Raw genomic sequence first — 329,537 nt, 5'->3', positions numbered from 1 at the left:
GTCGAAGCCAACAGCTACACCGAGCTGAAAGCCGAAGAACACCGCACCACCCACGCCGACCGCAAGACCGAAATCCGCGCCAACGACCACCTCACCGTGGCCAGCACCCAGCATGTGAAGCTAGGCACGGGGCAGTTCGTAGAAGCCGGTAACGAGATCCACCTGTCCAGCGGCCTCAAGGTCGTCCTCGAAGCCGGCGCCGAACTCACCTTCAAGGCCGCCGGCAGCTTCATCAAACTGGACGCCAGCGGCGTCACTCTGGTCGGCCCGCAGATCAAGATCAACTCGGGCGGCAGTCCGGGTAGCGGTTCGGGGGCGGCGCCAGTATTGCCGGGCGCGGCGAAGCCGGCGGATGCGGACGTGCCGGGAATCCCGCTGGAAGCCTTGATAAAACAAAATATGCTGTTCCGCAGCACCCGAGCTGGCGTATGTGAGGTGTGTGAGGCCGCTATGGCATCAAAGGGAGATAAGGCATGAGCGCCCCAATGCCCGATGGAAACGGTGCCATTCTGCTCGACGGAGCTCGTTACGAGAGTGCGACGGCGTGGCTTTATCAGTGCTTCCCTAGCCATCAACCAAGACCGTTATTGCTCGGTACGGCCTATGACCCCATAGCGGACGCTGGCCCGATTTTGCTGGATGCGCCGGTTGGCAGCATGGCCTATGACGCCTGGAGACACGGAACCGAAATCAAGGATGGTCTCTGGCTGGAAAGCGATGCTTCGATGGACGATCTGCAGCGCATACTGCAGCGCCGTCTGCGCATCTTCACCCCAGAACATCGCGAACTCTGGCTGCGCCTGGGTGACGCCCGACCTCTGTATCAGGCATGGCAGCGCGAAGGGCAATGGCCGGTGGGATTCTGGCACCGAATCTCACGCATCTGGCTTCATCACGAAGGCACAATCTTCTGTGCCTGGCAAAACGAACAGCCCGAGAAAGACGGCGCGCCAGCCGAACTAGATCTAGCCGCGCAAATGACGCTCGACTGGGGACTGCTGGAAGCACTTGCCGAACAGGACGACACGGCACAGGAGGCTCTTCTATGACTGCTCAAACTCCCGCTCCATCCAGCTTGACGGTCGCTGGATGCCCCCTGCTCAGTGCTGTACTCCCGCTACGATATGCGCTCGGCCCGACCCTGACAGTGGATACCAGCGCCTATGGCCTGCCAGCTGTACAGGGAGACTTTCCTGCAATAGGCGATTACTTCGAGCCACTCAAGGGCCGTCCGCTGAACTACACCGCCCGGCTGTTACGCGATGGCTGGCTGTACGTCTGGCAGAGCGGCCTAAAACAATTGGTCGAATACCGTGTCAGCGCGGCTGCTTTTACCCAAACAGCTCGCGGCGGCAAAGTCATCGACGGGCGTAGCCTGCCTTATTTACTCCTTTACGCAGGAATACCGGCCATGCTGGCGTGGTCGCCTCGCCAGTGGAGCGATAGCCAGTTCAACTCAGCCAAGGGGAAAGAGGATGTACGTCAGCGGGTGATGCGCACCATCACCCCTGGAGCAGCACCTTTCAGCGGCCAAGCCCGCACGATTCACGAACGTATCGGCGACTACATGGACGCCAACTGGTATGGCTGGAGTTGTGAACCCTCAACCAGTCATCGCCCGGCATGGCCAAAGCTGCTCGACGACATGCAGCGCTGCGAGCAACAAGCCTATGTCTTGATCGACGACCCGTGGGGCGTATTGCTGGATCTGGCCAAGCTGCTTCGCGCTCGTCAGCAGGCGTTCAAAGTCACCCGGGAAGTGCACGGTGAAGATTGGGCAATGGCAGGCGTGCTCAGATCTCTGGCAGAAGGCGACCCGCAAATCGGCGGCCAATTGCGCAGCATCACCAATTACCGCCTGCTACAAACTACCTGGCAGCAGCAAACGCAAGAGGAGGAAGAATACAGCGCCGATGTGCGCCGCCTCAGCGAGCTTTGGTCAGCCTGGCTAAATACCCTGGCTCAGCGCGGCCCTGCCAGTCTGGATACTGCCTGTGGCCATTTCGACATCACCCACCCCGATTCACGTGCAGAGCTGGAACTCCACTTCGCTGCAGCCTGCCTTGGCCCGGCGACAACAGGTCCCGGAGCCAAGGCCATAGCGAATGCCCTGACACTCCAGCAGCGAGAGGGCAAACCCTGGCTGGTTTGGGCATTACTGGGTTTGGGCAAACGCCTCGGTGCCGGTGAAATCAATTCCCTAGTAGGACTGGCTGACGGCGCAAGAGACAACGGTGCAAGTGCGCTGAACGAAGCACACAAACTGGCGCAATTGCTGAACCAGGCAGCCGATAAACTGGGCCGGCATATTCTGGGTTCGCCATTGGAAGCCCTCTTTACAGCGCTCGCTCCTATTGTCGGCCTGGGTCTGCAGAAAGCTGACGACGGCTTCAAGGCCGCCGGGCGCCTCTACCTCGCCGCAGCTCTGGCGCGAAGCCAGCAGCGCCTGGCTATAGAGGCCGTCACTCAGCGGCAACTGGGTGAGTGGATGAGCGATCTGATGGGCACACGCCCCAATCTGCCAGCTCGTCTAAAACCCACACAGCTCAGTGTTGCGGTCAGCGAAGCACTACCGTTCTTCCGCCTGTTACCCGCCAAAGACTTGCCGCCCCTCCCTACATCTATGGCAGCGGATGTCGATCTCAAAAGGATGCTTACTCTCGGTAAAGGAGCGCTAGAAAAAGCACCTATCAAGTGCCTGGTAGCACTCATGGCAGGAATGAATTTTATTTGGGGTGGTTCACAACTAACTGAAAAGCAGTCGGGAAAAAGCTGGCTGAGTTTTATGGGGGGAACTTTTGGACTTTCTAGTGCAATAGCCGCGACCTTACAAAAAGTTTCTGAAGTCGACTGGGAAACAGCAGTCAAGCTCAATGGGGCCACGCACATCGCTTCGCAGAAAGCGTTGGCTGATGCACTGGGGGTAGGCGCTAAAGCATCGATCCTACAATCGGTGACCTCGGGCTTTGACGTATTGGTCTACGGCATCGAGGCGCTGGAGGCCTACAAAGCCGGCGACTTAGATACCACAGCCATCAATGCTGGATTGACCCTGGCCTCTGCCGCCAACCTGCGTCTTTACGTGCAGAGCTTCCGGGCTATACGTGCCGCCCGTGCTGCAGTCATCGCTGGCGAGGCTGCCGTCATAGGCCGCGGCGTCAGTGTGGCGCCACACCTGGCCGCCCGGGCTCTGGGGTGGACCATCCTGATCGTCGGCGGAGTAATTGCCCGCCAATATACCCAGGACACACCGCTTGAGACCTGGGTCAAACGTACCCGATTCGGCACCCGGCCTGCCGACTGGTCGACCAGTTACGAAAAGTCGATGACCGAGTTTTACAAGGTAGTATTCCCCATCAGTTTCGAGGCATACCGTCTCAACGAATTGAATCCATATCGTGGCATGCAAACCATCACCTACGTCTTGCTAAGACTGCCAGGCAAGAGCGCGCTGACTGATGACATGATCCATTTCAAAGGGCACGAAACCTGGGGTAGCTTCTTCGGTTTGGGCGGCACCCGCAAGGCAGTGGAATGGACCGGGAAGGACTTCGATCACCATGGCGGCACACGGGTCAAACCCGAACCTGGCGTGGCTGTCTACCGCCGCGTTTATCACGAAGAGAACGGTGACAAGCTCGACGCCGTTCGCGGTGAACTGAGCTATTCACCCTTCGAGGGACTGACTCTCCCCCCTATAGAAATCAAGGAACTTGCATGGCTGTAAGCGACCTGATCCAGCAAGCTCGTACTCGCTTCGGGCAGTCCCCCAGCGTGCTCTTACGCGCCGATGAGTCCACAGGAGAAAAGCCGTGGGAAATGTTCGTTACCGATGAACATACCGCGCATTATTTGGCCATCAAGACCGGCGGGGATTCCGACACGGGAATGCTAACAGGAGCATTGGGAGGAGTAGGTAGTGTAGCAGCGCTTATCATGTGCTCCATCCTCATCTTGAGCGGAAATACTGACGGGATATGGACCGGAGTTATTTTAGCAGCCGCTCTGTTCGTTATTCCGTTCCTGTGGGAAACCCGCCATCCACTCCCCTTGCCGATACTCTTGAACCGCCGCACCCGAGAAGTCTATTTCGATCACAACGGCAAGCTATACCACAGCCCCTGGGACGGTATACAGGCGCTGGCAGGCGAATTCCTCATGGTTGGCCCACATACCGGTGGCATGCGAAATGCCTCCCTGGAAATCCTCGTACGCCGCCTCGGCGAGCCCGATAACGCGTTGCTGATAAGCCTTGGCCCGCCGATGGGCAAAACCCTGCAAATGCAAAAAGGCCTATGGGAATGGCTACGTGCCTATATGGACAATGGTCCCTGGTTCGATGAGAACGGCCAGCGCAGCGACTCCGATGCATACGTAAAGGAAATGCTTTCTGCCCATACCAAACCCACAGGCTTTCTTGCCTTCCGGCGGCAAAAGATTGCTGACAAAAAAGCAGCCAACGAGGGCAGGAACTATCTGGAGTGGACTGATGCGGTTCTCTATCTGGGGCACCTGCTTTTCTACCCGATGAACTGGCTGCAAGAGTTCACCTACAACATCGCCAAGCGCCGCTCCCGTAATCGTTGGCCACAGATCGTCACAGAGCGCCTACAGCCAAACGGCCCGACCACTCGCCTCATCGACCTGGAAAGGGAGCGCGGGCTGAACGTGTAGCATCGTTCGCCCGCTTGTCACCGTACATACACTTAAAGAGGTCAAGGAAAGACCATGCAACAAGCCACCTGGAACCATGCCCAATACCTCAGCGTACTGTCCTGGACACTGTCCAGTGCCGCCATCACAAGCGCACAGCTATTTCTTGTATTTTTCCCTTTTGGCAGTCTCGATGAGTACGTGCTTGGTTGGCCTCTCGGACTATCGCTGACCGCAAACGTCATTCTGGCTATTGCGTCTACATTAGGCCGACGTGACCAACATGTTCGCGTCTCGTTGACGGACAACGGAATTCAGTACGATGACGAGTCCGAGTCCTACCGTCGTACAGAACTGCTTAGTGCCAGCGATATCAAGAAGATTCGCGCTCGACGCAATCCATTCTTCAAGTCGCTGACGATCGACATGAGGGAAAATAACCAGCGCTTCTTTTTGAGCAACGTATCTCTGACAGAGACTTTTCTGGCTGAAGCCAACGCACTCATCAATCGGAACGCAGGCAATGCGCGGCAGGTCGGGCCGACGTAAGTCTTGCGGCCACCTATAGTCACCGAACTAGCCGAGGTCTGTGGCCCTCGCCTTATCGACGGAACGTGAGCGCGGCTTGCCCGGGTAACATCGCTAACGAGCAACTCTTCTGGGCCAGCGAATAAGCCTTGGATACCCCACACGTGACACAAGACAACGCCTACTACGCCAGCACCGCCTATAACCCAGCGTGCATCCCCGGCCAACCCGCCTCAGCCGAGCGCGCCTGGTGGCGCAAGCTGGGCGGCAGCCGCTTGCCCTGGGGAAACGCTCAAGACGTCGCGCCGGAAAAAATCATGACCGACCCGACGCCCAAGAGCATGCGCTTCTGGGAGGCGTTCGATAAAAAGCGGGAAGAAGAAAAAGCCCTGGGCATTTACAAGAAACGCCCCATGGAAGGTATCGACTTACACGCCGTGTATGATCACGAACGTTATCGTTATGCGGGGCTATCCAAACGTTCGCATTTTTGGCTGTATCTATGTGGAGGGGGGAGATTTCTTTTTTATCTCAATACGGTGATATCAGCTCTAGCCTATTTAATGGTTATAAGTGCACTGGACGAGCCATGGTTAAAAACAACAGCAGATACTGCCCCACTTTTTATCTTCCTCATAGGTGCACCACTGTTTTGCTGGGGCCTTGGCTCCTTAGTTATCAATCACTTCCCCCGCCTATGGTTCAAACCTTCCCGCGGCCCTATCTGGGAGCTCAATCGGCGTACCGGCCTGGTGACCCTGTTCGACTACGACAATAACGGTGAGTACAAGAAGAACGGCACCATCGGTGAGATCATCGCGCCTTTCCACGAGTTCGACGCTTACCTCGCCACCTCGCCGGATCGCCAGGGGCTGCCGATGAACTTCCTCTACCTGGCCCACCGCTATCGCAACATCACCATCAACTTCTCCTCCCTGTTGGCGCCGGACCGCCTCCCACAACCACCGCTCGCCCTGTGGGACTTCTTTCAGAACTACATGGACGCCAGCCGCCCGTTACCGGAGCTGCCCTGCTTCGAGAAAAACCGCCACCTCGACCCGGTATCAGCCGAGCACGACCGCCGGACAAACCGCAAGCCTCGCTACTGGCTCGACATGGACGACGAGACCTTCGCCGCAAAACTCAGCGATATGGAAAACCGTGTTCGCCTTATCGACACCATGCACCGTCCCAACCTGATGGCCCGCCATGTCGAGTATGTTGATTGATGGCCCTAGATGGGGCTAACCAGCATTAACATCCGTATCGCCGGCAGCCTGCCTGAGGGCTATCCACTGGTTCCGTTAGCACAACTGACTGCTGGCAACCGCAAAACTAATCAAACCAAGGAATGGTGATGCAACAGCATCGAATTCGACTCTTCGCCGACAATGCCCACTTTGCCGATGAAAAGTTCGATCGTTTCACTCCACTGGTGCACCAGCCGAACACTCACAGAGGGAAAATCTTCAGCGCATGCATCCTAATCCCATTTGGGCTGTTCCTGATGAGCCTAACAATAGAGCAGGGCTGGTTAACCTGCATCATGCTAATGACGACGCTGAGTCTTCCTCTTGCAGTCTTCTGGTGGCTTGAGCGCAACATTCTACCGGACAGAACCGAAGCCTATGTGGATCCAGAAGGCCTTCTATTAAAGGTAGAGTGCGGTCGATTTCCAGAACTCAACACCGATATCCGAATTCCGTTTGTTGAAATCGAGTCAATCACTCTGGAATCAAAGGAAGTATACGAAGGACGCCTCGGAACACACCGCTGGAGGCAATACCGCATCAAGACCTGTCGCTCAGGTGAGTTCCCGCACCTTCTGATCAATACGTTCCGTCCATTGCACTTGGTGATGAACGACCTAAAGCGTCTTGTCCCATTGCTACCCCAGCGAATAGACATTCATCTAATAGGGACATCTAGCGAAATGGCCGCATGTAGCACTTAGCAGAAGCCAGAGACTCAACGAAGTGGCATTAAGCTAGGCAGCCTGGATCTGCCGCAAACACCGCCAATAGCCCGTAACAAAAACCAGCATGGTTAGCCCCAACAACGCTGCCGCGACAAACAATCCCTCATAGCCCACCCAGGTAGCCAGCAGTCCACTCCAGGCCCCGACAAGTCCAGCTAACAACAACTGTGCACTCGCCTGCAAGGTGAAATCCGCGCCTTCATGCTCGGGGCGGCACATACGCATCATCACGGCGAACAGGGCGACGGTGGACATGCCGTCGGCGATCTGTTCGAACAACGCAATCGCGTAGACCAAGGCCGTATCGGCACCGCGCCCCACCAGTAGTGCCATACCAGCGATACCCAGTGCCTGCAGTGCGCCGAAGGTCAGCAGCGAGCGCAGCGCGCCGATGCGGGCATAGAGCAATCCGCCGAGCAGCGCGCCGCCGATGCCGGCCAGGCTGCTGATCAGGGTCAGTTGGCCGAGCGCCGCGGTGCTCCAGCCCTGGTCCACCAGCATTGGCTTGATCATCGGTGAACCAAGCGCATCGCCGAGCTTGAAGGTCAGCACCACCGCCAGCCAGGCGAACATACCGGGCTGGGCCAGCAGGCCTTTGTAATGGCGCCAGAGCAAACCGGGGCCGGCGGGTTCTGCCTGTTCATGGTGCTGCGGTAGCAGGCGTTTTTCCGGGAACAGCCAGATCGGCAGGGTCAGCAACAACAAGGCAACCGCCAGCAGGCCGATGGACAGGCTCCAGCCCAGCCCGCCGATCACCAGCAGCAGGCCGCTGCCGCTGGCCAGCATGCCGACCTTGTAACCCCCTACCTGCAGGCTGTTGCCCAGGCCGCGCCAGCGCTCCGGCAGCAGGCGCACGGCCAGGCCGTCGGTGGCCACGTCCTGACTGGCGGCGGCGAGGTTGATCAGCAGCAAGGTGCCGAGCAGCAACCAGAACGCCGAGCCGAACAGCGCCTGCGGCTCGATCAGCGCCAGCCCAACCAGGCAGCCGATCACCAAAGCCTGCAGTGGCAGTATCCAGCCCCGGTGATGACCGAGGCGGCGCGAGCCGATGCGGTCGATCCAGGGGGCCCACAGCACCTTGAGCAGCCAGGGTAGCGCCAGCAGCTTGAGCAAGCCGATCAGCGCCAGGTCGACACCGCTCTGCCGCAACAACACCGGCAACGAATGCGCCACCAGGCCGGAGGGCAGCCCCTGGGCGCAATAGAGGGACGCGAGGAGCACCAGGGAGGCGTTGCTGGGGCGATCCGAAGCAGTCATGGGTGGCCTATCCGAAAGAGGTCGCCAAGAGTAGCGAAAGAGCTCAAACAGGGGCTAGGGAGGCGCATTTCGACGCCCGCCAACCCTTTAAAAATAGAATATAAACCTCTAAAAACATTCTTAGACTATCTAAGCAGCAAGCCTTATCTTCTCGCCCCTGTGCGGCTGCCTGCGGGCGCCCGATACCTCACCTGAGATTCGCACGCGTTTAAGGATACCCATGCCCTGGGATTCACTGCCCCTGCTGTTCGTCGCCGCCCTGCTGATCTGGGTGCTCTACGCCTTCATTCGGGAAAAGTGGAGCCCGGACGTAGTGGCAGCGATCGCCGTGGCCGCGCTACTGATCAGTCAGTTGCTGACACCAGGGGAAGTCCTCAGCGTGCTGAGCAACTCGGCACCGGTGACCATTGCCTGCATGTTCGTGCTTTCCGCAGCCCTGGAGCGCACCGGCTGCATCGACGCCCTCGGCAACTGGCTGGGCGACCTGGTCGGCACCAGCCCGATTCGCGTACTCACCGGCCTGACCGTCACGGCGCTGGTGATCTCGGCCTTCCTCAACAACACCCCGGTGGTGGCCATCCTCACCCCGGTGGCGATCTCCCTGGCGCGCCGCGCCGGCACCCTGCCCTCCAAGCTGCTGATCCCGTTGTCCTATGCCACCATCCTCGGCGGCACCCTGACCATGATCGGCACCTCGACCAACATCCTGGTCGACGGCGTGGCGCGCAAGGCCGGCCTTGAACCCTTCGGCATGTTCGAAATCACCGGCGCAGGCCTGATCCTCGCGGCCGCTGGCATGCTCTATCTGCTGACGATTGGCCGCCATCTTTTGCCGGAGCGCGAAACCCTGTCCAAGCAGCTGCGCCCGGATCTGGGCCGCACCTTCATGAGCGAGCTGCTGGTGCCCCACGACTCGCCGATGATCGGCAAGACCCTGTCCGAGGCCAACCTCAACGGCGGCAGCGGCATGCAGGTGCTGAAGATCTTCCGCGACCAGCTGGAATTCACCGAGCCCAGCCACGACACAGTGTTGATGGCGGGCGACCAGCTGGTGATCCATGGCCAGGTGAAGGATGTGGTCGAACTGCGTGGTAGCGGCCACCTGAGCTTCAGCCGCAGCGAAGCCTTCGAGACCATCAGCAACCATGACGTGGTGCTGGCCGAGGCCATCGTCGGGCGCAACTCGCGCTTCAGCAACCGCCCGATGCGCGACCTCGACCTCACCGCACGCTACGGTATCGCCGTCCTGGCCGTGCACCGCCAGGATGAGAACATCTCCGGCAACCTCGACGACTTCCACCTGCAGTTTGGCGACGTGATGCTGGTGGAGGGCACGCCGACGCAGATCAAGCGCTTCGCCGACAACGGCGAGCTGATCAGCCTCAACACTGTGCAGGAGCGCTCGTACCGCCGCGACAAAGCGCCCATCGCAATTATCGCCACCCTGGCCGTAATGGTGCTGGCCGCCTTCGGCGTGATGCCGATCGAGGGCCTGGCCATCATCGGCGCAGTCACCGTCCTGGCCACCCGCTGCCTGGACGTCGAGGACGCCTACAAGGCGGTGGACTGGCGCGTGCTGGGGCTGATCTTCGGCATGCTGGCGATCAGTATCGCCATGGACAAGGTCGGTCTGGTCAAGCTGCTGGTGGAGAACGTCATGGGGCTGCTGCCCTGGGCCGGCCCGCTGTTGATGCTGAGCTTCATCTACCTGTTCACCTCGATCCTCACCGAGATGCTGTCGAACAACGCCGTGGCGGTGCTGGTCACTCCCATCGCGATTGGCGTGGCCCAACACCTGGGAGTCGACCCGCGCGCCTTCGTGGTCGCGGTCATGTTCGCCGCCAGCGCCAGCTTCGCCACGCCGATCGGTTACCAAACCAACACCTTCGTCTACAACGCCGGCGGTTATCGCTTTGCCGACTTCTTCCGGGTTGGCGCGCCGCTCAACCTGATCCTCTGGGCCGTGGCGACGCTGGTGATCCCGCTGTTCTGGCCGCTGACACCGCTGTGAACCTTGATATGTCGGCGTGATGGCTCCATCTACTCAGCCTGAGCCGATGGAGCCACCCGACATGCCTGCCCCCCTGCTGATTCCCTGCCCGTCCTGCAACGGCCTCAACCGCATCCCTGGCGAGCGCCTGGGCGACAGTCCACGCTGCGGGCGCTGCAAAAGCGCGGTCGTGCCCGACACGCCGTTCACACTGAGCCAAACCAACTTCGCCAGCCAGCTCAAGGGCGACCTGCCGCTGCTGGTGGATGTCTGGGCCAGCTGGTGCGGACCATGCCGCAGCTTCGCACCGACGTTCGAACAAGCCGCCGCGCAACTGCAGGGCCGCTGCCGTCTGGCCAAGCTGGACAGCGAGGGCAATCAGCAACTGTCCGCGCAACTCGGCATCCGCTCCATTCCCAGCCTGATCCTGTTTCGCGGCGGCGTTGAAGTCGCCCGTCAGAGCGGCGCCATGCCGCTACCGCAACTACTGGCCTGGCTGCGTGGCCAGGGCATCTGAGCGGATCGGTCAGCGTCAGCGAGCGTCCGCGTCATTGCTCACTGGCGTCGCCAGGCTAGGCTCGATGGCTCTATCGCCAGGAGCCTCGCCATGCCAATACCCGCCGAATTGGCCCGTGTACTGACCGAAGAAAAAATCGATTTCGTCAAACGCTGCGGTCTCAGAGCCGAGATCCTGGAACCTGGTCGCGTTTGCCTGCACATGCCGCTGACCGGCAACCAGAACCATATCGGCAGCATGTATGCCGGAGCCCTGTTCACCCTCGCCGAAATTCCTGGCGGCGCACTGTTCCTCACCAGTTTTGACAGCCAGCGTTTCTACCCGCTGATCAAGGACATGCACCTGCGTTTTCGCCGCCCCGCCACCAGTGATATTCGTATCCAAGCATGTCTGTCGAAAGAGGACGTCGCGCGCATTCAAGAGGAGGCCGAACAGCACGGAAAAGCCGACTACCGGCTGGAGTTGCAGCTGCTCGACACAGCAGGCGAAGTGGTGGCCGAATCAAGTGCGCTGTACCAATTGCGCAAGCACTGACGCATGGGACTTGCCGTGGATCAATTGCGGGTCTATTTAGAAAGCTCATTCTAAAAACCCGCAGAGGTTTCACGTCGCCGCGCCAACCCGCGGCGCAAAGGGGAGAGCAATGACCAGACACATCCTTATCGCCCATGACCTACGTGACACCGCGGACCTGGCACTACGCCGTGCCGCTCAGCTGGCGCGCCAGCACGATGCCAAACTGACCCTGCTGCATGTCTTCGACCCACGCCTGGATCAGGCCGAGCGCGAACGCATCGAGCAGAGCCTGGATCGCAGCCTCACCCAGTTCGCACCCACTGGTAGCCAGCTGCGCCTGACTCAGGGCAAGCCGGCCGATGCAGTGCTGGAACAGGTGCAACAGTGCGGCGCCGATCTGCTGGTCCTGGGTGCCCATCATCAGCGCCACGAATTCTTCTCCGGCACCACGCTGGATCGTATCGCTCGGCGCTGCCCGGTGCCGCTGCTGCTGGTGGCGCGCGACGAGGCCAGTCCCTACCGCAGTGCGGTGGCCGCCATCGACTTCTCCCTGTGCGCCTGCACCGCTCTGCACGAGGCCTGCCTGCTGCTGCCTGGTGACGCCGGCATCCACGCCTTGCACGTATTTGAACCACAGAAGAACAGTGCCCTCGCCGAAGCCGAACTGCTCACTCAGCGCGCACTCATCGATCAACTGCTCCACGACGAGGCCCAGCGCCTGCCTGCCAACGCCCCCAAACTCAGCCACGAAGTCAAGGTTGGCGGCATCCTGCGCTCGCTGCAGGAATACATCAGCAGTCGCCAACCTCAGCTGCTAGTGCTGGGCAGCCATGGCCGCAGCGCAATCTCACAGGCGCTGCTCGGCAGCCTGGCCCAGCACTACCTGCACAAAGCGCCCTGCGACGTGTTCGTCGTGCGCTGAACCGCCCAGGCAGAAACGACAAAGGCGCCTTCTGGCGCCTTTGTCTTGTGTGTAGATCTCAGTTATCCAGCAGCTTGTGCAGCTCGACAAACTGTTGGGTCAGTTTGTGGCTGCGATCCAGATGGATCAGCGGCATGCAGGCCTGGTGCGACTCGCGCATTTTCACCGAACTCATCAGATTGACCGGCAACACCGGCAGCCCCTCCTCGATCAGCTCGTCGAGCAGCTGCTGCGGCAGGGTCGCGCGCGGCTGGAACTGGTTGACCACGATACCCTCGACTTCCAGGTCTTCGTTGTGGTCGCCCTTGAGCTCTTCGATCTCTGCCAGCAGGCCGTACAGGGCATTGCGCGAGAAGCTGTCACAATCGAAAGGAATCAACACGCGATCAGCGGCGATCAACGCAGAAACCGTATAGAAGTTCAGCGCTGGCGGCGTGTCCATGTAGATTCGGTCGTAATCTTCGGAGATTTCTTCCAGCAGTTTGCGCAGCTTGTTGATCTTGTGCTTCTGCTCCAACTTCGGCTGCAACTCGGCCAGCTCAGCGGTGGCGGTCACCACATGCAGGTTGTCGAAGGGCGTCTCATAGATATCCACCCCCCCCTTCTTGCCGAAAGGCCCCGAAGACAGGGTGCCCTTGAAGAACTCGGCGATACCCATCGGTATTTCCTCGCCAGTCAGCCCGGTGAGGTAGTGCGTCGAGTTGGCCTGAGCATCCAGATCAATCAATAGGGTGCGATACCCTTCAGCCGCACTCACCGCCGCCAGATTGCAGGCAATGCTGGACTTGCCCACCCCACCCTTCTGATTGAAGACCACTCGCCGCATGACATACCTCCCTGATCGCAGATGACCGAATTCTATGCAAAGCCCATGACAAGGGCGAGGAAGCATTCTGGTAGAAATACGAAGGGCCGCATTCGCGGCCCTTTTAAGTTACTGATGGTACTGCGCAGACAGCTCGTGCACTGCCTCGAAGAAAGCCTTGGCGTGCTCCGGCGGCACTTCCGGCGTGATGCCGTGGCCGAGGTTGAACACCTGGCCATTGCCCGGCCCGTAGGCGGCGAGGATACGCGCCACCTCGGCGCGGATGGCCGCCGGCTTGGCATGCAGCACGGCCGGGTCCATGTTGCCCTGCAGGGCGACTCTATCCCCCACGCGCTGACGCGCGCTGCCGATGTCGCAGGTCCAGTCCAGGCCCAGGGCCTCGGCGCCGGTGTCGGCCATGGACTCCAGCCACAGGCCGCCACCCTTGGTAAACAGGATCACCGGCACACGACGACCGCCGTGCTCGCGGATCAGGCCGTCGATGATCTGCTTCATGTAGCGCAGAGAAAACTCCTGGTAAGCCGCCGAAGACAGCGCACCGCCCCAGGAATCGAAGATCTGCACCGCCTGGGCGCCGGCCTGGATCTGTCCATTCAGATAGGCAGTGATGGAGCGAGCCAGCTTGTCGAGCAGGGCGTGCATGGCCTGCGGGTTGTCGTAGAGCATCGCCTTGGACTTGCGGAAGTCGCGGCTGGAGCCGCCCTCGACCATATAGGTGGCCAGGGTCCAGGGGCTACCAGTGAAGCCGATCAGCGGCACGCGGCCATTCAGCTCGCGGCGAATGGTGCGTACGGCATCCATCACGTAGCCCAGGTCCTGCTCGGCGTCGGGAATCGGCAGGGCCTCGATATCCGCCATGCTCGACACCACCTTCCTGAAGCGCGGGCCCTCGCCGGTCTCGAAGTACAGACCCTGGCCCATGGCATCGGGAATGGTGAGGATATCGGAGAAGAGGATCGCGGCGTCGATCTGCGGGTAGCGATCCAGCGGCTGAATCGTCACCTCGCAGGCCAACTCGGGGTTCTTCATCAGGCTGACGAAGTCACCGGCCTTGGCGCGAGTGGCGCGATACTCCGGCAGGTAACGACCGGCCTGGCGCATCATCCATACGGGCGTGACGTCGACGGGTTGCTTGAGCAGGGCGCGCAGGAAACGGTCGTTCTTCAGGGCGGACATCGGCAGGATTCCTGGAAAATCGGCAGGGAAGCGTTGCAGCGGGAGTATGCGATGGCCGCGCGGCGGCGACCCCCTTCCTCCGGGCGGGTCCCGGATCACAGGCACCCGCGCGCCTTGGCGCAGAAAAAGTGCGGGCATTTTCGCAGACCGCAAAACAAAAGGCACGGCGAGTGCCGTGCCTTTTGTCTATCGCGACGATTTGTCCCAGCTCAAGCCGGGCGCCAATCAGACGCCTAGGTAGTCGAGGATGCCTTCGGCGGCGTTGCGGCCTTCGAAGATCGCCGTCACAACCAGGTCGGAACCCCGCACCATGTCGCCACCGGCGAAGATCTTCGGGTTGCTGGTCTGGTGCTTGAACTGGTTCTTCTCCGGCGCCACCACACGCCCCTGGCTGTCGGTGTCGATCTTGAAATCGCTGAACCAGGCAGCCGGGCTGGGACGGAAACCGAAGGCGATCAGCACGGCTTCCGCCGGGATGATTTCCTCGGAGCCCGGAATCGGCTCGGGGCTGCGGCGGCCACGGGCGTCCGGCTCGCCGAGACGGGTCTCGACCACCTTGACGCCTTCCACCTTGTCCTCGCCGACGATGGCGATGGGCTGGCGGTTGAAGAGGAACTTCACGCCCTCTTCCTTGGCGTTCTTCACTTCCTTGCGCGAGCCCGGCATGTTCTCTTCGTCACGGCGGTAGGCGCAGGTCACGGCCTTGGCGCCCTGGCGAATCGAGGTGCGGTTGCAGTCCATCGCCGTGTCACCGCCGCCGAGTACGACCACGCGCTTGCCCTTCATGTCGATGAAGTCTTCCGGAGACTTCTCGAAGCCGAGGTTGCGGTTGACGTTGGCGATCAGGAAGTCCAGCGCGTCGGTGACGCCCGGCAGGTCCTCGCCCGGGAAGCCGCCTTTCATGTAGGTGTAGGTACCCATGCCCATGAACACGGCATCGTACTCATCCAGCAGCTGCTGCATGGTCACGTCCTTGCCGATCTCGGTGTTCAGGCGGAACTCGATGCCCATGCCGGTGAAGACTTCGCGGCGACGGCTCATCACGGTCTTTTCCAGCTTGAACTCGGGGATGCCGAAGGTCAGCAGGCCGCCGATTTCCGGGTTCTTGTCGAACACCACCGGAGTCACGCCGTTGCGCACCAGCACATCGGCGCAGCCCAGGCCGGCCGGGCCGGCGCCGATCACCGCAACGCGCTTGCCGGTCGGCTTGACCTTGGACATGTCCGGACGCCAGCCCATGGCGAAGGCGGTGTCGGTGATGTACTTCTCCACCGAACCGATGGTCACCGCGCCGAAGCCGTCGTTGAGGGTACAGGCACCCTCGCACAGACGATCCTGCGGACACACACGGCCGCAGACTTCCGGCAGGGTGTTGGTCTGGTGGCTCAGTTCGGCGGCGGCCAGGATATTGCCTTCCGACACCAGCTTGAGCCAGTTCGGAATAAAGTTGTGCACCGGGCACTTCCACTCACAGTACGGGTTGCCGCAGCCCAGGCAACGGTGTGCCTGGTCGGCGGCCTGGGCCGGCTTGAAGGCTTCGTAGATTTCCACGAACTCCTTCTTGCGCTGGCGCAGCAGCTTCTTCTTCGGGTCTTTGCGCCCGACTTCGATGAACTGGAAGTCGTTGTTCAGACGTTCAGTCATTTCAAAACCTCATCAAACCACTTCAGGCGCAAGTTATTGCGGGTTGGCACGGGTGCTGGACAGCAGCGAACCGAGGCTCGCGGCCTTCGGTTTGACCAGCCAGAACTTGCGCAGGTAATCGTCCAGGTTCTCCAGCAAGTGAGTACCCCACGGGCTGGCAGTTTCCGCCACGTACTCGGCGAGCACGCCGTGCAGGTGGTTACGGTAAGCCTCCATGGACTCATTGCTGATGCGCTGGATTTCCACCAGCTCGTGGTTAACGCGGTCAACGAAACTGTTGTCCAGGTCCAGCACATAAGCGAAACCGCCGGTCATGCCGGAACCGAAGTTGTAGCCGGTCTTGCCCAGTACGCAGACGAAACCGCCGGTCATGTATTCGCAGCAGTGGTCACCAGTTCCTTCCACCACGGTATGTGCACCGGAGTTGCGCACGGCAAAACGCTCACCAGCAGTGCCCGCAGCGAACAGCTTGCCGCCGGTGGCACCGTACAGGCAGGTGTTGCCGACGATGGCCGACTCCTGGGTCTTGAACGGGCTGCCGGCCGGCGGAGTGATCACCAGCTTGCCGCCGGTCATACCCTTGCCGACGTAGTCGTTGGCATCGCCTTCCAGGCGCAGGTGCAGGCCACCGGCGTTCCACACGCCGAAGCTCTGGCCCGCAGTGCCCTTGAAGGTGAAGGTGATCGGCGCGTCCTTCATGCCCTGGTTGCCGTGGACCTTGGCGATTTCGCCGGATACGCGCGCACCGATGGAACGGTCGCAGTTGCAGATATCCAGTGCGTACTCGCCGCCAGTCTTGCCGGCGATGGCGTCCTTGGCCAACTCGACCATCTTCTCGGCCAGCAGACCCTGGTCGAACGGCGGGTTCTTTTCCACTTCGCAGAACTGTGGCTTGTCAGCCGGGATGTGCTCGCTGGCCAGCAGCGGGCTCAGATCCAGGTTGCCCTGCTTGGCAGTCTCGCCCGGTAGCATCTCGAGCAGATCGGTACGCCCGATCAGCTCGCCGAGGCTGCGCACGCCCAGCTTGGCCAGCCACTGACGGGTGTCTTCGGCGATGTAGGTGAAGTAGTTCATCACCATCTCGACGGTACCGATGAAGTGATCCTTGCGCAGCTTGTCGTTCTGAGTCGCGACGCCGGTGGCGCAGTTGTTCAGGTGACAGATGCGCAGGTATTTGCAGCCCAGGGCGACCATCGGGCCGGTGCCGAAGCCGAAGCTCTCGGCGCCGAGGATCGCGGCCTTGATCACGTCGAGGCCGGTCTTCAGGCCGCCGTCGGTCTGCACCCGCACCTTGCCGCGCAGATCGTTGCCACGCAGGGTCTGATGGGTCTCGGCCAGGCCGAGTTCCCACGGGCTGCCGGCGTACTTGATCGAGGTCAGCGGCGAAGCGCCGGTACCACCGTCGTAGCCGGAAATGGTGATCAGGTCGGCGTAGGCCTTGGCCACACCGGCGGCGATGGTGCCGACACCGGCCTCGGCCACCAACTTGACCGACACCAGCGCGGACGGGTTGACCTGCTTGAGGTCATAGATCAGCTGCGCCAGGTCTTCGATCGAATAGATATCGTGGTGCGGCGGCGGCGAGATCAGGGTCACGCCCGGCACCGCATAGCGCAGCTTGGCGATCAGACCATTGACCTTGCCGCCCGGCAGCTGCCCGCCCTCACCGGGCTTGGCGCCCTGGGCGACCTTGATCTGCAGGACTTCGGCGTTAACCAGATACTCCGGCGTGACGCCAAAGCGGCCGGTGGCCACCTGTTTGATCTTCGAGCTGCGTACGGTGCCGTAGCGGGCCGGGTCTTCGCCGCCCTCACCGGAGTTGGAGCGCGCGCCCAGGCGGTTCATGGCCTCGGCGATGGCTTCGTGGGCCTCCGGAGAGAGTGCACCGAGGGAGATACCGGCAGAGTCGAAGCGCTTGAGCACTTCACCCAGCGGCTCGACCTCATCCAGGCTCAGCGGCTGCTCGGCCAGCTTGACCTGCAGCAGATCGCGCAGCATCGACACCGGGCGCTGGTCGACCAGCGCCGCGTACTCCTGGTACTTCTCGTAGTTGCCCTGCTGGACGGCAGCCTGCAAGGTGTTGACCACGTCCGGGTTGTAGGCGTGGTACTCGCCACCGTAGACGAACTTGAGCAGCCCACCCTGCTGGATGGCCTTGCGGTTATTCCAGGCCTCGGCGGCCAGCAGCTTCTGCTCGGCCTCGATGTCGACGAAACGCGCACCCTGGATACGGCTGGCCACGCCACGGAAGCACAGCTCGGTGACCTCATCAGCCAGGCCGACGGCTTCGAACAGCTGGGCACCACGGTACGAGGCGATGGTGGAAATGCCCATCTTCGACAGGATCTTCAACAGGCCCTTGGAGATGCCCTTGCGGTAGTACTTGAACACCTCGTAGAGGTCGCCCAGCACTTCACCGGTACGGATCAGGTCGCCCAGCACTTCGTAGGCCAGGAACGGATACACGGCGGAGGCGCCGAAACCGACCAGCACAGCGAAGTGGTGCGGGTCACGCGCAGTGGCAGTCTCAACCAAGATGTTGCAGTCGCAGCGCAGACCTTTCTCGGTCAGGCGATGGTGCACGGCACCGGTGGCCAGCGCGGCGTGCGCCGGCAGCTTGCCCGGGGCGATGTGACGATCGGACAGGACCAGCAGCACCTTGCCGCTACGCACCGCCTCCTCGGCCTGATCGGCGATGTTGCGTACCGCCGCTTCCAGGCCGATGGCCGGATCATAGTTGAGGTCGATGACCTGGCGCTCGAAGCCCGGCGTGGCCAGGTTCATCAGCGCGCGCCACTTGGCCGGGGAGATCACCGGGCTGCTCAGCATCACGCGGCTGGCGTGGGCCGGAGACTCCTCGAAGATGTTGCGCTCGGCACCCAGGCAGACTTCCAGGGACATGACGATGGACTCGCGCAGCGGGTCGATCGGCGGGTTGGTGACCTGGGCGAACTGCTGGCGGAAGTAGTCGAACGGCGAACGCACGCGCTGGCTGAGCACGGCCATCGGCGTATCGTCGCCCATCGAGCCGACGGCTTCCTGGCCCTGCTCGGCGAGCGGGCGCAGCACCTGGTCACGCTCCTCGAAGGTGACCTGGAACATCTTCATGTACTGCTTGAGCTGATCGCTGTCGTAGAACGGCGAACCGTGGTCGCGGTCTTCCAGGCTGGCCTGGATACGTACCGCGCCCTGACGCAGCCACTGCTTATAGGGGTGACGCGACTTCAGGCGATTGTCGATGGCGTCGGTGTCCAGCACCTGACCGGTCTCGGTGTCCACCGCGAGGATCTGGCCCGGACCGACACGGCCCTTGGCGATCACGTCTTCCGGCTTGTAGTCCCACACGCCGATTTCCGACGCCAGGGTGATGTAGCCGTTCTTGGTGGTAACCCAGCGCGCCGGGCGCAGGCCGTTGCGGTCAAGCAGGCAGACGGCATGGCGACCGTCGGTCAGCACTACGCCGGCCGGGCCGTCCCAGGGCTCCATGTGCATGGAGTTGTACTCGTAGAACGCGCGCAGGTCGGCGTCCATGGTCTCGACGTTCTGCCAGGCCGGCGGAATGATCATGCGCACGCCACGGAACAGGTCGATGCCACCGGTCACCATCAGCTCGAGCATGTTGTCCATGCTCGAGGAGTCGGAGCCGACGCGGTTGACCAGCGGGCCCAGCTCTTCCAGATCAGGGATCTGGTCGTTGGCAAACTTCAGACGACGCGCCAGGGCCCAGTTGCGATTGCCAGTAATGGTGTTGATCTCGCCGTTGTGGGCGAGGAAGCGGAACGGCTGCGCCAGCGGCCATTTCGGCAGGGTATTGGTGGAGAAGCGCTGATGGAATACGCAGATGGCGGTCTGCAGGCGCTCGTCGCCAAGGTCCGGATAGAACTGCTGCAGGTCCGCCGGCATCATCAGACCTTTATAGATGATGGTCTTCGCCGAGAAGCTGCAGATGTAGTGATCGCTGTCGGCAGCATTGGCCACCGAGGAGCGGCGGCGGGCGCTGAACAGCTTGATGGCGAACTGCTGGTCGTCCAGACCTTCGCCACCGATGAACACCTGCTCGATGATCGGCAGGCGCTCCAGAGCCAGACGACCGAGCACGCTGGTATCGACCGGCACCTTGCGCCAGCCAATCAGTTCCAGGCCGGCGGCCAGGATCTCGCGGTTCATGTTTTCGCGAGCGGCCTCGGCCTTGGCCGGGTCCTGATTGAAGAACACCATACCCACGGCGTACTGCTGCGGCAGCTCACGCGCGAACTCGTCGCGAGCCACTGCGCGCAGGAACAGATCCGGCTTCTGGATCAACAGACCGCAACCGTCACCGGTCTTACCGTCGGCGTTGATGCCGCCGCGGTGGGTCATGCAGGTCAGCGCTTCAATAGCAGTATTCAGCAAGTGATGGCTCGCCTCGCCCTGCATGTGGGCGATCAGGCCGAAGCCGCAGTTATCCTTGAACTGATCAGGATGGTACAGACCTGCTTTCATAGACACTCTCACCAGGCTTGCCTCGAGGGCAAATAGCTTTCTAATTCATTGACCTAGCTGCCGACCGCGCAGGGCAACGCACCAGCTTGGCGCAGGCAAAGGGGGGTCATTGTACATATCGACCCTGGCCGTCACAAATTTTCGTGACGGCCAGATGAAAACTTCTGTCGCTTGAACGAAAGGCAGCGACCAGAGGCCCGTGCTAGGACCATCCAGTCACCAAATGACAGGCAAATCACAGGCCATCAACGCACCCGGATTGCCTCCTGCTGAATGCTGGCAAAGCTGCGCGGCCAAGGCTTGCCGGCCTGCACATCGGCCGGCAGCGTCTTGATCGCCGCCTGCGCGGCTGCCCGGCTGGCGAACTGGCCGAACGTCACCACATATAGCGGCTGCCCCTGGTGCAGCTTCTTGAAGTAGCGGTATTCAGCGCCGTGCTTTCCGACGAAAGCCTTGGCACTACTCTCCGAGCGAGTGCCGAGAATCTGCAGCGCATAGCCGCTCGCAGGCCGCGCCGCATACCAGTCACCCGCCCCAGCACTGGCAGCCGTCTTGGCAACAACCGGCGCCGGCTTCTCCGTGACTACGGGCTTGAACACAACAGGCTTGGGGGCCGGAACAGGTACCGGCGCCGCCTTTACTTCCGGCACCTTGACCTCAGGCATAGGTGTCGCAGGCTGTGCAGGAGCGCTCGCGATGGTCGGCACCACAGGCGCAGGAGCTGGAGCCTCTACCATGGCCGGCGCGGTAGTTGTCGCCCCCTGCTCGTCCTCCATTCCCGACGCCTGCGCCAGCGGCTCACGAATCACCGGCTGTGCCTCACCCACCAAAGGCAACGGCAATGGTTGAGCAGTACCAGAAAACTCAACCTGCGCCTGCGCGCGAGCATTGGCCGCCTCTGCTTCAGCAGAAGATGCACCCACCTGCGCCGAGGAAGACTCCTGAGCGATCAACTCGATGGGTTTCTCGACTGCCACGACAGGAGTAGAGCCGCTCTCCCCTTGCATCAGCCATGCAGCGCCTAATGCGACAGCCACCACCGCCAGCGCCAGCAGGTGCTTTTTCGGCAACCCCTTCCCAGCGACAACGCCAGCATTGCGCTGAGCCAGCATGGCCTCAACCAGTACATCGCGAGCCACCTGATTGATCGCGCCCGGCCAGCCGCCAGAGCCGATGTAAATTTCCTCGATCTGCTCATCAGTCAACAGATCTATACCTTGCCCAGCACCGTCCAGACGCTGTGCCAGATACTGGCGTGTCTCTTCCTCGTCATAAGGCTGCAACTCAATAGCATGAAAGCGCTCCTCGCCATCTGCCTGCTGCTCGAGGCGCTCAAGAAAATCGCTTTGCGCAAAGAGGAAAACATGAGGGCGAGCACCATCTGCCCCTACCGCCAGGGTAAACAGGGTATTGAGCGCAGGATCGGCCAGCTGCTCGGCATCATCCACCAGCAGGTAGACCTCCTGCCCGGTGAGCGTCAACTGAGCAACATGCGCGAGAATGCTCGGCACATCTGCCTGCTGCACGCCAAGCCCCTGAGCGACCTGCCGCAAAATGCCAGCCACGTCACCCGCACCGCGGGCAGACACAACGACGGACTGAACCGCCTGCTTGTTGGTGCTGGCGACCAGAGCCTGGCGCAACAAGGTCTTGCCGCTACCCTGAGGGCCCGCAACGACCAGAAGCAATTGACTGTAGCGAGCCAAATGATGGAGCTGCCCAAGCACTGGCTTGCGCTGCGCCGGATAGAAACGAAAGCCCGGAACCCTCGCAGCAAAGGGATCGTGGCTGAACTGATAATGCTCGAGAAACGCCTCGTCGGCATGCAAACTGGTCATGGAGCTCTCTTATTGTCCAAGCTGATCCGCTAGCGCGCGGTAATCCGCACGCAGCGTGGCATTCAATACTTCCCGCGGAAAGTCATCGGTGATCACGGCCTCGCCCAGCTTGCGCAGCAGAACTAGGCGTAAACGACCATCAAGCACCTTCTTATCGACAGCCATGTGCTGGAGGAAATCCTCAGGAGCCATATCCAGCGGAGGAATGACCGGCAGCCCTGCACGCAATAACAAGCGCAGGCCGCGGTCACGCTCAGCTTCACTGATCCAGCCAAGTCGAGCCGACATATCCAGAGCCATGGCAGTGCCCGCAGCCACCGCTTCACCATGCAGCCATTCGCCATAACCCATATGGGTTTCGATGGCATGCCCAAAAGTGTGGCCAAGATTAAGAATCGCGCGAAGACCGGACTCCCGCTCATCCACCCCGACCACACGAGCCTTGGCCGCACATGAGCGCTCGATCGCCTGCACCAGCGCATCCGGCTGCAGTGCGCGCAACTGATCAATGTGCAACTCAAGCCAGCCCAGGAAATCCAGATCGCAGATCAGCCCGTATTTGATCACTTCAGCCAATCCGGCCGAGAGCTCACGCGCCGGTAACGTATTCAGCACCAAGGTATCGATCAGCACAGCATTAGGCTGATAAAACGCACCCACCATATTCTTGCCAAGCGGATGATTGATACCCGTCTTTCCGCCAACCGAAGAGTCGACCTGAGAGAGCAGCGTGGTAGGCACCTGGATGAAATCCACACCGCGCTGGTAACAGGCCGCAGCGAAACCAGCCATATCACCGACGACACCACCTCCCAGAGCAACAATAGTGGTCTTACGGTCATGCCGCGCCTGCAGCAAACCATCGAAGATCAGCTGCAAGGTTTCCCAGTTCTTGAAACTCTCGCCGTCCGGCAGTACTACCGAGACCGATTCACACCCAGACAGAGACTGCTCGATCTGCTCCAGATAGAGGGGCGCAACGGTTTCGTTGGTAACGATTGCGACTTGCCGCCCGGCTAAGTGACGCTTGAGCAAGTACGGCTCTGAGAGGATGCCAGCACCGATGTAGATGGGATAACTACGCTCGCCCAGATCAACAGTAAGAGTCTGCATGAAGCCCCCGATTAGAAAGGGCCATAGAATAGCGCAGTTGGCCCCTGTCTTTAACGGGGCGGAAGCGCCTCAAAGCGCTCGATGATTTCCTGCACGACCAATCGCGGCGGGCGCTCATCGGTCTCAATGATCACATCGGCGATCTCGCGATAGAGTGGATCGCGGATGTCCATCAAAGCCCGCAGAACCTTGCCCGGTTCAGCAGTGCGCAACAGGGGACGATTGCGATCGCGGGAGGTTCGCTCCAACTGCTGCTCAACAGACGCATGCAGATAAACAACCCGACCACCTTCTCGCAATGCCTTGCGGTTCTCCGCCCGGAGAACCACACCACCGCCAGTCGCGATCACAACGCCCTGTAACTCACACAGTTCCGCAACCATGAGTTGCTCACGATCACGAAAGCCCTGCTCTCCCTCAACATCAAAAATCCAGGGAATATCGGCACCAGTTCTTTGCTCAATTTCCTTATCCGAATCTTTGAACTGCAACCGCAACTCTTTCGCCAACAATCGCCCGATGGTGCTTTTACCTGCCCCCATCGGGCCTACCAAGATCACGTTCTGCACGATTTAATTGCTTACCGCGATAGCCTGATTATTCATGATGCGAGGAGTGATGAAGATGAGCAGCTCATTCTTGCTTTCAGTCACGGTATCACGACGGAAGAGACGACCAACGAACGGGATATCGCCCAGCAGCGGCACCTTCTCCACAGATTTGCTCTGGGTATTGGAGAACACACCACCAATGACAATCGTTTCGCCATCGTTTACCAAGACCTTGGCATTTACCTCATTCTTCTTGATTGGCGGCACACCAAGAACAGCATTCTCGTAGTCAGGCTCATCCTTATTCACCTTAACTTCCATGATAATTCGGTTGTCCGGGGTTATCTGCGGAGTGACCTCAAGCGCAAGAGCAGCTTCTTTGAACGAGACGGTAGTCGCGCCACTCGAACTGGCTTCCTGATAAGGCACCTCAGTACCCTTCAAGATTTTTGCGGTTTCTTTGTCAGAAGTAACCACTTTAGGCTGAGAAATCACTTCACCGTTGCCCGTTGCTTCCATAGCTGACAGCTGAAGATCCAGAATCATGTTGTCAGTAAGAAAGCCAATACCGATGCCCGACGTACTATTGGCAGCACCCATGTCAACAAAGGGGACATTCGTTGTTGCATCATCCAAAGTGAAAGAGCCAACAGTATCGGTACCAGGCAGCCTCAGAACGCCGTCATCATCGACACCACGAGCACCATCTTTGCCATAGAAACTCCAGTTATTGTCGCCAACGAAGGCGCCACCCCAACGAACACCCAAACTCTTGTCATAACCGACGCTGGCCTCAACCAGACGCGCCTCAATCATGACCTGGCGCACCGGGATGTCTAGCTGAGCAACAATCCTGCGCAGCTCATCCAAACGCTCCTGAGTTTGGTAGGCAATGATGCTATTGGTGCGATCGTCTACGGTGACAGTGCCACGCTCTTGAACATCGCTGCCCTCAGTCGCCGCAACAGACTGGAACAAAGCAGCTATATCTGCGGCCTTGGCATAGTTCACCTGAATCAGCTCACGACGCAAAGGAGCAAGCTCAGCAATTTGATTCTGCGCCTCCAGTTCCTGGCGTTCACGGGCTGCAATCTCATCAGCTGGTGCTACCAGGAGAACGTTACCGACCTTGCGCTTATCAAGTCCGCGCGTCTTCAAAACCAGATCCAGCGCCTGATCCCAAGGTACATTCTGAAGGCGCAATGTGATATTGCCTTGCACGGTATCGCTGGCGACAAGGTTCAGATCAGTGAAATCAGCAATAAGCTGCAGCACCGAGCGCACATCGATATCCTGGAAGTTGAGAGATAGCTTTTCTCCCGTATAAGCAAATCGCTCTGCACGACGCTTTTCCACGTCGTCTTGGGTCAACGGCTTAACGCTAATTGTTAGCTTGTTATCTGTCTGAAACGCCAGGTAGTCATAAAAACCTACTGGCTCAATATCAATGCTCGCGCGCTCCTGACTGGAAGATGCACTCACGAACTGCACAGGCGTAGCGAAATCTTTGACGTCTAAACGTACACGCAGGTTCTCAGGCAGCTGGGTTTTAGCAAAGCTAACGCGAATTTTGCCTCCCTGCTCTTGGATATCTGCCGTCACCGACGGATCAGAAAGCTGGATGACCACATTACCCTCGCCAGCCTCACCACGCTGAAAATCGATTCCACTTACAGCACGACCTGACGCCACTGCCATGGAAGGTTTCGAAAGCGTCGGAACACTGGATGCAGATGACTTGCTAGCCTGAGCCGCAGTGCCACCCACTACCACGAGCACGTTATTGCCATCAACACGGGTGCTGTAGGGCGCAAGAGTCGAGAGATTAATGATGAGCCTGGTCCTGTCCTTGGCCTCAACGACAGTGACGCTGCGCGCATTGCCGACACCAAGCTCTTTATTCTTGACACCTAATTTATTGGCAACCCCTGGCAGATCCAGAGCAATCCGGGCAGGTTGCTCGATCGTGTAACCCCGAGGAGCGGTCACGGCTTCATCAAAACCAAGCTTCAACTCAATTTTGTCGCCTGGCAACGCAGCAACATCAAGCGACTGCAAGTTGGCAGCCAACAGTGCCGGAGAAAACATGGCAAGCGCCAAGGAAATACTGAAGCGGTGTTTATTAAATTTCATCAGCTTGCTCCAACCAGCACGCCCGTAGTTATTCTTCATTTCCTGGCCCGCCATCTTATGAACGCTCCTTGAGCATCAGTGTACGAGGACGCTCCAGCCATCCCCCCTCACCGTCAGGAACAATTTCTACAACATCAATTTTGGACTCATCGATCGAGATGATTCGCCCATGGTTACGACCAAGGTAGTCTCCAGCCTTAACCCGATGAACACCACCAGCGCCCTTGATGAGACCAAACTTCGAACCATCATTTGCCAGAGTCCCAACCATTTCAAAGGTTTCTATATTGAAGCCTTCAAGAAACTGCCTGACCCTCGCCTCATCGGGCTTGACGTCTTTCGACCCCTTACGACCACTATTCAAGTCCACTTTGACCGGCGGTTGAAATGGCGACCGAAGAGCGGCGGCACTGTAGGTAAAGGCTTCATATGGCTGAAACTTGGGAAGCGGCTCAATAGACCCTTTAGGACGCGCCCGAACCTCGTCCATATACGACTGAAGATCAGCAAAATCACTACCAGCACCACAGCCATAAAGCACAACAGCCAGCAACGACACAAACACCAGACGAAAAGCTTTCATTTCTTCAGCCCCTCATCATTGTACCGATAGGTTTTAGCCAAAATACTCATGCGCAGCTTTGAAACACTGTCTTTATCGACAGACTTAATCTCAAAGTCATGCAGAGTCACAATCCGAGGGAGACTTGCTACACCACTTACAAACGTCGCCAGGTCGTGGTAGCCACCGACAACCGAGATCTGTATTGGCAACTCAATGTAGAACTGCTGCACCACCTCCGGCTGAAGCTTGATCTCCTCAAACTCCAAGCCACTACCAAGCCCTGTACGAGTGATGTCCTCCAATAGACCGGGAACCTCGGTATCACTAGGAAGCTGACGCAACAAGGTACCAAAGGACTCTTCCATCTCCTTCATCTGGACCTTGTAGGCATCTAGATTTGCCGCCTGAAAGGCTTTAGCGGAAAACTGCTCTTTCAACGCAACCTCTTCAGCCCTGCGTTGATCAAGAGAGCCCTGCAGGTCCTTGAGATAGAAGTTATAACCGAGGCCTAAAGCAGCAACCAGAAGCAGCACGCAAGTTATAAACTTAACGGCAGAAGGCCAAGAACCCAGGTTATTCAGGTCCAGCTCAGCCAGATCAACCTTTTTTAAAGACTCTATAGACTCAGCAAGACTCATGACTTCTTACCACCGTTCTGCTTTGGCAACTCTTTCTTATTAGGCAGAGCCTTAGGATCAGCGACGTCCTGACCAGGCTGCACTTGCTGGACGGTTAACTGAAAGACATTCGCCTGATCCACAGCGCCCGCAGTGATTGCCTTAACCTCTGTTAGGTTAGGGGAAGTCAACCATTCGGATGCATCCAGGTTACGCATAAGCCCGGAGACTCGATTGTTCGACTCGGCCGAGCCAATAATCGCAATGCTCTTGTCAGTACGCTTAAGCTCAGTGAAGAACACACCATCAGGCAGAGTCCGCACCATCTGATCAAAAATACGACCACTGATAGGTCGATTACCCTGAAGATCCTGGATGATTTTCATCCTCTCCAGAAGCTGTGCACGACGCTCCTTGAGCTCACTGATTTCTTTGATCCGTGCATCCAGCACGGCAATTTCCTTTTTAATGAAATTATTCCGTGCATTCTGCTGCTCAATTGCACCATCAAGGTATTGACCAGCAAGAAACACCAACCCAGCCGCAATAACCAAGGTGCCACCCATGGCAACCAAGAACCGCTGTTTGCGCTCTTCGCGCAGCTGTTCGCGCCATGGAAGTAAGTTGATCCGGGCCATTAGTCGAAACTCCTCATCGCCAGACCACAGGCAATCATCAACGACGGGGCATCACTGGCGAGCGCCCCCGCATTGACCTTGCCACCCAGCGCCATATCAGCGAAAGGATTGGCCACCAAAGTAGGAGTGCCGATTTTCTGCTGGATCAGACGATCTAGATCTGGAATGGATGCAGTACCGCCAGCCAGCAGAATGTAGTCAACATCGTTAAACTGCCCTGCCGCGAAGAAGAACTGCAGCGAGCGGGAAACCTGCTGAACTACAGCCTCCTTGAAGGGCTGCAACACTTCGCTCTCATAGTCATCAGGAAGGCCGCCCTGCTTCTTCGCAAGACCAGCCTCCTCCACAGACAGCCCATAGCGCCGCTGAATCTCTTCGGTTAGCTGGCGACCACCAAACAGCTGTTCACGCGTGTAGATCGTGCGCCCATTGTGCAGCACGCTAAGCGTGGTCATGGTCGCACCGATATCCACGACCGCAACTGTCAACTCTTCGCCATTACCGCCCAACTGGGACTCAAGCAGCCCATAAGCTCGCTCCAGAGCGTAAGCTTCGACATCGACTACTTTCGCGGTCAGCCCGGAGAGGCCAAGAGCGGCCTCACGCACCTCCACGTTCTCCTTACGACAAGCCGCAAGCAGAACCTCGACGCGTTCGGGGTTGCGCGCAGAAACGCCCTGAACCTCGAAGTCGATGGCAACCTCTTCCAGGGGGTAAGGAATATATTGATCGGCCTCGATCTTGAGCTGATTCTCCAGCTCATCATCATTGAGACCCGCTTCCATCTCGATGGATTTGGTGATGACCGCCGAGCCGGCAACAGCCACTGCTGCTGTCCGCACACCCGTCTTGGCTTTAGCCAGAACACGAGATAGCGCCTGCCCGACACCTTCCAGCTCGGCAATATTCTTTTCGACCACTGCGTTTGGCGGGAGAGGCTCAACGGCATAAGCCTCTACCTTGTAGCGGCTTCCCGAGCGACTCAATTCAAGGAGCTTGACCGAGGTCGAACTGATGTCGATCCCCAGAAGCGTGTTCGCTTTCTTATTGAAGAGCCCTAGCACGACCGATTTCCTATTGGCATCCGCGACTTACGGACTATTTATGTTTTTCCACATTAAATAACAGTCTTGACAGAAGCGCAAATGGCGACCCCGCAAAAAAACCGCTTATAATGTGATCAGTTTTCCCCTTTTCGCACTGCGCAACTCTTAACCCATTCTTTTACTTGGAATTCCACAAGCCTTGATGCGTCTGCTGAAGTTTATCTGGTGGTCCTTTGTCGCCACTTTTTGTGGCTTGCTCCTCAGTTTCAGCGGAGCGTTCCTCTATCTTAGCCCCGGCCTTCCCTCCGTCGAATCGCTGCGCAGCATCCAGCTGCAGATCCCCCTGCGGGTGTATAGCAGCGATGGAAAGCTGATTGCCGAATTCGGCGAGATGCGCCGTTCCCCGATCGCCTTCGCGGATATCCCCCAGGATTTCATCCACGCATTGCTGGCCGCCGAGGACGACAATTTCGCCAATCATTATGGCGTTGACTTCACCAGCCTGATGCGCGCTGCCACACAGTTATTGTCGAGCGGCCACATCCAAACGGGCGGCAGCACCATCACCATGCAGGTGGCGAAGAATTTCTTCCTCACCAACGAACGCAGCTTCTCGCGCAAAATCAACGAAATCCTCCTGGCGCTGCAAATTGAACGCGAACTGAGCAAGGATGAGATCCTTGAGCTGTATGTCAACAAGATCTACCTCGGCAATCGCGCCTACGGAATCGAAGCAGCCGCGCAGGTCTACTACGGCAAGTCGATCCACGATCTCAGCCTTGCGCAAATGGCGATGATTGCCGGCCTGCCCAAAGCCCCGTCGCGCTACAACCCCTTGGTCAATCCGCAGCGTAGCAAGGAGCGTCGCGACTGGATTCTTGGCCGCATGCTCAAGCTAGGAGCCATCGACCAGGCGCGCTATGACACCGCAATGGCCGAGCCGATTGACGCCCGCCACCATGTGCAGCCGATCGAACTCAATGCGCCTTACATCGCCGAAATGGCCCGTGCCGAAATGGTTGGACGCTACGGCAGCGATGCTTATACCGAAGGCTTCCGCGTGACCACCACTGTGCCAAGCCATCTGCAGATGGCCGCCAACGCAGCACTTCATGACGGCCTAATCAGCTATGACCAGCGCCACGGATTCCGCGGTCCAGAAACGCGACTACCAGGCCTGACCCGAGAGGCATGGCTGGAAGAGCTGAGTAAATACCGCAGCATTGGCGGCCTTGAGCCAGTGATCGTCAGCCAGGTGGAAAAGAGCGGCATCATGGTGCTGCTGCGCAATGGCGAAGAACGTCCCGTCACCTGGGACAACATGAAGTGGGCCCGCCCGTTCCTTAACACCAACAGCCTGGGGCCTCGCCCGCAGAAACCGGCAGATGTCGTTCAGATAGGCGATTTGGTACGCGTTGAAATCAGCACGGAAGGAGCACTTCAACTACGCCAGATCCCGAGCGCACAGAGCGCCCTGGTCTCGCTGGATCCGCAGGATGGCGCCATAGTGTCTTTGGTTGGCGGCTTCTCTTTCGAACAGAGCAACTACAACCGAGCCGCACAGGCCAAGCGCCAGCCCGGATCCAGCTTCAAGCCCTTCATCTATAGCGCAGCACTGGACAGCGGCTTCACCGCTGCCACCCTGGTCAACGATGCGCCAATCGTCTTCCAGGAAGCCGGCATGGAAGAAGCCTGGCGCCCAAAGAACGACAACAACACCTTCCTTGGCCCGATTCGCTTACGCGAGGCGCTGTATAAGTCTCGCAATCTAGTTTCTATCCGCCTCCTTCAGACCATCGGCATCGACTACACGATCAACTACATCAGCGAGTTCGGCTTCAATAAGCAGGACTTGCCGCGTAACCTTTCACTCGCCCTTGGGACCGCAGGCCTCACGCCGATGGAAATCGCCACCGGATGGAGCACCTTTGCCAATGGCGGATACAAGATTCAGCCCTACTTGATTCAGCGCATCGAAAGCCGCGACGGCAAACCACTATTCGTAGCCAACCCGGCGCGCACCCCAGAGCGTGCCAAGCTGGTCGAAGAGCAGAACACTGCACTACACAACGATGAACCCAATGCCGAACTGCCGCAGCCCATACCGGCCGAGCAGATCATTGATGAGCGCACCGCCTACATCATGACCAGCATGTTGCAGGACGTAATCAAGCGCGGCACCGGACGCCGCGCCCTGGCCATGGGCCGCGGTGACCTGGCCGGCAAGACCGGCACCACCAATGAGTCCAAGGACAGCTGGTTCTCGGGCTACAACGCCGACTATGTAACTACCGTCTGGGCCGGCTTTGACCAGCCGGAAAGCCTAGGCCGCCACGAGTATGGTGGTACGGTGGCGCTACCCATCTGGATGAACTTTATGGGCGCTGCACTCAAGGACAAGCCGGAACACCTGCCACCAGAACCATCCGGCATGCTCAGCCTACGTGTTGACCCAGTGAGTGGCCGAGCCGCTTCACCCGACTCGCCGAATGCCTATTTCGAGCTGTTCAAGAGCGAAGACTCTCCTCCACCCATGAGCGAACTGGAACCAGGCCTCGGCATTCCAGGCAGCCCACTGCCCGCCGACGAGATGGCGCCCATCGACTTGTTCTGAGCCCACAAAAAAGCCCCGCCGAAGCGGGGCTTTTTTGTGGCTACCAGCCTCAGCTGTTGAACACATCCTCAACAGACTTCAGCGGATAGTGCTGCGGATAGGGCAGCGTCGCCACACCACTCTCGATGGCTGCCTTGGCTACTGCGTCGGCTACGACGGTGATCAGGCGGGCATCCATCGGCTTGGGGATGATGTATTCACGACCGAAAGACAGCTCGATACCGCCATAGGCATCGCAGACTTCCTGCGGCACCGGAAGCTTCGCCAGATCACGCAGGGCGTTGGCGGCGGCGATCTTCATCTCTTCGTTGATACGGGTCGCGCGCACATCCAGCGCACCACGGAAGATGAAGGGGAAGCCAAGAACGTTGTTGACCTGGTTCGGGTAATCCGAACGACCGGTGGCCATGATCACGTCGGAGCGCGTCTCATGCGCCAGCTCCGGCTTGATCTCCGGATCCGGATTGGAGCAGGCAAAGACGATCGGGTTGGCCGCCATGCGCTTGAGGTCTTCCGGGCTCAGCAGGTTGGCACCGGACAGGCCGACGAACACGTCCGCCCCTTCCAGCGCATCGGACAAGCTGCGTTTGTCGGTCGCGTGAGCGAACACGGCCTTGTACTGATTGAGGTCGTCACGGCCGGCGTGGATCACACCCTTGCGGTCGAGCATATAGATGTTCTCAACCTGTGCGCCCATGCTCACCAGCAGCTTCATGCAGGAAATGGCCGCAGCCCCGGCACCCAGGCAAACGATCTTGGCCTGTTCCAGAGACTTGCCGGCGATTTCCAGCGCGTTGAGCATGCCTGCCGCGGTAACGATGGCCGTACCGTGCTGATCATCGTGAAACACCGGAATGTCGCACTGCTCGATCAGCGCTCGTTCGATCTCGAAGCACTCGGGCGCCTTGATGTCTTCCAGGTTGATGCCACCGAAGGTGATGGAGATGCGTTTGACGGTGTCGATGAAGGCCTGCGGACTCTCGGAATCGACCTCGATATCGAACACGTCGATGCCGGCGAAGCGCTTGAACAGCACACCCTTGCCTTCCATCACCGGCTTGGAGGCCAGCGGACCGAGGTTGCCCAGACCGAGAATGGCAGTACCGTCGGAGATCACTGCTACCAGGTTGCCTTTGCCGGTGTAGCGGTAGGCCAGCTCGGCGTCGCGGGCGATTTCCCGTACCGGCTCGGCAACGCCCGGGCTATAGGCCAGGGACAGGTCGCGCGCAGTGGCGGTCGGCTTGGTCAGCTCGACGCTGAGTTTTCCCGGGCGGGGTTGAGCGTGATACTCGAGAGCGGCAGTTTTAAGATCGGACATTTCGGCGATTTCCGCTTTGCTATGAAGGCAGGCGGCCGAGGATACGCAAGAAGGTCGAGCCCCACAAGACTGGGGCTTGCAGGGAGTTAGCGGACGACCTTGAGCCAATCGCCAGGTTGTGGCTGACCGGTCGGATACAGACCATTCAACAAACGCAAGCGCCGCAAGCGGTCACCCTCGCCCTGCATCTGTTCGCTCAGTTTCTCCAGGCCCTGCCCGCTCTTGAACTGCACCAAGCGCAGACGATAGGCCTCGGCCAGAGCCTGCTCATGAGCCTGTAGCGGCCGCACACTGCGCACGATGCCCATGAAACGCGGATCGGCAGCATCCAATGAGCCACCATTTTTGACCGCCCCCACGAACAGGAAGGCTTCGCGCTCGCGCATCAACACCACCACCCGCTTGGCCGCGCTGCCCGGCACCACGCCACTGACCCCATCCATACCTGCCTGCTGGAAGCTTTGCTCCTGGGCCAGCGCACGCCCACCGGTTCGTTGGCGCACGAACGCCTGCGCACTCATCGACTGCTGCACGGGCTCCATGCTCATGACCAGAAACGCCTGCTGATCGGCGCTGTGCACGATTAACGCGTCGGGCCGATTGATCAACCCCCACCCTTGCGGAATGCCCAGGGTGAAATCGAGCCCGCGGTGATAGAAGCGCTGCCCCCGGCGCACACCAGCTTCGGTCGAATCGCCAAACGGCATGCCGTCGATCTGACGCAGGTAGGTATCGCGCCCGACCTCGCCTTGGCCATTGGCCAGAGGCGTGGCAGCTGCCACCACCTGACGCAGCCGGGTATCGTTGTCCGGGTGAGTATCGAACAGGCCGTGATAGCCGCTCGGCGCTGCCTCCTGCCCCTTGGCGCGCGCCTCGTCGCGAGCGAAGTCCTCCTGACTCTTGAGCACTTCGACCACCTCGATCATCGCCTGCGGATCGTAGCCGGCGCGCGCCAGGTACTGGGCGCCCAGGCCATCGGCCTCCAACTCCATGTCGCGGCCATAGCCGCTGACAATCGCGCCGCCCAGCACATTGGTCAAATCACCGGCCGCGCCGACACCTGTACCGATGGCCACTGCTTGCCCAAGGATGTTCCACGCCGTGGACTGGCTCTGCTGCCGTACGCTGTGGCGCGCGGTGACGTGCCCTACTTCATGACCCAATACAGCTGCCAGCTGCGCCTCTGAGTCGAGGTAAGCCATTAGCCCACGATGGATATAAATGTGCCCACCGGGAATGGCGAAGGCGTTGATGTCCGGCGAATCAATAACCGTGAAATGGTAGGTCAGGTGACTGCGATGACCATGGCGAGCAACGCGCTCACCGACACGCTGTACATAGGCCTGCAGCTTCTCATCGGCATAACGCGGGTATTGCCTGGCAATCTCCTGGGCATAGTTGCGACCCAGTTCGATCTCCTGCCGCTCACTCATCATCACGAAGTCGGTTTTGCCGGTGGCCGGGTTAACCGCACAACCGGTCAGCTGGACGAGCAGAGGCAACAGCAACAAAAGACGCAGCTTCATCAGAGCACCTCGAGCATCGCCGCATGACTCAGCGGCAGCATCCAGCGGGCCTGGCCCGGTTGTACGCCGCCGCGCCGGGTGCGGTCAATTACCCAGCCGCGCACCTCTACCTCGCGCCCAACCAGGCTCTGCAACGCTTCCACATCGAAATAACGCAGCAACTTCGGCTCGACACGCAGCACCAGCGGCCCGTCCAGTTCAATCCAGAGGCCACCGCGATTGCGCAGCACCTGGTCTACACGCCCGCGCACCAGGGCAAAGCCGCCGCCACGCAGATCAAAGGGGCTGACAACCTGTCGCTGCTGCCACAAGCCCCGGCGCTGCTGCCGCGCAGCCTGCTCGGCGCTGCGCTGGCAGTCCTCCAGCCCATTCGCCGGCTCGAAAGCGACCCGGTAGCCGAGCCCCTCGGCCAACAGCTGCGCCTCCAGATTGTGACCGCCGCGGTCATAGGCATGCGCCAGGGTGCGCCCGTAGTGATCACGCGGCTTGGTGCCCAGGCGCAGACCGACGCGGCCATCATTGGCCGCCACCAGCGCCTGCAGCCGCTTGGTCGCCGCCTCCGCATAGGGCTCGGCCGGGCGGCCGTCACGCGCGCGCTCCGGCGCATTGATACCAATCAGACGCACGCTGCGCCCGTCTCGCAGACGCAGGGTATCGCCATCCACCACCTTGCTTACCGGCTGCTGCGCCAGCCCCTCGGCCAGCGGGCAGAACGCCTGCACCGGCGCAGCCAGGCCGACAGAAACGAAAAAGGCGCCCACTAGGGACGCCTTTTTCAGCAGTGTGGAGCGAACCACGCTTCGGCTTACTTGCTGCCGAACACACCGAAACGCTGCTTGAAGCGATCGATACGGCCGCCAGTGTCCAGCACTTTCTGCTTACCGGTGTAGAACGGGTGGCATTCGGAGCACACGTCCAGGCTCAGCGGCTTGCACAGGGTGGAGCGGGTCTTGATGACGTTGCCACAGCTGCAGGTAGCGGTGACTTCTTCGTACTGCGGATGGATATCGGCTTTCATCGCGTTTTCCTCGGTTGGGCGTGCCGCCACCCGGCCATTCGCCGAGCACCGCACATAAATAGGCCGCGCACTATACCAGACCTCCACCTTCACGCAAGCCAAGGGGCGAACGTGGCGACGTGCGGCCGTGCTAGCATCGCGCCTTCGCTTCCGGAGCCCGCCGTGCCTGACACCATCCTGCGCCTCGCCTTGCCCTCGCCCTTGCGCCGCCTGTTCGACTACCTGGCGCCAGCAGGCGTGCCGCGTGCCGCACTGCAGCCAGGCGTGCGCCTGCGCGTGCCGTTCGGTAATCGCCAGGTAATCGGCGTACTGGTGGAGCTGGCGCAGACCACCGATGTGCCGCGAGACAAGCTCAAGCCGGCCCTGGACCTGCTCGATCGCACCCCGCCGCTACCGGCAGCGCTGTTCAAGCTATGCCTATGGACCGCTCAGTACTACCAGCACAGCCTCGGCGACACCCTGAGCTGGGCCCTGCCGGTATTGTTGCGCCAGGGCGAGCCAGCCGAGCAGCGCCAGGAACGCTACTGGCACGCCAGCGAAGGCGCCAGCCCGGACGACCCTCGCCTGGCACGCGCGCCACGCCAACGCGAGGCCCTGCGCGCCCTGGCCCAGCACCAGCATGGCGTGGCGCACAGCCTGCTGAGCAAGCTGCAACTGAACAAGGACAGTCTCGACCTGCTACTGGATAAGGGCCTGGCCCGCGTCGAAGTGCGCCGCAGCGCGCCACTGCAGCGCCACGGCGGCTGGCTGGCGCAACCGGAGCTGCCGCTCAACGCCGAACAGCGTGCCGCCTTCAATGCCGTGCAATCGGGCATGGGCGACTTCGGCGCCTACCTGCTCTATGGCGTGACCGGCAGCGGCAAGACCGAGGTTTACCTGCAGTTGATCCGTCACTGCCTAGAGGCCGGCCAGCAGGCCCTGGTACTGATCCCGGAAATCAACCTGGGGCCACAGACGGTGGAGCGCTTCGCTCGCCGCTTCAATGCGCGCATCGCCCTGCTGCATTCCGGGGTCAACGACCGCGAACGCCTGGACGCCTGGCTGGCGGCCCGCGACGGCGAGGCCGATATCATCATCGGCACCCGCTCGGCGCTGTTCACGCCGATGAAAAACCAGGGCCTGATCATCGTCGACGAGGAACACGACGCCTCTTATAAACAGCAGGAAGGCCTGCGCTACCACGCCCGTGATCTGGCCCTAGTGCGCGCACGCCAGGAAAACCTGCCGATCGTGCTCGGCTCCGCCACGCCGTCACTGGAAAGCCTGCACAACGCCCACGCCGGGCGCTACGCCCTGCTCAAGCTCGGCCAACGCGCCGGCAACGCCCAGCCGCCGCGCTTCCTGCGCCTGGACGTGAAGAGCCTGCCGCTGGATTCCGGCATCTCCGGCCCGCTGCAACAGGCCATCCGCCAGACCCTGGAAGCTGGCCAGCAGGTACTGGTGTTCCTCAATCGCCGCGGTTTCGCCCCCACCCTGCTGTGCCACGACTGCGGCTGGATCAGCCAGTGCCCGCGCTGCGACGCGCGCATGACCCTGCACCAGCGCCACCACGAGTTACGCTGCCACCACTGCGGTCACGTCGAACGGCCTCCACGCAACTGCCCGGACTGCCAGAAGGTCGACCTGCGCCCGGTCGGCGCCGGCACCGAGCGCGCCGAAGAGCGCCTGGCCATCCTCTTTCCACAGTTCCCGGTGCTGCGTATCGACCGCGACACCACGGCGCGCAAGGGCGCCATGGACAAGCTGTTCGCCACCATCAATAAGGGCGAGCCGTGCATTCTGGTCGGCACCCAGATGCTCGCCAAGGGTCATCACTTCCCGCGGGTCACCTTGGTAGCCATCCTCGATGCCGACGGCGGGCTGTTCTCCGCCGACTTCCGCGCCAGCGAGCGCATGGCCCAGCTGATCGTGCAGGTCGCCGGGCGTGCCGGGCGCGCCGAGGAAGCCGGCAAGGTGGTCGTGCAAAGCCATATGGCCGACCACCCTCTGCTGGTGCAACTGACCGAGCAGGGTTACCCGGCCTTCGCCGAACAGGCACTGAGCGAGCGCCGCGGCGCTGGATTGCCGCCCTTCTCCCACCTGGCCCTGTTGCGCGGCGAAGCGCACAAACCGGGCCAGGCCGAGGCGTTTCTCGACCTGGCCTGCACCTACGCCGAACAGCTGCGTGATGAACAGAAGCTCGCCGGTATCGAATTGCTTGGCCCGGTTCCGGCGCCCATGGAACGTCGGGCTGGTCGCTTTCGCGCGCAGTTGCTGCTGCAAGGCAGCAGTCGCGCGGCGCTGCACAAGCTGCTGGCGCATTGGCTGCCGATACTCGAAGCCATGCCCGAAGGCCGTGCGGTGCGCTGGTCGCTGGATGTCGACCCCATCGATCTGTTCTGAGGCGTAGCCCGGATGCATTCCGGGATGACCTACCCCGGATTGCATCCGGGCTACGAAGGAAACGGCTCCGCATGCCGGTGGCTAGCCGTCGATGGCTACCTCTATAATGCGCAGTTTTCGACCAGCCGCGGCCGACCGAGCAGACCATGAAAGACACTATTCGCCACCTGATCCAGCAAGCCCTGACCCGCCTCACCGCCGACGGTGTGCTGCCCGAGGGCCTGACGCCGACCATTCAGGTGGAGAACACCAAGGACAAGAGCAACGGCGACTTTGCCAGCAACATCGCCATGATGCTGGCAAAGCCGGCCGCCATGAAACCGCGCGACCTGGCCGAGAAACTGGTCGCCGCGCTGCCGAGCGATGCTGGCATCAGCAAGGTGGAAATCGCCGGCCCGGGCTTTCTCAACTTCTTCCAGAACAGTGACGCCCTGGCCCAGCGCCTGGAAGCGGCCCTGGCCGACGCCAAGCTCGGCGTCAGCAAGAACGGCGCGGCGCAGCGCGTGGTGGTCGACCTCTCCGCGCCCAACCTGGCCAAGGAGATGCACGTCGGTCACCTGCGCTCGACCATCATCGGTGACGGCGTGGCCCGCGTGCTGGAATTCCTCGGCGACGAGGTGATCCGCCAGAACCACGTGGGCGACTGGGGCACTCAGTTCGGCATGCTGCTGGCCTACATGCAGGAAAATCCGGCCGCCGCCGAGAGCGAACTGGCCGACCTCGAAGGTTTCTACCGCGCCGCCAAGAAACGCTTCGACGACAGCGCCGAATTCGCCGAGCGCGCCCGCCAGCTGGTGGTCGAGTTGCAGGCCGGCGATGCCGAGTGCATGCGTCTGTGGCACCGCTTCAACGATATTTCCCTGAGCCACTGCCAGGCCCTCTATGACCGTCTCGGGGTCAAGCTGTCGATGACCGACGTCAAAGGCGAGAGCGCCTACAACGACGACCTGGCCAACGTCATCGCCGACCTCGCGGCCAAGGGCCTGCTGACCGAGGACAACGGCGCCCAGTGCGTGTTCATGGACGAGTTCAAGAACGCCGAGGGCAACCCGCTGCCGCTGATCGTGCAGAAGGCCGGTGGCGGCTATCTATACGCCACCACTGACCTGGCCGCCACCCGCTACCGCGCCAATGTACTCAAGGCCGACCGCGCCCTGTACTTCGTCGACCAGCGCCAGGCCCTGCACTTCCAGATGGTCTTCGCCTGCGCCCGCCTGGCTGGCTTCGTGCCGGCGAGCATGGAGCTCGAGCACATGGGCTTCGGCACCATGAACGGCCCGGACGGCAAGCCGTTCAAGACCCGCGACGGCGGAACCGTAAAGCTGGTCGAACTGCTCGACGAGGCCGAGCAGCGTGCCTACGCCCTGGTCAAGGAGAAGAATCCGGAGCTGGGTGAAGACGAGCTGCGCCAGATCGCCCGCGTGGTCGGTATCGCCTCGGTGAAATACGCCGACCTGTCCAAACACCGCACCAGCGACTACCGCTTCAACTTCGAGCTGATGCTGAGTTTCGAGGGCAACACCGCACCTTACCTGCTGTACGCCTACACCCGTGTCGCCAGCGTGTTCCGCAAGCTGGGCAAGGACGTCAGCCAGATCGGCGGACAGATCCGCATCGAAGCGCCGCAGGAACAGGCCCTGGCCGGCAAGCTGGCACAATTCGCCGACACCCTGGGCAACGTCGCCAGCAAGGGCGAACCACACCAGCTGTGCGCCTACCTGTACGACCTGGCCGGGCTGTTCTCCAGCTTCTACGAGAACTGCCCGATCCTCGCCGCCGAGGACGAAGCCACCCAGCAGAGCCGCCTGCGCCTGGCTGCCCTTACTGGCCGCACCCTCAAACAGGGCCTGGAACTGCTCGGCCTACCGACCCTGGAGCGCATGTAAGTGGCGGCGAAGAAGAAGCCGGCTCCCAAGCGCGGCGCCAGCCGTTACCAGGCCCCCGCGAAGAAACCCGTGCCCGGCTGGGTGTGGCTGGCGTGCGGCCTGGTCATCGGTGGTTTCTTCATGTTCCTGTTCAGCCTGGAACCGGGCCGCGACGAGGTGAAGCGCGCCAAGCCTGAACAGGCCAAGAAGACCGTACAACAAAAGCCGCAGGCCCAGCCCGAGGCGAACAAGCCCAAGTACGACTTCTACACCCTGCTGCCGGAGTCCGAGGTCATCGTGCCGCCGGAGGCGATACCCGATACGCCCAAACCGCCTGCGCAGAAGCCGGTAACGCCCGAGGAGGCGGCGAAGATCGACGCTGCCCGCGCCCAGGCCGCGCTCAATGGCGAAACGCCGCCGCCTCCGCCCGTGGTAGCCCAGGCGCCGCTGACCACCCAGTACTTCCTCCAGGCCGGTTCTTTTCGCAAGCGCGAGGACGCCGACAAGGTACGCGCGCAGATCCTCCTGCTCGGCCAGAACGTGCAAGTGGAGTCCGGCAAGGTGCGTGAGGAAACCTGGCACCGCGTGCTGGTCGGCCCCTTCGCCAGCCGCGAGCAGCTTGGCGGTGCGCAGAAACAGCTCGCCGGCAGCGGCTTCAGCAACCTGCTGTTACAGCAACGCCAGGTCCGTTGATCCGCGATCTGCCCTTGCCCGGTTGAAAAGCCGGGCAGGCTCCCCCATCTGATTCTCCATTCGGGCACTTCGCCCCGCTGCGTGGAGATTCACCTTTGACCACCATCGTTTCAGTCCGCCGCAACGGCAAAGTCGTCATGGGCGGCGACGGCCAGGTTTCCCTCGGCAACACCGTGATGAAAGGCAACGCCAAGAAAGTCCGGCGCCTGTACCACGGCCAGGTGCTGGCCGGCTTCGCCGGCGCCACCGCCGACGCCTTTACCCTGTTCGAGCGTTTCGAAGGCCAACTGGAAAAACACCAGGGCCACCTGATCCGCGCCGCCGTCGAGCTGGCCAAGGACTGGCGCACCGACCGCAGCCTGAGCCGCCTGGAAGCCATGCTGGCGGTGGCCAACAAGGACGCCTCGCTGATCATCACCGGCAACGGCGATGTGGTCGAACCCGAACACGGCCTGATCGCCATGGGCTCCGGCGGAGGTTTCGCCCAGGCCGCCGCCCTGGCCCTGCTGCAGAAAACCGAACTGTCTGCCCGTGAAATCACCGAAACCGCGTTGAACATTGCCGGCTCCATCTGTGTCTTCACTAACCAGAACCTGACTATCGAGGAAGAAGACTGCGCTGAATAAGCGCAGCTTCCGTTGGAGTATCGCTGCATGTCCATGACACCCCGCGAGATCGTTTCCGAGCTCAACCGCCACATCATCGGCCAGGACGACGCCAAGCGCGCCGTGGCCATCGCCCTGCGCAACCGCTGGCGGCGCATGCAGTTGCCGGCCGAGCTGCGCCAGGAAGTGACGCCAAAGAACATCCTGATGATCGGCCCCACCGGCGTCGGCAAGACCGAGATTGCCCGTCGCCTGGCCAAGCTGGCCAACGCCCCGTTCCTGAAAGTTGAAGCGACCAAATTCACCGAGGTCGGCTATGTCGGCCGTGATGTCGAGTCGATCATCCGCGACCTGGCCGATGCTGCACTGAAACTGCTGCGCGAGCAGGAAGTACAGAAGATGCGCCACCGCGCCGAGGACGCCGCCGAGGAGCGCATCCTCGACGCCCTGCTGCCGCCGGCGCGCGCCGGCTTCAACGAAGACCCGGCACCGAGCCAGGACTCCAACACCCGCCAGCTGTTCCATAAGCGCCTGCGCGAAGGCCAGCTGGACGACAAGGAAATCGATATCGAAGTTTCCGACACGCCGGTCGGCGTGGAAATCATGTCGCCACCGGGCATGGAAGAGATGACCAACCAGCTGCAGAGCCTGTTCTCCGGCCTCAACAAGGGCAAGAAGAAGACCCGCAAGCTCAAGGTCAAGGACGCGCTCAAGCTGATTCGCGACGAAGAGGCCGCGCGCCTGGTCAACGAGGAAGAGCTCAAGTCCCGCGCCCTGGAAGCAGTCGAGCAGCACGGCATCGTGTTCATCGATGAGATCGACAAGGTCGCCAAGCGCGGCAATGTCGGCGGCGCCGATGTCTCCCGCGAAGGCGTGCAGCGCGACCTGCTGCCGCTGATCGAAGGCTGCACGGTCAACACCAAGCTGGGCATGGTCAAGACCGACCACATCCTGTTCATCGCCTCCGGCGCCTTCCACTTGTCCAAGCCCAGCGATCTGGTGCCCGAGCTGCAGGGCCGTCTGCCGATCCGCGTCGAACTCAAGGCCCTGTCGCCGCAGGACTTCGAGCGCATCCTCACCGAGCCGCACGCGGCGCTGACCGAGCAATACCGCGAGTTGCTCAAGACCGAGGGGCTGAACATCGAGTTCGCGCCGGACGGCATCCAGCGCATCGCCGAGATTGCCTGGCAGGTCAACGAGAAGACCGAGAACATCGGCGCCCGACGCCTGCACACCCTGCTCGAACGCCTGCTGGAGGAAGTCTCCTTCAGTGCCGGCGACCTGGCGGGCCAGCAGAACGGCGAAGCGATTCGCATCGACGCCGCCTACGTCAACGGCCACCTCGGCGAGCTGGCCAAGGACGAAGACCTGTCGCGCTATATCCTGTAATCAGGCACTACCAGCCCGGAGCGATCCGGGCTGTTTCACCGCAAGCGGAACCGAATATGCCCACGCCCAGCGCGATCAAACTGCACAAGCTGTCAAAGACCCTGGAGCTGCGCTACGGCGAACAGAGCTATTCGCTGAGTGCCGAGTTCCTGCGCGTGCATTCGCCCTCGGCCGAGGTGCAGGGCCACGGCAAACCTATCCTGCAGACCGGCAAACTCAAGGTCGGCCTGGAACGGATCGAGCCCGCTGGCAACTATGCACTGAAATTGTGCTTCGACGATGGCCACGACAGCGGCCTGTACACCTGGGATTACCTCTACCAGCTCGCCACCCGCCAGGACGCGCTGTGGGCCGACTATCTGGCCGAACTGGCCGCCGCCGGCAAATCCCGCGACCCGGACGAATCCGTAGTTCGCCTGATGCTTTAACCCTCCCCTGGCCAAACACCTAAGCCAGAGCCTCGCGCAATATTCCCTTCATACCTAGAGCGCATTTTCTAATCGCGCCCGGCATACTCGCGCCCGCTTGCAGCCTGCATCGGCGAGCTTGCGCAAAAATGGAAACTCGGGTAACCAAGGAACTGGCAGGTTCCATGCATTTAGCAGCGCTAGATGCGAAGAAAGCGCGGAAGTATTCCGCACCCGGCAACCCGAGCAGTACCAGCCCTTCGCCCTGTGTCCGCGTTGCACAGCTGCAGTTGGTATTCGTCTCTGGACAATGGAGTGTTGTAGATGACCCAGAAGAACAATGAAGACCTGCATCGCCAAGCCTCGGAAAACACCTTGGGGTTGAACCCGGTGATCGGCTTGCGCGGCAAGGATCTACTTACCTCTGCCCGCATGGTGCTGGCCCAAGCCATCAAGCAGCCTTTGCACAGCGCCAAGCACGCAACCCACTTTGCCCTCGAACTCAAGCGCGTGATGCTCGGCCAATCAGAGCTGACCCCGGAAGAAGGTGATCGACGCTTCGCCGACCCGGCCTGGTCGCAAAACCCGCTGTATCGCCGCTACCTGCAGACCTATCTGGCCTGGCGCAAGGAACTGCACGACTGGATCGAGGACAGCAACCTCACCGACCAGGACACCAGCCGCGGCCACTTCGTCATCAACCTGATGACCGAGGCCATGGCGCCGACCAACAGCATGGCCAATCCGGCGGCGGTGAAACGTTTCTTCGAGACCGGCGGCAAGAGCCTGCTCGACGGCCTCTCCCACCTGGCCAAGGACATCATCAACAACGGCGGCATGCCCAGCCAGGTCAACATGGACGCCTTCGAGGTCGGCAAGAACCTGGCCACCAGCGAAGGCGCCGTGGTGTTCCGCAACGACCTGCTGGAGCTGATCCAGTACAAGCCGACCACCGAGCAGGTCCACGAGCGCCCGCTGCTGGTGGTGCCACCGCAGATCAACAAGTTCTACGTCTTCGACCTGTCGCCGGAGAAAAGCGTGGCGCGCTTCCTGCTGCGCAGCCATGTACAGACCTTCGTGGTGAGCTGGCGCAACCCGACCAAGGCCCAGCGCGAGTGGGGCCTGTCGACCTACATCGAGGCACTCAAGGAAGCCATCGACGTGGTCAGCGACATTACCGGCAGCAAGGACGTCAACATGCTCGGCGCCTGCTCCGGCGGTATCACCACCGCCTCGCTGCTCGGCCACTACGCCGCCATTGGCGAGAAGAAGGTCAACGCCCTGACCCTGCTGGTCAGCGTGCTGGACACCAAGCTGGACACCCAGGTCGCCCTGTTCGCCGACGAGAAGACACTGGAAGCCGCCAAACGCCGCTCGTACCAGACCGGCGTTCTGGAGGGTAAAGACATGGCCAAGGTGTTCGCCTGGATGCGACCCAACGACCTGATCTGGAACTACTGGGTCAACAACTACCTGCTGGGCAACGAGCCGCCGGTATTCGACATCCTCTACTGGAACAACGACACCACGCGCCTGCCGGCCGCCCTGCACGGCGACCTGATCGAATTGTTCAAGACCAACCCGCTGACCCGGCCCAATGCCCTGGAAGTCTGCGGCACGCCCATCGACCTCAAGCAGGTCACCAGCGACATCTACTGCGTGGCCGGCACCACCGACCACATCACGCCCTGGGAGGCCTGTTACAAGTCATCCCTGCTGTTCGGCGGCAAGGTCGAGTTCGTGCTGTCCAACAGCGGCCACATCCAGAGCATCCTCAACCCGCCGGGCAACCCCAAGGCGCGCTTCAATACCAATAGCGAGCCGGCCGCCAATGCCCGTGAGTGGCAGGAGAACGCCACCAAACATGCCGACTCCTGGTGGCTGCATTGGCAGCAATGGCTGACCGAGCGCTCCGGCAAACTGAAGAAAGCGCCCGCCAGCCTGGGCAACAAGAAACATCCGGAAGGCGAAGCCGCTCCGGGCACCTATGTGCACGAGCGCTGACAGGCGCTCGGACAACAACAGCAACGCTGCACCTTGCGCAGTACTGCCCCGCGGCACCCGGATGTGCCGCACACGCTCCGGCGCCCAGGCGTCCGGCGCGTGCCCGCCACGGCGGGAGATTGGCGCGCGGCCGCGGACGGCCGCTCTCCACGGATCCATGTATAGGGCCTAGCGCATGTCGCAACCATTTGCATTCCGTAGCATCGAACTGGATGGCCAGATCATCCGTACCGCAGTTCGCCCGGGCAATAGCAGCCTGCCACCGCTGCTGATCTTCAATGGCATCGGTGCCAACCTGGAGTTGGTGATGCCTTTCGTCTCGGCACTCGACCCGGATCTGGAAGTGATCGCCTTCGACGTGCCCGGGGTCGGCGGCTCCTCAACGCCAAGCACGCCGTATCGTTTCCCCGGCCTGGCCAAGCTGGCCGCGCGCATGCTCGACTACCTCGACTACGGCCAGGTCAATGCCATCGGCGTGTCCTGGGGTGGTGCACTGGCCCAGCAGTTCGCCCACGACTATCCCGAGCGCTGCAAGAAACTGGTGCTGGCCGCCACCTCGGCCGGCGCCGTAATGGTGCCGGGCAAGCCCAAGGTGCTCTGGCGCATGGCCAGCCCGCGACGCTACATCCAGCCGTCCTATGGCGTACACATCGCTCCGGATATCTACGGCGGCGCCTTCCGCCGCGACCCCAAGCTGGCGCTGTCACATGCCAGCAAGGTGCGCTCAGGCGGCAAGATGGGCTACTACTGGCAGCTGTTCGCCGGCCTCGGCTGGACCAGCATCCACTGGCTGCATCGCATCCGTCAGCCCACCCTGGTGCTGGCCGGCGACGACGATCCGATCATCCCACTGGTCAACATGCGCCTGCTGGCCTGGCGTATTCCCAATGCGGAACTGCATGTGATTGACGATGGTCACCTGTTCCTCGTGACCCGCGCCGAAGCCGTGGCGCCGATCATCATGACTTTCCTTCAGGAGGAGCGGCAGCGCGCCGTCATGCATCCACAACCGATGCCCGCACGCAGCCACTGATCGCACAACTGTAGTGCTACTCCGGCAGGCTCGCCCCAAAGCGAGGCCCGCCGGTCACGGAAGAGATTTTGCGCGGCAGTCTGGAATGCACCCCGGCGCGCCTTGGTACAAGCCTTGCTGTCATGCCTATGACAGTTTGACGACGGAGCCTGCCCCATGCGTGAAAAGACTGCATCAGGATCATTACCGGTACCCGCAAACTTCATGAACGCGCAAAGCGCCATGGTCGGCGTGCGCGGACGTGATCTGTTCTCCACCTTGCGCACCCTGGCCTTTCAGGGCCTGCGCCAACCGGTGCACAGCACACGTCATCTGCTGGCCTTCGGCAAGCAGCTCGGCCGCGTGATGCTCGGCGACACCCCCTACCAGCCCAACCCGCAGGACAGCCGCTTCAGCGACCCCACCTGGCAGCTCAACCCCTTCTACCGGCGCAGCCTGCAGGCCTACCTGGCCTGGCAGCGTCAGCTCAAGGCCTGGATCGACGAGAGCGACCTGTCGCCGGACGACCGCACCCGCGCACATTTCCTGTTCTCCCTGCTCAACGACGCGTTCGCTCCGTCCAACACCCTGCTCAATCCGCTGGCACTCAAGGAGCTGTTCAACAGCGGTGGCACCAGCGTGCTGCGCGGTGCCCGCCATCTGCTCGATGACCTGCTGCACAACGGTGGCATGCCACAGCAGGTGGACAGGCGCGCCTTCGAAGTTGGCGGCAACCTGGCGATGACGCCCGGCTCGGTGGTGTTCCGCTGCGAGATGTTCGAGCTGATCCACTACAAGCCGATGAGCGAAAAGCAGTACGCCGTGCCTCTGCTGATGGTGCCGCCGCAGATCAACAAGTTCTACATCTTCGACCTGTCGCCGGAGAAGAGCTTCATCCAGTACTGCCTGAAGAACGACCTGCAGGTATTCATGATCAGCTGGCGCAATCCGGATGCTCGCCATCGTGAGTGGGGGCTGTCCAGCTATGTGCAGGCGGTGGAGGAAGCCAGTGACGTCTGCCGTGCCATCACCGGCAGCAAGGAGGTCAACCTGCTGGGCGCCTGTGCCGGCGGTCTGACCATCGCCGCCCTGCAAGGTCACCTGCAGGCCAAGCGCCAGCTGCGCAAGGTCGGCTGCGCTACTTATCTGGTCAGCCTGATGGATGCCCAGGTGGAAAGCCCGGCGATGCTGTTCGCCGATGAGCAGACCCTGGAGTCGGCCAAACGCCGCTCCTACCAGAGCGGCGTACTGGACGGCGGCGACATGGCCCGGGTGTTCGCCTGGATGCGCCCCAACGACCTGATCTGGAACTACTGGGTCAACAACTACCTGATGGGCAAGGAACCGCCGGCCTTCGACATCCTCTACTGGAACAACGACAACACCCGCCTGCCCGCCGCGCTGCACGGCGACCTGCTCGACCTGTTCAAGCACAACCCGCTGACGCGCAGCGGCGGCATGGAAATCTGCGGCACGCCGATCGACCTGTCCAAGGTCAACACCGACAGTTTCAGCGTGGCCGGCATCAACGACCACATCACCCCCTGGGACTCGGTCTATCGCTCAGCCCTGCTGCTCGGCGGCAACCGCCGCTTCGTGCTGTCCAATAGCGGGCATATCCAGAGCATCCTCAACCCGCCGGGCAACCCCAAGGCCACCTACTTCGAGAACGGCAAGCTGACCAGCGATCCACGTGCCTGGTATCACGACGCTGAAAAGAAGACCGGCAGTTGGTGGCCACAATGGCTGGAATGGATTCAGCAGCACTCTGGCGAACAGCGCGAGAGCGTGTTCAGTGTGGGCAACAAACAGTACCCAGCCATGGAAGCCTCCCCCGGCACCTACGTGCACGTGCGCTAGAAAACACTGGCCGGGCTTCGCCCCGGCCAGTTATCGTCAGCGCTCCTGCGGCCATAACAAGATCACGGAATGAAGACGCGCGACCGCATCCTGCAATGCGCCCTGCAGCTTTTCAACGAGCAGGGCGAGCCCAATGTCTCCACCCTGGAGATCGCCACCGAGATGGGCATCAGCCCAGGCAATCTCTATTACCACTTCCACGGCAAGGAGCCGTTGATCCTCGAATTGTTCGAGCGCTTCCAGGCCGAACTGGCACCACTGCTCGACCCGCCCGATGATGTCGATCTGGGCGCGGAAGACTACTGGCTGTTCCTCCACCTGATCGTCGAGCGCCTGGCGCAATACCGCTTCCTGTTCCAGGACCTCTCCAACCTGGCTGGCCGCTTGCCCAAGCTGGCCCGTGGCATTCGCCTGTGGCTCAACCAGCTCAAGCGCACCCTGGCCAGCCTGCTGGCGCGCCTTAAAACTCACAATCAGCTGCGTAGCGATACCGCAGCCCTTGGCCAACTGGTCGAACAGATCACACTGACGCTGCTGTTCTCCCTCGATTACCAACGCATCATTGGCGTCCAGGGCGAGAGTCGCCTGGTGGTCTTCCAGGTAATGATGCTGGTTGCCCCACACCTGAGCGAAGATGCCCGGCAAGCTGCCGAGCAGTTGGCACAGCGCTACCTCGAATGAGTCCCCTGAGTCCGAAATGAAAAACGCCCGGCACTAGGCCGGGCGTTTTTTGTCCCGCTTGAATCAGGACGATGTAGCAGGCGTAGCCGGGGCAGCCGCCGGAGCCGGCGCAGCTGGAGTTGCCGAAGCCGCTGCTGGAGCCGGCGCAGCAGGCTTGGCAGCGGCCGGTTTCTTCGCTGCAGGCTTCTTGGCTGCGGGTTTGGCCGCAGGCTTGGCAGCGGGTTTCGCCGCAGCTTTGGCCGCTGGCTTCGCGGCAGGCTTGGCAGCCGGTTTTACCGCAGGCTTGGCTACTGCTTTGGCAGCGGGTTTTGCCGCAGGCTTCGCAGCAGGTTTAGCGGCGGCTTTGACCGCAGGTTTGGCGGCAGGCTTGACCGACTTGACCGAAACGCCGGTGAGCTTTTCGATCTGCTTGGTCAGGCTGTCGACCTTGGTCTGCAGCGCCTTCACCTCATTGCGGCTCGGCACGCCCAGACGCGAGATGGCACTGTTCAGACGCTTGTCGAAAGCCTCTTCCAGCTCACCCCACTTGCCCATGGCCTTGCCCTTGACCTCATCGACCTTGGACTTGGCGGTGCCAACGGTGGTGCCGACGCTGGACTTGACCACGTCGAGTTGCTTGTCGACTTCGGTCTTGGCCTTCTTCTCGGCCTTCTCGCCATCCTTGACCAGACCGTCGAACAGCTTGTTGCCGTCGCTGCTGATCTTGGAATAGGCGCCGAGGCCGGCCAGCCAGATCTGCCGCGAGTACTTCTCGATCTCGCCGATCCAGGAACTGCTTTCCTTCTTGGCAACCGACTTCTTCGCTGTCGGTTTTGCCGCCGGTTTTGCTGCGGTAGGTTTCTTGACTGCCATCCTGCTCTCCTTATTGGGTACGGGCCACTCGCTCAAGCAACGCATTCAACTCATCGAGCTTAGCAGAGAGTGCCTCAACGTCCTGTTTGGAAGGAATACCCAGGCGGTTCAGGGCGGACGCTACGCGCGAGTCGAAGGCCTTCTCGATCTTGTCGAGCTGCACTTCGGCCTTGCCCTTCACTTCGGCAACGCGGCTCTTCACACCGCTGAGCTGGCTTTCGATCTGGCTGTTGGCGGCCTCGACCTGCTCGTTCACCAGCTTCTTGCCCTGTTTCTCGACGCCTTCGCCGGCCTTGACCAGCTCCTTGAAGTACTCGGCGCCTTCGGCACCGGCCTTGGCATAGGCACCCAGACCGGCCAGCCAGACCTTGCGGGCGTAGACCTTCACGTCGCTCAGAACAGCGGCTTTGCTTTCAACGGCTTCGACTTTCTTCTTGACGGCGGCTTTAGTGGCCATGGTGCACCTCACGCTCACAGTGATGTTGGGTTCGCCCTTTGCCAGGGCTTAAGCGCAAGGTAGTGGGAAAAATTAGAAATCACATACTAGGGTACGCACCTCGCGGCTTCAGGCCTTGAGGTGCTTGTCGAGGGTCTGCTCAATCTCGCGCTTGATGGTGCCACCCAGCGCCGAGAGCAGCAGCCCCAGCTTGAGCTCCACCCGCACGCTGTCGGCGGCAACCGCAATCTGCCCATCGGCGCCACTGCGCTTGAACTCCAGCGTGTCGCCGCTCCAGCGGTACTTCACGTCGTACTCGCTGGCCAGGCGTTGAGCCAGCGCTTCGGCCTTGTCGCGAGCGACGGCAAGACCAAGGGAATGGGAACGCTCGACGGTGATGCGACTCATGCTGACTCCAGCTGCGACCTGATGTCACGCGACTATAACAGCTCCGCCCAGTGCCAAGACAAAGACAGGCCGCGGGTTTAGAATGGCCGCCACTTCGATTCAGGTGCCCGCGACATGAACGACCCTCGGCAAAACCCAGAGCAGGAAAAGACCACCCACTTTGGCTTCCAGGATGTGCCGGAAAGCCAGAAGGCGGACAAGGTTGCCGAAGTTTTCCACTCGGTGGCGGCCAAGTACGACCTGATGAACGACGTGCTCTCCGGCGGCCTGCATCGCCTGTGGAAGCGTTTCACCATCGAGCTGTCCGGTGTGCGCCCAGGCAATCGCGTGCTGGACATCGCCGGCGGCACCGGCGATCTCACCCGCAAGTTCTCCAGCCTGGTCGGCCCGACCGGCGAAGTCGTCCTCGCCGACATCAACGACTCCATGCTCAAGGTCGGTCGCGATCGTCTGCTGGACAAGGGCGTAGCCGGCAACGTGCAGTTCGTCCAGGCCGACGCCGAGGCGCTGCCGTTCCCGGATAACCACTTCGACGTGGTCACCATCGCTTTCGGCCTGCGTAACGTGACGCGCAAGGAGAACGCCCTGCGCTCCATGCTGCGCGTACTCAAGCCCGGCGGCCGCCTGCTGGTCCTGGAGTTTTCCAAACCGGGCAACCCATTGCTGGCCAAGGCCTACGACACCTATTCGTTCAGCTTCATGCCGCTGGCCGGCAAGCTGATCACCAACGACTCCGATAGCTACCGCTACCTGGCTGAATCGATCCGCATGCACCCGGATCAGGAAACCCTCAAGGCGATGATGGTCGAGGCCGGTTTCGAGCGCGTGACCTACCACAACATGACCGGCGGCATCGTCGCCCTGCATCGCGGCATCAAGCCCTGATGCTGACCCAGGCGCTGCTGGCCGGCGTCGAACTCGGCCTCAATCGCGTGCTGGCCATGGACAGCACCGCGCGGCCGCGTTTGGCCCGGCTGGAAGGCAAGCTGATCGAAGTCGACTGCCAGAGCCCCGCGCTCAAACTGTTCATCCTGCCCAGCGCAGAAGGCCTGCAACTGGCCAGCCACTGGGAAGGTGCCGACTGCGTGTTGCGTGCCCCGGCCAGCAGCCTGCTGAAACTGGCGCTGGCCAAGGACAAGACCGCCATCCTGCATCGTCCGGAAGTGCAGCTGGAAGGCGATAGCGCCGTGCTGCTGGAACTGGCAGGCATCCTTCAGGATCTGGAGTTGGACTGGGAATATGAACTGTCGCGCTGGCTCGGCCCGGTTGGCAGTCAGCTGCTCGCCGGCCACCTGCGCAGTCGGGTGAACTGGGCCAGTGACAGTGTCGACAGCCTGCGCCAGACCCTGGCCGATTACCTGGCTGAAGAATCGCGCAGCCTGGTCGGCGAGCGCGAGGCTCAGGCCCGCTTCGCCGAACTGGATGACCTCAAGCTCGCCCTCGACCGCCTCGATGCCCGCATCGAGCGCCTCGCCCAAGACATGAACAAGAAAGCATGAAGCTGCTCGCCACTCGCCGCCTGTTGCGCATTCTGCGTGTGGTCGTCCGCTACCGCCTGGACGATCTGCTGCTGACTCTACCCCTGCCGGCCTGGATGCGCGTCCTGCGCTTCGCCCTGCCCTGGCGCTGGCTGCCGCGCAAGCCACAGCAACTGAACCGCGGCGCCGCCCTGCGCCTGGCCCTGGAAGACCTGGGGCCAATCTTCATCAAGTTCGGCCAGTTGCTGTCCACCCGCCGCGACCTGCTGCCGCCGGACATCGCCGATGAACTGGCGCGCCTGCAGGATCAGGTTCCACCCTTCGATCCGCAGCATGCGGTAGCACGCATCGAGGAGCAGCTCGGCGCCAAGGTCGGCGAGGTGTTCGCCCGCTTCGACGTGGCGCCACTGGCCTCCGCCTCCATCGCTCAGGTCCACGCCGCGCAACTGAAGAGCGGTGAAGAAGTGGTGGTCAAGGTCATCCGCCCGGGCCTCAAGCCAATCATCCGCTCGGATATCGCCTGGCTGTTTCTTGCCGCGCGCATGGCCGAGAAGGCCTCGGCGGACGCCCGCCGCCTGCGCCCGGTGGAAGTGGTCAGCGACTACGAGAAAACCATCTACGACGAGCTCGATCTGCTGCGCGAGGCGGCCAATGCCAGCCAGCTGCGGCGCAACTTCCAGGACTCGCCCCTGCTCTATGTGCCGCAGGTGCACTGGGACTGGTGCCGGCACAAGGTGCTGGTGATGGAGCGCATTTACGGCGTGCCGGTGACCGACCTCGACACCCTGGCCGATCAGCGCACCAACATGAAGTTGCTGGCCGAGCGCGGCGTGGAGATTTTCTTCACCCAGGTGTTCCGCGACAGCTTCTTCCACGCCGACATGCACCCGGGCAACATCTTCGTCGCCACGCGCACGCCATGGAGCCCGCAGTACATCGCCATCGACTGCGGCATCGTCGGCAGCCTCACGCCCGAAGACCAGGACTACCTGGCACGCAACCTGATCGCCTTCTTCAAGCGTGACTATCGCCGCGTCGCCCAACTGCACATCGACTCCGGCTGGGTGCCGGCGGAAACCAAGGTCAACGAGTTCGAAGCGGCGATCCGCACCGTATGCGAGCCGATCTTCGAGAAGCCGCTGAAGGACATCTCCTTCGGCCAGTTGCTGCTGCGCCTGTTCCAGACCGCGCGCCGCTTCAACATGGAAGTGCAGCCGCAACTGGTACTGCTGCAGAAGACCCTGCTCAATATCGAAGGCCTGGGCCGCCAGCTGTACCCGGACCTGGACCTGTGGAGCACCGCCCAGCCCTTCCTCGAACGCTGGATGCGTGAGCGGGTCAGCCCGCTGCACCTGCTGCGCAACCTGCAGCAGCAGGCCGAACAGGTGCCGCACCTGTCGCAGATGGCCCGCGACACCCTGGAAAGGCTCAATCAACCACGCGCCAGCGAACCGCAGCATGAAGCATCCACCAGCAACTGGCCATGGCGCCTGCTCGGCGCGGGGCTGATCGCGGCCGGCGTCAGCCAGGGTCTGCTGCTGGCCCCGGCAGCCTGGAGCGCCTGGCTCAGCCTGGGCGCCGGCCTGCTGCTGATCCTGCGCCGATAGCCAGTGCCGGCCGCGGCTGGCACACTAGACCGTTAATACCACCGACTTAGCGCCACGCAATGACTAACTGGCTCGACGACATCAACTGGAACGAAGACGGCCTGGTACCGGCCATCGCCCAGGATCACCAGACAGGCCGCGTGCTGATGATGGCCTGGATGAACCGTGAAGCCCTGGCCCTGACAGCCAGCGAGGGCCGTGCCATCTACTGGTCACGTTCGCGCGGCAAGCTGTGGCGCAAGGGCGAGGAGTCCGGCCATGTGCAAAAACTGCACGAACTGCGCCTGGACTGCGATGCCGACGTGATCATCCTGCAGGTCGAGCAGCTGGGCGGCATCGCCTGCCACACCGGCCGCGAAAGCTGCTTCTACCGGGTCTACGAGAACGGCGCATGGCAGACGGTCGACCCCGTACTCAAAGACCCGCACGCCATCTACCAAGGGCACAAACATGAGTGACACCCTCACCCGCCTGGCCGAGGTGCTGGAAGCGCGCAAAGGCGCGGCAGCGGACAGCTCCTATGTGGCCAGCCTGTACCACAAGGGGCTGAACAAGATCCTGGAAAAGGTCGGCGAAGAGTCGGTGGAAACCATCCTCGCCGCCAAGGACGCCGCCACAAGCGGCGACTGCAGCGACCTGATCTACGAAACCGCGGACCTGTGGTTCCACAGCCTGGTCATGCTCGCCGCCCTCGGCCAGCATCCGCAGGCCGTGCTGGACGAACTGGATCGTCGTTTCGGCCTCTCCGGGCATGCGGAAAAAGCCGCACGCCCACAATCCTGATCACACCTCAGCGGAGATTTCCCCATGGGTATCGGCGGCATCAGCATCTGGCAACTCCTGATCATCCTGCTCATCATCGTCATGCTGTTCGGCACCAAGCGCCTCAAGGGCCTGGGCTCCGATCTGGGCGACGCGATCAAGGGCTTTCGCAAGTCGATGAACCAGGGCGAGGAAGAGTCCAAGCCGGCGGTGGAAGAGCCCAAGGGCCAGACCTACCAGGCCGAAGTGCGCAAGGTCGAAGAGCCGGTGAAGAAAGACTGACACCATGTTCGACGTCGGTTTTTCCGAACTGCTGCTGGTCGGCCTGATCGCCCTGCTGGTGCTCGGCCCCGAGCGCCTGCCGGTGGCCGCGCGCATGGCCGGGCTCTGGATCGGTCGACTCAAGCGCAGCTTCAACAACATCAAGAGCGAAGTGGAACGCGAGATCGGCGCCGATGAAATTCGCCGCCAGCTGCACAATGAACGCATCCTCGAACTGGAGCGCGAAATGAAGCAGAGCATCCAGCCGGAAACCAAGCCTAGCGCCGACGCAATGCCGCCCTCCCAGGACAAGACCAGCCAGCCATGAGCGCGACTTCCTCCGACGACCAGGAAATGCCCCTGGTTGCGCACCTCACCGAGTTGCGCAATCGCATCCTGCGCTGCGTGATCGCCGTGCTGATCATCTTCGCCGGGCTGTTCTACTTCGCCCAGGACATCTACGCCCTGGTCGCCGCACCACTGCGCGCCTACCTGCCGGAAGGCGCGACCATGATCGCCACCGGCGTGGCCTCGCCTTTCCTGACGCCATTTAAGCTGACCCTGGTGGTAGCACTGTTCCTCAGCATGCCGGTAATCCTGCAACAGATCTGGGGCTTCATCGCGCCAGGCCTGTACCAGCACGAGAAACGCATCGCCATCCCGCTGCTGATTTCCAGCATCTTCCTGTTCTACGGCGGCATGGCTTTCGCCTACTTCGTGGTGTTCCCCATCATGTTCGGTTTCTTCGCCAGCGTGACCCCCGAGGGCGTGGCGATGATGACCGACATCGGCCAGTACCTGGACTTCGTCCTCACCCTGTTCTTCGCCTTCGGCGTGGCCTTCGAGATTCCGGTGGCCACCTTCCTGCTGATCTGGGTCGGTATCGTCGACGTCGCCACCCTGCGCAAGAGCCGCCCCTACGTAGTGGTCGGCTGCTTCGTGGTGGGCATGGTGCTGACTCCGCCGGACGTGTTCTCGCAGACCCTGCTGGCCGTGCCCATGTGGCTGTTGTTCGAATCCGGGCTGCTGTTCGGCAGCCTGGTGCGCAAGCGCAGCGAACATGAAGTCGAACCGGACGATAAGCCGCCCGCGCCTTTGCCATGAACCTGCTGCTACTGGAAGACGCCGACTTCGTCGCGGCGGATCGCGCCGTGCTCAGCGGGCGGCGCCTCAAGCACCTGCATGAGGTGCACGGTGCCGAGAACGGCGACACCCTGCGCGTTGGTCGCCTCGGCGGCCTGATGGGGCGCGGCACCCTGCTGACGCTGGATGCGCAACACGCCGAACTGCAGGTCGAACTGGACCAGCCGCCACCGACCAAACTGCCGCTGACCCTGCTGCTGGCCCTGCCACGACCGAAGATGCTCAAGCGCACCCTGCAGACCATCGCCGCCATGGGCGTGCCGCGCCTGGTGCTACTGAACAGCTATCGGGTGGAAAAAAGCTTCTGGCAAACCCCCTTCCTCAGTGAAGACGCCATCCGCGAGCAGCTAATCCTGGGTCTGGAGCAGGCCCGCGACACGGTGCTGCCCGAAGTCCTGATCGAGAAGCGCTTCAAGCCCTTCGTCGAAGATCATCTGCCAGCCATGGTCGCCGACACGCTCGGCCTGGTCGGCCACCCCGGCGACTTCCCCGCCTGCCCGCGCAATGTCGAGCAACCGGTGACCCTGGCCATCGGCCCGGAAGGCGGCTGGATCCCCTATGAGGTCGAGAAGTTGCAGGAGTCCGGTCTGCAGCCAGTGCAACTCGGCGAGCGCATCCTGCGGGTGGAAACCGCGGTCCCCGCACTGCTGGCGCGCTTGTTCTGAAACACGGCCCGGCATAGCCTGACGACTCGCCAGCCGCTGCGGAGTTTGTCATGCGCCCCCTGACCATCGATCTCGACCACCTGGCCAGTGCCCTGACCAATCAGCAGGGCGACTTTCGCCTCGACCTGCTCAGCGGCCGTCTGCTGGATATCCCTCCGGCCGGCGAAGACCCGGAGATCGAACGCCTGCTGGCGGAGGAGCCCGAGCGTCTGCTGGCGCTGGAGCCGTTGAGCAGCATCGAGCACCTTGCGTTGATGGAGGACTTCCTCTGCGAAGTGGTTGACCCCGACGCCTATGCTGCGCTGACCGCGGCCATGGCCGAGCGTCGCCAGCAGCGCGCCTTTCTCAATGCCCTGCACCAGTTCCCCAGGGTGCGTGCAGCCTGGCAGCTGTATGAGCATGAGCGTCTGCGCGACCTGGCGCTGGACTGGCTGGCGGATAATCAGCTGGAGCAGAAGTAGCCCGGATGCAACCCGGGAAGTGCCGTGCCGGATTGCATCCGGGCTACGGACTCAGACTTCCAGCAGGAAGGTCACCGGCCCATCGTTGACCAGATGCACCTGCATATCGGCGCCAAAACGCCCAGTGGCAACCTGCGGGTGCTGCTCGCGGGCCAGTTTCACCAGATGCTCGAACAGCTCGGCGCCCTGGGCCGGCGGCGCCGCCGTGGAGAAACTTGGGCGCAGGCCACTGCGGGTGTCGGCGGCCAGGGTGAACTGCGAGACCAGCAGCAAACCGCCGTTCACGTCGCTGAGCGACAGGTTCATCTTGCCCTCGGCATCGCTGAATACCCGATAGGCCAGCATGCGTTTAAGGCCCTTGGCGATGCTCGCCGGCGTATCCTGCGGCTCGATACCGACCAGCGCCAGCAAGCCCTGGTCGATGGCCCCAACAACTTCGCCAGCCACCTCTACGCGCGCGCTGCGCACCCGCTGGATCAGCAGCTTCATGCGTCTTCCGGCGGCAGTTCGAGCAGGCGTCGGGCCATCTGATCGGCGGCGCGGACCAAGGCATCGGTGATACCCGGCTCGGCCGCGGCGTGACCGGCATCGCGAATGATCTGCAGCTCGCTATTAGGCCAGGCCCGGTGCAGTGCCCAGGCGTTGTCCAGCGGGCAGATCACGTCATAACGACCGTGCACGATGACGCCCGGCAGGTGGGCGATCTTCGCCATGTCCCGCAGCAGCTGATCCTCTTCGAGGAAGGCGTTGTTGACGAAGTAATGGCACTCGATACGGGCGATCGACAGCGCCCGGTGCGGCTCGCTGAAACGGTCGACCACCTGGGGATTGGGACGCAGGGTGGCGGTGCGCCCCTCCCAGGTCGACCATGCCTTGGCGGCGTGCATCTGGGCAATTTGATCAGGCCCGGTGAGGCGCTTGTAGAAGGCCTGCACCAGGTCGCCACGCTCTTCGGCGGGAATCGGTGCGAGGTAGTCTTCCCAGTAGTCAGGGAACAGACGACTGGCACCTTCCTGGTAGAACCAGCTGATCTCCTGTGGCCGGCAGAGGAAAATGCCCCGCAGGATCAGGCCAAGCACGCGCTCCGGGTGGGCCTGGGCATAGGCCAGACTCAGGGTCGAGCCCCAGGAGCCGCCGAAAAGCACCCACTTGTCGATACCCAGATGCTCGCGAATGCGCTCCATGTCGGCGATCAGCGCCTGGGTCGTGTTGTTCTCCAAACTGGCATGCGGCGTGGAGCGGCCACAACCCCGCTGGTCGAAGGTGACGATGCGATACAGGTTGGGGTCGAAGTAGCGACGGCTCGCCGCATCACAGCCGGCGCCGGGACCACCATGCACGAAGACCACCGGCAGGCCATCCGCAGAGCCGCTTTCATCCACATACAGGACATGCGGCTCCTGCACCGCCAGTTCGTGGCGGGCATAGGGTTTGATCTCCGGATACAAAGTCAGCATGGCGCACTCCCGAGTCTGTGCGTAAGTTCCTTTTGAGCGGCCGGGGCTCCGACCGTGCCCGGCATCATAACCATGAATGGAAGCTTGAGCATGCTCCGAATCGCCCTGAACGCCCTGCTCTGTGTTGCTCTGTTGGGTGGCTGCAGCAAAAGTGACCCGCAAGCCGAACTGGAGGCCGCCGTACAACGCCTGCAGGACAATCTCGAAGCCAAGCGCATCAGCGACGTGATGGGTCAACTACACCCGCAGTTCAGCGCCAACGGCCAGTTCGACCGCGACTGGGCCAAACGCACCATGACCCTGATGTACCTGCGCCACAAACAGGTACGAATCTTGGCCATCAGCAAGAGCAGTGAGGTCGACCCGACCTACAGCAGCAAGGGTCACACCCGTGCCGAAGTCGCGCTGACCGGGGCCGAAGGACTGATACCGGACAGCGCACGGCACTACAGCATTACCCTGGAGTGGTGGCGTGAGGATGGCGAGTGGCAACTCGCCCGCCTCGACTGGGAGTGAGACTACTGGCCGATCGCTCGGTCAGGCTGACGCCAGATCAGGGCACTGGTGTCGTAGCCACGGGCTTCGGCCTCCTGCAGCAGACGCAGACGCCGCGTCTCGCTGACATCCGGCGTACGCGCCAGCAGCCACAGGTATTCGCGATTCGGGTTGCCGACCAGCGCCATACGGTAGTCATCGTCCAGGTACAGCACCCAGTAGTCGCCCTTGGCTACATCCGGAAAGAGATTGCTGAACCAGTTATCGAAGCGCACCCACAGCTTGTCCGTACGCCCGGCCACTTGAGCCTCGGCAACCCCGGAGGCCTCAATCCATTCGCCCTCCGCAGTGCGGCAGCGATTGAGCACGCCAACCCGGCCATCTTCGCGCAACTGGTAGTGCGCCTCGGACTGGGCGCACTTGCGCTGGAAGAACATCGGCAGGCGGGCCAATTCGTACCAAGTGCCCTGGTAGCGCTGCAGATCGACGCTACCCGCCGTCTTCGGCGGCGCCGCATCCGGCGTACTGGTACAACCGGCAAGCAACGCCAGCAACGCCACTGAGAGCCCTCGCCAGAACATCACTTCAGCCCCTGGCCGGAGAACATCATCACCTTGTCACCGGCGTACTGAACGCTAATGACGGTCTTGTCGTCACCCCAGGTACAGCTGGTGAGCCCCACTGCGCCGGAGCATTCGGCGGGGCTGCCGAGCAGCTTCTCGACTTCAGCCTTGGTCATCCCGGCCTTGAGCTTGGAGTAGTTTTCCTGATTGATCTTGCTGCAGGCAGCAAGCAGGACACAGGCAGTGAGCACAACAGATTTGCGCAGCATAAGACGACTCCGTAGGTACGTGGAAAACCCTGAGAGCTTGGCACAGAGCGCAGATGAATGCGCCCCGCAGCGTTCAGAAGCGTGAGCCCGGTTGCTGCAGAAAGGCCTGCTCCTGGGCATTGGAGCTTCTGCCGAGCATTTCGTTGCGATGCGGAAAGCGACCGAAGCGCTGGATCACCTGGCGGTGACGCTCAGCGTAGTCCAGATAACCGGCGAACAGCTGCCGCTCGCCCTCGGCACACCCTTGCAGCAACTGTTCGAAACGCTCTACGGCAAGGTCCTGAGCAGCCAGTTCCTCGGCGTGCTCCAGCACCAGATAGACAAACACCTGGCGAATGGCTGGCAGCTGTCGTTCCAGTCCCCGTTCGAGGCCTTGGGCGACCAGCGCCTGCGCGCGTGCATCGCCGGCAAAGGCCCGCGCCGTACCGCGATGGATCATGCGCGGCAACTGGTCCAGCAACAGGATCAGCGCCAGCCAGCCGTCGGCTTCCGCGCACCAGTCCTGCAGCCCACCGGCCAAGGCCTGCTCACATAGCTCGCCGAAGCGCTCGCGCGCCTCGCTATCCTGCTCTGCGCGGTAGCCGAACCACAAGCCACTGCGCTGGTCCGCCACTTCGCTAGCACTCCTGGCAGAGCCAAACCACCAGTCCAGCAGCGGTTGCCAGGCGCTCATCACTCAGCCCTGGTGATAGCCGGTGACACGCTCGACTTCTTCCTTCGAGCCGAGGAACACCGCCACGCGCTGGTGCAGGGATTCCGGCTGAATGTCGAGGATGCGTTGAGTGCCGTTGGTAGCAGCACCACCGGCCTGTTCGATCAGCATCGACATCGGGTTGGCCTCGTACATCAGGCGCAGCTTGCCCGGTTTCTCCGGCTCGCGGGCATCACGCGGGTACATGAACAGGCCACCACGGGTGAGAATGCGGTGCACATCGGCCACCATGGAGGCAATCCAGCGCATGTTGTAGTTCTTGCCCAGGGAACCTTCCTTGCCGGCCAGCAACTCTTCCACATAACGCTTGACCGGGGCTTCCCAGTGGCGCTGGTTGGACATGTTGATGGCGAACTCGGCGGTGCTTTCCGGTACACGAATATTGTCGTGAGTGAGCACGAAACTGCCCATCTCGCGATCCAGAGTGAAGCCCATGACGCCATCGCCCAGGGTCAGCATCAGCATGGTCTGCGGCCCGTAGATGGCGTAGCCGGCGGCGACCTGCTGGGTGCCCGGCTGCAGGAAGGCCTGCTCGTTGAGGCTGTCGTTCTGGCTCAGGTACTCATCCGGGCAGCGCAGCACGGAGAAGATGGTGCCGACCGAGACGTTGACGTCGATGTTGCTGGAACCGTCCAGCGGGTCGAACACCAGCAGATACGCGCCTTTTGGGTACTTGCCGGGAATCTGGTAGGCATTGTCCATTTCCTCGGACGCCATGCCGGCCAGGTGGCCGCCCCACTCGTTGGCCTCGAGCAGGATCTCGTTGGAAATCACATCGAGCTTCTTCTGCACTTCGCCCTGCACGTTCTCGGTGCCCATGCTGCCGAGCACGCCGCCGAGGGCGCCCTTGGAGACTGCATGGCTGATTTCCTTGCAGGCCCGCGCGACCACTTCGATGAGAAAGCGCAGGTCGGCCGGGGTGTTGTGACTGCGGGTCTGTTCGATCAGGTAGCGGCTGAGGGTTACGCGGGACATGGAGAGGCTCCGGGGAGGAAAGTAAAATCGCGCGCAGTTTAACCGGTTGGGCCTCTGCGCGCCTCCCTGGCCCGACACACGCTATGGATTGCTGCCAGAACCCGCCGGCTTGCGCAGCAGGCTGAAGGCCATTGCGCCAAGCAGAGCGACGCCGGCCAGCAACACGGACCACAGACCGATACGTTTCCAGTCTGCGGCCGACTGGGCCGCAGCAGCCGCCTCGCGCACCACGCTGGGCACCGCCTCTGGCGCGCTGGCGCGGCCTAGGCTGGCCAGGCGCTTGGGCTCGTAACCGGGAATCAGGGTGCCCAGCGGAAGCGCCGCGGAGCGTGCTGAGTTGTTACCCACCGCCAGGCTATACGGCTCGGAGCCGCGCGTAAGGAACACCACCTGAGTTGCGCGCACCGCCACCCGCAGGCTTGGCGCCTCGCTGCCCAGGCCACCGCCGCGGGCATCCACGCGCAGACGCAGTTGCTGCACCGGCGCGCCGTACAGTTCGATCTCGTCCTGCAGCACTTCCTTGCCATCCTGTGGCAGGCGATAGAGCAGGCCACTAGCCAGGGCGCGCCACTCCAGCTTGCCGGCGCCGCGCGAGGCAAGGCTGACCGGCGCCAGCACGTTGCCCGCCGGCAGGGCCACGCGCACACGCTGCAGCGGCAACGATAGCGGCAATTCCCAGTTGTACTCGCCAGCCCTGGTCGAAGTCGGTGCCAATGGCGCAGACCAGGCCAGCGGTGGCGCCAATGGCAGTTGCTCGATGCTGACCAGACGCGCGGCAAGCAGCGCCGGGGCCTGCTGCGGGGCCTGCCAGAGCAGGCGCAGGTAACGGGCCTTGGCACCGGGGAGCGCGACCTCGTTCTGCTCAATGTGCTCGTCGGCGAAGCTCAGGCGGGCGATCTGCCCGTCCTCCCAGCGCCGCCAGTGCTGCAGATCGTCACTGGCCTCGATGGTGAAACGCTGGAAACCTTCCGCATCGGCGCTCCAGTCCAGTTGCAGACGGTGCAAGGGTTGATCGAACGCGCTGGCGTCGAGTAGCCAGCCGCGCAGGATCTGCTCGCCCTGCCCATCCTGCTCCGGCGTCACCTCCACCAGCGTGCCGCTGGTGCTGCGCTGTACGCGGATGGCCGGCGCGCCCTGGCCGTCGGCCACATCCCGCAGCGGGAACCACTTCACCGCCGCCTCCTGGCGGCGCTCGGCGGGTTGGGCGCTGCCCAGGGTCATGGCGTAGGCCAGCTCCTCACCCTCGGCGTTGAGCACCCGCAGGTCGCGCAGGTCGGCGTGGCTGGCGGCCATCTGCAGGGCGAGCGGCACCTCCAGGCGATACCAGGGCCCCTCACCCTCCAGCGTCAGCGGCACCCGTGTCGAGTAGTCCGCCTGCGCCCAAGGCGCAGCCAGCAGAGCGAACAGGCAGAGAAAGGACTTCATGTTCACGGGCTCACCTCGGCAGATTCGGCTTTGCGGGGCGGCAAGGGTGCGAAGTAGCCGACCACCAGCAACAACACGCCGACACCGATAAAGGAAATGATCCGTTCCAGGCCACCACGGTTGCCCAGTTCGACGAAGAACAGCTTGGCCACCACCACGGCGATCAGCGCCGCGCCCAGCAGCCACAGCTCGCGGCGGCCGCGCAGGTGGCCGAGGATCATCAACGGCAGGGCGATCAGGGTCCAGACGATGGACAACCCGGCCTGCACCAGCATGGAGTCGAGCAGCGCATCCAGCTCGTAGGGCACCCCACCCCAGTGATGGGCCGCGCGGAATACCGCGGCGGTAAGCACGGCGAACAACGAGGCGCCGGCGATGATCTGCGCGATGCGCTCGCCGTGTGCCGCCAGCCCAAGCTGCGGCAGGCCACCGCGCAACCAGGCATAGATCGCCAGCAGCACCAGCAGCATGCCCAGCTCCAGCGGATTGAACAGCGGCAGGTACGGCAGCGGGTCGGCGCTGCCATCGCTGGCGATATTGGCCAGCCACAGCCAGCCAAGCATCAGCAGCGCCAATGGCGCAGCGGCCAGCACCCGGTACTCGCGCGGGTAGGCCGCCACCGGCCAGGGCCAGCGACGCGCCGACGCCATCGCCAGCAAGTACAGACCTGGCAGCAGCGCCCAACCCAGCCAGCGCCAGGCGTTGTAGTGCTCGGCCAGCAGCATCAACCCGTAACGCAGCTCCAGGGCCAGCACGCCGAGGATCAGCCAGCAGCCGAGCACATGGGCGGCGCTGCGCACACCGGCCGGCAACAGCGCGGCCAGGCGCTTGAGCGACCACAGATGCACGGCGAACAGCAGGCCCCAGCCCAGCCAGCCGAAAGCGGCCGCCGGGTGGTAATCACGCTCACCCAGGTGCAGCAGGATCACCATGCCCGCCGGCACCAGCAGCGTGCAGAGCAAGGCCAGGGAACGCCAACGCAGACGTCCGGCCAGCCAGCCCCACAGCGCCACGCTGAGCGCCGCCAGCGCCAGCAGCGCAGCACCATGCAGCGGGCCATCGACGAAACGCAGCACCTCGCTGGCCAGGGCCAGCACCCACCAGCCGGCGCCCCAGGCCAGCAACACCTGAGACAGGCGCTGCAGGCTCAGGCTGCCCAGCTCGCCGGCCTGCTGGCGCAGCACGACGTGGCGCAGGCGCCAGGCACCGACCTGGGCAGCCAGCGCCAGCACCAGTGGTGCCCAGAAGCCGGCATGAGCGAGCGGGCGCAGCCCCTCACTCGGCAAATGCCCAAGCAGCAGCGGGCTGGCGGCGAGGAAGGCGATACCGCCAACCACCTGCAGCACAAGGCCAAATAGAAAGCTGGCGCGCAGCTGCAGACGCAGACTGAGCCAGATGATCAGCAGGCCCGTACCAGCCCACACCGCCGCCGCGCTGCGCCAGGGCAGAACGAACAGTACCGCCAGGTTGACGAACAGCAGCCCCGCCAGCAGTACCAGCGACAGGCCACGCATCAGCCGGCGGTCTTCGCTGACCCGCTTGTCGCGTGCGGCAATCAGCATGTCGGCCACCAGCGCCAGACCGATCAGCGAGCAGACCAGCAGGCCGCGCCAACCGGAACCGAGCACGCCCCCCTCTTCCAGCCCGCTACCCCGCAACTGGGTGAGGAACACCGCGCCGCCCAGCAGCTGCACGGCAAAAGCGCTGAACAGGAAGCTGCGCGCCTGCAGACGCAAACCGGCGAACAGCGTGGCCAGGCCAGCCAGCGCCCAGGCGATGGCCGTACCCTCGGCGCCCAGGCATAGCGGCGCGATCAGATAGAGGAACAGCAGCCCCGCCACCGCCAGCACCGGCAGCGCGCGACGCTCCCAGGCGCGCGTCGCCTCGACCGGCGCCTGGCGCAAGCACCAGAAGCTGAACAACAGCGCCGCACCGAGCATCAGCGCACCAAGCGGGGCGCCCTCCAGCAGGTTGTCGTAGCCAACGTCGAGCTGACCGAGGAAAGCCAGCGCCGCGCCAGCCTGCAGCAACAGGGCGAACATCCTGGCCAGCGGCCGCCCCTGGCGCAGGGCCAGCCAGTAGATGCCGGCGCCCTCCACCGCCCAGGCCGCCGAGGTCCAACGCGCATCCAGGCCCAGCGGAATGGCCAGGGTGCCGAACACCACGCCCAGCGCCAGGCAGGTTTCCATCAACAACAGCACATTGCGCCCACGCAGCAGGCGGGCCAGCCCCAGGTAGAACAGGCCGAGAGCCAGGGCGCTGAAGGCGGCCGCCAGTTCGAGATGCTGGACGATGGCGTACTGCAGGCCGAAACCTACCAGCGGCGGGCCGAACAGTACGGTGCCATCGACATAGTCGGCACGGCCACGAGCCCAGCGCAGCAACTCGTCACGCTGCTCAGGGGCGCCCTCGGCCTCGCGCAGCTTGCGCCGGGCGAACAGCAGGCCGATGGCTACGTACATGAGAAAGAACAGCACCAGGAACGGCTCGGTGCTCCACAGCAGATCCGACGTGTAGGAGCGCAGCCCCCAGGCCAGGCCTATGCCGAAGGTGCCGACAAAACCGACCAGGTTGAGCAGACGCCAAGCCTTGAACCAGGCGATGGCGAGAATGCCGGCGTTGAGCAGGATGAAGTAGCTGAACAGCGCCACATGATTGCCGCTGCCGGTGGAGGTGAGGATCGGCGCGGCGAAGCCGCCGAGCGCGGCCGCCACCGCCAGGCCCAGGGCGTTCTGCGCCACCGCGAGGATGGCCGAGAACGCGGTGACCAGCACCAGCAGGCCAAGGGCCACTTTCGGGTCGAGCAGGGGGTGCAGGCGCATCGCGGCGAACACCGTCAGGTACAGCACGGCGATGCCTGTGCCCTGCAGCATCAGGCCATAGTTCTCGTTACGCGTGCGTAGCCACCAGCCCAGCCCCAGCAACGCAATGGCGCTGGCCGCCACCCCGGCGTAGCGCAACTCCACCGGCACCACCATGCCTTCGGTGGCGTAGCGCAGAAGGAAGGCTAGGCCGAGGAACAGCAGCACCACGCCGACGCGCAACACAGTGTTGCCGCCCAGCAGCCAGGCCTTGGCCAGGGCAACACCGCGCTCGACAAGCGAGGGTTCACGGGGAGGTGCCGGGCGCGGTGGCTCGCTCGCGCGCGGCTGGCTGACAGGTATTTCGCGGGCGACGGAGGGGATTGGTCGCAAGGGTTCGGCAGCGGGTTCCGCGCTCTGCGCGGGCAGTTCCGGTAGCTCCCAGATCAGTTCATCGGCCACATCTGCGACCGCTGTCGACACGGGCTCAGGCTCGGTTGCGGCCTCTTCCTCGACGGGCGCTGCAGAAGGTGCGCTCGGCTGGCCGCTTTCCAGCTTGACCAGGCGCTCGACCACCGCCGTGGTGCCACGCTCGAAGCGCTCGGCGAAGTCCTTCAGTTCCTTGCGCAGGCGCGTGTTGTCGGCCCCGAGTTGCTGCAAGCGCAGCGCCTGGCCAACGCCCAGGCCGATCAGGCCACCCAGCAGGGCCGAAGTCACCGATTCCCCGGCCAGCGCACCGAGCACCAGGCCGACCAGCATGAAGATCCATTGCATGCGTTGTTATCCCTGAGCCATTACGGCGAAGCCCGCGAACGGCGCGGGGCGCGACGAGTATATCGGCGCGCCCTGCACACCACACAGAGACGTAGGCCAACTGGCGCACAGACACAATCCTTCGCTTGCTCACGGCCGGGGTCGGGCCATTTGTGGGAGCGGTTGGGCGGCATTCCGCTTCAGCCGCGATGGCTGCCTATCTAGTACCTCGACCGCCCCAATCGCGGCTGAAGCCGCTCCCACAAAAGCCTTCGGCAGAAACGAAAAAGCCCCGCCGAAGCGGGGCTTTCACAGCAGGGTCAGGCTCAGAACTGAGCGGCATCCAGCAGGTATAGCGACTCGCTACCAGCCTTGACCGAAGCGGTCAGCGACTGGGTACGCGGCAGCAGGCGGGCGAAGAAGAAACGCGCGGTGCCCAGCTTGCTCACGTAGAACTCGTCGTCGCCCTGCTTGGCCAGCGCGGTGCGAGCCATCAGTGCCCACATGTAGGCGTAGGCGGTGTAGCCGAACACCTGCAGGTACTCGACCGACGCGGCGCCGATCTCGTTCGGGTTGCCCTTGGCCTGCTCGATGACCCAGGCGGTCAGCTCGTCGAGGTTGGCGATGGCGGCTTGCAGCGGCTGAGTGAACTCGGCCAGCGAAGCATCGGCGCTGCCGATGAAGGCCTTCACTTCGTCACTGAAGTGCTTGTAGAAGCTGCCACCGCTACCGACGATCTTGCGGCCCATGAGGTCCAGCGACTGGATGCCGTTGGTGCCTTCGTAGATCTGGGTGATGCGGCAGTCGCGGATCAGCTGCTCCTGGCCCCACTCACGGACGAAGCCGTGGCCGCCGAAGATCTGCTGGCCATGCACGGTGGTTTCTAGGCCCATGTCGGTGAGGAAGGCCTTGGCTACCGGGGTCAGCAGGGCAACCAGCTCTTCCGCACGCTTGCGGGTGTCCTTGTCTTCACTGTACTTGGCGGTGTCCAGCTGCATGGCGACGTAGCTGGAGAAGGCGCGACCGCCCTCGTTCAGCGCCTTCATGGTCAGCAGCATGCGGCGCACGTCCGGATGCACGATGATCGGGTCGGCAGCCTTGTCCTTGTTCACCGGGCCGGTCGGCGCGCGGCTCTGGATACGGTCGCGGGCGTACTCGATGGCGCTCTGGTAGGAGCGCTCGCCCAGGGCCAGACCCTGGATGCCGACGCCCAGACGCTCGTAGTTCATCATGGTGAACATGGCGTTGAGGCCCTTGTTAGGCTCGTCGACGATCCAGCCGGTGGCGCCGTCGAAGTTCATCACGCAGGTGGCGGAAGCCTTGATGCCCATCTTGTGCTCGATCGAGCCGCAGGACAGCGAGTTCTTCTCGCCCAGCGAGCCGTCGGCATTGACCATGACCTTCGGTACCAGGAACAGCGAGATGCCTTTCGGGCCGGCCGGGGCGTCCGGCAGCTTGGCCAGCACCAGGTGAACGATGTTCTCGGTCAGGTCGTGCTCGCCACCGGTGATGAAGATCTTGGTGCCGGTAATCTTGTAGCTGCCGTCGGCCTGCGGTTCGGCCTTGGTGCGGATGATGCCCAGGTCGGTGCCGGCATGCGGCTCGGTCAGGCACATAGAGCCGGCCCAGACGCCGGAATACATGTTCGGCAGGTACTGCGCCTTCAGCTCTTCGCTGGCGTGGTTGAGGATCGACAGGCAGGCGCCGGCAGTCAGCATCGGGTACAGGCCGAAGGACAGGTTGGCCGAGTTGACCATCTCCTCGACCTGGGCGCCGATCACTTTCGGCATGCCCATGCCGCCGAACTCCGGTGCGCCACCCACGCCGACCCAGCCACCTTCGGCATAGGTCTGGTAGGCCTCGGGGAAACCGGCCGGGGTTTTCACCACGCCGTCGGTCCAGGAGCAGCCTTCTTCGTCGCCGCTGCGGTTCAGCGGGGCGATCACGCCACCGGTCACCTTGCCGGCTTCCTCGAGAATCGCGGCGGCGGTGTCTTCATCCACCACTTCGGCCAGGCCGGGCAGCTCGGCCCACAGCTTGGAAACCTCGAATACTTCATTGAGCACGAAGCGCATATCGCGCAGGGGAGCTTTGTAATCGGCCATCTGACTATCCTCAAGCGAAGCTACGACGCGGCCGAAATGCGGCCGAATGATGCAGAGAATCGAGTCTAACCGAACACCTTTTCAGACACATAGGTTCACGTTATGACCAACAATTCACACCCCAAGAGCCACCTTGACTAACGCAAAAGGCCCGCACGAGGCGGGCCTTTTGTGGCTATCGACCGACTGTCAGAAGAACTGTTCGGCGCTCAGGCGCATCAGGCAATCGCTGCCGGCATCGGCAGCGGCCAGGTGCGCGGAGGCGCGCGGCAGCAGGCGACGGAAGTAGAACTCGCCGGTGGCCAGCTTGGCCTGGTAGAAGTCGGCATCGTCGCTGCCGGCCTCCAGTTGCGCCTGAGCCACCACGCCCATGCGCGCCCAGAAGTAGGCCAGCACCACGTAGCCCGAGTACATCAGGTAGTCGACCGAGGCGGCGCCGACTTCGTCCGGGTTCTTCATCGCGGCCATGCCGATGCGCTGGGTCAGCTCGCCCCACTGGCGGTTGAGCTTGGCCAGTTCGGCGATCTGCGCCTTGAGCTGCGGATGCTCGGCCTGAGCCTCGCAGAACTTGTGCACGATCTTGGTGAAGCCGGCGAGCAGCTTGCCCTGGCTACCCAGCACCTTGCGCCCGAGCAGGTCGAGTGCCTGGATGCCGTTGGTGCCTTCGTAGATCGGCGCGATGCGGCAGTCGCGCATCAGCTGCTCCATGCCCCACTCGCGGATGTAGCCATGGCCGCCGAACACCTGCATGCCCAGGCTGGTGACCTCCAGGCCGGTGTCAGTCATGAAGGCCTTGCAGATTGGGGTCAGAAAGCCCAGCAGATTTTCTGCCGCAGCCGCCTCGTCGGCGTCCGGACTGTGGCTCAGGTCAAGCAGCTGTGCGGTGAAGTAGGCCAGCGCGCGGTTACCTTCGTTGAACGCCTTCATGGTCAGCAACATGCGCCGCACGTCCGGATGCACGATGATCGGGTCGGCCGGCTTGTCCGGTGCCTTCGGTCCGGTCAGCGCGCGCATCTGCAGGCGGTCGTGGGCATAGCGCACGGCGCCCTGGTAGCTGGCCTCGCCGTTGCACAGGCCCTGCATGCCGGTGCCCAGACGCGCATGGTTCATCATGGTGAACATGCAGTTGAGGCCCTTGTTGGCCTCGCCAATCAGGAAGCCCTTGGCCTCGTCGAAGTTCATCACGCAGGTGGCCGACGCTTTGATGCCCATCTTGTGTTCGATCGAGCCGCAGCTCACGCCGTTGCGATCGCCCAGCGAACCGTCGGCATTGACGTTGAACTTGGGCACGATGAACAGCGAGATACCCTTGGTGCCGGCCGGCGCATCGGGCAGCTTGGCCAGCACCAGGTGGATGATGTTCTGACTCATGTCGTGCTCACCGGCGGAGATGAAGATCTTGGTGCCGGAGATCGCGTAGCTGCCGTCGGCCTGGGGCACGGCGCGGGTCTTGATGATGCCCAGGTCGGTGCCGCAGTGCGGCTCGGTCAGGCACATGGTGCCGGTCCAGGTACCCTCGGTGAGTCGGGTCAGGTAGGTCTGCTTCTGCTCTTCACTGCCGTGGGCGTGAATGGCAGACATGGCGCCCTGGGTCAGGCCCGGGTACATGCCCCAAGAAGTGTTGGCTGAGCCGACCATCTCCGAGATGATCAGGCCAAGCGAATGCGGCAGGCCCTGGCCGCCATAGTTGGTATCGGCCGACAAGCCGTTCCAGCCGCCCTCGACATACTGGGCAAAGGCTTCCTTGAAGCCCTTGGGCGTGGTCACCACGCCTTCGTTCCAGACCGCGCCTTCTTCGTCACCACTGCGGTTGAGCGGCGCCAATACCTGCTCGCAGAACTTCGCCCCCTCTTCGAGGATGGCGCTGACCATATCCGGAGTGGCATCGCTGGCGCCGATCTGGCTGTAGGTCGAGGCGTAGTCGAACACTTCGTCGACAAGAAAGCGCATGTCGCGCAGCGGGGCTTTGTACTCGGGCATTGCAGACTCTCCACGGAGGCGCGCGCCGGGACGGCCGCGCTGATCCTGCCACGCTACTGCGCGGCCGGCGGCCCCGACAACGACGCTGCAAGCGCTGAATGCACGACCATAACTCGACTGTCTAGCCGGTCTGCGGCTTGACCCGTACTGCGCCGCGCCGGCGCTGACCGTGGACAGAAACCCGATTGCGGCCCGCACCCTTGGCCGCATACAGCGCCTGGTCGGCAGCCTTGATCACCTCCACCGGCGTGCGCTGCTCGACATCGCGCTCCGCCACACCGATGCTGATGGTCACCGAAACACTCTGCGCCGCCTGACCAACGCGTCGGTTACGGCCCTGCTGATCATCCTTCGGCCGGCTCTGCTTGTCGCGCAGCTGCAACTGGTAAGCCTCGATGGCCTGGCGCACCGCCTCCAGGTAGGGCAGACAGTCCTCGATGCTCTTGCCGGGGAACACCAGGGTGAACTCCTCGCCGCCATAACGGTAGGCTCGCCCGCCGCCGCCGACCTTGCGCAACTGGCTGGCCACCAGGCGCAGCACCTGATCACCGACATCGTGACCGTGGGTGTCGTTGAATTTCTTGAAGTGATCGACGTCAGTCATAGCCAGCACATAGTTACGCCCCAGGCGCTCCAACCGCTCATTGAGCGCACGGCGCCCGGGCAGACCGGTGAGCTCGTCGCGAAAGGCCATCTGATACGCCTCGTGAACCACGGCAGCGACCAGCATCAGCATCACCAGGCTACTCATCACCTGCAGCGCATGAGGCCTGATGAAGGTGTTGGGCAGCATCCACAGCAAGCCAAACAGGCCGAGCAACAGCGCCATGTGCAGAGGACGGGGCTGCCGCAGGTACTGCACCGCGAGCAGCACCCCAGCGATCAAAAAAAGCGGATAGGACAACTGGATCAGGTTCATCCACTGGCCATGCCAGAGCGGCCAGTGGATCTGCACCAACCAGGCCTGCACAGCTTCCGGAAAACGCCGAGCCAGGGCCCAGGTCGTGCCGGTGATAGCCAGCAGCACGGCAGCACGTGCCAGCAGGTCCTGCAGCAGGTGGCTGCGCTCACGCCATGCACCGAACAAACCATAAAGCAGCGGCAGCAGCAGGCAGCTCAGGTGAAAAACCAGCGCCGCATCTGCCCGCACCCGCCCCTGCGCGCGGAAGTGATCGACCTGGATATCCAGCAGAAAATAGGCCAAGTAGATAGTCGCCAGCACCGCCAGCTCACGCTGTCGACCATAGGCCACGCAGAAAGCCCCACCGAGCAGCATCAGCAGCGTAGGCAGCACATTGAACAGCGACAGGAAGAACTCGCTGAGCTGTTCCACGCGCGCCACCAGCAGGCCGGCCAGCAAGAGCGGCAGGGAAGTCAGCACGTGACTGGGGCGGTAGGCGGTAAAGCGCGGCACAGCGGATTCTCCAGCCGGCAAGAAAGGCGGCATTTTGCCTGCACGGGCCGCCGCAGGCATCTACCTTGCCGCCGGTTTCTGCCAGGCAGGCGACGAAACGTTTCCCCAAGGCAAAAAAAACCGCAGCCCGAGGGCTGCGGTTTTCTGACCTGAGGTCGGACCGGGCTTAGTAGCCCAGAGCGAAGTGCTCTTCGTCCATTTCCATCAGGTTGTTGGCGCCGGACAGCATGGCTTCGACGTGGGCACGGGTACGCGGCAGGATGCGCTGGAAGTAGAAGCGCGCGGTCTGCAACTTGGCCTTGTAGAACGCCTCGTCGTCGGTGCCGGCAGCCAGTTTCTCGGCAGCCAGGCGCGCCATGTCGGCCCAGAAGTAGGCCAGGCAGGCGTAGCCGGAGTACATCAGGTAGTCCACGGAGGCGGCGCCGACTTCTTCGCGATCTTTCATCGCAGCCATGCCGATCTTCATGGTGATGTCGCCCCACTCCTTGTTCAGCTGCGCCAGCGGTGCAACGAGGCCCTTGATGGCTTCGTTACCTTCGTTGGCCTGGCAGAACTTGTGCACGATCTTGGTGAAGTTCTTCAGCGCGCCGCCCTGGGTCATCAGAACCTTACGACCCAGCAGGTCGAGGGCCTGAACGCCGGTGGTGCCTTCGTACATCATCGAGATACGGCAGTCGCGCATGTTCTGCTCCATGCCCCACTCGGCGATGAAGCCGTGGCCGCCATAGATCTGCATGCCGTGGGAGGACGCTTCGAAGCCGACTTCGGTCATGAACGCCTTGGCGATCGGAGTCAGGAAAGCCAGCAGCTCGTCAGCGGCCTTCTTCTCTTCTTCGTCCTGGCTGTACTTGACCAGGTCAACCTGCTTGGCAGCGAAGTAGACCATGGCGCGGTTGCCTTCGGCGAACGCCTTCATGGTCAACAGCATGCGACGCACGTCCGGGTGGACGATGATCGGGTCAGCAGCCTTGTCCGGCGCTTTCGGGCCAGTCAGGGAACGCATCTGCAGACGCTCGCGAGCGTACTTCAGGCCACCCTGGAAACCGATTTCGGCGTGGGCCAGACCCTGCAGGGCGGTACCCAGACGCGCAGTGTTCATGAAGGTGAACATGCAGTTCAGGCCCTTGTTGGCCGGGCCGATCAGGTAGCCGGTGGCACCGTCGAAGTTCATCACGCAGGTGGCGTTGCCGTGGATGCCCATCTTGTGCTCGATCGAACCGCAGGAAACGCTATTGCGCTCACCGGCAGAACCATCGGCGTTCGGCAGGAACTTCGGCACGATGAACAGGGAGATACCCTTGGTGCCCTGCGGGGCGTCGGGCAGGCGGGCCAGCACGATGTGGACAATGTTGCCCGACATGTCGTGCTCACCAGCGGAGATGAAGATCTTGGTGCCGGACACTTTGTAGGAGCCATCAGCCTGCGGCTCGGCCTTGGTGCGCAGCATGCCCAGGTCGGTACCGCAGTGCGGCTCGGTCAGGCACATGGTGCCGGTCCACTCACCGGAGACCAGCTTGGTCAGGTAGGTGTGCTTCTGCTCGTCGGTGCCGTGCTCGGAGATGGTGTTCATGGCGCCATGCGACAGGCCCGGGTACATACCCCAGGACCAGTTGGCTTCGCCAACCATTTCGCTGATGGCCAGACCCAAGGATTCCGGCAGACCCTGGCCGCCGTGCTCGACGTCATGGGCCAGGCTCGGCCAGCCGCCTTCAACGAACTGCTGGTAGGCTTCCTTGAAGCCGGTCGGAGTCTTCACGCCTTCCGGAGTCCAGGTACAGCCCTCGGTGTCACCCACACGGTTCAGCGGAGCGATGACTTGCTCACAGAACTTGGCGCCTTCCTCGAGGATGGCGTTGACCATGTCCGGGGTAGCATCTTGGCAAGCCGGCAGGCTCTGATAGTGCGCTTCGTAGCCGAGCAGTTCGTCGCGAACGAAGCGGATATCACGCAAGGGGGCCTTGTACTCAGGCATAGCGGTAAACCTCTACGGTGGATTCCTTAGTGTTTAGGGTGACCGTCTGGAGCGGTCGTTCGCGGGATTTCTCCCGGCGCCCGGCAGGCACTTACCGGCCCGGCACTCAAACAGGCGTTTGAAACATACGTTTACGCCCTACCCTTGTCAAGCATCCGCCCGTCACTCTTTAGACGGACAGATCGACCACAGGCTCGGGGTTCTGCAACTGGGCAAGACGCAGATACAAATCCAGTCTAGGTGGCTCAGGCAGCCCTTGCTGCGAGGCAGCCGAATCGGTGGCGGTCTTGTCCGCTTTCTCCTCCTCCGCCTCGCGTTCAGCACGCAGGGCGGCGCGCTCCTCGGCGGCAGCGACCTGCTCTTCGCGCTGCTGCTGGGCAAGTTCGACCCTCGCCTCTGCCGCCTGCACACTGGCCTGCGCGGCGACCCGTCGATCCTGCGCCGACGGCTCGGCCGGGGCCAAGGCGGCGCGGATCACCACCTCCATCTTGCGCAGGGTCGCTTCCGGGTCGTTGGGGATCGGGCTGGTGTCGATGCTCACCTCGCCGCCGACGGCATAGCGCCGACCATCGGGGCCCGTCTTGAAACTGTAGGTCGGCGCACCGGCGTAGCTGCCGCCTACCGCGGCATGAGCCTGCTCGTGGGCACGGACTTCGCGGTCGCGGCTGACGAGTTCAGCGATTTCCAGCTGTTCCTGACGCTGCTGCTGGGCTTCACGGGGGGGCGGCTTCTCTCCATCCGGCTGCGCGGATGAGGCGCTGGCAGACTCCTCGCGCAGTGCAGTCGACTCTTCGGATTCGGCCGGCTGACTGGTCGAAAGCGGCTCTTCGCCAGAAGAGGGCAACGAAAGGCTGGACGAAACGGGGCGGGCCGCCTGGGGCAACGGCAAAGGCGCAACATAGAGCGTGGCGCTGCCGATCAGCATGAAACTCCTCCTCGCCCGGCAGGGCGAGCCCTCGGGTTACTCCGCTCAGGCGCGAGTATCGATCAGGGTACCCAGCACTTCGTCGGCAGTCTCCACTACACGTGCGCTGGCCTGTACTTCATTACGCCCCTGGGTGAGCCCCACCAGGCTTTCGGCCAGGTCGACCGAGCCATTGGCCTGGCTTTCGCGACCAGGATTGACCTGTTCCGGTCCCTGGGTCTGATTGGCGGGCGGCGCGGTGACGGCATAGCTGGCGATTTCGCCGGCGGCCTGTTCGACACGACGCTGCCCGGCCTGAATGCCGCTGAGACCTGCGCTGAAGGCGTTACCGGAGATTTCCATACAGATGACTCCCTGACGGGGACAGACTCTTGCCAGCAATTGAAGCAGAAAACGCTCAAAAAATGTACAGCAAAAGCGCAATCACCGACCGCTGGCTTATAACTCAGGCAGTCGAAGGTGAGCGGCGATGGCCGCCGGGCTCGGCGCCTCCAGGTATGGCACCTGGCCCAGGCACGGAGCGTTCAGCCGTTCGGCCAAAGTCGCCAGATTGTCCTGCAGGCGCGAGGTCTGCGGATCGACGATATTGGCCACCCAGCCGGCCAGGCGTAACCCGTCACGGCGAATCGCCTCAGCCGTCAGCACGGCGTGGTTGATGCAGCCCAGACGCACGCCGACCACTAGGATCACCGGCAGGCCGAGGGCGCGGGCCAGGTCGGAGAGACTTTCTTCCCCCGCCAGAGGTACGCGCCAACCACCAGCGCCCTCGACCAGGGTGAAGTCCGCGCCTTTTGCCACGACGTGCCGCACGGCCGGCAGCAGGCCGGCCACATCCAGTTGCATACCCGCTTCACGCGCCGCCAGGTGCGGAGCGATGGCCGGCTCGAACGCAAATGGATTGACCTCGGCATAGGTCAGCGGCAGCGAGCACTCGCCGAGCAGCGCCAGGGCGTCATCATTGCGCAGCCCTTCCGCTGTCTGCACACAGCCAGAGGCCACCGGCTTGGCCGCCGCCGTGCTCAGGCCGGCCTGCCGCGCCGCATGCAGCAACCCGGAGGCGATGGTGGTCTTGCCGATTTCCGTGTCGGTGCCGGTAACGAAATACGCCTGTTTCATGTCCGGATTTCTCCTCGCATCTCCTGGCCCACCAGCTCATCCAACAGCAGGGGGTGGCTGGCGGTAACGAAATGGGCCCGCGTCATTTTCAATATTCCTTGCGCAGGACGCCGTATACCACCTGGTAGGTCGCGGGCAGCCCTGCCGGCTGACGGAAGCGCTCGTAGGCATCGACCAATGCGCGGATGCGGGCACGGCCGGTCAGCCCACCGGGGCGTCCGGGGTTGAGGTTGTGCGCACCAAGCGCCTTCAATTCGTGGGTCAGCACGCGCAGGTCGGGGAAGTGCAGCACCTTGGCCCTGCGCTCCAGGCTCACCCCGTGCAGGCCGCTCTCGGCACACAGTTGCTGATAGTCGGCGAAGCGGCGGAAGCGGTTGACGTGGACGAAGCCGTCCACCGCCTGCCAGCTGTCGCGCAGTTCCTGGAGGGTGCCGACACAGAGACTGCTGAATGCCAGCACGCCACCGGGGCGGAGCACGCGGTGCGCCTCGTCGAGTACGGCCGTGAAGTCGGCGCACCATTGCACCGCCAGGCTGGTGTAGATCAGGTCCAGGCAACCGTCGCGTAGCGGCAGGCTCTCCGCATCACCGGCGACGAAGCGCTGTGCGCCGCCCAGCGGGCGCGCGTGCTGCAGCATGCCTTCGGCCAGATCCAGGGCAATGCCCTCGGCCTGCGGGAAGCGCGTCGCCAGCACACGGCTGAAGTGGCCGGTGCCACAGCCGAGATCGAGCCAGCGCTGCGGCGGCTGCACCGGCAGGCGCGCCAGCAGCTCGATGCCGACATCGCGCTGCAGGGCTGCCACGCTGTCGTAGCTGGCGGCAGCGCGGGAGAAGGAGGCCGCCACCCGGCGCTTGTCCGGCAGACCGTTTTGTTCGTGCCAGTCAGTCATCGCGTGCCTCGCTGATGAAGGCCTCGATGGCCGCCGCCACTTCGTGCGGGCGTTCCAGCGGGAAGGCATGGCTGACGCCTTCGATCAGGCCGACTTCGATATCCGGTTGCAACAGCAGCAACTCGCCGGCGACCTCGGCCGGCACCAGCGCATCGGCGCCGGCCAGCAGGTGCAGTTGCGGCCCGGCGAAGCGCTGGATGGCGCTGCGCCCGTCGAAACTGCCCAGCACTTCCAGACCGGCCAGCAGCACCTCGGGGGCCTGCTGCGGCGCCGCGGTCTGCAGCTGCCGCGCCAGGCTGCGTGCCTCATCGGCGCCCTGGGTACAGAGCAGGGCGAAGCGCTTCAGCGTTGCCTGCGGATGCTCGCGGCAACCGGCGACGAAGGCGTCGAAGGTGGTTTCGTCCATCGCAAATGGCCAGTCTCTGCCCGCGACGAAACAGGGATTGCTGGCCAGGGTCAGCAGGCCGCGACAGCGCTCGCCGCGCAGCGCGGCCAGTTCACTGGCAAGCATGCCGCCCAGCGACCAGCCGCCGAGCCAGGTGTCGGCGGGCAGGCGTTCGTCCAGCTCCAGCAGCCAGTCACGGGGCTCGCCACTGAGCAACTCAGGCAGCGGCTCGATCTCCACCTTGAGCGCCGGATCAAGACCGCGCAGGGCTTCAGCCAGCACCTCCAGCGGCAGGCTGCCGAGCCCCCAGCCGGGCAACAGAATCAGTCGGTCACGCATCACCATTCACCTGCGGCCAGCATTCGGCCAACGCTTCGAGGAGCTGTTCGAGCTGTGCCTCGGTATGGCTCGCGGAGAACGTCACGCGCAAGCGCGCACTGCCGGCCGGCACGGTTGGCGGGCGGATGGCGCCGACCAGCAAGCCGCGGTCTTTCAGCAGCGCCGAGAGTTTCAACGCGCGCTCACTGTCGCCGACCAGGATCGGCTGGATCGGCGTCGGGCTGTCCATCAGGCGCAGGCCGATCTCTGCGGCGCCGGCGCGAAAGCGCGTGATCAGCCGGTTCAGATGCTCGCGGCGCCACCCCTCTGCACGCAGCAGCTCCAGGCTCTTCAGCGTGGCGCAGGCCACCGCCGGCGGCTGGCTGGTGGTGTAGATGTACGGGCGGGCGAACTGGATCAGGGTTTCGATCAGCTCTTCGCTGCCGGCGACGAAGGCTCCGGCCGTGCCGAACGCCTTGCCCAGGGTGCCGACCAGTACCTGTACATCCTCGAGTCCCAGGCCAAAATGCTCGACGATGCCGCCACCCGTGGCGCCCAGCGGGCCGAAGCCATGGGCGTCATCCACCATCACCCAGGCGTCTTTGCTGCGCGCTTCGGCACAGAGTGCCGGCAGGTCGGCCAGGTCGCCGTCCATGCTGAACACGCCGTCGGTGACCACCAGGGCATTGCCCGTGGCTTTCTCCAAACGGCTGGCCAGACTGACTGCATCGTTGTGCAGATAGCGCGAGAAACGCGCACCGGACAGTAGCCCGGCATCCAGCAGCGAGGCGTGGTTGAGGCGATCCTCAAGCACGCTGTCGCCCTGACCTACCAGCGCGGTGACGGCAGCCAGATTGGCCATGTAGCCGGTGGAGAACAACAGCGCGCGCGGGCGGCCGGTGAACTCGGCCAGCGCCTCTTCCAGTTCGTGGTGCGGCGTGCTGTGACCGATCACCAGGTGCGAGGCGCCGCCGCCGACCCCCCATTTCTCCGCGCCCTGCTGCAGGGCACGGATCACCTCGGGGTGATTGGCCAGGCCCAGGTAGTCGTTGGAACAGAAGGCCAGCAGCTCGCGGCCGTCGACCCGCACCCGTGGCGCTTGCGGGCCTTCCAGCGACGGGCGCTGGCGATACAGGTGGGCGGCGCGGCGTTCGGCCAGGCGCGAGGCAAGATCGAAAGACATGAACAACCTTGATGGCTGCAGGAACAACGTCAGCCGCGAGTGCCGAAAAGCATCGCGGCTGAAGCCGCTCCCACAAGCAGGGAGTGTGGAACGTCAGACCGCGGCGTCGTAGAACAGCTTGGCATCACGCTGCTCGACCAGCGCCTGCTCGATGGCAGCCTGGTGCACTTCGTCGGCGTGCTCCTCGCGCTCCTCCGGCTTGATGCCGAGGCGCTTGAACAGGGCCATGTCCTTGTCCGCCTGCGGGTTGGCGGTGGTCAGCAACTTCTCGCCGTAGAAGATCGAATTGGCACCGGCCATGAAGGCCAGGGCCTGCATCTGCTCGTTCATCTGCTCGCGACCGGCGGACAGGCGCACATGCGACTTCGGCATCATGATCCGCGCCACGGCCAGGGTACGGATGAAGTCGAACGGATCGACGTCCTTCTCCTCGGCCAGCGGCGTGCCCTTCACTTTCACCAGCATGTTGATCGGCACCGACTCCGGATGCTCCGGCAGGTTGGCCAGCTGGATCAGCAGGCCAGCGCGGTCGTCCACCGACTCGCCCATGCCGAGGATGCCGCCGGAGCAGATCTTCATTCCCGCCTCGCGCACGTAGGCCAGGGTCTGCAGGCGTTCGCTGTAGGTGCGGGTGGTGATGATGTTGCCGTAGAACTCCGGCGAGGTATCGAGGTTGTGGTTGTAGTAGTCCAGGCCCGCTTCGGCGAGCGCCTTGGTCTGCTCCTGATCGAGCTTGCCCAGGGTCATGCAGGTTTCCAGGCCGAGCTTCTTCACGCCTTTGACCATTTCCAGCACATAGGGCATGTCCTTGGCCGACGGGTGCTTCCACGCCGCGCCCATGCAGAAGCGCGTGGAGCCGATGGCCTTGGCCTCTTCGGCGGCCTTGAGCACCTTCTGCACTTCCATCAGCTTTTCTTTGTCGAGGCCGGTGTTGTAGTGACCGGACTGCGGGCAGTACTTGCAGTCTTCCGGGCAGGCGCCGGTCTTGATCGACAGCAGGGTCGAGACTTGCACGCGATTGGGATCAAAATGCGCGCGGTGCACGGTCTGGGCCTGGAACAGCAGGTCATTGAAAGGCTGCTCGAACAGCGCCCTGACCTCGGCGAGAGACCAATCGTGACGGGTAACGGAAGCGGTACTGGCGCTCATGGGGTAATCCTTGTTCTAGGCTGTGCAACACGGCTGAGGCATCGTCAAGGGAAGGACCATGCGCTGTCAACCACGCGAAGATAAAGCAGTTTACATCTGGACAAAAAACAAACAGCGGTGCCTGATCTGCGACGAGCAGACCGACACCACCGAGCCGCTGTGCAGCGCCTGCGAGGCCGAGCTGCCCTGGCTGGCCGAGCATTGCCAGGTCTGCGCCTTGCCGCTGCCTGGCGCGGGCTTGCTGTGTGGGCAATGTCAGAAACGCCCACCCGGTTTTTCCCGGGTCGAAGCACCGTGGCGCTATGCCTTTCCGGTGGACAGCCTGATCACCCGCTTCAAGCATCAGCAGCAGTGGCCGATGGGACGCCTGCTGGCAGCCTTGTTGTCACATCATCTGCAACATGCCTTCGCCGAAGGCCTGCCCCGTCCCGACCTGCTGCTACCGGTGCCGCTTGGGCGCAAGCGCCTGCGCCAGCGCGGTTTCAACCAGGCCGGCATGCTCGCCAGCTGGCTCGCCGAGAGCCTGCAGCTGAACATGCAGCCGCACTGGCTACAACGCCCGCAGGAAGGCGCGCACCAGCAGGAGCTCGACGCCGCCGCACGCAAACGCAATCTGCGCCAGGCCTTCGCCCTGCACCCGCAGGCTCAGGTCACCGGGCGGCACCTCGCCCTGGTGGATGACGTGCTGACCACTGGCGCCACCGCCGATACCCTGGCTCGTCTGCTGACCAAGGCCGGCGCCACGCGGGTAGACGTCTACTGCCTGGCCCGAACCCCTAAACCTGGCGATTGAGGGCTACACTGGGCGCCCCGACTGGAGCCGCTCATGAATCATCCCTTCGCCACCCTCACCCCCGACCTGGTCCTCGACGCCGTGGAGAGCCTCGGCTACCTCAGCGACGCCCGCGTGCTGGCGCTGAACAGCTACGAGAACCGCGTCTATCAGGTGGGCATCGAAGGCGAGCAGCCACTGATCGCCAAGTTCTACCGTCCGCAGCGCTGGAGCGACGCGGCGATTCGCGAGGAACATGCCTTCAGCCAGGAGCTGGCCGACTGCGAAGTACCGGTGGTGGCGCCACTGCAACGCGATGGTGAGAGCCTGTTCGAGCACGCCAGCTTTCGCTTTGCCCTGTTCCCCCGCCGCGGCGGCCGCGCGCCGGAACCGGGCAACCTGGACCAGCTGTACCGCCTGGGCCAGCTACTCGGGCGTCTGCATGGCGTGGGCGCCAGCCGCCCCTTCGAGCATCGCGAAACGCTGGCGGTGGACAACTTCGGTCATGCCTCGCTGGCGACGCTACTGGAGGGCGACTACGTTCCCCGCAGCCTGCTGCCGGCCTACGAGTCGGTGGCGCGCGATCTGCTGGGGCGCCTGGACGAGCTGTTTGCCCGCGTGCGCTACACACCGATCCGCCTGCACGGCGACTGCCACCCCGGCAACCTGCTGCACCGCGACGACGCCTTCCATATCGTCGACCTCGACGACTGCCGCATGGGCCCGGCCGTGCAGGACCTATGGATGATGCTCGCCGGTGAGCGCCAGGAGCGCCTGGGCCAGCTGTCCGAGCTGATGGACGGCTACCAGGAGTTCCACGACTTCGACAGCCGCGAACTGGCCTTGATCGAAGGCCTGCGCGCCCTGCGCCTGATGCACCACAGCGCCTGGATCGCCCGCCGCTGGGACGACCCGGCCTTCCCGCTGGCCTTCCCCTGGTTCGCCAACGAACGCTACTGGGGCGACCAGATCCTCGCGCTGCGCGAGCAGCTGGCGGCGCTGGACGAGGAGCCGTTGCGGTTGTTCTGAAGCCCTTTTGTTTAAGCGAGCGCGATAACACGGCAGTAGCGAAGCGGCGCGCCGATCAAAGACAGGCACTGCAGGGTTGTTCACTCTTGATCGCGGCTAAAGCCGCTCCTACAAAAGCCAACACATGGTCCTGTGGGAGCGGCTTTAGCCGCGACGGGTTAAGCACTGATACAAAGCCCCCCTTAAAGACCATCAGCCCCCTGTAAAACCTTCCTTACGGCCATTGCACGCGCCCTTCTCCGAACAAAGCTGATCACACAGACAAACTCCCTGGGCCGGCACTAGAATCAGCTGACTTTGTTAGCTGCCTAACCACCAAGGACCGTCATGGCCACCGCCCTCCCCACTCGGGGCTACATCCTCGGCATTGCCGCCTACATCATCTGGGGCCTGTTCCCGCTCTACTTCAAAGCCATCCAGGCGGTGCCGCCACTGGAAATCGTGGTGCACCGGGCGCTGTGGTCGGCGCTGTTCGGCATGATTTTGCTACAACTGTGGAAGCACCCCGGCTGGTGGCGCGAACTGCGCGACAATCCCAAACGCCTGGCGGTGCTCACCGGCAGCGGCCTGCTGATCGCCAGCAACTGGCTGGTGTATGTCTGGGCGGTGAACAACGGGCGCATGCTGGAGGCCAGCCTGGGCTACTACATCAACCCGCTGATCAACGTGCTGCTCGGCATGCTGCTGCTCGGCGAGCGCCTGCGCCGCCTGCAGTGGGTCGCGGTCGGTCTGGCCGCTGTCGGCGTGCTGCAGCAGCTGTGGCAGGTCGGCAGCCTTCCGTGGGTATCGCTGGTACTGGCACTGACCTTCGGTTTCTACGGGCTGATCCGCAAGCAGGCACCGGTCGCTGCGTTGCCCGGGCTGGTGGTGGAAACCTGGCTGCTGCTGCCGGTGGCGATCGGCTGGCTGCTCCTGCATCCGGCAGCGGTCAGCGCCCAACCCGATTTCTGGAGCAGCAGCGAGGCGCTCTGGCTGATCGCCGCCGGGCCGATCACCCTGGTGCCGCTGCTGTGCTTCAACGCCGCCGCGCGCCACCTGCCCTACACCACACTGGGTTTCCTGCAGTACATCGCCCCGACCCTGGTGCTGTTGCAGGCGGTGCTGCTGTTCGGTGAGACACTGGAGTCGAGCAAGCTGCTGTCCTTCGTCTGCATCTGGGCGGCGCTGTTTATCTACAGCCTGGATATCTGGCTGGGCATGCGCCGCCGCGGGCAGACCGCCTAGAAAACGAACAGTTCCGACAAAACCGCGCCGCTTCTGGCCTGGCGCGGTTGTTCCCAAGCTTTTCCACAGGCCGATCCCCAGGCTCTGTGCACAAGCCAGGCGGCGCTGGCCAGTTTCTGCTCAGACGGCGCCAGGCGCCGCCCTGCGCGGCCTGCAGCCAGACGCCCCCATCTTATGCACAGGGCTATCCCGGGAAACCGGGGATAGTCGGCAACGACAGGGGCGCTGGCGCCATCCACCGCTCAGCCGCCCCGCAAGCGTTGAACAAATACTGCGCAAAACCGGCGAAGCCTAGGCATATCAGGCTCTCAACGGTGCATACCGGCCTTACCCACAGAGTCATCCACGCCCTCTGTGCGCAAGCTCGGCGACCTGTCGATTTTCTGCACGAAACCGCGCAGCCCGCGCTGCTGCTGGGCTGGGGCCGCTATCCCCCAGCTCTCCCACAGCTTCATCCACAGCTTTCGGGGATATCCTGCTGCCGCCCAACACTGGACGAAATACGCGCAACGGCCGGCGGGAGCCGCCACGCCTGGCCTGGCGCCATCCATCCCCGCACTATCCACAGAGCCATCCCCGGCGTTTGTGCACAAGCCACTGACGATGCGGCTTTTTTGATCAGGCAATAGAAAGCCCCGGGGCACTAGGCAGTGCGCCGGGGCTCCCCAGACTATCCACAGCTTCACCCCCACAAATCGGGGATAGTTGTGGTCAATCCTCGCTGCGCAGGTTCAGCTCTACCATCAGGTCATCGGCCAGGGTCTCCAGGCGCTCGCGCAGCTGATCCAGCGACAGGGTCAGCGGCACCGCCAGCAGCGCTTCGGCATGGAACAGCAGTTCACTGCTCATCGGCGCCGGCGCGACTTCGGTATTCAGACGCTCCAGATTGACGCCGTTCTCGGCCAGCAGCCGAGTGATATCGCGCACGATGCCGGGGCGGTCATTGCCCACCAGGTCGAGCAGGATCGGCTTCCACTCGCTGGCCGGCTCCACCCCACTTTCGGCCACCAGCACGCGAATGCCCTGGCTGTTCAGGCCCTGCAGACCGGCCGTCAGCTCATCGCGGCTCTCGCTCGGCACGGCCACCCGCAGGATGCCGGCGAACTGCCCGGCCATGCGCGACATGCGGCTTTCCAGCCAGTTGCCGCCATGCGCGGCGATGCATTGAGCGATGCGTTCGACCAGGCCCGGCTGATCCGGGGCGATAACGGTGAGAACCAGATGATCCACGGGTAACTCCTTGCGGCAGTTCGAAATAAGGTGCGCTCGGCAGCGAATCAGAGCGCGAGCCAGTAGGTATAGAACACCTCATCGCGCACATAGCCAAGCTTTTCGTAGAGCGCCTGGCCGGCGAAATTATCCTTGGCCGTCTCCAGCTGCAGGCCACAGGCCCCCGTAGCCTCGGCATGGACGCGGGCGCTGTCCATCAGCGCCTCGGCCAACCCCTGACGGCGCGCCGCTGGCGCAACGAACAGATCGCTGAGCAACCAGGCCGGTGACAACTGCAGCGACGCGAAGAACGGATAGAGCTGGACGAAGCCCTGCGCACGGCCCTGGCCATCACGAGCCAGGTACACCACCGACTCGCCCCGCTCCAGGCGCTGCGCGAGGAAACGGAGCACCTCGGCCTCGTCATGCTCACGCTGATAAAACGTCAGATAGCCACAGAACAGCGGGACGAGGGCGTCAAGATCGGCAACTGCAGCACGGTTTATCGACATGTCGAATCTCCAGAAAACCACAGCATAGCGGGTGCGACGCGGCGTCACTGCAACGCAGCCAGATAAATTGTGTACCGTTTATAGATTTACCTAGAACAATTATTGAAATATTTGAGAACATATATGGCGCTACGTGACTAATATGCGCCTTTCGGTCTATCCGCGACGCAACTCCACTGATTTTTCCAGAAGCTTCATGTAGTATTCCGCGGCTCGAACTACATGGCGTCCCGCCTGGTTTTTGAGCTGGTCCTGAGCAGAGTGAGGCAAGCAATGACTGAACGCGTTCAAGTTGGTGGTCTGCAGGTCGCCAAAGCCCTTTACGACTTCATTAACAATGAAGCCATCCCCGGTACCGGCATCGCTGCCGACACGTTCTGGGCTGGCGCCGAAGCCGTGATCAACGATCTGGCCCCGAAGAACCGTGCCCTGCTGGCCAAACGTGATGAGCTGCAGGCCCAGATCGATGCCTGGCACCAGGCGCGCAAAGGCCAGGCGCATGACGCCGCTGCTTACAAGGCCTTCCTCCAGGAAATCGGCTACCTGCTGCCGGAGCCGGCCGACTTCCAGGCCACCACGCAGAATGTCGACGAAGAAATCGCCCGCCTGGCCGGCCCGCAGCTGGTCGTGCCGGTGATGAACGCACGCTTCGCCCTGAACGCCTCCAACGCCCGCTGGGGCTCGCTGTACGACGCGCTGTACGGCACCGACGTGATCAGCGAAGAAGGCGGCGCCGAGAAGGGCAAGGGCTACAACAAGGTCCGTGGCGACAAGGTCATCGCCTTCGCCCGCGCCTTCCTCGACGAAGCCGCGCCGCTGGCCGCCGGCTCCCACGTCGACTCCACCGCCTACAAGATCGTCGACGGCCGCTTGGTCGTCAGCCTCAAGGGCGGCAGCAACACCGGCCTGCGCGACGATGCGCAGCTGATCGGCTTCCAGGGCGAAGCCGCTGCACCGGTTGCCGTGCTACTCAAGCACAACGGCCTGCACTTCGAGATCCAGATCGACGCCAACAGCCCGATCGGCCAGACCGATGCCGCCGGCGTCAAGGACGTGCTGATGGAAGCCGCCCTGACCACCATCATGGACTGCGAAGACTCCGTGGCCGCCGTCGATGCCGACGACAAGGTCGTGGTCTACCGCAACTGGCTGGGCCTGATGAAGGGCGATCTGGCTGAAGAAGTCAGCAAGGGCGGCCAGACCTTCACCCGCACCATGAACCCGGACCGCGTCTACACCCAGGTCGACGGCTCCGAGCTGACCCTGCACGGCCGCAGCCTGCTGTTCGTGCGTAACGTCGGCCACCTGATGACCAACCCGGCCATCCTCGACGCCGCCGGCAACGAAGTTCCGGAAGGCATCCAGGACGGCCTGTTCACCAGCCTGATCGCCATCCACAACCTGAATGGCAACACCAGCCGCAAGAACACTCGCACCGGCTCCGTGTACATCGTGAAGCCGAAGATGCACGGCCCGGAAGAAGTCGCCTTCGCCGGCGAAATCTTCAGCCGCGTCGAAGACGTCCTCGGCCTGCCGCGCAACACCCTGAAAGTCGGCATCATGGACGAAGAGCGCCGCACCACCGTCAACCTCAAGGCGTGCATCAAGGCCGCCAGCGAGCGCGTGGTGTTCATCAACACCGGCTTCCTCGACCGTACCGGTGACGAAATCCACACCTCCATGGAAGCCGGCGCCGTGGTGCGCAAGGCCGCCATGAAGTCCGAGAAGTGGATCGGTGCCTACGAGAACAACAACGTCGACATCGGCCTGGCCACCGGCCTGCAAGGCCGCGCGCAGATCGGCAAGGGCATGTGGGCCATGCCTGACCTGATGGCTGCGATGGTCGAGCAGAAAGTCGCTCACCCGCTGTCCGGCGCCAACACCGCCTGGGTCCCGTCGCCGACCGCCGCCACCCTGCACGCCCTGCACTACCACAAGGTTGACGTGTTCGCCCGTCAGGCCGAACTGGCCAAGCGCACCCCGGCCTCGGTGGACGACATCCTGACCATCCCGCTGGCGCCGAACACCAACTGGACGCCTGAGGAAATCCAGAACGAACTGGACAACAACTCGCAGGGCATCCTCGGTTACGTGGTGCGCTGGATCGACCAGGGCGTCGGCTGCTCCAAGGTGCCGGACATCAACGACGTCGGCCTGATGGAAGACCGCGCCACCCTGCGTATCTCCAGCCAGCTGCTGGCCAACTGGCTGCGCCACGGCGTGGTCACCGAGGAGCAGGTAGTCGAGAGCCTCAAGCGCATGGCCCCGGTCGTGGATCGCCAGAACGCCAATGACCCGCTGTACCGCCCGCTGGCGCCGAACTTCGACAGCAACATCGCCTTCCAGGCCGCCCTGGAACTGGTAGTCGAAGGCACCAAGCAGCCGAACGGCTACACCGAGCCGGTCCTGCACCGCCGCCGCCGCGAGTTCAAGGCCGCCAACGGCCTCTAACGCGTCGCTGCAGTGAAAAAAACCGCCCTTGAGGGCGGTTTTTTATTGCCCGGCGGATGCCGACGGGCTGGGTAGTGCAGCGAAGCCCAACATACGCCCCCAGCCCCACCTGCAGGCCAGGAGGGCCGGCGACCTACTCTGCCGGCTGCTCCGGAGGGCTGACCAGCTCGACCACCTTGCTGCGCGACAGCCAGCCGACGAACTCGCCGTCATCACCGGTCACCGCCAGCGGCTGGCGAGCCTGGAGCATCTGCGCCAGCACGCTGTCCAGGCCGGTGTCGGCGGGCACCGAGGCCACTTCGTCGAGGAAACCGGCAATCGAGCGTGCGTTCTCGGCCAGGGCCCGCTGCGCCGCGCTCACGGTGAGCACCCCGCGCAGAGCCTTGCCATCCAGCACCGGCGCGTAATCCAGCCCCAGCTGCTGCAGACGCTGCAACGCCGCGGCCGGCTCGGTACGGGTGGTCAGGGTCAACTTGCCCGCGCGCGTGGCATGGGACACGGTGAGCACCTTGCCGCGGTTGACGTCCTGCAGGAAGGCCTGCACGTAGTCGTTGGCCGGGTGCAGCAGGATGTCCTCGGGCGTCCCTTCCTGCACCAGCGCGCCGTCCTTGAGGATGGCGATGCGGTTGCCCAGGCGCAGGGCTTCGTCGAGGTCGTGGGTAATGAACACGATGGTCTTGTTCAGCTTGGCCTGCAGCTCCAGCAACTGGTCCTGCATCTCGCGGCGGATCAGCGGGTCGAGCGCGGAGAAGGCCTCGTCCATCAGCAGAATCTCGGCATCGGTGGCCAGCGCGCGGGCCAGGCCGACGCGCTGCTGCATGCCGCCGGACAGCTGGTGCGGGAACTGCTGTTCGAAGCCGGCCAGGCCGACCTGCTCCAGCCAGTGGCGCGCCTTGGCTTCGCGCTCGGCGCGGGCCACGCCCTGGATCTTCAGGCCGTAGGCGGCGTTGTCCAGCACGCTGTGGTGCGGCAACAGGCCGAAGCGCTGGAACACCATGCTCATGGTGCGCTGACGGAAGCGTTCCAGCTCGCGCGGCGCCAGCTTCATCACGTCCTGACCATCGACCAGGATCTCGCCGGCGGTCGGCTCGATCAGGCGGTTGAAGTGGCGGATCAGGGTCGACTTGCCGGAACCGGAAAGGCCCATGATCACATAGATGCTGCCGGCCTCGATGCTCAGGCTGATATCGCGCAGGCCAAGCACGTGCTTGCCCTCGGCCAGCATCTGCTCCTTGCTCATGCCGGCGCGGGCCTTGTCCAGCCAGGCCTCGGGCTGCTTGCCGAACAGCTTGTAGATGCCACGGACTTCGATCTTGCTCATGGGCGCTCTCCACTCTGACGCTTGCCGTAGGCCTGGGTGATGCGGTCGAAGATGATCGCCAGGGCGACGATGGCAATACCGGCCAGCAGGCCACGGCCGACCTCCAGGCGGTTGATGCCCAGCAGCACCTCCTGGCCGAGGCCACGGGCGCCGATCATCGAGGCGATCACTACCATCGACAGGGCCATCATGGTGGTCTGGTTGATGCCGGCCATGATGTTCGGCAGGGCCAGTGGCAGCTGCACGCCGAACAGTTGCTGGCGGGCATTGGCACCGAAAGCGCGCGAGGCTTCCAGCACTTCGGCATCGACCAGGCGGATGCCCAGGTCGGTGAGGCGGATCAGCGGCGGTACGGCGTAGATCACCGTGGCGATGATCGCCGGGATCTTGCCCAGGCCGAACAGCATCACCACCGGAATCAGGTAGACGAAGCCGGGCATGGTCTGCATGACGTCGAGTACCGGCAGCATCAGTTTACGCAGCCAGTCCGAGCGCGACATCAGGATGCCGGTGGGAATACCGATCACCACCGACAGACCGGTGGCCATGATCATCAGGGCCAGGGTCTGCATGCCTCGATCCCACAGGCCGAGCAGCCCGACCACGCAGAGCAGCGCGGCCATCGCCACGGCCAGACCGATGCGCCGGCTGGCCAGCCAGGCCAGACCGGCGACGGCCAGCACCACCAGCCACCAGGGGGCGCCACGCAACAGCTGCTCAAGCCACACCAGCAGATGCAGGAAAGGCGCGGACAGACGTTCCAGGCTGTCTGCGTACTGGGTCACCAGCTGCTCGACGAACTGGTCGATGGCCTGGCGCATGTCCCGCGCGGGGAGCAATTCAGGAAAGGAATTCGACATAGGATTTCTCTAGCAGGAAGGGCAACAGGCGCCAGCCTTAGGCTGGCGCCTGTTCAGCAGCTCAGAGAGCCTGTTTGACGCGCTCGGCCACATCCTCTGGCAGCCACTGGCTCCAGGACTGCGGGTATTCGCGCAGGTACTGGCGCGCCGTCTCGTCGCTTTCGGCACCTTCGGCATTGGCCCAGGCCAGCACCTTGTTCAGCTCGTCCGGCGCCACATTGACCTTGGCGAAGAACGCGGCAAGCTTCGGCGCCTGCTGGCTGAACTCGCTGTTAAGCGCGGTCAGCACCGGGTTCTGCGGGTAGGCGCTGGGCTTGGGATCGGCGCAGTCGGCCGAAGTGTTGCACTGGTGCGCGGCCTCGTCGTAGGGCGGCATGTCCAGCTTGACCAGGTCCAGCTCACCCACCAGCGGGGTCGGCACCCAGTAGTAGAAGACGATGTCGCGCTTGCGCTTGTAGGCCGAGGTGATGGCCGCACGCTGCGCTGCGGCGGTGCCCGGCGAGTAGTAGGTGAAGCTCTCGCCCAGCTCGAAGGCCTTGAACAGGTTGCGCGCGGTGGCATCGCAGCCCCAGCCGGCCGGGCAACCATAGAAGCGGCCTTTGCCCGGCTCTTCCGGGTCGGCGAACTTGTCCTTGAACTTGGGCAGGTCACTGGCCGCCTTCAACTCGGGGAAACGCTCGGCGGTGTAGCGCGGAACGTACCAGGCTTCCTCGCCCTGATAGGCCTCACCGGCCGTTTTTACCTTGCCGGTCTTCAGGGCTTTTTCCCACGGCTCACGCAGGCTGTTGCTCCAGACTTCAGACATTACGTCGACATCGCCGCGCTGCAGGCCGGCGAGGATGGCCACCGACTCGCCGGCCTGGACCTGGGTCTTGCAGCCGTAGCCGTTCTCCAGAATGAAGCGCTCGATATCGACCATGACCAGGTTCGAATCCCAGCTCATGCCGCCGAAATTGATGGCGCGATCGACTTCACACGCATCGGCGGCAAAGGCGCCGAAAGAGGAAGTGCCGAGGGCCAGGGCCAGACAGCCGGCCAGCTTGGTAGAGAGTTTCATATTGTTCTCCAGTTGCAGTGCTCAAGACGAGGCAGAGGAACCGCCGAAGCGGAAGTGGACAGTGCAGACAGGGCCGCACAGAAAGCAGGACGCCAAAGCGGGAGCGTCCGAAAACGAGATGTGAGGAGGCTTTTGGAAAAGCTGAACATTCATACAGGATAACGAAAAATAGTTTCAACAGAAACCTTTTATTGACAAGCACCATCCTGCAACGCTCATGAATCGAGCCAAAAATACGCAAAAAAACAGGAAATATCATTCAAATGAAAGCTGTGCAGCAGCACCAGTAACAACAAGGCCTGCGAGCTGACAGACGCAGCGACTGTGTGGATAGAGCACGTGCTGTTCACCCTGCCCTGATTCCGGGCGGAGGTAGAAAAGGCCAGCGGGGCAACCCGCTGGCCTTTTTTCATGACCGCTGCATTTCCTCGACCAGCAGCGCCAGCAGCTCGGCCGCGGGCAGCTCGCGCACCAGCGGCGCCCCCTGGCCAGCCCACTGCGCTGCGAAATCGTGGCAGCCCTGGGCACTGGCCACGGCGTGCAGCGCCTTGGCCGCGTCGTAGGCGATGGGATAGTCCGGCAGCCGTGCGCCAGCATCACCATACAGGCGATTGACCAGCCCACGCGCCGGGCGGCCGGAGATATTGGCGGTGATCGCCGTGTCGTGGGCCCGTTCGCTCTTCAGTGCCTCGCGGTAGGCGGCATTGGCCGAGGACTCCGGGCACAGCACGAAGGCCGTGCCCATCTGCACCCCGGCCGCGCCCAGGGCCAGCGCGGCCTTGATGCCGGCACCGTCCATGATGCCGCCGGCGGCGATGATCGGCAGGCGACACTGCCGCACCAGCACCCGCACCAACGCCAGGGTGCCGATGGCGGCGTCGCCAGCGGCCGGCTCGAACACGCCCCGATGGCCGCCGGCCTCGACGCCCTGCGCTACCAGCGCATCGACGCCCACTGCTTCGGCCAGGCGCGCCTCGGCCGAACGGGTGACACAGGCCAGCAGGCGAATACCGGCTGCCTTGAGCGCATCGACCCAGTCCTGCGGCGGCAGGCCGAAATGGAAGCTGACCACCGCCGGGCGCTGCTCCAGCAGCAGGTCGAGCATCACCGGGTCGGCGAGAAAGCTCCGGTAGGCCTCGCGCAGTTGCTGCGGCGGCTCGGCGCCGAACTCGGCAAACAGTGGGCGCAGGCACTGCAGCCACTGCGACTCGCGCTGCGCATCGGCGCACGCCGGACGGTGGCAAAACAGGTTGATATTGAATGGCTTGTCAGTCAGCGCGCGGGTCTGCTCGATCAGTTCACGAGCTTGCGCCGGGCTGCTGGAACCGATGCCCAGCGAACCCAGGCCACCGGCATTGGAGACCGCCGCGGCCAATTCCGGCGTCGACACACCGACCATGGGCGCCTGGATGATGGGGTGGCGAATGCCGAGCAGCTCGGCGATGGCGTGGGACATGGAAACCTCCGTGCATGACCTGAGCAGGCATTATCCGCCCATAACCTGCTGCGACCTAGGTCCTATGGCGTAGATCGCCAGCCCGACTAACATGGGGCAGAACTGATCAGCGGACAGCGCCCATGGCGATCCAAGACGCAGGCAAGACGGCAGTGATGCAGAACATCCACGGCACCATGGAGTTCCTGCGCAAATACCCGCCGTTCAATCAGATGGAAAGTGCCCAGCTGGCGTTTCTGGTAGAGAACTGCCAACTGCGTTTCTATGCCGCTGGCGAGACCATCATCGCCCCGCAAGACGGCGTGGTGCAGCACTTCTATATCGTCAAGCAGGGCCTGGTGGTCGGCGAGCGCCCGCACAGCGCCAAGGGCGGCAACGAGACCACCTTCGAGATCGCCAGCGGCGAGTGCTTCCCGCTGGCCGCGCTGCTCGGCGAACGTGCCACCCGCACCGCGCACCTCGCGGGCGAAGACACCTTCTGCCTGCTGCTGGGCAAGGCCGCTTTCGTCCGCCTGTTCGCCCAGTGCACGGTGTTCCGCGACTTCGCCCTGCGTGGCGTGTCCAGCCTGCTCGACCAGGTCAACCAGCAGGTGCAGCTGCGCGCGGCCGAGAACCTCGGCGCCCAGTACTCACTGGACACCAGCCTGCGCGAACTGGCCATGCAGCAACCGGTCGCCTGCCCACCGGACACCTCGTTGCGCGACGCCGTGCGGCAGATGCACGAGCAGCATGTCGGCAGCATCGTCATCGTCGATGAGGCGCAACGCCCGCTGGGCATCTTTACCCTGCGCGATCTGCGCCGGGTGGTGGCCGCCGGGGACTCGCTGGAGCAGCCGATCAGTGCGCTGATGACCCAGCATCCGTTCCACCTGCCCCCCCAGGCCACGGCCTTCGACGCGGCTCTGGCGATGACCGAGCGACATATCGCCCACATCTGCCTGGTGGAGGACGAGCACCTGGTCGGCGTGGTCTCCGAACGCGACCTGTTCTCCCTGCAACGCGTCGACCTGGTGCACCTGGCACGCACCATCCGCCAGGCGCCGCGTATCGACACCCTGGTGGCGCTGCGCGGCGACATCCGCCTGCTGGTGCAACGCATGCTCGCCCACGGCGCCAGCTCGACACAGATCACCCAGCTGATCACCCTGCTCAACGACCACACCGTGAGCCGAGTGATCGAGCTGGTACTGGAGGAGCTCGGCGACCCCGGCGTGCCCTTTACCTGGCTGGTCTTCGGCAGCGAAGGCCGCCGCGAGCAGACCCTGCACACCGACCAGGACAACGGCATTCTGTTCGAAGCCGACGGCGCCGCCGAGGCCGAGCGCATCCGCCAGCTGCTGCTGCCACGCGCACGGCGCATCAACCAGTTGCTGGCCGACTGCGGCTTCACCCTGTGCCAGGGCAACATCATGGCCGGCAACCCCGAGCTGTGCCTGTCGCGCCAGGAGTGGGCACGGCGCTTCGCCAGCTTCGTACGCGAGGCCACGCCGGAAAACCTGCTGGGCTCGAGCATCTACTTCGACCTGCGCGTGGTCTGGGGCCCCGAGGAGGGTTGCACGCAGCTGCGCCGGCAACTGTTCGCCGACATCGCCGGTAACGGCATCTTCCAGCGCATGCTGGCCGCCAACGCCCTGAGCCATCGCCCGCCCCTGGGGCGCTTCCGCGATTTCGTGGTGGCGCGCAAGGGTGTCGAGAAGGACACCCTGGACCTGAAGAAGGAAGGCCTGACGCCCTTCGTCGACGGCGCCCGCCTGCTGGCCCTGGCCCACGGCGTGGACGAGTGCAACACCCAGCGTCGCTTCGCCGAACTGGTACGCCGCGAAGTGATCGAACCCCAGGACGGCGCGGCCTACGAAGAGGCCTACCACTTCATCCAGCAGACCCGCCTGCAACTGCACCAGCATCAGGCGGCGCAGGGCCTGGAGTTCTCCAACCGCCTCGATCCGGACAGCCTCAACCACCTGGACCGGCGCATCCTGCGCGAGTCCTTCCGCCAGGCCCAGCGCCTGCAGGCCAGCCTGGCGCTGAGGTATCCGTTATGACAACACCTTCTCTCTCCGTGGGAGCGGCTTTAGCCGCGATAAAACCAGGCAACTCTAATGCGGCTATTGCCCCAATCGCGGCTAAAGCGGCGTGCCGCCCAGCCGCTCCCACAGGATATGCCGCCCAATGAAACGCGTCCTCGACTGGCTCAGGCCCACCTACGATCCGCGCTGCGACGGGCTGACGGCGCCGCGCCCGCTGGATGACCGCCCGCTGAGCGCGCAGCGCCTGGTGGTCGTGGATCTGGAAACCAGCGGCCTCAACCTGCAGCGCGACCACCTGCTGGCCATCGGTGCAGTGGTGATCGAGCATGGCGCCATCGACTTCTCCCAACAGTTCGAATGCACCCTGTGCCAGCCCAATCACAAGGCCAGCGCCAGCACCCTGATCCACGGCATCGCGCCCAGCACCATCGCCGCCGGCCGCGAGCCGACCGAAGCCCTACTCGAATTCATGGACTTCGTCGGCGACAGCCCGCTACTGGCCTTCCATGCGCCCTTCGACCAGCACATGCTGCAGCGGGCACTGAAACGCCAGCTCGGCTATCGCCTGCAACACCCCTTTATCGATGTCGCCGACCTGGCACCTCTGCTCTGCCCCAGAGGGCCGCAGCGCCGTGTCGGGCTGGATGACTGGCTGGACTACTTCAAACTGCAGGCCGCCGAACGCCACAACGCCAGCGCCGATGCCCTGGCCACCGCCGAGCTGACACTGATCCTGTTCAGCCAGGCACGCCGCCAGGGCCTCGATAGCCTGGCCGAACTGCAGCGCCGGGCACAGTCATGGCGCAGACGACAGACCGTGCCCTCGCTGTAATAGAGGTTGCCGATGACCGCGGTAGATTTTTCCTGGTTCCAGCACCGTCAGCGGCTGATTAAACTGCGCGGCCCTGCAGTCCGGCCGCCAGCACCATGCGTTCAACCACCCTTCGTCGCTGGTCCTTCATCCACACCTGGACCAGCCTGATCTGCACCCTGTTTCTCCTGCTGCTGGCCCTGACCGGCCTGCCGCTGATCTTTCACCATGAGCTGGAACACCTGCTCGGCGAAGCCCCCGAGCTGCGCGAGATGGCCGCGGACACGCCGCGCCTGGAGCTGCAGCAACTGGTCGAGGCCGCCGAGCAGCATCGTCCCGGCGAGGTGCTGCAATACCTCGGCTGGGAAGCGGACGAGCCCAACGGCGTGGTGGCCATCACCGCCGCCACGGCCGGCACCGAACCCAATGCCTCGCACACCTTCATGCTCGACGCACGCACGGGCGAAGCCGTGGCGATGCCGGCGGCCAATGGCGGCGTCATGATGCTGATGCTGCGCCTGCACGTGGACCTGCTCGCCGGCCTGCCGGGCAAGTGGCTGCTGGCCTTTATGGGGCTGCTGTTCGTGCTCGCCATCGTCTCCGGCGTGGTGCTCTACGCGCCGTTCATGCGCAAGCTGAAGTTCGCCGAGGTGCGCCGCGACAAATCCACCCGCCTGCGCTGGCTCGACCTGCACAACCTGCTCGGTATCGTGACCCTGGCCTGGGCGCTGACGGTGGGCATCACCGGGGTGATCAGCGCCTGCGCCGACCTACTGATCGAGGCCTGGCGCAACGACACCCTGGCGGCCATGGTCGAGCCTTATCGTGATGCCCCTCCGCTGACCTCGCGCGCGCCGGCCGACGAACTGCTGCGCATCGCGGGTGCAGCCGCACCCGGCATGCGCCCGGACTTTATCGCCTTCCCCGGCACGCGTTTTTCCAGTGAGCACCACTACGCCGTGTTCATGGTCGGCGACAGCCACCTGACCTCGCACCTGTGGACGCCGGTACTGATCGACGCGCAGACCCTGGCCGTGACCGCCGTGGGTGAACGCCCCTGGTACATGGACGCGCTGGCCATGTCGCAGCCGCTGCACTTCGGCGACTACGGCGGGCGGCCGATGCAGCTGCTCTGGGCGGTACTCGACGTGCTGACCATCATCGTCCTCGGCAGCGGCCTGTACCTCTGGTGGGTGCGCCGCCGCGCGCCACGCGCGGCCCTGCGCGACGAGGTGGTGGCGTGAGGCAGTCGACCTTCCTGCTGCCAGGCCTGCTGGCGGTGCTCGGCGCCGCCGGGCTTGTCGTTGCCCTGCTTGGCGATGGCGCCTGGGACGCCCTGGCCTGGCTTGGTCTCGGCCTGCCGGCGTTGATCGGTTGCTGGGCGCTGCTGCCGCGAAGGGGCTAAGGCTGGCCACACACGCGCCAGGCACCTAGAGTCCAGACAACCACCCCAGCAAGGCCTCTCATGCCCAGCTCGCTGCCATTGCCCGCCACCACCGCCCGCCTGTTGCCCTGGGTGGTGGCCATCGCCTTTTTCATGCAGACCCTGGACGGCACCATTCTCAACACGGCGCTGCCGGCCATGGCCGGCGACCTGCACGAAGACCCGCTGCGCATGCAGTCGGTGGTGATCGCCTACATGCTCACCGTAGCCATCGTGATTCCCGCCTCCGGCTGGTTGTCGGACCGCTTCGGCACCCAGCGCATTTTCCTCAGCGCCATCGTGCTGTTCAGCCTCGGCTCGCTGTTGTGCGCGCTGTCGGCCAACCTTACCCAGCTGGTACTGGCGCGCATTGTCCAGGGTCTGGGCGGTGCCCTGATGCTGCCGGTGGGCCGTCTGGTAGTGCTGCGCGCCTACCCGCGCAGCGACCTGGTGCGGATCATGGGCTTCGTCACCATTCCCGGCCTGCTCGGCCCGCTGATCGGCCCGACCCTGGGTGGCTGGCTGGTGGAGTACGCCTCCTGGCACTGGATCTTCCTGCTCAACCTGCCGGTCGGCCTGCTCGGCTGCATCGCCGCGTTCAAACTGATGCCGGACCTGCGCGGGCCCGAGCGCAGCCGCTTCGACATTCCCGGTTTCCTGCTGTTCGGCGCCGCCATGGTGCTGATCACTATCGCCCTGGAGGGCCTCGGCGAGCTGCACCTGCCGCACCTGCGGGTGATGCTCCTGCTGTTCGCCGGCCTGGCCTGCCTGGCCGCTTACTGGCTGCGCGCCGGGCATATCGAGCAACCGCTGTTCGCCCCCAGCCTGTTTCGCACCCGCACCTTCGCCGTCGGCATTCTCGGCAACCTGTTCTCGCGCCTGGGCAGCGGCGCCCTGCCGTTCCTGGTGCCGCTGCTGCTGCAGGTGGCGCTGGGTTATTCGCCGGCCGAGGCCGGCATGAGCATGATCCCCCTGGCGCTGGCGGCGATGCTGGCCAAGTCCCTGGCGCGCCCACTGATCGAGCACTTCGGCTACCGCGTGATACTTGCTAGCAACACCCTGGCGCTGGGCCTCGGCCTGGCCAGCCTGGCGCTGGTCGATGGCGACTACCCGACCTGGCTGCTGCTGACCCAGCTGGCAGTGCTCGGCGGCATCAACTCGCTGCAGTTCACGGCAATGAACACCGTGACCCTGATCGACCTCGACGACCATAGCGCCAGCAGCGGCAACAGCCTGCTGTCGGTGGTCGCCCAGCTCTCGCTAAGCCTGGGCGTGGCCTGCGCCGCCGCCCTGCTCGGCGGCTTCAGCGCCAGCATCGGCCAGGAGGTGAGCAGCGTGCTCGGCGCCTTCCAGGCCACCTTCCTCTGCGTCGGCGTGCTGACCATGCTGGCGGCCGGAATTTTCCTGCAACTGGCCAGCGTCGACGGCCGTCGTGCGCGCATCCTGGCCAGCCGCCCCGAAGACTGAGGCGCCGAATGGTAGTGGCGCCGCTCTGCAGCCGGCCTAGCGTTAGATCAGGCAGAGGCCGGATGCACAGGAGTGCGCCGTCCCTTTCTCCCGCGTTGTTCTGCCCATCGCCGCCACGCCACGGGAGAACATCCATGCTCTTCATCACCAACCGCTTCCCCACGGCCTCGATCGAGACGGTCGCCGGCCGCCCCTTTGAGTTCGACCTGCGTAACAACGCCCCCAGCCACTCGGTGTACTTCTGCGAGCGCAAGAGCAAGAAGAAGCTGATCGAAGTGGGCAGCCAGGCCTTTCTCGATCGCCTGCAGAAGGCTCCGCGCCGCCAGGTGCTGCTGTACATTCACGGATTTTCCAACCTGCCCGACGACATCTTCGCCGCAGCGCAGGAATTCCAGGATCTGTGCGACCTGAAGGACCCGAAGGAAGTGCTGGTGATCCCGGTCATCTGGCCCTGCGACAACGACCTGGGCATCGTCCAGGACTACTGGGACGACCAGAAGTCCGCCGACTACAGCGCCATCTCCCTGGCCCGCGCGCTCAGCCTGTTCATGCGCTGGCGCGACCGCCGCGAGGAAGCCGGGGAGGAAAGCTGCCTCAAGCGCATCAACGTGCTGGCCCACTCCATGGGTAACCGGGTATTGCGCGAGACTCTCTGCGAGTGGGATCGCTACGACCTGGCCAACGGCGTGCCCATGCTGTTTCGCAACACCTTCCTGGTGGCGGCGGACATCGAGAACGAGAGCATCCACCGTGGCCAGCGCGGCGAGCTGATCTCTCACGCCTCGCGCAACGTGGTGGTCTACTACGCCTCCGACGACCTGGCCCTGCGCGGCAGCAAGGCGGCCAACCTGAAGAACCGCATCGCCTCGCGCCGCCTCGGCCACAGCGGCCCGGAAAACATGGACCTGGCCCCGCACAACCTGTACGCGGTGGACTGCGACGACGTGAACACCCGCTACGACATGCCCAAGGGCCACTCCTACTTCCGCAGCGACGCCAGGGGTCGCCCCGGCGTGGTGTTCGAGCACCTGTTCGAGTGCCTGCGCAACGGCCGGGTGTTTCCCCAGGACGAGGCCAGGCGCTCGACCATCCTGCGCGACCTGTCGCCATAACCTCGCCCGACAGTAGTGCGCAGGCAATTGGAGCAGATAAAAAAAGCCCGCCGGGGATGGGCGGGCAAGCTAGGGAATAAACAGGCAGCCGGGGCTGCCAAATGCGCCATTGTCAGCGCAGGAGCATCGGGGGCAGGAACGTCAGAGCGGGCGCAGGTGGCGCTGGAAAAAGCGCTTGGCATCCTCGGCCAGATCGGGGGCAACGAAAGGCCCGGAGCACGCCACGCCGTCGACCAGCACATACCAGCAGACCAGATGGCCGCTGCTACGCAACGCCTCAGGGACGGCGCTGCCGATCATGGACATGATGTCGATACGGGGCATCTGAGTGATCTCCTGTGAACGTGGAGCCACTCTAGGCGGCAGCGGTTTCGAGCGGAAATCGCTGCTTTCGATAGTGTCTATGCCTGCGGCCGATAACAGCCGCTAGTGCCCGTGCCGCGCGCCGCTGGCCTGAACGATGCGCTGCGCCGGAACGCGCAACTGGGCCAGCAGGTAGGTGGCGAAGTCAGCGGCATAAGGCTGCTCGGCGATGGCCTTTTCCATGCACAGCAGCCAGGCCTCGGCCTGAGCTGGACCAATCGGCCACTGCGCATGGAAGCTGGGAATGCCGATGGCGCCATACCTCTCGGCGAACAACCGCGGCCCGCCCAGCCAGCCACTGAGAAAGCACGCCAGCTTGTCGCGGGCCGAATCCAGGCTCGCGGGATGCAGGGCACGCACCTCCGCGGCCTCGGGCAGCTCGTCCATGTAGCGATAGAAGTCGTCCACCAGCCGGCGCAGGCCATCGATGCCGCCTGCAGCGCGATAGGAGGCGTCGCCGACGCCGTAGGTTTCGCTCATGTTCCGCCCTCCGAGAAAGACCGAAATGTTAAGCGACCAAGGCTGCCGAGCCCACCCGCGGATGCGTCGATTGGCAGCGCGTTCGTGAGGTGATGCCCGAATGTCCACGAGAGCCCGAGCCAAGCAGCAGAGGCTTGCCCGATTCGCGGCTGAAGCCGCTCCCACACAAGCCCGGAACATCCTGTGGGAGCGGCTTCAGCCGCGATCAACCCAGCGCCGAAGGGACCGGCGCAGCCATAGGTTGGCGCCCATAACCGCCACGCCCCAACCTACAGCCAACACTCAGGCGCCGATCACCCCACCATCCTCCCGGGTGATCATCACCGTGGTCGAGCGCGGGCGGGTGTGACCGTCGCTGGCCGGGTAGCTGATGCCGGGGTGCTGGATATTGGCCCACATGGTCCTGCCATCAGGGCTCCAGGCCAGGCCGGTGATTTCGCAGCCGCGCGGACCGACCATGAAGCGACGCACTTCGCGCGTACGCGGGTCGGCACAAAGCAGCTGGTTGCAGCCCATGTTGTGCATGGCCGGATCGATGTCGTCGTAGTCGGTCTGGATCCACAGGCGCCCGGCGACGTCGAAGGCCAGGCCGTCCGGCGAGGAGAACAGGTCGCCGTCGATGGTGCCGGTGAGGTTGGCCGGCACGGCCTTGCCGTCCTTGTCACGGGCACCCTTGGCTTCGCCGGCCAGCAGGAACAGCTCCCAGGTGAAGGCCGTGGCGGTCGGGTCGGCGTCCTGTTCATTGAAGCGCAGGATCTGCCCGTGCAGGTTGTGCGGGCGCGGGTTGGCCTTGTCGGTGGGCTGCTTGTCGCCGCGCCCGTCGTTGTTGGTCAGGGTGACGTAGACCTCGCGGGTCTTGGGGTGCACCGCGGCCCACTCGGGGCGGTCCATCGGCGTGGCACCGGCGCGGTCGGCGGCGGCACGTGCGTTGAGCAGCACCTCTTCCTGGCTGGCGAAGCCGTGCTCTGCCGTCAGGCCGTTCTGCCCGTGCACCAGGGCCAGCCACTGGCCGCTGCCATCGGCATCGAAACGCGCGGCATACAGGGTGCCCGCGTCCAGCAGGTCGCGGCTGGCCTTGGGGTTGGCGGCGTCGAAGCGCCCGGCAGGGACGAACTTGTAGACGTACTCGCCTTTCGAGTCATCGCCGGAGTAGTAGGCCAGGCGGCCGTCGGCGGTCATGCTCAGCGCCGCGCATTCGCGGCTGAAGCGGCCGAAGGCGGTGCGCTTGACCGGCTGGCTCTGCGGATCGAAGGGGTCGATCTCCACCACCCAGCCGAAGCGGTGCGGCTCGTTGACGTGGCCGCCGTGGGGCTGCTCGGCATAGGGCGTGGCGTCGAAGCGCGGATCGGCGGTTTCCCAGGCGTAGTTCTTGCTCGTGCCTTCCTTGGCCAGACCATAGCGCTTGTGCGACACGCGGCTCTCGTAGTCCTGCTTATCGCGGTTGATGAAGTAGTTGTGCCAGTTTTCCTCGCAGGTGAGGAAGGTGCCCCAGGGCGTGATGCCGGTGGAGCAGTTGTTCAGCGTACCGAGCACCTCCAGGCCGCTGGGGTCGCTGGCGGTCTTCATCGCATCGAGCCCGGCCAGCGGCCCGGCGATGCGCATTGGCGTGAGCATGCTGATGCGGCGGTTGTAGGGCGAATCCATGACCCGCTGCCACTGGCCGTCGGCGCCCTGCTTCACCTCGATCACCGACACGCCGTGGGCGGCCTGCTCCTTGCGCACTTCGGCCAACGGACGCGGCTTGGACTGGTCGATCTGCCCGGACGGGTGCAGCGGTGGGTTGACGTACTCGTGGTTCATCACCAGCAGGCCACGCCCCTCCTCGCCTTCGCAGGCGAAGAATTCCATGCCGTCGTGGTTGTCGCCGGCCTGCTTGAGCTGGGCCTGCCAGTCGTCGCTGGCGTCCGGGTTCCAGGTCGGCGCACCGGCTTCCACCGGGTCGCCCCAGGAGAAGAACGGCACGGCGCGGTAGCCCTCGGCGACCAGCACCTGATCGAACTGCGGGTCAAGCTGTACGGGCACACCGCGAAAATTCAGCAGCGGGCTGGCGCTGGCCTTGCCGCACGCGCTGATGCCGCCGGCGAAGAAGCCCAGCGCGGCCAGGCTCAGGCCGCCCTTGAGCACGTTGCGCCGGCTCGGGTTGATCAGCTCGGCCAGCGTCGGGTTGGCGCTGGGGTTGATGGCGATGTCATCGTGGGCTTCCAGGCGGGCGTGGAACTGGTTGTGTTCGTGGCTCATCACGGGGTCTCGATTCTGGTTGGTCTGCAGGGCGTTGCCTGGCCCGCACCCCGGCCATCACCCGCAGGGAGAGGGGGTGGTCGAGGTGGGCTGGCAGTGCGGAGTTATTCGATGCGGTAGTGGAAGGTGTTCTTCACCCCGTCCACGGCTACGGCCTGGCCATCGACGATGCGTGGCTGGTAGCGGAAGCTTTTAGCGGCGGAAAGTGACGGGCGGATAAACAGCGGATGACACTCGCCAACCACTTGCGGGTTCTCCACCCGGCCCTGCGGGTTGACCCGGTAGCTCACCGTGCAATCGCCTTCGATGCCCTTGTCCAGGGCACGTTCGGGGTAGTCCGGCGCTTCCTTGGCAATCGGCAGGTACTGGCGACTGGCGGCCGCGGCCACTTCGGCCTGGCGGGCGCGCTCGGCGGCCAGGGCCTGTTCGGCGGCGAGGCGCTGCTGTTCCTGCTGGCGAGCCAGCTGCTGCTCGACACGCTCACGTTCCAGTCTCTGCTGCTCCAGGCGTTGCTCCTCGCGCTTCCGCTCCTCTACCCGCTTGCGAGCCAAGGCGGCCTGCTCCAGCTTCTGCTGCTGAATACGCGGATCAGGCCTAGGCACCTCCACCACGGGCTCCAGCGGCTTGACCGGCTCGGGCGCTACGGGCGGCAGCGGCACAACTTCCGGCTGCGGCGTTGCGGGCGGCATCAGGGTGATCAAGCGGGTGGTCAGGGTGCGCACCTGCGGCGCCTCGGGCACGCTGCTCGGCCACTGCGCCAGCAGCAGCCCCAGCACCAGAGCGTGCAGGCCCAGCGCCACCCCGGCGGCTACGCAGTTGCGCCAGGCCAGGGGACTCGGCAAACGGGGGAAATTCAGGCTCGACGAAGACATCAGCGCGGCACTCACTGCGGCGCCTCGGTAATCAGGCCGAGATTGCTCACCCCGCCCTGCTGCAGCGCGGCCATGCCGGCCACCACGCGGGCGTAATCGACGCCGCCGTCGGCACGGATATACACCTGGGTGTCACCGTTGGCGGCGATCAGCGCGCCGACCTTGGCACTCATCTCGGCCAGGTCCACCGCGCTGTCGCCACGGCTGTCGATATCCAGCTCGGGGCCGAGGTTCCAGTAGTAGCCACCATCGGCCTGCACCGACAGGGTGAGTATCTGCTGCTGGCTGTCAGCCGGCAGCGCCTCGGCGGCGACCTTGGGCAGCTCGACCTTGACGCCCTGGGTGAGCATGGGCGCGGTGACCATGAAGATCACCAGCAGCACCAGCATCACGTCGATATAGGGAACCACGTTCATCTCGGCCTTGGCGCCGTACTTGCTGTGCGGTTTGCGCATGGCCCTCTCCTCAGGCGGCCTGGGACAGGTTCGGCGCACCCTGCAGCTTGCGCTGCAGGCGTCCCTGCAGCTCGTTGCCGAAGGCGTAGAAGCGCGCACTCAACGTCGCCACGCGGGCAGCGAAGCGGTTGTAGGCGACCACGGCGGGAATCGCCGCGAAAAGGCCGATGGCGGTGGCGATCAGCGCCTCGGCGATACCCGGTGCGACGGTGGACAGGGTCGCCTGCTGTACCTGGGACAGACCGATGAAGGAATTCATGATCCCCCACACGGTGCCGAACAGACCGATGTAAGGGCTGACCGAACCGACCGTGGCGAGGAAGGGCAGACCTTTTTCCAGGCGCTCCTCCTGCTCGGCGATGGCCACCAGCAGGCCGCGCTCGACGCCGTCGATCACCGCCTCGTGACTGGCGCCGGGCTGGCGTTGAAGCAGGGCGAATTCGCCGTAGCCGGCGCGGAACAGTCGCTCCAGCGCGGCGTCAGCGTCGGCCTGCTCGTTGCCTTCGCGGTACAGCTGGGCCAGGTCGCCCTGCTGACGGAAGCGCTTGAGGAAGTCCTTGTGCAGGCGCTCGCAACGGCCCAGCAGCAGGCTGCGCTGGATGATCAGGTACCAGCTGGCCAACGAGGCGGCGAGCAGGGTCAGCATGACCAGTTTGACCAGCAGGCTGGCGTCGCCGATCAGGCTCCAGACGGTCATCTGTTCGAGGGTGGCGTGCATGATGTGGCTCCTTTGGCATGGCGGGATGAGTCGTGCGTGGCACATCCCTCACCCCTGCCCTCTCCCAGAGGAGAGGGTGAATGGGTGCTATTCGATTACGTCGCGGTTACTGGCTGATGACAGTCAGTCCAACTTCAGCGCCTTGCTCACTTCGCTCCAGGGCACCAGCTTGAAGTTCTGCGTGGCCTCCGGCATGCGCTTGCGGCCGTCCTGCACCACCAGCATGCCCTGGCTCCAGGGCCCGCCGAGATTGGCGGCCGTGACTTCCAGGCCGTCGGTCTCGGAGGCGCCGTCGATGCCCAGCGCGCCGTTGAGGCCGACGCGGAACGCGCCCTTGAGCGCATAGGGCGGTTCGGCATCCAGCACCACGTAGCTGTCGTTGCCCTGGCTGGAGATCACCAGGTAGTCCTGCGTGCCGGCCTGGTACAGGCCGAGGCCCTCGACGTCGGCCTTGAGCACCTCGCCCACGCTCAGCACCGAGGTCAGCTCGGTCGGGCCATCGGCGCGGGCGTCCACGGCCCACACGCCTGCATCCTCCTCACCGAGGAACAGGCGCTGGCGCTGGTCGTCGGCGACGCAGCCCTCGGGCTGGCTGTCCACCGCAAAACGCCGTACCAGTTCGCCTTTCACTTCGCCGCTGGCTCCGTCCAGGCGGTACTGCAGGAAGCTGCCGTCCTTGCCATTGGCGAAGGCGTACAGCTCGCCGGATGCCGGCTGGAACAGGCAGATGCCGTAGATCTCCTTGATCGGCGTGCGGATCTCACCGGCCTCGCGCAGCTCGCCGCTGACCCGGTCGATGGCGAACAGGTGAATGCTGTCGTGGTCGCGGTTGCTGGCCACGGCCAGATCCACTGTGGTACCGCCGAGGTCGAAACCGGCGCGCACGTCGACATTATTCAGGCGGCCGACCGGCAGCTCCTGCAGCAGCTTGCCGTCCAGGTCATAGGCCAGCAGGCCCTGCTTCTTGTTGGTGCCGAGTACGCGCGACAGCGCCGGCTGCTCGGGGTGCACCCAGATCGCCGGATCGTCGGCGGCGTCGCCGTGGCGGCCGACCGGCTCGCTCTGGCGCAGGGCCGGGACATTCGCCAGCACTGGCGGCAGCTCGACGGCGGCCGGCTGCCAGTTCAGCTCGCCCTGGTAGAAGCGCCCGGCGCCATCGTCCTGCACCAGCAACCCCAAGCCTTTTTCGGTACTGCGCACGGCCAGGCGCTCGGGCTCTTCCAGGCCCTTCAGCGGCAGGCTGGATACGGGTTGCCAGGCTTCGCCCTGCTGTTGGTAGAGGTGCAGTGCGGCGGCGCCGGGGTCCAGCGCCAGCAGGCCGCCAGGCACGCTGACCATGGCCCCGGCGCTGTTCTTGAGGCTGCCGAACGGCGCGCGGATATCCACCGGCACGCGGCTGGCATCGGCTTCCGGATGGGCCGGGTAGGCCCACAGGCCAACGTTCTCCTCGTTGACGAACAGCCGGTTGCCGGCGTCGTCGGCCTGGCAGTACTCGGCCTGCGGCGGCAGCGGTAGACCGCGTACGCGCTGAGCCTCGGCATTCAGCTGGTTTCCGGCGCCGACCAGCCACTGCTCGCCCTGGCCGTCTTCGCCAATCAGGAACAGGTAGAGGTTGGCCGCATCGTCGCGGTAAAGGCACAGGCCGCTGATGGCGTAGTCGCGCGCCGGCAGCAGCTGCGGGCGGCTCCACTGCCGGGCGGCGACATCCAGGCTGACCAGGGCGGCCTGCTGGGTGGCGTTGTCCAGGCTGGCGACGATCAGCTGCTGGCCGGCGACGCGGCTGTCCAACGTCGAGTAACTGCCTGGCAGGCGCGCCAGTTCGGCGCCGTCCTGATCGAGCAGGAGCAAGCCGTTGCGCTCGCTGGCGGCAACGCGCAGGTCAGCGCCAGCAGTCAGCTCGGCAGGCACGAAGCGCAGGTCTTCGGCCTTGACCTTGGCCGAGGCGCCCCAGGGGCTGAGGGCCAGGCTCGGGCTGGCGGCGGAGGCCGCCGACGGTAGCTGGTCGCAGCCTGCCAACAGGAGGCTGGCGAGCAACAGGGAATGGGTAAACATGGGTTTCATACAGCTGATGTCCTTAGCGATGCGTTGGGCGCATGCCTGTCCGGGCACACGCCAATGCAAGACCTCGCGAGCTAGAGCCAGGCTAGGCGGGAGCAGCCGAAGGAGCGGAATTTACGAGTGGTAAATGAGCATCCTGAGGCTTCTTCCAACGACGCATGACCGACGCGCAGCAGGTCGATTTCAATCAGAAGTTGGTGTAGGTCAGGCCCAGCTTGTAGGTGGGCCCGTACTCTTCGTACTGGGCGTTGTAGGAACGGCTGCCGGCGTAGACGTAGTAGCTCTCGTCGGTGATGTTCTGCGCCTCGAAGCGCAGCTGCAGGCCCTTGGTCAGGTAGTAGCCGGCGCTGAAGTCGACGAACACCTGGTCATCCACGTGCAGGTCGTGCTGCTTGTCGTCGATGCTCGCCACCTCGTACAGGTAGTCGGACTTGTAGTTGGCCGACAGGCGCAGGCTGAGCTTGTCGTTCTCCCAGCCGAGCATCAGGTTGCCGATGGTGTCGGACTGGAACGGCAGGTCGATGTCGCGCTCCAGGTTGCGTCCGCTGTCCGTGTCGAAGCCGCTGATGCTGGCGTCGGAGCGGCTGAAGGTGGCGTTGGCGCCCAGCAGCAGGCCGTTCCACGGCGCCGGCAGCCAGTCGAACTTCTGCGAGTAGGCCAGCTCCAAGCCCCACAGGTCGGCACTGTCACCGTTGGCGAAGGTATTCGCCTCGTCGAACGCCAGCCAGTCGCCAGTGCCGGCCAGGTCGGCGTTGTAGACGAAGTTTTCGATGTCCTTGTAGAACAGGAAGGCGGACACCACGCCGGCGCGGCCCAGGTAGTGCTCGATGCCGAGGTCGAAGTTGCGCGACTCCAGCGGGTCAAGCGTCGGGTTGCCGAAGCTGGCCTCGTCGCCGTCGATGACGAAGCCCGGCGCCAGCTGGCCGAAGGTCGGCCGCACCACGCTGTTGGTCCAGGCGAAACGCAGCTGGGTGTCCTTGTCCAGCTGGTAGCGCGCGTGCAAGCCGGGCAGCCAGTGGTGGTAATCGTTGCTGGCCTCGATGGCCTCGTAGTCGCCGTCGCGGATGCCGGTGCCCTTGGCCTCGAACTCGGTGCCCTCGTAGCGCAGGCCGGCGATGATGCGCAGATCGTCGATGTCGAGGGTGTGCATCAGGTAGGCCGCGTCGATGTCTTCGCTCATGTCGAAGTCGTTCACCCGCGACTCTTCCTCGTTGTAGTAGTCGGCGCGGTTGAGGCCACCGAGCAGGCTCTCGATCCTGTCCGCCGACAGGCCGGGACCGAAACGATCCAGGCTGTAGTCGACCTGGCCCTTGCTGAACTGATCCATGTTCAGTTCGGCGTCGCTGAACACGGCGTCGAGGTCTTCGTAGGTCCAGATATCGGTGTCATTGCTCTTGTCGCGCCGGCTGAGCTTGCCGCCGAACTTGACCTGCGCCGCGTAGCCGGCCAGGTCGTAGTCGCGGGCCAGGTCGAGCTTGATGTTCTTCTCGGTGTCCTCGGTGTTCTCCTCGGCCCACTCCACTTCGTCGAGGGTGAAGTTGCTCGGGTCGTAGAAGTCGTCACCGATATTCAGGCGCGGCTTCTTGCTGTCGCCGAAGCCGACGTCGGCGAAGTCGTCGTTGCCCTCGAACACGGCACCGGCGATGTGCCCGGGGGTGTCCTGCTCGGCCTGGCTGTAGCCGACCTGGCCCTGCAGCGTCCACTGGCCGATCAGGCGCTCGCCGCCGAACACGTAGGACTGGATGTCCTGGGTTTCCTCGCGATCCTTCAGCTCGCGCCAGCCCTCGGCGTCGCCACTCTCGCCGGGCAGCTGGGCATCGGCGAACTCGACGCCAGCGGCGTTGCGCGTCTCGGTGTCCTTGAAGCGGCTGTACAGGGTGCGCAGGTAATAGCTGGAGTAGTCGTCCGGGCGGTAGTCGAAGTTCAGGCCCAGGCCGCTGCGTTCGCGGCGGATGTCGTAGTCACGCTGCTCCAGCTGCTGCAGGCGGGCGCCGTCCTCGAAGTCCCAGTCGCCGCCGGTCTCCACGTTATCGGAGCCGAAGTCGCGCTGCTGCCAGCTCAACGCGGCGGCCACACCGAAGTTGTCGATGCCGTCGCCGAGGCTGAAGCGATCGCTGATGGCACCGGAGAATTTCGGGCTGGTCTGCTCGCTGTTGTCGTCGTAGCTGGCCTCGCCGCTGCCGGTGTAGAACAGGCCGTCGTGGTCGAAGGCGGACAGGCTCTCCACCTCGATGGTGCCGCCGAGAGAATTGGCGTCCATGTCTGGGGTCAGACTCTTGACCACCGACAGCGACTGCACCAGCTCGGCCGGCAACACGTCCAGCGCCACGGCGCGGCGGTCACTCTCCGGCGCCGGCACCAGGGTGCCGTTGATGGTCACGCTGTTGAGGTCCGGGCCCAGACCGCGCACGCTGACGAAACGGCCTTCGCCCTGGTCGCGCTCGACCGACACACCCGGCAGGCGCTGCACCGCTTCGGCGGCGTTCTGGTCCGGCAACTGGGCCACGCCATCGGCATGCACCACGCTCTCGATCTGGTCGGCGCGGCGCTGCTCCTTCAGGGCCTGGTCCAGGCTGGCGGCCTGGCCGACCACGTTGACGTGTTCGACGCCTTCTTCGGCCGCCCACAGCGGCGTGGTGGCGATGGCCAGCGCCAGGACGCTGATACGAAAGCCCGCCCGGCGGGCATTGAGTTGTCGCTTGTGCATGCTGATCTCCCCAGATAAGCCTGTTGGCCGGCGGCAATGGCCGGCGACTGGGAGCGCAAGCTAGGAGTGCGGTATGACGGTTGCGTGACAGCACCGCGCCGAACCCGCGAAACACGGGGCTTTGCCGGGATTTGCCGAGCCAATTGAACTGAAATGACCTGGCTGCCGAATGCTTTTGTGGGAGCGGCTTCAGCCGCGATGCCAGCAACCACAGCGCATCGCGGCTGAAGCCGCTCCCACAATTGCCACCTAGCTCCCGAGCGACGACAAAAACCTCTGAGCCAAATCGACCTCCCCCACTGCAACCATTCCGTCACATGGCTCTGTTCTGCTGCGCGCAACGCTACTCGGAGCCCTGCCCATGCCCTCGCTGCTCAGACTGCACCGCCTGAAACTGGCCGCCCTGCTGCTGGCCAGCAACCTCGCCCTGCTGCTGCACCTGGGCGCAGGGCAGATCAAGCCGCTGGCCGAATGGGTCTGGCTGGATATCCTCGGCGAAGGTGGCTCGGCCCTGCTGTGCCTGGTCTGGCTCGGCCTGGTGCTGAAGAGCCGGCCGACCGGACGGGTCACTAGCTTGCTGGCCATGGGCCTGGGCCTGGTGTTCTTTTCCTGGTGGGTGGATGCCCTCGACGAGTTCATAAAACTGCCGGATAGCATCACCTGGGATCACTGGCTGGAGTCCGCGCCCATGCCACTGGGCCTGGTGCTGCTGACCCTCGGCATCTACCACTGGCACCGCGAGCAGCTGGCCATCAGCGCACAGATGGAGAAGCGCGAGCGGCTGTTCCGCGAGCACCGCCTGTTCGACAAGCTGACCCCGCTGAACACCGCCGAGTACCTGCGCCGCCAGCTGGAGCAGGCGCTGCAGCAGGCCCGCTCCGCGCAGCAACCGCTGTCGCTGGTGATCCTCGACCTGGACGACTTCAGCCGCATCAACCACCTGCACGGCCACGCCGAGGGCGACCGCGTGCTGCAGGCCCTGAGCCAGCTGCTGCTGCTCAACCTGCGCCACCAGGACCTGCTCTGCCGCCTGGCCGGCGACCGCTTCGTAGTGCTGCTGCCCGATACCGGCGAGCGCCAGGCCCGGCAGCTGGCCGAGGAGCTGCGCCAGGCCGTCGAGCATCTGGCGCACAAGGCCCGCGCCCACGGCGAGCGCCTGCAGCTGCGCGCCAGCGTGGCCAGCGTGATGGCCCTGCAGGACGATGCCGATGGCTTGCTGCAGCGCCTCAACCTGGCCCTGGCCCGCGCCAAGCAGCCGCGCTACCCGCGCAGCGCCTGAGGCCCGCCATGACCCTGAAGAACGCCTGGTACGAGAACGACAGCCGCTTCATCCCCGGCCATTGGCAGCCGGCGGTACTGGTCGACCTGGCGCTGTCGCGTGGCATCGATAGCCATCGCCTGCTGCGCGGCACCGGCCTGTTCCACGAAGACCTGCAAACCGGCCATGCGCGCCTGAGCCCGCAGCAGTTCCTGCAACTGATCGACAATGGCGAGCGCCTGCTGGCCGCCGACGACACCCGTTTCCTGTTCGGCCAGCGGCTGCTGCCCGGCCACTACGGCGCCGCCAGCCACGCCCTGCAGCACGCCACCAACCTGGGCCAGGCGCTGGATATCCTCTGTCGCCAGCGCGCCCTGCTCAGCCCCCTGCTCAGCCCGCGCCTGCTGCTCGACGAACACCACGTCCACCTGTACTGGCTGGACAGCTGCGGCGCCGGCAATCAGCAGCGCTTTCTGGTCGAGTCGGCGATGACCGCGCTGCTGGCCATGAGCCGCTGGCTGGCCGGCGCACCGCTGCCCTGGCAAGTGAGCATTGCCCAGGCGCGGCCGCGCCAGGTGGAACAGTACTGGGTGCACCTGGGCGAGGAGGTGCGCTTCGATGCCCCGCTGGACCTGCTCAGCCTGCCGCGTGAGTATTTGCACCAACCTTGGCCGGGCGCCGCACAAACAGCGGGCAGCGCCGCCCAGCAGCAGAGCGAACAGTTGCTGGAGCAACTGGGTTTTCACAGCAGCCTACTCGACCACCTGTACCGCCACCTGCTGGCCAACCTGCGCCGCCCGCCGCAACTGGACAGCGTGGCACTGGCCCTGGGCATGAGCCCCTCGACCCTCAAGCGCAAGCTGCACAAGCACGGCACGCACTTCCAAGAGCAGCTCGACCTGGCGCGCAAGCACATGGCCCTGTACCTCTACCAGATCAAGGGGCAGAGCAATGATGAAGTGGCGGCCTACCTGCAGTTTCACGACGCCACCAACTTCCGCCGCTCGTTCAAGCGCTGGACCGGGCTGGCGCCCAGCGCACTGCGCCAGCGCTGGCAGGCAGGCTGAACCGGGAAAACGATGATGGGTGGGTTACACCAGCGCCACGGCGATTGTCGCGGCAGAAAAAAGAAAACCCCGCTGATGCGGGGCTCTGCAGACTGGTTCCTGACATCCGTGATCGGTGCGCCGTCCTGGCGAACAATCCCTCATGTCCCTGTTATTTCTGGTGCGCTTCCTGCGCTAAGTCCTTGAAAGCAAGATTAATCTTGCCGCTGGCAATCTGACAGCAGCGTTCGCCGGCACGCCTTGTAAGCCAAAGCTTACATTGCCACCGAGCGGGAAAGGGTTCACAAACGCCATGCGCCGGCTATGATCGCGCGCCCTGATCCTGCGCCAGCGCGCAACCGAGCCCGAAGATGAAACCGCAACTGATCGCCGCCGCCGAAATCGACCGCCTGGAAACCTGGAGCAAGTACAACAAGGACATGTGCAGCAGCTGCATGTCCACCTGCTGCACCCTGCCGGTGGAAGTGCGCATCAGCGACCTGATCCGCATCGGCCTGGTCGACGAATTCGAGCGCGGCGAGCCGCCGAAGAACATCGCCAAACGCCTGCAGAAGGACGGCATGATCGAGCGCTTCAACGCCAAGTCGGGAATATTCACCCTGACCCGCATGAGCAACAACGACTGCATGTACCTGGACCGCAAGACGCGCCTGTGCACCATCTACGACAAGCGCCCGGACACCTGCCGCAACCACCCGCGCATCGGTCCACGCCCCGGTTACTGTGCCTGGCGCCCCAAGCAGTCGTAACATCAGAAGCCCCGGCAGGTACTGGCGGTTTTTCGCCAGGCACTTCCTGTCACCTGGCGAAAAACCGCCACCGCAGTGAGCGAAGCCCTCGAAAACAGTGGGCTGCAGGCGTTTTCCGAGCTGGCATCCGGGTTGCTATAGCTACCCCCGATGCCGCCCCGTCTACAGTGTTTAAGTAAGCGAGGCGTGCCACGCGCTTCGACCCAACAATCACAACAAAGGAAAACTCCGCATGTTCAAGCAGACTGCCATGGCGCTCGCCTGCGCCCTGTCCTTCGGCATTTCCAGCCTGGCCCAGGCCGCCGATCCGATTGTCATCAAGTTCTCCCACGTGGTCGCCGACAGCACGCCGAAAGGCCAGGGCGCCCTGATGTTCAAGAAACTGGCCGAAGAACGCCTGCCCGGCAAAGTGAAAGTCGAGGTGTACCCGAACTCCTCGCTGTTCGGCGATGGCAAGGAAATGGAAGCGCTGCTGCTCGGCGACGTGCAGATCATCGCCCCGTCGCTGGCCAAGTTCGAGCAGTACACCAAGCAGCTGCAGGTGTTCGACCTGCCGTTCCTGTTCGACGACATGGCCGCGGTCGACCGCTTCCAGCAGAGCCCTGAAGGCCAGCAGCTGCTGACCTCGATGGAATCCAAGGGCATCACCGGCCTGGCCTACTGGCACAACGGCCTGAAGCAGCTGTCGGCCAACAAGCCGCTACTCGAGCCCAAGGATGCCCGTGGCCAGAAGTTCCGCGTGCAGGCTTCCGCCGTACTGGAAGAGCAGTTCAAGGCCGTGCGCGCCAACCCGCGCAAGATGAGCTTCGCCGAGGTCTACCAGGGCCTGCAGACCGGCGTGGTCAACGGTGCCGAGAACCCCTACTCGAACATCTACAGCCAGAAGATGCATGAGGTGCAGAAGTACATCACCGAGTCCAACCACGGCCTGCTGGACTACATGCTGATCACCAACACCAAGTTCTGGAACGGCCTGCCGGAAGACGTGCGCAGCGAGCTGGGCAAGATCGTCGTCGAAGTCACCGCCGAGGTGAACAAGCAGGCGGACGCGCTGAACCAGGGCGACAAGCAGCGCATCCTCGACGCCAAGACCACCGAAATCCTCACCCTCACCCCTGAGCAACGTGCCGAGTGGCGCGAGGCGATGAAGCCGGTGTGGAAGAAGTTCGAGGGCGAGATCGGTCCTGACCTGATCAAGGCCGCCGAAGCCGCCAACCAGTAAGAGTGGCCCGAGCCACCCGTGTTGCGGGCACATGCCCGCAACCACAGACCCTGCCGACAGTCCGTCGCGGGGTCGTGCCCATCACGCTGGAGAACCCAACATGACTGCCTTGCGGCGACTCTGGGATCACTTCGAGGAGGCCTTCATCGCCTTCCTCCTGGGGTCCATGACGCTGGTGACTTTCGTCTACGTCATCCTCAACAACCTCTACACCCTGTTCTACAACCTGGCCGACCGCTGGGAAGGGGCAAGCGAGTTGCTGTTCGCCATTGGCGACACCATTCTCGAAGCCGCCCAGGCCATGACCTGGAGCAGTGCGTTGACCAAGGCTCTGTTCGCCTGGCTGATCTTCTTCGGCCTGGCCTATGGCGTGCGCACCGCCGGCCATATCGGTGTGGATGCGCTGGTCAAGCTGGCGCCCAAACACATTCAGCGCGTGATCGGCGTGATCGCCTGCCTGTGCTGCCTGGGCTATGCCGGACTGATCAGCGTGGCCAGCTTCGAATGGGTGCAGACCCTGTTCACCGCCGCCATCGGCGCCGAGGACCTGGGCCACTACGGCATCATGCAGTGGCACATCGGCCTGATCATTCCGCTGGGCTTTGCCCTGGTGTTCATTCGCTTTGCCGAGATTCTGGTGCGCATCCTGCGCGGCCAGCAGACCGGCCTGGGCCTGGCCGACGAGGCCGCCGAAGCCGTCAAACTGTCCGAGCATGAGGAGCACAAGCCATGACCGTGCTGTTCCTGTTCTTCATGCTGTTCCTGCTGATGTTCATCGGCGTGCCGATCGCCATTTCCCTTGGCCTGGCAGGTTCGCTGACCATCATCTTCTTCAGCCCCGACTCGGTGCGCTCGCTGGCGATCAAGCTGTTCGAGACCAGCGAGCACTACACCCTGCTGGCGATTCCGTTCTTCCTGCTGGCCGGCGCCTTCATGACCACCGGCGGCGTGGCCCGTCGCCTGATCGACTTCGCCAACGCCTGCGTCGGCCACATCCGTGGCGGCCTGGCGATTGCTGCGGTGCTGGCGTGCATGCTGTTCGCCGCGCTGTCCGGCTCATCGCCGGCCACAGTGGCCGCGGTCGGCTCCATCGCCATCGCCGGCATGGTGCGTTCCGGTTACCCGCAGGAGTTCGGCGCAGGCATCGTCTGCAACGCCGGCACGCTGGGCATTCTGATTCCGCCGTCGATCGTCATGGTGGTCTACGCCGCCGCCACCGAAACCTCGGTGGGCAAGCTGTTCATGGCCGGCGTGGTGCCGGGCGTGCTGCTCGGCCTGACGCTGATGGTGGCGATCTACATCGTGGCGGTGAAGAAGAACCTGCCGGCCCTGCCGCGCGCCACCTTGCGCGAATGGCTCGGTGCCGCACGCAAGGCGATCTGGGGTCTGCTGCTGATGGTGATCATCCTCGGCGGCATCTACTCCGGCATGTTCACCCCGACCGAAGCCGCCGCCGTGGCCGCGGTGTACTCGGCCTTCATCGCCCTGTTCGTGTACAAGGATCTGCGCGTCACTGAAGTGCCCAAGGTGCTGCTGGAGTCCGGCAAGCTGAGCATCATGCTGATGTTCATCATCGCCAACGCCATGCTCTTCGCCCACGTACTGACCACCGAGCAGCTACCGCAGCAGATCACCGCCTGGGTGATCGAGGCCGGCCTGACGCCGATCACCTTCCTGCTGGTGGTGAACATCGTGCTGCTGATCGCCGGCGCCTTCATGGAGCCTTCGGCGATCATCCTGATCCTGGCGCCGATTCTGTTCCCGATCGCCACCCAACTGGGCATCGACCCGATCCACCTGGGCATCATCATGGTGGTCAACCTGGAGATCGGTCTGGTCACGCCGCCGGTGGGCCTCAACCTGTTCGTCAGTTCCGCGGTGACCGGCATGCCGCTGACCGCCACCATCCGCGCGGCCCTGCCGTGGCTGATGATCCTGCTGGCCTTCCTGATGCTGGTCACCTACGTGCCCTTCATCTCCCTGGCCCTGCCCAACTGGATCGGCATGAACTGACCCCGAGCTACTCAGCAACTTTGCCCGGCCTTATGCCGGGCTTTTTTTTGCACGCGCTGTAACGCCTTTCGGGCGACCGACTCTAGTGTGATGTCCGGCATCCGGCCGGCCCACTGAGAGGAACAGACCATGACTCACAAGACCGCTTCCGCCATGACCGGCGCCGCCCTGGCCCTGGCCGCCGCCGGCCTGTTCGCCAGCCTGCCGACCCAGGTGGTTGCCGAAGAAGCCCAGGTGCACTGCTACGGCGTGACCTCCTGCAAGGGGCAGAACGACTGCAAGACCGCGGAAAACGCCTGCAAGGGCCAGGCAGTGTGCAAAGGCCACGGTTTCAAGGCCATGACCAAGGCCGAGTGCGACGCTGCGGGCGGTACCGTCGGCGAATGATGCAGCGGCGGGCCGTGCCGCCGGCCGGCCCGCCACCGACGGAGAGTTGCATGCGACCTTATCTCGGCCACGGCCTCGGCCTGCGCAGCCAGTATTACCAGGAGATCCTCGACCAGCGCCCGGCGGTGGACTGGTTCGAAGTCATCTCCGAGAACTATCTGGTCGAGGGCGGCAAGGCCCTCTATTACCTCGACGCCATTGGCGAACACTACCCACTGGTGATGCATGGCGTGTCGCTGTCCATCGGTGGCCCCCATGAACTGGACCGCGATTACCTGCAGCGTCTCAAACGGCTGATCGAGCGGGTGCAGCCGGCCTGGGTCTCCGACCACCTGTGCTGGACCCGGGGCAACGCCCACCAGCTACACGACCTGCTGCCCCTGCCCTACCACGAGGAGAGCCTGGCCTATGTGGTCCAGCGCGTACGTCAGGTGCAGGACATCCTCGAACGCCCCCTGGTGCTGGAGAACCTCTCCAGCTACGTACAGCCGGCCAGCTCGACCCTCAGCGAATGGGACTTTCTCGCCGCCCTCAGTACCGAGAGCGGTTGTCAGCTGCTGTTGGACGTCAACAACGTCTATGTCAGCGCCCGCAACCAGGGTTTCGAGCCCTGGGACTTCATCCGCGCACTGCCGCCACAGAACATCCGCCAGCTGCACCTGGCCGGGCATAGCGATTACGGCGACTACGTGATCGACACCCACGACCATCCGGTGGCCGACCCAGTGTGGCAGCTCTATCGCCGCACCCTCGAACACCTCGGCCCGGTGTCCACCCTACTGGAGCGCGATGACCAGCTGCCGCCGCTCAGCGAGCTGCTGGATGAGCTGCAGCAGGCCCGGCGTATTGCTGCCAGCGCGCAGGAGGCCCGATGCGCCTGAACGACTGGCAGCGCGAGCTGGAGCGCTACCTGCTCGGCGACGACCCGCAGGCCATGCACGCGCTGCTGCCGGAGCTACGCGACGGCCCGACCCTCAGCGGTGCCCGTGGCCTGGCCATCTACCACAACGCCTACCGCGCACGCCTGCTGGAAACCCTGCGCGACGACTATCCCGCCGCGCACGCCTGGCTCGGCGATGAGGCGTTCGACACACTGATGCTCGCCTACCTGCGCGAGCATCCCCCGCGTCACTACAGCCTGCGCTGGCTGGGAGAGCAACTGCCGGGCTTTATCGAACAGCACCTGATCGCCGAGCAGGCCGCACCACTGGCAGAGCTGGCCCGCCTGGAGTGGGCCTTTACCCTGGCCTTCGACGCGGCCGATGCCGAGGCGCTGAGCCTGGAGCAGGTTGCCGCGTTACCGGCCGAGCACTGGCCGACACTGAAGTTCGCCGCCCACCCCAGCCTGCAGCGCCTGCCTTGCCGCTACAACAGCGTGGCGCTGTGGCGCGCGGTGAAGGAAGACGCTGAATTCCCCGGCAGCCAACCGCTGGCCACCGAAGAGTGGTGCCTGGTTTGGCGCCAGGCGCGGATATGTCGCTACCGAACGGCAAGCCAACAAGAAGGCGCCGCCCTGCAATACCTGCTGGGCGGCGCCAGTTTTGCCGAATTGTGCGAGAGCCTGAGCCGCCACGGCGAACAGGCGCCAGCCCTGGCCGCAGGCTGGCTCAAGCAGTGGCTGCAGGACAGCCTGCTGGTTACCAGTCGAGCACCAGCCCCAGGCTGATGCCGTGCTGATCGTCATCGCCGCTGTGCTGGTAGCTGTAACCCAGCTGCCAGGCCAGATCCTTGGCCAGCTGCTGGCGCAGGCCGAGGGTGGCACGGGTGACATCAGCATCCGGCTCGTAGCCCTTGAGCTCAAAGTCCAGGCCGGAGACGCTGTTCAGCTGCATCTCCACGTCCTGCTGATCATTCTCGAACTCGTACTCACGGGCGATCTCGCCGAACAACTCAGCATCGGCCGCCAGGGCGAAACGGGCCTGCAGGCCAACCCCCAGTCGCTTGGACTCCAGTGTCTGGTCGTCATAGCTGAGCGCCGTAGAGCTGGCGCCGCTCTCGCGATAGCCGTTGACCTCGGTGTGGGCGTAGTCGGCACTGATGAAGGGGCGCAAACGCAGACGCTCGGTCGCCGCCAGGTCGATACCCAGCCGACCTCCGATCGCCAAGGTCTGGCCATCGGTATCCCCTTCTTCGGTACGGGTAGTGATACCCAGGGCGAAGCGGCGCTCCAGGCTGTGATAGTCCAGGTAGCCTGCGCTTAACGTCAGGTCGCCCCACAGCTGGCCATCGTCATACTGAGCGAAGGCACTGGCCAGGTAGCTGCGCAGACCGTATTCGGAATCCCGCGCCCCCAGCTCCAGATCCTGATCCTCCACCGCCAGCGCCAAGCCCAGGCGCCAGTCCTGATCCAGACGATAGCTGGCGCCCAGGTTCAGGGTCTTGCCTTTGCCATCCCCTTCGGCACTGGTATCGGCACCGTCAAAGTCGCTACGGCTGACGCCGCCATCCGCGAAGCCACGCCACTGCCCGATCGCCTGCCAGCGGCCCCAGTCGCCTAGCCACTGCTGCTGGAGCTTGGCGCGCGCGTTATCCAGCGCGGTATCGGCGGCCTGCGGCAACAGACTGACTTCCCAAGGTGCAGCCAGAATCGACAAGCCCTGGTCAGCGAGGATCTGCTGCATCGCGGTAGTCGGGTGCACCAGATCGGCATAGATCAGCTTGCTTGGATCAGGTGTCGCACTCGTTGAGCCCCAGGTCGCGTTTTGGCAACCCGTGGCACCGGTAATTGCAGCTGCGTAAAAGCAGGTTCCCTGCAGGTTCTGCCGGGCATCAAAGCCGAAGGCAGCCGGACTCGCCAGCACCTCGCGATAGAGCAGCGGTACGTTGAGCGGAATCACCTCGGCGTCGACACTCGCCATCTGCCGCACCAGCTCGGCATTGTAGGCCTGCGACAAGGCGAACTGGGCCTGGTTGAACGCTCCGCCCGTGCTCGGGTTAGGTACGTCGACCAACAACGGCGTCATGATGTAGCGAGCGCCGGCAGCCTGCAGCGCGCGCAGCGAATCGCCCAGCCGAACAGCAGCGGCCTCGGCCGTCGGTACGCTGACCACCAGCCCCTGCAGGAAATCGTTACCGCCGCCATTGACGTAGAAAAGCGTGTCGGAGTTCGCCACGCGCCCACCGGCCAGATAGCCATCACGGGTACGCAGCGGAACACCACCGGAAGCGACGACCGAGCCACCTGGCTGAGTAATGGAGCGATAGATCTGTGCAGTGGTGTAGCCACCGACCGCCCAGTTGTCACCGTCGGCCAGCCCCTGGCTCTGCCGCAGGGCACTGGTGGAGGCTGTTTGCTGGCCCAGACCAAGCCCCTCCCCTATCAGCATCGGTGAGGAGCTGCCGAATGCTTCAGTGGAGAAGTAGCTGTAGGAGGGCCCGGTCTGCGTGGTGAAGCGAATCGGATTGCTACCGATGGCGAACTGTCCGGCATCACTCAGGCTGTCGCCGAATACCACCATGCCGCTGTAAGCCGCGGCATGAATCGAAGAGGGGCCTGCCAGCAGGCAGGCGAGCGCCAGCGGCGTCAAAACTCGCTTCATGATCAGTGTCCCCGATTGTTCTTGTTGTGTTGGCTACGCCGCCGCGACTTTATGGACAGAACAACGAGAACGCACGATCACTCCACGCAAATTACCTACTAAGGCTGACAGCACCCGCACCGAGCTAATCCCCGGCACAGTGCGGGTTCACAGAGGGTGTACGCCGCCGTCTACCGGCGCCTGCAGGACCAGCCCGCCCGCCGTGGTGGCCTTCGGCTTGATCAGGCTGAAGTCGATCAGGTTCTGCGGCTGGTGCGGGTCGCCGATCAGCAGCGGCATCGGCTTGAAGTCACGGCTGACCAGGCTTTTGCTGGAGTCCAGCTCGGCAAAGCTCAGCCCGGCCAGCTCGGCCCAGGTATGGATCAGATTGGCACTGCTGTAGGGACGCTGCTGGGCAAAGCGATAGTCCCTGCCTTGCCACTTGGGTGACTGCCAGAGCATGAAAGGAATGGTGTACATCGGGCTGGTCGGCGCCGCCTCGTTACGTCCCAGCACCTCGGGCTTGGCGGCATCGAACACCGCCTCGCCATGGTCGGACAGGTACAACAGGAAACCGTTGGGGTCGGTGGCGGCAAAGCGCTTGATCAGGCTGGACACCACGAAGTCGTTGTACAGCACCGCATTGTCGTAGCTGTTGTAGGTGGGCAGTTGGTCATCGGTGACATGCGCCGGCGCGCCGCTGCGGTCGGTAAAACGTTCGTACTCAGGCGGATAGCGATACTGATAACTCATGTGAGTACCGAGCAGGTGCACCACGATGAACTTGCGCGGCGCGGAATCAGCCAGCACCTTGGCGAAGGGGTCGAGCACATCACCGTCATACTGGCGGGCGTTCTGCTCGCGGTTGTTGTTCAGGTAGACCTGTTCGTCGGCCTCCTTGGAGAAGGTGGTGAGCATGGTGTTGCGCTTGGTCATGGTCTGCTGGTTGGTGATCCAGTAGGTGCGATAACCGGCCTGCTGCATCAGGCTGACCAGCGACGGCGTCTTCAGGTAGGCATCCGGGTGCTGCTGATCGGCAAAGGTCAGCACCTGCTGCAGGGCCTCGATGGTATAGGGCCGCGGCGTGACCACGTTATCGAACAGCTGCAACTGGTCGCGCAGCTTGTCCAGCTCCGGCGTGGTTTCGCGAGCATAGCCATACAAGCTCATGCGCTGGCGGTTGGTCGACTCGCCGATGACCAGCACCAGCGTCGCCGGCTGCCCCGCATGGGCATCCTGCAACGCGGTCAGTGGGGCGATCTTGCTGGCGCCATCGAGCAGGTCCTGCATATTGGCCAACTGGCTGCGGTACTGCTGATAGCCCACCAGCAACTGCCAGGGCGTGGCCGGCTCCAGACGTGCGGCAAAGTGATCGAAAGCGCTGCGGGGATCATCCTGCTTGATGAACTGGCGGATCGCGGGGTAGCCCAGCGAAAGGGTGAACAACGCCACACTGGCCAGCAGCGCCGCACGACGCGGCAGATAGACCGGGCGCACCTTGCGCCACAGCAGCCAGGCACCGAGACCGTAGGCCAGATAGACCGGCACCATCCACCAGGCAAAGTACTGCGCCAGGTATTCGCTGCCTTCGCTCAGGTTGGACTCGAAGAGGATGAAGATGACGCTCTGCGAGAACTCCTGACCGTAGATCAGGAAGTAACCGAACGCCGCCAGCGAGCAAAGCCACAGAGGCACGCCGATCAGCGCAGCCAGCAGACGTGCCCGCGCGGGGAACAGCAGCAGCGGGATCAGCCACAGGCTGCTCAAGAGAAAAGCCTGGCGAAAGCCGGTAAAACCGGCCGTGCCGGTCAGCTGGATCAACCCCTGGGTCACGCCGGAGAAGTACCAGAAAAACAGGAAGGCCCAGCCCAGGCCGGCCCAGTCGACCCGGCCAGCACGCCCGGCAGGAGTTTGCACAGTGGTCATCGCGGCTCACCCATGAGAGAAAACCACGCCACTGTGCCTAGGCCATTGTTAAAAAAGCGTCAAGCCGCCAGGCCCTACTCCAGATGAAAGTGCGCGGTATTTTGCGCCAGACTGCGGCTGCCCTGCCCCAGGCGGTCAGCCACGCCATGTACCGTCTGCGCCCCCTGCAACAGCTCGGAGGCGGCCTGGTCGACGCGCTGGATATTGCCGCTGACCTCCTCGGCCGTGGCTGCCTGCTGCTCCACGGCGGCGGCGATCTGGGTAAGCATGTCGCTGACCCGCTGCACGGCACCGGCAATCTGCCCCAGGTGTTCGCCCAACTCGGTCACCGAGCCGGCCTCGACCTCGGCCTGGCCGCAGGCGGCCTGCATCAGCTCGACGGACTGCAGCACCACACGCTGCAGGGCTTCGACCGTGGCGCTGATCTCGCGGGTCGATTCCTGGGTGCGCTGCGAGAGCGAACGCACCTCGTCGGCGACCACGGCAAAGCCGCGGCCGGCCTCGCCAGCGCGGGCAGCCTCGATGGCGGCATTCAACGCCAGCAGGTTGGTCTGCTCGGCGATGCTCTTGATCACATCCACCACCCTGTCGATCTGCTGCGCCTGCTCCCGCAGTTCGCCCAGCGCGGCAGCCGTGTCGCCCAGCCGCGCGGTCAGCTGATGCATGCTGGCGGTGGTCTGCTGACTGCGCTGGTTGCTCTGCTCGGCAATCTGCCGGGTCTGGCTGGCATCCTGCGCGGCCATCTCGCAGTTCTCCGCCACGCTCTGCGCGGTGGCCGCCATCTGCGTGGCGGCTGCGGCGATCTGGCTGACCTGCTGCTGTTGTGCTTCCACGGCGGCAAGAGCACGCTGCGCCTCGTCACCGAGCACCAGCACGGTGTCGCTCAGTTCGGCGCTCTCACGGTTGACACCCTGCAGCGATCCCCGCAGTTGCGCCACGGCATCGTTCAAGGCCGCGCCGATCAGGGCCAGCTCATCCTTGCCGTGCACAGACACATGGCGGCGCAGATCGCCATCGCGCAACGACTGCGCCAGCGAGGTGATGCGCCAGCTGCTGCCGCGGATCGACGCCTGCAGGCAGGCCAGGGCATAGAGTGCCAACAGTACCAGTACACCGAAGGCGCTGAGGGTCAGAATCAGTGCCTGCAGCGCCTTGCTGCGATATTGCAGCAAGCGCTGATCGAGCGCCTGCAGGGTGGCCTGTTGCAACTGCTCGACCTGGCGATGCGCACCGTCCATGCCCTGCTCGAACGCCGCCACGTCGAGCGTCAGGCCGGCATCGCCGTACATTTTCTGATCCAGTTCGGCGAGCCAGGCATCCAGCGCTTCAAGGCTCTGCGCATAGCTCTGCATCCAGCTGGACAAGGACTTCGGCAGCTCGTCCCGCAGGCGCTCGCCGAGCTTGCCCAGCTGCTGGCGCGAGACGCCGGTGGCGCTGCGAATTTCCCGCAGCTGCAGACGGCTCTGCAGGCTGAACTGCCCGGCCGCCACCGCGCCCTGACCGACGCTGGCGAGCACGCCGAGTTGCTGCTGCAGGCGCGGCGCATCCTGGGTGGCCAATTGCATCAGCAGATAGGTTTCCAGCCAGGGGTCGAGAATCAGCCCGCTCTCGGTCGCCACCAACTCGCGTAGCACGTTGAGCTGCTGCAGAGCCAGGCTGTAGCGGTCGTAGGCATCCGGCCACCAGCCGACGCTGCTCAGGGCCTGGGCGCGCAAGCCGTCGCGCTGCCCGCGCAGGGCCTGCAGGCTGTTCAGCAGCGGTTCACTGGCGCCCTCGTCCGTGAGGGTCTGCTGCAATTGGTCGAGCGCCTGGTCCAGATCACTCTCGCGCTGCTGCAGGCGGGCCATGGCGGCCTGGGTTTCATCCGTGGCCTGACGGCCACGCTCGGTGGACTTCCAGCGGGCCGTAAGGTTGCGCTGCTCCACCAGGGCTCGCTCGACACGGTCCAGCGCCTGCAACTGGATCACCCCGGAGTGCTCGCTATCGACCACCTCGAGCTTGCCCAGGTAGTTGTCGCCAATCGACCAGGCAGCGTAGCCGAGCGGCAGCAGGAACAGCAGCGCCAGCAGCTGGAACTTGCGGGCGAAGCTGAATTTTTCCAGGGCTCCCACCCCGGGCAGCAACAGCGCATTCATCGTCGAACTCCTGAATCGGACGAAACTGCGAAAGGTCTGGACTAGCAAATGCCGAGCCACGCACCTCGCAGTTTGCAGCTATCCGCCAATCGTCGCGCGCACCAGGCCAGGACGCCGGAGGGTTACGCAAGACTGGCTGACTTCACAGGGTTAACGATAGAAGCATTGCGCCATCGAGGTGCGAAAAGGCGTCACGTTGAAGGTCGCACGCACACGAGGGCAACCGCGCGTGAGGCTATACGCTTGAATCGCGCCCCAGCTCCTGCACCAGAAAGTCGACAAATGCCCGCACCTTGGGCTGCAGGTAACGGCGCGTCGGATAGATGGCATAGAGCTGCGTCTGCACCATCTGCCACTCCTTCAGCACCGCCTGCAGACGCCCGGCGGCCAGGTCTTCGCGCACATAGAGCTCTGGCACCAGGCTGACGCCATGCCCGCCGCGCAACGCCGTACACAGTGCCAGGCTGGAGTTGACCCGGTAGCGCCCGTGTACCGCTATCCGGCGCGTCTCTTCGCCACGCTGGAACACCCACTCAGTGGCATGCCCGGACAAGGTGAACTGCACGCACTCCAGCCGGCGCAGGTCATCCGGTTCGGATGGCACCCCATGACGTCGGAAATACTCGGGCGAGCCGCACAACACATGGTTGAGCGTGGTCAGCTGGCGCGCCACCAGGCTGGAGTCCTCCAGGCGATCGCTGCCGCGCAGCGCCAGGTCGAAGCCATCCTTGATCAGGTCGACGCGCCGATCCTCCAGCTGCAGGTCCAGCGACAACTGCGGGTAGCGTTCGAGAAAACGCGGTACCAGCTCGGCCAGGCGCACCAGGGTGAATGACATCGGCGCGCTGACCCTTAGCGTGCCGCTCGGTTGCTGCTGCAGCGGCCCCAGCGACTGGTCCGCCTCGCTCAGGTCATCGAGCACCCGCGCCACCTGCTCGTAATAGCGACTACCCGCCTCGGTCAGGCTCAGTCGCCGCGTGGTGCGATTGAGCAGGCGCGCCGCCAGATACGCCTCCAGCTCGTTGATGTTCTTGCTCACCGCAGCCGGCGACAGGTTCAACTGACGCGCAGCGGCAGCAAAGCTGCCGAGCTCGACCACCTGGCGAAAGACATTAAGGGCCGTAAAGCGGTCCATGCATTCAACACTCTGAGTAAATAGATCGTTAATATTAACGTCGATTATCAATCCTGGAGTGACGAATTAGCCTGTCCTCAATCCCACTCGACAGGTGTCACCCCATGCATCCACTACTCGAAGCCATCGCCCAACGCAGCTCCCTAAACAGTTTCGACCCGCAGGCCCGTCTGGATGACTCGACCATCCACGAATTGATCGGCTGGGCCAGCCGCGCGCCCAGCGCCTTCAACCTGCAGAACTGGCGCTTCATCGCCGTGCGCAGCGACGCCGCCAAACAGCGCCTGCGCCAGCTGGCCTGGGACCAGCCCAAGGTCAGCGAGGCCGCCGTGACTTTCATCCTCTGCGGCGTATTGCCGGATACCGACCAGCTACCGGCGCGCCTGCAGCCTTCGGTCGAGGCCGGTTTCATGCCGGCGAACATGCCCAGCAGCTGGCAGCAGGCCGCCAAGCAGCTGTACGCCGACTCGCCACGGGCACGACGTGATGAAGCGATACGCAGTGCCACCCTCGCCGCCGCCACACTGATGCAGGCCGGCCAGGCGCTGGGCCTCGGCGCCTGCCCGATGACCGGCTTCGACGCCCCGGCCGTCGCCACCCACTTCGGTCTGGGTACCGACGAAATCCCGGTGATGCTGGTCGCCATGGGCCGCGCCGCACCCGGCAACTGGCCGCAGAAACCGCGCCGCCCGCTGCAGCAGATTCTCGAACTCGCCTGAGGTAACGTCATGAGCCGCTCGACCGATCTTCTGCTCACCGCCCTTGCCCCGGCGATCTGGGGCAGCACTTACGTGGTCACCACGCTGCTGTTGCCGCCGGATTATCCGCTGACCATGGCCCTGCTGCGCGCCCTACCGGCAGGCCTGTTGCTGCTCGTGCTGGTGCGCCAGCTGCCACAGGGACGCTGGTGGGGCCGCGTATTCCTGCTCGGCGCGCTGAACTTCTCGCTGTTCTGGAGCCTGCTGTTCGTCGCCGCCTATCGCCTGCCCGGCGGGGTCGCCGCCACCCTCGGCGCCCTGCAGCCGCTGCTGGTGATCGGGCTGGCCCGCCTGAGCCTGGGCACGCCCATCCGCAGCCTGGCCATCGTCGGCGCGCTGGCGGGAATGTTCGGCGTAGCGCTACTGGTGCTCACACCTCAGGCGACACTGGACCCGCTCGGCATCGCCGCTGGCCTGCTCAGTGCGCTATCCATGGCGCTGGGTGTGGTGCTCAGCCGTCGCTGGCAGCCGCCGACCTCGACCCTGACCTTCACCGCCTGGCAACTGGTGGCTGGCGGCGTGCTGCTGATCCCCCTGGTTCTGCTGCTGGAGCCGACGCCACCGAGCCTGTCGCTGGCCAACCTGGCCGGCATCGCCTACCTGAGCCTGATCGGCGCCGCCTTCACCTACCTGCTGTGGTTCCGCGGCATCGCCCGCCTGGAACCGGCGACAGTGTCCTCGCTGGGCTTCCTCAGCCCGGTCAGTGCCGTACTGCTCGGCTGGGGGCTGTTGCAGCAGAGCCTCAGCCCGCTGCAGCTACTGGGCATGCTCGTCGTACTGGGCAGCGTCTGGCTCGGCCAGCTCGCTCAACGCGTAGCGCCCCAAAGCGCTTTGCTGCACCGCTAAAGAAAAAGCCCCCGGGGATCACTCCGCCGGGGGCTTTCATTCACTGCGCGAGACTTAGACCTTGCTGCGCTCGTAGCGCTTGCGGTCGTTCTCATTGAGCATCTTCTTGCGCAGACGGATCGACTTCGGCGTCACTTCCACCAGCTCGTCATCGGCGATGAATTCCAGCGCCTGCTCGAGGGTGAACTTGATCGGCGGAACCAGGGCAATGACCTCGTCCTTGCCGGAAGCACGCATGTTGTCGAGCTTCTTGCCCTTGGTCGGGTTGATCACCAGGTCGTTGTCACGGCTGTGGATGCCGGCCAGCTGGCCTTCGTAGATCTCGTCGCCCGGGCTCAGGAACAGCTTGCCACGGCTCTGCAGGGTTTCCAGCGAGTAGGTCAGCGCGGTACCGGTGGCCATCGAGACCAGCACGCCGTTCTGGCGGTTGCTGACTTCACCGGCCTTGATCGCGCCGTAGTGGCTGAAGGTCGAGGTCAGGATGCCGCTGCCCGAGGTCAGGGTCAGGAAGTTGTTACGGAAGCCGATCAGGCCACGCGCCGGAATGGTGTATTCCAGGCGAATACGGCCCTTGCCGTCGGGGATCATGTTGGTCAGATCGCCCTTGCGCAGACCCATCTGCTCCATCACTGCACCCTGGTGCTGTTCTTCGATGTCGATGGTGACGTTCTCGTACGGCTCCTGCTTCTCGCCGTCCTTCTCGATGATCACCACTTCCGGACGGCCCACGGCCATCTCGAAGCCTTCGCGGCGCATGGTTTCGATCAGGACCGACAGGTGCAGCTCACCACGACCGGAAACCTTGAACTTCTCGGCGGAGTCGCCAGCGTCAACGCGCAGGGCCACGTTGTGCAGCAGTTCCTTGTCCAGACGGTCCTTGATGTTGCGGCTGGTGACGAACTTGCCTTCCTTACCGGCGAACGGCGAGTCGTTGACCTGGAAGGTCATGCTCACGGTCGGCTGGTCGACGGTCAGCGGCGGACGCGCTTCGACGTGCTGCGGGTCGCACAGGGTGTCGGAGATGAACAGCTCGTCCATACCCGAGACGCAGACGATGTCGCCGGCTTCGGCTTCGGCCACTTCCACGCGCTGCAGGCCGGAGTGGCCCATGATCTTGAGGATACGACCGTTGCGCTTAGAGCCGTCGTCGCTGATGGCCACCACCGGGGTGTTGGCCTTGATCTTGCCGCGCGCGATGCGGCCGATGCCGATCACGCCGAGGAAGCTGTTGTAGTCCAGCTGGGAGATCTGCATCTGGAACGGGCCGTCGACGTCAACGTCCGGGGCCGGTACGTGGTCGATGATGGCCTGGAACAGGGCATCCATGTTGTCGTCCATCTTCTCGTGGTCCATGCCGGCGATGCCGTTCAGGGCCGAGGCGTAGACGATCGGGAAGTCCAGCTGCTCGTCGGTGGCGCCGAGGTTGTCGAACAGGTCGAAGATCTGGTCGATGACCCAGTCCGGACGCGCGCCCGGACGGTCAACCTTGTTCACCACCACGATCGGACGCAGGCCGGCCTTGAACGCCTTCTGGGTCACGAAACGGGTCTGCGGCATCGGGCCGTCCTGGGCGTCGACCACCAGCAGCACGGAGTCGACCATGGACATCACGCGCTCAACCTCACCGCCGAAGTCGGCGTGGCCGGGGGTGTCGACGATGTTGATGTTGTAGCCGTTCCATTTGATGGCGGTGTTCTTCGCCAGAATGGTAATGCCGCGCTCTTTTTCCTGGTCGTTGGAGTCCATCACGCGCTCGGATTCCGCTTCTTTGCGGTCGAGGGTGCCGGAGAGCTTCAGCAGCTTGTCTACCAGGGTGGTCTTGCCATGGTCGACGTGGGCGATGATGGCGATGTTGCGTAGTTTTTCGATCACGATGTCGTCTCGATTGAGGATTCTGAAAGCTATGGCCTGGCAGTCTGCCTGGCCGTTGTGAATAGGCGATTACGTCAGGCGCGGGTCGGGAGGCCGCCGGCGGCGTACCTCGGCCAGCAGGCGCGTGGTTCTAGCGTGGGCGGTAGACGCGCACATTGGCATGCCCCTCACTGAGCAAATGGTGAGCATGCAGGCGACTCATCACGCCCTTGTCGCAATACAGCAGGTACTGGCGAGTCTCATCCAGTTCCTTGAATTTGTTGTTCAGCGCATAGAACGGCAGAGGCTGTACCTCGATGCCCGGCAACTCCAACGGCTCGTCCTCGGCGGCATCCGGGTGGCGGATGTCGATAATGATCTGCCCGGCCAGCGCCTCGGCCACTTCCTCGACCTGCACATCCTGGCCCAGCTCGTCGATGACCTTGTCCACGGTCACTCGCGTGGCGCGCTCCAGGGCGCGCTCGAGCACGGCCATATCAAACAGACTTTCTTCATGCTCGATGCGGCCGCGCTTGGCACGGGTAGTCGGGTTGACCGAGATCACCCCGCAGTACTCGGGCATATTCTTGGCGAACTCGGCGGTGCCAATGGCCGTGGCGGTGTCGATGATGTCCTGCTTGTGCGCGGTGATCAGCGGACGCAGCACCAGGGTGTCGGTGACCGAGTCGATCACCGAGAGGTTTGGCAGGGTCTGGCTGGAGACCTGGCTGATCGCCTCGCCGGTGACCAGAGCATCGATGTGCAACTCTTCGGCGATACGGCTGGAAGCGCGCAGCATCATGCGCTTGAGCACCACGCCCATCTGGCTGTTGTCGACCTTGGAGAGGATCTCGCCGACCACTTCCTCGAACGGCACACTAATAAAAAGCACGCGGTGCGAGCTGCCGTACTTCTGCCACAGGTAGTGCGCCACCTCCATTACCCCCAGTTCGTGGGCACGACCACCGAGGTTGAAAAAGCAGAAGTGGGTCAGCAGGCCGCGGCGCATGATCTGGTAGGCGGCCACGGTCGAATCGAAGCCGCCGCTCATCAGCACCAGGGTCTGCTCGATCGAGCCCAGCGGGTAGCCGCCCAGGCCTTCGTGCTGGGCGTGGACGATCAGCAAACGGTCGTAGCGCACTTCGAAACGCGCCTCGACCTCGGGCTTCTTCAGGTCGATACCCGCGGCGCCGCACTCGCGGCGCAGGCGGCTGCCGACATGGGTGGCCAGCTCCACCGAGGAAAAGTCATGGGTATTGCCGGCGCGCTTGCAGCGCACGGCAAACACCTTGCCGGCGATCTGCGCACCGAAATGGGCACGGCATTTCTCGAAGGTGTCATCGAAATCGACGTAGGGATATTCGTGCACTTCGAGGAAGTGGGCGATGCCCGGCGTGTTGCGCAGGCGCTCGAACATCTCGGCCTGCACCTTCGGTGAGCTGACCTGGCTGATCAGGTCAAGGTTGTCCCACTCGCCCTGCACGTCCAGCGCCGGATCCAGATCGCGCAGCACCGTGCGGATGTTCTTGGCCAGCTGGCGGATGAACTGCTTGCGCACCGGCCGGCTTTTGATGGTGATTTCCGCGAAGGGTTTGACGATGAGTTTCATGGGAAAACGGGCGCCGGGAGCTAGGCCAAAAAACAGGGGCGCGGATTATAGCGGAAATTGCTCAAGCTTTAACCAAAAACCGCAAAAGCAGGTTTAATGCACCAATTTGGCGCCTAATGATTTTTTAAAGCACCAGATAAGTGCATAAAAGCGCTCAAAAAAACGCCTCAGCCCCCGCCACCCTTGCGCCGCAGCCATTCTGCCCATTCCGGGGCACTGGCACGCAATTTGCTCCCTTGTGAGGCAGTCAGGTCTGGCCGACTATCGCGCCCGGCCTTACGCCAATTTTTCGGAGACAGGTAAGTGCCTGTCTCCTTTCCACCTGGAGGACAGCATGTCGAAGGCGATTCAACTGATCAAAGAACACGACGTGAAGTGGGTTGACCTGCGCTTCACCGACACCAAGGGCAAGCAGCAGCACGTGACCATGCCGGCCCGTGACGCCCTGGACGAAGATTTCTTCGAGCACGGCAAGATGTTCGACGGCTCCTCCATCCACGGCTGGAAAGGCATCGAAGCCTCCGACATGATCCTGCAGCCGGTCGACGAAACCGCCGTGCTGGACCCGTTCACCGAAGAGCCGACCGTCATCATCGTCTGCAACATCATCGAGCCGAGCACCATGCAAGGCTACGACCGTGACCCGCGCTCCATCGCCAAGCGCGCCGAGGAATACCTGAAGACCACCGGTATCGGTGACACCGTATTCGTCGGCCCGGAGCCTGAGTTCTTCATCTTCGACGAAGTGAAGTTCAAGTCCGACATCTCCGGCTCCATGTTCAAGATCTTCTCCGAACAGGCTGCCTGGATGACCGACGGCGACGTCGAAGGCGGCAACAAGGGTCACCGCCCGGCCGTCAAAGGTGGCTACTTCCCGGTTCCGCCGGTCGACCACGACCACGAAATCCGTACCGCCATGTGCAACGCCCTGGAAGAAATGGGCCTGGTCGTTGAAGTGCACCACCACGAAGTGGCCACTGCCGGTCAGAACGAAATCGGCGTGAAGTTCAACACCCTGGTGGCCAAGGCTGACGAAGTTCAGACCCTGAAGTACTGCGTACACAACGTGGCCGACGCCTACGGCAAGACTGCTACCTTCATGCCGAAGCCGCTGTACGGCGACAACGGTTCGGGTATGCACGTGCACATGTCCATCTCCAAAGATGGCAAGAACACCTTCGCTGGCGAAGGCTATGCCGGCCTGTCCGACACCGCCCTGTACTTCATCGGCGGCATCATCAAGCACGGTAAGGCCCTGAACGGCTTCACCAACCCGTCCACCAACTCCTACAAGCGTCTGGTGCCGGGCTTCGAAGCTCCGGTCATGCTGGCCTACTCGGCTCGCAACCGTTCCGCCTCGATCCGTATCCCGTACGTTTCCAGCCCGAAAGCCCGCCGCATCGAAGCGCGCTTCCCGGACCCGGCTGCCAACCCGTACCTGGCCTTCGCTGCACTGCTGATGGCCGGTCTGGACGGTATCCAGAACAAGATTCACCCCGGCGATGCTGCCGACAAGAACCTGTACGACCTGCCGCCGGAAGAAGCTGCCAACATCCCGCAGGTATGCGGCAGCCTGAAGGAAGCGCTGGAAGAGCTGGACAAGGGCCGTGCGTTCCTGACCAAGGGCGGCGTGTTCTCCGACGACTTCATCGATGCCTACATCGAGCTGAAGTCCGAAGAAGAAATCAAAGTACGCACCTTCGTACACCCGCTGGAATACGACCTGTACTACAGCGTCTAATCCATCGCGGTTAGTAAAGAGGCCTCCTTCGGGAGGCCTCTTTTTTTCTGCCATTTTGTTGCACCAGACCACGCCCCACCGCCGCGCCGCTTGCCAACCCGCAGCTGCGATGCAACTCTTGCCGCAGGATCACTCAGGAGCCTGACGATGCGCCTGCTTACTGCCTGCCTGCTCTGCGCCCTGGCCTTGCCGGCCGCCGCCCAGATCTACAAATACACCGATGCCAACGGCAACACTGTGTTCACCAACCAGCCACCGGAAGGCCAGAGCACGGAAGCCGTGAGCCTGCCGCCGACCAATACGGTGGAATCACAGAAGCCCGTCGTTCCAGCGCAATCGGCAGAGCCCGAGGCCAGCGGCCCACCCTACCAGGCGCTGGAGCTGACCGACCTGCCCAGCGAAGAAGCCCTGCGTGCCAACAACGGCACCTTCAGCGTTAACGTCAACATCGTTCCACGCCTGATGCCGGGGCATCGGCTACGCCTGCTGCTGGATGGCCAACCCTACGGCCAACCGAGCAACGTACCGCGCCTGCAGGTGGTCAATGTCGACCGTGGCGAACATAGTCTGGCTGTAGAAGTACTCAGCGGTGAACGCCAGGTACAACAGAGCGCACCGGTGATCTTTACCGTGCAGCGCATCAGCACCAACAGCCCGGCACGCGTCACGCCCCCCAAACCCACACCCCGCACGCCCTGATCACCAAGGAGCCCCATGCCCCGCCTGTTGTTCTGCCTGCTAGTTGGCCTGCTCTGCCTGCCCGCACACGCCGGGGTCTACACCTATATCGACGCCGAGGGCAACCGGGTGTTCACCGACCAGCCGCCCTCGGAAAAGGCCCAGCGGGTGGAGATTGCACCGAGTAATAAAATGGCGCCCACTCAGGCTCCGCCAGCCGCCATACCGGCCTACCCAACCACACGGGTCGAGCCGGCCTATGACGTGCTGCGCATCCTGGTGCCCGAGCCCGATGCCACCATTCGCGATCCGGCCGGCAACCTGATCGTCACTGCCAGCAGCGACCCTTCCCTGCACGCTGGGCATAGCTTCCGCCTGATCCTGGACGGCCAACCCTCCGGTGAGACTGGCCGCAGCCCGGTATTCCCGCTGGAAAACATCGACCGCGGCACCCACCAGATTTCCGTGGAAATCATCGACAGTCAGGGCCGCATCGTCGAACGCACGCCCAGCCAACCCTTTCACATGAAACGCATCTCGCTGGCCGAGAAACGCCGCACCAATCCGTGCAAAAAAGGCGACTGGGGCGTACGCCCGGAGTGCCCGATCGCAGACAAACCCAAAGAACCCAGAGACATCCCCTTCGTGCCCTTCATTTGATCAGGCACCAAATCGGTGCATAAGAATGCACCGAGATCTATGCTCTCCCTGTTTTGGTTCACTCGCAGCGCCAGCAGCTGCGCCGAAACATGGCCTGACCCGCGCCTGCAGCAAAAACCACGCGTCTTTTCGGGGCTTTGGTTTGCTTCTTGCATTTTCCTGCCCATTGCCAGGACCCTGCCATGATCAACGACGCACTGCATCGCCTACTGCTGGACAACCTGACCACCGCCACCATCCTGCTCAACGCCGAGTTGTGCCTGGAGTACATGAATCCGGCGGCGGAAATGCTGCTGGCAGTCAGCGGCCAGCGTAGCCACGGCCAGTTCATCAGCGAACTGTTCACCGAATCACCGGAAGCACTCAGCTCGCTGCGCCAGGCCGTTGAGCACGCCCATCCGTTCACCAAGCGTGAGGCCATGCTCACCGCGCTCAATGGCCAGACGCTGACCGTCGACTATGCCGTGACGCCGATCCTCAGCGCCGGCAAGACCCTGCTGCTGCTGGAAGTACACCCGCGCGACCGCCTGCTGCGCATCACCAAGGAAGAGGCGCAGCTGTCCAAGCAGGAGACCACCAAGCTGCTGGTCCGCGGCCTGGCCCACGAGATCAAGAACCCGCTCGGCGGCATCCGTGGCGCGGCCCAGTTGCTGGCCCGCGAGTTGCCCAACGAGGGCCTGCGCGACTACACCAACGTGATCATCGAGGAAGCCGACCGCCTGCGTAACCTGGTTGACCGCATGCTCGGCTCGAACAAGCTGCCGTCACTGGCAATGACCAACGTCCACGAGGTGCTGGAGCGCGTCGCCAGTCTGATCGAGGCCGAAAGCCAGGGCAGCATCACCCTGGTGCGCGACTACGATCCGAGCATTCCGGACGTGCTGATCGACCGCGAGCAGATGATCCAGGCCGTCCTCAACATCGTGCGCAACGCCCTGCAGGCGCTGTCTGCACAGAGCGACCTGCGCCTGGGCCGCATCAGCCTGCGCACGCGCACCCTGCGCCAGTTCACCATCGGCCACACCCGCCACCGCCTGGTGGTGAAGATGGAGATCATCGACAACGGCCCCGGTATTCCGCAGGACATGCAGGAAACCATCTTCTACCCCATGGTCAGTGGTCGTCCGGATGGCACCGGACTGGGCCTGGCCATCACCCAGAACATCATCAGTCAGCATCAGGGCCTGATCGAGTGCGAGAGCCATCCCGGCCATACCGTGTTCTCGATCTTCCTGCCGCTGGAACAAGGAGCCATGCACACATGAGCCGCAGTGAAACCGTCTGGATCGTCGATGACGACCGCTCCATCCGTTGGGTGCTGGAAAAGGCCCTGCAGCAGGAGGGCATGACCACCCAGAGTTTCGACAGCGCCGACGGCGTGCTGAGCAAGCTGAGCCGCCAGCAGCCGGACGTGATCATCTCCGACATCCGCATGCCCGGTGCCAGCGGCCTCGACCTGCTGGCGCAGATCCGTGACCTGCACCCGCGCCTGCCGGTGATCATCATGACCGCCCACTCCGACCTGGACAGCGCGGTCGCCTCTTACCAGGGTGGCGCCTTCGAGTACCTGCCCAAGCCGTTCGACGTCGACGAGGCCGTATCCCTGGTCAAGCGCGCCAACCAGCACGCCCAGGAGCAGCAGGGCCTGGAAGCCCCGGCGGCATTGAGCCGTACTCCGGAAATCATCGGTGAAGCACCGGCGATGCAGGAGGTGTTCCGCGCCATCGGCCGCCTCTCCCACTCCAATATCACCGTGCTGATCAACGGCGAGTCGGGTACCGGTAAAGAACTGGTCGCCCACGCCCTGCACCGTCACAGCCCACGCGCGGCGGCGCCGTTCATCGCGCTGAACATGGCGGCGATTCCCAAGGACCTGATGGAGTCCGAGCTGTTCGGCCATGAGAAAGGCGCTTTCACCGGCGCCGCCAACCAGCGCCGCGGGCGCTTCGAGCAGGCCGACGGCGGCACCCTGTTCCTCGATGAGATCGGCGATATGCCGGCCGACACCCAGACCCGCCTGCTGCGCGTGCTGGCCGATGGCGAGTTCTACCGGGTCGGGGGCCATACGCCGGTCAAGGTTGATGTGCGCATCATCGCCGCCACCCACCAGAACCTCGAATCCCTGGTGCAGGCCGGCAAGTTTCGCGAGGACCTGTTCCACCGCCTCAACGTGATCCGTATCCATATCCCGCGCCTGGCCGATCGCCGCGAGGACATCCCCACCCTGGCCCGCCACTTCCTCGCCCGGGCCGCCCAGGAGCTGGCGGTGGAGCCCAAGCTGCTGAAGAGCGAGACCGAGGATTACCTCAAGCACCTGCCCTGGCCCGGCAACGTACGCCAGCTGGAGAACACCTGCCGCTGGATCACCGTGATGGCCTCCGGGCGCGAGGTGCATGTCGATGACCTGCCACCGGAACTGCTGACCCAGCCGCAGGAAAACGCCCCGGCCACCAACTGGGAGCAGGGCCTGCGCCAGTGGGCCGACCAGGCGCTGGCGCGCGGCCAGTCCAGCCTGCTCGACAGCGCCGTACCGGCCTTCGAGCGGATCATGATCGAGACGGCCCTCAAGCACACCGCCGGGCGCCGCCGCGATGCCGCCGTACTGCTGGGCTGGGGCCGCAATACCCTGACCCGCAAGATCAAGGAGCTGGGCATGAAGGTCGATGGCGGCGACGACGACGACGGCGACGACTGATCCCGTGAGCCCGTGAGCCCGGCGCAACGCCGGGATCACTGCTCTCTGCTCTCCAGCAACAGCGGCACGCAGGCAAACTGCGTCCACCTCTCCTACGCACTTCCTCTCAAACCTCTGCGCCACCACCAGCCTGCAAGCCCATGCACACAGGCATCTTCCCTATGGCCCGGCCAATCCAATAAAATACAATCATTATCAAATAAGATAATGACTCAATAATATCTGCCCTCCGGAAACTCCCTCGACATGCGCCTTACCCTGCTCGCCCTCTGTGTCTTGAGCTGTCACGCCCCTGCTGTTTGGGCCGAAAGCACACCGCTGCAACTGGACGCCACCAACATCGATGCCAACGCCGAAAGCACAGAACGCCCAGACGGTCCCGTCAAGGGCTACCATGCCACGCGCTCAGCCAGCGCCACGCGCACCGACAGCGCCGTACACGACACGCCGCAATCCATCAGCATCGTTACTCGCGACGCACTGGAAGACACCGGCGCAACCCGGCTGACGGACGCCCTCGACTATGCCGGCGGCGTCGGCCGTGGCAACAACTTCGGCGGCCAGGGCCTGACCGGCTACACCGTGCGCGGTTTCACCAGCGGTGAGTTCTATCGCAACGGCTTCCCGGTCAACCGTGGCTACCCGAATGCACCGGACGCCTACAACATCGAACGAGTCGAAGTCCTGCGCGGCCCCGCCTCGACCCTCTACGGCCGCAGTGATCCCGGCGGCACCTTCAATGTGGTGTCCAAGCAGCCGCAGGCCGAGAGCCACCTGGTGGTGGGCAGTCAGCTCGATGACCAGGGTATGCAACGCGGCACCCTGGATGCCACTGGCGCGCTGGACGAAGAGCAGCGCCTGACCTATCGCCTGAATCTGGTCGGCGAAGGCGGGGAAAGCTTCCGCGACAATGTGGAGAGCGAACGCTATGGCGTCACGCCCATGCTCAGCTGGCAAGCCACCGACGCCACGCGGATCACCCTGGAAGCCGACATCCTGCGCAACAACCACCCACTGGATCGCGGCCTGACCCGCTATGCCAATCAGGCCGGTACCGCCTCGCGCGACACCAACGTGTGGGGCGAAGGCAGCGACAACATGCTGCACAACGACAACGAAATGGTGCAGCTACGCTTCGAGCACCTGCTCAACAACGACTGGACAATGGCCGGTGGCGTGCAGTACCTCAACGGCACCCTGCAGGGCAATGCCGTGGAAGCCAACGGCCTGCAGGCCGACGGCCGAACACTCGGGCGCAACTTCAGCTGGCGCAAGCTGGAATGGGATGACCGTGACGCGCAGCTGAACCTGACCGGGAACTTCTCCGCCCTGGGGCTGGAGCACACCCTGATCACCGGCATCGAATATGAAGACTACGACTACAAGTCGCTGATCCGCCGCTCCAGCGGCTCTACCACTGCCTACCCGGTCGACCTCTTTGACCCACAACTCGATCAGGCACGCCCGGCACTGACCCGGACACCCACCGACAACTACGAAACGCTCGACACCATGGCCGCCTTCATCCAGGACCAGGTGCAGCTGACCGAGCGCCTGCAAGCGCTGATCGGTGTGCGCTTCGAGCACTTCGACCATGAGTACCGCGACTATGTCTCGGGCAGCGGCTGGAGTAACGAGGACAATGCCACGACGCCTCGCGTCGGGCTGACCTACCGCCTGACCGACAACCTCAACGCCTACGTCAACGCCTCGCGCTCGTTCAAACCCAACAGCGGCGCCAGTCGCCAGGGCGATGGCTTCGACCCGGAGGAAGGCAAGGCCTACGAGATGGGCCTGAAATGGCAGTCGCCCGACCAGCAGTACAGCGTCGACGCGGCGATCTATCACATCGTCAAACAGAACGTGCTGACCGTCGACCCGGTCGACGTCAACTACCAGATCGCCGCCGGTGAAGTACGCAGCCGCGGCTTCGACCTCAACATCACCGGCAACCTGACTCCCGAGTGGAAGGTGATCGCCGGTTACGCCTATGTCGATGCCGAAGTGACCGAAGACAACTCGATTCCCGAAGGCACACGTCTGGCCAACATCCCGCGCAACAGCGCCAGCCTGCTGAACGTCTATGAGTTCCAGGATGGCATCGCCCGCGGCCTGGGCCTGGGCGCCGGCATCAAGTATGTCGACGACCGTGCCGGCAAAACCGATGCGACCTCCTTCGAGATGGAGGACTACACCACGGTCGACCTGCTGAGCTACTACCAGGTCAACGAGCAGCTGCGCCTCAACCTCGACCTGAAGAACCTGTTCAACGAGGACTATGAGGAAAGCGGGTTCCAGAACTATGCCTACCCTGGCGCACCGCGCACGGTGCAGGCCGGCTTCACCTATAGCTTCTACTGAAACGCTGGGGCGTTATGATGGCCACGAGTTAGCCTCGTGGCCTGAACCAGACAAAACGGGCCTGCGGGCCCGTTTTCATTGCCGGCGGATAAATACTCTGCGCAAATGCTGACTAAATGGTGCCTCCCGCGGGCTCACCGCCGTCTTCACGGCGAACCTATTCACTTATCAGGCTGCCATGTCCTCATCGCTGAATGACACCCTGCGCCAGCTCTGGGCGCGCGAGAAGTTCACCTATGGCGTTCGGGTGTTCATCGCCCTCGCCGGTGCCATGGCGCTGTGCTGGTACCTGGAACGCATCGAGTTCGTCATCCCGCTGTTCCTCGGCTGCATCGCCAGCGCGCTGGCCGAGAGCGATGACCACTGGCGCGGGCGCCTGCAGGCGCTGATCGTGACCCTGATCTGCTTCGCCGCCACCGCCAGCGCCGTACAACTGCTGTTTCCGACGCCGCTACTGTTCGGCGCCGGCCTGGCCCTGGCGGCGTTCGGCATGACCCTGCTCGGCGGCATTGGCGAGCGCTACGCGGCGGTCGCTTCGGCCACCCTGATTTTGGCGATCTATACCGCCATCGGTCTGGAGCATCGCGGTGGTGCCCAGGGCATCTTCTGGCAGGAGCCTTTGCTGCTGATCTGCGGCGCGGCCTGGTACGGCCTGCTGGCGGTACTGTGGAGCGCACTGTTCAGCCAGCAGCCGGTGCAGCAGGCACTGGCGCGGGTGTTCGACGAACTGGGCACCTATCTGCGCCTGAAAGCCTCGCTGTTCGAGCCGGTGCGCAAGATCGACATCGAGGCCCGCCGCCTCGAACTGGCACGGCAGAACGGCCGGGTGGTGAGCGCGCTGAACCTGGCCAAGGAAATCATCCTCAACCGTATGAGCCGCAAGCGCAGCGGACAGAAGACCAATCGCTACCTCAAGCTGTATTTCATCGCCCAGGACATCCACGAGCGCGCCAGCTCTTCGCACTATCCCTACAACGCTCTGGCCGAGGCCTTCTTCCACAGCGACGTGATGTTCCGCTGCGGCCGCCTGCTCAGCCAGCAGGGCAAGGCCTGCCAGGCGCTGGGCCGGGCCATCCGCCTGCGCCAGCCGTTCGACTACAACGACAACAGCCAGGCCATGGCCGAGCTGGATGCCTCGATGAACTATCTGCGCGAGCAGAACAACCCGGCCTGGCGCCGTCTGCTGCGCGCCCTCGGCGCTCTGGCCGGCAACCTGGCGACGCTTGAACGCAAACTGACCAGCGCGAGCAACCCGGACGCCCTGGCCGACGAGCAGGACAGCGCCCTGCTCGACCGCTCGCCGCAGAACCTCAAGGACGCCCTGACCCGCCTGCGCCAGCACATCACGCCGACTAGCCTGGTGTTCCGCCACGCCTTGCGCCTGTCCATCGCCCTGCTCGCCGGCTATGGCCTGCTGCACTGGATTCACCCACAGCAGGGCTATTGGATTCTGCTCACCACACTGTTCGTTTGCCGCCCCAGCTATGGCGCCACCCGTCTGCGCCTGGTGCAGCGGGTCAGCGGCACCATGCTCGGCCTGGTGCTGGGCTGGGCACTGATCCGCCTGTTCCCCGACCCGCTGCTGCAGTCGCTGTTCGCCGTGGTCGCCGGCGTGGTGTTCTTCACCAACCGGGTCGACCGCTACACCCTGGCCACCAGCGCCATGACCCTGGTGGTGGTGCTGTGCTTCAACCAGATCAGCGATGCCTATGCCCTGCTCTGGCCACGCCTGGTGGATACCGTACTGGGCACGGTGATCGCCGGCCTGGCGGTGTTCTTCATCCTGCCCGACTGGCAGGGGCGCAAACTCAATCAGGTGCTGGCCAGCACGCTCAGCAGCAACAGCCGCTACCTGCTGCAGATCATGCAGCAGTATGAGTCCGGCGCCCGCGACGACCTGAGCTATCGCCTGGCCCGGCGCAACGCGCACAACGCCGACGCAGCGCTGTCGACCACCCTGTCCAACATGCTGCTGGAGCCCGGCCACTTCCGTAAGGATGCCGAAACCGGCTTCCGCTTCCTGGTGCTGTCACACACCCTGCTCAGCTACCTGTCAGCCCTCGGCGCCCACCGTGCCAGCCTGGCCGACGATGCCAGCGATGCCCTCCACGACCGCGCCGTGGCGCATATCAGTCAGACCCTGGACGCCATCGCCGGCAACCTGCGCGACGGCCAGCCCGTGGCGGTGTATGACGAACAGGATCAGGCCCTGGCCGAGGAGCTGGAGCAACTGCCCGACGAGATGGACGAGGGCCATCGTCTGGTGCAGGTGCAGCTCGGCCTTATCTGCCGCCAGCTGGCGCCGTTGCGCACGCTGGTGGCGCACCTGCAGAAGCGTCAGCCGCAGCAGGGTGAGGCCAAGGCGGCTTGAGCTGTGGCAGGACCTGCCTTTCTGTGGGAGCGGCTTCAGCCGCGAAAGCCCTCCCTGCAAAAGCGCTGCGCAGGGTGAAATCCTGGGAAACACCTGAGCCGCAGAGCCATCGCGACTGAAGTCGCTCCCACAAAAAGCGCCTGAACACCGGGCTACGCGACGACTGCCCCCAGGCACCGCCGCGCTTTCCGCTAGAATGCGCGCCTTCCACGAACAACCGAGGTGCAACCCTTGTCCTTCTTCCCGGTCATCATCATCGGCGCCGGTGCCGCGGGCCTGATGTGCGCAGCCAAGGCCGCCGCACGCGGGCGCAGCGTGCTGCTGCTGGATCACGCCAATAAACCGGGCAAGAAGATCCTGATGTCCGGCGGCGGGCGCTGCAACTTCACCAACCTGTACTGCGAGCCGGCCAACTTCCTCTCGCACAACGCACACTTCTGCAAATCGGCCCTGGCCCGCTACAGCCAGTGGGACTTCATCGAGCTGGTGGTCAAGCACGATGTGCCTTACCACGAGAAGAAGCTCGGCCAGCTGTTCTGCGACCGCAAGGCCAGTGACATCCTCAACATGCTGCTGGCCGAATGCGACGAGCACGGCGTCGACCTGCGCCTGGACACCTCGGTCGAAACCATCGCCAAGACCGACAGCGGCTACCGTCTGCACACCAGCGCCGGCGAGTTCAACTGCGAGTCGCTGGTGATCGCCACAGGCGGGCTGTCCATTCCCACCCTCGGCGCCACCGGCTTCGGTTACCAGGTGGCCAAACAGTTCGGCCACAACCTGCTGCCGACCCGCGCCGGCCTGGTGCCGTTCACCATCACCGAGCCGCAGCTCAAGGCGCTGTGCACGGAACTGTCCGGCACCTCGGTGGAAGATTGTGTAGTCAGCTGCAACGGCCAGAGCTTCAAGGAGAACATTCTGTTCACCCATCGCGGCCTGAGCGGCCCGGCGATCCTGCAGATTTCCTCCTACTGGCACCCGGGTGATGCCATCGAAATTGATCTGCTGCCGCATATCGACCTGCCCGAGTGGCTGGCCACCCAGCAGCGCGAACGTCCCAATACCGAGTTGAAGACCCTGCTGGCCGAACTGTTCACCAAGAAGATGGCCACCCTGCTGGCCGAACAGTGGTTCGTCAGCAAACCGCTCAAGCAGTACACCCCGGCCGAGCTGGGTGCAGTCGCGAACCGCTTGAACGAGTGGCGCCTGGTGCCTGCCGGAACCGAGGGTTACCGCACCGCCGAGGTGACCCTGGGCGGCATCGATACCCGCGAGGTGTCTTCGAAGACCATGGAGTCGCAAAAATCGCCGGGGCTGTACTTCATCGGCGAGGTGCTGGACGTCACCGGCCACCTGGGCGGCTTCAATTTCCAGTGGGCCTGGGCCTCGGCGCATGCGGCGGCCGAGTACGTTTAAGCCTGACAACAAGCACGGCGGCCAGCCGCGAACGGAGCGCTCGTAGCCTGTCTGCCCCAAGCCCCGAGGCAGGGCTGAGCCCTCAGGGCCAGGGCTGCCAGTGTTCCTGCCCCTGCAAGGCGGGACCGACGCGGTCGAGTTCAACATTGGCCTTGAACACCTTGAGCGCCGCGCTGAAACGCTGCTCGATTGCAGCGCCACGCGTGCTATCCGCCACCAGCCAGAGAGCCTGATAGTCGGCGAAGCGAACCGCCTGCAGTTGTTCACGCAAGCCCATGCGGTCGATCTCCACCTCGACGTTCAACGGCGCCAGCACATAGCCCTGAATACGCCCGAGCATGAGCTTCTCCAGGCTGCTGCGGATGGTGTTGCTGGGCAACGCCGGAAAGCCGAGCACCTCGGCATGAGCGCGATCGGTTTCCACCCGATAGGGAAAGGCCAGGGTATCAAGCTCCGGCCGGGGCCCGATCCGTGCCTGCAGTTGCTCCAGGCGCCAGCTGCGCCCCAGCAGCGGGGCCAGCGCCTCCTGCAGCTCGGAACTCAAGCCACTGTCGACGAGTTTTTTCTCCGTGAGCAGCCAGCCTGGCGCCAGCAGCTGCTCGCGCCGCAATGGCTCCATGCGCCGACTGTAGAGGGCAAAATTCACCTGCCCCAGCGCCTGCCGGCCATAGCGCAGACCTGCAGGCGCCTGTGGCAGGCCGATATAGGGCATCTGCAGGTCGGCCTGCCCCTGACGTACCAACAGCAAGGAGCGCGCAAAGGGCACTACGCGCACGTCCAGACTCACCCCGTCGAGCTGGCGATCCAACACCTCCAACTGCGCCAGCAATGGGCCGCTACCATCACGCTCAGCCAGCCCCGGCAACTCTGCCACGGCCACCACCCAGCGCTCTTCGGCCTGCGCGGGTAGCCAAAAGAAAGCCCCCATAAGCAGGGGAAGGAGAACGCTAGTGCAGGGTTTTGGCAATCTCATCGACGTCCGCCCAGTGCTTGATCAGCAACTCCAACTCGCCACGCGCATTGATCAAATTGAGTGGCGGTGCCAGCTTCTGATAGGCCGCCAGGGTCTGCAGCTGAGGTAACTCAGGCTCGGCATCGTTCACCCTCGACACGTGGTAGTGAGCCAGGTTGACCAGATCGATCAGATCCAGGCCCGGCCCGCCGCTGTATTGCCAGTTACCCGTGCAGCGGATCACCTGGATGTACTCGTCATCCACCGTCCACTGCTTCAACAAAATCACGCCCAGCGACCCGCTGTATTCTCGGCACAACTTGGCATACAGCGGCGTGGAGGGAATCTGCGCCCCGTCCTTGAACGCCGACAGCACTGCCAGGGAGCCCACCTCTCCCAGCAGGCAAGCCAGCAGCGCGTGCTCCGGCGTCACCCGTCCCAGTAGGCGGGAAAGCACAACGCATATACCCGCCTTGAGCGTGAGGCGCCCCCAAACATCGGTAAACAGCTGCTTGTGCCCTGGGCTGTGCAGGGTGAACAGGCTCTTGACGCTGTGCACCATGGTGATGCGATCCACCTCGCGCAGGCCAAGCTGGGCTATCACGTCCTGCAGGGACCTGGGGGCTACCGGATGACGGTAGAGGGCGCACGAGGCATGCTTCATCAGCAGTGCCGACAAGGCTGGATCACGGCCGATCAGGCGCGCCAGAACTGCCGTATTCACCGCCCCATCCTTTAACGCGCGGCGAATTTCCAGCGTCAGCTTCGGCAGGCTCGGCAACTGCTCCTGCCCCTGCATGAGCTGGGATATCACCCGCCGGTAGATCGCATACTCGGACACTTCACCCGCCAATGTGCACCTCCGCCTCTCCCCATCGAGTGTAGGTGGAGGCACAGGTCACGGCGGCACAAATAAAAAGGGCGGATTAAAAAGTCCGCCCTTGGCTGGTGGTTCGAACAGTCCTCAGTAAGGGCAGTTCTGACGGTACTCGGAGATGCTGTAATCCGCCGAGTGGTTGGGGCCGCAGAGGAACTGGCTGTAGCGGGTATCGAAGTCGATGAAACGCTTCATCCAGGCGATGCCGTACATACCCAGCAGGCGCTCGTCCGGGTAGCCGGAGTTGGCACAGAAGTGCGAGCCGTTGTTGATCTCCAGAAAGGCCTTGGGTGTCGAGTTGGGAAGACGGTTGTAGAACGGCGAAGCATGAACAGCGACAGGGGCAACGACATCGGACTCACAGGCCAGAATCAGGGCAGGCGTGTTGATCTCGTTGAAGCGGTTGAAACCCGCATAGTAAGGCGCCTGCGGGATGATGGCGTTGATCGAGCGCTGCGTGGACAGCTTCAGCGAACCGCCGCCCCCCATCGACCAGCCAATAGCGCCCAGACGGGTACTGTCGATCTTGTTGTACAGCGGGCTGGTGCGTGAGTTGCTTTGGCTGATCAGGTAGTCCAGTGCGCTGCTGAGCTGGTTAGCGCGGCTGTCGCCAGGCGCGGCCCCCACCATTCGATGCTGCTCTCATAGGACAGATAGCCGGGAATGACAGCGATGGCCCCCATCTTGCCGGTGGTGTTGGTCGGGTAATACACCGTGCTGTTGCCAAAACCACGCAGGAAGCCGGACACACTGAAGCGGGAAACACTGAATGGTCCGGAGTTGGCCTTCAGCGAGGCTTCGGTGGGGTTTGGTCCGCGGGTGCAGTTACTGCAGGGAGCAGATGGGCTGGGAGCTGAAAAGGTATAGGAGCAGGCCAGCAGAGACGCTGCAAAAAGGGCCAACCTGGCCAGGGAAAGTTTGCCGTTCATCACAGTCACCTTCATTAGTTTTTGTTGTTAAAAAGCCGTTGCCATAACGCATCAGCATAAGGCCGCGAACAAAAAAACTAACAAGGCGGGAAAATGACAACAATCAGTAATCACGCGCAGTTCATACAAGCGCGTCACTCCGAAAATTGCAGACTAAGAGGGGAAAGCCGAACGGCTTTCCCCTGGACAAGTTGATCAGTACGGGCAGTTCTGCCGATATTCGGAAATGCTGTAATCGGCAGAGTGGTTGGGGCCACAGAGGAACTGACTGTAGCGAGTGTCGAAGTCGATAAAGCGTTTCATCCACGAGATACCATACAGGCCCAGCAAGGCCTCATCCGGGTAGCCGGAGTTGGCACAGAAGTGCGAACCGTTATTGATTTCCAGGAAGGCCTTGGGCGTGGAGTTGGGAATGCGGTTGTAGAACGGCGAGGCATGGGACGCCACCGGCGCCACGACATCGGACTCACAGGCCAGAATCAGTGCCGGCGTAGTGATCTGGTTGAAGGTGTTGTAGCCGGCGTAATACGGCGCCTGGGGGATGATGGCGTTGATCGAACGCTGCGTGGACAGCTTCAGCGAGCCGCCGCCGCCCATCGACCAGCCGATGGCGCCCAGACGGGTGCTGTCGATCTTGTTGTACAGCGGGCTGGTGCGGGAGTTGCTCTGGCTGATCAGGTAGTCCAGTGCGCTGCTGAGCTGGTTAGCGCGGCTGTCGGGCTGGTCGTAGATGGTGTTGGTGTTCATGGTCATGACCACGAAACCATGGGACGCCAGGCGCGGCCCCCACCACTCGATACTGCTTTCGTAGGACAGATAACCCGGGATGACGGCAATGGCGCCCATCTTGCCGGTGGTGTTGGTCGGGTAATACACCGTGCTGTTACCGAAGCCACGCAGGTAGCCGGAGACACTGAACTTGGACGTGCTGAAAGGGCCGCTGGACGCTTTCAGCGAAGCCACGGTCGGCGCCGGGCCACGGGTGCAATTCGAGCAGGGAGCGGACGGAGCCGACACCGCATAGGAGCTGACCACCAGTGAAGCGGCCAGCAGGAACGTCTTGGCAACTGAGACTCTGAAAACCATGTTCTATTCCTTCTTGGATTTGTTATTGCGGAAAACCTGATCCAGCCCCCTTACAACCAGATCGGAGCTGTGGCGGCGAGAAGCTAGCAAGCGCCCAATCGGCCAACAATCGTCAGCCAGGCTCAATTCATACAAATATATCGAGGCTGCAGAATGCACCCACTAACAAACACTTAACGCCCGCACCGTGAATATCAGTAACAACAAACCACGCCCACCGAAAAGCGCCCTGAAAACCCTAAAAAACAAGCCCCAAAAACACCATCAAGAACAATTAACAGGTATTTAATTTGCCGAAGTATTAATACCTTTATACGACATACGAAACTCACAAACCCGAGATAGAACAATTGACAGGTTTTACCCATCTCCTATCCTGCAGCAAACCCACGGCAAAAAGGATTTAAGCCGCCCCAGCCCAGGGACGTTACAACTTTCATATAGAACAAGAATTAAATATGAAGACTGTAACCATAAGCCCCACTACCCCACCGGCCCTTATCTATATATCCAGAACCCGCTACACCTACCTGGGCCGCACGCAGCTGCGCATTCGCAATTTCCACTCGGGTGCAGCTTCACTGGTCACCAGCCTGGAGGGCAGCATCAAATTTCAAACGGCCGATGACAGCCGCTGGGTCAGCGTCAAGAGCATGCTGATCCCGGCGGGGGCGCGCATCAGCATCGACAACCGGGATGCGGTCATCTCCTCTTGTTACTTGGACGCCGCACAGCCCGACTTCCTGACCCTGAAACGACAGATGCGCGCGTCGCACGGCGGGGTCTACTACCATCACGCCGACGAACAACGCCTCGTGCACGATCTGCTCAGCCTGCGTGAAGACGCACCAAGCCTGGGCGAGGCAGAGCGCCGCGTAGAGTCGATCATCTATCAGGGGGCGAGTACCGAGCGGATGCCCATCGACCCGCGCGTTCGCCACGTCGTCGAACGCATCAGATCAACTGCGGCCCAAAACATCTCGGTCAGCTCGCTGGCCGAAGAGGTTGGTCTTTCAGAATCCGGCCTGATCCGTCTCTTCAGCCAGCAGGTAGGCGCACCGCTGCGCAAGCACCGGCTCTGGTACAGGCTCATAGACTTCATCATCCTGGCCTTGTCCGGAATGCCGACCGGCGCGGCCATCAAGGCCGCCGGCTTTACCGATGCCGCTCACCTGTCGCGTTGCTACAGCGGTTTCTTCGGTGTGAATTTCTCCTACGCCTTTTCGAAGAGTACCCACGTGCGCTACATCTTCACGGAAATGCCGGCGACCCCGCTCAGAACAGCCGTACCCGTCGAGGTATGCACAGCACTGTAAGCGGGTGGAAAAACTGGCGAGCCTGCTCTGGCAAGCGGGTTAAAGTAACGGCCTCAAACCGCACAGAAGGCCCCGATGAACCTTCACTGGTCCTGCAAACACCACGAGCAGCTGAGCAAGGAAGAACTGTACGCCCTGCTGGCCCTGCGTACCCGCGTCTTCGTGGTGGAGCAGAATTGCCCCTATATGGAAGTGGACGGCCAGGATCTGCAAGGTGATACCTGCCACCTCATGGCCTGGCACGGCGACGAACTGCTGGCCTACCTGCGTCTGCTCGACCCAAGGTTTCAGGCCGGCGAGGTAGTGATCGGCCGCGTGGTGACCGCCCCACATGCGCGTGGCACCGGCCTGGGGCACCAGCTGATGGAGCAGGCCCTGCACACCTGCACCGAGCGCTGGCCGGGACTGCCTATCTATCTGTCGGCCCAGGCTCACCTGCGCCACTACTACGCGCACTACGGTTTTCTGCCCGTTACCGAGGTCTATCTGGAAGACGGCATCGCGCATATCGGCATGCGCCGCCCCTGAGCATTCAGTGAGCGAGTGAAGACTCTCCAGGCAGTGTGATCAGCCCGGGCGGGAGATCAGAGCCAGGCAACCAGCGCCGATAAATCAGGGCGAAGCTGCCGTCGGCCTTCATCGAATCCAGCGCCTGCTGCCACTGCGCAATCAGACGGTCATCGGTTGCCGGCGAGAACGCGATGTAGGCTTCGCTGCGCAAAAAACCATAAAGCGGCTCGACCTCCTCGAGACGCAAACCGCCGAGAGCCAGAAGGCTCTCCAACGTGACATTGTCGGCGACAACCACCGGCACCCGGCGATGACGCAGCATGTCCATCATCTGCTGCGGCCCACTCACCGCATAGAGATTGTTCAGGCCGCGCGCGCGCAACTCCTGATAGCTGTACCACTGCCGCGGCACGGCAATGCTGCCCAGCTTGCCGGCCTGCTCCAGATTCTCGACGCGGATGCCTGAGCCCTTCAGGGCATAGAAACTGGTGATCACCACTGCAACCGGGCCGACCCACTTGAAAAGTTTCTCGCGCTCGGCGGTGCGCATGGTCACGAACACTCCGTGGCCCGCCTCGCCCTGCGCCTCGCGGTAGGCCCGCGCCCAAGGCACCAGGTGAATGCGCGCCCCATCTCCCGTGCGCGCCAGCAACTCGCGCACCAGGTCGACAGCCATGCCTGTCGGCCGCCCTTCGCGCGCGAAGTTCATCGGCGGGTATTCCTCGGTATAGAGCTGCAGCGTGTCACCCTGCGACACGCCGGACAGGCAGAAAGCGAAGAGGCATCCCAGCCAACGCCAACGAGCGCCATGCATTGCCATGCACCTCATCTTGCCGTACTGCAGGCAGTCTAGTTCGCGACGACTCTCGAGACGACTGTTAACCTGCACGCTCGTCCCCTGCCGATACAGTCATGAACAAACTCCTGCTCCAGCAACAGGTCTGCGATCGCCTCGAGGCCGACCTGGCCAGCCTGATCGCCGCCGCCGAGGCCGCCCACCAGGCCGCTACCCACGAAGAAAGCAAGGCAGAGAACAAGTACGACACCCGTGGTCTGGAGGCCTCCTACCTCGCTGCCGGACAGTCGCGCCGGGTCGCCGAGATACGCCGAGCATTGGCTGCGTGGCGCGCCATGCAGCTACGCGCCTATGAGGACGAAAACGGTATTCAGCTCGGCGCGCTGGTATGCCTGGAAGGCACCGACGGGCGGCGCCAGCGCCTGTTGTTGGGCCCGGACGGCGCCGGACTCAAGCTTCCCGATGCGCAGGGCGAGATCCTGCTGATCAGCCCGCATGCGCCACTCGGCCAACAATTGCTGGGCCAGGGCCCTGGCGACTGGGTACAGGTCGGCCAGGTGCGCTGGCAGGTGCTGCAGGTAGAGTGAGCCGCAGAGATTGCGCCTAGGGCACACTGACGTCCAAAGTCTCTGCCAGGCGGCGCAGCGCACCGTTGTCGATCAGATGCTGAAACGCCTCATCGAAACGGTGGCGCAACTGGACATGGGCGGCATCGCGCGGAAAAGCAAAGTAGCCTCGCTGCACATCGATCAAGGGCGACAACTCACGCACGCTCGCCTGCTGGTTCAGCGCCACCAGGTGAGGCAGGGTATTGCGCTGATTGCTGGCCAGCAGCTCGATACGCCCGGCCATCAGCATTCGCAGGCCGTTCTCGACACTTTCCACTGAAATAGGCTGCAACCATTCGCGGGCCGCCTCGAACTGACCGCCATACACCCAGCCGCGCACGACGGCCACGCGTCGTCCCTGCAGATCCGCGTAGTTGCCGTTCCAGGCAACATCAACGTCACTGCGTGCGTAGAACAGGATGCGGTCCTGATAGAAAGGCTTGGCGGCAAAGGCAAAACGCAGCTCACGCTCAGGGGTGCGGTAAGGGCCTACCAGAATGTCCGCTTCGCCCCGCTCCACCATGCGTTGGGCGCGTGCCCAGGGATGTAGTTCGAAGTGCAACTCGCTGCGCAGCGATCCCGCCATCGACTCCAGTACGGCCGGCCCAAGACCGGTGAAACGACCATCCGCGCTCTGCTCGTAAATGCGAGGGAAATAGGTACCCACCACCTGCAACTCGCGCGCCGTGGCTTGGAAGGCAAACAGGCAACTGAGCAACGCACAAACAACCCGCGCAGCCTGCAGGGGAAGACGGATCAACCTGTGACGCCCCGCCAGCTTCATGCTCAAGAGACACCCTCGTAAGACCAGGTAAACAAGGCGCCCAACAACCTCGGAACTTCGCGCAGATTGCTCCCCATGCGGCTTGTCTCCAGACACAATTGACGACGGTGGCCGCATTAACCTTAGCCGTGACGGCTGCATCTGGCGACTGCAGTTGCCCACAGCAAACGGGGATGAGTCTGTGGATAAAGCGGGGATAGCGCGCTGCAGGCCAGGCGCTCGGCGGGCTGCATGCACCTGCTCAGTAAACGAGCAAGCGCTAGCGTCAGGGCAGCTCGCGCCAGGTCAGGTACAGACGCAGGTCGAACTCCAGTTGGTGATAGTCGGGCAGCATGTGCTGGCACAGCTTGTAGAAGGCCTTGTTGTGCTCGCTTTCCTTCAAGTGCGCCAGCTCGTGGACGACGATCATGTTGAGGAACTCCGGCGCTGCCTCGCGGAACAGGCTGGCCACCCGAATCTCCTTCTTCGCCTTGAGCTTGCCGCCTTGTACGCGCGAGACGGCGGTGTGCAGACCAAGAGCCCGGTGAGTCAGGTCGAGACGATTGTCGTAGAGGACCTTGTCGATGGCGGGCGCGCTGCGCAGGAACTCCTGCTTGAGCTCAAGCACATAGCCGTAGAGTGCCTTGTCGCTTTGCACCTGATGGCGCTGTGGATAACGCGCGGCCAGGTAATCGCCCAGGCGGTTTTCCGCGACCATCTGCATCACCTGCTGCTGCAGGTTCGCCGGGTAGCCCTGAAGGTATTTGAAGGGGGTGCTCATGCGCGCCAGTGTAACCGCCGGGGCGCCGATGGTGCATGACCCTGGCCGACGGGCTCAGGCAACCGCCTCGCGATCATCACCCAGCAGGTAGGCATCGAACCCCAGCTGGTTGAGCAGGTGCACCGCCAGCTCGCTGCGAATTCCGCCTTCCGGCGTCACCACATAACAGGTGGAACGGTCGAGCACCGACGCCTGGGTACGCAGGCTCGCCACCGGCAGGCTAAGGCTCTCCGGCAGATGACCTAAGCGGTATTCCGCAGCCAGCCGCACATCCAGGAGCAGGTGCTTGCGCTGCTCGCGCTGCTGCCAGCGCTGCAGATCCTGCGTGCTGATGCGCGGAATCAGTGTCGGGCGTACCAGCTCGACGAAATCGTCACGGTGCAGACGCGCCAGCTCGCCGTTCTCCAGCATGGTCACGCTGGCTGAGCGCACGGCACCACTGATCAGCGCCTCCTCGCCGAAGAAGTCGCCCCGCTCCAGTACCAGCGTCGGCTGTTCACGACTGGCCGAGGGCAACCCAACCTGCACCCGCCCATGCTTGATCACGAAGAAGTGTTCACCCGGTTCGCCGTAACGCACCACCGTTGTCCCGGCCTGGTATTCGACGTATTCGAAACGGGCCAGCAGCGCATGCAGGTGCGAGGGCGGCAGGCGGCCAAACAGGGGGGTCGCCAGCAGACGGGTCAGCCAGTCGTCTTCAGCCTGTTCCTCCTGTCGATCCGTCAGGCTGCTGACTTCATAGGCCGCCTCCTGGCTCCAGCTCAACAACCGCTCCAGCAGGTGATGCTCGACGGCGAACAGGCAGACATCGGTGACGGCACGAACCGTGACGGGATTGGTCGGCCCCGGATTCAACGGCAGGTGCGCCTCGGGCGAGCCCCCTTCAAGCGCACGCTTGCCAGTGCCATCCTCGACACTGACCTTGCCGGCCAGCAGGTAGTACTGCGCCAGGGAGCGCTCGCCTCTGCGCAGCAGCGGCGTCCCCGCCGGGCGCTGCAGATAGTTGAGGCTGGCATGCAGCTGCTGGCGGTAGTGCGGGGTCAGGAAATCCATCGGACTGAAGCTGCTCAACTGCTCGCAGGTCAGTCGGGAGGGTTCGTTGGGCATGGCAAGCACCTCCACAATGAAGCGCAGCCCTGCGCACAGTGGGCGCTCCATTGCCAAGGATGCATTAACGATAGCGCCAGGCCAGCATCCCGGCACTGACACTGGTCGGATCACCCCGCCCGCTGAATAACTCATTGCCATTCAATGAGTTGCGCACAGAAATCGGGGATGAATCTGTGGATAACCGCGGGAGCAAACGCGGCAGCCCAGAGAGCCCGCGACCTGCACGGCCCCGCTCAGTTTTCACTCAGCGCTGCGGGCAAACCCGCACCGCACTGTCCAGCAGCAGCGAACAGGGCTGATCGGCCAGGTAGCTGCGGTAGACCCGCAGCAACTGCTCGGGGGTGTAACGACAGGATTGCCGTCGGCACTCGGCGCTGAACGCGAAGCGACCGTCGACCGGCTCGGCCAGGTGAATGCGAATTGCAGGCCAGTCGCTCGGCGCAGCCTCCGCCGGCGTGAACAACAGGCGCTCGCGGCGCCGGACCAGGTCGCCACCAGCCGCGGCGTAGTCAAAGACAAACAATAAAGTGCGCGAAACCTTGGTCGTGCACTCGGCGCGCGTGATGCAGTGCTGCGGATCACTCGGCACGACAACGACAGGGGTGTTCCCCTCCTCGATCGGCGCCTGGCCGGCACAGCCGGCCAACAGCAGTAACGCACCGAGCGCCAGGCTACGTGACGACATATCGACCTCCCCAATACGAGAAAGCCCCGCGGAGCGGGGCTTTCGGTGCAACAGGTCGCTTAGTTGACCTTGGCGGCCAGCTCGCCACTGGCGTAACGCTGGTACATGCCTTCCAGGGAGATCGGCTTGATCTTGGAGGCGTTGCCGGCGGTGCCGAAGGCTTCGTAGCGGGCGATGCAGATGTCACGCATGGCCACGATGGTCTTGGCGAAGAACTTGCGCGGGTCAAACTCACTCGGGTGCTCGGCCATCATGCGGCGGATCGCACCGGTGGAGGCTAGACGCAGGTCGGTGTCGATGTTGACCTTGCGCACGCCGTGCTTGATGCCCTCGACGATCTCCTCGACCGGCACGCCGTAGGTTTCCTTGATGTCGCCGCCGAACTCGTTGATCACCTTCAGCCACTCCTGCGGTACCGAGGAGGAGCCGTGCATCACCAGGTGGGTGTTGGGGATGCGCTTGTGGATTTCCTTGATGCGCTCGATCGACAGCACGTCGCCGGTCGGCGGCTTGGTGAACTTGTAGGCGCCGTGGCTGGTGCCGATAGCGATGGCCAGGGCATCGACCTGGGTAGCCTTGACGAAGGCCGCGGCCTCTTCCGGGTCGGTCAGCAGCTGGCTGTGGTCCAGCACGCCTTCGGCGCCAACGCCGTCTTCTTCACCGGCCATACCGGTTTCCAGGCTGCCCAGGCAGCCCAGCTCGCCTTCCACGGACACGCCGCAGGCGTGGGCGAAGGCCACGGTCTGCTGGGTGACGCGCACGTTATAGTCATAGTCGGCCGGGGTCTTGCCGTCTTCCTTCAGCGAGCCGTCCATCATCACCGAGGAAAAGCCCAGCTGGATCGAGCGCTGGCATACATCCGGGCTGGTGCCGTGGTCCTGGTGCATGCACACCGGGATGTGCGGGAATTCTTCGATGGCGGCCAGGATCAGGTGGCGCAGGAAGGGGGCACCAGCGTACTTGCGAGCACCGGCCGAGGCCTGGACGATCACCGGGGAATCGGTCTTGTCGGCCGCTTCCATGATGGCGCGCATCTGCTCGAGGTTGTTGACGTTGAAAGCCGGCACGCCGTAGCCGAATTCGGCGGCGTGGTCCAGCATCTGACGCATGCTGATCAGTGCCATGTGTTCCTGTCTCCCGGAAAAAGGGTCGTTAATCGTGCAGCCTGCCCCACGGGCAGGCCTGGTTCAAGTTATCCGGAAGGTACGGCTTCGCCCGCTTCCGGTGCGCGCGGCCAGTTGGCCACGCGGTTGTTGCAAAATCCTCGCCGCTCAGCGCGCCTTACAGTTGCGCCCGACGACCTGCTCACTGCCGACCCGGTACACCAGCCCTTCCTCACCCTTGGAGTGGAAGGCCAGGATCGGGTCGCTGTACAGCTCCCCCGAGGCCGCGGGCTGACGCTTGAGGCGGTGGGCGATATCACTGCCGCCGAGGCGCAGATCGATCGCATCCTCACCTGCCGGGCGCCACAACACCTCGGTGTGATTGTCGCAAACCCAGCGGGTCCACTGATCATGTGCGACAGGCTGATCGGCGCACGCCGATAGCCACAGCGGCGCAGTAAGCACCCCAACCAGCCACAAGCCTTTCATTCGCTCTCCTCAATCACAACGCTGGCTGGGCATGCCGCCATTGGCACCACCGCCCTGCCCGTCCATGCGCTCCGCGCCCTGGCTACTCGGCGTTTCAATCTGCGCGGGGCTGAACACCCTGCAGGCCTTTTCGCGGGCATCACCCGCGCAACCCGCCAACAGCACACCGACAACCCCCAGCAGCATCCACCTGGTCATGGCCTTACTCCTTGCACGAGAAATCGGACAACCCGAACTGCCCAGGGTTTAACCGAGGCAGTACCGAGGCTCGTCTTTCACCCTAGCAGGGCAAGACCGGCAGTGCGCTGTATCAGGCCTTGGCGCGCGCTTCCAGCACTGCCACCGCCGGCAGCACCTTGCCTTCGACGAACTCGAGGAAGGCACCACCCCCGGTGGAGATGTAGGAGATCTGCTCGCCCACGCCATACTTGTCGATCGCCGCCAGGGTGTCGCCACCACCGGCGATGGAGAAGGCCGGGCTCTCGGCGATGGCCTGGGCCAGCGCCTTGGTGCCGTTGCCGAACTGGTCGAACTCGAACACGCCGACCGGGCCGTTCCACAGAATGGTCTGCGAGGCCTTGAGCATCTCGGCGAACTGCGCGGCGGTCTGCGGGCCGATATCCAGGATCATGTCATCCTCGGCGACGTCCTTAACTGCCTTGACGGTGGCCTCGGCGTCTTCGGCGAAAGCCTTGGCGACCACCACGTCGACCGGCAGCGGCACGCTGACCTTGGCCGCGATGGCCTTGGCGGTCTCGACCAGATCGGCTTCGTACAGCGACTTGCCCACCGGCAGGCCGGCAGCCGCGAGGAAGGTGTTGGCGATGCCGCCGCCGACGATCAGCGAGTCACAGATGTCGGCCAGCGAGTTAAGCACGTCGAGCTTGGTCGACACCTTGGAGCCGGCGACGATCGCCAGCATCGGTCGGGCCGGCTTGTCCAGGGCCTTGCCCAGGGCTTCCAGCTCGGCGGCCAGCAGCGGGCCGGCCGCCGCAACCTTGGCGAACTTAGCCACGCCGTGGGTCGAGCCCTCGGCGCGGTGGGCGGTGCCAAAGGCGTCCATCACGAACACGTCGCACAGGGCCGCGTACTGCTGGGCCAGCTCGTCGGCGTTCTTCTTCTCGCCCTTGTTGAAGCGCACGTTCTCGAACAGCACGAGCTCGCCAGCCTTGACCTCGACACCGCCAAGGTAGTCCTTGACCAGCGGCACGTCGCGGCCCAGGGCCTTGGAAAGGTAGACGGCGACCGGCGCCAGGCTGTTCTCCTCGGAGAACTCGCCCTCGGTCGGACGGCCCAGGTGCGAGCAGACCATCACCGCCGCGCCCTTCTCCAGGGCCAGCTTGATGGTCGGCAGCGCGGCGAGGATGCGCGCATCGCTCTTTACCACGCCGTCCTTCACCGGCACGTTGAGGTCTTCGCGGATCAGCACGCGCTTACCGGCGAGGTCGAGATCGGTCATCTTCAGAACGGTCATGGTCAGTCCTTCACGGGGGCTGGTTACTTGGAGGAATTGGCGACGGCGAGGAAATGTTCCGCGACGTCGAGCATGCGGTTGGCGAAGCCCCATTCGTTGTCGAACCAGGCCAGCAGGTTAACCAGGCGCGGGCCGGAAACCCGGGTCTGGCTGCCGTCGACAATGGCCGAATGAGCGTCGTGGTTGAAGTCGCAGCTGGCATGGGGCAGCTCGGTGTAGGCCAGCAGGCCCTTGAGCGGGCCGTTCTCGGCGGCCTGGCGCAGCACGGCGTTGATCTCGGCGGCACTGGTGTCGCGTGCCACCTGCAGGGTGATATCCAGACAGGAGACGTTAACCGTCGGTACGCGAATCGCCTTGGCCTGCACGCGGCCCTGAAGCTCCGGCAGCAGGCGTTCGATGCCCCGCGCCAGGCCGGTGGAAACCGGAATCACCGACTGGAAGGCCGAGCGCGTGCGGCGCAGGTCTTCGTGGTGATAGGCATCGATCACCGGCTGGTCGTTCATCGCCGAGTGGATGGTGGTGATCGACACGTACTCAATGCCCAGCGTCTCGTTCAGCAGCTTGAGCAGCGGCACCGCGCAGTTGGTGGTGCAGGAGGCGTTGGACACCAGGCGCTCGGCACCCGTCAAGTGCTGCTGGTTGACGCCGAACACCACGGTGGCGTCGATATCCGCCTCGCTGGCCATCGGTTGCGACAGCAGCACGCGCGGCGCGCCGGCATGCAGGAAACGCTGGGCCTGCACACGGGTGGTGTACTGGCCGGAACATTCCAGCAGCAGGTCAATGCCCAGGCCCGCCCAGTCGATGCCTTCCGGCTCGGCGCTGCGCAGCACCTTCACGCAATTGCCATTGATATGCAGGCAATCGCCGTCGACCTTCACCTCGCCGGGGAAGCGCCCGTGGGTGGAGTCGAAGCGGGTCAGGTATTCGATGCTGGCCTGGTCGGCCAGATCGTTCAGCGCCACCACCTCAATACCCGCCGCCGCGCCGCGCTCGTGCAGGGCACGCAGCACGCAGCGGCCGATACGGCCGTAGCCGTTGAGGGCGACTTTGTAGGGGCGGGCGTTGGGCATGGGCTCTCTCGATGACATGGCAGCCCCTCTCCCATTCATGGGAGAGGGATGGGGAGAGGGTCGCCGGCAACGCAGCCCTCTCCCCCTGCCCCTCTCCCGCAAGCGGGAGAGGGGTGACTCAGGCGTCCAGCAGCTCGGCGGCGGTTTCCAGGATATTGGCCACGGTGAAGCCAAACTCCTCGAACAGCTGGGCGGCCGGCGCCGATTCACCGAAGGTGGTCATGCCGATGATGCGCCCTTCCAGGCCGACGTACTTGTACCAGAAGTCGGTATGGGCGGCCTCGATGGCGATGCGCGCCCCCACCTGCAGCGGCAACACGGCCTGCTTGTAGGCAGCATCCTGCTGGTCGAACACGCTGGTCGACGGCATCGACACCACGCGCACATGCTTGCCCTGCTCGCTCAGCTTGTCGAACGCCTGCACGGCCAAACCGACTTCCGAACCGGTGGCGATCAGGATCAGCTCCGGCTCGCCGGCGCAGTCCTTCAGCACATAGCCGCCGCGGGCCACATCGGCCAGCTGCTGGGCGTCACGCGCCTGGTGCGGCAGGTTCTGGCGGCTGAAGATCAGCGCGGACGGGCCGTCTGCGCGCTCGATGGCGTACTTCCAGGCCACGGCGGACTCCACGGCATCGGCCGGGCGCCAGGTGTCCAGGTTTGGCGTGCCGCGCAGACTGGCCAGCTGTTCGATCGGCTGGTGGGTCGGACCGTCTTCGCCCAGGCCGATGGAGTCGTGGGTGAACACGAACAGCACGCGCTGCTTCATCAGCGCCGCCATGCGCACGGCGTTGCGCGCGTATTCCATGAAGATCAGGAAGGTCGCGCCGTAGGGAATGAAGCCGCCATGCAGGGCGACGCCATTCATGATCGCGCTCATGCCGAACTCGCGCACGCCGTAGAACAGGTAATTGCCGGCGGCATCGTCAGCGGAGACGCCCTTGCAGCCTTTCCACAGGGTCAGGTTGGAACCGGCCAGGTCGGCCGAGCCGCCGAGGAATTCCGGCAGCAGCGGGCCGAAGGCGTTCAGCGCGTTCTGGCTGGCCTTGCGGCTGGCGATGGTCTCGCCCTTGGCGGCGACTTCGGCCACGTAGGCAGCAGACTTCTCGGCGAAGTCGGCCGGAAGTTCACCGGCCAGGCGACGCTTGAGCTCGGCGGCCAGCTCCGGATGCGCGGCGGCATAGGCGGCGAAACGCAGGTCCCAATCGGCTTCGCGGGCGGCGCCGGCTTCTTTGGCGTCCCACTCGGCGTAGATCTCGGCCGGGATCTCGAACGGGCCGTGGTTCCAGCCCAGCTGCGCGCGGGTGGCGGCGATCTCGTCGTTGCCCAGCGGCGCGCCGTGGCACTCTTCCTTGCCACCCTTGTTCGGCGAACCGAAGCCGATCACCGTCTTGCAGCAGATCAGGGTCGGGCGGTCGGTGGACTTGCGCGCGGTCTCGATGGCGATCTTGATTTCTTCGGCATCGTGACCGTCGACATTGCGGATCACCTGCCAGCCATAGGACTCGAAGCGCGCCGGGGTGTCGTCGGTGAACCAGCCGTGGACTTCGCCGTCGATGGAGATGCCGTTGTCGTCGTAGAAGGCGATCAGTTTGCCCAGGCCCAGGGTGCCGGCCAGCGAGCAGACTTCATGGCTGATGCCTTCCATCATGCAGCCGTCGCCGAGGAAGGCGTAGGTGAAGTGGTCGACGACGGTATGACCGTCGCGGTTGAACTGCGCACCCAGCACCTTCTCGGCGATGGCGAAACCGACGGCGTTGGCGATGCCCTGGCCCAGCGGACCGGTGGTGGTCTCCACGCCCGGGGTGTAGCCGTATTCCGGGTGACCCGGGGTGCGGCTGTGCAGCTGACGGAACTGCTTGAGGTCGTCGATACCCAGGTCGTAGCCGGTCAGGTGCAGCAGCGAGTAGATCAGCATCGAACCGTGACCGTTGGACAGCACGAAACGGTCGCGATCAGCCCAGTTAGGGTTCTGCGGGTTGTGCTTCAGGTAGTCACGCCACAGCACTTCGGCGATGTCCGCCATGCCCATGGGGGCACCGGGGTGGCCGCTGTTGGCCTTTTGCACGGCATCCATGCTGAGCGCACGAATGGCATTGGCTCGCTCACGACGGCTGGGCATCGAAAAATCTCCTGGGGGGACGGGTCACGGAAAAAGGCGCGTATTTTCGCCCAGCCTGGCACTCAGGGGCAATGACAGATGGTCGATGCCCGCCACCATTCACTGCAAAAAAACCCGAAAGCAAATATCAAAACTTTTTGATATTGGTGTTGCTGCCTGAAAAATGACCGACTAGACTGCCGTCCCCATGAATGCGCGCGCACCTCAGCTCCACTTCGAGCCCGCCGACGAACTCGCCGCCCTGTGCAAGGCCGGCGGCGATCCGCTGCGTCTGAACGTGCTGCGCGCGCTGGCCAACGACTCGTTCGGCGTGCTGGAGCTGGCGCAGATCTTTGCCATCGGCCAGTCCGGCATGAGCCACCACCTCAAGGTACTGGCCCAGGCCGGACTGGTGGCGACCCGCCGCGAGGGCAATGCGATCTTCTATCGCCGCGCCCTGCCTCAGAGCGAACTGCTCGGCGGCGTGCTGCACAGCGCCCTGCTCAATGAAGTCGATGCCCTGCAACTGGCCGAGGACGTGCGCGCGCGCATCGCCGCCGTGCACGCCCAGCGCGCCGCGGCCAGCCGCGACTACTTTGCCCGCAGCGCAGACAAGTTCCAGGCCCAGCAGGACCTGATCGCCGGTCTGCCGCAGTACCGCGACAGCGTGCTGGCCCTGCTCGACGCCCTGGGCTTCCCCGGCAGCGCGAGCGCGCTGGAGGTCGGCCCCGGCGATGGCGGTTTCCTGCCCGACCTGGCCCGGCGCTTCGGCCACGTGGCAGCCCTGGATAACAGCGAGGCGATGCTGGAGCTGGCGCACCAGCGCTGCCAGACAGAACAACTGGGCAATGTCGAACTCAAGCTCGCCGACGCCCTCATCGACGACATCGACGCCGCCAACTGCGTGGTGGTGAACATGGTGCTGCACCATTTCGCCGCCCCGGCCGAGGCGCTCAAACAACTGGCCCGCCTGGTCAAGCCAAGCGGCAGCCTGTTGATCACCGAGTTATGCAGCCATGACCAGAGCTGGGCCAGGACGGCCTGCGGTGATCTCTGGCTTGGCTTCGAACAGGAAGAACTGGCCCGCTGGGCCGACGCCGCGGGGCTCATGCCCGGCGAGAGCCTCTATGTGGGCCTCAAGAACGGCTTTCAGATTCAGGTACGGCACTTCGCCAAGCCGGATGCGAAGCAACCTCAGGAATGAATAGGACTTTGAAATGAGCGAATACTCCCTGTTTACCTCCGAATCCGTGTCCGAAGGCCACCCGGACAAGATCGCCGACCAGATTTCCGATGCCGTCCTCGACGCCATCATCGCCCAGGACAAGCACGCCCGCGTGGCCGTGGAGACCCTGGTCAAGACCGGCGTCGCCATCGTCGCCGGCGAAGTCACCACCAGCGCCTGGGTCGACCTGGAGCAGATCGTCCGCGACGTGATCTGCGACATCGGCTACACCAGCTCCGACGTCGGCTTCGACGGCGCCACCTGCGGCGTGATGAACATCATTGGCAAGCAGTCCCCGGACATCAACCAGGGCGTCGACCGCGCCAAGCCGGAAGACCAGGGCGCCGGCGACCAGGGCCTGATGTTCGGCTACGCCAGCAACGAAACCGACGTGCTGATGCCGGCGCCGATCCGCTTCTCCCACGCCCTGGTCGAGCGCCAGGCCGAGGCGCGCAAGTCCGGCCTGCTGCCGTGGCTGCGCCCGGACGCCAAGAGCCAGGTCACCTGCCGCTATGAAGACGGCAAGGTGGTCGGCATCGACGCCGTGGTGCTGTCCACCCAGCACAACCCGGATGTCGCGCTGCCTGACCTGCGCGAGGCGGTGATGGAGCTGATCATCAAGCACACCCTGCCGGCCGAACTGCTGCACAAGGACACCCAGTTCCACATCAACCCGACCGGCAACTTCGTGATCGGCGGCCCGGTGGGCGACTGCGGTCTGACCGGGCGCAAGATCATCGTCGACAGCTACGGCGGCATGGCCCGCCACGGCGGTGGCGCCTTCTCCGGCAAGGACCCGTCCAAGGTCGACCGCTCGGCCGCCTACGCCGGCCGCTACGTGGCCAAGAACATCGTCGCCGCCGGCCTGGCCGAGCGTTGCGAGATTCAGGTGTCCTACGCCATCGGCGTGGCACAGCCGACCTCCATCTCGCTCAACACCTTCGGCACCCACAAGATCGCCGAGGAGAAGATCATCCAGCTGGTGCGCGAAGTGTTCGACCTGCGCCCCTATGCCATCACCAAGATGCTCGACCTGCTGCACCCGATGTACCGCGACACCGCGGCCTACGGCCACTTCGGCCGCACCCCGCAGCAGAAGACCGTCGGCAACGACACCTTCAGCACATTCACTTGGGAGAAGACCGACAAGGTCGACGCCCTGCGCGCGGCGGCCGGCCTCTGAGCCACAGGCAGCAACGCCAGAAGCCCCGCATGTGCGGGGCTTTTTTATGGGCCTCGCACCTGGCGCCCGCTGCGCTAGGCTTGCCTGGTCATATCGAGAGCAAGGATGCTCCCCATGTCACGCTGGATCGCGTTATGCCTGGCGCTTTGTGCGGCGCCATTGTCGGCCGCCACCTGCCCCGAATGGTCCGCCGCACGGGCCGCCACTGAAGTCTCTGCCCTGCAACAGCGTCTGGCCACCTGGGATCACGCCTACCATGTCGAAGGCCGTGCACTGGTCAGCGACGAGCTGTACGACCAAAGCCGCGAACGCCTGGCGCAGTGGCAGGACTGCTTCGCTCCACTCGCTTCACCCGCCACCGACTCGCTGCAGGGTGCCGGCGGCCCCACCGCCCATCCGGTCGCGCAGACCGGCCTGAACAAACTGCCCGACCTGCAGGCAGTAACGTCCTGGATGGCCAAGCGAACCGACCTGTGGATTCAGCCCAAGGTCGATGGCGTGGCCGTCACCCTGGTCTATCGCGACGGGCACCTGAGCCAGGTAATCAGCCGCGGCGATGGTCGCAGCGGCCAGGACTGGACGGCACAGGCGCGCCATATTCCGGCCATTCCCCTCCAGCTGCCAAAGCGTGCCGAGCTGATCCTGCAGGGCGAGCTGTACTGGCGCCTGGACGGGCATGTGCAGCGCCGTGCGGGCGGGCAGAACGCGCGCAGCCGGGTAGCCGGCGCCCTGGCGCGCACGACGCTGAATGCGACCACTGCGGCGCAGATCGGCCTGTTTGTCTGGGACTGGCCCAACGGCCCGCCGAAGATGAGCGAGCGCCTGGCGGGCCTGCAGGCAATGGGCTTCGCCGATAGCACGACGCTGACCCAACCGCTGCGCACAGCTGCCGACGCCGCACAGTGGCGCGAACACTGGTACGACACTGCCCTGCCCTTCGCCAGCGATGGCGTGGTGTTGCGCCAGGGGCAACGGCCTCCGGCCACTGGCTGGGTCGCCGCGCCGCCGCACTGGGCCGCAGCCTGGAAATACCCGCTGCGCGAGGCACTGAGCGAAGTGCGCGCCGTGCAGTTCAAGATCGGCCGCAGTGGGCGCATCACCCCATTGCTGCACCTGGCGCCGGTGGAGCTAGATGGCCGCACCGTGCAGCGCGTCAGCCTCGGCTCGCTCAAGCGCTGGCAGGCGCTGGATGTACGCCCTGGCGACCAGGTCAGCATTACCCTGGCCGGCCTGACCATTCCTCGACTGGAGCAGGTTGCCTGGCGCAGCCAGGTGCGTGCAGCACTGGCCGTGCCCGACCCCGCCAGGTATCACGGCCTGAGCTGCTGGCAGCCGACGCCAGGTTGTGAAAGCCAGTTCAGCGCACGCCTGGAGTGGCTGAGTGGCAAGCGCGGCCTGGCCCTACCCGAGGTCGGCGCCGACACCTGGGACACACTGCAGCCACAAGGCTTGCTGGACTGGCTGGCGCTGGACGAAGCAACGTTGGCCTCGCGACCAGGCCTGGGCCCGCGCAGTGCCGCCAGGCTCAGCACCAGCTTTGCGCTGGCGCGGCAACGCCCCTTTGCCCAGTGGCTACGCGCCCTCGGCCTGCCGCCCAGCGGCTCGGCGCCGCTGGGAGAAGACTGGGACAGCCTGGCCGCCCGTGATAACGCGACATGGGACGCCTATGCCGGAATCGGCGCCCGCCGCGCCGCACAGCTGGTTGCATTCTTTCGCGAACCACAGGTTCTGGCGCTGCGTGAGCAGCTACGCGCGGCTGGCGTGTCCGGCTTTCAGTAAATACGGAACTCGTCGTGGCAGGCCCGGCAGGCGGCCTCGACCTTGGCCACCGGATCGACCAGCGCCGGCTTGCGCAGGGGCTGAACCTGAGCCGCCGCATGCAGCTCGGCGGTGCTCGCTTCCAGCTCGCGGGCCAACTGCTGGAAGCGTTCCTGGCGCTGCCAGACCTCGTCACGCGCCTGGCTGCCATCGCTGCTCTCGCGCACCTGCGGGAAGTGCTGCCAGGGCTTGCGGGAAATCTCGTCCAGGTGCGCCGCGCCCTGGGCGAAACGCTCGGCATTGAACACCAGACGCCCGCGCAGCATGCCGCCGAGGTCCTCGCTGGTTTTCAGCATGTCCTTGAAGATCGCCTGGCGCTGACCCAGTGGCGAGTTGGGGTCGACCCGATCGCAACCGACGATCAGGGTGCAGGCCAGCACGGCCAACAGGGTTTTCGAGGTCATCATCTTCAGCCAGTCGTTTGCCAAAAGGCCGACAGTATTGCCAGTCCGCCTGCTCCCGCCAAGGGTCAGGTCGCCGCAGCCCCTCGGCGAAGCAGTCGCGAGCGCGCGCACAGGCTTAAGCCATTGGCCTGTGAGCGTCACTCCAGCCTTCCAGAGCCCTCTGTGCCAACATCTTGCCGGCCGGGGCTGATGACGCGCGGCAAGGATTTCAATGGCATCGCTTGGCATGCGACGGAAAGCCTTGGGCAAGCTGCACGGCATGGCTATAATCGCCGAGCTTCACGCGATCGGCTCCGCCCGGTCGTGCCCGCCACCTGTCCGAGGGGCGCTGCAGCAAACTCTGGTTGACGGAGATTTGTCAGGCTCGGATGGGGCGTTTACCCGAACGCATCAACGGCGCCCATTCGCAGACAACGAATGGAGAGCTTTCGCATGAGCGCTGCCTTTACCGATTACAAAGTGGCCGACATTTCCCTGGCCGACTGGGGCCGCAAGGAACTGACCATCGCCGAGTCCGAAATGCCGGCACTGATGGGCCTGCGTCGCAAGTACGCTGCCAGCCAGCCGCTGAAAGGCGCCAAGATCCTCGGCTGCATCCACATGACCATCCAGACCGGCGTGCTGATCGAGACGCTCACCGCCCTGGGCGCCGAAGTGCGCTGGTCGTCTTGCAACATCTTCTCCACCCAGGACCAGGCCGCCGCCGCCATCGCCGCCGCCGGCATCCCGGTGTTCGCCTGGAAGGGCGAGACCGAGGAAGAGTACGAGTGGTGCATCGAGCAGACCATCCTCAAGGACGGCCAGCCGTGGGACGCCAACATGGTGCTGGACGACGGCGGTGACCTGACCGAGATCCTGCACAAGAAATACCCGCAGATGCTCGAGCGTATCCACGGCATCACCGAGGAAACCACCACCGGCGTGCACCGCCTGCTCGACATGCTCAAGGCCGGCACCCTGAAAGTCCCGGCGATCAACGTCAATGACGCGGTCACCAAGAGCAAGAACGACAACAAGTACGGCTGCCGCCACAGCCTCAACGACGCCATCAAGCGCGGCACCGATCACCTGCTGTCCGGCAAGCAGGCCCTGGTCATCGGCTACGGCGACGTGGGCAAGGGCTCGGCGCAGTCGCTGCGCCAGGAAGGCATGATCGTCAAGGTCACCGAAATCGACCCGATCTGCGCCATGCAGGCCTGCATGGACGGCTTCGAGCTGGTGTCGCCGTACATCGACGGCATCAACGACGGTACCGAGGCCAGCATCGACAAGGCGCTGCTGGGCAAGATCGACCTGATCGTCACCACCACCGGTAACGTCAACGTCTGCGACGCCGGCATGCTCAAGGCCCTGAAGAAGCGCGCCGTGGTGTGCAACATCGGTCACTTCGACAACGAGATCGACACCGCCTTCATGCGCAAGAACTGGGCCTGGGAAGAGGTCAAGCCGCAGGTGCACAAGATCCACCGCACCGGTGCTGGCAGCTTCGATCCGGCCAACGACGACTACCTGATCTTGCTGGCCGAAGGCCGCCTGGTGAACCTGGGTAACGCCACTGGCCACCCGAGCCGGATCATGGATGGCTCCTTCGCCAACCAGGTGCTGGCACAGATCTTCCTGTTCGAACAGAAGTTCGCCGACCTCAGCGCCGAGAAGAAGGCCGAGCGCCTGACCGTGGAAGTGCTGCCGAAGAAGCTCGACGAGGAAGTGGCGCTGGAGATGGTCAAAGGCTTCGGCGGCGTGGTCACCCAACTGACCAAGCAGCAGGCCGAGTACATCGGCGTCACTGTAGAAGGCCCGTTCAAGCCGGACACCTACCGCTACTGATGCACCGGGAAGGCGGGGCGGCAACGCCCCGCCTTCTTCGTGTCTGCAAGGACCCAAGTTATGTCGCAAGACCCACGTAGTTACAGCTTCGAGTTCTTCCCCACCAAGACCGAAGCCGGACATGAAAAACTGCTGAACGTGGCGCGCCAGCTGGCCAGCTACAGCCCCAACTTTTTCTCCTGCACCTACGGTGCCGGCGGTTCCACCCGCGACCGCACCATGAACACCGTGCTGCAACTGGACGGCGATGTCGGCGTGCCGACCGCACCGCACCTGTCCTGCGTCGGCGACAGCAAAGACGAGCTGCGCAGCCTGCTCAGCCAGTACAAAAATTCCGGCATCCAGCGCATCGTCGCCCTGCGTGGTGACCTGCCGTCCGGCATGGGCATGGCCAGCGGCGAGCTGCGCTACGCCAACGAGCTGGTCGAGTTCATCCGCAACGAAACCGGCGATCACTTCCACATCGAAGTGGCGGCCTACCCGGAAGTGCACCCGCAGGCGCGCAGCTACGAGGACGACCTGCAGAACTTCGTGCGCAAGTGCCAGGCCGGCGCCAACAGCGCCATCACCCAGTACTTCTTCAGCGCCGACTGCTACTTCTACTTCGTCGAGCGCGTGCGCAAGCTGGGTGTGGACCTACCGATCGTGCCGGGCATCATGCCGATCACCAACTACAGCAAGCTGGCGCGCTTCTCCGACGCCTGCGGCGCCGAGATCCCGCGCTGGATCCGCAAGCAGCTGGAAGCCTACGGCGACGACCTGGAGAGCATCCAGGCCTTCGGCGAGCAGGTAGTCAGCGAAATGTGCGAGCGCCTGTTAGAGGGTGGCGCACCGGGCCTGCATTTCTATACCCTGAACCAGGCAGACCCCAGCCTGGCCATCTGGAACAACCTCAAGCTACCCCGCTGAGGCCACACTGCCCGTGCCCCTCGGCACGGGCGGCGCGATCAGATACCAGGCTCAGCGCGCCGTCAGTTCCTGACGGCGCCCTCCCCGGCGTACGTCGCCGCTCGACACGGAAGCCTCGATGACTCTGACCCGCAACAAGATCAATGCCTCGGTGAGCCCCAAAGGCAGCCTGGAAACCCTCTCCCAGCGCGAAGTGCAGCAACTGCGCGCCACCGGCTCGGGCAACGTCTACCGCCTGTTCCGCCAGTGCGCCCTGGCCATCCTCAACACCGGCTCGCACAGCGACAACGCCAAGACCATCCTCGAGGCCTACCCGGATTTCGAGGTGATCATCCACCAGCAGGATCGCGGCATCCGCCTGGAGCTGCGCAACGCCCCGGCCGACGCCTTCGTCGACGGCGAGATGATCGCCAGCACCCGCGAGATGCTGTTCAGCGCCCTGCGCGACATCGTCTACACCCAGAGCGAGCTGGAAAACCAGCGCATCGACCTGGACAGCTCCGAAGGCATCACCGACTACGTCTTCCACCTGCTGCGCAACGCGCGCACCCTGCGCAACGGCGTCGAGCCGAAGATGGTGGTGTGCTGGGGCGGCCACTCGATCAGCAGCGAGGAATATAAGTACACCAAGAAGGTCGGCCACGAACTCGGCCTGCGCGGTCTGGACATCTGCACCGGCTGCGGCCCGGGCGTGATGAAGGGGCCGATGAAGGGCGCCACCATCGCCCATGCCAAGCAGCGCATCAGCGGCGCGCGCTACCTGGGCCTGACCGAGCCGGGCATCATCGCCGCCGAAGCGCCCAACCCGATCGTCAACGAACTGGTGATCCTGCCGGATATCGAGAAACGCCTGGAGGCCTTCGTCCGCGTCGGACACGGCATCATCATCTTTCCCGGCGGCGTCGGCACGGCCGAAGAATTCCTCTACCTGCTCGGCATCCTCACCCACCCGGACAACGCCAGCCTGCCCTTCCCGGTGATCCTCACCGGACCGAAGAACGCCTCGCCCTACCTGCAACAATTGCATGACTTCATCGGCGCCACCCTGGGCAAGCAAGCCCAGGAACGCTACCGCATCATCATCAACGATCCGGCCGAAGTGGCCCGGCAGATGGCCCAGGGCATGCGCGAAGTGGAACACCACCGCCGTGAACACAACGACGCCTTTCACTTCAACTGGCTGCTGAAGATCGACGAGGGCTTCCAGCGCCCCTTCGAGGCCACCCACGCCAACATGGCAGCACTCAACCTGACCCGCGAGCAACCGCTGCACGAGCTGGCCGCCAACCTGCGCCGGGCGTTCTCCGGCATCGTCGCCGGCAACGTCAAGGCCCATGGCATCCGCCTGATCGAGGAACACGGCCCGTACGAGATCAAGGGCGATCCGAGCATCATGCGCCCCCTGGATCGTCTGCTGCAGGCCTTCGTCGAGCAGCACCGCATGAAGCTGCCGGGCGGCAGCGCCTACGTCCCCTGCTACCGAGTGGTTGACTGATCGACCTGCGACTTATTGCTGACTATTCGGCCGGAGTGAAAGCCATTACTCTGGCCGAATGCCACTATTCCAGCGCCAGATAATTGCCACCCTGCTCCTCTGCTGCCTTGCACTCACGGCTCGGGCTGAGCCGCTGCGCATCGTCACCGAGGCCTGGGCACCTTATGTGTACGAGGAAAACGGCCAGCCCACCGGGCTCGACTACGAGATCAGCGCCGAGGTGCTACGCCGTCTGGGGGTCGAGGTCGAGTGGCAGTTCCTGCCCTGGAAGCGCTGCCTGCTGGCCTTCGAGCAGGGCCAGGCCGACGGCATCCTCGATATATTCCGCATCCCCGAACGCGAAGCGCACATGCTGTTCGTCGAGGAACCGCTGTCGGACGTCGAGTTTGTCCTCTTCTACTCGCGCAGCCGCCCCTACCCCTACCGCCAACTGGACGACCTGCGCGACCTGCTGATCGGCACCTCGCCAGGCTACTGGTACAACGACCAGGCCTTCCGCGACTCACGCCTTTTCAGCCGCGAGGAAGCACCGAGCCACGAAGCCAACCTCGGCAAGCTGGTGCGCCAGCGCGTCGATCTGGTGGTCAACGACCGCCGCGCCGGGCTGTTCCTCGCCGCCCAGCTTGGCCTGGGCGAGCAACTCGGCTACAACCCCAAGGCTGTCGGTACGGACCGCCTGTATCTGGCCTTGCGCCAGACCACAGAGCTGGCGGCACTGGCCGAACGCTTCAGTGCAGAACTGCGGCGCTTCAAGCAGGAAAACGCCTACGCTCGCCTGCAGGCCCGTTATGCCACCCCCGACAGCACACCGATTGCCGCGAAAGATTGATCCAGCGCAAGCAATTCAGGCGACGGACAGCTAGCGGCGCCACCACGTTGCTCTGTTATACTCCGGGCTTCCGCCAGGCTTGCGCCCGGATGCTCGGCAACCCATCGCCCAGCAGTACCGGACGGGATCGTTCAGCGAGAGCGATTCAAGCCAGGCAGCTTCCCCATCGGGCTTTCGCCCCACATTGACAGGATTACACATGTCCTTTGTTTCCCTCGGTCTCTCCGAGGCATTGGCCGGCGCCGTAGAAGCGGCCGGCTACGCCCAGCCCACTCCGGTGCAACAGCGGGCCATTCCCGCCGTGTTGCAAGGCCGTGATCTGATGGTCGCCGCCCAGACGGGTACTGGTAAAACCGCAGGTTTCGCCCTGCCGATTCTGGAGCGCCTGTTCCCGGGCGGCCATCCGGATCGCGAACACCGCCACGGCCCGAAACAGCCGCGCGTGCTGGTGTTGACGCCGACCCGCGAGCTGGCTGCCCAGGTGCACGACAGCTTCAAGGTCTACGCCCGCGATCTGCCGCTGGTCAGCACCTGCATCTTCGGCGGTGTCGGCATGAACCCGCAGGTGCAGGCCCTGGCCAAAGGTGTGGACGTGCTGGTGGCCTGTCCCGGCCGTCTGCTCGACCTGGCCGGACAGGGTAGCGTCGACCTATCTCACGTGGAGATCCTGGTCCTCGACGAAGCCGACCGCATGCTCGACATGGGCTTCATCCACGACGTGAAGAAGGTCCTCGCGCGCCTGCCGGCTCAGCGCCAGAACCTGCTGTTCTCGGCGACCTTCTCCAAGGACATCATCGCCCTGGCCAACAAGCTGTTGCGCGACCCCGAGCGCATCGAAGTCACGCCGCCGAATACCACGGTCGAGCGCATCGAGCAGCGTGTGTTCCGCATCCCGGCCACACACAAGCGTGCCCTCCTGGCGCACCTGATCACCCTCGGCGCCTGGGAACAGGTGCTGGTGTTCACCCGCACCAAGCACGGCGCCAACCGCCTGGCCGAGTACCTCGAGAAACACGGCCTGCCGGCCGCTGCGATTCATGGCAACAAGAGCCAGAACGCGCGCACCAAGGCCCTGGCCGACTTCAAGGCCAACCAGGTGCGCATCCTGGTCGCCACCGACATCGCCGCCCGCGGCCTGGACATCGACCAGTTGCCCCACGTGGTCAACTACGAGCTGCCCAACGTCGAAGAAGACTACGTGCACCGTATCGGCCGCACCGGTCGTGCCGGACGTAGCGGCGAAGCCATCTCTCTGGTCGCGCCGGACGAGGAGAAGCTGCTCAAGGCCATCGAACGCATGACCAAGCAGCAGATTCCGGATGGCGACATGCAGGGCTTCGATGCGGCCAGCATCGAGGTGGAGAAGCCCGAGCCGCGCGGCCCTCGCCCTGAACGCAAGCCGCGCGCGGACAAACCCAAGCACGAAGCCAAGCACGAGCCCAAGGCCGAGGGCGACACCGGCGAAGGGCAGCCGAAGAAGCGCAAGCGCCGTCGCGGCAAGGGCAAAGGCCAGGGTGAAGGCGGCCAGCAGCCGCAACAGAACCTGCCACGCCAGGCGAACAAGCCAGCCGCCCCGTTGGCCCTGCCGCCGGAGCGCGATCCCGAGGAGTTCCTCGACGACGAGTTCGACAACTTTGGCAATCGCGCGGACTACGTGCCGACGCAGCCCAAGCCGCAGGGGCGCAACCCGCGCCGCGGTGGTCAGGGTGGCGGCCAGGGCAGTGCTCAGCCACGCGGTCAGGGCGGTCAGCGCCAAGGCGGCCAGAAACAAGGCCAGGGCAAGCCCGGCGGACAGCGTCAGGGCCAGGGGCAAGGGCAAGGCCCGAAACGCGGCCAGGGCCAAGGGCAGCGCGGCAATGGCGGCGGTCGCCGTCGCGAGGAGCCGCGCTACGAGCGCCAGGAACCCGCTGTGCAGGACAGCCGTGCCGCCAAGCAGCCGCTGATCATCCGCAAGGGTGAGCGCCTGCCCACTGCCGAGCAGCTGGACAGCCTGAGCAACTCCCGCCCGCGCGGTGAGAAGCCAGCCCTGCTGACCCGCAAGAGCGACGCCTCGGAATAGGGCTTCGCCTCATGAAAAAAGCCGGCCCCAGGGCCGGCTTTTTTATACCGCTGATCGCAGGCTGAGCGCGCCGGCACCTGGCCGGCGCGCCGCCACGCAGATTACTGACGCACGCCTTCCACGGAGAGGATCAGTTCGACTTCCTGGGAAGCCGGGCCGAGATCCTTCTGGATGTCGAAGTCCTTCAGCTTGAGCGTGGTGCTGCCTTCGAAACCGGCGCGGTAGCCGCCCCACGGGTCGCTGCCTTCACCGATGAACTTGGCAGCGATCACCACCGGCTTGGTCACACCGTTGAGGGTCAGGTTGCCGGTGATGTCGGCAGTGCCTTCGCCGGTGCTCTTGACCGAAGTGGACTCGAAGGTGGCGGTCGGGTGCTTGTCGACGTTGAGGAAGTCGCCACTGCGCAGGTGCTTGTCACGCTCGGCGTGGTTGGAGTCGACGCTGGCGGTGTTGATCTTGACGCTGACCTTGCTCGCTTCCGGCGCCTTGGCGTCGAAGCTGAAGCTGCCATCGAAGTCCTTGAAGGTGCCGTACAGCCAGCTGTAGCCCAGGTGGCTGATCTTGAAGTTGATGAAGGCGTGCTGGCCTTGCTTGTCGATGGCGTAGTCGGCGGCCATGGCCTGGCCAGCGAACAGAGCGGCGCCCAGGGTCAGGGCAGCGAAGGATTTCTTGAACATTAACAGTCTCCTTGTGGGTTACTTGCCGGTGCGACCAAACATGCGCACCAGGGTGGCGTCACGGTCAATGAAATGGTGTTTGAGTGCCGCTAGGGCGTGCAGGCCGGCGAAAATCACCAACGCCCAGGCGAGGTATTCGTGGACCAGGCCGGCGACGTCGGCCTGGTCCGGAATGCTGGTCAGGGTCGCCGGAACCTCGAACAGGCCGAACACGGCAATGCCGCGGTCATCGGCCGTGGAAATCAGGTAGCCGCTGATCATCAACGCGAACAGCGCCAGGTAGAGAAAGGCATGCCCGGCCTTGGAGGCCAGGCGAGTGACAGCACCGTGGTTGGCCGGCGCCGGCGGCGGCGGACTGACGAAGCGCCAGACCAGACGCGCCAGCATCACGGCGAACAGGGTCAAACCAATACTCTTGTGCAGGTCGGGTGCGGTGCGATACCAGCTGCTGTAGTAGTCCAGCCCGACCATCCACAGCCCAAGGCCGAACAGGCCAAACACCGCCAGGGCCACCAACCAGTGCAGCAGGATGCTGATCAGGCCATAACGGGAGTTGGAATTGCGCCACTGCATTGCATCGTTTCCGTACTGAGAGTTGGCCAAGCCTAGCGGCAAATGCATCGAATAAAAGCGGAATTTTTCGCTTCGAAATATCGAGTAACCAGATCTATTGACCGAGCCACCAGAAGCGAGACCTTTGGGTCACTCCGCCCCTGCCAGGTTCCCGGCGCGCCTCTGAGCGGCACTTTTAGGGGAATGAATGGCAGCCAAGGGATGGGCCGAGCCATCGCAACGCCATACGCCACGGATACTGCGCAAACGGACGTGCCCACCGCAGCCTTCTGGTAGTCTCACTGGCCGTTGTCGAGGAGAGAGCCCATGAGCCAGAACACCGAGTGGATGCAGCGCGACCTTGCCGTGCTGTGGCACCCCTGCACCCAGATGAAGGATCACGAGCGTCTACCGCTGATCCCGATCAAGCGTGGCGACGGCGTATGGCTGGAAGACTTCGACGGCAAGCGCTACCTGGATGCCGTCAGCTCCTGGTGGGTCAACGTATTCGGCCACGGCAACCCGCGCATCAACGCACGCATCAAGGAACAACTGGAAAGCCTGGAACACGTGATGCTGGCCGGCTTCACCCATGCGCCGGTAGTGGAGCTGTCCGAGCGTCTGGTACAGATCACCCCGGCCGGACTGAGCAAGGTGTTCTACGCCGACAACGGCTCCTCCGGTATCGAGGTGGCGCTGAAGATGAGCCACCACTACTGGATCAATACCGGCAAACCGGAAAAGAAACGCTTCGTCACCCTGAGCAACAGCTACCATGGCGAAACGGTGGCGGCCATGTCGGTCGGTGACGTGGCGCTGTTCACCGACACCTACAAGGCGCTATTGCTCGATACCCTCAAGGTGCCCAGCCCGGACTGCTACCTGCGCCCCGAAGGCATGGGCTGGGAAGAGCACTCGCGCACGATGTTCGCCGCCATGGAGCAGACCCTGGCCGAGCACGCCCATGAAGTGGCGGCAGTGATCGTCGAGCCGCTGATTCAGGGCGCCGGCGGCATGCGCATGTATCACCCGGTCTACCTCAAGCTGCTGCGCGAGGCCTGCGACCGCTTTGGGGTGCACCTGATCCACGATGAGATTGCCGTCGGCTTCGGCCGTACCGGGACCATGTTCGCCTGCGAGCAGGCCGGCATTACCCCGGACTTCCTGATCCTGTCCAAGGCACTCACCGGCGGCTACCTGCCGATGGCCGCGGTGCTCACCACCGATGAGGTGTACGGCGCCTTCTACGACGACTACGCCACCCTGCGCGCCTTCCTCCACTCGCACACCTACACCGGCAACCCGCTGGCCTGTGCCGCTGCGCTGGCGACGCTGGATATCTTCGAGCAGGACAAGGTGATCGAGGCCAACAAGGCCCTCAGCGCACGCATGGCCAGCGCCACCGCGCACCTGGCCGATCACCCACATGTGGCTGAAGTACGCCAGACCGGCATGGCCCTGGCCATCGAGATGGTCGCCGACAAGGCCAGCAAGACCGCCTACCCCTGGCAGGAGCGCCGCGGCCTGCGGGTTTACCAGCATGCGCTGAGCCGTGGCGCACTGCTGCGCCCGCTGGGCAGCGTGGTGTACTTCCTGCCGCCTTACGTGATCACCCCGGAGCAGATCGATTTTCTCGCCGAGGTGGCCAGCGAAGGCATCGACATCGCCACGCGCGAGTCGGTCAGCGTGGCGGTTGCCGAAGACCTCTACCCCAACCACCGCGATCCGGGTTGAACGATGGAACATGACTTCTGGCACCAGCGCTGGGCGAACAACCAGATCGGCTTTCACGAGCCGACCGCCAACCCGCTGCTGATCGAACACTTTGCCGCACTGGCCCTGACCAAGGGCAGCCGGGTGCTGCTGCCACTGTGCGGCAAGACCCTGGATATCGCCTGGCTGCTGAATGCCGGTTACCAGGTCGTGGGCGTGGAGTTGAGCGAGGTGGCGGTACAGCAGCTGTTCGCCGAACAGGGCAAGACGCCGCGAATCGACAGCCTGGGCGCCACGCTGAAATGCTACGAAAGCGGCGACCTCAAGGTGTTCGTCGGCGATATCTTCGAACTGAGCGCGGAGCGGCTCGGCCCGGTTGACGCCATCTACGACCGCGCTGCGCTGGTGGCTCTGCCGCCCGGTATGCGCCCGGACTACGCCCGTCACCTGACCGAAATCAGCGCCCACGCCCCCCAGCTGCTGATCAGCTTCGACTACGAGCAAAGCCTGCTGCCCGGGCCACCCTTCTCCGTGCCGCTAGACGAACTGACGGAGCTGTATGGCGCGCACTACCGCCTGCAGCAGCAGGTCCGCCAGCCACTGAAAGGCGGCCTCAAGGGGCAGTGCCCGGCGGACGAGGTGGTGTGGCTCCTGCAACCGGCCGGATAAGCCATGCCAGATGCTCGGCACAGGCTTAAACTAGCGACCTCCGCCCTTCGTGAATGACACCATGCGCCTGTCCCGCTTCTTTGTCGACGCCCCACTTTCCCTTGGCCAGCACGCGCTGCCCGAAGCCCAGGCCCACTATATCGGCCGCGTACTGCGGCACGCCGTGGGTGACGCCGTGCAACTGTTCGACGGCAGCGGACAGGAGTACCGGGGTGAGCTGATCGAGGTGGGCAAGAAGGCCGTGCGGGTGGAGTTACACGAACAACTCCCGGGCCAGGCCGAATCCCCGCTGCGCGTGCACCTGGGCCAGGGGCTATCGCGCGGCGAACGGATGGACTGGGCGATCCAGAAAGCCACCGAACTGGGGGCGGCCGAGATCACTCCGATCGTGTCCGAGCGCTGTGAAGTGCGCCTGAAAGACGAGCGTGCCGACAAGCGCCTGGCCCACTGGCGCCAGGTGGCGATCAGCGCCTGCGAACAGTGTGGTCGCTCGGTACTGCCAATCATCCACCCGCCGGCGCCCCTGAACGAGTGGCAGGCCAGCGTGCAGGCCGAGCTGAAACTGGTGCTGCACCCGGTGGCGGCGCCGCTGCAGAGCCACGCCAAGCCGCAAACGCTGGCCTTTCTGATTGGCCCTGAGGGCGGCCTCAGCGACAGCGAAGTCGAGTTGGCCAAAGCGGCCGGCTTCCAGAGCGCGAGGCTCGGCCCGCGCGTGCTACGCACCGAAACCGCACCGGTGGTGGCACTGGCGGTGGCCCAACAGCTGTGGGGCGATTTTTAGACCCACTGTATCTGGTCAGGCCGCATTTCTGACCCGATCTGTCGCCTGGACGTAACAAGATGTGACTTGGATGAACGGAGCGAGCGTCCGCCTCTGGCATGCTCTGCAAGCCAACGGCGCGCCTTGTGGCCCACTCCCTCGGTGCGCATGTCCAGGCCGGTGCACACTCGCATCGACCTCTCTCCAATAACAATTCGCCAGGGTTCCATGCTTTCCCACAAGGAAGCTGCTGCAAACCCATGGCCTTAGGAGCACTAAATGAACGAACTAGTCTCGACACTGAACGGACTGGTCTGGAGCCCCGCACTGATCTATCTGTGCCTGGGTGTCGGCCTCTACTTCTCCTTGCGCGGCCGCTTCCTGCAGGTTCGCCACTTTAAAGAAATGATCAAGCTGATGCTCAGCGGCCGCTCCGACGAGCACGGCATCACCTCGTTCCAGGCCCTGACCATGACCCTCGCCGGCCGCGTCGGTACCGGTAACATCGCGGGTGTGGCCACCGCCATCACCTTCGGCGGTCCGGGTGCGGTGTTCTGGATGTGGATGGTGGCCTTCCTGGGCGCCAGCTCGGCATTCGTCGAATCCACCCTCGGCCAGGTGTACAAGGAAGACCTCGACGGCCAGTACCGTGGCGGCCCGGCCTTCTACATCGAGAAGGGTCTGGGCATCAAATGGTTCGCCTGGGTCTTCGCCATCGTCACCATCTTCGCCACCGGCCTGCTGCTGCCGGGCGTACAGGCCAACTCCATCGCCTCCAGCGTGCAGACCGCCTTCGACATCGAACCGACCGTCACCGCCGCAGTCCTGGCGATCCTGATCGGCCTGATCATCTTCGGGGGCGTCAAGCGTATCGCCCACTTCACCCAGGTGGTGGTGCCGTTCATGGCGCTGGGCTACATCCTGGTCGCCCTGGTCGTCATCCTGCTGCACATCGAGCAGCTGCCTGGCGTTATCGCGCTGATCCTGAAGAGTGCCTTCGGCCTGGAAGCCGGCTTCGGCGCCATCCTCGGCATGGCCATCATGTGGGGCGTGAAGCGCGGCGTGTACTCCAACGAAGCCGGTCAGGGCACCGGCCCGCACGCCTCCTCTGCTGCCGCTGTCAGCCATCCGGTCAAGCAGGGTCTGGTGCAGGGTTTCTCGGTGTACATCGACACCCTGTTCGTCTGCTCCGCCACCGCCTTCATGCTGCTGATCACCGGCCAGTACAACGTGCAGGCACCGGACGGTAGCGCGCTGTTCACCGGTATCGCCGGTGTCGCCGCAGGCCCTGGCTACGTACAGACCGCCATGGAGAACATCATGCCGGGCTTCGGTAACGCCTTCGTCGCCATCGCCCTGTTCTTCTTCGCCTTCACCACCATCCTGGCCTACTACTACATCGCCGAAACGAACATCTCCTACATCAACCGCAAGATCCACCGTCCCTGGATGACCCTGCTGTTGAAGTTCGGCATCATCGCCGCGACCGTCTACGGCACCGTCAAGACCGCCGATCTGGCATGGAACCTCGGTGACCTGGGCGTGGGCCTGATGGCCTGGCTGAACATCATCGCCATCATCCTGCTGCACAAGATCGCCTACACCTGCCTGAAGGACTACGAGGCGCAGAAGAAGGAAGGCAAGGACCCGGTCTTCCACCCGGAGAAGCTCGGCATCAAGAACGCCGACTACTGGACCAGCTCCCAGGCCGAAACCAACCTGGCCAAGGAGCAGGCCGACATCAAGGCCGAGCTGAAGTCCCAGCGCTGATCGCCTCGATCTGACGAAAGCCCCGCCTTGGCGGGGCTTTCGCTTTCTAAAGACCGCGCAAGGTCAGGCCGGCCAACACCAGCAGCAATACCCCGCAGCCGGCGTAACTGAGACGTTGCCAGAGCAATGACGTATGGCGCCGCAACCAGTCCACCAGCGCCGCGCAGATGAAACACCAGAGCAGCGACGCCAGCATGAAGCCGGCGAAGAACACCGCCAATTGCGCCTCACTCGGCGTGCCGTCAACGATGCCGGCCAACGCACCGCCGAGGGCACCCCAGAACACCAGGTTCTTCGGGTTGGACAGCGACAGCAAGGCTCCGGCGCCAAAGGCTGCGCGCCCCTGTTGAGCCACCGCCGGGTCATCCGCCAGCGGGGCGTGCCAGGCGTCGCGCAGGCTCTGCACGCCGAGCCAGGCCAGATAGGCAGCGCTGGCCAGGGTCAGCGGCAGGCGCACGCTGTCCTGGGTCAGGAACAGAGCCAGGCTGGACAGGCCAATCAGCGCCCACAACGCATCGCCGATCAGCGAGCCCAACTGCACCAGCAGCGCGGGCCGAAAGCCACCGCCCAAGCCTCGGCGCAGGGTTTCACTGAACACCGCTCCAGGTGAAGCACAGAAGGCCAGGCCAAAAACCAGGGCAGAAAGAAAGATCGCCAGCATTACGGACACCCCATCGTCATCAATGGGCGAGAAGTCTGCCGCGGCCTCTCGGCGCTGACTTGTACCGGATTGCACTTACTCGCGCACAAGTGCCTGATAGCGTCCCGGCGGCAGGCCGTAGGCCGCACGGAAGTGCCGGGTGAGGTGACTTTGATCGGCAAAACCGAGGGTATGAGCGACCTCAGCCGCGGTAAAGCCCTGACGCAGCAACCCCTGGGCTCGCCGGGTGCGCAACTGCATCGCCCACTGTCGTGGACTGAGCCCGGTGTGGCGCTGAAAGCTGCGCAGCAGATGAAACTTGGAAAGTCCCAGCTCGGCCGCCATCTGATCCAGGCTTGGCGTGTACTCCAGGCGGGCCGCCAGCAACTCCTGCAGACGCCGCACAGCTCCCGAGCCGGCATCGCGCGGAGCCGACAGGCGCACACCCGCGCCACTGGCAATACGCCCGAGCAGCAAGGTCACGCACTCCTCGCCGCGTTCGCGTAACAACGCATCATCACTCAGGCACAACCCAACCGCCTGCGCCAGCTCGCTGGCCAAACCTGGAGCCTGCTGCAAAGGACGCTCGAACTGCAGTGAACTCTGGCCAAGATGGATGGCCAGCTGCTCAGGGGGGATATAGAGGCTGACATAACGCCAGGGCAGGCCGGCACGCGCGCCGCCCCCCTGGATCTCACCGGGGTTGTAGGTGGTGATCGCGCCAACGCCCGCGGTAAAGCTGCGACCATCGAGCCAGATCAGCTCTTCGCCGAGCAGGTTGGCCCCGATGACAAACTCGTCGTGGCTGTGCTTTTCGAACTGCTGACCGACGACGCTACTGCAGGCGACATCAAGATTGCCCAGCCGCGCCAGCCGAATCGAGCCCACCTCAGATCAGGCCGGCATCCGCCAGTTTTTGCTCCAACCCAGCCAGATCGGGGATCTTCACCACGGCTTCGCCCAGCTGCACAGCATCCAGCTCCAGAGGTTCCAGCTCGGCGTTGGCGCGCACCAGGTTGTCCTCGACCTTCATCGAACGTGGAATACCCTGCACCAGCAGGGCGATGAACTTGACCTTGTCACGCCCGCCCATGGCATTGAGTACCGCGACCCGTGCACCGGGACCGATCTGTGCCTGGCCATTGGAGGCCGCCTCGAAGGACAGCAGCGGCAACTGCAGATCACGCCACGCCACCTGGCCGAGGAACCAGTCCGGCAGGCCAGGCGTGACATGCGGGGCGCGGTAGGGAATCAGTTCTGCGACCGCCACGTTGGGTAGCAGCAAGGTACGGTCGGCCAGCGGCACCAGCAGCGCGGTAAGGCTGCTGACGCTATTCTGCGGGGCGATATCTTGGCTCATGGGAATTTCCTGAAAGGGCTGTGAGTCAGGCGCACTGCTCGGCCAGATGATTGACCAGAGCTGCGGCCAGCTCGCGCGGCTCGCCGCTGAAGCTGCTGTAACCACCTTCGCGCAGGCTGTCGGGCATGCTCGGGCAGGCGCAGCTGTCAGCCTTCTGCGTCCAGATCACGCCGCCCTGGCGGCGCACATAAGCAGCAGCTGCGCTGCCATCACTGCCCATGCCGCTGAAGGCGATCACCCCACAATGGGCACCGAACTGCTGAGCCAGGTTGAGCATCATCTGGTCGATGGACGGACTGTAAGGCTCCGGCCAGGGGCGCTCGGTCAATTGCATCAGGCCATCGTCGGCGAAGCCAAGCTCCTGACTGATTGGAGCGACCACCACCTCGCCACAACGCACGGCATCGCCATGACGCACGGGATTCACATGCCATTGGCTGTGGCGGCCGACCGCCTGGGGTAAGGCGGCTTCGAAGGTCGCATCGATATGCTGGGCATAAACGAAACCAATCGGCAGACCGCCGGGCAGCGCATCCAGAAAGGCCTTCACCGCCGCCGGGCCACCGAGCGAAGCCGCCAACAACCAGACCTGGCGCGCCGGCTCACCGGCGACCAGCGGCGTATCGGCCAGCGCCGCGGGAAGGTCTACTCGACCGGGGCGCTGTGCCTCGGCCATCAGGGCCTCCAGGCTCGGCCCGACAGCCTGAGTCGGGTCACCCACCAGGCGTTTGAGCTTGCCGAACAGGCGGCGCTCCCAGCGCGGATAGTTCTCCGAATGGCGTTCCGGCGCATGACCTTCGCCGAACAAGACGGGCGCACTGGCGTTTTCCAGCAGGCTATCGACCAGGGGCGAGTCTTCCGACTGAGCCAGGTCGACCAGCCACAGGTCGGTCTCGCAGGCCGACAGCGCTTCCTCATCGAGGCGTGCCGGGTCACTGTTGAGCACTACCTGGTATCCGCTACCGGCCAGCGCCTGCTGCAGCACATGACGCTGCAGCGAGGTGTCGGCAATCACCGCGATACGAGCAGCAGATTTCTCAGTCATCGGCCTTGTCCTTGACCAGCTTCAGGATGTTGTCCAACAGATCCGACTCCTGGTACGGCTTGCCCAGGTACTCGTTGACGCCAATGGCCATGGCTCGCTCGCGGTGTTTCTCACCGGTACGCGAGGTGATCATGATGATCGGCAGATCCTTCAGGTGTTCGTCATGACGCACCAGAGTGGCCACCTCGAAACCGTCCATGCGCGGCATCTCGATGTCCAGCAGCATGATGTCCGGCTTGTGCTCCTGCAGCTGGGCAATGGCGTCGACCCCGTCCTTGGCCGTCAGCACGTTCATACCGTTGCGCTCCAGCAGGCGACTGGTGACCTTGCGTACGGTGACCGAGTCGTCCACCACCATGACCAGAGTCGGCCGCGCCGCATCGTGCTCAAGCGTCTCCGGCGCCGGACTGACCAGGCGCGGAGCCTGCTGCAGACCGAGCAGATGGGCGTGACGCACACGGATCATCGCCAGCAGGTCGAGAATCACCACCACGCGGCCGTCACCGAGGATGGTCGCCCCGGAAATACCATGCACGCCGGCGAACTGCGGACCGAGGCTCTTCACCACGATTTCGCGCGAACCGGCCAGCACGTCAACCTGCACCGCCACGGCGTGCTCGCTGGAGCGAACCAGGATCACCGGCAGCGGTAGGCTCTGGCCCACCAGCTTGGGTTGTTGACCGTTGTTCAGCAGGTCACCCAGGTACTTCAGCTCGTAGGCCTGGCCGGCATATTCGAAGCGCGGCGCATCAGGGCCGTAGTAGGCCTCCAGCTCATAGGGCGAAACCCGCACGATACCTTCGATGGTGTTCAGCGGGATGGCATAGAGGTCTTCACCGGAGCGCACCATCAGCGCGCGGTTGACCGACACGGTGAACGGCAGACGAATCAGGAAACGGGTGCCCTCGCCCAGGGTCGACTCGATGCTCATCGAGCCACCGAGCTGCTTGACCTCCGAATGCACCACATCCATGCCCACGCCACGCCCGGAGATCTGCGTGACCTTCTCGGCGGTGGAGAAACCGGCCTCCAAGATGAACTGCAGGATCTCGTGGTCGGTCAGGTCGCTGCCCTCGTCCATCAGGCCGCGTTCGATGGCCTTGCGCTTGACCGCGTCGAGGCGAATGCCACCACCGTCGTCGGCCAGGGTCAGGAGAATGTCGCCACCCTCGCGACCGAGGCTCAGGCGAATGTTGCCCACGTCCGGCTTGCCGGCGGCACGACGTTTGTCGGCCGATTCGATACCGTGGTCAACGGCGTTACGCAGCATGTGCTCCAGCGGCGCAACGATACGCTCCAGCACGGTGCGGTCCATTTCGCCTTCGGCGTTGCCAACGTGGAACTCGACCTGCTTGCCCAGCTCGCCTGCCACCTGGCGGACGATACGGCGCAGACGCGGCACCAGGCGGTCGAACGGCACCATGCGGGTGCGCATCAGGCCTTCCTGCAGCTCGGTGTTGACCCGCGCCTGCTGCAGCAGGAGTGTCTCGGCGTCGCGGTTACGCGTGGCCAGGGTTTCCTTGAGGTCGAGCAAGTCGGACGCGGACTCGAACAGGGCGCGCGACAGCTGCTGCAACTGCGAGTGACGGTCCATTTCCAGCGGGTCGAAGTCCTCGTAGCCAGCACGCTCGGCCTCGGCCTGATAACGACTGAGGATCTGCGCCTGGGTCTCGATGTCGAGGCGACGCAGCTGATCGCGTACCCGCTCGATGGTGGCTTCCATCTCGCCGAGGGTGAAACCGAAGTCGCTGACCTGCTGCTCCACGCGACCGCGGAAGATCGAGGTCTCACCGGCCAGGTTGACCAGGCCTTCGAGCAGTTCCGCCGGCACCTTGACCAGTTCCTGCGGGGCACGCTGGCTGGCCGCCTTGGCCGCCGCCTCGGCCGCACGCTGAACGAACGGCAGCACCTTGGTCTGCTCTTGCGCCTGTGGCTGGCTGCTGGCGGCCACAATGGGCGTGTTCAGCGTGACCGGTGCGGGGGCACTCGGAGCCGGATCGATAGCAGGGGCAAGCTGCAAATCGGCCGCATGGCTGTCATCCAGGCGCCGCCGCAGCTGATCAAGCTCCTTCTGCAGGCCTTCGAAGCCGGACTGCACATCGAGGAACAGGCTATCCGGCCAAGGCGCGCCTTGCTGCTGCGCCTCGGTCAGGTGTTGTTCGAGGTCGTGGCTGAGATCGCCCAGACGCTTCTGTCCGGCCAACCGGGCACCGCCCTTGAGGGTGTGCAGAATGCGCAGCAGCTCGTCGATGGCGGCGCCATCTTCGCGATTGGCCTCCCAACGCCCAATGGCAGCCTCCATGGCCTCCAGCAGGTCATCACCTTCCTCCAGGAAGATGTCGAGAATTTCATCGTTGTCATCGCCTGCCGGCGCACTCTCTTCCTGCGCCGGTTGCAGATGCACGCTGGTTGGCATGCTCAACTGCGCATCGGGATTGGCGCGCAGGCGCTTGATGGTGGCGATCAGCTCCAGGCCATCGGGGACGGCTCGGTTGTCGCGTACCGCGTCGAGCATCGACGACAGGCTGTCGTGACAGGTTTGCAGTACACCGAACAGATCGCCATTGGCCTTCAGTCGGCCGTCACCGACGCCTTCGTAGAGGAACTCCAGCTCATGGGCCAGATCGCCAATCTCGCGGATCTCGGCCATCCGCGCACCGCCCTTGAGGGTGTGCAGATCACGCTGCAGGGCTTCCACTTCCAGGGTGTTGTCGACATCGCTCATCCAGCGCAGCAAGGCAGCGTTGGCGCTGTCCATGATGTCGAAGCCTTCTTCGAGGAAGATCTCCACCAGTTCCGGGTCGCGGTCGACCACCGGGGCCTCCGCTACAGGCGGTTGAACCGACGCCAGGCTCGACTCGGTCACGGCCGCTATGTCTTCGGCCACCGGCTCAGCCCCCAAGGCGGGCAGGGTTTCCTCGATATGCCACTGTTCGGCACTCAGGGCCGGCAGCTCTTCTGGCAGCTCTTCCACCGGAGCCTCAATTTCAGGCTCGATGTGCAGCTCCGGCAGCTCGTCGAGGTGCGGAGCGGAAAGTTCGGCCTCCGGCAACTCAGCCAGATCCATTTCCGGCGTCTCGTCATCTGCGGAGGCGTCGACTGGCACGGCCTTGTCGTCCAGTGGTTCGGCGCCCAGGGCCGGTAACGTTTCCTCGATATGCCACTGCTCGGCACTCAGAGCCGGCAGCTCTTCTGGCAGCTCTTCGACCGGCGCATCAATTTCAGGCTCGATGTGCAGCTCCGGCAGATCGTCGAGCTGCGGAGCGGAAAGCTCGGCCTCGGCCAGGTCAGCCAGGTCCATTTCACTCGACGGTTCGTCCAGCACTGCAGGCGCCTGCGCGCTCACCTCGACAGGCGCGGCCAGGCTGCCGCCCTGGCGAAAGGAACGAATGGCGTCGATCAGCGCGGAAGAGTCCGTCAGCGGCTGACCGTGCTGCAGTTGCTCCAGCACCACAGCCAGACGGTCATGGCTCTGTTGCAACAGCCCTGCCAGTGGCTGTGAGTAGCTGAACCGGCGATCCACCAGGCCTTCGTACAGTGACTCCAGCTCGTGGGCCAGATCGCCGATGGCGCGAATCTCGGCCATGCGCGCGCCGCCCTTGAGGGTATGCAGGTCACGCTGCAAGGACGATAGCGCCAGGGTGTTGTCCGGGTCGGCCAGCCAGCGGTCGAGTGCCTGGCCAGCGCTGTCGAGAATATCGACGGCCTCTTCCAGGAAGATCTCTACCATTTCGGCGTCGAGGTCTTCCGGCAAGGCTGCAGCAACCTCCTCGATCGGGGCTGCAAAAGCTTCGGTGGCGGCGGCAGGCACCTCATCAAGCTCGATGACTTCCAGGCCCGGCGTCTCACTAGCGAGCAGCGCCAGAGCGGCAGGGTCAAGCGCCTGCGCCAACAGGTTGTGCAGGGCTGCTACACGTTCCGGCTGCGGGCTGACCTGCAGGGCCGCGGCAACCTGATCCATCATGCCGATCAGCGCCTCATGGGCGGCCTCGGCTTCGGTGAAGAAGCGTTCGCTGACGGCCAAACGGCCATCCAGCGCGGCCTGGTACAGGGCCAGCAGGGCCTGACACAGTTCATCGATCTGCGGCAGCTCGGCCATCTCGGCGCCACGGCCAAGGGTGGTCAGCTCTTCCAGCAGGGCGCTGAGTTCCTGTTGTTCACTGGGATGTTCACGCCACTTGCGCAGCAGTTCATCGGCATCCAGCAGGATGTCCATGCCTTCTGCCAGGAAGATCGAAATCAACTGAGGGTCGCGTTGATCCTGCTCATCCAGACGTGCGCTTTCTGCGCTGTCCAGACGGCTCTGGTGCAGCTTCTGCACGCGTTCCAGGAATTCCTCGGCACCGGGAATAGCTGCCAGAGGCTGGCTTTCCAGCTGTTCAAGCCCCGCGCGGAACAGCTGCTCGGCATCGCGCAGCAACTCAGCCTCGGCCAGATCCATGTCGATCAGATTGGTCTTGAATTCCTTGACCAGCTTCTCCAGCGGCGTGGCAATCTCGGCGATCGGCAGGATGCCCGCCATGTGCGCACTGCCCTTGAGGGTGTGCAGGGCACGCTGCAGGTTGTCGGTGACCGGCTGCGGCAACTCCTGGGCGCAATCGGCAAGGAAACCAACCAGAGTATCGAGGTGGGTTTCCGCCTCGTTACGGAAGATTTCCAGCAGCAGAGGGTCGAGGCCGTCCTCCTCGACACCGGTAAGCCCCGCGGCTTCCACGGTTTCGGGCTGGTGTTCTTCGACCTGAGGCGCGGCGGCCGGGGCACTCGGCACCTGGCCACGCGCCAGAGCATGAGCCGTGGCGGCCAAGTAATCGACATCGTTACGCTGGCGCTGGGCCTTGGCGGCGAACTCATCGACCAGCGCCGGCATCAGCTCGAGTACATCGGCGATGACCTGCTGCACCGGCTCGTTCGGCTGGATACTACGATCCAGCACCCGGTTGAGCATGTTCTCGATCGACCAGGCCAGCTCGCCAATGATCAGCGCGCGAACCATACGCCCACTGCCCTTGAGGGTGTGGAAGGCACGCCGCACTTCGGTCAGGGCGTCCTTGTTGTCGGTATCGGCGCGCCATTGCGGCAGGTATTCGTTGATGGTTTCGAGAACCTCGCCGGCCTCCTCGATGAAAACCTCCAGCAGATCCTCGTCCACCGGTTCTTCATCGGCGGGCGGTGGCAGCAGGGATGGCGGTACATCCTGGGCGGGCGGGTTGATTGCCTGCACGGGCGCGGCCATCACCTCGGCCATGGTCATCGGCTTTTCTGCCGCTGCTACCGGCTCGGGCTCGAATGGCGCACTGGGCAGCTCGACCTCAGGCAGCTCAAGGTCGGCAATTTCCAACTCATCCCAGCTGGCCGGCGTGCCGTCCAGGCCCAGCTCCTCAACAGAATCGTCAACGAGGCTCGGCAGCTCCTCGGCCTGAGTGGGCTGGATCTCTTCACTCGATGAAAGCTCATCGCTAACGTCCAGCTCAAGAGGCGCGTCCAGGCTCAGATCGATATGAGTGGCATCAGTCTCACCGGACTCGCCCAGGCTCCAGTTATCGTCGGAAACCAGCAACTCGTGGGTTTCTTCGTTCGCCAACTCAGCGAACTCGGTACTCAGCTCATCACCCGCTTCATCGCAAGATAGAAGCGACAACTCGTCCGCCTCGGGGGCAAACTCAGCCAGCGGTTCGACTGCCACCTCTTCGGCGGCCAGTACTTCGATGTCCTGCAGCGGGTCGGCCAGCGGTGCCGGCGCCTCTTCGACGCGGTCGAGGATCGAGGGCTTGTCCTTGAGCGGATAGCCCAGGCTCTCCAGGCTTTCCTCGGCCACGTCGAGAATCAGATCGCCCTGGCTCGCATGATCCTCTGCCAGACGCTCCAGGTAGTACTCGACGCTGGTAATGGCATCGGCCAGGGTGTCGAGGTTCTGCCAATTGGGAACGGCCTTGCGCACCAGCAGCTGCTCTTCGATATAGCGGGTACAGGCTTTCAGCAGACTGGCGGCGCGAGTCAGCGGGATCATGGTCAGGCCACCACGGACCTGAGTCAGCAACTCGGGCACGCGCGCCAGGTGCTCGTGATTCCACTGCGAGGCGATGAACTCGATAATCGCGTCCTTGGCCTGTTCCAGGCCGGTGCGCGCTTCCTTGATCACCAGCTGGTGAATCTGTGCCACGTCGGTCGTCGGCAGATGACTCTGTTCGCTCTGCGCATCGTCGGCGGGGCCGACCATCCCGGCCAGGGTCGCTTCGACATACAGCAGTGCACCGGCCACATCCATCAACACCGCATCGCTGGGCTCGCGCTGGCCCAGCGACAACCCGTGTACGACATCAATCTGGTCGACAATGACCTTGCGCGGCTGGCCGAAACCAAGCACGGCCAGCGTGTCGGCAATCTGCTTCAGCGGTGCCAGCAGGGCGTCCAGCTCAGAGACCTGCTTGCGGTCACTGCGGACGAACAGGTCGAGACTGTCCTTGACCCGCACCAGTTCCTCACACAGCGCACCCACCACTGAGCGCATGGCGTCGCGATCCGGGCCAGCCAGGCGCGCTCGTTCCTCGTCCACCGTGCTGCTATCGGGCAGCGCGTCCTCAAGGCGATAACGCTCCTTGAGCGCACTGATGCGTTGCGACTGCGCAGGGGCTTTGGCCACGTAGAACAACAGGTTCTTGGTCAGCTCGTCCGGAGCAGCCTGGTTGATACCATCGGCGCCATGTTCGACCAGGCGTTTCAGCTCCTTGTCGACCTGGCGCAGAAGGGTCCGTACCGAGGCACTGTTGACCACGCTGCCATTGGCCAGGCCTTCGACCATACCGGAAGCAATCTGCCAGAGAGAGCCGAGCGGCGCCTCATGGCACAGGTTTTCCAGGCGCGCAAAGACCCGCGCCATATAGCCCAGGTTGGTAGCCAGGTCCTGGTTGCGGATCACACCGACCAGGGCCATCTGCAGCATCTGCCGCAGCTTGCGCAACAGCACCGGGAGGTCGTCGGTACGCAGCTTGTCCAGGGAGTCGAGGGGCAATGCCGGCAGGCGACCGGACAGATCCGGGGAGAACAGGCTGGTTTCCGACAGCAGGTTTTCGCCACGGGCAGCTCGCAGGTCGTTGAGCAGCGGCAGAACGACCATTGGCAGATCGCGACGGGCGGTCTGGATGCGATCCAGATAGGCCGGCAGCTGCAGAATGGCTTGCATCAGCACTTCCAGGGCTTCGCCCTGATTGCCCACGCGCTCGTCGAGCAGGGCCTGCACCAGCTGCTCCATTTCCTCGGCGAGCAGCGCCGCGCCATAGAACTCGACCATTTGCAGGGTGCCGAGGACCTGATGCACATAGGTCTGACAGAAACGTAGGCGAGTAGCGTCCTGCGGGTTCTCGACGAACGCCTCCAGGGCCTGACGCGCCTGCTTCAGGGTTTCTGCGATTTCGCCTTTGACCCATTCCAGGGCGACATAGTCGTGCCGATCACCCATACCTGCTCCAGTCATTCTTCTTAGCCCTTGCGGGTAAACGCCAGTACCCGCTCGTCAGCCACCGGTTCCAGCTCCGGGTGCTGCCAACCGACCACTTCACCGACACCGACCACCAGCATGCCCCCAGGCGCCAGGCGTTCAGCCAGGCGGTTGAGGATTTCGCGGCGACGCCAGCGGCGGAAATAGATCAGCAGGTTCTGGCAAAAAATTACGTCCATGCCGGCCTGTGGCGCCTTGGCCAGCTCCAGCACATTCAAACGGGCCACGCAGACTCGCGCGGCCAAATCCGGCACAACCTTGCACCGGCCATCTTCCTGGGCGACGAAATAACGCTCGCACAGGTCGGTATCCATCTGTTCCAGCTTGCGCGCCCCGTACACCGCTTCACGCGCCTTGCTCAACGCACTGAGGCTGATATCGGTGCCAGTCACACCAAACTGGCGGGCGCTCTCCAGTTCACGCAGCACCTCGGCAGCGCAGATGGCCATCGAGTACGGTTCTTCACCGCTGGAGCAACCCACGCTCCAAAGTGCCAGGGGCTGGGCCTGTTCGTCCGTGACCAAGCGCGCACGCAGATAACGCTGCAGAACATCAAACGATGGGCGATGACGGAAGAAGCGCGTTTCCTGAACGGTCAGCCGATCCAGCAGGGTCGACCACTCCACTGCGCCACGTGGACCGTCAGTCACCTGGCGGTAATAGCTGGAGTAGTCGGCCACATCCAGTTCGCGCATGCGCGCGCTCAGATTGGTCTGCAGAAACGCCCGGCGCTGTTCATTGATCACTACGCCGGTACGCTCTTCCAAGAGCGCCTGCCAATCGCGGAACTCCGTCGGCGACATCTCGGCCAGGGGTTTCAACGCCCAAGCGCCGCTTGGCTGCATGCCATGCCCCTCGTTCATGCGCGAGTGCCCTGGGCGGCGCCCCTCTCAGGACACCGCACCTCCGTTGATCAGGCCTGGCCTTCCGGCAGGGTGAAGCCGGATACCGAACGACGCATCTCGCTGGCCATCTTAGCCAGGTTACCGATGCTCTTGGCGGTAGCGGTGGTACCTGCGGAGGTCTGCGAGGTGATCTCCTGAATCACGTTCATGGTGTTGGAGATATGGCCGGCCGAGGAGGCCTGCTGACGGGCGGCGTTGGAGATGTTCTGGATCAGGGCCGCGAGGGTCTTGGATACCTTCTCGATCTCCTCCAGGGCCACACCGGCGTCCTGCGCCAGACGGGCACCACGTACCACCTCGGAGGTGGTTTGTTCCATGGAGATTACCGCTTCGTTGGTGTCGGTCTGAATCGTCTTAACCAGCGCCTCGATCTGCTTGGTCGCCGCCGAGGAACGTTCTGCGAGGCGTTGTACCTCGTCCGCTACCACGGCGAAGCCTCGACCGGCGTCACCGGCCATGGAGGCCTGGATCGCGGCGTTCAGTGCGAGGATGTTGGTCTGGTCGGCAATGTCGTTAATCAGGCTAACGATGTCACCGATCTCCTGGGACGACTCACCCAGACGCTTGATCCGCTTCGAAGTGTCCTGGATCTGCTCACGGATGTTATCCATGCCGGTGATGGTGTTGTGTACGACTTCGTTGCCCTTGTTGGCGATGGCTACGGAACGTTCCGCTACCGCGGAGGACTCCGCGGCGTTCGCCGATACCTGGTCAATCGACACGGCCATTTCGTTGATCGCCGCGGAGGCGCCGGCAATTTCCTGCGCCTGGTGCTCGGAGGCTTCGGCCAGGTGCATGGCAGTCGCCTGGGTTTCCTGGGCAGCGGCCGATACCTGTACGGCGGTCGAGTTAATGGTCGCGACCAGATCACGCAGCTGGTCGATGGAGTAGTTGATGGAGTCCGCGATGGCGCCGGTGAAGTCCTCGGTTACCGTTGCGGCCACCGTCAGGTCACCGTCCGCGAGGTCGGCGATTTCGTCGAGCAGTCGCAGAATCGCCGACTGGTTACGTTCGTTTTTCTCGGCGGTAGAGGCCAGACGGCGGTTGGTCTCGCGCACCATTACCAGGCCGATGAGGATGATCGCCGCCAGAGCGATGGCACCCAGCACATAACCGGCCAGAGTATTGAAGTAACGGCCGTCGGCCAGGTTCTCGAACTCGGAAGCCAGACCGGAGGACTTGTCCAGCAGGGTCTGCGAGCCGGTAAAGATGGTGTTGGCGGACTCACGCACCTGGAACAGCTCAGGCGAAGTTTCGAGAATCTCGTCCACCGAACCGGATACGAACTGGAACAGCTCGGAAATTTCCGCCAGACGCTCCAGGGCATCCACGTCGGTCACCGCCGTGATTTCCATGGCGGCATTGCCTTCGATCATCGCCTTGAGTACGCGACCGAACAGGCTGGCATCACGACCGAACATGTCGGCGGCCTGTACAGAGTCATCGTCACCGGCCAGCACCTTGTTCACCGAGCCGAGGATACGTTCGGCCAGCAACGACTGGCGCTGGGCCACGGACACCTGGGCGGCCGGCGCACCGCTTTGCAGCAGGATGTCGACCACTTCCTCGTACTCGACCTGCAGCTGCGGAATGGTTTCGGCCAGGGTTGCCGCAACCTGGTGCAGCGACAGAACGGTCTGCTCGCTGGCCAGAATGGCGTCGGCGTTCTGACGCAGGATATCCCAGTCCTTCTGCACCTCATCCATCTGCGGCTTGACCGACTCGGGAGCAGCCGGCAGACCGCTGGCCTCGTTACCGGAAGTCAGGAAACCCCAGCGCTCTTCGAAGTCGCGACGCGCTTCCTTGAGCAGCGGAAAGGCTTCGGCCTTACCGGTTGCCGCTTCCGTGGCGTTCTTTGCAATACGCTGAGACAGTACGCGCAATTCACCCGCGTGACTGATGTATTCCTTGTCGTAGCCGGATTGGGTGTTGAGGTAGGCGAAGTTGGCGAACAGCAACACAATGGAAATGATCAGGACCACGAAGAGTCCGGCGATCAGCGTGTTACTGCGCACACCTGCCAAGAGATTGCCTGCATCGATTTTTTTCATTTTTTTGGCCCCCGCCTGGACCTACCGCACTACGGTTCCCATATAACGCCAAAGGGCCGACAACTGCCGACCCAACCGAAAAACTGTTTATACCGCCACGTCAAGAAAGCCTTGGTGCTGCGCCAACGCATGCGGGCTGAACACCAGCCAGGGACGCTCACGCTGGAAAACCCCATGAATAAACGGCTGAATCGCCGCTTCCAGCGGTGGCAGCTGCTCGGCAAACGCATCCACTGGAAAGTGCTGCATGCCAAAGACTTCGTCGACCGTCAGGCCAGCGAAGACTTCGTTGTGATCGACCACAAGCACTCGGCGCTGTTTACGCAGCGGTGACAACTCACTACCGAAGAAGCCACACAGATCCATCACTGGCAACAACCGGCCACGCACATTGGCCACGCCCTTGACCCAGCTTTTGACGCCTGGCAGCAGGGTGTAACGCGGCTCATGCAGGACTTCACCCACCTCCCCCATGGGAGCCACAAAGTAGCGATCGCCCATGCGAAAGCCGATGCCGCTCCAGGTCTGCACTGCCTGTTGCTGCGACGGCAGACCGGCCGCCAACGCACGACAGCGCTGATCGAGAGCGACAAGAAGCTGGAAAGGAGATTGAGCGTCCGACATGCCGGCCTTGGTCTGTTCTTCTTATGTGGCTACGGACTGACGCGGCGTATCAGCCGGCCAGTACCGCATTGAGGGTTTTCATCAGGGTATCTTCATCCACCGGCTTGGTCAGGTAGTCGCGCGCGCCCTGACGCTTGCCCCAGACCTTATCGGTCTCCTGATCCTTGGTGGTGACGATGATCACCGGGATATGACTGGTTTCGGCATCCTTGGTCAGCTGACGCGTGGCCTGGAAGCCATTGAGGCCCGGCATGACGATATCCATCAATACTGCATCAGGCTTCTCCTGACGCGCCAGGGCAACACCATCGCCGCCATTTTCTGCCTTAAGCACCTGGTGACCATGCTTCTCAAGCATGGCGGTCAGCTTGTACATCTCGGTAGGCGAGTCATCAACAATCAGAATACGAGCCATGAGGTTCCCCGTTAGGAATAGGCGTCACCGGCTTGTGGCCGGAAATCAGGAGGCTTGCTCCACTGGGACGAATTGGGGCACATGCGCCTTGATGGCACCGAGCAGCTCTTCCTTGCTGAATGGCTTGGTCAGGTACTGGTCGGAACCGACGATGCGTCCCTTAGCCTTATCGAACAAACCGTCCTTGGAAGACAGCATGATCACCGGCGTGGATTTGAAAGCACTGTTGTTCTTGATCAGAGCGCAGGTCTGATAGCCGTCGAGACGCGGCATCATGATGTCAACGAAAATAATGCTCGGATGGGTATCGGCAATCTTGGCCAATGCATCGAAACCATCTACCGCGGTGATGACCTCGCAGCCCACCTTCTTCAGCAGAGTCTCGGCGGTACGGCGAATCGTCTTCGAATCGTCGATCACCATGACTCTCAACCCTTCGGAATGCTGTTCCATGTCTGCCCTACCATCGCCTCGGTAATTATTTTTTATCTACATCACAGTGTGGCTGAGGCCGTAACACTGACGGGCTGCGCCCCGATCGTCCGGACTTTTTAGCACACTCTACAGATGCAATCTATAAGCCCCTAATACTCGGGGTTTTTCTTGACCGAACCGGCCCTCAACGCCACCCTTGTGCCCTCTCCGACTCGCTGCCAGCAGGTTCCGCTCATGAGCATCCGCCTGGGGATCGTCATGGATCCCATCGCCCAGATCAACTTCAAGAAGGACAGTTCGCTGGCCATGCTTCTCGCCGCACAAGCCCGCGGCTGGTCACTCTTCTACATGGAGCAAAAAGACCTTTACCAAACGACTGGCGAGGCGCGTGCCCGCATGCGTCCGCTACGCGTCTTCGCGGACCCGCAGCACTGGTTCGAGCTGGATGACGAACAGGACAACCTACTGAGCGAGCTGGACGTGGTCCTGATGCGCAAGGATCCGCCCTTCGACATGGAGTTCGTCTACACCACCTACCTGCTGGAGCAGGCCGAGCGCGCTGGCACGTTGATCGTCAATCGCCCACAAAGCCTGCGCGACTGCAACGAAAAGCTGTTCGCCACCCAATTTCCCCAATGCATGCCACCAACCCTGGTCAGCCGCAGGCCGGACATTCTGCGCGAGTTCGCCGAAAAGCAGCGTGACATCATTCTCAAACCCCTGGATGGCATGGGCGGCGCCTCGATCTTTCGTCACCGCGCCGGCGACCCCAACTTGTCGGTGATCCTGGAAACCCTAACCGCCCATGGCACCCAGCAAATCATGGCCCAGGGCTATCTGCCGGCCATCGTCGATGGCGACAAACGTATCCTGATGATCGACGGCGAACCGGTGCCCTACTGCCTGGCACGCATCCCGGCCCAGGGCGAGACCCGCGGCAACCTGGCCGCCGGCGGCCGCGGCGAAGCGCGCCCATTGACCGATCGGGATCGCGAGATCGCCGCGACCGTAGGCCCGACCCTGCGCGAGAAAGGGCTGCTGTTCGTCGGCCTGGACGTGATCGGCGACTACCTCACCGAGATCAACGTAACCAGCCCGACCTGCATCCGCGAGATCGACAAGGCCTACGACACCCGCATCGGCGAACACCTGATGGACGCCATCGAAACCAAGCTGCAGGCACGCAAAGCTTGATCCAGGTGGCAGCTTGGCGCTTGCGGCTTGCGAGTCGCCGCCCTGAGCCGGCAGACTGCGCGACACTCTGAAGCCAGCCAACGCCCGATGAACGCTGCCACCACCCTTCCTACCGAGCTTGCCAGTTCAGGCGTCCGCCCCGCGGACCGCCTGGGCTTCACCCTGCTGATCGCCACCCTGCTGCACCTGGCACTGATTCTCGGGGTCAGCTTCACCCTGGCCAAGCCCAGCGAGATCAGCAAGACCCTGGAGATCACCCTGTCCACCTTCAAGAGCGAGGAGAAGCCCAAGGAGGCCGACTTCCTCGCCCAGGACAACCAACAGGGCAGCGGCAGCCTGGAAGAAAAAGCCGCCCCCAAGACCACCGAGCAGGCACCCTTCCACGACACCCAGGTCAACAAGGTCACCCCCGCCGCCGCGCCCGCACCGAGCAAGCCCCAGGAAGCGCCCAAGGCGGCGCTGGCCACGCGCAGTCCGCAACAGCAGAAAACCCCGACCAAACGCGAAGAGAAACAGCCCGAGCCGGATGCTCGCCCAGCGCCGGTGTTCGACAGCTCCCAGCTGTCCATGGAAATCGCCAGCCTGGAAGCGCAACTGGCCCAGGAGCAACAGCAATACGCCAAGCGACCGAAGATCCTGCGCCTGAACGCCGCCTCGACCATGCGTGACAAGGGCGCCTGGTACAAGGACGACTGGCGCAAGAAGGTCGAGCGCGTCGGCAACCTCAACTACCCGGAAGAAGCTCGCCGCCAGCGGGTCTACGGCAATCTGCGCCTGCTGGTGTCGATCAACCGTGACGGCACCATCTACGAAGTACAGATCCTCGAATCCTCCGGCCAGCAGGTGCTGGATCAGGCCGCCCTGCGCATCGTGCGCCTGGCCGCGCCCTTCGCACCCTTCACCGGCGACCTGGCCGATATCGACCGCCTGGAGATCATCCGCACCTGGCGCTTCGAGCGCGGCGACCGCTTGTCCAGCAACTGAACCCTGCTTGGCGCTTGAAGCGGGCGTCAGCTGGGCGGAAACTATCGCCCATGAAAACTGCCGCCAGCTACCTCAAGCACCACTTCCTGATCGCCATGCCACACATGGCCGATCCGCACTTCGCGCAAACCGTCACCTACCTGGTCGAACACAACGAGCAAGGTGCCATGGGCCTGGTGATCAACCGCCCCAGCGGTCTCAACCTGGCCGACGTGATGGAGCAACTGCGTCCGGACGACACACCACCCGCCCTGTGCCAGAGCCTGCCGATATTCTCTGGCGGCCCGGTACAGACCGACCGCGGCTTCGTCCTGCACCCGACCGGGCATACCTATCAGGCCACCCTGGAACTGGGCGAGCTTGCGCTCTCCACGTCCCAGGATGTGCTATTTGCCATCGCTGACGGCCAGGGCCCCAACCAGCACCTGATCACCCTCGGCTACGCCGGCTGGGAAGCTGGCCAGCTGGAGCAGGAGCTGACAGACAACGCCTGGCTGACCTGTCCAGCCGACAGTGAAATCCTCTTCAGCATCCCCTTCGACCAGCGCCTCGCTGCTGCCGCCGCATCCCTGGGCATCAACCTCAGCCTGCTCAGCGCCCAGGCTGGCCACGCATGAGCGGCTCGCCACGCCTGCTGCTGGGCTTCGACTACGGCACCAAACAGATCGGCGTCGCCGTCGGCCAGGCCATCACCGGCCAGGCCCGCGAGCTCTGTGTGCTCAAGGCGCAGAACGGCGTACCGGACTGGAGCAAGGTCGAAGCCCTGATCAAGGAGTGGCAGCCGGACGCCATCGTCGTCGGCCTGCCACTGAACATGGACGGCACGAAAAGCGAGATGAGCGAGCGCGCCGAAAAATTCGCCCGCCGCCTCAACGGCCGCTACAACCTGCCGGTGCACACCCATGACGAACGCCTGACCACCTTCGAAGCCAAGGGCCAGCGCCTGAACCAGGGCCAGCGCGGTGGCTACCGCGAACGCCCGGTGGATGCCCTGGCTGCCGCCCTGCTGCTGGAAGGCTGGCTGGAACAGAACCTATAAATCCAATGCGAGGAACGCCATGACCCTGCCCGATCCCCAACAGCTGCTGCCACGCATGGCCGCCGACCTGCGCAGCCTGCTGGCACGCCGCGGCATCGCCCAGGCGCACTTCATCGGCATTCGCACCGGCGGTGTATGGGTCGCTGAAGCGCTGCTCAACGAACTCGACCTGGACCAACCGCTGGGCACCCTGGACGTCTCCTTCTATCGTGATGACTTCACCCAGAGCGGCCTGCACCCGCAGGTGCGCCCCTCGGCCCTGCCGTTCGAGATCGAAGGCCAGCACCTGGTGCTGATCGACGACGTACTGATGAGCGGGCGCACCATTCGCGCCGCCCTCAACGAACTGTTCGACTACGGCCGCCCGGCCAGCGTGACCCTGGTCAGCCTGCTTGACCTGGACGCCCGCGAGCTGCCGATCCACGCCGACGTGCTCGGTGCCAGCCTCGCCCTGGCGCCCCACGAGCGGGTAAAATTGTCCGGCCCTGCGCCGCTCGCCCTCGAGCTGCAAACCCTTACCGCTTCCTAAGGCCTGCCACCATGCCTACCGCCGCCTCGCGCTCGCTGCAGCTGAATGACCAAGGCCAGCTGCGCCATTTCCTCTCGCTCGACGGCCTGCCCCGCGAGCTGCTGACGGAAATTCTCGACACCGCCGACTCCTTCCTCGAAGTCGGCGCCCGCGCCGTGAAGAAAGTCCCGCTGCTGCGCGGCAAGACCGTGTGCAACGTGTTCTTCGAGAACTCCACGCGCACCCGCACCACCTTCGAGCTGGCCGCCCAGCGTCTGTCCGCCGACGTGATCAGCCTCAACGTGTCGACCAGCTCGACCAGCAAGGGCGAAACCCTGTTCGACACCCTGCGCAACCTGGAAGCCATGGCCGCCGACATCTTCGTCGTGCGCCACGCCGACTCCGGCGCCGCGCACTTCATCGCCGAGCACGTCTGTCCCAACCTGGCCATCATCAACGGCGGCGACGGCCGTCACGCGCACCCGACCCAGGGCATGCTCGACATGCTCACCATCCGCCGCCACAAGGGCAGCTTCGAGAACCTCTCGGTGGCCATCGTCGGCGACATCCTGCACTCGCGGGTGGCGCGCTCCAACATGCTGGCGCTGAAAACCCTGGGTTGCCCGGATATTCGCGTGATCGGCCCGAAGACCCTGCTGCCGATCGGCATCGAGCAGTACGGTGTCAGCGTCCATCATGACCTGACCGAAGGCCTCCGGGACGTCGATGTGGTGATCATGCTGCGCCTGCAGCGCGAGCGTATGCAGGGCGGCCTGCTGCCCAGCGAGGGCGAGTTCTACCGCCTCTACGGCCTCACCGAGCAGCGCCTCAAGCTGGCCAAGCCGGACGCCATCGTCATGCACCCCGGGCCGATCAACCGCGGCGTGGAAATCGAGTCAGCAGTGGCCGACGGCGAGCGCTCGGTAATCCTCAACCAGGTCACCTACGGTATCGCCATCCGCATGGCCGTACTGTCCATGGCCATGAGCGGCCAGACCACCCAGCGTCAACTCGATGCCGAGGAGCAGAACTGATGCGCACCCGTATCCTCGGAGCCCGAGTCATCGATCCCGCCAGCGGTCTGGACCAGGTTCGCGACCTCTACCTGGACGGCGGCAAGCTGGCTGCTTTCGATCAGGCACCGGCCGGCTTCAACGCCGACCGCGAGATCGACGCCCGCGGCCTGATCGCCACCCCCGGCCTGGTCGACCTCTCCGTCGCCCTGCGCGAGCCGGGTTACAGCCGCAAGGGCAGCATCGCCAGCGAGACCCTGGCGGCCGCGGCCGGCGGTGTCACCAGCCTGTGCTGCCCGCCGCTGACCAAGCCGGTGCTGGACACCTCGGCGGTGGCCGAGCTGATTCTCGATCGCGCCCAGGAAGCCGGGCACACCAAGGTCTTCCCCATCGGCGCCCTGACCAAAGGCCTGGCCGGCGAGCAACTTGCAGAGCTGGTCGCCCTGCGTGACGTCGGCTGCGTGGCCTTCGGCAACGGCCTGGCGCCGTTCGCCAACAACCGCAACCTGCGCCGCGCCATGGAGTACGCCGCCACCTTCGATCTGACCCTGGTATTCCACGCCCAGGACGCCGAGCTGGCCGAAGGCGGCCTGGCCCACGAGGGCCCGACGGCCAGCTTCCTCGGCCTGGCCGGCATCCCGGAAACCGCCGAGACCGTGGCGCTGGCCCGCGCCCTGCTGCTGGTCGAGCAGAGCGGCGTGCGCGCCCACTTCAGCCAGCTGACCAGCGCCCGTGGTGCCGAGATGATTGCCCAGGCCCAGGCTCGCGGCCTGCCGGTCAGCGCCGACGTCGCAATGTATCAGCTGATCCTCACCGACGAGTCGCTGCTGGGCTTCTCCAGCCTGTATCACGTGCAGCCGCCGCTGCGCACCGCCTTCGACCGGGACGGCCTGCGCGAGGCAGTGAAGAACGGCGTGATCGGCGCCATCGCCAGCCACCACCAGCCCCACGAGGCGGATGCCAAACTGGCCCCCTTCGGCGCCACCGAACCGGGCATCAGCAGTGTCGAACTGTTGCTGCCGCTGGCACTGACCCTGGTGCAGGACGGCCTGCTCGACCTGCCGACCCTGCTGGCGCGCCTGACCAGCGGCCCGGCCAAGGCCCTGCGCCTGCCCGCCGGGCGCCTGGCCGTCGGCGCGCCAGCCGACATCACCCTGTTCGACAACGAAGGCCAGACCCTGGCCGGGGAAACCTGGCGCTCGAAAGGCAGCAACTGCCCGTTCATCGGTCACTGCCTGCCCGGCCAGGTGCGCTACACCCTGGTGGATGGGCGCATCAGCTACCAGGCCTGAACCCCAGCAACAAAAAAGCCCGCCAGTCGGCGGGCTTTTTCATGGGCGCAGATCAGGCGCGGGAAGCGTTCTTGATTGAAATCTGGGTATTCAGCGTCCAGAAGTCATACAGCACGCCAACCAGGAACAGCCCGCCAGTGAACAGGTAGATGATCCCGGTGATCCACTTGCCCTGGTACATGCGGTGCACGCCGAATACACCGAGGAAAGTGAGCAGAATCCAGGCCACGTTGTAATCGGTATCGCCCGCGGTGAAACGCAGGTCCGCCTCACGATCCATCGCCGGGATCAGGAACAGGTCGATGATCCAGCCGATGAAGAACAACCCCAGGGTGAAAAACCAGATAGTCCCGGTCACCGGCTTGCCGTAGTAGAAACGGTGGGCGCCAAGGAAGCCAAAGATCCAGAGCAGATAGCCAATAACCTTGCTGTGTGTGTCCTGTCGCTGCATGCGTGCCTCCTGCGATTAATGTCACTGTACTGACCGCGCACTCTACGCAAGGTTGCCCGCGCTGGCGAAAGCCTTTTGCGTTACAACTTCGGCCTTGCCGCCTTGCAATCACTCAAATACTGTATATAAAAACAGTACACGAGTGACGCCATGCAGCTGATCGACAAGCTCACCATTCTCGCCGATGCCGCCAAGTACGACGTGTCCTGCGCCAGCAGCGGCGCTCCCAAACGCAGCTCCAAGGGCAAGAGCGGACTGGGGGCAACCAACGGCATGGGCATCTGCCACAGTTTCACGCCGGACGGGCGCTGCGTGGCGCTGCTGAAGATACTGCTGACCAACTTCTGCCTGTACGACTGCCAGTACTGCGTCAACCGCCGCTCCAGCGACGTGCCACGCGCACGTTTCAGCCCCGAGGAGGTCGTCACCCTGACCCTCGACTTTTACCGGCGCAACTGCATCAGCGGCCTGTTCCTCAGCTCGGGCATCATCCGCTCTGCCGACTACACCATGGAACAGTTGGTGCGGGTGGCCAAGCTGCTGCGCGAGGAACACCAGTTCCGCGGCTACATCCATCTCAAGACCATTCCCGACGCCGACCCACTCCTGATCGCCGAGGCCGGTCGCTACGCCGACCGCCTCAGCGTCAACATCGAACTGCCCACCGAGAGCAGCCTGATCCGCCTGGCGCCGGAGAAGCAGGTGGGCACCATCAAGCAGGCCATGCAGTCGATCCACCTGGGCGAGAGCGAAGCGCGCGTGGAAAAACGCGCCCCGCGATTCGCCCCGGCGGGGCAAAGTACACAGATGATCGTCGGCGCCGACGCCACCGACGACAGCACCATCCTGCACACGGCGCAGTCGCTGTATGGCGCCTACCGCTTGCGCCGGGTCTACTACTCGGCGTTCAGCCCGATTCCGCATAGCCCCAAGAGCGTGCCGTTCGAAGCGCCGCCGCTGCTGCGCGAGCACCGCCTGTACCAGGCCGATTTCCTCCTGCGCGGCTACGGCTTCACGGCCGGCGAACTGCTCAGCGGCCCCGGCAACCTGGCGCTCGACATCGACCCCAAGCTGGCCTGGGCGCTGAATCATCGCGAGCATTTTCCCGTCGACCTCAACCGCGCCGAACCCGCCCTGATCGCGCGCGTGCCCGGCATCGGCGTGCTCAGCGCCAAGCGCCTGGTCGCACTGCGCCGACACAAGCGCATTCGCTACGAGGATGTCACCCGCCTGCGCTGCGCCCTGGACAAAGCCCGGCCCTTTATCGTTACCCAGGATTACCGGCCGCCGCTGCAGGAAAGTGAGTCGCACAACCTGCGCCTGCAACTGAGCGAGTCGCCGGCACAAATGGCGCTCTGGTAATGCACGCCGCCCACTTCGACGGCAGCTTTAGGGGTTGGCGCCAGGTCGCGCGCGAGTTGCTGGCACAGCACGTCGCGCCGCAGGCAATCACCTGGTGCGAGCAGGATGCGGACGACGATCTGTTCGCCCGCGCACACGCCCCCACTGAGCCGCCAGCAGCCAGCGCGCCGGTCAAGGTGCCGCGTCAGTTGCTGGAGTTGCTGGAGCAGGCCGCTCGCTATCGCTGCGCGGAGCGCTGGAGCCTGCTGTACCGAGTACTGTGGCGCGTCTGTCAGGGCGAACGGAACGCCATGCTGGCCGGTGATCCGGACGGCAGTGAACTGCACAGACGGCTCAAGGCCGTACGCCGCGAGGCGCATCACCTACATGCCTTTTTGCGTTTCCAGCCCTGCTCCGCCGAGAACAGCCCTGACTTCGTTGCCTGGCACGAGCCGGCCCACGACATCCTGCCCAGCGCCAGCATGCACTTTGCCGAGCGCATGGGCGCGCACAGCTGGCTGATCGCCACGCCACGCGATGGCGTGTACTGGGATGGCCAGCGCCTGCGACACGAACAACGCTGCCCACTGCAATGGCGGCAATGGGCCCAGATGCCCGACAACGAAGGTCAGCAGCTGTGGCTGACCTACTACGAAAGCACCTTCAACCCGTCGCGCCTGAATCGTGGCGTACTGGAGAACAATCTGCCGGTGCGTTTCTGGAAGAGCCTGCCGGAAGGGCCGCTCATACCGCAGTTGATGCAACGCGCCCGCAGCGGAGAGCAGCGCCACGGGCAGGCGCTGGCCGTTGGCTTGCGCGCCGGCAAGATCATTCGCCCGCGCGCGGAGGACGCCGGGGCTAGCGGAAGCGCCGCCCCGGATCTTCCTCGCTGACTTCCAGGCTGAGGCCCTGACTCATGCTGGTCAGGTGCTCTCCGTCGGTTTCCGACCCCAGCTTGATCATCAGGCGCAGGTCGTTGGCCGAGTCGGCATACAGCAGGGCGTCCTCGTAGGTGATCTCACCCTGGGTGTAGAGATTGTAAAGAGCCTGATCGAAGGTCTGCATGCCCAGCTCGGTCGAGCGTTTCATAAGGCCCTTGAGCTCGTGAATTTCGCCCTTGCGGATCAGGTCGGCAGCCAGCGGGGTGTTGATCAGCACCTCGATCACCGCCCGACGCCCCTTGCCATCCGGGGTCGGCACCAACTGCTGCGCGACGATGGCTTTGAGGTTGAGCGACAGGTCCATCCACACCTGGTTGTGCCGGTCCGGCGGGAAGAAGTTGATGATGCGGTCCAGCGCCTGGTTAGCGTTGTTGGCGTGCAGGGTGGCCAGTGCCAGGTGGCCGGTTTCGGCGAAAGCCACCGCGTAGTCCATGGTCTCGCGGGTACGGATCTCACCGATCAGGATTACATCCGGCGCCTGGCGCAGGGTGTTCTTCAGCGCCACCTCGAAGGACTCGGTGTCGATGCCGACTTCGCGCTGGGTGACGATGCAGTTCTGGTGTTGGTGGATGTACTCGATCGGGTCTTCGATGGAGATGATGTGGCCACTGGTGTTCTTGTTGCGGTAGCCGATCATCGCCGCCAGCGAGGTGGACTTACCGGTACCGGTGGCACCGACGAACAGCACCAGGCCGCGCTTGGTCAGTGCCAGCTTCTTTAGCACCTCGGGCAGTTTGAGATCATCGAGGGTCGGGATATTGGTCTCGATGCGGCGCAGCACCATGCCGGCCAGGTTGCGCTGGTAGAAGGCGCTGACCCGAAAGCGACCGACGCCGCGGGCGCTGATGGCGAAGTTACACTCGTGATTCTCGGTGAACTCGCGGCGCTGCTGCTCGTTCATCACCGAGTGCACGGTCTCGCGAGTCTGCTCCGGCGACATGGGGTTCTTGGTCACCGGCATGATCTTGCCGTTGACCTTCATCGACGGCGGCACGCCCGCCGTGATGAACAGGTCAGAACCACCCTTTTCCACCATCAGCCGCAACAGCTTTTCGAATTCCATCTATCCCGCCCGTATTGCTCGTGCATGGCCGCCTCGATGGCGGCCTCGTTATTAGAAGTTTTCCGGCGTCTTGGCTTTCTCGCGCGCACTTTCGCGACTGATCAGGCCCTTGCTCAGCAGATTCTTCAGGCAGCTGTCGAGGGTCTGCATGCCCAGCGAACCACCGGTCTGAATCGCAGAGTACATCTGCGCCACCTTGTCCTCACGGATCAGGTTACGGATCGCCGGCGTACCGATCATGATCTCGTGAGCCGCCACCCGGCCACCGCCGATTTTCTTCATCAGCGTCTGCGAGATCACCGCCTGCAGGGATTCGGAGAGCATGGAACGAACCATGGACTTCTCCTCGGCCGGGAACACGTCGACCACGCGGTCGATGGTCTTGGCCGCAGAGGTGGTGTGCAGGGTGCCGAATACCAGGTGACCGGTTTCCGCGGCGGTCAGCGCCAGGCGGATGGTCTCCAGGTCACGCATCTCACCGACCAGGATGATGTCCGGGTCTTCCCGCAGCGCCGAGCGCAGGGCTTCGGAGAAGCCGTGGGTGTCGCGGTGCACCTCACGCTGGTTGACCAGGCACTTTTTCGATTCGTGGACGAATTCGATCGGGTCTTCGATGGTGAGGATGTGGTGATATTTGTTGTTGTTCAGGTAGTCGAGCATCGCCGCCAGGGTGGTCGACTTGCCCGAACCGGTCGGGCCGGTGACCAGCACCAGGCCACGCGGTACATCGGTGATTTTCTTGAACACCTCGCCCATACCGAGGTCTTCCATGCTCAGGACCTTGGAAGGAATGGTCCGGAACACGGCGCCGGCGCCGCGATTCTGGTTGAAGGCGTTGACCCGGAAACGCGCCACGCCAGGGACTTCGAAGGAGAAGTCGGTTTCTAGGAACTCCTCGTAATCCTTGCGCTGCTTGTCGTTCATGATGTCGTAGATCAGCGCGTGGACCTGTTTGTGGTCCATCGGCGGCAAGTTGATCCGCCGTACATCACCATCGACACGAATCATCGGCGGCAGACCCGCCGAGAGGTGCAGGTCCGACGCGCCTTGCTTGGCGCTGAAGGCGAGCAGCTCGGTAATATCCATGGGACTCCCCAATCACATGCAAGCAGGTAGAATGCCGCAGACCCCTGATGGGCGGGCTTAAGAGCGCAAGTAATGTCCACGATAGCAGAGAATATTGCAAAGGTTCGCGCGCGTATCCGTGAGGCGGCGCAAGCCTCGCAGCGCGATTCGGCGGCAATCGGGCTGCTCGCCGTGAGCAAGACCAAACCTGCCGCTGCCATTCGCGAGGCGTTCGCCAGCGGTCAGCGCGACTTCGGTGAAAACTACCTGCAGGAAGCACTGGGCAAGCAGGCCGAGTTGAGCGACCTGGACTTGATCTGGCACTTCATCGGCCCCATTCAATCGAACAAGACCAGACCGCTGGCCGAACACTTCGACTGGGTCCACTCGGTGGATCGCCTGAAGATCGCCCAGCGCCTGTCCGAACAACGTCCGGCGCACCTGCCACCGCTGAATATCTGCCTGCAGGTCAATGTCAGCGGCGAGACCAGCAAGTCTGGCTGCACGCCCGAGGAACTACCGGCGCTGGCCCGCGCCGTGACACAACTGCCGCACCTGAAACTACGTGGACTGATGACCATCCCCGAGCCAACGGAAGACCCCGTCGCCCAGCGTGTGCCATTGGCGCAACTGCGTGAATTGCGCGATGGCCTGGGGATGGACCTCGACTGCCTGTCGATGGGCATGAGCCAAGATCTGGAGGCCGCCGTGGCCGAAGGCGCTACCTGGGTGCGCATCGGATCGGCGCTGTTTGGTGCGCGCGATTACCCAGTTAATAAAGGAAGCGAATCATGAGCCACCCGCGCATCGCCTTCATCGGCGCCGGAAACATGGCCACCAGCCTGATCGGCGGCCTGCTGGCCCAGGGCATTCCGGCCAGCCATATCCGCGCAAGCGAACCAGGCGCCGAGCAGCGCACCAAGGTCGCAGACGAATACGGCATCGCAGTCTTCGAGAACAATGCCGACGCCGTGAGCGGCGCCGACGTGGTGGTGCTGGCGACAAAGCCGCAGGTGCTCAAGGGCGTATGCCAGGCCCTTGCCCCCAGCCTGCAGCCGCAACAACTGATCGTCTCCATCGCCGCCGGCATCACCTGCGCCAGCCTGAGCGCCTGGCTCGGCGACCTGGCCATCGTGCGCTGCATGCCCAACACTCCAGCCCTGCTGCGCCAGGGTGTGAGCGGCCTGTATGCCAACGCGAAAGTCTCTGCCGCACAGCGCCAGCAAGCCGAACAGCTGCTTAGCGCCGTCGGCCTGGCCCTGTGGCTGGATGAGGAGCAACTGATCGATGCCGTCACCGCCGTTTCCGGCAGCGGCCCGGCCTACTTCTTCCTGTTGATCGAGGCGATGACCGCCGCCGGCGAGCAACTCGGCCTGCCCCGCGCGATCGCCGCCCAGCTGACGCTGCAGACCGCCCTGGGCGCCGCACGCATGGCCACCGAGAGCGATGTCGATGCCGCCGAGCTGCGCCGCCGGGTGACTTCGCCCAACGGCACCACCGAAGCGGCGATCAAGAGTTTCCAGGCCGGTGGCTTCGAAACCCTGGTGCAACAGGCACTGGATGCCGCCGCCAAACGCTCCGCCGAACTCGCCGAACAACTGGGCCAATAAGGAATCCCCATGAACGGACTGAACACCGCCGCCATCTATGTTCTGCAGACCCTCGGCAGCCTGTACCTGCTGATCGTCCTGCTGCGCTTCGTCCTGCAATTGGTACGTGCCGACTTCTACAACCCGCTCAGCCAGTTCGCGGTCAAGGCCACCCAGCCGCTGCTCAAACCGCTGCGGCGGATCATCCCCGGCTTCGGCGGTCTCGACCTGGCTTCTTTGCTGCTGGCCATCCTGGTGCAGCTGGCGATCATGGGTCTGACCCTGCTGTTGGCCTACGGTACCACCGGCAACCCGCTGCAACTGCTGGTCTGGGCGGTGATCGGGGTGACCTCGCTGTTCCTCAAGATCTTCTTCTTCGCGCTGATCATCAGCGTCATCCTGTCCTGGGTCGCACCGGGCAGCTACAACCCTGGCGCACAACTGGTCAACCAGATCTGCGAGCCGCTGCTGACGCCCATCCGCAAGATACTGCCGAGCCTCGGCGGCCTGGATATCTCGCCGATCTTCGCCTTTATCGCGATCAACCTGCTCGACATGCTGGTGGTGAAGAACCTGGCGGCCATGAGCCACATGCCGGCGGTACTCGGCCTGCTGATGTGAGCTGGTTCCGCTGGGACGGCGAGGACCTACTGCTCGACTGCCACCTGCAGCCCAAGGCGAGCAAGGACGAGTTCGCCGGGCTGCACGGCGGACGGCTGAAGATTCGCCTGACCGCGCCCCCGCTGGAAGGCAAGGCCAACGCCCATCTGCTGGCATTCATCGGCAAGGCGTTCGGCGTCGCCAAGAGCCAGGTTCACCTGGAAAGCGGCGAGCTGAACCGACAGAAGCGCGTGCGTATCCAGGCGCCACGCCAGCTGCCACCCCTGCCAGGACTGACCGCTCGGTCGCCTTGATCAGCCACCGGGCAGGAGTTGTGAACCAGCGCAATTGACGCCCGCCCATGCCTCCGCATAATGCAGTCATCTTCGGCAAAGCTCCGGGTATATTGCAGAGCCCTGCCAGAAACTCCGCCCAAGCAGGATGCGCCACCCAGAGGAGCGCCAGGATGAGCATGGAACGTCTCAGTCAGCAGGTTGATGCCTACGTCGGCTGGAAGCGCGAGTTGATGCGCGAGATTACGCGCTACCGCAGCTGGCTGGCGCACAACCGCCTCGGCTCGGACGCCATGGATGCGCGCCTGGAGCGCGCCCTCAAACTGCTGCGCACCGACCACATCACCCTGGCCTTCGTCGGCGAGTTTTCTCGCGGCAAGACCGAGCTGATCAACAGCCTGTTCTTCTCCGAGTACGGACAACGCATGCTGCCGTCCCAGGCTGGGCGTACCACCATGTGTCCAACCGAGCTGTTCTTCGACCCGCGCTCGGAACGCTCCTATATCCGCCTGTTGCCCATCGAAACCCGCATGACCGACGCCAGCGTGGCGCAGTTCAAGCGTATTCCCCGGCACTGGGTGAACATTCCACTGGACCCCAGCGACCCAAACAATATGGCCCTGGCCTTCGCCCAGGTCGCGAAAACCAAACCGATGGCGGTGGAACAGGCGATCCAGCTCGGTTTCCTACCGGAAATGCTGGAAGCGACCGGCAAGCCAGGCCAGGTACTGGTGCCGGCCTGGCGCCATGCCATGGTCAACTTCGACCATCCGCTGCTGCGTCAAGGCCTGCGTATTCTCGACACCCCTGGCCTCAACGCCCTGGGCAGCGAGCCGGAGCTGACCCTGTCGATGCTGCCCAGTGCCCAGGCGATCATCTTCCTGCTGTCCGCCGACACCGGCGTCACCGCCAGCGACATGGCCATCTGGCAGGAACATATCCGCCAGCTGGACGAAGATACCCAGGCCAGCCTGTTCGCCGTACTGAACAAGATCGACGTGCTGTGGGATGACTTGGCCGGCGAGGAATACGTGCAGAAGGCCATCGGCCTGGTGCAGAACACCACCGCCAAGCAGCTGGGCATCCCCGCCGCCAGCGTGCTGCCGCTGTCCGCCAAGCAGGCCCTGATTGCCAAGGTGCGCCAGGACGATGCTCTGCTCAACCGCAGCCAACTGGCCAATCTGGAAAACCTGCTGTGCGAGCGCATCGTCGCGCAGAAGGAGCGCCTGCTCGAAGACCGCGTGGTCAATCAGGTGCTGGCCCTGCTCAACAACAGCCAGCACGTGCTAAGCCTGCGTCTGGAAAAAGTGCGCGAGCAGCAGCACCTGCTCACCACGCACCAGCACGACAATGGCCAACTGCTGTTCGAGCTGACCGCCAAGACCAAGGAAGACCACAGCCAGCACCACAAGCGCCTGCTCGGTCTGAAGACCAACCAACGCCTGCTGCGCCGCCAGGGCGAGTTGCTGCGTGCGGCCGTGCGCCCGGAACGCCTGGAGCAGCATCTGGCTCAGGTACGCCAGGGCCTAGCCGGCAGCTGGACCACCCTGGGCATCAATCAGGCCATCGTGCAGTTCTTCCGCAGTGTCGGCCACGACCTGAGCAACCTGGCCCAGGAAGCCGAGATGGCCAACAAGATGGTCGCCGCCATCTACCGCCGGCACAACGAAGAAAACCCGCTGCACGGCGTGGATGCACCGCAATTCAACAGTCAGCGCTACCTGCGTGAGCTCAAGCAACTGCGCGAGAAGGCCGACCAGTTCCGCCTGCACCTGAAGACCCTGCTCACCGAACAGCGCAGCCTGACCCGGCGCTTCTTCGCCACCCTGGTGCAGGAGGTCATCGGCCTGCACCAGCGCCTGCGCAACGACGCCGAACAATGGGCCAGCGACGCGCTGATGCCGCTGATGCAGCACACCCTGGAGCACAAGCAGTTGCTGGAAACCCACATGCTGCGGCTCAAGGCCCTGGCCCAGGAGACCCAGCAGGCGCGCCAGCGCGGCCAGCAGCTGGCCAGCTATACCGCGCAACTGGAAACCCAGCTGGCCCAGGCCAACGAGATGCTCCGCGCGCTGCGTCGACCGGCACCGATCCAGCGCCAGGGCAAGGTGGTCAGCCTGCCTACCGCAATCCGTCCACAGAGCGCCTCTGAGCAGGCCTGAAAGCCTCTAGATTCAGGCACTTGCCCACGGCCTCCGGTGCTTGCTGCCGGGGGCCGTGCTCTTTAGACTGCTGCTCTTCTTCGAACGAGAGCAGGCTCGATGCCGACTGTTTTCCCCGCCGACTCCGTTGGCCTGGTCACGCCCCAGACCGCGCACTTCGACGAGCCGCTAGCCCTGGTTTGCGGCCGCAGCCTGGCCCACTACCAGCTGGTCTACGAAACCTATGGCACGCTCAACGCCACGGCCAGCAACGCCGTGCTGATCTGCCATGCGCTCTCCGGCCACCACCATGCCGCCGGCTACCACAGCACCGATGATCGCAAACCGGGCTGGTGGGACAGCTGCATCGGCCCCGGCAAGCCAATCGACACCGACCAATTCTTCGTCGTCAGCCTCAACAACCTCGGCGGCTGCAACGGCAGCACCGGCCCCTCCAGCCTCAACCCGGCCAGCGGCAAACCCTATGGCGCCGACTTCCCGGTAATGACGGTAGAAGACTGGGTGCACAGCCAGGCACGCCTGGCCGACCGGCTCGGCATTCAGCAGTGGGCGGCGGTCGTGGGGGGCAGCCTCGGCGGCATGCAGGCCCTGCAGTGGACCATCAGCTACCCCGAGCGCGTGCGCCACTGCCTGTGCATCGCCTCGGCGCCCAAGCTGTCGGCGCAAAACATCGCCTTCAACGAGGTGGCGCGCCAGGCCATCCTCACCGATCCGGAGTTCCACGGCGGTCACTTCCAGGAGCACGGCGTGATTCCCAAGCGCGGCCTGATGCTGGCGCGCATGGTCGGGCACATCACCTACCTGTCGGATGACGCCATGGGCGAGAAATTCGGCCGCGAACTGAAGACCGACAAGCTCAACTACGACTTCCACAGTGTCGAGTTCCAGGTCGAGAGCTACCTGCGCTACCAGGGCGAGGAGTTCTCCGGGCGCTTCGACGCCAACACCTACGTGCTGATGACCAAAGCCCTGGACTACTTCGACCCAGCCGCCGCATACGGCGACGATCTGGCCAAGACGCTGGCCGGGGTGAAGGCGGACTTCTGCCTGATGTCCTTCACCACCGATTGGCGCTTCTCGCCGGCACGCTCGCGGGAAATCGTCGACGCCCTGCTCAGCGCGAAGAAGAACGTCTGCTACCTGGAAATCGATGCACCGCAGGGCCACGACGCCTTCCTCATGCCGATCCCGCGCTATCTGCAGGGGTTTAGCGCCTATATGAACCGGATCGAGGTGTAAGTCATGCGTGCGGATCTGGAAATCATCCAGGAATGGATCCCGGAGGGCAGCCAGGTGCTTGACCTCGGCTGCGGTGACGGCGAACTGCTGGCGCACCTGCGCGAGCACAAGCAGGTGGGCGGCTATGGGCTGGAAATCGATCCGGACAAAATCGCCACCTGCATCAGTCGCGGCGTCAACGTGATCGAGCAGAACCTCGACGAAGGCCTGGGCAACTTCGCCGACAACAGCTTCGACGTGGTGGTGATGACCCAGTCGCTGCAAGCCCTGAAGTACCCGGACAGGGTACTGGCCGAGATGCTGCGCGTGGGCAAGACCTGCATCATCACCTTCCCCAACTTCGGCCACTGGCGCTGCCGCTGGTACCTGACCACCAAAGGCCGCATGCCGGTATCCGACTTCCTGCCCTACACCTGGTACAACACGCCGAACATCCACTTCTGTACCTTCGAGGATTTCGAGCGCCTGTGCCTGCAGCAGGGGGCAAAGGTGGAAGCACGTCTGGCGGTGGATCACGCCCACCGGCACAACCTGGGCAGCCGACTCTGGCCTAATCTGTTAGGTGAAATCGGCATCTATCGCGTCAGCGGGGCCGGCCTGGCCGATGGCCGCGCAGCCGTCTAACCCCGACGCACCGGAGGACTCTCATGCAACGCTTCGTATCTCTCGTGTTCTGCCTGCTACTCGCCCTGCCTGCCGTTGCCGAGCGCAAACAGACCTTCGGCGAGCTGGACGTGCACTACAGCACCTTCAACTCCAGCTTCCTGCAACCGGATATCGCCGCGGCCGTGGGTCTGACCCGCAGCAAGACCATCGGCGTGCTCAACATCGCCGCGCTCAAGGACGGCAAAGGCCAGCCGGCCAAGGTCAGCGGCAGCGTGAAGAACCTGCTGGGCCAGACCAGCCCTCTGCAGTTCAAGCAAGTGCTGGAAAGCGGCGCCGTGTACTACCTGGCCGAATTCCCCCTGCGCCAGCGCGAAGTGCTGACCTTCAGCATTCAAGTACAGGTCGGTGACAGCGCCCCCAATACCCTTACCTTCAACCAGGAAGTGTTTCCGGACGAATGACCATGCCCTTCACAGAACTGGTACTGGCCAGCCACAACGCCGGCAAACTCAAGGAACTGCAAGCCATGCTCGGCGAGCATGTGCGCGTGCGCTCGATTGGCGAGTTCTCCAGCGTCGAACCGGATGAAACCGGCCTGTCCTTCGTCGAGAACGCCATTCTCAAGGCACGCAACGCCGCGCGCATTTCCGGCCTGCCGGCACTGGCTGACGACTCCGGCCTGGCCGTGGACTGCCTCGGCGGTGCCCCCGGCATCTACTCGGCGCGCTATGCCGATGGCCAGGGTGACGCCGCCAACAACGCCAAGCTGCTGGAAGCGCTGAAGGATGTGCCAGATGCCGAGCGCGGCGCCCAGTTCGTCTGCGCACTGGCCCTGGTGCGGCATGCCGACGACCCACTGCCGATCCTCTGCGAAGGCCTGTGGCCAGGCAGCATCCTGCGCGAAGCACGTGGCGCCGAAGGCTTCGGCTATGACCCGCTGTTCTGGGTGCCCGAGCGTCAATGCTCCAGCGCCGAACTGGCCAGTGACGAAAAGAACCGCATCAGCCACCGCGCCCGCGCCATGGCCCTGCTCAAGCAGCGCCTGGGGCTCGCATGAACACACCCGCCGGCGGTGGCTTCCAGCTGCCGCCCCTTGCGCTGTACATCCACATCCCGTGGTGCGTGCGCAAATGCCCCTACTGCGACTTCAACTCCCACGCCGCAGGCCCGAGCCTGCCGGAAGAGGAGTACGTCGACGCCCTGCTGGCCGACCTCGACGCCGATCAGGCACACGCCCACGGTCGTGAGCTGACCTCGATCTTCTTTGGCGGCGGCACGCCCAGCCTGTTCTCGGCCAAGGCCCTCGGCCGCCTGCTCGAAGGCGTACAGCGCCGCGTGCCATTCGCCAGTGATATCGAGATCACCCTGGAGGCCAATCCCGGCACCTTCGAGCAGGCCAAGTTTCGCGACTACCGCAGCCTCGGCATCAATCGCCTGTCGATTGGCGTGCAGAGTTTTCAGGAGGCCAAGCTCAAGGCTCTTGGCCGCATCCACAATGGTGACGAAGCAATCCGCGCCGCCGACATGGCGCGCGCCGCCGGCTTCGACAACTTCAACCTCGACCTGATGCATGGCCTGCCCGAGCAGAGCATCGCGGATGCGCTGTACGACCTGCGCACCGCCATCGCCCAGGGCCCGACGCACCTGTCCTGGTATCAGCTGACCATGGAGCCGAACACGGTGTTCTGGAGCCAGCCGCCCGAGCTGCCCGAGGACGACCAGCTTTGGGACATCCAGGAAGCCGGCCAGGCCCTGCTCGCCGCCGAAGGCTATGCGCAATACGAAGTCTCCGCCTACGCCCAGCCAGGCAAGGCGGCGCGACACAACCTCAACTACTGGACCTTCGGCGACTTCCTCGGCATCGGCGCCGGCGCCCACGCCAAGCTGAGCAGCCCTCATGGGCGTATCGCGCGCACCTGGAAGACCCGCCTGCCCAAGGACTACCTGGACAGCGGCAAATCCTTCCAGGCCGGCGAGCGGCTTCTGGATGCCGAAGAACTGCCCTTCGAGTTCCTGATGAACGTGCTACGCCTGACCGAGGGCGTGCCCGCCGCACTGTTCGAGCAGCGCACCGGCCTGCCACTGGAAAGCCTCGTCGATGCACGGCGCGAGGCCGAGGCGCGCCAGCTGCTGCTAGGCGACCCGCAACGCCTGGTCGCCACCCGCGAAGGCCAGTTGTTCCTCAACGACCTGCTGCAGCACTTCCTGCCCTGAGCCCCGCTCGCAAATGGAACCGTGCGACCGTTTGGCGAGCCGAAGGCCTGGCTCTTGCGCCTACCGCAGCCCGACCGACAGACGGTAAACTGCCGGCACCTCCATAATCACAACAAGGACACCCGATGGATCTCGTACTCGACCTGATCGCCACCCTCTCGCGCTGGTGCCGCGGCAACCTGTACGACATCTCCCTGGCCATCATGGCCACCCTCTTCGTGCTGTTCGGCCCGGGTATCAACGCCTGGGTTCAGCGCTCCATCAGCAGCCTGAACTTCATTCTGCGCACCCTGATCTTCGTACTGGTCTGCGCCATCGGCTATGGCCTGGCCATCGTCTTCCTGACGCCCTGGCTGGCCAAAGGCCTGGGCTACTTCAACAATTTCACCCTGTCGCCGGTACTGCTACTAGTCTTTTTCCTGATCGGCGTGCTGGCCGACCGCAACTAGGGACGCCCACGGGGCGCCCTTACAGGAGCCCCCATGAAGCCACTGAAGAACCTGTACCTGTATTTCCAGGATGGCCAACGCCTGGCATTGCGCTTCCCAAAGCAGAGTGAAGATCCGGTCGATGTCGCCCGAAGCTTGCGTAAACAGCTCGAATCGCCTTTTCTAAGCATCGAGGTGGACGGTGATCTGCTACTGATTCCACGTGAAAGCATCAAATACCTGCAGATCTGTCCGATGCCCGCCGCCCTGCCTGAACCAACGATTTTGGGCGCCGAGGTAATCGACTGAAGCCGCCAGCAGTCCTCCATTGACCATTTGGGAGACCGCCATGAAACGCTTCGCACCACTCTTGCTGATTCTTGCCAGCCTGTTCCACCCAGGCGCCCTGGCAGACACCATCGACGCTCACGAGCGCCTTATGACCCCTGACGGCTCCTGAGCCCTGGCGAGCCTATCGCCAATCAATCTAATGCCACCCTGTGCCCTGGATTAAAGTGAAACAAGGCAACCACAGGGAGAGCACCGATGCAGGTAACCGGCAACAGCGGCAATCTGCCCCTCTCGACCCAGGTCATCAACAAGTACGGCCCGGCCAGCCCCGAACAGGTGAACAAGGCCGTGGACGCTGCTTCCGACCGAGTCAGCGAGCGCCAGGAAAGCCGCGAACTGAGCCAGGCCGCCCAGCGCGATGCCGCGACACGCATCTACAGCGCCAACACCCAGCAACGGCAGATCGAAACCTATCTGGCAGTCGCCAGCGAAGGCGAAGTCGATAGCCGGCCGAGTCCGTTGGAGACCGCGACGCAGCTGCGTGAAGCACAACAGCGCAACGACCGGGCACAGAACATCGCAGACATAGCCAGCCGCCCCGAGCGGCCTGAGACCGATCCGGCCAAGCCGGAGCCCTACGCTGCAACCCGTGCCTGATCGCCTGTCGACAGCGCACAAAAAAGCCGCCCGAGGGCGGCTTTTTCATTGGCCTTGAGCTTACAGCTGCGGGCCGGCGTTGCGGATGGCATCAGACACATCGAACTTCTTGAAGTTGTCGATGAACTGCTGAGCCAGGCCCTTGGCGGCTTCGTCGTAGGCGTTGCCGTCGGCCCAGGTGTTGCGCGGGTTGAGCAGATTGGTTTCGACGCCCGGAACGGCCTTCGGCACGCTCAGGTTGATGATCGGCAGCTGCTCGGTCTCGGCACCCACCAGAGCACCGCTCTGGATGGCAGCGATCACGCCACGGGTGGTCGGGATGTTGAAGCGCTTGCCAACGCCGTAGCCACCGCCGGTCCAGCCGGTGTTGACCAGGTAGACCTTGGAGTTGAAGCCGCGGATACGCTTGATCAGCAGTTCGGCGTACTCGCCAGCCGGACGTGGGAAGAACGGCGCGCCGAAGCAGGTGGAGAAGGTCGACTTGATGCCGCCGCCGCTGCCCATCTCGGTGGAACCGACCAGCGCGGTGTAGCCGGAGAGGAAGTGGTAAGCCGCCTGCTCTTCGCTGAGGATCGACACCGGCGGCAGTACGCCGGTCAGGTCGCAGGTCAGGAAGATCACGGCATTCGGCTCGCCACCAAGGTTCTTCTCGGAGCGCTTCTCGACCAGCTCCAGCGGGTAGGCCGCGCGGCTGTTCTGGGTCAGGCTGTCGTCGGCGTAGTTCGGTACGCGGTTCTCGTCGAGTACCACGTTCTCCAGCACGGCACCGAACTGGATGGCTTTCCAGATCACCGGCTCGTTCTTCTCGGACAGGTCGATGCACTTGGCATAGCAACCGCCCTCGATATTGAACACCACGCCCTCGCCCCAGCCGTGCTCGTCGTCGCCGATCAGGTAGCGGCTCGGGTCGGCGGACAGGGTGGTCTTGCCGGTGCCGGACAGACCGAAGAACAGGGTCACGTCGCCCTCTTCGCCGATGTTGGCGGCGCAGTGCATCGGCAGCACGTCGGCTTCCGGCAGCAGGAAGTTCTGCACGGAGAACATGGCTTTCTTCATCTCACCGGCGTAGCGCATACCGGCCAGCAGCACCTTCTTCTGGGCGAAGTTGATGATCACGCAGCCGTCGGAGTTGGTGCCGTCGCGCTCGGGTACGCACTCGAAGTTGGCGACATTGAGGATCTGCCACTCGGCCTTGGCGCCCGGGTTGTAGGTTTCCGGGTTGATGAACAGGCAGCGGCCGAACAGGTTCTGCCAGGCGGTCTGGGTGGTCATCTTGACCGGCAGGTAGTGGGCCTCGGCGGAACCGACATGCACGTGGGAAACGAAGTGTTCCTGGGCATTGTTGAAGGCCTCGACGCGATCCCACAGGGCATCGAACTTGTCGGCCGGGAACGGACGGTTGATCGCGCCCCAGGCGATCTTCGACTCGGTGCTGGGCTCCTGCACGATGAAGCGATCAGCAGGCGAACGGCCGGTACGGTGGCCGGTGCGAACCACCAGAGAGCCGTTGGCGGCCAGCTCACCCTCGCCACGGCGAATGGCCTCTTCGACCAGTTGGGCAGCGCTGATATCGGTGTAAACGGCGGTATTGGCTTGCGTCATGAGGATCCCCGTCGGCCGCGGCCGAGTCTTCCAAACTTGTGTAGTGGGTCAGAAACTTCACTACAGCGATAAAAAAGTCGCGGGAGTATGCCAGAAAAGCTCTTTCCTTGGCAGCCTCTTGTCCGCTATGGCTTTCAATAGAGTTCGGCTATCGAACTAGTGGCGAGTTCCCGAAGGCGCTTCGCTGCCACCACCGGCGAACAGCTGGGCCACATCGGCCGCGTCGAAGGCGTAGCGCTGGTTGCAGAACTGGCAATCGATCACCACCTGGCCATCATGCTCCTCCAGCAACGCCTGCGCATCCACTTCACCCAGGCTGATCAGGGCGCGCGAGGAGCGCTCGCGCGAGCAGCTGCAGCGGAAGCACAGCGCCTGCGGCTCGAACAGGCGCACCGCCTCCTGATGGTACAGGCGATGCAGCACCGTCTCGTTGTCCAGGCCCAGCAGCTCCTCGGCGGACAGCGTGTCGGCCAGGGTCAGCACATGCTGCCAGCTGGCCTCGCGCTCCTCCGGCTCACGCAGCCGTTCGGCCGGCAACTGCTGCAGCAACAGGCCGCGGGCACGCTGCCCATCGGCGTGCAGCCAGAAACGGGTGGCCAGCTGCTCCGAGGTAGCGAAGTAGTTGGACAGGCATTCAGCCAGGCTCGCCCCCTCCAGATCGACAATACCCTGGTAGCGCTGCCCCTGGCGCGGATCGATGGTGATGGCCAGCACGCCGTCCGGCATCAGCTCGCGCAAACCGGCATCGGCAGCGACCTGCTCGGAGTGGTAGCGGGCAATGCCGCGCACCTCGCGCTCGCTGGAGCACTCGATCATCAGCAGCGGAACCGCGCCGGAAGAGCGCACCTGCAGAATCAGCAGGCCATCGAACTTGAGGGTACCGACCAGCAACGAGGCGGCAGCCAGCATTTCGCCCAGCAATTGGGCCACCGGTTGCGGATAGGGGTGCTTGGCCAGCACATGCTGGTAGCTCTCGCCGAGACTGGCCAGTTCACCGCGCACATCGGTGTCGTCGAACAGAAAACGCTGGGTGTGATCAAGGTCGTGCATTGGACTGCCGCTTATCAGGGAATGATGACATTTCGATGGCAGCGACTTATAAAACGCGCCGCTGAGTGTGCCACGAAACAAAGGAGATGGATTTTATGGACAAAGACATGCGCATCCAAGCGGCCTGGCGATGGCCGGCACTGATCGGCCTCAATCTGCTGGGCTTCGCCCTGCTGCTCAGCTGGCAGCTGCCCGCGACTCGCGCCCTGTGGGACGCGGCCAATCTCTGGGTATTCCAAAGCCTCAACGGTACGCTCAACCAGCATCCGCTATGGGACTGGCTATGGGCGCTGACCAGCATCCGCCTGTGCGACATCCTCGTCGCCGCGCTGATGCTGACCCTGCTGATCCACCCGCGCTGGGTGTTCCGCCCCCAGGAACTGCGCCCAGCCTTCCTGCACTTTCTCGCCTTGCTCGCTGTCCTGGTGGTCGTCCGCGTGCTGTTCACCAAGCTGGCGATAGCGCTTGGCTGGCAACACGCCAGCGCCTCCGTACAGGTATCCGGCGCCATTCGCCTGAGCGAGTCGTTTCCCGGCCTGGAGCGCGTTTTCGAGCTGAAGGACCGCTCCAGTCGCAGCTTCCCCGGCGATCACGCCTCGGTCCTGCTGCTCTGGGGCCTGTTCATGCTGCAATTCGCTCGTGGCTGGAAGCTGCTGACCAGCATCGGCCTGGTGCTGTTCTTCATGCTGCCGCGCCTGGTCACCGGCGCCCATTGGCTGGTGGACGTGGCCGTAGGCGGCGTGTTCATCGCGCTGATCAGCTTCGCCTGGGCTTACTGCACACCACTGGCCGGATGGATCGCTGCCGGCCTGGAGCGTCTGTGCCAGCCCCTGCTGCCGCTGCTGCAGAAACTGCCCGTGGTGGGACGCCTCGGCGTATTGCGTAGCCGCTGACTCAATCGCGCAGGCCGAGCAACTGCCGACGCTGCTTCTTGTTCGGCTTCCCGTCGGTCTGCACGCCCAGGGCGCCGGCCTTGCGCAGCGCCGCCGCTTCTTCCCGGCGAGCGAGGCTGTCCGCCGTTTCCTCATAAAGCAGCTGCGCCTCGGGCGCACCACGGCGCACCACGGATAACGCCCGTACAACGATGGTTCGTTCGTCGAAACCGGTACGCAGCACATACTCGTCGCCGATCTTCGGCTCCTTGCCCGGCTTGCAGCGCTCGCCCCGGCAATGCACCTTGCCGCCCTCAATGGCCTCTTTGGCCAGGCTGCGGGTCTTGTAGAAGCGCGCGGCCCAGAGCCATTTGTCCAGGCGCACCTTGTCGTCGTCTTTGTCGCTCATGCTCATCTCCTTCACAGGACTGAATCTTGCCTGATGCCGTTGTCACATGGCACAGCTAGAATCCTTCCAATTTTCCGGGAAAGTCTGATTTGAAGACGTTCGACCAGCTGTCAGTAATCGGCCTGCGTGAGTGGATCAACCTGCCCGAACTGGGCATGGTCGGCCTGCGGGCGAAGATCGACACCGGTGCCAGCACCTCGGCCCTGCACGCCAGCGACATCAGCCTGATCGAGCGCGATGGCGAACGCTGGGTGCGTTTCACCGCCCACTTCGGCACCCTGGTGCAGCGTCGCCATGTCTGCGAAGCGCCGCTGGTGACGATGAAGACCATCAAGAGCTCCAACGGCCAGGCGCAGACCCGCTACGTGATCCGCACCCAACTGGCCCTCGGCGACCGCCTGTGGCCGGTGGATTTCACCCTGGCCTGCCGCAAGACCATGCGCTACCGCGTGCTGCTCGGCGCCAAGGCGCTGATCGAAGGACAGCTGGTGGTCAACCCGGCGCTCACCTACGTACAAGACAAACCCCAGCTCACCTCGCCCTCCGGTGCCCAATGAAGATCGCCATCCTGTCGCGCAATCCGCGTCTCTATTCGACCCGCCGCCTGCTGGAGGCCGGCCAACAGCGCGGGCACGAGATGGTGGTGATCGACACCCTGCGCGCCTACATGAACATCGCCAGCCACAAACCGCAGATCCACTACCGCGGCCAGGCACTGGAGGGTTTCGACGCGGTCATCCCGCGTATCGGTGCCTCGGTCACCTTCTACGGCTGCGCGGTGCTGCGCCAGTTCGAGATGCAGGGCGTATTCCCGCTGAATGAGTCGGTGGCCATCAGCCGCTCGCGCGACAAGTTGCGCTCACTGCAACTGTTGTCGCGCAAGGGCATCGGCCTGCCGGTGACCGGTTTTGCCCACTCGCCGGACGACATTCCCGACCTGATCCACATGGTCGGCGGCGCTCCGCTGGTGATCAAGGTGCTGGAAGGCACCCAGGGTATCGGCGTGGTGCTCTGTGAAACCGAGAAGGCCGCCGAATCGGTGATCGAAGCCTTCATGGGCCTGAAGCAGAACATCATGGTGCAGGAATACATCAAGGAAGCCGGCGGCGCTGACATCCGCTGCTTCGTGGTCGGTGACAAGGTCATCGCGGCGATGAAGCGCCAGGCCAAGCCCGGCGAATTCCGCTCCAACCTGCACCGTGGCGGCCAGGCCAGTCTGATCAAGATCACCCCGGAAGAACGCATGACCGCCATCCGCGCGGCCAAGGTCATGGGCCTGTCGGTGGCCGGCGTGGACATCCTGCGCTCCAATCACGGCCCGCTGGTGATGGAGGTGAACTCCTCGCCAGGCCTGGAAGGCATCGAAACCACCACCAGCAAGGACGTAGCCAGCATCATCATCCAGTACCTGGAGAAGAACGCCATGCCGGGGCAGACGCGGACCCGCGGCCGCGGTTGAGCCGAGCACGCGGCTCAGCCGCCGCGAGCCGCCATCCACTGCAGGAACGCCCGCTCGCTCAGCGGCCGGCCGAAGTAGAAGCCCTGGCCCAGCAGGCAGTCATGCTGGCGCAACCAGGCCAGCTGAGCCTCGTTCTCGATGCCTTCGGCCACGCACTCCAGCCCCAGGTTACGGGCGATGAGCAGGATGGTTTCCACCAGCATGCGCCCGCTGGCCTCGCCTTCCAGGTCGCTGATGAAGCTGCGGTCGATCTTCAACCGATCCAGCGGCAGGCGCTTCAGGTAGGTCAGCGAGGAATAGCCCGTACCGAAGTCATCGATGGCGAAGCGCACGCCCAACGCCTTGAGCTGATGCATGGTGGCAATGCAGTGCTCGACGTCCTCCAGCAGCACGCCCTCGGTGATTTCCAGCTCCAGCCCACGGGCCGGCAGTTTGTGGCGTTCCAGACAGCTGCGGATGCGCTCGGCGCAGTCGCCACGGCGTAGCTCGCGCGGGCTGAGGTTGACCGCCAGCACCAGCTGCGGCCACTGTTGCTGCCAGTCGGCCAGACAGGCGCACGCACGCTGCAGCACCCAGTCGCCGATTTCCTGGATCAGCCCGGTTTCCTCGGCCAGGGGAATGAACTGCGCCGGTGGAATTTCGCCACGCTCGGGATGCGTCCAGCGCAGCAGCACCTCGGCTCCCGCTACCTGGCCACTGCCCAGCACCAGCTGCGGCTGGAACATCAGTGACAGCTGATCACGGGCGATCGCCTGGCGCAGCTCACTCTGCAACTGCAGGCGCTGGTCGATCACCGCCTGCATCTCGGCGGCGAAGAAATGCAGGGCATTGCGCCCGGCATGCTTGGCCCGGTACATGGCGGTATCCGACTGCTTGAGGGCATCGGCCGCATCCTGCCCCGCCAGCGGGTGCAGGGTAATGCCGATGCTCGCCGTTACCGCCAGCTCGTGGTCGCCAATGCGGAAGCAGCCCTGCAGGCCTTCGAGCAGTTTCTCGCCCACTTCAGCGGCCAGTTCGGCCGCCAGGGCCTGGTTGTCCGCCAGCGTTTCCAGCAGCACGACGAACTCGTCGCCGCCGAGCCTGGCCAAGGTGTCTTCGGCCCGCAGACAGCTACCCAGACGAGCCGTGACCTCGCGCAGCAAGGCATCGCCAACGGGATGACCGAGGCTGTCGTTGACCGTTTTGAAATGGTCGAGATCGATGAACAGCAACGCCCCGAACAGCCCTTCGCGGCGTTCTCGGGCCATGGCCTGCTGCAGGCGATCCTGCAGCAAACGGCGGTTGGGCAGGCCGGTCAGCTCGTCGCTGAAGGCCAGGCGTTCGATCTCGCGCTGGTAGCGCTGACGCTCGGAGATGTCGATGATGCTGGCGCGCAGCAGCAGCGGCTCACCCGGCATGCGCACCAAACGAATTTCGCAGGGCAGCTGGCGACCGACGCTGTCACGGTGCAGCCATTCGAACACCGGCATTTCGCCGGCAATCGCCTGTGCGACATAAGCCCGGCCGGCCGCTTCGGACGCGCGGCCATCGAGCTGAGACGGCGGGCTCAGCTCACTTGGCTTGCGCCCGAGCAGGTCATGACGACTGCAGCGGAACAGGCGCAGCGCGTTGGCATTGGCCTCGATGATGCCACCTTGCGGGCTGAACAGCAGGATGGCCTCAGGCGCATGCTCAACCAGGGTGTGGTAACGCGCCTCGGCCTCGCGGCGGGCGGTGATGTCCTCGATCAGACCCAGGCAGGCCTCCAGCTGCCCGCTGGCACTGCGCACCGCACGCAGGCTGACGCGGGTGTAGACGGCGCTGCCATCCTTGCGCAGGAAGCGCTTCTCCATTTCGTAGTCATCCCGCTCGCCCGAATGCATGGCGGCAAACAGCGGCTCCTCATGCGGCAGGTCATCGCCATGGCTGATGTCCGACCAGCGGCAGGCGAGCAACTCCTCACGATTGCGCCCGAGGATCTGGCACAACTTGAAATTGACCTCCAGCCACTGCCGCTGCGGGCCAATCATGGCCATGCCGATCAGGGGCGCCTCGAAGAACAGCCGCAGCCACTCATCCCGCTCACGCAACTGCTGCTCGGCACGCTTGCGGGCGCTGACATCCTGAAGTGTCCCGTACAGGCGCACCGGCCGTTCGCCGTCGAACTCAGGAAAGCCCTTCACCCGTACCCAGCGCTGGGTGCCCCTGGCGCCAGTCAGACGCGCTTCCAGATCAAAGGCCTGGCCGGTACGCAGTACCTCGGTCAGGGTGGCCTCGATCAACTGACGACTGTCTTCGTCATAACGGGCCAGGGAGGCCTGCAGGTTGGGCGCACCATCCTTCGGGTCCAGTTCATTGAGGCGAAAGCAGCCATCGGTCCAGTGCATGCGCTGGTCAGCCACCTCCAGCACCCAGCCACCGATATCAGCCACCGCCTCGGTCTGGCTCAGCAGATGGGCCTGACGCAGCAACTCCTCACGGCTGCGCGCCAGCTCTGTGGCGATCCGTTCGCGCTCGCTGACATCATGGTTAAGCGTCACCACATGACTGACCTGACCGTAGTCGTCCAGCAACGGCGCGACCGTCACCTCGTTCCAGAAAAACTGGCCATTCTTGCGGTAATTGCGTAGCACCTCCTGATGCACCACCCCGCTACGGATAGCCTGACGCACACGCAACTGGCCGCTCTGCGACTCATCCTGATCGACCAGCAGTCGGCTGGAGGCGCCAATAATTTCCTCGCGACTGTAGCCGCTGATGCGCTCCAGCGCCGGGTTGCAATAAATGAAGGGCACGCCGGGCTGGCGCACATCGGAAATCGACACCCCGAGCGGGCAGGCCTGCAGCGCCAGGTTGGCCAGGGTCAGATCCGTTTGCAGCGCCGCGCCCTGACGGCGCGTCTCATGCAGATCACTGCGCGCCCTGCCCACCAGCAGGCTGCTGACAGCCAGCAACAGGAGGAACAGGTAGACCTCCCAGCCATGCTCGGTCTGCCAGGTCATGGGCTGCAGCAAGGGCAACAGCAGCGCCGCCAGCAGCGTTGGCACAACCCCCTGTACGGCGCCGGCAAAACCACGGAGCACTGCCAGAGACAGCAGTACACAGCCCAGCAGCGGTAGCAGCACCAACATCGGCAGCCCCCACAACGCCAGAGACGCCGCCAGCCCGACCGGCACCAGCAACCACCACTGTTCGGCAACGCCCTCGGACGATCTGCGGCAAAGGCGACTCGCCGGCAATGCCCAGCGCCGGAGGCGTAGCCAGGGCGTGAGGTAAACCAGTAACGGCACCCCCAGAGCGATGGCACATAGGCTGTCGAGCAGCCAGACATGGAACACTGCCGCCGGCAACGCCTCAACCTGCAGCTGCCCTGCCAGCAATAGGCCGGCTTGCATGCCCAGGGCCAATACCAGGGCGGGACCGAGTACGCCAAGGACCAGCAGGCGCCAGAGATTGCCCAGATTCGGCAGGGCCACGTCGCCACGGCTGCCCAGGGCCAACCAGGCCAGGCCCAGCGCCAACACCTCGGGCAGTGCATGCAGCGGCGCCAGACGCCAGTCGAGCCCCCACAAAGGAGCACTCAGCAACGCGTTGAGATAGACCGCCGGCAACACCCGCACGCCCCACCAGAGCACACCGCACAGGCCCAGAACAAACGGCAGGTAACAGAGCGCAATGCCGCTGGCGAACTGAGTCGACAGGGATATCCAGGTTGCCAGATGCAGCAAGGGCAGCGGCAGCCACCAGCTCCACCTCGGCAGTCGGTCGGTCGCTGCAGCCATGCGGACCTCATGCTGATCACCAGTGCAGCATAGATCAGCCCAGTCACCCAGGGCTGGTCGCAGGAATCAGCTGGCGTGGCGCGGCAGCAACAACCCCAGCGGCAGACAGATGCGTGCTTCGAGGCCGCCACCGGAGCGGTTACGCAGCTCCACACTGCCGCCGTGCAGGGCCGCGATGCGCTTGACGATGGCCAAGCCCAGCCCCGTGCCCTTGCCGCCACGTGCACGATCGCCACGGATGAAGGGGTTGAAGATCTCGTCCATCTCCGCCGCCGCAATACCCGGACCGCGGTCCAGCACACTGAGCACCACATAGGGCGCGCTCTCGTCACCGGCCAGGCTGGTCACCACCTCGACGCTCTGTCCGCCATAGCGCAGGGCGTTATCCAGCAGGTTGGCCAGCAGGCGCTTGACCGACACGCGCCGCAGCGGAAACTGTGGCAGGGGCTCCAGGTACAGGTGTACCTGCTCGGCGTGCTGGTTATAAGGCGCCACCACCTCGCGTACCAGGGCCGCCAGATCACACGGCTCGGGCTTCTCGTCACGGCCGTCGCGGATGAAGGCGAGGAACTGGTCGAGGATGGCGTTCATGTCCTCGACATCGCGGATCATGTCTTCGGTCAGCTCGGCGTCACTGCTCATCAGCTCCAGCGACAGGCGCAGGCGGGTCAACGGTGTACGCAGATCATGCGACACGCCCGCCAGCATCAGTTCACGCTCGCGGGCGCCTAGCTCGATGTCGTCGGCCATCTGGTTGAACGCTCGGTACACCTCCGTCATCTCGCTTGGCGTGTCGCCAACCGGCAGACGTACGCTGCGCCCCTGGCCGAACTGGCGGGCGGCGAACACCAGGCGCTTGAGCGGCGCATTGAGCTGCATGACGAAAATCCACGCGGCCGCGGTGGACAACAGACCAATACCGAGGAACCAGCCGAGCACGCTCCAGATGCGCTGGCCACGCAGCGGATAGGGATACAACGGCACCTTGAGCCAGTCCTCACCCAGACTCGGCGCCCGCACCCACAGCGCCGGCGGGCTCTGCACCCGCACTCGCACCTCGGTGTCCGGGCCCAGTTCAGACTGCATCTGGCGCAGGAATATTTCCGAATAGGGCCAGTGCTGCTCGGTGGCCGGCACCTGTTCACCGGGCACGCGGGTCAGCGTTGCCGCCTCTGCAATGTGCGGGCGGTCTTCGGGGTCGGCTGCCCAGTAGGCGCGCAGGGTCAGCGCCGCACCGTGGCTGTACTGGCGATCGACCAGCACATCCTCGTTCATCATCAGGTACACCAGGGTCAGCGCCTTGGAGAACAGCACGACGATGAGCACCAGCCACAGGGTGCGGGCGAAGAAGCTTTGCGGGAACCAGAGCGGGGTTTTCATCAATCAAACTCTTGGTGATACAAGGCGGTTCTGCCACAGGACTTGCCCCGCCAGCACTGTGGCAAACCCCAGCGCAGCGCAGACCAGTAGCAAGATAAAGCGATAGGGGTGAGACCAGGCAGCAAACGGATTGGCCATCAGCACCATCAGAACCATGAAGACCAACCAGGCGCTGGCTGCTACCCAAATACGCCTGGCAGGCCAGCGCAAAGCTGCAACGGCCTGCGCCATCAGCAGCAAAACGAAGGAGTAGAAAGCAAGCTCTACCGTGATCCCCCAGCCAACACCTCCGCGCAGGCTGCGGCCATGATCTGCGGCAATAGCTACAGCCCAGTCATGAATCCCTACGAACAGCAGGGCAGCCAATACGCAAGGGAGCGCAACCCGCCCACAAGCCAGCAGTTGCCCCCTCACCCCCGCCCCATCACTTATTGCCATCCGGCACGAAGACGTAGCCCACGCCCCAGACGGTCTGGATATATCGGGGCTTGGACGGGTCAGGCTCGATCAGCCGGCGCAAGCGACTGATCTGCACGTCGATGGAGCGCTCCAGGGCATCCCATTCGCGGCCGCGGGCCAGGTTCATCAGCTTGTCGCGGGTCAAAGGCTCGCGGGCATGCTGGACCAGCGCCTTGAGCACGGCGAACTCGCCGGTGGTCAGCATGTGCAGCTCGTCGCCCTTCTTCAGCTCGCGAGTGGCCAGGGACAGCTCGTAGTCACCGAAACTGACGGTGGCGTCCTCGCTGCCCGGCGCGCCTGGCACGACCGGCGCCTGCCGACGCAGCACGGCCTTGATCCGCGCCAGCAGCTCGCGGGGGTTGAACGGCTTGGCCAGGTAATCATCGGCGCCGCCTTCCAGGCCCTGGATACGGCTGGCCTCGTCGCCCTTGGCGGTGAGCATGATGATCGGCATCTGGTTGTTCGCTTCGCGCAGGCGGCGGCAGGCGGACAGGCCGTCCTCGCCCGGCAGCATCAGATCCAGCACGAGCAACTGGAACAGCTCACGGGACAACAGGCGATCCATCTGCTCGACGTTTTCCACCGCACGCACGCGGTAGCCCTGCTCGCTGAGGAAGCGCTCCAGCAGACGGCGCAGACCAGGGTCATCGTCGACGATCAGGATTTTTTCGCCTTCCGGCGCAGCTGCAGTGCTCATGCATCTTCCCCTTAGTTGAGTGGCGGCATTATGGCCGAAGGCCGCGTACTGCCGTGCCAGCCATTGTTAGCAGATTTTTCCCGATGGAGTTCCCGCCCGCCAGGAAAAGCGCTGTTTATAATGCGGCGCTTTCGCGTCGGCCCTGCCGACTCCCGTTCCGCTGCAGGTAGTTTTCATGGATAGCATCAACAAGCGTATCGCCGCCGAACTCGGTGTCCTCCCGCAACAGGTCGCCGCCGCCGTGGCTCTACTCGACGAAGGCTCTACCGTGCCCTTCATCGCCCGCTACCGCAAGGAAGTGACCGGCAGCCTGGACGACACCCAGCTGCGCCACCTGGAAGAGCGCCTGCGCTACCTGCGCGAGCTGGACGAGCGCCGCGCCGCCATCCTCGCCAGCATCGAGGAACAGGGCAAGCTGACCCCCGAACTCACCCGCGAGATCAACCTGGCCGATACCAAGACTCGCCTGGAAGACCTCTACCTGCCGTACAAGCAGAAGCGCCGCACCAAGGGTCAGATTGCCCTGGAAGCAGGCCTTGGCGAGCTGGCCGACGCGCTGTTCGGCAACCCCGAGCTGAACCCCGAAGCCGAAGCAGAACGCTTCATCGACGCCGAAAAAGGCTTCGCCGACATCAAGGCCGTACTCGAGGGTGCCAAGTACATCCTCATGGAACGCTTCGCCGAAGATGCCAGCCTGCTCGACAAGCTGCGCTCCTTCCTGAAGCACGAAGCCACCCTCAGCGCCCGCGTGGTCGCTGGCAAGGAGGCCGAAGGCGCCAAGTTCAGTGATTACTTCGAGCACGACGAACCCTTGAAGAACACCCCGTCGCACCGCGCCCTGGCGATCTTCCGCGGACGCAACGAGGGCATCCTAGGTGCCAGTCTGAAAGTCGGCGACGAAGCGCCGGGCACTATGCACCCCTGCGAGCTGATGATCGCCGAACGTTTCGGCATCGAGCAGCGCGGCCGCGCCGCCGACAAGTGGCTGGGCGAAGTGGTGCGCTGGACCTGGAAGGTCAAGCTCTATACCCACCTGGAAACCGACCTGCTCGGCGAGCTGCGCGAGAAGGCCGAGGACGAGGCGATCACCGTGTTCGCCCGCAACCTGCACGACCTGCTGCTGGCTGCCCCGGCCGGCCCGCGTGCCACCCTGGCGCTGGACCCGGGCCTGCGCACCGGCTGCAAGGTGGCCGTGGTCGACGCCACCGGCAAGGTGCTAGAAACCACCACCGTCTACCCGCACGCGCCGCGCAACGACTGGGATGGCACCCTGGCCATCCTCGCCAAGCTGTGCGCCAAGCACGCGGTAGACCTGATCTCGATCGGCAACGGCACCGCCAGCCGCGAGACCGACAAGCTGGCCGCCGACCTGATCAAGGCCGTGCCTGGCCTGAAATTGACCAAGGTCATGGTCAGCGAGGCCGGCGCCTCGGTGTACTCGGCGTCCGAGCTGGCCGCCCGCGAATTCCCGGACATGGACGTATCGCTGCGCGGCGCAGTAAGCATCGCCCGCCGCCTGCAGGACCCACTGGCCGAACTGGTGAAGATCGACCCGAAATCCATCGGCGTCGGCCAGTACCAGCACGACGTGTCGCAGCTCAAGCTGGCCCGCTCGCTGGACGCGGTAGTCGAGGACTGCGTGAACGCCGTCGGCGTGGATGTGAACACCGCCTCCGCCGCCCTGCTGGCGCGCATCTCCGGCCTCAACAGCACCCTGGCCAACAACATCGTGCAGTTCCGTGACGCCAATGGCGCGTTCAAGAGCCGCGCCGAGCTGAAGAAGGTGCCGCGCCTGGGCGACAAGACCTTCGAGCAGGCCGCCGGCTTCTTGCGCGTGATGAACGGCGACAACCCGCTGGACGCCTCCGCCGTGCACCCGGAAACCTACCCGCTGGTGCAGCGCATCGCCCAGGACACCGGCCGCGATATCCGCTCGCTGATCGGCGACTCCAGCTTCCTGCGCAGCCTCGATCCCAAGCGTTTCACCGACGAGAGCTTCGGCCTGCCGACCGTCACCGACATCCTCAAGGAACTGGACAAGCCGGGCCGCGACCCGCGTCCGGAGTTCAAGACCGCCGAGTTCCAGGACGGCGTCGAGAGCCTCAAGGACCTGCAGCCGGGCATGGTGCTGGAAGGCGTGGTGACCAACGTCACCAACTTCGGCGCCTTCGTCGACATCGGCGTGCACCAGGACGGTCTGGTACACATCTCGGCGCTGTCGGAGAAGTTCGTCAAGGACCCGTATGAGGTCGTGAAGGCCGGCGATATCGTCAAGGTCAAGGTCATGGAAGTGGACATCCCGCGCAACCGCGTCGGCCTGTCCATGCGCATGAGCGATACCCCCGGGCAGAAGACCGAGGGGCCGCGTGGTGGCGGTCAGAACCGCGGCGGCAACCCGCCGCGCAGCGAGCGCCACTCCAGCCAGGACAAGCCCGCGCCGACCAACGCGGCCATGGCCTCGCTGTTCGCCAACGCCAAGCAACTGAGGAAGTAACCCATGAGCGACCAATCCCCGGTGGGCAAGGACAGCAATTTCAGCCGCCTGCTCGGCATCCGCATCATCCGCGCCGAAAATGGCGAGGCCGAGCTGCGCATGAGCATGCAGGAGCAGATGCTCAACCTGCACGGACGCATGCACGGCGGCGCGCTGTTTTCGCTGCTCGACACGGCCCTCGGCCAGGCCAGCCACAGCCTGTTCGGCGGCGAGGCCGGCAGCATGACCCTGGAATGCAAGATCAACTACATCCGCGCCGTCGAGGAGGGTGAGGTGGTGTGCCTTGCCAAGGTCATCAACGCCGGGCGCAAGGTGCATGTGATCGAAGCGCGCGCCAGCCAGGGCGACAAGCTGGTCGCCAGCGCCCAGGCCACCTTTATCTGCAAATAAGCGTCGCGCCCCGGCATTGCGCCGAGCGCCCTGCTCGGCGCATGCTCGCCTTCCTGCGGAGCGACTTGCAGAGTCGAGTCAACGTCCCCATATAGGGGCGACCGTCGAGTGAAGGAACCAGAATTTTGAGCGATCTTCTTTCCCGCCGCCTGGCCTTGCTCGGCGACACTGCCCACCTGCCCCTGCTGACCCAGTGCCTGCACGGTATCGAGCGCGAGACCCTGCGCGTGACCGAGCAGGGCGAGCTGGCGCAGAGCGAACACCCGCGCGCACTGGGCTCGGCCCTGACCCACGGGCAAATCACCACCGATTATTCCGAGGCCCTGCTGGAGTTCATCACCCCGGCCGAAGCCGATCCGGCTGCTACCCTGGCCGACCTGGAACGCATCCACCGTTTCGCCGCCAGCCAGCTGCACGGCGAATACCTGTGGAGCCCGTCGATGCCCGGCCTGCTGCCGGACGAAGCGAATATCCCCATCGCCCGCTACGGCAGCTCCAATATCGGCCGCCTGAAGTACGTGTACCGCCAGGGCCTGGCCCTGCGTTACGGCAAGACCATGCAGTGCATCGCCGGCATCCACTACAACTTCAGCCTGCCCGAGGCACTCTGGCCGCTGTTGCAGCAGCTCGACGGTGAAGCCGGCAGCCTCCAGGATTACCAGTCGGCCGCCTATATCTCGCTGATCCGCAACTTCCGCCGCTACAGCTGGCTGCTGATGTACCTGTTCGGCGCCTCGCCGGCGCTGGACGCCAGCTTCCTGCGCGGTCGCCCGCACCACTTGCAGCCGCTCGACGCCGATACCCTCTACCTGCCATACGCCACCAGCCTGCGCATGAGCGACCTCGGCTACCAGAGCAGCGCCCAGTCCGGGCTGACGCCCTGCTACAACGACCTGGCCAGCTACATCGACAGCCTGCGTTCCGCCGTCGCCACGCCCTATGCGCCCTATGCCGAGATCGGCACCAAGGACGCCGACGGCCAGTGGCTGCAACTCAATACCAACATCATCCAGATCGAGAACGAGTACTACTCGAGCATCCGCCCGAAACGCGTCACCCGTTCCGGTGAGCGCCCCATCCAGGCCCTGAGCAGCCGTGGCGTGCAATACGTGGAAGTGCGCTGCCTGGACATCAACCCCTACCTGCCACTGGGTCTTGATCTCGATCAGGCGCGCTTCCTCGACGCCTTCATCCTGTTCTGCGCCCTGCAGGCCAGCCCGCTGCTGGCCAGTGACGAGTGCCACGCCTGCACCGACAACTTCCTCAAGACGGTCAAGGAAGGCCGCCGTCCCGGCCTGCACCTGCAACGTGACGGCCAATCGGTGGAGCTGCGCACCTGGGCCGGCGAGTTGCTGGACGCCTTCGCGCCTATCGCCGCCCTACTCGACCGGGCACATGGCGGCGACGTCTACCAGACGGCTCTGCACCTGCAGCGACGCAAGGTCGAGGACGTCAGCCTGACCCCTTCGGCGCGCGTGCTGGCCGAGCTGAAAACTACCGGGGAAAGCTTCCGTGACTTTGCCCTGCGCCAAAGCAAGGCCCATGCTGCCACTTTCCGCGCCCAGCCACTGAGCGCAGCAGAGCAGGCGCACTTCGAAGCCATGGCCCGCACCTCGCTGAACGATCAAACCGAACTGGAGCAGGCGGAAAGCGGTGACTTCGATGCCTTTGTCGCCGCCTACCAGGCCAGCATCCTCAATATTGACGTTTGAAATCAGGCACCTGGGTGACGGGCCCGACGTAACAGCGGCAGTCCGTCACAATTCCGCCACTTCGACCGTTCGGCCCTGACCAGCGGTCAGCCAGATCCGCCGACAGCGGCTAGCCTGTGGAGGAAATCCGCACCGACCCGCCGCCATGACGCCTGACACCGACAACCACGACTGGAGCCTGGACAGCCTGGCCAAGGCCTACCAGCAGGGCTACATGGCCGGCCTCACCGGCCAGCCACTGCACCAGCAGCCGCACTCTGCGGAGGTGCTGGCCGCCGCCTGGGAAGCGGGCTGGGACGATGGCAACGAGCAGTTCAAACTGCACCAGCGGCGCAGCGCCTGAGCAGCGCCACATACAAAGGGCCGCAGATGCGGCCCTTTTCATTACTCACTGTCCAGAAGGTCGCCCACGCCTACAGCGTTTTCTCGAAGATCTTCGAATTACGCTGGTAGTTGTACAGCGACGCGCGCGAAGCCGGCAGACGCTCCACCGCACTGGGTTCAAAGCCACGCTCCTGGAACCAGTGGGCAGTACGGGTGGTGAGTACATACAGGGTCTTCAGCCCCTGTTCACGGGCGCGCTCCTCGATGCGCTCCAGCAGTTCATCACCACGGCCGCCATGGCGGTATTCCGGGTTCACCGCCAGGCAGGCCAGCTCGCCGGCATCGGAATCGGCCAGGCGATACAGTGCAGCGCAGGCGATGATCAGACCGTCGCGCTCGACGATGCTGAACTGCTCGATCTCGCGCTCCAGCACCTCACGCGAGCGACGCACCAGGATGCCCTGGTCCTCCAGCGGGGTGATCAGCTCGATCAGCCCCCCGACATCCTCGATGGTCGCCTCGCGCAGCGACTCGAACTGCTCCTGGTCGACCAGGGTGCCGCCGCCGTCACGGGTGAACAGCTCGGTCAGCAGCGCGCCGTTGTCCATGTAGCTGACGATATGGCTGCGCTTGACCCCGGCCCGGCAGGCCTGGGCCGCAGCGTCGAGCAACTCGGCCTGGTAGCAACTGCCGAGGCGGGCCAGGTGCGCCGGCACCTGCTGCGGGCGTAGCTCACGCACCAGCTTGCCCTGCTCGTCGAGCAGCCCGCGCTCGGGGCTGAACAGCAGCAGCTTGTCGGCCTGCAGGTCGATGGCCGCGCGGGTAGCGACATCTTCGCAGGCCAGGTTGAAGATCTCGCCGGTGGGCGAGTAACCCAGCGCCGAAAGCAGCACGATGCTGCGCTCGTCGAGCAGGCGGCCGATGCCCTTGCGGTCGACCCGGCGCACCTCGCCGGTGTGGTGGTAGTCGATGCCGTCGACCACGCCGATCGGCCGCGCGGTGACGAAGTTGCCGCCGGACACGCGCAGGCGCGAGCCCTGCATCGGCGAGGCGGCCATGTCCATCGACAGGCGCGCCTCGATCGCGATACGCAGGCTGCCCACGGCATCGATCACGCAGTCCAGGGTCGGGCCATCGGTGATGCGCAAGTCCTTGTGATAGCGCGGGGTAAGGCCTCGCTCGGCCAGACGCGCCTCGATCTGCGGGCGCGAACCATGCACCAGCACCAGACGCACACCGAGGCTGTGCAGCAGCACCAGGTCGTGAACGATATTGCCGAAGTTCGGATGTTCCACGCCCTCGCCGGGCAGCATCACCACGAAGGTGCAGTCCCGGTGGGCGTTGATATAGGGGGAAGCGTGGCGCAGCCAGTTGACGTAGTCGTGCATGTACAAGCCTGTCGAGCAAAAGACGAAGGGGGATTGGCTTCCGGCAAAGGGAAGAGGGTCGGCCTAGCTTCGTCGCAACATCAGATGCTCCTTCATGACAGGACGGGGTTACAGGCAGTAGTGCTGGATCAGCTGGCGCAGCAGCTGCACAGTCGGTTCGATACGCGCCAGCTCGAGAAATTCATTCGGCTGATGGGCACACGCGATGTCGCCGGGACCGAGGACGATGGTTTCGCAGCCGAGCTGCTGAAGATAAGGCGCTTCGGTGGCAAATGCCACCGACTGCGCCGCATGCCCGGTGAGCTTTTCGGCCACCCGCACCAGCTCGCTGCCGGCGCGTTGCTCGAAAGGTGGCACGCTGGCGAACAGCGGCGCGTAATCGATACGTACCTGATGGCGCTCGGCCACCGGCCGCAGCTTGGCGTTGATCGCCGCGCGCAGCTGTTGCGGGTCCATGCCCGGCAGCGGGCGCAAATCGAACTCCAGGGCACACTGGCCGCAGATACGGTTGGGGTTGTCGCCGCCGTGAATGCAACCGAGGTTCAGCGTCGGCGTCGGCACCGTGAACTGCGGATTGTTGAACTCGCGCTGCCACTGGCTGCGCAGCACGCGCAGCTCGCCGATGACGTCCTGCATGGCCTCCAGGGCGCTGTGCCCCAGGCTGGGATCGGAGCTGTGCCCGCTCTGCCCGAGAATGTCGATGCGCTCCATCATGATGCCCTTGTGCAGGCGAATCGGCTTCAGGCCCGTCGGCTCACCGATCACCGCCGCGCGCGCCAGCGGCCTGCCGGCCTCGGCCAGGGCGCGGGCGCCGGACATCGAGCTTTCCTCGTCGCATGTCGCCAACACCAGCAGCGGCTGCTTGAACGGCTGATCGAGCAGCTCACGCACGGCTTCGATGATGAGCGGAAAGAAGCCTTTCATGTCGCACACGCCCAGCCCCACCCAACGATCGCCCTGCTCGTTCAGCTTGAGCGGGTCGCTCTGCCACAGCTCGGCATCGAAAGGTACGGTATCGCTATGGCCAGCCAGTACCAGGCCGCCGGGACCACTGCCATAGGTGGCCAGCAGATTGGCCTTGCCTGGCGCCACGTCCTGAATTTCGCAGGCAAAGCCCAGCTCGGCCAGCCAGCTGGCCAGCAGGTCGATGACGGCGCGATTGGATTGGTCCCAGTGCGGCTGGGTGCAGCTCACCGAGGGCGCGGCAATCAGCGCGGTGAGTTGATCCTTGAGCGAGGGAAGCGGCATCGGCGGTCTCCACGGACGATGCCCCATCATAGGGGCATCGTTGCCGCGGAATAAACCCGCCGCTTACAGGAAGATGCCGCGCAGGATGAAGAAGAACAGGATCGACAGGCCTGCGCCGATCGGCAGAGTGATCAGCCAGGACATGAAGATGGAGCCGATCACGCCCAGGTTCAGCGCGCCAATACCGCGCGCGATACCGATACCCAACACGGCACCCACCAGGGTGTGAGTGGTGGAGACCGGCAGGCCGATGGCCGAGGCGCCAACCACGGTGGAGGCGGTCGCCAGCTCGGCAGCGAAACCACGGCTGGGGGTCAGCTCGGTGATTTCCTTGCCGATGGTGGCGATCACCTTGTAGCCGTAGGTGGCCAGACCGATGACGATACCGACGGCACCGAGTAGCAGCACCCAGCCCGGCACGGCGGACTTGGCGGCGACCTCGGCGGCACCACCGGACTCGATCACGCCGACGATACCGGCCAGCGGGCCAACGGCATTGGCCACATCGTTGGCACCGTGGGCAAAGGCCATGGAGCAGGCGGTGAAGATCATCAGCACGGCGAACACGCGTTCGACACTGGCGAAGTGGAAGGCTTTGTCGGCCTCTTCATCGACCTTGATGCGGCTGAGGATGGCGATACCTAGCAGCATCACTAGGCCACCGATGCCAATCGACAGCAGGATGCTTTCCTGACCGGAGAGGTTCAGGCCGATGTGCTTGAGGCCCTTGGACAGGGTCATGATCGACACCATGAAACCGGTGAGGAACATGTACATCGGCACGAAGCGCTTGGCGTTCTTGAACGGGCTGTCGGTGTTGATGATCAGTGCCTGCACGCTCATGAACAGGCCGAAAGCCACCAGACCGGAGAGCACGGGAGAGACCACCCAGCTGGCGACGATGGGGCCGACCGACTCCCAGTGCACGGCATCGGGGGACACGCCGACGGCGGCAAAACCGATCACCGCGCCGACGATGGAGTGAGTGGTGGACACCGGCCAGCCTTTCGTCGAGGCGATCAGCAGCCAGGAGCCGGCAGCCAGGAGTGCCGACATCATACCCAGCACCATCAGGTCGGGCGTAATGACGCTGGCATCGACAATGCCGTTCTTGATGGTCTCGGTAACTTCACCGCCGGCCAAGTAAGCGCCACAGAACTCGAAGACCATGGCGATGAGAATCGCCTGCTTGATGGTCAGCGCTCGGGAACCGACCGAGGTGCCCATGGCATTGGCCACATCGTTGGCGCCAACCCCCCAGGCCATGAAGAAACCGAACAGGCAGGCGAGTACCAGGAGTACGAAGCCGTAATCCGCAATAAGAGACATAAATAGTTTTACCTGTTATCCCAGAAGGACACTGGCGCTTAACGCGCCAGCAGTTGTTCCAGACGATTGCCCACACGCTGGGCACGGTCGGCGACCTCGCCGACCCAGTCGATGATCTGGTAGAGGAACATCACGTCCACCGGAGGCAAATCCTTCTCCAGCTTGAACAGGGTGCGGCGCACCTCGATCTGCAGACGGTCGGTGTCATCCTCGATACCGTCCAGCTCCTCCACCAGGGTTTCCACCAGCTTGGCCTCACGGCCACCAAAGCCGGTTTCCAGCAACTCATCCAGCTCGTTCATCGCTCGCAGTGCCTGGGCACTGGCGTCGACGGTGCGCTGCACGAAGGAGCGGATCAGCGGCTGCAACTCGGCCGGGATGGCCATCTCGCGGCCTAGCATCAGGCCAGCGATGTCCTTGGCTTTATTGGCTACTTTGTCCTGTACACTGAGCAGCTCAAGCAAGTCCGAGCGCGGCACCGGCAGGAACAGGCTCTTCGGCAGGTTCAGACGCACGCTCTTCTTGAGCTTGTCGGCTTCCTTCTCCAGACGCACCATTTCCTGCTGCACCCGAGCGACTTCAGCCCAGTCCTGAGCCATGACCGCCTCGAAAAACGGCACCAGGTTGGCGGCACACTCATGCGCCTTGGCGATGTGCTGCTGCATGGGGCCAATCGGCGAACGACCGAACAGGCTGACAAAGGGATTGGTTGGCATTTAGGGAAGCCCCTGCTGGAAAAAGGCCGCAATTATAGGTGGGCTTTGCTCGCCGGCCAATGCGACACATCGGACTGCAACAATTTCATGATAGGCGCTGCCATGAACAAAGAAACCGAAATCAAACTGCGCGTCAGCCGCGAAACCCTGGCGGCCCTACGTGAACACCCGCTTCTAAAGAAGCGCAACAAGTCCGGCTGGTCGTCCCACCCGCTGTTCAATCAATATTTCGACACCCTCGACCGTGACCTGGCGCAGGCCCGCGTGGCCCTGCGCCTGCGCCGCGACGGCGAGCAGGTGATCCAGACGCTGAAAAGCCGAGGCCAGAGTGTGGCCGGGCTGTCGGAGCGCAACGAGTGGGACTGGCACCTGAGCAAGGCCAAGCTGGACACCAAGAAACTTACCGACGAGTGCTGGCCGGCCAGCCTGGCCGAGCTGGACAAGAAACAGCTCAAGCCCCTGTTCACCACCGACTTCGTCCGCGAGAAGGCGGAAATTGCCTGGGGCCGCGGCAAGGCCAAGACCGTGATCGAGGCCGCCCTCGACCTGGGCAAGGTAGTCGCCGGCGAAGGCGAAGAGGAAATCTGCGAGCTGGAACTGGAGCTGCGCGAAGGCCAACCCGCAGCCCTGCTGGAGCTGGCCTGCGAGCTTGCCGCCGACCTGCCGCTGATGCCCTGCGACATCAGCAAGGCCGAACGCGGCTATCGCCTGTTCGACTCGGCCAGCTACAGCCTGGCCCTACCGGCGCCCGAGTTAAATGCCGAACAGAGCCTGGATGACGTCTTCGCCGCCCTCGCCTGGCACCTGCTCGGCAGCAGCCAGCGCCTGGCCGAACAGTACCGCTGGAGCGGCCACTGGAAACTGCTCAGCCAGTGGCTGGACCGACTGATCGAGCTGCGTGCCCTGCTCGGCAGCCTGGGCCAGGCGGCGCCGCGCGCCAGCAGCCATGACCTGCGCGAGACGCTGGATGCCCTGCTGAACGACTGGCGCCCGCGCCTGCTGGCCGGCCAGAACAATGACGAACTGCGGCAGAACGCACCCGCGCTGTTCGCCGCCGAGTTGCAGGGCAATCGCTGGGGCCTGTTCTCGCTCAGCCTGTCGCGCTGGTTGCTCAATCGCAGCTGGACGGTCGAGCGCAACGCGCGCGGCAATCGACAGGGCGCGGCGGTGCTGGGCAACTGGCTGCCGCATCTGCTCGCCGAAGAAGGCACCGCGCTGCAGCTCAGGCGCTACCAGCAGCAACCGGAAGACCTGGCCGAGCAGCTGCCGCGCATCGAACGCATCCAGGTCTGGCTGCGCCTGGCCCGCCAGGTGCTGGAGGTACCGGAGGTCGACCGCCTCTATGGCGAGATGAGCAAACTGCATGAGCTGACCCAGCAACCGCTGGATGCCGAGGTGTTGGCCGCCCGCGTGGCACAGGCCCATACTGTGGCCACGCTCAAACCTTGGAAGCTGCTGCTGAAATAAGCTGCTCACCCCGTCATCCATACAAAGGGAGCTCCATGTCCGTTCTCGCCTCGCCCGCCCAGGATCGCTGGCTCGATCTCAACGATATCCTCCGCGACCTGGTCGCTCAGGGCCGAGTCTCCCAGGAGAACGCCGAGCAGTGCATGGTGCTGCGCCGTGCCTCCGGCAACGCACAGATGCACCCGCTGGAGTTCCTCGCTGCGCAGCAACTGGACGACCTGCAGCGCCCCGGCAAGAAGATCGACCTGGAAGGCCTGACCGTGTGGCTGGCCAACCAGTCCGGCCAGCCCTACCTGCGCATCGACCCGCTGAAGATCGACGTGGCGGCGGTCACGCCACTGATGTCCTACGCCTTTGCCCAGCGCCACAAGATTCTCGCCGTGGCGGTGGACAGCGAGGCGGTGACCATCGCCAGCGCCCAGCCCTACGTGCACAGCTGGGAAGCCAACCTGATCCATGTGCTGAAACGGCCGATCAAGCGCGTGGTGGTCAACCCGGTTGACCTGCAGCGCTTTACCACCGAGTTCTATCGCCTGGCGCGCTCGGTCAGCGGTGCCAATGCCCAGGACATCAAAACCAGCAACGTGGGCAACTTCGAGCAGCTGCTCAGCCTGGGCGCCAGCGACCAGGAGCCGGACGCCAACGACGCGCACATCGTCAATATCGTCGACTGGCTGTTCCAGTACGCCTACCAGCAACGCGCCAGCGACATCCACATCGAGCCACGGCGTGAAATCGGCACCGTGCGCTTTCGCATCGACGGCGTGCTGCACAACGTCTATCAGTTCCCGATCCAGGTGACGATGGCGGTGGTCAGCCGCCTGAAGAACCTCGGGCGGATGAACATCGCCGAAAAGCGCAAGCCGCAGGACGGCCGGATCAAGACCAAGACCCCGGATGGCGGCGAGGTGGAACTGCGCCTGTCGACCCTGCCCACCGCCTTCGGCGAGAAGATGGTGATGCGTATCTTCGACCCCGAGGTGCTGCTGAAGAACCCCGACCAGCTGGGCTTCTCGCCGGACGACCTGCGCCGCTGGGAGAGCATGACCAACCAGCCCAACGGCATCATCCTGGTCACCGGCCCCACCGGCTCGGGCAAGACCACCACTCTGTACACCACGCTCAAGCAGCTGGCGACCGAGGAAGTGAACGTCTGCACCATCGAAGACCCGATCGAGATGATCGAACCGGCCTTCAACCAGATGCAGGTGCAGCACAACATCGACCTCAACTTCGCCGCCGGCGTGCGCGCGCTGATGCGCCAGGACCCGGACATCATCATGGTCGGCGAGATCCGCGACCTGGAAACCGCCGAAATGGCCATCCAGGCGGCACTGACCGGCCACCTGGTGCTCTCCACCCTGCACACCAACGATGCGCCCAGCGCCATTACCCGCCTGCTCGAGCTGGGCGTGCCGCACTACCTGCTCAAGGCCACCATCCTCGGGGTGATGGCCCAGCGTCTGGTACGCACCCTGTGCCCGCACTGCAAGGCGCCGGTAGAACTGAGCGAGAACGACTGGCAAAGCCTGACACGGCCCTGGAGTTCACCCCTGCCGACCCAGGCGCACCGCGCAGTGGGCTGCCTGGAATGCCGCGACACCGGCTACCGCGGCCGTGCCGGGGTTTACGAGATCATGCTGCTGAACGACAACATCAAGCCGCTGATCACCGCCGACACCGACCTCGTCGCGCTGCGCCGCGCAGCCTTCAAGGACGGCATGCGCAGCCTGCGCCTGTCCGGCGCGCAGAAGATCGCCGCCGGCATGACCACCCTCGAGGAAGTGTTGCGGGTCACCCCGCAGAGCGAGCAAAAGTAGGCGCTATTGCTTCGCCAGCTGCAGGGTCTTCGGCGACGCCGTGCAGGCCAGCAGTGCCGAGCGCTTCAACCAGCGCGGATCGGAGTGCCAAGCCAGGAGAAACTGGCCGCCCTTGAGCTTGTCAACCACCATCCGCGCCACTTCCGGACGGACCGCCGGGCAACCCAGGCTGCGGCCGATGCGGCCCTGCTTGCGCACCAGCGCGGGGTTCACATAGGCCGCACCATGGATGACGATGGCGCGCTCGCGGGCCAGGTCGTTGATACCTGGCTCCAGGCCGTCCATGCGCAGGGAGTAGCCGTGCTTGCCACGATAACTTTCGGCGGTGCGAAACAGACCGAGGCTGGTCTGGTAGCTGCCCAGGCGGTTGGAGAAGCTGTTGGCGATGTTCTCGCCCGACAGACGGCCATGGGCCACGTAATCACGCAGTAGCAGGCGCTTGCTGTGCAGGTCGAAGATCCACAGACGGCGTGCCGTGGACGGCAGGGAATAGTCGATCACGGCCAGGCGACGCGCGGGCTCCGCGCCATGGTTGACCGCGCATTGCATCGCCGCCACGGCATCGCGCAGGGCCTGCGGATTGAGCCCGGAGGCGACGCGGGAAAGGTCCCTGACCAGAGAATCATGCTGCGTAGGTGCCGCCATCAGCGGCGTGGCGCACAGCCACAGTCCTGCCAGACAGAACAGGCTCAAGCGTCGGAACATGCGTTTACTACCTTTAAAAGCATGTGCTCCGGACGTCCTGTCCCGAAGACCGCTGTCGGTGCGCAGAGGCTGCGACGACAGGCCCTCAAATCCAACTTCGACCCACCTATACTTATTGGTGTTGTGGCGCCGCCTTCGCGTGCGCACTGAGCCATGGATTGGAGCAGTATGTTGTTCAAAAAATGTGCATCCTACCCGAGCATAGTCTTGCTCACCTTACCGCTGGTCGCCCACGCCATAGAGGTACCGGTCGGCCAGCTCCCTCTACAGGCGGCGCCTGCGCCACTGTGCGCGCCCCTAGAAAGCAGCCTAGACGATGCCACCAAACTGCTGCTCAACGACTTCTACCGACTGCGCGAAGGCCGCCCGGCCTGGCGTGATCACGACCAGCGGCAGCACCTGCGCGAACAACTGCAACAATTGGCCGACGACGGCCTCGACCCAGCCGACTATCCCCTGCGCGAAGGTGATGACGACTGCGCCGAGCTGCAGGCCAGCAACAGCTACCTGCAGGCCCTGCTGCACTTGCGCGGCGGGCGCCTGCCGGCCTCGCGCCAGGAAACCATCTGGCATGCTCCCGAAGAACCACGTGCCGACCCGCGCCTGGCCGTGCTGTCGATTGCCAGCGCCACCGCCGACATTGCCAGCGCCTTCGCCACCGCACGACCAGCGCTGACGCAATACAGGCTGCTGCGTAGCGCTTATGCCGTGGCGCGTCTGCAGCCTGCCGGGCACTGGCAGCCACTGCCCGGCGGACCGCTGCTGAAACCCGGCGGCAACGATGCGCGCCTGCCGCTGCTGCGCGCGCGCCTGGCCGCCGAAGGTTACCTGAACGAGCCGCTGGCCGAAGGCCCGCACTTCGACCCCGCCAGCGTGGCCGCGCTGCAGAGTTTTCAGCAGCGCCACGGCCTCAAGCCGGACGGTATCCTCGGCCCGGCCAGCCTGGGCGAGCTCAATGTCGACGCCCTGACCCGCCGCGACCAACTGCGCGCGAACCTGGAGCGTCTGCGCCGCATCGCCGACGACCTGAGCCAGGCCAAGGTGGTGATCAACGTCGCCGCCGCCGAGCTGCACGTGATCGAGAACGGCAGCGAAATCTGGCGCACTCGCACCCAGGTCGGTCGCCCGGAGCGCGCCACCCCCTTGCTGGCCTCGCGCATCGTGCGCCTGACCCTCAATCCCACCTGGACCGTGCCGCCGACCATCCTGCGCGAAGACAAGCTGCCGGCGATCCGTGCCGACCTGGGCTACCTCGATCAGCACGAGATGAGCGTCTACGACCGCAGCGGTAACCGCCTTGATCCCGAACAGGTCGACTGGAGCAGCCCGGGCGCGATCCTGCTGCGCCAGGCTGCCGGCAGCCGCAACCCGCTGGGACGTGTGGCGCTGCGTTTCGACAACCCCTTCTCGGTGTACCTGCACGACACCCCCAGCCAGGCGCTGTTCGACAAATCCCCGCGCTTCTTCAGCTCCGGCTGCGTCCGGGTCGAGGCGGTGGACAACCTGCTAGCCTGGCTGCTGCCACCTGAGGAGCTGACTGCCGTGCAGTCGCGCCTGGCCAACGGCAAGACCCAAAGCTACCGCCTGAGCACCGCAGCCCCCCTGCTGATCGCCTACTGGACGGTAGAGGCCGACGCCAGTGGCGCGCTGCGCTACCTGCCGGACATCTACAACCGCGACCCGGCGCTGATCGCCGCACTGGCCGCGCCATCCGCTCGCCACATCGCCGGCCAAGACACGGCCGCATACACACAGGAAGCAGTGACATGGAAATAGGTGGTTTTATCTTTGTTTTCGTCGGCCTGGCCGTGGCCATCGTGTTCATGGGTTTCAAGGTGGTGCCGCAGGGTTACCAATGGACGGTAGAGCGCTTTGGCCGCTACACCACCACGCTCAAACCGGGGCTCAACATCATCGTGCCGGTGATGGACCGCATCGGCCGCAAGCTCAACGTGATGGAAAACGTGCTCGACATTCCGCCTCAGGAAGTCATCACCGCCGACAACGCCACGGTACAGATCGACGCAATCTGCTTCTTCCAGATCATCAACTCGGCGCAGGCGGCTTACGAGGTGAACAACCTCGAACACGCCATCCGCAACCTGGTGATGACCAACATCCGCACCGTGCTCGGCTCCATGGAACTGGACGCCATGCTCGGCCAGCGCGACGCGATCAACGAGCGCCTGCTGCGCACCGTGGATGAAGCCACCGCGCCCTGGGGCATCAAGATCACCCGCATCGAGATCAAGGACATCAGCCCGCCCGAAGACCTAATGGCGGCCATGTCCGGACAGATGAAGGCCGAGCGCATCAAGCGCGCCCAGATCCTCGAGGCCGAAGGCATGCGGCAGGCCGCCATTCTTACCGCCGAGGGCAAGAAGCAGGCACAGATTCTCGAAGCCGAAGGCGAACGCCAGGCCGCCTTCCTCGAAGCCGAGGCCCGTGAGCGCGCCGCCCAGGCCGAAGCCGAGGCCACGCGCATGGTCTCCGAGGCGATCGCCAGCGGCAACGTGCAGGCGGTCAACTATTTCGTCGCGCAGAAATACATCGACGCCCTCGGCCAACTGGCCGCGGCCGACAATAGCAAGGTGATCCTGATGCCGCTGGAGGCCAGCCAGGTAATCGGCGCGGTCGGCGGCATCGGCGAGATCGTTCGCTCGACGTTCGACAAGGATGGCACGGCAAAATGATCGACTACCTGCAGCACCTGTCGTTCTGGGACTGGCTAGCCTTTGCTGCCGTTCTGCTGATCCTCGAAGTGTTCGGCGCCGGTGGCTACCTGCTGTGGATCGGCATGGCCGCCGCCGGTGTCGGCGTGCTCACCTACCTGTTCCCGGAGCTGCCGTGGGCCTGGCAGTTTCTGGTCTTCGCCGTGCTCTCGGTACTCACCGCAGTGGTCTGGTGGCAACGCCAGCGCAGCGCCAGCAAGCTTTCCGACGTGCCCGGGCTGAACAACCGCGGCAGCGAGTTGATCGGCCGCAGCTTCGTGCTGCATGAAGCCATCGCGGGAGGGCGCGGCAAGATCAGGGCCGGCGACAGCCTGTGGCTGGTCAGTGGTCCCGACCTGCCAGCGGGCCATCAAGTGCGCGTGACGGGGCAGGATGGTGTGATCCTGCGAGTCGAACCGCTGTGAGGCGGCTCGCACCTCCGCATTTCCCCGAATGCCTTCGCAGCCCCTCGAGTGGATTCTGGCGGTCGATCTTTTTGTCCACCTGATCAGACTCAATCGTCTACCATCGAACGGGTAGCAAGGCGCCAGTGCTTGCAGCCCATGGGAAAGGCCATGTACCCGCACCGTCACAGCCCTCACAGCGATACGCGCCAGACCGGCCTGGAGGACAGCGCCCGGCGTTCGCTGGTCAGCCTTATCTTCGCGTCCACCGGGCTGACCATCGGTGGCTTTTCCCTGCTGCAGTTCAGTGCCGGCAACAGCTTGTTCGCCAGCATCGAACTGCTGGTCTGCGCAGCGCTGCTGGGCGCATCTCGCTGGATCTACCACACACAGAATCTGGAACTGTGGATCTACCTGTACCTGATTCCGACTTGCGCCTTCCTGGTCTACATCACCCTGATGCCGGATGCTTCGGCCAGCGCCTTCGTATGGACCTACCTGATCCCCTTGCTCTCCTACCTGCTGCTGGGCAAGCGCCGCGGGCTGCAACTGGCCTGGCCCTACATGGGCGGCGCCCTGCTGCTGTATTACTGGCGCTTCCCGCTGCCACAGAACGCCCACGAGTTGATCGACGCCGGTAACGCGATTCTCTGCGGCGCGCTGATCATGGTCTTTGTCCACCTCTACGAAACCCGCCGCGCCATTACCTACTCGCAGCTGCAACACCAGGCACAAACCGATCCTCTGACCGGCACCGCCAGCCGAGGCCACTTCAAGCAGGAACTGATACGTGGTCTGCAGGAAGCCCAGCGCAGCGACAGCCCGCTGGTCCTGGTGCTGATGGATATCGACCACTTCAAGCGGGTCAATGATCGCTGGGGCCACGATGCCGGCGATCATGCCCTGCGCCACATCTGCGACCTGCTGCTGGAGCGCCTGCGCGTCACCGACAGCCTTGGCCGGCTTGGTGGCGAAGAGTTCGGCCTGCTCTTGCGCAGTACCGATCTGGACAGCGCCAAGCCGCTGGTGGAGTCGCTACGCGCACTGATCAGCCAGCATCCACTGGACTATCGCGGTCACCGGATAGAGCTTTCGGCCACCTTCGGCCTGGCCCAGTGGCCGAATGACGGGAGAACCCCTGATGAACTCTACCGCTGCGCCGATAGCCGTCTTTATGCCGGCAAGCAGCAGGGCCGCAACTGCCTGATCAGTGGGGACAGAGAAGTACGGATTTCGACCACGCTGCCGTGATGAGCAGACAGACAAACACCAGGTGGCCCCGGCAGTGCCGCCGTGAGGGACGGATAAATGCCTGTCGTGCCGCAGCAGACATGAAGATCAGCCGAACCTGACATAACCTCAGTCCCTACAAAGCAGCACTGCGCCAGAGGTTCATCCTTGCTGGTAACCCCCAAAGGGCCAACAACAGTTCCTCTCGGCAAGCTCCAAGATACTGCTGCAAGCAACACGCTAACCAGCATGCAGCTGCAACGATTCGAATGCTGGTTAGCCTGTTGCATAGACGGCATGGGATAATCGCGCACCGAATCAACCAAGAGCTGGCGAACTGAACGATGGGTTTTGAACAATTAGCTGAGCTACGTGACCGCCTGCGCGCCGAAAAACAGCAGGTGCAAGCTGAACAGAAGCCGCGTAAAAAAGCGCCCTCACGGCAAGAAAAACCCCGCGAGCAAGACCCTGCCGTGGAAGCGATCTGGCGCTTGCAGAAGCACTTCCCCCTAGCATTCCCGGTTAACCCGGCGCCCAAGGTTCCCCTTAAGGAAGGCATCCTTCAGGATGCCGAGCAACACTTGGAGCTGCTCGGCATCACTCGCGAACAACTCAAGCAGGGCCTTGCAACCTGGTGCCGGGGCAGCCGTTACTGGTCAAGCATGACCGAAAATGCGCCGCGACTGGACCTGAACGGCCAAACAGCCGGGACGGTGACGGCCGCACAGGCATTGCATGCCAAGCAGCAGGCCAAACGTCAACGTGCGCAAGCACGACGCGCCGAAGCCAAAAAGAAAGCGCCTGCCGAAACCGCAACTGAAGCAGCTGAACAGCCGGCAGATTAACGTCGCCACGACCGAGCAATGAGCCACCAGCCAGATGGAGGCATGGCTCATCCGGCGGCATACCGCACCACAGTGCGCTGCCGAGCGCCCCTACCCAGGCATCACGGAGCAAATTGGCCAACGGGCGCAGGCCGGTGATGGCGAGCGCATACAGCCACCTCCCGCCCTCGACCGAGGAATTTCAAAGACGCCCCACTGCAAGGCCGCTGAAAAACCGACACCCCAAAACCCAGCCACGCATGATTGTTCAATCACTCATGCGTGGCTGGGTCTTGGGCGGGGGTTAGTCAGGGGGAGTTCGGCAACAGGAACGTGGCGCCCTAACTCAATTGACTTGCGCCACCGAGAACGCCGCCTGCTGCCATGATTGCTTGATGCCGGCGCTTTCCATGGTTGAAGCTTCGACCCTCAGTAGGCCGGACTCCATAGCCTGGTTGAAGTTGAGCTTGCCGCCCTGCAACGCTATGAGCACCCCTTCTCCAGTAATCACTACTGGCTCACCGACTGCTGGTTCGGCCACATGTGCCGTCGCAACCCAGGTGCCGTCGACCGCTTGATAAGAAGTCCACAGCCCTGACTCGACCATCAGCAGATAAAACCCTCCGCTACCGGTATCCGGTGCAAGAGAGGCCTCCAGCTTCTCTACGATGTTAAGTGCGCGGCGCATACCAAACCCACCGGGCAGGGGAGCAGGTCTGCGCAGCTGTTTACTTTCATAGGCATCGTAGATCGCTAGCGCCACACCCAGGGATTCTGGGTGAGCCGGCGCGAAATCAGCCAACGGATTGTCATAACCACAGGCGGTAGCCATCGGACTTGCGCTACTGACTAGCAGCGCAAGCCCAGCAGCCTTCAGCAACGACTGCTTCATGGCGTAACGATGTTGAACCAGAACGGGAAGGTGTCGAGCAGCCCCAGGAACTCGGTCAGCGCTTCACGTTTGCCATCGACCTTGAGGTTGCCCTTGGTAATCGCGTCTTCCAGGGTGGTTTGCTTCAGCTGAATGGCATCGAGCGTGGCCTTGGACAAGGTCAGGGTCACGTCCGGCTTCTCCAGCGGCTTGCCGTAATTAAGCACAGCGTTCTCCACAGACAAGCCGTACTCTTTCTTCAGGTCGGTGAAGTCGATGTTGAGGAAGATCTTCTTGCCAGCCGCCTTCGGCCCGTTGAGGCGTACGGACAGGTAGTCGAAGAGCATTTCCGGTGGCATGGCCTTGATTACGTCCGGGCCTGCAGTGTTGATACCACCCGCACTTGGCACGCCATTGCGCAGCTCATAAGCGCCCTGCAGGTAAACACCGCGCCACGGACCGCTCTCGGCCTGGTAGCCCAGCTGCTCGTAGGTATCCGCCAGGAGATCCTTGCCAACGGAGCTTTCCGGATTGGCGAAGACCACGTGCTTGAGTACTTCGGCCACCCAACGGTACTCACCCTTGTCAAAGTCGGCCTTGGCCAGCTTCAGCACGGCCTCTTCACCACCCATGTAAGCGACATATTTCTTCGCCGCGTCTTCCGGTGGCAGGTTGTTGAGGTCGGAGGGGTTGCCGTTGTACCAACCCATGTAGCGCTGGTAGACCGCACGAGAGTTGTGGCGCAGGGTGCCGTAGTAGCCACGGTTGGGCCAGAACTGGTCCAGTTCGGGCGGCAACTTGATCATCTCCGAGATTTCTTCGCCGTTGTACCCCTTGTTCATCAGGTTCACTGACTGGTCGTGGGTGTACTTGTACATGTCGCGCTGTTTCTTCCAGTAGTCGTTGATCTTGGCCTGGCCCCACTGCGGCCAGTGGTGACTCTGGAACTTGACCTCAACCTTGTCGCCGTAACGGTCGATGGTTTCGTTGAGGAAGCTCGACCACTTCAACGCATCGCGCACCTGTGCACCGCGCAGGGTCAGGATGTTGTGCATGGTGTTGGTGGTGTTCTCAGCCATCCACATGGCCTTGAACTGCGGGAAGTAGGTATTCATTTCGGCCGGGGCCTCGGTGCCCGGCGTCATCTGGAACTCCATCTCGACACCGTCCACCGTCACGACTTCACCGGTCTTGGTGATGAAGTCGCTCGGCAATACCAGGGTAGTGGTGCCGGTGGAGGTGGTCTGACCGAGGCCACCGTTGACTCCGCCCTGCGCATTGCGTGGCAGCATCGCACCATACATGAAGATGGCGCGGCGACTCATGGCGTTACCGGCGATCACGTTCTCGCTGATGGCGTGCTCGCTGAAGCCTTCAGGGGCGAACACCTTGATCTTGCCGGAGGCAAAATCCTCATCGCTGCCCAGGCCGCGCCCGCCGCCGTAATGGTCGATATGCGAGTGGCTGTAGACCAGCGCCACAACCGGACGCTCGCCGAGGTTGGCGGTAACCAGGTCGTAGGCGGCCTTGGCGGTTTCGGTCGAGATCAACGGATCGAAAACGATCCAGCCGGTATCGCCCTGGACGAAGGTGATGTTGGAGAGGTCGTAGCCACGAACCTGGTAGATACGATCGGTGACCTTGAACAGGCCGTACTGCATGCTCAGTTGCGCGTTGCGGTACAGGCTGGGGTTGATGGTGTCCGGAGATTCCTTGTCCAGACTGATGTATTGCTTGTAGCTCTCCAGATCCCACACCGGGGTACCTGCGGCACTCGTAATGGTCAGGGTGTCTGGCTTGGCGATAAAGCCACGCTGAGCATCCTCGAAATCGGATTTATCACTAAAGGGTAATTCCTTGAGTACGGCCGCATTGGCCGCCTTGGTGGCCTCGGTGGCTGGTTTGGGGGGAACCGGCTCGGCGAGAGCCATTGCACTGTTGGAAATCAGGGTTCCAAGCAAAGCAAAAGTGGTGAATTTCTTTAATGCAGTGAGCATGAGTGACTTCCTATCTGACGTCCAACTGGTCGCGTGCCAAGGCGCGCAAAAAGCCGCAGCCGGACAACTTGAGCGCTGCGTCCATTCCGGCCACCCAGTTAGGTATAAGAGAAGTCGTCGAAATAGCCAGGAATCAGAAATACCCAATTCGTCTGAATAAATTAATTGAAAAGCGATATTGGAATAAAAAAACCATCTGGCTCCCACCGCTCAATCCCCCCAGCCCCCACAGACAGCGGCTGTGGGACTAGGTGATAAGGCAGGATGATCGTTGCTCGCCCGCGGGCACTCGGCGATGCCGTGGCCGATGGACGGTGCGTCGACGCGCACGGCGTCAGCGCAGGGCCAACTGCAGAAACATCCACCCGATACAGCCGGGCCTGGGCGCACAAAAAACCATGGGCAATGCTCCAGCACCCTTGGCCAGGTCAACCATGGCTAGGCGCCGGCGCAACAGCCCGGGGAGATCATCAAGCACGGCGCGCAACACGCTACGCTGCGCCGGGACAGCACCGGGGCATTCGCCCGTCACGCGCAGCCGCCCATCAATCAGCGCCAAGGCGGCCTGCTACACACTGCCACTGGCCGACAGATACGCTACCGGCCGCAGGTCTAGCGGTCGCGCGGCAGGGCATAGACCTTGAACAGCAGGCGTTCCGTTTCACCCGGCTCACCGAGGTAGCGCCGGTAAGCCTGCAGCAATGCACCGGAGCGATACAGCTCGCTCAGGGCCCTATCCACTTGCAGGCGCAGGTCTTCGTCGCCACGGGCCATGGCCAGGCTGACCGGCACGAACTCGAAGACCCGGTCGAGCACCTGCAAGCGCTCACCGCCGGCCAACTGGCTCAGGTACTGCTTGAGCAGCATACGCTCGCTAAAGAAGGCGTCGGCCTTGCCCTCCAGGACCCACTGCACGCCCTCGGTGTAGGTCGGCACAGTCAGAACGCTGGCGATCACCCCGAGTCGGCTCAACTGTTCACGGACCCAGGCCTCGCTGACGCCACCCTCGACCACCGCGAAACGTTGTCGGCTCAGGCCGTGGTTGATGGTAGCCCGCCAGGTCGGGCCGCTGTGGGCCGCCTGGCCATTGAGCACGCTGAGCAGCGAAGACGGCGCATCCCGCGACACCAATACACCCAGCCCGCCGGTATAGACCGGCACGGAGAAACTCACCGCCTGGCGCAGCGTGCCAGTGGCCGCTGCCGGCGTGCAGAACAGATCGATCTGGCCAGCCTTCAGCGCGGCCGGCCACTGGTCATGGGCCAGCGCGTGGAAGTGCAACTGCAGGTCGTCCAGTTCCAGGGCATTCTTGAGCTGGCCAGCCAGCAGACGGCACAGCTCGATGCTGTAGCCATCGACCCGCTCGCCCTGCTGGCTGCTAAACGGCGCCGTGTTCGTCTGATAGCCCAGGTTGAGCGTGGCGCTGCTGCGTATCCGCTCCAGCGTATCGGCGCCCGCTCCGTTCGGCAGCGACAGGGCCAGCACCAGGCCCAGGAGTGCTCTCAGTTTCATAGCCAGCCCCTCGCATCGTCCGGCTGTACGCGGGATCGCTCGACGAAGTTCTTGGCGATGGAGCCGTACAGCAGGTAACCGAAGGCCATCACCAACAGGCCGCCGAACACCGCATCCTTGCCGGAAGCGTACAGGGCGTAGTAGGAGTAGAGCATGGCAATCAGCAGCAGCACGCCATTGCGGGCGAAGATGCGTGCATCGACCCTGGCCTTGTACATGATCACCAGCAGCCCGGTGAGGGCCGTCACGTAGGGAATCAGGTTGGTCACCGCCGCCAGGTTGACCAGCTTGCCAAACTGCTCGCTGGCATTCGGCGAAATGGTCGATAAGGCCATCAGCGTCTGCAGTGCGGCACACACCACCAGGCCGATCACCGGGGCGTTGCGCGCGGTCATACGGGAAAAGAGCCTTGGGAACATGCCCTGGTCGGCGGCGCTCTTGGCCGTCTGCGCCAGGGTAAATTGCCAGCCCAGCAGTGAACCGACGCAGGCCATTACCGCCAACACCATGATCACCTGCCCCACCAACGGGTTGAACATCTGCGCGTAGACGAAGGCGAACGGCGCCGTCGAATTGGCTAGCTCGGCGTTGGGCACGATGCCCTGGATCACCGTGGTCGACAGCACGTAGACCACCGCAGCGCCCAGGGTGCCGAACAGGCAGGCCAGCGGTACGTTGCGCTTGGGCTCCTCGACGGCATCGAAATTCTGCGCCGCCGATTCCATGCCGAGGAAGGCCCACAGGGTCAGCGGAATACTCTGCTCGATGGCGCTGCTGATCGCCAGGTCGTGCGGGTTCCAGGCCGCGATGAAGATATCCGGCTCGAACCAGAACCAGCCGATCACACTGAGCCCGGCCACCGGGATGATCACCCCCCAGACCGTGATCGCACCGATCTTGCCGGTGATGCGCGGGCCACCGAAATTGGCCACCGTGGTCAGCCAGATCAGCCCCAGCGTACCGACGAACAGCGGGATCGCGCCGCTGCCCAGCCAGGGAAAAAAGGGCGTGAGATACCCCACTGCGGAGATGCCGATGGCCACGTTGCCGATCGCCAGCGACAGGAAGTAGAGGAACGAACAGAGGAAGAACGCCGACTTGCCGTGCGCCTCCTCGCTGTAGGCCGACATGCCGCCAGAGCGCGGGCAGTAGATGCCGCACTGGGCGAAGCAATAGGCGATGGCCATGGAGCCCACGGCGGTGATCAGCCACGACAGCAGCGACACCGCCCCCAGCTGCGCCATGCTCGACGGCAGCATGATGATGCCGGAACCCATCATGTTCACCGCCACCAGCGTGGTGAGCCCAACCAGGCTCATCTTCTTGCCCGATCCAGCCATCGAAGGCCCCTCCTGTGACGGTCAACCGCGCGGCCTTGGCCCCTTGCGCGGGGTTCAGTTCATCAGCCTAGCAGCGCTTCTGCCAATAGTCGGAGCGTGCCTGGCTGCGCTGTGGCGCATCCCGCTGGAACCCTGTACGAGCGCCGCACCTCCAAGCAACACACCCATTGCCCAGGAGGTTCTCGCCATGCCCCGCCTACTGACCATCACCAGCCTTGCCCTGCTCGGTCTGGCCAGCCTGCCCGCCAGCGCCGACGACACCCTGCGCCAGATCCTCTCCTCGGGCGCGACCACGGCCTCGACCTACTCCACCTTCAAGGATCACAAGCTGCTGCAGCCGGCCCGGGAAGATGCCAGCGCCTTCATCGCCAGCGACGGCGCCATCCGCGGCGCGCACCTGGAGGCAGCCCTGCAGCAGCTGCGTACCGAAAACCCGCAGCTGCGAGCCAGTGATGCGCAACTGGCCCAGGCGATTCTGCTCAGCGACACGCCCTGAGCGAAGCGCGGCGGCGGATACCTATGCCATGTAGGCTGGCGTAGAAGCGCCAACGGACTTTCCCCGAGTCCCGCCAGAAGGCCGAGTGGAAGTACCGTGAAGGGGGAGCTGTTAGGCATCGCCGCGCTCAACCCACCCGGTGTGGGAGAACTGTCTAGATCAGGGCCCTACCGGTCGCGGCTAGAGCCCACAGAGCCATGCCCGGACACTGGTGGGAGCGGCTTTAGCCGCGATGCTCTTGCACTGGCATCATCGTGACTGAAGTCGCTCCCACAAAAGCCGGCCTTGCGCCTTCTACAACTCGCCAGATGAGCACATTTGCCAGAAGTAGGTTGGGTTGAGCCCTGCGAAGCCCAACGTGCGAACTATTGGCCACCGTAGCTGTTGGGCTTCGTTGCTCAGCAACTCAACCCAACCTACCCCAACCCCCGCATGCCACGCAGCCCAAAGAAAAAGCCGCCCGAAGGCGGCTTTTTCATGGCGGCTGCAGGACTTACTCGCGGTAGTCGTCCATCGGCACGCAGGCGCAGAACAGGTTGCGGTCGCCGTAGACGTTGTCCACGCGGTTCACCGCCGGCCAGTACTTGTGCGCCAAGGTATGGGCGGACGGCGTGACTGCCTCGGCGATGCTGTACGGACGGTCCCACTCGCCGGTGACGTCGGCCAGGGTGTGCGGCGCATGCTTCAGCGGGTTGTTGTCCGCCGGCCACTCGCCCGCGGCGACCTTGGCGATCTCGGCGCGGATGCTCAGCATGGCCTCGATGAAGCGATCCAGCTCTTCCTTGGACTCGCTCTCGGTCGGCTCGATCATCAGCGTGCCCGGTACCGGGAAGCTCATGGTCGGGGCGTGGAAGCCGTAGTCCATCAGGCGCTTGGCCACGTCTTCCTCGCTGATGCCGGTCTCCGCCTTGAGCGGGCGCAGATCCAGGATGCACTCGTGGGCGACGCGGTCGTTACGGCCGCTGTAGAGCACCGGGAAGGCGCCCTTGAGCTGGCTGGCCAGGTAGTTGGCGTTGAGGATCGCCGTCTCCGTGGCATCACGCAGCTGCGGGCCCATCATGGCGATGTACATCCAGCTGATCGGCAGGATGCTCGCGCTGCCCCACGGCGCGGCGCTGACCGCGCTGTTCTGCGGCTGCGGGCCTTGCAGTTCGATCACCGGGTGGTTGGCGACGAACGGTGCCAGGTGTGCACGCACACCGATCGGGCCCATGCCCGGGCCGCCACCGCCGTGCGGGATGCAGAAGGTCTTGTGCAGGTTCATGTGCGACACGTCGGCACCGATATCGGCCGGACGGGCCAGGCCGACCTGGGCGTTGAGGTTGGCGCCATCCATATACACCTGGCCACCGAAGCTGTGCACCACCTCGCAGATCTCGCGGATGCCTTCCTCGTACACGCCGTGGGTCGAGGGGTAGGTGATCATCAGGCAGGACAGCTTGTCACCGGCCTCGGCGGCCTTGGCCTTGAGGTCGTCCATGTCGACGTTGCCGGCGGCGTCGCACTCGACCACCACCACGCGCATGGTCAGCATCTGCGCCGAGGCCGGGTTGGTGCCGTGGGCCGAAGCCGGGATCAGGCAGATGTCGCGGTGACCTTCACCGCGGCTCTCGTGGTACTTGCGGATCGCCAGCAGGCCGGCGTATTCGCCCTGGGCACCGGAGTTGGGCTGCATGCAGATGGCGTCGAAACCGGTGATGGCGCACAGCCAGGCTTCCAGCTCGTCGATCATCAGCTTGTAGCCGGCCGCCTGCTCGCGCGGGGCGAAGGGGTGCAGGTTGCCGAACTCCGGCCAGGTCACCGGGATCATCTCGCTGGTGGCGTTCAGCTTCATGGTGCAGGAACCCAGCGGGATCATGGCCTGGTTCAGCGCCAGGTCCTTGTTCTCCAGGCGCTTGAGGTAGCGCAGCATGTCGGTTTCGCTGTGGTGGCTGTTGAACACCGGATGAGTCAGGTAGCCGCTGCTGCGCTGCAGCGCGGCCGGGATGCCTTCCGGCACTTCACCGGCATCCAGCGCGGCGACGGACAGGCCGTGGTCGGCGCCGAGGAAGATGGCGAACAGCTGCTCGACGGTTTCGGCCGAGCTGGTCTCGTCCAGGCTGACGCCCAGCTTGCCACGACCGAGGATGCGCAGGTTGATGCGCGCGGCCTTGGCCGACTCAAGGATGGCGGTCTGCATGCCGCCGACATCCAGGGTCAAGGTGTCGAAGAAGTGCTGGTTGTCGCGCTTGACGCCTTTCTGTTCCAGGCCGGCGGCCAGTACGCAGGTCAGGCGATGCACGCGCTGGGCGATGCGCTTGAGACCTTCCGGGCCGTGGTACACGGCGTAGCAGCTGGCCATGTTGGCAAGCAGTACCTGCGAGGTGCAGATGTTGGAGTTGGCCTTCTCGCGGCGGATGTGCTGCTCGCGGGTCTGCAGGGCCATGCGTAGCGCGGTGTTGCCGCGGGCGTCCTTGGACACACCGATGATGCGGCCCGGCATGGCGCGCTTGAAGGCGTCACGGGTGGCGAAGAAGGCGGCGTGCGGGCCGCCGTAGCCCATGGGTACGCCGAAACGCTGGGCGGAGCCGAGCACCACGTCCGCGCCCAGCTCGCCCGGCGGGGTCAGCAGCAGCAGGCTGAGCAGGTCGGCGGCGACGCAGGCCAGCGCGTTCTGTGCGTGCAGCTGTTCGATCAGCGGCTTGATGTCGCGGATTTCGCCGTGGGTGTCCGGGTACTGCAGCAGGGCGCCGAACACTTCCAGGCCGGCCAGTTCGTCCAGCGCGCCGACCTTGACCTCGAAGCCGAAGCCTTCGGCACGGGTCTGCACCACGGAGATGGTCTGCGGGTGGCAGTTCTCGTCGACGAAGAACAGGTTGCTCTTGCTCTTGGCCACTCGCTTGGCCAGGCCCATGGCCTCGCCGGCAGCGGTGGCTTCGTCGAGCAGCGAGGCGCTAGCCAGGTCCAGGCCGGTCAGGTCGATGGTCAGCTGCTGGAAGTTCAGCAGCGACTCCAGGCGGCCCTGGGCGATTTCCGGCTGATAGGGGGTGTAGGCGGTGTACCAACCCGGGTTTTCCAGCAGGTTGCGCAAGATCACGGTGGGGGTGATGGTGCCGTGGTAGCCCATACCGATCAGGTTGGTCCACAGCTGATTCTGTTCGGCATAGCCCTTGAGCTTGGCCAGGGCGCCCTGTTCGTCCAGTGCGGCCGGCAGATCCAGCTCGCGGCCCAGGCGGATGGCTGGCGGCACGGTCTGCTCGATCAGCGCTTCACGGTTGGCCAGGCCCAGGGTGTCGAGCATGGCCTGCTCTTCACGGGCATCGGGACCGAGGTGACGGCGGAGGAAGGCATCGGGCTGTTGCAGTTGGTCGAGACGGGGCGTCTGGGACATGGTGAGGCTCTCGGAAAATGACAGAGCCTCGACGGATCGAGGCTCGCAAGCGAAATTCGTGATTGCGGGCGACAGGCCGCGTGCTAGACGCGGCCCTGCACCTTAGGCATCGGCGGAGCAGACGGCCTGGTAGCCGGCGGCGTCGAGCAGGCCTTCCAGCTCGGCCGGGTTGCTCGGCTGCAGTTTGAAGAACCAGGCGGCGTAGGGCTCGCCGTTGACCTGCTCGGGAGCGTCGGCCAGGGCTTCGTTGACGGCCAGCACTTCACCGGCGATAGGCGCGTAGATGTCGGAAGCGGCCTTCACCGACTCCACCACGCCGGCTTCCTGACCGGTGGCCAGCTGCTTGCCGACTTCCGGCAGCTCGACGTAGACCACGTCACCCAGGGCTTCCTGAGCGTGGTCGGTAATGCCGATGGTGACCGAACCGTCGGCCTCCAGGCGGATCCACTCGTGGCTGTCGACGTAACGCAGATCGGCGGGGATATTGCTCATGGTGTCTTCCTCGGAATCGATGGGGCGGATCGGCCGCCCGGAAAATTTAGCAGGTGGGGCGGGCGCTGGCGCCTCGCCCCGACAAATCAGATAACGGCCTTGCCGTTGCGGACGAAGTTCGCCTGCACGACGCGTACCGGGTACCACTTGCCGCGGATCTCCACCTCGGCGCGGTCGCCGGTGGCGGCCGGCACGCGGGCCAGGGCGATGGACTTGTTCAGGGTCGGCGAGAAGCTGCCGCTGGTGATTTCACCTTCGCCCGCACCTTCCACGCGCACCACCTGGTGGGCACGCAGCACGCCGCGCTCCTCCAGCACCAGGCCGACCAGCTTGGGCTGGTCGCCGGCGGCACGCTGGCTTTCCAGGGCGCTGCGGCCGATGAAGTCACGCTCGGCCGGCTCCCAGGCGATGGTCCAGCCCATGTTGGCGGCCAGCGGGGAGACGTCGTCGGTCATGTCCTGGCCATACAGGTTCATGCCGGCTTCCAGGCGCAGGGTGTCGCGCGCGCCCAGGCCGATCGGGGCAATGCCGGCGCCAACCAGTTCACTGAGGAAGGTGGGAGCTTCGGCGGCCGGTAGCATGATCTCCAGACCGTCCTCGCCGGTGTAACCGGTACGGGCGATGAACCAGTCGCCTTCCGGCAGGCCCTGGAACACCTTGAGTTCGTTGATCAGCGCAGCGCGCGCGGGGGTCACCAGCTCGGCGGTCTTGGCGCGGGCATGCGGGCCCTGGATGGCCAGCATGGCCAGCTCGGGGCGCTCGCTCAGGGTGACGTCGAAGCCGGCGGTGTGCGCCTGCATCCAGGCCAGGTCCTTGTCGCGGGTGGCGGCGTTGACCACCATGCGATAGCCCCAGTCGGTGAGGTAGACGATGAGATCGTCGACCACGCCGCCGCGCTCGTTGAGCATGCCGCTGTAGAGGGCCTTGCCCGGCGTTTTCAGACGCTCGACATCGTTGGCCAGCAGGTGCTGCAGCCAGGCCTTGGCCTGGGCGCCGGTGATGTCGACCACGGTCATGTGGGACACATCGAACACGCCGCAATCGCGACGTACCTGATGGTGCTCCTCGACCTGGGAGCCGTAGTGCAGCGGCATGTCCCAGCCGCCGAAATCGACCATCTTGGCGCCCAGCGCCAGATGCTGTTCATACAGAGGTGTACGCTGTCCCATGGAGAGCTCCTTGTGCGGGCCCGGCCCCAGCCAGACGTTGGCAAAAAGGGCCCGGGAATCATGGACGGCTGCGTAAGCAGGCGCGCATTGTAGCCCCGCTAATGTGACTGGTCACGCCACACTCAGACCAATTGGTCATGCCCGGATTTCCTGACTTTCGGGACAAGCCAGCTCAATGACCGGGCTGGTGGGCGGAACGCCGGATCAGACCGATCACCGGCAGCAGGCCGACCAGTACCAGGGTCAGCGCCGGCAGGGCCGCACGCGCCCACTCGCCTTCGCTGGTCATCTCGAAAATGCGCACCGACAGGGTGTCCCAGCCGAAGGGGCGCATCAGCAGGGTGGCCGGCATTTCCTTGAGCACATCGACGAACACCAAGAGCGCGGCGGACAGCGCCCCCGGCACCAGCAGCGGCAGGTAAACCCGCAGGAACAGCGCCGGGCCACCGACGCCGAGGCTGCGCGCCGCCTGCGGCAGCGACGGGCGGATGCGCGCCAGGCTGCTCTCGAGAGGGCCGTACGCCACCGCCATAAAACGCACCAGATAGGCCAGCAGCAAGGCAAACAGACTACCGAGCAGCAGCGGCTTGCCGGCGCCGCCGAGCCAGCTCGACAGCGGGATCACCAGCTGCCGGTCGAGGTAACTGAAAGCCAGCATGATCGCCACCGCCAGCACCGAGCCGGGCAAGGCGTAGCCCAGGTTGGCGGTGCTGACCAAGGTGCGCATCGGTCGGGTCGGCGCCTGGCGGCGGGCGAAGGCCAACAGCAGGGCCACCGCCACGGTGATCAGCGCCGCCAGACCGCCCAGGTAGAGGGTATGCAGGATCAGGCCGACGTAGCGCTCGTCCAGGTCGAAGCGGCCGCGCTGCCAGAACCACACGAGCAGCTGCAGCATGGGCACGACGAAGGCGCAGGCGAACACCAGACAGCACCATCCCGAGGCCGCCACGGCCTTCCAGCCCTGCAGGTGGTAGAGGGGTTTACCCCGCGGCCGCTCGTTGGCCGGGCGGGCGGCGCCTCGCGCGCGGCGTTCACCGTACAGCACCAGCAGCACGGCGAGCAGCAGCAGGCTGGCCAGCTGAGTAGCGCTGGACAGGCTGTAGAAGCTGTACCAGGTCTTGTAGATGGCAGTGGTGAAGGTGTCGAAGTTGAACACCGAGACGGCGCCGAAGTCGGCCAGGGTTTCCATGATGGCCAGCGCCAGGCCGGCACCAATCGCCGGCCATGCCATTGGCAGGGCCACGCGCCAGAAGGCCTGCCAGGGCGACAAGCCGAGCACCCGTGCGGCCTCCATCAACCCCTTGCCCTGAGCCAGAAAGGCGCCGCGGGCGAGCAGATAAACATAGGGGTAGAACACCAGCACCAGCACGATGATCACCCCGCCGGTAGAGCGCACCCGAGGGAAGCGGATACCTGTACCGAACCAGTCGCGGGCCAGGCTTTGCAGCGGCCCGGCGAAATCCAGCAAACCGACGAAGACGAAGGCCAGCACATAAGCGGGAATGGCGAAGGGCAGCATCAGTGCCCAGTCCAGCCAGCGCCGTCCGGGAAACTCGCAGAGGCTGGTGAGCCAGGCCAGGCTGACACCCAACAGCAGCACGCCGGCGCCAACACCACTGACCAGCAGCAGAGTATTGCCGATCAGGCGCGGCATCTGGGTGTCCCACAAGTGCGCCCAGATCTGTCCATCCACCTCATGCCAGGACAGCAGCAACACCGACAGCGGCAGTAGCACCAGCGCGGCGATGGCAAAAGCAATGGGGTACCAACGACGCTGGACGGGATGGCTCACACAGACTCCTGACAGGCGGAAACGAAACGCCCCGGACTGGCCGGGGCGTCGAGTATAACGGTGTCGCGTCGCGGTTGAGCGACGCGCAGCCCGTCGCGGCTTAGTTCCAGCCGGCGCGGTCCATCAGCATGGTGGCCTCGGCCTGACGCTTGCCGGCCACTTCCACCGGCACGCTGTCAGCCTTGAACTCACCCCAGGCCGCCACTTCCGCGGACGGCTTGACCGCCGGGTTGGCCGGGTATTCCTGGTTGATGTCGGCGAACAGGTTCTGCGCCTCCGGGCCGGTCATCCACTCCAGCAGCTGCTGGGCGGCCTCGGCATGCGGGGCATGCTGGGTCACGCCGGCACCGGACAGGTTGACGTGCACACCGCGATCCGCCTGGTTCGGCCAGAACGGCTTCACCTTGAGCGCCGGGTTCTGCTTGTGCAGGCGGCCGTAGTAGTAGGTGTTGGTGATACCCACGTCGCACTGGCCGGCGTCGATGGCCTGCAGCAGCGCGGTGTCATCGGCAAACACGTCGGTAGCCAGATTGTTCACCCAGCCCTTGATGATCTCCTCGGTCTTGGCCGCGCCATGGGCCTCGATCAGGGTGGCGGTCAGCGACTGGTTGTAGACCTTCTTGCTGGTGCGCAGGCACAGGCGACCTTCCCAGTTCTTGTCGGCCAGCGCCTCGTAGGTGCTCAGCTCTTCCGGCTTGACCCGCTCGGTGGAGTAGAAGATGGTCCGCGCACGCAGCGACAGGCCGGTCCAGGCTCCATTGCTGGCGCGGTACTGGGCCGGGATGTTGGCTTCGATCACGGAGGACTTTAGCGGCTTGAGCACGCCTTCCTGCTCGGCCTGCCAGAGGTTGCCGGCGTCGACGGTGATCAGCAGATCCGCCGGAGTGTTTTCACCTTCGGCCTTGAGGCGCGCCAGCAGCGGGGCTTCCTTGTCGGTGATGAATTTGATCGGCGTGCCGGTCTTGGCGGTGTAGGCATCGAACACGGGCTTGATCAGTTCGTCGATGCGCGCGGAGTACACCACGATTTCATCGGCGGCCTGGGCGGTGCCGGCCAGAGCAGAAAGGGCCAGAGTGGCCAGGAAACCGGAGCGGAGCTGCATGGGTGCTGCCTCTTATTTGTCGAGAGGCGAATAGTAGTGAATGCTATTTAGCTTCTCAATGTGGCACTTAGCCGCTCCGTAACCGAATGTTGCAGCTCCTTAAGCCTGCGCCAGCGCCGGCAGATCCCCGGCCAGACCAAGGGCACGACGCACAAACAGAGCCTTGGCATCCGGCAGCTCGTCGACCCAGTTGAGGCCGCTGTTGCGCAACAGGCGAATCGGCAACGGATCGGCCTGGAACAGGCGTTCGAAGCCCTCCATGGCCGCCATCATCGCCAGGTTGTGCGGCATGCGCCGGCGCTCGTAACGGCTGAGCACGCGCACATCGTTGGGCTGCTCGCCGCGCTCCAGTGCATGCAGCAGCACTTCGGCCAGCACCGCCGCATCGAGGAAGCCAAGATTGACGCCCTGCCCGGCCAACGGATGAATGCTGTGCGCGGCATCGCCGATCAGTGCCAGACCACTCTCGACATAGCGCTTGGCATGGCGCTGACGCAACGGGATGCAAACGCGCGGGTCGACCTGGCCGACCTCGCCCAGGCGCCACTCGAACGCCTTGCCCAGTTCATGACGAAACGCCTCATCATCCAGCGCCATCAGCCGCTCGGCCTCGGCCGGCACGGTGGACCAGACGATCGAGCACCAGTGCGAATCATCGCCGCGCTGCAGCGGCAGGAAGGCCAGCGGGCCATCATCGGTGAAACGCTGCCAGGCAGTTGCCTGGTGCGGGCGCGCGCAACGCACACTGGTGACGATGGCGTGGTGCAGGTAATCCCACTCACGCGTCGCACACCCGGCCAGGCGGCGCACCGCCGAATTGGCACCATCGGCGGCGACCAGCAGCGGCGCGCGCAGCTCGCGGCCGTCGGCCAGGCTGAGCAGCCAACCATCACCGGAGCGGCGCAGCTGCTCCAGGCGGGCATTGCCGAGCAAACCGATCTGGCTGTCGTGCAAACGATCCAGCAGGGCGTCCTGGACCACGCGATTCTCGACGATATGACCGAGGCTATCGGCATGCACGCTGGCAGCGGAGAAATGCACGCTGCCGGTGCCGGAGCCGTCCCACACACGCATGTCGCGGTAGGGCGTGGCACGCCGCGCAGCAACGCCTCCCCACACGCCGAGACGCTCGAGGATGCGCTGGCTGGCGGCGGACAAGGCGCTGACCCGCGGCTCGAATGCACCTTGCGCATCGAACGGCTTGACGCTGAGCGGGCTGCCGTCAACCACGAGAATCTCCAGGCCGCTGTGCTCCAGGGCCAGGGCCAGGGCACTGCCGACCATGCCGGCGCCCACGATGATCAGGTCCGCTTGCATCTGCTGTCCTTAGGCGGCCTGGCGGGCACGCGGCTTGAGGCGAACATAGAGGGTCTTGTGCACGGTGGCGACCAGGGTGCCACTACCGTCGCGAATCTCGACGTGCAACTGGGGCAGGTACTTGTCGCCACCGGCGGTATGAGTGCGGATGTCCGTCAGCAAGGCATCGTCGATATGAAAATCGGCATACACCGGACCTTTGCCCGGACTGACGAAGTCGATGCTGGCGGCCTTGTCCCAGACGATGTAATCGCGCCCCAGCAGCTGCATCAGCATGAGCATGAAGAACGGGTCGGTCATGCTATACAGCGAGCCGCCAAACTGGGTGCGCACATAGTTGCGGTTGTACCAGCCGAGGCCCATGCGCACTCGCACATGACGAAAGTCCGAGCTGATTGCGCGCACGCGAATCCCGGCGCCCACGTACGGCGGATAGAAGTTCAGACCAAGGCGCAGCAGGCGGGCACGGCGCGCCAGTTTCTTCTCACTCATCGAGCAGACTCACAGACTACGAGTTCCCAGGCCCATGGCCTGGCGGGCAAACCAGCGCTTGGCCGGCGGCAACAGATCGAGGCCGAGCAGGCCGAGCGTGCGGCCGGCGACCAGCAGCGATTCGCCGCGGCCAAACAGGCGCGTGACGCGATCGGAAAAGCTGACGGTCAGCGCCTGGTCCTGCTGCTGCCGCTGCAGGTAACGCTGCAGGACGGCAAAGTCGCCTAGCGCCTGGTCGCTGGCCAACAGGGTCTCGGCCAGCGCCTGGGTATCGCGCAACGACAGGTTGAAGCCCTGCCCCGCCACCGGGTGCAGGCTGTGTGCGGCATTGCCGAGAATGACCAGGTTCGGGCGCACCTGCTCGGCGGCTTCCACCAGGGCCAGCGGGTAGACGTGCCGGGTGCCGACTTGGCGCAGGCTGCCCAGGCGATAACCAAAAGCCTGCTGCAGCTCAGCGAGAAACTCGGCGTCCGGCAGAGCCTGCAGGCGCTCGGCATCCACCGGCGGACGCGTCCAGACCAGCGCGCAACGTTGCTCCGACAGCGGCAACAGCGCCAGCGGGCCCTGCGCGGTGAAGCGCTCGAAGGCCTGGCCACCATGAGCCTCGGCCGGGGTGATATTGGCAATGAGTGCGCACTGTTCATAAGGCGTATGGCGCACGGCGATGCCCAGCTGCTCACGCAGGCCGGAACGACCACCGTCAGCCAGCACGGCCAGGTCACAGTCCATGACGCTGTCATCGCCCAGGTGCAGGCGATAGCCATCGCCCAGCGCCTCCATGCGAACGACCTCGGCCGGGCAACGCCACTCGACCACCGCAGGGTCGAGAGCACGCCACAGGCAGTGGCCCATCCAGGCGTTCTCCAGCACATAGCCCAGCGCCGGCACGCCTTCGTCCTCGGCACTCAGGCGGGTCGCGCCGAAGCGGCCCTGATCAGACACCTGAATCTGGCTGATCGCCTCGGCCCGCTCGGCCAGCGCCGGCCACAGGCCAAGGCGTTCAAAAATCTGCCGGCTGCCGTAGGACAGCGCGCTGGAACGGGCGTCGTAACTGGGCTGGTAGGCATCCCCCGGCGCAAAGGGCTCGACCAGCACGATCTTCCAGCCACGCGCCCGGGCACCGGCTTGCAGGGCCAGGGCCAGACTGGCACCGACCAGCCCCCCTCCGACAATGGCCAGCTGTACTCGGCTCATGACGTCAGGCGGCCTGCTCGCGGGCGGCAGCCATCAGCGCCTCGATCTCGGCGACGCTCTTCGGCACGCCGGTAGTGAGGATCTCGCAGCCGCTCTTGGTCACCACCACATCATCCTCGATGCGCACACCAATGCCGCGCCACTTCTTGGCCACGTTCTGGTTGTCCACGGCGATATAGATGCCCGGCTCGACGGTCATCGACATACCCGGCTCCAGCACGCGCCATTCGCCACCGACCTTGTATTCGCCGACGTCATGCACATCCATGCCCAGCCAGTGGCCGGCGCGGTGCATGTAAAAAGGCTTGTAGGCTTCGCTGGCGATCAGCTCGCTCACCTCGCCTTCCAGTAGACCCAGCTCGACCAGACCGGCGGTGATCACCTGCACGGTGGCCTCATGCGCCTCGTTCCAGTGTTTGCCCGGGGCGATGTGCTTGAACGCCTCTTCGTTGGCCTTCAGCACCAGCTCGTAAATGGCCTTCTGCTCGGGCGAGAAGGTGCCGTTGACCGGGAAGGTACGGGTGATGTCGCTGGCGTAGCAGTCGATCTCGCAGCCGGCGTCGATCAGCACCAGGTCGCCGTCTTTTAGCGGCGCGTCATTCTCGCGATAGTGCAGGATGCAGGCATTCTTTCCGGCAGCGACGATCGAGCCATAGGCCGGCATCTTCGCCCCGCCCTTGCGGAACTCGTAGTCCAGCTCGGCTTCCAGGTGGTATTCGGCCAGGCCGGCGCGACTGGCCTGCATGGCGCGGATGTGCGCGCGGGCGGAAATCTCCGCCGCCTCGCGCATTACCTTCACCTCGTTGGCCGACTTGTACAGGCGCATGTCGTGCAGCAGGTGGTCGAGGGCGACGAACTCGTTGGGCGGGGTGGCTCCCAGGCGCGCCTTGGAGCGGATCACGTTGACCCACTCCATCAACTGGTGATCGAACTCCTGGTTGCGGCCGATACCGTAGTAGACCCGCTCGCGCCCTTCGATCAGGCCGGGGAGGATGTCGTCGATGTCACCAATCGGGAAGGCATCGTCGGCGCCGTAGGTGCTGATCGCCCCATCCTGGCCGGCACGCAGGCCGTCCCACAGCTCGCGCTCCGGGTCACGCTCGCGGCAGAACATCACGTACTCGCCATGGGCACGCCCCGGGATCAGCACCAGCACCGCTTCCGGCTCGGGGAAGCCACTGAGGTACTGGAAGTCGCTGTCCTGGCGGTAGGTGTGCTCGACATCGCGATTGCGGATGTACACCGGTGCCGCCGGCAGGATGGCGATGCTGTTGGGCTCCATCTGCTCCATCAGCGCCTTGCGCCGACGGGCGTATTCCGACTTGGGGATGCTGACCATGGCGATTGCTACCTTAATGCAGGGAAGGTTTGGCGGCGGGCGCGGCCTTGCCGCACTCGGCGAACAGCAGCAGCGGCGCAACGCGCAGGTATTCCATCACTTCCATGTAGTCGTTCTCGCCATCCTCGGACTCTTCCAGGGCACTCTGCACCTGGGCGATGGCAGACAGGTCCTGCAGCACCTCCATGGCCTCTGCGCTGAGCGCGGCGTTGCCGAGCACCATGCCGAAACCATCAAGGAAACCCTGGCACCACTGCCCCAGGGCCTTGGCCCGCTCGGCCAGCGGCGCATCGTCCGCCGGCAACAACAGCACCACGGTGACATCCTGGCCACCGAGCTCGCCCTTGACCATCTCCTGCAGGCCGACCAGGGCCTGGCGCACGTTGTCGGCCGGCTCGCCGCCGAGCAGTTCAGCCGCGTCGGCCAGCCAGGCGTCGGCTTCGAAGCCGGCACCGGCACAGCTGCGGCCCAGCAACAGGCCGTGCAGCTCGGCCGGGGAAACGGGTTTGCCGTTGCTCGCCAGCAGGGCGGCAAAGGCGGCGTAAGGGGAATTCGCTGTAGACATGGCAACTAGGCGCTGAACCGCGCAATCTCTAGAGTGGAGGCCTCGTATCGTAGGGCCTGAGCGCGAGGGTTTCCACCGTCGTGTTGTCGCGCCCCGCTTGTCGCCCCCTCCCCGCATTCCTATATAGTGCCGAGACTCATAGCCCTGGTGGAGCCAATGGAAGACGCCGAACTGCAAGCCCTCACACGCAAGCTTGAACTCTTGATTCAGCGCGTCGAGCAGCTCAAGTCGCAGAACCGTGCCCTGCTGGCCAGTGAGAAGGCCTGGCGCGAGGAACGCGCCCATCTAATCGAAAAGAACGAAATGGCCCGGCTCAAGGTCGAAGCGATGATTTCGCGCCTGAAAGCCCTGGAGCAGGACACATGACCCAGCCGAACACCGTAACCGTGCACATCCTCGACAAGGACTACTGCATCGCCTGCCCGGCGGAAGAGCGCGCCAACCTGGAAAGCGCCGCCCGCTATCTTGACGGCAAGATGCGTGAGATCCGCTCCGGCGGCAAAGTCATTGGCGCCGACCGCATCGCCGTGATGGCAGCACTGAACATTACGCATGACCTGCTGCACAAGCAGCAGCGCCTGGACCAGGAAGCCGACCACACCCGCGAGCGCGTACGCGACTTGCTGGACCGGGTCGACAGCGCCCTGGCCGCCGATCCGGATGGTGGTCTGCTCTGACCTCGCGCCAGGCTTATGGGGTATACTGCCGGCCAGCTCCCTGGAGTGTTGGCCAGTCGGTGATGTCCCTGAGCCGATACGCACAACCACGGGGGTTGCCAGTGGGGCCGGTGTGCATGTCCGCCTGACGGAAAGCCTTAACGCCTCCTGCAATCTCCACCTTGAACTTTCGGGTTCAAGGGCTAACCCGACAGCGGCACCGCCGGGGAGTCCCGAATTCCATGATCCTGGCTTCTGACCTGTCCCGCGCAGCCCTGCGCCGGCAGCTGCGCCAGGCGCGTCGCGCCCTCTCTCCCCTGCAGCAACGGCAGGCCGCCCGTGCCCTACGGCGCCAGCTGGCCCAGCATCCGCTGTTTCGCCGCGCCCGCCACATTGCCCTGTACCTGCCCAGCGACGGCGAGATCGATCCGCGCCCCTTGCTGCGCGAAGCCCAAAAGCGCGGCAAAGCCACCTATCTACCGGTACTCGAACGCTGGCCACACTCCGGCATGCGCTTCCAGCGCGTACGCACAGGCGAAAAGATGCTGCGCAATCGCTTCCGCATCGCCGAGCCAGTCGTCTGCCGCGCACGCCAGCGCGCGCCTTGGGCGCTGGATCTGATCCTGCTGCCACTGGTCGGCTTCGACAGCTATGGCGGGCGCCTCGGCATGGGCGGCGGTTTCTATGATCGCTGCCTGGCCTATCGCAACATGCGCAAAAATTGGCACAAGCCGACGCTTTTGGGAGTCGCCCATGAGGGTCAGCGGGTAGACAGACTGCCCCTGGCCAGCTGGGATGTCAGACTGACGGGCGTCGTGACGGATAAGGCCTGGTACGTTTGAGGCGGAAGGTTCGAGGCCGCCGCGCTCCCTGCGGCAGACGTCGACTGTGGATCAGCGTTCGCTCTGACTGATTGGCAGGTCACCCTGACGATCCCAGAGGCTCTGGGTGTAACCTGTGGTAACCATGCCCAGGCTGAACAGAATGACCAGGACCCACAATATATCTGGCTTGCGTTTCATCGAGTTGCCTCCCCCTTTTCGGCACACTGCGTGGCTTGTCCGGTAGTGGTGTTGTTATTGGCCGTTACGACGGCGTCCAGCCTGGATCGCAACCCTCTTCGGGGTCATACGAGCCCACACAGTTTCTGACGCCAACAGGCCGCCCGCGTCGGGAACGATTTTCATGCCCGTCGCAAAGACCGGCAGACAGGAGCAAAGTTCATGCCTTATTGGTTGATGAAGTCGGAACCCGACGAACTGTCCATCAAGCACCTGCGCCACCTCGGCCGCGCACGCTGGGATGGGGTGCGCAACTACCAGGCCCGCAACTTCATGCGCAGCATGAGCGAGGGTGATCTGTTCTTCTTCTATCACTCCAGCTGTCCGGAGCCCGGCATCGCCGGCATCGCCCGCATCGCCAGCCCGGTCTATCCGGACCCCACGGCCCTGGATCCACAGAGTCACTACTTCGATGCCAAGGCCAGCGCAGAGAAAAACCCGTGGAGCGCGCTGGATGTGGAGTTCGTCGAGGCCTTTCCCCAGGTGCTGTCGCTGACCCGTCTCAAGGCAACGGCGGCACTCTCCGGCCTCGCCTTGGTGCAACGTGGCAGTCGCCTGTCAGTGATGCCGGTCAGTGACGAAGAATGGCAGGCGATTCTGGCCATGCGTTGAGCGCCGGCATGCACTGTGCTATGACCAAGGCACAGCCTGTGGAGCCCATCGATGCGCGCACCCTCCGCCTGGCCGGCGCGCCTCGCGCTGGTTTTTCTATTTCTGGCACTGAGCGGTGCCAGTCTGATGCTCTGGCAGCAACTGGAGCAGAGCCAGCAAGAACGCCTGCATGAGCGCGTGAGCTATCAGGCGAGTGCGCTGACACGGCAGCTGGAAAGCACGCTGCAAAGCGAGGTCGGCAGCCTAGCGCGCATCGCGCGGCTGTGGAACAACCTCGGCCGGCTCTACCAGGAAGACTGGGAAACCGAGGCCGACCTAGCCTTGCGCGGCTTTCCCGCCTACCAGTCGATCCAGTGGGTCGGCCCTGACCTGAAAATGCGCTGGCTGCGCCCCCTGCAGGGCAACGAGGCGGCCCGCGACTTTCGCCTCCCGACTGACCACCCCAACTACCCACTGGCCATGCAAGCCAAGGAGAGCGGCGAGCAACGCTTCTCCAACAGCGTGCTACTGGTGCAAGGCGGCCGCGGCTTCGTGCTCTACACCCCGCTGTATCTGCGCAACGCCCGAGGCGACCGGCAGTTCGACGGCTTCCTACAGGGCGTATTCCGTGTCGAACCGCTGATGAACGAACTGCTCGACCAGATCGACAGCGACGAATTCAGCCTGCGCCTGCTGGAAAACGGCCACAGCCTGTACAGCCGCGAACGCTCAGGGACCCTGCCGGACATGGCTGTGGACGTGCCCGTGCGCTTGCTCAACAACGACAGCTTCACACTGCAGCTCAGCCCGACCCACACACTCCTGCAGCAGCTCTCCACGCCACTGCCACAGGTCGTACTGGGGGCCGGCCTGGCCATCAGCCTGCTGCTGGTTGCCGCCCTGGCGCTGGCCCAGGAGAACGCACGCCGTGCCAGTGCCCTGCAGAGAGCCAACCGCCGCCTGGAGGTGGAAGCCACACGCCGCGAGGCCATCGAGCAGAACCTGCGTGACAGCCGTGAACGCCTGCAGCTGATCATCGACCTGACCGACTCCAGCCACGACGGCCTGTTCATCTTCGATACCCGCAGCCGCGAGCTGCTGCACATGAACCAGGCCAGCTATGCCTCCCTGGGCTACCGCGCCGAACAGTTCGCGCAGCTGCTGCGTGACAACCCCGAACAGCTACTGCCGGGCTTCCACGACTGGCTGGAACAAGTGCGCAAAGCCCAGCGCGACAACCAGTCGCGTATTTTCCAGCGCGAGATGTGTCGCCGCGACGGCAGCCGCCAGCCCGCCGAAATCAATACTCAACTGGTGCATCAGGGCGCACGCGAGTACCTGATTGCCGTATCGCGCGACAACAGCGAGCGCCTGGCACTGGAGGCACGCCTGCAGCGCCTGTCGCAGCTGGATGGCCTGACCGGCCTATATAACCGCCGCTTCTTCGATCACCAGCTGAAAAGCGAGTGGCGCCGCCTGCGCCGTATTGGCGCGCCGCTGACCCTGCTGATGCTGGATATCGACCACTTCAAGGCCTTCAACGACAAACTCGGTCACCTCGCGGGCGACGATGCCTTGCGCCAGGTGGCCAGCCTGCTCCAGGAAAGCCTGCAGCGTGAAGGCGACGTGGCCTGCCGCTATGGCGGCGAAGAATTCGCCATCATCCTCGCCAACACCGGCCTGGACGGCGGCGAGCATGTGGCCGCGCGCGTCCATGAACTGGTCGCCAGCCTGGCTATCGTCCACCCCGGCAGCCCGGACGGACGCCTGACCCTGAGCATCGGCCTGGCCGTGGCCGAGCCGGTCGGCGAAGAGTCGCCGGCGGGCCTGATTGCCCGGAGCGACCAGGCCCTGTACCGGGCCAAGCACGAAGGGCGCAACCGCACTTGCATCTGGAGCCCCAACGGCGTGAAGATTGATCCTCCCGTTTGACCTGCATCAAACCGCGCAGGCGACCAACGGCAGAAAATGGAAGCCTGCTAAGCATTGCCCCGAGCGGGGCGCAGAAGGGAAGCCCTGATGATGAACGCGCAACGCCCCCTGCCCTACCTGATCGCCGCCGGCCTCGCCCTGCTGGCGGCGGCCGCCTGGTGGCAGCTGCGCCCGGACGAGCTGGGCGAAGGCTTAGCCAGCGGCAACGGGCGCATCGAAGCCACCGAGGTGGATGTCGCCACCAAGCTGGCCGGGCGCATCGCCAGCATCGCCGTGGACGAGGGCGACTTCGCCCAGCACGGCCAGTTGCTCGCACAGATGGATACCCAGGTGCTCGACGCCCAGCTGGCCCAGGCCAGGGCACAACTGCGCCAGGCCGAGAACGGCCAGATCACTGCCGCCAGCCAGATCCGCCTGCGACAGAGTGAAAAACTGACCGCCGAAGCGGTGGTGCGCCAGCGCCAGGCAGAGCTGGACGCGGCGCGCAAACGCCATGCGCGCAGCGCCACGCTGGTCAAGCGCAACGCCCTGGCCCAGCAGCAACTGGATGACGATCTGGCCCGCCTGCAGAGTGCAGAGGCCGCGCTGGCGGCGGCTCGCGCGCAAGTCAGCTCGGCCGATGCCGGCATCGCTGCAGCCCAGTCACAGGCGGTCGAGGCAGAGTCGGCCACTCAAGCCGCGCAGGCCAGCGTCGAACGCCTGCAGGCGGACATCGACGACAGCCAGCTCAAGGCGCCGCGCGCCGGGCGCGTGCAGTACCGCGTGACCCAGCCGGGTGAAGTGCTTGGCGCGGGCGGCAAGGTGCTCAACCTGGTGGACCTCACCGACGTCTACATGACCTTCTTCCTGCCCGAGCGCCAGGCCGGCCGCGTCGCCCTCGGCAGCGAAGTGCGCCTGGTGATCGACGCCGCGCCGCAGTATGTGATTCCGGCCAAGGTCAGCTACGTGGCCAGCGTCGCCCAGTTCACCCCGAAGACCGTGGAAACCGCCAGCGAGCGCGAGAAGCTGATGTTCCGGGTCAAGGCGCGCATCGACCCCGAGCTGCTGAGCAAGCACCTGCAGCAGGTGAAGACCGGCGTCCCCGGCATGGCCTACCTGCGCCTTGATCCCGAGGCCGAATGGCCGGCACACCTGGCGATCAAGGTTCCGCAATGAACCCGGCGGTCGCCCGCCTCAGCGGCGTCGGCCTGCGCTATGGCGTGACCCGCGCCCTCGAGGCTATCGACCTGGAGCTGCCGGCGCAGCGCATGGTCGGCCTGATCGGCCCGGACGGTGTTGGCAAGTCCAGCCTGCTGGCGCTGATCGCCGGAGCGCGGCAGATCCAGGCCGGCAAGGTCGAGGTACTCGACGGCGACATGGCCGACACGCGCCACCGCCGCCGTGTCTGCCCGCATATCGCCTACATGCCCCAGGGCCTGGGCAAGAACCTCTACCCCACGCTGTCGGTGTTCGAGAACCTCGACTTCTTCGGCCGCCTGTTCGGTCAGGACGCTGCCGAGCGCGAGCGGCGCATCGACGACCTGCTGCGCAGCACCGGTATGTCAGCGTTTCGCGAACGCCCGGCGGGCAAGCTGTCCGGCGGCATGAAGCAGAAACTCGGGCTGTGCTGCGCGCTGATCCATGACCCTGACCTGCTGATCCTCGACGAGCCGACCACCGGCGTCGACCCGCTGTCGCGCAACCAGTTCTGGGAGCTGATCGCGCGCATCCGCGCGCAGCGCCCGCAGATGAGCGTGCTGGTGGCCACCGCCTATATGGAGGAGGCCGAGCGCTTCGACCACCTGGTGGCGATGGATGCCGGCCGCGTGCTGGCCGAAGGCAGCCCGGCCGAACTGCGCACGCGCACCGGCTGCGCCAGCCTGGAGCAGGCCTTCATCGCCCTGCTACCGGAGGAAAAGCGTCGCGGCCACCGCGAGGTGGCGATCCAGCCCCTGCAGGAGCACAGCGATATCGCCATCGAGGCCAAGGGCCTGACCATGCGCTTCGGCGACTTCGTCGCGGTCGACGCGGTGTCGTTCCGCATCCGCCGTGGCGAGATCTTCGGTTTCCTCGGCTCCAACGGCTGCGGCAAGAGCACCACCATGAAGATGCTCACCGGCCTGCTGCCGGCCAGCGAAGGCGAGGCGCTGCTGTTCGGCCAGACGGTGGACCCGCGCGACATGGCTACGCGCAAGCGGGTCGGCTACATGTCGCAGGCCTTCTCCCTCTACAGCGAACTGACGGTACGCCAGAACCTGGAACTGCACGCCCGTCTGTTCCATGTACCGGCCGCGCAGATCGACGATCGCGTCGCCGCGATGGCCCGTCGTTTCGACCTCGACGCGGTCATGGACATGCTTCCCGAGCGCTTGCCGCTGGGCATTCGCCAACGCCTGTCGCTGGCCGTAGCGGTGATCCACCAGCCGGAGATCCTGATCCTCGACGAGCCCACCTCGGGCGTCGACCCGGTGGCGCGCGACGGCTTCTGGCAGCTGATGCTCGACCTGTCGCGCCAGGACGGCGTGACCATCTTCATCTCCACCCACTTCATGAACGAGGCGCAGCGCTGCGACCGCATCTCGCTGATGCACGCCGGCAAGGTGCTGGACAGCGACACGCCGCAGGGGCTGATGGCCAAGCGCGGGCTGGACAGCCTGGAAGCGACCTTCATCGCCTACCTGCAGGAGGCGGTCGGCGAGCAGCCGGCCAGCGAAGCACCGCCGCTGCAAAAGGCGCCGCCACCGCAGCGCCAGCGCTTCAGCCTGCGCCGCCTGTTCAGCTACGCCCGCCGCGAAGCGCTGGAGCTGCGTCGCGACCCGATCCGCGGCGGCATGGCCCTGCTCGGCACGGTATTGCTGCTGTTCATCATCGGTTACGGCATCAGCCTGGACGTCGAGGACCTGACCTTCGCCGTGCTCGACCGCGACCAGACCACCACCAGCCAGGAGTACCACCGCAACCTGTCCGGCTCACGCTACTTCCTGGAGAAACCGGCGCTGCGCGACTACGCCGACCTGGAGCGGCGCCTGCGCAATGGCGATATCAGCCTGGCCGTGGAGATCCCGCCTCACTTCGGCCGCGACCTCAAGCGCGGCGCCAGCCCGCAGATCGGCATGTGGATCGACGGCGCCATGCCGACCCGCGCCGAAACCATCAAGGGCTACGTCAGCGGCCTGCACCAGCACTACCTGGCCGAGCTGGCCCGACGCTCGCCGCAGCCACAAGCCAGCAGCGCCGCCGAACTGGAAGTGCGCTACCGCTACAATCCGGACGTGGAGAGCCTGAAGGCCATGGTGCCGGCGGTGATCCCGCTGCTGCTGATGCTGATCCCGGCCATGCTTACGGCACTCGGCGTGGTGCGCGAGAAGGAGCTGGGCTCAATCATCAACCTCTACGTCACCCCGGTCACGCGCCTGGAATTCCTTCTCGGCAAGCAGCTGCCCTACATCGCCCTGGGCCTGTTCAACTTCGTCCTGCTGGTGCTGCTGGCGATCACCGTGTTTGACGTGCCGCTCAAGGGCAACCCGCTGACCCTGCTGTCCGGCGCCCTGCTCTACCTGGCCTGCGCCACCGGCCTCGGCCTGCTCATGTCGACTTTCACCAAGAGCCAGATCGCCGCCGTGTTCGGCACCGCCATCGCCACTCTGCTGCCCGCCATCCAGTTCTCCGGGCTGATCTACCCGGTGGCTTCGCTGGAAGGCTTTGGCGCGCTGGTCGGCCAGCTCTACCCGACCTCGCAGTTCCTGGTGATCAGCCGTGGCCTGTTCTCCAAGGCGCTGGAGCTGCGTGATCTGGCCGGCTATTTCCTCGCCCTGGCACTGACCGTGCCGATGTTGACCCTGCTCAGCGCCAGCTTGCTGCGCAAACAGGAGGCCTGATGGAACGCCTGGCCAACATTTTCCACCTTGGTATCAAGGAGCTGCGCAGCCTGCAGCACGACCTGGCGCTGGTGATCCTGATCCTCTGGGCCTTCAGCATGGGCGTCTATTCGGCCGCCACCAGCCTGCCGGAAAGCCTGCACAACGCCGCCATCGCCGTGGTCGACGAAGACCAGTCGCAGCTCTCCGAAAGGCTGATCCAGGCCTTCCAGCAACCCTACTTCCGCACGCCGGAGCGCATCGACCTGAGCCAGATGGACCGTGGCATGGACTCCGGCCGCTACACCTTCACCCTGAACATACCGCCGAACTTCCAGCGTGACGTGCTGGCCGGGCGCAGCCCGGCGATCCAGCTCAACGTCGATGCCACCCAGGTGAGCATGGCCTTCACCGGGGCCGGCTACATCCAGAACATTGGCACCAGCGAAGTCGCCGAGTTCGTCCGTCGCTACCGGGGCGACCTGCAGCAGCCCGCCGATCTGGTATTACGCGTGCAGTTCAACCCGAACCTGACCCGCGCCTGGTTCGGTTCGGTGATGGAGGTAATCAACCAGATCACCATGCTGTCGATCATTCTCACCGGCGCCGCGCTGATCCGCGAACGCGAACACGGCACCGTCGAACACCTGCTGGTGATGCCGGTGACGCCGCTGGAAATCATGCTGGCCAAGGTCTGGTCGATGGGCCTGGTGGTGCTGACGGCGGCAGCGCTGTCACTGCTACTGGTGGTGCAGGGCTGGCTGCAGGTGCCAATCGAAGGCTCGCTGGCACTGTTTCTGGCGGGCGCGGCGCTGCACCTGTTCGCCACCACCTCGATGGGCATCTTCTTCGGCACCGTGGCACGCTCGATGCCGCAGCTGGGCCTGCTGATCATCCTGGTGCTGCTGCCGCTGCAGATTCTCTCCGGCGGCACCACACCGCGCGAGAGCATGCCCGAGCTGGTGCAGCAGATCATGCTGGCGGCGCCGACCACCCACTTCGTCGACCTGGCCCAGGCGATTCTCTATCGCGGCGCCGGGCTGGCCATCGTCTGGCCGAACCTGCTGGCCATCGTCGGCATCGGCACGCTGTTCTTCCTCGCCGCGCTGACCCGCTTTCGCAAGACCCTGGCGCAGATGGCGTAGCCCAAACCGAACGCGCCAGGGATTCGCCGCTACTGGATGATCAGGTTGTTGAACAGCAAGTCCTCGACCAGCGGCTTGCCCTCCTCCTGCTCAAGTACCGTCTGCACCTGCTTGAGCGCCTCCTGACGCAGGATTTCCTTGGCATTCTCGTCCGCCATGCTGGCCTCGGTCTGCTGGGAGAACAGCATCACCAGCTGGTTGCGGATCAGCGGCTCGTGGTGCTCGACCTTCTCCTCGGCCTCGCTGCCCATGACGCGCAGGGCGATATCGGCCTTGTAGAACTTCAGCTTGGGGCCTTCGCCGAAATTGCCCACCAGAGCCGGCACCAGGCTGACATAGGCTACCTTGGGCTCGGCGCTTTCCTCTTCCCCCCCGCCGCTGGCCCAAGCAAGGCAGGGCAGAGTCAGGGACAGCAGCAAGGCAATGGTCTTCTTCACGGGGGCAGTTCCTCAGTAACGGATGCCGCCTAGCATAGCCACAGCGGTGCACGTACCCAAGCCCAACGCTTATGGCCAGGCATCAGACTGGGCCATGCTCGTTGACCGGGTATGCCTGCCACCTACACTGCCGGACAGTCCCCGAACCCAAGGAACACCGCGATGAAAGCCCTGCTCTGCAAAGCCTTCGGCCCGGCCTCCAGCCTGGTGCTGGAGGAGACCGCCAGCCCGCAACCCAAGCCCAATGAAGTGCTGATCGAGGTACACGCCGCCGGGGTCAACTTTCCCGACACGCTAATCATCGAAGGCAAGTACCAGTTCAAACCGCCCTTCCCCTTTTCCCCAGGCGGTGAAGCCGCTGGCGTGGTCAAGGCCGTTGGCGAGAAGGTCAGCCAGTTCAAGGCGGGCGACCGGGTCATGGCCCTGACCGGTTGGGGCAGCTTCGCCGAGGAAGTGGCGGTCGGCGCCTACAACGTGCTGCCGGTACCGCCAAGCATGGACCTGACCAGCGCAGCCGGCTTCGGCATGACCTACGGCACCTCGATGCACGCCCTGAAACAACGCGCCAACCTGCAGCCGGGCGAAACCCTGCTGGTGCTCGGCGCCTCCGGGGGTGTCGGCCTGGCGGCCGTGGAAATCGGCAAGGCCATGGGCGCTAAGGTAATTGCCGCCGCCAGCACCGCCGAGAAGCTGGACGTGGCGCGCAAGGCCGGCGCCGACCACCTGATCAACTACAGCGAGCAAAGCCTGAAGGAAGAGCTGAAGAAGCTCACCAACGGCCAGGGCGTGGACGTGATCTACGACCCGGTCGGCGGCAGCTTCTTCGAGGAAGCCTTCCGTTCGATGGCCTGGAACGGCCGCTTCCTGGTGGTCGGCTTCGCCGCCGGTGGCGGCATCCCCGCCCTGCCGGCCAACCTGCCGCTGCTCAAGGGTGCCGCGCTGATCGGCGTGTTCTGGGGCTCCTTCGCCCAGCGCCAGCCGCAGGACAACGCCGCCAACTTCCAGCAACTGTTCGCCTGGCATGCCGAGGGCAAGCTCAAGCCGCTGGTGTCGCAGACCTTCCCGCTAGAGCGTGGTGGCGAGGCCATCGACTACCTGGGCCAACGCAAGGCCGTCGGCAAGGTGGTGGTGCAGGTGCGCTAAGCGCCCTCATGAAAAAAGCCGCCCAAGGGCGGCTTTTTCGTGCCTGCGATCTTATTCGCGCGGGGCGTAGGCGAACACATCGGCGCGCATCTGATGCGCATCCATACCCGCCTCGACCAGCGCATCCAGGGTGCCGTAGACCATCGCCGGCGAGCCACTGGCATACACATGCAAGGTCTTGAGATCAGGGAAGTCCTGGCATACCGCCTCGTGCAACATGCCGCTGCGGCCTGGCCAACCCTCTGGTTCGCTGACCACCTGATGCAGATGCAAGCCAGGCTGCGACTGCCACGCCTGCCAATGCTCCAGCTGATAGAAGTCCTCGGCCTCGCGCACGCCCCAGTACAGGTGCAGTGGGTGGCTGAAGCCGGTGGCGCGACAGTGCTCGATCAGGCTGTGCATCTGCGCCATGCCGGTACCGGCGGCGATCAGCACCAGCGGGCCGTCCGGCAGCTCAGCCAGGTGGGTATCGCCAAACGGCATCTGCACCCGCACCAGCGGCGAGCGGCTCAACTGCGCCACCAGCTGCTGCGTGCTCTCCTCACGGGTGAGGATATGCAGCTCCAGCTCGCGCCCCTGATGCGGTGCCGAGGCCAGGGAGAAGGCCGACCACTCACCGTCGTCGCGCTGCAGCAGCAGGTACTGCCCGGCGTGATAACGCGGCGTCTTGCCCGCCGGTGCGCGCAGCCGCACGCGGCAGACATCACCACCAACCTCCAGACATTCGATCACCTGGCAGCCGAAGGTGCGCACCGGCAGCTCACCGGGCGCCAGCACGCCATCCCAGTGCAGCACGCAGTCTTCCAACGGTTCGGCCAGGCAGGTGAACAGCTCGCCGTGATCCAGCTCGGCACCGGCCTGCAGTACCCGTCCCTCGACCAACAGCGCCGAGCAGATATGGCAGTTGCCGTTGCGGCAGCTCTGCGGACAGTCATAGCCAAGCCGGCGCGCGGCATCGAGGATGCGCTCACCACCGTGCACGTCGAGTACGGCACCAGAGGGTTGCAGGGTGACCTTCATCAATCGATGCCCAGCTCTTTCCATAGCTCATCGACCCGCGCCGTCACCGCCGGGTCCTTCTCGATCACCCGCCCCCACTCGCGACTGGTCTCACCCGGCCATTTGTGGGTGGCGTCGAGACCCATCTTCGAGCCCAGGCCGGAAACCGGCGAGGCGAAGTCGAGGTAGTCGATCGGCGTGTTGTCGATCATCACCGTGTCGCGCTTAGGGTCCATGCGCGTAGTAATGGCCCAGATCACGTCATTCCAGTCCCGTGCATTGATGTCGTCGTCGGTGACGATAACGAACTTGGTGTACATGAACTGTCGCAGGAACGACCACACACCAAGCATTACGCGCTTGGCGTGGCCCGGGTACTGCTTCTTCATGGTTACCACCGCCATGCGGTAGGAACAACCTTCCGGCGGCAGGTAGAAGTCGGTGATCTCCGGGAACTGCTTCTGCAGGATCGGCACGAACACTTCGTTCAGCGCCACGCCGAGAATCGCCGGCTCATCCGGCGGACGGCCGGTGTAGGTACTGTGGTAGATCGGCTCGCGACGGCGGGTGATGCGTTCGACGGTGAACACCGGGAAGGTGTCGACCTCGTTGTAGTAGCCGGTATGGTCACCATAGGGGCCTTCCGGCGCAGTTTCGCCCGGATGGATCACGCCTTCGAGGACGATCTCGGCGCTGGCCGGCACCTGCAGGTCGGAGCCGATGGCCTTGACCAGCTCGGTGCGGTGGCCGCGCAGCAGGCCGGCGAAGGCGTACTCGGAAAGCGTGTCGGGCACCGGGGTGACGGCGCCGAGGATGGTCGCCGGGTCGGCGCCCAGGGCCACGCAGACCGGGTAGGGCTTATCGGGATGCTTCTGACACCACTCGCGGTAATCCAGCGCGCCGCCACGGTGGCTGAGCCAGCGCATGATCACCTTGTTGCGGCCGATCACCTGCTGACGATAGATGCCGAGGTTCTGCCGCTCCTTGTTCGGCCCGCGAGTGATGGTCAGGCCCCAGGTGATCAGCGGCGCCACGTCGCCCGGCCAGCAGTGCTGGATCGGCAGCTTGGACAGGTCGACGTCGTCACCTTCCTCGATCAGCTCATGGCACGGTGCATCCTTGAGTACCTTGGGCGCCATGCTGATGACCTTCTTATAGATCGGCAGCTTGCTCCAGGCGTCCTTCAGCCCCTTGGGCGGCTCCGGCTCCTTGAGAAAGGCCAGCAGCTTGCCGATTTCGCGCAGCTCGCCGACATCCTCGGCGCCCATACCCAGCGCCACCCGCTTGGGCGTGCCGAACAGGTTGCCGAGCACCGGCACGTCGAAGCCCGTGGGGTTTTCGAACAGCAGCGCCGGGCCACCCTTGCGCAGGGTACGGTCACAGATTTCGGTCATCTCCAGCACGGGAGAAACCGGGGTCTGGATGCGCTTGAGCTCACCGCGGCTTTCCAGCTCACGGATGAAGTCGCGCAGGTCGCGGTACTGCATGCTTGGGCCTCACAGGTCGGGGCGCAAAGTTTAGCGCCGAACTGGGTTATTCAGAAGGCTACAGAAACGCAAAGGCCGGGTTTCCCCGGCCTTTGTGGCAACGCTCGGATTACTTGCGCTTCATGGAGAGGAAGAATTCGTCGTTGGTCTTGGTGTCCTTCAGCTTGTCGATGAGGAACTCGATAGCGGCGATCTCGTCCATCGGGTGCAGCAGCTTGCGCAGAATCCACATGCGCGACAGCTCTTCCTCGCCGGTCAGCAACTCCTCGCGGCGGGTGCCGGACTTGTTGATGTTGATGGCCGGGAACACACGCTTCTCGGCGATACGACGGTCCAGCGGCAGCTCCATGTTGCCGGTGCCCTTGAACTCCTCGTAGATCACCTCGTCCATCTTCGAGCCGGTTTCCACCAGCGCGGTGGCGAGGATGGTCAGGCTACCGCCTTCCTCGATGTTACGCGCGGCACCGAAGAAGCGCTTGGGCTTCTCCAGGGCATGGGCGTCGACACCACCGGTGAGCACCTTGCCGGAGCTCGGGATCACGGTGTTGTAGGCACGCGCCAGGCGGGTGATGGAGTCGAGCAGGATGACCACGTCCTTCTTGTGCTCGACCAGGCGCTTGGCCTTCTCGATCACCATTTCGGCAACCTGCACGTGACGGGTTGGCGGCTCGTCGAAGGTCGACGCCACCACTTCGCCACGCACGGTGCGCTGCATCTCGGTCACTTCTTCCGGGCGCTCGTCGATCAGCAGGACGATCAGGTAGCACTCGGGGTTGTTGCGCGCGATGTTGGCGGCGATGTTCTGCAGCATGATGGTCTTGCCCGCTTTCGGCGGGGCGACGATCAGGCCACGCTGGCCCTTGCCGATCGGCGCGCAGAGGTCGATCACGCGGCCGGTGATGTCCTCGGTGGAGCCGTTGCCGGCCTCCATGGTCAGGCGCTCGTTGGGGAACAACGGCGTCAGGTTTTCGAACAGGATCTTGTTCTTGGCGTTTTCCGGGCGGTCGAAGTTGATGCTGTCGACCTTGAGCAGGGCGAAGTAGCGCTCGCCTTCTTTCGGCGGGCGGATCTTGCCGACGATGGTGTCACCGGTACGCAGGTTGAAGCGGCGGATCTGGCTGGGCGAGACGTAGATGTCGTCCGGGCCGGCCAGGTAGGAGGAGTCCGCGCTGCGCAGGAAGCCGAAGCCGTCCTGGAGGATCTCCAGCACGCCGTCGCCGGAAATCTCTTCACCGCTTTTCGCGTGCTTTTTCAGCAGGGCGAAGATGATGTCCTGCTTGCGCGAACGGGCCATGTTTTCCAGACCAGCCTGGTCGGCCATGTCCAGCAGTTCGGCAATCGGCTTTTGCTTGAGTTCGGTCAGATTCATAGGAATGACGTAGAAATGAGAGGAGGGAGGAAAAGCACTTGGGCTTAGCTGGCCGCGCCGCGAGGAAGGCGACTGGATCGCTCGGTCTTATCAGGAAGAGTGCGTCGGCGACGGCGTGAGAGGCAACGAGGAACCCGTTGCAGGCCCGAATGTAACACCGGGTTTAGCGCGACGTCCACCCCGCGCCCAGAAAAAAGCCCCGCGAGTAGCGGGGCTTTTGCGCAACGCCTCAGATGTTGGCGTCGAGGAAGGCTGCCAGCTGCGACTTGGACAGGGCGCCGACCTTGGTGGCTTCGACATTGCCGTTCTTGAACAGCATCAGGGTCGGGATGCCACGCACGCCATACTTCGGCGGGGTTTCCTGGTTCTCGTCGATGTTCAGCTTGCACACCTTCAGTTTGCCCTGGTAGGTCTGGGCGATCTCGTCCAGAACCGGTGCAATCATCTTGCACGGACCGCACCATTCGGCCCAGTAGTCGACCAGGACCGGACCGTCGGCCTTGATCACGTCGTCTTCGAAACTGCTGTCGCTGACGTTGGTGATGAACTCGCTCATGAATAGTCTCCGGGTGCGGAAGCGAAAAACTGGCGGCCATGATAGCCCGCATCCGCCCCCACCGAAAGCCGCTCGCCATTGACCTTCACTATCAATGGATTTCATACCACTGATGAAAGACTACGGCATCCTGGCTCAGGGCGGTTAACATGAAGGGATTGGAGTGCTTGCCCGCGAGAGGCAGGCTGCCTGCGTTTTGAATAGGGACCCCCCGAACCATGCCCAATGCCGACAAGCAGTTCCCCCTGATTGCCGCCATCGACCTCGGCTCCAACAGCTTCCACATGGTGCTGGCCAAGGCCGATCATGGCGAGATCCGCATCCTCGAGCGGCTAGGTGAAAAGGTGCAGCTGGCAGCAGGCCTCGACGAAGAACGCATGCTCAGCGAAGAGGCCATGCAACGTGGCCTGGACTGCCTGCGCCGCTTCGGCCAGCTGATCCAGGGCCTGCCACAAGGTGCCGTGCGCATCGTCGGCACCAACGCCCTGCGCGAGGCCCGTAACCGCAATGAATTCATCCGCCGCGCCGACGCACTGCTCGGCCATGAAGTAGAAGTCATTTCCGGTCGTGAAGAAGCACGCCTGATCTACCTTGGCGTGTCGCACAGCATCGCCGACACCCCGGGCAAGCGCCTGGTGGCGGATATCGGCGGCGGCAGCACCGAATTCATCGTCGGCCAACGCTTCGAGCCACTGCTGCGCGAGAGCTTGCAGATGGGCTGCGTCAGCTTTACCCAGCGCTATTTCAAGGACGGCAAGATCACCCCAGCCCGCTACGCCCAGGCCTATACCGCCGCGCGCCTGGAGCTGATGAACATCGAGCAGGGCCTGCAGCGCCTCGGCTGGCAGGAAGCGGTCGGCGCCTCCGGGACCATTCGCGCCGTCGGCCTGGCCATCAAGGGCGCAGGCCTGGGTAACGGTGAAATCAATCCGGAGGGATTGGCCTGGCTCAAGCGCAAACTGCTCAAGCTCGGCGACGTGGAAAAGATCGACTTCGACGGCATCAAGCCGGATCGCAGGCAAATCTTCCCCGCCGGCCTGGCCATCGCCGAAGCCATCTTCGATGCCCTCGACCTGCAGCGCATGGATCACTCCGAAGGCGCCCTGCGCGAAGGCGTGCTCTACGACCTGCTAGGCCGCCATCATCACGAAGACGTGCGCGAACGCACGCTGAGCGCGCTGATGGAGCGCTACCACGTCGATCTGCAGCAGGCCGAGCGCGTCGAGCGCAAGGCCCTGCAAGTCCTGGAGGAAGTGGCCGAGGCCTGGAAACTGGACGAGGATTGGCACCGTGACCTGCTGCAATGGGGCGCGCGGGTACACGAAATCGGCCTGGACATCGCCCACTACCAGTACCACAAGCACGGTGCCTACCTGATCGAGCACTCCGACCTGGCCGGCTTCTCGCGCAAGGATCAGCTGATGCTGGCCCTGCTGGTACGTGGCCACCGCCGCAATATCCCCAAGGACAAGTTCGCCGACTTCGGTGACGATGGCGTTCAGCTGCAGCGCCTGTGCGTACTGCTGCGCTTCGCCATCCTCTTCCACCACATTCGCGGCACCCAGGAAATGCCCAAGGTGCAGTTCAGTGTGGGCCCGCAGAGCCTGGATCTGACCTTCCCCGATGGCTGGCTGGAGGCCAATCCGCTGACCCAGGCGGACTTCGAACAGGAAGCCACCTGGCTGACGCGTATCGGCTTCAGCCTGAGCGTACGCTGAGTATGAAAAAGCCCCGCAAAAGCGGGGCTTTTCGATTTACCTGACCGCTCAGCGCACCTGTGGCGTGGTCAGCTTCTCCAGCAGGCCCGCCTGGGCACTGCGCGGGTTGGCATTGCCGCTGGGGCTGGTACGCAGGTAGCGGCCGTCAGGCTGCAGCACCCAGGCCTGGGTGTTGTCGCTCAGGTAGCTTTCCAGCTCCTTCTTCACCCGCAGGATCAGCTTGCGCCCCTCTACCGGGAAGCAGGTCTCCACGCGCTTGTCGAGGTTGCGCTCCATCCAGTCGGCGCTGGACAGGTAGATCTTCTCGTCGCCGCCATTGAGGAAGTAGAACACCCGGGTGTGTTCGAGGAAGCGGCCGATGATCGAGCGCACCTGGATGTTGTGCGAAACCCCGGGGACGCCAGGCCGCAGGCAGCACATGCCGCGCACCACCAGGTCGATCTTCACCCCGGCCTGGCTGGCCTTGTACAGCGCGCGGATGACCTTGGGGTCGGTCAGCGAGTTGAACTTGGCCATGATCTGCGCCGGCTTGCCTTCGCTGGCCTGCTGGGTCTCGAAGGCGATCAGGTCGAGCAGGGTCTTCTTCAGGGTGAAGGGCGCGTGCAGCAGCTTCTTCATGCGCAGGGTCTTGCCCATGCCGATCAGCTGGTTGAACAGCTTGGACACGTCCTCGCCCAAGGCCACGTCGGCGGTGAGCAGGCTGTAGTCGGTGTACAGCTTGGCGTTGCCTGCGTGGTAGTTGCCGGTACCCAGGTGCGCGTAGCGGCGCAGCTCGCCGTTCTCGCGGCGCAGGATCAGCATCATCTTGGCGTGGGTCTTGAAGCCGACCACGCCGTAGATCACCACCGCGCCGGCCTGTTGCAGGCGACTGGCCAGCTGCAGGTTGGACTCCTCGTCGAAACGCGCTCGCAGCTCGATCACCGCGGTGACTTCCTTGCCGTTACGCGCGGCCTCGACCAGGGCATCGACGATCTCCGAGTTGGCCCCGGAGCGGTACAGGGTCTGTTTGATCGCCAGCACGTGCGGGTCTTTCGCCGCCTGACGCAGCAGGTCGACCACCGGCGTGAAGGACTCGAAGGGGTGCAGCAGGAGGATGTCCTGCTTGCCGACCACGTTGAAGATGTTGTCGCTGTTCTGCAGCAGCTTGGGAATCACCGGAGTGAACGGGGTGTATTGCAGCTCCGGATGGCTTTCCAGGCCGGTGATGCTGAACAGGCGGGTCAGGTTGACCGGGCCGTTGACCCGATACAGCTCGCTCTCACCCAGGTTGAACTGCTTGAGCAGCTGATCACTCAGGTGTTTCGGGCAGGTGTCCACTACCTCCAGGCGCACGGCATCGCCGTAGCGACGGCTGAACAGCTCGCCGCGCAGGGCGCGGGCCAGGTCTTCGACATCCTCGGTATCGACCGACAGGTCGGCGTTACGGGTCAGGCGGAACTGGTAGCAGCCCTTGACCTTCATGCCCTGGAACAGGTCGTCGGCGTGGGCATGAATCATCGAGGAGAGGAAGACGTAGTTGTCCCCTGCCCCACCGATCTCTTCCGGCACACGGATGATGCGCGGTAGCAGGCGCGGCGCCGGGATGATCGCCAGGCCGGAGTCACGCCCGAAAGCATCGACCCCCTCCAGCTCGACGATGAAGTTGAGGCTCTTGTTCACCAGCAGCGGGAAGGGATGCGTCGGGTCGAGGCCGATCGGGGTGATGATCGGTGCGATTTCGTCGCGGAAGTAGCGACGCACCCAGGCCTTCAGCTTGGTGGTCCAGTAACGCCGGCGAATGAAGTTGATCTGGTGCTTGGCCAGGGCCGGCAGCAGCACGTCATTGAGCAGCGCGTACTGGCGCTCGACCTGCTCGTGGGCGATGTCGGAAATCCGCGCCAGCGCCTGGCTCGGCAGCAGGCCATCGGCGCCGGCCTGCTCGCGGGCGAAGTTGATCTGCTTCTTCAGGCCGGCCACGCGGATCTCGAAGAACTCGTCGAGGTTGCTGGAGAAGATCAGCAGAAACTTGAGCCTTTCCAGCAGCGGGTAGGACTCATCCAGCGCCTGTTCCAGCACACGGATGTTGAACTGCAGCTGCGACAGCTCGCGATGAATGTACAGGGAGCTGTCGTCCACTCCCGGAATCGGTGCCGGCGGCGCGGGGGCCGGCTCGGGCTCCGGCGCCGGCTGTTCGACCACGACCTCGACCGGCAGCGCTTGCTCGGCGGCTTGCTGCAGGTCGGTTTTGCTCAATCCCTCGGTATTCATCGCAGATGTCCTGGGGGCCTCAGCGCCCCTCTTTGATCAGTTCAGCCGCACGCACGGCGAAGTAGGTGAGGATGCCATCGGCACCCGCGCGTTTGAAGGCGGTCAGCGATTCGAGGATCACTGCCTCCGACAGCCAGCCGTTCTGGATGGCGGCCATGTGCATGGCGTACTCGCCACTGACCTGGTAGGCAAAGGTCGGCACCTTGTAGGCCTCTTTCACCCGCCAGACGATGTCCAGGTAGGGCATGCCCGGCTTGACCATGACCATGTCGGCACCTTCGGCCAGATCCGCCGCCACTTCGTGCAGCGCCTCGTCACCGTTGGCCGGGTCCATCTGGTAGCTGGCCTTGTTGGCCTTGCCCAGGTTGGCGGCCGAGCCCACTGCATCGCGGAACGGGCCGTAGTAGGCGCTGGCGTACTTGGCCGAGTAGGCCATGATGCGCACGTTGACGTGCTCAGCCAGCTCCAGCGCCTCGCGAATCGCCTGGATGCGCCCGTCCATCATGTCCGACGGCGCCACCACCTGGGCACCGGCTTCGGCATGCGACAGGGCCTGCTTGACCAGGGCATCGACGGTGACGTCGTTCATCACGTAGCCATCGTCGTCGAGAATGCCGTCCTGGCCGTGGGTGGTGAAGGGGTCCAGGGCCACGTCGCTGATCACGCCCAGCTCCGGGAACTTGGCGCGCAGGGCGCGAATGGCGCGCTGGGCAATACCGTCCGGATTCCAGGCCTCACTGCCATCCAGCGACTTCTTCTCCAGCGGCGTGACCGGGAACAGCGCCAGCGCCGGGATGCCCAGCTCGACCCAGCGTTCGGCCTCGGCCAGCAGCAGGTCGATGGACAGGCGCTCGACGCCCGGCATCGATGGCACGGCTTCGCGGCGGTTCTCGCCATCGAGGACGAACACCGGCAGGATCAGGTCATTGGTGGTGAGTACGTGTTCGCGTACCAGGCGGCGAGAGAACTCGTCACGGCGATTACGACGCAGGCGAGTGGCGGGGAACAGACGGTTGGCAAAGCTCACGACGGACTCCAGAACCCGCACGGCGGGCGAGTGTGACAGTAATACCTGGCCATTATGACCAAATAATGACTGCCACACCCAGACTGCGACGGCGAGCCGCAGTTCCGTGCCCGGCTCAGATCACCTGCGGGGTACGCGGCATCGGCCAGAACAGCCAGACGAGGCTGGCCAGACTCCAGGCTGCCAGCAGCAACCAGCCGGTCGCGCCGCTCGTCAGTAAGCCGACCTGCTGGGCCCAGAGCAGCGCCAGCGGGTTGCTGGCCAGGCGCAGCAGCTCCAGCCAGCGGGCGAATGGCCGGTTCTCCAGCCAGGCACCAATGCAGTAGAGGCCAAAAGCCACCCACAACCAAGCCCCCAACAGCACAACCAATGCCTGCTGTTCCGCCACTGCCAGCAGGCCGCTGACGCCCAGCACGTAGCCGCTGAACTGCAGCGCAGCGTAAAGCTTGTGCCGCCGCGCCAACGGCACCTCGAACTTGCGGAAGCGGCTGAGATCCTGCTTGGCCATGGGATAGCGCGCCGCCACATCGGCCGGACGCCAGCCGGTGGGCATGAACCAGATGCGCAGCTTGTCCCACCAGGAACCGGCACGCACCGCGTCCTGCCACAGCTGCACGTAGAACTGCACGTTGGCCCACAGCGGGTTCCAGCTCTGCAGCGGCACGGTCACCCCAAACACGACCGGCTCCTCGTCCAGCTCTTCCTGGAAACTGCCGAACAGGCGGTCCCAGACAATGAACACGCCGCCGTAATTGCGATCCATGTAGACCGGATTCTGCGCATGGTGGACCCGATGATTGGACGGCGTGACGAAGAACCATTCGTACCAACCCAGCTTGGGTACATGGCGGGTGTGCACCCAGAACTGGTACAGCAGGTTGAGCGCCGCCACGGTGACGAACACCACTGGCGGAATGCCGAGCACGGCCATGGGCAGGTAGAAGATCCAGCTCAGCAGGAAGCCGGTACTGGTCTGGCGCAGCGCCGTGGTGAGGTTGTACTCCTCGCTCTGGTGGTGCACCACATGGGAAGCCCAGAACAGATTGCGCTCATGGCCGACGCGATGGCTCCAGTAGTAGCACAGGTCATAGAGCACAAAGGCCAGCACCCAGACCCAGAGCTCGTCGGACAGTTCGAACAGATGCAGATGCTCGTAGGCGAAGGCATAGCCGAGCACGACAATGGCCTTGCTGAGCAGGCCGCTGGCCTGGGACAGCACGCCGGCGCTGAGGCTGTTCAGCGAGTCGGCCAGCCGATAACTGCTAACGCCACGCCAGCGATCCGCCAGCAATTCGGCTGCAATCAACAGAAAGAAAAAAGGGACGGCGAGCAGGATCAGGTTCATGGTTCGGTACGGCTTGGCTTGACCTATGCTGATCCTAGACCCGCCCTGCCCCTCGCTCGCGACAGCCAATGCCAGCCTGGGCGACATTTGGCGACACTCGACGGCGCCTGGGCCGGCGAGTCAAACTCGCCAGCACACCCCCGACTACTCCTTGGAGAACAGCATGCAGAAAAGAGTCGCAGTCATCCTCTCCGGCTGTGGCGTCTATGACGGCGCGGAAATCCACGAAAGCGTGATCACCCTGCTGCGCCTGGATCAGCGCGGCGCCCAGGTGCAGTGCTTTGCACCGAACATCGCGCAGATGCACGTGATCAACCACCTCACCGGCGAGGAAATGCCGGAAAGCCGCAATGTCCTGACCGAGGCCGCACGCATCGCCCGTGGTGATGTGGCCGACGTCCGCGAGCTGCAGGTCGACAAGTTCGATGCGCTGATCCTGCCTGGCGGTTTCGGCGTGGCCAAGAACCTCTCCAACTTCGCCGTCGAAGGCGCGGGCTGCAGTGTGCAGCCCGACGTACTGGCGGCGACCCAGGCCTTCGTTCAGGCGGGCAAGCCGATCGGGCTGATCTGCATCGCTCCGGCACTGGCGGTGAAGATCTTTGGCGAAGGCGTCAGTTGCACCCTGGGCGCCGAAGACGATCCGGCCGCCGAAGCCCTAGTCGCCATGGGTGGCCAGCATGTCGAATGCACCGTCGAAGACATCGTCGAGGATGAGGCGCGCAAGCTGGTAAGTACCCCGGCCTACATGCTGGCGCAATCCATCGCCGAGGCCGCTTCTGGCATCAACAAGCTGGTTGACCGGGTGCTGGAGCTGGCCCACCCGCACTGATGCGCGGCCCTCGCCTGGGCTGAGCGCCGCGAGGCCCAACGACACAGCGGCGCCGTGCCGCTGGCAGCCGACGCCAATCCGGCCAAACCTCGGGGCAGCCCTGCCCCGATACTGGCCAAGCCATTCCGATTACGGCAGCTTGGCGGCATCTGCAGCGCCGGAATCCCTCATGAACCAGTCCGTCTTTCAACTCTCCGAAGAACAACGCCAGGGTGTGGAAAGCTTTTTCCAGCGCATCCCGTTCAATCAGGCCCTGGGCATTCGCATCGTCGAGCTAAGCGGCGAGCGGGTGGTGATGGATCTGCCGATGAAACCGGAGCTGATCGGCAACTTTACCCAGGGCATCCTCCATGGCGGGGTGATCTCGTCGATTCTGGATGTCGCTGGCGGCGCCATGGCGCTGATCGGCGCCTTCGACAAGCACCAGCACCTGAGCCAGGCCGAGCGCATGCAGCGCCTGTCCAAGCTGGGCACCATCGACCTGCGCATCGACTACCTGCGCCCGGGGCGCGGCCAGGTCTTCACCGCCACCGCCGTGCTGCTGCGTTCCGGCAACAAGGTCGCGGTGGTGCGCAGTGAGCTGCACAACGAGGACGATGTACTGGTGGCCGTGGGCACCGGCACCTACCTGTGCGGATAGCCCTAGCAGGCTCGTAGGATGGGTGGAGGCGCTTTGCGCCTCCTACGGGCTATCTGTGCGACTGATACGCGGATGCCCCATTTGAGTAGCCCGGATGCAATTCGGGAAGCAGGCAGCGCCATCCCCGGATTACATCCGGGCTACTTCATCAGACGGGTCAGGATGCGATCCAGCGAGTTGGCGAAGGCCTGGCGATCCTTGTCCGAGTAGGCCGCCTGGCCGCCGCCCATCTGCCCCTGATCGCGCAGATCAGCGAACAGGTTACGGGTGGCCAGCTTGTCACCCATGTTGCGCTCGTCGAACTCGCGCCCGCGCGGGTCGAGGGCGGCCACGCCCTTCTTGATCAGGCGGTCGGCCAGCGGGATGTCGCTGCAGATCACCAGCTCACCGGGCACGGCATGCTCGACCAGATGATCGTCGGCCGCGTCCGGGCCGCTGGGCACGACGACCAGCTTCACGCAGGCGAAGTTGGGGCGGGCCACGGCCTGGCCCGCCACCAGCACCACCTCGAAGCCACGCTTGAGGGCGAATTTCACCACCTGATCGCGCGCCAGGCGCGGGCAGGCGTCGGCATCGATCCACACCCGCATGGCCCGCTCGCTCATTTGGCCTCCATCAGGCGACGTCGTTCACCTAGCCAACTGCGCCCATAGAGCACCGTGATGGCCAGCAGCGCCAGCCCCTGCGCCGAGAGGCTGTAGGCGTCCGGATGGATACCCAGCCAATCGAACTCGAAGAAGGCCACCGGCCGGGTGCCAAGCACGCCCGCCTCTTGCAGCGCGGCCACGCCATGCCCGGCGAAGACCACCGAGAGCACGCAAAGCAGTACGGCGTTGGCGCTGAAGAAGGTCGCCAACGGCAGCTTGCGCGAGCCCCGCAGGATCACCCAGGCCAGCCCCAGCAACAGCAGCAGCGCGGCGCCCGCACCGCCGATCACCATGCCGTGACCTTGCGGGCCGGCCTGCAGCCACAGGGTTTCATAGAACAGGATGACCTCGAACAGCTCGCGGTAGACCGAGAAGAAGGCCAGCACGGCGAAGCCAAAGCGGCCACCGCCGCCGACCAGACTGCTCTTGATGTAGTCCTGCCAGGCGGCGGCGTGGCGACGGTCGTGCATCCACACGCCGAGCCACAGCACCATCACGCTGGCGAACAGCGCGGTCGCGCCTTCCAGCAACTCGCGCTGGGCACCGCTGACATCAATCAGGTAGGCGGCCAGCGCCCAGGTGCCGAAACCGGCCACAATCGCCAACCCCCAACCGACGTGCACACTGCGCACCGCCTGTTGCTGGCCGGTGTTGCGTAGGAAAGCGAGGATCGCCGCCAGCACCAGAATCGCCTCCAGACCTTCACGCAGGAGGATCAGCAAACTGGAAACAAAGGTCAGCGACGCATTCATCGCGCCGGAGCCGAGCAGCTCGGCCGACTTGCCCAGCTCACGCTTGGCCAGCTCCAACGCCTGTGCTGCCTGGGCGATACTGGCACCATCCTGTACCGCCTGGCGGTAGGCCATCAGGGCACGCTCGGTGGTCTTGCGCTGATCGGCATCGAGGTTGTCGAGGGCACTTTCCACCAGCTCGAACCCCTCCAGATAGGCGCCCACCGACAGGTCATACGCCTGTTCGTGGTTGCCCGCGCGGTAGGCCTGCAGGCTGCGCTCCAGGGTGCTGCGGGTGTAGTCGATCAGCTCTTGGGGGCCACGCTGCTGCAGCGGCGGCTTGGCGCGCTGGGCACGGAATGCCGCGGCATCACCACCCTCGGCCGCCACTTCGGCCGGAGTCTTGCCGGCCAGCTCAGCCAGGCTGAAGGGGGCAGCACTGTCGCTGGGTGCGGAGCTGAGCCCAGCGATATAGCTGGCCAGATCCCAGCGCTGACGCTCATCCAGCTGGTCGGCGAACGCCGGCATATCGGTGCCTTCGATGCCCAGCCCCAGGGTGTTGTACAGGTCATACAGGCTCAGCTGATCGAGCCGTGAAACATCGCGCAGGTTTGCCGGCGGCGGCTCCAGTCCCAGCCCTGCCGGGCCGTCGCCAGCCCCCCTGTCGCCATGGCAAATGGCGCAGTGCTGGGCGAACAGCGGCGCGCCACGCGCCGGGTCCGGCGTGATGGCTGGCGTCAGGCTCAGCCGGTATAGCTGCACCAACTGCCCGCCCAGGCGGCGCGCCGCATCGGCGACCTGCTGGCCAGGCTGGCGCTGTTGTACCGCTAGGCGCAGCGCTTCGACACCGCTGGCCAGCTCATCGCGACCCGCCTTGGCCGGCAGGGCCACGACCAGCCCTTGCAGCACACCGAGGAACTCCAGCTGTTCGGCGTACTCGCCACTATCGATCACCTCGCCCGAGGCGACGGTTGCCGGGTAATCGGCCGCCACATAACTGAGCAGGTGCAGGGCCTGGGCGGCGCCCTCCGGCTCAGCCATGGCCGACAGACTGAGCAGGGCGAACAGGGGGAGAAACAGCCAGGACAGGGAAGAGCGCATGACAGACATCAATCAATCCCAAACAAGAATGGGTGGCATTAATTGTTACCTTCCTAACGATTCAGCTCAAGGAAAACCTGAAATACCTGGTAACAATCCGCCGAACAGTCTGTTCTGGATCGGCTGGCTAGCCTTTCGCGACTCAGGCCGGCGTGCGGCGCACCATGGCCAACAGCGCAGCAGCAGCGATGAACAAGCCACCGAAGGTGCGATTGAGCAGCCGTTGCTGACGCGGCGAACGCAATGCCCGCAGCACCCGCGCGGCCAGGCCGGTATAGCCGGCCATCACCAGCAGATCGACCGCCACCATGGTTGCCGCCATCAGCAGGTACTGCCCCAGCAGCGGCGCCTTGGGATCAAGGAACTGCGGCAGCACCGCCAGAATGAAGATGATGGCCTTGGGGTTGCTGGCATTGACCAGAAAGCCGCGCAATACCAGGGTCAGCGGCCGCCCCAGTGGGCGCTCGCCCTCGCCGGCGGCGATTTGGCCAGGAACGGCGACCCACTGCCTCCAGCCAAGGTAGACCAGATAGGCCACACCGAACCATTTGATCAGGCTGAACGCCAGCTCCGAGGTGGCCAGCACAGCCCCCAGACCGGCGGCGACCACGGCGATCTGCATCAGCAGGGCCAACTGCAGACCAATGGCATTCCAGTAGCCGCGCCAGAAGCCGTACTGCAGACCACAGGACATGGAGGCAATTGCTCCTGCCCCCGGCGACAGGCTGATCACCCAACAGGCGACGAAGAAGGCGAGCCAGGTTTCCAGAGTCATGCCGCGATACCTCAGACAGATGGTTGCCTAGCCTAACCCCTCGGTCAGATTCGGCCTAGTCGAAGAGCCTCTTTGCAGGCTCATACCCTCGATCCAGTGATGCTCAGTCCGCCTGAGCCAGTTGCTGCTCCAGGCTTTCCAGATGCTCCAGCGCGGTCATCCAGCGCTCTTCCAGGTCGCCCTCACGCCCCTTCAGGCGGGCCTGCTCGGCCAGCAGATCACGCAACTCGTCCTTGCGCGCAGCGTCATACAGCGCACTGTCGCCCAAGCGTTCCTCGACCTGCGCCAGCTGCTCATGCAGCTTGCCCAGTTCCTTCTCCAGCTTTTCCGCCTCGCGCCGGTGCGGCGCCAGCTGCTGGCGCAGGGCAGCAGCTGCCTGACGCTGCGCGCGCTTGTCGGTTTTGTCGCCCGCTGGCGCAACCGCGGCCTGCGGCTGCTGGCGGGCACGGAAGTCCACCAGCCAGCGCGCGTAGTCGTCGAGGTCGCCATCGAATGGCTGGATACGCCCATCGGCGACCAGGAGGAACTCGTCGGTCGTGCTCTTGAGCAGATGACGATCGTGGGACACCACCAGCACGGCACCCGCAAATTCCTGCAGGGCCATGGTCAGGGCCAGGCGCATCTCCAGGTCGAGGTGGTTGGTCGGTTCGTCGAGCAGCAGCAGATTTGGCTTCTGCCAGGCGATCAGGGCGAGCGCCAGGCGCGCCTTCTCACCGCCCGAGAAGTTCTGCACCGCCTCGTCGCAACGGGCGCCACGAAAATCGAAGCCGCCGAGAAAGTCGCGCAACGTCTGCTCGCGCTCGCCCGGCGCAATGCGCTGCAGATGCAGCAGCGGGCTGGCCTTGGCGTCCAGTGAGTCGAGCTGGTGCTGGGCGAAATAGCCGATGGCGAGATTCTCGCCACGCGCCAGACGCCCGGACAGCGGTACCAGCTCGCCGGACAGGGTCTTGATCAGGGTCGACTTGCCGGCGCCGTTAGGGCCGAGCAGGCCGATACGCGCACCCGGCGCCAGTTGCAGCTTGACCTGCTGCAGCACTGCCTTGTCGCCATAGCCCAGCTGCGCATCGGACAGGTCGAGCAACGGGCTGGAGATCTTCTCGGCCTCGCGGAAGACGAAGTCGAACGGCGAATCGACATGCGCCGGCGCCAGCTCTTCCAGGCGCTCCAGGGCCTTGATCCGACTCTGTGCCTGACGGGCCTTGGTGGCCTGGGCCTTGAAGCGGGCGATATATTTTTCCATGTGCGCGCGCTGTGCCTGCTGCTTCTCGTAGGCCTGCTGTTGCTGGGCCAGACGCTCGGCACGGGTACGCTCGAAAGCCGAATAACCGCCACGGTAGAGGGTCAGCTTCTGTTGTTCCAGATGCGCCACATGGTCGACCACGGCATCGAGAAAATCGCGGTCGTGGGAAATCAGCAACAGGGTGCCTGGGTAGCTCTTCAGCCACTCCTCCAGCCAGAGGATGGCGTCGAGGTCGAGGTGGTTGGTGGGCTCGTCGAGCAGCAGCAGGTCAGACGGACACATCAGCGCCTGCGCCAGGTTCAAGCGCATACGCCAGCCACCGGAGAAGTCGCCGACGCGCTTGTCCATCTGCTCACTGGTAAAACCGAGGCCGGCCAGCAGCTTGCGGGCACGGGCATCGGCGGTATAGCCATCGGCGCTGTCCAGGTCGCTGTGCAGGCGAGCGATGGCGCTACCATCGTGCGCCGCCTCGGCAGCCGCCAGGGCGCGCTGCACTTGGCGCAGGTGCGTGTCGCCGTCGAGCACGTAGTCCACCGCCAGGCGCTCGAGGGTATCGACCTCCTGGCGCATATGGGCGATACGCCAGTCGGGCGGCAGGCTGCAATCGCCGGCATCGGGGCCGATTTCGCCACGCAGCAGGGCGAACAGGCTGGATTTGCCGGCACCGTTGGCGCCGATCAGGCCGGCTTTATGGCCGGCGTGCAGGGTCAGCTCGGCGCCTTCAAGCAGGCGTTGCGGACCACGCTGTAGAGTGAGGTTCTGGAGTCGGATCATAATGGCGGCGGAGTCTACCAGCTTCGCCAGGAGCGCCGCATGCCGTCTGATCTATGGAGTTTCGCCTGCACCTGCTATGCCCGTTCCGGGGTCGAGGCCACCTGCCTGCGCCTGCAGCAACAAGGCCAGGATGTGTGCCTGCTGCTCTGCGCACTGTGGCTGGAGCGGCGGCGCATTGCCTACAGCTCCGCACGGCTGCAACAACTGCAGGGCATCAGCCAGGCCTGGCAAGGAGACGTGGTGCAGCCGCTGCGCGAATTACGCCAGCGCTGGCGCGATAGGGCCACAGTTGACCCGGTGTTGGCGCAGTTGCGCGAACAGCTCAAGACCACTGAGCTGGCGGCCGAGCGTGAGTTGCTGGAGCGGTTGGAAGACTTGACGCAACGCTGGCCTGCTGCAGAAACGGGCCGAGACAGCCGCTGGCTGGATCAACTCTGCCAGGACGGCGACGCACAACAGGAGCTGCGCGCCGCCGCTAGCGACCTTTAAGCGTTCGGCGGGGTACTGCCATTGCCGCTGGGCGACGTGGCTGCAGTGGCTGCAGGTGCAGGCGTCGGCGCAGCAGTCACCGGGGCGGCAACAGGCTTGGCAGCCGGCTTCTTCGCAACAGGTTTAGCTGCTGGCTTGGCAGCGGGTTTGGCCACAGTCTTGGCCGGCGCTTTAGCCGCCGCTGGCTTAGCCGGTGCCTTGGCCGCGGCCGGCTTGACGACAGTCTTGGCGGGAGCCTTGGCTGTAGGCTTGGTTGCGAGTTTGGCAGCTGACTTGGCGGGTGCCTTGGCAGCAGGTTTGGCCGGAGCTTTGGCGGCCGTCGGCTTGGCGGCGACGGGCTTCGCCGCAGCTTGGGTGGCCGGCTTGGCCGCGGGTTTGCTGGCGGCTCTCGCGGCGGGTTTGGCAGCAGGCTTGGCCGGTGCAGCCGCTTTTTTAGCAGCAGGTTTGGCGGCCGGTTTCGCAGCCGGTTTGGCGGCACTGGCAACCTTGCTCGCGACCGGTTTGGCAGCTGGCTTTGCCGCCGGCTTCTTGGCTGCTGGCTTAGCAACGGCCTTGGTCGCCGGTTTGGCCGCCGGGGTCTTCGCTACCGGTTTGGCGGCCACCTTCTTGACCGGTTTGTCCGCCGGCTTGGCGGCGCGGTTGTCGAGAGCCTTGCCCGCAGCCTCGCGCACCTTGCCAACGCCCTGGGCCAGTTTCAGACTTTCCTGAGCATCGCGCTTGAGTTGTGCGATGTAGCTGCGGGTTTCGCTCTGCCGCTCTTTCAGACCTTCCAGCAATTCTTCCAACTCGTTGGCCGCCGCCTTGGCCTTCTGCTGCGCCTTGGCCTTACCGGCTTTGGCTGCGTCCTGCAGCTTGGCGCGCGCCTCGTGCAGTTTTTCCTGAGCCTTGCCACGTTGCTTTTCCAACTTGGCGAGCATCTGCTCCGCATCCGCCAGCGCCTGAGCACAGGCCTTTTCCAGATGCTCAAGCAGGCTGTGGGAAAGTTGCTGCAGCAGGTGCAAAGGGGTAGTAACGGACTTCTTGTTGTTGGCCGGCATGATGTGCCTCCTAACGGACGTTGGTGACCCCATACTAGACGCCCGAATCACCGGTCGCTAGCCACCTCGCCACGAGCACATTGACCGACCTGAACCGATGAGGCCGGACACGCGCAGGCAGGTGATACATCAGCCCGAACAGGCAGTGGCACGCTAACGCGTGAGAAGGAATGCTTGCGGTGACCTGAGCCCCTTCCAGAGAACGGGCTCAGGACAGACATCACAGTGGCGTGGCCGCTGCTTGCTGATGAGAGTTGTGCAGCACTTCGATCAGACAGTCTTCCAGCTCAAAGCGCTCATGCAGCAGTTGCCCGAGACGTTTCAATTCGGCATTGAGCGAAGCACCATCGCGGCAATCGCCGTTGTCGCAGCGGTCGTTGAATGCCAGTGCCACTTCAGTGATGGCCTCGATCCGCGGATAGATCTGCTTGGCCAACTCCAGGCCGCGCTGATCGCCGAAGGCCTTGGCCTCGCCATTGAGCTGTTCGTAAACCTCGAAGTGCCCGGCCGAGACGTAGTCGACCAGGATTTCGCAGAAACGCTGCACATCGGCCGAGTTGTTCGCCACAGCCTGTGGTGCATCGTTCAGCGCGACAAAGGCGCTGACCAGTTCATGACGCTCCTGCAGCCAGCGGTCGATCAACTGGTGCACTCCACCCCAGCGCTCCTGGGCGTTCTGGCAGGTCTCGAGCATGATGTCCTCACTTCCCTACTGGTGAATGCTGAATACGCCAGCCCCGAGACATTTTATTGTCAGCTCGCGGGTTCTCGGGGAACGACTCGCCGGTTTACTGGCGAACCGTTGGGCCAGAGTATGCCCACTCGGCGCGGGCATCAAGTCATGCTGATCGGGAAAAGTGTCACACCGCAATCAGCGCCGGCGCAGCAACTGGAACAGCGCGAACAGTCCCATGCCGACGAAAGCCAGCAGGCTCCACTCTGGCAGACTGAGGCCGAACAGGGTCCAGGTGACTTCCGCGCAATCGGCGGTGCCATGGAATACCAGGCTGACGATTTCCTGCAGCGGCAGCGCTTCCATCATGAATTCCAGGCTCGGCAGGCAGGCTTCCAGCTGCTCGGGGGGCACGCTCTGCAGCCAGACCTGGCGCGCCGCCGTAGCGCCACCACCGATGGCGAACAACAGGGCCAGCACGCTGTAGACACGCTGCCCGGTGCGCTGCGGTGCGTGGATAGCAGCGACCAGGCAGACCAGGCCGAAGAGGATGACAAAAACCCGCTGTACGATGCACAGCGGACAGGGATTCAGCCCCACCCCATGTTCCAGATACAGCGCACCGCCCATCAGAGCCAGGCAGCCTAGAAAAGCGAGCAGGAACAGCGAACGCGGATTGGCCAGCGCCATGAGAACTCCGTTGCGGGGGCGAGAAAGGCGCCTACGGTAGAGGAAAGCTGAGCGGCCTTTCAAGGCGCCGCGCGGCAGCCGGTCAGAGACAGGCTGCCGCAGGTCGCCTCATGCGGCAGGTTGCGGCAGGCTCGGCAAGCGCTGCCCCTGCTGCACCAACACCTCGTACAGCAGTTGGTTACTACGCTCGACCTCGCCCTGGCTGGCCAGCAGACGGGCCAGTTCGGCGCAGGCCTCAGCACTGCGCTCGAACTCCAGGCTGATCTCGAAGTACTCACGGGCCTTGCCCCACAGCCCGTTGATCAGGCACAGGCGCCCAAGGCCAAGCAGCAACGTGGCATCCTGCGGATGCTGCTTGAGCAGCTCCTCGGCCACTTGCAGCTGGCGCGCCGGGTCACGCCCACGGAGCAGACCATAGAGACGGATCAGGCGCGGGTCGTAGCCTCGCTTGAGCGCCTTGCGCAGCACTTCCTCGGCTTCTTCCGGGGCGCCCAAGGCCATCAGCTGCTCGGCATAGACTGCGATCAGCTCGGCGGACTGGCGCTGGCTAGCGGACAACTGCTGCCAAGTCGCAGTCAGCGGCTGCAGAGCTGCCTCACCCTGGTCAAGCCCCTGCTCACCGGCAGCCTGCAGGCGCGCAGCCCAGACCTGCCGCTCCAGCGCACTCAGCTCATCGCCTTCGAGTACCTTGGCCTTGCGCAGCTCCGGCAGCAACTGCACCAGCTCCGCCCACTCCGCACGCACCAAGCGCAGCTGGTACAGCTGACGCAGTACCTGGCGGTGCTGTGGATGGCGCTCGCGCATGGCCTGCAAAGTGGTCAGCGCGCCATCCAGATCGCCGCGACTCTTCTGCAGATCAGCATGCGTCAGGGCGATGGCCAGCTCGGCCTGCGGCTGGCGCTGCAGGGCACGCTCGAGCAACGCCTCGCTCTCTTCGTACTGCCCCAGCTTGTGTGCAGCGCGGGCAGCGCCCAGGTAATGCATCAGCGGCTGGCGTTCGCCTTCGGCGGCGCGCTGCAGATGACGCACAGCGCGATCCCAGCGGCCTTCGAGCAGGTCCAGCAGACCTTTATCGGCGGCCAATTGCGCGCGCTTGCCATGGTTACGCCGCGACCAGGGATTGAGCACACCACCGGAAAAGCGCATGCCTCGCCACAGCCAGCGCAGCAGACGCACGGCCAGCCATAGCAGCGCGATCAACAACGCAAACACCCACAGGCTGGACTCGTAGCGCAGCCCTTTCCAGGCGATCAGCACATAACCGCTGTGCGCCTGAATCGCCAGGCCGAGCAGTGTGGCAGCCACCACCACCGCCACCAGCAACAGGACGACCCGGATCATTGGTCGCCCTCCTCAACTGCTGGCGGCAGGCGCTCGCCGTTTTCGCGCTGTTTGAGGTAGGCCTGCAGACTGCGCAGCGCCTCGTCCAGTGGGGGCATGCCAGCCACCACCGCCTGGCCGCTCAGTTCACCAATGCGCGTCTGCATGCGCTGCACGGCCTGATTGTCGCGATCGAAATAGGTCTCCAGTACATCGCTCGCCGCCGCCAGGGCCTGACGATAGACCTCCGGTTCACCATTGAGTGCACCCCACTGGGCCTGTTCCAGGGCCAGCGCCAGGGTCAGGCGCACCTGTGCCAGGCTCTGCCCGGCCAGTAGCGGGCGGATATCCTGATCGGCATGCAGGTCGAGGCGCACATAGCGCGACAGCTGCTGCCACAGCTCATCCCAGCGGCTGCCATCGCTGGCGCTGGCAATGCTGGGTGCATCAGCCGGCAGGATGTATTCGGGCGTCAGCATCTGCAGTTGATCGAGTTGCCCGCGCAGAGCCGCCAATTGCAGGAACAAGCCGCTGCGGTCGACCTGCGGCAAGCTGCGCAGGGCCTCCAGCACCTTGATCAGCTCGCCACGGGCAGCGAAGGCCTGCGGATCGTTCTGCGCACGCAGGATATCGTCGGCGCCTTGCACCAGCGCGATGGCGCTGTCCACGTCCTGCAGTGCGGAAATCCGCAGCATGGCCAGACGCAGCAGGTGTTCGGCCTCAGCCAGGCGCCAGTCCTCGCGACTTTTGCCGAGCAGGCCGGCAAGGCTCTGGGCCAGGCGCTGCTGCTCGCCCTGCAGGCTCACCAGCAGGTCGTGCTGCTCGGCGATGGCATTGGCCGTAGGCAAGCCCTGCAGACGCTGATTGATGTCGCTCTTGCTCTGCTGCAACTCCTCGCGCGCCGCAGCGGCAGCCTGGGCCATCTGCGCCAACTGCTGCTGAGCCTGCTCGCGTTGCTGATAGAGCTGCCAGCTGCTCCAGCCTCCCGCCCCCAGCGCGGCCAGTGCCAGTAGCAGGGCCAACCAGGCCGGGCCGCTGCCCTTGGACTTGGCCGCGACCGGCCGCGACGGCTGCTCGGGTTTGGCCTGCGGGGTCTGATCGCTGATCTGCGGGGCTGTTTCGCTCACGTGTCCTTCCTTTGTTTCAGAGACTCGGCGCCGCATGGCTGTGCAGCGCCGCCAGAACAGCCGCAGCACTGGCGCCGCGACAATCAATAATCTGCTGTGCCCCGGCCAGGCGTGCCTGCTCGGCGACGCGCACGCTGGGCACCAACAAGGGTAGCCGACTCAGCTGCGGCCAGGCAGCACCCGCCAGCTCGCGCAGATTGGCCAGCCCCTGCCCGCTACTGACCAGCACGGCGTTCAGCCGTTCCGCCTGAATGAGCTGCGTCAGGGCACCGGGTGCATGAGCCGGCATCACCCGCCGGTAAAGCTCAAGATAGTCGACCACGGCGCCGTGGGCGCGCAGCGTCTCGGCCAACAGCTCGCGACCGCCCTCGCCACGCATGATCAGCACCCGTGGCGCGGGTTGCGCCAAGACACTGGCCAGCTGGGGCAGTGCCAGTAGCGCTTCGCTGTCATCGCCTGCCGGCGGGTAAACGACGCCCAGGCCCTGGGCCTGCAGGTAGGGCGCGAGAAGCTGCGCCGTCGCCCCACCCACAGTGAACCAGAGCTGCCCCGCTGGTGGTGTCACCTCTGCCAGCGCCAGGCGCTGCAGGGCATGTCGCGCGGCCGGCTTGCTCACCACGATCACTGCGCTGTAGCTCGTCAGGTTGAGCAGCATGGCGCGCTGCTCGGGTGTTTCCTCAAGAGCTTCGGTGGCCAGCAGCGGCAGGCTGCGGCTGAACACGCCAGCCGCCGCCAAGGTTTCGGCCAGTGCCGCGCTCTCGGCCGCCGGCCGGGTCAGCAGCAGGCGCCAGCCGGTCACGCCGGATTGGCCCCGCCATACACGGCATCGAGAATCGCGGCCGCGCCCTGGGCCAACAGCTGCTCGGCCACCTGCACGCCGAGTGCCTCGGCATCGCGACCGCGGCCCTCGGCCCGCAACAGCAGGCTGCCGTCGGGCTGGCCGACCAGGCCGCGCAGCCACAGCTGCTCGCCTTCAAGCAGGGCGTAGCAGGCAATGGGTACCTGGCAACCGCCATTGAGGTGCTTGTTCAGCGCACGCTCGGCGGTAACTCGGGCCGCCGTCTCGGCATGGTGCAGCGGCGCCAGCAGGGCATGGATCTCGGCATCGGCGCTGCGACACTCGATGCCCACCGCGCCCTGGCCACCCGCTGGCAGGCTGTCATCGACACTGATTGAGCTGCGGATGCGCGCCTCGAAACCCAGGCGAATCAGGCCTGCTGCCGCGAGAATGATGGCGTCGTACTCGCCGGCGTCCAGCTTCGCCAGGCGCGTGTTCACGTTGCCGCGCAGAAACTGGATTTTCAGATCCGGCCGACGCGCCAGCAACTGGGCCTGACGGCGCAGGCTGGAGGTGCCGACCACGCTGCCGGCGGGCAACGCATCGAGACTGTCATAGGTATTGGAGACAAAGGCGTCGCGCGGGTCTTCGCGCTCGCAGATGCAGAACAGGCCGAGCCCTGCGGGAAAATCCATCGGCACGTCCTTCATGGAGTGCACGGCGATATCGGCCTCGTTCTCCAGCAGGGCGGTTTCCAACTCCTTGACGAACAGGCCCTTGCCGCCAATCTTCGCCAGCGGCGCGTCGAGCAGCTTGTCACCACGACTGACCATCGGCACCAGGCTGACTGTCAGACCAGGATGGGCCTGTTCCAGGCGGGCTTTGACGTACTCGGCCTGCCACAGGGCCAGGGCGCTCTTACGGGTGGCAATGCGGATTTCGCGGGACATGGGCAATTCCAAAAGAAGAACTGCCGGGGATGATAACAGGATGGCCGGCGCAAGCCGGCAGACGCTAACGCCGCAGGGCGTCGCGCTACCGGCTCAGAGGTTGTGCATCAGCTTGCGCACTCCGGCCACATGGCGCCGGCTGACGGTCAGGGCATCGCCCCCCAGGCCCTTGAGGTAGAGCTGGAAGTGCCCCAGCGGCGTGCGTTGCAGACGCTCGATACGCTCGCGGGCCACCAGAGCGTTGCGATGGATGCGCACGAAGCGCTCGCCGAATTCATCCTCCAGCGCCTTCAGCGGCTCGTCGAGCAACACTTCGCCGCCTTCATGACGCAGGGTCACGTACTTGTGATCGGCGATAAAGAAGATCACCTGCTCCAGCGGGATCAGCTCGATACCTTTGCGGGTACGTGCGCTGATGTGGCTGCGCGGGCCGGCACCATTACCGGCGGCAGCCGGGCGGGTGAGTGCGGCGAGTTGCACACGATTGGGTCGCTCAGCCTTTTTCAAGGCCGCCGCCAGGGACTCGGGACGCACCGGCTTGACCAGATAACCGACGGCACTGACGTCGAAGGCCTCCAGGGCGAACTCATCATGGGCCGTGCAGAAGATCACCGCCGGCGGCGCCTCGCGCTCGCACAGTTTGGCGGCAACCTGCAGGCCGTCCAGGCCAGGCATACGGATATCCAGCAGCACCACATCCGGCCGCAGGCTTTCGATCAGCGCCAGAGCCTCCTCGCCATTGCTGGCAGCAGGCTCGAGCACGCGATACCCATCGAGGTCGCCGACCATGCGGGCCAGGCGCTCGCGGGCAAGAGGTTCGTCATCGACGATCAGCACATTCATATTGCTCGGGCTTCCTGCGTGAGTCTCGAACAAGGATAGCGTAGACATGTGTAGTGGCGTCCGTCACGGCGGTCCACGCTGAGACTGGCGCCGGGGCCGAAAAGTGCCGCCAGACGCGCGTCGATATTGCTCAATGCCTGGTGAGTCCCCCGTGACTCCTGCGGTTCGGCGCTTTCCTGGAAGGGATTGCTGACGCACAACTGGAACACCCCATCCCGATAGTCCGCCTCAACTCGCACCAGCCCGCCCTCGATACGCGGCTGGATGCCGTAGATCAGGGCATTCTCCAGCAGCGGCTGCAAGGTCAACTGAGGAATCGGTAAATCCGCCGGCACATTTTCTACCTGCCACTCCAACTGTAGCCGCTCACCGAGCCGATAGTGCTCGATCGACAAATATCGTTTCGCCAGCGCCAGCTCATCGGCCCAGGGCACCAGGCTGCCGGGCTTGGCCAGGCTGGCGCGGAACAGATCGGACAGATCGAGCACGGCCTGCTCGGCCTTGTACGGGTCGACCGCTACCAGACTGGCGATGCTGTTCAGGCTGTTGAACAGAAAGTGCGGGCGAATGCGCGCCTGCAGCGACTCGATGCGCGCACGCAGCTCCGCCTGCTGCTGGCGGCGCCATTGGCTCTGCAGATAGAAATAACGCAACAGCAGCGCCGACATGATCAGACTGATCAGGGCGTGGCGCAGGTACAGGTTGACCTCGCCATCACGCGGCAACGGCCCACCCAATTCGAAATAGTCGGCCACCCGCGTGCACCCCAGCGTCAGGCCGATCACCAGGGCGCAACACAATAAGCCCGCCAGGGAGGCGCGCAAACGCGCCAGCAGCGGGCGCAGCCGGCACAGCAGCGCGGCGGAGAGCAGCACGATCCACTGCACGAACAGCGAGGTCAGCGCCAGGCGTACCCAGTTGAAGCCCGGCAGCATCGGCTCGGACAGCACCAGTACCAGCACCAGCAACTCGGCCAGCAGCACCAGGCTGAGCAGCGCCTCGGGCTCGCACAGTTCCGGCAGGAAGAAATCATCATCCGGGGCAACGCTACGCCCCTTGTTGAACCAGTGGATTTTCATCCGCGCAGTTTCCTTGTGTGCCACCCAGGCAGCAAGCCAGAGCACTCCAGCCGGGCTAAAAGAGAACCCCAAATGCATCCGCCTGCACAAAACTGTGACGGGGCCAACAGATGGGCACAGCCTCGGAATTCCCGGCAAGGCTGTTATTATCGGCGCACTTTGTCCGTTTCGCAGGCGCCCGCCGTGCCTGCCCTGCCCGCGAGTCCAGCCATGAGCAGCGAAAAAACCAACCAGTCCTGGGGCGGCCGCTTCAGCGAGCCTGTCGACGCCTTCGTCGCCCGCTTCACCGCCTCCGTCGATTTCGACAAGCGCCTGTACCGCCACGACATCATGGGCTCCATTGCCCACGCCACCATGCTGGAGCAGGCCGGCGTGCTCAGCGCCGCCGAGCGCGACGCGATCATCGACGGTCTCAAGCAGATCCAGGCCGAGATCGAGGCCGGCCAGTTCGACTGGCGCGTCGACCTGGAAGACGTGCACATGAATATCGAGGCACGCCTGACCGACCGCATCGGCGTGACCGGCAAGAAACTGCACACCGGGCGCAGCCGCAACGACCAGGTCGCCACCGACATCCGCCTGTGGCTGCGCGACGAGATCGACATCATCCTCGCCGAAATCACCCGCCTGCAGCAGGGTCTGCTCGGCCTGGCCGAGGCCGAAGCGGACACCATCATGCCCGGCTTCACCCACCTGCAGACCGCGCAGCCGGTGACCTTCGGCCACCATCTGCTGGCCTGGTTCGAGATGCTCAGCCGTGACTACGAGCGCCTGGTCGACTGCCGCAAGCGCACCAACCGCATGCCGCTGGGCTCGGCCGCACTGGCCGGCACCACCTACCCGATCCAGCGCGAGATCACCTGCCAGCTGCTCGGCTTCGAGGCCATCGGCGGCAACTCGCTGGACGGCGTCTCGGATCGCGACTTCGCCATCGAATTCTGCGCCGCCGCCTCGCTGGCGATGATGCACCTGTCACGCTTCTCCGAAGAGTTGGTGCTGTGGACCTCGGCGCAGTTCCAGTTCATCGACCTGCCGGATCGCTTCTGCACCGGCTCCTCGATCATGCCGCAGAAGAAGAACCCGGACGTGCCGGAACTGGTGCGCGGCAAATCCGGCCGCGTGTTCGGCGCCCTGACCGGCCTGCTGACCCTGATGAAGGGCCAGCCGCTGGCCTACAACAAGGACAACCAAGAAGACAAGGAACCGCTGTTCGACGCCGCCGACACGCTGCGTGACAGCCTGCGCGCCTTCGCCGACATGGTCCCGGCGATCAAGCCGAAGAAGGACATGATGCGCGAAGCGGCGCTGCGCGGCTTCTCCACCGCCACCGACCTGGCCGACTATCTGGTACGCAAGGGCCTGCCCTTCCGCGACTGCCACGAGATCGTCGGCCACGCGGTGAAATACGGCGTACAGACCGGCAAGGACCTGGCCGAAATGAGCCTGGACGAGCTGCGCCAGTTCAGCGACCAGATCGGCGACGACGTGTTCGCCGTACTGACCTTGGAAGGCTCGGTCAGCGCCCGCGACCACATCGGCGGCACCGCACCGAACCAGGTTCGCGCCGCCGTCGCGCGCGGCAAGGAGTTGTTGGCCAAGCGCTAATCATCCGTAGGTTGGGCTTCGCTGAGCTCAACCTACGTGATCCAGCCCAATCTACAACCGAGCTTTCCATGCCCCTACACATCCGCCCCGCCAACCCCGAAGACGCCGAGTTGATCCTGCGTTTCATCATCGAGCTGGCGATCTACGAAAAGGCCGAGCACGAGGTGAAAACCGACGCCGCCGGCCTGCGTGACAGCCTGTTCGGCGAGGGCAGCAGCAGCCATGCGCTGATCTGCGAGCAGGACGGCGTGCCGATCGGCTACGCCGTGTACTTCTTCAACTACTCCACCTGGCTGGGCAAGCACGGTCTGTATCTGGAAGACCTCTACGTCAGCCCCGAGGCTCGCGGCTGTGGCGCCGGCAAGGCACTGCTGCAGCATCTGGCGCGGATTGCCGTGGACAGGGGCTGCGGGCGTTTCGAGTGGTCGGTGCTGGACTGGAACCAGCCGGCCATCGACTTCTACCAATCCTTCGGCGCCCGCCCACAGGACGAGTGGACCACCTACCGTCTCACCGGCCAGGCGCTGCTGGACTTCGCCGCCAGCTAAGCCTCAGCGCTTCTGGCTGATATGGGCGATGAACTCGGCCATGCCGGCGTCCTTCTCAGCGGCAATGGCCTGCACATGCGGGTTCTGCTGCAGGCGTTCAAGCAAGGCCTGGGCACCGAGGAAGTCGGCCAGCAGGTCGAAGCCCAGTACGCGCTTGGCCACCACGGCAGCCAGATCGATGCTGTAAAGGAAATACAGATCGGCAATGCTCAGCTGCTCGCCCGCCACATAGGGCGCAAAACGGCCATGGCGCTTGAGCGCGGCGATCCCGGCCTGCAATTCGAGACGCGCCTTGTCCTTGATGACCTCATCCAGCTTCATGCCGAAGAACGCTTCCGGATAGCAGCTGCGCGCCGGCAACTCGATATACAGCTCGATCTCCCGAGCCAGGCTCAGGACCTGAGCGCGGGCATAGGGATCTTCCGGCAGCAGCGGGCGACCACCGCAGGTTTCCAGGTACTCCAGAATCACACTGGTTTCACTGATGTAGCCCTGCTCGGTCTGCAGCACCGGCACCTTGCCGCGCGGGCTGATGGCCAGGAAGGCCGCGTCCTGGGAGCCATAGACTTTCACCGTTTCGAACGGCAGGCCCTTTTCCAGCAGCGCCAGATGCACCATGTTGTAGTAGTTGCTGACGGCAAAACCATGAAGCTTGAGCATGTGAACCTCCGGGCAGGAAAGCCACAGTTATAGCTGCCCAGCGCCACGACACACAGCGTTATCACCCCAACGAATGCCGCCGATCAGCCTCGGCATGGCACACTGCACGCGAACTCCCGAGGAACCACCATGACCGAACACGACGACACCGACGATGAAGCCTTCGCCGAGGCAACCCTGATCCAGGCCATCGAGAACCAGCTGGAAACCGGCAACCCGCCGGCCGCCCAGGCCGTCTACAACAAGCTGACCCTGGTCGGCTACGCCCGCGAGGAAATTCTCGAGCTGATGGCCCTGGTGCTGGCCCACGAGATCGACGCCATGCTCGATGCCGACCGCCCCTTCGACTCGGCCTGGTACGAGCAGGCGCTGCGGGCGCTGCCCGAGCTGCCTGAACAAGCCGAAGACGACTGACCGAGCGTTTTGACCCAGGTCAGCCGCCGCCAGGCACAGCCTGCTATCGTGCAAGCTATGCATTTACCGGCTCTTACTGCGGCTTACCCCGGGCGGCTGCTAGCCCTCATCGTACTGTGCCTGTTCCTGATTCCGGCAAGCGCCGTGGAAATTGGCGCCGAGGATGACTGGTATCCTTTCACCGCCTATCGTGACGGGCGCATCGTAGGCATGTCGGTGGATATCGTGCAGGCCGCCTTTGCCGCTAGCGGCGTACCGGTCGAACTGCGCCCTTACCCCTACGCGCGCTGCATGGAGCTGGTCCGTCAGGGACGCCTGCCCGCCTGCTTCAACACCTCGCCGGACGCGCGCATCGCCGAGCAGTTCCTGCTGCCCGAGGAACCGCTGTTCCGCGGCGAGATTCTGCTGTGGAGCCGCAAGAATGAAGCAGCCCCAATCAAAGACCTGGAGCAGCTCAGCGGTCGTTCGGTGGCCGTGACCCTGGGCTATGAGTACGGTCAGAAATTCGACAGTTTCACCGAGCTCAAGCGTGTCGAGGTACGCCGCGACCTCAGCGGCTTTCGCATGCTGGAGCATGGCCGGGTGGATTTCACCATCGCCTACCGTGGTACGGCTCGCGCGCTGTTTCGCGAGCACCCGGAGCTGGCGGGGCAGTTCACGCCGGTGGCGGTGATCCACCAACCGCAGCTGTTCCTCAGTTTTTCCCGTCAGCATCCGCGGGCCCGCGAACTGGCCCGGCAATTCGACCAGGGCATGCGCGCCATCCGCGCCAATGGCCGCTACCAGCAGATTCTCGATATCTGGCAGCACAGCAACGAGGTGCATTGAACCTGGCGAACTACACTGAGCAACAGCCCGACTACAACAACAATGCGGAGTTCGTCATGGCCTACACCCCCAACCTGATCGCCGAGCTGGAAATCCTTGCCCTATACAACCTGGACAATCACCAGGAGGGCCTCAAGGTGCACAACAACGCCACCTCCCGCGCGCAGATGGCCATCACCCGCCTGCACGAGAAAGGCCTGGTGACCGCCCCCGACGGCGGCTACCTGACCAGCCTGGGGATCGATGCCGCCGAGCATGCCCAGGCCCTGCTGACCATCCTCTGCCCACAGCCCGCCTGATACCGCCTACAGCCGCAGCCGAGGGGCGCCGATACACTGCAGAAGCGACCTGCAGTGGTCGATACAAACGGGGCAAGCGCTACTGCCAGTCGTCATCCGGCGCTGGTAGGCTTGCTCCAAACAGGCTTCGAGCTGTACATGACGCGCATTCAGGAAATCCGCCCCAACATCGACGACGGCATCGACCGCAAGGTTCTGGCGCAGCTGCGTGCGCGTTTCCTCAAGGTCAACGGCGGCCGTCTCGAACGGGCCACCCAGGCGCTGTCGAGCCGCCAGCAGCTGGTGCTCAAGCTGCTGCCGCTGCTGTTCCACGTCAATCATCCGCTGCTGCCGGGTTATGTCTCGGCGGCCACCCCCGCCGGACTGGCCGGATTCGAGCCGAGCGACGAGATTCTCGCCGAGGCCCAGCGCCTGACCCGCTCCTTCGCCTACAAGCCCCGCCGCGCCGGCAGCAGCAAACCGCCAGCGCCGATCCACGGCCTGTTCCTGATGGGCAGCCTGGGTACCGTGGCCCAGGCCGAGCAGAGCGACATGGACCTGTGGGTCTGCCATGATCCGGCCCTGCCCGACAGCGCCGTGGCCGAGCTACAACGCAAGTGCAGCCTGCTGGAAGCCTGGGCCGCCACCCAGGGCGCCGAGGTGCACTGCTTCCTGATCGACCCGGCACGCTTCACCTCCGGCGACCGCGAGGCGCAGCTGACTTCCGACGACTGCGGCACCACCCAGCACTACCTGCTGCTCGACGAGTTCTACCGCACCGCGATCTGGCTCGGCGGACGCACGCCGCTGTGGTGGCTGGTGCCGGTGTACGAGGAAGCCAACTATCCGCGCTACACCCACACCCTGCTGTCCAAGCGCTTCGTCCGCGCCGACGAGGTACTCGACCTCGGCCACCTGGCGCGCATTCCGCCGGGCGAATTCATCGGCGCCGGCATGTGGCAGCTGTTCAAGGGCATCGACTCGCCCTACAAGTCGGTGCTCAAACTGCTGCTCACCGAGGTCTATGCCAGCGAGCACCCACAGGTCGAATGCCTGAGCCTGCGCTTCAAGCAGGCAGTGTATGAAGGCCGTCTCGACCTGGACGAGCTCGACCCCTATATCGTGGTCTACCGCCGCCTGGAGGAATACCTGGCCGGCCGCGGCGAGCGCGAGCGCCTGGAGCTGATCCGCCGCTGCCTGTACCTCAAGGTCGGCAAGAAGCTCAGCGTGCCGCCGCGCCAGCGCGCCAAGAGTTGGCAGCGCCTGCTGTTCGAGCGCCTGACCGGCGAGTGGCGCTGGAGCCAGCGCGAGCTGGCCATGCTCGACAGCCGTAGCCAATGGAAGGTGCGCCAGGTCAGCGCCGAGCGCCGCGCGCTGGTCAACGAGCTGACCTACAGCTACCGCTTCCTCTCCCAGTTCGCCCGCAGCGAACAGACCAGCATGCCGCTCAACAGGCGAGACCTCGGCGTGCTCGGCCGGCGCCTGTACGCTGCGTTCGAACGCAAGGCGGGCAAGATCGAATTCATCAACCCAGGCATCGCACCGGACCTGGCCGAAGACACCCTGACCCTGGTGCACTGCCCCAGCCCCGAAGCACATGGCGAGACCCAGTGGGCGCTCTACCACGGCAGCCTGAACGGCCAGGAGTGGCCCGACTTCGCACCGCTCAAGCGTACCCGCCAGCTGATCGAGCTGCTCGCCTGGTGCCACCGCAACGGCGTGATCGACGCCAGCACCCGCCTGTCGCTGCACCCGGGCAGCAGCGACCTTACCGAGTTCGAGCTGTCCAACCTGCTCGGCTGCCTGCAGCAGAGCGTACCGCTGCCCCTGCCGGCGGTCAGTGAAGAGGCGCTGCTGCGCGCGGCAGAACCAGCCGAGGTGCTGTTGCTGGTGAATGTCGGCGTCGACCCGCTGAAGGCCCACAGCCAGCTCAACGTACACCTCACCACCGGGCGCACCGACTCGCTGGGCTACTCCGGGGTACGCGAAAACCTGGTCCTGACCCTCGACCAGGTCAGCCTGAACAGCTGGAACGAGCTACAGGTCAGCCGCTACGACGGCCCCCACGCCCTACTCGATTGCCTGCGCGACTACCTCAACAGCCTGCCGGTCGGGCGCCAGCCCAAGCTGAACGTGCGCTGCTTCTGCCGCAACCGCGCCCAGGCCATCGCCCAGCGGGTCGAAGAACTGTTCCACGACGCCCTGGCCAGCTTGACCAGTGACAATCGCAGCCGCTACCTGCTGCAGGTGCAGCAGCACTACCACGTGCTGGAACTGCAGCCCGGCCAGGTCAGCCATGCCGCCCTGCAGGACCTGCCCAGCCTGATCGCCCACCTGGGCACGGAGCACCCGCACTACAGCCCACTGCAACTGGACCGGCACGCGCTGGAAGGCGAAGACCTGGCGCTGATCTTGCCGCAGGGCCGCCCCGACTGCATTCAGGTGTTCTATCGCATCAACGAAGACAACGCCGAACTCAGCGTGCTGGACGAACACAACGCCCTGTGGCGACAGCACCTGCCGTTTCGCGACGAACAGAGCCTGCTGACGCCACTGCAGCGCTTTCTGCAGTCGCTGCTGTATAGGCGCAACGCCCTTCTGCCGCTGGACAGCAGTCTGCCAAACCTGGCTCTGGAGGTGCTGTATTACGAAGTTCTCCCGGCGGGCAACCAGCGCGCCCGCCATCTCGAGCGCCGCGTACCGCCCCAGGCCCAGGCCAGCCATGCCTTCTACGATGTGCAGGCCATCGTCGAGCCGGCCGAGGGCAAGCGCGTACACGTCAGTCTGTACTGCAACCACCGCGAGTTTTCCGAACTGGAATACGGCACCGGGCTGTTCAGCGCAGTGGCGCGGCATATCCTCGCCCAACGTCGCGATGCCGAGCGCTATCCCTGCTATATCACCGACCTGGACCTGTCGCGTGTGCTTGGCGAAGGCCATACGCAGAGCATTCACTACCTGCGCTACAAGGCCGAGCTGGAAGCGGCGCTGAACAGCGCCCTGCAGCAGGCCTGAACCTGGAGGACATGCCGTGATGAGCTTCCTCAGCATCGCCCTGGGCGGTGGCGCCATCGTTGTCGGCCACTGGTACTGGCGCCGCAGCCGCAACAACAGGCGCAACCAGTTCATCGACGGCTATCGCTTCCCCGAGCGCCTGCGCCTGAAGCTCGCCGAAACCTACCCGCAACTCGCGCCGCAGCAGCAGGAACAGGTGCTGCAGGGCCTGCGCGACTACTTCCACCTGTGCCAGATGGCCGGCAGGCGCATGGTCGCCATGCCCTCCCAGGCCGTGGATGTGGCCTGGCACGAATTCATCCTTTACACCCGTCAATACGGCGAGTTCTGCCGCAAGGGCCTGGGCCGCTTCCTCCACCACACGCCCAGCGATGCCATGCCCAACGCCGAGGTGGCCAGCGCCGGCATCCGCCGAGCCTGGCGCCTGGCCTGTATCCGCGAAGGCATTCGTCCGGATCAGCCGACCCGCCTGCCACTGCTGTTCGCTCTGGATGGCGAGCTGGGCATTGCCGATGGCTTCCACTATCGCCTGGACTGCGGCGCCCACCCGGGCAGCTACCGCCAAGGCGACGTCTACTGCGCCAGCCATGTCGGCTGCGGCTCAGGTTGTGCCAGCGGTTGCGGCGGCGACGCCTCGTCCAGCGATGGCGGGGGCTGCGGGGGTGGAGGTGGTGATTAACCGCGCATGGGCGCCTGCGGATTCTCCAGGGCGTACAGATAACTGCCCGTCAAACTGTGGTTGGCCTCGATGCAGGAGTAGCTGGCGGTGAAGGTCACGGCCAATCCAAGGTGCTGGTAAAGCAGGGTATCGGTAACCCCTGGCGGCATTTCGGGCACCAGGTCGCTGTCGTTGACCAGGCGGAAGGTCGGCACACCCAGGCCGTTGTAGGCGGCGGCAAAGCCCGGCGCAGCCAGGCGCGGGCTGGCGAAGTTGTAGTGCTGTAGCGGCTGATCAGGCCAGCGCTCATGGATGTCGAGCACCGCCATGCTGCTCAGGGCACAACCCAGGCTATGCCCACAGACCCACAACGAGCCCTGCGGCTGCAAGCTGTCGAGAGCGGCCAACGCCAGATCGCGCAATGAGCCGTAGAGCTTGAGGAAGCCCGCATGCACCTGACCCTGGCCATCGCTCCATGGCCAGGGCTTCTGCTCGGCATCGAGATCATCCAGCCAGTCCTGAGCCGACTCGGTGCCGCGCAGCACCAGGTAGGTCTCGCCCTGGTCATTGGCAGCAGCGAAGCCGAAAGGCTCGGACTCGTTGAGAAAGTGCAGCTCGCTGAGGATGCTCCAGATCGGCGCGGAAAAGCGCCACCCCGGCATCTGCGGCGCCTGCCAGATGAAGTCCTGCGGCCGATGAGGACTGCCCTGGGCCTGCCACTGGCTGTACTGCGCATAGGCCTGGGCGACCAGTTGCGCACAAGTGAGCGCACGCTCCAGAGAGAAACCCTGAGGGAAGTACAGGGGCAGGCTGGACATGGCGGGCCTCCTTGCCGGCGGTGAGTTCAGACACTCTAGTCCAGACGCACCGGGCCGTACGAAGTTCCACGCCCGCGACTGGCAACCTTCCAGACAGCCGGTTACTGCTGGTAGGCGCCGGCCGCCTCTGGCTGGTACTCCACCGCCAGCAGGGTCAGCTTGAGCGGCTTGCCGCCTGGCCCCGGCCAGTCGATCTGCTGGCCCACGGAAAGGCCGAGCAGAGCACAGCCCACCGGTGCCAGGACCGAAACGCAGCCTTCGCCACCGGCATCCTCGGGGAACACCAGGGTCAGGTGGTAATCCTTGCCGCTGCCCTCCTCGCGACAGTGCACCCGCGAATTCATGGTCACCACGCCAGCCGGCACCTGGGCATGCGCCACCACGTCAGCACGCGCCAGCTCTGTTTCCAGGGCGGCGGCGGTCGGGCCGAAGTCCTCCAGACTGTCGAGCAGACGCTCCAGGCGCTGCAGGTCGAGGCGGGTAATGGTGATCGCGGGGGTGCTGCTCATGGTGGCGAATGCTCTCCTTGGGGCCAGATAAAGCAAAACCCCGCCCGAAGGCGGGGTTTTGAACGATAGGTCAGCTTTGAACTGACCCTACCACAAGCCCATCAATAAGCAAGACCGCCGGGTCAGCCGCTCAAGGGCGGCCGCAAACGTTGCTGGGCAGATTGGCAGATCGCCCGTCGACGCGTGTCATCGGCCTTGCCCCACTCCAGGATCTCGCTCAACGTGCGCCCGCAACCCAGGCAGATGTCCTGCGCGTCCAGACAACACTGGCGGCGACAGGGTGAGCCGACGACCTCAGAGTTCGTCGAATTCGAGCTCTTCACCGGCCTGCTCACGGGTCACACGGGCCAGCAACTCGCCCAACGGCTCGTCGCTGGTGTCGCAGATCCACAGTTCCTGCTCCTGGTCATAGTCGAAGTGGAAACCGCCGGAACGCGCTGCCACCCACAGCTGACGCAGCGGTTCCTGGCGACTGAGGATCAGCTGAGTGCCGTTCTCGAAACGCACGGTGAGCACGCCAGCGCTGTTCTCCAGATCGAGGTCCAGGTCGCTGTCATCGAAAATGTCTTCCACGGCCTGCTGCACGGCATCAACCAGATCGTGAAAACGGGCTTCGCTCAAACTCATTGCGCAATCCTCATGAATGGGCGGCGGAATCTAGCAGACTTTGCCGGTACGCGCCCGGGCTCTGCCCGGTCCAGCGGCGAAAGGCGCGGGCCAGCGAACCGGCCTCGCTGAAACCGACCAGAAAGGCGATTTCTGCCAGTTCCAGATCCGGGTCGCGCAGATAATGCAGTACCAGTTGCTCGCGGGTCTCATCGAGCAGCTGACTGAATGACAGACCGCCCTCGCGCAGACGCCGCTGCAGGGTACGCGCACTGAGCTGCAGGCTCTGCGCCAAAAGCTCCAGATCGGCCCCCTGTTCCGGCAACTGGCGCCCCAGCTCGCGACGAGCACGATCGAGTACGCTGTGGCCTTGGTTGAGCTGACCAAGCAGCCGGTCGGCATGCGCATCAAGCAGCTGGCGCAGCTGGGCATCGGCCTGCCCCAGCGGCGCATTCAACAGACGCTTGGGGAACACCAGGGCGTTGTCGGCCTGACCGAACAGCACCAGGCAGCCAAAGATGCGCTGATGTTCGGATGTGTCCGCTGGCGCCTGATGCTGAAACCGCACCTCGGTGGGCGGAATCTGCAGCCCGGTGATCCAGCGACCGAAGGTCAGCCAGCCGGCCAGGGTTTCCTCGGCATGCTGGCGCTGCTGCTCACGCACCAGCGGCTCCCAGCTGTGCGCCACCAAGGGCTCCAGCCCGACACGGGGCGGCTCCTCGTCGAGGTCGACGCGCCCCAGGTTGCCCACCAGGGCGGCATAGCGCGCCTGGCGGTGCAGGGCATCGGCGAGCGTCGCGCAACTCATGATCAGGTAGCCGAGCACCCCGTAATAGCCCGGCCGCATGGCCTCCCCCAGGTGCAGGCCGAGGTTGTCGTCGCCGGTCAGGCGCACGCCTTCCCCCAGCAATTGCAGGTAGGTACTGACGGCGATGCGCTGGTCGCGCTGGGCCAGAATGCCAGGCTGCAGCTGCACCTGGGCCAGCAACTCGGCACTGGCGAAACCCTGGCGCTCCAGGTAATCCAGCAGCCCCTGCAGATAGGCGACCGAGACGGAGCTGGAAAGTGTGGCGTGGGATTGCATCGGTGCTCCGGATAATTTTCTGCCCATGCTAGCGGCAAACCAGGCATCTCGGGCAGGCCCAGCGCATCATCTCAAGGGGCGCAGGCCCCGCCGGACGTGCATAGGCAAGCCACCGGGGGCTGGGTATACTCCGGCCCATTCACGATTTTGCAAAGGACCCCACCATGAAGCGCCTGTTGCTGCCCTTCATTGCGCTTGTCGTAGTGACTGCCTCCCTCGCCGGTTGCGGCCAGAAAGGCCCGCTATACCACCCGGATGACGAGAAAACCACGCAAGATCGCGACAAAGACGTTTTCCTCTAAGGGGGTTCCATGCAAGCCTTTACCAACCGCGACGGGCAACTGTTCGCGGAGGGCGTCGCCCTGTCCGCGATCGCCGAACGCTTCGGCACGCCCACCTATGTCTATTCCCGCGCTCACATCGAAGCGCAGTACCGCGCCTATGCCGACGCCCTCGCCGGCATGCCGCACCTGGTCTGCTTCGCGGTCAAGGCCAACTCCAACCTCGGCGTGCTGAACGTGCTGGCGCGTCTCGGCGCCGGCTTCGACATCGTTTCCCGTGGTGAGCTGGAACGCGTCCTGGCCGCCGGCGGCACGCCTGCCAAGATCGTCTTCTCCGGCGTCGGCAAGACCCGCGACGACATGCGCCGCGCCCTGGAAGTGGGCGTGCACTGCTTTAACGTCGAATCCGTCGATGAGCTGGAGCGCCTGCAGCTGGTCGCCGCCGAAGCCGGCAAGACCGCCAGCATCTCGCTGCGGGTCAACCCGGACGTGGACGCCGGCACCCACCCGTACATTTCCACCGGCCTGAAAGAAAACAAGTTCGGCATCGACATCGAGCAGGCCCCGGCCGTGTACGCCCGCGCCGCCGCGCTGCCGAACCTGAAGATCGTTGGCGTCGATTGCCATATCGGCTCGCAGCTGACCAGCCTGCCCCCCTTCCTCGACGCCCTCGAGCGCCTGCTGGCGCTGGTCGACCAACTGGCCGCGCAAGGCATCCAGATCCAGCACCTGGACCTTGGCGGCGGTCTCGGCGTGCAGTACCGCGACGAGCAACCGCCGCTGGCCGGCGACTATATCGCCGCCGTGCGCGAGCGCCTCAAGGGCCGCGAGCTGGCCCTGGTGTTCGAGCCGGGCCGCTCCATCGTGGCCAATGCCGGCGTGCTGCTGACCCGCGTGGAATACCTCAAGCACACCGCGCACAAGGACTTCGCCATCGTCGACGCAGCGATGAACGACCTGATCCGCCCGGCGCTGTATCAAGCCTGGATGGACGTCACCCCGGTGCAGCCGCGCCAGGGCGAGGCGCGCAGCTACGACCTGGTCGGGCCGATCTGCGAAACCGGTGACTTCCTGGCCAAGGGCCGCGAATTGGTGCTGGCCGAAGGTGATCTGCTGGCCGTGCGCTCGGCCGGCGCCTATGGCTTCGTCATGAGCTCCAACTACAACACCCGCGGCCGCGCCGCCGAGGTGCTGGTGGATGGCGAAAACACGTTCGAAGTCCGTCGTCGCGAGACCATCGAGGAACTCTACGCCGGCGAAAGCCTGCTGCCGCAGTGAGGGCGCGATCATGCTATTGCGCTTCACCAAGATGCACGGCCTCGGCAACGACTTCATGGTCCTCGACCTGATCAGCCAGCACGCACACATCCAGCCCAAACACGCCAAGGCCTGGGGCGACCGGCACACTGGCGTCGGCTTTGACCAGCTGCTGCTGGTGGAGGCGCCGACCAGCCCGGACGTGGACTTCCGCTACCGCATCTTCAACTCCGATGGTTCGGAAGTGGAGCAGTGCGGCAACGGCGCGCGCTGCTTCGCCCGGTTCGTGGTGGACAAGCGCCTGACCGTGAAGAAGCAGATCCGCGTCGAGACCAAGGGCGGCATCATCGAGCTCAACCTGCGCCCGGACGGCCAGGTCACCGTGGACATGGGCGCGCCGCGCCTGGTCCCGGAGCAGATCCCCTTCCAGGCCGAGGCCGAGGCGCTGAGCTACGCGGTCGAGGTGGAAGGCCAAAGCCATCAGCTGGCCGCCGTGTCCATGGGCAATCCGCACGCCGTGCTGCGCGTCGATAACGTCGACACAGCCCCTGTGCACAGTCTCGGCCCCAAGCTGGAACACCATCCGCGCTTCCCCAAGCGGGTCAACGTCGGCTTCCTGCAGATCCTCGACCGCAAGCAGGCCCGCCTGCGCGTGTGGGAGCGCGGCGCCGGTGAAACCCAGGCCTGTGGCACCGGCGCCTGCGCCGCGGCTGTCGCCGCGATTCGCCAGGGCTGGATGGACTCCCCCGTGCAGCTGGAGCTACCAGGCGGCAAACTCTCCATCGAGTGGGCAGGGCCGGGGCAGCCGGTTATGATGACCGGACCCGCCGTTCGCGTGTACGAAGGACAAGTCCGCTTATGAGTGATCAGGATCAGACCCCGCTCGACGCCGAGGCCGTTGCCGCCTACCTGCGCCAGCATCCGGAATTCTTCGTCGACCACGAGGAGCTGATCCCCGAGCTGCGCATCCCGCACCAGCCCGGCACCACGGTGTCGCTGGTGGAGCGCCAGGTCAAACTACTGCGCGAACGCAACATCGAGATGCGTCACCGCCTGTCGCAGCTGATGGACGTGGCCCGCGACAACGACCGCCTGTTCGACAAGACCCGCCGCCTGGTACTCGACCTGCTCGATGCCGACAGCCTGGAAGCCGTTATTGGCGCCGTCGAAGACAGTCTGCGCCACGAGTTCCAGGTGCCCTTCGTCGGCCTGATCCTGTTCAGCGAAACGCCGCTGGGCGTCGGCCGCACCGTCAGCTCGGCCGAGGCGCACCAGGCCATCGGCGGCCTGCTCAGCGGCGGCAAGACTACCTGCGGCGTGCTGCGCCCGAACGAGCTGGAATTTCTCTTCGGTGAGGCCGAACACAGCCAGGTCGGCTCCGCCGCCGTGGTCGGCCTCAGCCACCAGGGCCTGCACGGTGTGCTGGCCATCGGCAGCCCCGACCCGCAGCACTACAAGAGCAGCCTCGGCACCCTGTTTCTCGGCTACGTCGCCGAAGTACTGGCCCGTGTCCTGCCCAACTTTGCCGAGCCCCTGCGCTCGGTACGTTGACCACCGAGACGAGCAGGCGCCCGGAGCCCGCCATGCAGGACCACCTGGACGCCTACCTCGAACACCTGCGCAGCGAGCGCCAGGTGTCGGCCCACACCCTCGACGGCTATCGCCGCGACCTGCTCAAGGTGCTCGCCCTGTGCGAGAAGAACGCCGTCGCCACCTGGCCCGCACTGGACACCCGCACCCTGCGCGCCTTCATCGCCCGCCTGCATGCCCTGGGTCAGTCCAGCCGTTCGCTGGCGCGCCTGCTCTCGGCAGTCCGTGGTTTCTACCAGTATCTGGGCCGTGAAGGTCTGTGCCGGCATGATCCGGCCGCCGGTCTTGCCGCGCCCAAGGGAGAACGCCGCCTGCCCCGCGCGTTGGATGCGGATCGCACTGCACAACTGCTGGACGGCGCTGTAGAGGACGACTTTCTCGCCCTGCGCGACCAGGCCATGCTCGAGCTGTTCTATTCCTCAGGCCTACGCCTGTCCGAGCTGGTTGGCCTGAACCTCACCGACCTGGACCTGCCCGCCGGCCTGGTGCGGGTGCTGGGCAAGGGCAACAAAACCCGCGATCTGCCGGTCGGGCGCAAAGCGCGCGAAGCCATCGAAACCTGGCTGCCGCTGCGCCGGCTGGTCAGTCCGGCGGACGATGCCCTGTTTGTCGGCCGCCAGGGCAAGCGCCTGACGTCACGCGCCATCCAGCTGCGGGTGCGCCAGGCCGGCGTACGCGAACTCGGCCAGCACCTGCATCCGCACATGCTCAGGCACTCCTTCGCCAGCCATATGCTGGAGTCTTCGCAGGACCTACGCGCCGTGCAGGAGCTGCTCGGTCACGCCGATATCGCCACCACCCAGGTCTATACCCACCTGGATTTCCAGCACCTGGCCAAGGTTTATGACGGCGCCCACCCGCGCGCCAAGCGCAAGAGCGAGTCCTGATGAGCATTCAACTGGTCACCTTCGACCTCGACGACACCCTGTGGGACGTCGCGTCGGTCATGCACGGCGCCGAAGCAGCCCTCCGCGACTGGCTGGCCGAGCAAGCCCCGCGCCTGGGCCCGGTGCCGATTGAGCATCTGTGGGCCATTCGCGCCCGACTGCTGGGCGCGGAGCCCATGCTCAAGCACCGCCTCAGCGAGCTGCGCCGGCGCATCCTGTTCCATGCCCTGAACGATGCCGGCTACGCCGAAGATGAATCCCTCGCTCTGGCCGAACGCGGCTTTCAAGTCTTTCTTGAAGCCCGGCACCAGGTCGAGCTCTTTCCTGATGTGCACCGCACCCTGGAACAACTGGCCGACCGTTTCATCCTTGGTGTGATCACCAATGGCAACGCCGACGTACGCCGCCTGGGGCTGGCCGACTACTTCCGCTTCGCCCTCAGCGCCGAGGAGCTGGGCGTCGGCAAACCTGATCCGCATCCCTTCCAGACCGCCCTGCGCCAGGCGGGCGTGCCTGCCAGCGCCGCCGTGCATATCGGCGACCACCCCGGCGACGATATCGCCGGAGCGCAGGCCAGTGGTCTGCGTGCCATCTGGTACAACCCGCAGGGCAAGGACTGGGGCGACGCGCCGCCGCCGGACGCCCAGGTGCGCAGTCTGGCCGAGCTGCCCGCCCTGCTGGCGCACTGGTAGGCCTTCTCGGGAGCACAACCACGGTTTGCGTGCCACGCTGCAGCCCTGACACACACCCATGAAAAAACCCGCCGTAATGGCGGGTTTTCTGCTCAGACAGTCGCCTCAGATGGGACGGCTGCCGTATTTGCTGTCTGGTTTCTTGGGCGGGTCTGCCACCACATTGGGCTCGATCTCCTGGACCTTGCCGCCACGGTTGAGGAACTCCTCCATGGCACGGGCCAGGGCATCGCGGTCCTTCTGCTTGGCCTCGATGCTGGGCAACTCTTCCGGCTCTACCGCCGCCTTGGCCTTTTTGCTCGACTTGGCACCGGATTCCACGGCATCGCTGCCGTCATCCTCGCTATCGTCGCCGCTGTCGGCCGCTTCCAGCTCCTCGCCGTCATCCTCGTCGGCGCCTTCGAGATCATCCTGTTCCAGTTCTTCGTCGCTCATGTTCTACCTCATGACGTGCGCAAAGCAGGTTACTTATAGACCAGTGACACGCAATGCAAAATGTCACCAGAAAAAATTCATACGCCGCGACGGCGCTCGCCGTGCAGTGTCGCCAACACCCGACGGGCCCCACCTTTATCACGGTGCTCGCCCAGGTAGACGCCCTGCCACGTGCCAAGACACAAACGTCCAGCATTTATCGGCAGGCTCAGCTGACAACCCAGCAGGCTGGACTTGAAGTGCGCAGGCAAGTCGTCCGGGCCTTCGTAGTCGTGCTCGTAGCCGCTTTCACCCTGGGGCACCAGGCGGTTGAAGAAGCGCTCGAAATCACGCCTCACCGCGCCATCGGCATTCTCGTTGATGGTCAGCGAGGCCGAGGTGTGCTGCAGCCAGAGGTGCAGCACACCGACCTCATAGCCGGCAAGCTCGGGTAGCGCCGCGACGACTTCGTCGCTGATCAGGTGGAAACCGCGAGGCCGCGGGCGCAGCTCGATCAGCCGTTGTAGCCACATGGCGAGCACCTCAACATGCGTTGGGGGCGCATTCTAGCGTGGCCGCAGAAAAAACAAAGGGCGCCCGAAGGCGCCCTTGTGAAAAACCCTTGGATCACTTCTTGTTGGTGAATTCCGGGTAGGCTTCCATACCGCATTCGGCGATATCCACGCCTTCGTATTCTTCTTCCTCACTCACACGCAGGCCGATCACCAGCTTGATCACGAACCAGACGATCAGGCTGGAGACGAAGACGAACGCGAAGATCGAACCGATGCCCAGCAGCTGCGCACCGAGCGACGAGTCTCCGTTGGTCAGGCACACCGCCAGCAGACCCCAGATACCGACCACACCGTGAACGGAGATGGCACCGACCGGGTCGTCAAGCTTCAGCTTGTCCAGAGCCAGGATGGAGAACACCACCAGTACGCCGCCCACACCACCGATCAGGGTGGCCTGCAGGGCAGTCGGGGTCAGCGGCTCGGCGGTGATGGCCACCAGGCCGGCCAGGGCACCGTTGAGCGCCATGGTCAGGTCAGCCTTACCGAACAGGATGCGCGCCACGATCAGCGCGGCGATCAGGCCGCCGGCAGCCGACATGTTGGTGTTGACGAACACGTTGGCCACGGCATTGGCGTCGTCGATGGTGCTCATCTTCAGCTGCGAGCCACCGTTGAAGCCGAACCAGCCCATCCACAGGATGAAGGTACCCAGCGTGGCCATCGGCAGGTTGGCGCCAGGAATGGCGTTGATCTGGCCGTTGGAACCGTACTTGCCCTTGCGCGCACCGAGCAGCAGCACACCCGCCAGAGCGGCAGCAGCACCGGCCATGTGCACAACACCGGAGCCGGCGAAGTCGAGGAAGCCCGCTTCATTGAGGAAGCCCGAGCCCCACTTCCAGAAGCCCTGGATCGGGTAGATGAAGCCGGTCATCACCACCGCGAAGGTGAGGAAGGCCCACAGCTTCATGCGCTCGGCCACGGCACCGGAGACGATCGACATGCAGGTCGCGGCGAACACCACCTGGAAGAAGAAGTCGGAGCGGCTCGAGTAGTAGGGGGCATCGTCACCGCCACCGAGAATGGCATCAGCCGTATTCTCGTCACCCAGCAGGAAGCCTAGGCTCGGCAGGATGCCGCCCTCGGGGCTGGAATACATGATGTGATAGCCAATCAGCATGTACATGATGCTGGCGATCGCATACAGGGCGATGTTCTTGGTGAGGATTTCAGTGGTGTTCTTCGCGCGAACCAGACCGGATTCGAGCATGGCGAAACCTGCCGCCATCCACATCACCAGTGCGCCGCACATCAGGAAGTAGAAAGTATCGAAGCCGTACTGCAAGGCAGTCAGTGCTGTGTTGTCCATGATTCACCTCTTGGCTGGGGTGCTTGAGGCAGCGTCCGGTTCCAACCGGACGCAGCCCCGGCGGCTTTACAGGTTGTAACCACGCTCGTTGTGCAGGCTCAGGTCGAGGCCGACGGTTTCTTCTTCGTCGGTCACGCGCAGGCCCATCACCAGATCGATGACCTTGAGGATCACGAAGGTGACGATGGCGGTGTAGATCACCGTGACCACCACGCCTTCGATCTGCACCAGCACCTGGGCACCGATGTCCTCGACGGTACCAAAGCCACCCAGGGCTGGTGCCGCGAACACGCCGGTCAGGATGGCGCCGACGATGCCACCGATGCCGTGCACGCCGAAGGCGTCCAGGGAGTCGTCGTAGCCCAGCTTGCGCTTGAGGCTGGTGGCGCAGAAGAAGCAGATCACACCCGCCGCGAGGCCGATGATCAGCGCGCCCATCGGGCCGGCAGTACCGGCGGCCGGAGTGATGGCAACCAGGCCCGCGACCACACCGGAAGCGATGCCCAGGGCACTCGGCTTACCGTGGGTGATCCACTCGGCGAACATCCAGCCCAGAGCGGCAGCGGCGGTAGCGATCTGAGTGACCAGCATGGCCATGCCAGCGGTGCCGTTCGCGGCGATGGCAGAGCCGGCGTTGAAGCCGAACCAGCCGATCCACAGCATGGCGGCACCGACCAGGGTGTAGCCCAGGTTGTGCGGCGCCATGGAAGCTGTCGGGTAGCCCTTGCGCTTGCCCAGCACCAGGCAGGCCACCAGGCCGGCGATACCGGCATTGATGTGCACCACGGTGCCACCGGCGAAGTCGAGTACGCCGGCATCCCACAGGAAGGCACCATCACCGGACCAGACCATGTGGCAGATCGGCGCGTAAACCAGGGTGAACCACACGCCCATGAACACCAGCATCGCGGAAAACTTCATGCGCTCAGCAAAGGCACCAACGATCAGGGCCGGGGTGATGATGGCGAAGGTCATCTGGAAGACGATGAACACGCTTTCCGGGAAGGCGCCGACCAGGCTGTCGACGGTCAGACCACTGAGGAAAGCTTTGTTCAGGCCGCCGATGAAGGAGTTGAGGTTGGTCACCCCCTGCTCCATGCCGGTGGTGTCGAAGGCCAGGCTGTAGCCGTACACCACCCAGAGGATGCTGATCAGACCGGTGATGGCGAAGCACTGCATCATCACCGACAGTACGTTCTTCGAACGCACCATGCCGGCATAGAACAGCGCCAGACCGGGTATGGTCATGAACAGTACCAACGCGGTTGCCGTGAGCATCCACGCGGTGTCGCCGCTGTTGAGCACCGCCTCGTCGGCCATGGCCAGACTGGGGGTCAACAGAGACAAAAGGGCTCCTAGCCCTGCGAATTTTCGCAGAGTCATTGTTCTTCTCCTGGGGCTTTAGGGGGTTCGGGGCTTAGATCGCGTCGGTGCCGGTTTCGCCGGTACGGATACGGATCGCCTGCTCCAGGGGAACCACGAAGATCTTGCCGTCACCGATCTTGCCGGTGTTGGCAGCCTTGGTAATGGCCTCGATCACGCGATCCAGTTGATCGTCGGCGATGGCCACGTCGATCTTCACTTTCGGCAGGAAGTCGACCACGTACTCGGCGCCGCGATACAGCTCGGTGTGACCCTTCTGACGACCGAAGCCTTTGACCTCGGTGACGGTGATGCCCTGCACGCCGATCTCGGACAGCGACTCGCGCACGTCATCGAGTTTGAACGGCTTGATGATGGCAGTGACTAGTTTCATGAAACTCTCTCCCGTTTAAGTGGACTTGCCCCAGGAAAAACGAACCCGGGCCAAGTCTAAGCGCAGTGTCTGGCTTTGTAACGCGCCGACCGCCAGGGGCCGGAACCAACCTACCGCAACCGGTGAGGCATTCCCCCGCCTCATCCTGCGCACCGGAACTGCATCGGTGCACGCGTCACAAGGTCATAAGCAGAAAGCTTGCCAGCTATGCCAAAAGGCCACTTTTTCATGTAGTTAGCCGCACTTCGCCACTACGCAAGCAGGTGACCCAAGACAAGCCGCACCAGATTGGCGCACCAGGCCCTGCGCATGTGTTCAAAAACTGTGCGCCGACCGCCGCCGTATGGCCTGGCAAGGCCCGTGCTACACTGCCGGCCGTTCGATATCGGAAGAAAACACCGCCATGTTGCCGCCCAAAGCCCTGCTCGACACCCTCGCCGGCCACGCCTCACGCTTGTTCAGCGGCGATAGCCCGCTACCCCGTAGCGAGCTGGAAGCCCAGTTCAAAGCCCTGCTGCAGAGCGCCTTCGGCAAGCTGGATCTGGTCAGCCGCGACGAGTTCGACAGCCAGATGGCCGTACTGGCCCGCACCCGCACCCGTCTGGAGGCGCTGGAGGCCAAACTGGCAGCACTGGAAGCCCAACAAAACCCACCCGCCGAGTAATGCCATCGGCGGGCATGTGATCAAGGAGTGATCCATGTCCCTGGCCATCGTCCACAGCCGCGCGCAAGTGGGTGTCGAAGCCCCTGCCGTGACCGTTGAAGCCCACCTGGCCAACGGCCTGCCGAGCCTGGCTCTGGTCGGGCTGCCTGAGACAGCAGTCAAGGAAAGCAAGGATCGCGTGCGCAGCGCCATTCAGAACTCAGGCTTCGACTTCCCCGCCCGCAAGATCACCCTCAACCTGGCTCCCGCCGATCTGCCCAAGGATGGCGGACGCTTCGACCTGGCCATTGCCCTCGGCGTACTGGCCGCCAGCGGCCAGATCCCCACCGAGGAACTGGTCCGACTGGAGTGCCTGGGCGAACTCGCCCTGTCTGGTGAAATACGCCCGGTGCAGGGCGTTCTACCCGCAGCACTGGCCGCCCGCGCCGCGGGGCGCACCCTGGTGGTACCCAAGGCCAATGCCGAGGAAGCCTGCCTGGCCTCCGGCCTGGAAGTACTCGCCATCGGCCATCTGCTGGAGCTGGCCGCCCACCTCAATGGCCACACGCCGATGGCGCCACACCAGTCCGGCGGCCTGCAGCAGCAAATCGCCCGCTACCCGGATCTGTCAGAAGTACAGGGGCAGCTGGCGGCCAAGCGTGCCCTGCTGATTGCCGCGAGCGGCGCTCACAATCTGCTGCTCAGCGGCCCACCTGGCACCGGCAAGACCCTACTCGCCAGTCGACTGCCCGGGCTGCTGCCGCCACTCAGTGAGGAAGAAGCCCTGGAAGTCGCCGCCATCCACTCGGTCGCCAGCCAGGCACCACTGGATTGCTGGCCGCAGCGGCCATTTCGCCAACCTCACCACTCAGCGTCCGGCCCGGCCCTGGTCGGTGGTGGCAGCCGTCCGGCTCCCGGAGAAATTACCCTGGCCCATCAGGGCGTGCTGTTTCTGGATGAGCTCCCCGAATTTGACCGTAAAGTGCTGGAGGTACTGCGCGAGCCGCTGGAAAGCGGGCAGATTATCATCGCACGCGCCCGCGACAAGGTGCGCTTCCCCGCCCGCTTCCAGCTGGTGGCGGCGATGAACCCCTGCCCCTGCGGCTATCTGGGCGACCCTGGAGGAAACTGCCGGTGCACCCCAGACCAAGTGCAACGTTACCGCGCCAAACTGTCCGGCCCGCTGCTCGACCGCATCGACCTGCACCTGACCGTGGCGCGCGAGAGCACCAACCTGCTCGGTGAACATACCGCCGCACAGAGCAGTGCCGACGCTGCCGCCAAGGTCGCCGCTGCGCGTCTGCGGCAGATGCGCCGCCAGGGCTGCGCCAACGCCTTTCTCGACCTGCCGGGGCTACAACGGCACTGTGCTCTACAGGCGGAAGATCGCCGCTGGCTCGAACAGGCCTGCGAGCGCCTACACTTGTCCCTGCGCGCGGCTCATCGCCTGCTGAAAGTGGCGCGTACCCTTGCCGACCTGGAGGAAGCGGAGCAGATCAGCCGCTCCCACTTGGCGGAGGCCCTGCAGTATCGACCCGGCACCGATCGATGAAGGATCCATCCGATAAAGTTATCGGAAAAGGCTATCTCAGAGATAAAAGCTATAAGCCGTGTTACCCTAGCTGGCCTTCCGCCCTTGGCGGCCCATCCGATAACAAGGAGAGCTAGCTCAATGGAGGCATCTTCGTCTTCGCTCAACAGGCCCGTTTTCTTCAGCTCGGCCTTTCTCATCATTGCCCTGGTGCTCTACAGCGTGCTGCTGCAGGAACAGGCGCAAAACCAGTTCGCCCTGCTGCAGGGCTGGATCATCGACAAAGCCAGTTGGTTCTACGTCCTGGCCGTGGCCCTGATCCTGATCTGTTGTGTCTTTCTCGCCGTCAGCCGCTATGGCGACATCAAACTCGGACCGGACCACAGCCAGCCCGAGTACCGCAACACCACCTGGTTCGCCATGCTGTTCTCCGCCGGCATGGGGATCGGCCTGATGTTCTTCGGCGTTGCCGAACCGCTGATGCACTTCACCGCCCCCCCCGTGGGCGAAGCCGGCACCGTGCAGGCCGCGCGTGAGGCGATGAAGCTGACCTTCTTCCACTGGGGCCTGCACGCCTGGGCGATCTACGCCATCGTCGCGCTGATCCTGGCGTTCTTCTGCTTCCGTCATAACCTGCCACTGACCCTGCGCTCGGCGCTCTACCCGCTGATTGGTGAGCGCATCTATGGGCCCATCGGTCACGCAGTGGATACCTTCGCCATCCTCGGCACGGTGTTCGGCGTCGCCACCTCGCTGGGCTACGGCGTACTGCAGATCAACAGCGGTTTCCACCATTTGTTCGGCCTGCCGGTGAGCACAACGGTGCAGATCGGCCTGATCGCCGCCATCTGCGCGCTGGCCACCCTGTCGGTGGCCAGCGGCCTGAACAAGGGCATCCGCATCCTCTCCGAGATCAATCTGGTCCTGGCCGTTCTGCTGTTGCTGTTCGTCCTCGCACTGGGCCCGACGGTATTCCTGCTCAAGACCTTCGTGCAGAACACCGGCGCCTACCTGTCGGAGATCGTCAGCAAGACCTTCAACCTCTATGCCTACGAGCCCACCGACTGGATCGGCGGCTGGACCCTGCTGTACTGGGGCTGGTGGCTGTCCTGGTCGCCCTTCGTCGGCCTGTTCATCGCGCGTATCTCGCGCGGGCGCACCATCCGTGAATTCATCAGCGGCGTGCTGTTCGTACCGGCCGGCTTCACCCTGCTGTGGATGACGGTGTTCGGCGACAGTGCAATCAACATGGTGCTCAACGATGGCCTGCACAGCCTCGCCGAGGTGACCAATACCGACAGTTCGCTAGCCCTGTTTGCGTTCCTCGAACACTTCCCGCTGAGCAGCCTGCTATCGATGATCGCCGTGGCCATGGTGGTGGTGTTCTTCGTCACCTCGGCCGACTCCGGCGCCCTGGTGGTGGATATGCTCGCCTCCGGCGGCAAGGCCAACACGCCGTTGTGGCAACGCCTGTTCTGGTCGGTACTAATCGGCGTGGTAGCCATCTCCCTGCTGCTGGCCGACGGTCTCAAGGCCTTGCAAACCGCCACCATCGCCAGCGCCCTGCCCTTCTCCATCGTCCTGCTGGCGGCGATGTGGGGGCTGTTGCGGGCGCTCAAACTGGATGCCACCAAACGCAGCATCCGCTTCCAGGCCCTGCCACAAACGCCGAACCGCATGCGCCCACAAGGTGGCTGGCAGCGACGCCTGCGTACCCTGGTGACCTTCCCCAGCCAGGCCGAGGCACAGTCCTTCCTCAACGATGTGGCGCAATACGCCATCGACGCTGTCGCCGAGGAACTGGGCAAGCGCGGCCTGGATGCCCGTCGCGAGAACGGCGAAGACGGCCGTGTGCGCCTGATCGTAGGCCATGGCGCGGAAACCGACTTCCTCTATGAAGTCCGCCCGCGCGCCTTCAACCTGCCCAGTTTCGCCCTGCTGGAGAATCAGGACACCAGCGCGGAACAGCACTATTACCGTGCCGAGGTGCATCTGCTGGAAGGCGGCCAGGATTACGACCTGCTGGGCTGGAGCAGAGACGATGTGATCGGCGACATCATTGACCAGTACGAGAAGCACCGGCATTACCTGCATCTGGTGCGCTAAAAACCAAAAAGCCCGGCTGTAAAGCCGGGCTTTTTTCTTGCAGCAGGCTAAATCAGGCTGCCTGACGCTTCTGCGCACGCGCGCGGCAAGCCTCACCAAACGCCTCGAACATCCTCACTGAATCCGGGTTCTCTGCAGCCTGCCATTCCGGATGCCACTGCACGGCAAACAGGAAGGGCGACAGGCTTGGCGCGTGGAAGGCCTCGATCAGGCCATCCTCTGCGCGCGCCAGTGGCTCCAGGCCCTTGCCCAGGGTCTTGATGCCCTGCCCATGCAGGGAGTTGACGGCAATCTCTTCGCTGCCCAGGACCTTGGCCAGCCAGCTGCCGGCGGCGATACGCACTTTGTGGCTTTCGCCGTACTGCACGTCCACCGGGTCTTCCGGGTTCTCGCGATGATCATTGAAGCCTGGCTCGGCATAGACCTTCTGATACAGGTCGCCACCCAGGGCCACGTTGATTTCCTGCATGCCACGGCAGATGGCAAAGATCGGCAGGCCGCGGGCGATGGCGGCCTTGATCAGCGGCAGGTCGAACAGGTCGCGGTCGCGGTCCTGGGTTTTCTCGGGCGTGAGGTTTTCCTGACCATAGAGGGTCGGGTCGATGTTCGAGCCGGCACCGGTCAGGTACACACCATCGGCCATGTCGAGGTATTGGTCGAGGTCTTCGGTGCCGCAGCAGGTGGGCACCAGCACCGGCATGCAGCCGGCAAAATCGGTGATCGGTGTGATGTATTTGTGGGTCATCACCTGGTAGGCGTGGCCCTTGCGCTCTTGGGCGCCCATGGACATCAGTACGACGGGTTTGCGTTTCGCGTTGGAGGTTTTAGCGCTGTTGTTAGACATACGTCACCTTGGGGCAGGCTGGCCTGCCGTTGCTGTGCAGGAGGGTCGGAAGAGATCGACGCGCTACCTGTTTGGCACGGTTCCGTCTGTCGGCGGCATTGCATGCGCCTCACCTGGAGGCTTGGAAATGGAAGGTAACGAACCTCCCGCGACGGCCGCATAACAGTCGGAACCGCCCGCACAGTCTGCCCGAGCCGTAAAATATGTCAAACATTTCGAGTGAGCCTCGTTTGAAAAACAGAGCAAAGCCAGGCGCCACAAGGCCCGCTTAATGGCACCTACAGGGAGAGGGCGCTGAGAGGCGCACTCAGAAAGTCCATTATTTTTTACGCAACGCGTACGAAATACCGCATCACTCAGCTGTCGACCCACTGCACGGCCGGCAGATGCATCTGCGCCACTTCATCCAGCAAAAAGTCACGCAGCCGACGCAGCCGCTCCTCACCACGCCGCCCCTTTGGCCACACCAGGTAATAGCTGTCGCCACTGGCCACGGCACTGGGCCAGGGCAGACCGAGACGCCCCTGTTCGACGTCCTCTGCGACCATCACCAGGTCGCCGATGGATACCCCGTAGCCCCGCGCGGCCGCGACCATTCCCAATTCCAGGGTGTCGAACACCTGCCCCCCCTTTAGCGGCACCTGCTCCGCCAATCCCATGGCCTGCAGCCAGCGCCGCCAATCGCGACGATCCGGCGTCGGGTGTAACAGCTCACAGCTCTGCAACCGGGCCAGATCCCAGCGATCGTCAGTAGCGGCTTCCGGCGCACAGACCGGAATCAGCCACTCGGCGAACAGCTCGATACTTTCCCAGTCCGCCGGGAAGACACCACCGCTGCTGAGCAGCACCGCACAGTCGAAGGGCTCCTGATGGAAGTCGACCTTATCGACGTCCATCCAGGCGCTGGTCAGCTGCACTTCGATATCCGGGTTGTAGGTACGAAAACGCGACAGCCGCGCCAACAGCCAGCGCATGGTCAGGGTCGAAGGCGCCTTCAGGCGTAGGGTGGTGTCGTCGGCGCTGAGCGCGGCGCAGGCCCGTTCCAGCGCATCGAAGCCATCGCGCACCCCCGGCAGCAGCAGGCGTGCGCTTTCGCTCAGGCGCAGGTGCCGACCGGCACGCTCGAACAGGCTGCAGGCAAAGTGCTCCTCCAATGTACGAATGTGCCGGCTCACCGCACTCTGGGTAATGGCAAGCTCCTCGGCGGCACGGGTAAAGGAGGCATGGCGGGCAGCCGCCTCGAAAGCACGCAGGGCATAAAGGGGCGGCAAACGACGTGCCATGGGCGCGGCCTCCATGAGTATTAGTCATGTAAAGCATCGCATTTTTCCTTTTGTGGGTGGCACCCTGAATCCCGAAAATAAGCGGCAATCCCCTGCCAGCCGTGAAACTCTCGACGGCGCCTCTCGCTGAGCCTCACTCATCATGCCGCACTCCACCCGCCATGAGCTGGTCGCCCTGTTCCGCCTGGCCGCACCGCTGATTACTGCGCAACTGGCCCATGTGCTGATGGTGTTCACCGACACCATCATGATGGCCATGCTCGGCCCCGAAGAGCTGGCCGGCGGCGCCCTCGGCGCCACCTGCTACTACATGCTGTCGCTGTTCTGCGTCGGGGTAATGGCCGCCGTCGGCAGCCTGGTCGCCATTCGTCACGGTGCGGGCGACACCCAGGGCGTCACCCGCTTGCTGCAGAACGGCTTGTGGCTCGCCCTGCTGCTGGGGGCCGGGGGCGCCCTGTGCCTGCACGGACTCGGCCCCTTGCTGCCCTACCTGGGCCAGCAGGCCGGCAGCGTCGACTTGGCCATGGAGTTTCTTGGCCCCCTGTCGCTGGCCCTGCCCGGCTACCTGTGCTTCATGGCCTTGCGCGGTTTTACCAGCGCCATTGGCTATCCGGGCCCGGTGATGACGATCGGCGTGATCGGCGCCATCGCCAACTTCGTTATCAATTATGCGCTGATCAAGGGCTGGTTCGGCCTGCCCAGTCTGGGCTTGAGCGGTATCGGCATGACCACCGCCCTGGTCAGCACCGCCATGGCCCTGGCCCTGGGTCTGTACATCCTGCGCTCGCGGGCCTACCGCCAGTACAGGCTGCTGCGCGGCCCGCTGCGCCCACGCAGGACCGAGATGGGCGCACTGCTACGCCTGGGCCTGCCGATTGGCGGCACCTACGCAGCCGAACAGGGCCTGTTTACCTTCGCCACCCTGTGCATGGGCGCCCTCGGCAGTGTGCAACTGGCAGCCCACCAGATCGCCATCCAGGCGGTGACACTGGCCTTCATCCTGCCGCAGGGGCTGTCCTACGCGGTGACCTTCCGCGTCGGTCAGCATTACGGTGCCGGCCGCCTGGCCGAGGTGCGCCGTGCCGGACGCCTGGGCATCGCCAGCGGCGCCTGTTGCATGCTGCTGTTCGCCCTGCTGTTCTGGCTGGCGCCGGAGTATGTGGTGGGGCTGTTCGTCGACCGCAGCGACCCGGCGTTCGCCGAGATCGTCAGCCTGGCCGTAAGCCTGCTGGCCGTTGCCGCACTGTTCGAGTTGTTCGACGGTACGCAGAGCATCGCCATGGGCACCATCCGCGGTCTGGGCGACGGCAAGACCACCCTGCTCGTCGGCCTCGGCTGCTACTGGTTGATCGGCATTCCGCTGGCCTGGACCCTGGCCTTCCCGCTCGGCTGGGGTGCCCATGGCATCTGGTGGGGCCTGGCTGGCGGGCTGGCCTGCGCGGCCATCGCGCTGACCCTGGGCTTCGAGTGGAAGAGCGCGCGCCTGCTGCCGCCGCAACCTGCCCAGGGCGCCACCTGCCTGTCGTAGCGCCTCAGTTGGGCTTCGCGAAACCGCCGCGCCTACGAAGGCGTGCCTGCCAGCAGCGGCTGGCGCATGCCGAATACCAGAAAACGCGCCAGTTCGGTCAGTGGCAACGGCTTGCTGATCAGGTAACCCTGCACTTGGTCGCAACCGAACTGGCGCAGCAGGGCCAGCTGTTCGGCGTTTTCCACACCCTCGGCAACCACCTGCAGATGAAGGTTGTGCGCCAGATTGATCATGGCCCTGACCAGCTGGCGGTTCTCCGCGCGCTCGCCCATGCCGCCGACGAAGCTCTTGTCGATCTTCAGCAGGGTGATCGGCAGGTTGTTGAGGTGCACGAAGGAGGAGAAGCCGGTACCGAAGTCGTCCAGGGAAAAGCGCACACCCAGCCGGCCGAGCGCCTGCATGGTCTGCTGGACCTGCTCGCTGCGGCGCATCACCGCCGTTTCGGTCAGCTCGAACTCCAGCCGCTCGGCATCCACGCCGCGTTCTTCGATCAGGCGGCTCAACGTCGGCAGCAGCTGGCTGTCCTGGAACTGGCGGAACGACAGGTTGACCGCCATGTGCAGCGCCGGCAGACCACGCCCACGCAGCCACTGCATGTCGCGCAGGGCGCGGGAGATCACCCAGTAGCCGAGCGGCACGATCAGCCCGCTCTCCTCGGCCAGCGGCACGAATTCGTCCGGGCCGAGCAGGCCGCGCTGCTCATGGCGCCAACGCACCAGCGCCTCCAAACCGAGGATGCGGCCGCTCTGCAGACACAGACGCGGCTGGTAGTGCAGCTCCAGCTCGTCACGACGCAGCGCGCGGCGCAGCTCGCTTTCCAGGTCGGCCTTGCTGCGCGCGCCACCGTGCACGCGCTCGTCATAGAGATGAAAGGTGCACCCCTGCACCGCCTTGGCCTGCTGCATGGCGATGTGCGCGTGCCACATCAGCGGGTCGGCGGCCAGACCAGCGCGCGCGTAAGTCAGACCCAGGCTGCAGCCGAGCAGCAGGCTCTCGCCATCCAGCCAGTAGGGTTCGGACAGCGCCTCGACGATACGCTCGGCCAGGCGCTCGGCACGGCGCGGGTCACGACGGGTGTCGACGAGCAGGGCGAACTCGTCGCTGCCGAGCCGTGCCAGGCTATCACCGGCGTCCAGCTGCGCCTTGAGCCGCGCCACCACCTGCAGGATCAGGCGGTCACCGGCTTGGTAGCCGAGGGCATCGTTGACATGTTTGAAGTTGTCCAGATCGAGATGCCCCAGGGCCAGACCGCGCCCCTGGTATTCGGCCAGGCGCCCGGCCAGCAGGGCCTGGAAACCCTGTCGATTGGCGATGCCCGTCAGCACATCCTGCTCGGCCAGGCGCTGCAGGGCCCCTTGCAGGCGTGCACGCTCACCGGCATAGCGCAGGCAGCGGCGCAGCACCTCATCGCTCAGCTGGCTGCGTACCAGCCAGTCGTAGGCATCGGCAGGCGGCTCCATGGGCTCATGATCGAGCAGCAGCACCATGGGCAAGGAACAACAACCGGGCGCTGGCTGGCAGGCAGGAGTGGTGAGCAACAGGGCGGGGACATCGTCATCGAACAGGCTACTGGCGGCAGTCCAGCTTGGCGCGGTGATCAGCGGCCAGGCAGCATCCAGACTGGTCAGTCGTGCGCGCAGCAGGGTCGCCCATTCCGGCGTTTCGGCCAGCAGGATCAGGCGCATGGATTCAGCAAGCGCAGACACATGAACTCCCCAAGGTCGACAAGACAGACTCACTCCGTCTGCATGCGCCGTTATTCGGCGTTCTCTTCCTGCCCCGTCCTTGTGCAGCTTTCGCGCATCCTGAGGGAAACACATAGCAGCGACAACCGGGGGGATACGGAACAATCGTACATGATCTTTTAAAATAGTGACTTAGCACACAATCCTTATGCTTTTTATTCAAAACCGCCCGTGCCGTACAGCGGTCGGCCCGCGTCCCGCAGCCGACCGCCGGCTGTTAGAATGCCGCCTCTTTTTCTGATCAATTCCTTTGCCATGTCCCGACTCAACCCTCGGCAGCAAGAGGCCGTGAACTACGTCGGCGGCCCACTATTGGTGCTCGCCGGCGCCGGCTCCGGCAAAACCAGCGTGATCACCCGCAAGATCGCCTACCTGGTGCAGCAGTGCGGCATCCAGGCCCGTCATATCGTCGCCATGACCTTCACCAACAAGGCCGCCCGCGAGATGAAGGAGCGTGTCGGCACCCTGCTCAAGGGCGCCGAGGCACGCGGCCTGACCGTGTCCACCTTCCACAACCTGGGCATGAACATCATCCGCAAGGAATACGCCCGCCTGGGCTACAAACCCGGCTTCTCGATCTTCGACGACGGCGACATCAAGGCCCTGCTGACCGACATCATGCAGAAGGAATACGCCGGCGATGACGGTGCCGACGAGATCAAGAACTACATCGACAGCTGGAAGAACGACCTGATCCTGCCGGACGAGGCCCTGGCCAATGCCCGTGGCCCCAAGGAGCAGACCGCCGCCATCGTCTACCTGCACTACCAGCGCACGCTCAAGGCGTACAACGCGGTGGACTTCAACGACCTGATCCTGCTGCCGGTGAAGCTGTTCCAGGAACACGCCGACATCCTCGAGAAGTGGCAGAACCGCATCCGCTACCTGCTGGTCGACGAATACCAGGACACCAACGCCAGCCAGTACCTGCTGGTGAAACTGCTGGTGGGCATGCGCCACCAGTTCACCGTGGTTGGCGACGACGACCAGTCGATCTACGCCTGGCGCGGCGCCCGGCCGGAGAACCTCAACCTGCTCAAGGAAGACTATCCGTCGCTGAAAGTGGTGATGCTGGAGCAGAACTACCGCTCTACCAGCCGCATCCTCAAGTGCGCCAACATCCTCATCGCCAACAACCCACACGTGTTCGAGAAGCAGCTGTGGTCGGAAATGGGCGTCGGCGACGAGATCCGCGTGATCCGCACGCGCAACGAGGATGCCGAATGCGAGCGGGTGGCGCTGGAAATTCTCACCGAGCACCTGCGCACCCAGCGCCCGTACAGCGATTTCGCCATCCTCTACCGCGGCAACTACCAGGCCAAGCTGATGGAGCTGAAGCTGCAGCACCATCAGATTCCCTATCGCCTGTCCGGCGGTACCAGCTTCTTCGCCCGCCAGGAGGTGAAGGACCTGATGAGCTACTTCCGCCTGCTGGTCAACCCGGACGACGACAACGCCTACCTGCGGGTGATCAACGTGCCGCGCCGCGAGATCGGCTCGGCGACCCTGGAGAAGCTCGGCAACTACGCCAGCGAGCGCGGCATCTCGATGTACGCCGCCAGCGACGAACTGGGCCTCGGCGAGCTGCTCGACGCCCGCTATACCGAGCGCCTGTCGCGCTTCAAGCGCTACATGGACAAGATCCGCGAACTCTGTGCCGGCAATGACCCGATCGGCGCCATCCGCAGCATGATCATGGACATCGACTACGAAAACTGGCTGCGCCAGAACGCCTCCAGCGACAAGGTCGCCGAGGCGCGCATGGGCAACGTCTGGTTCCTGGTCGAAGCGCTGAAGAACACCCTCGACAAGGATGAAGAGGGCGACATGACCATCGAGGACGCCATTGGCAAGCTGGTCCTGCGCGACATGCTGGAGCGCCAGCAGGAAGAAGAGGAAGGCGCCGAGGGCGTGCAGATGATGACCATGCACGCCTCCAAGGGCCTGGAATTCCCCTCGGTGTACATCATCGGCTTCGAGGAGGAAATCCTACCGCACCGCTCCAGCATCGAGGCCGACACCATCGAGGAAGAACGCCGGCTGGCCTATGTCGGCATCACCCGCGCCAAACGCAACCTGACGCTGACCTTCGCCGCCAAGCGCAAGCAGTACGGCGAGATCATCGACTGCTCGCCGAGCCGCTTCCTTGACGAACTGCCGCCGGAAGACCTGGTCTGGGAAGGCCAGGAAGACGCGCCGGTCGAAGTCAAAGCCGCGCGCGGCAACGACGCCCTGGCCAATATGCGGGCACTGCTAAAACGCCCGGCAGGCTCGTAAAATACCGTTACTTCGTAGCCCGGATGCAGTCCGGGGAAACCGTCCCGGATTGCATCCGGGCTACGTTCAGCATGAGGACCACCGCGTGGAAGCGCTGAAACAGAAAATTCGCGAAATGGGGACCGTGTTGTCGGACCAGGTGCTGAAGGTCGACGCCTTCCTCAACCACCAGATCGACCCGGCGTTGATGCAGAAAGTCGGTCACGA

The 329,537-nt window shown here is 64.1% G+C and carries 299 protein-coding genes, 1 other RNA gene, 1 pseudogene and 1 riboswitch (1 of these 302 running past the window's edge); of the genes and pseudogenes, 147 read left to right on the top strand and 154 right to left on the bottom strand.

The window, feature by feature from the left end; all coding sequences use genetic code 11:
• The 7 genes and pseudogenes from P7A97_RS02585 to P7A97_RS02555 all read left to right on the top strand — a co-directional run.
• Positions 1 to 477: pseudogene (locus tag P7A97_RS02585) on the top strand (type VI secretion system tip protein VgrG); the annotation flags it as partial.
• Positions 474 to 1,049, top strand: coding sequence for a DUF4123 domain-containing protein (locus tag P7A97_RS02580; RefSeq protein WP_277688358.1), 576 nt, complete (start codon positions 474 to 476; stop codon positions 1,047 to 1,049). The pseudogene P7A97_RS02585 and the gene P7A97_RS02580, both read left to right, overlap by 4 nt.
• Positions 1,046 to 3,727: a toxin VasX gene (locus P7A97_RS02575; protein WP_277688357.1), complete on the top strand. Its 2,682-nt coding sequence runs from the start codon at positions 1,046 to 1,048 to the stop codon at positions 3,725 to 3,727. The genes P7A97_RS02580 and P7A97_RS02575 overlap by 4 nt, the downstream gene beginning before the upstream one ends.
• Complete coding sequence (locus P7A97_RS02570; RefSeq protein WP_277688356.1) at positions 3,718 to 4,674, top strand: hypothetical protein; 957 nt, start codon at positions 3,718 to 3,720, stop codon at positions 4,672 to 4,674. The genes P7A97_RS02575 and P7A97_RS02570 overlap by 10 nt, the downstream gene beginning before the upstream one ends.
• A 54-nt stretch (positions 4,675 to 4,728) precedes the next feature.
• Complete coding sequence (locus P7A97_RS02565) at positions 4,729 to 5,202, top strand: hypothetical protein (RefSeq protein WP_277688355.1); 474 nt, start codon at positions 4,729 to 4,731, stop codon at positions 5,200 to 5,202.
• A gap of 143 nt (positions 5,203 to 5,345) precedes the next feature.
• Complete coding sequence (locus tag P7A97_RS02560; protein WP_277688354.1) at positions 5,346 to 6,410, top strand: hypothetical protein; 1,065 nt, start codon at positions 5,346 to 5,348, stop codon at positions 6,408 to 6,410.
• A gap of 128 nt (positions 6,411 to 6,538) precedes the next feature.
• Complete coding sequence (locus tag P7A97_RS02555) at positions 6,539 to 7,135, top strand: hypothetical protein (RefSeq protein ID WP_277688353.1); 597 nt, start codon at positions 6,539 to 6,541, stop codon at positions 7,133 to 7,135.
• Between the two features lie 33 nt (positions 7,136 to 7,168).
• On the opposite strand, the gene P7A97_RS02550 is transcribed toward P7A97_RS02555, so the two are convergent.
• Positions 7,169 to 8,416 carry an MFS transporter gene (locus tag P7A97_RS02550; protein WP_277688352.1) on the bottom strand — a complete coding sequence of 416 codons (1,248 nt, stop codon included), beginning with the start codon at positions 8,414 to 8,416 and terminating at the stop codon, positions 7,169 to 7,171.
• Between the two features lie 220 nt (positions 8,417 to 8,636).
• Between P7A97_RS02550 and P7A97_RS02545 the strand changes: the two genes are divergently transcribed.
• The 4 genes from P7A97_RS02545 to P7A97_RS02530 all read left to right on the top strand — a co-directional run bounded on the left by P7A97_RS02545 (position 8,637) and on the right by P7A97_RS02530 (position 12,361).
• Positions 8,637 to 10,427, top strand: coding sequence for an SLC13 family permease (locus P7A97_RS02545; RefSeq protein ID WP_277688351.1), 1,791 nt, complete (start codon positions 8,637 to 8,639; stop codon positions 10,425 to 10,427).
• A gap of 61 nt (positions 10,428 to 10,488) precedes the next feature.
• The gene (gene trxC, locus P7A97_RS02540; protein WP_277688350.1) at positions 10,489 to 10,923 is read left to right on the top strand and encodes a thioredoxin TrxC; all 435 of its coding nucleotides are present in this window, start codon (positions 10,489 to 10,491) and stop codon (positions 10,921 to 10,923) included.
• 90 nt (positions 10,924 to 11,013) lie between these two features.
• Positions 11,014 to 11,457, top strand: coding sequence for a YiiD C-terminal domain-containing protein (locus P7A97_RS02535; protein ID WP_277688349.1), 444 nt, complete (start codon positions 11,014 to 11,016; stop codon positions 11,455 to 11,457).
• Between the two features lie 109 nt (positions 11,458 to 11,566).
• The gene (locus P7A97_RS02530; protein ID WP_277688348.1) at positions 11,567 to 12,361 is read left to right on the top strand and encodes a universal stress protein; all 795 of its coding nucleotides are present in this window, start codon (positions 11,567 to 11,569) and stop codon (positions 12,359 to 12,361) included.
• Positions 12,362 to 12,419: 58 nt separating this feature from the next.
• On the opposite strand, the gene P7A97_RS02525 is transcribed toward P7A97_RS02530, so the two are convergent.
• From P7A97_RS02525 to P7A97_RS02470, 12 genes are all read right to left on the bottom strand, one after another.
• On the bottom strand, positions 12,420 to 13,187 hold the full coding sequence (locus P7A97_RS02525) for a ParA family protein (RefSeq protein ID WP_277688347.1): 768 nt from the start codon (positions 13,185 to 13,187) through the stop codon (positions 12,420 to 12,422).
• Between the two features lie 108 nt (positions 13,188 to 13,295).
• The gene (gene hemE / locus P7A97_RS02520; protein ID WP_277688346.1) at positions 13,296 to 14,363 is read right to left on the bottom strand and encodes a uroporphyrinogen decarboxylase; all 1,068 of its coding nucleotides are present in this window, start codon (positions 14,361 to 14,363) and stop codon (positions 13,296 to 13,298) included.
• A gap of 225 nt (positions 14,364 to 14,588) precedes the next feature.
• The gene (locus tag P7A97_RS02515) at positions 14,589 to 16,007 is read right to left on the bottom strand and encodes an FAD-dependent oxidoreductase (protein WP_277688345.1); all 1,419 of its coding nucleotides are present in this window, start codon (positions 16,005 to 16,007) and stop codon (positions 14,589 to 14,591) included.
• Positions 16,008 to 16,040: 33 nt separating this feature from the next.
• Entirely contained in the window at positions 16,041 to 20,489 is a 4,449-nt protein-coding gene (gene gltB / locus P7A97_RS02510; protein WP_277688344.1) for a glutamate synthase large subunit, read from the bottom strand.
• Between the two features lie 245 nt (positions 20,490 to 20,734).
• On the bottom strand, positions 20,735 to 22,327 hold the full coding sequence (locus P7A97_RS02505) for an AAA family ATPase (protein WP_277688343.1): 1,593 nt from the start codon (positions 22,325 to 22,327) through the stop codon (positions 20,735 to 20,737).
• A gap of 9 nt (positions 22,328 to 22,336) precedes the next feature.
• Entirely contained in the window at positions 22,337 to 23,440 is a 1,104-nt protein-coding gene (gene aroB / locus P7A97_RS02500; RefSeq protein WP_277688342.1) for a 3-dehydroquinate synthase, read from the bottom strand.
• A gap of 50 nt (positions 23,441 to 23,490) precedes the next feature.
• Entirely contained in the window at positions 23,491 to 24,009 is a 519-nt protein-coding gene (gene aroK / locus P7A97_RS02495) for a shikimate kinase AroK (protein WP_277688341.1), read from the bottom strand.
• Positions 24,010 to 24,012: 3 nt separating this feature from the next.
• Positions 24,013 to 26,124 (bottom strand): type IV pilus secretin PilQ, encoded by a 2,112-nt coding sequence (gene pilQ / locus P7A97_RS02490; RefSeq protein WP_277688379.1) that lies wholly within the window; start codon positions 26,122 to 26,124, stop codon positions 24,013 to 24,015.
• 55 nt (positions 26,125 to 26,179) lie between these two features.
• A complete protein-coding gene (gene pilP / locus P7A97_RS02485) occupies positions 26,180 to 26,707 on the bottom strand; it encodes a type 4a pilus biogenesis lipoprotein PilP (RefSeq protein WP_277688340.1) in 528 nt (175 codons plus the stop codon).
• On the bottom strand, positions 26,704 to 27,327 hold the full coding sequence (gene pilO, locus P7A97_RS02480; protein ID WP_277688339.1) for a type 4a pilus biogenesis protein PilO: 624 nt from the start codon (positions 27,325 to 27,327) through the stop codon (positions 26,704 to 26,706). The genes pilP and pilO overlap by 4 nt, the downstream gene beginning before the upstream one ends.
• Positions 27,324 to 27,944: a PilN domain-containing protein gene (locus tag P7A97_RS02475; RefSeq protein WP_277688338.1), complete on the bottom strand. Its 621-nt coding sequence runs from the start codon at positions 27,942 to 27,944 to the stop codon at positions 27,324 to 27,326. The genes pilO and P7A97_RS02475 overlap by 4 nt, the downstream gene beginning before the upstream one ends.
• Entirely contained in the window at positions 27,944 to 29,008 is a 1,065-nt protein-coding gene (locus tag P7A97_RS02470; RefSeq protein ID WP_277688337.1) for a pilus assembly protein PilM, read from the bottom strand. Before P7A97_RS02470 ends, P7A97_RS02475 begins: the two co-directional genes overlap by 1 nt.
• Before the next feature lie 181 nt (positions 29,009 to 29,189).
• Between P7A97_RS02470 and P7A97_RS02465 the strand changes: the two genes are divergently transcribed.
• Positions 29,190 to 31,604, top strand: coding sequence for a penicillin-binding protein 1A (locus tag P7A97_RS02465; protein WP_277688336.1), 2,415 nt, complete (start codon positions 29,190 to 29,192; stop codon positions 31,602 to 31,604).
• A gap of 49 nt (positions 31,605 to 31,653) precedes the next feature.
• Here the strand turns inward: P7A97_RS02465 and P7A97_RS02460 are convergent, their stop codons facing one another.
• From P7A97_RS02460 to rpmE, 4 genes are all read right to left on the bottom strand, one after another.
• Positions 31,654 to 32,922, bottom strand: a complete 1,269-nt coding sequence (locus tag P7A97_RS02460) for a malic enzyme-like NAD(P)-binding protein (RefSeq protein ID WP_277688335.1) — start codon at positions 32,920 to 32,922, stop codon at positions 31,654 to 31,656.
• Between the two features lie 86 nt (positions 32,923 to 33,008).
• Entirely contained in the window at positions 33,009 to 34,448 is a 1,440-nt protein-coding gene (locus tag P7A97_RS02455) for a M48 family metalloprotease (RefSeq protein WP_277688334.1), read from the bottom strand.
• The gene (locus P7A97_RS02450) at positions 34,448 to 35,245 is read right to left on the bottom strand and encodes a thermonuclease family protein (protein ID WP_277688333.1); all 798 of its coding nucleotides are present in this window, start codon (positions 35,243 to 35,245) and stop codon (positions 34,448 to 34,450) included. Before P7A97_RS02450 ends, P7A97_RS02455 begins: the two co-directional genes overlap by 1 nt.
• An 8-nt stretch (positions 35,246 to 35,253) precedes the next feature.
• Positions 35,254 to 35,466, bottom strand: coding sequence for a 50S ribosomal protein L31 (gene rpmE / locus P7A97_RS02445; RefSeq protein ID WP_110683452.1), 213 nt, complete (start codon positions 35,464 to 35,466; stop codon positions 35,254 to 35,256).
• Between the two features lie 162 nt (positions 35,467 to 35,628).
• Here rpmE and P7A97_RS02440 point away from each other — a divergent pair, with 162 nt between their 5' ends.
• The 10 genes from P7A97_RS02440 (at position 35,629) to P7A97_RS02395 (ending at position 48,364) form a co-directional block, all read left to right on the top strand.
• Positions 35,629 to 37,848: a primosomal protein N' gene (locus P7A97_RS02440; protein WP_277688332.1), complete on the top strand. Its 2,220-nt coding sequence runs from the start codon at positions 35,629 to 35,631 to the stop codon at positions 37,846 to 37,848.
• 146 nt (positions 37,849 to 37,994) lie between these two features.
• Positions 37,995 to 39,734 (top strand): arginine--tRNA ligase, encoded by a 1,740-nt coding sequence (gene argS, locus P7A97_RS02435; RefSeq protein WP_277688331.1) that lies wholly within the window; start codon positions 37,995 to 37,997, stop codon positions 39,732 to 39,734.
• Positions 39,735 to 40,406: an SPOR domain-containing protein gene (locus P7A97_RS02430; RefSeq protein ID WP_277688330.1), complete on the top strand. Its 672-nt coding sequence runs from the start codon at positions 39,735 to 39,737 to the stop codon at positions 40,404 to 40,406.
• Positions 40,407 to 40,501: 95 nt separating this feature from the next.
• Entirely contained in the window at positions 40,502 to 41,032 is a 531-nt protein-coding gene (gene hslV / locus P7A97_RS02425; protein ID WP_277688329.1) for an ATP-dependent protease subunit HslV, read from the top strand.
• Between the two features lie 27 nt (positions 41,033 to 41,059).
• Entirely contained in the window at positions 41,060 to 42,400 is a 1,341-nt protein-coding gene (hslU, locus tag P7A97_RS02420) for an HslU--HslV peptidase ATPase subunit (RefSeq protein ID WP_277688328.1), read from the top strand.
• Between the two features lie 56 nt (positions 42,401 to 42,456).
• On the top strand, positions 42,457 to 42,828 hold the full coding sequence (locus P7A97_RS02415) for a DUF971 domain-containing protein (protein WP_277688327.1): 372 nt from the start codon (positions 42,457 to 42,459) through the stop codon (positions 42,826 to 42,828).
• Between the two features lie 303 nt (positions 42,829 to 43,131).
• Positions 43,132 to 44,811: a class II poly(R)-hydroxyalkanoic acid synthase gene (gene phaC, locus P7A97_RS02410; protein WP_277688326.1), complete on the top strand. Its 1,680-nt coding sequence runs from the start codon at positions 43,132 to 43,134 to the stop codon at positions 44,809 to 44,811.
• A 175-nt stretch (positions 44,812 to 44,986) separates the two neighbouring features.
• Positions 44,987 to 45,844 (top strand): poly(3-hydroxyalkanoate) depolymerase, encoded by an 858-nt coding sequence (phaZ, locus tag P7A97_RS02405; protein WP_277688325.1) that lies wholly within the window; start codon positions 44,987 to 44,989, stop codon positions 45,842 to 45,844.
• 156 nt (positions 45,845 to 46,000) lie between these two features.
• Positions 46,001 to 47,683, top strand: a complete 1,683-nt coding sequence (gene phaC, locus P7A97_RS02400) for a class II poly(R)-hydroxyalkanoic acid synthase (RefSeq protein WP_277688324.1) — start codon at positions 46,001 to 46,003, stop codon at positions 47,681 to 47,683.
• A gap of 69 nt (positions 47,684 to 47,752) precedes the next feature.
• Complete coding sequence (locus P7A97_RS02395) at positions 47,753 to 48,364, top strand: TetR/AcrR family transcriptional regulator (protein ID WP_277688323.1); 612 nt, start codon at positions 47,753 to 47,755, stop codon at positions 48,362 to 48,364.
• Positions 48,365 to 48,427: 63 nt separating this feature from the next.
• Here P7A97_RS02395 and P7A97_RS02390 read toward each other — a convergent pair whose 3' ends face one another.
• The 3 genes from P7A97_RS02390 to P7A97_RS02380 form a co-directional block, all read right to left on the bottom strand.
• Positions 48,428 to 49,216 (bottom strand): phasin family protein, encoded by a 789-nt coding sequence (locus P7A97_RS02390; protein WP_277688322.1) that lies wholly within the window; start codon positions 49,214 to 49,216, stop codon positions 48,428 to 48,430.
• Between the two features lie 10 nt (positions 49,217 to 49,226).
• Positions 49,227 to 49,673 (bottom strand): phasin family protein, encoded by a 447-nt coding sequence (locus P7A97_RS02385; RefSeq protein ID WP_277688321.1) that lies wholly within the window; start codon positions 49,671 to 49,673, stop codon positions 49,227 to 49,229.
• A gap of 108 nt (positions 49,674 to 49,781) precedes the next feature.
• Positions 49,782 to 50,060, bottom strand: coding sequence for a polyhydroxyalkanoic acid system family protein (locus P7A97_RS02380; protein WP_277688320.1), 279 nt, complete (start codon positions 50,058 to 50,060; stop codon positions 49,782 to 49,784).
• Between the two features lie 114 nt (positions 50,061 to 50,174).
• Here P7A97_RS02380 and ubiE point away from each other — a divergent pair, with 114 nt between their 5' ends.
• Genes ubiE through P7A97_RS02330 form a run of 10 tightly spaced genes read left to right on the top strand, consistent with a single transcriptional unit; the run spans position 50,175 to position 56,437 of the window.
• Positions 50,175 to 50,945, top strand: a complete 771-nt coding sequence (gene ubiE, locus P7A97_RS02375) for a bifunctional demethylmenaquinone methyltransferase/2-methoxy-6-polyprenyl-1,4-benzoquinol methylase UbiE (RefSeq protein WP_277688319.1) — start codon at positions 50,175 to 50,177, stop codon at positions 50,943 to 50,945.
• Positions 50,945 to 51,559, top strand: a complete 615-nt coding sequence (locus P7A97_RS02370) for an SCP2 sterol-binding domain-containing protein (RefSeq protein WP_277688318.1) — start codon at positions 50,945 to 50,947, stop codon at positions 51,557 to 51,559. The genes ubiE and P7A97_RS02370 overlap by 1 nt, the downstream gene beginning before the upstream one ends.
• Positions 51,556 to 53,145: a ubiquinone biosynthesis regulatory protein kinase UbiB gene (gene ubiB / locus P7A97_RS02365; RefSeq protein WP_277688317.1), complete on the top strand. Its 1,590-nt coding sequence runs from the start codon at positions 51,556 to 51,558 to the stop codon at positions 53,143 to 53,145. The genes P7A97_RS02370 and ubiB overlap by 4 nt, the downstream gene beginning before the upstream one ends.
• A 59-nt stretch (positions 53,146 to 53,204) precedes the next feature.
• The gene (gene hisI / locus P7A97_RS02360) at positions 53,205 to 53,603 is read left to right on the top strand and encodes a phosphoribosyl-AMP cyclohydrolase (protein WP_277688316.1); all 399 of its coding nucleotides are present in this window, start codon (positions 53,205 to 53,207) and stop codon (positions 53,601 to 53,603) included.
• Positions 53,596 to 53,928, top strand: coding sequence for a phosphoribosyl-ATP diphosphatase (locus P7A97_RS02355; protein WP_277688315.1), 333 nt, complete (start codon positions 53,596 to 53,598; stop codon positions 53,926 to 53,928). Before hisI ends, P7A97_RS02355 begins: the two co-directional genes overlap by 8 nt.
• A gap of 24 nt (positions 53,929 to 53,952) precedes the next feature.
• The gene (tatA, locus tag P7A97_RS02350) at positions 53,953 to 54,189 is read left to right on the top strand and encodes a twin-arginine translocase TatA/TatE family subunit (RefSeq protein WP_277688314.1); all 237 of its coding nucleotides are present in this window, start codon (positions 53,953 to 53,955) and stop codon (positions 54,187 to 54,189) included.
• Positions 54,190 to 54,193: 4 nt separating this feature from the next.
• A complete protein-coding gene (tatB, locus tag P7A97_RS02345) occupies positions 54,194 to 54,496 on the top strand; it encodes a Sec-independent protein translocase protein TatB (protein WP_277688313.1) in 303 nt (100 codons plus the stop codon).
• On the top strand, positions 54,493 to 55,272 hold the full coding sequence (tatC, locus tag P7A97_RS02340) for a twin-arginine translocase subunit TatC (RefSeq protein WP_277688312.1): 780 nt from the start codon (positions 54,493 to 54,495) through the stop codon (positions 55,270 to 55,272). Before tatB ends, tatC begins: the two co-directional genes overlap by 4 nt.
• The gene (locus tag P7A97_RS02335; protein ID WP_277688311.1) at positions 55,269 to 55,976 is read left to right on the top strand and encodes a 16S rRNA (uracil(1498)-N(3))-methyltransferase; all 708 of its coding nucleotides are present in this window, start codon (positions 55,269 to 55,271) and stop codon (positions 55,974 to 55,976) included. Before tatC ends, P7A97_RS02335 begins: the two co-directional genes overlap by 4 nt.
• A 50-nt stretch (positions 55,977 to 56,026) precedes the next feature.
• Positions 56,027 to 56,437 carry a UPF0158 family protein gene (locus P7A97_RS02330; protein ID WP_277688310.1) on the top strand — a complete coding sequence of 137 codons (411 nt, stop codon included), beginning with the start codon at positions 56,027 to 56,029 and terminating at the stop codon, positions 56,435 to 56,437.
• Positions 56,438 to 56,488: 51 nt separating this feature from the next.
• Here P7A97_RS02330 and dtd read toward each other — a convergent pair whose 3' ends face one another.
• Together dtd and pip are read right to left on the bottom strand one after the other, a co-directional pair.
• Complete coding sequence (gene dtd / locus P7A97_RS02325; RefSeq protein WP_277688309.1) at positions 56,489 to 56,926, bottom strand: D-aminoacyl-tRNA deacylase; 438 nt, start codon at positions 56,924 to 56,926, stop codon at positions 56,489 to 56,491.
• Positions 56,923 to 57,894: a prolyl aminopeptidase gene (pip, locus tag P7A97_RS02320; RefSeq protein ID WP_277688308.1), complete on the bottom strand. Its 972-nt coding sequence runs from the start codon at positions 57,892 to 57,894 to the stop codon at positions 56,923 to 56,925. The genes dtd and pip overlap by 4 nt, the downstream gene beginning before the upstream one ends.
• A 90-nt stretch (positions 57,895 to 57,984) precedes the next feature.
• Here pip and P7A97_RS02315 point away from each other — a divergent pair, with 90 nt between their 5' ends.
• Positions 57,985 to 58,410, top strand: a complete 426-nt coding sequence (locus P7A97_RS02315; protein WP_277688307.1) for a hypothetical protein — start codon at positions 57,985 to 57,987, stop codon at positions 58,408 to 58,410.
• Positions 58,411 to 58,412: 2 nt separating this feature from the next.
• Here P7A97_RS02315 and P7A97_RS02310 read toward each other — a convergent pair whose 3' ends face one another.
• From P7A97_RS02310 to bioB, 17 genes are all read right to left on the bottom strand, one after another.
• A complete protein-coding gene (locus tag P7A97_RS02310) occupies positions 58,413 to 58,970 on the bottom strand; it encodes a lipocalin family protein (RefSeq protein ID WP_277688306.1) in 558 nt (185 codons plus the stop codon).
• Positions 58,970 to 59,221 carry an outer membrane protein assembly factor BamE gene (gene bamE / locus P7A97_RS02305; RefSeq protein WP_277688305.1) on the bottom strand — a complete coding sequence of 84 codons (252 nt, stop codon included), beginning with the start codon at positions 59,219 to 59,221 and terminating at the stop codon, positions 58,970 to 58,972. The genes P7A97_RS02310 and bamE overlap by 1 nt, the downstream gene beginning before the upstream one ends.
• Positions 59,222 to 59,294: 73 nt before the next feature.
• Positions 59,295 to 59,894, bottom strand: a complete 600-nt coding sequence (locus tag P7A97_RS02300) for a DUF924 family protein (protein ID WP_277688304.1) — start codon at positions 59,892 to 59,894, stop codon at positions 59,295 to 59,297.
• A 3-nt stretch (positions 59,895 to 59,897) separates the two neighbouring features.
• Positions 59,898 to 60,908, bottom strand: coding sequence for a class 1 fructose-bisphosphatase (locus P7A97_RS02295; RefSeq protein ID WP_277688303.1), 1,011 nt, complete (start codon positions 60,906 to 60,908; stop codon positions 59,898 to 59,900).
• 81 nt (positions 60,909 to 60,989) lie between these two features.
• The gene (locus tag P7A97_RS02290; protein WP_277688378.1) at positions 60,990 to 62,333 is read right to left on the bottom strand and encodes a DUF3999 domain-containing protein; all 1,344 of its coding nucleotides are present in this window, start codon (positions 62,331 to 62,333) and stop codon (positions 60,990 to 60,992) included.
• Positions 62,334 to 62,335: 2 nt separating this feature from the next.
• Positions 62,336 to 65,908, bottom strand: a complete 3,573-nt coding sequence (locus tag P7A97_RS02285; protein WP_277688302.1) for a DUF2339 domain-containing protein — start codon at positions 65,906 to 65,908, stop codon at positions 62,336 to 62,338.
• 305 nt (positions 65,909 to 66,213) lie between these two features.
• Positions 66,214 to 67,992: an acyl-CoA dehydrogenase C-terminal domain-containing protein gene (locus P7A97_RS02280; RefSeq protein ID WP_277688301.1), complete on the bottom strand. Its 1,779-nt coding sequence runs from the start codon at positions 67,990 to 67,992 to the stop codon at positions 66,214 to 66,216.
• A gap of 189 nt (positions 67,993 to 68,181) precedes the next feature.
• Entirely contained in the window at positions 68,182 to 69,972 is a 1,791-nt protein-coding gene (locus P7A97_RS02275; protein WP_277688300.1) for an acyl-CoA dehydrogenase C-terminal domain-containing protein, read from the bottom strand.
• Between the two features lie 121 nt (positions 69,973 to 70,093).
• Entirely contained in the window at positions 70,094 to 71,386 is a 1,293-nt protein-coding gene (locus tag P7A97_RS02270) for a GGDEF domain-containing protein (protein WP_277688299.1), read from the bottom strand.
• A 166-nt stretch (positions 71,387 to 71,552) separates the two neighbouring features.
• Positions 71,553 to 73,358: a phenylacyl-CoA dehydrogenase gene (locus P7A97_RS02265; protein WP_277688298.1), complete on the bottom strand. Its 1,806-nt coding sequence runs from the start codon at positions 73,356 to 73,358 to the stop codon at positions 71,553 to 71,555.
• Positions 73,359 to 73,527: 169 nt separating this feature from the next.
• Positions 73,528 to 74,283 (bottom strand): putative metalloprotease CJM1_0395 family protein, encoded by a 756-nt coding sequence (locus P7A97_RS02260; RefSeq protein WP_277688297.1) that lies wholly within the window; start codon positions 74,281 to 74,283, stop codon positions 73,528 to 73,530.
• A gap of 45 nt (positions 74,284 to 74,328) precedes the next feature.
• On the bottom strand, positions 74,329 to 74,625 hold the full coding sequence (locus P7A97_RS02255; RefSeq protein WP_277688296.1) for a hypothetical protein: 297 nt from the start codon (positions 74,623 to 74,625) through the stop codon (positions 74,329 to 74,331).
• A gap of 96 nt (positions 74,626 to 74,721) precedes the next feature.
• Positions 74,722 to 75,399, bottom strand: a complete 678-nt coding sequence (bioD, locus tag P7A97_RS02250; protein ID WP_277688295.1) for a dethiobiotin synthase — start codon at positions 75,397 to 75,399, stop codon at positions 74,722 to 74,724.
• An 88-nt stretch (positions 75,400 to 75,487) separates the two neighbouring features.
• The gene (gene bioC / locus P7A97_RS02245; RefSeq protein ID WP_277688294.1) at positions 75,488 to 76,288 is read right to left on the bottom strand and encodes a malonyl-ACP O-methyltransferase BioC; all 801 of its coding nucleotides are present in this window, start codon (positions 76,286 to 76,288) and stop codon (positions 75,488 to 75,490) included.
• Entirely contained in the window at positions 76,281 to 77,012 is a 732-nt protein-coding gene (locus tag P7A97_RS02240) for an alpha/beta fold hydrolase (protein WP_277688293.1), read from the bottom strand. The genes bioC and P7A97_RS02240 overlap by 8 nt, the downstream gene beginning before the upstream one ends.
• Positions 77,005 to 78,174: an 8-amino-7-oxononanoate synthase gene (bioF, locus tag P7A97_RS02235; protein ID WP_277688292.1), complete on the bottom strand. Its 1,170-nt coding sequence runs from the start codon at positions 78,172 to 78,174 to the stop codon at positions 77,005 to 77,007. Before bioF ends, P7A97_RS02240 begins: the two co-directional genes overlap by 8 nt.
• Before the next feature lie 93 nt (positions 78,175 to 78,267).
• On the bottom strand, positions 78,268 to 79,323 hold the full coding sequence (gene bioB / locus P7A97_RS02230; protein ID WP_277688291.1) for a biotin synthase BioB: 1,056 nt from the start codon (positions 79,321 to 79,323) through the stop codon (positions 78,268 to 78,270).
• Positions 79,324 to 79,381: 58 nt separating this feature from the next.
• On the opposite strand from bioB, the gene P7A97_RS02225 reads away from it, so the two are divergent.
• The 3 genes from P7A97_RS02225 (at position 79,382) to rarD (ending at position 82,348) form a co-directional block, all read left to right on the top strand.
• Positions 79,382 to 80,116, top strand: coding sequence for a ComF family protein (locus tag P7A97_RS02225; RefSeq protein ID WP_277688290.1), 735 nt, complete (start codon positions 79,382 to 79,384; stop codon positions 80,114 to 80,116).
• 33 nt (positions 80,117 to 80,149) lie between these two features.
• Positions 80,150 to 81,124: a serine/threonine protein kinase gene (locus P7A97_RS02220; protein WP_277688289.1), complete on the top strand. Its 975-nt coding sequence runs from the start codon at positions 80,150 to 80,152 to the stop codon at positions 81,122 to 81,124.
• A 327-nt stretch (positions 81,125 to 81,451) separates the two neighbouring features.
• Positions 81,452 to 82,348, top strand: coding sequence for an EamA family transporter RarD (gene rarD / locus P7A97_RS02215; RefSeq protein ID WP_277688288.1), 897 nt, complete (start codon positions 81,452 to 81,454; stop codon positions 82,346 to 82,348).
• A 711-nt stretch (positions 82,349 to 83,059) separates the two neighbouring features.
• Here rarD and P7A97_RS02210 read toward each other — a convergent pair.
• Both P7A97_RS02210 and P7A97_RS02205 read right to left on the bottom strand, forming a co-directional pair.
• Positions 83,060 to 83,578, bottom strand: coding sequence for an ACT domain-containing protein (locus P7A97_RS02210; RefSeq protein ID WP_277688287.1), 519 nt, complete (start codon positions 83,576 to 83,578; stop codon positions 83,060 to 83,062).
• 47 nt (positions 83,579 to 83,625) lie between these two features.
• Positions 83,626 to 84,069: a GNAT family N-acetyltransferase gene (locus P7A97_RS02205; RefSeq protein ID WP_277688286.1), complete on the bottom strand. Its 444-nt coding sequence runs from the start codon at positions 84,067 to 84,069 to the stop codon at positions 83,626 to 83,628.
• Between the two features lie 273 nt (positions 84,070 to 84,342).
• Here P7A97_RS02205 and P7A97_RS02200 point away from each other — a divergent pair, with 273 nt between their 5' ends.
• Positions 84,343 to 86,520, top strand: a complete 2,178-nt coding sequence (locus tag P7A97_RS02200) for a malate synthase G (protein WP_277688285.1) — start codon at positions 84,343 to 84,345, stop codon at positions 86,518 to 86,520.
• A 133-nt stretch (positions 86,521 to 86,653) separates the two neighbouring features.
• Here the strand turns inward: P7A97_RS02200 and P7A97_RS02195 are convergent, their stop codons facing one another.
• The 5 genes from P7A97_RS02195 to P7A97_RS02175 form a co-directional block, all read right to left on the bottom strand.
• Entirely contained in the window at positions 86,654 to 87,841 is a 1,188-nt protein-coding gene (locus P7A97_RS02195; RefSeq protein WP_277688284.1) for a glycine betaine/L-proline ABC transporter ATP-binding protein, read from the bottom strand.
• Positions 87,838 to 88,701: a proline/glycine betaine ABC transporter permease gene (locus P7A97_RS02190; RefSeq protein WP_277688283.1), complete on the bottom strand. Its 864-nt coding sequence runs from the start codon at positions 88,699 to 88,701 to the stop codon at positions 87,838 to 87,840. The genes P7A97_RS02195 and P7A97_RS02190 overlap by 4 nt, the downstream gene beginning before the upstream one ends.
• 61 nt (positions 88,702 to 88,762) lie before the next feature.
• Positions 88,763 to 89,758, bottom strand: a complete 996-nt coding sequence (locus tag P7A97_RS02185) for an ABC transporter substrate-binding protein (RefSeq protein WP_277688282.1) — start codon at positions 89,756 to 89,758, stop codon at positions 88,763 to 88,765.
• A 215-nt stretch (positions 89,759 to 89,973) separates the two neighbouring features.
• Positions 89,974 to 90,171 (bottom strand): hypothetical protein, encoded by a 198-nt coding sequence (locus P7A97_RS02180; protein ID WP_277688281.1) that lies wholly within the window; start codon positions 90,169 to 90,171, stop codon positions 89,974 to 89,976.
• Positions 90,168 to 91,214 (bottom strand): nitronate monooxygenase, encoded by a 1,047-nt coding sequence (locus P7A97_RS02175; RefSeq protein ID WP_277688280.1) that lies wholly within the window; start codon positions 91,212 to 91,214, stop codon positions 90,168 to 90,170. The genes P7A97_RS02180 and P7A97_RS02175 overlap by 4 nt, the downstream gene beginning before the upstream one ends.
• A 122-nt stretch (positions 91,215 to 91,336) precedes the next feature.
• Here P7A97_RS02175 and P7A97_RS02170 point away from each other — a divergent pair, with 122 nt between their 5' ends.
• From P7A97_RS02170 to P7A97_RS02145, 6 genes are all read left to right on the top strand, one after another.
• Positions 91,337 to 93,256, top strand: coding sequence for a putative nucleotidyltransferase substrate binding domain-containing protein (locus P7A97_RS02170; protein WP_277688279.1), 1,920 nt, complete (start codon positions 91,337 to 91,339; stop codon positions 93,254 to 93,256).
• Positions 93,257 to 93,383: 127 nt separating this feature from the next.
• Positions 93,384 to 94,073, top strand: a complete 690-nt coding sequence (locus P7A97_RS02165) for a 3'-5' exonuclease (protein ID WP_277688278.1) — start codon at positions 93,384 to 93,386, stop codon at positions 94,071 to 94,073.
• Between the two features lie 95 nt (positions 94,074 to 94,168).
• Entirely contained in the window at positions 94,169 to 95,296 is a 1,128-nt protein-coding gene (locus P7A97_RS02160) for a PepSY-associated TM helix domain-containing protein (protein WP_277688277.1), read from the top strand.
• Complete coding sequence (locus P7A97_RS02155) at positions 95,293 to 95,457, top strand: hypothetical protein (RefSeq protein ID WP_277688276.1); 165 nt, start codon at positions 95,293 to 95,295, stop codon at positions 95,455 to 95,457. Before P7A97_RS02160 ends, P7A97_RS02155 begins: the two co-directional genes overlap by 4 nt.
• Before the next feature lie 60 nt (positions 95,458 to 95,517).
• Positions 95,518 to 96,942 (top strand): multidrug transporter subunit MdtD, encoded by a 1,425-nt coding sequence (gene mdtD / locus P7A97_RS02150; RefSeq protein WP_277688275.1) that lies wholly within the window; start codon positions 95,518 to 95,520, stop codon positions 96,940 to 96,942.
• A 134-nt stretch (positions 96,943 to 97,076) separates the two neighbouring features.
• The gene (locus P7A97_RS02145; RefSeq protein WP_277688274.1) at positions 97,077 to 98,054 is read left to right on the top strand and encodes an alpha/beta hydrolase; all 978 of its coding nucleotides are present in this window, start codon (positions 97,077 to 97,079) and stop codon (positions 98,052 to 98,054) included.
• A gap of 141 nt (positions 98,055 to 98,195) precedes the next feature.
• Here the strand turns inward: P7A97_RS02145 and P7A97_RS02140 are convergent, their stop codons facing one another.
• The 8 genes from P7A97_RS02140 to P7A97_RS02105 form a co-directional block, all read right to left on the bottom strand.
• Complete coding sequence (locus P7A97_RS02140) at positions 98,196 to 98,378, bottom strand: hypothetical protein (protein ID WP_277688273.1); 183 nt, start codon at positions 98,376 to 98,378, stop codon at positions 98,196 to 98,198.
• A 102-nt stretch (positions 98,379 to 98,480) separates the two neighbouring features.
• A complete protein-coding gene (locus tag P7A97_RS02135) occupies positions 98,481 to 98,897 on the bottom strand; it encodes a group II truncated hemoglobin (protein ID WP_277688272.1) in 417 nt (138 codons plus the stop codon).
• A 282-nt stretch (positions 98,898 to 99,179) separates the two neighbouring features.
• Positions 99,180 to 101,135, bottom strand: coding sequence for a PhoX family phosphatase (locus P7A97_RS02130; protein ID WP_277688271.1), 1,956 nt, complete (start codon positions 101,133 to 101,135; stop codon positions 99,180 to 99,182).
• Between the two features lie 104 nt (positions 101,136 to 101,239).
• A complete protein-coding gene (locus tag P7A97_RS02125; RefSeq protein WP_277688270.1) occupies positions 101,240 to 102,022 on the bottom strand; it encodes an energy transducer TonB in 783 nt (260 codons plus the stop codon).
• Positions 102,019 to 102,462, bottom strand: coding sequence for a protein TolR (gene tolR / locus P7A97_RS02120; protein ID WP_277688269.1), 444 nt, complete (start codon positions 102,460 to 102,462; stop codon positions 102,019 to 102,021). The genes P7A97_RS02125 and tolR overlap by 4 nt, the downstream gene beginning before the upstream one ends.
• A 10-nt stretch (positions 102,463 to 102,472) precedes the next feature.
• Positions 102,473 to 103,180, bottom strand: a complete 708-nt coding sequence (gene tolQ / locus P7A97_RS02115) for a protein TolQ (protein WP_277688268.1) — start codon at positions 103,178 to 103,180, stop codon at positions 102,473 to 102,475.
• Between the two features lie 123 nt (positions 103,181 to 103,303).
• Positions 103,304 to 105,232 (bottom strand): phytase, encoded by a 1,929-nt coding sequence (locus tag P7A97_RS02110; protein WP_277688377.1) that lies wholly within the window; start codon positions 105,230 to 105,232, stop codon positions 103,304 to 103,306.
• 193 nt (positions 105,233 to 105,425) lie between these two features.
• A complete protein-coding gene (locus P7A97_RS02105; RefSeq protein ID WP_277688267.1) occupies positions 105,426 to 107,945 on the bottom strand; it encodes a TonB-dependent receptor in 2,520 nt (839 codons plus the stop codon).
• Between the two features lie 361 nt (positions 107,946 to 108,306).
• Between P7A97_RS02105 and P7A97_RS02100 the strand changes: the two genes are divergently transcribed.
• The 9 genes from P7A97_RS02100 (at position 108,307) to P7A97_RS02060 (ending at position 116,307) form a co-directional block, all read left to right on the top strand.
• The gene (locus tag P7A97_RS02100; RefSeq protein WP_277688266.1) at positions 108,307 to 109,224 is read left to right on the top strand and encodes a GGDEF domain-containing protein; all 918 of its coding nucleotides are present in this window, start codon (positions 108,307 to 108,309) and stop codon (positions 109,222 to 109,224) included.
• 8 nt (positions 109,225 to 109,232) lie between these two features.
• Positions 109,233 to 110,270 (top strand): AraC family transcriptional regulator, encoded by a 1,038-nt coding sequence (locus P7A97_RS02095; RefSeq protein WP_277688265.1) that lies wholly within the window; start codon positions 109,233 to 109,235, stop codon positions 110,268 to 110,270.
• 350 nt (positions 110,271 to 110,620) lie between these two features.
• Entirely contained in the window at positions 110,621 to 111,019 is a 399-nt protein-coding gene (locus P7A97_RS02090; protein WP_277688264.1) for a YkgJ family cysteine cluster protein, read from the top strand.
• Positions 111,020 to 111,251: 232 nt separating this feature from the next.
• Positions 111,252 to 112,241 (top strand): C4-dicarboxylate TRAP substrate-binding protein DctP, encoded by a 990-nt coding sequence (gene dctP / locus P7A97_RS02085; RefSeq protein ID WP_277688263.1) that lies wholly within the window; start codon positions 111,252 to 111,254, stop codon positions 112,239 to 112,241.
• Between the two features lie 100 nt (positions 112,242 to 112,341).
• Positions 112,342 to 112,974, top strand: coding sequence for a TRAP transporter small permease (locus P7A97_RS02080; RefSeq protein WP_277688262.1), 633 nt, complete (start codon positions 112,342 to 112,344; stop codon positions 112,972 to 112,974).
• The gene (gene dctM, locus P7A97_RS02075) at positions 112,971 to 114,254 is read left to right on the top strand and encodes a C4-dicarboxylate TRAP transporter large permease protein DctM (protein ID WP_277688261.1); all 1,284 of its coding nucleotides are present in this window, start codon (positions 112,971 to 112,973) and stop codon (positions 114,252 to 114,254) included. The genes P7A97_RS02080 and dctM overlap by 4 nt, the downstream gene beginning before the upstream one ends.
• A 129-nt stretch (positions 114,255 to 114,383) precedes the next feature.
• Positions 114,384 to 114,641, top strand: coding sequence for a hypothetical protein (locus P7A97_RS02070; protein ID WP_277688260.1), 258 nt, complete (start codon positions 114,384 to 114,386; stop codon positions 114,639 to 114,641).
• 50 nt (positions 114,642 to 114,691) lie between these two features.
• The gene (locus P7A97_RS02065) at positions 114,692 to 115,522 is read left to right on the top strand and encodes a DUF692 domain-containing protein (RefSeq protein WP_277688259.1); all 831 of its coding nucleotides are present in this window, start codon (positions 114,692 to 114,694) and stop codon (positions 115,520 to 115,522) included.
• Entirely contained in the window at positions 115,513 to 116,307 is a 795-nt protein-coding gene (locus P7A97_RS02060; RefSeq protein ID WP_277688258.1) for a DNA-binding domain-containing protein, read from the top strand. The genes P7A97_RS02065 and P7A97_RS02060 overlap by 10 nt, the downstream gene beginning before the upstream one ends.
• Here the strand turns inward: P7A97_RS02060 and P7A97_RS02055 are convergent.
• The 4 genes from P7A97_RS02055 to P7A97_RS02040 form a co-directional block, all read right to left on the bottom strand.
• Positions 116,279 to 118,180, bottom strand: a complete 1,902-nt coding sequence (locus tag P7A97_RS02055) for an autotransporter domain-containing SGNH/GDSL hydrolase family protein (RefSeq protein WP_277688257.1) — start codon at positions 118,178 to 118,180, stop codon at positions 116,279 to 116,281. The two genes, P7A97_RS02060 and P7A97_RS02055, sit on opposite strands and share 29 nt — an antisense overlap.
• 147 nt (positions 118,181 to 118,327) lie before the next feature.
• Complete coding sequence (cptA, locus tag P7A97_RS02050) at positions 118,328 to 120,085, bottom strand: phosphoethanolamine transferase CptA (protein ID WP_277688256.1); 1,758 nt, start codon at positions 120,083 to 120,085, stop codon at positions 118,328 to 118,330.
• Positions 120,086 to 120,159: 74 nt separating this feature from the next.
• Entirely contained in the window at positions 120,160 to 122,220 is a 2,061-nt protein-coding gene (locus tag P7A97_RS02045) for a methyl-accepting chemotaxis protein (protein WP_277688255.1), read from the bottom strand.
• A gap of 235 nt (positions 122,221 to 122,455) precedes the next feature.
• The gene (locus P7A97_RS02040) at positions 122,456 to 123,355 is read right to left on the bottom strand and encodes a LysR family transcriptional regulator (protein WP_277688254.1); all 900 of its coding nucleotides are present in this window, start codon (positions 123,353 to 123,355) and stop codon (positions 122,456 to 122,458) included.
• Positions 123,356 to 123,459: 104 nt separating this feature from the next.
• Here P7A97_RS02040 and P7A97_RS02035 point away from each other — a divergent pair, with 104 nt between their 5' ends.
• Complete coding sequence (locus tag P7A97_RS02035; protein ID WP_277688253.1) at positions 123,460 to 124,074, top strand: nitroreductase family protein; 615 nt, start codon at positions 123,460 to 123,462, stop codon at positions 124,072 to 124,074.
• Positions 124,075 to 124,083: 9 nt separating this feature from the next.
• Positions 124,084 to 124,959 (top strand): EamA family transporter, encoded by an 876-nt coding sequence (locus tag P7A97_RS02030; RefSeq protein ID WP_277688252.1) that lies wholly within the window; start codon positions 124,084 to 124,086, stop codon positions 124,957 to 124,959.
• 54 nt (positions 124,960 to 125,013) lie between these two features.
• Here the strand turns inward: P7A97_RS02030 and typA are convergent, their stop codons facing one another.
• Both typA and thiI read right to left on the bottom strand, forming a co-directional pair.
• Positions 125,014 to 126,831, bottom strand: a complete 1,818-nt coding sequence (typA, locus tag P7A97_RS02025) for a translational GTPase TypA (RefSeq protein WP_277688251.1) — start codon at positions 126,829 to 126,831, stop codon at positions 125,014 to 125,016.
• Between the two features lie 130 nt (positions 126,832 to 126,961).
• Positions 126,962 to 128,419 carry a tRNA uracil 4-sulfurtransferase ThiI gene (gene thiI, locus P7A97_RS02020; RefSeq protein WP_277688250.1) on the bottom strand — a complete coding sequence of 486 codons (1,458 nt, stop codon included), beginning with the start codon at positions 128,417 to 128,419 and terminating at the stop codon, positions 126,962 to 126,964.
• Positions 128,420 to 128,753: 334 nt separating this feature from the next.
• On the opposite strand from thiI, the gene glnA reads away from it, so the two are divergent.
• The 8 genes from glnA (at position 128,754) to P7A97_RS01980 (ending at position 140,341) form a co-directional block, all read left to right on the top strand.
• The gene (glnA, locus tag P7A97_RS02015; RefSeq protein WP_277688249.1) at positions 128,754 to 130,160 is read left to right on the top strand and encodes a glutamate--ammonia ligase; all 1,407 of its coding nucleotides are present in this window, start codon (positions 128,754 to 128,756) and stop codon (positions 130,158 to 130,160) included.
• Positions 130,161 to 130,307: 147 nt separating this feature from the next.
• Positions 130,308 to 130,859, top strand: coding sequence for a DUF4124 domain-containing protein (locus P7A97_RS02010; protein ID WP_277688248.1), 552 nt, complete (start codon positions 130,308 to 130,310; stop codon positions 130,857 to 130,859).
• A 15-nt stretch (positions 130,860 to 130,874) separates the two neighbouring features.
• Entirely contained in the window at positions 130,875 to 131,498 is a 624-nt protein-coding gene (locus P7A97_RS02005; protein ID WP_277688247.1) for a DUF4124 domain-containing protein, read from the top strand.
• A gap of 182 nt (positions 131,499 to 131,680) precedes the next feature.
• On the top strand, positions 131,681 to 132,763 hold the full coding sequence (gene glnL, locus P7A97_RS02000; protein WP_277688246.1) for a nitrogen regulation protein NR(II): 1,083 nt from the start codon (positions 131,681 to 131,683) through the stop codon (positions 132,761 to 132,763).
• Complete coding sequence (ntrC, locus tag P7A97_RS01995) at positions 132,760 to 134,193, top strand: nitrogen regulation protein NR(I) (protein WP_277688245.1); 1,434 nt, start codon at positions 132,760 to 132,762, stop codon at positions 134,191 to 134,193. The genes glnL and ntrC overlap by 4 nt, the downstream gene beginning before the upstream one ends.
• Positions 134,194 to 134,439: 246 nt before the next feature.
• Positions 134,440 to 136,554, top strand: coding sequence for a TonB-dependent siderophore receptor (locus P7A97_RS01990; protein WP_277688244.1), 2,115 nt, complete (start codon positions 134,440 to 134,442; stop codon positions 136,552 to 136,554).
• A 178-nt stretch (positions 136,555 to 136,732) separates the two neighbouring features.
• Entirely contained in the window at positions 136,733 to 138,925 is a 2,193-nt protein-coding gene (gene yccS / locus P7A97_RS01985) for a YccS family putative transporter (RefSeq protein ID WP_277688243.1), read from the top strand.
• A gap of 231 nt (positions 138,926 to 139,156) precedes the next feature.
• Positions 139,157 to 140,341, top strand: a complete 1,185-nt coding sequence (locus P7A97_RS01980) for an NAD(P)/FAD-dependent oxidoreductase (RefSeq protein WP_277688376.1) — start codon at positions 139,157 to 139,159, stop codon at positions 140,339 to 140,341.
• Between the two features lie 82 nt (positions 140,342 to 140,423).
• Here the strand turns inward: P7A97_RS01980 and P7A97_RS01975 are convergent, their stop codons facing one another.
• From P7A97_RS01975 to P7A97_RS01955, 5 genes are all read right to left on the bottom strand, one after another.
• Positions 140,424 to 141,269: a hypothetical protein gene (locus P7A97_RS01975; RefSeq protein ID WP_277688242.1), complete on the bottom strand. Its 846-nt coding sequence runs from the start codon at positions 141,267 to 141,269 to the stop codon at positions 140,424 to 140,426.
• 19 nt (positions 141,270 to 141,288) lie between these two features.
• The gene (locus tag P7A97_RS01970; protein WP_277688241.1) at positions 141,289 to 142,134 is read right to left on the bottom strand and encodes an HDOD domain-containing protein; all 846 of its coding nucleotides are present in this window, start codon (positions 142,132 to 142,134) and stop codon (positions 141,289 to 141,291) included.
• 123 nt (positions 142,135 to 142,257) lie between these two features.
• The gene (locus P7A97_RS01965) at positions 142,258 to 142,800 is read right to left on the bottom strand and encodes a hypothetical protein (RefSeq protein WP_277688240.1); all 543 of its coding nucleotides are present in this window, start codon (positions 142,798 to 142,800) and stop codon (positions 142,258 to 142,260) included.
• The gene (locus P7A97_RS01960) at positions 142,737 to 143,099 is read right to left on the bottom strand and encodes a hypothetical protein (protein WP_277688239.1); all 363 of its coding nucleotides are present in this window, start codon (positions 143,097 to 143,099) and stop codon (positions 142,737 to 142,739) included. Before P7A97_RS01960 ends, P7A97_RS01965 begins: the two co-directional genes overlap by 64 nt.
• Before the next feature lie 195 nt (positions 143,100 to 143,294).
• Positions 143,295 to 144,185, bottom strand: a complete 891-nt coding sequence (locus P7A97_RS01955) for a hypothetical protein (RefSeq protein WP_277688238.1) — start codon at positions 144,183 to 144,185, stop codon at positions 143,295 to 143,297.
• Positions 144,186 to 144,643: 458 nt separating this feature from the next.
• Here P7A97_RS01955 and P7A97_RS01950 point away from each other — a divergent pair, with 458 nt between their 5' ends.
• The gene (locus P7A97_RS01950) at positions 144,644 to 145,501 is read left to right on the top strand and encodes an AraC family transcriptional regulator (RefSeq protein ID WP_277688237.1); all 858 of its coding nucleotides are present in this window, start codon (positions 144,644 to 144,646) and stop codon (positions 145,499 to 145,501) included.
• A gap of 75 nt (positions 145,502 to 145,576) precedes the next feature.
• Complete coding sequence (locus P7A97_RS01945; protein WP_277688236.1) at positions 145,577 to 146,029, top strand: GNAT family N-acetyltransferase; 453 nt, start codon at positions 145,577 to 145,579, stop codon at positions 146,027 to 146,029.
• Positions 146,030 to 146,033: 4 nt separating this feature from the next.
• Here P7A97_RS01945 and P7A97_RS01940 read toward each other — a convergent pair whose 3' ends face one another.
• Positions 146,034 to 146,831, bottom strand: a complete 798-nt coding sequence (locus P7A97_RS01940) for a transporter substrate-binding domain-containing protein (RefSeq protein WP_277688235.1) — start codon at positions 146,829 to 146,831, stop codon at positions 146,034 to 146,036.
• A 92-nt stretch (positions 146,832 to 146,923) separates the two neighbouring features.
• Here P7A97_RS01940 and P7A97_RS01935 point away from each other — a divergent pair, with 92 nt between their 5' ends.
• Positions 146,924 to 147,394, top strand: a complete 471-nt coding sequence (locus P7A97_RS01935) for a transcription elongation factor GreAB (protein WP_277688234.1) — start codon at positions 146,924 to 146,926, stop codon at positions 147,392 to 147,394.
• A 16-nt stretch (positions 147,395 to 147,410) separates the two neighbouring features.
• Here the strand turns inward: P7A97_RS01935 and P7A97_RS01930 are convergent, their stop codons facing one another.
• The 10 genes from P7A97_RS01930 to tkt form a co-directional block, all read right to left on the bottom strand.
• Positions 147,411 to 148,199, bottom strand: coding sequence for a transporter substrate-binding domain-containing protein (locus P7A97_RS01930; RefSeq protein WP_277688375.1), 789 nt, complete (start codon positions 148,197 to 148,199; stop codon positions 147,411 to 147,413).
• 265 nt (positions 148,200 to 148,464) lie between these two features.
• Positions 148,465 to 148,959: a M48 family metallopeptidase gene (locus P7A97_RS01925; RefSeq protein WP_277688233.1), complete on the bottom strand. Its 495-nt coding sequence runs from the start codon at positions 148,957 to 148,959 to the stop codon at positions 148,465 to 148,467.
• A 54-nt stretch (positions 148,960 to 149,013) separates the two neighbouring features.
• Positions 149,014 to 150,066 (bottom strand): cyclic nucleotide-binding domain-containing protein, encoded by a 1,053-nt coding sequence (locus P7A97_RS01920; RefSeq protein ID WP_277688232.1) that lies wholly within the window; start codon positions 150,064 to 150,066, stop codon positions 149,014 to 149,016.
• Positions 150,067 to 150,313: 247 nt separating this feature from the next.
• Entirely contained in the window at positions 150,314 to 150,754 is a 441-nt protein-coding gene (locus P7A97_RS01915) for a hypothetical protein (RefSeq protein ID WP_277688231.1), read from the bottom strand.
• A gap of 59 nt (positions 150,755 to 150,813) precedes the next feature.
• Positions 150,814 to 151,878: a class II fructose-bisphosphate aldolase gene (gene fba / locus P7A97_RS01910; protein ID WP_021698963.1), complete on the bottom strand. Its 1,065-nt coding sequence runs from the start codon at positions 151,876 to 151,878 to the stop codon at positions 150,814 to 150,816.
• Between the two features lie 147 nt (positions 151,879 to 152,025).
• Positions 152,026 to 152,346, bottom strand: coding sequence for an MliC family protein (locus P7A97_RS01905; RefSeq protein WP_277688230.1), 321 nt, complete (start codon positions 152,344 to 152,346; stop codon positions 152,026 to 152,028).
• Positions 152,347 to 152,355: 9 nt separating this feature from the next.
• The gene (locus P7A97_RS01900; protein ID WP_277688229.1) at positions 152,356 to 152,544 is read right to left on the bottom strand and encodes a hypothetical protein; all 189 of its coding nucleotides are present in this window, start codon (positions 152,542 to 152,544) and stop codon (positions 152,356 to 152,358) included.
• A gap of 112 nt (positions 152,545 to 152,656) precedes the next feature.
• Entirely contained in the window at positions 152,657 to 153,820 is a 1,164-nt protein-coding gene (locus P7A97_RS01895) for a phosphoglycerate kinase (protein ID WP_277688228.1), read from the bottom strand.
• 23 nt (positions 153,821 to 153,843) lie between these two features.
• The gene (gene epd / locus P7A97_RS01890; RefSeq protein WP_277688227.1) at positions 153,844 to 154,893 is read right to left on the bottom strand and encodes an erythrose-4-phosphate dehydrogenase; all 1,050 of its coding nucleotides are present in this window, start codon (positions 154,891 to 154,893) and stop codon (positions 153,844 to 153,846) included.
• 118 nt (positions 154,894 to 155,011) lie between these two features.
• On the bottom strand, positions 155,012 to 157,012 hold the full coding sequence (gene tkt, locus P7A97_RS01885) for a transketolase (protein WP_277688226.1): 2,001 nt from the start codon (positions 157,010 to 157,012) through the stop codon (positions 155,012 to 155,014).
• Positions 157,013 to 157,199: 187 nt separating this feature from the next.
• Between tkt and P7A97_RS01880 the strand changes: the two genes are divergently transcribed.
• From P7A97_RS01880 to ligB, 3 genes are all read left to right on the top strand, one after another.
• The gene (locus P7A97_RS01880; RefSeq protein ID WP_277688225.1) at positions 157,200 to 158,195 is read left to right on the top strand and encodes a metalloregulator ArsR/SmtB family transcription factor; all 996 of its coding nucleotides are present in this window, start codon (positions 157,200 to 157,202) and stop codon (positions 158,193 to 158,195) included.
• Positions 158,196 to 158,208: 13 nt separating this feature from the next.
• Positions 158,209 to 159,399: a methionine adenosyltransferase gene (metK, locus tag P7A97_RS01875; RefSeq protein WP_277688224.1), complete on the top strand. Its 1,191-nt coding sequence runs from the start codon at positions 158,209 to 158,211 to the stop codon at positions 159,397 to 159,399.
• A gap of 114 nt (positions 159,400 to 159,513) precedes the next feature.
• The gene (gene ligB / locus P7A97_RS01870; RefSeq protein ID WP_277688223.1) at positions 159,514 to 161,178 is read left to right on the top strand and encodes an NAD-dependent DNA ligase LigB; all 1,665 of its coding nucleotides are present in this window, start codon (positions 159,514 to 159,516) and stop codon (positions 161,176 to 161,178) included.
• Here ligB and P7A97_RS01865 read toward each other — a convergent pair.
• A complete protein-coding gene (locus P7A97_RS01865; protein ID WP_277688374.1) occupies positions 161,172 to 161,621 on the bottom strand; it encodes a cytochrome c in 450 nt (149 codons plus the stop codon). The two genes, ligB and P7A97_RS01865, sit on opposite strands and share 7 nt — an antisense overlap.
• 314 nt (positions 161,622 to 161,935) lie before the next feature.
• Positions 161,936 to 162,030: riboswitch (S-adenosyl-L-homocysteine riboswitch) on the top strand.
• Positions 162,031 to 162,053: 23 nt separating this feature from the next.
• On the opposite strand from P7A97_RS01865, the gene ahcY reads away from it, so the two are divergent.
• The 5 genes from ahcY to P7A97_RS01840 all read left to right on the top strand — a co-directional run bounded on the left by ahcY (position 162,054) and on the right by P7A97_RS01840 (position 168,740).
• Complete coding sequence (ahcY, locus tag P7A97_RS01860; RefSeq protein ID WP_277688222.1) at positions 162,054 to 163,448, top strand: adenosylhomocysteinase; 1,395 nt, start codon at positions 162,054 to 162,056, stop codon at positions 163,446 to 163,448.
• 60 nt (positions 163,449 to 163,508) lie between these two features.
• A complete protein-coding gene (metF, locus tag P7A97_RS01855) occupies positions 163,509 to 164,357 on the top strand; it encodes a methylenetetrahydrofolate reductase [NAD(P)H] (RefSeq protein ID WP_277688221.1) in 849 nt (282 codons plus the stop codon).
• Between the two features lie 118 nt (positions 164,358 to 164,475).
• A complete protein-coding gene (gene ppnN, locus P7A97_RS01850; protein ID WP_277688220.1) occupies positions 164,476 to 165,852 on the top strand; it encodes a nucleotide 5'-monophosphate nucleosidase PpnN in 1,377 nt (458 codons plus the stop codon).
• 58 nt (positions 165,853 to 165,910) lie between these two features.
• The gene (locus P7A97_RS01845; protein WP_277688219.1) at positions 165,911 to 166,681 is read left to right on the top strand and encodes a transporter substrate-binding domain-containing protein; all 771 of its coding nucleotides are present in this window, start codon (positions 165,911 to 165,913) and stop codon (positions 166,679 to 166,681) included.
• A gap of 199 nt (positions 166,682 to 166,880) precedes the next feature.
• The gene (locus P7A97_RS01840) at positions 166,881 to 168,740 is read left to right on the top strand and encodes a DEAD/DEAH box helicase (protein WP_277688218.1); all 1,860 of its coding nucleotides are present in this window, start codon (positions 166,881 to 166,883) and stop codon (positions 168,738 to 168,740) included.
• 101 nt (positions 168,741 to 168,841) lie between these two features.
• Here P7A97_RS01840 and P7A97_RS01835 read toward each other — a convergent pair whose 3' ends face one another.
• Positions 168,842 to 169,417, bottom strand: coding sequence for a YceI family protein (locus P7A97_RS01835; protein WP_277688217.1), 576 nt, complete (start codon positions 169,415 to 169,417; stop codon positions 168,842 to 168,844).
• A gap of 18 nt (positions 169,418 to 169,435) precedes the next feature.
• A complete protein-coding gene (locus tag P7A97_RS01830) occupies positions 169,436 to 169,990 on the bottom strand; it encodes a cytochrome b (RefSeq protein WP_277688216.1) in 555 nt (184 codons plus the stop codon).
• Between the two features lie 306 nt (positions 169,991 to 170,296).
• On the opposite strand from P7A97_RS01830, the gene P7A97_RS01825 reads away from it, so the two are divergent.
• The 4 genes from P7A97_RS01825 (at position 170,297) to P7A97_RS01810 (ending at position 174,881) form a co-directional block, all read left to right on the top strand.
• Positions 170,297 to 171,703: an adenosylmethionine--8-amino-7-oxononanoate transaminase gene (locus tag P7A97_RS01825; protein WP_277688215.1), complete on the top strand. Its 1,407-nt coding sequence runs from the start codon at positions 170,297 to 170,299 to the stop codon at positions 171,701 to 171,703.
• Between the two features lie 3 nt (positions 171,704 to 171,706).
• On the top strand, positions 171,707 to 172,351 hold the full coding sequence (tmpT, locus tag P7A97_RS01820) for a thiopurine S-methyltransferase (protein WP_277688214.1): 645 nt from the start codon (positions 171,707 to 171,709) through the stop codon (positions 172,349 to 172,351).
• A 61-nt stretch (positions 172,352 to 172,412) separates the two neighbouring features.
• On the top strand, positions 172,413 to 173,132 hold the full coding sequence (locus tag P7A97_RS01815) for a 16S rRNA (uracil(1498)-N(3))-methyltransferase (RefSeq protein WP_277688213.1): 720 nt from the start codon (positions 172,413 to 172,415) through the stop codon (positions 173,130 to 173,132).
• 258 nt (positions 173,133 to 173,390) lie between these two features.
• Entirely contained in the window at positions 173,391 to 174,881 is a 1,491-nt protein-coding gene (locus P7A97_RS01810) for an alanine/glycine:cation symporter family protein (RefSeq protein WP_277688212.1), read from the top strand.
• A gap of 46 nt (positions 174,882 to 174,927) precedes the next feature.
• On the opposite strand, the gene P7A97_RS01805 is transcribed toward P7A97_RS01810, so the two are convergent.
• The 10 genes from P7A97_RS01805 to pilG all read right to left on the bottom strand — a co-directional run bounded on the left by P7A97_RS01805 (position 174,928) and on the right by pilG (position 189,869).
• On the bottom strand, positions 174,928 to 175,542 hold the full coding sequence (locus P7A97_RS01805; protein ID WP_277688211.1) for a LysE family translocator: 615 nt from the start codon (positions 175,540 to 175,542) through the stop codon (positions 174,928 to 174,930).
• 75 nt (positions 175,543 to 175,617) lie between these two features.
• Entirely contained in the window at positions 175,618 to 176,409 is a 792-nt protein-coding gene (locus P7A97_RS01800; protein ID WP_277688210.1) for an AraC family transcriptional regulator, read from the bottom strand.
• A gap of 1 nt (position 176,410) precedes the next feature.
• A complete protein-coding gene (locus P7A97_RS01795; protein WP_277688209.1) occupies positions 176,411 to 176,881 on the bottom strand; it encodes a chemotaxis protein CheW in 471 nt (156 codons plus the stop codon).
• Positions 176,882 to 176,906: 25 nt separating this feature from the next.
• Complete coding sequence (locus P7A97_RS01790; protein ID WP_277688208.1) at positions 176,907 to 177,926, bottom strand: chemotaxis protein CheB; 1,020 nt, start codon at positions 177,924 to 177,926, stop codon at positions 176,907 to 176,909.
• Entirely contained in the window at positions 177,919 to 185,382 is a 7,464-nt protein-coding gene (locus P7A97_RS01785) for an Hpt domain-containing protein (RefSeq protein ID WP_277688207.1), read from the bottom strand. Before P7A97_RS01785 ends, P7A97_RS01790 begins: the two co-directional genes overlap by 8 nt.
• A gap of 20 nt (positions 185,383 to 185,402) precedes the next feature.
• Positions 185,403 to 186,266 (bottom strand): CheR family methyltransferase, encoded by an 864-nt coding sequence (locus tag P7A97_RS01780; RefSeq protein WP_277688373.1) that lies wholly within the window; start codon positions 186,264 to 186,266, stop codon positions 185,403 to 185,405.
• A gap of 68 nt (positions 186,267 to 186,334) precedes the next feature.
• Positions 186,335 to 188,377, bottom strand: a complete 2,043-nt coding sequence (locus P7A97_RS01775; protein ID WP_277688206.1) for a methyl-accepting chemotaxis protein — start codon at positions 188,375 to 188,377, stop codon at positions 186,335 to 186,337.
• Between the two features lie 87 nt (positions 188,378 to 188,464).
• On the bottom strand, positions 188,465 to 189,001 hold the full coding sequence (locus P7A97_RS01770) for a chemotaxis protein CheW (protein WP_277688205.1): 537 nt from the start codon (positions 188,999 to 189,001) through the stop codon (positions 188,465 to 188,467).
• 49 nt (positions 189,002 to 189,050) lie between these two features.
• The gene (gene pilH, locus P7A97_RS01765; RefSeq protein WP_277688204.1) at positions 189,051 to 189,416 is read right to left on the bottom strand and encodes a twitching motility response regulator PilH; all 366 of its coding nucleotides are present in this window, start codon (positions 189,414 to 189,416) and stop codon (positions 189,051 to 189,053) included.
• Between the two features lie 45 nt (positions 189,417 to 189,461).
• On the bottom strand, positions 189,462 to 189,869 hold the full coding sequence (gene pilG, locus P7A97_RS01760; protein ID WP_277688203.1) for a twitching motility response regulator PilG: 408 nt from the start codon (positions 189,867 to 189,869) through the stop codon (positions 189,462 to 189,464).
• A gap of 216 nt (positions 189,870 to 190,085) precedes the next feature.
• Between pilG and gshB the strand changes: the two genes are divergently transcribed.
• The 7 genes from gshB to P7A97_RS01725 all read left to right on the top strand — a co-directional run bounded on the left by gshB (position 190,086) and on the right by P7A97_RS01725 (position 195,881).
• Positions 190,086 to 191,045, top strand: a complete 960-nt coding sequence (gene gshB / locus P7A97_RS01755) for a glutathione synthase (protein WP_277688202.1) — start codon at positions 190,086 to 190,088, stop codon at positions 191,043 to 191,045.
• An 87-nt stretch (positions 191,046 to 191,132) separates the two neighbouring features.
• On the top strand, positions 191,133 to 192,029 hold the full coding sequence (locus tag P7A97_RS01750) for an energy transducer TonB (protein WP_277688201.1): 897 nt from the start codon (positions 191,133 to 191,135) through the stop codon (positions 192,027 to 192,029).
• A gap of 50 nt (positions 192,030 to 192,079) precedes the next feature.
• Positions 192,080 to 192,646: a YqgE/AlgH family protein gene (locus P7A97_RS01745; protein ID WP_277688200.1), complete on the top strand. Its 567-nt coding sequence runs from the start codon at positions 192,080 to 192,082 to the stop codon at positions 192,644 to 192,646.
• A complete protein-coding gene (gene ruvX / locus P7A97_RS01740) occupies positions 192,643 to 193,068 on the top strand; it encodes a Holliday junction resolvase RuvX (protein ID WP_277688199.1) in 426 nt (141 codons plus the stop codon). The genes P7A97_RS01745 and ruvX overlap by 4 nt, the downstream gene beginning before the upstream one ends.
• 19 nt (positions 193,069 to 193,087) lie before the next feature.
• Entirely contained in the window at positions 193,088 to 193,597 is a 510-nt protein-coding gene (gene pyrR / locus P7A97_RS01735) for a bifunctional pyr operon transcriptional regulator/uracil phosphoribosyltransferase PyrR (RefSeq protein ID WP_277688198.1), read from the top strand.
• An 11-nt stretch (positions 193,598 to 193,608) separates the two neighbouring features.
• Positions 193,609 to 194,610 carry an aspartate carbamoyltransferase catalytic subunit gene (locus P7A97_RS01730; RefSeq protein WP_277688197.1) on the top strand — a complete coding sequence of 334 codons (1,002 nt, stop codon included), beginning with the start codon at positions 193,609 to 193,611 and terminating at the stop codon, positions 194,608 to 194,610.
• Entirely contained in the window at positions 194,610 to 195,881 is a 1,272-nt protein-coding gene (locus P7A97_RS01725; RefSeq protein ID WP_277688196.1) for a dihydroorotase, read from the top strand. The genes P7A97_RS01730 and P7A97_RS01725 overlap by 1 nt, the downstream gene beginning before the upstream one ends.
• Before the next feature lie 52 nt (positions 195,882 to 195,933).
• Here P7A97_RS01725 and P7A97_RS01720 read toward each other — a convergent pair whose 3' ends face one another.
• The gene (locus tag P7A97_RS01720) at positions 195,934 to 196,332 is read right to left on the bottom strand and encodes a TM2 domain-containing protein (protein ID WP_277688195.1); all 399 of its coding nucleotides are present in this window, start codon (positions 196,330 to 196,332) and stop codon (positions 195,934 to 195,936) included.
• Between the two features lie 150 nt (positions 196,333 to 196,482).
• On the opposite strand from P7A97_RS01720, the gene P7A97_RS01715 reads away from it, so the two are divergent.
• Positions 196,483 to 197,694, top strand: coding sequence for a putative DNA modification/repair radical SAM protein (locus P7A97_RS01715; protein ID WP_277688194.1), 1,212 nt, complete (start codon positions 196,483 to 196,485; stop codon positions 197,692 to 197,694).
• The gene (locus P7A97_RS01710; protein WP_277688193.1) at positions 197,694 to 198,566 is read left to right on the top strand and encodes a TIGR03915 family putative DNA repair protein; all 873 of its coding nucleotides are present in this window, start codon (positions 197,694 to 197,696) and stop codon (positions 198,564 to 198,566) included. Before P7A97_RS01715 ends, P7A97_RS01710 begins: the two co-directional genes overlap by 1 nt.
• On the opposite strand, the gene P7A97_RS01705 is transcribed toward P7A97_RS01710, so the two are convergent.
• Positions 198,532 to 199,677 (bottom strand): PilT/PilU family type 4a pilus ATPase, encoded by a 1,146-nt coding sequence (locus P7A97_RS01705; RefSeq protein WP_277688192.1) that lies wholly within the window; start codon positions 199,675 to 199,677, stop codon positions 198,532 to 198,534. The two genes, P7A97_RS01710 and P7A97_RS01705, sit on opposite strands and share 35 nt — an antisense overlap.
• A gap of 51 nt (positions 199,678 to 199,728) precedes the next feature.
• Positions 199,729 to 200,763 carry a type IV pilus twitching motility protein PilT gene (gene pilT, locus P7A97_RS01700; RefSeq protein ID WP_277688191.1) on the bottom strand — a complete coding sequence of 345 codons (1,035 nt, stop codon included), beginning with the start codon at positions 200,761 to 200,763 and terminating at the stop codon, positions 199,729 to 199,731.
• 72 nt (positions 200,764 to 200,835) lie between these two features.
• On the opposite strand from pilT, the gene P7A97_RS01695 reads away from it, so the two are divergent.
• From P7A97_RS01695 to P7A97_RS01635, 13 genes are all read left to right on the top strand, one after another.
• The gene (locus P7A97_RS01695) at positions 200,836 to 201,537 is read left to right on the top strand and encodes a YggS family pyridoxal phosphate-dependent enzyme (RefSeq protein WP_277688190.1); all 702 of its coding nucleotides are present in this window, start codon (positions 200,836 to 200,838) and stop codon (positions 201,535 to 201,537) included.
• A complete protein-coding gene (gene proC, locus P7A97_RS01690) occupies positions 201,534 to 202,352 on the top strand; it encodes a pyrroline-5-carboxylate reductase (RefSeq protein ID WP_277688189.1) in 819 nt (272 codons plus the stop codon). Before P7A97_RS01695 ends, proC begins: the two co-directional genes overlap by 4 nt.
• A 9-nt stretch (positions 202,353 to 202,361) precedes the next feature.
• A complete protein-coding gene (locus P7A97_RS01685; RefSeq protein WP_277688188.1) occupies positions 202,362 to 202,952 on the top strand; it encodes a YggT family protein in 591 nt (196 codons plus the stop codon).
• Complete coding sequence (locus P7A97_RS01680; protein ID WP_277688187.1) at positions 202,949 to 203,245, top strand: DUF167 domain-containing protein; 297 nt, start codon at positions 202,949 to 202,951, stop codon at positions 203,243 to 203,245. The genes P7A97_RS01685 and P7A97_RS01680 overlap by 4 nt, the downstream gene beginning before the upstream one ends.
• A gap of 152 nt (positions 203,246 to 203,397) precedes the next feature.
• The gene (locus tag P7A97_RS01675) at positions 203,398 to 205,386 is read left to right on the top strand and encodes a dynamin-like GTPase family protein (RefSeq protein ID WP_277688186.1); all 1,989 of its coding nucleotides are present in this window, start codon (positions 203,398 to 203,400) and stop codon (positions 205,384 to 205,386) included.
• A 99-nt stretch (positions 205,387 to 205,485) separates the two neighbouring features.
• Positions 205,486 to 206,625 (top strand): homoserine O-acetyltransferase, encoded by a 1,140-nt coding sequence (locus tag P7A97_RS01670; protein ID WP_277688185.1) that lies wholly within the window; start codon positions 205,486 to 205,488, stop codon positions 206,623 to 206,625.
• A 3-nt stretch (positions 206,626 to 206,628) separates the two neighbouring features.
• Complete coding sequence (metW, locus tag P7A97_RS01665) at positions 206,629 to 207,249, top strand: methionine biosynthesis protein MetW (RefSeq protein ID WP_277688184.1); 621 nt, start codon at positions 206,629 to 206,631, stop codon at positions 207,247 to 207,249.
• Between the two features lie 23 nt (positions 207,250 to 207,272).
• Positions 207,273 to 207,692, top strand: coding sequence for a DUF4426 domain-containing protein (locus P7A97_RS01660; RefSeq protein ID WP_277688183.1), 420 nt, complete (start codon positions 207,273 to 207,275; stop codon positions 207,690 to 207,692).
• Positions 207,693 to 207,694: 2 nt separating this feature from the next.
• Positions 207,695 to 208,288, top strand: coding sequence for an RdgB/HAM1 family non-canonical purine NTP pyrophosphatase (gene rdgB / locus P7A97_RS01655; protein WP_277688182.1), 594 nt, complete (start codon positions 207,695 to 207,697; stop codon positions 208,286 to 208,288).
• Positions 208,285 to 209,445, top strand: a complete 1,161-nt coding sequence (hemW, locus tag P7A97_RS01650; protein WP_277688181.1) for a radical SAM family heme chaperone HemW — start codon at positions 208,285 to 208,287, stop codon at positions 209,443 to 209,445. The genes rdgB and hemW overlap by 4 nt, the downstream gene beginning before the upstream one ends.
• Before the next feature lie 125 nt (positions 209,446 to 209,570).
• The gene (locus P7A97_RS01645) at positions 209,571 to 209,894 is read left to right on the top strand and encodes a DUF3392 domain-containing protein (protein WP_277688180.1); all 324 of its coding nucleotides are present in this window, start codon (positions 209,571 to 209,573) and stop codon (positions 209,892 to 209,894) included.
• A gap of 33 nt (positions 209,895 to 209,927) precedes the next feature.
• Positions 209,928 to 210,182: a hypothetical protein gene (locus tag P7A97_RS01640; RefSeq protein ID WP_277688179.1), complete on the top strand. Its 255-nt coding sequence runs from the start codon at positions 209,928 to 209,930 to the stop codon at positions 210,180 to 210,182.
• A 237-nt stretch (positions 210,183 to 210,419) separates the two neighbouring features.
• A complete protein-coding gene (locus P7A97_RS01635; RefSeq protein ID WP_277688178.1) occupies positions 210,420 to 210,821 on the top strand; it encodes a hypothetical protein in 402 nt (133 codons plus the stop codon).
• A gap of 60 nt (positions 210,822 to 210,881) precedes the next feature.
• On the opposite strand, the gene P7A97_RS01630 is transcribed toward P7A97_RS01635, so the two are convergent.
• Both P7A97_RS01630 and hslO read right to left on the bottom strand, forming a co-directional pair.
• Positions 210,882 to 212,423: a phosphoenolpyruvate carboxykinase gene (locus tag P7A97_RS01630; RefSeq protein ID WP_277688177.1), complete on the bottom strand. Its 1,542-nt coding sequence runs from the start codon at positions 212,421 to 212,423 to the stop codon at positions 210,882 to 210,884.
• Between the two features lie 156 nt (positions 212,424 to 212,579).
• The gene (gene hslO, locus P7A97_RS01625; RefSeq protein WP_277688176.1) at positions 212,580 to 213,473 is read right to left on the bottom strand and encodes an Hsp33 family molecular chaperone HslO; all 894 of its coding nucleotides are present in this window, start codon (positions 213,471 to 213,473) and stop codon (positions 212,580 to 212,582) included.
• Positions 213,474 to 213,568: 95 nt separating this feature from the next.
• Here hslO and P7A97_RS01620 point away from each other — a divergent pair, with 95 nt between their 5' ends.
• Positions 213,569 to 214,366, top strand: coding sequence for a phosphatase PAP2 family protein (locus P7A97_RS01620; RefSeq protein ID WP_277688175.1), 798 nt, complete (start codon positions 213,569 to 213,571; stop codon positions 214,364 to 214,366).
• A 1-nt stretch (position 214,367) separates the two neighbouring features.
• Here the strand turns inward: P7A97_RS01620 and P7A97_RS01615 are convergent, their stop codons facing one another.
• Entirely contained in the window at positions 214,368 to 214,754 is a 387-nt protein-coding gene (locus P7A97_RS01615) for a S4 domain-containing protein (protein ID WP_277688174.1), read from the bottom strand.
• Between the two features lie 122 nt (positions 214,755 to 214,876).
• Here P7A97_RS01615 and P7A97_RS01610 point away from each other — a divergent pair, with 122 nt between their 5' ends.
• Together P7A97_RS01610 and rimK are read left to right on the top strand one after the other, a co-directional pair.
• Positions 214,877 to 215,311 (top strand): ATP-dependent zinc protease, encoded by a 435-nt coding sequence (locus P7A97_RS01610; protein ID WP_277688372.1) that lies wholly within the window; start codon positions 214,877 to 214,879, stop codon positions 215,309 to 215,311.
• Positions 215,308 to 216,213, top strand: a complete 906-nt coding sequence (gene rimK, locus P7A97_RS01605) for a 30S ribosomal protein S6--L-glutamate ligase (RefSeq protein WP_277688173.1) — start codon at positions 215,308 to 215,310, stop codon at positions 216,211 to 216,213. Before P7A97_RS01610 ends, rimK begins: the two co-directional genes overlap by 4 nt.
• Before the next feature lie 14 nt (positions 216,214 to 216,227).
• Here rimK and P7A97_RS01600 read toward each other — a convergent pair whose 3' ends face one another.
• From P7A97_RS01600 to ompR, 4 genes are all read right to left on the bottom strand, one after another.
• Complete coding sequence (locus P7A97_RS01600) at positions 216,228 to 219,974, bottom strand: EAL domain-containing protein (protein WP_277688172.1); 3,747 nt, start codon at positions 219,972 to 219,974, stop codon at positions 216,228 to 216,230.
• Positions 219,975 to 220,040: 66 nt separating this feature from the next.
• Positions 220,041 to 221,354 carry an ATP-binding protein gene (locus P7A97_RS01595; RefSeq protein WP_277688171.1) on the bottom strand — a complete coding sequence of 438 codons (1,314 nt, stop codon included), beginning with the start codon at positions 221,352 to 221,354 and terminating at the stop codon, positions 220,041 to 220,043.
• A 3-nt stretch (positions 221,355 to 221,357) separates the two neighbouring features.
• Positions 221,358 to 221,720, bottom strand: coding sequence for a hypothetical protein (locus P7A97_RS01590; protein WP_277688170.1), 363 nt, complete (start codon positions 221,718 to 221,720; stop codon positions 221,358 to 221,360).
• 58 nt (positions 221,721 to 221,778) lie between these two features.
• A complete protein-coding gene (ompR, locus tag P7A97_RS01585) occupies positions 221,779 to 222,510 on the bottom strand; it encodes a two-component system response regulator OmpR (RefSeq protein WP_277688169.1) in 732 nt (243 codons plus the stop codon).
• A gap of 175 nt (positions 222,511 to 222,685) precedes the next feature.
• On the opposite strand from ompR, the gene P7A97_RS01580 reads away from it, so the two are divergent.
• The 4 genes from P7A97_RS01580 to P7A97_RS01565 all read left to right on the top strand — a co-directional run bounded on the left by P7A97_RS01580 (position 222,686) and on the right by P7A97_RS01565 (position 227,449).
• Positions 222,686 to 225,004, top strand: coding sequence for a Tex family protein (locus tag P7A97_RS01580; protein ID WP_277688168.1), 2,319 nt, complete (start codon positions 222,686 to 222,688; stop codon positions 225,002 to 225,004).
• Between the two features lie 3 nt (positions 225,005 to 225,007).
• The gene (locus P7A97_RS01575) at positions 225,008 to 225,394 is read left to right on the top strand and encodes a PaaI family thioesterase (protein WP_277688167.1); all 387 of its coding nucleotides are present in this window, start codon (positions 225,008 to 225,010) and stop codon (positions 225,392 to 225,394) included.
• Positions 225,395 to 225,519: 125 nt separating this feature from the next.
• Positions 225,520 to 227,106, top strand: a complete 1,587-nt coding sequence (gene gshA / locus P7A97_RS01570) for a glutamate--cysteine ligase (RefSeq protein WP_277688166.1) — start codon at positions 225,520 to 225,522, stop codon at positions 227,104 to 227,106.
• A gap of 145 nt (positions 227,107 to 227,251) precedes the next feature.
• Positions 227,252 to 227,449, top strand: coding sequence for a ribosome modulation factor (locus tag P7A97_RS01565; RefSeq protein ID WP_277688165.1), 198 nt, complete (start codon positions 227,252 to 227,254; stop codon positions 227,447 to 227,449).
• Between the two features lie 70 nt (positions 227,450 to 227,519).
• On the opposite strand, the gene argA is transcribed toward P7A97_RS01565, so the two are convergent.
• From argA to P7A97_RS01545, 4 genes are all read right to left on the bottom strand, one after another.
• Positions 227,520 to 228,818, bottom strand: a complete 1,299-nt coding sequence (argA, locus tag P7A97_RS01560; RefSeq protein ID WP_277688164.1) for an amino-acid N-acetyltransferase — start codon at positions 228,816 to 228,818, stop codon at positions 227,520 to 227,522.
• Positions 228,819 to 228,926: 108 nt separating this feature from the next.
• Complete coding sequence (gene argE / locus P7A97_RS01555; protein WP_277688163.1) at positions 228,927 to 230,066, bottom strand: acetylornithine deacetylase; 1,140 nt, start codon at positions 230,064 to 230,066, stop codon at positions 228,927 to 228,929.
• 63 nt (positions 230,067 to 230,129) lie between these two features.
• A complete protein-coding gene (locus P7A97_RS01550; protein WP_277688162.1) occupies positions 230,130 to 231,395 on the bottom strand; it encodes an inorganic phosphate transporter in 1,266 nt (421 codons plus the stop codon).
• A gap of 38 nt (positions 231,396 to 231,433) precedes the next feature.
• Positions 231,434 to 232,111 carry a TIGR00153 family protein gene (locus P7A97_RS01545; RefSeq protein WP_277688161.1) on the bottom strand — a complete coding sequence of 226 codons (678 nt, stop codon included), beginning with the start codon at positions 232,109 to 232,111 and terminating at the stop codon, positions 231,434 to 231,436.
• Between the two features lie 102 nt (positions 232,112 to 232,213).
• Here P7A97_RS01545 and P7A97_RS01540 point away from each other — a divergent pair, with 102 nt between their 5' ends.
• Together P7A97_RS01540 and P7A97_RS01535 are read left to right on the top strand one after the other, a co-directional pair.
• Positions 232,214 to 233,578: an inorganic triphosphatase gene (locus P7A97_RS01540; RefSeq protein ID WP_277688160.1), complete on the top strand. Its 1,365-nt coding sequence runs from the start codon at positions 232,214 to 232,216 to the stop codon at positions 233,576 to 233,578.
• Between the two features lie 35 nt (positions 233,579 to 233,613).
• Positions 233,614 to 235,398, top strand: coding sequence for a GspE/PulE family protein (locus tag P7A97_RS01535; RefSeq protein WP_277688159.1), 1,785 nt, complete (start codon positions 233,614 to 233,616; stop codon positions 235,396 to 235,398).
• Positions 235,399 to 235,401: 3 nt separating this feature from the next.
• Here the strand turns inward: P7A97_RS01535 and P7A97_RS01530 are convergent, their stop codons facing one another.
• The gene (locus P7A97_RS01530) at positions 235,402 to 236,103 is read right to left on the bottom strand and encodes a murein L,D-transpeptidase catalytic domain family protein (RefSeq protein WP_277688158.1); all 702 of its coding nucleotides are present in this window, start codon (positions 236,101 to 236,103) and stop codon (positions 235,402 to 235,404) included.
• Between the two features lie 171 nt (positions 236,104 to 236,274).
• Here P7A97_RS01530 and P7A97_RS01525 point away from each other — a divergent pair, with 171 nt between their 5' ends.
• The 5 genes from P7A97_RS01525 to P7A97_RS01505 all read left to right on the top strand — a co-directional run bounded on the left by P7A97_RS01525 (position 236,275) and on the right by P7A97_RS01505 (position 241,293).
• Entirely contained in the window at positions 236,275 to 237,879 is a 1,605-nt protein-coding gene (locus tag P7A97_RS01525) for a L,D-transpeptidase family protein (RefSeq protein ID WP_277688371.1), read from the top strand.
• Positions 237,870 to 238,796, top strand: coding sequence for an SPFH domain-containing protein (locus tag P7A97_RS01520; RefSeq protein WP_277688157.1), 927 nt, complete (start codon positions 237,870 to 237,872; stop codon positions 238,794 to 238,796). The genes P7A97_RS01525 and P7A97_RS01520 overlap by 10 nt, the downstream gene beginning before the upstream one ends.
• A complete protein-coding gene (locus P7A97_RS01515) occupies positions 238,793 to 239,239 on the top strand; it encodes an NfeD family protein (RefSeq protein WP_277688156.1) in 447 nt (148 codons plus the stop codon). The genes P7A97_RS01520 and P7A97_RS01515 overlap by 4 nt, the downstream gene beginning before the upstream one ends.
• A 150-nt stretch (positions 239,240 to 239,389) precedes the next feature.
• Complete coding sequence (locus P7A97_RS01510; RefSeq protein ID WP_277688155.1) at positions 239,390 to 240,469, top strand: GGDEF domain-containing protein; 1,080 nt, start codon at positions 239,390 to 239,392, stop codon at positions 240,467 to 240,469.
• Between the two features lie 323 nt (positions 240,470 to 240,792).
• Entirely contained in the window at positions 240,793 to 241,293 is a 501-nt protein-coding gene (locus P7A97_RS01505; protein ID WP_277688154.1) for a ProQ/FinO family protein, read from the top strand.
• Positions 241,294 to 241,618: 325 nt separating this feature from the next.
• Here the strand turns inward: P7A97_RS01505 and P7A97_RS01500 are convergent, their stop codons facing one another.
• The 4 genes from P7A97_RS01500 to potE form a co-directional block, all read right to left on the bottom strand.
• Positions 241,619 to 242,164 carry a hypothetical protein gene (locus tag P7A97_RS01500; RefSeq protein ID WP_277688153.1) on the bottom strand — a complete coding sequence of 182 codons (546 nt, stop codon included), beginning with the start codon at positions 242,162 to 242,164 and terminating at the stop codon, positions 241,619 to 241,621.
• A complete protein-coding gene (locus P7A97_RS01495) occupies positions 242,161 to 244,140 on the bottom strand; it encodes an alkyl sulfatase dimerization domain-containing protein (RefSeq protein WP_277688152.1) in 1,980 nt (659 codons plus the stop codon). The genes P7A97_RS01500 and P7A97_RS01495 overlap by 4 nt, the downstream gene beginning before the upstream one ends.
• Before the next feature lie 612 nt (positions 244,141 to 244,752).
• Positions 244,753 to 245,652: a transporter substrate-binding domain-containing protein gene (locus P7A97_RS01490; protein WP_277688151.1), complete on the bottom strand. Its 900-nt coding sequence runs from the start codon at positions 245,650 to 245,652 to the stop codon at positions 244,753 to 244,755.
• Positions 245,649 to 246,992 (bottom strand): putrescine-ornithine antiporter, encoded by a 1,344-nt coding sequence (gene potE / locus P7A97_RS01485; protein WP_277688150.1) that lies wholly within the window; start codon positions 246,990 to 246,992, stop codon positions 245,649 to 245,651. The genes P7A97_RS01490 and potE overlap by 4 nt, the downstream gene beginning before the upstream one ends.
• Positions 246,993 to 247,179: 187 nt before the next feature.
• Between potE and P7A97_RS01480 the strand changes: the two genes are divergently transcribed.
• The gene (locus P7A97_RS01480; RefSeq protein WP_277688149.1) at positions 247,180 to 247,488 is read left to right on the top strand and encodes a DUF2388 domain-containing protein; all 309 of its coding nucleotides are present in this window, start codon (positions 247,180 to 247,182) and stop codon (positions 247,486 to 247,488) included.
• 493 nt (positions 247,489 to 247,981) lie between these two features.
• Here the strand turns inward: P7A97_RS01480 and gcvP are convergent, their stop codons facing one another.
• The 10 genes from gcvP to P7A97_RS01430 form a co-directional block, all read right to left on the bottom strand.
• Positions 247,982 to 250,858 (bottom strand): aminomethyl-transferring glycine dehydrogenase, encoded by a 2,877-nt coding sequence (gcvP, locus tag P7A97_RS01475; protein ID WP_277688148.1) that lies wholly within the window; start codon positions 250,856 to 250,858, stop codon positions 247,982 to 247,984.
• Positions 250,859 to 250,960: 102 nt separating this feature from the next.
• Positions 250,961 to 251,350: a glycine cleavage system protein GcvH gene (gene gcvH, locus P7A97_RS01470; protein ID WP_277688147.1), complete on the bottom strand. Its 390-nt coding sequence runs from the start codon at positions 251,348 to 251,350 to the stop codon at positions 250,961 to 250,963.
• Positions 251,351 to 251,436: 86 nt separating this feature from the next.
• Entirely contained in the window at positions 251,437 to 252,519 is a 1,083-nt protein-coding gene (gene gcvT / locus P7A97_RS01465; RefSeq protein ID WP_277688146.1) for a glycine cleavage system aminomethyltransferase GcvT, read from the bottom strand.
• A gap of 172 nt (positions 252,520 to 252,691) precedes the next feature.
• Positions 252,692 to 254,311 (bottom strand): iron ABC transporter permease, encoded by a 1,620-nt coding sequence (locus P7A97_RS01460; protein WP_277688145.1) that lies wholly within the window; start codon positions 254,309 to 254,311, stop codon positions 252,692 to 252,694.
• Between the two features lie 100 nt (positions 254,312 to 254,411).
• Positions 254,412 to 255,413, bottom strand: a complete 1,002-nt coding sequence (locus P7A97_RS01455) for an extracellular solute-binding protein (RefSeq protein ID WP_277688144.1) — start codon at positions 255,411 to 255,413, stop codon at positions 254,412 to 254,414.
• A gap of 99 nt (positions 255,414 to 255,512) precedes the next feature.
• Positions 255,513 to 256,730 carry a 2-octaprenyl-3-methyl-6-methoxy-1,4-benzoquinol hydroxylase gene (locus P7A97_RS01450; protein WP_277688143.1) on the bottom strand — a complete coding sequence of 406 codons (1,218 nt, stop codon included), beginning with the start codon at positions 256,728 to 256,730 and terminating at the stop codon, positions 255,513 to 255,515.
• A gap of 9 nt (positions 256,731 to 256,739) precedes the next feature.
• Entirely contained in the window at positions 256,740 to 257,222 is a 483-nt protein-coding gene (locus tag P7A97_RS01445; RefSeq protein WP_277688142.1) for a DUF4442 domain-containing protein, read from the bottom strand.
• 9 nt (positions 257,223 to 257,231) lie between these two features.
• Complete coding sequence (ubiH, locus tag P7A97_RS01440; protein ID WP_277688141.1) at positions 257,232 to 258,416, bottom strand: 2-octaprenyl-6-methoxyphenyl hydroxylase; 1,185 nt, start codon at positions 258,414 to 258,416, stop codon at positions 257,232 to 257,234.
• 4 nt (positions 258,417 to 258,420) lie between these two features.
• Entirely contained in the window at positions 258,421 to 259,755 is a 1,335-nt protein-coding gene (pepP, locus tag P7A97_RS01435) for a Xaa-Pro aminopeptidase (protein ID WP_277688140.1), read from the bottom strand.
• Between the two features lie 13 nt (positions 259,756 to 259,768).
• The gene (locus P7A97_RS01430; protein ID WP_277688139.1) at positions 259,769 to 260,320 is read right to left on the bottom strand and encodes a YecA family protein; all 552 of its coding nucleotides are present in this window, start codon (positions 260,318 to 260,320) and stop codon (positions 259,769 to 259,771) included.
• Between the two features lie 156 nt (positions 260,321 to 260,476).
• Between P7A97_RS01430 and P7A97_RS01425 the strand changes: the two genes are divergently transcribed.
• The 4 genes from P7A97_RS01425 to P7A97_RS01410 all read left to right on the top strand — a co-directional run bounded on the left by P7A97_RS01425 (position 260,477) and on the right by P7A97_RS01410 (position 261,818).
• Positions 260,477 to 260,686, top strand: coding sequence for a TIGR02449 family protein (locus P7A97_RS01425; RefSeq protein WP_277688138.1), 210 nt, complete (start codon positions 260,477 to 260,479; stop codon positions 260,684 to 260,686).
• On the top strand, positions 260,683 to 260,997 hold the full coding sequence (locus P7A97_RS01420; RefSeq protein WP_277688137.1) for a cell division protein ZapA: 315 nt from the start codon (positions 260,683 to 260,685) through the stop codon (positions 260,995 to 260,997). Before P7A97_RS01425 ends, P7A97_RS01420 begins: the two co-directional genes overlap by 4 nt.
• Before the next feature lie 34 nt (positions 260,998 to 261,031).
• Positions 261,032 to 261,210: non-coding RNA, 6S RNA (gene ssrS, locus P7A97_RS01415), on the top strand.
• An 8-nt stretch (positions 261,211 to 261,218) separates the two neighbouring features.
• The gene (locus tag P7A97_RS01410) at positions 261,219 to 261,818 is read left to right on the top strand and encodes a 5-formyltetrahydrofolate cyclo-ligase (RefSeq protein ID WP_277688136.1); all 600 of its coding nucleotides are present in this window, start codon (positions 261,219 to 261,221) and stop codon (positions 261,816 to 261,818) included.
• Between the two features lie 51 nt (positions 261,819 to 261,869).
• On the opposite strand, the gene P7A97_RS01405 is transcribed toward P7A97_RS01410, so the two are convergent.
• Complete coding sequence (locus P7A97_RS01405) at positions 261,870 to 261,998, bottom strand: hypothetical protein (protein ID WP_277688135.1); 129 nt, start codon at positions 261,996 to 261,998, stop codon at positions 261,870 to 261,872.
• Positions 261,999 to 262,199: 201 nt separating this feature from the next.
• Here P7A97_RS01405 and P7A97_RS01400 point away from each other — a divergent pair, with 201 nt between their 5' ends.
• The 5 genes from P7A97_RS01400 (at position 262,200) to P7A97_RS01380 (ending at position 269,541) form a co-directional block, all read left to right on the top strand.
• Positions 262,200 to 262,649 (top strand): EVE domain-containing protein, encoded by a 450-nt coding sequence (locus tag P7A97_RS01400; protein ID WP_277688134.1) that lies wholly within the window; start codon positions 262,200 to 262,202, stop codon positions 262,647 to 262,649.
• 51 nt (positions 262,650 to 262,700) lie between these two features.
• The gene (locus tag P7A97_RS01395) at positions 262,701 to 264,560 is read left to right on the top strand and encodes a diguanylate cyclase (protein ID WP_277688133.1); all 1,860 of its coding nucleotides are present in this window, start codon (positions 262,701 to 262,703) and stop codon (positions 264,558 to 264,560) included.
• A gap of 90 nt (positions 264,561 to 264,650) precedes the next feature.
• Positions 264,651 to 265,715 carry an HlyD family efflux transporter periplasmic adaptor subunit gene (locus tag P7A97_RS01390; protein ID WP_277688370.1) on the top strand — a complete coding sequence of 355 codons (1,065 nt, stop codon included), beginning with the start codon at positions 264,651 to 264,653 and terminating at the stop codon, positions 265,713 to 265,715.
• A complete protein-coding gene (rbbA, locus tag P7A97_RS01385; protein WP_277688132.1) occupies positions 265,712 to 268,417 on the top strand; it encodes a ribosome-associated ATPase/putative transporter RbbA in 2,706 nt (901 codons plus the stop codon). Before P7A97_RS01390 ends, rbbA begins: the two co-directional genes overlap by 4 nt.
• A complete protein-coding gene (locus P7A97_RS01380) occupies positions 268,417 to 269,541 on the top strand; it encodes an ABC transporter permease (protein ID WP_277688131.1) in 1,125 nt (374 codons plus the stop codon). Before rbbA ends, P7A97_RS01380 begins: the two co-directional genes overlap by 1 nt.
• Before the next feature lie 29 nt (positions 269,542 to 269,570).
• On the opposite strand, the gene P7A97_RS01375 is transcribed toward P7A97_RS01380, so the two are convergent.
• Complete coding sequence (locus tag P7A97_RS01375) at positions 269,571 to 269,978, bottom strand: flagellar basal body-associated protein FliL (protein WP_277688129.1); 408 nt, start codon at positions 269,976 to 269,978, stop codon at positions 269,571 to 269,573.
• Positions 269,979 to 270,140: 162 nt separating this feature from the next.
• On the opposite strand from P7A97_RS01375, the gene P7A97_RS01370 reads away from it, so the two are divergent.
• Complete coding sequence (locus P7A97_RS01370) at positions 270,141 to 271,121, top strand: NADPH:quinone oxidoreductase family protein (RefSeq protein WP_277688128.1); 981 nt, start codon at positions 270,141 to 270,143, stop codon at positions 271,119 to 271,121.
• A 51-nt stretch (positions 271,122 to 271,172) separates the two neighbouring features.
• Here P7A97_RS01370 and P7A97_RS01365 read toward each other — a convergent pair whose 3' ends face one another.
• From P7A97_RS01365 to trxA, 4 genes are all read right to left on the bottom strand, one after another.
• Entirely contained in the window at positions 271,173 to 272,141 is a 969-nt protein-coding gene (locus tag P7A97_RS01365; RefSeq protein ID WP_277688127.1) for a CDP-6-deoxy-delta-3,4-glucoseen reductase, read from the bottom strand.
• Positions 272,141 to 273,607: a 4-hydroxy-3-polyprenylbenzoate decarboxylase gene (ubiD, locus tag P7A97_RS01360; protein WP_277688126.1), complete on the bottom strand. Its 1,467-nt coding sequence runs from the start codon at positions 273,605 to 273,607 to the stop codon at positions 272,141 to 272,143. Before ubiD ends, P7A97_RS01365 begins: the two co-directional genes overlap by 1 nt.
• A 109-nt stretch (positions 273,608 to 273,716) precedes the next feature.
• On the bottom strand, positions 273,717 to 274,976 hold the full coding sequence (rho, locus tag P7A97_RS01355; RefSeq protein ID WP_277688125.1) for a transcription termination factor Rho: 1,260 nt from the start codon (positions 274,974 to 274,976) through the stop codon (positions 273,717 to 273,719).
• 229 nt (positions 274,977 to 275,205) lie between these two features.
• Positions 275,206 to 275,532: a thioredoxin TrxA gene (gene trxA / locus P7A97_RS01350; protein ID WP_277688124.1), complete on the bottom strand. Its 327-nt coding sequence runs from the start codon at positions 275,530 to 275,532 to the stop codon at positions 275,206 to 275,208.
• 218 nt (positions 275,533 to 275,750) lie between these two features.
• Between trxA and ppx the strand changes: the two genes are divergently transcribed.
• The gene (gene ppx, locus P7A97_RS01345) at positions 275,751 to 277,250 is read left to right on the top strand and encodes an exopolyphosphatase (RefSeq protein ID WP_277688123.1); all 1,500 of its coding nucleotides are present in this window, start codon (positions 275,751 to 275,753) and stop codon (positions 277,248 to 277,250) included.
• Positions 277,251 to 277,298: 48 nt separating this feature from the next.
• Here ppx and ppk1 read toward each other — a convergent pair whose 3' ends face one another.
• The 3 genes from ppk1 to P7A97_RS01330 form a co-directional block, all read right to left on the bottom strand.
• Positions 277,299 to 279,497: a polyphosphate kinase 1 gene (gene ppk1, locus P7A97_RS01340; RefSeq protein ID WP_277688122.1), complete on the bottom strand. Its 2,199-nt coding sequence runs from the start codon at positions 279,495 to 279,497 to the stop codon at positions 277,299 to 277,301.
• A 19-nt stretch (positions 279,498 to 279,516) separates the two neighbouring features.
• Entirely contained in the window at positions 279,517 to 280,524 is a 1,008-nt protein-coding gene (gene hemB / locus P7A97_RS01335; RefSeq protein ID WP_277688121.1) for a porphobilinogen synthase, read from the bottom strand.
• 115 nt (positions 280,525 to 280,639) lie between these two features.
• Positions 280,640 to 281,869 carry a sterol desaturase family protein gene (locus P7A97_RS01330; protein WP_277688120.1) on the bottom strand — a complete coding sequence of 410 codons (1,230 nt, stop codon included), beginning with the start codon at positions 281,867 to 281,869 and terminating at the stop codon, positions 280,640 to 280,642.
• A 163-nt stretch (positions 281,870 to 282,032) separates the two neighbouring features.
• Here P7A97_RS01330 and elbB point away from each other — a divergent pair, with 163 nt between their 5' ends.
• Positions 282,033 to 282,698 (top strand): isoprenoid biosynthesis glyoxalase ElbB, encoded by a 666-nt coding sequence (gene elbB / locus P7A97_RS01325; RefSeq protein ID WP_277688119.1) that lies wholly within the window; start codon positions 282,033 to 282,035, stop codon positions 282,696 to 282,698.
• A 169-nt stretch (positions 282,699 to 282,867) separates the two neighbouring features.
• Complete coding sequence (locus P7A97_RS01320; RefSeq protein WP_277688118.1) at positions 282,868 to 283,338, top strand: thioesterase family protein; 471 nt, start codon at positions 282,868 to 282,870, stop codon at positions 283,336 to 283,338.
• A 140-nt stretch (positions 283,339 to 283,478) separates the two neighbouring features.
• Here the strand turns inward: P7A97_RS01320 and P7A97_RS01315 are convergent, their stop codons facing one another.
• The 4 genes from P7A97_RS01315 to P7A97_RS01300 all read right to left on the bottom strand — a co-directional run bounded on the left by P7A97_RS01315 (position 283,479) and on the right by P7A97_RS01300 (position 288,606).
• A complete protein-coding gene (locus P7A97_RS01315) occupies positions 283,479 to 283,928 on the bottom strand; it encodes a YaiI/YqxD family protein (RefSeq protein ID WP_277688369.1) in 450 nt (149 codons plus the stop codon).
• Between the two features lie 11 nt (positions 283,929 to 283,939).
• A complete protein-coding gene (locus tag P7A97_RS01310) occupies positions 283,940 to 285,826 on the bottom strand; it encodes a cytochrome c/FTR1 family iron permease (RefSeq protein ID WP_277688117.1) in 1,887 nt (628 codons plus the stop codon).
• A gap of 133 nt (positions 285,827 to 285,959) precedes the next feature.
• Positions 285,960 to 286,592 carry a LysE family transporter gene (locus P7A97_RS01305; protein ID WP_277688116.1) on the bottom strand — a complete coding sequence of 211 codons (633 nt, stop codon included), beginning with the start codon at positions 286,590 to 286,592 and terminating at the stop codon, positions 285,960 to 285,962.
• A gap of 103 nt (positions 286,593 to 286,695) precedes the next feature.
• A complete protein-coding gene (locus P7A97_RS01300; RefSeq protein WP_277688115.1) occupies positions 286,696 to 288,606 on the bottom strand; it encodes an ATP-binding cassette domain-containing protein in 1,911 nt (636 codons plus the stop codon).
• Positions 288,607 to 288,645: 39 nt separating this feature from the next.
• Between P7A97_RS01300 and P7A97_RS01295 the strand changes: the two genes are divergently transcribed.
• On the top strand, positions 288,646 to 289,095 hold the full coding sequence (locus P7A97_RS01295; protein WP_277688114.1) for a TIGR02444 family protein: 450 nt from the start codon (positions 288,646 to 288,648) through the stop codon (positions 289,093 to 289,095).
• Here the strand turns inward: P7A97_RS01295 and P7A97_RS01290 are convergent.
• The 9 genes from P7A97_RS01290 to P7A97_RS01250 form a co-directional block, all read right to left on the bottom strand.
• On the bottom strand, positions 289,092 to 290,132 hold the full coding sequence (locus P7A97_RS01290) for an AlgP family protein (RefSeq protein WP_277688113.1): 1,041 nt from the start codon (positions 290,130 to 290,132) through the stop codon (positions 289,092 to 289,094). The two genes, P7A97_RS01295 and P7A97_RS01290, sit on opposite strands and share 4 nt — an antisense overlap.
• 220 nt (positions 290,133 to 290,352) lie before the next feature.
• Positions 290,353 to 290,826 carry a sigma D regulator gene (gene rsd / locus P7A97_RS01285; RefSeq protein ID WP_277688112.1) on the bottom strand — a complete coding sequence of 158 codons (474 nt, stop codon included), beginning with the start codon at positions 290,824 to 290,826 and terminating at the stop codon, positions 290,353 to 290,355.
• Positions 290,827 to 291,003: 177 nt separating this feature from the next.
• Positions 291,004 to 291,495 (bottom strand): disulfide bond formation protein B, encoded by a 492-nt coding sequence (locus P7A97_RS01280; RefSeq protein WP_277688111.1) that lies wholly within the window; start codon positions 291,493 to 291,495, stop codon positions 291,004 to 291,006.
• A 108-nt stretch (positions 291,496 to 291,603) separates the two neighbouring features.
• Positions 291,604 to 292,836 carry a heme biosynthesis HemY N-terminal domain-containing protein gene (locus P7A97_RS01275; RefSeq protein ID WP_277688110.1) on the bottom strand — a complete coding sequence of 411 codons (1,233 nt, stop codon included), beginning with the start codon at positions 292,834 to 292,836 and terminating at the stop codon, positions 291,604 to 291,606.
• A complete protein-coding gene (locus P7A97_RS01270; protein ID WP_277688109.1) occupies positions 292,833 to 293,942 on the bottom strand; it encodes a uroporphyrinogen-III C-methyltransferase in 1,110 nt (369 codons plus the stop codon). Before P7A97_RS01270 ends, P7A97_RS01275 begins: the two co-directional genes overlap by 4 nt.
• A 16-nt stretch (positions 293,943 to 293,958) precedes the next feature.
• Positions 293,959 to 294,741, bottom strand: coding sequence for a uroporphyrinogen-III synthase (locus P7A97_RS01265; protein WP_277688108.1), 783 nt, complete (start codon positions 294,739 to 294,741; stop codon positions 293,959 to 293,961).
• Complete coding sequence (gene hemC / locus P7A97_RS01260) at positions 294,738 to 295,670, bottom strand: hydroxymethylbilane synthase (protein WP_277688107.1); 933 nt, start codon at positions 295,668 to 295,670, stop codon at positions 294,738 to 294,740. The genes P7A97_RS01265 and hemC overlap by 4 nt, the downstream gene beginning before the upstream one ends.
• A 93-nt stretch (positions 295,671 to 295,763) precedes the next feature.
• Complete coding sequence (locus tag P7A97_RS01255) at positions 295,764 to 296,513, bottom strand: LytTR family DNA-binding domain-containing protein (protein WP_277688106.1); 750 nt, start codon at positions 296,511 to 296,513, stop codon at positions 295,764 to 295,766.
• Entirely contained in the window at positions 296,510 to 297,592 is a 1,083-nt protein-coding gene (locus P7A97_RS01250; RefSeq protein WP_277688105.1) for a sensor histidine kinase, read from the bottom strand. Before P7A97_RS01250 ends, P7A97_RS01255 begins: the two co-directional genes overlap by 4 nt.
• A gap of 210 nt (positions 297,593 to 297,802) precedes the next feature.
• Here P7A97_RS01250 and argH point away from each other — a divergent pair, with 210 nt between their 5' ends.
• Positions 297,803 to 299,197: an argininosuccinate lyase gene (gene argH, locus P7A97_RS01245; protein ID WP_277688104.1), complete on the top strand. Its 1,395-nt coding sequence runs from the start codon at positions 297,803 to 297,805 to the stop codon at positions 299,195 to 299,197.
• 68 nt (positions 299,198 to 299,265) lie between these two features.
• On the top strand, positions 299,266 to 299,745 hold the full coding sequence (locus tag P7A97_RS01240) for a GNAT family N-acetyltransferase (protein WP_277688103.1): 480 nt from the start codon (positions 299,266 to 299,268) through the stop codon (positions 299,743 to 299,745).
• A gap of 3 nt (positions 299,746 to 299,748) precedes the next feature.
• Here P7A97_RS01240 and P7A97_RS01235 read toward each other — a convergent pair whose 3' ends face one another.
• A complete protein-coding gene (locus P7A97_RS01235; protein WP_277688102.1) occupies positions 299,749 to 300,405 on the bottom strand; it encodes a glutathione S-transferase in 657 nt (218 codons plus the stop codon).
• A gap of 129 nt (positions 300,406 to 300,534) precedes the next feature.
• Between P7A97_RS01235 and P7A97_RS01230 the strand changes: the two genes are divergently transcribed.
• The 5 genes from P7A97_RS01230 (at position 300,535) to P7A97_RS01210 (ending at position 305,619) form a co-directional block, all read left to right on the top strand.
• Positions 300,535 to 300,819 (top strand): hypothetical protein, encoded by a 285-nt coding sequence (locus P7A97_RS01230; protein ID WP_277688101.1) that lies wholly within the window; start codon positions 300,535 to 300,537, stop codon positions 300,817 to 300,819.
• Positions 300,820 to 300,876: 57 nt separating this feature from the next.
• Positions 300,877 to 301,647, top strand: coding sequence for a transporter substrate-binding domain-containing protein (locus P7A97_RS01225; RefSeq protein ID WP_277688100.1), 771 nt, complete (start codon positions 300,877 to 300,879; stop codon positions 301,645 to 301,647).
• Between the two features lie 56 nt (positions 301,648 to 301,703).
• Positions 301,704 to 301,946 (top strand): TIGR02647 family protein, encoded by a 243-nt coding sequence (locus P7A97_RS01220; protein WP_277688368.1) that lies wholly within the window; start codon positions 301,704 to 301,706, stop codon positions 301,944 to 301,946.
• A gap of 138 nt (positions 301,947 to 302,084) precedes the next feature.
• Positions 302,085 to 304,940, top strand: coding sequence for a class I adenylate cyclase (locus P7A97_RS01215; protein ID WP_277688099.1), 2,856 nt, complete (start codon positions 302,085 to 302,087; stop codon positions 304,938 to 304,940).
• A gap of 19 nt (positions 304,941 to 304,959) precedes the next feature.
• Positions 304,960 to 305,619, top strand: a complete 660-nt coding sequence (locus P7A97_RS01210; protein WP_277688098.1) for a hypothetical protein — start codon at positions 304,960 to 304,962, stop codon at positions 305,617 to 305,619.
• On the opposite strand, the gene P7A97_RS01205 is transcribed toward P7A97_RS01210, so the two are convergent.
• The 5 genes from P7A97_RS01205 to P7A97_RS01185 form a co-directional block, all read right to left on the bottom strand.
• Positions 305,616 to 306,416 carry a lipase family protein gene (locus P7A97_RS01205; RefSeq protein WP_277688097.1) on the bottom strand — a complete coding sequence of 267 codons (801 nt, stop codon included), beginning with the start codon at positions 306,414 to 306,416 and terminating at the stop codon, positions 305,616 to 305,618. The two genes, P7A97_RS01210 and P7A97_RS01205, sit on opposite strands and share 4 nt — an antisense overlap.
• 101 nt (positions 306,417 to 306,517) lie before the next feature.
• Complete coding sequence (gene rnk, locus P7A97_RS01200) at positions 306,518 to 306,925, bottom strand: nucleoside diphosphate kinase regulator (protein ID WP_277688096.1); 408 nt, start codon at positions 306,923 to 306,925, stop codon at positions 306,518 to 306,520.
• A gap of 122 nt (positions 306,926 to 307,047) precedes the next feature.
• Positions 307,048 to 307,248, bottom strand: coding sequence for a DUF1289 domain-containing protein (locus tag P7A97_RS01195; protein WP_277688095.1), 201 nt, complete (start codon positions 307,246 to 307,248; stop codon positions 307,048 to 307,050).
• On the bottom strand, positions 307,220 to 307,552 hold the full coding sequence (cyaY, locus tag P7A97_RS01190; protein ID WP_277688094.1) for an iron donor protein CyaY: 333 nt from the start codon (positions 307,550 to 307,552) through the stop codon (positions 307,220 to 307,222). The genes P7A97_RS01195 and cyaY overlap by 29 nt, the downstream gene beginning before the upstream one ends.
• Positions 307,553 to 307,562: 10 nt before the next feature.
• Positions 307,563 to 308,615, bottom strand: coding sequence for an AraC family transcriptional regulator (locus tag P7A97_RS01185; protein ID WP_277688093.1), 1,053 nt, complete (start codon positions 308,613 to 308,615; stop codon positions 307,563 to 307,565).
• Between the two features lie 164 nt (positions 308,616 to 308,779).
• On the opposite strand from P7A97_RS01185, the gene P7A97_RS01180 reads away from it, so the two are divergent.
• Genes P7A97_RS01180 through P7A97_RS01155 form a run of 6 tightly spaced genes read left to right on the top strand, consistent with a single transcriptional unit; the run spans position 308,780 to position 313,322 of the window.
• Positions 308,780 to 308,917: a lipoprotein gene (locus P7A97_RS01180; RefSeq protein ID WP_277688092.1), complete on the top strand. Its 138-nt coding sequence runs from the start codon at positions 308,780 to 308,782 to the stop codon at positions 308,915 to 308,917.
• Between the two features lie 9 nt (positions 308,918 to 308,926).
• Positions 308,927 to 310,174 carry a diaminopimelate decarboxylase gene (lysA, locus tag P7A97_RS01175; protein WP_277688091.1) on the top strand — a complete coding sequence of 416 codons (1,248 nt, stop codon included), beginning with the start codon at positions 308,927 to 308,929 and terminating at the stop codon, positions 310,172 to 310,174.
• Positions 310,175 to 310,184: 10 nt separating this feature from the next.
• Complete coding sequence (gene dapF / locus P7A97_RS01170) at positions 310,185 to 311,015, top strand: diaminopimelate epimerase (protein ID WP_277688090.1); 831 nt, start codon at positions 310,185 to 310,187, stop codon at positions 311,013 to 311,015.
• Positions 311,012 to 311,704, top strand: a complete 693-nt coding sequence (locus P7A97_RS01165) for a DUF484 family protein (RefSeq protein WP_277688089.1) — start codon at positions 311,012 to 311,014, stop codon at positions 311,702 to 311,704. The genes dapF and P7A97_RS01165 overlap by 4 nt, the downstream gene beginning before the upstream one ends.
• Positions 311,705 to 311,736: 32 nt before the next feature.
• Positions 311,737 to 312,630 carry a tyrosine recombinase XerC gene (gene xerC, locus P7A97_RS01160; protein ID WP_277688088.1) on the top strand — a complete coding sequence of 298 codons (894 nt, stop codon included), beginning with the start codon at positions 311,737 to 311,739 and terminating at the stop codon, positions 312,628 to 312,630.
• Positions 312,627 to 313,322, top strand: coding sequence for an HAD family hydrolase (locus P7A97_RS01155; protein WP_277688367.1), 696 nt, complete (start codon positions 312,627 to 312,629; stop codon positions 313,320 to 313,322). Before xerC ends, P7A97_RS01155 begins: the two co-directional genes overlap by 4 nt.
• Before the next feature lie 105 nt (positions 313,323 to 313,427).
• Here the strand turns inward: P7A97_RS01155 and sutA are convergent, their stop codons facing one another.
• From sutA to glnK, 5 genes are all read right to left on the bottom strand, one after another.
• Positions 313,428 to 313,757 (bottom strand): transcriptional regulator SutA, encoded by a 330-nt coding sequence (gene sutA / locus P7A97_RS01150; protein WP_277688087.1) that lies wholly within the window; start codon positions 313,755 to 313,757, stop codon positions 313,428 to 313,430.
• Between the two features lie 77 nt (positions 313,758 to 313,834).
• On the bottom strand, positions 313,835 to 314,269 hold the full coding sequence (locus P7A97_RS01145) for a secondary thiamine-phosphate synthase enzyme YjbQ (protein ID WP_277688086.1): 435 nt from the start codon (positions 314,267 to 314,269) through the stop codon (positions 313,835 to 313,837).
• Between the two features lie 94 nt (positions 314,270 to 314,363).
• Positions 314,364 to 315,617, bottom strand: a complete 1,254-nt coding sequence (locus P7A97_RS01140; RefSeq protein WP_277688085.1) for an ammonium transporter — start codon at positions 315,615 to 315,617, stop codon at positions 314,364 to 314,366.
• 66 nt (positions 315,618 to 315,683) lie between these two features.
• Positions 315,684 to 317,000, bottom strand: coding sequence for an ammonium transporter (locus P7A97_RS01135; RefSeq protein WP_277688084.1), 1,317 nt, complete (start codon positions 316,998 to 317,000; stop codon positions 315,684 to 315,686).
• Positions 317,001 to 317,034: 34 nt separating this feature from the next.
• A complete protein-coding gene (gene glnK / locus P7A97_RS01130) occupies positions 317,035 to 317,373 on the bottom strand; it encodes a P-II family nitrogen regulator (protein WP_068825159.1) in 339 nt (112 codons plus the stop codon).
• Between the two features lie 403 nt (positions 317,374 to 317,776).
• Between glnK and P7A97_RS01125 the strand changes: the two genes are divergently transcribed.
• The 3 genes from P7A97_RS01125 to betT all read left to right on the top strand — a co-directional run bounded on the left by P7A97_RS01125 (position 317,777) and on the right by betT (position 321,653).
• A complete protein-coding gene (locus P7A97_RS01125; RefSeq protein ID WP_277688083.1) occupies positions 317,777 to 318,037 on the top strand; it encodes an accessory factor UbiK family protein in 261 nt (86 codons plus the stop codon).
• A 34-nt stretch (positions 318,038 to 318,071) separates the two neighbouring features.
• Positions 318,072 to 319,568 carry a YifB family Mg chelatase-like AAA ATPase gene (locus tag P7A97_RS01120; protein ID WP_277688082.1) on the top strand — a complete coding sequence of 499 codons (1,497 nt, stop codon included), beginning with the start codon at positions 318,072 to 318,074 and terminating at the stop codon, positions 319,566 to 319,568.
• Positions 319,569 to 319,688: 120 nt separating this feature from the next.
• On the top strand, positions 319,689 to 321,653 hold the full coding sequence (gene betT, locus P7A97_RS01115; protein ID WP_277688081.1) for a choline BCCT transporter BetT: 1,965 nt from the start codon (positions 319,689 to 319,691) through the stop codon (positions 321,651 to 321,653).
• Positions 321,654 to 321,705: 52 nt separating this feature from the next.
• Here the strand turns inward: betT and P7A97_RS01110 are convergent, their stop codons facing one another.
• Both P7A97_RS01110 and P7A97_RS01105 read right to left on the bottom strand, forming a co-directional pair.
• Entirely contained in the window at positions 321,706 to 322,497 is a 792-nt protein-coding gene (locus P7A97_RS01110; protein WP_277688080.1) for a gamma-glutamyl-gamma-aminobutyrate hydrolase family protein, read from the bottom strand.
• Positions 322,498 to 322,853: 356 nt separating this feature from the next.
• On the bottom strand, positions 322,854 to 323,780 hold the full coding sequence (locus P7A97_RS01105) for a LysR substrate-binding domain-containing protein (protein ID WP_277688079.1): 927 nt from the start codon (positions 323,778 to 323,780) through the stop codon (positions 322,854 to 322,856).
• 142 nt (positions 323,781 to 323,922) lie between these two features.
• Between P7A97_RS01105 and P7A97_RS01100 the strand changes: the two genes are divergently transcribed.
• The gene (locus tag P7A97_RS01100) at positions 323,923 to 325,308 is read left to right on the top strand and encodes a NorM family multidrug efflux MATE transporter (protein ID WP_277688078.1); all 1,386 of its coding nucleotides are present in this window, start codon (positions 323,923 to 323,925) and stop codon (positions 325,306 to 325,308) included.
• Positions 325,309 to 325,340: 32 nt separating this feature from the next.
• Here P7A97_RS01100 and P7A97_RS01095 read toward each other — a convergent pair whose 3' ends face one another.
• Positions 325,341 to 326,993: a bifunctional diguanylate cyclase/phosphodiesterase gene (locus P7A97_RS01095; protein ID WP_277688366.1), complete on the bottom strand. Its 1,653-nt coding sequence runs from the start codon at positions 326,991 to 326,993 to the stop codon at positions 325,341 to 325,343.
• Between the two features lie 315 nt (positions 326,994 to 327,308).
• On the opposite strand from P7A97_RS01095, the gene rep reads away from it, so the two are divergent.
• Both rep and P7A97_RS01085 read left to right on the top strand, forming a co-directional pair.
• Positions 327,309 to 329,330 carry a DNA helicase Rep gene (gene rep / locus P7A97_RS01090; protein ID WP_277688077.1) on the top strand — a complete coding sequence of 674 codons (2,022 nt, stop codon included), beginning with the start codon at positions 327,309 to 327,311 and terminating at the stop codon, positions 329,328 to 329,330.
• A gap of 85 nt (positions 329,331 to 329,415) precedes the next feature.
• Positions 329,416 to 329,537 carry the start of a xanthine phosphoribosyltransferase gene (locus P7A97_RS01085; protein ID WP_277688076.1) on the top strand. It continues 451 nt past the right edge of the window, so only the first 122 of its 573 coding nucleotides appear in the window; its start codon is at positions 329,416 to 329,418; the stop codon falls past the right edge of the window.

The sequence above is a fragment of the Pseudomonas sp. GOM6 genome, from assembly GCF_029537485.1.
Classification (GTDB): domain Bacteria; phylum Pseudomonadota; class Gammaproteobacteria; order Pseudomonadales; family Pseudomonadaceae; genus Aquipseudomonas.
This window is presented reverse-complemented; position numbering and strand designations above follow the sequence as displayed.

Bases quoted from the DNA above. Each gene is read 5' to 3' on its own strand.
- P7A97_RS02580 (WP_277688358.1), top strand. From the start codon at position 474: ATGAGCGCCCCAATGCCCGATGGAAACGGTGCCATTCTGCTCGACGGA.
- P7A97_RS02575 (WP_277688357.1), top strand. From the start codon at position 1,046: ATGACTGCTCAAACTCCCGCTCCATCCAGCTTGACGGTCGCTGGATGC.
- P7A97_RS02570 (WP_277688356.1), top strand. From the start codon at position 3,718: ATGGCTGTAAGCGACCTGATCCAGCAAGCTCGTACTCGCTTCGGGCAG.
- P7A97_RS02565 (WP_277688355.1), top strand. From the start codon at position 4,729: ATGCAACAAGCCACCTGGAACCATGCCCAATACCTCAGCGTACTGTCC.
- P7A97_RS02555 (WP_277688353.1), top strand. From the start codon at position 6,539: ATGCAACAGCATCGAATTCGACTCTTCGCCGACAATGCCCACTTTGCC.
- P7A97_RS02550 (WP_277688352.1), bottom strand. From the start codon at position 8,416: ATGACTGCTTCGGATCGCCCCAGCAACGCCTCCCTGGTGCTCCTCGCG.
- P7A97_RS02545 (WP_277688351.1), top strand. From the start codon at position 8,637: ATGCCCTGGGATTCACTGCCCCTGCTGTTCGTCGCCGCCCTGCTGATC.
- trxC (WP_277688350.1), top strand. From the start codon at position 10,489: ATGCCTGCCCCCCTGCTGATTCCCTGCCCGTCCTGCAACGGCCTCAAC.
- P7A97_RS02535 (WP_277688349.1), top strand. From the start codon at position 11,014: ATGCCAATACCCGCCGAATTGGCCCGTGTACTGACCGAAGAAAAAATC.
- P7A97_RS02530 (WP_277688348.1), top strand. From the start codon at position 11,567: ATGACCAGACACATCCTTATCGCCCATGACCTACGTGACACCGCGGAC.
- P7A97_RS02525 (WP_277688347.1), bottom strand. From the start codon at position 13,187: ATGCGGCGAGTGGTCTTCAATCAGAAGGGTGGGGTGGGCAAGTCCAGC.
- hemE (WP_277688346.1), bottom strand. From the start codon at position 14,363: ATGTCCGCCCTGAAGAACGACCGTTTCCTGCGCGCCCTGCTCAAGCAA.
- P7A97_RS02515 (WP_277688345.1), bottom strand. From the start codon at position 16,007: ATGACTGAACGTCTGAACAACGACTTCCAGTTCATCGAAGTCGGGCGC.
- gltB (WP_277688344.1), bottom strand. From the start codon at position 20,489: ATGAAAGCAGGTCTGTACCATCCTGATCAGTTCAAGGATAACTGCGGC.
- P7A97_RS02505 (WP_277688343.1), bottom strand. From the start codon at position 22,327: ATGACCAGTTTGCATGCCGACGAGGCGTTTCTCGAGCATTATCAGTTC.
- aroB (WP_277688342.1), bottom strand. From the start codon at position 23,440: ATGCAGACTCTTACTGTTGATCTGGGCGAGCGTAGTTATCCCATCTAC.
- pilQ (WP_277688379.1), bottom strand. From the start codon at position 26,124: ATGAAATTTAATAAACACCGCTTCAGTATTTCCTTGGCGCTTGCCATG.
- pilP (WP_277688340.1), bottom strand. From the start codon at position 26,707: ATGAAAGCTTTTCGTCTGGTGTTTGTGTCGTTGCTGGCTGTTGTGCTT.
- pilO (WP_277688339.1), bottom strand. From the start codon at position 27,327: ATGAGTCTTGCTGAGTCTATAGAGTCTTTAAAAAAGGTTGATCTGGCT.
- P7A97_RS02475 (WP_277688338.1), bottom strand. From the start codon at position 27,944: ATGGCCCGGATCAACTTACTTCCATGGCGCGAACAGCTGCGCGAAGAG.
- P7A97_RS02460 (WP_277688335.1), bottom strand. From the start codon at position 32,922: ATGTCCGATCTTAAAACTGCCGCTCTCGAGTATCACGCTCAACCCCGC.
- P7A97_RS02455 (WP_277688334.1), bottom strand. From the start codon at position 34,448: ATGAAGCTGCGTCTTTTGTTGCTGTTGCCTCTGCTCGTCCAGCTGACC.
- rpmE (WP_110683452.1), bottom strand. From the start codon at position 35,466: ATGAAAGCCGATATCCATCCGCAGTACGAAGAAGTCACCGCTACCTGC.
- argS (WP_277688331.1), top strand. From the start codon at position 37,995: ATGAAAGACACTATTCGCCACCTGATCCAGCAAGCCCTGACCCGCCTC.
- hslU (WP_277688328.1), top strand. From the start codon at position 41,060: ATGTCCATGACACCCCGCGAGATCGTTTCCGAGCTCAACCGCCACATC.
- P7A97_RS02415 (WP_277688327.1), top strand. From the start codon at position 42,457: ATGCCCACGCCCAGCGCGATCAAACTGCACAAGCTGTCAAAGACCCTG.
- phaC (WP_277688326.1), top strand. From the start codon at position 43,132: ATGACCCAGAAGAACAATGAAGACCTGCATCGCCAAGCCTCGGAAAAC.
- phaZ (WP_277688325.1), top strand. From the start codon at position 44,987: ATGTCGCAACCATTTGCATTCCGTAGCATCGAACTGGATGGCCAGATC.
- phaC (WP_277688324.1), top strand. From the start codon at position 46,001: ATGCGTGAAAAGACTGCATCAGGATCATTACCGGTACCCGCAAACTTC.
- P7A97_RS02395 (WP_277688323.1), top strand. From the start codon at position 47,753: ATGAAGACGCGCGACCGCATCCTGCAATGCGCCCTGCAGCTTTTCAAC.
- P7A97_RS02390 (WP_277688322.1), bottom strand. From the start codon at position 49,216: ATGGCAGTCAAGAAACCTACCGCAGCAAAACCGGCGGCAAAACCGACA.
- P7A97_RS02385 (WP_277688321.1), bottom strand. From the start codon at position 49,673: ATGGCCACTAAAGCCGCCGTCAAGAAGAAAGTCGAAGCCGTTGAAAGC.
- P7A97_RS02380 (WP_277688320.1), bottom strand. From the start codon at position 50,060: ATGAGTCGCATCACCGTCGAGCGTTCCCATTCCCTTGGTCTTGCCGTC.
- ubiE (WP_277688319.1), top strand. From the start codon at position 50,175: ATGAACGACCCTCGGCAAAACCCAGAGCAGGAAAAGACCACCCACTTT.
- P7A97_RS02370 (WP_277688318.1), top strand. From the start codon at position 50,945: ATGCTGACCCAGGCGCTGCTGGCCGGCGTCGAACTCGGCCTCAATCGC.
- ubiB (WP_277688317.1), top strand. From the start codon at position 51,556: ATGAAGCTGCTCGCCACTCGCCGCCTGTTGCGCATTCTGCGTGTGGTC.
- hisI (WP_277688316.1), top strand. From the start codon at position 53,205: ATGACTAACTGGCTCGACGACATCAACTGGAACGAAGACGGCCTGGTA.
- P7A97_RS02355 (WP_277688315.1), top strand. From the start codon at position 53,596: ATGAGTGACACCCTCACCCGCCTGGCCGAGGTGCTGGAAGCGCGCAAA.
- tatA (WP_277688314.1), top strand. From the start codon at position 53,953: ATGGGTATCGGCGGCATCAGCATCTGGCAACTCCTGATCATCCTGCTC.
- tatB (WP_277688313.1), top strand. From the start codon at position 54,194: ATGTTCGACGTCGGTTTTTCCGAACTGCTGCTGGTCGGCCTGATCGCC.
- tatC (WP_277688312.1), top strand. From the start codon at position 54,493: ATGAGCGCGACTTCCTCCGACGACCAGGAAATGCCCCTGGTTGCGCAC.
- P7A97_RS02335 (WP_277688311.1), top strand. From the start codon at position 55,269: ATGAACCTGCTGCTACTGGAAGACGCCGACTTCGTCGCGGCGGATCGC.
- P7A97_RS02330 (WP_277688310.1), top strand. From the start codon at position 56,027: ATGCGCCCCCTGACCATCGATCTCGACCACCTGGCCAGTGCCCTGACC.
- dtd (WP_277688309.1), bottom strand. From the start codon at position 56,926: ATGAAGCTGCTGATCCAGCGGGTGCGCAGCGCGCGCGTAGAGGTGGCT.
- pip (WP_277688308.1), bottom strand. From the start codon at position 57,894: ATGCTGACTTTGTATCCGGAGATCAAACCCTATGCCCGCCACGAACTG.
- P7A97_RS02315 (WP_277688307.1), top strand. From the start codon at position 57,985: ATGCTCCGAATCGCCCTGAACGCCCTGCTCTGTGTTGCTCTGTTGGGT.
- P7A97_RS02310 (WP_277688306.1), bottom strand. From the start codon at position 58,970: ATGTTCTGGCGAGGGCTCTCAGTGGCGTTGCTGGCGTTGCTTGCCGGT.
- bamE (WP_277688305.1), bottom strand. From the start codon at position 59,221: ATGCTGCGCAAATCTGTTGTGCTCACTGCCTGTGTCCTGCTTGCTGCC.
- P7A97_RS02300 (WP_277688304.1), bottom strand. From the start codon at position 59,894: ATGAGCGCCTGGCAACCGCTGCTGGACTGGTGGTTTGGCTCTGCCAGG.
- P7A97_RS02295 (WP_277688303.1), bottom strand. From the start codon at position 60,908: ATGTCCCGCGTAACCCTCAGCCGCTACCTGATCGAACAGACCCGCAGT.
- P7A97_RS02290 (WP_277688378.1), bottom strand. From the start codon at position 62,333: ATGAAGTCCTTTCTCTGCCTGTTCGCTCTGCTGGCTGCGCCTTGGGCG.
- P7A97_RS02285 (WP_277688302.1), bottom strand. From the start codon at position 65,908: ATGCAATGGATCTTCATGCTGGTCGGCCTGGTGCTCGGTGCGCTGGCC.
- P7A97_RS02280 (WP_277688301.1), bottom strand. From the start codon at position 67,992: ATGGCCGATTACAAAGCTCCCCTGCGCGATATGCGCTTCGTGCTCAAT.
- P7A97_RS02275 (WP_277688300.1), bottom strand. From the start codon at position 69,972: ATGCCCGAGTACAAAGCCCCGCTGCGCGACATGCGCTTTCTTGTCGAC.
- P7A97_RS02265 (WP_277688298.1), bottom strand. From the start codon at position 73,358: ATGCCTGAGTACAAGGCCCCCTTGCGTGATATCCGCTTCGTTCGCGAC.
- P7A97_RS02260 (WP_277688297.1), bottom strand. From the start codon at position 74,283: ATGCTGATCGGCAGCGCCACGCTCTATGTTGCGCCTTTGCCGTTGCCC.
- P7A97_RS02255 (WP_277688296.1), bottom strand. From the start codon at position 74,625: ATGGAAATCTCCGGTAACGCCTTCAGCGCAGGTCTCAGCGGCATTCAG.
- bioD (WP_277688295.1), bottom strand. From the start codon at position 75,399: ATGAAACAGGCGTATTTCGTTACCGGCACCGACACGGAAATCGGCAAG.
- bioC (WP_277688294.1), bottom strand. From the start codon at position 76,288: ATGACTGACTGGCACGAACAAAACGGTCTGCCGGACAAGCGCCGGGTG.
- P7A97_RS02240 (WP_277688293.1), bottom strand. From the start codon at position 77,012: ATGCGTGACCGACTGATTCTGTTGCCCGGCTGGGGGCTCGGCAGCCTG.
- bioF (WP_277688292.1), bottom strand. From the start codon at position 78,174: ATGTCTTTCGATCTTGCCTCGCGCCTGGCCGAACGCCGCGCCGCCCAC.
- bioB (WP_277688291.1), bottom strand. From the start codon at position 79,323: ATGAGCGCCAGTACCGCTTCCGTTACCCGTCACGATTGGTCTCTCGCC.
- P7A97_RS02225 (WP_277688290.1), top strand. From the start codon at position 79,382: ATGCGCTGTCAACCACGCGAAGATAAAGCAGTTTACATCTGGACAAAA.
- P7A97_RS02220 (WP_277688289.1), top strand. From the start codon at position 80,150: ATGAATCATCCCTTCGCCACCCTCACCCCCGACCTGGTCCTCGACGCC.
- rarD (WP_277688288.1), top strand. From the start codon at position 81,452: ATGGCCACCGCCCTCCCCACTCGGGGCTACATCCTCGGCATTGCCGCC.
- P7A97_RS02205 (WP_277688286.1), bottom strand. From the start codon at position 84,069: ATGTCGATAAACCGTGCTGCAGTTGCCGATCTTGACGCCCTCGTCCCG.
- P7A97_RS02200 (WP_277688285.1), top strand. From the start codon at position 84,343: ATGACTGAACGCGTTCAAGTTGGTGGTCTGCAGGTCGCCAAAGCCCTT.
- P7A97_RS02195 (WP_277688284.1), bottom strand. From the start codon at position 87,841: ATGAGCAAGATCGAAGTCCGTGGCATCTACAAGCTGTTCGGCAAGCAG.
- P7A97_RS02190 (WP_277688283.1), bottom strand. From the start codon at position 88,701: ATGTCGAATTCCTTTCCTGAATTGCTCCCCGCGCGGGACATGCGCCAG.
- P7A97_RS02185 (WP_277688282.1), bottom strand. From the start codon at position 89,758: ATGAAACTCTCTACCAAGCTGGCCGGCTGTCTGGCCCTGGCCCTCGGC.
- P7A97_RS02180 (WP_277688281.1), bottom strand. From the start codon at position 90,171: ATGAAAAAAGGCCAGCGGGTTGCCCCGCTGGCCTTTTCTACCTCCGCC.
- P7A97_RS02175 (WP_277688280.1), bottom strand. From the start codon at position 91,214: ATGTCCCACGCCATCGCCGAGCTGCTCGGCATTCGCCACCCCATCATC.
- P7A97_RS02170 (WP_277688279.1), top strand. From the start codon at position 91,337: ATGGCGATCCAAGACGCAGGCAAGACGGCAGTGATGCAGAACATCCAC.
- P7A97_RS02165 (WP_277688278.1), top strand. From the start codon at position 93,384: ATGAAACGCGTCCTCGACTGGCTCAGGCCCACCTACGATCCGCGCTGC.
- P7A97_RS02160 (WP_277688277.1), top strand. From the start codon at position 94,169: ATGCGTTCAACCACCCTTCGTCGCTGGTCCTTCATCCACACCTGGACC.
- mdtD (WP_277688275.1), top strand. From the start codon at position 95,518: ATGCCCAGCTCGCTGCCATTGCCCGCCACCACCGCCCGCCTGTTGCCC.
- P7A97_RS02145 (WP_277688274.1), top strand. From the start codon at position 97,077: ATGCTCTTCATCACCAACCGCTTCCCCACGGCCTCGATCGAGACGGTC.
- P7A97_RS02140 (WP_277688273.1), bottom strand. From the start codon at position 98,378: ATGCCCCGTATCGACATCATGTCCATGATCGGCAGCGCCGTCCCTGAG.
- P7A97_RS02135 (WP_277688272.1), bottom strand. From the start codon at position 98,897: ATGAGCGAAACCTACGGCGTCGGCGACGCCTCCTATCGCGCTGCAGGC.
- P7A97_RS02130 (WP_277688271.1), bottom strand. From the start codon at position 101,135: ATGAGCCACGAACACAACCAGTTCCACGCCCGCCTGGAAGCCCACGAT.
- tolR (WP_277688269.1), bottom strand. From the start codon at position 102,462: ATGCGCAAACCGCACAGCAAGTACGGCGCCAAGGCCGAGATGAACGTG.
- tolQ (WP_277688268.1), bottom strand. From the start codon at position 103,180: ATGCACGCCACCCTCGAACAGATGACCGTCTGGAGCCTGATCGGCGAC.
- P7A97_RS02110 (WP_277688377.1), bottom strand. From the start codon at position 105,232: ATGTTTACCCATTCCCTGTTGCTCGCCAGCCTCCTGTTGGCAGGCTGC.
- P7A97_RS02105 (WP_277688267.1), bottom strand. From the start codon at position 107,945: ATGCACAAGCGACAACTCAATGCCCGCCGGGCGGGCTTTCGTATCAGC.
- P7A97_RS02100 (WP_277688266.1), top strand. From the start codon at position 108,307: ATGCCCTCGCTGCTCAGACTGCACCGCCTGAAACTGGCCGCCCTGCTG.
- P7A97_RS02095 (WP_277688265.1), top strand. From the start codon at position 109,233: ATGACCCTGAAGAACGCCTGGTACGAGAACGACAGCCGCTTCATCCCC.
- P7A97_RS02090 (WP_277688264.1), top strand. From the start codon at position 110,621: ATGAAACCGCAACTGATCGCCGCCGCCGAAATCGACCGCCTGGAAACC.
- dctP (WP_277688263.1), top strand. From the start codon at position 111,252: ATGTTCAAGCAGACTGCCATGGCGCTCGCCTGCGCCCTGTCCTTCGGC.
- P7A97_RS02080 (WP_277688262.1), top strand. From the start codon at position 112,342: ATGACTGCCTTGCGGCGACTCTGGGATCACTTCGAGGAGGCCTTCATC.
- dctM (WP_277688261.1), top strand. From the start codon at position 112,971: ATGACCGTGCTGTTCCTGTTCTTCATGCTGTTCCTGCTGATGTTCATC.
- P7A97_RS02070 (WP_277688260.1), top strand. From the start codon at position 114,384: ATGACTCACAAGACCGCTTCCGCCATGACCGGCGCCGCCCTGGCCCTG.
- P7A97_RS02065 (WP_277688259.1), top strand. From the start codon at position 114,692: ATGCGACCTTATCTCGGCCACGGCCTCGGCCTGCGCAGCCAGTATTAC.
- P7A97_RS02060 (WP_277688258.1), top strand. From the start codon at position 115,513: ATGCGCCTGAACGACTGGCAGCGCGAGCTGGAGCGCTACCTGCTCGGC.
- P7A97_RS02055 (WP_277688257.1), bottom strand. From the start codon at position 118,180: ATGAAGCGAGTTTTGACGCCGCTGGCGCTCGCCTGCCTGCTGGCAGGC.
- cptA (WP_277688256.1), bottom strand. From the start codon at position 120,085: ATGACCACTGTGCAAACTCCTGCCGGGCGTGCTGGCCGGGTCGACTGG.
- P7A97_RS02045 (WP_277688255.1), bottom strand. From the start codon at position 122,220: ATGAATGCGCTGTTGCTGCCCGGGGTGGGAGCCCTGGAAAAATTCAGC.
- P7A97_RS02040 (WP_277688254.1), bottom strand. From the start codon at position 123,355: ATGGACCGCTTTACGGCCCTTAATGTCTTTCGCCAGGTGGTCGAGCTC.
- P7A97_RS02035 (WP_277688253.1), top strand. From the start codon at position 123,460: ATGCATCCACTACTCGAAGCCATCGCCCAACGCAGCTCCCTAAACAGT.
- P7A97_RS02030 (WP_277688252.1), top strand. From the start codon at position 124,084: ATGAGCCGCTCGACCGATCTTCTGCTCACCGCCCTTGCCCCGGCGATC.
- thiI (WP_277688250.1), bottom strand. From the start codon at position 128,419: ATGAAACTCATCGTCAAACCCTTCGCGGAAATCACCATCAAAAGCCGG.
- glnA (WP_277688249.1), top strand. From the start codon at position 128,754: ATGTCGAAGGCGATTCAACTGATCAAAGAACACGACGTGAAGTGGGTT.
- P7A97_RS02010 (WP_277688248.1), top strand. From the start codon at position 130,308: ATGCGCCTGCTTACTGCCTGCCTGCTCTGCGCCCTGGCCTTGCCGGCC.
- P7A97_RS02005 (WP_277688247.1), top strand. From the start codon at position 130,875: ATGCCCCGCCTGTTGTTCTGCCTGCTAGTTGGCCTGCTCTGCCTGCCC.
- glnL (WP_277688246.1), top strand. From the start codon at position 131,681: ATGATCAACGACGCACTGCATCGCCTACTGCTGGACAACCTGACCACC.
- ntrC (WP_277688245.1), top strand. From the start codon at position 132,760: ATGAGCCGCAGTGAAACCGTCTGGATCGTCGATGACGACCGCTCCATC.
- P7A97_RS01990 (WP_277688244.1), top strand. From the start codon at position 134,440: ATGCGCCTTACCCTGCTCGCCCTCTGTGTCTTGAGCTGTCACGCCCCT.
- yccS (WP_277688243.1), top strand. From the start codon at position 136,733: ATGTCCTCATCGCTGAATGACACCCTGCGCCAGCTCTGGGCGCGCGAG.
- P7A97_RS01975 (WP_277688242.1), bottom strand. From the start codon at position 141,269: ATGGGGGCTTTCTTTTGGCTACCCGCGCAGGCCGAAGAGCGCTGGGTG.
- P7A97_RS01965 (WP_277688240.1), bottom strand. From the start codon at position 142,800: ATGGTGGGGGCCGCGCCTGGCGACAGCCGCGCTAACCAGCTCAGCAGC.
- P7A97_RS01960 (WP_277688239.1), bottom strand. From the start codon at position 143,099: ATGAACGGCAAACTTTCCCTGGCCAGGTTGGCCCTTTTTGCAGCGTCT.
- P7A97_RS01955 (WP_277688238.1), bottom strand. From the start codon at position 144,185: ATGGTTTTCAGAGTCTCAGTTGCCAAGACGTTCCTGCTGGCCGCTTCA.
- P7A97_RS01950 (WP_277688237.1), top strand. From the start codon at position 144,644: ATGAAGACTGTAACCATAAGCCCCACTACCCCACCGGCCCTTATCTAT.
- P7A97_RS01945 (WP_277688236.1), top strand. From the start codon at position 145,577: ATGAACCTTCACTGGTCCTGCAAACACCACGAGCAGCTGAGCAAGGAA.
- P7A97_RS01940 (WP_277688235.1), bottom strand. From the start codon at position 146,831: ATGGCAATGCATGGCGCTCGTTGGCGTTGGCTGGGATGCCTCTTCGCT.
- P7A97_RS01935 (WP_277688234.1), top strand. From the start codon at position 146,924: ATGAACAAACTCCTGCTCCAGCAACAGGTCTGCGATCGCCTCGAGGCC.
- P7A97_RS01930 (WP_277688375.1), bottom strand. From the start codon at position 148,199: ATGAAGCTGGCGGGGCGTCACAGGTTGATCCGTCTTCCCCTGCAGGCT.
- P7A97_RS01925 (WP_277688233.1), bottom strand. From the start codon at position 148,959: ATGAGCACCCCCTTCAAATACCTTCAGGGCTACCCGGCGAACCTGCAG.
- P7A97_RS01920 (WP_277688232.1), bottom strand. From the start codon at position 150,066: ATGCCCAACGAACCCTCCCGACTGACCTGCGAGCAGTTGAGCAGCTTC.
- P7A97_RS01915 (WP_277688231.1), bottom strand. From the start codon at position 150,754: ATGTCGTCACGTAGCCTGGCGCTCGGTGCGTTACTGCTGTTGGCCGGC.
- fba (WP_021698963.1), bottom strand. From the start codon at position 151,878: ATGGCACTGATCAGCATGCGTCAGATGCTGGACCACGCCGCCGAATTC.
- P7A97_RS01905 (WP_277688230.1), bottom strand. From the start codon at position 152,346: ATGAAAGGCTTGTGGCTGGTTGGGGTGCTTACTGCGCCGCTGTGGCTA.
- P7A97_RS01900 (WP_277688229.1), bottom strand. From the start codon at position 152,544: ATGACCAGGTGGATGCTGCTGGGGGTTGTCGGTGTGCTGTTGGCGGGT.
- P7A97_RS01895 (WP_277688228.1), bottom strand. From the start codon at position 153,820: ATGACCGTTCTGAAGATGACCGATCTCGACCTCGCCGGTAAGCGCGTG.
- epd (WP_277688227.1), bottom strand. From the start codon at position 154,893: ATGCCCAACGCCCGCCCCTACAAAGTCGCCCTCAACGGCTACGGCCGT.
- tkt (WP_277688226.1), bottom strand. From the start codon at position 157,012: ATGCCCAGCCGTCGTGAGCGAGCCAATGCCATTCGTGCGCTCAGCATG.
- P7A97_RS01880 (WP_277688225.1), top strand. From the start codon at position 157,200: ATGAATGCGCGCGCACCTCAGCTCCACTTCGAGCCCGCCGACGAACTC.
- metK (WP_277688224.1), top strand. From the start codon at position 158,209: ATGAGCGAATACTCCCTGTTTACCTCCGAATCCGTGTCCGAAGGCCAC.
- ligB (WP_277688223.1), top strand. From the start codon at position 159,514: ATGTCACGCTGGATCGCGTTATGCCTGGCGCTTTGTGCGGCGCCATTG.
- P7A97_RS01865 (WP_277688374.1), bottom strand. From the start codon at position 161,621: ATGACCTCGAAAACCCTGTTGGCCGTGCTGGCCTGCACCCTGATCGTC.
- ahcY (WP_277688222.1), top strand. From the start codon at position 162,054: ATGAGCGCTGCCTTTACCGATTACAAAGTGGCCGACATTTCCCTGGCC.
- metF (WP_277688221.1), top strand. From the start codon at position 163,509: ATGTCGCAAGACCCACGTAGTTACAGCTTCGAGTTCTTCCCCACCAAG.
- ppnN (WP_277688220.1), top strand. From the start codon at position 164,476: ATGACTCTGACCCGCAACAAGATCAATGCCTCGGTGAGCCCCAAAGGC.
- P7A97_RS01845 (WP_277688219.1), top strand. From the start codon at position 165,911: ATGCCACTATTCCAGCGCCAGATAATTGCCACCCTGCTCCTCTGCTGC.
- P7A97_RS01840 (WP_277688218.1), top strand. From the start codon at position 166,881: ATGTCCTTTGTTTCCCTCGGTCTCTCCGAGGCATTGGCCGGCGCCGTA.
- P7A97_RS01835 (WP_277688217.1), bottom strand. From the start codon at position 169,417: ATGTTCAAGAAATCCTTCGCTGCCCTGACCCTGGGCGCCGCTCTGTTC.
- P7A97_RS01830 (WP_277688216.1), bottom strand. From the start codon at position 169,990: ATGCAGTGGCGCAATTCCAACTCCCGTTATGGCCTGATCAGCATCCTG.
- P7A97_RS01825 (WP_277688215.1), top strand. From the start codon at position 170,297: ATGAGCCAGAACACCGAGTGGATGCAGCGCGACCTTGCCGTGCTGTGG.
- tmpT (WP_277688214.1), top strand. From the start codon at position 171,707: ATGGAACATGACTTCTGGCACCAGCGCTGGGCGAACAACCAGATCGGC.
- P7A97_RS01815 (WP_277688213.1), top strand. From the start codon at position 172,413: ATGCGCCTGTCCCGCTTCTTTGTCGACGCCCCACTTTCCCTTGGCCAG.
- P7A97_RS01810 (WP_277688212.1), top strand. From the start codon at position 173,391: ATGAACGAACTAGTCTCGACACTGAACGGACTGGTCTGGAGCCCCGCA.
- P7A97_RS01805 (WP_277688211.1), bottom strand. From the start codon at position 175,542: ATGCTGGCGATCTTTCTTTCTGCCCTGGTTTTTGGCCTGGCCTTCTGT.
- P7A97_RS01795 (WP_277688209.1), bottom strand. From the start codon at position 176,881: ATGAGCCAAGATATCGCCCCGCAGAATAGCGTCAGCAGCCTTACCGCG.
- P7A97_RS01790 (WP_277688208.1), bottom strand. From the start codon at position 177,926: ATGACTGAGAAATCTGCTGCTCGTATCGCGGTGATTGCCGACACCTCG.
- P7A97_RS01785 (WP_277688207.1), bottom strand. From the start codon at position 185,382: ATGGGTGATCGGCACGACTATGTCGCCCTGGAATGGGTCAAAGGCGAA.
- P7A97_RS01780 (WP_277688373.1), bottom strand. From the start codon at position 186,266: ATGCAGCCAAGCGGCGCTTGGGCGTTGAAACCCCTGGCCGAGATGTCG.
- P7A97_RS01775 (WP_277688206.1), bottom strand. From the start codon at position 188,377: ATGAAAAAAATCGATGCAGGCAATCTCTTGGCAGGTGTGCGCAGTAAC.
- P7A97_RS01770 (WP_277688205.1), bottom strand. From the start codon at position 189,001: ATGTCGGACGCTCAATCTCCTTTCCAGCTTCTTGTCGCTCTCGATCAG.
- pilH (WP_277688204.1), bottom strand. From the start codon at position 189,416: ATGGCTCGTATTCTGATTGTTGATGACTCGCCTACCGAGATGTACAAG.
- pilG (WP_277688203.1), bottom strand. From the start codon at position 189,869: ATGGAACAGCATTCCGAAGGGTTGAGAGTCATGGTGATCGACGATTCG.
- gshB (WP_277688202.1), top strand. From the start codon at position 190,086: ATGAGCATCCGCCTGGGGATCGTCATGGATCCCATCGCCCAGATCAAC.
- P7A97_RS01750 (WP_277688201.1), top strand. From the start codon at position 191,133: ATGAACGCTGCCACCACCCTTCCTACCGAGCTTGCCAGTTCAGGCGTC.
- P7A97_RS01745 (WP_277688200.1), top strand. From the start codon at position 192,080: ATGAAAACTGCCGCCAGCTACCTCAAGCACCACTTCCTGATCGCCATG.
- ruvX (WP_277688199.1), top strand. From the start codon at position 192,643: ATGAGCGGCTCGCCACGCCTGCTGCTGGGCTTCGACTACGGCACCAAA.
- pyrR (WP_277688198.1), top strand. From the start codon at position 193,088: ATGACCCTGCCCGATCCCCAACAGCTGCTGCCACGCATGGCCGCCGAC.
- P7A97_RS01730 (WP_277688197.1), top strand. From the start codon at position 193,609: ATGCCTACCGCCGCCTCGCGCTCGCTGCAGCTGAATGACCAAGGCCAG.
- P7A97_RS01725 (WP_277688196.1), top strand. From the start codon at position 194,610: ATGCGCACCCGTATCCTCGGAGCCCGAGTCATCGATCCCGCCAGCGGT.
- P7A97_RS01720 (WP_277688195.1), bottom strand. From the start codon at position 196,332: ATGCAGCGACAGGACACACACAGCAAGGTTATTGGCTATCTGCTCTGG.
- P7A97_RS01715 (WP_277688194.1), top strand. From the start codon at position 196,483: ATGCAGCTGATCGACAAGCTCACCATTCTCGCCGATGCCGCCAAGTAC.
- P7A97_RS01710 (WP_277688193.1), top strand. From the start codon at position 197,694: ATGCACGCCGCCCACTTCGACGGCAGCTTTAGGGGTTGGCGCCAGGTC.
- P7A97_RS01705 (WP_277688192.1), bottom strand. From the start codon at position 199,677: ATGGAATTCGAAAAGCTGTTGCGGCTGATGGTGGAAAAGGGTGGTTCT.
- pilT (WP_277688191.1), bottom strand. From the start codon at position 200,763: ATGGATATTACCGAGCTGCTCGCCTTCAGCGCCAAGCAAGGCGCGTCG.
- P7A97_RS01695 (WP_277688190.1), top strand. From the start codon at position 200,836: ATGTCCACGATAGCAGAGAATATTGCAAAGGTTCGCGCGCGTATCCGT.
- proC (WP_277688189.1), top strand. From the start codon at position 201,534: ATGAGCCACCCGCGCATCGCCTTCATCGGCGCCGGAAACATGGCCACC.
- P7A97_RS01685 (WP_277688188.1), top strand. From the start codon at position 202,362: ATGAACGGACTGAACACCGCCGCCATCTATGTTCTGCAGACCCTCGGC.
- P7A97_RS01675 (WP_277688186.1), top strand. From the start codon at position 203,398: ATGAGCATGGAACGTCTCAGTCAGCAGGTTGATGCCTACGTCGGCTGG.
- P7A97_RS01670 (WP_277688185.1), top strand. From the start codon at position 205,486: ATGCCGACTGTTTTCCCCGCCGACTCCGTTGGCCTGGTCACGCCCCAG.
- metW (WP_277688184.1), top strand. From the start codon at position 206,629: ATGCGTGCGGATCTGGAAATCATCCAGGAATGGATCCCGGAGGGCAGC.
- P7A97_RS01660 (WP_277688183.1), top strand. From the start codon at position 207,273: ATGCAACGCTTCGTATCTCTCGTGTTCTGCCTGCTACTCGCCCTGCCT.
- rdgB (WP_277688182.1), top strand. From the start codon at position 207,695: ATGCCCTTCACAGAACTGGTACTGGCCAGCCACAACGCCGGCAAACTC.
- hemW (WP_277688181.1), top strand. From the start codon at position 208,285: ATGAACACACCCGCCGGCGGTGGCTTCCAGCTGCCGCCCCTTGCGCTG.
- P7A97_RS01645 (WP_277688180.1), top strand. From the start codon at position 209,571: ATGGATCTCGTACTCGACCTGATCGCCACCCTCTCGCGCTGGTGCCGC.
- P7A97_RS01640 (WP_277688179.1), top strand. From the start codon at position 209,928: ATGAAGCCACTGAAGAACCTGTACCTGTATTTCCAGGATGGCCAACGC.
- P7A97_RS01635 (WP_277688178.1), top strand. From the start codon at position 210,420: ATGCAGGTAACCGGCAACAGCGGCAATCTGCCCCTCTCGACCCAGGTC.
- P7A97_RS01630 (WP_277688177.1), bottom strand. From the start codon at position 212,423: ATGACGCAAGCCAATACCGCCGTTTACACCGATATCAGCGCTGCCCAA.
- hslO (WP_277688176.1), bottom strand. From the start codon at position 213,473: ATGCACGACCTTGATCACACCCAGCGTTTTCTGTTCGACGACACCGAT.
- P7A97_RS01620 (WP_277688175.1), top strand. From the start codon at position 213,569: ATGGACAAAGACATGCGCATCCAAGCGGCCTGGCGATGGCCGGCACTG.
- P7A97_RS01615 (WP_277688174.1), bottom strand. From the start codon at position 214,754: ATGAGCGACAAAGACGACGACAAGGTGCGCCTGGACAAATGGCTCTGG.
- rimK (WP_277688173.1), top strand. From the start codon at position 215,308: ATGAAGATCGCCATCCTGTCGCGCAATCCGCGTCTCTATTCGACCCGC.
- P7A97_RS01600 (WP_277688172.1), bottom strand. From the start codon at position 219,974: ATGGCTGCAGCGACCGACCGACTGCCGAGGTGGAGCTGGTGGCTGCCG.
- P7A97_RS01595 (WP_277688171.1), bottom strand. From the start codon at position 221,354: ATGAAAACCCCGCTCTGGTTCCCGCAAAGCTTCTTCGCCCGCACCCTG.
- ompR (WP_277688169.1), bottom strand. From the start codon at position 222,510: ATGAGCACTGCAGCTGCGCCGGAAGGCGAAAAAATCCTGATCGTCGAC.
- P7A97_RS01580 (WP_277688168.1), top strand. From the start codon at position 222,686: ATGGATAGCATCAACAAGCGTATCGCCGCCGAACTCGGTGTCCTCCCG.
- P7A97_RS01575 (WP_277688167.1), top strand. From the start codon at position 225,008: ATGAGCGACCAATCCCCGGTGGGCAAGGACAGCAATTTCAGCCGCCTG.
- P7A97_RS01565 (WP_277688165.1), top strand. From the start codon at position 227,252: ATGACGCCTGACACCGACAACCACGACTGGAGCCTGGACAGCCTGGCC.
- argA (WP_277688164.1), bottom strand. From the start codon at position 228,818: ATGCACGACTACGTCAACTGGCTGCGCCACGCTTCCCCCTATATCAAC.
- argE (WP_277688163.1), bottom strand. From the start codon at position 230,066: ATGCCGCTTCCCTCGCTCAAGGATCAACTCACCGCGCTGATTGCCGCG.
- P7A97_RS01550 (WP_277688162.1), bottom strand. From the start codon at position 231,395: ATGTCTCTTATTGCGGATTACGGCTTCGTACTCCTGGTACTCGCCTGC.
- P7A97_RS01545 (WP_277688161.1), bottom strand. From the start codon at position 232,111: ATGCCAACCAATCCCTTTGTCAGCCTGTTCGGTCGTTCGCCGATTGGC.
- P7A97_RS01540 (WP_277688160.1), top strand. From the start codon at position 232,214: ATGAACAAAGAAACCGAAATCAAACTGCGCGTCAGCCGCGAAACCCTG.
- P7A97_RS01535 (WP_277688159.1), top strand. From the start codon at position 233,614: ATGTCCGTTCTCGCCTCGCCCGCCCAGGATCGCTGGCTCGATCTCAAC.
- P7A97_RS01530 (WP_277688158.1), bottom strand. From the start codon at position 236,103: ATGTTCCGACGCTTGAGCCTGTTCTGTCTGGCAGGACTGTGGCTGTGC.
- P7A97_RS01520 (WP_277688157.1), top strand. From the start codon at position 237,870: ATGGAAATAGGTGGTTTTATCTTTGTTTTCGTCGGCCTGGCCGTGGCC.
- P7A97_RS01515 (WP_277688156.1), top strand. From the start codon at position 238,793: ATGATCGACTACCTGCAGCACCTGTCGTTCTGGGACTGGCTAGCCTTT.
- P7A97_RS01510 (WP_277688155.1), top strand. From the start codon at position 239,390: ATGTACCCGCACCGTCACAGCCCTCACAGCGATACGCGCCAGACCGGC.
- P7A97_RS01505 (WP_277688154.1), top strand. From the start codon at position 240,793: ATGGGTTTTGAACAATTAGCTGAGCTACGTGACCGCCTGCGCGCCGAA.
- P7A97_RS01500 (WP_277688153.1), bottom strand. From the start codon at position 242,164: ATGAAGCAGTCGTTGCTGAAGGCTGCTGGGCTTGCGCTGCTAGTCAGT.
- P7A97_RS01495 (WP_277688152.1), bottom strand. From the start codon at position 244,140: ATGCTCACTGCATTAAAGAAATTCACCACTTTTGCTTTGCTTGGAACC.
- P7A97_RS01490 (WP_277688151.1), bottom strand. From the start codon at position 245,652: ATGAAACTGAGAGCACTCCTGGGCCTGGTGCTGGCCCTGTCGCTGCCG.
- potE (WP_277688150.1), bottom strand. From the start codon at position 246,992: ATGGCTGGATCGGGCAAGAAGATGAGCCTGGTTGGGCTCACCACGCTG.
- P7A97_RS01480 (WP_277688149.1), top strand. From the start codon at position 247,180: ATGCCCCGCCTACTGACCATCACCAGCCTTGCCCTGCTCGGTCTGGCC.
- gcvP (WP_277688148.1), bottom strand. From the start codon at position 250,858: ATGTCCCAGACGCCCCGTCTCGACCAACTGCAACAGCCCGATGCCTTC.
- gcvH (WP_277688147.1), bottom strand. From the start codon at position 251,350: ATGAGCAATATCCCCGCCGATCTGCGTTACGTCGACAGCCACGAGTGG.
- gcvT (WP_277688146.1), bottom strand. From the start codon at position 252,519: ATGGGACAGCGTACACCTCTGTATGAACAGCATCTGGCGCTGGGCGCC.
- P7A97_RS01455 (WP_277688144.1), bottom strand. From the start codon at position 255,413: ATGCAGCTCCGCTCCGGTTTCCTGGCCACTCTGGCCCTTTCTGCTCTG.
- P7A97_RS01450 (WP_277688143.1), bottom strand. From the start codon at position 256,730: ATGCAAGCGGACCTGATCATCGTGGGCGCCGGCATGGTCGGCAGTGCC.
- P7A97_RS01445 (WP_277688142.1), bottom strand. From the start codon at position 257,222: ATGAGTGAGAAGAAACTGGCGCGCCGTGCCCGCCTGCTGCGCCTTGGT.
- ubiH (WP_277688141.1), bottom strand. From the start codon at position 258,416: ATGAGCCGAGTACAGCTGGCCATTGTCGGAGGGGGGCTGGTCGGTGCC.
- pepP (WP_277688140.1), bottom strand. From the start codon at position 259,755: ATGGTCAGCATCCCCAAGTCGGAATACGCCCGTCGGCGCAAGGCGCTG.
- P7A97_RS01430 (WP_277688139.1), bottom strand. From the start codon at position 260,320: ATGTCTACAGCGAATTCCCCTTACGCCGCCTTTGCCGCCCTGCTGGCG.
- P7A97_RS01425 (WP_277688138.1), top strand. From the start codon at position 260,477: ATGGAAGACGCCGAACTGCAAGCCCTCACACGCAAGCTTGAACTCTTG.
- P7A97_RS01420 (WP_277688137.1), top strand. From the start codon at position 260,683: ATGACCCAGCCGAACACCGTAACCGTGCACATCCTCGACAAGGACTAC.
- P7A97_RS01410 (WP_277688136.1), top strand. From the start codon at position 261,219: ATGATCCTGGCTTCTGACCTGTCCCGCGCAGCCCTGCGCCGGCAGCTG.
- P7A97_RS01405 (WP_277688135.1), bottom strand. From the start codon at position 261,998: ATGAAACGCAAGCCAGATATATTGTGGGTCCTGGTCATTCTGTTCAGC.
- P7A97_RS01400 (WP_277688134.1), top strand. From the start codon at position 262,200: ATGCCTTATTGGTTGATGAAGTCGGAACCCGACGAACTGTCCATCAAG.
- P7A97_RS01395 (WP_277688133.1), top strand. From the start codon at position 262,701: ATGCGCGCACCCTCCGCCTGGCCGGCGCGCCTCGCGCTGGTTTTTCTA.
- P7A97_RS01390 (WP_277688370.1), top strand. From the start codon at position 264,651: ATGAACGCGCAACGCCCCCTGCCCTACCTGATCGCCGCCGGCCTCGCC.
- rbbA (WP_277688132.1), top strand. From the start codon at position 265,712: ATGAACCCGGCGGTCGCCCGCCTCAGCGGCGTCGGCCTGCGCTATGGC.
- P7A97_RS01380 (WP_277688131.1), top strand. From the start codon at position 268,417: ATGGAACGCCTGGCCAACATTTTCCACCTTGGTATCAAGGAGCTGCGC.
- P7A97_RS01370 (WP_277688128.1), top strand. From the start codon at position 270,141: ATGAAAGCCCTGCTCTGCAAAGCCTTCGGCCCGGCCTCCAGCCTGGTG.
- P7A97_RS01365 (WP_277688127.1), bottom strand. From the start codon at position 272,141: ATGAAGGTCACCCTGCAACCCTCTGGTGCCGTACTCGACGTGCACGGT.
- ubiD (WP_277688126.1), bottom strand. From the start codon at position 273,607: ATGCAGTACCGCGACCTGCGCGACTTCATCCGTGAGCTGGAAAGCCGC.
- rho (WP_277688125.1), bottom strand. From the start codon at position 274,976: ATGAATCTGACCGAACTCAAGCAAAAGCCGATTGCCGAACTGCTGGAC.
- trxA (WP_277688124.1), bottom strand. From the start codon at position 275,532: ATGAGCGAGTTCATCACCAACGTCAGCGACAGCAGTTTCGAAGACGAC.
- ppx (WP_277688123.1), top strand. From the start codon at position 275,751: ATGCCCAATGCCGACAAGCAGTTCCCCCTGATTGCCGCCATCGACCTC.
- ppk1 (WP_277688122.1), bottom strand. From the start codon at position 279,497: ATGAATACCGAGGGATTGAGCAAAACCGACCTGCAGCAAGCCGCCGAG.
- P7A97_RS01330 (WP_277688120.1), bottom strand. From the start codon at position 281,869: ATGAACCTGATCCTGCTCGCCGTCCCTTTTTTCTTTCTGTTGATTGCA.
- elbB (WP_277688119.1), top strand. From the start codon at position 282,033: ATGCAGAAAAGAGTCGCAGTCATCCTCTCCGGCTGTGGCGTCTATGAC.
- P7A97_RS01320 (WP_277688118.1), top strand. From the start codon at position 282,868: ATGAACCAGTCCGTCTTTCAACTCTCCGAAGAACAACGCCAGGGTGTG.
- P7A97_RS01315 (WP_277688369.1), bottom strand. From the start codon at position 283,928: ATGCGGGTGTGGATCGATGCCGACGCCTGCCCGCGCCTGGCGCGCGAT.
- P7A97_RS01310 (WP_277688117.1), bottom strand. From the start codon at position 285,826: ATGTCTGTCATGCGCTCTTCCCTGTCCTGGCTGTTTCTCCCCCTGTTC.
- P7A97_RS01305 (WP_277688116.1), bottom strand. From the start codon at position 286,592: ATGACTCTGGAAACCTGGCTCGCCTTCTTCGTCGCCTGTTGGGTGATC.
- P7A97_RS01300 (WP_277688115.1), bottom strand. From the start codon at position 288,606: ATGATCCGACTCCAGAACCTCACTCTACAGCGTGGTCCGCAACGCCTG.
- P7A97_RS01295 (WP_277688114.1), top strand. From the start codon at position 288,646: ATGCCGTCTGATCTATGGAGTTTCGCCTGCACCTGCTATGCCCGTTCC.
- P7A97_RS01290 (WP_277688113.1), bottom strand. From the start codon at position 290,132: ATGCCGGCCAACAACAAGAAGTCCGTTACTACCCCTTTGCACCTGCTG.
- rsd (WP_277688112.1), bottom strand. From the start codon at position 290,826: ATGCTCGAGACCTGCCAGAACGCCCAGGAGCGCTGGGGTGGAGTGCAC.
- P7A97_RS01280 (WP_277688111.1), bottom strand. From the start codon at position 291,495: ATGGCGCTGGCCAATCCGCGTTCGCTGTTCCTGCTCGCTTTTCTAGGC.
- P7A97_RS01275 (WP_277688110.1), bottom strand. From the start codon at position 292,836: ATGATCCGGGTCGTCCTGTTGCTGGTGGCGGTGGTGGTGGCTGCCACA.
- hemC (WP_277688107.1), bottom strand. From the start codon at position 295,670: ATGTCCCGCGAAATCCGCATTGCCACCCGTAAGAGCGCCCTGGCCCTG.
- P7A97_RS01255 (WP_277688106.1), bottom strand. From the start codon at position 296,513: ATGAATGTGCTGATCGTCGATGACGAACCTCTTGCCCGCGAGCGCCTG.
- P7A97_RS01250 (WP_277688105.1), bottom strand. From the start codon at position 297,592: ATGAAAATCCACTGGTTCAACAAGGGGCGTAGCGTTGCCCCGGATGAT.
- argH (WP_277688104.1), top strand. From the start codon at position 297,803: ATGAGCAGCGAAAAAACCAACCAGTCCTGGGGCGGCCGCTTCAGCGAG.
- P7A97_RS01240 (WP_277688103.1), top strand. From the start codon at position 299,266: ATGCCCCTACACATCCGCCCCGCCAACCCCGAAGACGCCGAGTTGATC.
- P7A97_RS01235 (WP_277688102.1), bottom strand. From the start codon at position 300,405: ATGCTCAAGCTTCATGGTTTTGCCGTCAGCAACTACTACAACATGGTG.
- P7A97_RS01230 (WP_277688101.1), top strand. From the start codon at position 300,535: ATGACCGAACACGACGACACCGACGATGAAGCCTTCGCCGAGGCAACC.
- P7A97_RS01225 (WP_277688100.1), top strand. From the start codon at position 300,877: ATGCATTTACCGGCTCTTACTGCGGCTTACCCCGGGCGGCTGCTAGCC.
- P7A97_RS01220 (WP_277688368.1), top strand. From the start codon at position 301,704: ATGGCCTACACCCCCAACCTGATCGCCGAGCTGGAAATCCTTGCCCTA.
- P7A97_RS01215 (WP_277688099.1), top strand. From the start codon at position 302,085: ATGACGCGCATTCAGGAAATCCGCCCCAACATCGACGACGGCATCGAC.
- P7A97_RS01210 (WP_277688098.1), top strand. From the start codon at position 304,960: ATGAGCTTCCTCAGCATCGCCCTGGGCGGTGGCGCCATCGTTGTCGGC.
- P7A97_RS01205 (WP_277688097.1), bottom strand. From the start codon at position 306,416: ATGTCCAGCCTGCCCCTGTACTTCCCTCAGGGTTTCTCTCTGGAGCGT.
- rnk (WP_277688096.1), bottom strand. From the start codon at position 306,925: ATGAGCAGCACCCCCGCGATCACCATTACCCGCCTCGACCTGCAGCGC.
- cyaY (WP_277688094.1), bottom strand. From the start codon at position 307,552: ATGAGTTTGAGCGAAGCCCGTTTTCACGATCTGGTTGATGCCGTGCAG.
- P7A97_RS01185 (WP_277688093.1), bottom strand. From the start codon at position 308,615: ATGCAATCCCACGCCACACTTTCCAGCTCCGTCTCGGTCGCCTATCTG.
- P7A97_RS01180 (WP_277688092.1), top strand. From the start codon at position 308,780: ATGAAGCGCCTGTTGCTGCCCTTCATTGCGCTTGTCGTAGTGACTGCC.
- lysA (WP_277688091.1), top strand. From the start codon at position 308,927: ATGCAAGCCTTTACCAACCGCGACGGGCAACTGTTCGCGGAGGGCGTC.
- dapF (WP_277688090.1), top strand. From the start codon at position 310,185: ATGCTATTGCGCTTCACCAAGATGCACGGCCTCGGCAACGACTTCATG.
- P7A97_RS01165 (WP_277688089.1), top strand. From the start codon at position 311,012: ATGAGTGATCAGGATCAGACCCCGCTCGACGCCGAGGCCGTTGCCGCC.
- xerC (WP_277688088.1), top strand. From the start codon at position 311,737: ATGCAGGACCACCTGGACGCCTACCTCGAACACCTGCGCAGCGAGCGC.
- sutA (WP_277688087.1), bottom strand. From the start codon at position 313,757: ATGAGCGACGAAGAACTGGAACAGGATGATCTCGAAGGCGCCGACGAG.
- P7A97_RS01145 (WP_277688086.1), bottom strand. From the start codon at position 314,269: ATGTGGCTACAACGGCTGATCGAGCTGCGCCCGCGGCCTCGCGGTTTC.
- P7A97_RS01140 (WP_277688085.1), bottom strand. From the start codon at position 315,617: ATGGACAACACAGCACTGACTGCCTTGCAGTACGGCTTCGATACTTTC.
- P7A97_RS01135 (WP_277688084.1), bottom strand. From the start codon at position 317,000: ATGACTCTGCGAAAATTCGCAGGGCTAGGAGCCCTTTTGTCTCTGTTG.
- glnK (WP_068825159.1), bottom strand. From the start codon at position 317,373: ATGAAACTAGTCACTGCCATCATCAAGCCGTTCAAACTCGATGACGTG.
- P7A97_RS01125 (WP_277688083.1), top strand. From the start codon at position 317,777: ATGTTGCCGCCCAAAGCCCTGCTCGACACCCTCGCCGGCCACGCCTCA.
- P7A97_RS01120 (WP_277688082.1), top strand. From the start codon at position 318,072: ATGTCCCTGGCCATCGTCCACAGCCGCGCGCAAGTGGGTGTCGAAGCC.
- betT (WP_277688081.1), top strand. From the start codon at position 319,689: ATGGAGGCATCTTCGTCTTCGCTCAACAGGCCCGTTTTCTTCAGCTCG.
- P7A97_RS01110 (WP_277688080.1), bottom strand. From the start codon at position 322,497: ATGTCTAACAACAGCGCTAAAACCTCCAACGCGAAACGCAAACCCGTC.
- P7A97_RS01105 (WP_277688079.1), bottom strand. From the start codon at position 323,780: ATGGCACGTCGTTTGCCGCCCCTTTATGCCCTGCGTGCTTTCGAGGCG.
- P7A97_RS01100 (WP_277688078.1), top strand. From the start codon at position 323,923: ATGCCGCACTCCACCCGCCATGAGCTGGTCGCCCTGTTCCGCCTGGCC.
- P7A97_RS01095 (WP_277688366.1), bottom strand. From the start codon at position 326,993: ATGCGCCTGATCCTGCTGGCCGAAACGCCGGAATGGGCGACCCTGCTG.
- rep (WP_277688077.1), top strand. From the start codon at position 327,309: ATGTCCCGACTCAACCCTCGGCAGCAAGAGGCCGTGAACTACGTCGGC.